The sequence below is a fragment of the Corallococcus sp. NCSPR001 genome, from assembly GCF_017309135.1.
Classification (GTDB): Bacteria; Myxococcota; Myxococcia; order Myxococcales; family Myxococcaceae; genus Corallococcus.
The window spans coordinates 4045724-4502092 of record NZ_JAFIMS010000002.1; the positions used below are offsets into that span (position 1 = coordinate 4045724).

At 70.0% G+C, this 456369-nt stretch carries 392 protein-coding genes, 4 tRNA genes and 1 pseudogene (2 of these 397 only partly in view); 221 read left to right on the top strand and 176 right to left on the bottom strand.

Annotated features, from left to right (window positions below; translation table 11 throughout):
- Positions 1–190, top strand: partial view of a J domain-containing protein gene (locus tag JYJ93_RS18415; RefSeq protein WP_206793070.1) — the final stretch only. Its footprint begins 326 nt before the window's first position; the window shows 190 of its 516 coding nt (coding positions 327–516); its start codon lies beyond the left edge, outside the window; the stop codon is at positions 188–190.
- Here the strand turns inward: JYJ93_RS18415 and JYJ93_RS18420 are convergent.
- A complete protein-coding gene (locus JYJ93_RS18420) occupies positions 106–1116 on the bottom strand; it encodes a stage II sporulation protein M (RefSeq protein WP_206793072.1) in 1011 nt (336 codons plus the stop codon). The two genes, JYJ93_RS18415 and JYJ93_RS18420, sit on opposite strands and share 85 nt — an antisense overlap.
- Before the next feature lies 1 nt (position 1117).
- Entirely contained in the window at positions 1118–1888 is a 771-nt protein-coding gene (locus tag JYJ93_RS18425) for an RDD family protein (protein ID WP_206793074.1), read from the bottom strand.
- Between the two features lie 485 nt (positions 1889–2373).
- Between JYJ93_RS18425 and JYJ93_RS18430 the strand changes: the two genes are divergently transcribed.
- Entirely contained in the window at positions 2374–3060 is a 687-nt protein-coding gene (locus JYJ93_RS18430; RefSeq protein ID WP_043321786.1) for a response regulator transcription factor, read from the top strand.
- Between the two features lie 61 nt (positions 3061–3121).
- Here the strand turns inward: JYJ93_RS18430 and JYJ93_RS18435 are convergent, their stop codons facing one another.
- Entirely contained in the window at positions 3122–3349 is a 228-nt protein-coding gene (locus JYJ93_RS18435) for an MbtH family protein (protein ID WP_014397734.1), read from the bottom strand.
- Positions 3350–3539: 190 nt separating this feature from the next.
- On the opposite strand from JYJ93_RS18435, the gene JYJ93_RS18440 reads away from it, so the two are divergent.
- Positions 3540–4547 (top strand): DUF4105 domain-containing protein, encoded by a 1008-nt coding sequence (locus JYJ93_RS18440; protein ID WP_206793076.1) that lies wholly within the window; start codon positions 3540–3542, stop codon positions 4545–4547.
- Here the strand turns inward: JYJ93_RS18440 and JYJ93_RS18445 are convergent, their stop codons facing one another.
- Positions 4548–5300 (bottom strand): hypothetical protein, encoded by a 753-nt coding sequence (locus JYJ93_RS18445; RefSeq protein WP_242543851.1) that lies wholly within the window; start codon positions 5298–5300, stop codon positions 4548–4550. It abuts the gene before it with no gap.
- Between the two features lie 58 nt (positions 5301–5358).
- Between JYJ93_RS18445 and JYJ93_RS18450 the strand changes: the two genes are divergently transcribed.
- From JYJ93_RS18450 to JYJ93_RS18460, 3 genes are all read left to right on the top strand, one after another.
- Positions 5359–5985 (top strand): YdeI/OmpD-associated family protein, encoded by a 627-nt coding sequence (locus tag JYJ93_RS18450; RefSeq protein WP_206793080.1) that lies wholly within the window; start codon positions 5359–5361, stop codon positions 5983–5985.
- A gap of 32 nt (positions 5986–6017) precedes the next feature.
- Complete coding sequence (locus tag JYJ93_RS18455; protein ID WP_206793082.1) at positions 6018–6491, top strand: NUDIX hydrolase; 474 nt, start codon at positions 6018–6020, stop codon at positions 6489–6491.
- A gap of 115 nt (positions 6492–6606) precedes the next feature.
- Positions 6607–7017, top strand: a complete 411-nt coding sequence (locus JYJ93_RS18460; protein WP_206793084.1) for a hypothetical protein — start codon at positions 6607–6609, stop codon at positions 7015–7017.
- 42 nt (positions 7018–7059) lie between these two features.
- On the opposite strand, the gene JYJ93_RS18465 is transcribed toward JYJ93_RS18460, so the two are convergent.
- Positions 7060–7959, bottom strand: coding sequence for a cyclic nucleotide-binding domain-containing protein (locus JYJ93_RS18465; RefSeq protein ID WP_206793086.1), 900 nt, complete (start codon positions 7957–7959; stop codon positions 7060–7062).
- A gap of 213 nt (positions 7960–8172) precedes the next feature.
- On the opposite strand from JYJ93_RS18465, the gene JYJ93_RS18470 reads away from it, so the two are divergent.
- Positions 8173–9168, top strand: a complete 996-nt coding sequence (locus tag JYJ93_RS18470) for a hypothetical protein (protein WP_206793088.1) — start codon at positions 8173–8175, stop codon at positions 9166–9168.
- 13 nt (positions 9169–9181) lie between these two features.
- Here JYJ93_RS18470 and JYJ93_RS18475 read toward each other — a convergent pair whose 3' ends face one another.
- From JYJ93_RS18475 to dacB, 5 genes are all read right to left on the bottom strand, one after another.
- Positions 9182–10351: a right-handed parallel beta-helix repeat-containing protein gene (locus JYJ93_RS18475; protein ID WP_206793090.1), complete on the bottom strand. Its 1170-nt coding sequence runs from the start codon at positions 10349–10351 to the stop codon at positions 9182–9184.
- A 124-nt stretch (positions 10352–10475) separates the two neighbouring features.
- Positions 10476–11570, bottom strand: coding sequence for an alanine racemase (locus JYJ93_RS18480; RefSeq protein WP_242543852.1), 1095 nt, complete (start codon positions 11568–11570; stop codon positions 10476–10478).
- Positions 11571–11626: 56 nt separating this feature from the next.
- Positions 11627–12049, bottom strand: coding sequence for a hypothetical protein (locus JYJ93_RS18485; protein WP_206793092.1), 423 nt, complete (start codon positions 12047–12049; stop codon positions 11627–11629).
- A gap of 89 nt (positions 12050–12138) precedes the next feature.
- Positions 12139–14319 (bottom strand): prolyl oligopeptidase family serine peptidase, encoded by a 2181-nt coding sequence (locus tag JYJ93_RS18490; RefSeq protein WP_206793094.1) that lies wholly within the window; start codon positions 14317–14319, stop codon positions 12139–12141.
- A gap of 37 nt (positions 14320–14356) precedes the next feature.
- Positions 14357–15844 (bottom strand): D-alanyl-D-alanine carboxypeptidase/D-alanyl-D-alanine-endopeptidase, encoded by a 1488-nt coding sequence (gene dacB, locus JYJ93_RS18495; RefSeq protein ID WP_206793096.1) that lies wholly within the window; start codon positions 15842–15844, stop codon positions 14357–14359.
- Positions 15845–16034: 190 nt separating this feature from the next.
- Here dacB and rdgC point away from each other — a divergent pair, with 190 nt between their 5' ends.
- Positions 16035–16685 carry a recombination-associated protein RdgC gene (rdgC, locus tag JYJ93_RS18500; RefSeq protein WP_206793097.1) on the top strand — a complete coding sequence of 217 codons (651 nt, stop codon included), beginning with the start codon at positions 16035–16037 and terminating at the stop codon, positions 16683–16685.
- A complete protein-coding gene (locus JYJ93_RS18505; protein ID WP_206793099.1) occupies positions 16672–17361 on the top strand; it encodes a hypothetical protein in 690 nt (229 codons plus the stop codon). The genes rdgC and JYJ93_RS18505 overlap by 14 nt, the downstream gene beginning before the upstream one ends.
- A gap of 60 nt (positions 17362–17421) precedes the next feature.
- On the opposite strand, the gene JYJ93_RS18510 is transcribed toward JYJ93_RS18505, so the two are convergent.
- The 4 genes from JYJ93_RS18510 to JYJ93_RS18525 form a co-directional block, all read right to left on the bottom strand.
- The gene (locus JYJ93_RS18510) at positions 17422–18183 is read right to left on the bottom strand and encodes a DUF5953 family protein (protein ID WP_206793101.1); all 762 of its coding nucleotides are present in this window, start codon (positions 18181–18183) and stop codon (positions 17422–17424) included.
- The gene (locus JYJ93_RS18515; protein WP_330166741.1) at positions 18180–18917 is read right to left on the bottom strand and encodes a DUF6310 domain-containing protein; all 738 of its coding nucleotides are present in this window, start codon (positions 18915–18917) and stop codon (positions 18180–18182) included. Before JYJ93_RS18515 ends, JYJ93_RS18510 begins: the two co-directional genes overlap by 4 nt.
- 262 nt (positions 18918–19179) lie before the next feature.
- Entirely contained in the window at positions 19180–19416 is a 237-nt protein-coding gene (locus tag JYJ93_RS18520; protein WP_206793105.1) for a hypothetical protein, read from the bottom strand.
- A gap of 92 nt (positions 19417–19508) precedes the next feature.
- The gene (locus JYJ93_RS18525; RefSeq protein ID WP_206793107.1) at positions 19509–20222 is read right to left on the bottom strand and encodes a hypothetical protein; all 714 of its coding nucleotides are present in this window, start codon (positions 20220–20222) and stop codon (positions 19509–19511) included.
- A gap of 249 nt (positions 20223–20471) precedes the next feature.
- On the opposite strand from JYJ93_RS18525, the gene JYJ93_RS18530 reads away from it, so the two are divergent.
- The 3 genes from JYJ93_RS18530 (at position 20472) to JYJ93_RS18540 (ending at position 25406) form a co-directional block, all read left to right on the top strand.
- The gene (locus tag JYJ93_RS18530; RefSeq protein ID WP_206793109.1) at positions 20472–22748 is read left to right on the top strand and encodes a hypothetical protein; all 2277 of its coding nucleotides are present in this window, start codon (positions 20472–20474) and stop codon (positions 22746–22748) included.
- 94 nt (positions 22749–22842) lie between these two features.
- Positions 22843–23850 (top strand): HmuY family protein, encoded by a 1008-nt coding sequence (locus tag JYJ93_RS18535; RefSeq protein ID WP_206793111.1) that lies wholly within the window; start codon positions 22843–22845, stop codon positions 23848–23850.
- Positions 23847–25406: an MXAN_6640 family putative metalloprotease gene (locus JYJ93_RS18540; RefSeq protein ID WP_206793113.1), complete on the top strand. Its 1560-nt coding sequence runs from the start codon at positions 23847–23849 to the stop codon at positions 25404–25406. Before JYJ93_RS18535 ends, JYJ93_RS18540 begins: the two co-directional genes overlap by 4 nt.
- Here JYJ93_RS18540 and JYJ93_RS18545 read toward each other — a convergent pair.
- Entirely contained in the window at positions 25403–26407 is a 1005-nt protein-coding gene (locus tag JYJ93_RS18545) for a hypothetical protein (protein ID WP_269012465.1), read from the bottom strand. The genes JYJ93_RS18540 and JYJ93_RS18545 overlap by 4 nt on opposite strands.
- A gap of 222 nt (positions 26408–26629) precedes the next feature.
- Here JYJ93_RS18545 and JYJ93_RS18550 point away from each other — a divergent pair, with 222 nt between their 5' ends.
- The 3 genes from JYJ93_RS18550 to JYJ93_RS18560 all read left to right on the top strand — a co-directional run bounded on the left by JYJ93_RS18550 (position 26630) and on the right by JYJ93_RS18560 (position 30383).
- On the top strand, positions 26630–28231 hold the full coding sequence (locus JYJ93_RS18550) for a LysM peptidoglycan-binding domain-containing protein (RefSeq protein ID WP_206793117.1): 1602 nt from the start codon (positions 26630–26632) through the stop codon (positions 28229–28231).
- A gap of 209 nt (positions 28232–28440) precedes the next feature.
- The gene (locus JYJ93_RS18555; protein ID WP_206793119.1) at positions 28441–29289 is read left to right on the top strand and encodes a LysM domain-containing protein; all 849 of its coding nucleotides are present in this window, start codon (positions 28441–28443) and stop codon (positions 29287–29289) included.
- A gap of 122 nt (positions 29290–29411) precedes the next feature.
- Positions 29412–30383, top strand: coding sequence for an endonuclease/exonuclease/phosphatase family protein (locus JYJ93_RS18560; protein ID WP_206793121.1), 972 nt, complete (start codon positions 29412–29414; stop codon positions 30381–30383).
- 84 nt (positions 30384–30467) lie between these two features.
- On the opposite strand, the gene JYJ93_RS18565 is transcribed toward JYJ93_RS18560, so the two are convergent.
- The 4 genes from JYJ93_RS18565 to JYJ93_RS18580 form a co-directional block, all read right to left on the bottom strand.
- Positions 30468–32063, bottom strand: coding sequence for an aromatic amino acid hydroxylase (locus JYJ93_RS18565; RefSeq protein WP_206793123.1), 1596 nt, complete (start codon positions 32061–32063; stop codon positions 30468–30470).
- Between the two features lie 93 nt (positions 32064–32156).
- Positions 32157–33077: a LysR family transcriptional regulator gene (locus tag JYJ93_RS18570; RefSeq protein ID WP_206793125.1), complete on the bottom strand. Its 921-nt coding sequence runs from the start codon at positions 33075–33077 to the stop codon at positions 32157–32159.
- 18 nt (positions 33078–33095) lie between these two features.
- On the bottom strand, positions 33096–33917 hold the full coding sequence (locus tag JYJ93_RS18575; protein WP_206793127.1) for an NAD(P)-dependent oxidoreductase: 822 nt from the start codon (positions 33915–33917) through the stop codon (positions 33096–33098).
- Positions 33918–34007: 90 nt separating this feature from the next.
- The gene (locus tag JYJ93_RS18580; RefSeq protein WP_206793129.1) at positions 34008–34898 is read right to left on the bottom strand and encodes a hypothetical protein; all 891 of its coding nucleotides are present in this window, start codon (positions 34896–34898) and stop codon (positions 34008–34010) included.
- Between the two features lie 113 nt (positions 34899–35011).
- Between JYJ93_RS18580 and JYJ93_RS18585 the strand changes: the two genes are divergently transcribed.
- Positions 35012–37696 (top strand): M1 family metallopeptidase, encoded by a 2685-nt coding sequence (locus JYJ93_RS18585; protein ID WP_206793131.1) that lies wholly within the window; start codon positions 35012–35014, stop codon positions 37694–37696.
- A gap of 4 nt (positions 37697–37700) precedes the next feature.
- On the opposite strand, the gene JYJ93_RS18590 is transcribed toward JYJ93_RS18585, so the two are convergent.
- The 3 genes from JYJ93_RS18590 to JYJ93_RS18600 form a co-directional block, all read right to left on the bottom strand.
- On the bottom strand, positions 37701–38102 hold the full coding sequence (locus tag JYJ93_RS18590; RefSeq protein WP_206793133.1) for a hypothetical protein: 402 nt from the start codon (positions 38100–38102) through the stop codon (positions 37701–37703).
- An 83-nt stretch (positions 38103–38185) separates the two neighbouring features.
- On the bottom strand, positions 38186–38530 hold the full coding sequence (locus tag JYJ93_RS18595; protein WP_206793135.1) for an antibiotic biosynthesis monooxygenase: 345 nt from the start codon (positions 38528–38530) through the stop codon (positions 38186–38188).
- The gene (locus JYJ93_RS18600) at positions 38527–39648 is read right to left on the bottom strand and encodes a cytochrome P450 (RefSeq protein WP_206793137.1); all 1122 of its coding nucleotides are present in this window, start codon (positions 39646–39648) and stop codon (positions 38527–38529) included. Before JYJ93_RS18600 ends, JYJ93_RS18595 begins: the two co-directional genes overlap by 4 nt.
- Before the next feature lie 63 nt (positions 39649–39711).
- Between JYJ93_RS18600 and JYJ93_RS18605 the strand changes: the two genes are divergently transcribed.
- Entirely contained in the window at positions 39712–40395 is a 684-nt protein-coding gene (locus tag JYJ93_RS18605) for a winged helix-turn-helix domain-containing protein (RefSeq protein WP_206793139.1), read from the top strand.
- Here JYJ93_RS18605 and proC read toward each other — a convergent pair.
- Positions 40377–41228: a pyrroline-5-carboxylate reductase gene (proC, locus tag JYJ93_RS18610; RefSeq protein WP_206793141.1), complete on the bottom strand. Its 852-nt coding sequence runs from the start codon at positions 41226–41228 to the stop codon at positions 40377–40379. The genes JYJ93_RS18605 and proC overlap by 19 nt on opposite strands.
- Positions 41229–41467: 239 nt before the next feature.
- On the opposite strand from proC, the gene JYJ93_RS18615 reads away from it, so the two are divergent.
- Positions 41468–42454: an alpha/beta hydrolase gene (locus JYJ93_RS18615; protein ID WP_242543854.1), complete on the top strand. Its 987-nt coding sequence runs from the start codon at positions 41468–41470 to the stop codon at positions 42452–42454.
- A gap of 187 nt (positions 42455–42641) precedes the next feature.
- Here JYJ93_RS18615 and JYJ93_RS18620 read toward each other — a convergent pair whose 3' ends face one another.
- Complete coding sequence (locus tag JYJ93_RS18620; RefSeq protein WP_206793143.1) at positions 42642–43418, bottom strand: DUF481 domain-containing protein; 777 nt, start codon at positions 43416–43418, stop codon at positions 42642–42644.
- A gap of 143 nt (positions 43419–43561) precedes the next feature.
- Here JYJ93_RS18620 and JYJ93_RS18625 point away from each other — a divergent pair, with 143 nt between their 5' ends.
- Both JYJ93_RS18625 and JYJ93_RS18630 read left to right on the top strand, forming a co-directional pair.
- Positions 43562–44449 carry a PhzF family phenazine biosynthesis protein gene (locus JYJ93_RS18625; protein ID WP_206793145.1) on the top strand — a complete coding sequence of 296 codons (888 nt, stop codon included), beginning with the start codon at positions 43562–43564 and terminating at the stop codon, positions 44447–44449.
- 162 nt (positions 44450–44611) lie between these two features.
- The gene (locus JYJ93_RS18630) at positions 44612–45268 is read left to right on the top strand and encodes an Hsp20/alpha crystallin family protein (protein ID WP_206793147.1); all 657 of its coding nucleotides are present in this window, start codon (positions 44612–44614) and stop codon (positions 45266–45268) included.
- Positions 45269–45283: 15 nt separating this feature from the next.
- On the opposite strand, the gene JYJ93_RS18635 is transcribed toward JYJ93_RS18630, so the two are convergent.
- From JYJ93_RS18635 to JYJ93_RS40810, 3 genes are read right to left on the bottom strand one after another with little or no spacing between them, the layout of a single operon-like run.
- Entirely contained in the window at positions 45284–45979 is a 696-nt protein-coding gene (locus JYJ93_RS18635; protein WP_206793148.1) for a hypothetical protein, read from the bottom strand.
- Positions 45976–46641 (bottom strand): hypothetical protein, encoded by a 666-nt coding sequence (locus tag JYJ93_RS18640; RefSeq protein ID WP_206793150.1) that lies wholly within the window; start codon positions 46639–46641, stop codon positions 45976–45978. Before JYJ93_RS18640 ends, JYJ93_RS18635 begins: the two co-directional genes overlap by 4 nt.
- A complete protein-coding gene (locus tag JYJ93_RS40810) occupies positions 46638–47315 on the bottom strand; it encodes a Fic family protein (protein WP_206793152.1) in 678 nt (225 codons plus the stop codon). Before JYJ93_RS40810 ends, JYJ93_RS18640 begins: the two co-directional genes overlap by 4 nt.
- Positions 47316–47472: 157 nt before the next feature.
- Here JYJ93_RS40810 and JYJ93_RS18650 point away from each other — a divergent pair, with 157 nt between their 5' ends.
- Positions 47473–48393 carry a YegS/Rv2252/BmrU family lipid kinase gene (locus tag JYJ93_RS18650; RefSeq protein ID WP_206793154.1) on the top strand — a complete coding sequence of 307 codons (921 nt, stop codon included), beginning with the start codon at positions 47473–47475 and terminating at the stop codon, positions 48391–48393.
- On the opposite strand, the gene JYJ93_RS18655 is transcribed toward JYJ93_RS18650, so the two are convergent.
- The 8 genes from JYJ93_RS18655 to JYJ93_RS18690 all read right to left on the bottom strand — a co-directional run bounded on the left by JYJ93_RS18655 (position 48383) and on the right by JYJ93_RS18690 (position 58125).
- Positions 48383–49273 (bottom strand): protein-glutamate O-methyltransferase CheR, encoded by an 891-nt coding sequence (locus tag JYJ93_RS18655; RefSeq protein ID WP_206793156.1) that lies wholly within the window; start codon positions 49271–49273, stop codon positions 48383–48385. The two genes, JYJ93_RS18650 and JYJ93_RS18655, sit on opposite strands and share 11 nt — an antisense overlap.
- A 2-nt stretch (positions 49274–49275) precedes the next feature.
- On the bottom strand, positions 49276–50352 hold the full coding sequence (gene cheB, locus JYJ93_RS18660) for a chemotaxis-specific protein-glutamate methyltransferase CheB (RefSeq protein ID WP_206793158.1): 1077 nt from the start codon (positions 50350–50352) through the stop codon (positions 49276–49278).
- 11 nt (positions 50353–50363) lie between these two features.
- Positions 50364–50699, bottom strand: a complete 336-nt coding sequence (locus JYJ93_RS18665; protein ID WP_206793160.1) for an antibiotic biosynthesis monooxygenase family protein — start codon at positions 50697–50699, stop codon at positions 50364–50366.
- Positions 50700–50721: 22 nt separating this feature from the next.
- Positions 50722–52251, bottom strand: a complete 1530-nt coding sequence (locus JYJ93_RS18670; protein ID WP_206793162.1) for an AarF/UbiB family protein — start codon at positions 52249–52251, stop codon at positions 50722–50724.
- A gap of 34 nt (positions 52252–52285) precedes the next feature.
- The gene (locus JYJ93_RS18675; RefSeq protein WP_206793164.1) at positions 52286–54373 is read right to left on the bottom strand and encodes a methyl-accepting chemotaxis protein; all 2088 of its coding nucleotides are present in this window, start codon (positions 54371–54373) and stop codon (positions 52286–52288) included.
- The gene (locus JYJ93_RS18680; RefSeq protein ID WP_206793166.1) at positions 54373–54861 is read right to left on the bottom strand and encodes a chemotaxis protein CheW; all 489 of its coding nucleotides are present in this window, start codon (positions 54859–54861) and stop codon (positions 54373–54375) included. The genes JYJ93_RS18675 and JYJ93_RS18680 overlap by 1 nt, the downstream gene beginning before the upstream one ends.
- A complete protein-coding gene (locus tag JYJ93_RS18685; RefSeq protein ID WP_206793168.1) occupies positions 54858–57026 on the bottom strand; it encodes a chemotaxis protein CheA in 2169 nt (722 codons plus the stop codon). The genes JYJ93_RS18680 and JYJ93_RS18685 overlap by 4 nt, the downstream gene beginning before the upstream one ends.
- Positions 57027–57201: 175 nt before the next feature.
- A complete protein-coding gene (locus JYJ93_RS18690) occupies positions 57202–58125 on the bottom strand; it encodes a PAS and helix-turn-helix domain-containing protein (protein ID WP_206793170.1) in 924 nt (307 codons plus the stop codon).
- Between the two features lie 286 nt (positions 58126–58411).
- Between JYJ93_RS18690 and JYJ93_RS18695 the strand changes: the two genes are divergently transcribed.
- Genes JYJ93_RS18695 through JYJ93_RS18705 form a run of 3 tightly spaced genes read left to right on the top strand, consistent with a single transcriptional unit; the run spans position 58412 to position 60085 of the window.
- Positions 58412–59470 (top strand): DUF72 domain-containing protein, encoded by a 1059-nt coding sequence (locus JYJ93_RS18695; protein WP_206793172.1) that lies wholly within the window; start codon positions 58412–58414, stop codon positions 59468–59470.
- Positions 59471–59508: 38 nt separating this feature from the next.
- Positions 59509–59814 (top strand): hypothetical protein, encoded by a 306-nt coding sequence (locus JYJ93_RS18700; RefSeq protein ID WP_206793174.1) that lies wholly within the window; start codon positions 59509–59511, stop codon positions 59812–59814.
- Positions 59753–60085, top strand: coding sequence for a Smr/MutS family protein (locus JYJ93_RS18705; RefSeq protein WP_206793176.1), 333 nt, complete (start codon positions 59753–59755; stop codon positions 60083–60085). The genes JYJ93_RS18700 and JYJ93_RS18705 overlap by 62 nt, the downstream gene beginning before the upstream one ends.
- A 7-nt stretch (positions 60086–60092) precedes the next feature.
- Here JYJ93_RS18705 and JYJ93_RS18710 read toward each other — a convergent pair whose 3' ends face one another.
- From JYJ93_RS18710 to JYJ93_RS18725, 4 genes are all read right to left on the bottom strand, one after another.
- Positions 60093–62840 carry an SNF2-related protein gene (locus JYJ93_RS18710; protein ID WP_206793178.1) on the bottom strand — a complete coding sequence of 916 codons (2748 nt, stop codon included), beginning with the start codon at positions 62838–62840 and terminating at the stop codon, positions 60093–60095.
- Between the two features lie 214 nt (positions 62841–63054).
- On the bottom strand, positions 63055–64380 hold the full coding sequence (locus JYJ93_RS18715) for a DUF58 domain-containing protein (protein WP_206793180.1): 1326 nt from the start codon (positions 64378–64380) through the stop codon (positions 63055–63057).
- A complete protein-coding gene (locus JYJ93_RS18720) occupies positions 64377–65312 on the bottom strand; it encodes a MoxR family ATPase (RefSeq protein WP_206793182.1) in 936 nt (311 codons plus the stop codon). Before JYJ93_RS18720 ends, JYJ93_RS18715 begins: the two co-directional genes overlap by 4 nt.
- Before the next feature lie 56 nt (positions 65313–65368).
- Positions 65369–66349 (bottom strand): zinc ribbon domain-containing protein, encoded by a 981-nt coding sequence (locus JYJ93_RS18725; protein ID WP_242544966.1) that lies wholly within the window; start codon positions 66347–66349, stop codon positions 65369–65371.
- Positions 66350–66436: 87 nt separating this feature from the next.
- Between JYJ93_RS18725 and JYJ93_RS18730 the strand changes: the two genes are divergently transcribed.
- Complete coding sequence (locus JYJ93_RS18730) at positions 66437–68533, top strand: peptidylprolyl isomerase (RefSeq protein ID WP_206793184.1); 2097 nt, start codon at positions 66437–66439, stop codon at positions 68531–68533.
- Between the two features lie 17 nt (positions 68534–68550).
- On the opposite strand, the gene JYJ93_RS18735 is transcribed toward JYJ93_RS18730, so the two are convergent.
- Positions 68551–69672: an HD domain-containing phosphohydrolase gene (locus tag JYJ93_RS18735; RefSeq protein ID WP_206793186.1), complete on the bottom strand. Its 1122-nt coding sequence runs from the start codon at positions 69670–69672 to the stop codon at positions 68551–68553.
- Positions 69673–69917: 245 nt separating this feature from the next.
- On the opposite strand from JYJ93_RS18735, the gene JYJ93_RS18740 reads away from it, so the two are divergent.
- The 4 genes from JYJ93_RS18740 to JYJ93_RS18755 all read left to right on the top strand — a co-directional run bounded on the left by JYJ93_RS18740 (position 69918) and on the right by JYJ93_RS18755 (position 74126).
- Complete coding sequence (locus JYJ93_RS18740) at positions 69918–70919, top strand: dihydrodipicolinate reductase (protein WP_206793189.1); 1002 nt, start codon at positions 69918–69920, stop codon at positions 70917–70919.
- Between the two features lie 20 nt (positions 70920–70939).
- Positions 70940–71389, top strand: coding sequence for a MaoC family dehydratase N-terminal domain-containing protein (locus JYJ93_RS18745; protein WP_121715724.1), 450 nt, complete (start codon positions 70940–70942; stop codon positions 71387–71389).
- Positions 71389–72093 carry a MaoC family dehydratase gene (locus JYJ93_RS18750; protein ID WP_206793191.1) on the top strand — a complete coding sequence of 235 codons (705 nt, stop codon included), beginning with the start codon at positions 71389–71391 and terminating at the stop codon, positions 72091–72093. Before JYJ93_RS18745 ends, JYJ93_RS18750 begins: the two co-directional genes overlap by 1 nt.
- A 188-nt stretch (positions 72094–72281) precedes the next feature.
- Positions 72282–74126, top strand: a complete 1845-nt coding sequence (locus JYJ93_RS18755; protein ID WP_206793193.1) for an acyl-CoA dehydrogenase — start codon at positions 72282–72284, stop codon at positions 74124–74126.
- Between the two features lie 61 nt (positions 74127–74187).
- On the opposite strand, the gene JYJ93_RS18760 is transcribed toward JYJ93_RS18755, so the two are convergent.
- Together JYJ93_RS18760 and JYJ93_RS18765 are read right to left on the bottom strand one after the other, a co-directional pair.
- A complete protein-coding gene (locus JYJ93_RS18760; protein WP_206793195.1) occupies positions 74188–74643 on the bottom strand; it encodes a biopolymer transporter ExbD in 456 nt (151 codons plus the stop codon).
- 15 nt (positions 74644–74658) lie between these two features.
- Complete coding sequence (locus tag JYJ93_RS18765; protein ID WP_206793197.1) at positions 74659–75390, bottom strand: MotA/TolQ/ExbB proton channel family protein; 732 nt, start codon at positions 75388–75390, stop codon at positions 74659–74661.
- A 42-nt stretch (positions 75391–75432) separates the two neighbouring features.
- Here JYJ93_RS18765 and JYJ93_RS18770 point away from each other — a divergent pair, with 42 nt between their 5' ends.
- The 13 genes and pseudogenes from JYJ93_RS18770 to JYJ93_RS40115 all read left to right on the top strand — a co-directional run.
- On the top strand, positions 75433–76263 hold the full coding sequence (locus JYJ93_RS18770; protein ID WP_206793199.1) for a DUF4292 domain-containing protein: 831 nt from the start codon (positions 75433–75435) through the stop codon (positions 76261–76263).
- 59 nt (positions 76264–76322) lie between these two features.
- Entirely contained in the window at positions 76323–77075 is a 753-nt protein-coding gene (locus JYJ93_RS18775; protein WP_206793201.1) for a general secretion pathway protein GspE, read from the top strand.
- Positions 77076–77084: 9 nt separating this feature from the next.
- Positions 77085–78092: a general secretion pathway protein GspE gene (locus tag JYJ93_RS18780; RefSeq protein WP_206793203.1), complete on the top strand. Its 1008-nt coding sequence runs from the start codon at positions 77085–77087 to the stop codon at positions 78090–78092.
- Complete coding sequence (locus JYJ93_RS18785) at positions 78089–79120, top strand: ABC transporter ATP-binding protein (RefSeq protein ID WP_206793205.1); 1032 nt, start codon at positions 78089–78091, stop codon at positions 79118–79120. Before JYJ93_RS18780 ends, JYJ93_RS18785 begins: the two co-directional genes overlap by 4 nt.
- Positions 79117–80172 carry a dipeptide ABC transporter ATP-binding protein gene (locus JYJ93_RS18790; RefSeq protein ID WP_206793207.1) on the top strand — a complete coding sequence of 352 codons (1056 nt, stop codon included), beginning with the start codon at positions 79117–79119 and terminating at the stop codon, positions 80170–80172. Before JYJ93_RS18785 ends, JYJ93_RS18790 begins: the two co-directional genes overlap by 4 nt.
- Positions 80141–80548, top strand: coding sequence for a DUF2085 domain-containing protein (locus JYJ93_RS18795; RefSeq protein WP_206793210.1), 408 nt, complete (start codon positions 80141–80143; stop codon positions 80546–80548). Before JYJ93_RS18790 ends, JYJ93_RS18795 begins: the two co-directional genes overlap by 32 nt.
- Before the next feature lie 64 nt (positions 80549–80612).
- A complete protein-coding gene (locus JYJ93_RS18800) occupies positions 80613–81260 on the top strand; it encodes an RNA polymerase sigma factor (RefSeq protein WP_206793212.1) in 648 nt (215 codons plus the stop codon).
- The gene (locus JYJ93_RS18805) at positions 81257–82702 is read left to right on the top strand and encodes a zf-HC2 domain-containing protein (RefSeq protein WP_206793214.1); all 1446 of its coding nucleotides are present in this window, start codon (positions 81257–81259) and stop codon (positions 82700–82702) included. Before JYJ93_RS18800 ends, JYJ93_RS18805 begins: the two co-directional genes overlap by 4 nt.
- A gap of 60 nt (positions 82703–82762) precedes the next feature.
- Positions 82763–83023 (top strand): hypothetical protein, encoded by a 261-nt coding sequence (locus tag JYJ93_RS18810; protein WP_120565599.1) that lies wholly within the window; start codon positions 82763–82765, stop codon positions 83021–83023.
- A gap of 231 nt (positions 83024–83254) precedes the next feature.
- On the top strand, positions 83255–84073 hold the full coding sequence (gene cpaB / locus JYJ93_RS18815; protein WP_206793216.1) for a Flp pilus assembly protein CpaB: 819 nt from the start codon (positions 83255–83257) through the stop codon (positions 84071–84073).
- An 80-nt stretch (positions 84074–84153) separates the two neighbouring features.
- Positions 84154–84999, top strand: a complete 846-nt coding sequence (locus JYJ93_RS18820; protein WP_206793217.1) for a type II secretion system F family protein — start codon at positions 84154–84156, stop codon at positions 84997–84999.
- A 13-nt stretch (positions 85000–85012) separates the two neighbouring features.
- A complete protein-coding gene (locus JYJ93_RS18825; protein ID WP_206793219.1) occupies positions 85013–85903 on the top strand; it encodes a type II secretion system F family protein in 891 nt (296 codons plus the stop codon).
- A 73-nt stretch (positions 85904–85976) separates the two neighbouring features.
- A pseudogene (locus tag JYJ93_RS40115) lies at positions 85977–86132 on the top strand (FHA domain-containing protein); the annotation flags it as partial.
- Here the strand turns inward: JYJ93_RS40115 and JYJ93_RS40120 are convergent.
- Positions 86069–86320, bottom strand: a complete 252-nt coding sequence (locus JYJ93_RS40120; protein WP_242543855.1) for a hypothetical protein — start codon at positions 86318–86320, stop codon at positions 86069–86071. The pseudogene JYJ93_RS40115 and the gene JYJ93_RS40120 overlap by 64 nt on opposite strands.
- Positions 86321–87515: 1195 nt before the next feature.
- On the opposite strand from JYJ93_RS40120, the gene JYJ93_RS18835 reads away from it, so the two are divergent.
- Genes JYJ93_RS18835 through JYJ93_RS18870 form a run of 8 tightly spaced genes read left to right on the top strand, consistent with a single transcriptional unit; the run spans position 87516 to position 97028 of the window.
- Entirely contained in the window at positions 87516–89255 is a 1740-nt protein-coding gene (locus JYJ93_RS18835) for a hypothetical protein (protein WP_206793220.1), read from the top strand.
- A gap of 35 nt (positions 89256–89290) precedes the next feature.
- Positions 89291–91027: an FHA domain-containing protein gene (locus tag JYJ93_RS18840; protein WP_242543856.1), complete on the top strand. Its 1737-nt coding sequence runs from the start codon at positions 89291–89293 to the stop codon at positions 91025–91027.
- Positions 91024–92736, top strand: coding sequence for an exodeoxyribonuclease VII large subunit (gene xseA / locus JYJ93_RS18845; protein ID WP_206793222.1), 1713 nt, complete (start codon positions 91024–91026; stop codon positions 92734–92736). Before JYJ93_RS18840 ends, xseA begins: the two co-directional genes overlap by 4 nt.
- Positions 92737–92777: 41 nt before the next feature.
- Positions 92778–93116, top strand: a complete 339-nt coding sequence (gene xseB / locus JYJ93_RS18850; protein ID WP_206793224.1) for an exodeoxyribonuclease VII small subunit — start codon at positions 92778–92780, stop codon at positions 93114–93116.
- A gap of 30 nt (positions 93117–93146) precedes the next feature.
- The gene (locus tag JYJ93_RS18855) at positions 93147–93536 is read left to right on the top strand and encodes a response regulator (RefSeq protein ID WP_206793226.1); all 390 of its coding nucleotides are present in this window, start codon (positions 93147–93149) and stop codon (positions 93534–93536) included.
- Positions 93537–93541: 5 nt separating this feature from the next.
- Positions 93542–94435, top strand: a complete 894-nt coding sequence (locus JYJ93_RS18860) for a polyprenyl synthetase family protein (protein ID WP_206793228.1) — start codon at positions 93542–93544, stop codon at positions 94433–94435.
- Positions 94435–96291 carry a 1-deoxy-D-xylulose-5-phosphate synthase gene (locus JYJ93_RS18865; protein WP_206793230.1) on the top strand — a complete coding sequence of 619 codons (1857 nt, stop codon included), beginning with the start codon at positions 94435–94437 and terminating at the stop codon, positions 96289–96291. The genes JYJ93_RS18860 and JYJ93_RS18865 overlap by 1 nt, the downstream gene beginning before the upstream one ends.
- Positions 96288–97028 carry a TlyA family RNA methyltransferase gene (locus JYJ93_RS18870; RefSeq protein WP_206793232.1) on the top strand — a complete coding sequence of 247 codons (741 nt, stop codon included), beginning with the start codon at positions 96288–96290 and terminating at the stop codon, positions 97026–97028. The genes JYJ93_RS18865 and JYJ93_RS18870 overlap by 4 nt, the downstream gene beginning before the upstream one ends.
- Before the next feature lie 9 nt (positions 97029–97037).
- Here JYJ93_RS18870 and JYJ93_RS18875 read toward each other — a convergent pair whose 3' ends face one another.
- Complete coding sequence (locus JYJ93_RS18875; RefSeq protein WP_206793234.1) at positions 97038–98600, bottom strand: hypothetical protein; 1563 nt, start codon at positions 98598–98600, stop codon at positions 97038–97040.
- A 454-nt stretch (positions 98601–99054) separates the two neighbouring features.
- On the opposite strand from JYJ93_RS18875, the gene JYJ93_RS18880 reads away from it, so the two are divergent.
- From JYJ93_RS18880 to JYJ93_RS18920, 9 genes are all read left to right on the top strand, one after another.
- Entirely contained in the window at positions 99055–101553 is a 2499-nt protein-coding gene (locus JYJ93_RS18880; protein WP_206800361.1) for an ATP-binding protein, read from the top strand.
- A gap of 5 nt (positions 101554–101558) precedes the next feature.
- Positions 101559–103445, top strand: a complete 1887-nt coding sequence (locus tag JYJ93_RS18885) for a tetratricopeptide repeat protein (protein WP_330166740.1) — start codon at positions 101559–101561, stop codon at positions 103443–103445.
- A gap of 12 nt (positions 103446–103457) precedes the next feature.
- Complete coding sequence (locus JYJ93_RS18890; RefSeq protein ID WP_206793236.1) at positions 103458–104294, top strand: alpha/beta hydrolase; 837 nt, start codon at positions 103458–103460, stop codon at positions 104292–104294.
- A 53-nt stretch (positions 104295–104347) separates the two neighbouring features.
- A complete protein-coding gene (gene bacN / locus JYJ93_RS18895) occupies positions 104348–104689 on the top strand; it encodes a bactofilin BacN (RefSeq protein WP_014397642.1) in 342 nt (113 codons plus the stop codon).
- A 62-nt stretch (positions 104690–104751) separates the two neighbouring features.
- Positions 104752–105075 carry a polymer-forming cytoskeletal protein gene (locus JYJ93_RS18900; protein ID WP_120565586.1) on the top strand — a complete coding sequence of 108 codons (324 nt, stop codon included), beginning with the start codon at positions 104752–104754 and terminating at the stop codon, positions 105073–105075.
- A gap of 3 nt (positions 105076–105078) precedes the next feature.
- Entirely contained in the window at positions 105079–105795 is a 717-nt protein-coding gene (locus tag JYJ93_RS18905; protein ID WP_206793238.1) for a polymer-forming cytoskeletal protein, read from the top strand.
- A 61-nt stretch (positions 105796–105856) separates the two neighbouring features.
- Positions 105857–107230: a ParB N-terminal domain-containing protein gene (locus JYJ93_RS18910; protein WP_206793240.1), complete on the top strand. Its 1374-nt coding sequence runs from the start codon at positions 105857–105859 to the stop codon at positions 107228–107230.
- Between the two features lie 3 nt (positions 107231–107233).
- A complete protein-coding gene (gene pyrE / locus JYJ93_RS18915; RefSeq protein WP_206793242.1) occupies positions 107234–107806 on the top strand; it encodes an orotate phosphoribosyltransferase in 573 nt (190 codons plus the stop codon).
- Entirely contained in the window at positions 107803–108432 is a 630-nt protein-coding gene (locus JYJ93_RS18920) for a hypothetical protein (protein WP_206793245.1), read from the top strand. The genes pyrE and JYJ93_RS18920 overlap by 4 nt, the downstream gene beginning before the upstream one ends.
- A 21-nt stretch (positions 108433–108453) precedes the next feature.
- On the opposite strand, the gene JYJ93_RS18925 is transcribed toward JYJ93_RS18920, so the two are convergent.
- From JYJ93_RS18925 to nadB, 3 genes are read right to left on the bottom strand one after another with little or no spacing between them, the layout of a single operon-like run.
- Positions 108454–109056 carry a TIGR00730 family Rossman fold protein gene (locus tag JYJ93_RS18925; protein WP_206793247.1) on the bottom strand — a complete coding sequence of 201 codons (603 nt, stop codon included), beginning with the start codon at positions 109054–109056 and terminating at the stop codon, positions 108454–108456.
- A gap of 2 nt (positions 109057–109058) precedes the next feature.
- Positions 109059–109823: a rhomboid family intramembrane serine protease gene (locus JYJ93_RS18930; protein WP_206793249.1), complete on the bottom strand. Its 765-nt coding sequence runs from the start codon at positions 109821–109823 to the stop codon at positions 109059–109061.
- 6 nt (positions 109824–109829) lie between these two features.
- A complete protein-coding gene (nadB, locus tag JYJ93_RS18935; RefSeq protein WP_206793251.1) occupies positions 109830–111416 on the bottom strand; it encodes an L-aspartate oxidase in 1587 nt (528 codons plus the stop codon).
- Between the two features lie 88 nt (positions 111417–111504).
- On the opposite strand from nadB, the gene JYJ93_RS18940 reads away from it, so the two are divergent.
- The 12 genes from JYJ93_RS18940 to JYJ93_RS18995 all read left to right on the top strand — a co-directional run bounded on the left by JYJ93_RS18940 (position 111505) and on the right by JYJ93_RS18995 (position 126337).
- Positions 111505–112194 carry a lytic transglycosylase domain-containing protein gene (locus tag JYJ93_RS18940; RefSeq protein WP_206793252.1) on the top strand — a complete coding sequence of 230 codons (690 nt, stop codon included), beginning with the start codon at positions 111505–111507 and terminating at the stop codon, positions 112192–112194.
- Positions 112151–113929, top strand: a complete 1779-nt coding sequence (locus JYJ93_RS18945; RefSeq protein ID WP_206793254.1) for a tetratricopeptide repeat protein — start codon at positions 112151–112153, stop codon at positions 113927–113929. Before JYJ93_RS18940 ends, JYJ93_RS18945 begins: the two co-directional genes overlap by 44 nt.
- An 11-nt stretch (positions 113930–113940) precedes the next feature.
- Positions 113941–114630 carry a CDP-diacylglycerol--glycerol-3-phosphate 3-phosphatidyltransferase gene (gene pgsA, locus JYJ93_RS18950; protein WP_206793256.1) on the top strand — a complete coding sequence of 230 codons (690 nt, stop codon included), beginning with the start codon at positions 113941–113943 and terminating at the stop codon, positions 114628–114630.
- 85 nt (positions 114631–114715) lie between these two features.
- Positions 114716–114790, top strand: a tRNA-Gly gene (locus JYJ93_RS18955).
- Positions 114791–114820: 30 nt separating this feature from the next.
- Positions 114821–114895: transfer RNA gene (locus tag JYJ93_RS18960), tRNA-Gly, on the top strand.
- A gap of 158 nt (positions 114896–115053) precedes the next feature.
- The gene (locus JYJ93_RS18965; protein WP_206793258.1) at positions 115054–115833 is read left to right on the top strand and encodes an ABC transporter permease; all 780 of its coding nucleotides are present in this window, start codon (positions 115054–115056) and stop codon (positions 115831–115833) included.
- Entirely contained in the window at positions 115830–117140 is a 1311-nt protein-coding gene (locus JYJ93_RS18970; protein WP_206793260.1) for an ABC transporter ATP-binding protein, read from the top strand. The genes JYJ93_RS18965 and JYJ93_RS18970 overlap by 4 nt, the downstream gene beginning before the upstream one ends.
- 50 nt (positions 117141–117190) lie before the next feature.
- On the top strand, positions 117191–117988 hold the full coding sequence (locus JYJ93_RS18975; protein ID WP_269012464.1) for a glycosyltransferase family 2 protein: 798 nt from the start codon (positions 117191–117193) through the stop codon (positions 117986–117988).
- Entirely contained in the window at positions 117985–119406 is a 1422-nt protein-coding gene (locus JYJ93_RS18980) for a glycosyltransferase family 2 protein (protein ID WP_206793264.1), read from the top strand. The genes JYJ93_RS18975 and JYJ93_RS18980 overlap by 4 nt, the downstream gene beginning before the upstream one ends.
- Positions 119407–119410: 4 nt before the next feature.
- A complete protein-coding gene (locus JYJ93_RS18985; protein WP_206793266.1) occupies positions 119411–121678 on the top strand; it encodes a glycosyltransferase in 2268 nt (755 codons plus the stop codon).
- Positions 121679–121828: 150 nt separating this feature from the next.
- Positions 121829–125446 carry a glycosyltransferase gene (locus JYJ93_RS18990; protein ID WP_206793268.1) on the top strand — a complete coding sequence of 1206 codons (3618 nt, stop codon included), beginning with the start codon at positions 121829–121831 and terminating at the stop codon, positions 125444–125446.
- An 18-nt stretch (positions 125447–125464) separates the two neighbouring features.
- Positions 125465–126337, top strand: coding sequence for a methyltransferase domain-containing protein (locus JYJ93_RS18995; RefSeq protein WP_206793271.1), 873 nt, complete (start codon positions 125465–125467; stop codon positions 126335–126337).
- Between the two features lie 6 nt (positions 126338–126343).
- Here JYJ93_RS18995 and JYJ93_RS19000 read toward each other — a convergent pair whose 3' ends face one another.
- Together JYJ93_RS19000 and JYJ93_RS19005 are read right to left on the bottom strand one after the other, a co-directional pair.
- Positions 126344–126844 carry a hypothetical protein gene (locus tag JYJ93_RS19000; protein ID WP_206793273.1) on the bottom strand — a complete coding sequence of 167 codons (501 nt, stop codon included), beginning with the start codon at positions 126842–126844 and terminating at the stop codon, positions 126344–126346.
- Positions 126834–128480, bottom strand: a complete 1647-nt coding sequence (locus JYJ93_RS19005; protein WP_206793275.1) for a glycosyltransferase — start codon at positions 128478–128480, stop codon at positions 126834–126836. The genes JYJ93_RS19000 and JYJ93_RS19005 overlap by 11 nt, the downstream gene beginning before the upstream one ends.
- Positions 128481–128594: 114 nt before the next feature.
- Here JYJ93_RS19005 and rfbB point away from each other — a divergent pair, with 114 nt between their 5' ends.
- The 5 genes from rfbB to JYJ93_RS19030 all read left to right on the top strand — a co-directional run bounded on the left by rfbB (position 128595) and on the right by JYJ93_RS19030 (position 133231).
- Positions 128595–129620 carry a dTDP-glucose 4,6-dehydratase gene (gene rfbB, locus JYJ93_RS19010; RefSeq protein WP_206800363.1) on the top strand — a complete coding sequence of 342 codons (1026 nt, stop codon included), beginning with the start codon at positions 128595–128597 and terminating at the stop codon, positions 129618–129620.
- A gap of 4 nt (positions 129621–129624) precedes the next feature.
- Positions 129625–130524, top strand: coding sequence for an SDR family oxidoreductase (locus JYJ93_RS19015; RefSeq protein ID WP_206793276.1), 900 nt, complete (start codon positions 129625–129627; stop codon positions 130522–130524).
- A 72-nt stretch (positions 130525–130596) separates the two neighbouring features.
- A complete protein-coding gene (gene rfbA / locus JYJ93_RS19020; RefSeq protein WP_206793278.1) occupies positions 130597–131478 on the top strand; it encodes a glucose-1-phosphate thymidylyltransferase RfbA in 882 nt (293 codons plus the stop codon).
- A complete protein-coding gene (gene rfbC / locus JYJ93_RS19025) occupies positions 131475–132020 on the top strand; it encodes a dTDP-4-dehydrorhamnose 3,5-epimerase (RefSeq protein ID WP_206793280.1) in 546 nt (181 codons plus the stop codon). The genes rfbA and rfbC overlap by 4 nt, the downstream gene beginning before the upstream one ends.
- Before the next feature lie 146 nt (positions 132021–132166).
- On the top strand, positions 132167–133231 hold the full coding sequence (locus tag JYJ93_RS19030) for a YihY/virulence factor BrkB family protein (RefSeq protein WP_206793282.1): 1065 nt from the start codon (positions 132167–132169) through the stop codon (positions 133229–133231).
- A 54-nt stretch (positions 133232–133285) separates the two neighbouring features.
- Here the strand turns inward: JYJ93_RS19030 and JYJ93_RS19035 are convergent, their stop codons facing one another.
- Genes JYJ93_RS19035 through JYJ93_RS19045 form a run of 3 tightly spaced genes read right to left on the bottom strand, consistent with a single transcriptional unit; the run spans position 133286 to position 134964 of the window.
- Positions 133286–133771 (bottom strand): hypothetical protein, encoded by a 486-nt coding sequence (locus JYJ93_RS19035; protein WP_206793284.1) that lies wholly within the window; start codon positions 133769–133771, stop codon positions 133286–133288.
- 38 nt (positions 133772–133809) lie between these two features.
- On the bottom strand, positions 133810–134427 hold the full coding sequence (locus JYJ93_RS19040) for a hypothetical protein (RefSeq protein WP_206793286.1): 618 nt from the start codon (positions 134425–134427) through the stop codon (positions 133810–133812).
- Between the two features lie 33 nt (positions 134428–134460).
- Positions 134461–134964: a helix-turn-helix domain-containing protein gene (locus JYJ93_RS19045; RefSeq protein WP_206793288.1), complete on the bottom strand. Its 504-nt coding sequence runs from the start codon at positions 134962–134964 to the stop codon at positions 134461–134463.
- A 79-nt stretch (positions 134965–135043) separates the two neighbouring features.
- On the opposite strand from JYJ93_RS19045, the gene JYJ93_RS19050 reads away from it, so the two are divergent.
- The gene (locus tag JYJ93_RS19050; RefSeq protein ID WP_206793290.1) at positions 135044–135703 is read left to right on the top strand and encodes a glutathione S-transferase family protein; all 660 of its coding nucleotides are present in this window, start codon (positions 135044–135046) and stop codon (positions 135701–135703) included.
- 7 nt (positions 135704–135710) lie between these two features.
- Here the strand turns inward: JYJ93_RS19050 and JYJ93_RS19055 are convergent, their stop codons facing one another.
- The gene (locus JYJ93_RS19055) at positions 135711–137327 is read right to left on the bottom strand and encodes a serine hydrolase (protein ID WP_242543857.1); all 1617 of its coding nucleotides are present in this window, start codon (positions 137325–137327) and stop codon (positions 135711–135713) included.
- Between the two features lie 156 nt (positions 137328–137483).
- Between JYJ93_RS19055 and JYJ93_RS19060 the strand changes: the two genes are divergently transcribed.
- Complete coding sequence (locus JYJ93_RS19060; protein ID WP_206793292.1) at positions 137484–138581, top strand: serine/threonine-protein kinase; 1098 nt, start codon at positions 137484–137486, stop codon at positions 138579–138581.
- On the opposite strand, the gene JYJ93_RS19065 is transcribed toward JYJ93_RS19060, so the two are convergent.
- Entirely contained in the window at positions 138568–139656 is a 1089-nt protein-coding gene (locus JYJ93_RS19065; RefSeq protein ID WP_206793294.1) for a hypothetical protein, read from the bottom strand. The two genes, JYJ93_RS19060 and JYJ93_RS19065, sit on opposite strands and share 14 nt — an antisense overlap.
- Before the next feature lie 466 nt (positions 139657–140122).
- Here JYJ93_RS19065 and JYJ93_RS19070 point away from each other — a divergent pair, with 466 nt between their 5' ends.
- The gene (locus JYJ93_RS19070) at positions 140123–141253 is read left to right on the top strand and encodes a pentapeptide repeat-containing protein (RefSeq protein ID WP_206793297.1); all 1131 of its coding nucleotides are present in this window, start codon (positions 140123–140125) and stop codon (positions 141251–141253) included.
- Here JYJ93_RS19070 and JYJ93_RS19075 read toward each other — a convergent pair.
- From JYJ93_RS19075 to JYJ93_RS19095, 5 genes are all read right to left on the bottom strand, one after another.
- Positions 141241–141903, bottom strand: coding sequence for a hypothetical protein (locus JYJ93_RS19075; protein WP_206793299.1), 663 nt, complete (start codon positions 141901–141903; stop codon positions 141241–141243). The genes JYJ93_RS19070 and JYJ93_RS19075 overlap by 13 nt on opposite strands.
- 6 nt (positions 141904–141909) lie before the next feature.
- Entirely contained in the window at positions 141910–143493 is a 1584-nt protein-coding gene (locus JYJ93_RS19080) for an SIR2 family protein (RefSeq protein WP_242544528.1), read from the bottom strand.
- 190 nt (positions 143494–143683) lie between these two features.
- Positions 143684–145249, bottom strand: coding sequence for a DUF4041 domain-containing protein (locus JYJ93_RS19085; RefSeq protein ID WP_206793303.1), 1566 nt, complete (start codon positions 145247–145249; stop codon positions 143684–143686).
- A gap of 13 nt (positions 145250–145262) precedes the next feature.
- Positions 145263–150461, bottom strand: a complete 5199-nt coding sequence (locus tag JYJ93_RS19090; RefSeq protein ID WP_206793305.1) for a DUF4011 domain-containing protein — start codon at positions 150459–150461, stop codon at positions 145263–145265.
- Between the two features lie 174 nt (positions 150462–150635).
- Positions 150636–152234, bottom strand: a complete 1599-nt coding sequence (locus tag JYJ93_RS19095) for an ATP-binding cassette domain-containing protein (RefSeq protein ID WP_206793307.1) — start codon at positions 152232–152234, stop codon at positions 150636–150638.
- Positions 152235–152468: 234 nt separating this feature from the next.
- Between JYJ93_RS19095 and tgt the strand changes: the two genes are divergently transcribed.
- From tgt to JYJ93_RS19110, 3 genes are all read left to right on the top strand, one after another.
- Entirely contained in the window at positions 152469–153638 is a 1170-nt protein-coding gene (gene tgt, locus JYJ93_RS19100) for a tRNA guanosine(34) transglycosylase Tgt (protein ID WP_206793309.1), read from the top strand.
- A 123-nt stretch (positions 153639–153761) separates the two neighbouring features.
- On the top strand, positions 153762–154946 hold the full coding sequence (locus JYJ93_RS19105; RefSeq protein ID WP_206793311.1) for a nuclease: 1185 nt from the start codon (positions 153762–153764) through the stop codon (positions 154944–154946).
- A 168-nt stretch (positions 154947–155114) separates the two neighbouring features.
- The gene (locus JYJ93_RS19110; protein WP_206793313.1) at positions 155115–155870 is read left to right on the top strand and encodes a transglutaminase domain-containing protein; all 756 of its coding nucleotides are present in this window, start codon (positions 155115–155117) and stop codon (positions 155868–155870) included.
- Positions 155871–155880: 10 nt separating this feature from the next.
- Here JYJ93_RS19110 and JYJ93_RS19115 read toward each other — a convergent pair whose 3' ends face one another.
- Positions 155881–156618: a TetR/AcrR family transcriptional regulator C-terminal domain-containing protein gene (locus tag JYJ93_RS19115; RefSeq protein WP_206793315.1), complete on the bottom strand. Its 738-nt coding sequence runs from the start codon at positions 156616–156618 to the stop codon at positions 155881–155883.
- A 42-nt stretch (positions 156619–156660) separates the two neighbouring features.
- Positions 156661–157221, bottom strand: coding sequence for a sugar O-acetyltransferase (locus tag JYJ93_RS19120; RefSeq protein WP_206793317.1), 561 nt, complete (start codon positions 157219–157221; stop codon positions 156661–156663).
- 103 nt (positions 157222–157324) lie between these two features.
- Here JYJ93_RS19120 and JYJ93_RS19125 point away from each other — a divergent pair, with 103 nt between their 5' ends.
- Positions 157325–158098, top strand: coding sequence for a haloacid dehalogenase-like hydrolase (locus JYJ93_RS19125; protein WP_206793319.1), 774 nt, complete (start codon positions 157325–157327; stop codon positions 158096–158098).
- 97 nt (positions 158099–158195) lie between these two features.
- On the opposite strand, the gene JYJ93_RS40125 is transcribed toward JYJ93_RS19125, so the two are convergent.
- The 5 genes from JYJ93_RS40125 to JYJ93_RS19145 all read right to left on the bottom strand — a co-directional run bounded on the left by JYJ93_RS40125 (position 158196) and on the right by JYJ93_RS19145 (position 165955).
- Positions 158196–159821, bottom strand: a complete 1626-nt coding sequence (locus JYJ93_RS40125; RefSeq protein WP_242543858.1) for an OmpA family protein — start codon at positions 159819–159821, stop codon at positions 158196–158198.
- 36 nt (positions 159822–159857) lie between these two features.
- Positions 159858–163121: a kelch repeat-containing protein gene (locus tag JYJ93_RS40130; protein ID WP_242543859.1), complete on the bottom strand. Its 3264-nt coding sequence runs from the start codon at positions 163119–163121 to the stop codon at positions 159858–159860.
- A gap of 165 nt (positions 163122–163286) precedes the next feature.
- The gene (locus tag JYJ93_RS19135) at positions 163287–164339 is read right to left on the bottom strand and encodes a type VI immunity family protein (RefSeq protein ID WP_347402698.1); all 1053 of its coding nucleotides are present in this window, start codon (positions 164337–164339) and stop codon (positions 163287–163289) included.
- Positions 164284–165018 (bottom strand): hypothetical protein, encoded by a 735-nt coding sequence (locus JYJ93_RS19140; RefSeq protein ID WP_206793322.1) that lies wholly within the window; start codon positions 165016–165018, stop codon positions 164284–164286. Before JYJ93_RS19140 ends, JYJ93_RS19135 begins: the two co-directional genes overlap by 56 nt.
- Positions 165002–165955: a hypothetical protein gene (locus tag JYJ93_RS19145; protein ID WP_206793324.1), complete on the bottom strand. Its 954-nt coding sequence runs from the start codon at positions 165953–165955 to the stop codon at positions 165002–165004. Before JYJ93_RS19145 ends, JYJ93_RS19140 begins: the two co-directional genes overlap by 17 nt.
- A gap of 78 nt (positions 165956–166033) precedes the next feature.
- Here JYJ93_RS19145 and JYJ93_RS19150 point away from each other — a divergent pair, with 78 nt between their 5' ends.
- On the top strand, positions 166034–166879 hold the full coding sequence (locus tag JYJ93_RS19150; RefSeq protein WP_206793326.1) for an MnmC family methyltransferase: 846 nt from the start codon (positions 166034–166036) through the stop codon (positions 166877–166879).
- Here the strand turns inward: JYJ93_RS19150 and JYJ93_RS19155 are convergent.
- Positions 166830–167447 carry a DUF2378 family protein gene (locus tag JYJ93_RS19155; protein WP_206793328.1) on the bottom strand — a complete coding sequence of 206 codons (618 nt, stop codon included), beginning with the start codon at positions 167445–167447 and terminating at the stop codon, positions 166830–166832. The genes JYJ93_RS19150 and JYJ93_RS19155 overlap by 50 nt on opposite strands.
- Before the next feature lie 79 nt (positions 167448–167526).
- Entirely contained in the window at positions 167527–168486 is a 960-nt protein-coding gene (locus tag JYJ93_RS19160) for a LysR family transcriptional regulator (protein WP_269013135.1), read from the bottom strand.
- A 124-nt stretch (positions 168487–168610) separates the two neighbouring features.
- On the opposite strand from JYJ93_RS19160, the gene JYJ93_RS19165 reads away from it, so the two are divergent.
- The 3 genes from JYJ93_RS19165 (at position 168611) to JYJ93_RS19175 (ending at position 177037) form a co-directional block, all read left to right on the top strand.
- A complete protein-coding gene (locus JYJ93_RS19165; RefSeq protein WP_206793332.1) occupies positions 168611–169504 on the top strand; it encodes an NmrA family NAD(P)-binding protein in 894 nt (297 codons plus the stop codon).
- A gap of 336 nt (positions 169505–169840) precedes the next feature.
- Positions 169841–174094, top strand: a complete 4254-nt coding sequence (locus JYJ93_RS19170; RefSeq protein ID WP_206793334.1) for a kelch repeat-containing protein — start codon at positions 169841–169843, stop codon at positions 174092–174094.
- 174 nt (positions 174095–174268) lie between these two features.
- Entirely contained in the window at positions 174269–177037 is a 2769-nt protein-coding gene (locus JYJ93_RS19175) for a bifunctional acetate--CoA ligase family protein/GNAT family N-acetyltransferase (protein ID WP_206793336.1), read from the top strand.
- A gap of 31 nt (positions 177038–177068) precedes the next feature.
- Here the strand turns inward: JYJ93_RS19175 and JYJ93_RS19180 are convergent, their stop codons facing one another.
- The 4 genes from JYJ93_RS19180 to JYJ93_RS19195 form a co-directional block, all read right to left on the bottom strand.
- The gene (locus JYJ93_RS19180; protein WP_233587830.1) at positions 177069–177884 is read right to left on the bottom strand and encodes a hypothetical protein; all 816 of its coding nucleotides are present in this window, start codon (positions 177882–177884) and stop codon (positions 177069–177071) included.
- 18 nt (positions 177885–177902) lie between these two features.
- Positions 177903–178733 carry a hypothetical protein gene (locus JYJ93_RS19185; RefSeq protein WP_206793338.1) on the bottom strand — a complete coding sequence of 277 codons (831 nt, stop codon included), beginning with the start codon at positions 178731–178733 and terminating at the stop codon, positions 177903–177905.
- Positions 178734–178793: 60 nt separating this feature from the next.
- On the bottom strand, positions 178794–180437 hold the full coding sequence (locus tag JYJ93_RS19190; RefSeq protein WP_206793341.1) for a serine/threonine-protein kinase: 1644 nt from the start codon (positions 180435–180437) through the stop codon (positions 178794–178796).
- 148 nt (positions 180438–180585) lie between these two features.
- Positions 180586–181218 (bottom strand): DUF4142 domain-containing protein, encoded by a 633-nt coding sequence (locus tag JYJ93_RS19195; protein ID WP_206793343.1) that lies wholly within the window; start codon positions 181216–181218, stop codon positions 180586–180588.
- 327 nt (positions 181219–181545) lie between these two features.
- On the opposite strand from JYJ93_RS19195, the gene JYJ93_RS19200 reads away from it, so the two are divergent.
- From JYJ93_RS19200 to JYJ93_RS19255, 12 genes are read left to right on the top strand one after another with little or no spacing between them, the layout of a single operon-like run.
- Complete coding sequence (locus JYJ93_RS19200; protein ID WP_206793345.1) at positions 181546–182595, top strand: hypothetical protein; 1050 nt, start codon at positions 181546–181548, stop codon at positions 182593–182595.
- Positions 182592–183140 (top strand): hypothetical protein, encoded by a 549-nt coding sequence (locus JYJ93_RS19205; RefSeq protein WP_206793347.1) that lies wholly within the window; start codon positions 182592–182594, stop codon positions 183138–183140. The genes JYJ93_RS19200 and JYJ93_RS19205 overlap by 4 nt, the downstream gene beginning before the upstream one ends.
- A gap of 3 nt (positions 183141–183143) precedes the next feature.
- Positions 183144–185240, top strand: coding sequence for an OmpA family protein (locus JYJ93_RS19210; RefSeq protein ID WP_206793349.1), 2097 nt, complete (start codon positions 183144–183146; stop codon positions 185238–185240).
- 9 nt (positions 185241–185249) lie between these two features.
- Positions 185250–185753 carry a hypothetical protein gene (locus JYJ93_RS19215; RefSeq protein WP_206793351.1) on the top strand — a complete coding sequence of 168 codons (504 nt, stop codon included), beginning with the start codon at positions 185250–185252 and terminating at the stop codon, positions 185751–185753.
- 22 nt (positions 185754–185775) lie between these two features.
- A complete protein-coding gene (locus JYJ93_RS19220; protein ID WP_206793353.1) occupies positions 185776–186351 on the top strand; it encodes a hypothetical protein in 576 nt (191 codons plus the stop codon).
- 18 nt (positions 186352–186369) lie between these two features.
- The gene (locus JYJ93_RS19225; RefSeq protein WP_206793355.1) at positions 186370–186960 is read left to right on the top strand and encodes a hypothetical protein; all 591 of its coding nucleotides are present in this window, start codon (positions 186370–186372) and stop codon (positions 186958–186960) included.
- Positions 186961–186978: 18 nt separating this feature from the next.
- Positions 186979–187917 (top strand): hypothetical protein, encoded by a 939-nt coding sequence (locus JYJ93_RS19230; protein ID WP_206793357.1) that lies wholly within the window; start codon positions 186979–186981, stop codon positions 187915–187917.
- Positions 187910–188575 (top strand): hypothetical protein, encoded by a 666-nt coding sequence (locus JYJ93_RS19235; protein WP_206793359.1) that lies wholly within the window; start codon positions 187910–187912, stop codon positions 188573–188575. Before JYJ93_RS19230 ends, JYJ93_RS19235 begins: the two co-directional genes overlap by 8 nt.
- Positions 188572–189303, top strand: a complete 732-nt coding sequence (locus JYJ93_RS19240; protein WP_206793361.1) for a PASTA domain-containing protein — start codon at positions 188572–188574, stop codon at positions 189301–189303. Before JYJ93_RS19235 ends, JYJ93_RS19240 begins: the two co-directional genes overlap by 4 nt.
- A gap of 3 nt (positions 189304–189306) precedes the next feature.
- A complete protein-coding gene (locus tag JYJ93_RS19245; protein ID WP_206793363.1) occupies positions 189307–189975 on the top strand; it encodes a PASTA domain-containing protein in 669 nt (222 codons plus the stop codon).
- 19 nt (positions 189976–189994) lie between these two features.
- Entirely contained in the window at positions 189995–190411 is a 417-nt protein-coding gene (locus JYJ93_RS19250) for a hypothetical protein (protein ID WP_206793365.1), read from the top strand.
- A gap of 51 nt (positions 190412–190462) precedes the next feature.
- Positions 190463–193024, top strand: coding sequence for a DUF3516 domain-containing protein (locus JYJ93_RS19255; protein WP_206793367.1), 2562 nt, complete (start codon positions 190463–190465; stop codon positions 193022–193024).
- A 6-nt stretch (positions 193025–193030) separates the two neighbouring features.
- On the opposite strand, the gene JYJ93_RS19260 is transcribed toward JYJ93_RS19255, so the two are convergent.
- Positions 193031–193315: a LysR family transcriptional regulator gene (locus tag JYJ93_RS19260; protein WP_206793369.1), complete on the bottom strand. Its 285-nt coding sequence runs from the start codon at positions 193313–193315 to the stop codon at positions 193031–193033.
- A 100-nt stretch (positions 193316–193415) separates the two neighbouring features.
- On the opposite strand from JYJ93_RS19260, the gene map reads away from it, so the two are divergent.
- Positions 193416–194207, top strand: a complete 792-nt coding sequence (gene map / locus JYJ93_RS19265; protein WP_206793371.1) for a type I methionyl aminopeptidase — start codon at positions 193416–193418, stop codon at positions 194205–194207.
- A gap of 121 nt (positions 194208–194328) precedes the next feature.
- Positions 194329–195243: a putative sulfate exporter family transporter gene (locus JYJ93_RS19270; protein ID WP_206800367.1), complete on the top strand. Its 915-nt coding sequence runs from the start codon at positions 194329–194331 to the stop codon at positions 195241–195243.
- A gap of 9 nt (positions 195244–195252) precedes the next feature.
- Here JYJ93_RS19270 and JYJ93_RS19275 read toward each other — a convergent pair whose 3' ends face one another.
- The gene (locus tag JYJ93_RS19275; RefSeq protein ID WP_206793373.1) at positions 195253–196167 is read right to left on the bottom strand and encodes a LysR family transcriptional regulator; all 915 of its coding nucleotides are present in this window, start codon (positions 196165–196167) and stop codon (positions 195253–195255) included.
- A 133-nt stretch (positions 196168–196300) separates the two neighbouring features.
- Here JYJ93_RS19275 and mltG point away from each other — a divergent pair, with 133 nt between their 5' ends.
- Together mltG and JYJ93_RS19285 are read left to right on the top strand one after the other, a co-directional pair.
- Entirely contained in the window at positions 196301–197317 is a 1017-nt protein-coding gene (gene mltG, locus JYJ93_RS19280; RefSeq protein ID WP_206793375.1) for an endolytic transglycosylase MltG, read from the top strand.
- A 9-nt stretch (positions 197318–197326) separates the two neighbouring features.
- On the top strand, positions 197327–199000 hold the full coding sequence (locus JYJ93_RS19285) for an ATP-binding protein (RefSeq protein WP_206793377.1): 1674 nt from the start codon (positions 197327–197329) through the stop codon (positions 198998–199000).
- A 6-nt stretch (positions 199001–199006) separates the two neighbouring features.
- On the opposite strand, the gene JYJ93_RS19290 is transcribed toward JYJ93_RS19285, so the two are convergent.
- Together JYJ93_RS19290 and JYJ93_RS19295 are read right to left on the bottom strand one after the other, a co-directional pair.
- A complete protein-coding gene (locus JYJ93_RS19290; RefSeq protein ID WP_206793379.1) occupies positions 199007–199972 on the bottom strand; it encodes a hypothetical protein in 966 nt (321 codons plus the stop codon).
- Between the two features lie 150 nt (positions 199973–200122).
- Positions 200123–202477: an immune inhibitor A domain-containing protein gene (locus JYJ93_RS19295; protein ID WP_206793381.1), complete on the bottom strand. Its 2355-nt coding sequence runs from the start codon at positions 202475–202477 to the stop codon at positions 200123–200125.
- Positions 202478–202678: 201 nt separating this feature from the next.
- Here JYJ93_RS19295 and JYJ93_RS19300 point away from each other — a divergent pair, with 201 nt between their 5' ends.
- From JYJ93_RS19300 to JYJ93_RS19310, 3 genes are all read left to right on the top strand, one after another.
- Positions 202679–205348, top strand: a complete 2670-nt coding sequence (locus tag JYJ93_RS19300) for a phosphoenolpyruvate carboxylase (RefSeq protein WP_206793383.1) — start codon at positions 202679–202681, stop codon at positions 205346–205348.
- Between the two features lie 10 nt (positions 205349–205358).
- The gene (locus JYJ93_RS19305) at positions 205359–206081 is read left to right on the top strand and encodes a hypothetical protein (RefSeq protein WP_206793385.1); all 723 of its coding nucleotides are present in this window, start codon (positions 205359–205361) and stop codon (positions 206079–206081) included.
- A gap of 78 nt (positions 206082–206159) precedes the next feature.
- Positions 206160–208070 (top strand): CotH kinase family protein, encoded by a 1911-nt coding sequence (locus JYJ93_RS19310; protein ID WP_206793386.1) that lies wholly within the window; start codon positions 206160–206162, stop codon positions 208068–208070.
- Here the strand turns inward: JYJ93_RS19310 and JYJ93_RS19315 are convergent.
- The 3 genes from JYJ93_RS19315 to JYJ93_RS19325 all read right to left on the bottom strand — a co-directional run bounded on the left by JYJ93_RS19315 (position 208064) and on the right by JYJ93_RS19325 (position 210900).
- Positions 208064–208417, bottom strand: a complete 354-nt coding sequence (locus JYJ93_RS19315; RefSeq protein ID WP_206793388.1) for a DUF2845 domain-containing protein — start codon at positions 208415–208417, stop codon at positions 208064–208066. The genes JYJ93_RS19310 and JYJ93_RS19315 overlap by 7 nt on opposite strands.
- A gap of 101 nt (positions 208418–208518) precedes the next feature.
- The gene (locus tag JYJ93_RS19320) at positions 208519–209796 is read right to left on the bottom strand and encodes an SGNH/GDSL hydrolase family protein (RefSeq protein WP_206793389.1); all 1278 of its coding nucleotides are present in this window, start codon (positions 209794–209796) and stop codon (positions 208519–208521) included.
- Between the two features lie 216 nt (positions 209797–210012).
- Positions 210013–210900, bottom strand: coding sequence for a hypothetical protein (locus JYJ93_RS19325; protein WP_242543861.1), 888 nt, complete (start codon positions 210898–210900; stop codon positions 210013–210015).
- A 127-nt stretch (positions 210901–211027) separates the two neighbouring features.
- Between JYJ93_RS19325 and JYJ93_RS19330 the strand changes: the two genes are divergently transcribed.
- Positions 211028–211384, top strand: coding sequence for a TIGR02266 family protein (locus JYJ93_RS19330; protein ID WP_014397565.1), 357 nt, complete (start codon positions 211028–211030; stop codon positions 211382–211384).
- A gap of 61 nt (positions 211385–211445) precedes the next feature.
- On the opposite strand, the gene JYJ93_RS19335 is transcribed toward JYJ93_RS19330, so the two are convergent.
- The 3 genes from JYJ93_RS19335 to JYJ93_RS19345 form a co-directional block, all read right to left on the bottom strand.
- Positions 211446–211937, bottom strand: a complete 492-nt coding sequence (locus JYJ93_RS19335; protein WP_269012463.1) for a GNAT family N-acetyltransferase — start codon at positions 211935–211937, stop codon at positions 211446–211448.
- A gap of 94 nt (positions 211938–212031) precedes the next feature.
- Positions 212032–213087 (bottom strand): transketolase C-terminal domain-containing protein, encoded by a 1056-nt coding sequence (locus JYJ93_RS19340; RefSeq protein WP_206793391.1) that lies wholly within the window; start codon positions 213085–213087, stop codon positions 212032–212034.
- Between the two features lie 2 nt (positions 213088–213089).
- Positions 213090–214097, bottom strand: coding sequence for a thiamine pyrophosphate-dependent dehydrogenase E1 component subunit alpha (locus tag JYJ93_RS19345; protein WP_120620521.1), 1008 nt, complete (start codon positions 214095–214097; stop codon positions 213090–213092).
- A gap of 346 nt (positions 214098–214443) precedes the next feature.
- On the opposite strand from JYJ93_RS19345, the gene JYJ93_RS19350 reads away from it, so the two are divergent.
- The 6 genes from JYJ93_RS19350 to JYJ93_RS19375 all read left to right on the top strand — a co-directional run bounded on the left by JYJ93_RS19350 (position 214444) and on the right by JYJ93_RS19375 (position 226697).
- The gene (locus tag JYJ93_RS19350) at positions 214444–216243 is read left to right on the top strand and encodes a SpoIIE family protein phosphatase (RefSeq protein ID WP_206793393.1); all 1800 of its coding nucleotides are present in this window, start codon (positions 214444–214446) and stop codon (positions 216241–216243) included.
- A gap of 8 nt (positions 216244–216251) precedes the next feature.
- A complete protein-coding gene (locus tag JYJ93_RS19355; RefSeq protein WP_206793395.1) occupies positions 216252–218765 on the top strand; it encodes a tetratricopeptide repeat protein in 2514 nt (837 codons plus the stop codon).
- The gene (locus tag JYJ93_RS19360) at positions 218762–219688 is read left to right on the top strand and encodes a PhnD/SsuA/transferrin family substrate-binding protein (RefSeq protein ID WP_269012462.1); all 927 of its coding nucleotides are present in this window, start codon (positions 218762–218764) and stop codon (positions 219686–219688) included. The genes JYJ93_RS19355 and JYJ93_RS19360 overlap by 4 nt, the downstream gene beginning before the upstream one ends.
- Before the next feature lie 235 nt (positions 219689–219923).
- Positions 219924–222512: a TonB-dependent receptor gene (locus JYJ93_RS19365; RefSeq protein ID WP_206793397.1), complete on the top strand. Its 2589-nt coding sequence runs from the start codon at positions 219924–219926 to the stop codon at positions 222510–222512.
- Between the two features lie 26 nt (positions 222513–222538).
- Positions 222539–223363 (top strand): hypothetical protein, encoded by an 825-nt coding sequence (locus tag JYJ93_RS19370; protein ID WP_269012461.1) that lies wholly within the window; start codon positions 222539–222541, stop codon positions 223361–223363.
- Positions 223364–223367: 4 nt separating this feature from the next.
- A complete protein-coding gene (locus JYJ93_RS19375; RefSeq protein ID WP_206793402.1) occupies positions 223368–226697 on the top strand; it encodes a serine/threonine-protein kinase in 3330 nt (1109 codons plus the stop codon).
- Positions 226698–226771: 74 nt separating this feature from the next.
- Here JYJ93_RS19375 and JYJ93_RS19380 read toward each other — a convergent pair whose 3' ends face one another.
- Both JYJ93_RS19380 and JYJ93_RS19385 read right to left on the bottom strand, forming a co-directional pair.
- The gene (locus JYJ93_RS19380) at positions 226772–227164 is read right to left on the bottom strand and encodes a hypothetical protein (RefSeq protein ID WP_206793404.1); all 393 of its coding nucleotides are present in this window, start codon (positions 227162–227164) and stop codon (positions 226772–226774) included.
- A gap of 87 nt (positions 227165–227251) precedes the next feature.
- Positions 227252–227557 carry a hypothetical protein gene (locus JYJ93_RS19385; RefSeq protein ID WP_206793406.1) on the bottom strand — a complete coding sequence of 102 codons (306 nt, stop codon included), beginning with the start codon at positions 227555–227557 and terminating at the stop codon, positions 227252–227254.
- Positions 227558–227799: 242 nt separating this feature from the next.
- Between JYJ93_RS19385 and JYJ93_RS19390 the strand changes: the two genes are divergently transcribed.
- The 4 genes from JYJ93_RS19390 (at position 227800) to JYJ93_RS19405 (ending at position 234087) form a co-directional block, all read left to right on the top strand.
- Positions 227800–228330 (top strand): molybdenum cofactor carrier protein, encoded by a 531-nt coding sequence (locus JYJ93_RS19390; protein WP_206793408.1) that lies wholly within the window; start codon positions 227800–227802, stop codon positions 228328–228330.
- 134 nt (positions 228331–228464) lie between these two features.
- Positions 228465–228866: a hypothetical protein gene (locus JYJ93_RS19395; protein ID WP_206793410.1), complete on the top strand. Its 402-nt coding sequence runs from the start codon at positions 228465–228467 to the stop codon at positions 228864–228866.
- Positions 228867–228884: 18 nt separating this feature from the next.
- Positions 228885–233186, top strand: coding sequence for an adenylate/guanylate cyclase domain-containing protein (locus JYJ93_RS19400; protein WP_206793412.1), 4302 nt, complete (start codon positions 228885–228887; stop codon positions 233184–233186).
- A gap of 40 nt (positions 233187–233226) precedes the next feature.
- Positions 233227–234087 (top strand): acyl-CoA desaturase, encoded by an 861-nt coding sequence (locus JYJ93_RS19405; RefSeq protein WP_269012460.1) that lies wholly within the window; start codon positions 233227–233229, stop codon positions 234085–234087.
- On the opposite strand, the gene JYJ93_RS19410 is transcribed toward JYJ93_RS19405, so the two are convergent.
- Positions 234065–235480 (bottom strand): radical SAM protein, encoded by a 1416-nt coding sequence (locus JYJ93_RS19410; RefSeq protein ID WP_206793414.1) that lies wholly within the window; start codon positions 235478–235480, stop codon positions 234065–234067. The two genes, JYJ93_RS19405 and JYJ93_RS19410, sit on opposite strands and share 23 nt — an antisense overlap.
- Before the next feature lie 287 nt (positions 235481–235767).
- On the opposite strand from JYJ93_RS19410, the gene JYJ93_RS19415 reads away from it, so the two are divergent.
- A complete protein-coding gene (locus tag JYJ93_RS19415) occupies positions 235768–237489 on the top strand; it encodes a hypothetical protein (RefSeq protein WP_206793416.1) in 1722 nt (573 codons plus the stop codon).
- Between the two features lie 55 nt (positions 237490–237544).
- On the opposite strand, the gene JYJ93_RS19420 is transcribed toward JYJ93_RS19415, so the two are convergent.
- The 3 genes from JYJ93_RS19420 to JYJ93_RS19430 form a co-directional block, all read right to left on the bottom strand.
- Positions 237545–238570 (bottom strand): inorganic phosphate transporter, encoded by a 1026-nt coding sequence (locus tag JYJ93_RS19420; RefSeq protein ID WP_206793418.1) that lies wholly within the window; start codon positions 238568–238570, stop codon positions 237545–237547.
- Position 238571: 1 nt separating this feature from the next.
- Complete coding sequence (locus JYJ93_RS19425) at positions 238572–239198, bottom strand: DUF47 family protein (protein ID WP_014397546.1); 627 nt, start codon at positions 239196–239198, stop codon at positions 238572–238574.
- A gap of 176 nt (positions 239199–239374) precedes the next feature.
- Positions 239375–240037: an iron-containing redox enzyme family protein gene (locus JYJ93_RS19430; RefSeq protein WP_206793420.1), complete on the bottom strand. Its 663-nt coding sequence runs from the start codon at positions 240035–240037 to the stop codon at positions 239375–239377.
- A gap of 219 nt (positions 240038–240256) precedes the next feature.
- Between JYJ93_RS19430 and JYJ93_RS19435 the strand changes: the two genes are divergently transcribed.
- Complete coding sequence (locus JYJ93_RS19435; protein WP_206793422.1) at positions 240257–241141, top strand: fatty acid desaturase; 885 nt, start codon at positions 240257–240259, stop codon at positions 241139–241141.
- A 53-nt stretch (positions 241142–241194) separates the two neighbouring features.
- Here JYJ93_RS19435 and JYJ93_RS19440 read toward each other — a convergent pair whose 3' ends face one another.
- The gene (locus JYJ93_RS19440) at positions 241195–242631 is read right to left on the bottom strand and encodes a M28 family peptidase (RefSeq protein WP_206793425.1); all 1437 of its coding nucleotides are present in this window, start codon (positions 242629–242631) and stop codon (positions 241195–241197) included.
- 318 nt (positions 242632–242949) lie between these two features.
- On the opposite strand from JYJ93_RS19440, the gene JYJ93_RS19445 reads away from it, so the two are divergent.
- Positions 242950–243765 (top strand): hypothetical protein, encoded by an 816-nt coding sequence (locus tag JYJ93_RS19445; RefSeq protein ID WP_206793426.1) that lies wholly within the window; start codon positions 242950–242952, stop codon positions 243763–243765.
- Between the two features lie 51 nt (positions 243766–243816).
- Here JYJ93_RS19445 and JYJ93_RS19450 read toward each other — a convergent pair whose 3' ends face one another.
- On the bottom strand, positions 243817–246267 hold the full coding sequence (locus JYJ93_RS19450; protein ID WP_206793428.1) for a transglycosylase SLT domain-containing protein: 2451 nt from the start codon (positions 246265–246267) through the stop codon (positions 243817–243819).
- A 209-nt stretch (positions 246268–246476) separates the two neighbouring features.
- Complete coding sequence (locus JYJ93_RS19455) at positions 246477–247166, bottom strand: DNA-binding protein (RefSeq protein ID WP_206793430.1); 690 nt, start codon at positions 247164–247166, stop codon at positions 246477–246479.
- A gap of 253 nt (positions 247167–247419) precedes the next feature.
- Here JYJ93_RS19455 and menA point away from each other — a divergent pair, with 253 nt between their 5' ends.
- The 5 genes from menA (at position 247420) to JYJ93_RS19480 (ending at position 254163) form a co-directional block, all read left to right on the top strand.
- Positions 247420–248349: a 1,4-dihydroxy-2-naphthoate octaprenyltransferase gene (gene menA, locus JYJ93_RS19460; RefSeq protein WP_206793432.1), complete on the top strand. Its 930-nt coding sequence runs from the start codon at positions 247420–247422 to the stop codon at positions 248347–248349.
- 256 nt (positions 248350–248605) lie between these two features.
- Positions 248606–250537, top strand: coding sequence for a hypothetical protein (locus tag JYJ93_RS19465; protein WP_206793434.1), 1932 nt, complete (start codon positions 248606–248608; stop codon positions 250535–250537).
- A gap of 15 nt (positions 250538–250552) precedes the next feature.
- A complete protein-coding gene (locus tag JYJ93_RS19470; RefSeq protein WP_206793435.1) occupies positions 250553–251692 on the top strand; it encodes a hypothetical protein in 1140 nt (379 codons plus the stop codon).
- Between the two features lie 101 nt (positions 251693–251793).
- Complete coding sequence (locus tag JYJ93_RS19475) at positions 251794–253047, top strand: cytochrome c (protein WP_206793437.1); 1254 nt, start codon at positions 251794–251796, stop codon at positions 253045–253047.
- 159 nt (positions 253048–253206) lie between these two features.
- Complete coding sequence (locus JYJ93_RS19480) at positions 253207–254163, top strand: DUF5995 family protein (RefSeq protein WP_206793439.1); 957 nt, start codon at positions 253207–253209, stop codon at positions 254161–254163.
- 12 nt (positions 254164–254175) lie between these two features.
- Here JYJ93_RS19480 and JYJ93_RS19485 read toward each other — a convergent pair whose 3' ends face one another.
- Positions 254176–255504: a BamA/TamA family outer membrane protein gene (locus JYJ93_RS19485; RefSeq protein ID WP_242544533.1), complete on the bottom strand. Its 1329-nt coding sequence runs from the start codon at positions 255502–255504 to the stop codon at positions 254176–254178.
- 210 nt (positions 255505–255714) lie between these two features.
- Between JYJ93_RS19485 and JYJ93_RS19490 the strand changes: the two genes are divergently transcribed.
- Positions 255715–256191 carry a MaoC family dehydratase gene (locus JYJ93_RS19490; RefSeq protein WP_206793443.1) on the top strand — a complete coding sequence of 159 codons (477 nt, stop codon included), beginning with the start codon at positions 255715–255717 and terminating at the stop codon, positions 256189–256191.
- A 94-nt stretch (positions 256192–256285) separates the two neighbouring features.
- Entirely contained in the window at positions 256286–257437 is a 1152-nt protein-coding gene (locus tag JYJ93_RS19495) for a fatty acid desaturase (protein WP_206793445.1), read from the top strand.
- A gap of 3 nt (positions 257438–257440) precedes the next feature.
- Here JYJ93_RS19495 and JYJ93_RS19500 read toward each other — a convergent pair whose 3' ends face one another.
- The gene (locus JYJ93_RS19500) at positions 257441–257938 is read right to left on the bottom strand and encodes a hypothetical protein (RefSeq protein WP_206793447.1); all 498 of its coding nucleotides are present in this window, start codon (positions 257936–257938) and stop codon (positions 257441–257443) included.
- A 138-nt stretch (positions 257939–258076) separates the two neighbouring features.
- Between JYJ93_RS19500 and def the strand changes: the two genes are divergently transcribed.
- Together def and JYJ93_RS19510 are read left to right on the top strand one after the other, a co-directional pair.
- Positions 258077–258703, top strand: a complete 627-nt coding sequence (gene def / locus JYJ93_RS19505; protein WP_206793449.1) for a peptide deformylase — start codon at positions 258077–258079, stop codon at positions 258701–258703.
- On the top strand, positions 258700–259767 hold the full coding sequence (locus tag JYJ93_RS19510) for an NADH:flavin oxidoreductase/NADH oxidase (RefSeq protein ID WP_206793451.1): 1068 nt from the start codon (positions 258700–258702) through the stop codon (positions 259765–259767). Before def ends, JYJ93_RS19510 begins: the two co-directional genes overlap by 4 nt.
- 22 nt (positions 259768–259789) lie before the next feature.
- Here JYJ93_RS19510 and JYJ93_RS19515 read toward each other — a convergent pair whose 3' ends face one another.
- Together JYJ93_RS19515 and JYJ93_RS19520 are read right to left on the bottom strand one after the other, a co-directional pair.
- Positions 259790–260659, bottom strand: a complete 870-nt coding sequence (locus tag JYJ93_RS19515) for a type VI immunity family protein (protein ID WP_206793454.1) — start codon at positions 260657–260659, stop codon at positions 259790–259792.
- A 26-nt stretch (positions 260660–260685) separates the two neighbouring features.
- Positions 260686–261312, bottom strand: a complete 627-nt coding sequence (locus tag JYJ93_RS19520) for a hypothetical protein (protein ID WP_269012459.1) — start codon at positions 261310–261312, stop codon at positions 260686–260688.
- 212 nt (positions 261313–261524) lie between these two features.
- On the opposite strand from JYJ93_RS19520, the gene JYJ93_RS19525 reads away from it, so the two are divergent.
- The 3 genes from JYJ93_RS19525 (at position 261525) to JYJ93_RS19535 (ending at position 264131) form a co-directional block, all read left to right on the top strand.
- Positions 261525–262373: an MBL fold metallo-hydrolase gene (locus JYJ93_RS19525; RefSeq protein WP_120574262.1), complete on the top strand. Its 849-nt coding sequence runs from the start codon at positions 261525–261527 to the stop codon at positions 262371–262373.
- Between the two features lie 30 nt (positions 262374–262403).
- Positions 262404–263564, top strand: a complete 1161-nt coding sequence (locus JYJ93_RS19530; protein ID WP_206793455.1) for an FAD-dependent monooxygenase — start codon at positions 262404–262406, stop codon at positions 263562–263564.
- Between the two features lie 144 nt (positions 263565–263708).
- On the top strand, positions 263709–264131 hold the full coding sequence (locus JYJ93_RS19535; protein WP_206793457.1) for a hypothetical protein: 423 nt from the start codon (positions 263709–263711) through the stop codon (positions 264129–264131).
- A gap of 9 nt (positions 264132–264140) precedes the next feature.
- Here the strand turns inward: JYJ93_RS19535 and JYJ93_RS19540 are convergent, their stop codons facing one another.
- From JYJ93_RS19540 to JYJ93_RS19560, 5 genes are all read right to left on the bottom strand, one after another.
- Entirely contained in the window at positions 264141–265340 is a 1200-nt protein-coding gene (locus JYJ93_RS19540) for a DUF6348 family protein (RefSeq protein WP_206793459.1), read from the bottom strand.
- A 7-nt stretch (positions 265341–265347) separates the two neighbouring features.
- Positions 265348–266112, bottom strand: coding sequence for an alpha/beta hydrolase (locus JYJ93_RS19545; RefSeq protein WP_206793461.1), 765 nt, complete (start codon positions 266110–266112; stop codon positions 265348–265350).
- Between the two features lie 14 nt (positions 266113–266126).
- Entirely contained in the window at positions 266127–267686 is a 1560-nt protein-coding gene (locus tag JYJ93_RS19550; protein ID WP_206793463.1) for a mucoidy inhibitor MuiA family protein, read from the bottom strand.
- A complete protein-coding gene (locus JYJ93_RS19555; RefSeq protein WP_206793464.1) occupies positions 267686–269890 on the bottom strand; it encodes a DUF4139 domain-containing protein in 2205 nt (734 codons plus the stop codon). The genes JYJ93_RS19550 and JYJ93_RS19555 overlap by 1 nt, the downstream gene beginning before the upstream one ends.
- Positions 269891–270018: 128 nt before the next feature.
- Positions 270019–270942: a hypothetical protein gene (locus JYJ93_RS19560; RefSeq protein WP_242543862.1), complete on the bottom strand. Its 924-nt coding sequence runs from the start codon at positions 270940–270942 to the stop codon at positions 270019–270021.
- A gap of 113 nt (positions 270943–271055) precedes the next feature.
- Between JYJ93_RS19560 and JYJ93_RS19565 the strand changes: the two genes are divergently transcribed.
- Positions 271056–272048 carry an alpha/beta hydrolase gene (locus JYJ93_RS19565; RefSeq protein ID WP_206793466.1) on the top strand — a complete coding sequence of 331 codons (993 nt, stop codon included), beginning with the start codon at positions 271056–271058 and terminating at the stop codon, positions 272046–272048.
- A 32-nt stretch (positions 272049–272080) separates the two neighbouring features.
- Here the strand turns inward: JYJ93_RS19565 and JYJ93_RS19570 are convergent, their stop codons facing one another.
- Entirely contained in the window at positions 272081–272476 is a 396-nt protein-coding gene (locus JYJ93_RS19570) for a hypothetical protein (RefSeq protein WP_206793468.1), read from the bottom strand.
- A 68-nt stretch (positions 272477–272544) separates the two neighbouring features.
- On the opposite strand from JYJ93_RS19570, the gene JYJ93_RS19575 reads away from it, so the two are divergent.
- Both JYJ93_RS19575 and JYJ93_RS19580 read left to right on the top strand, forming a co-directional pair.
- The gene (locus JYJ93_RS19575) at positions 272545–273753 is read left to right on the top strand and encodes an extracellular solute-binding protein (RefSeq protein ID WP_206793470.1); all 1209 of its coding nucleotides are present in this window, start codon (positions 272545–272547) and stop codon (positions 273751–273753) included.
- Positions 273754–273835: 82 nt separating this feature from the next.
- The gene (locus JYJ93_RS19580) at positions 273836–276253 is read left to right on the top strand and encodes a PAS domain-containing sensor histidine kinase (RefSeq protein WP_242543863.1); all 2418 of its coding nucleotides are present in this window, start codon (positions 273836–273838) and stop codon (positions 276251–276253) included.
- Here JYJ93_RS19580 and JYJ93_RS19585 read toward each other — a convergent pair.
- A complete protein-coding gene (locus JYJ93_RS19585) occupies positions 276250–276795 on the bottom strand; it encodes a M15 family metallopeptidase (protein ID WP_206793472.1) in 546 nt (181 codons plus the stop codon). The genes JYJ93_RS19580 and JYJ93_RS19585 overlap by 4 nt on opposite strands.
- Before the next feature lie 400 nt (positions 276796–277195).
- On the opposite strand from JYJ93_RS19585, the gene JYJ93_RS19590 reads away from it, so the two are divergent.
- From JYJ93_RS19590 to JYJ93_RS19605, 4 genes are all read left to right on the top strand, one after another.
- Positions 277196–277777 (top strand): hypothetical protein, encoded by a 582-nt coding sequence (locus JYJ93_RS19590; protein WP_206793474.1) that lies wholly within the window; start codon positions 277196–277198, stop codon positions 277775–277777.
- Between the two features lie 115 nt (positions 277778–277892).
- The gene (locus JYJ93_RS40620; protein ID WP_206793476.1) at positions 277893–278933 is read left to right on the top strand and encodes a beta-ketoacyl synthase N-terminal-like domain-containing protein; all 1041 of its coding nucleotides are present in this window, start codon (positions 277893–277895) and stop codon (positions 278931–278933) included.
- A gap of 12 nt (positions 278934–278945) precedes the next feature.
- A complete protein-coding gene (locus JYJ93_RS19600; RefSeq protein ID WP_206793478.1) occupies positions 278946–279224 on the top strand; it encodes a phosphopantetheine-binding protein in 279 nt (92 codons plus the stop codon).
- A 69-nt stretch (positions 279225–279293) separates the two neighbouring features.
- Positions 279294–280568 (top strand): beta-ketoacyl-[acyl-carrier-protein] synthase family protein, encoded by a 1275-nt coding sequence (locus JYJ93_RS19605; RefSeq protein WP_206793480.1) that lies wholly within the window; start codon positions 279294–279296, stop codon positions 280566–280568.
- A 43-nt stretch (positions 280569–280611) separates the two neighbouring features.
- Here JYJ93_RS19605 and JYJ93_RS19610 read toward each other — a convergent pair whose 3' ends face one another.
- The 3 genes from JYJ93_RS19610 to JYJ93_RS19620 all read right to left on the bottom strand — a co-directional run bounded on the left by JYJ93_RS19610 (position 280612) and on the right by JYJ93_RS19620 (position 283471).
- Entirely contained in the window at positions 280612–281013 is a 402-nt protein-coding gene (locus JYJ93_RS19610) for an MGMT family protein (RefSeq protein ID WP_206793482.1), read from the bottom strand.
- Positions 281014–281108: 95 nt separating this feature from the next.
- Positions 281109–281861, bottom strand: a complete 753-nt coding sequence (locus tag JYJ93_RS19615) for a hypothetical protein (protein WP_206793485.1) — start codon at positions 281859–281861, stop codon at positions 281109–281111.
- A gap of 2 nt (positions 281862–281863) precedes the next feature.
- On the bottom strand, positions 281864–283471 hold the full coding sequence (locus JYJ93_RS19620; protein ID WP_242543864.1) for a patatin-like phospholipase family protein: 1608 nt from the start codon (positions 283469–283471) through the stop codon (positions 281864–281866).
- Between the two features lie 210 nt (positions 283472–283681).
- Here JYJ93_RS19620 and JYJ93_RS19625 point away from each other — a divergent pair, with 210 nt between their 5' ends.
- On the top strand, positions 283682–284035 hold the full coding sequence (locus JYJ93_RS19625; protein WP_206793487.1) for a hypothetical protein: 354 nt from the start codon (positions 283682–283684) through the stop codon (positions 284033–284035).
- Positions 284032–284298 (top strand): hypothetical protein, encoded by a 267-nt coding sequence (locus JYJ93_RS19630; RefSeq protein WP_206793488.1) that lies wholly within the window; start codon positions 284032–284034, stop codon positions 284296–284298. The genes JYJ93_RS19625 and JYJ93_RS19630 overlap by 4 nt, the downstream gene beginning before the upstream one ends.
- On the opposite strand, the gene JYJ93_RS19635 is transcribed toward JYJ93_RS19630, so the two are convergent.
- The 4 genes from JYJ93_RS19635 to dgcN all read right to left on the bottom strand — a co-directional run bounded on the left by JYJ93_RS19635 (position 284295) and on the right by dgcN (position 289505).
- Entirely contained in the window at positions 284295–285896 is a 1602-nt protein-coding gene (locus JYJ93_RS19635; RefSeq protein ID WP_242543865.1) for a cell division protein FtsK, read from the bottom strand. The genes JYJ93_RS19630 and JYJ93_RS19635 overlap by 4 nt on opposite strands.
- 76 nt (positions 285897–285972) lie before the next feature.
- On the bottom strand, positions 285973–287610 hold the full coding sequence (locus JYJ93_RS19640) for a DUF2339 domain-containing protein (protein WP_206793492.1): 1638 nt from the start codon (positions 287608–287610) through the stop codon (positions 285973–285975).
- Between the two features lie 92 nt (positions 287611–287702).
- Entirely contained in the window at positions 287703–288431 is a 729-nt protein-coding gene (locus JYJ93_RS19645) for a YebC/PmpR family DNA-binding transcriptional regulator (RefSeq protein WP_128797697.1), read from the bottom strand.
- Between the two features lie 60 nt (positions 288432–288491).
- Positions 288492–289505 (bottom strand): N-acetyltransferase DgcN, encoded by a 1014-nt coding sequence (dgcN, locus tag JYJ93_RS19650; protein ID WP_206793494.1) that lies wholly within the window; start codon positions 289503–289505, stop codon positions 288492–288494.
- A gap of 115 nt (positions 289506–289620) precedes the next feature.
- Between dgcN and JYJ93_RS19655 the strand changes: the two genes are divergently transcribed.
- From JYJ93_RS19655 to JYJ93_RS19675, 5 genes are all read left to right on the top strand, one after another.
- Complete coding sequence (locus tag JYJ93_RS19655; RefSeq protein ID WP_206793496.1) at positions 289621–290241, top strand: hypothetical protein; 621 nt, start codon at positions 289621–289623, stop codon at positions 290239–290241.
- 170 nt (positions 290242–290411) lie between these two features.
- Positions 290412–290957, top strand: a complete 546-nt coding sequence (locus JYJ93_RS19660; protein WP_269012456.1) for an RNA polymerase sigma factor — start codon at positions 290412–290414, stop codon at positions 290955–290957.
- Positions 290954–294037, top strand: coding sequence for a CHAT domain-containing protein (locus JYJ93_RS40815; protein WP_206793499.1), 3084 nt, complete (start codon positions 290954–290956; stop codon positions 294035–294037). The genes JYJ93_RS19660 and JYJ93_RS40815 overlap by 4 nt, the downstream gene beginning before the upstream one ends.
- Before the next feature lie 50 nt (positions 294038–294087).
- Complete coding sequence (locus tag JYJ93_RS19670) at positions 294088–294606, top strand: hypothetical protein (RefSeq protein WP_206793501.1); 519 nt, start codon at positions 294088–294090, stop codon at positions 294604–294606.
- A 391-nt stretch (positions 294607–294997) separates the two neighbouring features.
- Positions 294998–295864 (top strand): hypothetical protein, encoded by an 867-nt coding sequence (locus JYJ93_RS19675; protein ID WP_242543866.1) that lies wholly within the window; start codon positions 294998–295000, stop codon positions 295862–295864.
- A gap of 18 nt (positions 295865–295882) precedes the next feature.
- On the opposite strand, the gene JYJ93_RS19680 is transcribed toward JYJ93_RS19675, so the two are convergent.
- A complete protein-coding gene (locus tag JYJ93_RS19680; protein WP_206793505.1) occupies positions 295883–296413 on the bottom strand; it encodes an FHA domain-containing protein in 531 nt (176 codons plus the stop codon).
- Between the two features lie 183 nt (positions 296414–296596).
- Between JYJ93_RS19680 and greA the strand changes: the two genes are divergently transcribed.
- The 5 genes from greA to thrC all read left to right on the top strand — a co-directional run bounded on the left by greA (position 296597) and on the right by thrC (position 302825).
- On the top strand, positions 296597–297103 hold the full coding sequence (gene greA / locus JYJ93_RS19685; RefSeq protein ID WP_120548656.1) for a transcription elongation factor GreA: 507 nt from the start codon (positions 296597–296599) through the stop codon (positions 297101–297103).
- Positions 297104–297221: 118 nt separating this feature from the next.
- Positions 297222–300113 carry an ATP-dependent DNA helicase RecG gene (gene recG / locus JYJ93_RS19690; RefSeq protein WP_206793507.1) on the top strand — a complete coding sequence of 964 codons (2892 nt, stop codon included), beginning with the start codon at positions 297222–297224 and terminating at the stop codon, positions 300111–300113.
- A gap of 90 nt (positions 300114–300203) precedes the next feature.
- Entirely contained in the window at positions 300204–300839 is a 636-nt protein-coding gene (locus tag JYJ93_RS19695) for a protein-L-isoaspartate(D-aspartate) O-methyltransferase (RefSeq protein ID WP_206793509.1), read from the top strand.
- 91 nt (positions 300840–300930) lie between these two features.
- Positions 300931–301497 carry a hypothetical protein gene (locus JYJ93_RS19700; protein WP_206793511.1) on the top strand — a complete coding sequence of 189 codons (567 nt, stop codon included), beginning with the start codon at positions 300931–300933 and terminating at the stop codon, positions 301495–301497.
- Positions 301494–302825: a threonine synthase gene (thrC, locus tag JYJ93_RS19705; RefSeq protein ID WP_206793513.1), complete on the top strand. Its 1332-nt coding sequence runs from the start codon at positions 301494–301496 to the stop codon at positions 302823–302825. The genes JYJ93_RS19700 and thrC overlap by 4 nt, the downstream gene beginning before the upstream one ends.
- Before the next feature lie 24 nt (positions 302826–302849).
- Here thrC and ribB read toward each other — a convergent pair whose 3' ends face one another.
- Entirely contained in the window at positions 302850–303977 is a 1128-nt protein-coding gene (ribB, locus tag JYJ93_RS19710) for a 3,4-dihydroxy-2-butanone-4-phosphate synthase (protein ID WP_206793515.1), read from the bottom strand.
- Positions 303978–304191: 214 nt separating this feature from the next.
- On the opposite strand from ribB, the gene JYJ93_RS19715 reads away from it, so the two are divergent.
- On the top strand, positions 304192–304530 hold the full coding sequence (locus JYJ93_RS19715; protein WP_269012455.1) for a hypothetical protein: 339 nt from the start codon (positions 304192–304194) through the stop codon (positions 304528–304530).
- The gene (tmk, locus tag JYJ93_RS19720; RefSeq protein WP_206793519.1) at positions 304527–305183 is read left to right on the top strand and encodes a dTMP kinase; all 657 of its coding nucleotides are present in this window, start codon (positions 304527–304529) and stop codon (positions 305181–305183) included. The genes JYJ93_RS19715 and tmk overlap by 4 nt, the downstream gene beginning before the upstream one ends.
- On the opposite strand, the gene JYJ93_RS19725 is transcribed toward tmk, so the two are convergent.
- The gene (locus JYJ93_RS19725) at positions 305146–306438 is read right to left on the bottom strand and encodes an AMP-binding protein (protein WP_206793521.1); all 1293 of its coding nucleotides are present in this window, start codon (positions 306436–306438) and stop codon (positions 305146–305148) included. The genes tmk and JYJ93_RS19725 overlap by 38 nt on opposite strands.
- 156 nt (positions 306439–306594) lie before the next feature.
- On the opposite strand from JYJ93_RS19725, the gene JYJ93_RS19730 reads away from it, so the two are divergent.
- Both JYJ93_RS19730 and JYJ93_RS19735 read left to right on the top strand, forming a co-directional pair.
- Positions 306595–308379, top strand: coding sequence for a delta-60 repeat domain-containing protein (locus JYJ93_RS19730; protein WP_206793523.1), 1785 nt, complete (start codon positions 306595–306597; stop codon positions 308377–308379).
- A 34-nt stretch (positions 308380–308413) separates the two neighbouring features.
- Positions 308414–309151 (top strand): molybdopterin-binding protein, encoded by a 738-nt coding sequence (locus tag JYJ93_RS19735; protein WP_206793525.1) that lies wholly within the window; start codon positions 308414–308416, stop codon positions 309149–309151.
- Between the two features lie 12 nt (positions 309152–309163).
- Here JYJ93_RS19735 and JYJ93_RS19740 read toward each other — a convergent pair whose 3' ends face one another.
- The 3 genes from JYJ93_RS19740 to JYJ93_RS19750 form a co-directional block, all read right to left on the bottom strand.
- Positions 309164–314233 (bottom strand): tetratricopeptide repeat protein, encoded by a 5070-nt coding sequence (locus JYJ93_RS19740; RefSeq protein ID WP_206793527.1) that lies wholly within the window; start codon positions 314231–314233, stop codon positions 309164–309166.
- Positions 314234–314381: 148 nt separating this feature from the next.
- Positions 314382–315767, bottom strand: coding sequence for a serine hydrolase domain-containing protein (locus tag JYJ93_RS19745; protein ID WP_206793529.1), 1386 nt, complete (start codon positions 315765–315767; stop codon positions 314382–314384).
- Positions 315768–315769: 2 nt separating this feature from the next.
- Positions 315770–316867: a serine hydrolase domain-containing protein gene (locus JYJ93_RS19750; RefSeq protein WP_206793531.1), complete on the bottom strand. Its 1098-nt coding sequence runs from the start codon at positions 316865–316867 to the stop codon at positions 315770–315772.
- Positions 316868–317086: 219 nt separating this feature from the next.
- Here JYJ93_RS19750 and JYJ93_RS19755 point away from each other — a divergent pair, with 219 nt between their 5' ends.
- On the top strand, positions 317087–318310 hold the full coding sequence (locus JYJ93_RS19755; RefSeq protein ID WP_206788069.1) for an IS701 family transposase: 1224 nt from the start codon (positions 317087–317089) through the stop codon (positions 318308–318310).
- Here JYJ93_RS19755 and JYJ93_RS19760 read toward each other — a convergent pair.
- The 3 genes from JYJ93_RS19760 to hutH all read right to left on the bottom strand — a co-directional run bounded on the left by JYJ93_RS19760 (position 318307) and on the right by hutH (position 321907).
- Positions 318307–318450, bottom strand: a complete 144-nt coding sequence (locus JYJ93_RS19760) for a hypothetical protein (protein ID WP_206788065.1) — start codon at positions 318448–318450, stop codon at positions 318307–318309. The genes JYJ93_RS19755 and JYJ93_RS19760 overlap by 4 nt on opposite strands.
- Complete coding sequence (locus JYJ93_RS19765; RefSeq protein ID WP_206793533.1) at positions 318450–319211, bottom strand: DUF5953 family protein; 762 nt, start codon at positions 319209–319211, stop codon at positions 318450–318452. Before JYJ93_RS19765 ends, JYJ93_RS19760 begins: the two co-directional genes overlap by 1 nt.
- 1172 nt (positions 319212–320383) lie before the next feature.
- Positions 320384–321907 (bottom strand): histidine ammonia-lyase, encoded by a 1524-nt coding sequence (gene hutH / locus JYJ93_RS19770; protein WP_206793535.1) that lies wholly within the window; start codon positions 321905–321907, stop codon positions 320384–320386.
- Positions 321908–322052: 145 nt separating this feature from the next.
- Here hutH and JYJ93_RS19775 point away from each other — a divergent pair, with 145 nt between their 5' ends.
- The 4 genes from JYJ93_RS19775 (at position 322053) to JYJ93_RS19790 (ending at position 327321) form a co-directional block, all read left to right on the top strand.
- Positions 322053–323330: an aspartate kinase gene (locus JYJ93_RS19775; protein ID WP_206793537.1), complete on the top strand. Its 1278-nt coding sequence runs from the start codon at positions 322053–322055 to the stop codon at positions 323328–323330.
- Between the two features lie 62 nt (positions 323331–323392).
- A complete protein-coding gene (locus JYJ93_RS19780) occupies positions 323393–323749 on the top strand; it encodes a helix-hairpin-helix domain-containing protein (protein ID WP_206793538.1) in 357 nt (118 codons plus the stop codon).
- Between the two features lie 1098 nt (positions 323750–324847).
- Positions 324848–325969, top strand: a complete 1122-nt coding sequence (locus JYJ93_RS40820; protein WP_347402699.1) for a tetratricopeptide repeat protein — start codon at positions 324848–324850, stop codon at positions 325967–325969.
- 155 nt (positions 325970–326124) lie between these two features.
- The gene (locus JYJ93_RS19790) at positions 326125–327321 is read left to right on the top strand and encodes a glycosyltransferase family 2 protein (protein WP_206793541.1); all 1197 of its coding nucleotides are present in this window, start codon (positions 326125–326127) and stop codon (positions 327319–327321) included.
- A 101-nt stretch (positions 327322–327422) separates the two neighbouring features.
- Here JYJ93_RS19790 and JYJ93_RS19795 read toward each other — a convergent pair whose 3' ends face one another.
- Complete coding sequence (locus JYJ93_RS19795; protein ID WP_206793543.1) at positions 327423–328283, bottom strand: CHAP domain-containing protein; 861 nt, start codon at positions 328281–328283, stop codon at positions 327423–327425.
- 133 nt (positions 328284–328416) lie between these two features.
- Between JYJ93_RS19795 and JYJ93_RS19800 the strand changes: the two genes are divergently transcribed.
- From JYJ93_RS19800 to JYJ93_RS19830, 7 genes are all read left to right on the top strand, one after another.
- A complete protein-coding gene (locus JYJ93_RS19800; RefSeq protein ID WP_206793545.1) occupies positions 328417–330105 on the top strand; it encodes a HEAT repeat domain-containing protein in 1689 nt (562 codons plus the stop codon).
- 46 nt (positions 330106–330151) lie between these two features.
- Complete coding sequence (locus JYJ93_RS19805; RefSeq protein WP_206793547.1) at positions 330152–332212, top strand: ATP-dependent helicase; 2061 nt, start codon at positions 330152–330154, stop codon at positions 332210–332212.
- Positions 332213–332367: 155 nt separating this feature from the next.
- Entirely contained in the window at positions 332368–333990 is a 1623-nt protein-coding gene (locus tag JYJ93_RS19810) for an Hsp70 family protein (RefSeq protein ID WP_206793549.1), read from the top strand.
- Positions 333991–333999: 9 nt separating this feature from the next.
- Complete coding sequence (locus JYJ93_RS19815) at positions 334000–334425, top strand: hypothetical protein (RefSeq protein WP_206793551.1); 426 nt, start codon at positions 334000–334002, stop codon at positions 334423–334425.
- A 20-nt stretch (positions 334426–334445) separates the two neighbouring features.
- Positions 334446–334730: a hypothetical protein gene (locus JYJ93_RS19820; protein ID WP_206793554.1), complete on the top strand. Its 285-nt coding sequence runs from the start codon at positions 334446–334448 to the stop codon at positions 334728–334730.
- An 86-nt stretch (positions 334731–334816) separates the two neighbouring features.
- Positions 334817–334888: transfer RNA gene (locus JYJ93_RS19825), tRNA-Val, on the top strand.
- 238 nt (positions 334889–335126) lie between these two features.
- Positions 335127–335417, top strand: coding sequence for a hypothetical protein (locus JYJ93_RS19830; protein ID WP_206793555.1), 291 nt, complete (start codon positions 335127–335129; stop codon positions 335415–335417).
- Here the strand turns inward: JYJ93_RS19830 and JYJ93_RS19835 are convergent.
- The 4 genes from JYJ93_RS19835 to JYJ93_RS19850 all read right to left on the bottom strand — a co-directional run bounded on the left by JYJ93_RS19835 (position 335392) and on the right by JYJ93_RS19850 (position 339716).
- Positions 335392–336537 (bottom strand): lanthionine synthetase C family protein, encoded by a 1146-nt coding sequence (locus JYJ93_RS19835; RefSeq protein WP_206793557.1) that lies wholly within the window; start codon positions 336535–336537, stop codon positions 335392–335394. The genes JYJ93_RS19830 and JYJ93_RS19835 overlap by 26 nt on opposite strands.
- 135 nt (positions 336538–336672) lie before the next feature.
- Positions 336673–338160 carry a hypothetical protein gene (locus JYJ93_RS19840; protein WP_206793559.1) on the bottom strand — a complete coding sequence of 496 codons (1488 nt, stop codon included), beginning with the start codon at positions 338158–338160 and terminating at the stop codon, positions 336673–336675.
- 160 nt (positions 338161–338320) lie between these two features.
- Entirely contained in the window at positions 338321–338461 is a 141-nt protein-coding gene (locus tag JYJ93_RS19845; RefSeq protein WP_206793561.1) for a hypothetical protein, read from the bottom strand.
- 268 nt (positions 338462–338729) lie between these two features.
- A complete protein-coding gene (locus JYJ93_RS19850; RefSeq protein ID WP_206793564.1) occupies positions 338730–339716 on the bottom strand; it encodes a TerC family protein in 987 nt (328 codons plus the stop codon).
- A gap of 382 nt (positions 339717–340098) precedes the next feature.
- On the opposite strand from JYJ93_RS19850, the gene JYJ93_RS19855 reads away from it, so the two are divergent.
- Positions 340099–341151: a carbohydrate-binding protein gene (locus tag JYJ93_RS19855; RefSeq protein ID WP_206793565.1), complete on the top strand. Its 1053-nt coding sequence runs from the start codon at positions 340099–340101 to the stop codon at positions 341149–341151.
- Positions 341152–341400: 249 nt separating this feature from the next.
- Entirely contained in the window at positions 341401–343047 is a 1647-nt protein-coding gene (locus JYJ93_RS19860; protein ID WP_206793567.1) for a Rieske 2Fe-2S domain-containing protein, read from the top strand.
- Positions 343048–343054: 7 nt separating this feature from the next.
- Here JYJ93_RS19860 and uraH read toward each other — a convergent pair whose 3' ends face one another.
- From uraH to JYJ93_RS19910, 10 genes are all read right to left on the bottom strand, one after another.
- A complete protein-coding gene (uraH, locus tag JYJ93_RS19865) occupies positions 343055–343399 on the bottom strand; it encodes a hydroxyisourate hydrolase (RefSeq protein WP_206793569.1) in 345 nt (114 codons plus the stop codon).
- Positions 343396–343908, bottom strand: coding sequence for a 2-oxo-4-hydroxy-4-carboxy-5-ureidoimidazoline decarboxylase (uraD, locus tag JYJ93_RS19870; protein ID WP_206793570.1), 513 nt, complete (start codon positions 343906–343908; stop codon positions 343396–343398). The genes uraH and uraD overlap by 4 nt, the downstream gene beginning before the upstream one ends.
- Positions 343905–344927, bottom strand: a complete 1023-nt coding sequence (gene alc / locus JYJ93_RS19875) for an allantoicase (protein ID WP_206793572.1) — start codon at positions 344925–344927, stop codon at positions 343905–343907. The genes uraD and alc overlap by 4 nt, the downstream gene beginning before the upstream one ends.
- A 28-nt stretch (positions 344928–344955) precedes the next feature.
- A complete protein-coding gene (allB, locus tag JYJ93_RS19880) occupies positions 344956–346305 on the bottom strand; it encodes an allantoinase AllB (RefSeq protein WP_206793574.1) in 1350 nt (449 codons plus the stop codon).
- A complete protein-coding gene (locus tag JYJ93_RS19885; protein ID WP_206793576.1) occupies positions 346302–347744 on the bottom strand; it encodes an NAD(P)/FAD-dependent oxidoreductase in 1443 nt (480 codons plus the stop codon). The genes allB and JYJ93_RS19885 overlap by 4 nt, the downstream gene beginning before the upstream one ends.
- A gap of 87 nt (positions 347745–347831) precedes the next feature.
- The gene (locus tag JYJ93_RS19890; protein ID WP_206793578.1) at positions 347832–348608 is read right to left on the bottom strand and encodes a hypothetical protein; all 777 of its coding nucleotides are present in this window, start codon (positions 348606–348608) and stop codon (positions 347832–347834) included.
- The gene (locus JYJ93_RS19895; RefSeq protein ID WP_206793579.1) at positions 348605–349735 is read right to left on the bottom strand and encodes a hypothetical protein; all 1131 of its coding nucleotides are present in this window, start codon (positions 349733–349735) and stop codon (positions 348605–348607) included. The genes JYJ93_RS19890 and JYJ93_RS19895 overlap by 4 nt, the downstream gene beginning before the upstream one ends.
- A gap of 32 nt (positions 349736–349767) precedes the next feature.
- Complete coding sequence (locus tag JYJ93_RS40630) at positions 349768–350868, bottom strand: hypothetical protein (protein ID WP_206793582.1); 1101 nt, start codon at positions 350866–350868, stop codon at positions 349768–349770.
- A complete protein-coding gene (locus tag JYJ93_RS19905) occupies positions 350865–352118 on the bottom strand; it encodes a glycosyltransferase (protein WP_206793584.1) in 1254 nt (417 codons plus the stop codon). The genes JYJ93_RS40630 and JYJ93_RS19905 overlap by 4 nt, the downstream gene beginning before the upstream one ends.
- A gap of 193 nt (positions 352119–352311) precedes the next feature.
- Positions 352312–353520, bottom strand: a complete 1209-nt coding sequence (locus JYJ93_RS19910; protein ID WP_206793586.1) for a phosphatase domain-containing protein — start codon at positions 353518–353520, stop codon at positions 352312–352314.
- A 103-nt stretch (positions 353521–353623) separates the two neighbouring features.
- Here JYJ93_RS19910 and JYJ93_RS19915 point away from each other — a divergent pair, with 103 nt between their 5' ends.
- A complete protein-coding gene (locus JYJ93_RS19915; RefSeq protein ID WP_206793588.1) occupies positions 353624–354406 on the top strand; it encodes a 4'-phosphopantetheinyl transferase superfamily protein in 783 nt (260 codons plus the stop codon).
- Here the strand turns inward: JYJ93_RS19915 and JYJ93_RS19920 are convergent.
- Positions 354403–355179 carry a thioesterase gene (locus JYJ93_RS19920; RefSeq protein ID WP_206793590.1) on the bottom strand — a complete coding sequence of 259 codons (777 nt, stop codon included), beginning with the start codon at positions 355177–355179 and terminating at the stop codon, positions 354403–354405. The genes JYJ93_RS19915 and JYJ93_RS19920 overlap by 4 nt on opposite strands.
- A 228-nt stretch (positions 355180–355407) precedes the next feature.
- On the opposite strand from JYJ93_RS19920, the gene cysD reads away from it, so the two are divergent.
- From cysD to JYJ93_RS19950, 6 genes are read left to right on the top strand one after another with little or no spacing between them, the layout of a single operon-like run.
- On the top strand, positions 355408–356319 hold the full coding sequence (gene cysD / locus JYJ93_RS19925) for a sulfate adenylyltransferase subunit CysD (RefSeq protein WP_242544546.1): 912 nt from the start codon (positions 355408–355410) through the stop codon (positions 356317–356319).
- On the top strand, positions 356319–357584 hold the full coding sequence (locus JYJ93_RS19930; RefSeq protein WP_206793592.1) for a GTP-binding protein: 1266 nt from the start codon (positions 356319–356321) through the stop codon (positions 357582–357584). The genes cysD and JYJ93_RS19930 overlap by 1 nt, the downstream gene beginning before the upstream one ends.
- A gap of 10 nt (positions 357585–357594) precedes the next feature.
- A complete protein-coding gene (gene cysC / locus JYJ93_RS19935; RefSeq protein WP_206793594.1) occupies positions 357595–358155 on the top strand; it encodes an adenylyl-sulfate kinase in 561 nt (186 codons plus the stop codon).
- A gap of 58 nt (positions 358156–358213) precedes the next feature.
- Entirely contained in the window at positions 358214–360007 is a 1794-nt protein-coding gene (locus JYJ93_RS19940; RefSeq protein WP_206800383.1) for an FHA domain-containing protein, read from the top strand.
- A gap of 8 nt (positions 360008–360015) precedes the next feature.
- A complete protein-coding gene (locus JYJ93_RS19945; RefSeq protein WP_242543867.1) occupies positions 360016–364107 on the top strand; it encodes a TOMM system kinase/cyclase fusion protein in 4092 nt (1363 codons plus the stop codon).
- A 1-nt stretch (position 364108) separates the two neighbouring features.
- The gene (locus tag JYJ93_RS19950; protein ID WP_206793597.1) at positions 364109–364522 is read left to right on the top strand and encodes a BMA_0021/BMA_0022 family TOMM bacteriocin; all 414 of its coding nucleotides are present in this window, start codon (positions 364109–364111) and stop codon (positions 364520–364522) included.
- Between the two features lie 18 nt (positions 364523–364540).
- Here the strand turns inward: JYJ93_RS19950 and JYJ93_RS19955 are convergent, their stop codons facing one another.
- From JYJ93_RS19955 to JYJ93_RS19970, 4 genes are read right to left on the bottom strand one after another with little or no spacing between them, the layout of a single operon-like run.
- A complete protein-coding gene (locus JYJ93_RS19955; protein WP_206793599.1) occupies positions 364541–365938 on the bottom strand; it encodes a SagB family peptide dehydrogenase in 1398 nt (465 codons plus the stop codon).
- A 10-nt stretch (positions 365939–365948) separates the two neighbouring features.
- Positions 365949–367106, bottom strand: a complete 1158-nt coding sequence (locus JYJ93_RS19960; RefSeq protein ID WP_206793601.1) for an amidohydrolase family protein — start codon at positions 367104–367106, stop codon at positions 365949–365951.
- Positions 367107–367109: 3 nt separating this feature from the next.
- Positions 367110–369062, bottom strand: a complete 1953-nt coding sequence (locus JYJ93_RS19965) for a radical SAM protein (protein ID WP_206793603.1) — start codon at positions 369060–369062, stop codon at positions 367110–367112.
- 3 nt (positions 369063–369065) lie between these two features.
- Positions 369066–371258 (bottom strand): TOMM precursor leader peptide-binding protein, encoded by a 2193-nt coding sequence (locus JYJ93_RS19970; RefSeq protein ID WP_206793606.1) that lies wholly within the window; start codon positions 371256–371258, stop codon positions 369066–369068.
- 97 nt (positions 371259–371355) lie between these two features.
- Between JYJ93_RS19970 and JYJ93_RS19975 the strand changes: the two genes are divergently transcribed.
- Together JYJ93_RS19975 and JYJ93_RS19980 are read left to right on the top strand one after the other, a co-directional pair.
- Complete coding sequence (locus JYJ93_RS19975; RefSeq protein ID WP_206793608.1) at positions 371356–373029, top strand: S53 family peptidase; 1674 nt, start codon at positions 371356–371358, stop codon at positions 373027–373029.
- A 14-nt stretch (positions 373030–373043) separates the two neighbouring features.
- Positions 373044–373520, top strand: a complete 477-nt coding sequence (locus tag JYJ93_RS19980) for a DUF3592 domain-containing protein (protein ID WP_206793609.1) — start codon at positions 373044–373046, stop codon at positions 373518–373520.
- Between the two features lie 25 nt (positions 373521–373545).
- On the opposite strand, the gene JYJ93_RS19985 is transcribed toward JYJ93_RS19980, so the two are convergent.
- From JYJ93_RS19985 to JYJ93_RS19995, 3 genes are all read right to left on the bottom strand, one after another.
- Complete coding sequence (locus JYJ93_RS19985) at positions 373546–375135, bottom strand: MBL fold metallo-hydrolase (RefSeq protein ID WP_206793611.1); 1590 nt, start codon at positions 375133–375135, stop codon at positions 373546–373548.
- A gap of 224 nt (positions 375136–375359) precedes the next feature.
- Positions 375360–375433 (bottom strand) — tRNA-Arg (locus tag JYJ93_RS19990).
- Positions 375434–375541: 108 nt separating this feature from the next.
- Positions 375542–375808: a hypothetical protein gene (locus JYJ93_RS19995; RefSeq protein WP_206793613.1), complete on the bottom strand. Its 267-nt coding sequence runs from the start codon at positions 375806–375808 to the stop codon at positions 375542–375544.
- Between the two features lie 276 nt (positions 375809–376084).
- On the opposite strand from JYJ93_RS19995, the gene JYJ93_RS20000 reads away from it, so the two are divergent.
- Positions 376085–376552 (top strand): hypothetical protein, encoded by a 468-nt coding sequence (locus JYJ93_RS20000; RefSeq protein ID WP_206793615.1) that lies wholly within the window; start codon positions 376085–376087, stop codon positions 376550–376552.
- Positions 376553–376611: 59 nt separating this feature from the next.
- Here the strand turns inward: JYJ93_RS20000 and JYJ93_RS20005 are convergent, their stop codons facing one another.
- Entirely contained in the window at positions 376612–377391 is a 780-nt protein-coding gene (locus JYJ93_RS20005; RefSeq protein WP_269012452.1) for an MBL fold metallo-hydrolase, read from the bottom strand.
- 90 nt (positions 377392–377481) lie between these two features.
- Here JYJ93_RS20005 and JYJ93_RS20010 point away from each other — a divergent pair, with 90 nt between their 5' ends.
- From JYJ93_RS20010 to JYJ93_RS20020, 3 genes are all read left to right on the top strand, one after another.
- Positions 377482–377964: a LysR family transcriptional regulator gene (locus tag JYJ93_RS20010; protein ID WP_242543868.1), complete on the top strand. Its 483-nt coding sequence runs from the start codon at positions 377482–377484 to the stop codon at positions 377962–377964.
- A complete protein-coding gene (locus JYJ93_RS20015) occupies positions 377940–378293 on the top strand; it encodes a LysR substrate-binding domain-containing protein (protein ID WP_269012451.1) in 354 nt (117 codons plus the stop codon). The genes JYJ93_RS20010 and JYJ93_RS20015 overlap by 25 nt, the downstream gene beginning before the upstream one ends.
- Positions 378294–378451: 158 nt before the next feature.
- Positions 378452–379717 carry a DEAD/DEAH box helicase gene (locus tag JYJ93_RS20020; RefSeq protein WP_206793619.1) on the top strand — a complete coding sequence of 422 codons (1266 nt, stop codon included), beginning with the start codon at positions 378452–378454 and terminating at the stop codon, positions 379715–379717.
- Positions 379718–379775: 58 nt separating this feature from the next.
- Here JYJ93_RS20020 and JYJ93_RS20025 read toward each other — a convergent pair whose 3' ends face one another.
- Positions 379776–381053 (bottom strand): APC family permease, encoded by a 1278-nt coding sequence (locus tag JYJ93_RS20025; protein WP_206793621.1) that lies wholly within the window; start codon positions 381051–381053, stop codon positions 379776–379778.
- Positions 381054–381196: 143 nt separating this feature from the next.
- Between JYJ93_RS20025 and JYJ93_RS20030 the strand changes: the two genes are divergently transcribed.
- The 3 genes from JYJ93_RS20030 to JYJ93_RS20040 all read left to right on the top strand — a co-directional run bounded on the left by JYJ93_RS20030 (position 381197) and on the right by JYJ93_RS20040 (position 382288).
- On the top strand, positions 381197–381430 hold the full coding sequence (locus JYJ93_RS20030) for a hypothetical protein (RefSeq protein WP_206793624.1): 234 nt from the start codon (positions 381197–381199) through the stop codon (positions 381428–381430).
- Between the two features lie 23 nt (positions 381431–381453).
- A complete protein-coding gene (locus JYJ93_RS20035) occupies positions 381454–381891 on the top strand; it encodes a DUF6210 family protein (RefSeq protein WP_206793627.1) in 438 nt (145 codons plus the stop codon).
- Positions 381892–382051: 160 nt separating this feature from the next.
- Complete coding sequence (locus tag JYJ93_RS20040; RefSeq protein ID WP_242543869.1) at positions 382052–382288, top strand: Rdx family protein; 237 nt, start codon at positions 382052–382054, stop codon at positions 382286–382288.
- Between the two features lie 22 nt (positions 382289–382310).
- Here JYJ93_RS20040 and JYJ93_RS20045 read toward each other — a convergent pair whose 3' ends face one another.
- Positions 382311–383015, bottom strand: coding sequence for a glutathione S-transferase family protein (locus JYJ93_RS20045; RefSeq protein ID WP_206793629.1), 705 nt, complete (start codon positions 383013–383015; stop codon positions 382311–382313).
- A 124-nt stretch (positions 383016–383139) separates the two neighbouring features.
- Here JYJ93_RS20045 and JYJ93_RS20050 point away from each other — a divergent pair, with 124 nt between their 5' ends.
- Positions 383140–384027 (top strand): LysR family transcriptional regulator, encoded by an 888-nt coding sequence (locus JYJ93_RS20050; protein ID WP_206793631.1) that lies wholly within the window; start codon positions 383140–383142, stop codon positions 384025–384027.
- Positions 384028–384066: 39 nt separating this feature from the next.
- Here the strand turns inward: JYJ93_RS20050 and JYJ93_RS20055 are convergent, their stop codons facing one another.
- The 4 genes from JYJ93_RS20055 to JYJ93_RS20070 are packed head-to-tail and all read right to left on the bottom strand — an operon-like array spanning position 384067 to position 387083.
- On the bottom strand, positions 384067–384525 hold the full coding sequence (locus JYJ93_RS20055; protein WP_206793633.1) for an SMI1/KNR4 family protein: 459 nt from the start codon (positions 384523–384525) through the stop codon (positions 384067–384069).
- A gap of 9 nt (positions 384526–384534) precedes the next feature.
- Complete coding sequence (locus tag JYJ93_RS20060) at positions 384535–385194, bottom strand: hypothetical protein (RefSeq protein WP_269012450.1); 660 nt, start codon at positions 385192–385194, stop codon at positions 384535–384537.
- 37 nt (positions 385195–385231) lie between these two features.
- Positions 385232–386425, bottom strand: coding sequence for a HAMP domain-containing sensor histidine kinase (locus JYJ93_RS20065; protein WP_206793635.1), 1194 nt, complete (start codon positions 386423–386425; stop codon positions 385232–385234).
- On the bottom strand, positions 386415–387083 hold the full coding sequence (locus tag JYJ93_RS20070; RefSeq protein WP_206793637.1) for a response regulator transcription factor: 669 nt from the start codon (positions 387081–387083) through the stop codon (positions 386415–386417). The genes JYJ93_RS20065 and JYJ93_RS20070 overlap by 11 nt, the downstream gene beginning before the upstream one ends.
- Before the next feature lie 115 nt (positions 387084–387198).
- Between JYJ93_RS20070 and JYJ93_RS20075 the strand changes: the two genes are divergently transcribed.
- The 4 genes from JYJ93_RS20075 to JYJ93_RS20090 all read left to right on the top strand — a co-directional run bounded on the left by JYJ93_RS20075 (position 387199) and on the right by JYJ93_RS20090 (position 391347).
- The gene (locus tag JYJ93_RS20075) at positions 387199–387984 is read left to right on the top strand and encodes an alpha/beta fold hydrolase (protein WP_206793639.1); all 786 of its coding nucleotides are present in this window, start codon (positions 387199–387201) and stop codon (positions 387982–387984) included.
- Positions 387985–388205: 221 nt separating this feature from the next.
- On the top strand, positions 388206–388742 hold the full coding sequence (locus JYJ93_RS20080) for an AAA family ATPase (protein ID WP_206793641.1): 537 nt from the start codon (positions 388206–388208) through the stop codon (positions 388740–388742).
- Positions 388743–389143: 401 nt separating this feature from the next.
- Positions 389144–389899: a hypothetical protein gene (locus JYJ93_RS20085; protein WP_206793643.1), complete on the top strand. Its 756-nt coding sequence runs from the start codon at positions 389144–389146 to the stop codon at positions 389897–389899.
- A complete protein-coding gene (locus tag JYJ93_RS20090; protein ID WP_206793645.1) occupies positions 389896–391347 on the top strand; it encodes a putative metal-binding motif-containing protein in 1452 nt (483 codons plus the stop codon). The genes JYJ93_RS20085 and JYJ93_RS20090 overlap by 4 nt, the downstream gene beginning before the upstream one ends.
- Before the next feature lie 79 nt (positions 391348–391426).
- Here the strand turns inward: JYJ93_RS20090 and JYJ93_RS20095 are convergent, their stop codons facing one another.
- A complete protein-coding gene (locus tag JYJ93_RS20095; RefSeq protein WP_242544551.1) occupies positions 391427–395107 on the bottom strand; it encodes a MopE-related protein in 3681 nt (1226 codons plus the stop codon).
- Positions 395108–395471: 364 nt separating this feature from the next.
- Here JYJ93_RS20095 and JYJ93_RS20100 point away from each other — a divergent pair, with 364 nt between their 5' ends.
- Both JYJ93_RS20100 and JYJ93_RS20105 read left to right on the top strand, forming a co-directional pair.
- Positions 395472–396563, top strand: coding sequence for a saccharopine dehydrogenase (locus tag JYJ93_RS20100; RefSeq protein ID WP_206793649.1), 1092 nt, complete (start codon positions 395472–395474; stop codon positions 396561–396563).
- Positions 396563–397237, top strand: a complete 675-nt coding sequence (locus JYJ93_RS20105; protein WP_206793651.1) for a TetR/AcrR family transcriptional regulator — start codon at positions 396563–396565, stop codon at positions 397235–397237. Before JYJ93_RS20100 ends, JYJ93_RS20105 begins: the two co-directional genes overlap by 1 nt.
- On the opposite strand, the gene JYJ93_RS20110 is transcribed toward JYJ93_RS20105, so the two are convergent.
- The 4 genes from JYJ93_RS20110 to JYJ93_RS20125 form a co-directional block, all read right to left on the bottom strand.
- Positions 397217–397993 carry an SDR family NAD(P)-dependent oxidoreductase gene (locus tag JYJ93_RS20110; RefSeq protein ID WP_206793653.1) on the bottom strand — a complete coding sequence of 259 codons (777 nt, stop codon included), beginning with the start codon at positions 397991–397993 and terminating at the stop codon, positions 397217–397219. The two genes, JYJ93_RS20105 and JYJ93_RS20110, sit on opposite strands and share 21 nt — an antisense overlap.
- Complete coding sequence (locus JYJ93_RS20115) at positions 397993–398664, bottom strand: SDR family oxidoreductase (protein WP_206793655.1); 672 nt, start codon at positions 398662–398664, stop codon at positions 397993–397995. The genes JYJ93_RS20110 and JYJ93_RS20115 overlap by 1 nt, the downstream gene beginning before the upstream one ends.
- A 67-nt stretch (positions 398665–398731) precedes the next feature.
- Positions 398732–399982, bottom strand: coding sequence for a c-type cytochrome (locus JYJ93_RS20120; RefSeq protein WP_206793657.1), 1251 nt, complete (start codon positions 399980–399982; stop codon positions 398732–398734).
- A gap of 9 nt (positions 399983–399991) precedes the next feature.
- On the bottom strand, positions 399992–400573 hold the full coding sequence (locus JYJ93_RS20125; RefSeq protein WP_206793659.1) for a hypothetical protein: 582 nt from the start codon (positions 400571–400573) through the stop codon (positions 399992–399994).
- Positions 400574–400744: 171 nt separating this feature from the next.
- On the opposite strand from JYJ93_RS20125, the gene JYJ93_RS20130 reads away from it, so the two are divergent.
- Entirely contained in the window at positions 400745–402442 is a 1698-nt protein-coding gene (locus JYJ93_RS20130; protein WP_206793661.1) for an alpha/beta hydrolase, read from the top strand.
- Here the strand turns inward: JYJ93_RS20130 and JYJ93_RS20135 are convergent.
- A complete protein-coding gene (locus JYJ93_RS20135; RefSeq protein ID WP_206793662.1) occupies positions 402429–405935 on the bottom strand; it encodes a hypothetical protein in 3507 nt (1168 codons plus the stop codon). The genes JYJ93_RS20130 and JYJ93_RS20135 overlap by 14 nt on opposite strands.
- 405 nt (positions 405936–406340) lie before the next feature.
- On the opposite strand from JYJ93_RS20135, the gene JYJ93_RS20140 reads away from it, so the two are divergent.
- Complete coding sequence (locus tag JYJ93_RS20140) at positions 406341–408419, top strand: sodium-translocating pyrophosphatase (protein WP_206793664.1); 2079 nt, start codon at positions 406341–406343, stop codon at positions 408417–408419.
- A 166-nt stretch (positions 408420–408585) separates the two neighbouring features.
- A complete protein-coding gene (locus tag JYJ93_RS20145) occupies positions 408586–408786 on the top strand; it encodes a hypothetical protein (RefSeq protein WP_206793666.1) in 201 nt (66 codons plus the stop codon).
- Positions 408787–408841: 55 nt separating this feature from the next.
- Here the strand turns inward: JYJ93_RS20145 and JYJ93_RS20150 are convergent, their stop codons facing one another.
- Complete coding sequence (locus JYJ93_RS20150) at positions 408842–409858, bottom strand: alcohol dehydrogenase (RefSeq protein ID WP_206793668.1); 1017 nt, start codon at positions 409856–409858, stop codon at positions 408842–408844.
- Between the two features lie 156 nt (positions 409859–410014).
- Here JYJ93_RS20150 and JYJ93_RS20155 point away from each other — a divergent pair, with 156 nt between their 5' ends.
- On the top strand, positions 410015–410902 hold the full coding sequence (locus tag JYJ93_RS20155; RefSeq protein WP_206793670.1) for an NAD(P)-binding domain-containing protein: 888 nt from the start codon (positions 410015–410017) through the stop codon (positions 410900–410902).
- On the opposite strand, the gene JYJ93_RS20160 is transcribed toward JYJ93_RS20155, so the two are convergent.
- Positions 410903–411772 (bottom strand): flagellar motor protein MotB, encoded by an 870-nt coding sequence (locus JYJ93_RS20160; protein ID WP_206793672.1) that lies wholly within the window; start codon positions 411770–411772, stop codon positions 410903–410905.
- 124 nt (positions 411773–411896) lie between these two features.
- Complete coding sequence (locus tag JYJ93_RS40165; protein ID WP_242543870.1) at positions 411897–412109, bottom strand: hypothetical protein; 213 nt, start codon at positions 412107–412109, stop codon at positions 411897–411899.
- 137 nt (positions 412110–412246) lie between these two features.
- On the opposite strand from JYJ93_RS40165, the gene JYJ93_RS40170 reads away from it, so the two are divergent.
- The gene (locus JYJ93_RS40170) at positions 412247–412396 is read left to right on the top strand and encodes a hypothetical protein (protein WP_242543871.1); all 150 of its coding nucleotides are present in this window, start codon (positions 412247–412249) and stop codon (positions 412394–412396) included.
- A gap of 307 nt (positions 412397–412703) precedes the next feature.
- Here the strand turns inward: JYJ93_RS40170 and JYJ93_RS20170 are convergent, their stop codons facing one another.
- The gene (locus JYJ93_RS20170; protein WP_206793674.1) at positions 412704–413747 is read right to left on the bottom strand and encodes an NAD(P)-dependent alcohol dehydrogenase; all 1044 of its coding nucleotides are present in this window, start codon (positions 413745–413747) and stop codon (positions 412704–412706) included.
- A gap of 148 nt (positions 413748–413895) precedes the next feature.
- On the opposite strand from JYJ93_RS20170, the gene JYJ93_RS20175 reads away from it, so the two are divergent.
- Positions 413896–414801 carry a LysR family transcriptional regulator gene (locus tag JYJ93_RS20175; RefSeq protein ID WP_206793676.1) on the top strand — a complete coding sequence of 302 codons (906 nt, stop codon included), beginning with the start codon at positions 413896–413898 and terminating at the stop codon, positions 414799–414801.
- A 655-nt stretch (positions 414802–415456) separates the two neighbouring features.
- On the top strand, positions 415457–415747 hold the full coding sequence (locus JYJ93_RS20180; RefSeq protein ID WP_206793678.1) for a hypothetical protein: 291 nt from the start codon (positions 415457–415459) through the stop codon (positions 415745–415747).
- A gap of 46 nt (positions 415748–415793) precedes the next feature.
- Here JYJ93_RS20180 and JYJ93_RS20185 read toward each other — a convergent pair whose 3' ends face one another.
- Genes JYJ93_RS20185 through JYJ93_RS20195 form a run of 3 tightly spaced genes read right to left on the bottom strand, consistent with a single transcriptional unit; the run spans position 415794 to position 417492 of the window.
- Positions 415794–416474, bottom strand: coding sequence for a tyrosine-protein phosphatase (locus JYJ93_RS20185; protein WP_206793680.1), 681 nt, complete (start codon positions 416472–416474; stop codon positions 415794–415796).
- 15 nt (positions 416475–416489) lie between these two features.
- Entirely contained in the window at positions 416490–417110 is a 621-nt protein-coding gene (locus JYJ93_RS20190) for a DUF1877 family protein (protein ID WP_206793682.1), read from the bottom strand.
- A 37-nt stretch (positions 417111–417147) separates the two neighbouring features.
- A complete protein-coding gene (locus JYJ93_RS20195; protein ID WP_206793684.1) occupies positions 417148–417492 on the bottom strand; it encodes a hypothetical protein in 345 nt (114 codons plus the stop codon).
- Positions 417493–417713: 221 nt separating this feature from the next.
- Here JYJ93_RS20195 and JYJ93_RS20200 point away from each other — a divergent pair, with 221 nt between their 5' ends.
- Positions 417714–418760, top strand: a complete 1047-nt coding sequence (locus JYJ93_RS20200) for an alpha/beta hydrolase (RefSeq protein ID WP_206793686.1) — start codon at positions 417714–417716, stop codon at positions 418758–418760.
- Here JYJ93_RS20200 and JYJ93_RS20205 read toward each other — a convergent pair whose 3' ends face one another.
- Both JYJ93_RS20205 and JYJ93_RS20210 read right to left on the bottom strand, forming a co-directional pair.
- Positions 418761–419183 carry a DUF4326 domain-containing protein gene (locus JYJ93_RS20205; protein ID WP_206793688.1) on the bottom strand — a complete coding sequence of 141 codons (423 nt, stop codon included), beginning with the start codon at positions 419181–419183 and terminating at the stop codon, positions 418761–418763.
- 49 nt (positions 419184–419232) lie between these two features.
- Positions 419233–419622: a hypothetical protein gene (locus JYJ93_RS20210; protein WP_206793690.1), complete on the bottom strand. Its 390-nt coding sequence runs from the start codon at positions 419620–419622 to the stop codon at positions 419233–419235.
- A gap of 210 nt (positions 419623–419832) precedes the next feature.
- Here JYJ93_RS20210 and JYJ93_RS20215 point away from each other — a divergent pair, with 210 nt between their 5' ends.
- The 4 genes from JYJ93_RS20215 to JYJ93_RS20230 all read left to right on the top strand — a co-directional run bounded on the left by JYJ93_RS20215 (position 419833) and on the right by JYJ93_RS20230 (position 423731).
- Positions 419833–421098 (top strand): CCA tRNA nucleotidyltransferase, encoded by a 1266-nt coding sequence (locus tag JYJ93_RS20215; RefSeq protein ID WP_206793692.1) that lies wholly within the window; start codon positions 419833–419835, stop codon positions 421096–421098.
- A 94-nt stretch (positions 421099–421192) separates the two neighbouring features.
- Positions 421193–422239, top strand: a complete 1047-nt coding sequence (gene mnmA / locus JYJ93_RS20220) for a tRNA 2-thiouridine(34) synthase MnmA (protein WP_206793694.1) — start codon at positions 421193–421195, stop codon at positions 422237–422239.
- Positions 422240–422403: 164 nt separating this feature from the next.
- Positions 422404–423339, top strand: a complete 936-nt coding sequence (locus JYJ93_RS20225) for an SPOR domain-containing protein (protein ID WP_206793695.1) — start codon at positions 422404–422406, stop codon at positions 423337–423339.
- 5 nt (positions 423340–423344) lie between these two features.
- Complete coding sequence (locus JYJ93_RS20230) at positions 423345–423731, top strand: cupin domain-containing protein (RefSeq protein ID WP_223738386.1); 387 nt, start codon at positions 423345–423347, stop codon at positions 423729–423731.
- A gap of 60 nt (positions 423732–423791) precedes the next feature.
- On the opposite strand, the gene JYJ93_RS20235 is transcribed toward JYJ93_RS20230, so the two are convergent.
- Positions 423792–424391, bottom strand: a complete 600-nt coding sequence (locus JYJ93_RS20235) for a hypothetical protein (RefSeq protein ID WP_206793698.1) — start codon at positions 424389–424391, stop codon at positions 423792–423794.
- 93 nt (positions 424392–424484) lie between these two features.
- On the opposite strand from JYJ93_RS20235, the gene JYJ93_RS20240 reads away from it, so the two are divergent.
- The 9 genes from JYJ93_RS20240 (at position 424485) to JYJ93_RS20280 (ending at position 433988) form a co-directional block, all read left to right on the top strand.
- Entirely contained in the window at positions 424485–424667 is a 183-nt protein-coding gene (locus tag JYJ93_RS20240; RefSeq protein WP_014397342.1) for a ribbon-helix-helix domain-containing protein, read from the top strand.
- Between the two features lie 44 nt (positions 424668–424711).
- Positions 424712–425671 (top strand): UDP-glucuronic acid decarboxylase family protein, encoded by a 960-nt coding sequence (locus tag JYJ93_RS20245; protein ID WP_206800389.1) that lies wholly within the window; start codon positions 424712–424714, stop codon positions 425669–425671.
- A gap of 71 nt (positions 425672–425742) precedes the next feature.
- Positions 425743–426687, top strand: coding sequence for an NAD-dependent epimerase/dehydratase family protein (locus JYJ93_RS20250; RefSeq protein WP_206793700.1), 945 nt, complete (start codon positions 425743–425745; stop codon positions 426685–426687).
- 153 nt (positions 426688–426840) lie between these two features.
- On the top strand, positions 426841–428652 hold the full coding sequence (gene lepA / locus JYJ93_RS20255) for a translation elongation factor 4 (RefSeq protein WP_206793701.1): 1812 nt from the start codon (positions 426841–426843) through the stop codon (positions 428650–428652).
- A gap of 4 nt (positions 428653–428656) precedes the next feature.
- Positions 428657–429904: a signal peptidase I gene (gene lepB / locus JYJ93_RS20260; RefSeq protein ID WP_242543872.1), complete on the top strand. Its 1248-nt coding sequence runs from the start codon at positions 428657–428659 to the stop codon at positions 429902–429904.
- Positions 429905–429980: 76 nt separating this feature from the next.
- A complete protein-coding gene (locus JYJ93_RS20265) occupies positions 429981–430874 on the top strand; it encodes an aspartate carbamoyltransferase catalytic subunit (RefSeq protein ID WP_206793703.1) in 894 nt (297 codons plus the stop codon).
- A complete protein-coding gene (locus JYJ93_RS20270; protein WP_206800391.1) occupies positions 430871–432175 on the top strand; it encodes a dihydroorotase in 1305 nt (434 codons plus the stop codon). The genes JYJ93_RS20265 and JYJ93_RS20270 overlap by 4 nt, the downstream gene beginning before the upstream one ends.
- Complete coding sequence (gene carA / locus JYJ93_RS20275) at positions 432175–433302, top strand: glutamine-hydrolyzing carbamoyl-phosphate synthase small subunit (protein ID WP_206793705.1); 1128 nt, start codon at positions 432175–432177, stop codon at positions 433300–433302. The genes JYJ93_RS20270 and carA overlap by 1 nt, the downstream gene beginning before the upstream one ends.
- A 20-nt stretch (positions 433303–433322) precedes the next feature.
- Positions 433323–433988, top strand: a complete 666-nt coding sequence (locus tag JYJ93_RS20280) for a hypothetical protein (RefSeq protein ID WP_206793707.1) — start codon at positions 433323–433325, stop codon at positions 433986–433988.
- Positions 433989–434022: 34 nt separating this feature from the next.
- On the opposite strand, the gene pyk is transcribed toward JYJ93_RS20280, so the two are convergent.
- From pyk to JYJ93_RS20295, 3 genes are all read right to left on the bottom strand, one after another.
- Positions 434023–435423: a pyruvate kinase gene (gene pyk / locus JYJ93_RS20285; protein ID WP_206793709.1), complete on the bottom strand. Its 1401-nt coding sequence runs from the start codon at positions 435421–435423 to the stop codon at positions 434023–434025.
- A gap of 210 nt (positions 435424–435633) precedes the next feature.
- On the bottom strand, positions 435634–436428 hold the full coding sequence (locus JYJ93_RS20290) for a bifunctional nuclease family protein (protein ID WP_269012449.1): 795 nt from the start codon (positions 436426–436428) through the stop codon (positions 435634–435636).
- 129 nt (positions 436429–436557) lie between these two features.
- Positions 436558–436914 carry a hypothetical protein gene (locus JYJ93_RS20295; protein ID WP_242543873.1) on the bottom strand — a complete coding sequence of 119 codons (357 nt, stop codon included), beginning with the start codon at positions 436912–436914 and terminating at the stop codon, positions 436558–436560.
- A gap of 95 nt (positions 436915–437009) precedes the next feature.
- Here JYJ93_RS20295 and JYJ93_RS20300 point away from each other — a divergent pair, with 95 nt between their 5' ends.
- On the top strand, positions 437010–438827 hold the full coding sequence (locus JYJ93_RS20300; RefSeq protein WP_206793713.1) for an AMP-dependent synthetase/ligase: 1818 nt from the start codon (positions 437010–437012) through the stop codon (positions 438825–438827).
- Positions 438828–438905: 78 nt separating this feature from the next.
- Here the strand turns inward: JYJ93_RS20300 and JYJ93_RS20305 are convergent, their stop codons facing one another.
- The 8 genes from JYJ93_RS20305 to aroF all read right to left on the bottom strand — a co-directional run bounded on the left by JYJ93_RS20305 (position 438906) and on the right by aroF (position 447072).
- Complete coding sequence (locus JYJ93_RS20305; RefSeq protein ID WP_206793714.1) at positions 438906–440201, bottom strand: citrate synthase; 1296 nt, start codon at positions 440199–440201, stop codon at positions 438906–438908.
- Between the two features lie 86 nt (positions 440202–440287).
- Positions 440288–441583 (bottom strand): 3-phosphoshikimate 1-carboxyvinyltransferase, encoded by a 1296-nt coding sequence (locus JYJ93_RS20310; RefSeq protein WP_206793716.1) that lies wholly within the window; start codon positions 441581–441583, stop codon positions 440288–440290.
- The gene (locus JYJ93_RS20315) at positions 441580–442650 is read right to left on the bottom strand and encodes a 3-dehydroquinate synthase family protein (protein WP_206793718.1); all 1071 of its coding nucleotides are present in this window, start codon (positions 442648–442650) and stop codon (positions 441580–441582) included. Before JYJ93_RS20315 ends, JYJ93_RS20310 begins: the two co-directional genes overlap by 4 nt.
- On the bottom strand, positions 442647–443666 hold the full coding sequence (gene aroC, locus JYJ93_RS20320) for a chorismate synthase (protein WP_206793720.1): 1020 nt from the start codon (positions 443664–443666) through the stop codon (positions 442647–442649). Before aroC ends, JYJ93_RS20315 begins: the two co-directional genes overlap by 4 nt.
- A complete protein-coding gene (locus JYJ93_RS20325; RefSeq protein WP_206800393.1) occupies positions 443663–444913 on the bottom strand; it encodes a shikimate dehydrogenase in 1251 nt (416 codons plus the stop codon). Before JYJ93_RS20325 ends, aroC begins: the two co-directional genes overlap by 4 nt.
- Positions 444910–445386: a shikimate kinase gene (locus tag JYJ93_RS20330; protein WP_242543874.1), complete on the bottom strand. Its 477-nt coding sequence runs from the start codon at positions 445384–445386 to the stop codon at positions 444910–444912. The genes JYJ93_RS20325 and JYJ93_RS20330 overlap by 4 nt, the downstream gene beginning before the upstream one ends.
- 103 nt (positions 445387–445489) lie before the next feature.
- Complete coding sequence (ubiE, locus tag JYJ93_RS20335) at positions 445490–446179, bottom strand: bifunctional demethylmenaquinone methyltransferase/2-methoxy-6-polyprenyl-1,4-benzoquinol methylase UbiE (protein WP_206793723.1); 690 nt, start codon at positions 446177–446179, stop codon at positions 445490–445492.
- Entirely contained in the window at positions 446176–447072 is an 897-nt protein-coding gene (gene aroF, locus JYJ93_RS20340) for a 3-deoxy-7-phosphoheptulonate synthase (protein ID WP_206793725.1), read from the bottom strand. Before aroF ends, ubiE begins: the two co-directional genes overlap by 4 nt.
- 147 nt (positions 447073–447219) lie before the next feature.
- Between aroF and JYJ93_RS20345 the strand changes: the two genes are divergently transcribed.
- The 7 genes from JYJ93_RS20345 to JYJ93_RS20375 all read left to right on the top strand — a co-directional run bounded on the left by JYJ93_RS20345 (position 447220) and on the right by JYJ93_RS20375 (position 456132).
- Positions 447220–448515 (top strand): isochorismate synthase, encoded by a 1296-nt coding sequence (locus JYJ93_RS20345; protein WP_206793727.1) that lies wholly within the window; start codon positions 447220–447222, stop codon positions 448513–448515.
- Positions 448515–450284 carry a 2-succinyl-5-enolpyruvyl-6-hydroxy-3-cyclohexene-1-carboxylic-acid synthase gene (gene menD, locus JYJ93_RS20350; protein WP_206793729.1) on the top strand — a complete coding sequence of 590 codons (1770 nt, stop codon included), beginning with the start codon at positions 448515–448517 and terminating at the stop codon, positions 450282–450284. Before JYJ93_RS20345 ends, menD begins: the two co-directional genes overlap by 1 nt.
- Positions 450275–451126: a 2-succinyl-6-hydroxy-2,4-cyclohexadiene-1-carboxylate synthase gene (menH, locus tag JYJ93_RS20355; RefSeq protein ID WP_206793730.1), complete on the top strand. Its 852-nt coding sequence runs from the start codon at positions 450275–450277 to the stop codon at positions 451124–451126. Before menD ends, menH begins: the two co-directional genes overlap by 10 nt.
- Complete coding sequence (locus JYJ93_RS20360; RefSeq protein ID WP_206793732.1) at positions 451123–452043, top strand: 1,4-dihydroxy-2-naphthoate polyprenyltransferase; 921 nt, start codon at positions 451123–451125, stop codon at positions 452041–452043. The genes menH and JYJ93_RS20360 overlap by 4 nt, the downstream gene beginning before the upstream one ends.
- Before the next feature lie 9 nt (positions 452044–452052).
- Positions 452053–453207, top strand: a complete 1155-nt coding sequence (gene menC, locus JYJ93_RS20365; RefSeq protein WP_206793733.1) for an o-succinylbenzoate synthase — start codon at positions 452053–452055, stop codon at positions 453205–453207.
- A 30-nt stretch (positions 453208–453237) separates the two neighbouring features.
- The gene (menE, locus tag JYJ93_RS20370; RefSeq protein WP_206793735.1) at positions 453238–454701 is read left to right on the top strand and encodes an o-succinylbenzoate--CoA ligase; all 1464 of its coding nucleotides are present in this window, start codon (positions 453238–453240) and stop codon (positions 454699–454701) included.
- A 105-nt stretch (positions 454702–454806) separates the two neighbouring features.
- Positions 454807–456132: a cytochrome P450 gene (locus tag JYJ93_RS20375; RefSeq protein ID WP_206793737.1), complete on the top strand. Its 1326-nt coding sequence runs from the start codon at positions 454807–454809 to the stop codon at positions 456130–456132.
- Positions 456133–456202: 70 nt separating this feature from the next.
- Here JYJ93_RS20375 and JYJ93_RS20380 read toward each other — a convergent pair whose 3' ends face one another.
- Positions 456203–456369, bottom strand: partial view of a hypothetical protein gene (locus JYJ93_RS20380; RefSeq protein WP_120525317.1) — the 3' portion only. It continues 34 nt past the right edge of the window; 167 of the gene's 201 nt are visible here — the last part of the coding sequence; its start codon lies beyond the right edge, outside the window; it ends in the stop codon at positions 456203–456205.

Genomic DNA, 456369 nt, shown 5'->3' on the forward strand with positions numbered 1-456369 from the left:
CGCGCGCTTCCACGCGCTGGCGCTGGAGCGGCACCCGGACCGGGGCGGCTCCGCGGAGCAGATGCGCGAGGTCAACGACGCCTACGAGCGCATCCTCAAGCACCGTCAGCGCAAGCGGCTGGAGGCCATGGCGTCCGGCACATCCACGCGCGCCACGCCCACGTCCGTCCTGCCCGCGCGCAACAGGTAGAACCAGAAGAGGACTCCCAGCGACAGGCCCAACCCCACCTTGGCCCAGGCGGGGAACAGGTGGCCCGGGGAGATGAAGCCCTCCACGAAGCCGATGCCGGCGAGGAAGGGCGCGCAGCCCACCACCAGCTTCACGGCTTCACGCCCGCGCGCCTGGAGCGCCTGCGCGCGCGGCAGCTCGCCGGGGTCGATGAGCGCCTGGCCCACCATCAGCCCCGCGCCGCCCGCGATGACGATGATGGACAGCTCCACGGGCCCGTGCGCGGCGATGAAGTCCAGGAAGCCCGCCGTCATGCCCTCGCGGAAGCACAGCGCCCCCACCGCTCCAATCAGCACGCCGTTGTTCACCAGCGTGAAGATGGGCCCCACGCCCAGGAGGATGCCGGACGCGAACGCGAACAGCGTGACGGTGAGGTTGTTGGTCGCGATGCCGGACGCCACGGCGTTGGGCGGCGCCACGGACAGCAGATCATCCGTCCACATGCGCCCCTGGGCCACGTAGCGCCGCACGCCCTCCGGCACCAGCAGCTCCGCGCCGCGCGGCTCCAGCGTCACCACCAGCGCGCCCACCAGCAGCCCCAGCACCAGCAGGCCCGCGCTGACGCCCACGAAGCGCGCCTCGCGGCGCAGGGTGGCGGGGAAGTCCCGGCGGAAGAAGTCGCGCGTGGAGGCCCAGCGCTCGCGCGGCGGCTGGTAGATGGCGCCATACGCCTGCGCGCACAACTGGTTGAGGAAGCGGTGCGCGTCCGTGCCCGGATAGAACGTCTGCGCCTGCGCCAGGTCCGCGGCCGCGCGCCGGTACAGCGTGTCCAGTCTCCGCAGCTCCGCCAGGCTCAAGCGGCCCGCGCGCTGGCGCGTGAGCAGCGACTGGAGCGCGTCCCAGTCCGGCCGGCGCCGCGTGACGAACGTGGGCAGGGGCGCGGCCATGTCAGTGCACCGCCTTCGCGCGCGTGCGCAGGAAGGCCTCCGTGGCCTCTGGAGACTGGAGCACCCGCGCGCGCTCCTCGTCCGTGAGGGACGCGCCCACTCGGTCCACCAGCCGCGCTCCCAGCCGCCGCCGCACCTCCGGCTCCAGCCCGGGCGCGCGCGAAAGGAACGCCAGCACCAGCTCCACGTCCTCCGCGTTCAGGGGGCGCTGCACGCCCGCGTCCAGGGCCGGAGCGTCCGCCGGGGGCGCCTGCGTGTACTTGTCCAGGTCGATGGCCTCCTCACGCACCAGCACGGTGCCGGCGAGCATGTCTCCCAACCGCCGGTGGCGTGAGTCCAGCAGCATGGTGATGCAGCCGGTGGCGTAGAGCACCGGCAGGAAGTCCACTGCACGGCAGAGGTTTCTCACCGCGCTTTCGAAGAAGCCCACCGGCGAGCCATCCTCGCGCACCACGCGGATGCGCAGCGCGCGCTTGCCGGGTGTCTGTCCATGGAAGAAGACCTCCGCCAGCGTCCAGTACAGCCATTGCGTGGCGAAGAGGCCCACCGCGAGCAGTGTCTGCGTGAGCCCCGACAGCGCCTGGAAGGCGCCCAGCACGTCGGACACCAGCAGGGTGATGACGAAGTAGAGCGCCACCCAGAAGAAGAACAGCAGGCTCGCGTCCACCAGCCACGCGAGGCAGCGGTAGCCGATGCCGGCCACGGGCAGGGACAGGGCCACCCGCTCGGGCGTGGCGACGTCGACATGGGGTGCGGGGGCGGAGGGAGTCATGCGCGCGGGACGCACAGCATACGCCTTTGCCATCCAATGCGCGCCATCCGCGCGCATGCGGGCGCGCTCGCCCGGGCATTGGACGAAACACCCATGAAAGCATCCGAATGTGGACGCGGAACGTATGTCCCTGGGCCGACAGCGATCACGACCTGACGGACGAGGCCCTGGATTTCGATGCGATCCGTGCGCAATTGACAGTCTCGCGCGGGTCCGTTCGCAAGAGGCCTTGGATGATGTTAGGGTCTCGGTTGGCTGGATTTGCTTGAAACGAAAAAGGAGGTTCGGCCCGAATGGGCCAGTTCGGCAGTCGCAGGCGCAGTCCGCAGGGCAGCAGTCACAGGACCCCCGGATGGAGTTGAAGCGCGGTTCTCGCACGCTCAGCACAGGCGGAAGTTCCGCCGCGGTTCCACCGACTCCGGGGCAGGTAGAAGTCGACAGGTAGCATTGAAAGCAATTCGCCACGACGGCTGGGGGGCCATCGCATGGCAGCGAATCAATCGGCAGTTCGTATTTCGATTCTCGAAGGACCGTGGGCGGCCTGGCAGGGCTTGTCGGACGGGCTTCGGGGTGAGGGTCATTCCACTTCAGTGACGCGCGACGTGCGCGGCTTCCTGGACGGGCTCGGCACGGATCCACCGCAGGTGGCCATCCTCGACGTGGAGAGCGACGGCGAAGCCGCCATCGGTTGCTCCGTGACGGAGGGGCTCAACCTCTTGCGTGAGGCCCGCAAGCGCCGGCTGGAAGTGCGCATGCTGCTGCTGTCCGCGGTGAGCACGCCGGAGGTCATCTCCCAATGCTTCGACGAAGGGGCCTCGGGGTATCTCTTCCGCGCGGGGTTGGGCGTGAACGCGGTGTCCTCCGCGGTGCAGTCGCTGGTGCGGGGCGAGCGCCTCTTCCCGGTGCAACTCTTGCGCAACGACTTCGAGCATCCGCCGGTGACGTCACCCACGGCGAGCGTCCTGTTGCTGCTCACGCAGCGCGAGCGCGAGGTGCTCCAGTACGTGGCGGGCGGGGCGGACAACCTGAAGATCGCCGCGCACCTGCAAATCGCCGAGCGCACCGTGAAGTCACACGTCACGCAGCTCTACCGCAAGCTGGGAGCGGAGAACCGGACCCAGCTTGCCCTGCGCGCCTGCCACCTGGGCGTCAGGCCTCCGCCGGACCTCTAACGGGGCCGGCCCACCCTCCCCGTTGAAGCGGGGAGGGCGCGGTGGGAAGCGCGCGCGGTCTTCAGTTCTTGTTGCGGGCCGCGTCCTCTTCCATCTTCTTGCGGAGGCTCAGGGGACGCATGTCCGTCCAGACCTCCTTGATGTACTCCAGGCACTCGGCCTTCAGGCCCTGCTTGCCGGCGTCCTTCCAGCCCAGCGCGTTCTCACGGTCCGCGGGCCAGATGGAGTACTGCTCTTCGTGGTTGACGACGACCTTGTAAACCGTCGTGTCTTCGCGCTCGTCGCTCATCGGGGTGTGACTCCTGGAAGCTGGGGACCCCCCTTTCGTCGCACACCCGGGGAAAAGCGGTCAAGGTAGGCGGTTGCTACAAATCCGGACCCTTCCTGGGAGGGCGGATCCGCGCCCGGCCGCCCGCCGGGGCTGCACCCGGAATCCGCGTCCGTGACACGAGCGGCGTGGGGCGCGGATACTCGGCCGCATGCGCATCTGGAAGAACGCCGTGTCGGGGCTCGTGCTCCTCGTGGGGGGCATCTGGGCCTCGCTGGCCCTGGCCCTGACGGGGAGCGGGCCGGAGGGGCCGCACCTGGCCCGGCTCCTCGTGGCGGGGGCCCTGGTGGCCCTGGCGGTGGTGGCCTGGCGGTGGCGGTCGCGGCGCTGGGGCGTGGCGGTGATGCTGCTGGGCTGCCTGTCCGTGTACGGGTGGGTGCGGACGTTCCAGCCCTCCAACGCGCGGGACTGGGCGCCGGACCTGGCGCGGGCGCCGTGGGCGGACGTGGCCGGGACGAAGGTCACGCTGCACGACGTGCGCGACTTCCGCTACCGCGGCACCACGGACTGGGACCCCGCCTGGTACACGGCCACCTACGACACGGACGCGCTCACGGAGGCGTCGTTCATCGTGGAGCCGTTCTCCGGCTTCTATGGCGCCGCGCACACGATGGTGAGCTTCGGCTTCCAGGACGGCCGCCACGTGGTGTTCTCCGTGGAGGTGCGGCGCGAGCAGGGCGAGACGTTCTCCGCGCTGGGCGGCCTGTTCCGCCGTTTTGAAATCACCTACGTCGTGGGCGACGAGCGGGACCTGGTGCAGCTGCGCTCCAACTTCCGCCATGACGACGTGTATGTGTATCCGGTGAACGCGTCCAGGGAGCGCATCACCGCGTTCTTCATGGACATGGTGCAGCGGATGAACGGGCTGCACACGCAGCCGGAGTTCTACGACACGCTCACCAGCAACTGCACCACCAACCTGGTGCGCCACTTCGAGAAGGTGGCCACGAAGGACGTGCCGTATGACCACCGCACGCTGATGCCTGCGTTCTCGGACGCGCTCGCGTACGAGCTGGGCATCATCGACACGGACGTGCCGCTGGAGCAGGTCCGCCAGCGCTACCACATCAACGCGCGAGCGCTGGCCGCGCAGGGGCGGGACGACTTCTCCGCCCGCATCCGCGCGCCGCTGGAGACCGCCGCCGCGCCCGCGCCCTGATCAGGTGCCTGTCGCGGCCTGGGGGGGCTCCTGGGGCGTGACATCGCGCCTCAGGTGCTTGTCGTAGTGGGCCTCCAGCGCGGTGAAGTAGCCGCGATCCTCCCACATCTCCTGGAGGAGCCGGTCGGTGAGCGACTTCACCTCCGCGTTCTCGGTCTTCGGGTCGGGCACGCGGACGCCGCCGCGCTTCGGATCCAGGAAGACGCGGGTGGCCTCGGCCATCAACACCCGGCTGCCGCGGAAGATGCGGCGCAAGGCCTGGTTGATGGGGCGGGAGTCCATCTCCGCGCAGGCGGCGACGATGGCGGCCTGCACCTTCTGGGGCGCGTCCCCCTGGAGCGAGGCCGCGTCCAGGTCGCCGCGCTCCAGCGCGTGGTGCAACAGGTAGCCGTGGTGCAGGCACACGCTCGTCAGGTCCACGCAGTCCTTCACCCAGAGGACGAAGAAGACCTTGCGGAACACCTTGCGCACGGGAAAGAGCGCCACGGCCTTGAGATAGGACACCAGCCGTCCGCCCAGGCTGCGCTCGTCATACGAGCCGGCGAGCACCGCCACGGCCTTCTCCGGCGCCTTCAGGCCCTTCTCCTTGAGCTGGTCGCGCACGGACTGCTCGCGCACCTGGCGCAGGGCGTAGTCGTCCAGGAAGGGCACGGGGATGAGCGGGGTGAGCCCGGCCGCCACGGCGTGGAAGGCCACGCGGGCGAGCGAGGGCGGCACGGCGTTCGGCGGGCGGGCGTTCGTGGTTTCGGCCATGGCGTGTTTCATAACCGCTTCCGCGCGGGCTGCCTTCCGCCGGTAGAGTGGGAGTGTCATGAACCCGGCGCGAGGCGCGGGGCAGGGAAAGGTGTCGGACCGCATGAAGGCGAAGCAGGAGCTCCCCGTCGTGCCCTTCGCGTCGGAGAAGGCGTGGGAGAAGTGGCTGGAGAAGCATCACGCCGACTCGCCGGGCGTCTGGGTGAAGCTCGCCAAGCTCGAGTCCGGCATCCCCTCCGTGACGTATGCGCAGGCGCTGGAGGTGGCGCTCTGCTACGGCTGGATCGACGGGCAGAAGGACGCGTTCGACTCGGAGTACTGGCTCCAGCGCTTCACGCCGCGCAAGCCGCGCAGCAGGTGGTCGAAGATCAACTGCGGCAAGGTGGAGGCCCTGGTCGCCTCCGGGCGCATGAAGCCCGCGGGCCTGCGCGAGGTGGAGTCCGCGCGCGCGGATGGCCGCTGGGAGGCGGCGTACGCGGGGGCGAAGACCATCGAGGTGCCGGAGGACCTGACGCTCGCGCTGGAGAAGAACCCGAAGGCGAAGGCGTTCTTCACCACGCTCAAGAGCGCCAACCGCTACGCCATCCTCTTCCGGCTCCACGACGCGAAGAAGCCGGAGACGCGGGCGCGGCGGCTGGAGAAGTTCGTCGCGATGCTGGAGGCCGGGGAGACGCTCCACGGCTGAGCACGTCGCGACGAATGGCTACCCTGAGGCCCATGAGCACCCTGATCGATCCCATCATGCGCGTGGCCTATCGAGGCGCGTATCACCTCGCGCTCGCGTGGTGGTTCGTGCGCCGTCCGCACACGGAGGGCACGCTCGTGGGGGTGTGGCGAGGGCGTGAGGTGCTGTTGTTGCAGAACTCCTACAAGCACGCCTTCTCCCTGCCGGGAGGCGGCCGGCATCGCGGCGAGTCCCCGGAAGAGACAGGCGCGCGGGAGCTGCGCGAAGAGGTGGGCCTGCACGTGCCGGCCTCGAGTCTGCGCGTCGTAAGCGATCTGCGTCACACGGATGAGTTCAAGCGGGACCTGTGTCACTTCGTCGAGCTGGAGCTCGACACCGAGCCCCCGCTGGTGCTCGACCAGCGCGAGGTGGTGTGGGCCCGGTGGCTCGACGTGGAGACCGCGCTGCGCCTGCCGCTCATGCCCGTGGTGCGCGCGTACCTGGAGGACGCCGCGCGGCGGAGGTGAACCGGGCTCACTCGCTCGCCCCCTTGGCGTGAAGGCGGGCCTGGCCCTGTCTTGCACCCTCCGCTCCGGCACCGCACCTTTCAACGATTGCAATTGAACGGGAGCGGAGGTGGCCATGCTTCAGGAAGCCAGGACCACGCCTTGGCAGAACGTGGGACGCGGAGTGTTGGGCTCGTTCATGGTCGGCGCCGGCACGGGCCATCTCTCCTTCGCGCGAGCGCCCTTCCAGGCGCAGGTGCCGGACTGGGTCCCCATGGACAAGGACCTCGTCGTCCTGCTCTCCGGCGTGGTCGAGATCGGCCTCGGATTGTCGCTGCTCTTCGACAAGCGCCACCGGATCCCCCTGGGGCTGGGACTGGCGGCCTTCTTCGCGGCGGTCTTCCCCGGCAACCTGCACCAGTACGACAAGCGCCTCTCCGCGTTCGGTCTGGACACGGACCGCAAGCGCCTGGTCCGGCTCTTCTTCCAGCCCGTGCTGATGGCCTGGGCCTTGTGGTCCACCGGCGCCCGGAAGGCGTTGCGGTAGACCCGGGGCTTCAGTCTGTCTGGGATTGCGCGGGACGGCGGACTACTTCGCTTCGCCCATGACTTCCATCGTGTGCTTGAGCCGCTCCAGGCCCAGTCGCACCAGGGCGCCGCGCAGGTCGGGCTGGCCCAGGAAGGCCTTCTTGAACACGTCGCGCTCCAGCTTGAGCAGCGTGCAGGGCGTCACGGTGCGCACGGTGGCGGTGGCCAGCCGGCTGCGCAGCAGGGAGATCTCTCCGAACAGGGCGCCTTCCTCCAGCTTGGGATAGGCGGACTGGCGGCCGTCGTTGTGCGTGTGGAAGACCTCGCACTGGCCCCGGATGAGGACGTAGAGCGCGTCGCCCGGCTGGCCGCGGGTGAGCAGCGTCTCTCCGGCGGGGACGGTGCAGGGGACGAAGGAGTCGCCCAGCTCGTGCTGCACCTCCTGGGGCAGGGCGGCGATGAGCGGGTTGCTGCGCAGCGCGTCCGCGAGCAGGCGCTCCCGGGCAGTCACCTGCATCTGCTCGCCCTTCACGCCGTAGTCCTTGCCCAGCTCCCGGACGCCGGCCTGGGTGAGCTCCAGCAGCACGGCGTCCTCCACCGTCACGATGGTGGCGGTGCGCTGCGTGCCGGTGAGCAGCGCCAGCTCCCCGAAGAACTCGCCGGCCCCCAGGCGGCCGACCTCCGTGTTGCCGCCGGTCTCGCCGCCGCGCAGCACCGCGACGCGGCCCTCCAGCACCACGAACATCGAGTGTCCCGGGTCACCCTCGCGCACCACCACCTGGCCCGCGGGCAGGTAGCGTGTGCAGACGGGCTGCTGCGGCTCGGGAGCACCTTCCGTCTCCGCCGGGGCGCCGGCCGCCGTCGAGGGCGCGGCGGAGGTCGCGGACGTCTGGCCGGCGGCCGGGGCCGGGGCGGACGGGTGGGCGGACAGCAGGGCCTGCAGGCGCGCGAACAGGGACATGGTGCGCAAATGCTACCGGCCCGCCCGGGCGGAAACTGTGAAGCGCTTCACAGGCGGCGTGGAGATGGCCTGAAAGACAACCAGGCGGCCAGGAGGCGTCATTGAACAGGGATTGACGGGCGTTCGCGACGTCTGTGTTTCTCCCACCTGATGCGGCGGGACGGACGCCGGGGATGGCGTGGGCGGACCGGCCCGCCCTACAGTCCAGGGCCCATGGGAGACACGCTGGACGTCGTGGTGGACCTGGGAGATGTGGGAGAGACGGCCGCGGACGCCGTGCTGCTGAAGTACGCGCAAGGCTTCCATGGGGCGGACGGCGCGGTGGCGCGCCGGCTGGAGGGGGCGGGCGTGGGCATGGACACCTTCGACCTGCTCCCCGGGGACCACCGCTTCATCGAGTCGCGCCGGAGCCTGGGCGCCCCGCTGGTGCTCTTCCTTGGCACGGTGCGGCTGCGGCAGTTCGGCTACCACGAGATCCGCCAGTTCTCCGTGCGCGCGCTCCAGTTGCTGGAGTCCCGGCAGGAGGTGCGTCACCTCGCGTGCACGGTGCACGGCCCCAACTACGGCCTGGACGAGGACGAGGCGGTGCTGGCCCTGGTGGGCGGCTTCGTGGACGCGTTCCAGCGCGGCAGTGGCCCTCGCGACCTGGAGCGCATCACGGTGGTGGAGCTGAACCCCAAGCGCGTGGAGCGGCTGCGCAAGGCATTGGCGCTGGGGCTGGGGCTCACGCCGGGCGTGGAGCCCCTGATGGGGGCCTCGGGTTTCCGCGTGCGGCGGACATCCCGCTTCGTGCAGGCGCTGCCCATGGCCTCCGCGGGCGCGAACTCCCACGAGAAGCCCCACGCCTTCGTGGCGATGCCCTTCGCGCCGGAGCTGGAGGACACCTACCACTACGGCATCCTGAACCCGGTGAAGGCTGCGGGGCTCTTGTGCGAGCGGGTGGACCAGGCCGTCTTCGACGGTCCCATCATCCAGCGCATCCGGGACCGCATCGACACCGCGAAGGTCGTCATCGCGGACCTGTCGCTGGCGAACCCCAATGTCTATCTGGAGGTGGGCTATGCCTGGGGACGCGGCAAGCCCACCCTGATGCTGGTGCGCGACGTGAAGGAATTGCGCTTCGACGTGTCCAGCTACCGGTGCCTCGTCTACCGGAACATCCGGCACCTGGAGGAACTGCTCACGCAGGAGTTGAAGCGCATCGGCTGAGCGGGGCGCGGGGTCAGTAGGGGGCGCAGGTGATGCCCTCGCAGTTGCCCGCGCCGTTGTCCCGCGCGACGTTGCCGCCGCCGTCGAAAGCGGTGGGCGCATGGATGCCCCAGCCCGTGTTGCCCTGGGCAACGTTGCCAATCACGGTGGGCGTGCTGGCCGGGAGGATGCGGAGGCCGTCACCGTCGTTCCGCAGGAACCGGTTGGCGCGGACGATGCCTGTCTGTGGGAGGCTGACAATGGGAGTGTCTTCCAATGTCAGTCCGCCCGCATTGTCCCAGAAGGTGTTGCCCTGGATGTAGACCTGGAATGAGCCGGCTGTAAGCCCATTGTCATTGCCCACGATCCAGTTGTTGATCATGTCGAGCTGAATCACATTCAAGATGGGCGTCTCCGTGGGGGCAAACGACGCGTTGTCCGCGATGAGCGTGTCCTCGAAACGGAACACATTGCAGATGTCGCGGCCCCCGATGGGCACGGTCGTGGAGGCGACGGCCTCGTTCCGCGCGAAGGTGCTCGAACGGACGCGGACACTGCCGGCGAAGCAGTAGACGCCGACCTCATTCCCCATGAAGGTCGAATCGAGGACGTCGGCATCATGGGTGTCCAGGTAGATGCCAAGGCGGTTGTTCTCGAAGTGGCTCGACCTCACGTCGAACGTGCCGAGGGACGCGTCGATCTCGCTTCCGAGCCCGACGTCATTGCCGATGAAACGCGAATTCGTAACGAGGAAGGAGGTGGTGGAGAAGGAGTTGTAGATGGCCGTGCCGTTGCCGGTGAACGTGAGCTGGTGCAGCCGCAGGGAGTCGACTCCCTCGGTCTGGATACCTCTGGCGAATCCGCGAATCGTGCCGTTGCGAACCATGCTGGTGCCGGTGACCACGATGCCCAGGGTGTCTTGCTGGACCGGACTCGAGCGGCGCACGGTGTGTCCGCCCAGGTCCAGGACGATGCCCTCCCCCTCGATGCGGAGCGCGGGCTCGTCCGTCCCCGGGCAGGAGAGGTCGTGCGTGATCCGGGTGTGCTGGGTGATGACGTCGCCACAGTCGACGCCGACTTCGACCGGCTTCGCTTGCTCGAACCGGGCGTCGAGTGACTCCCTGTCCGCCGCGAAGGCCGCGGGTGCTCCCAGGAACAGCGCGGCGATGGCCGCCGTGACGGAAAAGCCCCTTGCCTTATGCATGTCGCCTCCCCGCCGGAAGTCCTTCCGGCGACCGGCGAAATGCTAGACACTGCACCGTCAGGGGCATCCCGACTGCAAGTGGCAGCGCGCAGACTAGTGGATGACATCCTGGCGGTACGGGCTGTCACCAGCCGCGCGCCGAGACCTCCCACGTGCCCACGTGCGCGTCGCCCCGCACGACGTGCAGCCGGGAATGCTGCGGGACGGAAACACAGACATGGTTGGGCACCACGCGCACCCGGTCTCCGATGCGCGGGCGCCACGTCGTGCCGGACACGTCCAGCAGGCCGTGCTCCTCCGACAGGTTCTTCACCACGACGTCCGGCCGGTCCAGCAGGACGCCATAGCCCGGCGCCAGCCCCTCCTCCTTCACCAGCGCCTTGGCCCCTGCGTCGATGACCACCTGGCCCGGCACGGCGGCGCTCACCACGGTGGCCAGGATCGAGTACGCGCACTCCGTCCAATCACAGGCACCGATGACGGCGGCGTTGCGGTCGTTGAGCGCGTTGAGGCCGGGGCGGATCTCCGTGAGGCCCTTCGCGGTATGGGATTGCCAGAGCGTCGGCGTGGAGCCTCCGCTGACCACCTCCGGCGGCAGGCCCGCGCCCTTCAGCGCATCCACGAACGTGGCGACCGCGTCGGACTGGGCCTGCATCACCGCGGGCAGCTCCGCCTGGGGGACGCGGATGTGGCCCGCGTAGAAGGTCAGCCCGCGAAACACCACGCCCGCCGTGGACGCCGCCGCGCGAGCCAGGGCCACGACATCCTCCGGAGTGCGCAGCCCCACGCGGCGCATGCCCAGGTCCACCTCCACGAGCACGCCCACGGTGCGCCCGGCATCCCGCGCCGCGCGCGCCAGCCCCTCCAGCACTTCATGGGAGTCGAGCGCCACGGTGAGCCGCACGCGAGAGGGCAGGGCCATCAGCCGCGCCAGCTTGCGCGCACCCACCGGCGGATACGCGAGCAGCACGTCGTCGGACACGGACGCCATGACCTCGGCTTCCAGGACGGTGGCCACCGTGACGCCAGAGGCTCCCGCCGCGACCTGCATCGCGCCCAGCTCCGCCGTCTTGTGCGTCTTCGTATGGGGGCGCCAGCGCAGGCCATGCTCGCGGGCATAGGCCGCGACGCGCTGGAGGTTCCGCTCCACGCGGTCCAGGTCCACGAGGGGCGCGGGCGTGTCGAGCGAGTCGAGGAAGGTCGAGGACATGCGGCGCATGCTGGCACCGCGCTCCTCGACCCGTCATCCGAATCCCGGGCCTTGCGTTCGCGGGACTACGTCGCCGGCTCGAAGCTCACCGTGGGCCGCTGCCAGCTCCAGCCGCCGCCCTTCAACGCTTCCGTCGCCTGCCCATCCAGCACGCGCAGCGCCGCGAGCACGTCCGCGGGCGGGCGGGGGGCTCCGGGCGCGCTCTCCACCTCGAAGCGCGGGGGAATGGTGCTGGCGTCCTGGCCACCCATCACCACGCGGATGCGGCAGTTCTGTGGCGACAGCTCCGTCTCCCCGGACCAGGACACGTCCTGGACGAAGAGGTCCACCGCGCCCAGCACCTTCTGCCCCTTCAGCCGGGTCACCACCGCGTCCAGCGAACCCTTGGCGCGTGCGTTCCGCTTCTTTCCAAGACGGGTGAGCGACCACCAGACCAGGCCGCCCGCGACGATGGGCGAAAGGACGAAGTAGGGGATGAGCGGGCTCATGGGGCGGCAGGCTGCCACGAAACCCAGAAGAAGAAACGCCCGTCTCCAAGCCTGGGGGGCTCGGGAGACGGGCGTGGGGAGAAGCACGGCTACTGCGGCGCGGGCGCGGAGACCTTCTTCGTCGCGTTGGGCTTGTACGTCATGCCCAGCTCGTTGAAGACGAAGGAGTAGACGTCCACCTCCTCCTCGATGCGCGCGGACAGCGGCGTGCCCATGCCGTGGCCCGTCTCCGCGTTGGCGCGCAGCAGGATGGGCTTGGGGGACGCCGTGGCCGCCTGCATCCGGGCCACCATCTTGCGCGAGTGGAACGGATCCACGCGCGGGTCATTGGCGCCGGAGGTGAAGAGCACCGGCGGGTACTTCGTCCCGTCCTTCACGCGGTGCACCGGCGAATAGCCATACAGCGCCTTGAACTGCTCCGGGTCCTTCACCGAGCCGTACTCCGTGACGTTGAACTGGCCGTTGGGCGTCAGCTCCGTGCGCAGCATGTCGTAGATGCCCACGCGCGCCACCACCGCGCCGTACTGCTCCGGGTGCTGCGTCAGGGCCGCGCCCATCAGCAGGCCGCCGTTGCTGCCGCCCTGGATGGCCAGCTTCTTGGGCTGCGTGTACTTCTGGTCCGTGAGCAGCTTCGCGCACGCGTAGAAGTCGTCAAACACGTTCTGCTTGTTCGTGAGCGAGCCGCCCTTGTGCCACTCCTCGCCGAACTCCGAGCCGCCGCGCAGGTTCGCCACCGCGAACACGCCGCCCTGCTCCAGCCACATGCCCGTCAGCGGGCTGTAGCCCGGGTTGATGGACACGTTGAAGCCGCCGTAGCCGGTGAGCCACGTGGGGTTGTTCCCGTTCAGCTTCGTGCCCTTCTTCTTCAGGATGGTGAGCGGCACCTTGGTGCCGTCCTTGGACGTGGCCTCCGTGCGCACCACCTCCACGTCGCTCATGTCGATGGGCGCCGTGCGCGCCAGCGCCGTCTTCGTGAGCTTGTTGTCCGCCGCCGAGTAGCGGAACCACGCGGCCGGCTGGGTGAAGCTCCCGTTGACGACCAGCAGGTCGTCCGCGCCCTGGCGGACCAGGCCGCCCACCGCCGACACCGGCAGCGTGGGCACCAGCCCCAGCTCCTTGCCCGTCAGGTCCACCATGCGCAGCTGCGAGGGGCCGCCCAACTGCTCCAGCAGGTACAGGCGGCTCTTCGTGGGCACCACGGCCTGCACCGTCGCCTTGCCCTCGGGGACGACCACGGTCGCCTTGTCCAGCGTGGGCGTGGCCAGCGGCAGGCGCAGCACCTTGCCGCGCGACGCGTCCTTGCGGCTGAGCAGGTACGCCGCGCCGTCGCTGCCGAAGCGCGCCGACACCACCTTGTCCGCGTACTTCGCCACCTGCGTCCAGGTGCCCTTGGGGCCGTGCAGGTACAGGTCGAACTCGCCGCCGTCGCCGTTGGCCACGCGCGCGAAGGTGTACTGGCCGTCGTCGCTGGACTCCAGGTCCGTCATCGCGATGCGCGGGAAGTCCTTGCCCAGCGCGTACGTGTCCTTCTCCGTGGGCGTGCCCAGCGTGTGGAAGTACACCTGCTGGTACACCTCGCGGTCCACGGGCGGGCGCTCCTCGCCGCGCGGATAGCGCGTGTAGAAGAAGCCCGTGCCCTGCGCGTTCCACGCGAGGCTGCCGCCCGCCGTGCCGCCGTTGACGCGCGGGACCAGCTCGTTGGGCATCGCCTTGGCGGAGGCCACGTCCCAGACGCTCACGTCACCGCTCTCCGTGCCGCCCTTGGACATGGACACGGCGACCTTCTTGCCGTCGTGCGACAGCTGGAACCAGTCGATGGTCGTCTTGCCGGACGTGTCCACGACCGTGGGGTCCACCAGCACGCGCTCCTTCGACGTGTCGTCCAGCGAGCCCACCACGATGAGCGTGGGCTGCTGCTTGGGCGGCTGGAACTTCAGCCCCAGCAGCGTGCCGCCCCGCTCGTCCAGGCCGCCGTAGGAGGGCGACTTCCAGGACAGGAGCTCCGAGATGCGCTGGCGCAGGGGCTCGCGGCCCGGGAGCTTGTCCAGGTACGCGCGCGTGAAGGCGTTCTGCGCGTCGGTCCACTGCTGCACCTTCGGATCCGTCGCGGACTCCATCCACTGGTACGGGTCCGCCACGGTGGTGCCGTGGTAGGCCGTCTCCACGGGCTTCTTCTCCGCGGCGGCGGGCTTCGCGGGAGCCTTCCCCGCGGCTCCGGACACGAGCGGCAACAGCAGCGCGGCGGCCGTGACTGCGATTCTGGACTTCATGTTTCACCTCGCATGCGGGTGTTCCCCTGCGGGACGCTCATCGCAGGGGCAGCTCCACCAGGGCGGTGGAGAAGGTGTCGAAGGTCTCGTTGGCGTTGGGCTTCGTGCCCTCGTCCATGTTGCCGAGCATCAGCGCGAAGACGACGCGCGGGTGCTCCTTGTCGTTGGGCCGCTCCGCCACGCCCACGAAGCACTTCTGGCCTGTGAGCGTCCCTGTCTTCGCGCGGATGCGGCCCGCGGTGGACGGCTTCGTCTTGCGGCCCGCCAACGTCCCGTCCACGCCCAGCACCGGCAGGCTGTCCACCAGCGCGGCGCCATACGGCTCCTGGAGGCTGGTGAGCAGCACGCGCGCCATGCCCCGGGGAGACGCCAGGTTGTAGCGGGACAGGCCGCTGCCATCCACGGGACGCAGGTCCTTGGTGGGCACGCCCCGGCGCGCCAGCTCCGCCACCAGGGCCGTGCGCAGGGCGGTGTAGCCCTCCTGGCCGGTGCGCTCGCGGGCGAAGCGCATGCCCAGCCGCTCCGCGTACAGGTTGAGGCTCTCCTTGTTCGTCACGCGCACCAGCTCCGACAGGGGCGGGCTGATCAACTCCACCAGCGGTGACGGCATGGGGGGCATGGGCGGGGTGGGGGCCTCCAGGGACAGCGGCAGCCGCGTGATGCCATGCCGCGCCAGCGCGTCGTCCACGCACGCGGCGAAGAGGGCCTCCGGCGCGTCCACGGACAGCTTCACCGCGGCGGCCTGGGGGCAGGGCCCGCCCGTGGGCGAGCGCCACGTGCAGCGCACGCCGCCACCGCCTCGCACGCAGGCCAGGTTCGCGCGCTCGGCGTTGACGTCCACGTTCACCACCGCGGACAGCGTGGCGAAGGTGGGGGTCCACTGGACGGAGGGCGCGTCCGCGCAGGTGGCGCCGGGGGCGCGCGCCAGCGCCAGGTCCACCACGTTCTCGCGGAAGACGAAGGGCGTGGGCGCCGCGCTGTAGGCATAGGCCGCGTCATCCCAGGCCCAGCCCGGGCCCATGCCGCCGTCCAGGCCGTCCGTGCCGGAGATGCGCACGTTGCCGCGCCACTGGTGGATGCCTCGCGCCTGGAAGGCCTCCGCGATGCGGTCGCACGCGAGCGCCGTCTCCGGGAAGCGCCACGAGCCCAGCGACGGGTCTCCGGACGCCTGCGCCACCACGTCGCCCAGGAACAGGCCTCCCGCCTGCGAGCCCTCCAGGAACACCGGCGTCGTGAAGCGGAAGTCCGCCCCCAGCGCGGACAGCGCGGCGGACGTGGACACCACCTTCATGGTGGACGCGGGCAACAGCCGTACGTTCTCGCGGTGGGTGAAGAGGGGCTCGCCGGTGCGCGCGTCCACCACGTACGCGCCCGCGAGCGCGCCGTCCGCTTCCAGAGTCTCCAGCAGGGCGTGCGTCACCCCGGGCAGGGTGTCGCGTGGGGCGCCGTCTGGCGTGGCGGCCGTGTGGGTGCAGGCGGACAGGAAGAGGGCTACGACGCTGGCGGGGAGGAGAGCGCGGCGCATGGCGGCGGCCACCGTATGTCGCGTGCCTGGGAGTGTCATGGATTCCCGCCGGCGGGTGGGGCGGAAGAAGTGCACGGTTGGACGGAGGCCGGGCAAACGAATTCCGGCGCGGGCTATTCCCGGCGCTTCACGTCCAGCCACACCGAGTGCCTTGACGCGGCGTCACAGGACCCCCATCCTGCCGCGCCCCATGCCTGTCCTACGTGGTGCCGTGACCTTTTCGCGCTTCCGGACCGAGCCGGCCAAGGATGCGCCGTCCGACGTGAAGCGCTGGATGACCAAGGGACTCAAGTCCCATGCGTTCGAGCCCATCGACCGCCGCTCTGAAGAAGAGCGCGCCGCGGGGTTTGTCGAGCTGGAGAACCCGGAGTCGTCCGAGTTCGCCACCGGCAACCTCTTCTATGGGGAGTACGCCCTGTTCGCCTTCCGCATCGACACGCTGAAGGTGCCCGCGTCGATGATGAAGTCGGAGCTGGACAAGTGGTCCGCCGCCTTCGCCAAGGAGAACGGCCGGCCGCCCGCGCGCGCGGAGAAGAACAAGCAGCGCGCGGAGCTCAAGCAGCTCTTGCGTCAGCGCGCGGTGCCGCGCACCAGCACGCTGGACGTGACGTGGAACCTGAAGACGCACACGGTGCAGGTCTGGGCCGCGTCGCGCAAGACGGTGGATGAAATCTGCGTGGCGCTGGAAGGCGCCCTCGCGGTGAAGGTGATTGGCATCACGCCCGCGTCCATGGCGCAGCGCGCGGGCATCGACGAGAAGGCCCTGGGCCCCACGGCGGAGCTCATTGGCATGGACCTGCCGGCGACGGCTTCGGTGGAGGACGCCCATGGCGAGGCGTGAGCAGGCGAGGGAAGAGGCGGCGTTCGCCCGGGGCGATGTCGGCGTGGACGGCGTCGCCACGGAAGAGGAGAAGGACGAAGCCGAAGTCGAAAAGGGCAAGGCGCGCGAACAGCTGCTGCGCGGCCGGGCCTACCTGGGCCGCGAGTTCATGACCTGGCTGTTGTGGCGCTCGGAGTCGGGCGACTCGCTGGTGGAGCACGACGGCGCGGGCGTGGTGGTGCTCTACCTGGGCAAGGTGGTGCTGCGCGGCGTGGCCGGCGACGTCACGGAGATGAGCGCCAAGGGCACGCTGGCGCCGTACTCGGAGAACGTGCGCCACTCGCTGGACCGGGGGCTGCTGGTGTCCCAGGCGCGGCTGCGCATCTCGCATGGTGAGCGCGAGTACGAAGTCACGCTGGATTCCGAGTTCCTGGACATCCGCGCCGCCAAGCTGCCCGCGCTCATGACGGAGGAAGAAGATGATCAGCTCTCCGAGCGGCTGGAGCTGACCGAGCAGCTCTCCGCCATCGTGGACGCGCTGGTGCAGGACTTCCTGGCCGTGCGCGCCGGACGCGCCTGGAGCAAGCAGGTGGTGCCCGCGCTGAAGGCGTGGATGAAGGGTGAGGAGAAGGGGAGCGACGTGCTCTCCAAGGCCGCCCGCGCCCGGGGCCGTGACGCCCGCTCCGCCCGGGGCTGAGTTCGAGAATTGGATGGAGCAGCCGCCCGCGCCGGAGAGGTGCCGGGCGGCTGTCCTGTTTCAGGGCAAAGGCGCTGAGCGTGCGCCAATGGCTGGAAAACGTTCGTAGGCCTGCTTGAGCGCGTTCAAGTGCACGGGATTGTCGTAGTCGAGCGGTGTCTCCGTGAGCTGCACGAGCCAGCCGCCTGACGGCGTGCGACGCGCCCGCGAGAGCAGCTCGGCATCACGAGCAGGGTCTGGGAACCCGATGACCTCCGCTGCGGCAGCGGACCAGTAGTTCAGCCACCCGAGGAAAGAGGGCGTCTCCGGCCTGGGGCACTTTTCGGGAAGGTTGAGCATGGGAAGCCCACGGGGCGAAAACTCGGGGGCATCCGCCGAGCGGCGGAACTGCTGGGCGACTTCCGAGCCGTATCCATACGGCGACGCGTGGCCCCAGAACGAACGCGCCCCTTCCGCCACGGCCTCAAGCAGAGCCGCCGCTGCGGCGATCACAGGCCCGTCCAGTGGCAGCTTTGCGTGCACTTCGAATTGGGCTTGGCCGCCAGCGCTGGAGCGTCTTGAACTCTCCATTCCCCAGACGGTCACGGGGTAACTCTCGTCGCCGTTACACACGACCGGAAAGCCACCGTCTTCAATTTTTTCCACGAGCCAGGTGTCACGCTGCGACAATGCGATGGGGTGTCCACCTTCGCCAACCTCCCATTCCAGGCGTAAGCCGGGGAACGCTTTCTCCATTCCATGCACAACGCTCAGAGCGCGGCGGTCCTTGCCCGAGAGCGCAGGTGCATAGGTGATGACTGTGAGTCTTTTTCGCGTGGTCATCGCTTACACCCCGTAACGACGACATCAAGCTTGGGGAGTTCTTCGAGTAGCGCGGCTTTATGCGCTTGGGTGCTCACTCCTACGACGAAGCCATAGCCGCATGTCTCGGCAACGTCTTGCTCATGCTTCAATTGTTTCACTTCCTTCTTGAGTTCCTGTGCTTGGACAAAATCATTGTAGGTGTCGAACTGGTGGGTCTTGATCTCCCACAGTTTCCGTACACCGACTTGCAGCGCATCGAAGCGTACACCGCCAACGAGCACATCCATCCCGGGATACCGGTTGGGCGGGACCTTGTCGGCGCACTCGTTATGCGCACGATCCTCGCCTGCGTGAGGCACGGGAACAGGTTCGCAGCTGGCACGGCCCGTCTGGCTCACGGACACAGGCGGCACCGGGGGCTGATGGCCCTGGCCCGCTGGATCCGGTTTCAGCTTGGGTTTCGCATTCCCTACCGCATCTCGGGACGCGACCTTCGTCCCTCGTGAGGTCCCCGCTTCCTCGGGGTAGTGGTGGCGGAGCTCATACGCATCCAGTGCTTCCTTGATGGCGACGCCAACCACCACCACGCCCAGGACGATGACGGCTCCCACGGCGATTTCAGGGGCCGCCAGCACGCAGAACCCGAGTCCCAATGTCGCGGCGGCAGCGGAGGCGACCGTGCACCTTCCCGTGGTGTCGCGGAACTCGACCCGGTCATGGTCGAGTTCTGGGTAGCACCGTTCCACCAGCACGGGCCAGGGCTGGGACGCTTCGCGGACGACACACCGCCCATCATCCCTCCAGGGCAGCGTCGCCGCTCGTTGGAGGTTGGGAGCCCTGATGCCGCGGACCGCTGACGTTCTGGGGCGTGGCTCCGTCGTGGCGCAGGCCGAGAAGACGAGCAGAAGCAACAGGGCGCCGCAGGTTCGGAGACGCATGGCCATCTCTTCGCGAAATTGAAAAGCCTCCGAGCCATGGGACTCGGAGGCTGATGAGGCGCTTTCCTTCAGGTGTCTACATCGGGTTGGTGCAGCGCCAGATCCCGCAGGAACCCTCGCCCTGGCCACAGTTCGCCTGGACCGAGCACGGCTTGCAGCTGGCCGAACAGATCTTCTGGATAGGGGTAGGGCCCACCTGAGATTCCGTCGTCTCCGCCGCCGAGCCGGGAACCATGGCCAGGGCCGTGCCCGCCATGATGCCGATGATCAGCGCGAAACCAGGAACCATCTGCTTCAGTCGCGATGCCTTCATGCTTCCTCCGGGGTGGGTGCCATCGGGCCGGAGCCTCCCGGCCCGCGCACAGGAGGCATTCGAACAGACGCCGCAACGCAATCCAAGGTCGCTCAGTCGCGAATCCAGCGGAAGGTCACGCGGTCGCCACCCGTGAGGTGGTCGCCCAGGCCGCCCAGCGAATACATCTCCGTGTGGACGCCGAAGAGCTTCGCCTTGCTGAAGATGAAGCGCGTGCCAGGAGCCGTCACGATGTCCGCCCACTGCGAGTTGGTGTCGCAGTTGTTCGTGGAGGCATTGGGCCAGTTGCACCAGGAGCCGCCATCCTGGTTCCAGACGCGCCAGTCATCACCGCCGCCCACGAGCGCGACCTGCTTCCACCACGTCACGCTGGAGCCGGAGTTGAGCCGGAACTCGATGATCTCCGAGCCCGCCACGTTGTGCTCGACCTCCGCGAGGATGACGTCGCCATCGGGCAGCTCGGCGTAGGCCACCTTCTCCCGGATCTCCCGGTCGCACGTCTGGCAGAAGTGCCCGGTGTCGCTGTTCGACGTGCACTCGCTCAGCGCGTACTCCGCGGAGTACAGCGAATTGGTTCCGCAGAACTCGCACGTGTGGTCGTAGGCCCCGGTCACGCACTCGGCCTCGTACTTCACCGTCGTCTTCCCGAAGTCGCTCCAGGAGAGGGCCGTCGTGGACATGGCGGTGACGGTGCGGCCTTCGTCCTTTTCCTGGGGCGCGGGGGGCTCCTCCATGGGGCCGCAGCCCACACCTCCCAGGAGTCCAAGAACGAGGAACGACGACGCAATCCGTGCGCGCTGAAGCATGAGGTCTCTCCGAATGAGGCAGCGCGGGCGCCGTCATGGCGCTCCGCATGTCTGTCTGGCTGCGAATACGGAGAAACCCCGGCGCGCTGGTCGTTCAAAATGCGCTCCAGTCTGGAACAGCGCGCGCCAGAACGGAGCGAGCGTCCGCGCCAGTCCGGTGCAGCGCCTGTCCGTTCCTGGGCGGAGCGGTGACGGCATGGGGCTCGCAATGACTCGCGGCCGAACCCCTCCACCGCGAGCAGGTGTGCCATGCCGTCCGCCCCCAGCACCGAAGCCATTCAGCGCATCTCCCTGAAGAACCGCGAGTACGCATACATCGAGGACGCCAACCGGGGCGTCGTGCTCATGGAGGTCGGCCCGCGCGTGCTCACGCTAGAAGCGCACCTGACGCTCGTGGCGAAGGAACGGATGGTGGAGGTGGGCGCCGGCAGCTGGTGCGTGGTGCGCAACCCCGTGGTGCGCGTGGACGGCCAGGTGGCGCTCGACGACTTCGGCCAGGCCTGCGTCGCGGTGGGCGACCGCGAGGTCCGCGTGGGCCCCAAGGTCTTTCCGCTGTACCCCGGCGAGGAGCTGGAGGGTGACATCGTCCCCGAATACGTCCTGGGCGTGTCCGAAGCGCTGCGGCTTCGCGCGCTCACCGCGTTCACGGACGCCCACGTCCCGGACGCCCCCCGCCGCCGTGAAGCCGGTGACGAATGGCTGGTGCGCGGCCCCGGCCGCTACGTGCCCGGTGAGTCCGTCACCGTCGTCTCGCTGGAGAAGGCCCGCGTCCTCAAGGAGACCGAGTACTGCGTCATCCTCAATCCCGTGGACCGCGCCACCGGCCGCGTCCAGGAGGGGCGCCGCAAGGTCGTCTCCGGTCCGGATGTCTTCTTCCTCGAACCCGGCGAAGCGCTGGAAGGGGACGTGCGCCGCAAGCACGTCCTGTCGGAGCTCCAGGGGCTGAAGCTCCAGGCGCTGGATGACCTCTCCGAGAACGAGGGCGGCGAGCCTCGCGCTCGCAAGGCCGGTGACACGTGGATCGTCCGGGGGCCTCGCACCTACGTGCCCAGCGAGAAGGTCCTCATCCACCGGGAGATTGCCGCGCTGTCACTGGGGCAGGGCGAGGGCCTGTACGTGCGCGACCTGCGCTCGGGCAAGGTGTCGCTCGTCCAGGGACCGTGTCAGTTCATGCCGGAGGCGCACCAGGAGCTGCACGAGAAGCGCCTGTCTCCGGACGCGGAGGCCCTGCTGGGACTCACTCCACCGCTGCCACCCGCGGAGGCGAAGGAAGCCCGCGCGCCGCGTCCCATGATCGCGACGGAGAAGGGGGACCGCACGCGCGCCATCGTGCTGCGCATCGAGGACAACACGGCGGTCCTCATCAACGACTTCGAGACCAACCACGCGCGCGTGGAGTTCGGCCCCGCGAAGGTGATGCTGCGTCCGTACGAGGACGTCACCGTGCTGGACCTGTCCGGCAGCACGCCCAAGCGCCCGCGTCAGCTCAAGGTGCTGATGCTGCGGCTGGGGCCGGACTTCGCCACGGACCTCTTCGAGGTGGCCACGCGCGACCACGCGCGGCTGCGCATCAAGCTCTCCTACAAGTGGCAGTTCGATGTGCAGGGCGACCCGGAGAAGGACAAGGCCATCTTCCGGGTGAACGACTTCATCGGGTACGTGTGTGAGAACCTCGCGTCGCGCATCCGCCAGGTCGCCGCGGAGAACGAGTTCGAGACCTTCCACAAGAACGCCAGCGTGCTCATCCGCCGCGCCATCTTCGGCATGGACGACGCGGGCCGCGCGCGCAAGGACCGCCTCTTCTCCGAGAACCAGCTGCGCATCATCGACATCGACATCAAGGACATCGCCCCCGTCGATGAGAAGACCGCCCTGAAGCTGCGCGAGGCCATCGACACCAACATCCAGATCCAACTGGACGCCTCACGCCAGGAGGCCCAGGCCGCCGCGGAGCTCAAGCGCATCCGCAGCGAGGAGGAGAAGCAGCTCGCGGACATCGCCAGCCACCGCAAGTCGGAGGCGGAGCGCCAATCCCTCATCGAACTGCAGAACCGCAACCACCAACTGGAGACGCTCAGCCGCGCCAAGGTGGAGGCGGAGGCCCAACTGGAACGCGCCCGCGTGGAGAGCGAAGAGGCCCTGGCTCGCGCCGAGTCCGACGCCCGGGCCTCGCGCATCCGCTCGGAGGCGGAGGCCGAGCGTGAACGGCTCACCACCCAGGTGGCCCTGGAGCGCCAGCAGCGCCTCAACGACCTGGAGGTGGAGCGCCAGTCGCGCCTCGCGGAAGTGGAGGCCGCGCAGTTCCGCCAGCGCGTGGAGTCCCTGGGGGGAGGGGAGAACTTCGTGAAGGCCGTGGCCGCGCAGGCCCAGGCCGCCGTCGTCGGAGGCCTGGACAAGGTCGTCTTCCTCCCCAGCGGCTCCAACCTCAACCTCTTCGACGCCATGCAGGGCCTGCTGGGCCCCGGCGGACAACCCCGCCTGTCCGCCCACAACCCCCCGAAACCGCCCGGCGACACTTCCGCCTGAGGCTGGAACATCGATATTGAAAATGAGAATCGTTATCGAATAGAGATCGTCGTCATCGAACGGCGGCGGGTCCCCGCTGCGAAAGGTGACGACGATGAGCAACCCTGGAGGGGTGGTCCGGAAGAGCGGTGCACGGTGGTTCGGCGTGGGGGCCCTGGCGGCCCTCGCGCTGGCCGTGGTGGCGCCGGGATGCAGCGGCGACGAGTGCGTGGACGCATTCGACTGCCGCGACGAGGGCGCGGCCCCCGCGGGCCAGGCCTGGACCTGCAACGCGGACAAGAAGTGCGAGCTGCGCACCCTGACGCCGGACGAGCAGGAGGAGCCCGAGACCGACGCGGGGACGGGCGGCGAGACGGACGCGGGCACGGAGACCGACGCGGGCACGGGCGGTGAGACGGACGCGGGCACGGAGACCGACGCGGGCACGCCCACGGACGGCGGCGCGGAGCTGTGCCGCGACGCCGTGGCCTGCACGGAGCAGAGCATCGACAAGCTCCGGCTCCGCACCAACATCGCCACCGGCGGCGTGGTGGAGGAGGGCACGACGGAGGGCGAGCACCTCACGCTCCTGGATGGCCGTGGCGGCGGCACGAGCGTGCCGGAGTCGTTCACCTACGCGCGCTTCACGGCGACGGGCCTGGAGAAGGTCGACATCGATGATCAGTCCGCGCTGGGCTCGACGGCGTGGGACGTCGCGGTGCGCCGGTACGTCGTCCGCTTCAACAGCGGCGTGTCTGGCCCGTCGTGCGTGACGGTGGCGCAGACGCCGGAAGGAGCGACGTTCGAATCGGTGACGGCCGTGCCCACGGACGCGCAGTTCGTGGCGGAGAATTACTACACCGCCGACACCTGCGTGTTCACCGGGGACCCGTACGGCATCCAGAGCCCGGCGACCCAGACCCTCTCGTACTGGGACTACTCCGGCTGCGTGGCGATGACGAACAAGGTCTACCTCGTCCAACTGGCGGACGGTCGTCACGTCAAGCTGCAGGTCAAGAGCTTCTACGATCCCGCGATTCAGGAGGAGTGCAGGACGACGAGCAAGGTGAGCTCGACGGCCAGCTCGGGGTCGATCCGCCTGCGGTGGGCGTACCTGCCATGACGACCCTCGGGGTTCCCACGCTGCTCCTGCTGCTGACTGGCGCGGGAACCCCGCGCGGCCTCCCGCACGAACGGGAGGCCGTGGTGGGGTTGGCCGCGGAGTCCGGGCGGCCCACCTCGCCGACCGCGCAGGCGCCGCGCTATGAGCCCGAGGACACGGTCGAGTCCGTCGTGTCGCCGGGCGGGCGCTTCCGCATCCACTTCACCCGCCAGGGCAATCACGCCGTGCCCGCGGCGGACGCGGATGGCAACGGCGTGCCCGACTTCGTGGAGCTCGTCGCGCGCACCTACGAACGCGTGGCGACGTTCTACGTGGACCTGGGCTTCCGGCTACCGCCCGACGACACGAACGCGGCCGGGGACGACGGCGGCGACGGCCGCTTCGACGTGTACCTGGTGGACTTCGCGGGGATTGGCGACGGCGCCTACCGGCAGGAGACCTGCCTGGACGGCGTCACGCGCTGCACGGGCTTCATGCTCCAGGAGAACGACTTCACGGGCTACGACTACCCGTCCGACGCCGAGGCCGTGGAGATCCTGGCCAGCCACGAGTTCTTCCACGCGGTGCAGGCCGCCTACCGGCCCGGCCTGGGCGGCATCGCCTCCGAGGGCACCGCCGTCTGGGCCACCGAGCGCTTCGAGCCCGCGCTCGACGACCTGGAGCGCTTCACCCGCGGCTACATGATCACCCCGGACAGCACCCTGGTGTTGGATCCCTCGGGGCCGGGCGTGACCTTCACCTACGGCGCGGGGCTCTTCTTCCAGTTCGTGGGCGAGCGCTACGGGGACGGCGCGCTCGTCGCGCTGCTGGAGGAGTCCGTGCGGCAGCCGGAGGCCCGCTGGCCGGTGCTGCTGGACACCTGTCTGCGCCGCGACTTCGCCTCCAGCTTCGACGCGGCCTTCGCCCTGTTCGCCACCTGGAACCTGGGCACCGGCCCGCGCGCGACGCCAGGGTTCGGCTACGCGCGAGGGCAGGGCTATGCGCCGGTGACGACGACGGCGGCGCAGCTCCCCACCACGCTCGACCGCGTGCGCGTCGCGGCGGCGGCATCGCGCATCTTCGAGGTCCCCGGCGGCGCGTCGTTCGTAGGCGCCTCGTTCGAGCCCGAGCCGGGCATCGACCCGGCCACGGTGCACCTGGTCCTCGCGGCCGTCACGGAGGACGCCGTGCTTCGTGTCGTGACCGTGGATGGACCGGACGCGCTGCGCGCCCATGTAGCCGCGGAGGACGCCACGCGCGTGATGGTGGCGGTCGTGGACGGCCGGATGGAAGGCCTGGGGCGCTACGGCAAGCTGTGCATCGCGGCCACCGGCCAGGCCGCGTCCTGCGCACCGCTCGAGGCAACGGACGCGGGCACGGATGCCGGCACCGGCGACGCGGGCACGCCAGACGCGGGGACCGTCGACGCGGGCAGGCCCGCGGACCCCATCGATGATCCGCGCACGCCCTCGGATGACGGGGGCTGCCAGGCCGCGGGGGGCCCCCTGTCCGGCGCGCTCGTCGCGCTGCTGCTCGGTGGGGGCCTGCGGGCCCGGCGGCGTTCACGGGCGCGTTAGCGCTCGTACTCGTCGCACCCCGTCTCCTGCTTGGACGGGAAGGCGGACTTCTTCTCCTGGCGCACGTAGTCGTGGCTCTGGGAGAAGAGGTCCGGGCTGTTCACGGTCACGGTGCCCTTCGCGGCGTCGGCCGTCTTCCACTGGAGCGCCTCCGGCTTGCCGTCCGAGGCCGTGAGCCCCAGCACCCAGGCCCCGGCGCCCTTGCCGGGCTCCACGGACGTCACCTTCAGCGTCGTGGCCTCCTGGCCCAACTGCACCTCCAGCTCGCCCGTCGCGGGCTTGACGGTGAAGCTGCGCGTCGCGGCCGAGCAGGGCTTGAGCACCACGAAGCCCTTGCCCTGGCGCGTCAGCTCCACCCACGTCCCCGCGAAGGGCTGGAGCTTGTCCGCGGCCACTGGCGCCTTCGTGGCCGTGGGCGCGGACTCCGCCGCGCAGTCCAGGTCCTCGCGCTTGAGCAGCCCCGCCGTGGCCTTCTGGGGGCCCTGGAAGCGCGCGGCGAGGAAGTCCGGCTCCACCGGGTCGACGTAGGCCTCCACCGCGTCGCCGGACACCACGAACGCCTTGCGCGGCGTGTTGGCCGCGTCCGACGCGTGGAAGCCCGCCTTGGACACCTTCACCTTGCAGATGCCCAGCGGCTTGACCGTGCTCCGGGCGAACGTGTCCCTGCCCGGGTAGCCCGCTCCGCAACAGGACGGTGACGGACCGGACTCCAGTACGAACTGCTTGGGGCTGACGCGCAGCGTCCAGGCGTCCTGTTCCCCGGCCTGCTGAAGTGACCAACTCGTGGCTGTCTTCTTCTGGACGACCAGGGCGCAATCACAGGTGCCCGCGCTCTCTCCCTGCGGGAATGAACCCGAGAAGTGCACGAGCGTCTCGTTGCTTCCCTCGACGATGGCCAGCGTCCCGCCCTTGTTCGAATAGACCCCTGTGAGTCCCTCGGACCCCTGCGCCGAGGCCTCCGGGACCGCGCTCGTGACGCAAATGGCAAACAGCAATGCCACACTTTTGAATTCCGGTTGGATCCTGGACATCCGGTTGGGCCTCCTGGGCAGCTTCTTCAGTCTCGGCGGATCGATCCGCTGAAACTGAAGTTGCCGGAATCGCTGGTTTCACGCGATTGTGACTGGGAATGCGAAACTGCTCGCATTGCCTTTCGATAATCGTGGCAATCCAAGCACGTCCGCGGGCCTTTGTTCGCGGCCAGACATAGAGGGGTCTTCTCCGTGACCGTCTCCAACGTTCGCATCCAGTCGGGTGACACGCTTTCCGGCCTCGCGAAGCGCTACAACACCACCGTCGATGCGCTGGCCAAGGCGAACAACATCCAGGATCCGAACAAGATCCAGGCCGGCAAGACGCTGAAGGTGCAGGACGGCTTCGACACGAAGGGCACCTCGAAGTCGAGCGTGGGGACGAAGACCTCGGGTGACAGCTTCACGCAGGCCACGGACGGCGCGAAGGCGACGACGCCCGCGAAGAACACGGCCTCCAGCAGCGCGACGAACGGAGAGCTGGGCGGGCTGAGCCGCAAGTACGAGGCGCGCGGCCCCGGCACCGTGTCCACGGGCAAGGGCGACAAGGGCGGCGTGTCCTACGGCTCCTACCAGTTCGCCTCCGCGAACGGCTCCGCGCAGTCCTTCGTCAACTCGCTGAAGAAGACGAACCCGGAGTTCCACAAGGCGCTGTCGGGCAGCAAGCCGGGCACCGCGGAGTTCTCCGCCGCGTGGAAGCAGCTGGCGGCCAAGGACCCCAAGGGCTTCGACAAGGCGCAGCACGACTACATCAAGGCCACGCACTACGACGTGGGCGCCGCCAACATCAAGAAGGCGACGGGCATCGACCTGGATCAGCGCTCCGCGGCGCTGCGGGACGTGGCCTGGTCCACCTCCGTGCAGCACGGCCCGGGCAAGGCGGATGACATCTTCAAGAAGGCGCTCAACGGCCGCGACCCCGCGAAGGTGAGCGACGAGCAGCTCATCAAGGACATCTACGCCGAGCGCGGCCGCACCAACGCGAACGGCACCCTGGTGCACTTCTCCGGCAGCTCCAAGGACGTGCAGAAGGGCGTGGCCAACCGCTTCAAGTCGGAGGCGAAGGACGCGCTCGCGATGCTGAAGCAGGAGAAGTCGGGCGCCACGACGAAGCCGGCCAACAGCAACACGGGCGTGGTTCCCCCGTCCGTGAGCGGCGACTCGAAGCCGGGCCGCGCGGAAGGCAAGGGCACGAACACGTCCAAGCCCACCACGGAGGCGGACCGCACGGACACGCAGCAGGTGGCCGGGGCCAAGGACAAGCCGGCGGTGCACGTGAAGGTGCCGTACTACAGCCAGTTCGAGAACGGCCACGGCTACACCGCGAGCGACACGGCGTGCTTCAAGGCAGCGACGGCGATGGCGCGCGACTCTGGCGCCACGGTGCTGGGCCCGGACCGCCGCATCCAGGTGGGCAAGAGCGAGAACGGGGTTGGCGCGCTGAAGGTGGACTCGAAGAAGGCCGCCGAGGGCCGCAACTACATCGACAAGCAGCTGGACGCCGGCAAGCCGGTGGTCGTGGGCGTCAGCCACAAGGACTCGAACTACAACGTGGACGGCCTCACGGACCACTTCGTGACCATCACGGGCCGCGGCGTCGACGACAAGGGCCGCACCTACTACACGTTCCACGACCCGGGCACGACCAACGCCAGCAAGGGCAAGGACACGAACCCGAACAACCGCTTCTACGTGGATGACAAGACCGGGAACATGTACCGCCCCGGCAAGGCCGCGAACGGCTACGTGACGGACCGCCACTACGACGTGGCCATGGTGCGCATCAACAAGTAGTCCCCGGCGGAAGCGTTCCCCCGGAAGTGCTCGGCCCGGCGGCCTCGTGAAGAGGTCGACCGGGCCGTCGTGCGTTGGTCCCCAGTGCGTTTCCCGACAGGTCTGGCCAGAGCGCGCCGTGAGTCGCAAACACGCTGGGCTGACGCGCGTTGAAGGGGAGCCAGTGATGGGTTTCGCCACTTGAGCGACTGACCTGGCAGGGAGGCTCCATGAAGGTTCCTGGGATTCACGTCCGTCCGGGTGACTCGCTGTCTGTCCTTGCGAAGCGGCATCACACCACGGTGGATGCGCTGGCCAAGGCGAACAACATCCAGGACCCGAACAAGATCCAGGCAGGACAGCGCCTGCGGCTCGGGGACGGCTTCGATTCGAAGGATGTTCGTAGGGCCGCGGCGGGCGGACAGGGCATCGTCGATGCCTTTGTCCAGGCGGGGCGTGGGCTTCATCCAGGCGCCGCCACGGCGCAAGGGGCCAACAGGACGCGGCCCCCCGTGGACACGCCTCACGCGGACCCCGCCAAACCAGGCCGGGCGGTGCACGTGAAGGTGCCGTATTACAGCCAGTTCAAGGGCGGCCACGGTTACACGCCCAGTGGCACGGCGTGCTTCGACGCAGCGAAGGCGATGGCGGGCGCGAAGGGCGTGACCGTCCAGGACTCGAAACACCTCATCCAGGTGGGGCGAAGCGAGAACCGTGTCGGCGCGCTCACGGTGGATTCGAAGAAGGCCGCCGAGGGCCGCAAGTACATCGACCAGCAACTGGGCGCCGGCAAGCCGGTGGTCGTGGGCGTCAGCCACAAGGACTCCAACTACAACGTGGATCACCTGACAGACCACTTCGTGACCATCACGGGCCGCGGCGTCGACGAGAAGGGCCGCACCTATTACACCTTCCACGATCCTGGGACGAGCCACGAGAGCAAGGGCAAGGACACGAACCCGAACAACCGCTTCTACGTGGATGAGAAGACCGGGAAGATGTCCCGCCCCGGCAAGGCCGCCACAGGGAGTGTGACGGAGCGCCGCTACGACGTCGCGATGGTGCGAATCAACGGATGACGCCATGCTTGTCTGGCAACCCGCCGGACAACCCCAGGAGCCTCCACCCTTCGAAGTCAGATTAGTCGGGTAAAGTCGCTCTACCGCCAGGCCGTTCAACCGGCGAAAGAGGTAGAATGACAATGAAGGCGCTGAAGGTGTCGCTGATGATGACGACGTGTGCGCTCACCGCCTGCGGAACCACGGATGACGAAACGTTCGAGCCTCGAACCGCTCGCGCGGCGGCCGCGTTGGCGGCCACCCAGCCAATGCGGGTCATCAGCCATAACGTCGAAGGCTGTCCGGGCGGCCACGCCGGGGATCCCGCCTTCCTCACTTCGATCAAGAACCAGATCGACACCTGGAAGCCCCACGTGGTCGGCCTTCAGGAGGTCGGCTGGAAGCAGTTCGACGACCTGAAGAAGACCTACGAACCGCAGGGTTGGAGTCTGCGGTTTGAGTCGCTGCGGCGCACCGGGCCGGTCTCCGACCCGAACTCAGTGGCGAAGCCGCACCCGTCCTGCACCTTTGGCACCGTCGAGGGCCAAGAGCCGTACCATCAGGGCCAGGTGCTCATGGTCAAGGGCACCCTGACCCAATACAAGGTCGCGGATCTTCCGTTCGTGGACGGCGATAAGCACTTCACCCTCCAGTGCGGGGAGTTCGTGATGGCCGGCTTCACGAAGACGGTCCGCGCGTGCAACACGCACCTGGCCGTGGCGGAGAACGACCCTGACCTGAGCGGGAAGCGGCGGCAGCTCGAGGCCATCAAGGCGCTGACCGACCCGCATGTCGCGTCGAAGATCGTGGTTCTGACGGGCGACTTCAACATCGGGCCGGCGTCCGCGCACATGGACAACATCTACCGGCTGACGCGGGGCGGATCGCATACCGGCCTGGGCGAGTTCCGGGAGGCGGACCAGACGGACGGGGAGTACTGCCCGGATGGCGCCTGCCGCGACATGCAGCCCACCAAGGGGAACGCGAAGCTGGACTACGTGTTCTTCAACCGGCAGACCTGCGCCAACGCCACGCTGTCCGGCGGCGTGGTGGCGGTCCAGTCGACCGAGTCGGACCACGACATCAAGCGGGGACGCTGCGACATCACCGGCTGAGCGCTCCGCGTGATGCCCGCGTTGAGCTGACAGCTGCTGATGGAGCGTCCGCTGTGCGAGCGCGCGGGGACCCGCAAGTGGGTCCTACGCGTGCGCCGCCTCGCGCCGGGAGGGCACCTCTCCGCGCAGCTCCGCGACCTCCGCGCGCAGGAGCCAGTCGGTCGGGAAGTCCGTGGACGCGCGGGCGATCTGCTCCAGCCGCTCCGGGGTCAGTTGCCCCGTCTCGCGGATGCGGCGCACCTCCGTGTAGAGGGCCGCCAGCGACGGGGGCAGGGCCTGTGCCTTGCGCTCGCGCGCCTGGGCCTCGCCGTCGCCCGCGGTGAAGGCGTCCATCTCCCCGAACCACTCGTCCCACGTGCCCGGGTCGGCGGGGCCGCCCGCCACGGACGGCAGCCGCTCCGTCAGGTACAGGCGCGCCATGGACGGCAGCGTCAGCTCGCGGCCGGCCAGCGTGCCGCGCAGGCCAATCACCTCGCCGCCGCCCACCGCGAAGCCCTCCAGCACCAGCCCGCTGTCGAGCGTGAGCTGGAAGCTCCCGCGCTCCGGCAGGGTGCCCTGGCCAAAGGCCACCAGCGCCGCGCCGCTGAACGGCTTGTCCAGCGCGTGCCCGTTCACGGACGTGAGGATGGGGCCCTCCAGCCGGGCCAGCGCGGTGGCCAGGCCCGGGACCACGTCCTTCGCCGCGGGCAGCAGCTCCACCACCTTGCCCGTCACCTCGCGGCCGTCCGCGAGCACCAGGTGGTTGACCGTGCGCGCGCGCAGCGCCTCGTTCAGGCCATGGTCCCCGCCGCGCTTCCACGCGAGCGTGGACTCGAACTCCGCCAGCACTTCGAAGAGGTGTTCAAAGTCGCGCGCCACGAAGAGCTGCGGCTGCATGCGGGTGATGTCGTAGTCCGTGTCCGCGCACGCCACGCCCAGGGGCAGCTTGTGCACGGCGGACGTCAGGCAGTGCTTTGCCTCGCCGATGCTGGACAGCAGGCCCGCGCCGTAGATGCGCGGGTGCTTCAGGTCGCCAATGAGGCCGTACTCCGCGGTCCACCAGTACAGGCGGCTCGCGCGGGTGCTCTCGCTGATGTAGCGGTGGCTGGCGTTGGCGGCCTCCAGGCGGGCCTGGGCGTGGGCGATCTCCTCTTCCGTCGCGGTGGGGTCCTCCTTCACCACGGAGAGGTTGCGGATGGCCTCGAAGACGGCCTGGTCCTCCACGCTCGCGATGGCCTTGAAGCCCACCAGCCCCACGGACTTGAGGTACTGGGCATACCGGGCGTTCGCGATGATGGGCGCGTGGCCCGCGCTCTCATGGACGATGTCCGGCGCGGGCGTGTACTGGATGTGCTCGTGCGTGCGGATGTCCGCCGCGATGGCCAGCACGCCCAGCGCCTGCAGCTCCGTGAAGACGGCCGGCGGGATGAAGCCGCGCACCGCCACGCAGGCCCAGCCCAGCTTGGACAGCTTCTCGTTCATCTCGTCCAGGCTGGGGATGGCCTCCGCGCCAATGCCCGTGGCCTCCAGGCCCTCCAGATAGACGGGGTGCGCCTTGTCGCTCAGGTGCTCGCGCAGCTGCCCCAGGATGTGCCGCCACACCGCCTGGTCGCGGGGCGTGTACGCCGCGTAGTCCTGGCTCACCACGTAGCGGCGCAGGTGGGCGGGAAGGCGGGCAATGGTCCGTTCCGTGGGCGTCATCGCGAGCGGCTCCTTCAGGAGAAACAGGACTCCTGAAGAATACGCACCGCACTGCAAGACGGAAATCCGGCAGAATTCGACGTCTTCGTCGAATTATCGTCGTTTATTCAGACGGCGCCGCACCCCGTCAAGGATGGATTGGACGGCGGGGCTGAGGCCTCCGGAGGGCCAGACGGCCACCACCTCCACGACCTGGGGCTCCTGTTCGCGCAGGGGCCAGACGTGGAGGTCGGGGGGAAACGGCTGGGTGGGGCGCACGTCCGGGGCGATGGTGCAGGCCTTGTAGGCGCGCAGCAGTTCGTACAGGTGGAGGAAGCTCTCCACGCGGCCCACCTCCGTGACGGAGACGCCGTGCGCGGCGAAGCGGGCGCTGTTGGCGCCGCCGTAGGGGTCGTCCCGCAGCCAGTCCACGAAGCGCTGATCCTGGAGGTCCTTTACGTCCAGGGCGCGGCGGGAGGCGTGCGTCCGCGCGAGCGCGGAGTCCGGGCCCGCGATGACGACGAAGGACATGCGCAGCAGGGACTCGGTGTCCACGCCTTCGTGCGGGGGCAGCGGGGTGAAGTCGAGCGCCAGGTCCTGCTGCCGCGTCTGCACCTGCCGCATGAGCTCGTGCGAGCCGCCGAAGCCCACCACCAGCTTGAGGTCGGCGGCGGCGGCGTCCTGCGCGATGCCGCCCAACAGCGTCATGGACAGCGTGGGGTTGAGGCCCAGGCGCAGGGTGGGCTCCACGCGGGCCAGGTCCATCAGCCGCTTCATGTCCAGCTGATGCAGCGGCGTCTGGGTGCCCGCGTAGAGGCGCTCTCCCCGCGCGGACAGTTGCAGGCGCCGGCCCGGCCCCCGCTCCAGCAGGGCGGCGCCATCCGCGAGCACTTCCTCCAGGGCGCGGATGTGCTCGCTCACGACGGAGCGGGCGACGCCCAGGTGCTCCGCGGCGGCGTCGATGCTGCCGGCCTCCACGGCGGCGGTGAAGGACTCGAGCCAGACCAGGTGTCGCTGGAGCTTGCGCGGGGGCATGGGGCTTTGCGCGCGCGACTAGAGGAAGAAGTCGGGCAGGAGCTCCGCGCCGGGGACGGACTGGTACTTGTCGAAGTTCGTGACGCCAGCGGCGCGCAGCACTTCATCGTCGATGCAGAAGTTGCCGGTGAAGGAGCGGCTGGGCCTGGTGAGGATGGCGTACGCGGCGTCCGCCATGATCTCCGGCTTGCGGCTGCCCTTGATGGTGTCGTCGCCACCCAGCAGGTTCTGCACGGCGGCGGTGGCGATGACGGTGCGGGGCCACAGCGTGTTGACGGCGATGCCGTCGTCCTTGAGCTCCTCCGCCATGCCCAGCGCGCACAGGCTCATGCCGTACTTCGCGATGGTGTAGGCCACGTGGGGGCCGAACCAGCGCGGCTCCATGTTGAGCGGCGGCGAGTTGTTGAGGATGTGCGGGTTGGAGGACTTCTTGAGGTACGGGATGCACGCCTGTGAGCACGCGAAGGTGCCGCGCGTGTTGATGCCGTGCATCAGGTCGAAGCGCTTGAGCGGCGTGTCCAGCGTGCCGGTGAGGCTGATGGCGCTGGCGTTGTTCACCAGGATGTCGATGCCGCCGAAGGTCTCCACGGCCTTGGCGACGGCGGCGTGGATCTGCGCCTCGTCGCGGATGTCCACCACGCACGGGAGCGCCTTGCCGCCGGCCTCTTCGATCTCCTTCGCCGCCGAGTAGATGGTGCCGGGCAGCTTGGGGTGCGGGTCGGTCGTCTTCGCGGCGATGACGATGTTGGCGCCGTCGCGGGCCGCGCGCAGCGCGATGGCCTTGCCGATGCCGCGGCTGGCGCCGGTGATGAAGAGGGTCTTGCCTTGGAGGTTGGACATGGGCCGCATCCTGGCCCACTCCACCGCCGCGTGCATCAGGAAGACATCCCGTGGACCGGGGCCGCGCTGAGCCCCGGTCCGGACGGCCGGTTACTGCGTGATGCAGGTGACGGTTTCGATCATCGTCACGTTGGAGTTGCCGGTGGTGTTCCAGCTACCGACGCCGTTCGTGCCGACGATGTACGTGTAGGCGGTGCCTCGGATGGCGGTGGTGAAGCTGCTCACGTCGACGTGGCCCTGGTCCAGGCAGAAGCGGCGGGCGGTCGCCGCCGGGGTGCTGAAGTTCCCGGTGGGGTAGTTGGGCTGGATGGTGCCGATCTGGTAGCCGTTCACCTTCGGCACCGCGTAGGTGAGGACCGGCGCGTTGAAGCAGGTGATGGTCTCCAGCATGGTCACGTTGGAGTTGCCGGTGGTGTTCCAGTTGCCGACGCCGTTCGTGCCGACGATGTACGTGTACGCGGAGCCACGGATGGCTGTGGTGAAGGTGCGAGCGCCAGTGTGGCCCTGGTCCACGCAGAAGCGGCGGGCGGTGTCGGCGGGCGTGCTGTAGTTGCCGGTCGGGTAGCTGGGCTGGATGGTGCCGACCTGGTAGCCGTTGACGGTGGGCGTCGTGTACGTGACGTCCGAGCTGGAGTTGAAGCAGATGATGGTTTCAATCATCGTCACGTTGGAGTTGCCGGTCGTGTTCCAGGGGCCCACGCCGTTCGTGCCAATGATGTACGTGTACGCGGAGCCCCGGATGGCGGTGGTGAAGCTTTGCGCGCCGCTGTGGCCCTTGTCCTGACAGAAGCGGCGGGCCGTGTCGGCGGCGCTGCTGAAGTTCCCGGTAGGCTGGTTGGGCAGGTAGGTGCCAATCTGATAGCCATTGACCGTGGGCGTCACATAGGTCTGGTAGGTGTCAGCATTGGCTGACGACGCGAAGCCCACGACGAGAAGCAGGGACACGAAGAGGGTGGGGAGACCGCTGCCGCGACGAGACATGTTTTTCCTCGGCTTGAGGGTGATGCGGGGGGAGCCGGACCGTAGCGGCTCCCAGGGTTGAACGCACTGTTTCACAGACCGGGAGACATCCTCGTGGTCTACGCTGCGCCCCCATGCGACTGCTCCCACTCCTCGCCTTGGTGGTGTTGACCGTCCGCTGTGCCCACGCGCCAGAGGCCGCACCGACTGCTTCCGCGCCTCCCGCCGTGTCGTGGCCGGAGGCCCTGCCTCCCGCGCTGCGGCTGCCGGACACCGTGCGGCCCGTGCACTACGCGCTGGACCTGAAGCTCGTGCCCTCGGAGGACACGTACCCGGGCAGCGTCACCATCGACGTGGAGGTCCGCGAGCCCGTGCGCCAGGTGTGGCTGCATGCGCAGGACGTGGACGTGACGCGGGCTCGCGTCACCGCGGGCGGTCGCACGTTCGACGCGAAGCCTGTCACCGCGCCCGAGGGACGTCTGGGATTGCTCCTTCCGGAGGAGTTGCCCGTTGGGCAGGCCCAGCTCGTGCTCGACTTCACCGGCAAGGTGGACCGCGAGCGCAGCCAGGGCATCTATGGAGTGGAGGAGGGCGGTGAGCCCTACCTCTACACGTTCTTCGAGCCCATCGACGCGCGCCGCGCCTTCCCTTGCTTCGACGAGCCGACCTTCAAGGTGCCCTGGCGCCTGCGCTTCACCGTGAAGGCCGGACACGTGGCGCTGGCCAATCATCCCGTCGTGTCGCGCGAGCCCCTGGCGGACGGCCTGGAGCGCGTCACCTTCGCGGAGAGCAAGCCGATGCCCAGCTACCTCGTGGCCTTCATGGTGGGGCCGTTCGACGTGGTGGAGGCTGGCACCGTGGGGCGCACGAACGTGCCGCTGCGCTTCATCGTCCCCAAGGGCCGGGGCGCGGAGACGCGCTACGCCGCGAGCATCACGCCTCGCATCGTGAAGGGGCTGGAGGACTTCTTCGACCAGCCGTATCCGTACGAGAAGCTCGATGTGGCGGTCGTGCCCCGGTACTGGGGCACCATGGAGCACCCCGGCATCGTCGCGCTCGGGCAGCCGCTCACGCTCATCCCGCCCGGCGAGGAGACGCTGGCCCGCCGCAAGTCGTACGCGGTCATCGCCAACCATGAGCTGGGCCACTACTGGTTCGGGGACGTCGTCACCTGCTCCTGGTGGAACGACATCTGGCTCAACGAGTCCTTCACCGCGTGGCTGGACCGGCAGACCGTGGACCGGCTGGAGCCGTCCTGGGACTTCCAGCAGGAGCGCGCCATGTCCGCGACCCGCTCCGCGCTGGCGTCGGATGAGCTGGCGGCGGCGCTGCCCGTGCGCAAGCCCGTGGAGAGCAACGACGACATCGTGGGCTCGTTCGACAACGGGACGACGTATGACAAGGGCTCGTCCGTCATCGCCATGTACGAGGCCTGGCTGGGGCCGGAGCGCTTCCGCGACTTCCTCCGGGGCTATGTCCGCAAGCACGCGTGGAAGGTCGCGACGCTGGAGGACTTCCTCGCGGACCTGTCCCAGGCGGCGGGGCCGGAGGTGGCGCAATCCTTTGGCGGCTTCATCGAGCGCAGCGGGGCGCCTCGCATCACCGCGCAGCTGTCCTGCCCGGCGGGCGGCGCTCCGTCCGTGAAGCTGTCGCAGGAGCGGTACCTGCCCGTGGGCTCCAAGGCGGACTCGCGGCAGGAGTGGCAGGTGCCCGTGTGTCTTCGCGTGGGGACGGGCACCCAGTCGTCGCGGGTGTGCTCGATGTTGCAGGGCCCGTCCGTAGAGGTCGCGTTGCCCACGAAGCAGTGCCCGGCGTGGGTGCTGCTCAACGCGGGCGGCACGGGTTACTACCGGGGCGGTTACACCCGCGAGCAGTTGACGAAGCTGCTCGCGACTCCGCCCGCCGCCTTCACTCCCGCGGAGCAGGTGGCGCTCTGGGCGGACGTGGATGCGGCGGTGAACCGGGGCGACCTGCCGCTGGGGGAGGCGCTGAAGGCGGTGCCTGCCTCCGCGAAGTCGACGAACCGGCTCGTGGTGCAGAGCGGGGCCTTGATGCTGGACCTCGTGCGCCTGGATCAGCTCACGCCCGAGGAGCGCCAGCGCTTTCGCGCGTGGGTGGCCTCGCTCTACTCGGCGCGCGCGCGGGCCCTGGGCTGGGTGCCGAAGCCGGGCGAGGACGACTCCGTGAAGGATTCACGCTCCCTGTTCCTCCGTCTGGCGGGCGGTCTGGGGGATGACCCCCGGCTGGTGAAGGAGTCGCTGCCCCTGGTGCGCGCCTGGCTTGAGGACCGCAAGTCGGTGGACCCGGAGGCGTTCGGTGCCGCGCTGCCGCGAGCGGCGACGCACGGTGACGCGGCGCTGTTCGACGCGCTGCTGGAGGCGGCGAAGAAGGAACAGGACCGCACCGAGCGTTCCCGGCTGCTGACGTCGCTTTCATACTTCCGGAACCCGGACCTGCTGTGGCGGGCGCTGGGGCTCGTGGTGTCGCCGGAGTTCGACGTGCGCGACTCGCAGGTCATCCTCCGGATGGCGTTGATGTCGCCGGAGTCCCAGTCGCTAGCGTGGGACTTCTACCAGACGCACTTCGATGCGCTGACCCAGCGGCTGCGCTCGGATGAGCTGGGCCGGCTGATTGGACAGACGGGGAGCCTCTGCGATGACATCCACCTGACGCAGGTGGAGACCTTCCTCACGCCCCGCGTGGACAAGATCGAAGGCGGTCCGCGCTCGCTCGCCCGGGCCCTGGAGTCCATCCGGCTGTGCATCGAGTCCCAGAAGCTCCAGTCCCCGAGCGTCAAGGCGTTCCTCCGCGCCCGGTGAGCCCTCACGGACCGTAGGGACACATCTTCAGCATCTGCGCGATGGGCGGGCGGCAGAGCTCCAGGAGCTGTGTCTCGTCCAGGAACGAGGAGTTCCGCGCCTTGAGGTAGCAGGACGCGGGATCATCCGAGGGCGTGGCGTACTGGCAGAGCTGGAGCGCCTGCGGGTCGGCGAGGAAGCCTTTCTCCTGCACCCGGAGGAAACATTTCGCCGGGGTGTCGGAGCGGGCACCCTGGCAGAGCTGCGCCGCGACGCTCTCGCTCACCCCGCTACCCTCGCGCGCCGCTTCGAAGCAGGAGTATTGCGACGCCTCCTGCTCGGGAGGGCCTTCCAGTTGCGCCGCGGCCGGAAGCCCGAGCAGCGCGGCAGCCAGCCCCCAGCAACGTCTCCATTGGCCTCGCTTCATCGTTCACCCCCCACAGAAGGTGGGGGAGTCATGGCCCGCATGGGAGGGACGGGCGGGAGGACAGCCGCCGTGCGCCAGCCGCTTCAACCGTGCACGGTGCGACTGTCAGCGGGCACGGCCGCCCGGTCCTTCAAGCCGTAATCCCGCACGACGTGCGCCACCCGCAGGCGGTAGTCGCTGAACACGCCCCCCCGGCCTTCGCGCTGGGCGTCACGGTGGGCCTCCAGTCGCCGCCACTCCGCCACCGCTGCCTCGTCGCGCCAGTAGGACAGGGACAAGAGCTTCCCCGGTTCGGTGAGGCTCTGGAACCGCTCGATGGAGATGAAGCCGTCGATGTCCGCCAGCAGTGGGCGCAGTTCCGCCGCGAGGTCCAGGTACCGCTGCCGATGCGACTCGTGTGCCCAGACCTCGAAGATGACAGCAATCATTCCAGTCCTCCCAGGACGCGGGTGTTGGTGGACGCACGCCAGGTGACGGGCCCCGACAGCGGCGACAGGTCCAGACCGCTCGCGAGCATGCGCTCCACCGCCGCGGTGGTCATCGCCGTCGCGAGCAGGTGCCCGGGACAGGCATGCGAGCCCAGGCCGAAGGTGAAGGTCTGGCGCGCCGCCCGCCGTGGCAGGAAGGCGTCGGGCTGCGGATTCGCCAGCGGATCCCGATTCGCGGCGGCCAGCACGACGACGAGGGTCTCACCGGCTTCCAGCGCCTGACCCGCGACGGTCGCGGCGGCATGGGTGAAGCGTCGCGTGTTCTGGACCGGGGAATCGTGGCGAGCCGCTTCCTGGACCACGTCATCCAGCGTGCACGCGCCCTGTGAGAGCTGTTCATGCAGCCCGGGCACACAGGCGAAGGCCCGCAGCGTCGCGCCCAGGAGACCGGCCGTCGCTTCATACGCCTGGGTGAGCAGGCCCACGGCGTTGGGGATGCGCAGGTCCTCCGGACCGTGGCCTTCCATGAGCCGGGCCGTGAACGCGGTCCTCGCCGTGGACTGGAAACAGGCGGCCACGCGGCCGTTCAGCCTCGCCGCGCTCTCGCTGTCACCAGGGGAACCGGCGACCGAGCGGACATAGGCATCCACGTCTCGCACGCTCGCTTCCAGCGTGTCCTCCGGGAAGCCCAGCAGCGACCCCAGCACGAACACGGGGAGTTGGAGGGCGGCGTCCGGCAGTCGTATCCGCGATGGCGTCGCGAACAGCCGTGCCGCCTGGCGGCGGCTCTCCGCTTCGACCTCCCGCAGCGCCTCCGGCAGCGCGCGTGCGAGCGTCTGCTTCACGGCGGGGTAGGGGCCACCGTCGTTCATCCGCACCAGCCGTCCGAAGAGGGCTCCGGCGGCGGTGCCCACCAGATGCGCGGGCACGGGCTCCGACCGTGGCCGGACCCGGCAGTGCTCGCTCGTGAGCACCGCGCGGACGGTGGCCGCATCCGCGGCGATCCATGGCCCGAAGCCGGGGGCGCGGTGCAGTCCGCCCCGGGCTCGAAGCTCCGCGTAGTAGGGGTATGGGTCGGCATGGGTGACGGCCTGATACGGGTCGGTGGGCGGTGTCATCGGTCCTCGAGGTCAGGCACTCTGCTGCCGTTGGCGCGTCCGTGTGCTAGGAAATGGTTCGCCATGGACCGAACGATGAATGCAGGGCCGGACCTCACGACGTTGGCCACGGCCGTGGGGGATGCCACGCGGATCCGGATGTTGGAGCTGCTGATGGAGGGGCGGGCGCTCGTCGCGAAGGAGCTCGCGTTCGGCACGGGCGTCAGCCCCGCGACGGCGACCGCGCACCTGCAGCGGTTGGAGCAGGCCCGGCTGGTCCGCGCCACGCGGCAGGGGCGCAACAAGGTGTTCCGGATCGCCACGCCCACCGTGGCGCGGATGGTGGAAGCGCTGATGACCGTGGCGGTCCGAGCGCCCCGTGCGTCAGCGACTCCGGAGCCCCTGCGGGCCGCGCGCTACTGCTACGACCATCTGGCGGGCCGACTGGGCATGGGCATCACCGACGCGCTGCTTCGGGCCGGGCACCTCTCCCTCCGCAAACGCGCGTTCGCGCTCACGCCGAGCGGCGAGGCATGGTTCCAGGACTTCGGCGTCGACCTGGCGCCCGTGCGCGAGCAGCGGCGCCACTTCGCCCACCGGTGCCTGGACTGGAGCGAGCGGCGCGATCACCTCGCGGGGGCACTGGGCGCGGTGCTCGCCGCCCGGGTGTTCTCATTGGGGTGGGTGGAGCGTCAGCCCGACTCGCGCGGCCTCATCGTCACGCCTGGAGGACAGCGGGGGCTCAAGCGTCACTTCGGTCTGGCGTAGGCCGTGGCGTTCGCGTCCGCGCGCTCACGGGTGCGCTGGATGGCGACGGAGACCGCTTCGCCCACGGCGCGAGGGAGGCCGTGGGCGTCCATCGCCATCAGTCCCGCTTCGGTGATGCCGCCCGGGGTGGCTATCTCCGTGATGAGGCGAGGCGTGGTGGCGCCGGGCTCGGCCAGCAGCTTCGCCGCGCCAATGAGCGTTTCCTTCGCGAGCGCCGCCGCTTCCTCCGAGTCCATCCCGTGCGCCATGGCGGCCTGCGCGAGGGCTTCCACGAAGCGGAAGACATACGCGGGGCCCGTGCCGCACACACCCGTGCAGACCGTGAGCGCCTCCTCGGTCATCCACATCGGCCGTCCCATCGCCGCGAAGACTGACTCGGCCGTCTGTCTCGAGGTCTCCGTCGCACGGATTCCGGCCGTCAGGGGCGTCACGCCTGCTCCCACGCGCACGGGCGTATGGGGCAGGGCGCGGATGACAGAGACGCAGGAGGGCAGCGCCGCTTCCAACTGAGCGAGCCGAACGTCCGCGGAGAGCGACACCACGGTCTGCCCTGGCTCCAGAGCCGGCGAGATGACCGCCATCAGCTCGCGCAGCTGTGCCTGCCGCACCGCCAGCAGGATCACCCCCGCGCCCCGCACCGCCTGCGCGTTGTCCATGAGGACGTGCACGCCGTGTCGGGAGCGCAGCTCTTCTCCGCGCTCGGGCCGGCGCACCGTGACGCGAAGGTCCGAAGGACGCACGTGGCCGGAGCGCAGCAGCCCGAGGATGAGCGCTTCAGCGATCTTGCCGCCTCCCAGGAGGACGACGGGAGCAGAGAGGGAATGGGACGCCATCGCTGAAGCCTATCCCCAAGAAGGCCACGCGAAGTCGCCAACAGCATTCAACAGCGCTCCAGGTGGAGCCACGGACAGAAAGCGCCCCCCGGGAGCGCATTCTCCAAATCTGTCCGACAGTCGGACAGGTTTTCGCTTCCAATCCATGGGTGCCGCTGGACAACAACCTGGTGGAGCGGCAGCTGCGCGACATATGGGCTTCCCTGGTGGTCTCCGCATTCCTGTAGTTGATTCAGTCCATGCGAAGACTCCTCCTCTGCTTGCCGCTGTTGGCCTGTGTGACGACGAAGTCCGTCCCGGTCCCGGCTTCTGCCGACTCCAGCGCGTTGCATCAGGTGAAGCGGGTGAAGGTGGCCGAGGGGGTCGAGCTGGAGCTGCTCGACTTCGGAGGCCAGGGACCCGCGCTCGTCTTCCTGTCGGGCCTGCGCAACACGGGCCACGTGTTCGACACCTTCGCGCCGGAGTTCACCGCGGCCCATCACGTCTACGCCGTCACCCGCCGGGGGTTTGGCTCGTCGAGCTGGCCCGAGCAGGGCTACGACACCGCCACCCTGGGCGAGGACGTCGTCCAGGTGCTGGAAGGGCTGGGAATCGCGAAGGCGTCATTCGTGGGCCACTCCGTCGCCGGGCCAGAGCTCACCTGGGTGGCAACCCATCACCCGGAGCGCGTGGAGAAGGTGGTCTACCTGGACGTGAGGACCAACGGTGACCTGTTGGCGGAGTTCCTTTCGGTCCTGCCCATGCCTCCTCCGAGCGAGCCCGCTCCCGAGGACGTGGCCTCACGCGCCGCGCTCGCCGCCGCGGTCGCGCGTGACGTCGGAGGAGCGTTTCCCGCGCACGAGATCGACGAGGCGAACGAGTTCGATCCGAAGACGGGGCACTACCTGCGCGACCGCAAGTGGCCGCACGCGGAGGAGCGGGTGATGAAGGGGTTCTCGAAGGTGGACTTCGCGGCCGTGACGGCGCCCGTGCTCTTCCTCTACGTGGATCAGCCTCGGTTCGGGCGGGTGGAGGACCTCCCAGGCTTCTCCCAAATGGACCCTCCCGTGCAGGAGAAGTTGAGGACCCTGAGCGCCAGGGCGCTCCAGCGGGAGGCTGAAATGATGAGCGTGATGAGCATGCCGAACTGGAAGGGCATCAAGCTCGAGCACGCGCGGCACTACGTCTGGCTCACCCACCATGACGAGGTGCTGCGCGAGATGAAGACCTTCCTCGAGACATTTTGAAAGGGCGGCGAAGGCGCGCTGGATGAGCGCACCTCCTGTTTCCACACTTCGAGCAAGCGAACACGTCCAGCGCCTTCCGTTGAATGTTCCGAAGCACCTGGGAGTGAAGTCCGCTCCCATGCGAAGGTGCTTGTTCGGGCGCCAGCGCCCGAGCCGTGCTTCCGTCAACGAACGACTGGCCACCCACTCAAAACTTCACTCCCACCGTGGTTCGCAACTGCGTGTCGAGGGGCGGGACCGTCGCGGGCGGCGCGCTGTCGTAGGTGAGGTTGAAGCCGATGCCCACCGTGACGCGGGGATTGGGCGTCATCGCGAAGATCGTCTCGTTGAGGACTCGCAGGTCGGAGGGGCGGGTGACTCGCGGCTGGAAGTAGACCGTCTCCACGAGGTTGATGTTCTCCATCAGCTTCACCCGCCCCAGCAGGTAGCTGGAGACTCTCGGGTCCGTGTAGCGGTCTCCCGCGTCCGCCTCGCCGTCATTGCGCAGCCGCTCGTACTCCATCATCAGCGCCACCCCGAAGGTGATCCCGAGGCTTTCTTCGTTGAGCAGGATGAAGCGCGGCCCCGCGCCCAGCAGGGCCCGGAACTGGAGCCGGCGGAACTCGTTGTACTCGTGCTGCGCGAAGACCTCGCCCGACACCACGTCCGTGAACTTGCGCCGGTAGCGCACGTGCTCCAGCACCTGGCTGACGATGCGCTCGCCGCTGGCGAACGAATACTCACCCCGGATGACGCCCAGCCAGACCTCGCGCTCGGAGCGCAGCTGGCCCACCAGGGAGCCCCGAATGGAGAACAGCTCGGTGCTGCCCGTGCGCCAGTCGCCTCCCAGCTCGATGGCCGCGGCCGGCCCCGGCTCCGCCTTCTCGTCGAAGAGCGCCTGCACGTTGACGATTTGTGCCGCCGCGCCGCTCGCATGGAGCAACACCACCAGCACCACCCACCCACCCGACTTCACGAGATTCATGCCTCCTTGCTGTGCCTGCTCGGGCGCACTTGTTCAACCCTGTTGTTGGGGGCTCCGGTGTTCCGGCCAGCGCTTGACGCCAATGGTGGAGCGGAGCATGCCTGCGCTGTTTCCCAGGCCCTTCTGCTCTCCGGAGTCCGCCCATGCAGGTTCACATCATCGACGCCTTCACCCGCACTGCCGGTGCAGGAAACCGCGCGGGCGTGGTGCTCGACGCCTCGGCGCTGGAGGTCCCCACGATGCAGCGGACCGCCGCGGCCGTCAGCGCGTCGGAGACCGCGTTCCTGCTGTCCCGGCCCGGCGACGCCACCGTGCGCCTGCGCTACTTCACGCCCGTGGACGAGATTCCCTTCTGCGGCCACGCCACGGTGGCCACCTTCCATCTCCTCGCGGAGAAGGGGCTCCTGCGAAGCCCGGGGCAATACACGCTGGAGTGCCCCGGTGGCACGTTCCACATCGAGCTGGAGCCCCAGGGCACGCAGGGGACGCGCGTGTGGATCACCACGCCCCCGCCGCCCGTGCAGCCCAACACCGTGGCGCTGGACGCGCTGATGGCCACGCTGGGCGGGACGGCGTCACAGGTGGACCCGTCGCTGCCGGTGATCCGCCAGGGCCACCGGCTGGTCGTGCCCCTCCGGCGGCTCGCGGACCTGGAAGCGCTGACGCCGCGAGGCGCGGCGATGAACGCGCTGCTGATGCCGCACGGCTTGCGCGGCGTCTACCTCTTCACCCGTGAAGCGAAGGAGGAGGGGAGCGTGGCCCAGGCGCGCTACTTCGTCCCAGGCTTCGGCATCCTGGAGGACCCCGTGACGGGCTCCGCCGCGGGACCGCTCGCGGCCTGGCTCGCCGAGCATGGGAGCCTTCGCCTCCCGGAGCACGGCGGCACGGTGTCGAGCCGCATCGAGCAGGGCGACACGCTCGGCAAGCCGGGCCGCATCGACATCCAGGTCACCGGCCGGCCAGGCCACATCGAGCGCGCCCGCGTCGGCGGGGTGGCCCTCACCGTGATGGACGCCACGCTGCTCGCGTAGCGGCGTTCCCTCGAAGAAGGGGCCCAGGGCTCCGGCGCTCCCGGACCCTTGATGGTCCCGCCACGCACCTCCAGGTTTGGAGTTGGGATGATTCCATCCCCGCTCAATGACCGGTGCGGTCCGGCGGCCGGGCGCCAGCCGGCTCCACCGGGGGAGGATGTCATGGCAACCGACAACAGGAACCCAGGCGCGCAGGGGGAGCCCTCCTCGCCCGCGGTGAAGAAAGCCCAGGCCGACGCGCAGGGCATCACCTCGCAGGGACAGGAGCCCAGGACGGGCGCTGGCATCGCCCGCGCACCCGCCATTGGCCGGGAGATCGCGCCGCTGAGCCCGTTCGGACTGTTGCGCCGGATGCTGGAGGACATGGACCAGCTCGTCACCGGCAAGGGAGGCCGGGGCCTCACCGCCCGGAGCAGCGGCGTGCTGGACGAGGGGCTCTGGTCGCCGCAGGTGGACGTGCTGGAGCGGAACGGAAACCTCATCGTGAAGGCCGACCTGCCGGGAATGAAGCAGGAGGACATCCTCGTCGAGTTGCAGCCGGACCTGCTCATCATCGAAGGCGAACGTTCCTTCGAACGGGAAGAGGAAGAGGAGGCCGAAGGCGTCTGGAGCCTGGAGCGCAGCACCGGGCTGTTCCGCCGCGCCATTCCGCTTCCGGAAGGCATCGACACGGAGTCGGTCCAGGCGAACTTCGAGAACGGTGTCCTGGAGGTCTCCCTGAAGCTCCCGGAGGCGCTGCCCCAGGGCAAGCGCATCGAGGTGAAGGGAGGCTCCGGCGAGCATGCCCGCCGGATGACGCGCGGGAAGCCCATCCACTGAGGGGGGGCGCTCGCGTCAGTGCGTGTGGCGGCGGCCCTCGTCCTCCACGACGGCCGCTGCCACCTTCTCCGCCGAGCCGCGCAGCTCCGGCTCGGAAGGCGAGTGCCAGGACTCGAAGGCGAACAGCTTCCGCATCAGCTTCCCGGCCTGATAGCCCGGGCGCAGCCCGATGGCGTCGAACATCCAGGCCAGCGCCTGGTCCGCGAAGGTGGACCAGGCCTCCTCGCAGCCCGTGGCGTCCATGGTGAGGTTCATCGTGGTGACGATTCCATCCGCCAGGGCCAGCATCCGGATGTCATGGTCATCCGGGCCCGAGGGCAAATCCCGCTTCAGCGCCTGGAAGTGGGCCTCCAGCTTGAACAGCCATTCGCGGGACCGCTCCAGCGCGTCGACCATGAGCTGGATGTTGTATTCCACGCTCATGTTCGGGGTGGGCTTCTGCCGGAAGAAGCGGTGGCACCAGCAGTAGCCGCCGAAGCTCTCATTGCCCAGATACAACCCTGTCTCCGTGTACCAGGGCCCCAGGTTCTGGTTGAGCATCCGCTGGATGTGTTTCGCCATCGTGTCGTGCTGCTCGTCCGTGAGCTTGCGCGTCCCCGGAGGCACGCGCGGCGTCAGGTACTCGCGCAGCATCCGGATGAGCTTCTCCGGTTCGTACCCCTCCAGGCTGTCGCGGATGCGCGGCCAGTGCCCCAGGGCCGACCGGCTCATACGGCCACCGCCGCCACCCGCGCCGCCGCGTCCCGGAGGGCGTCCGGAGGAGGCGCGATCCACGACGTGAAGACGAAGGCGGTGTCCAACTGCTCCTGCGTGGCCTCCGACAAGGGCAGTCCCATCGCCTCGATGCACCACGTCATGGCGTCCTGCGCGACCTGGTACCAGGTCTCCTCGCAGGACGTCGTCTCCGCCGTCAGGTCCACGGTCCGCACCAGCCCTTCCGCGAGCGCCTTCGCCCGGAGCGCCCTGTCGTCAGCGGCCGCTTCAAGCTGACGGCGCGAGGCCTGATACACGCCGTCCAGCGCGTACAGGAACGAACGGATCCGCTCCAGCGCGTCCAGCATGAGCTGGATGTTCTCATCCACATCCATCGTCCGATGCGGCGGGTTCTGGTTGAAGAACGAGTGGCACCAGCAATAGCCCCCCAGCACTTCATTGCCCAGGGGCAGACCACTCTCGATGTACCAGGGCCCCAGTTCGGCCTGGAGCAGGTCCTGCACGGCGTTCTTCGCCTGCTTGAGCCGGCTGGCGTGGATGCTGCCGGCCCGCAGGGGGGCCAGGGCCTCCCTCAGCCGGGATGCCAGCGATTGCGGTGAATAGGCATCCAGGCTGTCGCGGATGCGGCGCCACGTGAAAGCCGAAGCATTGCTGCTCATTCGGGCACCTCGTTGCGGCACGGGGCGTCCGGCCCCGCGATGGTCCGGGCCAGCAGCCTCGCCAGCCGCGTGTAGTTCACCGTGTCTCCCGGGTGCTTGGGCCACAGCACCACGGGCGCCAGCGGAGGCGTGGGCACCTGTCCCCGGCGCAGCATGTATTCCAGCCACAGCCGCGCCGCGCGGGCGTTGCCGTCCGGGAAGGGGTGGAAGAAGCACAGGTCCAGGTACAACCGCGTGGCATGTGCCACCGGGTGACGCGCTTCCCCCGCGTCCGCTTCCACCTTGTCGCGGAAGGCCGCCTCCAGGCCGGGCTCGTGCGCGTAGCGGTGCGCGCCACCCCACGCGAAGGCGTCCCCGGTGCGGAAGCCCGTGGGGCCGCCCAGGAGCTCCGACTGGACCTCCACCATCCGGGCGAAGGTCAGCGGCTCGCCCGCGTCCGCGAGCTGGCGCACCCGGGCCAGGGCCCGCTCGAAGCGCTCCGTCCGCGCCGGCCCCTGGACTTCATGGGCCGGTGCGTCATGCCGGTGCAGGAAGTCCTCCTGGGCGCCCGTCTCCCGGAAGGGCTGCCGCGCCGCCGCCGCCAGGTCCGCCCGGAGCGCGGGCAGCGCCCAGTCCAGGGCGCGCGTGGCCTCCCGGTGGGGCGCGAGCTGCTCGGTGGGGGACGGGGCTTTCACTCGGGGTCCGGGACGAAAACAGGGGCGGAGAGCCCAGCATGGACGGGGCCGGGTGACAAACACCCCGGGCACGGAGGCCCTCCCGTGGGTCATGGAGTGGAGCCTGGGCCCACAATTGCGTAAACAGGCCGTTCTGGCAGCAGGGAGAAGGCACTGAATGAAGACGTTCCTCGTGGTCAACCCGCGCAGCGCCAACGGGCAGACGGGGAAGCGATGGGTGGAGATCTCCGCGCAGGTGGGCAAGGTGCTCGGTGACTTCGGGTACGGCTTCACCAGCGGCGGCATGGATGCGGCGCGTCTGGCGCAGCAGGCCATCGACGACGGCTATGAGTGCATCGTCGCGGTGGGCGGCGACGGCACCCTCAACGAGGTCACCAACGGCTTCTTCCGCGACGGACAGGTCATCAACCCCCGGGCCACGCTGGGCCTGTTGCCCCGAGGCACGGGCGGCGACTTCCGCCGCACCTTCGGCTGGGACCTGGAGCTGACGTCCGCGCTGGAGCGCCTGCGCACGGAGGCGACGGAGCCCTTCGACGTGGGGCGGCTGGAGTTCACGGACAACGACGGCAAGCCCGCCACGCGCTTCTTCGCCAACATCGCCTCGTTCGGCGTGAGCGCGGTGGTGGCCCGCGAGGTGAACCAGGGCAGCAAGGCGCTGGGCGGCAACCTGAGCTTCATGTGGGGCACCGTGAAGGGCCTCATCAAGTACCAGGAGCAGCAGGTGCGCCTCACGGTGGACGGCGGCGAGCCGGAGACGGTGAGCGTCACCGCGGTGGCCGTGGCCAATGGCCGCTACTTCGGCAGCGGCATGTTCGTGGCGCCGGAGGCGGTGACGCACGACGGCCTCTTCGACGTCACCATCTGGTCCAACTACGGCCTGTCCGACTTCGTCCTCAAGTCCAAGGGCGTCTACAACGGCGATCACGTCACGTGGAAGGGCACGCGGCGGCTGCGCTGCCGCACGATCCACGCGGAGCCGCTGACGGGCGACGTGTTCCTGGACGTGGACGGCGAGACGCCGGGCCGGCTGCCCTGCACCATGACGCTGCTCCCGGGCGCCATCCGCCTCAAGGTGTAGCGCCGGAGCGGGGCGAGCGCCGCGCTTCCTCCACGGCCGCGCCGACGCCTTGGGACGCGGGCGTGGGGCGGTACCAGCTCGTCTGTCCCATCAGGTGCCGCGTGAAGCCGTCCTCCATCAGGGGCGAGGCCTCCGCGGCGCCCAGCACCAGGTAGCTGTCCGCGTGGAGCATCCGCCGCACGCGGGCGAGCACCGCGCGCCGGGTGGGCACGTCCCAGTAGATCATCACGTTGCGCAGGAAGACGAGGTCCACGGGCGCTTCCAGCGGGAAGTCGTCCATCAGGTTGAGCGGCCGGAACTCCACCGGCCTGCGCACGTGTTCGTTCAGCCGCCACCCGTCGCGCTCCTGGCGGAAGTAGCGCTGGCGCAGCTCGGGCGTCAGGCCGCGGTGGATCTCCTTCGCGTCGTAGCGGGCCTCGCAGGCACGGACGATGGCGCGGGTGGAGAAGTCGGTGGCGAGGATGCGCACCGTCCATCCGGTGATGAGCAGCCCGGCCTCCGCCAGCGTCATCGCGATGCTGTAGGGCTCCTGGCCGTAGGCGCACGCCGCGCACCAGATGCGCAGCGTCCGCGTGCGGGCGCGCCTGGCCAGCAGGCCCGGCAGCACCGTGGTGCGCAGGGCCTCGAAGACGGGCGCGTCGCGGAAGAAGGCCGTCTCGTGGTTGGCCAGCGCCTCCGCCAGGCGCTGGTGCAGCGGACTGCCCTCCGGCTGCGAGCGCAGCCGCGCGACCAGGGCGGAGAGGTCCGGCAGCCGCTCCTCGCGCATGAGGGGCGTGAGCCGCGTCTCCACCAGCGCGGACGTGTCGGGCTCCAGCACGAGCCCGGAGCGGCGCAGCACGCGCTGCCGCAGGTAGGCGAAGTCGTCGGGAAGCAGGGACATTCTCAGGTCCTCCGTCCGCGCGCATCCACGCGCCGCGCCAGCTCCAGGGCCAGCGCGTCCAGGGGCACCACGGCATCCGCGAGCCCCGCCTGTTCCACCGAGCCCGGCATGCTGCCGACGACGCAGCTGGCCTGGTCCTGCACCACCACCTGTCCGCCTGCTTCAATCACCCGCCGGCAGCCGCGCAGCCCGTCCTGGCCCATGCCGGTGAGCACCGCCGCCAGCACCCCCGCGCCGTACACCTCCGCCGCGGAGCGGAAGAGCAGGTCCACCGCCGGGCGGCACGCGTTCTCCGCCGGCCCCTGGTGCGTGAGCAGCCGCACGCCCGTCGCGTCCCGGCACACGGCCAGATGGAAGTCGCCGGGAGCGACCCACACCTCGCCCGCCTGCACGCAGGCGCCCGTCACCGCCTCGCGCACGGTGAGCGGCGTCACGCCCTGCAATCGCTCCGCGAGCAGCCGGGTGAAGAGGGGCGGCATGTGCTGCACGATGAACACCGGCACCGGCAGGTCCGCGGGCAGCGCGGACACCAGGCGCACCAGCGCGCCCGGGCCTCCCGTGGATGCACCGATGACGATGGCCTCCACCCGCGCGGGCGTTCGCGGCCGGGACGGGGGCTCGCGCGTCACCGGAGCCGGAGCGGGTGACGGTGCCGGCGTGGTGGTCGGCATGCGCACGTTCAGCGCCTTGAGCTTGCGCACCAGCTCATCCCGCACGGCCTCCACGGTGATGTTCATCCCGCCCGCGGATGTGGGCTTCGTCACGTAGTCGCGAGCCCCCAGCGCGAGCGCCTCCAGGGTCAGCAGGCCCCCGCGTTCGGTGAGCGCGCTGAACATCACCACGGGCAGCTCCGGGGCGCGCTGGCGCAAAAGCTTCAGCGTCTCCAGCCCGTCCAGCTCCGGCATCTCCAGGTCCAGCAGCACGACGTCCGGCTGGAACTGCTCCACCTTCGCCAGGGCGATGCGGCCATTGGGCGCGGTGGCGACGACCTCCAGGCCCGGCGCCGCGCCCAGCAGCAGCGACACCTGTCGCCGCACCACGGCCGCGTCGTCCACCACCAGGACCCGGATGGCGTTCATTCGCACCCGCTTCACCGCACCGCGTGCGCGACCGGGCAGCGGCCCATGGGTGCACCGGAGGCCCTGTCGCCATACACCTCGTGGCGCGGCCGGCTCGCGAGGATGGCGCTGGCGCCCCAGTCCGTCACGCGGTGGAAGGCCTCGGACGCGACGAAGGCGTCGAAGCCCTCGCGGCTGTGCCACTCGGAGACGATGAGGTAGCGCCCCGGCGCTGCCACGCTCTTGAACAGCTCCGTGTGCACGTGCGCCGGAAGCGTGCGCATCGCCTCCAGCACGAGTGCGAACTTCCGCTCGAAGGCGTCCGCCTTGCCCTCACGCACTTCGTAATTCATGCCGATGGTGACCATCCGTCACCTCCTTGTCCGCAGTTCATTCGAGCCAGACCCGGACACGCCGGGGGCCCTCATCCAGGTGGAACAGCTCCGATGGCCGCAGCCCCGCCGCGACCGCCGCGATCCCAATGGCCGCTGGATCCACGCCCCGAGCCGCCAGCTTTCCGGGCAGGTCCTCCGGCAGCAGGTCCTCCAGGTGCGCCGTCACGTCCGCGCGGAAGGTCAGCGCGACGCGCGTGCGCCCGGCTTCCGTCACCTGGACCTTCAGGTAGCGTGCGGTGCCCTCCGCCCGCGTTTCCGATGATGACGGCGGAGGCGGCAGTGACGGGGCGCGGGCCTCGTCCAGGAGTGGTCCCCAGGCGATGGGCGCATCCAGCACGTCCAGGTGGCGCACCAGCCCGTGGAACGCGCGCAGGACGAACAGGAGCGACGCGGGCCCCGCCGCGCGGAAGTTCCAGCGGTGCGGCCCCAATGCTTCCGTCAGCCGCTCGCCCAGCCGCCAGCTTCTCGCGTGGAAGGGACGGTCCAGCAGGAAGGGCTCCAGCAGCACGCGGCTGACCGCGGGCAGCGCCTCCGCCATGGGCTCCAGGAGCTCCGGCGCGAAGCCCAGCATCACCCACGCGGACAGGAGCTGCTCCGGGCTCGGTGGCGTGCCCGGGCACTTGAGGAGCGAAATCAACCGCCCCAGCCCCACGGCCAGCTCCGGCGGCAGTGGCTTCACGCAGCCGAAGTCGAGCACGCCCAGCACGGGCTTGCCGTCTGGTCCCCGCGACACGCGGTAGTTGCCCGGGTGCGGATCCGCGTGGAGCGCGCCCCAGGTGAAGCACCCGTGGAGGAACAGCCGCACCAGCGTCGTGGACAGCGCGCGGCGGTCCGCTTCGCTCCAGCGCCAGCCCTCCGCGAGCGACGCGCCCTCCACCCAGGTCATCACCAGCAGGTCTTCCCGCGTGTGCGCGTCCACGGGCACGGGGACGACGACGCCCGGCACGTCCGCCATGCGCGTGTTCGCGTCCCACAGGGCCTGGGCCTCGTGGTGGTAGTCCAGCTCGCCCTGGAGCATGTGGGCCAGCTCATGGCGGTACGCGGACAGGTCCAGCCTCCCGCGCCAGCCCCCCAGCGGCGCGGCCAGCCACCCCAGCGCGCGCAGATCATCCCGCAGGGCCTCCGCGATGCCCGGGTGCCGCAGCTTCACGGCCACGGCGCGCCCGTCATGCAGCACGCCCCGGTGCACCTGGCCCAGCGACGCGGAGATGCCCGCGCCGTCCAGCGACTGGAACACCTCCCGCCACGGACGGCCCAACCGGCGCGACACCTCCGTCAGCGCGGCCTCCGGAGCGAGCGGGGAGGGCGCCTCCGCGAGCGAACCGAACCCCGGCGTATCCGCGCCCAGCTCCGCGAGCGTGAGCACCTGGCCCACCTTCTGGGGCAGCCCGCGCAGGCCCAACAACCGCTGGGCCAGCTCGTGCCGCGCGCGCTCCGTGTCCTGGGGCCGGGACACCCGCTTCAGGCGCGTGGAGGCACGGGCCACCTGGCCCAGATCCCACCAGCGTTTCAATCCGGTTCGCATGTGCCGTGGCTCCGAGGGCCTGGTGCCGCCCGCGCTACTTCGTCCGCGCCGGCTTGTCGGACGTGTCCACCTGCACGACCAGCCGTTGCAGCGACTGCGCCATGTGGGCCAGCTCCACCGCCGAGCGCTGCGTGCTGCCCGCGCCCTCGGTGGTGCTGCGCGCGGCCTCCGCGACGGCGGCCATGTTGTCGGAGATCTGCTGGCTGCCCTTGGCGGCCTCGCCCACGTTGCGGAGGATCTCCCCCGCGGTGGCCGTCTGCTCCTCCACGGAGGAGGCGATGGACGTCTGCAGCTCGTTGATGCGGCCGATGGTGGCGCCGATCTCCAGGATGGCGTTGACCACCTCCTCGGTGTCGCCCTGGATGGTGCCGATCTTCTGGCCGATGTCCTCCGTGGCGCGGGCCGTCTCGCGCGCCAGTTCCTTCACCTCGTTGGCCACCACCGCGAAGCCCCGGCCCGCCTCACCGGCGCGCGCCGCCTCGATGGTCGCGTTGAGCGCCAGCAGGTTCGTCTGCTGCGCGATGGAGGTGATGACCTTGATGACCTTGCCGATCTCCTGGCTGCTCGTGCCCAGTTTGCCGACGACGCTGGACGTGGAGTCCGCGAGCTTCACCGCGGACGCGGCCACCTTGGCGGCGGTGCTCGCGTTGCGCGCCACCTCGCGGATGTTCGCGTTGACCTCCTCCATGCCGGACGCGACGCTCTGCACGTTGCGGCTGACCTGTTCGGCGCCGGCGGACACCTGGGTGGCTTGCGCCGCGGTCTCCTGCGCGTTGCTCACCATCTGCTGGCTGACGCTGGACAGCTCCTGCGACGACGCGGCGAGCGTCTGCGAGTGCTGCATCACCTCCTGGAAGACCCCGCGCAGGGTGGCGTCCAGCTCCTTCTCTCGCTGCTGCACGGCGAGCTTCTCCGTGATCAGCTCCCACGTCACCATGGGGCCCAGGTAGCGGCCCTGGCCGTCGTACACCGCCGTCACCAGCAGGTCCGCGGTCTCCGGGCCAATGGGGATGTTCGCGCGCACCGGCAGGTTCTTGTCGTTGGACAGGATCTTCCGCTGGTAGGTCACGTCCCGGTGGAAGACGTCGATGTGCGAGCCCAGCACCCGGTCCGCGGCGACGGGCAGGTGCTTCTCCACGCGCTGCAACAGCCGGCGCGAGGCGGGGTTCAGGTAGACGATCTTCAGGTCCAGATCGGCCACCATCACGCAGGTGGGCGCGTTCTCCATCATGGCCCTGAGGCGCGCCAGCTCCGTGTCCGCGCGCTGCTGATCCGTGACGTCCGTCCACGTCACCACGTAGCCGGTGAGCGCTCCGCTCCGGCCGGAGATGCCGTCGATGCGCGCCTTGAGCAGCGTGGGGCCCACCGCGAAGTGGGCCTCGTGCGGCAGCGACGCCGGGTCGCTCAGCCGCTCCTCCTCCAGCCGCAGCTGATGCTCGAAGTGGGCGAGGAAGTCGCTCCCCACGTCCCCCGAGCCGTCGCGGAAGGCGGCCGTCTGCCCGATGCGCTCGATGGCCTCCGAGGAGGCCGCGTTCGAGAAGACGATGGCCAGGTCCGCGTCCAGCACGAACAGGTTGACCCGCGCCGCGTCCAGCACCGCCTCGTTCAGGGCCCCACCGAGCGGCGTGGGCGCGCGGCGGGAGGACCGGGCAGCGGGCGCGGACGCCGCGGCGACCCGGCGTCCCTCCGTGCGGGAGGCACGCGCCGGAGCGCGCTTCACAGCGGTGGTCCGGGAGGCGGCCTTCGCCACGCTGTCGTCCCGCGACGTGCCCATGGCGGCCAGCACCTCGCGAGCGACAGGGCCCGGCACGTCCAGCTCATCCAGCACGCTGGCCAGGTGTTCAACGACGCGCCCGAAGTGATGGGGCTTGAGCTCCATGCCCGCGTGCACGTCGCGCATCGACGGGCCCTTGTAGATGCCCGGCCCTCTCAGGAAGCGGGTGAGGAACGCGACCATCTGGCGCTGCAGCTCGACCATGTCCACGCCGCGGAAGTGGGGCTTGAGCAGCGCGTCCGTCATCACCCGCGCGTAGAGCTTCTGCACGGCGGCCGTCAGGGGGGCCTTGCCGCCCAGGCGCTGGAAGGGGGTGGTTTTCACGGCGGGCGCGGTCGGGCGGGCCATCAGCGGGACTCCTGGGGAAGCACGGGGAAGGAAGGGGAGGCGGGAGCGCTGGACGCGGGCGAGAGGCCGTCCACCACCGCGTCCGCGGACAACACGAGCAGCAGCCGGTCCGGCAGCGCATGGACACCCAACAGCAGCGAGCGCAGCGGCCCGCGCAGGTTGTCCGGCAGCGGCGCCAGGTCCGACTTCTCGAAGGGGAGGATGTCGCCAATGGCGTCCACGCGAAGGCTCACCGCGCCGTCGTCGCCGCGCAGGACGACGTGGGGCGCGTCCGCGGGGGCGGTGCCTTCAGGCAGGTCCAGGCGGCGGCGCAGGTCGATGGCGGGGACGATCTGCCCGCGCAGGTTGAGCAGCCCCGCCACCTCCGAGGGAGCGCCAGGGACGCGCGTGAGCGGGGGCGGCAGCAGGATTTCCTGCACCCGCTCGATGTCCAGGCCGAACAGGTGGTCGCCCACCTGGAACGAGCACAGCTGGCGGAAGCCGCTCATGGCGCACCGCCTGTCAGCAGCTCCGGGTGCACGGCGCGCACGGTGCCCTCCACGTCCAGGAACTCGGTGGCCCGGGCCTGCACCACCATGGAGCCCAGCACGCCCGGACGGCGCGTCTCCCGCTGGAGCGCGAGCTCCACCTCCGCGACGTCGAGGATGGCGTCCACCACCAGCCCCACGCGCGTGTCCGCGTGCTGGGTGACGACGACGGACAGCGACTCGCCCAGGGCGACATGAAGGTTCCGCGCCATCCGCTCCGTCGCGCCGGGCCTCGCCTCCAGCACGGAGGCCACGCGCACCAGCGGCAGCAGCTGCCCGTGGTAGCGCGCCATCTCCATGCCGCCGCTCAGCCGCTCCACGTCCGACGCGGGCAGCTCCTCCAGCCGGGCCACGCGAGACAGGGGAATGGCCACGCGGCCCTCCGCGCCCGTGCGGCACAGCAGCACGCGCTCGCGCGGCTCTTCCGGGGCAGGCAGCTCCGGAGCGGCCTCCGGGATGACGACCGGGGCCTGCGCCTCGGTGACGGTGCCCACGCGGCGGCCCAGGCCCATGGCGTCCAGGATGAGCGCCACGCGCCCGTCGCCCAGCACCGTCGCCCCCGCGTAGCAGGCCAGCCCCTTCAGGTGCTTCCACAGCGGCTTGACGACGATCTCCTCCGTGTCGTGGATGGCGTCCACCCAAAGCCCGAAGGTGCGCTCGCCGGCTTGCAACACGACGACGGTGGCGCCCTCGTCCAGGTCCGGCATCGCCGGCCCCACGCCCAGCTCGGCGGCGAGCACCACCAGCGGCAGCAGCTCCCCTCGCAGCCGCAGGACGCACGCGCCCTGGATGCGGGTGATGTCCTTGCGCGCCTGGGCCGGCTCCAGGAACACCACCTCCCGAAGAGAGGCCTGCGGCAGCGCGTAGCGGTCGCCCCGGCAGGTCACGAGCAGCGCCGGGATGATGGCCAGCGTGAGGGGGATCTTCAGGGTGAACGTCGTGCCCTGGCCGGGCCGGCTGTGCACCTCCACGGTGCCGCCAATGCGCTCCACCTGCGAGCGCACCACGTCCATGCCCACGCCCCGGCCGGACAGCGACGTGACGCGCTCCGCGGTGCTGAAGCCCGGCATGAAGATGAGCATCCGCGCGTCCGCGTCCGGCAGCCGCGCCGCCTGGTCGGCCGTGAGCAGGCCCCGCTGCACCGCGACCTGCCGCACGCGCTCCACGTCGATGCCCGCGCCATCGTCGGACATGCCCAGGTGCACGAGCCCGCCCTCATGCGACGCGCTCAGCGTCAGGCACCCCACGGGCGGCTTGCCCGCGGCGCGGCGCTGCTCGGGCGTCTCCACGCCGTGGTCCACGGCGTTGCGCAAGAGGTGGGTGAGCGGATCGTGCAGCGCCTCCACCAGCGTCTTGTCCAGCTCCGTGTCCGCGCCCTGCAACCGCAGCCGCACCTGCTTGCCGCACCCGTGCGCCAGCTCCCGCACCAGCCGGGGGAAGCGGTTCCACACCTGGCCCACGGGCTGGAGCCGCGTCTTCATCACCACCTGCTGCACCTGCGTGGTGACGACGTCCAACCTCTGCGACGCGGTCGTCAGGTCCGCGCCCGGCGTGGGCGAGGCCGCGCACTGGAGGATGCGGTTGCGCGCCAGCACCAGCTCGCCCATCAGGTTCATCAACCGGTCCAGCAGCGCCACGTCCACGCGCAGCTTCGAGTCCACCCCGGTCGCGGCGCCGCGCCAGGGCAGGGCGCCCGGAGGCGTCAGGGGCTCGTGCACCTCCTGTGGCGCCACGCCCGCCGCCGCGCCCGCCATGCGCGCGAGCAGCGCCGAGTGGTCCACCGCGGGCTCCAGCCCCGTCGCCTCGATGTGCTCCAGCGTCCCTCGCGCCGCGTCCGCCGCTGCCAGCAGCGTGGACACGCGCTCGCGGTCCAGCACCAGGCGCCGGTCGCGCGCCAGGCCGAGCATCTCCTCGGCGGCGTGCATCAGCGCCTCCAGGCGGCTGAAGCCCAGGAAGCCGCAGGTGCCCTTCACGGTGTGCAAAGCCCGGAACAGCTGCGCCAGCAACGGCTGCGAGCCCGGCTGCGCCTCCAGCTCCAGCACCGTCGCTTCAATGCTCTGCACATGCTCGCGGGACTCGAGCAGGAACTCCCGCATCACGTCGTCCCAGCCCGGAGTGTCACCCACGGACAGGACGCCCTTGGACAAAAGTCCAAACGGACTGTATGTGTTTGATGAGACGGAATTGACCGGCGCTGCCCATGGGCAACGGCCCCCCCGACCCACAAGACTCCGGAGTCGAAGGCCCAGCATCCTCCAACGTCAACGGCCTGAAAGCTGTCCCGGAGGGAAGGTGCCCTGGTCAGAAGAACAGGCGGAGCAGGTCGTAGCGCGTCTCCGCTCCCAGCTTCCGGAGCAGGTTGGCCTGGTGGAATTTCACCGTGCGCTCGGTAATCCCTAACACGGTCGAGATGTCGGTGGGGGAGCGGCCGAGCGCGAGATATCGCAACACATCGCCTTCCCGTTCGGACAGCCGCGCGGCGTGGGCCATGCGCCGCACCTTCGCCTCGAAGAGGCCGCTGAGGGTCTCATCCCCGATGGTGTGCACGCTGATGCGCGCGGTGCCGGCGCCCGTGGGCGTGGCGGTGACGACCTCGTAGCCCTCGGCGAGCTCGGAGGCCTGCCGCACGATGGTGTGCGGCCAGGAGGCCGGCGCCGCCGCCGTCAACGGGCAGTCCAGACAGGGCGCGTCGCGGTGCGCGAAGGCGCCGAAGCAATGCCGGCCCACCATCTCCTCCTGCCGCGCCTCTCCGGACGTCCACACCGCCTTGAGCGTCCCGAACGACGACAGCTCGGTGGAGATTTCGTAGCTCAGGTCCCGGTGGGACCCCTGGGCCCGGACCGCCTCCGGGGCGGCGGTGCGCTCGGGGACGGAGCGGGGCGCGGAGGCGCGGGTGACAATGGCCACCAGCCGAAGGGGAGGGCGGCCCACGGCGGCCACGTCCAGCTCCACCGACAGCCGCTCGCCATCGCGCGTGAGCACCTCCGTCTCCAGCCGGGTCTCGGCGCTGGTGAAGATGGCCCGCAGCGCCTGTCCCACCTCGCGCCCATGCTCGAGGGGCGTGCAGACATCCGTCCAGCGGCGCCCCAACAACTCCTCACGGGGCCGGCCCAGCAGCGACGTGAACGCGCCGTTCGCCAGCTCGATACGGCCGCGCCGGTCCATCACGACGATGGGACGTGTGTCCCGCTCCGCGAGCAGCGATGCGGTCAACGACCAGTCCATGAGGCCCCCCGGCCGTTGCAACCCCGCTCAAGCTTTACACGGGTAGTGCTGAATTCCTCGGTTTGAATAGCTTACCGCGAGGCGACTGCGTTTGCATTTGGACAGAGGTCCAATCACATACCGTGGTGATGGGCAGAGGACTGTCCGTGCGTGGCCGCCCGCCTGGGGGGCGTGCCGGAAACCTGGAACGTCTCCCTGAATCGGGGCAACCTGCTGCATCGCCTGGGCCTGGGGATTACTCCCAGGGCTTCCCCGCCGTCCCCTCCGTGGGAGAGGAGCTGCACGCATGAGCGCACCGCGACGACCCGCGCAGTTCGACCTCTTCACCGGCGCGGTGGAGGAGCCCCCGGCGTCATCGCGGCGCAGGACCCAGCCGGTGGGGCCCGCCGAACCCTCCGACAGCCTGCGCCTGCTGGGCGAGCAGCTCCCACGCGGCGTCTACCTGGGCACGTCGTCGTGGACCTTCCCGGGGTGGAACGGGCTCGTCTACGACCATGAAGCCAGCACGACCCAGCTGGCGCGCGAGGGCCTGGCCGCCTACGCGCACCACCCGGTGCTGCGCACGGTGGGCATCGACCGGACCTTCTACGCGCCGGTGCCGGCCACCACCTTCGCCGAGTACGCCCAGCAGGTGCCGGACGGCTTCCGCTTCCTGGTGAAGGCGCACGAGGCCTGCACGCTGGCGCGCTTTCCCGTGCACGAGCGGTACGGCGCGCACCGGGGGCAGGTGAATGACCGCTTCCTCCAGGCGGCCTACGCCGTGGACCACGTGGTGGCGCCCTTCCTGGAGGGGCTCGGCGACAAGGCCGGGCCGCTCGTCTTCCAGTTCCCGCCGCAGGACCCCGCGGCGCTCGGCGGCGCGGGCCGCTTCGTGGAGCGGCTGCACGCGTTCTTCTCGGCGCTGCCCAAAGGGCCGCTGTACGCGGTGGAGGTGCGCAACGAGGAGCTGCTCACGGAAGGCTTCGCCCAGGCGCTCGCGGACACGGGCGTGAGCCCGGTGCTCGCGGTGTGGGCCCACATGCCGCCCGTCGCGCGGCAGGCGAAGCTCACGCGCGCCTTCGAGGCCCGCGCCGTGGTGGTGCGCTGGATGCTGCCGCCGAACCTGGGCTACGAGGAGGCCTACGCCCGCTACGCGCCCTTCAACCGGCTGGTGGACGAGGACATGGGCACCCGCGACGTGCTGGCCCGCGTGTGCATGGCCGCGGTGCGGCGCGACCGCCCCGTCTTCGTGACCATCAACAACAAGGCGGAAGGCAGCGCCCCCCTGTCCGCCGTCCGGCTCGCCGAACGCGTCGTGTCACACAAGGAGGAGGGCGGCCAGCGAGGCGCCGTTCACGCAACATGACTTGCGCGCGAGCACGGCGCTTGCTTACGTGATTGGGCATGATGGTGATGACCCTGGCCGCGCTGTTGATGCAGATGACCTCCGCCGGTGGAGCCGGCTCGGAGGGCAGGCGTGCGGGCAATCACGTGGACCTGCCTGGCGAAAGCCCCCCGCGAGCGGTGAAGGAAGACGTCGCCTCGCTCAAGGGGGAGATCACCAGCCTCAAGGAGCAGTTCCGGCTGGCGCGAGAGCGTCAGCGCCTGGCGGCCGAGGAGAAGCAGCGCCAGGAGGAGGCCCGCTACGGTGTCACGCCGAAAGCCACCCCCGCCCCTGCCACCGGAGGGGCCGGAGCCGCCGCCCCATGAGCTGGAGGCGGTAGAAATTCCGGTCGATGGGAACCTCGACCTGCATCTCTTCCAGCCTCGCGAGGTGAAGGACCTCGTCACCGAGTACCTCTGGGCCTGCCGCCAGAAGGGCGTGCTCGACGTGCGCATCATCCACGGCAAGGGCACGGGCGCGCTGAGGCGCACCGTGCAGTCCCTGCTGCCCACGCTGCCGGAGGTGGAAGGCTTCCAGACAGCCTCCGAGGCGGACGGAGGCTGGGGCGCGACCTGGGTGCGGCTCAAGCCCCTGTGACGGGGCTTCAGGACAGCCAGAAGTATGCGGAGGCGATGAGCGTGCGCTTCTCCGTCACGCGCGCCTTGTTCGCCAGCTCCGCCATCTGACGGTCCTTGGAGGCGTAGCGCTTCTCCTCCTCGTTGCGCAGCGACGCCAGCTTGCGGCGGTAGTCACGCTCCAGCCGGTCCGAGTGCGCCCGGGCCTTCGCGCGCTCCGCGACGTCCTCGATGCCGGACACCTCCTTGCGCGCGTCGAACCACGCCTGGCGGGCGGACTCCACCACCTCTCGCGACTCCATCAGGCAGTCCTCGACGTAGCGGTCCGCGCGCTCCTTGGCCTTGTCCAGCTCCAACGCGTTGCGCCGTTCCGCGGCCCGGATCAGCTCATCCTTGGCGGTCATGAGCGACTGCTCTTGCATGAGCTGGACCGACACCGGCGCGGGCTGCCGGCGCTTCTCTTCCTTGGCGTCGAGCTTCGTGAAGTGGACACCGTCCGTCAGCGGCAGGGCGCGGAAGCCGCCGTCCCGGTCCTTCACCAGCACCAGGTGGACCAGCTTCTCCTCCGGCTTGAGGCCCGTCGTCTCGAACTTGTAGACGAACCACCAGCCCTCGCTGCCAGCCAGCCGCGCCAGCCGCGAGGGGAGCCCCGCCGCGTCCAGTTGCAGGTAGCTGACGGTGTCCTGGGTGCGGTCGCGCACCGCGTAGGCGGCCTTGGCCACCTGGAGCCGTCCGGAGGTGCGGCTGCCCAGCACGGAGCCGGTGAGCGCCTTCGCCTCCTGCTGGCGTTTGGCCACGACCTCCTTGGCTGCGTCTCCCGCCACGCGCAGGCGGCGGCGCACGTCGCCGTCGAAGCGCTCCAGCACCACCGAGCGCATGGACGTCATGCGCTGGTTGATGCTGCCCTCCAGCTCCTCGCGCAGCTTGTCGAAGGCGACGTTGATGTCCTTCGGGTCGCGGCAGGACTGGTAGATGTCCAGCACGCGGCGCTCGAAGTCGACGCCGCTCTCCAGCGCGCCCAGGATCTCGTCGGACGCGCCGAACACGCCGTCGAAGAGGTTGAGCTTCTTCTCCAGGAGCTCGAACAGGCGCGCGTCCGCCGCGTTCTGCCGGTTGAGGAAGTTCACCACCAGCACGTCGCGCTGCTGGCCGTAGCGGTGGCACCGGCCGATTCGCTGCTCCACGCGCTGCGGGTTCCACGGCAGGTCGTAGTTCACCACCAGGTTGCAGAACTGGAGGTTGAGCCCCTCCGCGCCCGCTTCCGTGCAGATGAGGATCTGCGTCTTGTGGCGGAACTCCTCCACCAGCGCCCGGCGCTCCTCGGGGGTGCCGCCGGCGTCACCGGACAGCAGCGAAATCTTGTCCTTGTAGCCGTGCTCCGACAGCAGGTTGAAGAGGTACTGCTGCGTGCGCTTGGACTCCGTGAAGATGAGCGCCTTCTCCGGCCAGGAGTGCGTGCGCATCACCGCGAAGGTGCGGTCCAGCGCGCGCTTGAGCGCCTCACCCTTGGCGTTGATGCGGATGGAGTCCGCGAGGTCCGCGTACTGGCGCAGCTCCCAGACCTCCTGCTCCAGCGTGCGGACCTGGGGCGCCTTGGCGGGGTCGTCGGACCACTCCTCGCCTTCCTCCACGAACTGCCTGGCCTCTTCCGGCTCGAAGAGCGACAGGGCCTGCTGTCCCAGCCGCGCGGCCGTCAGGCGCTTCTCCAGGTTCTCCGACAGCCGCCGCAGCGTGGGCGCGATGGCGAACGTGGAGGAGGCCAGGAGCTTGCGGTAGCACAGCGTCAGGAGCGTCTTCTTGCCCGGCTCGATGGCCGCGGCCTCCGAACGCTGCAGGTACTCGCTGACCTTCTCGTAGAGGTCGTGCTCCTGGGGGGACGGGTGGAAGTCCTCCACGATGCTGCGGCGGTTGGTGTAGCGGACGTACTCGCGTACCTGACGGCGCAGCGTGCGCTGCACCACCGGGGCCAGCCGCTCCTTGAGCTCGCACGCGGCGGCCTCCGTCATGCCGCCGCCCTCGTCGGCGCGGTAGCGGCTGCGGAAGGCGTGCTCGGGGCCCAGGATCTGCTCGTCCAGCAGTGACATCAGGCCGAACAGCTCCATCAGGTCGTTCTGGAGCGGGGTGGCGGTGAGCAGCAGCTTGGGGCGGCCCGCCAGCGATGCGCGCAGCGCCTGGCCCGTCTTGTTGTTCGGGCGGTGCGCGTTCCGCAGGCGGTGGGCCTCGTCGATGATGACCAGGTCCCAGGGGATCTCCGACACGAGCGCGGACTTGTTCGCGGCGAACGGGTGCGAGCAGATGACGGGGAAGGGCTGGTCGAAGCAGTTGTTGTGCTTCTTCACGTCGCGGCCGTCGACGAGGACGCTGTCCAGGTCGAACTTCTCGCGCAGCTCCGCGTTCCACTGAGCGCGCAGCACGGCGGGGGCCAGGATGAGGATGCGGTTCTTGCCCTCCGCCATGAGCTGGGCGACGACGAGGCCCGCCTCGATGGTCTTCCCCAGGCCCACCTCGTCCGCGAGCATGCAGCCGCCGCGCGACAGCGTGTCCAGCGCGAACATCGCGGCTTCGACCTGGTGGGGGTTGAGGTCCACCTTCGCCTCGGCCAGCGCGTTCGCCAGCCGCTGCTGCGTGTCACCGCTGCGCGCGAGCAGTTCCTCTGCGAGGAGCCGCTCGTGGAAGGGCGTCAGCCCCGCCTCCACGAGCTCCTCCGCGGCACGGGCCGCGATGGCCGCGGCGTCCGCCTCCACTTCCAGCTTCAAACCCCTCGCGACCTCCGCCAAGTCCCGCCTCCCGTCCGGTTTGGAGCGTGCGCGCGTGCGCGCGACAGTTGAGGCGCGCCATTCTGGGCAGCGATCGGCATCTGTAAAGGGGGTCCTCCCGGAGGCCGAAAACTCGGCCTCCGCGCGATTGGCAAGCGTGCTGTTCGGCGGAACGTCGCATGCGCGCGCGAGCGGTGGATTGTTTCAAAGGGCTTGACGAATGCATCGCGAGCGCTCAGAGCCGCCCGCGCGCCTTCACGTCCAGGTACACGTTGAGTGCAGCGGCGCCGAAGCCGCGTGCCGGCGCGCGCACCACCAGCGCCCCCGCGTCGCGCAGCGTGGTGGCGGTGCGGCGGTACTCGGACTCCATGCGGGAGGCGGCCTGCCGCGCGTAGGCGGACGTCGCGTCGCCGGGCACGTCCGTGGCGGCGGCCTCCAGGTCCTCGTCCAGCAGTGACGCGACGACGGGCAGGTGCCGGGGGCGCAGGGCCAGCGTGCGCGTGAGGAGCGCCGAGGACGCGTCCGGATCCACCAGGTCCGTGAAGAGCACCACCAGCGCGCGGCGCGTCTGGCGGGCGAAGGCGAAGTCGAACGCGCGGCCGTAGTCGCTCTCCTCCAGGCCGGCCTCCGCGCGGTAGAGGGACTCGGTGATGAGGCGCAGGTGCTCCGCGCCCTTTCGCGGGGGCAGGAAGGCGCGCACGTCGCTGGCGAACGCGAGCACGCCCACCACGTCCCCCGCGTCCAGGCTCACGCGCGCCAGCCGGAGCGCCGCGTCCACCGCGTGGTCCAGCTTCCGGCGGCCCTGCACCCGGCCCGCCATGTGACGGCCGCAGTCCAAAAGCAGCAGCACCGGCTGGTTGCGCTCCGGCTGCCACGTGCGCACCAGCGTGTGGCCGTGGCGCGCGGAGGACTTCCAGTCGATGTGCCGGTAGTCGTCGCCGGGGCGGTACTCGCGCAGCGACTCGAACTCGCGGCCCTCCACGGACTTGCGCAGGAGCGTGCGCGCGGACACGGCCTCCGCCGCGCGCGCCAGCGTCAGCGCTTCCCGCGAAAGGGCGCGCAGGTCCGGATACACCTTCACGTCCTGGCCCGCGGGCAGCCGCACCTGCCGCGAGCACAGGCCCAGGGGCCCCATCAGGCGCAGGTTCACGTCGCCAAAGCGCGCGTCGCCCCGGGAGGGAGGGTGCACGCGGTACGTCAGGCGCGCGGCGTCCTTCGGCTCCAGCGTGAAGGGCTGACGGTGGCCGTGGCTCTCCACGTCCAGGGGCGGCTCGTCGCGCAGCTCGCCGCGCACGGGCCGGTCCGTGCGCGAACGCAACTCCCAGCGCACGGTGTTGTCCACGCCGGAGGAGAGGATGGGCTCCACCTCGCGGCGCGCGTCGACGTCATGGGCCCGCGGCGCGCGCAGGAAGTCCACCGCGCACAGGAGCAGGACGGCCACGTCCACCGCGAGCGCCAGCCACCCGAAGGCGGGGCTCGCCACCGCGAGCGCGGCGGGCACCAGCGCTCCGGCGAACAGCGCCACGGCGAGGCCGCTGGGGACGGGGCGCCCTGGGCTCACCGGGGCACTCGCACCCGTTCGAGCAGCTGCTTCAGCACGTCGTCCGCGGTGACGCCCTCCACCTCCGCCTCGGCCTTGAGGAGGAGGCGGTGGTTGAGGACGCTCGGCGTGACGGCCTTCACGTCGTCCGGGGTGACGAAGTCGGTGCCCCGGAGCGCCGCGTGTGCCTTGGCCGCCGCGAGCAGGGCCTGCGCGGCGCGGGGGCTCGCGCCCAGCCGCACGCGGGGATGGGCGCGGGTGTCGCGCACGAGCTGCACCACGTACTGGAGGATGGAGTCGTCACACGCGACGCGCGCGGCGCGGTCCTGCAACTCCGTCAGCGTCGCGGCGTCCAGCACGCGGGACACGGCGGGCGGCCGGCCCTCGCGCTGGTGGAAGGCGCGCAGGAGGGCCTCTTCCGCGTCGCCATCCGGGTAGCCCACGCGCACGCGCATGAGGAAGCGGTCCAGCTGCGCCTCGGGGAGGGGATAGGTGCCCTCCAGCTCCAGCGGGTTCTGCGTGGCGACGACGAAGAAGTGCGGCGGCAGCGCGTGGGTGACGCCATCGATGGTGACCTGCCGCTCCTCCATGGCCTCCAGCAGTGCGGCCTGCGTCTTGGGCGGCGTGCGGTTGATTTCATCCGCGACCAGGACCTCCGTGAAGACGGGGCCCTTCATCAGGCGGAAGGTCTGCGCCTGGGGCTGGAAGACGTTGGTGCCCAGGATGTCCGCGGGCATCAGGTCCGGGGTGAACTGCACGCGGGAGAAGGACAGGCCCAGCGCCCCCGCCATGCTGCGCGCGGTGAGCGTCTTGGCGACCCCGGGCACACCCTCCAGCAGCACGTGGCCGCGCGCGAGGAAGGCCGTCACCAGGTCGGCCAGCACGCGGGGCTGGCCCACGACGGCCGAGCCCAGCGCGTCGAGGAGGCGGGAGAGGGGCGTGGCGTCGGACATGGTGGCGGGCGACGGTAGCCCGCCTCACGTCCGGCGCGGCAGCGAAATCCTCGGGCCTACTCCTGGCGCTTCAGGCCCATCAAGGTGCCCAGCACCGCGATGACGCCGCCGAGGATGCCCAGGAAGCAGCCGATGCTCGGTGACGAGTTCATCATCTCCGCGTTGCCCAGCGGCGACGGCACGAGCGTGGTGTCCGAGGACAGCTTCAGGAACACCAGCGACCAGATGAGGGTCACCACGCTGCAGACCATCTGCGCGCCCCACGGCAGCATGGGGTTCACCCAGGTCATCACCTCACGCGCCCGCAGGCCCACGAAGACCATGGTCGCCACGGCGAAGATGAAGGACACGAACCCCAGGCTGATGAGGCCCAGGAAGTCGCCGTCCGCCGCCGTCTCCTTCCAGGGCATGAAGCAGGAGAGCACCACCAGCGTCGCGCCCCAGAACGCGATGCGGTCGCCGCCTTGCAGCTCGCGCAGGAACGAGCGCGCGTCATCCAGCAGGACCTCCGGATCGTCGATGGGGGAGCGGGGCGACTCCAGCTCCCGGGCCTCGCGGGACCAGGGGTCCGCCACCGCGTCGCCCACGTCGTCCTCATCCTCCTCGACAGGAGCGGGCGCCGGGGCGCGGCGGGGAGCCGGGGCGCGAGCGGCCTTGGCGGCGCCACCGCCCCGGGCGGGAGCCGCGGCGCGCTGGGCCTTCTCCCGGGCGATGTCGTCCATGCTCCGCACGTTGGTGGCGTCGTCGCTCGGCGGCGGCGCGGCGGGGCGGGCGCCCGTCCTGGCGCGGGCCGGAGCGGGGCGCGCACGAGGCTCCGGAGCGGCGCGGGCCGGAGGGGGCCGCGAGCGCGGCGGAGGCCGGACGCCGGTGCTCTCGTCCTCGCCGCCGGAGTCCCCCGCATCCCCGGCTCCCCCAAGGAAGGACTCGTCGATGATGTGGTCGCAGTGGGGGCAGATGGCGGTGTCTTCCGCGACCTTGCGATTGCAGCCTGGGCAGTTCAGGGCCGGTGCTCCGGGAGGGGGGAAACGGCCCGACATCTTCCCGGCCCCGGCGCGGGGCTGTCAAACCTGTTCAGCGCCATAACCCCTGGATTTTCGCGGAGAATTGACCTAGCCCATTCGAACATGGCCCGCCTGCCCGCCGCCGTGTCCGCCGGACTCCTCCTCGTGAGCGCCTGTGTCCGCTCGGTGCCGGCGCCCGACGTGACTCCGCCCCCGGTCGAGCCCGCCCGGCTCATCGAGCAAATCCAGGACTGGGAGGACCGCCGCTCGCTGGGAGGCGGTGAGCTGGTGCGGCTCGCCACCTCCGCGCCGGATGGGGTCGTGCGCGTGCGCGCCCTCCGGGCCCTGGCGCGGATCCAGGACGTGGAGACGCTGGAGGCCGTCCTCGTCGGGCTGACGGCGCCGCGCAATGCCGTGCGCGAAGAGGCCGCCTTCGCGGCGGGTGAGCTGGCGCAGTCGTGGGAGCCGCTTCCGGAGGCCGCACGGACGGCGCTCACGGAAGCGCTGGTGCGCGCCGAGGCCTCGGAAGCCTACGCCCGGGTGCGCAACACGCTGCTGGAGTCCCTGGGCAAGCTGGCCACGCCTGGCGCCGTGGAGGTGCTGACGGCCCGGCTGTCTCCGGCCAATGGCCCCTGGTCCGCGTCCGCGGCGACGGCGTTGGGCGTGGCCGCGCGCAAGGCCGGGCCCGAGGCCGTGGCGAACGTCCCCCTGGAGACGATCCGCGCGCTGCTGGATCCCCGCTTGCGGAGCGAGGTGAACGTCGCCGGGGCGTACCTCCTGGCGGCGTCGAAGCGGCTGGACGGCGTGGATGCGCTCCGCTCCTGCGTGGCCAATCCGATAACGGATGTGATGGCCCCGTGCGTGAAGAGCCTGGGCGACCTGGGCAGCCCGCGGGACGCGCTGGCGCTGAACCGGATGTTGGGCCATGCCACGTCCCGCGCGTCGGCGGAGGTGGCGCGTGCGCTGGCGAAGCTCGCCGCGAAGTGCGAGGCCGGCCCGCCCTGTGAGCCGCTGCTCGCGCTGGAAGGCCAGGTGTACCGGGCGAAGCAGGTCGCGGAGGGAAAGGCGGCCCAGGGCCACGCGTTGCTGGCGGTGGCGCAGCAGGGACTTCCGCTCCAGGGCCGGCCGGTGTTGTCGCGCATGAGGAGTGCGCTGGCGGAAGCAGACCGCGCCGCCGTGTCCGACGAAGCCCGCGCGGACCTCGCCTGGCTGGACTGCCGTTTCGCGGCGGCCATGGACCGGCAGCAGGGCCCGCTGGAGCAGGTGCGCCAGTGCGGCTACGGCCGCGTCCCCGAAGCCCGATGGCTCGCGCTGGGACTGCACGAGGTGGCGCAGTTCAAGGGACCGCCCACCGGCGCCGCGTTCGCGGTGCCCTACCTGGACCACGTGAGCGCCATCGTGCGCGGCGCCGCGCTGGACGCCCTCTCCGAGCGCCCCGTGCCCGAGGCGATGGCGCCCATCCGCGCGCTCATCGGAGGAGGGGACGCGGTGGTGGCGGGGCTGGCCGCGGCCGCCGCCGGCAAGCTGAAGGACGCCGAGGCCCTGACCGCGGTGCAGGCTTTGGCCGACCGCGTCCCCAAGGAGCCGGACCTGGCGGAGGCGGTGGCCGGCGCGCTGGTCGCGTTGCAGGGAAAGGCCGCGGAACCCCGCCTGCGCGAATGGCTGGCGCATCCGCACGCGAACGTGCGCCGGGTCGCGGCCGAGTCCCTCACGTCCCTCACGGGCGCTCGGGTCCGTTCCGCCCGCGTGGAGCTGCCTCCGGAGACGTACCGTCCGCCCGCCGCGCCCTCCGGCACGACGCTCACGCTGCGCACGCGCAAGGGCGACATCACCGTCCTGTTGGATCCGGAAGCGCCGCTCACGGGCGGCAACCTGGTGGCGCTCGCGAAGCAGGGCTACTTCCGGGGCATCACCTTCCACCGCGTGGTGCCGGACTTCGTCGCGCAGGGCGGAGACCCGCGCGGAGACGGGGAGGGTGGCCCCGGCTACTCCATCCGCTGCGAGATGACGCGCCGGACGTATGCGCGGGGCACGGTGGGCATGGCGCTGTCGGGCAAGGACACCGGCGGCAGCCAGTTCTTCTTCACCCACTCACCGCAGCCGCACCTGGATGGCCGCTACACGGCCTTCGGTGAAGTGGTTCGAGGCATGGACGTGGTGGACGCGCTCCTGGAGGGCACGATCATCGACGACGTCATCGTCCGCACCCGCGCCCCCTGAGGCGGGCCCCTCGCGCGTCAGGCCCCGGCGGCGCGCGCGGGCACGGGCTGTCCGTTCGCGTCGAGCTTCGCGCCCGTCCAGCGGTGGCCCTCCGCCTCTTCCATCTCCTCCACCTCGCGGCGGATGCGGGCCCACTCCGTCTCCGGCAGACCGAGGAACGCGTCCGCGAGCATCGGATCGAACTGCGTGCCCGCGCAGCGGCGGACCTCGTCGCGCGCCACGCTCATGGGGCGCCCCTTGCGATAGGGCCGGTCGGAGGTGATGGCGTCCAGCGTGTCCACGAGGCAGAAGATGCGCGCCCCGATGACGATCTCCTCGCCCTTGAGCCCCAGCGGGTAGCCCTTGCCGTCCCAGCGCTCCTGGTGTTGCAGGACGATGAGCGCCGCCTCGTGCAGGTACGGCATCTTCGCCAGCATCCGGTAGCCGAACTCCGGGTGCAGCTTCATCTCCACCCATTCGTCCGGCGTGAGCGGCCCGGGCTTGAGCAGGATGGAGTCGCGCACGCCAATCTTCCCGATGTCGTGCAGGAGCGCGCCTTGTTCCACGACGTCCAGCGCGGGTCCGGTGAGGCCGATCTCCTGCGCCAGCCGCCGCGCGTACAGCGACACGCGCCGCGAGTGCCACTGCGTCTCCGTGTCGCGGTAGTCCAGCGCGCTGATGAGCCCGTCCAGAAGGCCCGTGGTGCGCTCCATCACCCGGCGCTCCAGCCCCTCGTTGATGGCCAGCAGCTCCGCGTTCTTCTCCGCCACCTCGCGCGTCAGCCGCTCGTTGACCGCCACCAGCCGGTGGTGCTCGAAGGCCTGCCGGATGCTGCTGGTCAGCTCGCTCAGCGCCCACGGCTTGCCCAGCAGGCGGAAGACCTCGCCCCGGTTCACCGCCTCCGACGCCGTCTTGAAGTCCGCCGCCGCCGTCAGCATCAGCCGCACCGCGCGCGGGTTCTTCTCCCGGAGCGCCGACAGCAGCTCGATGCCGTTGAGGTACGGCATCATGAAGTCCGTCAGCACGACGTCGAACCCCTGCTCCCGCGCCGCCACCACCGGGTCGCTGTGTGTCACGACCTCGTAACCCTCCGCCTGGAGGATCCGGGACAGCGCCGCGAGGATGAGCACGTCGTCGTCCACCACGAGGATTCGGGCCATGGGCTGATACGCTCCGAGCGAGTGGCTGCGTTTTTCTCAGACTCTTATAGCCGGTCCGCAGACGGGCAAACAGGCCCCCCCAAGCTTTCCAGTGCCGCCAAACTACCGGAATTCTTGAAGTTTCCCTCAAACAGGTGGTCGCCGGACTCCACGTCCTGCTTGCCTGCCCGTCGAGCCGTGTTCTATGGTGGCCGCCTACCCAACGTAAATGGCTGTAACCCCTTGGAATTCGGGAGCAATCTCCGATGGCTAGAGCCCCTGATGGGCCGGTGCCGGTGGTGGTGATGGGGCTGGGGTTCATCGGGCAGGAGATTGCCAGGGCGGCCCTGTCATCCCCCGAAGTGGAGCTGATGGGCGCGGTGGACTCGCAGCCCTCCCTGGTGGGTCGCCCCCTGGGCGACGTGCTGGGGCAGGCCGGCCCGCGCTTCAAGGTGTCGGACTCGCTGGAGAAGGCCGTGGGGCGCCGCAAGGGCGTGGTGGTGCTGCACGCCACCAGCTCCCGGCTCTCCCAGGTGATGGATCAGCTGCTGGACGCGCTGAAGCTGGGCCTGCCGGTGGCCAGCACCTGCGAGGAGCTGGCGTTCCCGCACCTCAAGTACCCGGAGCTGGCGGACAAGCTGGAGCGCGCCGCGCAGAAGGCGGGCGTGGCCATCGTGGGCACGGGCGTGAACCCGGGCTTCGTGCTGGACCGGCTGGTGGCCACCGCCGGTCAGGTGTGCGGCCCCGTGCGCAAGGTGACCGCCAGTCGTGTGGTGGATGCCCGCACGCGCCGCGAGGCCCTGCAGCGCAAGGTGGGCGCGGGCCTGACGGAGGAGGAGTTCTTCGACCTGGTGGACCGCGAGGAGCTGGGTCACGTGGGGCTGGTGGAGTCCGCGGCGATGGCGGCGGTGGGGCTGGGGCTGGACTGCGACGACTTCGAGGAGGAGGTCGCGCCCGTGTTCGCCGAGGAGGACATCACCGGCGGCGCATTTGTCGTGAAGAAAGGCCGCGTCGCGGGCATGTTCCAGTCCGTGGTGGGTTTGGAGGAGGGGCAGGAGCGGGTCCGCCTGGAGCTGACCATCGCGGTAGGGGCGGACAACCCACGGGATCGCATTGAGATCGACGCGGATCCCAAGCTGGTGCTGGAGATACCGGGGGGAGTGGCGGGCGACCGGGCCACCGCGAACGCGCTGGTGAATGCCGCGCCACGTTTGACGGCCGCGGAGGCCGGGCTCCTGACGGTGCTCGAGCTTCCGTCAGGACGCTGAAGACTCATCAGGAGAGGGAAATGCTGGACAAGAACGCGATTGGCCGCGCCTCGCCGCCGACGCTCAACGAGGTGGAGAAGGGCGCCATCCGGCGCTTCGCCGAGGCTATCGGCGACTACAATCCCATCTACTACGACGAGGAGTACGCCCGGGCCTCGGGCTATCCCACCATCGTCGCGCCGCCCACGTTCCCCGCGTCGTTCCATTCCGCCGCGGACCTCCGGGAGTTGTTGGGGGTGGGCATCAAGAGCCTGCTGCACGCGGAGCAGGGCTTCGACTACGAGCGGCCCATCTTCGCGGGGGACCGCATCTACGTGTCCACCCGCGTGTCGGACGTCTTCGAGCGGCCGGGCATGTCCGGCAAGATGGACATCGCGGTCATCGAGGACGAGGGCCGGGACGAAGAGGGCAACCTCGTCTTCCGCGCCCGCCGGACCCTCGTGGTGCGTGCCGCCAAGGAGAACGTCTGATGCCCGCGCGCAAGCTCTACTTCGAATCCATCCGCGTCGGTGACGAGCTGCCGGCGCTGGCCAAGGCCCCGGTGGACCGCGTCCAGCTGTCGCGCTACGCGGGCGCCTCCGGCGACTACAACCCCGTGCACGTGGACGAGCTCTACGCCAAGAGCGTGGGCATGCCGTCCGTCTACGCCCCCGGCATGCTCGTCATGGGCATGTTGGGCCAGCTCATCAGCGACTGGGCCCGGGGCGGCCAGCTGCGGCGCTACAACGTCCGCTTCATCAAGATGGTGTGGCCGGGCGACACCGTGGTCTGCAAGGGCCGCGTGAGCGACCGCCACGGCTCCGGCGGCCGGTACTTCGTCGAAATCGACCTCTGGGCGGAGAACCAGAAGGGCGAGCTCGTCATGAAGGGCGGCTCGCAGATCCAGCTCTTCTACTCCCTGGAGGACGAGAACCGGCAGCGCTCCGGCCAGTCCCCCATCGTGGTGGAGGTCCCCCGCGAGAGCCTGGTCGTCCCGGCGCCCGCCACCCCGGACGCCGCCACCAGCGCCCCGGCGCCCGCCGCCCCGGAGCGCGACCGGGACGAGGACGACGAGGACGACGACGAGGAGTCGGGCGAGCCCCGCTCCGGCGCCTCGTCCAAGAAGACCGCCCCCCGGGAGAAGCCCGCCGCGAAGACAGCGTCCCTCCCGGCCGCGAAGAAGGCCAAGAAGTAGGCGTTCCAAGACGAAATCCCGCGTTGGAGTAGAGCGGCTTCGACCGCTCGTCAACGCGGGGTGTCATCTTGGGTTGACTCAAAAATCAGTCGACGCCACACTTCCTGCGTCACATGGGCCGCTGACCCTTACTTTTTCCCGCCCTGCGGGAAGCAGGCAGGCAGCGAGCCCTCCACGCAGGAGTGGCCATGTCCGCCGGCATCAACACCTACAAGACCGACCTTCGAGAGATCTTCTTCACGCTGTTCGAGCAGTTCGGCTTCGGCCAGGTGGCGGGCACGGCCCCCTATGACGCCTGGGGCCCGGACGAGGCGAAGGCGGTCCTCACGGAGACGTACCGCTTCGCCCGCGAGGTGCTGGGGCCCCTCAACTCGGTCGGTGACCGGGAGGGCTGCCGGGTGGAGAACGGCTCGGTCTTCACGCCCAAGGGCTTCAAGGACGCGTGGGGCAAGCTCTACGAGCAGGGCTTCAAGACGGTGGCGGTGAGCCCCGACCACGGCGGCCAGGGCGCGCCGATGATGCTCCAGGTGACGGTGGAGGAGATCCTCTCCGGCGCCAACACGGCCTTCAACATGTACCCGGGCCTGGCGTTCGGCGCGGCGGAGGTCATCGCCGAGTGTGGCACTCCCGCGCAGCAGAAGCAGTTCGTGGAGCGCATGCTCAACGGCACGTGGGGCGGCACCATGTGCCTCACCGAGCCGCACGCCGGCTCCGACGTGGGCGCGGCCAAGTCCACCGCGAAGCGCAACGCGGACGGCACCTACAGCATCAAGGGCACGAAGATCTTCATCTCCGGCGGCGACCATGACATGGCCGGGAACATCATCCATCTGGTGCTCGCGCGCATTGACGGCGCGCCGGTGGGCACCAAGGGCCTGTCGCTGTTCATCGTCCCCAAGCTGCGCATCAACGCGGACGGCTCCTCCGGCCAGTCCAACGACGTCACCGTGGCGTCCATCGAGCACAAGATGGGCATCAACGGCTCGGCCACGTGTGTCCTCAACTTCGGTGAGAACGACGGCTGTCTGGGCGAGCTCGTGGGCACGGTCGAGCACGTGGGCATGAGCCAGATGTTCAAGATGATGAACGGCGCGCGCATCGCCGTGGGCATCCAGGGCGTGAGCCTGGCGTCGGCCGCGTACTACAACGCGCTCGACTACGCGAAGGACCGCAAGCAGGGCTCCCACTTCACCAAGTGGAAGGACCCGTCCGCGCCGCGCGCCTCCATCATCGAGCACCCGGACGTGCGCCGCATGCTGCTGGACATCAAGGCGCACGTGGAGGGCATCCGCGCGCTGGTCATCAAGCTGGCCATGCACCTGGACAAGGCGAAGCAGCTGGCGGGCAAGGACGACGACGCCGCCACCTACCACAAGGGCCAGGTGGAGGTGCTGACGCCGCTGGTGAAGTCCTACGGCTCCGACCAGGCCTTCCGCCTCTGCGCGCAGGCCATCCAGGTGTACGGCGGCGCCGGCTACATCCAGGACTACCCGGTGGAGCAGTACACGCGCGACTCGAAGATCTTCTCCATCTACGAGGGCACCAACCACATCCAGGCCATGGACCTGGTCGGCCGCAAGATGGGCCAGGCGGGCGGCGCGCACTTCCAGCAGTTCATGGGCGACGTGGGCAGCTTCGTGGAAGCGCACCGCGAGCACCCGGTGCTGGGCGAGGCCGTGAAGACGCTGGCCGGCGCGCAGGAAGGCCTGATGTCCAGCGCGATGGCGCTGTTCGGCTGGTCGCAGGACCAGGGCCGCTTCCCGCTCATCCCGCTGTCCGCCAACCGCTTCCTCAACATGATGTCGGAGGTCGCAGTGGGCTGGCTGCTGCTGGACGCGGCCGTCATCGCGGAGAAGGCCGCCGCCAACGTGGCCGCCGACCACCCGGACAAGGCGTTCTACGAGGGCAAGAAGTTCAGCGCCCTGTGGTACGCGCGCAACGTGCTGCCCAACGTGGAGTTCGCCGCGCGCCTCATCGCCACCGAGGACACGTCCCCGATGGACATCACCGACGCGGCGTTCGGCGGCGTCTGAGGCACTTGAAGTCCTGAAGTGAAGAAGGCCCTCCGGCACGTCGCGCCGGGGGGCCTTTTGCTTAGTTGCCTTCGCGCACGCCGATGGCGAGCTGCGCGAGGCCGGCCTTCTTCGCCAGCTCCATCACCTGCACCACGGTGCCGTGGGGAACGCCTTCGTCCGCCTGCACGATGACCACGGTGTCTGGGTTCTGGTTCTTCGCGGCGTCGAAGGCCTGCTTCAGCTCCGCTTCCGCGACGACGTTGCCCGCGAGCACGAAGCGGCCATCCGCCAGCACCGCCACGGACAGGTCGGTGGTCTTCGCGGTGACGTCCGCGGCGCCGCCCTTGGGCAGGTTCACCTTGAGGCCCGCCTTCGCGCCGCCGCCCGGACCCTGCTGGGTGATGACCGAGCTGGTCACCATGAAGATGATGAGCAGCACGAGCATCACGTCCGTCAGCGGCGTGATGTTGATCTCCGCGAAGCCCGCGCCCTCCACCTCGTCATCGCCCGAGCCGGGCGTCTTTCCCATGGCCATGGTGGGCGTGTCTCCTTACGAGGCGGGCTGCGGATCCGGGCGGGGCGCGGGGGGCGTGGCGCTCTCGCGCGGGGGCTGCGTGGCGTCCGGCAGCGGGCCACCGGCGGAGCGCTCCTTGAGGACCTCCGCGAACTCGTCGCCCAACAGGCGCAGCTCCACCAGCACGCGGGATAGCCGGGCCTGGAAGTAGTTGTAGAAGACCATCGCCTGCACGGCGACGAGGATGCCCACGGCGGTGGCGACGAGCGCCTCGGAGATGCCCGTCATCACGGCCGCGGAGCCGCCGGTGCCGCCGGCCTCCACGTCCACGCCCAGGTCCTTGAAGGAGCGCATGATGCCGGCCACGGTGCCGAAGAGGCCCACGAAGGGCGTCGTCGAGCCGATGGTGGCGAGCAGCCACAGGTTGCGCCGCAGCTTCAAGCCCACCTGGGCGCGCTCGCGCTCCACGGCGGACTCGATGCCGTTGCCGCCACTGGCGCGGGAGCGCTCCCAGCGGTCGAACCCGGCGAGGAAGATGTCGGCCGCCACGGCGTCGGAGCGCTCGGCGGCGGTGCGGGCGGCGGCCATGTCACCCCGGAGGAGGTGCTTCTGGACGATCTCCCCCAGGTTGCGGGAGCGCTCGCTCACGCCCCAGAGGGCGATGAGCCGCTCGATGGCCACGCCCAGGGCCACCACGGAGGCGCCCAGGAGGAGGGCGAGGGTGACGCCGCCCAGGCGAAGGTAATGAAGTAGATCGTTCAGGCTCATGATGGATGACCGGGCAGGCGGCCCTGGCTCACACTAGGACATATGAACCGCGCAGCCGCCGCAATCTTCCTGGCCCTCCTCTGTTCGGCCTGCCCCAAACGTCTCGAGTTCGGTCCGGAGGGCCGCATCGAGGACGCCCAGACGCTCTACCAGCACGTGCGCGAGCGGCAGGCGAAGGTCGTGAACCTGGAGGGTGACGCCAAGCTGCACGTGGACTCACCCCAGGGCAGCGGAACGCTCTCCACCTATCTCTCCATCACCCGCCCGGCCCTCATCCACCTGGAGACGTACGACTTCTTCAACCGTCCGGTGGCCTCGCTCGTCTCCGACGGTGAGCGCTTCGGCGTCTACCAGGCGCGGGAGAACACGTACCTCCAGGGCCCGGCGAGCGCGGAGAACGTGTCCCGCTTCCTGCCCGTCGTCCTGCCGAGCGAGGAGCTGGTGGCGGTGATGCTGGGGCAGGTCCCCCTGCTGCCGCCGGAGTCCATGACCCTGGAGCTGGACGAGAAGGAGCGGGTGTACGTGCTCAAGCTCCAGCGGGGCCCGGCCACGCAGACACTGCGCGTGGATCCCAAACACCTGCGCATCGTGAAGAGCGAGGTCCGGGGCGTGCCGGGCTACGACCTGGCGTTCGAGGACTTCCAGCAGCGGGGCGACCAGTTCTTCCCGGACAAGGTGCACCTCATCGCCGCCTCGGCGGACACGAAGCTGGACCTGAAGTACACGGACATCCGCCTCAACGGCCGCCCGGACCTGACGCTCTATGAAATGGGCGCGCCCGAGGGGGCGAAGGTGGTGGACGTGGACGCGCGGGGCCAGGAGGTCCGGCCGGAGGGGCCGGTGTCCCGGCCGCCCCCAGCGCCGGGTTCCTGAGCTTCCAGGCGTCGAAAGGCAGCGTCCCGGCGCAAACCGGGTACTATGGCGCGCACGACATGGCACAGATCAAGCTTGGAGAACTGCTGATCAAGGCGAACGTCCTGCAGGAGAGCCAGCTCAAGGCGGCGCTCGCCGAGCAGGCCAAGTGGGGCGGGAAGCTGGGCGAGATCCTCGTCCGGATGAACCTCGTCTCCGAGGACATCCTCGTGCGCGCCTTGTCGAAGCAGCTGGGCATGCCGGCGGTGAACCTGGACTCCGTGCAGATGGTGCCGCCGCACGTGAAGGCCAAGATCCCGGCGCAGACGGCGCGCGACTTCTCCGTGGTGCCGCTGCAGCTTCGCGACGATGGCAAGACGCTGGTCGTCGCCATGTCGGACCCGCTCAACGTGCGCGTCCTGGACGAGCTGCGCGCCCTGTCCAAGTGCCGCATCGTGGCCAACGTGGCCGGGCGCACCTCCGTGGCGCGGGCGTTCGCGCGCCTCTACGAGGAGACGGCGGAGCTGGAGGACGCGGACACCAACTTCAAGGTGGTGGACGCGCAGGGCCGCACCGTCGTGAAGAACCTCAAGGACCTGGACCCGGCCGCCGCCGTCGCCATGTCCCCCAAGCCGGCCGCCGCTCCGCCCCCCCGTCAGGCCCCTCCGGCGGAGCCCCCCCGTCAGGCCCCGTCCGGCAGCCCCGCGGACCTGCTCAAGAGCGTGGAGGAGGTCCAGCGCAAGGAGGTCGCGGCGCTGAAGGCCATGGTGGAGCTGCTCATCGAGAAGGGCGTTTTCTCCCGCGAGGAATACCTCGCCAAGGTCAAGCGGTAGCCCCCGGCCATGCGCAAGAAGATTGGTGAACTCCTCGTCCAGGCCGGAGTGGTGACGGACGAGCAGGTGAAGCAGGCCCTCGCGTCGGGAAGGCGCGGCCAGGGCCGCAAGCTGGGTGAGGTGCTGGTGTCCATGGGCCTGTGCACGGGCCGGGACATCGCGCGGGCGCTGGCGGCGCAGCACGAGCTGCCGTTCGTGGAGATCCCCGAGTACATCCCGCATGCGGTGTCCTCGCTGGTGTCCATGGACTTCCAGTCCGAGCACCGGGTGCTCCTCTTCGCGGCGGAGCAGGACGGCCGCAGCGAGAAGGTCCACGTCGCGGTGGAGGACCCGGGCAACCTGATGCTGGTGGACGAGCTGCGCTTCCAGCTGCGCAAGCCGCTCAAGGTGTTCGTCGCCGCGCCGGACGACATGGAGCAGGCACTCTCTCGCGGACGGGGCGAGCCCCTGGACATCGTGGAGGCTGAACCGATGGACATGGACGAAGACGATTCGCCGGACATCCTGCCGTCGCCGCCGTCGCCTCCGGCCGCCGCGCGCGCGCCCACGCCGCCGCGTCCGCCCGCGCCGCCGACGTTGGACTGGGACCTGCCGCCGCCGCCGCCCAACGAGTCGGGAGCCGACGGCGCCGAGGTGCTGGAGGACATCCTGGGCTCCACGCCCCGTCCCAAGGTCCCCAAGGCCCCGCGTCCGCCGCCTCCGCCCGCCGCGGCCCGTCCGCCGCCTCCGCCCGCCGCGGAGCCGGAGGACCCGAGCAAGCCGCGCGTGCCGGTGGTGCTCTTCGGAGGCGCCGCGCAGGGCGTGAAGCCGTCCGTGGCGCTCACGCCCAAGCCGGACTTCTCCGAGGAGGACCTGGCGGTGCTGGACGACATCGACCGCATCTCGCGCGGTGAAGAGGCCAGCCTGGACACGGAGAAGGTGAAGCCCGCGCGCATGGTCGCGAGCCTCATCCGCCTGCTCATCCGCAAGGGGCTCATCCAGGAGGCGGAGTTCCTGGAGGAGCTGGCCCAGAAGTGACCGGAGCCGCGCCGTCCCCCGGGGCCTCCGCCGGTGCCCCGCTTCTGGACGTGCGGGGGCTCGTCACCCAGCTGTCGCTCCCGCGCGGCACGGTGCGCGCGGTGGACGGCGTGTCCTTCACCGTTCCTCCCGGCGGCACGCTGGGGGTGGTGGGGGAGAGCGGCTGCGGCAAGAGCCTCACGGCGCTGTCGGTGATGCGGCTCGTTCCCCAGCCGCCCGGCCGCGTGGTGGGCGGCGAGGTGCGCTTCCGGGGCGAGGACCTGCTGGCCCTGCCGGAGAAGGAGATGCGGCGCGTGCGCGGCCGGCACGTGGCCATGGTCTTCCAGGAGCCCATGACGTCGCTCAACCCGGTGTTCACCGTGGGCGAGCAGATTGGCGAGGGCGTCCGGCTGCACCTGGGGGCCACGAAGGCCCAGGCGCGTGAGCGCGCGGTGGAGATGCTCCGTCAGGTGGGCATCCCGGCGCCCGGCGAGCGCGTGGACGCGTACCCGCACCAGCTTTCCGGCGGCATGCGCCAGCGCGTGATGATCGCCATGGCGCTCGCGTGCGACCCGTCGCTGCTCATCGCGGACGAGCCCACCACGGCGCTGGACGTCACCATCCAGGCGCAGATTTTGGAGCTGCTCAAGCGCCTGCAGGCCGAGCGCGACATGGCGGTGATGCTCATCACCCACGACCTGGGCGTGGTGGCGGGCAGCTGCGACGCGGTGGTGGTGATGTACGCGGGCCGCATCGTGGAGCAGGCCCCGGTGCGCGAGCTGTTCGCGCGGCCCGCGCACCCGTACACGGCGGGCCTCCTGCGCTCCATCCCGTCGCTGCACGACGCGGGCGCGGCGGGGGAGGGCGGACGCCAGCGCCTGAAGGCCATTCCCGGCATGGTGCCGTCGCTCACCGCGCTGCCGTCCGGGTGCGCGTTCCGCGACCGGTGCGACCGCGCCTCGGAGCTGTGCGCGCGCGTCACCCCCGTGCTGGAGCCGAAGCGCGGAGGCCAGTCCGCCGCCTGCCATCATCCGGTGCCCGCGCCATGAGCGAACCGCTGCTCCAGGTGCGCGACCTGAAGGTGCACTTCCCGGTGAGGGGCGGCCTCTTGGGCCGCACGCGCGGCACGGTGCGCGCGGTGGACGGCGTGTCCTTCGACGTCGCCCGCGGCGAGACGCTGGGCCTGGTAGGGGAGAGCGGCTGCGGCAAGAGCACGCTGGGGCGCGCGGTGCTGCGGCTCATCGACCCGACCTCCGGCTCCATCCGCGTGGCCGGCCGCGAGCTCACCGGCCTGTCGCAGCGCGAATTGCGGCCGCTGCGCCGGCAGATGCAGCTCGTGTTTCAGGACCCGTACGCGTCGCTCAACCCGCGCATGACGGTGGGGGACATCCTCGCGGAGCCCTTCGCCATCCACGGCCTGGCGAAGGGCAAGGCGCGCGAGGACGAGGTGCTGGCGTTGCTCGACGCCATGGGGCTGCCCCGCGAGGCGCGGCAGCGCTACCCGCATGAGTTCTCCGGCGGCCAGCGTCAACGCATCGGCATTGCACGTGCCATCGCGTTGCGTCCGGAGCTGGTGGTGGCGGACGAGCCCATCAGCGCGCTGGACGTCTCCATCCAGGCGCAGATCGTCAACCTGCTGGTGGACCTGCAGCGCGAGCGCGGGCTCACCTACGTCTTCATCGCGCACGACCTGAAGATTGTTGAGTACGTGTCCACGCGCGTGGCGGTGATGTACCTGGGCCGCATCGTGGAGGTCGCGCCGTCCCGGGCGCTGTACGCCGGGCCCCGCCATCCGTACACGCAGGCGCTGCTGTCCGCGGTGCCCGTGCCGGATCCGGAGCATCCCCGCGCGCGCCAGCTGCTGCCGGGCGAGCCTCCTTCGCCCCTGTCGCCGCCGGCCGGCTGCGCGTTCCATCCGCGCTGCCCGCATGCGATGGAGCGCTGCCGCCGCGAATCCCCGCCGCTGTATCCCCTGGGCGGAGGCCACGCCGCGGCGTGCTTCCTGGCCGAAGGGGATTCGCGCGGCGTGCGGGACGGACCCGCTGTTTCCACGTCCGGAGGAGGTGCCGGTGTTCTGGCTCAGCCATCATCACCCGGATGAGTACAACCGCACGTACGTGCTCGCGGGCGTGCGCGTGTGCGCGCGGTGCCTGGGCACGTACCCGGTGCTCGCCGCCGTCTTCGCCGGCCTGTTCGCGCTGAAGGCGCCGCTCCAGTGGGAGTGGGACGTGCCGGTGGTGCTGGGGCTCACGCTGCCCGCGCTCGTGGACTGGGCGGTGGGACGCTTCCGGCCCGCTTCGGGTTCCAACGCGGTGCGCACGCTGACGGGCATCCTGTTGGGAGTGGGGCTCGGCCGCTCGCTGTACGTGCATGTGCAGCGCCCGCTACCGGCGGTGCTGCTGGCGCAGGCACTTCTGGTGACAGGGGTGGCGGTCCCTGTCATTCTCGCCACTTACCGGCGGCCACGGCCGGAATAGACCTTTCGCGCACGGCTGTCCGTTACAGGCCGTGGGCGGTGAAGGGGATGGCACCCGTGGCTTCATGGGCACTGGGGGAAGTTTGGCACCCGAAACCTCAGACGAGCAGCTGATGCTCGCCTTCCAGGCGGGAAACGCGCGTGCGTTCGAAGCGTTGGTGCGCAAGCACCGCGCGCCGGTGTTCAACTTCATCCTGCGCTTCGTGGGCCACAGGGCGCGGGCGGAGGACGTGCTGCAGGAGACCTGGCTCAAGGTGGTCCGCAGCGCCCGGGAATACGAGCCCAAGGCCCGGTTCACGACCTGGCTGTACACCATCGCGAGGAACCTCTGCGTGGACAGCACCCGCAAAGAGAGCTACCGCCAGGCGACGTCCCTGGAAGCCCCCTCGGCGGGTGCCGACGGCGACGAGGGACGTCCGCTGGGCGAGGGGCTGCCGGATGCCGGGGCCAGCCCGGAGCGCGGCGCGCACAACGCCCGCCTCCGGCCGCTCCTGGAGCGGGCCCTGTCAGCCCTGCCGGAGGAGCAGCGCGAGGTGTTCGTGCTGCGCGAGTACAGCGGCATCCCGTTCAAGGAGATCGCCGAGGTGACGGGCGTGTCCGAGAACACGGTGAAGAGCCGCATGCGCTACGCGCTGGAGGGCCTGCGCCGCCGCCTGGGTGAGCTGGGCGTGGACGGCGACCTGTCGGAGGATGGAAGGACGGTGGCGGGATGAATGCCCAGAATGCCCACGCGCACGAGGACCGGCTCCTCGACTTCGCCTACGGCGAGTTGCCCGCGTCGGAGGCCCAGGCGCTGGAGCAGCACGTCCAGGGGTGCGCGCGCTGCACCAAGGCGCTGGCGGACATCCGCGGCGTGCGCACCACCATGGCGCAGCTGTCGTCGGAGCCCGCGCCGGACGCGGGCCTGGAGTCGCTGCTCGCGTACGCACAGCAGTCCGCGCGCCGCGCCGCCGCCGGCCCCGAGCCGAAGCCCTCGCGCTGGCGCCGCTTCCTCCTGCCCGCGGTGGGCCTGGCCACGGTGGGTACCTTCGGCCTGCTGACGTTGACGGTGAGCGAGAACGTCGACCTGTCGCCGAACCTGTCGCGGAAGGCCGCGCCTGCCCTGGCGATGGAGGCGGCGAAGCAGGATTCGTCGACGCAGGCGAAGAGCGCCCCGAGCGCCCCAGCCCCCGCGCCGCCTTCGAGCGCGACCCTCGAGGTGGACGTGCCCGAGGGTGACGCGGACGCGCTGGCGTCCGCGCCGCGCGAGCTGGAGTTCAGCAAGAACCAGGTGGAGGCCAAGGTGAAGCGCAAGGACGCCGCCGCGGCCCGTCCGTCGGACTGGATGAACGCGGGCGGCGGTGGCGCGCTGCTGGAGCGCCGCGCGGAGGCCGAGGCTCCCAGGAAGAAGGTGTCCAAGGCCGTCCGGGACGACGCGGAGGAGTTCGCCGCGCTCGAGCAGTCCTCGGCCGGGGCGCCCGCGATGGATGCGCCTCCGAAGGAAGAGGCGCCCGGCGTCGGCTCCCTCGCGAAGCAGGAACCCGCGCCGCGGCGCTCCTCCGGCAAGCTCAGCGACAAGGCCATGGGCGCGAAGGGCGACTCCCTGCGGCTGGGGGAGGCGGCCTATGGCCGCGGGCTCGGCACCGACGACGAGAGCGTCGCCGCCGACGCGCCTCCGCCACCGCCTTCCGTGGCCTCCGCCCCCGTGGTCCAGGCCGCACCCATGGCGCCCGCCGCCACGGGCTCCATCGGCTCCATCGGCGGTGCGGTGTCCCCGAAACCGTCGACCGCCACGTCCTCCGCCCGCGCGGAGGCCGCGAAGCCCGCGCCCGTGGAGAAGTCCGCCTCCAAGGAGGCGATGGCGGCGCGCGACCTGTCCGCCCAGGCCCAGGCCGCCGCGAACCAGGGAGACCGCGCCCGGGAGGCACGGCTGCTGCGCGCCGCGCTCTCGGCCGGAGCCAGCGGCAGCGAGCGGCTGGCGCTGCTCTCACGGCTGTGCGAGTCGGAGTCCGTGCAGGGCCGGACCCAGGAGGCCGCCGCCGTCTGCGGGCAGATCATCACGGAGGCCCCCGGCTCCAGCGCGGCGCAACTGGCCCAGCGCCGCCTGCGTCAGGGCTCGTCCCCCGCGGCTCCCGCGGCTCCGGCCGGGGCCGCTCCCGCCCAGCCCGCGCAGTAGGGGAGGGCGGCAGTCCACATGACCGATGCGTCCGGGGCCTCGGTCCTGGATAATGGGGACATGACGTCGGACGTGCACGCTCCCCCCGTGAACAGCCCCCGGAAGTCGCCGCCGCGCTCCCCGCGCCGGGCCCGCCGTGGCCAGGCCATGGTGGAGTACTCGATGATCAACTGGGTGTTGATCGTCGGGCTCGTCATCGGCGCCACGGTGAAGATCCGCTGGACGGATGACCGGCAGACCAACGTCATCGACCTGTTCCTCGAGGCGTACCAGATCTATTACGACTCGTTCTACTTCGTGCTGAACCTGCCGTTCCCCTGAGGGACGGAAGGCCGCGGATCCACCCGCTGCGTCGAGCCGTCCTCCCCGCTGGGCGGGCAGGCTCCGTGAGTGCCGGAGGTCCTGGGATTCCGCTTTGTCGCGAGAGGTGGTTTTGACACCTGCTCTGGGGCATGGCTAACATCTTGCCCGTTCGCGCCCTGGCATCGCCCCCTCGTCCAAAGCAGTCCTGCCGCCACGACGGCGCCCCACCGTTCTGGAGGACTTTGAACCATGTTGAAGGGTAAGACCCCGCTCGTCGTCGCACTGGTGCTCGGTTTGCTCGCGGGCATCGTGGCCTACTCGGCCATCAAGAAGAAGGAATCGGATGTGCGCCGCGGGTGGAACCTGGTGCCCGTGGTGGTGGCGGGCCAGGACATGCCCGAGGGTTCGGTCATCACGTACGAGATGATCTCCCAGCGCTCCGTGCCGGAGCAGTTCGTCACCTCGTCGGTGGTGAAGCCGGACTCCGCCAACTACATCGTGAACCAGAAGGTGCTGGTGGCGCTGCAGGCCGGCGACCCCATCCTCTGGAGCCAGTTCGAGACGACGAAGGCCGCCGAGCGCCTGTCCACGAAGGTGCAGAAGAAGGCGCGCGCCATCACCATCGAGGCGAAGCAGACCACGGCCGTGGGCGGGTGGATCCGCCCCAACGACCACGTGGACATCATCGGCACGTTCCGCGATCCGCAGACGGACGAGAGCGTCGCGGTGACGCTGCTGCAGAACATCATCGTGGTCGCCACGGGCAAGATCACCGGCACCACGAACATCAACCTCATCCCCGAGAACCAGCGCGAGTACTCCAACGTCTCGCTGATGGTGCTGCCGGAAGAGGCGGAGATCCTGGTGCTGGCGGCGGAGCTGGGGCAGCTGACCCTGTCCCTGCGCAACGAGGACGACGTGGACCTCATCGAGGAGCGCGGCCGCGCGACCATCAGCACGCTGCTCTCCGGCGAGCGCACCCGCGTGCTGGAGCAGAAGCGCCGGGAGATCATCCAGATCATCAAGGGCAGTGGCGGCGGCGAGAAGGCCTCGGCCGGAGCTCCGTAGTCGTCGCGCGCGGGGCTGCTTCGCCTCCAGGCTGAAGCGGCCCTGCCGACCCCTCCCTCATCCCCCGGGGATTCGCGCCCATGCTCGCAGGTATCGTCCTCCTTCTCGTCACCGGCTCGGTGTTCTTCTTCAGCCTGGTGATCTTCAGCGTCCTGTCGAAGGCGTATGAGCAGTACCAGGAGCGGTACGTCGCCAAGTCGATGAACGACTTGAGCGACATGTTCCTGTTCATCGACGCGCGGCAGATGTTGATCCTCAACATCGCCTGCATGTGCCTTCTGGGCATCCTCAGCTACATCATCTTCAACCCCATCCTGGCGGTGCTCGCGACCATCTTCGGCTTCTTCCTGCCGATGCTGCTCGTGAAGCACTACCGCAAGCGCCGCATCAAGAAGTTCAACGTGCAGCTGGTGGACGCGCTGCAGGCCATGGCCAACGCCTTCAAGGCCGGCCTCACGTTCCCCCAGGCCATCGAGCACGTGGCGCGCGAGGCGATGCCGCCCCTGTCCCAGGAGTTCGGCCTCTTCGTGAAGGAAGTGAAGCTGGGCGTGCCGCTGGAGGAGGCGCTCGTCAACATGGGCCGCCGCGTGGGCAGCGACGACCTGGAGCTGGTGGTGGTGTCCACCAACATCGCGCGCCAGCTGGGCGGCAACATGGCGGAGATGTTCGAGACCATCTCCACGGTGATCCGCGAGCGCTTCCGTCTGGAAGGCAAGATCGACGCGCTGACGTCCCAGGGCAAGCTTCAAGGGTGGATCGTCGCGGCCATGCCGGCGGTGCTGGGCATGGTGCTCAACTACATGCGTCCGGACCTGATGGAGCCGATGATGAACCACATCTTCGGCTACATCCTGGTGACCCTGATCGCCATCATGGAGATCATGGGCATCCTCATCATCCGGCGCATCGTCAACATCGACATCTGAAACGAGGCGCACCGTGCAGGACGTCCTGACATTTCTGCTGATGGGCGGCTCGGCACTGCTGACCGCGGGTGCGGTGGCGTTCCTGGGCATCGGCTTGTACTCCAACCTCCTGGAGCGCTTCCTCACGGAGGTCCGCGACGAGTCCGCAGGCGGCATGAAGGGCGCGGGCTCCGTCGCCATCCGCAAGCTGGGGGCGATGAACCGGCGCTTCATGTGGCCGGGCTACGAGTCCAAGACGCGCCGCAAGCTGATCAAGGCGGGCGAGCCGTCCCAGTACAAGCCCGAGGACATCATGGCGCTGCAGGAGGTGAGTGCCTTCTTCGCGCTGCTCGCCGGCCTGTTCGTCGTCAACGGCATCGGGATGAACCTGGCCTGGTCGCTGCTGGTGATGCTGCTGGGCCTGTTCTATCCGCTCATCTGGTTGAACGATCAGGTGAAGCGCCGTCACCTGGCCATCAGCCGCGCGCTTCCGTACAACCTGGACCTGCTGACGCTGTCGGTGGAAGCGGGCATGGACTTCACGGGCGCGCTGGCGAAGGTGGTGGAGAAGGGCCGCCAGGGTCCGCTGCGCGAGGAGCTGCAACTGGTGCTCAAGCAGCTCAAGATGGGCAAGACGCGTGAAGAGGCGCTCAAGAGCATGATCGTGCGCGTGGACCTGCCGTCGCTGACGACGTTCGTCACGGCGCTGATCCAGGCGGACAAGATGGGCACGAGCCTGGGCAAGGTGCTGCGCATCCAGTCCACGCAGATGCGCATCGACCGCACGCAGCGCGCGGAGAAGCTCGCGGGCGAGGCGCCGGTGAAGATGCTCTTCCCGCTCATCGCCTGCATCTTCCCGACGGTGTTCATGGTGCTCTTCGGGCCCATCGTGTTCCAGTTCATGTTCGGCAACGTCGGGGGCTAGTCCTCTGCCCATCCTGCTCACCATCACCCAGGGGCTCCAGGTTGGACGGGAGCTCGCCTTCGAGCAGGCCGAAGTGAAGATCGGCCGGACCTCGGAGAACGACCTGGTGCTGCATGACCACGGTGTCTCCCGGCGTCATGCCCGCATCACGGCGAAGAATGGGCGCTACTTCGCCGAGGACGTGGGCAGCGCGAACGGCACGCAGCTGAACGGCCATCCGCTGGACGGCGAGAAGCAGCTGCGCGACGGCGACCGCATCACCGTGGGGCCGGTGGAGTTCACCTTCGTGTGGGTGGCGCCGGAGGATGACGACGACGTCACCCGGCCCATCCGGCGGGTGCTCGCGCCGCCGCACGCGAAGGTGTCGCCGCAGGGCGTGGAGCAGGCGTCGCTCGCGGAGATCGAAGCGGCGCCCACGAGCTATCAGCAGTCGATGCCGGCCATGGCCCGGCCGGCGTCTCCGCCGCGTCCGGGAATGGCCGTGCCCGCCGCGAAGGGTGGGGCGACCCCGGCGATGCCGATGCCGGCCGCCACACCGAAGCGGCCCTCCGCTCCGGATCTGCCGGCGGTCGGTGCCGCCATGCCGGTCCGGCCCACGCCGGGAGCGGCGACTCAGCCCAATCCACCCGCGGGGCCACCCGTGCTGGGCGCTTCCGCGTCGGCTGCGTCGGGCAAGGTTCCCGCGAGTCCGCCTGCGTTGGGCGCCTCGGCCTCTGCTTCGTCGGGCAAGGTTCCCGCGAGTCCGCCTGCGCTGGGCGCTGCCGCATCGGCTGCGTCGGGCAAGGTTCCCGCGAGTCCGCCTGTGCTGGGCGCTGCCGCATCGTCTGCTTCGGGCAAGGTTCCTGCGAGTCCGCCTGCGCTGGGCGCTTCCGCATCGGCTGGGTCGGGCAAGGTTCCGGCACTTGCGCCTGCGTTGGGTGCCTCGGCATCGGCTGCTTCGGGCAAGGTTTCGGCAGTTGCGCCTGCGTTGGGTGCCTCGGCATCGGCTGCTTCGGGCAAGGTTCCGGCACTTGCGCCTGCGTTGGGTGCCTCGGCCTCTGCTGCGTCGGGCAAGGTTCCCGCGAGTCCGCCTGCACTGGGCGCTTCCGCGTCGGCTGCTTCGGGCAAGGTTCCCGCCGCGCCTCCCGTGTTGGGGGCTTCCGCGCCGGGAGCGCAGGCCAGGACTCCCGTGGGCCCCCCGGTGTTGGGGGCCTCCGCTCCGGCCAAGGCTCCTGCTGGCCCCCCGGTGCCGAGCGCCTCGGCCGCGAACAAGGCTTCGGGAGCTTCCGCCTCCGTCCGGGCCTCAGGGCCGGGACTGGCGGCGGTCGGGGCCTCAGGCCCGGGCCGGTCGTCCTTGCTGGAGGCAGCCTCGGAGCCTTCGCACCCCACCGCGATCGAACTTCCCGCGGCAGGCGTCCCTGGGCGGACGGCACCCTCCGCTCCAGCCCCCGTCGAGCCAGCGGCTGCCGCGAAGCGGAACTCCGTCGCGAACCTTCCCGGTGTCGGTTCGCCCTCGCCAGGCCTTGGCTCGTCCGCTGCTCCGGCGGCCCGGGGCACCGCGGCCTCCGCGCCCGGCCTGCCGTTGATGTCGCCGCCGGGGCTCATCGCTCCGCCGCCGCCCGCACGGCCTCCCGTGGCCCTGGCCCCCGTGGTGCCGGATGAGCCCGAGGAGCGCACGCTGATGGCGATCTCCACGGTGGACTCGCCCGGGTTCGCCGCCGCGCCGCCCCCCGTGCTGCCCGCTCCGGAGCCGGACGAGCCCGAGGAGCGCACGCTGATGGCGATCTCCACGGTGGACTCGCCCGGGTTCGCCGCCGCGCCGCCCCCCGTGCTGCCCGCTCCGGAGCTGGACGAGCCCGAGGAGCGCACGCTGATGGCGATTCCGGCGACCCCGGAAGCGCCACCCGTCCAAGACGCACCGCCGCCGCAGGAGGCCTCGCCCGCGCTGCTGCCGCCGGTGATGGAGGAGCCCGAGGAGCGGACCGTCCTCGACCTGCGGCCCATCACCCCGGTCCGTCCGCTCGTGGCCCCTCCGGTCCGCGTCGCGATCGCCGCCCCCGCGGTCGACTCCAGCGAGCCCTCGACCTTCGTCGGCCAGGACGATGACCTCTCCGCGGCCCCCGAGGAGACCCGGGCCTCTGGCACCTTCTCGGGGCAGGTCGCGCCCGGCCCCGTGGCGCCTGCTCCCGTCTGGAGCCCTCCTGTCCCGCCGCCTTCGCCGGAGCCCGTGACGTTCGCCGGCCGGGACCGGGGCGCGCCGGCCCCGACCCTGGACCCCGGCCCGCTGCCGGGCGAAGCCCCCGTGCTGGCCCACGTGCCCGCTCCGGATGTGGAGGGCGACGCCACCCAGCCCGTGCCGGCCGGCGCGGAGGACTCCTTCATCCAGCCCGCGCCCAACGGCCCGGTGACGGTCGTCGCGAAGGTCGAGCCCTCGTCCGCCGCCGACAAGGCCCGCAGGCGGCGTCAACTGGCCCGGTCGCTCCAGGGCCAGTTCGTCCTCTTCTGGCAGCGCCAGTCATTGCCCAAGCGGATCGGCCTCGCGTCGCTGGCGGCCGTGGCCGTGCTGGGCGTGTTGACGCTGCTCGTGGCGCTCGCGGCCCCCTCGGCCATCCGGCTCCCGGGCCGCGAACCCTTCCAGCTGGGCATGGATCCGGTGCCGGACTCCTTCGGCCTGGGGGAGGGCGTGCGCTGGGTCCACGCCGACGACAAGCTCTTCGACTTCCGCTTCGTGTCCCCCACGCGCGCCGTGGCGGTGCTGCACTACCAGGCCAGCAACATCGCCCGGGACGAGGTCAACCTGTCCCTCAACGGCGTGTCCCTGGGCTGGGTTCCCCCGGACACTGCCCAGACGGCCGAGCGCGAGCTGGAGCAGATCCTCCCGCCCAGCCTCCTGCGCCGCAACGCCAACAACCAGCTCCTCTTCGACAACGCCCTCAACCCGCCCGGCCGCGACCCGTGGCGCATCTGGAACCTGCGGCTGGAGATCATCCCGGTGCCCGAGGCGCCGCCGGATCAGCTGATCACCTCCGCCCGCGAGGCCGCGAAGGCAGGGGCCCGCTTCTACGAACTCAAGGACGTGGGCGCGGAGAACCTGTTCAAGGCGTGGCGGGAGTACCGCGCCGCGTGGATCACCCTGGAAGCGCTGGACGACAAGCCGGAGCTCTACGAGGACGTCCGGGAGCGGATCGCCCAGATTTCAACGGAGCTGGACCACCGGTGCAGCCAGCTGATGATGCAGTTCCAGCGGGCGGTTCAGTTCCGCAGCCGACGGGATGCGGTCGCGACCCTGGAAGACGTACGGAGACGCTTCCCTACGGCCGAGCATCGCTGCCACAATCTCGCGCTGGAAAAAGCCTATGAGCACGAGCTTTAGGGCCCGTGCCCCCCTCAGCAGGACGCGGTGACCCCATGTCGAACGCACCTCCCCCCGCTCGCCGACGGCCTACATCTGGCACGCCCTCCTCCGGGACCGGATCGCGCGCGCCGGTCCGCCGGTCGACCGCCGGTGCCGCCGCGGCCCGTCCCGCGAAGCTCGTCGTCGTCGCCGGCCCCATGGAGGGCGAGGAGTTCGCGCTCTCCGAGCTCGAGTACACGGTCGGCCGCTCCACCGACAACCCCATCTGCATCCAGGACACGTCCGTCTCCCGCAAGCACGTGACGCTGCGCAAGGAGTCCGCCGGCTGGATGGTCAGTGACATGGGCTCCGGCAACGGCACCATCGTCAACGGCGAGCCCATCGCCGAGGAGACGCTCCTCGCCAACGGCGACGTCATCACGCTGGGCGACTCGGAGCTGCGCTACGAGGACACCGCCAACAGCACCGCCAAGGTGCAGGCCCCCTCCAGCCCCCGGCCCCGTCCGTCCTCGGCGGGCCGCGGTGCCTCGGCCGTGCCCGCGCGTCCCGCCCGGGAAGGCCGCGCGCGCCCGCAGACGTCGCGTGCCGCCGCCGCCGCGGAGCTCACGCCGGAGATGCAGAAGAAGCGCCTGCGGATCAAGCTCGCGGGCGCCGCCGTGCTGGTGCTGCTCTTCGCGGGCCTGGGCGTCGCGCGCTCGCGCATGCGTGCCCAGGCGGAGGAGCAGGGCCGCATCGAGGCGGAGCAGCGCAGCTACCGCGAGCAGCTGGGTGGCCTCTTCCAGGAGGCCAAGAACCTGGTGCGCGAGGGCCAGTGGCAGCAGGCCAAGGCGAAGCTGGAGGAGCTCCACGCGCAGGCGCCGGACTACCCCGGCGTGGCGGACTACCTGAAGGCCGCCGAGCGGGAGATTCCCAACCAGAACCACCTGAGCACGGCCAAGGCGGCGCTGGACAAGGGCGAGCTGGCGAACGCGAAGGCGTCCATCGACAAGGTGACGACCGACACCCAGCTCTACGAGCAGCTGAAGACGGCGCGCAAGAACCTGGCGGACGCCGCCGACACGCGCACGAAGGAGGCCAAGCGGCTCCTGGACACCCGCCAGCTGGAGAGCGTGCAGCAGGCCAAGGCCATCACCGACGACGTGCTCGCGACCTTCCCCGAGCACCGCGACGGCAAGCTCGTGAATGACGACGCCGTGCGCGTCATCGCGGACCTGACGCGTCCGGACCCGGTGCGCGTGGCCGCGGCGCCCAAGCCGTGGGAGCCCGCGGTGGACCGCTTCCGCGACGCGGACATCACCGGCGCGGTGGCCATCCTCAACGCGTGCTCGGCCAAGACGGCCCAGTGCAAGCAGCTGATGGCGCAGATGACGGAGTTCGGCAACCTCTACAAGAAGCTGGAGGACCTGGACGCCAAGGGCCTCACCCGCCTGCTCGCGCTGGACAAGGACATCACCGACGGGCGCACGAGCAAGATGGCGCGCAACGCGGGCACCCGCGCGGGCAACATCTATTACAAGAGCGCTGCGGGCGCGAAGGCCGCCGGCCAGTGGTCGCGCGCCATGGAGTTCGCCCGCCGCGCGCTCCAGGCGGACCCCAGCCACGCGGGCGCCGCCAACATCGTCAACGACCTCAAGGGCAAGGCGAAGGACCTGTACATGCAGGCCTACTCCATCAAGGACTCCAGCCCGGAGGACGCGCTGCCCAAGTTCCGCGACGTCGTCGCGATGACGCCGCCGGACGACGAACTGCACGGCAAGGCCCAGGGCTGGGTCGAGAAGCTGTCGCGATGAAGAAGCGCAAGGGGATGGAGCCTCCCCCGGCCGACGAGCCGGGGCAGGGCGACCTGTTCGGCACGTCGCTGCTACCCCCCTTGCGTCCCGCGCCGGCGAAGACCGCCAGCACGGGCAAGCCGCCTCCGGCTCCCCCGGCCGCGCCGGTGGCGGAGATCGCCGCGCCGCCCCCGGCCGCCGTCACGCCGCCGCCGCGCCCGGAGCGCACGGTGCTGTCGGTGGGCGAGCTCACCCGGCAGATCAAGCAGACGGTGGAGTCGCGCTTCCCGCGCGTGATGGTGCGCGGCGAGGTGTCCAGCTTCCGCGGCGCCAACGCGCGCGGCCACTGGTACTTCACGCTCAAGGACTCGGACGCCTCCATCGACGCGAAGGTGTGGGCGTCCATGGCGTCGCGGATCCGCTTCGCGCTGCGCGACGGCATGGAGGTGGTGGCCGAGGGCAGCGTCGACCTGTACGAGCCGCAGGGCCGCTACAGCCTCATCGTGTCCCGGCTGGAGCCAGTGGGCGAGGGGGCGCTGGCGCTCGCGTTCGAGCAGCTCAAGCAGCGGCTGGCGGCGGAGGGGCTCATCGGCGACCGGCGCGTGCGGCCGCCCCGGCCCGTGCCGTTCCTGCCCCGGCGCATCGGCGTCGTGACCAGCCGCACCGGCGCGGCGCTCCAGGATTTCCTGCGCGTGTTGCACTCGCGCAACCCCCGGCTGGGCGTGCTGCTGGCGGACGCGCGCGTGCAGGGAGAGGGCTCCGCGGAGGACGTGGCGCGGGCCATCGAGCGGCTCTCGCGCACCGACGTGGACGTCATCGTCGTGACGCGCGGCGGAGGCTCCGTGGAGGACCTCTGGACGTTCAACGAGGAGCGGGTGGCGCGCGCCATCTTCGCCTCGCCGGTGCCGGTGGTGTCCGCCATCGGCCATGAAATCGACTTCACCATCTCCGACTTCGTCGCGGACCTGCGCGCGCCCACGCCCAGCGCGGCGGCGGAGCGGCTGGCGCCGGTGCTCGCGGACCTGGAGCTGACGCTGGCCACGCAGTCCGGCCGTCTGCGCCGGGCCATGGAGCGCCGGGTGCTGGAGCTGCGCGAGCGCCAGGGCCAGCTCCGCGCGCGGCTGCCGGACCCTCGCCGCGAGGTGAACCACCAGCGCCTGCATTTGTCCGAACAGGTGGAGGCGATGATGCGCGTGCTGCGCCCCCGCGCGCGTCAGGACCGGGAGACGCTGCGCGCCTTGCAGGAGCGGCTGCAGCGGGCGCGGCCCCAGACACGGCTGTCGGAGCAGCGGGCGCACCTGCTGAAGCTGGCCATGCGCCTGTCGGAGGCGGCGCGCGCGGGCGTGTCCCGGCGGCGGGGCGCGCTGGCGGACGCGCGGCTGGGGCTGGAGCGGCAATCCCCCACGGCGCGGGTGGCGGCCGAGCGGGCGAAGGTGGCCCAGGCCCGCTCGCGGCTCCTGGAGCTGCAGCGGGGCATGCTGGCGTCCGCGCAGACGCACTTCGGACGGTTGGGGGGCCGCCTGGACGCCTTGAGCCCCCTGAAGGTGATGTCCCGAGGCTACGCGGTGACGTTCCGCCAGCGGGACGGCGTCGTGGTGCGCTCCATGGCGGACGTGGTGGTGGGGGACGTGCTGGGCATCAAGCTGGCGGCCCACGGGGCGAAAACCCTGGGTGGGTGTGAAGAAATCGAAGCGACCGTTACCAGCCTGAAAGGCCCGGTGGACTGCTAGCGGGCCACCCTCTACATTCCGCGCCCCGCTCGGGGAGGTGGATGGCCGTGGCGAAGTCGGACAAGAACCCCAAGGTGGAGCCCGCTCCGGAGCAGTACGGGGACGTGGTGTCGCGCCTGGAAGAGACGGTGGCGCGGCTGGAAAGCGGCGACCTGTCGTTGGAAGAGTCGCTCAAGGCGTTCGAGGAGGGCATCCGCCTCGTCCGCCGGGGCGAGAAGCTGCTCACGGAGGCCGAGCAGCGAATCGAACAGCTGCTGGTGGACGAGGACGGCCAGGACGTGGTGGCGCCGCTGGCGGTGGCGGCGCGTCCCGCTCCCCAGGCCGCCCCCCGGACGAGCGCGCAGGCGCGTCCGCCACCGGAGGACGATGTCCCGTTCTAGGCATCAGCTGGGGAAGGGCGGAGGCCGGGCATGTCGAAGCCGAAGATTACGATTGTCGATGACGACCGCGACACGCGCGAGCTGCTCGCCGAGGCCCTGGGGGCCGAGGGGTTCGAGGTCATGTCTGCGGCCAATGGCCTGCGGCTCGTCGCGTCGCTGGAGCTGCACCGGCCGCATGCCATCCTCCTGGACGTGAACATGTCCTGGATCAACGGCTTCGAGCTGTGCCAGGCCGTGAAGCAGAACAAGCAGTTCCGGGACATCCCCATCATCTTCATCAGCGGGCGCGGAGACCCGGAGGACAAGCGGCGCGGCATGGAGGTCGGCGCGGCCGACTACTTCGTGAAGCCGCTGGAGCTGGACGCGCTCGTCAATCGCATCCGCCAACTCATCCCCGCCGACGTGGCGAAGGAGCCCTGACGCCGATGGCCGCATTCAACCTGGAACCCTTCATGCGCACGCACCAGGCGCGGGTGGAGGCGCTCCTGCTCGAACGCGCGGACCGCCTGGGCCCCGCGGGCACGCCGCCCCGGCTGGCGGAGGCCATGCGCTACTCGCTGCTCGCGGGCGGCAAGCGCCTGCGCCCGGTGCTGTGCCTGGCGTTCGCGGACGCGGTGGCCAGGGCGAGCACCAAGAACACCGTGGTGGCGGACGCGGCCTGCGCGCTGGAGTACGTGCACACCTATTCGCTGGTGCACGACGACCTGCCCTGCCTGGACAACGACGACCTTCGCCGGGGCCGGCCCACGAACCACAAGGTGTACGGCGAGCCGATGGCGCTGCTGGCCGGGGACGGGCTGTTGACGGAGGCCTTCCACGTGCTCGCCTCGGGGCCGGAGCCGGTGCGCGGCATCCTGTGCGCGGAGCTGGCGCGCGCGGCGGGCGCGAGCGGCATGGTGGGCGGGCAGGTGCTGGACATCGCGGCGGACCGGGCCGCGGCGCTCGACTATCTCCTGCGGCTGCACCGGATGAAGACGGGCGCGCTCATCCTCGCGGCGTGCCGGATGGGCGTGCTGGCGGCCGGAGGCGACGCGGCGGCGCTGGCGAGCGCGGTGACGTACGGCGAGGCGGTGGGCCTGGCCTTCCAGATCGCCGACGACGTGCTGGACGTGACCTCCAGCGCGGAGGCCATGGGCAAGCCGGTGGGCGCGGACGCGGAGGCCGGGCGCTTCACCTTCCCGGCGGTGGTGGGGCTGGACGAGTCCCGCCGCATGGCCGACGAGCTGGTGGCCCGGGCGGAAGCCGCGGTGCGCCCGCTGGAGGGCGTGGACGGTCCGCTCGCGGCGCTGGCGCGCTACTCGGTGGAGCGGAAGTCCTGATGGCGGACGTGCTGTCCGGTGTCGCGTCTCCCGCGGATGTGCGCGCTCTCTCCGAGGACGCGCTGCCCGGCCTGTGCGAGGCGCTGCGCGAGGCCATCATCACCACGTGCGGCCGCGTGGGCGGTCACCTGGGCGCGTCGCTGGGCGCGGTCGAGTTGATCGTGGCCCTGCACCGCGTCTTCCACACGCCGCAGGACGCGCTCCTCTTCGACGTGGGGCACCAGGCGTACGCGCACAAGCTGCTCACCGGCCGGCGCGACCGGATGCACACGCTGCGGCAGGCGGATGGCATCGCGCCGTTCCTGGACCCGCGCGAAAGCCACCATGACGCGCTGGCGGCCGGGCACGCGTGCACGGCCATCTCCGCGGCGCTGGGGCTGCTCTCCGGCCGGCGGCAGCTGGGCCACACGGGCCACGTGGTGGCGGTGGTGGGCGACGGCGCGCTCACCGGGGGCCTGAGCTTCGAGGGGCTCAACAACGCGGGGGGCAGCCCGCTGCCGCTCGTGGTGGTGCTCAACGACAACCAGATGTCCATCAGCGCGAACGTGGGCGCCATCCCCGCGCTCCTGCGCACGCGCAACGCCCGCGCCTTCTTCGAGTCGCTGGGCTTCACCTACCTGGGCCCGGTGGACGGGCACGACCTGGGCGCGCTCACGCGGGCGCTGCGCGAGGCGAAGGCGTCATCGCGCCCGGTGGTGGTGCACGCGCTGACGAAGAAGGGGCGCGGCTTCCCGCCCGCGGAGGCGGACGAGCAGACGCGCGGCCACGCGATGGGGCCCTACGAGTGGCGCGACGGCAAGCTGGTGCGCTCGCGTGGAGGACGGCCCACGTTCAGCGAGGCCTTCGCCCAGGTGCTGGGAGATGCGCTGGAGCGCGACCCGCGCGTGGTGGCCGTGACGCCCGCGATGCTGGAGGGCAGCGCGCTCACGGGCTTGAAGGCGCGCTTCCCGGACCGCGTGCACGACGTGGGCATCGCGGAGCAGCACGCGGTGACGTTCTGCGCGGGGCTGGCCGCCGCGGGCGCGAAGCCGGTCTGCGTCATCTACTCCACCTTCCTCCAGCGCGCGTATGACCAGGTGGTCCACGACGTGTGCCTGCCGGGGCTGCCCGTCGTCTTCGCGGTGGACCGGGCGGGGCTCGTGGGCGCGGACGGCGCCACGCACCAGGGCGCCTACGACGTGTCCTTCCTCCGGCCGCTGCCGGGCCTCACGCAGTGGGCCCCGGTGGTGGGAGAGGACCTGGGGCCCATGCTCGCCACCGCGCTCCAGTCAAATGGGCCCTCCGTGCTGCGCTTCCCGCGAGGCACGTTGCCGGACCTCCCGCCGGAGCTGGCACGAAGCGGAGCGGAGGCGCCGGGACCGGCCTCGGCCGGGCAGCCGACTCACGACACGCGCGCTGGCTCGGTAGGGGGCATGGGCTTCACGGCCTCGCGGATGGCGCCGGCCGCGTTCTCCCTACCGGGCGCCCGCTGGTTGAAGCGCGTGGCCGGCTCACGGCTGACGCTGGTGACGCTGGGACCGCTGGGCCTGTCCGCGCTGGAGGCCGCCCGGTCCGAGCCGGACTGGAGCGTGCTGGACGCGCGCCGGGCGTGGCCTCTGGATGAGGCCGCGCTGCTGGAGGCCGCGGCGGGCGGGCACGTGGTGGTGGCGGAGGAGGGCACCGTCCGGGGCGGCCTGGGCAGCGCGGTGCTGGAGCTGTACGCCGCGTCCGGCGTGTCCCCCCGGGTGACGCTCCTGGGCATGCCGGATGTCTTCCTGCCGCACGGGGACGCGCGGGTGCAGCGCACGCAGCTGGGACTGGACGCGGCGGGCCTGCGCAGAGCGGGCCGTGCGCTGCTGGGAGAGGAGCGCCGGTGAAGCCGAAGAAGGAACGCCTGGACGTGCTGGTGGTGGAGCGCGGGCTCGCCGAGTCCCGCACCAAGGCCCAGGCGCTCATCCTCGCCGGCCAGGTGGTGGTGGCGGATCAGCGCGTGGACAAGCCCGGCTCCCTCGTCCCCGTGGAGGCCGAGCTGCGCCTCAAGGGCGAGGTGCTGCCGTACGTGTCGCGCGGCGGCCTCAAGCTGAAGGCGGCCATGGACCGCTTCGGCCTGGACGTGACGGGCCGCGTGGGCGCGGACATCGGCGCCAGCACCGGCGGCTTCACCGACTGCCTGCTCCAGCACGGCGCGGTGCGGGTGCACGCCATCGACGTGGGCTACGGCCAACTGCACGAGAAGCTGCGCGTGGACCCACGCGTGCGCTCCCGCGAGCGGGTCAACGCGCGCTACCTCACGGACGAGGACCTGCCGGAGAAGGTGGGCGTGGTCGTCATCGACGTGAGCTTCATCTCGCTCACGCAGGTGCTGCCGTCGGTGCTGCCGTTCCTCTCGCCGGGCGGGCTGCTCATCGCCCTGGTGAAGCCCCAGTTCGAGGTGGGCCCGGAGCGCGTGGGCAAGGGCGGCGTGGTGCGCGACCCGGCGGCGCGTCAGGACGCCATCGACACCGTGACGGCCTTCGTGCGCGAGCACGGGCTCAGCGTGCGCGGGGTGATGGACTCACCCGTGCCCGGGCCCGCCGGCAACGTGGAAGCGCTCCTCGTCGCCGACAGGCCCTGAGGCCCGCCGTCACGGCTTGACGGCGCGGTACTCGGGCAGCGTGAGGGCCTGGACCAGGTTGTTGCCCACGCGCATCCACAGCCGCCCGCTGTCATCTACGGAGCAGGACAGGCTGCTGGAGACCTCGTAGCGGAACAGCTCGCCCTTTTCGGCGGAGTCCACCGCGACGATCTCCTGGGGCAGGGCGCCCGCCACGTTCGGGCCGGTGAGCAGGTAGAACTCCGGGCTCGTCGGCTGGCCCAGCTGCACCTGGAGGATGCGCAGCTGCCCGGACGCGTCCACGGACGTGCCACCCTTGTTGGTGACGATGCCGTTCACCGAGTCCAGGAACCACACGCGCTGGTCGCCAATGGCCGCCAGCCGCGAACCGGCCGAGTACGGCAAGATGAAGCGGATGGACACCGGGAACGTGGTGCTGGACCAGCGGTACGCGGTGCCCTCGCAGCCCGCGGCCTCCGTGGAGCAGGCCTCGATGCGCGACTGGTTGTTGGCGAAGTCGAAGGACATGTAGAGCGTGGAGCCATCCACGCTGAACGACGCGGGCGGCGGCGCGCTGATGAGGCCGTTGTACTTGTAGATGACCCGCGTGCTCACCGGCTGGAGGTCCGCGCTCGTGGCGTTCGCGTCCAGGGTGGCGATCTCGATCTGCAGCGTGTTCCCGCCGCCACCCGCGTCCGTCGGGTAGGCCACCAGCACCTGCTGGCCCTTCTCCTTGGGCGGGGTGATGGGCTGCAGCGGCGCGTTCTCGAACGTCCACTGGAAGGAGCCGCCGGACGCCGTGTGCTTGAGGCGCGACACCGTGTACAGGTCGTTCACCAGCGCGTCGCCGTTGGCCATCACGGACAGGTTCTGCAGCTTGTACGTGGGCGCGGTGCGGCCGGTGATGGCGAAGTTGGCGTCCACCGCCACGGCGCCCGAGCCCGGCGTCCACACCCACCGCTTGCCAGTCTGACTATTGATGCTGGTGATGACCGTGGAGGAACTGCACGGGATGCCCATCTCCACCGAGTTGCGCACCACGCCCGCCGAGTCCACGCGGAAGAGCGTGCCGGAGCCCGTGGTGGGGTTGCCGCACCCGATGAAGGCGACGTTCGTGCCGCTGCTCTCGGCGATGAAGAAGTCCGTCACCACCTGGCCGTTGGGGTCCGGATCCTTGATGACCTTCGTCACCGGCAGGAACGTGGCCGCCTGCGGCTGGGACACGTTCGTCCGGCCGTCCGAGCACGTCGCCCGCGCGTTGAGCGACAGGCCCACGGCGAGGCCGCGCGTGTACTTGATTTCATTCGCGGCCAGCTCGAAGTCCATGGACCCGCTGGTGTAGGGCACGGTCTTCAAGAACGTGTCCCGGTCGTAGATGTCCACCTGCGACACGGCGTCACACCCGGACACGATGACCCGCACCGTCAGCGACGGAGCCGCCGTGTTGGGCTGAGGCACGGTGAGCGTCACCGTCGGCGGGTCCGGAGTGGGGGCCGGCTTGTCACCACCACAGGCGGCGAACACGGAAGCACAGAGGGTCAGCGAGGCCAGGAAGGCCCGCGGCGCGAACGGGCGCGAAGGGACGGAGTGCATGGTTTCGCACTCTACCGCGCTCCCTCGGGAAGCGGGCGGGGCCACGTCCCAACCCTTTCCCCCGGAATCCTGATCGCGGGATCCCCGAAAATCCCCGTGCGGTGCCTGCCCGCCCACCCTGCCTCCGGCCGGACACTAAGGGTGGTACGGGAAGAAAGTGACAGTCTGGCTGTTTTCGTGGGATTCCGCCGCTACAAGGGCCGGGCGAGCAGTTTCCAGTCACCGGACCGTCACGCGCGTGCGGGATTCCGGAGGAAGAACACCGGTCCGGGGTATACGTCGCGCGCCTTTTCCCACCTCTCTCGCTTGAGGAGAGCCCCGTTCAACCGCTGGCCCGCGGACGGGTTAGACGGCATGATCCGGAATCGACCATGACCCCTTTCGCACCCAACGGGTTTCCGCGACGTCGTTCCTTGTCTGGGCGGGGCGGAGGCGCGCCGTGAGGATTGAGATGTTGTCGTCTGAGCAGCGGGGGCGGGTGCTCGTGCTCGCGGCGAAGGCCGCGGGTGACGCGCTGGTGGAGCGGCTCACGGCGAGTGGCTACCAGTGCGCCTCCACGGAACGGGAGACCGGGCTGGCGGAGATGGTGGATCAGCTCCAGCCGGAGGTGGTGCTCCTGGCCGTGACGGCCAAGCGGGCGGCGGAGTTGCTGGAGACGGTGCGCAAGACGGACAAGCTCCAGCGCCTGCCGGTGCTGGTGGATCAGGGCCGCGCGCGCTCGGCGGAGGCCTTCAAGCGGCTGGCGGTGGACGACTTCGTGCGCGGCGCGGATGAGCTGGTGCCCCGGCTGGAGTCCGCCCTGCGCGCCTGGCGGCTCAAGGAGCGCGAGGAGCGCATCCGGATGCGCATGGGCATGCTGCTCGAAATCACCCAGGCGGCCACCAGCTCGCTGGAGCTGGAGGAGATCCTCCGCATCGCGGTGGAGAAGGTCGGCCAGGTGACGGGCACGGACCGCTGCTCCGTGGTGCTGGTGGAGGGCAGCCACGCGCGCACGGCCACGGTCGTCGCGACGCAGGAGGACCCGAGCCTCGTCCAACTGGACATCGAGGTGGCGCGCTACCCGGAGCTGCGCCGCGCGCTGGAGACGCGGCAGCCCGTGCTGATTGAAGAGGCGCAGCGCGACCCGCTGATGGCGGAGGTGCGCACGTCGCTGTTGCCGCAGGGCGTGAAGTCCATCCTGGTGCAGCCGCTCATCTGCCAGGACGACCTGTTGGGCGCGCTCTTCCTGCGCGTGTCCAAGGGCGAGGCGTCCATCGGGCGCGACGAACAGGAGTTCGCGGAGGCCGTGGCGGGCGTGCTCGCCAACTCCATCCGCAACGCGCGCCTGCACACGGCGGTGAAGAAGAAGCGCGAGGACCTGGAGCTGGCGTACGTGGAGCGCTACCGCGAGCTCAACGACGCGAACCGCCGCCTCAAGGAACTCAATCGCCTCAAGGATGAGATCATCGCGGTGTGCAGCCACGACCTGCGCGCGCCGCTCCAGGTGCTCCTGGGCCACGGCCGGCTGCTGCTGGAAGGGCCGCTGGAGACGCAGCAGAAGCAGTCCGCGGAGGCGATGATCCGCCAGGGCCGGAAGATCCTCACCCTGGTCGAGTCCCTGCTGGAGAAGGGCAAGGGGGAGGCGGCGCGCCTCTCCATCGAGCCCCGCGTGCTGGACGTGGCGCAGCTGTGCCGCGACGCCGTGGCGGAGCTGGAGATCCTGGCGGCGGAGAAGGCCGTGTCGCTGCGCTCCGAGTGCCCCGACAGCCTGATGCTCATCGGCGACGAGGTGAAGCTGCACGAGGTGCTGCAGAACCTCATCAGCAACGCCATCCAGCACGCCAGCGACCCGGGCGTGGTGGTGGTGCGCACGCAGCGGCTGTCGCGGCCGGACGGCGACGCGGTGCGCGTGATGGTGAGCGACAACGGCGTGGGCATCCCGCCGGACGAACTGCACCTCGTGTTCGACCGCTACCGCCACGGGCCCAAGGGCACGGGGCTGGGGCTGGCCATCTGCAAGGAGTTCGTGGAGCTGCACGGCGGTGAAATCTGGGCGGAGAGCCCGGCCGACGGCGGCTGCACCTTCGTCTTCACGCTGCCCCTGGCGCAGGAGGCCGCGCGCAACCCCCGGCCGCAGCCCGCGCCCGGCGCCGCCCCCGAGCAGCCGCGCGTGCTGGTGGTGGAGGACGAGCCGGAGATCGCGGCGGTGCTGTCGGAGGTCCTGCGCTCGAAGTACCGCGTGGAGGTGGCGCGCGACGGCGCGGAGGGCCTGGCGAAGGCGAGGGCGTCCCGTCCGGACCTGGTGGTGATGGACGTGTTCCTGCCCAAGCTGGACGGCCTGGACGCGGCCATGGCGCTCAAGTCCTCGTCGGACACGGCGCACATCCCGGTCATCCTCCTGTCCGCCCACCAGGGCGTGGCCGACAAGGTCCGCGCGCTCAACCTGGGCGCGGTGGACTACATGGCCAAGCCCTTCAACGCGGTGGAGCTGCTCAACCGCACCGAGCGCGCGCTCAAGCTGCGTCAGGGCGAGAAGGAGCAGGACACCAAGACGAACTCGCTCCAGCGCCGCACCGGCAGCGACCCCGTGACGGGGTTGCATGATCGCCGGGGCCTGCTGCTGCGGCTGGAGCAGGAGGTGGCCCGCAGCCGCCGCTACCACCGCGCCCTCACGCTGGCGGTGCTCCGTCCGGACCGCGAGCTGGAGGTGATGCCGTCCAACATGGGGGATGTGATGCGCAAGCGCGTGCGCCACCCGGACGCCATCGCCCACCTGGGGCAGGGCGTCTTCGCGGTGGTGCTGCCCGAGTGCAACGCGGACGCGGCGCGCACCGTCATCAACCGCCTGATGCCGGACGTGGAGCAGGTGACCTCCATCGAGTACCGGGCCGCCATGGCGGACGTCAGCCAGGACAGCGATCCGGTGGAGAAGCTGCTGGAGAAGCTGGGAGCGCCCCCTCCCGAGGTCCACTAGCCCGCGTGCGTCCGCTCCCGCTCCTCAGCCGTGCCGCCGTGATGTGCCTCGCGCTGGCCGCCGGAGGTTCGGGGGCCGCGCCCGCGAGGAGGGCCCCGGCCCCGCACGTCGACCGCGAGGCGATGCGCGAGGCCATGGACGCGAGCAGCCGCGACGACGAGCCGTCCGCGTCGTCCGCCAGCTACGCGCACTACCTCCAGGCGCGGCTGATGCACCTGGAGGGCAACCACCGGGCCTCGGTGGACGAGCTGCGGCTGGCGCTCGCCACCGACGACGGCAACCCGACCCTGCTCACCCAACTGGGCGAGGAGTACGCGCGCCTGGGCGACCTGGTGCGCGCCGAACGCGAGCTGCGCAAGGCCGTGGAGAAGGCCCCCACACACTACGCCGCCCACGTGCTGCTGGGCCGGGTGCTGCTGGAGTCCGGCCGCACGGCGCGCGCGAAGCAGCACCTGCGCCGCGCGGTGTCCCTGCGTCCCCGCGAGCCGGAGGCGTACCTCGTCCTGTCGCAGCTGTACCTGGACGCGAAGGCCCCCGACGAAGCGGTGAAGGTCGTGGAATCACTGGCTCACGCGCTGCCGGGAGAGGCCTCCGGCTACCGGCGGCTGGGGCTCGTCCTGGCCGAGCGTGGCGACGCGCACCGCGCCGAGCGCCTGCTCGTGAGGGCCTCCGAGCGCGACCCGGGTGACGTGGAGGTGTGGTCCACGCTGGCCCGGCTCTACGAGGACTCCGGCCGGCCGAAGGAGGCGGAGGACGCGCTGGCCCGCGCGCTGGAGGCGGATCCAGACAGCCGCGAGGTGCTGCTGTCCGCGGGCCGTGCCGCGCTGAAGGGCGGGTCGGCGACGCGGGCGCGGGCGTACTTCGACCGGCTGTTGTCGCTCTCCGCATCGCCGGAGCTGGCCGTGCGCGTGGCCTTCAGCTACCTGGCCTCCGGAGAGCCGGCCGCCGCGAAGGAGGTGCTGGACGCCGCGCGCAAGGACGCGCCGGACGAGCCCCGCCTCGCGTACTACGCCGGCCTCGTCGCGGAGAGGACCCGCGGCTTCGCCACCGCCGCCCAGGACTTCGCGGGCGTGCCTCCGGACTCGGAGGTGTTCCCGGACGCTCGCGTGCGCCAGGCCCGCTGCCTGTCGCTGGTGGGAGACCACCCGCGAGCGCTGGCGCTCTACCGCGCCGCCATGTCGGAGGCGCCGGACGACGTGGAGGTGCGCGTCGGCTACGCCCGGGCGCTGGAGCGCGGCGGGGACGCGGCGAAGGCGGAGGGCGTGCTGCGCGAGGCGCTGGCGGGGGAGGGCGGGGCGCTGGCGTATGACGCGCTGGCAAGCCTGCTGGAGCGCCAGGGCCGGGCCTCGGACGCGCTCGCGCTCTTGCGGGACGCCGTGGCGAAGGCGCCGAGGAACCAGGACCTGCAGTTCGCCCTGGCCACCCTCCTGGAGCGCCAGGGCGACGTGCCGGGGGCGCTGTCGCGCATGCGGGCGGTGCTCGCGCTGAAGCCGGACCATTCCTCCGCGCTGAACTTCATGGGTTACGTGATGGCTCAGCGGGGCCGGGACCTGGACGAGGCGGAGCGGCTGGTGCGCCGCGCGCTGGCGCTCCGGCCGGACAACGGGGCCTACGTGGACTCGCTGGGGTGGGTGCTCTACCAGCGCGGCGACGCGAAGAAGGCCGTGGAGGTCCTGGAGCGCGCGGTGGCGCTCTCCCCGGACGACCCCGCGATCCTGGAGCACCTGGGGGACGCGTACCTCAAGGCGGGCCGCGCCCCGGATGCCGTCCGGACCTGGAAGCGCGCGCTGGAGGTGCTGACGCTGGAGCCGGAGGCCGCCGAGCCCGCGGACCAGCGCGCCACCCTGGAGCGCAAGTTGAAGGCGCTACCCTCGACCGCGCCGGGCCGCTAAGGTCCCGGGCCCATGGCCCGCCACGACGAAGGCTTCTTCACCGGGAAGGACAACACCCGGCTGTTCTGGACGCTGGACCTGCCGGACGCGGCCCCCCGCGCCCACGTCGCCATCGTCCACGGCTACGGCGACCACATCGGCCGCTACCGCCCCGTCATCGACGCGCTGGTCCAGGACGGCTTCGCCGTGCACGGCTTCGACTACCGGGGCCACGGCCGCGCGGACGGCCGGCGCGCCTACGCCGCGAAGTGGACCGAGTTCCTCGACGACCTGGACGGCTTCTGGCAGCGCGTGCGCAAGGCCGCGGGCAACGAGAAGATCTTCCTCCTGGCCCACAGCCACGGCGGCCTGATGGCCGCGCACGCCCTGGCCGGGCGGCTGGAGGGCCTCTCCGGCGCCATCCTCTCCGCGCCCTACCTCAAGCTGGCCATCAACCCGCCGGCCGCGAAGGTGCTCGCCGCGCGCATGGTGGGCTCCGTGGTGCCGTGGATGAAGGTCCCCTCCGGCCTGGCCCCGGAGATGCTCAGCACCGACCCGGAGATCCAGAAAGCAGTCGGGGCGGACCCGCTGTACGTGCCCTTCGCCACGCCCCGCTGGTTCGTGGAGTCCACGGCCGCCCAGGCGCAGACGCTCTCTCTGGCGCCGAAGATTCAAGTGCCGCTGTTCGTGCTGTGCGGCCAGGAGGACGGGGTGGCGCTGCCGGCGGCGGCGCGGGCGTTCTTCGAGGCGGCGGGGACGGCGGACAAGAAGTTCAAGGAGTACCCCGGCATGCGGCACGAGCCGCTCAACGAGCGGGACCGCGCGACGGTGTTCCAGGACATCTCCGGCTGGATCTCCGCGCATCTCTGACATAATCAGGTCGCCCCGCTCCCACTGGAGCAGGCGCTGGCGAGGATCACCTCATGGCACAGGGTGAAACGGGCATCATTGGCAAGGGCATCGTCATCAGGGGCAACCTCACGGGCGGAGGGGACCTGGTCATCGAAGGGCGTGTGGAGGGGCAGATCGCCCTGAAGAACCACCTCACCATCGAAGGCACCGGCAAGGTGCAGGCGGACATCCGCGCCGAGGAACTGACCATCAACGGCGAGGCGAGCGGCAACATCGACGCCTCCACGCGCGTGGCCATCAACGCCTCGGCGAAGGTCGCGGGCGACATCAAGGCCCCGCGGGTCATCATCGAGGACGGCGCCGTGTTCAACGGCTCCATCGAGATGGACGTGAAGTTGCCGGACGACATCTAGCATCCACCGGGGACCGGCTCACGGCCCCCCACGCGCACAGCTTCGAGAAGGCGGACACACTCATGGCGAATACGATCATTGGCTCGAGCATCGTCATCGACGGGGAGATTTCCGGTGACGAGGACCTGGTCATCCAGGGCACCGTGAAGGGGAAGATCTCCCTCAAGGAGAGCCTCTACGTGGAGGGCTCGGGCGTCGTCGAGGCGGACATCGAGACGCAGAACGTGGAGATCGCCGGCCGCGTGACGGGCAACATCGCCGCCAGCGACAAGGTCGAGCTGAAGACGGACTGCCGCGTGGTGGGCGACATCAAGGCCCCGCGCATCCTCATCGCCGACGGTGCCTCCTTCAAGGGCAACGTCGACATGGACATGAAGGAGCGCTGATCCGTGGCCACCGCGAAGGATCTTGCAGGCAACACCGTCGACAACACCGTGGTGGGGCCCTCCATCCTCATCAGCGGTCGGCTCACGGGTGACGAGGACCTCACGGTCCGCGGGCGCGTCGAGGGTGAGCTCACCCTCAGCCGCACCCTCATCGTGGAGCCGTCCGGCGTGGTGAAGGCCAACGTGGCGGTGAAGAACGCCATCGTCAGCGGCGTGGTGGTGGGCAACATCAACGCCACGGAGAGCGTGGAGCTCACCCGCGAAGGCCGCATGGTGGGCGACATCCGCGCCCCCCGCGTCATCATCGTGGACGGCGCCAGCTTCCGCGGCCGCGTGGACATGGGCGACGTGGAACCGGGCCGGCTGCCGTCCGAGCGCCCCGCCGTGGCCCGCCCCCAGGCGGTGACGCGTCCCACGGTGCGTCCGGGCGCCACCCCGCCGCGTCCTCCGACGCCGCCGGCCGCCCCGCCGCGCGCCGCCCCGACGCCGCCCCCGCCTCCCGCGCGCACGCAGCCCGCGACGACGGCGCCGGCCACCGTCGTGGCCCGTCCGTCGGCCAAGCCGCTGCCGCCGCCCCCGCCGCCCGCCGCCACCACGACCCGGGCTCCGGAGCCGCCGCGTCCGGCAGCCACTGAGCAGGCGAGCAGTGCTGGCGCGCCCGTTCCCCGCGTGATGGGTGCTGGCGCGAAGAAGAAGGTCGTGGTGAAGAAGTCCCGTTAGAGCCCGCCCGCCGCGCCGTCGTTTCCGGCGGCGCGCGGGTGGAACAACCGGGGGTGCCACCATGGACGCCGAGCACAGGGCCGAGGGACAGGAAGGGATGCCGGGCACACCTGGAGAGAACGCGACGCCGTCCCAGCAGGAGGGCGTGAGTGACGCGTCCGCGCCGAAGCATGGCGAGGGCGCGAGTGGAGACGTGACGCCGGAAGGTGCCCCCCAGGCTGAAGCGGGTGGGGCCCAGACCGACCTGCCCGGAGAGGGTGGGCAGGCCGCCGCGAGCGCGACCGAGGCCAGCGCTGGGGGCCAGGGTTCCGACACGGGCGCTGCCAGTGGCTCCGACGCGAGCTCGGCCGATGGCGAGGGCCACGGCTTCTCGCACAGCCCTGCTGTCAGCGCGGCCGGTGGCGAGGGCAGCCGCTCGGACGCCAGCGAGGCCCGCGACGCGGAGGCCGGGACGGATTCCAGCGCGGCTGGTGGGCAGGGCGGAGCGGACGCGGCCGGGCAGGGAGAGGGCACGGGGAGTGGCGCGGAGGCCTCTCAAGGCCCCGGCCGCTACGTGGAGCTGTCCTCGGGCGAGAGCGTCCAGGACGCGTCCGGGACGGGCAGCGACGGTGGCGGCGAGGCGAAGGACGTGCTGGAGGAGCCGCGCTCCGGTCCGGTGTCGGGCGCGGACGACGCGCTGCTGAGCTCCGGCATCTGGGACGTGGCGAGCCGTGCGAGCCAGGAGGACGCGGGCTCCACGGGCTCCGGAGACGGTTCGGAACAGGGCGCCAACGACGGCGCGGCGACTTCGGAAGGGGAGCCCCACGCGCAGGCCATCGAGCCGCGCGTGATGGGACAGGTGACGGCGATGGTGCTGCCGCTGGAGCGACTGGAGGAGGACACCACCTTCCGCCTGCGGGACGAGGGCGACGTGTCCGAGCTGGCGACGGACCTGGCGCGGCTGGGCCAGTTGTTCCCGGTGGACGTGCGCCCGCGTGGAGAGGACCGCTACCAGCTCATCTGCGGCTTCCGGCGCGTGGCGGCGCTGCGCTTCCTCAAGCGCGACCAGGTCCAGGTGCGCGTGCACGAGGAGCTGTCCGACGAGGACGCGCTCCTGTTGTCCCTGGCGGAGGCCATCCACGCCTCGCCGGTGGAGCACGACGTGCTGGAGGCCAAGCGCGAGTCGCTGGAAACCGAAGGCCGACTGACGGCGCCGGTGCGCGACATGCTGGAGAAGGCGCTCGCCACCGAGGAGACGCTGGCCCCGGAGGGCGTCGAGGAGGAGATCGACGCGGACGAACTGGCGGTGGACGTCGCGCAGCGCATGGGCGCCCTCAACCAGGACCTGTCGCTGCTCGCGGACGTGTTCGCCGCGCTGGACGAATCGCGCAAGGCGGAGTTGCTGATGCAGCTACGCTACTCGGCGCAGTTGGTGGCGTACCTGGAGGGTCTGTAGGCCATGGCGGAAACGCTCGAACGCGACCGCGCCCGGCTCCTGGAGGTGCTCACGCAGCGCTCCTTCGAGCGCAGGCGCGTGGTGCTCTCCTCCGGCAAGGAGTCGGACTTCTACATCGACTGCAAGCGCACGGCGCTGCTCGCCGAGGGCCACTACCTCATCGGCCGGCTGCTGCTGGAGGCCATCCGGCGCGACGCTCCGTCCGCGGTGGCCGCGGGCGGCCTGACGCTGGGCGCGGATCCGCTCGCGTCCGCGGTGAGCCTGACCAGCTTCCTGGAGGGCGGCGAGAAGCCCCTGCATGCGTTCATCGTGCGCAAGGAGCCCAAGGGCCACGGCACCGGCCAGTGGATTGAAGGCCTGTCCGCGCTGGGCCCCGGCGCCCCGGTGGCCATCGTGGAGGATGTCGTCACCACGGGCGCCTCCACGCTCAAGGCGATTGAACGCGCGAAGCTGGAGGGCCTGACGGTGCTGGGCGCCTTCGCGCTGGTGGACCGGCTGGAGGGTGGACGCGAGGCCGTGGAGGCCACCGGCCACCGCCTCACCACGCTGTTCACACGCAAGGACTTCATCCCGTGAGAAGGCTGCTGGTGGCCGCGGTGCTGCTGGGCACGCTGGGTGGCTGCTCCACCGCGCCCCCCGTCGTCGGGGAGCCCGCGCCCACGCTGGATGATCCGAAGCAGGAGTCCGCCTACCTCTCGGTGCTGGACCGGTACTCGGACCGCAAGGAGATCTACGACGGCTTCGACACGCGCGTCTTCGCGGGGACCACCTTCCAGACCCCCGCCTTCCGCGAGGCCCGTATCCACCGCCGCGCCATCTTCCAGACGCTGCCCGCAGCGAAGGTGGAGCAGCTGCTGGAAGAGGAACAGGCCGACGCGGCGAAGTTCCACGAGTTCTTCCTGGCGGTGCACGTCAACGACTACCGCTACGACGACTTCGCCCACCGCAACAGCATCTGGCGGATCGCGCTGGTGACGCCCGCGGGGGAAATCACGCCCACGGAGATCCGCCGCCTGGGCCGGGCGGACCTCAACGTGCGCGCCTACTACCCGTACGCCAGCCTCTTCTGGGTGGGCTACCGCGTGCGCTTCCCCAAGGCCTTCGCCAACGGCCAGCCCGTCATCCCGGACGGCACCGAGCAGGTGATGCTCCGCGTCGCCTCGTCGCTGGGGAACGCGGAGCTGAAGGTCCACGCGCGCTGAGACCGCGGCGAAGGACGGTCCTCAGGTCTGCTGGCCGTCCTTCAGCCACTTCGACGTGAGCGGCATCGTGGGCCCCGCGAGCAGGCGGTCCAGGAGCGCGTCCGCCGAGGCATTCACCGCGAAGGGCGTGCCCTGCGTCTCCGGGACGAAGCCCGCGTCCACCATCTGCTTCGCCATCGCGAGCAGCGGCTGGAAGAAGCCGTCCACGTCCAACAGGCCCATGGGCTTCCTGTGCAGGCCCAGCTGCGCCCAGGTGACGATCTCGAAGAGCTCATCCAGCGTGCCGAAGCCGCCGGGCAGGGCGACGAAGGCGTCCGAGCGCTCGGCCATCAGCGCCTTGCGCGAGTGCATGGAGTCCACCCGGTGCAGCTCCGTCAGCCGCGGGTGGGCCAGCTCCTTCGCGTCCATGAAGTGGGGCAGCACGCCCACGGCCTTGCCGCCGTTGGCGATGACCGCGTCCGCCACCGCGCCCATCAGCCCCACGCTGGCGCCGCCGTAGACGAGCGTCAGGCCCCGCTTCGCCAGCGCGGCGCCCATCCTGGTGGCGGCCTCGCGGTACTCGGCGCGCGCGCCGGAGCGCGAGCCACAGAAGACGCAGACGCTGCGCACGGGGGATTCAGCCATCGTCAGAGGCCTCCAAGGCGCCCGGGATGGGCGGCGACCACGGCCAGCGCCGCGGCGATGAACAGCAGGACGGGGATGGCGCGCGCGTAGACCTTCGGGCCCAGGCGCAGGGCCATGCCGCAGGGCAGGCCGAAGAGGAAGCCGCCCAGGTGCCCCGCCCAGCTCACCCCGGGCAGCAGGCTGATGACCGCCACCTGCACGAGCCAGAACATGTGCTCCCGGCGGCCCTGCTGGGTGAGGATGGGCAGCATCGCGCCGCCCCAGCCGAGGATCATCCCGGACGCGCCCACCGTCACGGTGTCGAAGTTGAAGAAGAGCGCGAACGCGGAGCCGCCCAGCGCGGTGACGAGCGACAGCCCCAGGAACCTCAGGCTCCCGATGCCGCGCTCCAGCGACGCGCCCAGCGAATACACGGCGAGCATGTTGAAGAGCAGGTGCATGGGCCCGCCGTGCTCGAACACCATGCCCAGCAGGCGCCAGTACTCGCCCGCCTGGACCCACGGCCCGTAGAGCGCCAGCGGCCCCACAATGCCGTAGTTCGTCCCGTCGATGACGAGCGGCCGGCCCAGGGACCTGCTGAGGGCGAACATCCCCACCGCGCCCGCGATGATGGCGAAGCAGACGTAGGGCGTGGGCAGCGCGCGCTGGGTCTGGGGCGGGCCCGGGGGCGGTCCATCCCCGCCCTGTCCTCGAGGCGTGGGGTCCTGCGTGTCTCCCAGCCCGGAGGGGCCGGGGAGGTCATCCAGCATGCGGCGCGGACGGGACATGGGTGCTCACAGCTCCCGGGAGAGGACGGTGTCGCGCGTGCCCTGGTGCTCGTCCGTGTGCGGGTAGTCCAGGGTGTAGTGCAGCCCCCGGCTCTCCTTGCGGCGGCTCGCGCAGTCCACGATGAGGTGCGCCACCTCCGCGATGTTGCGCAGCTCGATGACGTCGCGGGTGACCTTGAAGCGCCAGTAGTAGTCGCGGATCTCCTCGCGCAGGAGCTCCAGCCGGCGCCGTGCGCGCATCAGCCGCTTGTCCGTGCGGACGATGCCCACGTAGTTCCACATCAGCCGGCGGATCTCATCCCAGTTGTGGGTGACGACCACGCTCTCGTCGGAGTCCACCGCGCTGCCGGAGTCCCAGGCGGGCGGGTCCTCCTTCGGCAGCGTCAGCGACGCCAGCTCCTCGGAGGCCACCTGCACCGCGCGGTGGCCGAAGACCAGGCCCTCCAGGAGCGAGTTGGACGCGAGCCGGTTCGCGCCGTGCAGGCCCGTGCAGGACACCTCGCCGATGGCGTAGAGGCCCGGGATGTTGGTGCGCCCGTGCAGGTCCGTCACCACGCCGCCGCACTGGTAGTGGGCCGCGGGCACCACGGGGATGGGCTGCACGGCCATGTCGATGTTGAAGGCCTTGCAGGTGGCGTAGATGTTGGGGAAGCGCTCGGTGAGGTACGCGCGGCCCAGGTGCGTCATGTCCAGGTAGACGCAGTCGTTGCCCGTGCGCTTGAGCTCCGCGTCGATGGCGCGCGCCACCACGTCGCGCGGGGCCAGGTCCTTCATGGGGTGGTAGCGGTCCATGAACGTCTGGCCGCCCTTGAGCCGCAGCTTGCCGCCCTCGCCGCGCAGCGCCTCGCTGATGAGGAAGCTCTTGGCCTCCGGGTGGAAGAGGCACGTGGGGTGGAACTGGTAGAACTCCATGTTCGCCACGCGCGCGCCCGCGCGGTACGCCATGGCCACGCCGTCACCCGTCGCGACGTCCGGGTTGGACGTGTAGAGGTACACCTTGCCCGCGCCGCCCGTGGCCAGCACCGTCACCTTGGACAGGAACCGCTCGATGGAGCCGTCCTCCATCAGCGCGTACACGCCCAGGCACCGGCTGCCGGCCGGGGCGTGTGGACGCCGGTCCAGGATGAGGTCGATGGCGGCCGTGTTCTGGAAGAAGGTGATGTTGGGCTGCTCGTCGCACGCGGCCAGCAGCGCGCGCTGCACCTCGCGGCCGGTGACGTCTCCCGCGTGGATGATCCGGCGGGCGGAGTGGCCCCCTTCGCGCGTGAGGTCGAACTCGCCGCCGCGCTGATCAAAGGCCGCGCCCAGCGCCACCAGCTCCTTGAGGCGCGCGGGCCCTTCCCGCACCGTCACCTCCACCGCGTCGCGGTGGCACAGGCCCGCGCCCGCGACGAGCGTGTCGTCGATGTGCGCGTCGAAGCTGTCCGTGGGGGACAGCACACCGGCGATGCCCCCTTGCGCGTAGGCGGTGTTGCCTTCGCCGCGCTCGCGCTTGGTGAGCACGGCGACCGTGCCGTGCCGGGCCGCCTGCAGGGCGAACGACAGTCCGGCCACGCCGCCGCCCATGACCAGGAAATCAAACCGATGGGGCATGGCCAACAGGCTTAATGGCGGTAAGTGCTGGAAACAAGGCGTTTTCTTGAGGACTTTCCGGGCGTTGTCTAAGGTTTCGCCCGCCGCCATGCGTGTCCTGACCGCCCTCGTCGTCCTGCTGACCGCCGTCCTCCCGGCCGCCGCCGCGGACGGCATCTACAGCTACGTGGAGAAGGACGGCACCATCGTCTACACGAACGTGCCTCCGGGAGGCGCGCGCAAGGCCCGCAAGCTGTCCGGGACCTTCACGCCCGCGCCGGCCAAGTCCGCTCCCGTGCGGGGCCGCTCGCGCACGCCCACGGAGCTGGATCCGCACATCACCAACGCGGCGCTGCGCTACCGCATCCCGCCCGCGTTGGTGCGCGCCATCATGCACACGGAGAGCAACTTCAACCCGAACGCGCTCAGCCACAAGGGCGCCAGCGGGCTGATGCAGCTCATGCCGGGCACCGCGTCGGACATGTACGTGAAGGACATCTTCGACTCGAAGGACAACATCGAGGGCGGCGTCCGCTACCTGCGCGTGCTGGCCAATATGTTCGACGGCGACATGGTGAAGATGGTCGCCGCGTACAACGCCGGGCCTGACGCGGTGAAGAAGTACGGAGGCCAGGTGCCGCCGTACGCCGAGACGCAGGAATACGTGCGCAAGGTCCTCCAGCTCTACCAACACTACAAGGAGCGCGAGCGGCTCGCCCAGGCCGAGGCCAGCAGCCGTGAGCCGACACCCGAGAATGACGACGCGCACGAAGGGGACGAAGCCGCCGGGCCCCGCTGACGAGGAGTTCCTGCAGCAGCTGCAGCGCGGAAGCGAGCTGCTGGGCGCCGGCAAGGTCACCGAAGCGAAGGACTTCCTGGAGCGTGCGCACCAGCTCCAGCCGCGCCACGAGAAGGCCCAGAACCTCCTGGGCCTGACGTATTTCAAGCTGGGCCTCTTCGACCGCGCCGCGGACCTGTACGAGATGCTCGTGCGGGACAACCCGGTGGACCCCACGTTGCGGGTGAACCTGGGGCTCGTCTACCTGAAGACGAACGCGCTCCAGCGCGCGGCGCGCGAGTTCGAGACGGCCACCGACCTGGCCCCGGACCACAAGAAGGCCCACAACTACCTGGGCCTGACCTTCGCCCAGATGGGCGAGTACGGCCGCGCGCGCGAGCACTTCCTCTTGTCCGGCAGCGACGCCATGGCGGAGAAGATGTCGCGCGCCATCGCGGGGGAGGTCTACAGCCGTCCGCCCGCGCCCCCCGCGCCGGCCCGTCCGCGCGAGGAGGAGCTCCCCGCCGCGCCGCCCGCGCCCGTGTCCTCCTCCGGAGAGAGTGACTGGGGCGCCCAGTTCGGTCTGGATGAGGCGCCCCGGAGTCCTCGCGCCGCCGCCACGCCGCCGCCCCAGGCCGCCGCGAAGGCGCCGGACGACGACCTGCTCTTCGCGGAGGACGAAGGCCCGCCCGCCCCTGCGGACTCCTCGCCCGCCGGGGCGCAGGTCCAGGAGGACGAGGACCCCAGCCTCGCCGCCGGTGCGAGCACCTACGAGGAGGACGCGGAGCTCGCCGCCACCACGGACGCGGACACCTCCGGGGCCGACGTCGAGGTCGCCGACGAGCTGCCGCCCACGCCGGTGTCGGAGGAGATCGAGGTCTCCGAGGAGCCGCCCGTCCTCGCGTCCGACCTGGAGTCGGAGCCCGGTGACGCCTTCGCGGACACCTTCGCCGCGCTGGCCACGAGCGAGCCGCCCTCCACGACCCGGCCCGCCGAGTCGCTTCCGGTGCCCCGGCCCGCCGAGCCGCCTGCGACGCCCCGGCCCGCCGAGCCGATTCCGCTGACCCGCGCCGCCGAGCCGTCTTCCTCGCCGGACGCCGCAGCGGGCGTGAACCCTCCCGTGCTCACCGCGTGGGTGCCCTCGGTGGCACTGCCGGGCGCGGCGCCGGGCCAGTCCTTCACCCAGAGCGCGTCCCTCATGGCGCTCGCGGTGGAGGGCGAGCTGCTCACGCGCCTGGAGGGGCTGGTCGCCGTGCGCGGCCAGGTCACCTTCGAGCCGGAGATGAAGCGCTTCCGGGGCCGGGCCACGGACAAGCCCTTTGGCGAGGGCGACCAGGCCATGGTGCGCGCCCGGGGGCAGGGGACGCTGCACCTGGAGCCCGTGTCCGGGCGGCAGTGGGTGGCCATCTCCCTGGATGACGAGTCCGTCTACCTGCGCGACGCGTGCGTCTTCGCCTTCGAGGAGCCCGTCGTCTTCGAGAACGGCCGCGTGCCGTCGGACCTGGCCCAGGACCTGGACCTGGTGCACCTGCGCGGGCAGGGGCGGGTGCTGCTCAGCCTGACGGGCCCGCTGCGCTCGGTGCCGGTGGCCATGGACCAGCCGGCGACGGTGCCCCTCACGCACCTGGTGGGCTGGGTGGGCAACCTCACGCCCCGCGTGGTGCCGCTCGTGACATCCGCTGGCGGGGAGACACTGAAGGCGGCGGTGGAGCTGGGCGGTGAAGGATTTGCCCTCATCGCACTCGGGGTCCGGTAGAACGCGCGCCCATGGCCACCGAGCGAGCCCTCAGGAAGCAGCGCAAGCGCGAGGAGCGGGCCCGCCGCCGCGCGTCCCGCCGTCCCAGCATCCTGGTGCAGGAGTTCTGGAACCTGCCCAACATGCTGACGCTGGGGCGCATCCTCCTCATCCCCGTGTTCGTCTGGCTCACGTACGACGCGGATCCGCTGCACTCGCTGCTGGCCGCCCTGGTGTTCGCGGTGGCCGCCATCACCGACGTGATCGACGGCTACCTGGCCCGCCGCTGGAACCTCATCACCGTGGTGGGCAAGTTCATGGATCCGCTGGCGGACAAGCTCATCGCCATGGCCGCCCTGGTGATGATGGTGCGCCTGGGCCGCATCGCCGCCTGGGTCGTCATCGTGCTGCTCGCCCGCGAGTTCATCGTCACCGGCCTGCGCACCATCGCCGCCAGCGAGGGCATGGTCATCGCCGCGGGGCAGGAGGGGAAGTGGAAGACGTCCCTCCAACTGGTGGGGATCATCTCCCTGTGCGTCCACTACGTGCACCCGCTGGACGTGGGCTTCCGCACCGTCACCGTGGACTACAATCAGGTGGGCAAGGTGCTGGTGTACCTGTCCGGTGCGTTCTCCGTGTGGAGCGCGGTCGTCTACTTCCGCGCGTTCCTCAACATGCTCGCCCGCCGGGGCAGCACGGATCCGGATGCGAAAAGTGTTTGACGTGTCCGGGAGGCCTCTGTATATCGCACCCCACCTCCGGCGCGGCACCGACCGGCGGGTGGCAAGCAACAACGCGGTACCTGATGCGGGAATAGCTCAGCGGTAGAGCATCGCCTTGCCAAGGCGAGGGTCGAGGGTTCAAATCCCTTTTCCCGCTCCAAACGAAGCACGCAGCACCGCAGTACCTGATGCGGGAATAGCTCAGCGGTAGAGCATCGCCTTGCCAAGGCGAGGGTCGAGGGTTCAAATCCCTTTTCCCGCTCCAATCAAAGGCCCTCTGGGAAACCAGGGGGCCTTTTTCTTTTGCGACATGGCCCCTCGGAAGGGGGCGCGCGAGGCCAGGCGACCAGACGGGCTTTCGCGTGGATGGCAGGAGTCCCGTGCCTGACACCTTCCGGGGGCATGAGGTATGGATGGCGCCGCATGCTTCGCAACCTCCGTGAGCTCTACCAGTACCGGGGCCTCCTGCTCAGCCTGACCCAGCGCGAGCTGAAGGCGCGGTACCGGAACTCGGTGCTCGGCTTCTTCTGGACGTTCCTCAATCCGCTGCTCCAGATGGGCGTCTACTCGCTGCTCTTCACCGTCTACATGCGGCAGAAGATCCCCGCGTACACGTTCTTCGTCTTCGTGGGGCTCTTGCCGTGGATCTGGTTCGCCACGTCCCTGGGCGGCGGGGCCAGCGCCATCAGCGACCGGCGCGACCTGCTCACCAAGGTGCGCTTCCCGGCCCAGGTGCTGCCGGCCACGGTGGTGGTGACGAACCTGTGCAACTACGTGCTGTCCCTGCCGCTGATGGTGGGGCTGGGGTTGCTCCTGGGCTATGTGCCCACCTGGCACGTGGTGGCCTTCCCGGTGGTGCTGCTCACCCAGCTGTGCATGACGGTGGCGCTGGTCTACATCGTGTCCGCGCTCAACGTGACGTTCCGGGACCTGCAGCAGATCATCGCCAACCTGCTGACGATGTGGTTCTTCGTCACGCCGGTGTTCTACCGGGTGGACTCGCTGCCGGACGCGGCCCAGTCGCCGCTCGTGCTGCTCAACCCCATGGCGGTCATGGTGACGTCCTACCAGGCCATCTTCTACGACCACCAGCTGCCGCAGCCCGGCCCGCTCCTGATGTGGATGGGCATCTCCCTGGCGCTGCTGTGGATCGCCGCGGGCATCTTCGAGCGCCGCCGCGAGGACTTCGCGGAGTTCATATGACCAGCGCCCTCGCGTCTCCGGACGCCATCGTGCTCCGCAACGTGGTGAAGAGCTTCCGGAAGAGCACCATCCGGCGCGAGTACACCACCATCAAGTCGGAGCTCATCCGCCTGCTGCGTGGCCAGCGCGACACGGACGGCAAGTCCATGATCGAAGCGCTCCGGGGCATCGACCTGGTGGTGCCCCGCGGCAAGACGGTGGGCATCATCGGGCGCAACGGCTCTGGGAAGAGCACGCTGCTCAAGCTCATCTCCGGCATCTACACGCCCACCACGGGCACCATCGACATCAACGGGCGCATCAGCGCGCTGTTGGACCTGGGCGCGGGCTTCCACCCGGACTTCTCCGGCCGGGAGAACATCCTCATCAACGGCATCATCCTGGGGATGTCGCGCGCGGAGGTGAAGGCGCGGATGGAGGAGATCATCGCCTTCAGCGAGCTGGGCGACTTCATCGACGAGCCGGTGCGCACCTACTCCAGCGGCATGTACATGCGCCTGGCGTTCTCCGTGGCCACGCACGTGGATCCGGACATCCTCATCATCGATGAGATCCTCGCCGTCGGTGACGAGCACTTCGGCAAGAAGAGCCTGGCGAAGATGACGGAGTTCAAGCGGGCCGGGAAGACCATCGTCATCGTCACCCACGACCTGGGGACGCTGGAGCGCTGGTGCGACCTGGGCGCGTGGATCGACGCCGGGCGCATCCGCGAGTTCGGTCCTCCCGCGGACGTCATCCGCAGCTACCGCCGCGCGGTGGAGCTGGCGGAGGAGCGCGGCATGTCCATGGAGTCGCCCGCGCTGGCGTCGGACGGCGGCGCGCTGCCGTCGCTGGCGGCGCCCCAGGCGGAGCCTTCCCCGCTCACCGTGGACGCGGTGACGCTGAAGGGCCGGGATGGTGGGGCGGTGGAGTTCGTGGACACCGAGGACGGCCTGGAGCTGAGCGTCGCGTACACCGCGCGCACGCCCGCGCCGGAGCTGGGCCTGGGGCTGGAGCTGTGCCGGGTGGACGGGGTGCTGGTGCACGCCACGGACACGTTCGCGGAAGAGGTTCCCTTCTGCGCGGCGGCGTCCGGCAGCGGGACCGTGCGCTTCGTGGTGGACCGGCTGGGGCTTGTCGCGGGGCGCTACACGTTCACGGTGGTGGTGCGCGACCGGGCGGGGCAGGTGCGGGAGAAGCACGAGGCGGCGTGCGCCTTCGAGGTGCGCTCCAACGTGAAGGACGGCGGCGTGACGCGGCCTCCGCACCGGTGGATCGTGGAGGGCGCCGCGGCTCGCGTGGCGCCGGTGCGAGACGTCGGATCGTGAGCGGCCCTGCTTCGGCGAGTGGGGGGAGGCCGGGCATCTGGCTGGGCATCGTGCTTTACCGGAACCCGGAGCGGGAGCTGGAGCGGCTGTGGGAGTCGCTCCGGTGGAACCGCGAGGCCCCGGGCGCGCCCGCCTTCCGGGTCGTGTGGCTGGACAACTCGCCGGACGACTCGCTGCGCGCGCGGGTGATGCGGTTGGACCCGGACGCGGACTACCGGCACGCCGGGAGGAACCTGGGCTTCGGGGCCGCGCACAACCGGCTGATGGCGGAGGCCTTCGACTCGGGCGGGGCGCGGTACTACGTCTGTGTGAACCCGGACGGGCTGCTGCATCCGGACTGCGTGCGGGAGCTCACGCGTGAGGCGGATCAGCGTGCGGACACGGGGCTGGTGGAGGCCCGGCTGTTCCCGGACGAGCACCCCAAGCCGTACCATCCGTCGACGGGCGAGACGCCCTGGTGCAGCGGCTGCGTGCTGCTGGTGACGCGGACGCTGCACGCGCGCGTGGGAGGCTTCGACGAGCGCTTCTTCATGTACTGCGAGGACGTGGACCTGTCGTGGCGGGCGAGGGCGTACGGGTTGTCCATCCGGGTGGCGCCCGCCGCGCTGGTGCACCACTACACCGTCACCCGCGAGGAGAGCCCGGTGCGCGAGCGGATGGTCCGCCGCAGCGCGGCCCTGCTCGGGGCGAAGTACGGGGACGCGGCCTTCATGAATGACCGCCTGCGGGAGTACGCGCGGCTGGGCGGCGAGCCGTTCCAGACGCCCGACATCGTCAAGCCCGGGCGCAAGCTCGCGGGCATCGCGGACTTCAGGCACCACCTGGAGTTCGCCCGGAGGCGCTGGTGAACGCTCTTTCCGAAGCGGCGCCCCCGTCCGCCGCGTCCGCGCGGTGGATGGAGCTGGTGCTGTCGCGTGCGGGCGCGGGCACGGCGGTGACCCTCGTGGGCGCGTCGCCAGCGCTGGCGGAGGCCCTGCGTGCGCGGGGCGCCGCCGTGCGGGAGCTGCCGGGGCCGGAGTGGAAGCGGGGCAGGGGGCCCGCGCCGGCGCTGGTGGTGCTGGAGGGCGACGCGGTCGACCGGGTGCTGGAAGACGGGCTGGAGGCGCTGCGGCGCGAGGCGCCGGGGGCGGAGCTGGTGTTCAGCCTGCGCAACGCGGGCTCGGCGCGGGCGCTGCTGGGCGCGCTGACCGGTGAGGCGCCGGTGCGCGCGGGTCTCTCCGAACAGCGGATGCTGCGGCGGCTGGCCGAGGCGGGCTACCGCCTGGCGCACCGCGAGGTGGTGCCGTGCGCGTCCGGAGGCACGGCGCTGGCGGAGGACACGGCGCGGGCGCTGCGGGCGCTGCTGGTCCAGTTGTCGCCGTCCACGCAGGTGGAGGAGGGGCTCTACGTCGCGGTGCCGGACGGGCCCGTGCGCGCGACGGTGGCGGGGCTGCTCAGTGTCGTCGTCATGGTGGATCCGGGCACGCGGGACTCAGCGCTGGATGAGACCCTGTTCGCGTTGGCCTGTCAGGAGCAGCAGCCGCTGGAGTTGCTGCTCGCGGCGCCCGAGGGCGTGGACCTGTCCGTCGCGGAGGCGGCGCTGGAGCGCTACGGCAGGTTGGGGTCGTTCCAGGCGCGCACCGTTCGTGCGCCCGTGGGAGCCCTGTACGCGGAGGCCGTGCGCGAGGCCCGGGGACAGTACCTGGCGTTCGTGGATGCGCGGTGCGTGGTGTACCCGCGCCACTACGTGGAGTTGGTGCGCGCGCTCCAGACGGGCCGCGAGGCCTGGGCGTTGGCGCGGGCGTTCCGCACCGAGTGGGCAGCCGGTGAGGGAACTCCGCCCTACGTGCGCGCGAAGGTGCCGTTCCCGCTGGGCGACCGGTTGGAGGTGGAGCACCTAGTGCTGCACCCGGAGCTCGTCCACGCGATGGTCATCGACCGGAGCCGCATCGGGCCCTTCCCGGTGGTGATGGAGTCGGGACTCGCGGACCTGCCCGCGCGGATGGGGGCGCTGTTCCCCCCGGTGTTCCTGGGCGGCATCGCTTCGTGCGAGGTGCGCGGGCCGGGCGAGCCGCGGGCGGTCGCCGTGGCTCCGGGGACCTGGCTGGTGCGTCCGCTGGATGCCTGGGTGGACACCGTGGCGCGCATCCGCGAGGAGACGCTCCAGGCCCGTGAGTTCCGGCACCGGATGGTGGACGCGCTGAACGCCCGGGTCCACGGCATCCCCTGGGTCCACGGCACGCTCCGGGCCCTGGCGAACCGGCTCAAACGCGACGGCGAGCGCTGAGCCGATGGGCACCCCCGACAGCGAGGGCCCGCCGGAGACACCTGGCGTCGAGGTCGCGACGTTGGACGAGGCCGACCGGATGCCATCCTTCGCCACGCAGGCCGCGTCGGGACATCCCGGCGCTCGAGCGCATCCGCCGCACGATGACTTCGTCGAGGTGCTGGGCTTCGACGTGCCGCGGTCGCACCGCGCACGTTGGGGCCCGGTCATCACGGCCGCCAAACGGTGGGGGACGCGGGGGCTTTCGCCCCTGCAACGGTGGGTGCTGGACCGCCAGCTGCGCTTCGACCTGCGGCTGAGGGCGTTGCTCCGGCAACCGGAACCGACGCTGCCGGAGCTGGCCCGCGAGGAGCTCACGCGACTCGCGGATCCTCGGCCCGTGGGCGCGGTGGGCCGGTGGCTTCCCTCCGTGCCGGGGCTGGAGGCGCAGCGGTCCTGGAACCTCGCGGTCGTGGCCTTGCTCTCCAGGGCCGGGTGGCCCCTTCGGACCGACGGCGCCGCCGAGGCACTGGACGCGCTGGAGGCCCGCTGCGACGTGCTGTCGCAAGAGGCCGGCGTGGTGGGCCTGCCACTTTGGCGCGAGCTGTGGCGGCGGCAGGTCGCCTTCAATCACGCGACCGTCCGCCTGTTGCGGCACCTGTTGGACGCGGCCCGTCCCGCCGTGCTGTTTCCCTCACCGGAGACGTACACGCGCGAGGCTCTGGCACAGGAAGACCGTGAGGTCCGCGCCGCGACCGCCGCGCTGGCCCGGCTGGAGCGCCAGCCGCGGATCAGCCTGATCACTCCCGCCTGGGAGACGCCCGTGGACGTCCTCCGCGCATGCATCGCGTCCGTGCGAGCGCAGGTGTACCCGCACTGGGAGCTGTGCATCGTGGATGACGGCTCGCGCTCGGCGGCGGTGGCGGAAGCGCTACGTGAGGCCGCGGCCGGGGACGCGCGGATCCGCTTCGAGCGGCTGGAGTCGAACCAGGGCATCGCCCGCGCGACCAACGCCGCGCTGGCCCTGGCCACCGGGGAGTACGTGGGCTTCCTCGACCACGACGACCTGCTCGCGCCGCATGCATTGGCCGAGGTCGCGCTGCGGCTGGGAGATGCTCCGGACGCGGACGTCGTCTACTCGGACGAGGACAAGGTGGACGCGCGGGGCCTGCGCTTCGCGCCCTACCTGAAGCCCGCGCTGTCCCCGGAGCTGCTGCGCGCGGTGAATTACGTGTGCCACTTCCTCGTGGTGCGCGCATCGCTGCTGCGCGAAGTAGGGGGCATCCGCACGGGCTTCGAGGGAGCGCAGGACCATGACCTGCTCCTGCGCCTGATGGAGCGCACACAGCGCTTCGAGCACATCCCCCGCGTGCTCTATCACTGGAGGACGCTGCCCGGCTCCACCGCCACGGACGCCAGCGCGAAGCCCGCCGCCTCCGAAGCGGGCCGCAGGGCCGTGGCGGAGCACCTGGCGCGCATGGGGGAGGGCGGCTCGGCGGAGACCGTCGCCCCCGGGCTGTACCGGATCCGCCACCCGCTCGTGGGCCGCCCGAGGGTGTCCGTGCTGCTGTCGGAGGCGCCCACCGGGTCCGAGCTCGCGGCGCTCCTCGCCTTCACGGACGACCTGGACGTGGAGGTCCGCATCCCTGTTGCGTCTCCTGTCGCTTCCTCCACTCGCGACGTCATCCACGTCCAGGTGGACGCGGACGCGACCCCGGGCGCCGTGGCGAACCGGCTGCTGCGCGAGGCCCGGGGCGAGCTCATCCTCGTCCTGGAGGCCGGCACGCTCCCGACCGGACCGGGGTGGCTGAGAGAGCTCGCATCGCAGGCATTGCGCCGCGACGTCGGCGTGGTGGGCGCGCGCATCGTCTCTCCCGCGGGACAGGTGCTGGAGGCCGGGCTGCGCTTCGACGCCGAGGGCCGGGTGCTGCGCCCCTTCGCGGGGATGCTCGATCCCACGCTCGGCGCATTCGGCGGCTCGCATTGGCCGCGCGACGTGCGCGCCGTCTCCAGCGCCTGCGCGATGATCCGCCGCGAGGTCCTGGAGTCACTCGGAGGTTGGGACGCGGCCTTCATGTCCGACGAGGCCCGGGGCGTGGACCTGTGCCTGCGCGCGGGCGAAGCCGGACTGCGCATCCTCTACGCACCCCACGCGCGACTCGTGCGTACCCGTTCGCGGAAGGGCGCACACGCGGCTGCCCGCGACGCGGACCGGCTGCGTGAAACATGGGCTCGCGCGGGACGGACCGACCCTTCCGGCCACCCGCGCCTCGACTTCGTCCAGACACCGTAGAAAAGAACAACGAACGCGCCTTCTCCCAAGGGGGGCGGGCGGCCTGCCAGCCTTGACGCTCCCGGAGGGGGATGACATGGAGGACATCCGCCAAGGAGAGGGGGGCGTGCCTTGCCTGCTGCGAGGGTCGGCCTTCCGGACGCCACGACCATGCATTCACAGCTCAATCCCCTGGAACACCCCCTCTGCCTGACGCAGCCCCTGCGGCTGCTGGCATCCTCTGCCTGGGTGGAGCACGTCCCCTTCGCGATGTTCCTGGTGGACCTGCTGCGTCCCGCGACGCTGGTGGAGCTGGGAACGCACACCGGCGTGTCCTACTCCGCGTTCTGCCAGACGGTGGACGCGCTGAAGCTGGAGACGCGCTGCCACGCGGTGGACACGTGGAAGGGCGACCCGCACGCGGGCTTCTACGGACCGGACGTGCTCGCGGACCTGCGCGCGCACCATGACCCGCTCTACAGCCGGTTCTCGCAGCTGCACGCGATGACCTTCGACGAGGCCGTGAGCCACTTCGCGGACGGCTCCATCGACCTGCTCCACATCGACGGCTGTCACGAATACGCCCAGGTGAAGGCGGACTTCGAGCGCTGGCGCCCCAAGATGAGCGCGCGCGGCGTCATCCTCTTCCACGACACCCATACGCGCGAGCGCGGCTTCGGTGTCTGGCGGCTGTGGGAGGAACTCCGGAACCAGTATCCCTCCTTCGAGTTCGAGCACGGCTACGGTCTGGGCGTGCTCGCCGTGGGCCCGGAGCAGCCGGAAGGGATGAAGGCCCTGACGAGCACCCGGGACGCGGAGCGCGAACGCGTGCGGCAGGCCTTCGCCACGCTGGGCTCGCGCCTGACGCTCCAACTGCACGAGCAGCACCTGCTCAGCGCCTACGGTGAGAAGGAGCGGCAGGTCGCGGACCAGGCGCTCCACGCGCAGCGGCTCCAGGCGGAACTGGACGCCGCCCGCGAGCAGGCGCTGGAAGCGGCGCAGACCCTGCGCGAGTCCGAGCGCCGGATCGCGCGGCTGGGCCTGAGCCAGCGGATGCTCCAGGAAGAGCTGGGCCGCAAGAACGCACGCATCTTCGAGCTGGATGCGCACGTGGCGCGCCAGGGCTCGGAGCTGGCGCACATCAACGGCAGCCTCGCCTGGAAGGCCATCAACCGCTACTGGGCCATGCGCGAGCGCGTGCTGCCCCCCGGAACGAAGCGCGGCCACCTCTACCAGAAGAGCAAGGGCACGCTGCACAAGGTGGGCGCGAAGCTGATCAAGCTGCCCGCGAAGCAGAGCGCGCTCCAGGCGCTGCGTGCCGCCAGGGCCGCCCTCACGCCGGCCGCTCCCGTCACCCCCACCGCGGCGATCGCGGCCCCGGTCCCGAGCGCGCCGCCCGCGCTCCCGGCTCCGTGGACCGCGCCGCTGACGCGGATCTCCCAGGCCAGCCAGGGCCGGCGCATCCTCATCATCGCGGAGCTGTCGCTGCCCCAGTGCAAGCGCTACCGCGTGGATCAGAAGGTCGCGATGTTCCAGCGGCTGGGGTACGACGTCACCGTCCTGCGCTGGACCGACCACGCGGAGTGCAAGGCCGCGCTCCAGTTCCACGGCCTGGTCATCTACTACCGCGTGCCCGCCTTCCCCGACGTGGAGGTGCTGCTCGCGGAGACCAAACGCCTGGGCATCCCGCACTTCTTCGACGTCGACGACCTCATCTTCGATGAGGAGGAGTACCGGCGGAACTCCAACGTGCAGCGGCTGCCCGCCGCCGAGCGCGAGCTGCTGCTCAACGGCGCGAAGCTCTACCGCAAGGCGCTCAGCCTGTGTGAGCACGCCATCGCCAGCACGCCCACCATCGCCAGGGAGATGGGCAAGGTCGTCTCCGGCAAGGTCTACGTCGTCGAGAACTGCCTGGACGAAGGCATCCTGGAGCTGGCCCGGGAGATGGAAGTGCGCCCGCCCGTGGTGGACGCGGACACGGTCACCATCGGCTACGGCAGCGGCACGCGCACGCACGACGCCGACTTCACCATCGCCGCCGACGCCATCCTCGCGGTGATGGAGCGCCATCCGAACGTGCGCCTGGCCATCCACGGCTTCCTGGAGCTGCCGGAGGGCTTCCAGCGCTTCTCCGACCGCGTCTTCCGCATCCCGTTCCTGGACGCGGACGACTACCTGCGCGCGCTCGCGTCCTGGCAGATCTCCATCGCGCCGCTGGAGCAGACGGTCTTCAACGACGCCAAGAGCAACATCAAGTTCATCGAGGCGTCCATCTTCCGCGTGCCCGCGGTGTGCTCCGGCGCCGGGCCGTTCCGGGAGATCATCGACCACGGCAACAACGGCTTCATCGCCACCACCCGCGAGGAGTGGGAGTCCGCGCTCTCGGCGCTGGTGCAGGACGCGGCGCTGCGCAAGCGCATGGGCGAGGAGGCCCACCGCAGCGTGACGGCGCGCTACCACCCCGCGGTGGTGGCCACGGAGCGGCTGCAGCCCATCCTCCAGCACCTGCCGCCCGCGCCGCCGCCGCGCCTCAAGGTGCTGGAGGCCAACATCCTCTTCGCGCCCTTGAGCTTCGGAGGGGCCACCATCGTCGCGGAGCAGGTGGCGCACCGGCTGAAGGAGGAGGGCTGCGACGTCACCGTGTTCACCGGCATCCTGAACTCGCCGCTGCCCGCCTATTCGGTGGTGCGCTACGAGGCGCTGGGCCTGCCGGTCATCGCCACGCAGGTGCCGCCCCAGACCGACCGCGCCCAGGAGTACCAGAACCCGCGCATCGGGGAGACCTTCACCCAGGTGCTCAAGGCGGTGCGCCCGGACGTGGTGCACTTCCACTCCATCCAGCTCTTGAGCTCCGCGCTCGCCACGGCGTGCGTCGCGGAGGGCATCCCGTACACCATCACCCTGCATGACGCGTGGTGGCTGTGCGAGCGGCAGTTCATGGTCCGCGAGGACGCCACGTACTGCAACCAGAAGGGCATCGACCTGCGGGTGTGCTCCAAGTGCGTGCCGGACTCGCGCTACACCTTCACGCGCACCTTCGCCCTGCGCAAGGTGCTGGACGGCGCGGCCCTGCTGCTGACGCCCAGCGAGTTCCAGCGCCAGCTCTACATCGCCAACGGCGTCGCGCCGGAGCGCATCGTCGTGAACAAGAACGGCGTGCTGATGCCCCACCGCGAGCGCGCCTCGCGCCCCGCGAACGCTCCGGTGCGCTTCGCCTACCTGGGCGGCCGCGCGGTGCACAAGGGGTACTTCTGGCTCAAGGACCTCATGGAGTCGGTGCATGAGTCCAACTGGGTCCTGAAGATGACGGACATCCAGCTGCGCATGGGGTCGGCCTCCATCGACGCGAAGGAATGGAAGGTGAAGGGCCAGGTGGAGGTGGTGCCTCCGTATGACCAGGACGGGCTGGACGCCTTCTTCGACGGAGTGGACGTGCTGCTGATGCCTTCACAGTGGAAGGAGAGCTTCGGGCTGGCGGTGCGCGAGGCCCTGGCCCGGAACGTGTGGGTGGTCACCACGGCGTCGGGCGGCGTCAGCGAGGACATCGTGGAGGGCGTCAACGGCAACGTCCTGGACATGGGTGACGCCGACGGCTACCGCCGCGTGCTGCGCGACCTGATGGCCCACCCGGAGCGTCTGGCCCGGTACCAGAACCCCCAGCGCGCCGCCGTGCGCGACTACGTCACCCAGGCCCGGGAACTCCGTGAGCTCCTCTCCGGCCTGGTGGCGCCACCCGCCGCGCGAAGCACGCCCCGCGCGGAGGCCAGCGCCGCGACCATCCATCGCTGAAACCCCCGGAGGCACTCCATGCGTCTGTCGCAGCTCAAGGCCCTGATTCCCCCCACAATGAAGGCCGTCGTGCGCTCCCAGCTCCACACGGGGCTGACGCGCACGGAGAACCAGCTGGCGTCACTCCGGTCGCGTTGGATGCCGCCGGCCCCCGTGGAGCCGCCACCGCCGGTGCCCGTGGAGCCGGCCCCTCAGGCCCCCGTGGCTCCGCCCCTCACCCGGGAGCTCATCGCGGCCCACTACCTGCGCGGCGAGGGCCTGGAGATTGGCGCCCTGTGCAATCCCACGAAGCTGCCCGCCGGGGCCCGGGCCCGCTATGTGGACGTGGCGCCCATCGACGTGCTGCGCTCCCGTTTCCCGGAAGTGGCCGACCGCATCGTCACGCCGGACATCATCGACAACGGCGAGGAGCTGGGCACGGTGGCGGCGGAGTCCCAGGACTTCGTCATCGCCAACCACGTCCTGGAGCACTGCGAAAACCCCATTGGCACGGTGAAGAACTTCATCCGGGTCCTGCGGCCCGGAGGCATCCTCTTCATGGCCATCCCGGACAAGCGCTTCACCTTCGACCTGCCCCGGGCCATCACCCCCACGGCACACGTCGTGGAGGACTACCTCAAGGGGCCGGAGGGCTCGCGGCGCGCCCACTATGACGAGTGGCTGCGCCTCATCGACCGGAAAGAGGGCGAGGAGCTGGCCCACCTGACGGAGGCCTTCATCCGGGATCGCGTCAACATCCACTTCCACGTGTGGACGCTCACCGAGATGTTCGAGATGTTCACCGTGGCCCGTGATCAGCTGGGCCTGCCCTTCAACATCCGGATGGTCTTCCTGGATCCCTCCTGCCTGGAGGCGGTGTGGATCCTGGAGGTGAAGAAGCCTCTGCCCTGAAGCGGGCTACCGGCCACGACGCCGGGACGGCGCCCGAGCGGGTTTCGACGGGGGCTCCGGCGCGGCCGGGGGCAGGCGCGACGTCAGCTGCTCCAGTTGGCGCTCCACCTCCTGGCGCCACAGGGACTGCGTGCGCGCCTGCACGCGCTGGTGCTCGTGGATGAGCATGAGCGCGTCCAGGATGGCCTCGTTGAACTCCACCTGCCGCCGGAGCGCCTCGTTGATGAAGGGCTGGAACGCCAGCCGGAAGGCGCGCTTGGCCATCACCAGCGCGGGCCCCACCAGGGGCCGGTGGGACGAAGGCGGATCCGCGTAGCGCGCGTCGCGCTTCAGCCGCGCGCCCTCCAGGAACGCAGGCCACGCGGCGCTGGCGGCCGGGGCCTGGGTGGCGGCGAGGCGCCGGCGCAGCGCCTCCACCTTCTCGGGCTCGGGCGTGGGCAGCCGCTCCAGCGACTCCAGCACCGCCTTCACGGTGGGATCGTCGGTGATGAGGTCCTCAGCGCGCATGCGGATGTCCTCCCACGTCCAGCTCTCGTGCCAGCTCCGCCGCCAGGGACGTCAGGTCGCTCCCCGGGGTGAGCTCCCACAGCTTCTTTCCCAGGACCTGCCGCACGCTCGCGTCCGGCGCGCGGCGGGGCTCCCAGACGCCCGCGACGCGCGCTTCCGCGGGGAGCCGCGACACCGTGCGCCGGGCCACTTCTTCACCGGCGCCCGCGAACAGCAGCGGCCCCGGGGCGCACCGCACGCCCGTCTCCAGCGACGACGACGGCGGGCCGGGCCCGTCCAGTCCGAAGGTGGGCTCGTCCGGCGTGAAGCGCCGCACCCGCGTCACACCCTCGCGCTCGTCACTTGGGGCCAGCTGCAGGGGCAGCACCTGGCGGCGCACCGTCCACAGGCTCGCGTCCGGCAGCCGGTCCACCACCGCGCGCGCCAGCCGGGACATGGGCGCCTCCGGCGCGACGTCGAAGCCCGGGCACACCACGGTGACGGCGGGCCCGGCGGACGGACGGGGAGGGGGCGCATCTCCCTGGATGAAGGGCATGAGCGCCTCGCGCACGCGCTGGGCCACGGACCGCTGATCCAGGGACGCCAGGCGCTGGCGCTGCGCCTCCACCACCCGCGAGCGCAGGGCGGGGTCGCGCTCCAGCACCGCCAGCAGCCCCGCCACCTGCGAGGGGTCGTCCGACAGGGTGGTGAGGCCCGCGCCGCCCATGGTCTCCGGCACCGCCGCGGCGCCGTAGGCCACCACCGGCACGCCCCGGTACATGGCCTCCAGCAGCGGCACGCCGAAGCCCTCGTGGCGGCTCATGGAGAGGTACGCCGTGGCGGAGGCGAAGCACGCGGACAGCTGGGCGGCGTCCACCCGCCCCAGGAACATCACGCGATCCGGGCCCAGTTGTTCGCGCAGCGCCAGCACGGACGCGTCATAGGGCGCGCTGCTGTAGAGCGTCCCCGCCACCAGCAGCCGGCTCTTGGGCTGGTACAGGCGCTGGTAGGCGGTGAAGACGCGCAGCACGTCCTCCAGCCGCTTGCTGGGCACGGTGCGGCCCACGAAGAGCACGTTGGCGCAGCCGTCCGCCACCTGCTCGCGCAGGGCCGCGTCCGGCGGCACGTTGAACGCGTTCCAGTCCACCGCGAAGGGCAGGACGCTCGCGTCCGGGAACCCCGCGGCGGACAGCTCCTCCACGCTGAAGTGCGAGTAGGCCCACGCGTGCGTCACGTGCTCGCGCAGTTGGAGCAGCTCCTCGCGCGCCAGCATGCAGCCGCGGGCGACGTGGCGGTCCGTGCCCTCGAAGAAACGCTCCGGCGTGACGTTGTGGTACAGCAGCGCCTTGCGCCCCTTCGCCTTGGCCACCAGCGGCACCAGCCGCGACTCGAAGCTGTGGTGGACGAGCAGCGCCGTGTCCCGGCCCGCGTCGCGCGCGTATTCCAGCGCGGGGCGCACCTCGTCGCGGCACGCCTCGTCCCACTGCTCCGCGTAGATCTCCGACGCGTACCCCCACCCGCGCAGGAGGTCGCGCAGGTAGCGCACCTGGTTGCCCACGGCGTCGCCCCAGGCCAGCCGCGGCACGAGCTGGTGGACCGCTCCGGCGCTCGAGGACGCGGTCCCTCGCTTGCTGTTCCAGAGGCTCACGTTGGCCATGGCATTTACCCCTGGCCCGCACCGGCCACAAGTGGCCGCGCGCTTGCCTTGACGGGGATCCGTCGCTCCGCTACGGAGGGCGCTTTCTCCCGTTGTCCGAGTGGTGGCGTGTCAATGAACGTCCTGGTGACAGGTGGCTGCGGCTTCATCGGCTCCAACCTGGTGAAGTACCTCCGCCGCGAGCGGCCCGACTGGAAGATCATCAACCTCGACAAGCTCACGTACGCGGGCAACCTCGAGACCCTCGCCGACCTGGAAGGCGACCCGAAGCACGTCTTCGTGCGCGGCGACATCGGCAACCGGGAGCTGGTGGAGCACCTCATCGTCCAGCACGGCGTCGACGCGGTGATGCACCTGGCGGCCGAAAGCCACGTGGACCGCTCCATCCTGGGCCCGGAGGTGTTCATCAACACCAACGTGCTGGGCACCCAGCAGCTGCTGGAGGCCTGCCGCGCCCGGGGCGTGAAGCGCTTCCTGATGGTCTCCACCGACGAGGTCTACGGCTCGCTGGGCCCCACGGGCGCCTTCACGGAGACCTCTCCGCTGCAGCCCTCCAGCCCGTACTCGGCCTCCAAGACGTCCTCGGACCTGATCGCGCTGGCCTACCACCACACGTTCAAGATGGACGCGGTGGTGACGCGCTGCTCGAACAACTACGGCCGCTACCAGTTCCCGGAGAAGCTCATCCCGCTGATGGTGGTGAACGCGCTGCACGACAAGCCGCTGCCCGTCTACGGCGACGGCGCCAACGTGCGCGACTGGCTCCACGTGGAGGACCACTGCCAGGGCCTGCTGGTGGCGCTGGAGAAGGGCCGCGCGGGCGAGGTCTACAACATCGGCGGCGGCTCCGAGCGCCGCAACATCGAGATCGTCAAGGGCATCCTGGGCCTGCTGAAGAAGCCCGAGTCGCTCATCCAGTACGTGGCGGACCGGCCCGGCCATGACCGCCGCTACGCCATCGACCCCACGAAGATCCGCACGGAGCTGGGCTATCAGCCCAAGCACACCTTCGAGCAGGGGCTGGCGGAGACGGTGACCTGGTACGTGGAGAACCGCGCCTGGTGGGAGCGCGTCACCAGCGGCGCCTACCGCCAGTACTTCGACACCCAGTACAAGGCCCGTCTGCAGGGGCGGGGCTAGCGCCATGCGCTTTCTCGTCACGGGGGCCAACGGCCTGGTGGGCAGCCGCGTCTGCGCGCAGCTGACCGAGCGTGGACATGAAGTCGTGGGCCTGGGGCGCGGTCCCCGGCGCACGGGCGGCACGCACGGCTACGTGGAGGTGGACCTCACGCGCGAGCAGGACGTGGCCGCGGCCATCGCCCGGGCCCAACCGGAGGCCATCATCCACCCCGCCTCCATGACGGAGGTGGACGCGTGTGAGAAGGACCCGGACGCGGCCTACGCGGCGAACGTCCACGCCACCGCGGCGGTGGCCCGGGCCGCGAAGGCGGCGGGCGCGCACCTGGTGCACGTCTCCACGGACTACGTCTTCGACGGGGACGCGGGGCCGTATTCGGAGGACGCGCTGCCCAACCCGCGCGGCGTCTACGCGCTGACCAAGCACATGGCCGAGCAGGCCGCGCGCGTCTTCGTGCCGGGCTGCGCCATCGCGCGCACGGCGGTGGTGTACGGCTGGCCCGCGGCGGGGCGTCCCAACTTCGGAGCGTGGCTGGTGGGGGCCCTGGAGAAGGGCCAGCCGGTGAAGCTCTTCGAGGACCAGGTCGTGTCCCCCAGCTTCGCGGACAGCGTGGCCGCCATGCTGGTGGAGCTGGGCGAGCGGCGGCTGGGCGGCGTGTGGAACACCTGCGGCGGCACGGTCATCGACCGGGTCGGCTTCGGCCGGGCGCTCTGCGAGGTGTTCGGCTTCGACGCGTCGCTGATCACCCCCACGCGGATGGCGGACCTGAAGCTGGCCAGCCCCCGGCCGCTGCGGAGCGGCCTCAAGACGGACAAGGTGCGCACGGAGCTGAAGGCCCAACCGCTGGAGCTGGCGGAGTCGCTGGCGCGCTTCCACGCGGCCTGGAAGGCGCACCGCGCCAGCTAGTGCATCCGCGCGTGGCGGCCGGGCCGCGCGCATCCGTTTCGCGGCCGGGCCGTGGAACACAGGGGAGAACTCATGAAGGGAATCATTCTGGCCGGGGGTTCGGGCACGCGCCTGTACCCGCTGACGCGCGTGGTGAGCAAGCAGCTGTTGCCCGTCTACGACAAGCCGATGATCTACTACCCGCTGACGACGCTGATGCTGGCGGGCATCCGGGAGATCCTCGTCATCTCCACGCCGCAGGACCTGCCGCGCTTTCGCGAGCTGCTGGGCGACGGAGAGCAGTGGGGCATCCGTCTCCAGTACGCCGAGCAGCCGCGTCCAGAGGGCCTGGCGCAGGCGTTCGTCATCGGCCGGGACTTCGTGGGCAAGGACCCGGTGTCGCTCATCCTGGGTGACAACATCTTCTACGGCCACGGCATGGGGGAGCTCACGCAGCGCGCGTCCAAGCGCACGCAGGGCGCCACCGTGTTCGGCTACTACGTGAAGGATCCGGAGCGCTACGGCGTGGTGGAGCTCAACGCCCAGCACAAGGCCGTCAGCATCGAGGAGAAGCCGGCGAAGCCCAAGTCGCACTACGCCGTCACGGGCCTGTACTTCTACGACAACCAGGTCATCGACATCGCGGCGAACCTCAAGCCGGGCAAGCGCGGCGAGTACGAAATCACCGACGTCAACGCGGAGTACCTGCGCCGCGGCCAGCTCAACGTGGAGCTGATGGGACGCGGCTATGCGTGGCTGGACACCGGCACGCACGAGTCGCTGATGCAGGCGTCCAACTACATCGAGATCATCGAGCGCCGTCAGGGCCTCAAGGTGGCCTGTCCGGAGGAGATCGCCTTCCGCATGGGCTACATCGACGAGCAGCGGCTGACGGCGCTGGCGGAGCCCATGCGCAAGAACGAGTACGGCCAGTACCTGTTGGACCTGGTGGAGAAGCGGGGGGCGGTGTCGTGAAGGTCACCCCGCTGGCGATTCCGGACGTCCTGCTCATCGAGCCGAAGGTGTTCGGCGACGACCGGGGCTTCTTCCTCGAGTCCTTCCACGCGAAGCGCTACGCGGACGCGGGCGTCGTGGGCCCGTTCGTGCAGGACAACCTGTCGCGCTCGGTGAAGGGCACGCTGCGCGGGCTGCACTTCCAGGAGCCCAACGCGCAGGGCAAGCTGGTGCAGTGCCTGGCGGGCGCGGTGTGGGACGTGGCGGTGGACATCCGCAAGGGGTCGCCCACGTTCGGCCGCTGGGTGGCCGCGGAGCTGACGGGCGAGAACAAGCACCAGCTCTGGGTGCCGGCGGGCTTCGCGCACGGCTTCTGCGTGGTGAGCGACTCGGCGGACTTCTTCTACAAGTGCACCGCGCTGTACTCCCCGGAGACCGAGCGGAGCGTCATCTGGGATGATCCGGACCTGGCCATCCCCTGGCCGGTGAAGGAGCCGCTCCTGTCCGCGAAGGATCTGCGCGCGCCCCGGCTGAAGGACGCGCCGGTGCTGCCCGTTTTCTGACGCTGAAGGCGGCCGGGCAGGCGTGGCGCGGGGGGCTTGTCATTCTTCGCCTCCTGCGCGGTGAGCAGGCAGGGAGGCAGGCCTCGTCCCGGGGGAGGAAGCCAGCCGGGGGATGGAATGCCCAATCTCCTCCCAGGAGGAGACGCATGGTCCTGCCCGGCAGGGGAATGAGTTGGAAGGAGTTCTTCAAGTCCCTCAAGGACGAGTGGGGACGCGACAACGTGGGCAACGTCGCGGGGGCGCTGACGTTCTCCGCCATCATGGCGCTGTTCCCGTTCCTGCTGTTCCTCGTGTCACTGGCCGGCGTGCTGATTGATCCGCACCAGGCGCAGCAGCTCATCCAGGAGCTGTCGAAGGTGGCACCCCAGGAGGTGACGAAGATCCTGGGCGAGCGGCTGGAGGCGCTGGCGAGCAGCAACCCGGTGGGGCTCCTGACGATCGGTGGCGTGGGCGCTGTCTGGGCGGCCTCGGGCGGTGTGGTGGCGCTGATGGACGCGCTCAACACGGTCTATGGCGTGACGGAGAAGCGACCGTTCTGGAAGAAGCGTGGCATCGCGCTGCTGACGACGCTGGGCACGGCCATCACGGTGGTGCTGGCGGCCCTCGTCGCCGTCGTGACGCCGGCGATCGCGGACAGGCTGGGCGGCGGACTGCTCACCAACCTCGTGCTGTGGCTGCGCATGCCCGTGGCGGGCATCCTGATGATGCTGCTGCTGGCGGTGCTGTACTACGTGCTGCCGGACGTGAAGCAGAAGTTCAAGTTCATCACCCCGGGGTCGGTGGTGAGCGTGATCATCTGGGTCATCGCCTCGTGGGGGTTCTCGAAGTACGTGTCGAACTTCGGCTCGTACGACGTGAACTACGGCGCCATCGGCGGTGTCATCGTGATGCTGCTGTGGATGCAGATCTCCTGCATGGTCGTGCTGCTGGGCGCGGAGATCAACGGCATCCTCGAGCACAAGTCGCCGGACGGGAAGGCGCCGGGTGCGCGCGATCCGGATGCACCGGGACCGAACGTGACGAAGACGGAGGCGGAGGAGCAGGGCGCGAACCTCCCCGGCGCCACGGACTTCCGTCCGGTTCCGCCCCAGCCCCAGTACGAGAGCCGCCCGGTGGCGCTTGGCAAGACGCCGCTGGCCGCCGCGGCGAAGTGGGCCGCGGGCGTGGGCCTGGGCGTGTTCCTGATGCGCCGCAAGTCCGCGGCGCGGTAGTCCTGGCCGTTCGACGGCGGGCGGTCCTCGGAAGGGGGCCGCCCGTCTTCATTTTCACGGCAGCGGGGACGTGACGTAGTCCACCCCGTCCGAGTGGCACCCGTGACAGGTCGAGTGGGCGCGGCCGTAGTAGTTGCGCGTGTAGTCGGGGCCGAAGCCCTCGTAGAAGATCCAGGTGTCCTTGCCGGGGCCTTCCGCGACCTTCACGTCCAGCGCGTGGCCCCGGAGCGTCTTCCCGTCATCCTCGAAGAGCTCCTTCACCAGGATGCTGCCCACGGGGTGCGTGGCGTTGCCATCGAGCAGGGACTGCACGACGACGTCGTTGAAGAACACGCGGACCTTGCTGCCGTGGGGCGCGCGCGTGTCGTGGACCGAGGGCTCCGCGAGCCAGGAGGTGTACTGGCCCGAGCGGACGAAGGCGGTGATGCCGTCCTCGGACGTGTCGATGCCCTGGACGACGCCGAGCCCTTCGTCCACGGAGGAGGAGGGACCACAGGCGGCGGTGAACAGGACCATGAGCGGCAGGAGGTGGGCGCGCATGGTCAGGACTACGCCGGGGACGCGGGGGCGGTTACAGCTCACTGCGGCGCGTAGTTGTGGCTCAGGTCGAAGACGAGCGTCTTCACGATGGGCGGGATGGAGAGCTCGATGCGGCCCAGGTTCAGGTCTGCGCGGGTGACCTGGTAGGAGAGGCCGCCGAACTCGTCATCGAAGGTGTAGTCGTCGTTGTCGAAGATGGAGATTTCGAGCGGGTAGCGCAGGAGGTTGGACGTGATGACCTGGCAGCCGCCGGTCCTCCATTCGGGGTCCCAGCTCTCGTCTTCCTCGGTGCGGGTGCGTTCGGGAGCGGAGGGGCAGTTCATCTCCACGACGACGTCCGGCGGCGAGCCATCGGAATCCCAGTCCTCGCCCGTGTCCGGGTCGAAGTCCGCGATGGTGGCGTACCGGGGCTGGATGAAGGTGCGCATCACGCCCGTGTAGCAGGCGCGCTGGTCCAGCCGGCAGACACTGCCTGCCCCGCAGGCTTCACAGAGGCCGCCATTGGGGCCGCATTCCGAGTCGCTCCGGTAGCGGATGCACTCATTGAGCGCGGAGCAGCAGCCGTCCGCGCAGTTCTCCGGGGTGCAGTCGTAGGGACCGCATGCAGGGAGCCACAGCGCGCACATCAGGACGAACAACCAGCCGAGGACTTTCATGAGCGCGGTGAACGCTAACCCGTTTCAGGACCTTCAGTCCCGGGCCTTGCGTGCGACGGCCTTCTCATATGCGGCCTGAAGCTCACGGAACACCGAGCGGGAAGGGCGTGGAGCGTCCAGGTGCAGGTGGCGCAACTCCTCCATGAACGCGTCCCAGAGCGGCGGGCCGCCCTTCTCCAGCAGCTCCGCGCGCACGGACAGCTCCTCGCTCACCTGTGTGTGTCGGCGGCCCCAGGCCCCCATGTGCGCGAGCAGGGGCACCAGTTGGATGGACGCCTCCGTGAGGCTGTAGATGCCTTTTTGCTGGTGCTTCGGATCCGGACGCCGCGACAGCAGGCCGGACGCGGTCAGGCGCTTGAGCCGGTCCGCGAGGATGTTGGAGGCGATGCCTTCCTCGCTCTGCGAGAGCAGGTCGCCGTAGCTGCGCCGGTTCCCGAACATGACATCGCGGATGACGATCAGGCTCCAACGGTCGCCGAGCTGTTCGAGTGTCAGGTTGATGGGGCAGCCGGAGCGCCCTGTTTGAGGCCTGGCCATGCTCCTTGCAGTATGCAAGGGGTCCAACTACGGTTCAACCCATTGCGAAACGCAAGTGGTCTCATGGAGGGGTCCAACGATGTCGCTCGCGGTCTACGGTCACTATTTCTCTTCGTACACGCAGAAGGTGCTCATCGCGCTGTACGAGAACGGCACGTCCTTCGAGTTTCGAAGCATCAGCCCGGAGACGCCGGAGCATTCAGCCGAATGGCTGCGCCGCTGGCCGCTGCGCAAGTTCCCGCTGCTGGTGGACGGGGACCGTCAGGTCGTCGAGACGAGCATCATCATCGAGTATCTCCAGCTGAAGCATCCCGGGCAGGTGCGCCTGTTGCCGGAGGAACCGATGGCCGCGCTGGACGTGCGGTTCCTCGACCGCTTCTTCGACCTGCACGTCATGAACGCGGCCCAGCACGCCGTGGACGGAGCGCTGACGGGGGATCCGGTGAAGCGCCAGGACGGGATGAAGATGGCGGTGGAGAAACTGGAGCGCGCCTACGGCTGGATTGAAGGGCAGCTGGGGGGCCGGACCTGGGCGGCGGGCAACGACTTCACTCTGGCGGACTGTGCGGCCGCGCCGTCGCTGTTCTACGCGGACTGGACGCATCGGATTCCCGAGTCGTGTCCCCAACTGCGCGCCTATCGCGCGAGGTTGCTCGCGCGCCCGTCCGTTGCCCGCGCGGTGGATGGGGGGCGGCCCTACCGGCATTTCTTCCCGCTGGGAGCGCCGGACCGCGATTGAACGCCGGTCAGGGCCGCGGGGGAGCCGTGACCGCGGCCATGACGTACCGGGGCAGGAGCTCCTCGCGGAACTTCCGCCAGAGGGAGACGTGGTTGTAGTTGCCCGCGGTGAACAGCACGACGAGGTCCAGCTCCGGGACGACCATCACGAGCTGGCCACCGTTGCCGCTGGCTTCGTACTGCGAATACACCCGGTCACCGACGCGAAGCTCATGGCGCCACCACGTGTAGCCGTAGGTTCGTCCATCCGGCATCGTCGCCTGTTTCGCGACGGAGCGTTCCACCCATCGCTGGCTCACCACGCGCTTCCCATTCCACGTGCCGCCGGAGAGGTAGAGCTGCCCGAGCTTCAGGGCATCGCGGGGACGCATGTAGATGCCGCCGCCCAGGTACTGCTCGCCGTCGGGCATCAGGTCCAGGTGGTAGCCGCGCATCTGGAGGGGCGTGGCGACGTTCTGGGTGAAGAACTCGGGGATCCAGGTGCGGGTGGTGTTGTGGAGGATGCCCCCGAGCAGGTTGATGTTCGCGGAGCAGTACACGGCCTTCCCACCGCCGGGAGCGCGGACCATGGGGAGGTCTAGCGTGTACTTGTACCAATCCGGTACGGAGTCCTCGAGCCGGTCCTCGTTGCCAGGTGAATCCGGATCGTCGTCGTCACAGGCCAGACCCGTGGCCATGGTCATCAGGTGAGCGACGGTGAGCTTGCGCTTGCGCGCGTCCAGGTTGGAGAGCTTGCCCTTGTACTCGGGGAAGAGTGACGCGACGGGCGTGTCCACGGTGAAGGGGGCGCCCTGGTCCAGGGCAATGCCAATCAGCAGGGACGCATAGGACTTGGAGGAGGACCGCAGGTCATGGGGACGCTCCTTGTCGAAGCCCTGGAAGTACTCTTCGAGGATGAGCTTTCCATGGCGCGCGATGAGCAGGCCCTGAATGGCGGGGACGGATTCCGGGCTCGGTTCCTGGTCGAGGATGCGCTGCACGAGTTGCTGGAGCGGCTGGATGTCCATGCCGACGTCGGTAGGGGATGCCGTGGTCCAACCGTCATCCTCCGCGATGGGCTTTTGGTAGGCGTAGGGGCCGGGAGCAGGTGTGCGGGAGTAGAGACCCACGGCCTGCGAACGGTCCCGGCGGGTGAAGTCGAACATCGTGTCGAAGGGAGGGTAGGGGAGGGACAGCCGTCCGGACTGCGCGTCGAACGTGCCTTCGATACGGGTGTTGTCCTTGGTGGACGTGAGCCGGACCGTGCGGTCCTGGAGCTCCACGCGGAACAGCATGCGGTTGCCGAAGTTCCGCTCCGGGTTGCGGATGAATGCCGTCACGGAGCCGTCAGGCTGCTTCTGGACGACGAGGTACAGCGAGAACCGGTCCTCCAGCGGAGCCACGTTGCCGCGCCAGACCCTCGGCTGAAGCGCGCGCAGCTCCACGGGAGAGGCGAACTTCATGCCGCTCATGAGCACGCGCGGCTGGATCCAGTGCCCCGAGATGATCTGGCCGTTCTCCGCCAACGTCGCTCGGAGTTCGCCGCCTGGGAAGACGACGGACACCTTGCGGCCCTCGACCTGGGCCGGGACGTCGAAGCCCGCGATGCATGCTCGCCACGTCGTTCCTTCACGAACCAGTGTCAACTCTCCGCGAACCTGAGGTCCGAGGACGCGCTCACTGCCCCAGGTTCCCACCAACTGCTCCGCTGGAATGGGGACAGCGCTGACATGGAGAGGCAGCAGCGCCAGCAGAAGCCCAAGGAAGCGGTAGCGGGTCATGGTCTGCTATTCATACGCCCCGTGACATCCCAAGTCGGCAAATACCAGCGCATCCGCCTGCTCTCCGAAGGCATCATCGAGGACCATCTGGCCACGGCCGCCGGCCCGCGGGGCGTCGAGAAGACGCTGGTGCTCCAGTGCCTCCGCTCGGACATGGCGGAGCAGGTGGATGTCCCGGAGATGTTCCTCGACACGGCGAGGGACGCCGCCCGGCTCACGCACCCGCACCTCGGGAAGGTCTTTGATGTAGGTGAGGCGGAAGGCACGTACTTTCTCGCGAGAGAGCACGTTGATGGGCCCAGCCTGCGCGGGGTGATCAATCACGTGGTGGCCCAGCGGATGACCCTGCCAGCGACGCTGTGCGCGCGCATCATCTCGCAAGCTTGCGAGGGGCTCGCCTATGCCCACGACCTCACCGACCCCGAGACGAACCAGCCGCTGCGGCTCATCCACCGCTGCATCCGGCCGTACAACATCCTCCTGTCGCGCCAGGGGACGACGAAGGTGGTGGACTTCGGCATCGAGCATTTCCGGATCCGGTGGACACCCGAACACCCCATGCCCAACCTAGGCAAGTACAGGTACATGGCGTCCGAGGAGGTCATGGGCAGGCCGTTGGACCGGCGGGCGGACGTCTACGCGCTGGGTCTGGTGCTCTACGAACTGCTCACCACGCGTAGGCCCTTTGAGTCCACGTCCGACTGGGACTTGTTTCGGGTCGTCGCGACTGAGCCCATCGTCCCTGCCGAGCAGCACCGGCCAGACCTGCCCGATGCCCTACGAGCCATCCTCGCCCGGGCGCTCGCGAAGGATCGGGACGAGCGGTATCCGGACTGCCACGCGTTCCGGAAGGACCTGGAGGCCTTCATCCGTTCGGTGAGGGAGCCGGTGACACCGAAACAGGTGGCCCAACTCGTCCAACAGGTCTCACCGAGCGACGATCCGAGCGTCATTGCCCCGGCTCCGGACGGCCCGGAGAGCCAGGCACGGCCCCGCCTGGGACGAGGATGGATCCTCGCGGCGGCAGTGGGCCTGGGAGTCGTCATTGGGGGAGGCGCCCTGCTCTGGAGGATGAGCGCCGCACCCGAGCCCGAGAAGGTTCGCGCTACTCCACCGTGAGCAGGAATTGAGCGGATGCCGAATGGCCCGTCACCACGAGGACGCGAGACGGCTCTTTGTCCCACTGCCACTCTTTGCCCTGAGACTGCCAGGAGCATGGCTCGACGGTGATGGTCAGCGGTCCTGAGCCCTCGCTCCGGGGCTTGAAGGTCATCTCCAGCTCCGCGGTGGCCCCTGCCTCCAGGCCGCCGGTAACCCCCACGACGTTCACGCGGTGCTCCTCCTCCATCGGGAGTGGCTGACCGCGATACCGCACGCTCACGTCCACCACACGAGCACCGATGAGCACCCCGGACACGCGGATCCGTACCGCCTCGCACGCGGTCCCGTCATTGCGCACCACCGCCCGCCACGTCTCGGACACGGGCGCGGACACAGTCAGCGGTGCCGAGGTGTGTTCGGTCCAGTGGAGCGTGGGTGTCTTGTAGCCCACGTGCATGAGCGGCGCGCCCGGGCTCACCGGACGGTTCGAGGTGTCGAGGCGCAAGGGCTGTCCGGGCTCGGCGGTGAGCAGGAAGAGCGCGTCACTGTCCTCGGACCCCACCCACCACCGGTTTGGCCCAGCGGGCGCCACGGACACGAATTGGGGCCACTCCCCCGCGAGCGTCTCAAGCACCTGGAGCCCGGGCAGGGATACCAGGAGGGTCTTGTCCTGCACGAAGAGGAGCGCCCGCTCCGAGTCGAGAACGCACACCCCTTTACCGCCCCAGGTCAGTTCAACGTCATCTTCGTCCTCATCCTCATCGTTGGACGGGAGGGAGCCGAGTAGGGTGCCGTCGAGCGCGAAGTGAAGAAGCACCGTCTGCCGGTAGTCGATGACGAGCAGGAGAAGCACACCCTGGGAAGTGGCCAGGGCCCGCCAGATGTCCTGCTCATGGCCCGGTTCCACCTGGAGCGCGCCCTCCGGCTGAGCCGCCCCCGAGCGGAGCACGTAGACGCGGCCCCGGCCCTTCTCCACGACGGTGATGCCAAAGGGGCTCGTGTCGAGGAACGCCCCATCTGGGGACTGACGGGGAGGGCGTCCCTCGGAATAGCCATACCCGTGCGTGGTGGACACGGGCTTGGGCAAAGTCATGGGCTCCCAACGCTGCCCGGACCCATCGGTCGTGAAGACGGTGGTCAGCTTGAGGGCGCCGTCCACCATCGTTCCAATGAGCCGGTTCCCATCGGAGGTGAGATCGAAGCATTCCCTCGGAAAGGCCTGAACGGATGCGCTCACATCGGTGCTCACGGAGAAGACACGCCGATCCCCGCTTCCCACCCAGACGTCCGTTGACTCATTGAGCGCGGCGAGCACTACGGGCGCGGACGAGTACTCCGGCACGTCTCCTTCTACCTCCCGGCGCATGCCTTCAGCTCCGTGGAAGGCGATGAGCCGATGCGGTCGGAGGTCGAACAACCACGGTCCACGAACGAGAAGGCGGCGAATCGGGTACATGGCCTTGCATCATACCCACTGGTACCCGTGCTCCCGGCATCAGGAATAGCGAACGTTCCGGAGGGCATCGAACGCCTCTGGTTCCAGGTGTTATAGCCCGGCCATGCTGCCCGAACTGACAGAGCGCTGGCTCACACCTGATGGCTTGCATCGGCGCGAGCGACTGCTCGCCTCGGGATTCCAGGGGCCCTGGCGTGAAGTCCTCAAGGGCTTTCCGGGAGCGGATGCACTGGGGCCCCAAGTGGGGGATCTCCGAGGCATCGACCTCACACAAGAAGAGCTACCGGGCGCGGATCTCGTCCATGTACGGCTCGATGGCGCCCGTCTGGACGACTGCGGGCTCCAAGAGGCGCGGCTCGACTTCGCCACGTTGTCAGGTGCCTCGCTGTCCTGGGCGCGATTGGAGCGCGCCAGTTTGATGGCGTGTGTCGCGATGGGCACCTGCTGGGACGATGCCTCCATGGAAGGGGCGACCCTCACGGCTTCGAACCTGGTGCGCGGCTCATTCCGCCGCGTCCGGCTTCAGGGCGCCCGTTTGACCGCAGCGACATTGATGAAGGCGGACCTGCGCTGCGCCAATCTCCGAGGCGCGGAGTTGTCTTGCTGTGACATGGAGGAAGCGTGTGTCGCGGGCGTTCTGTCGGACCGGCCTCGCACCTACGCGCGGGCGGGACTGGGCAATGCAGGTGTGCGCTATTATCAGGAGTATGGCGGGTACCCATCGTTCATGGATGCCCTCCTTCTCGACCCCGGCCCGCGCGCGCTCCGATGGTTGGACCGTAAGGAGCTGGTGCTGCACGTGGAAGCAGCGGTGGAGATGAGTCCTGGCGTGGATGCTGAAATCCTCGCGCTCTTCCGTGAGACACATCCCATCTTCCACAAGCTGGCCGTTGTCGCGATGCTGATTGGCGGAGCGCGTCCGGAGCCACTGGCGGCACTGTGGGAGCTGATCGACCGGCGAAGCGGGGCGTGCCCTCAACTCACGATCGCGGCACTCCTCCTGGACCCATGCTTCGAGGCAGCGGCCCGCTCGCGGCTCAAGGCCCCGGATGAGCTGCGGCTCGAGGCCATCACCAGTCTGCATTGGGCCCTCGACCTGGAACTGGGCTTCAATGCAGGGGAGCAGGATGCGACCAGGACGTGTCAGCGCTGGATGGCAAACCTCCGCAAGCACATGGCCGCCAGCATCCAGCAACGCTGGCGGCGGATCGAGGTATCCGTCTATTCGGCGTAGTAGGTGGTGACCTGGAAAGCCACGGAGAGCAACGCACCGGACCCCGTGAACTCCAGGACGCCACGGTCAGTGTCGGCTCGAGTCACCTGGTACTGCACCGACGCAATCGGGTCGTCAAAGAGGGTGTCGACGTCGATGACGCTGAACTGGATGGGGGCCGAAAGCAGATCGGTGCTCAGGACGTCGCATGCCCCCTTCGTCCAGGTGGGAGTGAAGCTTTCAACTTCCTCGGATGGGGGCGCAGGCTGCGCGTTGGGGCAGGACAGCTTGATCACGACATCCGGCGGCGAGCCATCCACATCCCAATCACTGTTGTCGGCAGGATCCTGCGGCGCGATCTGGGCGCGCAGAGGCTGGATCTTCGTGCGGATGGTGGGGGTGTAGCACTGCTGCTGTGATGGATGGCAGATGGTCCCGGTCGCGCACTTCGTGCATTGGGTGCCGGTGACTCCGCATGCATCGTTGGTGCGAACTTCGACGCACTTGTTCGTGGTTGGATCGCAGCAGCCTGCGCAGTTCGCCGAAGTACAAATTTCTTCGAGTGGCGGGTCTTCCGTGATGGGGCCCGGGCTGAAGTCCTCGGGCCCACAGCCCGCTAGCAGGATAACCGACGTCAGCCCAAGAATGAGGATTCGATTGTTGAGTGTCATTGATTGTTAGTTGAGGTGGAGGACCAACACGCGGGTGCCTTTGTCCATGCGAACTTCCGCGGTGGCCATCCGGGTCACGGGAATGCTCGCGACCTGCGTCCTTCTGTTGCTGGGCGTGGGGGTGATGACGATGGGAGCAGGGTTCGGATATCCCAGGGCCGTGATGGTTGGAGCATCCGCGTAGCCCACGAGGTACAGGGACCCATCCGAGAGGGCGCGATGAAGCTCGATTCCCTCCTGGATCGGGCCATAGATGGATGTGTCCGCGCTATAGGTGGGAACAGCGCTCATCGGGACAAAGGCGTAACGGCCCCTGGGAAGCTGCGAGACGCGAGTCCCACGTTCGGCGTCCGAAGCAGGTACGACCTGGTGTTGCTGGCGGGCGGTCCGGAGTGTTCCACCGGCGGGAGATGGGAACGGAGTGTAAGCCGCAGGAGGCTGCGGCTGGACAGGCCTCAGATTGCGCGGAGTCTGAACGACGAAGACGTCATTGCTGACGTCTTTGCTCGGGGATGGCCAGACTGCTGCCATCCCGCCGGCAATCAGCGCGGCTGCCGCAAACGTAAGGATCCTCCTGGAGCCCGATTTCGGAGGGCTGCCCGAGCCGTCTGTTTTCGGAATGGAAGGGGAGGCGGGACGGTCCGACACGGGGGGCACAGGCGCGGGTGGCTTCGCCGCACTTGAGGATGTCGAGGCGACTGGCTCAGATGCTTTGGAGCTTGGGGCCCTTGTGGAGGATGGCTGCGGTGGCGGTCGGATTGTGCTGGGAGGGAGCGTCTGCGGGGCAATGGATGCGTCAAACTGCCTCCGCAGTTCAGGGAAGAATTTGTGGCAATTGATTCCGCTGTAGCAGCGAAGGCCCGTATTGCCTCTTAAGTTGGTGACCTTGCTGAATAGATGCTGATAGCGAGCCTCAAGCAGATGGTCTGCTTCGGTTTCGTAGAATGCCCAGAGAATGTCGACGTCATTGTGCCGGTTGGCGTTGATCGCTGAGAGCGTCTTGGTGAAGATGTCATCCCAGCCGCCGTATCCGACGACAATGAGTGTGTGGTTTTGAAGGATCTGAACGAGTTCTGCGGCGACCTGATCACGATCACGAGCGATCTGTGCGCTGGTATGTAGCGTGGGCGAATTGTGCCAGTACCCGTGCAGATGAATGATGTGTGTCGAGTTGGAGGACGGCGTCGTATGCCCGAAGGGACTGTCGTTGACTACGAGGGTGCGATGGAAATTCCCGCCAGCCATCTTGATTGACGCGGAGATGAGGGGGTCGAAGTTTGTAGTCAAGACAGGACCAAACTTGTCGGCCCTCTCCACCAGGAGTTTGCCGAGGTGCTCCGTCGCAGGCGGCAGCGCCCATCCACGATAGTCTTGGTCAAGCTGTTCGTCCGTGGCAGCGCCATCCTTTTGTCGATCCAGCCGTGCCCGGAGGACAGCTTCTCGTACGACTTTCTCGGCGGCCGTTTTGTTGCTTCGGCCCTGCAGGAAGCGCATGGCCCATTGGTACTCGTTGGATTGGTTATGCAGTCGGTCTGCGTCAAATTTTGCTTGGGCTTCGGCCGGAAGGTGCTCGCGGATCAGAGCCACCATCGCGCTCACGCCAGGAACCTGGGGCGCGTCGGCTCTTTCCTGTGTCGACAAGGGAGAGCCTACCAGGAACGCGATTTTCCGAGTTTTAGAGGCAGAAATGACAGCGTCGGGGAGCGCATCCCCAGGAAACGAAAACGGGTTGGAACTCATTGAGAGGTGAACGCTACCAGAAGTGTAGGCGGGGCCGAATTCATGCGGCCCGCTCACCGGGTCGACCCTGTTCCTCCTCTTGGAGTGCCAATGTCTTCCGGTATTCCGCAGCTTCGGCCACCCGGGTCAATTCAAACTCGCCGTGGTGCTTGCGGACCGCTTCCGCGATCTCATCCAGGTTGACGCGGAAGAACTCCTTGCGCTCGTTGATGCGGTTGACGCGCCGGTTCGCGAAGGCCTTGTGCAGGGCGTTTTCCAGGGCTGGGGCGTCCGAGGTCCGGATGATGGCGTGAACGTCGAACTCGAACGGCACCGAGGCGTCTCCCAGTTCGTCGATGCGGTCCTGGGGCACCAGCCGGCGGGTCATGCCCATCTTGAACACGCCCTCCCCGAACGAGCCGATGTTGGAGATGACGTAGACGTGCCCTGTCCGGGTGAGTTGGGCCTGGGAGATGGCCCGCTGCTTCTCCAGGTCCTCCGCCACACGGCGCTCCAGCTCCGCGATGCGCTCCATCAACTTCTGCTGCTCTGAGCCTTTGGCCTGCTCGTAGTCCGCTTTCGCCTTGGCCAGGGCCTCCGCGTCGCGCTTCGCTTCGCGCTCCGCTTCCAGTTTCGCCTTTTCCAGTTCGCGTTGGGCGGCCTCCTCCTCACGCATCTGCTCCCGGATCCGGCGCTGCTCGTCACGCTCCTGCTGCACCTTCTCCTCGTACTCATACGCGAGCATCAACTCTTCGACCTTGAGCTTGACGTAGCGCCTGGCAATGACGCACTGCTGGATCTCCGCGAGGCCATTGATGGCGGCAGCTGCCTTCTCGATACGCGTCTCCATGGCCTTCACGTTCTTGTAGGAGACCTTCGCCACACATGCGTCCGCCTCGCCATTGAACGCCCGGAGCATCAGCTTCAAGGTCCGGTCAATCTGCTTCTTGCCTTCCGCCTTGCTCCCATTCACCTCCCACTGAATGGAGCATGTGGCTGCTTCCTTGTTCTTCAGCATCTGCTTCTGCGATTCGCGGATCCTCTCCAAGCGGTCCTCGTACTCCTTGACCGACGCCAGCGCGTACACCGGTTTGTAGAAGCCGAAGGTGAGCAGAACCTCCTCTTCCTCCAATGCCTTCAATTCGGCTTTCAATCGGGCAAGGCCTGTTTCCAGGCTGGTCCGCTCGGTGTTCGCCTGCTTTCGACGTGCTTCCGCCTCCTCCATGGCGCGCGTCGCGCTTTGCGTCGTCCGGTTCGTTTCTTCGCGGATCCGGTTCAACTCCGCCTTCGCCCGGCCCTGCTCCGCGGAGATGGCCTGCTCTACGTCCGCCTTGGCGCGGGCGAGCTCGGTTTCCACCCGCTTCCGCTCCGCAGCCAGCGCATTGTCCGCTTCGCTCCGGGACTTCGCCAACTCATCCTGGACCCGCTTCTGTTCCGCAGCCATCGCGGCGGTTGCGTCAGTGCGGGCTTGCGTCAACTCCTCCGCGAGCCGGCGTCGTTCGGCCTCCAGGTCCAGGATGGGCTTGAATCGTGCCTGGACCGCCTTGAGTTGGCTTCGCGTCCGCAGCAACAAGCCCAGGAGCAAAAGGCCCAAAACGCCCAGGCCAATGGCGATGATCGTTGTCATGGATATTTCCTGTTCAGGCGCTGACGGCGCGCATTGGCTGATCCACAGGGGACTCTTCTCGCGCCACGGCTGGCAACCCAGCCGCCTCCTCCCGAAGGAGTTCCTCAACGTGCGCGACGATCCGGGCGACCTCTTCTGAAGGCGAGCGGAACCAATCCGTGGACCAGATGCGGTGAAGCTTCCACCCCAGGCCTTTCAACACCTGGTCCCGGAGCCGATCCCGGTCCCGTGCGGAGCGCGACGAGTGGTACCGCTCGCCGTCACACTCGACGCCGAGGATGTATCGGCCCGATTGCTGGGGATGCCGGAGGGCCATGTCGATGAAGTAGCCCGCGACACCTACCTGCGGAACCACCTCGAAGCCCCGCGCCGCGAGCGCCTTCGCGACGGCGATTTCGAAGTCGGAGTCTGGTGGACGGCCGCTCCCCACGCCGTGCGCAACCTTCTCTCCCTTGGCTTCGGACAGGTACCGTTGCAGGACGCGCATCCCACGGGGACTGCTCTCCTGGACCTTGAGGTCCGAGGGGTCGAAGGACGCGAACACCGTGAGTGCGCAGCGCGCCCGCGTGAAAAGGACGTTCAACCGGCGGTATCCGTCCGCCTGGTTGATGGGTCCGAAGTTCATCCGGAAGCGATCGTTCTTGTCCGGACCGAACGTGACCGACACGAAGATGGCGTCGCGCTCGTCGCCCTGGACGTTCTCCAGGTTCTTCACGTCGAAAGGCATGGGTGACTTCTCCCACCTCGCCAGGAAGGCCCGGAGGTCCGCGTCGTTCTTCTCCTCGGCCGTCACCAGATCGTCGATGAGATCCCGCTGCTTCGAGTTCAACGTGACGACCAACAGGCTTTGCTCGGGGTGTGTACGCGCGTGCTCTTTCACCTTCGCGAGCACCTCACGAGCCTCGGGGACGTTGCGGTTGGACTCGTACAGTCCTCCGTCCACCTTATGGAAGCGCAGTCCCAACCCTTCCAGTTGCTCACCCGGTGCAGGGAAGGTGATGAGGTCACCGTTGTAGAACTCGCGATTGCTGAAGGCGATCAGTGAGGGGTGCCGGGAACGGTAATGCCAGCGCAGCATGCGCATGGGGAACCGCTCCGCCGCCGCCGTGAGGATGCTCTCTGAATCCTCCAGGAAGGACGGGCCCTCGGCCTCGTGTCCTGTCTCGTCGTTGGAGTCTGTGTCCTCTTGCTCCATCTGGGCGAAGAAGCTGGTGGGAGGGAGTTGCTCCGGGTCGCCCACCACTACCAACTGCTTTCCTCGGGCAATGGCTCCCAGGGCATCTTCGGGGCGCATCTGACTGGCCTCGTCCATCACCACCAGGTCGAAGGTCAGCTGTCCGGCGGGCAGGTACTGGGCGACAGACTGCGGACCCATCATGAAACACGGCATCAGCGTCTGGAGCGCACTGCCGGCGCGTGCCACCAGTTCACGGATGGGGAGGTGCCGCTGCTTCTTTCCCAGCTCGTGCCTCAGAAGATGAGTCTCCGTCATGCCCGCTACCTTCGCCGAGGACACGCCGGGAGGAACCGGACGCTGGCTGAGTTGACGCGCCAGGTAGCGGCCCTGCTTTTCGATGCAATGCGTGTCCAAGCGTGCGAACTCCTCTCGCTGGGATGCATGGATGGCGCCAGTGAATTGATCGAGCTCTGGTTGGTCTCGCAGGATGGCTTCCGCCAGAGAGCGGAAGAAGACAGCGTCGAAGGCGGAGACCAGCTGTTCCGGCTCCAGACCGGGGCGTGTGTCGACGCGCTCCAGGAACCCGGCGGTGCTCCGCGCTCGCGCGACGGCGCGCCGCTGCCGTTGATACGCGCACCAGGCCGGAAGCGTCGCGGACTGGCTTCGGGCCTGACGCAGGCGCAAGACCGTCGATTGGAGCGGGGACTCGGTGGCGAGTTCCTCCCAGGTGCCCGGGGCCATCCTTCCCAGTTCCCAGGCTTGGGCGGCGGACTGTCTATAGGCAGTGAGCCCGGTCTCCAACTCGTTCGCGGCCGCATGCAGGTCCGCGTGCCTTCGTGGCGTGTCCTCTCGCAGCAGCCACTCCGCCAGACCTTCCGGCAGCGGCGCCGCCAGGAGGGCATCGACATGGCGAAGAACGCTTCGGGGACCCGCGAGTGAGGTTTTCCGGCCCTGGTAGGCCACCCCCGGCAGGGCCGCTGCGGGAGCGTGAGCTTCCAGCCGCTCCGCGGCTCCGCACGCCTCGCGCACCCTGCGCAACTGTCCCTGGAGTTGAGAGAGGGGCAGGGACGGCGGGGCATCTCCCTTCCGTGCCCAATGCAGAACCTTACCCAGGTGCTTCAGCAGGGCGTCGAGACTGTCCTGGGCCTTTCCGCAGGGCTCGGTGTTCCAGGGCGCGTGCGGCAGCCCCATGCGCGTCGAGGCCTCTTGCACGGAGGTACTCACGTCGCGGACCTGGGGAAGTTCATCACTCTTCGCGCGGACCCTCGCCAGGGCATCTCGCCACTGGCTCGGGGAACGCTCCAACACCGCGCGGCGCAGCTCCAGACCTCGCTCGCCCATTGGGAGGAGCAATGCGTCGATGTTCCGGTATGTGTCCAACCACGAGAGGATTCGATCGAAACGCGTCTCGATTCCCTGGAAGCGGGCACCCAGGGTCTCTTTCAGGGTCGCGTCCTCTTGGAACCGCTCCCGTGCCGCGTAATGTGCCAGCAGGTCGTTGTATCCCTGGATGAGTACGGGCTTTGTTGGACGGACACCATGAGCCATGGCCTGGAAGTCCCGCCGCGCGGCACGCCATGCGCCCGAGAACCAGGGGATGAATGGCGCGGTCGAAACCGCGACGGCATGGGACTTGAGTGTTGCGAGGGGAGGGACAAGCTCGGGCATGAAGCGCACCGCGAGCGCCCGGCCCTGCTCTTTCAATTCCGTGCACGTCACCCCGGCTTTCCGAAGTGCCTCCTCGGCTTCGCGCTCAAGCCAGCGTGGGTCCCGCCACTCCAAAGTGGTGTCGTCCAGGGCGGCCATGGCCTCGACGACGCGGGCGAAAATCTGGATTTGTTGAGGCGTCCAGAGCGTGACGTCGACCTCCAGGCGCAAGGCCACTTCGGCAACGAACCGGCGAGCCTGCCCCAGGCCTCGGGCCGCTGCTTCCACCGCTTCGTGCGCGCGCGTCAGGGTGACGAGCGTGGTGTCAGGCGAGAGCAGGCGCAGGGTAATGTCGAGGACGGCTTCCGCGTCGCGCAGCGCGGTCACGGTCAGGTCCTCCTGGGCTCGCCAGCCCGCCTCCAACCCCGCCCACTGCTTCTGGACCGCTTCGATGGCATCGAGCAGGACTCGTAATCCCTGGCGCTGCGTCGAATCGAGTAGGGCAGGGACCAGCGTTGCGGGAGCACCCTCCGGAAGCTGCGGCAGGACCCGGATGTTGGAGACCAGCGCATCCACCGCGAGCGCGCTCGACCTGGGCGTGACGCCCGTGCGGACGGTGAAGGTCGCCAGCGCCTTCTCTAGAAGTAGGGCGGACTCTTCCCAGGTGGCGATCCGTTGAATGAGTGTCTGGCGGTCCTTGTCGGTCAGCGCATCGTTCGTTACACCCGCCCATGGGTGGGCACTGAGGATGGGCGCGACGCGGCGAACATCCCCCAGTTGCGCCGCGAGGTTCCGAACCGCGTTGCGAACCTCCGCCAGCGCAAGGGGGGACATACCTTCAGCGCCCTCGAAGCGGAGGCCCTCCAACTCCACGACCGCTTCCCCCAACTCTGACTCCGCACGACTGACCTTCCAGAACACGTCGTGCGGTGACATGCCGAGCGTCCCGAAAGGCTTGTGCATTCGCTCGGTGTGCGCGCGCAGGATGCCTGCCGCGCTCAAGACCTGTTCGGTGAGAGGGCGAGGGGCGCTCGCGCTCGTATCCAGGTTGAGTCGTCGACGCAGATCCTCCATGAACTGCTGTTTCTGGGTCTTGTGGCTATGCAACTCCAGGCAGAACTCGCCGAGCCCCGCCTGCTGGAGGCGGCGCGAGACGACCTCCAGCGCCGCCAGCTTCTGCGTGACGAACAGCACGGTCTTGCCCGCCGCCAGCGCCGCGCCAATGAGGTTGGTGATGGTCTGTGATTTCCCGGTGCCAGGCGGCCCCTGGACCACCAGGTTTTCGCCTCGGAGTACGTCCACCAACACACTGTGCTGGCTGCTGTCGGCGTCCGTGATGAGCGGCGGAGGATTTACCTCGGGTGAATCCAGGTCGTAGACCTCGCTCCGGCGTTCCCGACTGCCCCCGCCACCTCCACCAGGTTCGTTCGCCTGCGCCTGTCCTCCCATCAGTGTTCGGACGAGCGGGTTCGCCAGCATGGGACTGTTCTGGGGCCAGCGGGTAGGCTCCAGGTCCCGCCACATCAGGAGCCGCCCGAAGGACAGCAGCGTCAGGGTCACCTGCCGCTCCAGGCTCCAGCCAGGACGCAGTCCCTTGAGCAGCGTCGTCACCTTGTCGAAGTACGCCTCCAGGCCCTCGTCCGCGGAGAAGGCCGGCAGCGTGATGCCGAATTCCTGCCGCAATTTCTCCTGGAGCGTGAGGTTCGTTTCGATGGACTCGCCTTCGTTGTAGTCCACTTCGTAGGCGTGGACCTGCGTCTCCGGGTGCGCCTGACCGCGCTTGAGGCTCACCGGCATGAGCACGAGCGGAGCGCTGCGAGGCTTCTCCTGCCGCGTGTCGCCAGACTCGTACCAGCGCAGGAACCCGAAGACGAAGTGGAGCAGGTTGGCTCCGGTCTCCTGGATGGCCGTTTGCGCGAGGCCCTGGATACGGTGCAAGTGGCTCTCCAGATCCTCCGGGAAGTACAACGTCTGGAGGTGGCGGTCCTGGTGCTTGCGAGGATTGCTGCCGCTCTCTGCCGGGAGCGCCTTGGGCAGCTCATACCGGGTATCAATGCCCAACTTCTTCGCCTGTTGAAGCACCAGATTCTGACGGGCGTCCTTGCTGGGGGCTTCCTCCGTCGTCATCGAAAACACCACCGTCGCGGCGGCGGGGTCGACGTCCTCCTCTTCCTTGGAGGCATGCGCCGGCGGCATCACCGGCAGGAACGTGAGCGCGCGGTGGTTGCTCAGGCGCTCGAAGACGACACCTGGCAATTCATCCACAATGCGCAGCGACGTCCGGGCCGTGTGCTTGAAATGGAGGAGTCGGTTGGTTGCGCTCAGATCCAGCAACCGGGTGCGTTGCTGCTGAAGCTCTTTCAGCAGGACCGAGTCGTTCGGAGTCATGGAGGTGCCCCCCCGGGTCGTCATGGGTGGGACGACCTGGCACCCCAGGTTCTGGCGCACTCCTCGCTGCGATTGCATCCCCCGTGAGGGTGATTGACACCTGCACGAAAACGCCGCCTCGCTTCCGGAGGACCGGAAACGGGCGGCGTGGGCACTGCCTGAAGTAGCGAAGGACTACCGGCGCTTGAGCGCCGCGTCCGCGTGCTTCTCCATGAACTCGGAGTAGGGGCCGTTGAAGTCGAGCACTTCCTTGCCCGCCTCCAGGCTCCAGATGCGGGTCGCGACCTCGGAGATGAGCTCCTGGTCGTGGGTCACGCAGATGACCGTGCCTTCGAACTTGGACAGGCCTTCCGCCAGCGCCGCGATGGACTCCAGGTCCAGGTGGTTCGTCGGCTCGTCCAGGATCAGCACGTTGTCCTGCATGATCATCAGCTTGGACAACAGCACGCGCACCGTCTCACCACCGGAGAGCGTGTCCGTCGCCTTCATCCGCTCCTCACCCGAGAAGAGCATCCGGCCCAACACGCCGGAAATCTCCTCGTTCGTCAGCTTCTCGCTGATCTCCCGGAGGTAGCCGAAGCACGTCGTGCCCTTGTGGATGACGCCGTGGTGGTCCTGCGGCAGGTAACCCACCGTCGCCTGGTGGCCCCAGGTGATGGTCCCCGCGTCCGGCTCCAACTGGTTGGCCAGCATCTTCACCAGCGTGGACTTACCCACCGCGTTGCGGCCAATCACGCAGATGCGCTCGCCCTTGCACACCAGGCCCGTGAACGGCTTGATGACCTGCTGCCCGTCGAAGGACTTCTTCAGCCCCTCGAACATCAGCGTCTGCCGCCCGCTGACCACCTTCTGGTCGAACCGGATGAACGGCCGCGCGATGTTCGAGCGCTTCAGGTCCTCCGTCTTCAGCTTGTCGATCTGCTTGATGCGGCTCTGCACCTGCGACGCGCGCGTACCGGCGTGGAAGCGCGCCACGAAGTCCTGCAGCTGGGCGATCTTCTTCTTCTTCTCCGCCGTCTCGGACTCGACCCGGGTGCGCAGCTGCGACTTCTGCCGGACCATGTCGTCGTAACCACCCGTGTACTGGATGATGGTCTCGTAATCGATGTCCGCGATGTGCGTGCAGATGCTGTTCAGGAAGTGCCGGTCGTGGCTGATGGTGATCAGCACGCCCTCGTACACGTGGAGGAAGTTCTCCAGCCAGCGGATGGAGTCGATATCCAGGTTGTTCGTGGGCTCGTCGAGCAGCAGCCCGTCCGGCTTGCCGAACAGCGCCTGCGCGAGCAGCACGCGCAGCTTCAGGCCGCCCGTCAGCTGGCGCATGGGCTCTTCGTGGAAGGACTCCTCGATGCCCAGACCGGCCAGCAGCGTGGCCGCGTCGCTCTCCGCCGAATAGCCGTCCTCTTCCGCGATGACGCCTTCCAGCTCACCCAGCCGGTTGCCGTCCTCCTCGGTGATGTCCGACTTGGCGAGCAGCTTGTTCTTCTCGTCCATCGCCGCCCACAGGTGGCGGTTGCCCATCAACACCACGTCGATGACGCGGTCGTTCTCGTAGCGGAAGTGGTCCTGGCGCAGGATGCCCAGCTTGCGCGGGCGGATGATCTCGCCCGTGTCCTGCTCCTCGTCTCCCGCGAGGATCTTCATGAACGTGGACTTGCCGGCCCCGTTCGGGCCGGTCAGGCCGTAGCGGCGGCCCGGCGAGAAGGCGACGTTGACCTCCTCGAACAGCTTCTTGGGCCCATAGGCCTTGGAGACGTTGATGACGTTGAACATGGCGGCGGCTTGTAACGGAAATGGCGCGGCGACCCAAGACGCGCGGTGAATCGGTAACGGAAGGACCCAATGTAACCGCCGGGCCGCCCCGGAAATGCCGCCTTCCCACCCCCCGCCCCCAGGTGCAGGTAGGGAAACCGGCGTCCCGAAAGGGGCGGTCCCCAGGAGACCAGGCGGGCGTCCCCCAGGAAGCGGGTGCCCCCGGACGGGCGGGCTGGGTATAAGGCCCGTCCAATGGCCGTCCGCTTCGAACTCCTGAACACCGACCCCACCGGCGCCCGCACGGGCATCCTCCACACCCGCAAGGGGTCCTTCCCCACGCCGATGTTCATGCCGGTGGCCACCCACGCCGGCTTCCGCCATATCGCCATGGAGGAGGTGAAGGAGACGGGGGCCAAGGTCCTCCTCGCCAACACCTACCACCTGATGCTCCGGCCCGGCCCGGAGGTGTTCGAGCGCTTCGGCGGCATCCACCCCTTCATGGGCTGGGACGGCGCCGTGCTCACGGACTCGGGCGGGTTTCAGATCTTCTCTCTGCCGGAGGACCGGCTCATCACGGAGAAGGGCGCGCACTTCCGCAGCTTCTACGACAACAGCCGCCGGCTCCTCAGCCCCGAGTCCAGCATCGCCATGCAGCAGGCGATCAACTCGGAGATCATGATGGTGCTGGACGTGTGCATCGACTCGCGCACGGACGAGGCCGGCACCCGCGAGGCCATGGAGCGCACCCACCGCTGGGCCGTGCGCAGCCTCGCCGCGAAGGAGTCGAAGAACACGGGCCAGGCGCTGTTCGGCATCGTCCAGGGCGGCGTCCACCCGGCCCTGCGCGACGAGAGCGCCGCGTTCCTCACGAAGCTGCCCTTCGACGGGTTCGCCATCGGCGGACTGGCCGTGGGCGAGACGAAGGTGGAGCGCGACACGATGACCGAGCGCGCCACCGCGTCCCTGCCGCAGGACAAGCCTCGCTACCTGATGGGCGTGGGCACCCCCACGGACCTGCTGGAGGCGGTGCTGCGCGGCGTGGACATGTTCGACTGCATCATCCCCACCAAGATGGCGCAGCAGGGTTACGCGTACACGTTCCAGGGCCTGGTGCGCATCACCCGCACCGTGTACCAGTTGGATGACGGGCCGCTCGACCCCGAGTGCGACTGCTACGTGTGCAAGAAGTACACGCGCGGCTACCTGCAGCACCTGATGCGCGGCAAGCACCACCTGGGCTCGCGCTTCCTGTCCGTGCACAACGTGCGGCACTACCAGAAGCTCATGGAGCGCGTGCGCGAGGGCATCCTGCGCAACGGCTATGCGCAGACGTACCGCGAGTTGAAGTCCGCCATCGCCACGCCCAAGGACCTGAAGGACGAGGCCGCGGCCAGCGCCGCGACGCTGAAGGACGTGGGCTGAAGTCCGGGCGCGTGGCCCGCTGGCCGCTCTCCGGCCGGGTTGTGACGGGCCGTGCGCGGACGGCGGTGCGCAGGGACGTGGCGGGTTAGCCTGCGGTGCCCCGGTTTCGGGCCCCTTCACCGCATGGACCCGCGCGTCGCCACCCTCCTGAGTCACGTCCGCGCGAGCGCGGAGAACCGGCCCGGCGTGTACCGGTTCTTCGGCCCCGCTGGAGAGCTGCTCTACGTGGGCAAGTCCGTGCGGGTGCGCACGCGGCTGTTGTCGTACTTCCGCGCGGACGAGGGCGAGAAGGCCTGGGAGATCGTCGCCCAGGCGCACCAGGTGGAGTGGGAGTACACGGCCAGCGAGTTCGCGGCGCTGCTGCATGAGTTCCGCCTCATCAAGAGCCACCGGCCCCTCTACAACGTGGAGCACAAGCGCGACCGCGCGCACTGCTTCCTCCAGCTCACGCGCGAGGCCGTGCCCCGGCTGCGCGTGGTGAGGCAGCCCGGCGGCGGCGGGAGCGCGGAGTACTTCGGGCCCTTCCATGGCCGGCACACCATGGCGGACGTGGTGCGCGCGGTGAATGATTTGCTGGAGCTGCGCGACTGCCCGTCCGAGACGCCCATGCGGCTGGCGGATCAGATCCAGCTCTTCCCCCTGAAGGATGACCCGCGGTGCATGCGCGGGCAGACGGCGCGCTGTCTGTCGCCGTGCGCGAGCGGGTGCACGACGGCGGAGTACCTGGCACAGGTCGCGCTGGCCCGGGCGTTCCTCAACGGCGAGTCGGACCGGCCGCTCGTCATCCTCCGCGAGCGCATGGCGATGGCGGCGCGGCGGCTCCAGTTCGAATACGCGGCGGAGCTGCGCGACCGCGCGGAGCGGCTGGAGAACGTGCAGGCGTGGATCGTCGAGCTGGGGCGCACGCTGCGGCGGCTGTCGTTGATCTACACGGCGCGCGGGCACGGCGGGGAGGACCGCACGTACGTGCTCAGGCGGGGACGGATCCGCGCGGAGGTGCCCACGCCCCGGACGCCGGACGAGCAGGCGGCGCTGGACGCGCGCGTGCGGGCCATCTTCGACGTGCCGGAGCCGGAGGCGATTGGCCTCCGCGCGCAGGAGGCCCAGGAGGTGATGCTCGTCGCGAAGTGGTTCCGCCTGCATCCGGAGGAACTGGACGCGACGGTGCCTCCTCCGGCGCGGGCCGGGAGTGATGAGCCCTTCGAGGAGGCGGAGGAGGCCCGGGCCGCGCTCGCTCGCACGTTGGAGCGCACCGTGGAGGGGCCGGAGGAGCCAGAGCCCGAGGGCGCCGCCGAGCCGGCGGGGTGATGACGCCGGACATCACCCCGCGCACGGCTGTCATCAGGGGCGCGGGCCCGCGCTGAGGAGGACAGGCTGGAAAGACAGGGGTTTGGCGTTCGCCCTGGGCGCCCCGGGCCCTGGCACGCGCCGTGCTCATGGGACAGGCATCCCCGCTGTTCTTCGAGGCCCTGTCCCATGGCGATCTCCTCCCTGCGTCCGTCCTCCAGCCCGTGCGCGAAGCTCCCGACCGATGCCGCTCAGGCCCCGCGGAATGTCGTGGTGAAGGTCGTCAACCCGGATGGCTCGCACGTGAAGACGGTGGACTCCGCGAAGCAGCCCCAGGAGTTCGCCAAGCTGCTGAAGGACCTGGGCCTGACGAAGGAGTCCCTGCTGAAGGGCGAGGCCGTGAAGGCCCAGGGCCCGAAGCCCACCACCGATGGCTCCCAGCGCTTCCAGCAGAACAGGAACCGCGACAGCTTCGAGCCGGCCAAGGCCCAGGCCCAGAAGCCCCAGCCCGCTCCGGCCCCGGCTCCCACCCAGGCGCAGGGCGCGAAGGGCCCGTCCTCCGGCAAGAGCGCGGAGGCGGTGGCCCAGGACATCGCGAAGGAGGCCACGTCCTGGAATTACGACTACACGGGCGGCAAGTCGTGGGATGCCGCCATGAAGAACGCCGGCAACTTCGACGCGTCCAAGTCCGGCGTCTGCGTGGACATGGCCATCGAGGCCGAACAGCGCTTCGAGCAGGCCGGCGTGGACGCGCAGGTCGTCTTCGGCAATACGGACCGGGGCCTCCATGCGTGGGTGGAGTTCAAGGACGACAAGGGCCAGTTCCAGGCCTTCGACCCGACCGCCGCGGCCTGCACCAAGAAGGCCGACGACGCCATCACCCCGTATGACAGCGGCCTCTACGGGTACAAGGGCGTCACCGAGACCCATCAGGCCGTGGGCTGAAGTCCCCGCCTCAGTGAGAGTGCTTCGCGGAAATCCCGTCGAGCATGAACTCCAGTCCCTGGTCGAACACCGTGTCCAGGGGCGTGTCCGTGGAGGCCTCGGCCACCTGGACGGTCCGCGGGAACCGGCCGGATTCGAGCATCCGCCGGTAGTAGGGCCCCATGGTGAACAGCAACTCCATCCATGCCTTGCCGAAGCGGCGCTCGTAGCGAAGCTCATCGGATTCGCCGTGGACGGCGCCCACGGCGTAGGCACTGACGTGCTGCAGGGTCCGCATGGCGATGCCGATGTCCTCGAACCCGGGTTCATCCACCAACGCGGCCAGCGCTCTCTCTGTGTACACGATCGCGTGGGGAACCATGGCGATTCGGGCGCCCGTCAGGTCGGTGAACCACAGGTGCTTGTGCACGGCCCGCCGGAACTGGTGGGCGACTTCGCGCATGATCTGGCGCCAGTCGCCGGCGAACAGGCTGTCCGCGACCAGCTCCCGGTAGAACGCGTCGGACATGAGCTCGTGCACCTCGTCCTTCGAGAACACGTGCTCGCGAAGCCGCTTCGGGTCCACCTTCAGCGCGGCCGCCACGGTACGAAGGGAGACGGCGCCGAGCCCTTTCTTGTCAGCAAGGCTCATGGCTGCCCGTGCGATGGCCTCCCGCCGCAGCGAGATCGCCCCGGGCGGATGGGCAGGCTCGGGGCGCTCCCAGATCAGGGCCGTCTTCTTCGCCAGCAGAAGCGATATCGGGCTCATGGCCCCGAGTCTTGCTCGATTCCGGGCCGCAATGACAGAGGACTACCGGAGGCTCCGGATGACGCGACAGGGATTGCCGGCGGCGAAGACATACGGAGGGATGTCCCGCGTCACCACGCTGCCCGCGCCGATGGTCGTGCCTTCGCCGATGGTGACGCCCGGGCAGATGATGGAGCCGCCACCAATCCACACCTTCGAACCGATGGTGATGGCGCGGCCCAGCTCCGGGCCCTTGATGCGCTCATCCGGATCCAGGGGATGCGTGGCCGCGTACACCTGCACGTTCGGGCCGAAGGACACGTCGTCGCCAATCGTCACCGTGTTGCAGTCCAGGATGACGCACTGGAAGTTCATGAAGACGCGCTCGCCCAGCCGGATGTGCTCGCCGTAGTCGCAGAAGAACGGCGGTTCGATCCACGTCCCGGCGCCCACCCTGCCCAGCAACTCGGTGAGCAGGCTCTCACGCAGCGGCAGCTCTTCCTCGGTGGACTGGTTGTAGGAGCGCAGGAGCTTGCGGGCGCGGGCCCGCTCGGCCACCAGCCGCGGGTCGACGGCGCTGTACAGCTCGCCCGCGAGCATCTTCTCTTTCTCCGTTCGTGCCATGCCCGGGAGGGTACTCATCCAATGCAGGGATGGTGAACAGCCCGCGTCCCGGTCTCGTGGACACGGGTGACACCGGACAGTGCGGCCAGCGAGGATGCCGGCCATGAGGACTGAGCGGGTCGAGGAGACGCTGGAGCGCATCCGTCGCGAGGTGGAGCGGACGCCGGATGGCGTGCTGGCCTTCGACGGGGACGGCACGCTGTGGAGCGGGGACGTGGGGGATGACCTGTTCATGGCCCTGCTGGAGCACGGCGGCGTACGCCCCGAGGCCCGCGCGGCGCTGGAGCGGCTGGGGGCCCGCCATGGCGTGGAGTCGCATCCGGACGCGGTGACGCTGGCGCACGCGCTGTTCAAGGCGTTCGAGGCCGGGCGCCTGCCGGAGAAGGACACCTACGAGATGATGGCGTGGGTCTTCGCCGGCTGGCACGCGGAGGAGGTGCGCGGCTTCGCCCATGATGTGGTGGCGCGGCGGGGCGTGGCTGGCCGCGTCCATCCGGAGGCCCGCCGCGTGGTGGAGTGGGCGCGGGGGCAGGGCGTGGACTGCTACGTGGTCAGCGCGTCGCCGCGCGCGGTGGTGGAGGCCGCCGTGCGCGAGGTGGGCATCCCGTCCGACTTCGTGGTGGCGTGCACGCCGAAGGAGGAGGGCGGACGGCTGCTGACGTCCGTCTTCGAGCCCGTGCCCTACGGCCCCGGCAAGGTGAACAGCCTGAGGCTGCGGACAGACCGGCCGCTCTACGCGGCGTTCGGCGACAACGTGTTCGACCTGGAGCTGCTCGCGGCCTCCCGCGTCCCGGTGGCCATCCGGCCCAAGTCGCGGCTGCGCGACCGCGCGGCGGAGCTGCCCGCGCTGGTGCAGCTGCACCCCGAAGAGGCCTGACGCAAAACGGGCGTGGAGGAGGCCTCCACGCCCGTTTCACTGAAACCACCACGCGCCGCTTCGTGGGGGTCCACGAAGCGGCGTCACGTCGACGCGGTCAGCTCCCCGTGACGGGGACGAACTCCACGCGGCGGTTCTCGCTGCGGCCTTCCGGCGTCTCGTTGGACACGCGCGGACGGTCGGGGCCGAAGCCCTTCGCCTCCAGCCGCGAGCCCGCGATGCCCTTCTGGATGAGGTACGCGCGCACGCGGTTCGCGCGCTGCTGACTCAACGTGCGGTTGGCCTCCTCCGGGCCGCTGTTGTCCGTGTGGCCTTCAATCCGGATGTTCAGCTTGGGGTTCGCCTTCAGGTAGGCCGCGATGGCGTCCAGTTGCTGCTGCTCGTTCTCCTGGAACTCCGACTGGTTCACCGGGAACTGGACGATGTGCTCCAGCGGCGACGTCGTCTCCGCGGGCTTCTCCTCGGGCTGGGGCTTGGGCTCCTCGGGCTTGGGCTGCTCCTTCGCGGGGCAGCCACGCTCGGACGCGGGGCCGGCCTCGTTCGGGCAGGCGTCGTCCTTGTCCGGCACGCCGTCGCCATCCGTGTCCTTCACGGGGCAGCCGCGCTCGGAGGAAGGACCAGCTTCGTTCGGGCACTGGTCCTCGCGGTCCACCACGCCGTCGCCGTCCGAGTCCTTGTCCGGGCAGCCGTTGTTCTCCACGGAGCCGGCCTCCAGCGGGCAGCGGTCGTCCTTGTTCGCCACGCCGTCGCCGTCGTCGTCCTCGTTGGGGCACTGCTCCGGCGTGTGGCTGCGGCCAGTGCGGCAGTGGTCCACGGGCTCCGGCTCGTTCGCGTACGCGATGCCTGCGCCCAACCGGAACGACGGCGTGCCGGGGATGTCCGTGAAGCCGTGCCCGCCAATCGCGAAGGCCTCGAAGCCCGCGCCCACCGGCAGCCGCACGCCGCCGAGCAGCTCCAGCGCCAGGTCCGACTCCACGAGCGACTCGGCGGCCTGCAGCGCGATTTCGGCGCGCAGCCCCTTGCCTCGCGTGGCCACCACCACGCCCTGCTCCAGCTCCGTGCCCACATCGCGGCCCGGCTCGACCTCCTTCGAGCGGATCCGGATGCCTGCGTTGGCGCCCAGCACCACCGGGCCCAGCTCGCGGCTCACCGACACGCGGGGCGCGAACTGGAACCCGGCCCAGCCCGCCTGACGGCCGAACGCGTCCGCCGTGCCGCCCGGAATCCCGATGTCCAGGCCCAGGCCCAGGAACACCGGCGCGCCTTCCTCGCGCCGCAAGAGCTCGTAGCGCACGCCCAGCTCCGGCGTGCCCAGGCCGAACGAGTCCGGCTCGCTCACGCCCACCAACTGCTCCGCGCCGTGGCCGCCCTGCGCGATGATGACGGGCAGCTTCGCGGAGAACTCCAACCGGTCCACCGGCGACCACGCGCCGGCCAGCCAGCCCGCGGTGCGGTAGTGGAGGATGGAGCGCTCCAGCCCATCACTGCCCTGGAGCAGGAGGATGCCGCGCTCGTAGTTGACCATGAGGAGCAGGCGGTAGCCGCCCTCGGGGAGCACGCGGCCGGTGTCCACCAGCATCGAGTCCGTCGCCGCTGGCGTGAAGCGCAGGCGCTCCAGGTCCAGCGGCCTCAGCGGGCTCGTGGTGGTCTGCCCGAACGCGGCGGGGGTGACGGCGGTGGCCAGCAGCGCGGCCAGCGCCCAGCTCTGAGCCTTCGTACGCAAGGAGAGGTCCATTCGAGAAAAGAGGGAGCGCATGTCTCAGTTCCCCCGGGCCGGGTTCTGACGGCGACGCGACGTGCCCCAGGCCGCCAGCGCGGCGAGGAGCGCCAGCGCGGAAGAGCCGGCGCCGGTGCTGTTGCAGCCACCGCCAGCGATCTCCACGACCTGCGCCTGGACCCGGACCTGGAACGTGCACTGCGCGGTGTTGCCCGCATCATCCGTGGCGGTGACCGTCACCTGCGTGGCCCCGGCGGGGAAGTCGCTGCCCGACGGGGGCGAGGACGTCACGACCGGATTGGCCGTCACCGCGTCCGTGGCCGTGGGCTCGAACGTCACCGTCGTGCCTGGCGCCACCGTGATGTCCGCGGGGCAGGTGAGGGTGGGCGCGGTGGTGTCCTGCACCGTCACCTGGAACGTGCAGGTGAGGCCGGTGGAGGTCGCGGTGACCGGGGTGGTGCCAATCGGGAACAGCGCGCCCGACGGCTGCGAGTAGCTCACGGGGAGCCCTCCCGCCGGCTCCAGCACCGCGGGGTCGTAGGTCACGATCGCGCCGTCCGGATCCGTCGCCTCCACGGTGACGTCCGCGGGGCAGGTGAGGGTGGGGGGGACCGTGTCCTCCGTCACGTTGAGGGTCACGGTCGCGATGTTGCTGTCGTCGGCGCAGTCACGGACGCGGTAGGTGAAGCTGTCCGTGCCCACGAAGCCGGGGTTGGGGGTGTACTCGAGCGTCCCCTGCGCGCTGGTGCCGAGCGTGCCGTGCTGCGGCTGGGTGACCGTGGTCCAGCTCAACACCTGGCCGGGGTCCGGATCCGTGCCGTTCAGGGCGATGGCGGTGACCGTGTCCTTCGGAACGGTGACCGTCTGGTCCGCCGCCGTCGGAGGACGGTTGGCGACGACGTTCACCATCCGCCCGCCGGAGATGGCGTTGGAGAAGACGGTCAGCCCGTAGGGGCCCACCGGCACGTCCGCGGGGACGGTCACCGTCGCGCGCGTGGCGGAGGTGTTGCTGGAGGGGAGCGTCCAGAGCCGCCCGCCCTCCGCGGCGCGGAAGCGCACCAGGGGGAAGTCGGTGGAGGAGTCCGAGTAGGTGCCGCTGCCGCCGCCGGAGATGCCCCGGAACAGCAGGCCCTCCAGGACGGTGGGGCAAGCGGCGACGAGCGTCACCGGGTTCGTCACGGTGGGCCGCCACGCGGGCTGGGCGCCGTTCTCGTTGAACAGCTCCGCGTCGGGCGGGCCCACGCCTCCCACGAGGAGGACCTCGCCTGAAGGCAGGGCGGTGGAGATCAGCCCTCCGCGCGTGGTGGGGTCCGCGACGGTGGTGAAGATGCGCAGCTGGGGGTCGAAGAGCTCCGCGGTGTCGACGTACGCGCCCAAGTCGGTCAGGCCGCCCGCGATCAGGACCTTGCCGGAGGGCAGCAACGTGGCGGTGTGGTGCATGCGCGACTGCGCGAGCGGGCCCACCGGCGTCCAGGTGTTCGTGGCGGGGTCGTACAGCTCCGCGGACGTGAGGTAGTTGAGGCTCGCGATCCCGCCCACCGCCAGCACCTGGCCCGAGGGCAGCAGCGTCAGCGTCAGCTCGTCCCGGGCCGCGCCGAGGTTCGCCGCGGGGGCCCAGGTGTTCGTGGCGGGGTTGTACAGCTCCGCCGAGGCCGTCTCCGCGCCGGTGTTGTCATGACCGCCAGCGACGAGCACCCTGCCGTCATGGAGCAGCACCGCGCCGTGGCTGGCGCGCGCGATGCTGGGGGACGCCGCCGCGCTCCAGGTGTTGGCGTCGGGCGAGTAGAGCTCCGCGGAGGCAAGCACCGCGGCGTTGCGCTGGCCGCCGGACACGAGCACCCGGCCATCCGGCAGGAGCGTGGCGGAGTGGAGGTGCCTCGTGCCGAGCAGGTCGGCGGTGGGCAGCCAGGTCCCGGTGGTGGAGTCGAAGCGTTCGGCGGATGCCGTCGAGATGCCCCCGTTGCGTCCACCCGCGACCAGCACCTGGCCGGAGCGCAGGACGGTCGCGGTCGCGCGCTCGCGGGGCACGGCGAGCGCGGGCGCGGCGCTCCAGTTGTTGCTCGCGCGGTCATACACCTCCGCCGCCGCGGAGGAACTGACACCCCGGCCTCCCGCGACGAGCACCTGGCCGCCAGGCAGCAGCGCCACCACGGGATCCGTCCGGGGCGTCCCCATGGCGCCGGCCGGGGACCACTGGCTGCGGGCGGGGTCGTAGAGCTCCGTGTCCGCGTAGAAGGTCAGGCTGGGGGCGCTGGTGAAGCCGCCCGTGACGAACACCTTGCCGCCGGGCAGCAGCGTCGCGGTGTGGTTCTCGCGGGCGATGTTCATCGTGCCGCCGGGAGACCAGGTGCCGGTGGCGGGATCGTAGATCTCGGACTCGGCCTGCGCGGGTGCTCCGCTGACGGCGCCGCCGCTGACGAGGACGCGCCCGTCGGCCAGCAGCGTGGCCTGGTGGCCGGCGCGCGGGAACGCGAGGCTGCCGGTCGCGGTCCAGGTGTTGGCCGCCGGGTCATAGAGCTCCGACTGGGCCGTCACGCCGCCCGCGGCGAAGCCACCCGCGACGAGCACGCGGCCGTCGGGGAGCAGGGTGCTGGTGGCGTAGTGCCGGGCCACCAGCGGGGGCGCGGCGGCGGACCAGGTGCCGGTGGCCGGGTTGTAGAGGTCGGCGCCGGGCACCTCACCGCTGCCGCTGAAGCCGCTCACCGCGAGCACGCGGCCATCGCGCAGCCGCGTGGCGGTGTGCGCGTTCCGGCCCGCGGACATGGAGCCCGTGGCGGTGAAGGTGTTGGTCGCGGGGTCGTAGAGCTCCGCGGTGGTGAGCCGGACGCCGCCACCGCCGGTGCCGCCCGCGATCAGGACCTGTCCCGTGGCCAGCAGCGTGGCCGTGGTGAGGCTGCGGGTCGAGGCCATGTTGCCCGTGGCGGACCAGGTATTGGTGATGGGATCATAGAGGCGTCCCCCCTGCGAGCCGTCGGTCAGCACCAGCACCCTGCCGGTGGGCAGGAGCACGGCCAGGGTGATGTTGCCCGTGAGGCTGGAGGGGCCCGCGGAGCTCCAGGTGTTGGTGTCGGGATCGTAGAGATCCGCCGTGCCCACGAAGCCGTCCCTGTTGACGCCGTTGACGACGAGCAGCTTCCCGGTGGGGAGCAGGACGGCCGCGTGTTGCCCGCGCGGCGTCGCCATGGACGGGGTGGCGTACCAGGCAGGGGCCGTCGCGAGACGGGCCTGCGTGGCGCGGATGCCCCCGGGTGCCGCCGGGCGCTCGTTCCCGCCGCAGGACAGAAGGCCCAGGCTCGCGGCGAACAACAGGAGCCTGCTCCAGACAGCGCGTTGTGACCGCATCGATGAAACCCCGATCCGCGAGGGCTGGCGCGAACACGACCGTCGGCCCGCCGCTCGACGTAAACACTCCGGGTTGCGGATTATCAGTGCGCCGGGTGCTGGGGCAATGCGTGAAAAAATCCGGCGCGGTTACCCGTCCCGTGGGTCGTAGCGCTTCTCGGGAGGGGCCTCCAGGAAGCGGCGCCACCACAGACGGGCCTCCTCCTGGGTGTAGCCCTCGAAATTGTTGAAGGGAGTGGAGGGCAGGAGCCACGGCTCCAGGAACCGGGCCAGCTCCCGATACGCCGGCAGCGTCTCACCCCACTTCGTGTTCCCCGCGAGCGGCGCGGGGCCCAGGCCAATCACGGCACGGCCTCCGGTGAGCTCCTGGACGGAAGTCTCCGGGTGGCTCAGGTGCGAGCGGAGCGCCTGGATGCCGCCGACGGTTTCGAGGAGGGGCGGGCCCAGGAAGTTCAGCCAGTGGATGCCGTCCACTCCTTCTCCCATGCCCCACGTGCTCTCCCGTGGGACATCCCAGCCGGGATGCTGGACCAGTTGCTCCTTCAGGAGGGGAAGGAGTTTCGACCTGCCACGGGTGAACGAGAGCGACAGTCCCGCATGGCCCGTGCTGAAGGGAAGAAGCCTCGCCAGCGACAGCGCCAGCTCACGTGCCTTCTCCGGCCCTTGCTCCTCCAGATACTGCATGGGGACCTTCACGCTCAGAACGCTGTATTCGGACGAAGGTTTTCGCCAGGGAAGCCGGGAGCGGAAGCTGAATTCATAACCACTGGGGTCCGACTCTCCACCGATGAGATGGATCCACGTGTCGAAGCCCCGCTTGGTCAGCGTGCGGAACCAGATGGAGTCTTGCTCCATGTCATCCAAGGGCTCAAAGCGAGACCTCTCGACATGGCGCCGCGCCTCCTCCCAGAACTCAGATGTGAGTGGGAAGGCCGCCTCACTGATGTCCGGGTCATAGCCCGTGGTCAGCTTCTCAGGCGCATGCCCAATGGCGTTGAGAAACAGGTCCAGAGACTGTCTCGCGTATGGAGCAAGTGGGCCGTGGTCATGCGGGAGGTAGAACACGACGCGCAGGACGAGCTGGACCCTGGGGAGTGTCGTGGCGAAGTGTTCAGAGAGCGTGTAGCTACTCACGAATGATCCCGAACTGAGGTGTGATGATGGCGGGATTGCATTGTCCATCAAGGTTTACATACCGATTCATCTGAACCCTTGTATTTGGAACCGAAAGTGGGTCGCTCTTTCGGTCCTTGAGGCATGGGAACTTGAAGTCGAAGACGCATTGGACCTGATCCGGCCGACCCGAGGCATGAAGGACGATGTCAGGCTTCATGAGGTCAGAGGGTTGTCCTGCCTTGCTGGCACGGACCACGTAGCTTGGCTCGATCGATACGTTGTTGGGGAAGAGCCGGAGGATTTCGCGCCGCACGCATGCGAAGGCAACGTCGTGCTTCATTGTCCCAAGCTCGGCCTGTCGTCGTATGGGATCGCCGTGCTTGTCGTAGCCCACCACACGCAAGCACTCCTTGTCGTCCGGGTATTTCCCCTCGCCGTACTCACGTTCATTGACGATGAAGTTCGCTTCCTTCGCGCACTCCACCAACAGGTGCTCGATGCGGGCCACGTCCGCCGCCTCCAGGAGCTTCAGCGTCGCGCCCGCGCCGGCCGCGGCCCTGACGGCCTTGTCCACCCACGGGAGCAACGCTTCGTCCCCCGGCTGCGTGTAGCAGGTGGGATTGCGCAGACAGCCGCTGGTCGCGGAGTCGGTCGTCTGCGCGTACCGCGCCGGCCCCGAAGCGCACGACACACTGAGCAGTGCCACCAGCACCCCCAGCAGGCGCCGCTCAATCATCGTCTTCACCCGCGTCGTGCGCCGCCGCGTTGAACAGGCCGAAGCCTCCGGCCTCCTCACTGGAGATGTCCGCGCGGCGCAGGGCAGGGGAGTCCTGGGTCTGTCCCACCGCCATCCACCGGGGCGCGGCCAGCAGCACGCCGCCCCTCGGCAGCTCCGGCAACAGGTGCTCCAGATCCCCGAGGATGAACTCCGCGTGCCCCACGTCCTCCGGCTCCGGCAGCCCCTCCGGGGGATGCCATGCGCCACCGTCCAGGTGCCCGAAGGGGAAACTCCCCGTGCCGCTCGCGCCCCCGTACCCGCCCTCCAGCAGTTGCCGCGTCCGCGCCTCGCCCCCCGTCACCGCCGGCAGGCACACGCGCGTCAGCCAGTCCCAGGTCGCCGCGCCCTGCTCCACGGGCCAGTCCAGCTCCACCGTGTCATCCGCCTTCGCCAGCAGCGCATCGATGTACGCACACGCCGCCCGAGGCCCCAGCACGCCGCCCCGGCGCGCCTCCTCCACCGCCGCGGGCCACAGCTCCTCGCGGTAGTAGTGCGCGAAGTAGAACCCCGGCTCGTCCCACTCCGGACGCACGCCCCGGGGCAGCTTCGCCAGCACCAGCCCGCTCGACAGGTACGCGGGCCCCGTGGCCCGGGGATGGAACTGGCTGAACGCCAGCCGGAACACCCGCACCGCCAGCCCCGCCTCCTCCGTCGCCTCCATCCCCTCCGGACACCCCGAGCGCAGGTGGAAGTCGTCGAAGCGCAGGAACACGTCCACCCCCATGCCCACCGCGTTCTGACACAGCGACTCCAGGCACACCGCCAGCGGATGCCCCGCTTTCACGGGGGCTTCCCACGCCGCCGCCAGCACCGTGCGCGTCTTCGCCTCCACCCGCAGCGACAGCCGCGCCCGGCCGCCCTCGAATGGAGCCTCCCCGTGCCGGACGTCCTCCCCGTGAAGCACTCCCCGATGTTCCTGCCCTGGAGTCGTCATGCTAGGCACCCATCCTTTCCCACACGTCCCCTCCAGGCCAGGAGCCCCATGTCCGAGCCCTCCCATCCGCGCGACGGCGACTTCGAGCTCGTCACCCTGCGCAACGGCCACCGCGCCGTGCGCCACCTGGGCCATGGCGAGGTCATGCACCCCGCGGTAGGCCCGTGGCAGGAGGCCCTGCGCCTCTACGTCGACCAGCCCGGCCTCGCGGACCGCCTGCGAATGCCCGGCCCGCCGCTCGTCATCCACGACGTGGGCCTGGGCGCCGCCACCAACGCCGTCGCCGCGCTCACCCGCGCCCGCGAGCTGGGCCCGGACCGCGCCCGCGACCTGCACATCGTCAGCTTCGAGGTGGACCTGGCCCCCTTGAGGCTCGCGCTCGCGGACGCGGAGGGCTTCCCCTTCCTCCAGCCGTTCCGCGAAGCCTGTGAGAGCCTCATGAAGCACGGCGCGTGGAGCGAGCCCGGCATCCAGTGGACCCTCAAGCTGGGGGACGCGGTGCCCTTCCTGGACGCGGAGCTGCCCCCGGCGGACCTCGTCTTCTTCGACCCGTTCTCACCCGCGTCCAACCCGGACATGTGGACCGAAGCCGTCCTCGCCCGGGTGCGCCGGCACTGCCGGGAAGACGGAGAGGGCGCCCTGCTGATGACCTACAGCGCGGCCACGCCCACCCGCGTCACGCTGCTGCTCGCGGGGTTCTACGTGGGCGCCGGCGCTTCCACCGGCACCAAGGGGGAGACCACCGTGGCCTCGACCCGCTACGAATCCCTGACCGCCCCGCTGGGGCCCCGGTGGCTCGCGCGCTGGGAGCGCTCGTCCTCCCGGGCCCCGCACGGAGGCAGCCTCACGCCTGAGGTCGAGCGTCGCCTCCGGACCCATCCCCAGTGGCGCTGAGCGCCCCTTCCGAGGGGGCCTCGCTCCAGCGCAGGTGGAACGTGGCCGCCGTGCCGTCGAACTCCTCCGGCAGCGCCACCACCCGCCAGCCCCCGCACAGCGCCACCGCGCGCGCCAGGAGCCCCGCAGCGAACGTCGGCTGGTCCGCCAGCACGTCGTTCATCCAGAGCTCCAGCGACGTCGCGCCGCGCTCCACGATTTTGACTTCACTGAAGTTGTTGCCGGCGCGAAAGCCCAGGTCCGCCCGCAGCAGCATCCGCCGGGGACCGGCCAGGCGGCCCACGCCCAGCAGCGCACGGCCAAAGAACGTCCCGAAGTAGGCGTCCATGAAGCGCTCGCCCAGGGAGTAGTACGCGGCCTCCGCCGGCACGCCGCCGTAGACGTGCCCGGCCGCGATGCGCAGGAACTCCCGCCACTGCTCCAGCGAGTAGGTGCGCTCCAGCTTCTTGTCGAGGTCCAGCCCAGCCCGCTTGAGGTGCTCTCGGCACGCGGGCGTCAGGCGATTCTCCAACGCGCGGACGAAGAGCGCCTCGACGGTCTGGGCGAAGACAAGCTTCTCAGGATTCATGGGGAGCACCCTACACGAAGCCCCCCATGCGATGCTCCCCCACCTGTGTACTGACGTTCAGTGTCGCGCCCCCCGAGTGTCAGGAAGCTGGCGCGCGCCGCACCCTTCGTGAACTCCGGGTGTTTTCAGACCCTGTGTTGACGGACCGCGCCACCAGTCCGCGCAGCCACTGGTGCGCGGGGTCTCCGTCGAAGCGCTCGTGCCAGACCTGCAGGATGTCGAAGGCGCGCAGGGGGAGGGGCGGGGGGAACACCTGGAGCTCATACGCGTCCTTGAACGCGGCGATGAGGCGGCGGGGCGCGGTGAGGACGTGGTCCGAGCGCGACACCGCGAGCGGCGCGATGAGGAAGTAGGGCACGCGCACGGCGATGCGGCGCGGGGGCAGGCCGCGCTGGGCCAGGGCCAGGTCCACCGCGCCCACGCCGTCGCCCTTGGGGCTGATGAGGATGTGGGACAGCTTCAGGTAGGTGTCCACGTCCAGCGTGCGGCGCACGGTGGGGTGGTCCTTGCGCACCACGCAGACGAAGTCCTCGGTGAGCAGCTTCTGCTGGCGCAGGCCCGGCGCGGACGGCACGGGCGCGACGATGATGGCCAGGTCCACCTCGCCCGTCTCCAGGTGGCTGGCGAAGGTGTTGCTGTCCACGTGCAGCACGGTCAGGTCCACGCCGGGGGCCTCGCGGCCCAACAGCTCCAGCGCGCCCGGCAGCAGCACCGACCCGAAGAAGTCGCGCGTGGCCAGGGTGAAGCGGCGCTTCGCGGTGGCGGGCGCGAACGCGGGCTCGTCGCGCAGGGCCCGCCGCAGCTCCGCCAGTCCCCGCTTGAGCGGCGCGGCGAGTGCTTGCGCGCGCGGCGTCAGCACCATGCCGCCCCGGCCGCGGATGAGGAGCGCGTCGCCCAGCAGCTCCCGCAGCTGCGCGAGCGCGTGGCTCATCGCGGACTGGGTGAGGCCCACGCGCGCGGCGGCGCGGGTGACGTGCACCTCGTGCAGCAGCGCGTCCAGCGCCACCATCAGGTTGAGGTTGATGCCGGAGAGGTCCACCTCCTTCAAGGAGGGCGCTGGGGTTTCATGAACGCGGCGCATGGGTGCATGCATAGCATGCAGTGGCCTCATGGGGCGCGCGGGGGCACTGTTCAGTCCATCTCGCTGTCGCTGGAGGCACCCCATGTCCATCGTCATCAACACCCCGAACGGCAACATCGGTCGTCCCCTCGTGGAGAAGCTGCTGAAGGCGGGCCGAAAGGTCACCGTCATCTCGCGCACGCCGGAGAAGGTGGCGGACCTGGTGAAGCTGGGGGCGAAGCTGGTGCAGGGCTCCATCGACGAGCAGGCCACGCTGGACGCGGCGCTCGCGGGCGCGGAGGCGCTGTTCTGGCTGTCTCCGCCCGCCATCCGCCCGGACTTCCACGACTGGGCGAAGGCCAACGGCCAGCGGGCCGCGGAGCGCGTGAAGGCGCACGGCGTGAAGCGCGTGGTGATGCTCTCCAGCGTCGGCGCGCAGAGCGGTGCGGGCACGGGGCCGGTGTCCGCGATGAAGTCCATTGAAGAGGCCTTCCAGGCGGCGGCGCCCGACGTCGTCAGCCTGCGCGCCGGCTTCTTCATGGAGAACCTGCTGCGCGACGTGCACGGGCTGGCGAAGACGGGCGCGCTCTTCAGCGCGAACCCGGAGACGCAGGCGTTCCCCATGGTCGCCACGGCGGACATCGCGGCCAAGGCCGCCGAGGTGCTGCTGGATCCGTCATGGACGGGCCACCGCTACGTGGGCGTGCACGGGCCCCAGGACCTCACCTATCCGGAGGTCGCCAGCATCCTCACCCAGGTGCTGGGCCAGCCCGTGAAGTACGTGCGGGTGGGGCTGGAGGACCTGCGCAACGGGATGCTGGGCGCGGGCATGCCCGCCTTCGCGGCGGACACCTTCGTGGAGATGTACCGCGCCATCCAGGACGGGCGCATGGCGTCGGCCGAGCCGCGCTCGAAGGAGACCACCACGCCCACCACGCTGGCGGAGTTCGCGAGCACCGTGCTCAAGCCGGCGGTGGAGCAGGCGCGCGCGTCCTGACGCCAGCGTCTCCGGGCGTGGGGACCCGGGTACAACGTGACTGGTCTTGTCTGGGATTGAGAGCCTGAGAATCCAGGGGGTTGGGTCCTGGCCTGGGGATTGCGTTGAGCGCGGGCCATTGCGCTCAACACCATCCCGTCCGGCACGAGCGCCGCCGTGTGTGCCGGGCTGACAGGCGTGCTCGACATGAGAAGACCGGTGGTCGTGTGGCTGTGCCTCCTTTTGGGGGTGACGGCGTGTGACGGTATTGCCTCACGTCCGCGCGAAGAGGTGGGAGTCACTTCGGAGTCACGGCTCGGAGCAAACCCAGGGGCCGCTGAAGCCCGGAGCGCGGCGGTGCGAGCGTGGCGGGAGGCGCCGTCCGAAGCCGGGGCCCGCGCGTTGGCGCATGCGTACTTCCCGGAGTTGGCTCCCGGTGGTGACGCTCCAGCCGAAGCGCCGCCGTCGGCACTGCGCGTGACGGTGCCCCCGACGGCCACGGGGACGCTGGAGGTGGAGACCCGGGGCCTCACTTTCCGCGCGAGGCGGCACGGCGTGGAAGGGCTGGGCGCCCCGTTGAAGGACCGCGCCGCCGCGCCGCACTTCTGGGCGCAGGTGGGGGCGCGTTCGACGGACGCGGCGGGCCGCTGGGTGACGTCCCGCGTGGAGGAGTACGACGTCGCGCCGGAGGGCGCCGCCGAGCACCGCGTGCGCTACACGGTGGAGGTGCCCGAGGGCATCGTCACGGTGCGCGACCTGGGGGACTATCTGGAGTTCGCGGACGCGCACGGCGTGCCCCAACTGCGCATGCACACGCTGGTCGCGCGGGACGCGGAGGGGCTGAGCCGCGAGGGCACGGTCCAGTTGCTCGGCGCGGTGCGGGTGCCGGGCGCGGGGCCCGCGCGCTACGCGCTGTCAGGGCGCAACCTGGACGTGGCGATGGCCGTGGACCTGCGCGGGATGCAGGGGCCCGTGGTCGTGGATCCGGGCTGGTCGTCGACGGGCAGCATGTCCACGGCCCGCCGCTATCACACCGCGACGCTACTGCCGTCCGGCAGGGTCCTGGTGGCCGGCGGGCATACCAGTGCCTCCGCCATGACGCCGAGCGCGGAACTCTTCGACTCCATGACCGGGACGTGGAGGGGCGTCACGCGTCTGGCGGGCGCCCGGGCCGGGCACACCGCGACGCTGCTTGCGTCGGGTCGGGTGCTCATCGCAGGTGGCTCCTTCGCGAGTGCCCCTGTCGCCACGACGGAACTCTTCGACCCTGAATCCGAAACGTGGAGTCCCGCGGATGTCTTGACCACGGGCCGTTTTTTCCACACCGCGACGCTGCTGTCCGACGGCCGCGTCCTGGTGGCAGGAGGACGCGGTGACACGACCACGGTGCTTGCCTCCGCCGAGGTCTTCAATCCCGAGACGGGTGCCTGGTCGCCCGCTGGCGCCATGTCCGTTGCCCGAACGTATGGCACCGCGACGTTGTTGCCTTCGGGGCAGGTTCTGCTCGCTGGCGGGAACCTCGCCACCGGCGTCACCGACCTCTTCAATCCGGTCACGGGGACGTGGAGCACCACGGGCGCCATGGTGAATGCCCGCAGGGAGCATACCGCGACCCTGCTGTCCGACGGGCGGGTGCTGGTCGCGGGAGGAACGGCTACGGACTCCTACTTCCAGATGATCGCCGCCTGCGAGACGTATGACCCTGCCACGGGGCGTTGGACGGCCACGGCGGCCATGCCCGCCGCGCACAAGTGGCACACGGCCACGGCGATGCCGGATGGCCGGGTGCTCATCGTGGGTGGCGTCGACAGCCAGACCGCCGGCTGGGCACTCGGAACGAACGCCACGGAGCTCTACAACCCCGTGACGGGCACCTGGCAGCGCGGGGGGCTGCTCCAGACCGCGCGAGGCAACCACACCGCGACCCTGCTGCCGTCAGGCCGGTTGTTGGTGGCGGGCGGCTACTTCTTCACGACCAACAGCAATGACACCAACTACATGAATCACCCTGAGCTGCTGGAGTCTTCGGGGCGTTGGGTCTCCGAGGCTCCAGGCGTCACGCCCCGCGTGGATCACACCGTGACGCCGCTTCCTTCCGGTCAGCTGCTGATCACCGGAGGACGGGATTCGACGGGTGCGCTCGCCTCCTCGGACCTCTACGACCGCGACAGGAAGCAGTGGGGCGGGGCCGCGTGGATGCTCAGCCCGCGCACCCAGCACACCGCGACCCTGCTGCCCTCGGGCCGCGTGCTCGTCACCGGAGGTTCGGATGGCTTCGCGCCCGTCTCCGAAGCGGAGCTGTATGACGCGGCCTCCAGCCAGTGGCTGCCCGCGGGCCGGATGTCCGTGGAGCGCGCGCGGCACACCGCGACGTTGCTGCCTTCCGGCAAGGTGCTGGTGACGGGCGGCGCGAGCTACTACGGCGTCCACGACACCGTGGAGCTGTATGACCCGCGCAGTGGCTTGTGGACCGCCGCGAGCCGCATGGCCTCGCCACGCGCTTCGCACTCCGCCACGCTGCTGCCCAACGGCAAGGTGCTGGTCGCGGGCGGCACCAACGGCACCGCGCCGCTCAACACCGCGCAGGTCTACGATCCCGCCACGGACACGTGGAGCGCCGTGCTCACGATGAACACCGCCCGGGAGGACCACACCGCGACCGTGCTGCTCTCCGGCAAGGTGCTGCTCGTCGGCGGCCTCACCACCGGCGGCGGCGCTACGCCTGAAGTGGAGCAGTACGATCCGGGCCTCAACACCTGGACCCGGCTCGCCCGGCTGGGTGTTCCGCGCGCGGGACACACCGCGACGCTGCTGCCCTCCGGCGACGTCGTCATTACCGGTGGCCACAGCGGAGCGGAGAGCTACTTCAACAGCGTCGAGCGCTTCGAGGCATCCACGGCCGCCTGGGACTACCTGACCCCCATGGTCGTGGCTCGCGCGGGCCATACCGCGACGCTGCTTTCCTCGGGTGAAATCCTCGTGACCGGCGGACGCAGCAGCACGGTGCTGGCCTCCGTGGAGTCCCTCGACCCCGTGACCGCGGTGGCCTCCGCGCGGCCCACGCTCGACGCGCCGCGCATCCTGTCTCCCGGGGCCCCGTTCATCGCCACGGGCACCCGTCTGCGCGGCGTCTCGGAAGGTGGCGGCGGCAACACGAACGCGTCCTCAAGCGAGGCCCCCCTGGCCCGCCTGGTGAACGTGGAGAGCGGCGCGGTCTCCTGGATGAAGGGCGTGACGGGATGGCAGGACGGCAAGCAGTTCTCCGCGCGCGCGCCCACCGTGGCGGCCGGACAGTACCTGCTGCTCGTCACCGTCCAGGGCGTCACCGGTGGCCGCATGGTGCGCGTCACCGACGAGAACGCCGCCCCCGTCGCGCTCAACGCCTCCCTGTCCGTGTCGAAGAACACGCCTGTCGCCGTGACGCTGTCTGGCGCGGACGCGGACTCGGACTCGCTGACGTACGCCATCGTCCAGGCGCCCCAGCACGGCACGCTGTCCGGCGCGGGCGCATCCCACGTCTACACGCCCCAGCCCGGCTACAGCGGCGTCGACACGTTCACCTTCCGGGTGAGCGACGGCGTCGCGGACTCCAACCTGGGCACCGTGACGCTGCGGGTGAGCAACTCCGTCCCGGTGGCGCTTGCCTTCGCCGTCACCACCTCCAAGGCGAAGCCCGTGCAACTCACGCTCACCGGCCGGGACAACGACGGCGACGCGCTCACGTTCCGGGTCCTCACCCAGCCCACGCGCGGCACGCTGTCCGGCACCGCGCCGGACCTGACGTACACGCCCAACGCGGGCCACACCGGCACGGACTCCTTCACCTACCGGGTGAATGACGGGACCACCGACTCCTGGCCCGTGACCGTGACGCTCGGCACCGTGAACCTGGCCCCCGTGGCCCGGAGCGCGTCGCTCACCACCGTGGTGGGGCAGGGCGTGCCCGTCACCCTGGAAGCCACCGACGCGGACGGCGACACGCTGACGTACAGCGTGCTCCAGCTCCCCGCGCACGGCACGCTCTCCGGCACCGCGCCCCACGTCATCTACACGCCGCAAGCGGGCTACGAGGGGCCGGACACCTTCACCTTCCAGGCGCATGACGGCACCACCGCGTCCGTTCCCGCCACGATCACCGCCACCGTCGTCGCGCAGGTGCCCCACGCGCCCGCCGTGCCCGTGCTCCGCGCGCCTTCCGACACCGCGCTCGTGCCCTCGGGCGACGTGACCTTCACGTGGGACGCCTCGCTGGACCCGGAGGGCGATGCGGTCAGCTACCGCCTGGAGCTGAGCCGCGACGGCGCCGTCATCGCCTCCCTCAACGCCGCGGGCACGACGCTCACGCTGCCCGGGACGCTGTCTCCCGGCACGTACACGTGGCGCGTGGAGGCGCAGGACTCTCAAGGGCACCGCAGCGGCTTCTCCCCGCCCGCGTCCTTCAGCGTGGTGTCGGCCTCGTCGTGGCGGATGAGCGGTGGGCAGGGGCTCGAGGAGGCGGAGAACGCGCCCGGCGGCTTCGCGTGCTCGGCGGGCGGCGCCTCGGGGTGGGCGCCATGGCTCGGGACGCTCGTCGTGCTCGGCTGGGGCTTGCGGCGCCGTCGCGTCCGTTAGCGGGGTGAGGCCACGGACGCTCCGCTCCGCACGCGGGGCGTCCGACCGTTCGCTCGCATCAGGAACAGGAGGGGGAGACGTCCGCTGCCCCGTCCCCTTCCTCACGACTGGTGCACGATGGGGGCCTGCCGGAGATTGCTCCGGTACGGTCACCCCACGGAAGAAGAGCGCACCATGGACGAGCAACGCCCCGCCAAGCCCCCGGCCCGGACGGACCCCTCCATCGACCTGCTCCACCAGCGGACCCGCCAACCGCTGGAGGTCATCTTCTCCCCCCGCAGCGTCGCGGTGGTGGGGGCGAGCGAGCGCCCCGGCAGCGTGGGGCGCACCGTCCTCTGGAACCTCATCAGCAGCCCGTTCGGCGGCACCGTCTACCCGGTGAACCCGCAGCGCCCCAACGTGCTCGGCATCAAGGCGTGGCCGTCCCTGCGCGCGCTGCCGGAAGCCGTGGACCTGGCCGTCATCGTCACCCCCGCGAAGTCCGTGCCGGCCATCATCCGCGAGTGCGCGGAGGTCGGCGTCAAGGGCGTCATCATCATCTCCGCGGGCTTCAAGGAGACGGGCCCGGAGGGCGCGAAGCTGGAGCAGGAGGTGCTGCACATCGCCCAGGCCGCGAACCTGCGCATCATCGGCCCCAACTGCCTGGGCGTGATGCGCCCCACGAGCGGCTTCAACGCCACCTTCGCCAAGGGCATGGCCCGCCCCGGCAACGTGGCCTTCATCAGTCAGTCCGGCGCGCTGCTCACCTCCATCCTCGACTGGAGCCTGCGCGAGGCCGTGGGCTTCAGCGCCTTCGTCTCCGTGGGCTCCATGCTGGACGTGGGCTGGGGAGACCTCATCGACTTCCTCGCGGATGATCCGATGACGCGCTCCATCCTGCTGTACATGGAGTCCATCGGCGACGCGCGCGCCTTCCTGTCCGCCGCGCGCGAGGTGGCCCTCACCAAGCCCATCATCGTCATCAAGGCCGGCCGCACCGCGCAGGCCGCGCAGGCCGCCGCGTCCCACACCGGCACGCTCGCCGGCAGCGACGAGGTGCTCTCCGCCGCCTTCCGCCGCGCGGGCGTGCTGCGCGTGGACTCCATCGAGGACCTGTTCCACATGGCGGAGGTGCTGGCCCGCCAGCCCCGGCCCTCCGGCCGCAGGCTCACGCTGCTCACCAACGCGGGCGGCCCCGCGGTGCTCGCCACGGACGCGCTCGTGTCCGGCGGCGGAGAGCTGGCCGTGCTGTCCGACGACACCCGGAAGCAACTGGACGGCTTCCTGCCGCCGCCGTGGAGCCACGCCAACCCGGTGGACATCCTGGGAGACGCGGACGCGGAGCGCTACGCGAAGGCCCTGGAGACCACCGGCGCGGACCCCAACAGCGACGGCCTGCTCGTCATCCTCACCCCGCAGGACATGACGGAGCCCACCCAGACGGCGGACCGCCTCAAGGGCTACGCGAAGCTGCCCGGCAAGCCCGTGCTCGCCAGCTGGATGGGCGGTTCGGAGGTCGCCGCCGGCGAGCGCATCCTCAACGACGCGGGCATCCCGACGTTCGGCTACCCGGACACCGCGGCGCGCGTCTTCAACTACATGTGGCGCTACTCGGACAACATCGCCGGGCTCTATGAGACGCCCACGCTGGCGGAGGAGCCCACCGGCGGAGGCCGCGACGTGGCGCGCGCCCTGGTGGACGAGGCCCGCGCCTCCGGCCGCACCCTCCTGTCGGAGTACGAGTCCAAGCGCCTGCTGGCCGCCTACGGCATCCCGACCGTGGAGACGTGGCTCGCCACGTCGGAGGACGAAGCGGTGGAGAAGGCCCTCCCGCTGGGCTTCCCCGTGGTGCTCAAGCTGCACTCGCTCACGGTGACGCACAAGACGGACGTGGGCGGCGTGCGGTTGGACCTGCGCGACGAGGCGCAGGTGCGGGAGGCCTTCCGCGCCATCCGCGACGCGCTCGCGGAGCGGGGCCTCCAGGACGCGTTCGACGGCGTCACCGTGCAGCCCATGGCGAAGCTGGACGGCTACGAGCTGATCCTGGGCAGCAGCCTGGACGCGCAGTTCGGGCCGGTGCTGCTCTTCGGCGCGGGCGGCACGCTGGTGGAGGTGATGCAGGACCGGGCCCTGGGCCTGCCGCCCCTCACCACCACGCTGGCGCGGCGGATGATGGAGCGCACGCGCATCCACCACGCGCTCAAGGGCGTGCGCGGCCGGGCCCCCGTGGACCTGGGCGCGCTGGAGCGGCTGATGGTGCGCTTCAGCCAACTGGTGGTGGAGCAGCCCCTCATCCGCGAGCTGGACATCAACCCGCTGCTCGCCTCCGGCGAGCGCATCATCGCGCTGGACGCGCGCGTGGTGCTGCACCCGCCGGACGTCCAGGCCGCGTCGCTGCCGAAGCTCGCCATCGAACCGTACCCGCACCAGTACGCGAAGATGCTCACGCTGAAGAACGGCGAGCAGTTGCTCGTGCGTCCCATCCGCCCGGAGGACGAGCCCGCCATGGGCCGCTTCCACCAGGCCCTCTCCGAACAGACGGTGTTCATGCGCTACGCGGGCCTGATGAAGCTCAGCCAGCGCGTGGCCCATGAGCGCCTGGCGCGCATCTGCTTCAACGACTACGCGCGGGAGATGGCGCTCGTCGCGGAGAGGCCGTCGCCGGACGGGAAGGGTGGGGGAGAGATTCTCGCGGTGGGCCGGCTCACGCGCCTGCGCGGCACGAAGGACGCGGAGTTCGCCATCACCGTCAGCGACACGGCCCAGCGGCTGGGCCTGGGCACGGAGCTCTTGCGGCGGCTGGTGGATATCGGGAAGGACTGGGGCCTGCGCCGCATCGTCGCGGACATCCTCGCGCGCAACCGCGGCATGCAGGCCGTCAGCAAGAAGCTGGGGTTCACGCTCCTGGAACACGAGGAGCTGGCCCCGGACATGGTCAAGGCCGTGAAGGTGCTCAACGGCTGACCGTGCCCGGGGCTCCCCGGGGCTTACGGGACTACACGTCGTCGCAGGGCGTGCCCAGCCGCGCGCCCGTGTAGACGCCCAGCTCGTTGTAGATGAAGGGCAGGTTCTCACCCACCGGCACCGCGCGCAGCTTCTGGCGCTTGCTCTTCACCACCCAGAACGACGGCTCCTCGCGGTCCACCACGAGGCGCAGGTCGCCGCCCTGCGTGGAGAAGATCTCTCCCTGCGAGTCGGTGACGACGTTGAGCATCTTCTGCTGCTTCACCTGGCCGCGCTGGCCCGTGAAGATGCGGAAGCTCTTGTTGTCCGCCCCGATGCCGCGCTCCACCAGGTAGTAGACGCCCTTGTCGTCGCGCAGCAGCGCGTACGGCTGGAACTTCACCGGGCTGGGCTGGTAGGCGGCCTTGCGCAGGAGCTCCTTGGCCTGATCCGCCGGCACCGGCTGCTGCGGCAGGGTCTTCTCCCCGCAGCTGAGCGTGCACGTCTTCAGGTCCTCGCTGAGCTTCAGATACGAGACGACCCGGTAGTCCATGCCGCGGAAGTTGTCGTTGGCCTTGGGGTTGAAGAAGCGGGGCTCGAAGAAGCCGCCCTCCGTGGCGTTGGGGTAGCCCACGGGCGCCACCTGCGTGAACGTCTTGCCGTCCCCGTAGTACAGCTCGCCGTCGTGCTCGGGCGTCTGGGGCAGGAGGACCGTGTAGTGGCCCTTGCCGTCCGCGCAGACCTTCGCGGACTCCAGCACCATGCGGTCGCGCAGCTTCTCCTCCTTCTTCCAGGGCGGATCCAGCGCGAGCGCGGCTTGCGGGGCCAGGACGAGCCCCAGGGCGATGACCATGTGTCGAAGCGTCATTGTCGGTGGGCTTTCGTTCTAGAGGGTGTCGGTGAAGAAGGAGGTGGTCGCGTCCGGCTGGACCGTCTCACCGGAGGTCACGGTCCAGATGACCTTCTGGGCCTCCAGCTTCAGCGCGGCCTTCGCGTCCATGCGGCACTCCACCGCCTGGAGCTTCTGCTGCACGGTGCGCTTCGCCTCGTCGGAGCGCTCGCACAGCTTCTGGAGCGACTCCAGCGGGCCCACGCAGTAGCTGCCGAAGGAGATCTCGTTGATCTGCGCGTCCGTGATGGAGTCCCAGGCCACGGTGGACGTCAGCTTGGAGCCGCACGCCTTGTTCGTCTCCGCCAGGGCCTCCGCCAGCTGCGTCTCCGCCTGGTTCGCCCAGAACTTGCGGTCGAACGCGAGCATCGCCTGGTACTTCTTGTCGCCCTCCAGGTCCTGGTAGCGCTCGAAGACCTTCTCCACCTTCAGCGAGCCCGTCTTGCCCGTGTCCGGCTTCAGGTGCGTGTAGCCCGTGTGGTTCACGCCGCTGAAGATGAGGTCCTCGTAGCCGCCCCGGTCCTCCACGGAGACGAAGCGCTGCTTGCGGCCGCGCCACAGCGTCCAGTACTCCGTGGCGCGCCTGTCCCGGCCCACGGAGGCGACCAGCACCTGGCCGTCCAGCTCGCTCTTCGTGCCGTCGAACGCGACCAGCGCCTTCTTCGCGTCACCGGGCTCCAGCGCGATGAGGGTGATCTTCTCTCCGGCCTCGTTGGAATACACCTTGCCGGTGGCGGGCTTCGTCCCCGCCACCTCGCTGTCGGGCCGCACGCCCCGGGTACACCCCAGGGACAGCGCCACGACCCCCACTGCCAGTAGCACTCTCACGACGACTCCTTGGAATGCGGGCGCGCCCCCACTCTGGAGTTTCCGCGCGCCCGGACGACCCTACAGGTCGATATCGTACTGCGAACAGTATTGTCGGACCCTTGGACGTTCCGTTGCCGGGACGCGGGTCCATTGCGCCCGCGCGTTCGCCAGGTCGTGCTGCTGGCAGTACACGCGGGTGAGCAGTGAGAACGACAGGCCGGTGATCTTCGTGCGCTGGCTGCGCCGGATGTGACGCAGCGCTTCCGCCGTGTTGGACGCGTCCAGCGCCTTCTGCGCCGACGCCAGGTCCTCGCGCACGCTGTCCGGCATGGACTCGGGGGCCCCGCGCGGCTTCGGCCGGGCCGTCACGGCGGTCGGCTCCGCCGTGGGCTGCCGGGGCTCCTCCGGCTCCGTCGGCTGCGTCTGCTGGGGCTCCGGGTCCACCACGGGCTTCTTCGCGTCCTCCGGCGGCGCCACGACAGCGGCGGACGGCGGGGTGACGGGCGCCGCGGGCCGGGCTTGAGGCTGGACCGGCGGATTCACCACGACGGCGGCGGGCGGCGCCACACCCGGGCGCTTCCAGAAGAAGGCGACCGCGAACGCGATGATGACCGCCATCCCCACGGCCACGGCCACCGGCCACTTCGGGCGGGCAGGGGCCAGCGGCTGCGCGGGCAGGGACTCCGTCTGGGGTCCGGAAGGAGCGTGGGGGCGCATGCCCACCGTGGGGATGTGCTCCTCACGGTCCAGCGGACGCGGCACGGACTGCGGGGCCGTGGACGGGGTGGGGCGCGAGCGCTGCTCCGGCTTCATCTCCGCGAGCGTCTGGAGCGGGCTGCCCGTCAGCTCCAGGATGAACGCGCCCACGTCCGGGTGGCGGTCCTCCGGCTTCTTCGCCATCGCGCGGGCGATGGCCGTCACCACGTGCGGCGGCGTCCCGGGCGCCAGCGTCAAGAGCGGCGGGGGCTCCAGGTGGACGATCTGGTAGATGAGTTCCGCGACGTTCTCGCCGGAGTAGGGCGGCCGGCCCGCGAGCATCTCGTAGACGATGCAGCCGAACGCGAAGAGGTCCGTGCGCGCGTCCACGTTGCTGTTGTGGCCCATGGCCTGCTCGGGGGCCATGTACTGCGGCGTCCCCATCAGCACGGAGTCCAGCGTCATCACCGTGCGCGCGTCCACGAGCTTGGAGATGCCGAAGTCGAGCAGCTTCACGCGCTCGCCCACGACGCCGCCCGCCTCCGTGGGCACGAGGAACACGTTGCCCGGCTTCAGGTCGCGGTGCACCACGCCCGCGCGGTGCGCCGCCTGCAACGCCGCGCCCATCTGCCGCGTGATGGAGAAGACCTCCTCCAGCGGCAGCTGCTTCTGCTTGCGCAGCCGGCGCGACAGGCCCTCGCCGCGCAGGTACTCCATCACCATGAAGGGCGTGCCGTCCTCCAGGGTGTCGAAGTCCAGCACCTCCACGATGTTCGGGTGCCCCAGCCGCGAGGCGATCTCCGCCTCCCGCCGGAAGCGCACCGCCACCTCTTCCGACAGCGCCTCCGCGCCGTGCAGCACCTTGATGGCGACCTGCTTGCCCGGCAGGCGCAGGTGGCGCGCGAGGAACACCGCGCCCATGCCGCCCTTGCCCAGCACGGTGCCAATCTCATACGTGGAGCGCAGGACCCGGCCCGTCGTCAACGGCTCACTCTGCGCGGAGGTCGGTTCGGTTGGCTTTTGCATCGGCGGTCCAAATTCCTACTAAACCGGGCCGACACGATTGGAAAGCACCTGGGTCGAATCCTCCCCCACAGGTCGTGCGAATGCGCCCGGGCTCTCAGGTTCTGAGAGCCCGAGCTGTATTTTTATCCAGGGACGGAAAGCGCTCCCGCTACGGCGTGGCGGGTGGGAGCACGAGGGGTGACTGGAGCGCCGTGGCCGCGTCGATGTGCATCTGCACGGCCTGCCGCTCGCTGGTCGCCTCCTGGGCGAGAGCCGGGTTGGTGATCTGGGGCGTCAGCAGGCTGTCGGCGAGGAAGGCCACGCGCGCGTGCGCGGTGAGCTGCGCGCTGATCAGCGCCAGGTCGCGCGCGGCGCCCGCGGGCGGCGCGTTCGGGCCGCCGAGGACCTCCATCAGCTGCTGGACCTCCGTCTGCAATTGGAGGCTCAGCGGGGAGTCCTCGGGCGTGATGCCTTGGGCCGCGAGCACCCCGTCCAGCCGTTGTTTCACGGCGGTGTGCTCCGTCACCATCTGGTTGTTGAAGTCGATCACCGCCTGCTCGGTGGCGAGCGGCGCGGCGTATTGGCCCAGCATCACCTCGCCCTCGTTGGCCACCTGCAGGACGCGGGCGATCTGCGCGTCGGTGAGCGTCAGCATCACGCCTGCGTCGGTGCCCGCGTCCGGGACCTGCTGCTGTGGCACATCCTGCGGCGCAGGATCCTTGTTCGCCTCACTTCCGCAGCCGTAGCCCAGCGCCAGCGCTCCCGCCAGCAGCGTCCCCATCCAGAATTTCGCTGTCCGCATGTCCAAACCCCCCGTGAATGTCGCGGGGGCAGGATGGGGAGGCCCTCCAGCCATGGCCATGCGCGCTTCAGCCGTTGCCACTGTGCCCGTGAGCACAGACCGGGCAGGCAGGGCGCCAGGCGCGACCCGCTGGCCCAGACCCACCCGGATGTTTCACGGGCATGTATCAGCCCGCGTCATGACGGAGCAGGTTGGATCCAGTGCGGCGAGCAGGCATTTCTCAGACATTGAAAAACGCATCGCACGTCGCGCATCGTTGACAGTGAAACACCGGATGGTGTCTCGTGTTTTCAGATGAACGGTTCACGGCGAGTCACTGTTCTCTCCTTGCACCAGGGGTCCGCGAGCATCGTCCGCGCCCTGGTGCCCCACTTCGATCTGCCTCCCGCGGAGCTCGCGGCGAGGCTGTTCCGCGCCCCCGCGGTGCTGGCCGGGGGCCTTCCGGAGGACGTCGCCCGGGGCCTGTCGGAGGTGCTGGGCAACGCGGGCCTGCGCGTGGTCGTGGAGCCGGATGACGCGCCCCTTCTTCCTCCTCCCGGGCAGACCTACGACGTGGCGCTGTACCTGCGTGACGGCGGGCGCTTCCGTGAGGTCTGCACGGAGCTGGCGGCCGTGCTGGGCTGTCCCCTGGCGGACGCCGCCGCGGCGCTCTGCGCCACGCCGCCCACGGTGCTCGGCTCCGTCTCCCAGGCCACGGTGGACGCGCTCCGGGAGCGCTTCGCCCCGCTGGGCGCGGAGGTGGACGCCAGCCATCCGCCCACCGCCCGCTATGACGTCTTCGCCACGGAGGTGGTCAGCCTCGCGGGGGTCCGCTCGGTGCTGGAGGGGCAGGGCGTGACTCCGGGGGAGCCGCCGCTGGTGGCCCGGGACCTCTCGCACGCGCAGGCGGAGCGCGTGTGGCGGGAGCTGGGCGCGCGGGGTGGGGTGCGGTTGTTGGATCACGCCTTCCAGCGCTTCGACGTCAGCCTCCTGGAGGCCCCCGCCGACGCCGGCTTCCCGGAGCTGCTGGTGCGTGAGACGGGCATGCCCCCGGCGCTGGTTCCGAAGGTGCTCAAGCGGCTGCCGGTGGTGCTGCACACGGGGCTGTCGCGCGCGGACGTGGTGGCGCGCACCGCGCCCCTGGAGGCCGCGGGCGCGAAGCTGGCCGTGCAGCTCATCAACTTCCGCAGCTTCCGCCTGACGGTGGAGGAGTCGAAGGACCCCGCCGTGGCCGCGGAGCTGCTGGCCCCGGCGCTGGGGCTGCAAGCCAACGAGGCGCGCACCGCGCTCTCGCGGCTGCCGCATACCTTCCAGGCCACGGTGGGGGACACGCGCGCGCGCTGGCTCGTCGCGGAGCTGCGCGCGCGGGGCACGCGGACCTCCCTGGTGTCCCAGTGAGCTCGCTCGCGCTGCACTTCCGCGTGGCGGAGCAGGGCAAGGTGTTCGCGCTGGCCGGCCGGCATGACGAGGCGCTGCGCCACTACCGGGAGGCGCTGCGGCTGGCCGCGCTCCAGGGCGGCTCCGACGTCTGCCAGCGCCACTATGCGTGGTGCGTGCTCGAGTCGCTGGAGCGCTCGGGGGCCCACGAGGCCGTCATCTCCTTCTGCCAGCGCGTGGAGGCCCACTACCAGCAGCAGCCTCCCACGAGCGACCTGGCCCGCCAGGACCTGGCCGCGCACCACGAGCGGCACGGCCTGGCGCTGGCGAAGCTGGGGCGCCTGGCCGAGGCGCGCACGCGGCTGGAGTCCGCGGTGGCGCTGGCCGGCGCCGGGCGGCTCCCGCTGTCGGAGCGGGTGCTGGGCTGGGCGCGCACCGGACTGCACGTGGACGCGCGCCGCATCACGCTGGAGCAGGACCGTCACGCCTACTGGGTCGTCCGTCCCGACACCGTTCGTCCCGACGTCGCCGTCGCACTTCCTCCCGTCGCCGCACCCTTGGGGTAGACCATGCCGAAAGCAGGGAAGATCCTCGCGGATCTCAACATCTCCGATTTCATCCGGGACATGGGGCTCGCCATCGCCGAGGCCCAGACCCAGCTGGACACCAACAGCGTGGATCAGACGCTGCGCATGGGGCAGACCGTCCTGCCGGGCATGACGCAGAACCTGCTGGCGCTGGGGCTGCGGCCGGCCTTCTACCACTTCCAGTACGCCGACCTGGAGGTGAACCTCAACGTCTACTACTCGACCACCATCGACGTGGGCGCCAACTTCAACTACGACAACGAGAACGAGTCGAGTGAGTACAGCCTCGAGACGTCCTCCGCCAGCGGCAGCGCCACCCTCACGGTGCAGGACGGCGAGGGCATCCCCCCCTACGCCTGTCTGGCATTGGTGGCCAACGCGCCGGGCCACCTCACGGTGGGCACCACCAGCTACGCGCTGGACGGCGGCGTGGGCCCCAACAGCAGCGGCCTGCCGGTCACCCGCCAGGACACGCTGTGGGAGACGGCGCAGGAGCTGCTCGTGGCCCTGCGCAACAACTCCGTCTGGACCAACCAGGCCGCGGGGGACCTGCAGGGCGTCTTCATGGACTGGGAGATGCAGTCGGGCGTCACCGCCAGCACCAACCGCCCGGACCTCTACGCCATCAACCGCTCGGTCATCACCGTGCGCACCTCGCCGCAGGCGGCGCCCGGCGACAACCTGGTCATCGCGCGGCTGGGCAGCGTGACGCCCGCGCCCGCGCTGCTGCTGCCGGCCACCAACGGCACGCGCTACACCAGCACCGCGGCGACGGTGGGCGCGGCGCTGGCGGACATCGGGCAGCAGGTGGACCCGGCCGCCTTCCTCGTCGTCTCCGGCGCTGACTGCAACCGGGCCATCTACTTCGACACCGACATCCACGACGTGCCCACCACCACCTACGGCACGGACCGCGAGCCCTCCGCCATCCTCGACGCGGTGGCGGCGCTGCTGGCGGAGCACCCGTCCGCCTCGCTGGACCTGGAGGGCTGGGCGGATCAGCGCACGCCGCCGGCCCCCGGCTACAACCAGCGCCTGTCGCAGCGGCGCGCGGACTTCGTCCTGAGGGCGCTGACGTCGCGGGGCGTGGCGGCCAGCAGGCTCAAGGCCCGGGGCATGGGCGCGACGGTCGACTTCAGCAGCTCCGACCTGGCGGCCAACCGGCGCGTCGTCTTCCATTTCTCCGGCGTGCCCGCGTCGCTGGTGGCCCGCACCGGCGCGGCCACGGCCGCCTTCGACCCCACGGGGACGGACCGCGAGGCCCGCATCGTGCCGCGCACGCGCGCCGCCGCGAACGCGCCCACCACGGCCGTCGTCACCTTCCGTGGCACGGACTTCACCCAGGGCACCGCCTCCCAGGGCACAACCTTCGCGGTGGGCGCCACCGCGGAGTCCACCGCCGCGAACCTGGCCCGCGCCATCCGCGACGCCAACGCCAACACCGCCTTCGGCGCCTTCGCGCGCGGGGACCGCGTCTACCTGTACGGCACCGGTGACCACGCCCTGTTCACCCTGTTCGCGCGCACGCCCACCGCGCCGGCCCTGTCCGCAGCGGGCTCCATCCGCGTGGCCCGCCGCTTCGGCGACGGCCGCCCGCCGGCCTCGCCCCAGCCTCGCGACACCGTCGTCATCGACAACGTGCAGCTGGTGGCCGTGGAGACCGGCGTCGCCCCGCAGCCGGGGCAGTTCACGCTGGGGGTGACGGCCGCGGACACGGCGCGCAACCTGGCCGCCGCCATCACGGCGGGCTCCAGCTCCGGCGTACTGGCCGCGGGCCTCCAGGCCCAGTCCGCGGGCAACATCGTCACCGTCTCCGGCCCCTCCGGCACCATGCTGGGCACCAGCAACCCCGCCGCGTTCCTGCTGTCGGCCAACCGCATCGCCGGCAAGCCGTCCGCGGACCGCGAGGAGAGCTCCGAGCGCGAGCTGCGCGCCCTCAACGTCGATGCGCACGCTTCGGTGAAGTACGAGATGAGCGTGTCCGGCAGCTCGACCATCAAGGCCCGCCTGGTGGCGGTGCCCGCGCCGCCCCAGTTCCTCCAGGCCATCGGCGACTACCTCGAACGCTGGTACCCGTAAGGAGTCCCCATGCCCGGAAACAACACCACGCAGGGCCAGCGCGCGATGATGACGGTGCTGGACGCGCCGCTGCCCGAGCTCATCGAGCGGCTCGGGCGCGCGGTGGCGGACGCGCAGCACGCGCTGGACGTCAACTCTCTGGACATCGCGAAGCGCATGTCCGAGCGCACCGTGGACCTGGGCGACGGGCAGTTGTGGAGCCTGCTCGCGCTCGGCTTCACGCCCACGTTCTACGCCTTCGCCGAGGCCACGCTCGAGGCGAAGCTCACCTTCACCATCCGCGAGTCCACGGAGTTCTCCGTGGGCGGCGGCGCGACGGGCGGCATGGCCGGCATCTTCTCCGTGACGGTCAACGCCGAGTACAGCCGCAAGTACGGCTTCGAGGTGCAGGGCGCCAGCTCCATCGCCGCGCGGCTGGTGTCGCTGCCTCCGCCCGCGCGCCTGCACCAACTGCTCAACGAGATCGCCGCCCAGCCGCCGCTGCCCGCGGCCTCCACCAATACCTCCGCCTGAAGCGCGCAAGGACCCAGACACCATGCCCAACGTCGGTCAGGAACTGCTGAACGTCCCCATGGGGGACATGATTCGTGAGATGGCGACCGCCATCGCCGAGGCGCAGCTCGAGCTGGACAAGAGCGGGATGCTCGTCGCGGAGATGATGAGCGGCGAGGCGCTGCTGCGGGACGCCGACGGGAACATCCAGCTCGACGGCTCCGGCAAGCCCATCCGGGTGGACACCAAGGTGTCCTTCGCGGGCACGCCCTCGTCCATGATGGAGCTGGGCTTCGCGCCCAACTTCTACCAGTTCGTGGACACCATCATCGAGGTGAAGATCGCCATCAAGATGACGGAGAGCACGGAGAGCAAGGTGGCGACGCAGAGCACCTCGCGGACGGCCGGCGGGCTGCGTCTCTTCAAGCGCGGCGGCGCGCCCCAGGCCGTGGTGACGACCGTGGACGCCAGCTACACGCGCAAGTACGACTACAGCGTGGAGGGCTCCAGCCTGCTGCGCACCAAGCTGGTGCCGGTGCCTCCGCCGGCCCTCTTCGAGGAGCGGGTTCGCGCGCTCATCGCGTCCAGGGCCGGCACCACGCCCACCCCCGCCAAGTAGCCTGGGAGCGCGCGCACCATGCCCACCAACTCCATTGGTCAGGATCTGCTCAACGTCCCCTTCGGGGAGATGGTCCGCAACCTGGGCAACGCCATCGCGGATGCCCAGTACGCCCTGGACAGCTCGTCGCTGAAGATCGCCCAGCTCATGGCGGGCTACCGCATCGACGACAGCGGCAACGCCGTGCGGGACGGGGCCGGCTTCGTGAAGCTGGGGACCACCGAGTACCCGCTGCTCCTGCTCGGCTTCACGCCCACGTTCTACCAGTTCGTGGAGACCATCATCGAAGTGAAGATGGAGATCTCCATGCACGAGTCCACTGACGACTCGACCCAGACGCGCGACCGCAAGGTGGACCGCGACAAGGGCATCCTCACCACGCTGGTGAAGGGCCACAAGAGCCACGTCACCACCGTCACGGCCAAGCATTCGCAGAAGTACAGCTATTCCGCCGAGGGCTCGAGCCTCATCCGCACCAAGCTGGTGCCCATCCCCCCTCCGGCGGCGCTCCAGCAGATCTGCGCGGAGATCGCCAAGGGCCTCAAGGGCACCGCGGAGGGCGAGGCCGTCAGCGGGAAGATCGACACCGCCGTGGGCAACGTCACCTGACGCCAAGGGGCGCCGCGCATGTCACACGTTCGTTGGGAAGACCTGCTGGAGGAGGACGCCTCGGGGGCCGCCGATGACGTTGGCGCGTCCGCTCCTGCCTTGGGCGCGGACACGCCCGTGCCCTCGCTGGAGCAGGTGGCCGCCAGCGACCCGGAGCTGGCGGCGTTGCTGAAGGAGCGCCGGCAGCTCGAAGACACGATGAAGGCGCTGAGCGGCGTGCAGGAGGCGCCCGTGGACGAGCGGCTGGCGAAGCAGTTCCCCGTCGTCCAGCACACGCCGGAGTCGCGCATCGCGGAGCGCAAGCAGCACGAGCGGGACACCGCGCGGCGGCTGCTGGAGCAGAAGCTGTACGCCCGGCGCCGGACGGAGGCGGAGGAGGCCGAGCGGGTGGAGGAGCTGCGCCGCGAGCGCCTGCAGGCGGGGAAGGCGGCCCGGCGTCAGGCGCAGAAGCAGCAGACGCTGCGCCAGCAGTGGGCGCGCAAGGCGCGTGAGCGCGCGAAGCTGGCCACGCGGCTGGCGGAGCGCGTCCTGGAGTCTCCGGGCCGGGGCCGCATGAAGCTGGGGGAGCTGGGGTCCGCGACCCGGCGGTTGGCGGACGTAGCGGAGGAGGCGCGCTCGGCGGCGCGCAGGCCGCTCGCGCTGGAGAAGGGCCAGACGCTGCCCTCGCTCGGGCAGATGGGGCGGGCCCTGGGGGGGCGCGGCGGGCTCACGATAGGGAAGGTGGAGAAGGGGATGGCGGTGGCGCGCGAGCTTCGGGGCATGGATCCCCGCTCGCTGGACACCGAGGCCCTGATGATGCGCGGGCTGGCGATGGCCGGCATGGACATGGAGTCCATGGAGCAACAGATGGACATGGAGATGGAGCGCGCCGGCATGGGCATGGACGACATGGACGCGCGCGACACGGCACGTGACACGCGGCGGGAACGCGGGCGCCAGGGAGCGCGGGATGAGTGACACGACACAGCAGGCGCAGGAGTTGTTCGGCACGCTGGACGAGTACCTGCTCGAGCTGGCCGACGGCCTGGCGAAGGCCCAGCAGGAGCTGGGAGGCATCTCCGCGGCCGGCGCGCCCGGCCGCCAGTTCACCTACTACGTGCCGAAGCTGGAGTTCGAGCTGCGGATGGACCTGCGGGTGGAGACGTCCACCACCACCACCGGACCGGTGGCCAACGGGAAGATCCTGAAGATGCGGCCCGTGCGGCTGGCGGACGTGGCCTCTTCGCAGACGAAGACGGAGATCGTCAGCGTGATCCGCGGCAGCTTCGTCGCGGTGCCGGCCAACGAGGGCCTGCCTCCGGTGGTGCTCGACGCCCGCTGCGTCATCGGCGACGGAGGCGTGCCGGGCGTGGTGGTGCGCGTGCGCAACGCCGCGGGCGAGGCACTGCCGGGCGTGGAGGTGGAGTTCAACCTGGACCGCAGGACGACGCAGTCGCTGTCCGGCGTGGCGCCGCTGGCGGGCACGGACGTGGTGCTCGCGGTGGTGAGGACGGACGCGGCGGGGGAGGCGCGGACGACGCTGCGCGTGGCGGCCGGCGAGCAGGCCCGCATCCTGGCGCTCACGGTGGATGCCGCGTCGCGGACGCTGGCGCTGTCCTGTGAGGTGGCTCGATGAAGGTCCGGGCCGTGTTCCACAAGGCCACGGGAGTCCCCGTGGCGGGGATGAAGGTGGCGTGGTGGGTCCCCGCGAAGACGGGCACCTTCGAGCTGCGCGACACCGGGGTGACGAACGAGGCGGGCGTGCTGGAGATGGAGGTCAGCAGCGCCACCTTCGGCTCCCACCTGCGGCTGGACTCCGCCGGGGTGGCCACCTTCCCGGTGAAGATGAGCAGCACCCTCATCGACTACGGGACGATGGTCGTCCTGGAGCCCGCGAGGGAGGGCGTGCGCGCGGTGTCCTCCGCGGCGGTGGAGCCCACCAAGGAGCCCGCCCTGGAGCAGGGCACGTCCCTGGTGCTGTCCGACAAGCTGAAGTCGGCGGGCCAGCAGATCGAAGCAGTGCGCGCGTCGCTGACGACGGTGCGGTTGAGCACCGTCCGCGTGCGGTGGACGGAGACGACGACCGAGGGCGTGACGGAGGCGGAGGCCCAGTTCGTGGAGCAGTCTCCCGCCGCGCCCGAGACGGGCGACGCGCCCGCCCGCGAGGTGCCGAGCTTCCTGGGGATGACGACCTCGGCGGCCCGGCGGCGCGCGGCGGAGGCGGGGCTGCGGGTGGACCCGATGCCCTTGTTCGTCAAGGAGCCCGGGCAGTGGGGCCGCGTGCTGCGGCAGGTGCCGGAGCCGGGCAAGCCGCTCGCTTCGGGCCCCGTGCAGTTGATCATTGGCCAGGCGATGGAGGGCTGAACCATGGCGGATTCGAATGACGTCCCCCAGTTGGAGGCGCTGAGCGCGCCGCTGGGCGCGTTGATCTCCTCGGTGGGCCGCGGCGTGGCGGAGGCGCAGCGGGAGCTGGACGCGGCGACCATCGAGCGGATCCGCGAGCTCTACGCCTCGGACGAGGACCTGGCGGTGGAGCTGCAGCGCATCGGCTACCGGCCGACCTGGTACCACATCCCCGAGGCCGAGGCGGAGATCGCCGTGGCGCTGTCCATCACCGCGGAGGAGCGGACGGATGGACGGACGCGGCTGAAGATGTACGGCGCGCCCATGGACGCCAGCTACACCAACCGCTTCGCCTACAACCTGACGGCGCAGTCGCGGCTGAAGTTCCGGGTGGTGCCGGTGCCTCCGTCGCCCCAGGCGGAGGCGCTGGTGGTGGTGCCCGCGGTGGTAGGCAAGACGGTGGCCGAAGCGCGGCTGCTGCTGTCCGCCATCGGCGTGCCCCACCGGTTCCCTGACGGCGCGAAGGACGCAGCCTTGGTCACCGCGGCTTCGGCCGAGCCGGGGACACTGCTGCCGCGCGGCACCGAGCTGGTGCTCACCGTGCAGACGACCGGCGGAGGGAAGCTCCCGCCCACCGGAGTCCTCACCCGCTCGCCCGTCCTGGAGACCGTGGCCGCCGAGCCCTTGAAGTGAACGGACGGTCCGTGCCGCGATGAGCGACGCCATCGACCTGGAGGCCCTGCTGGTGGACCTGCGTGAGTCGCTCGCGCGGGTCCAGGCGCGGCTCGGCGCCGGCCCCCTCGTGCTGGGGCCGGTGGAGCTGGAGCTGCACGGCGCGGTCACCGCGGACGGGACGGGCATGCACTTCACCCCCGGAGGCCCCGGCGAGGTCCGGGCCGTCTTCGTCCAGCAGGGCCCCGAGGCGGCACCGCCCCCCGCGCCGGAGCTACTGGGCCTGACGCGGAGCGCCGCCGTGCGCAAGGCCCGCCTGGCTGGAGCCTCGCTGGAGGTGACGGACGTGCCCTGCCTGTCGCCGGAGCAGGCGGGGCGGGTGTGCTGGCAGCGCCCCGCGGCCGGAGGGCCCCTGACGGAGGGTCACATCGCGGTGGGACTGTACGTTACCGGCTGAGCCGCGCGATTTTTCACGGAGCCCCGGCGCCAACCCCTAGAGTCGGGCCTGATGAGTGCCTCCGCCGACACCCGCGCCCCGCTCGCCGCCCTGCTGCCCAAGCCCGGCGAGCCCCCACTCGACGCCGACGAGATCCTCAACCGCTTCGTGAGCTACGTGGCCACGAACGGCCTGAGCCTGTACTCCGCCCAGGAGGAGGCCATCCTGGAGCTCCTCAGCGACAAGCACCTGTTCCTCAAGACGCCCACGGGCTCCGGCAAGTCGCTGGTGGCCATGGCGCTCCACTTCAAGGCCATGGCCGAGGGCAAGGTGTCGTTCTACACGTGCCCCATCAAGGCGCTGGTGAACGAGAAGTTCTTCGCGCTCTCCAAGGCCTTCGGCCCGGAGAACGTGGGCATGCTGACGGGCGACGCGTCCATCAACCGCGAGGCGCCCATCCTCTGCTGCACGGCGGAGATCCTGTCGAACCTCGCGCTGCGTGACGCGTCCGCGCGCGTGGACGCGGTGGTGATGGACGAGTTCCACTACTACTCCGACAAGGAGCGCGGGGTGGCCTGGCAGATCCCGCTGCTGGCGCTGCCCAAGACGCAGTTCCTGCTGATGTCCGCCACGCTGGGCGACACGCACGTCATCGAGCAGAGCCTGGAGAAGCTCACCGGCCGCGAGGTGGCCACGGTGCGCAGCTCCGAGCGCCCCGTGCCGCTGGACTTCGACTACCGCGAGGTGCCGCTGCACGAGACCATCCAGGACCTCATCGCGCGCGGGAAGTACCCCGTCTACCTGGTGAACTTCACGCAGCGGGCCGCGGCCGAGCAGGCGCAAAACCTGATGTCCGTGGACTTCAACACGAAGGAAGAGAAGGAGGAGATCCGCCAGGCGCTGCTGGACGCCCCCTTCGACACGCCCTACGGCAAGGACTTCCAGCGCTTCCTGCGCCACGGCATCGGCATGCACCACGCGGGCCTGCTGCCCAAGTACCGCCTGCTGGTGGAGAAGCTGGCGCAGCAGGGCCTGCTCAAGGTCATCAGCGGCACGGACACGCTGGGCGTGGGCGTGAACATCCCCATCCGCACGGTGCTCTTCACGCAGTTGTTCAAGTTCAACGGCGAGAAGCTGGCCACGTTGAGCGTGCGCGACTTCAAGCAGATCTCCGGCCGCGCGGGCCGCAAGGGCTTCGACACCGAGGGCAGCGTGGTGGCGCAGGCCCCGGAGTACATGATTGAAAACATCCGCCAGGCCGCGAAGGAGGCTGCGGGCAAGAAGAAGTCGCCCAAGGCGAAGCCGCCGCAGAAGGGCTTCGTGCAGTATGACAAGAGCACCTTCGAGCGGCTCCAGAACGGGATGCCGGAGCCGCTGGAGTCGCGCTTCGACGTGAGCCACGGCCTCTTGCTCAACCTGCTCCAGAGCGACAAGACGGAGGGCAGCGGCGGCTACAAGCGGCTGGTGCAGTTGGTGATGCGCTCGCACTCCTCCGACTACACGAAGAAGAAGCTGCTCAAGGACGCGGCGATGTACTTCCGCACGCTGCGCGACGCGGGCATCGTGAAGGTGGTGCAGTGGGAGAAGCACTCGGCGACGGTGGAGGTGTCCGAGGACCTTCAGCGCGACTTCAGCCTCAACCACACGCTGTCCCTGTACCTGCACGAGACGCTGGAGTTGTTGGACCCCACGCTGGAGACGTACGCGCTGGACGTCGTCACGCTGGTGGAGTCCATCCTGGAGAACCCGGACGTGGTGCTGTACGCGCAGCTGCACCAGCTGAAGGGGGAGAAGATCCAGGAGATGAAGGCGCGGGGCGTGGAGTACGACGACCGCATGGAGGAGCTGGAGAAGCTGGAGTGGCCCAAGCCGAACCGTGAGTTCGTCTACGGCACCTTCAACGCCTTCGCGAAGAAGCACCCGTGGGTGGGCGAGGAGAACATCCGGCCCAAGTCCATTGTCCGGGACATGTTCGAGCGCTTCATGTCCTTCCACGACTACGTGCGCGAATACGGCCTGCAGCGCAGCGAGGGCGTGCTCCTGCGCTACGTGGGAGACGTCTACAAGTCGCTGGTGCAGACGGTGCCGGAGAAGTTCCGCAACGAGGACCTGGACGACATCATCGACCACCTGCGCGCGACGCTGCGTCAGGTGGACTCCAGCCTCCTGGACGAGTGGGAGCGGATGCGCAACCCGGAGGCCCCCGTCGAAGTGAAGCCTGTGGTGGACCTCAAGCCCAAGGAGCTCACGGAGGACCCCAAGGCCTTCGCCGCGCGCGTGCGCGAGGAGCTGCACCGGCTGCTGCGCGCGCTGGGCCAGCGCCGCTACCTGGACGCGCTGGGCATGCTGGACAACGCGCTGGGCGAATGGACCGCCCCGAAGCTGGAGCAGGCCATGGCGCCGTACTTCGAGGAGCACAAGCTGGTGGTGCTCACGCCCCAGGCGCGCAAGCCGGCGAACACGCAGCTCAAGGAGTCCGGCACGCGCCAGTGGGAGGCCCAGCAGCGCATCATGGACCCGGAGGGCCATGGGGACTGGGTCATCGACTGTGAGATTGATCTGCGCGGCCGGCGCATGGACGACGGCCCCATCCTGATGCTGCGCCGCATTGGCGGCATGGCCGCCTGGTCGTAGTCGCGGTCAGGCCGGGGGCGGCTTCGTGCTCCCGGCCGCCTCGCGCACGGTGCGGGTGGCGACCTCCACCTCCGCGAGGATGCGGCGCGCGTGCTGGAGCAGGGCCTCGCCGGTGGGCAACAGGCGCATGCCCCGGGGGACGCGCTCGAAGAGGGGCGTGCCCAGCTCATCCTCCAGGGCGAGGATGTGACGGCTGAGCGGCGGCTGGGTGATGTGCAGCCGGAGCGCGGCCCGGCCCACGTGGCCCTCTTCCGCCACCGCGACGAAGGACTGGAGGTGCGTGATGCTCACGGCCCGGAAGCTAGCGCGGGACGGGGGCGCCGTGGAGGGGGGCGCGTGATGCCAGAACAGCATTGGACGTTCCGGACGGGCGGATGCCACCTTGCCCGCCATGGGCATTCCTCTCTTCAAGGGCAGTGAAGTGGAGCGGCTGCGGCTCGCGGGCCGCGCGGCGGCGGGGACGTTGGCGCACGTGGGCGCCCGGCTCCAGCCCGGGGTGACGACGGCGGACATCGACGCGTGGGTTCGCGAGGACACGGCGCGGCGGGGCGGGACGCCCAGTCAGCTGGGCTACAAGGGCTTCCCGGCCACGGTGTGCACCAGCCGCAACCACGTGGTGTGCCATGGCATCCCGCGCACGGATGAAGTGCTCAAGCCCGGCGACATCGTCAACGTGGACGTGACGACGCACCTGGACGGCTTCCACGGCGACACGTCCGCCACGTTCATGATTGGCGAGGTCTCCGCCGACGCGAAGCACGTCGTGGCCGTGGCGCGGCGGTGCCGGGACGTGGGCGTGTCGGTGGTGCGGCACGGCGCGCGGCTGGGGGACATTGGCGCGGCGGTGATGGCGCTGGCGAAGGCGGAGGGGTGCAGCGTGGTGGAGGAGTTCGGGGGCCACGGCATCGGCAGGCAGATGCACGGGGAGCCGCACGTACCGCACGTGGCGAAGGCGGGCACGGGCATCACGCTGAAGTCGGGGATGGTCATCACCATCGAGCCCATGATCAACCTGGGGCGCCCGGACATCCGGATGATGCCGGACGGGTGGACCGTCGTGACCGCGGACGGCAGCCTGTCCGCCCAGTTCGAGCACACGGTGCTCGTCACCCGCGACGGCTGCGAAATCCTCACGCCCAACGAGCTGTCCCTGCACATCCCCGGGAGCCATCCAGAAAGCTGATGGCTTATCGCTTCTGACATCTGGTGTCCGGAGGCCGCCGGGCGCATGTCCATGGCGCATGGAAACGCCTCCGACGCTTCCCGTTGTCCGTCCCCGGGCCTGGACGGCCGGGCATGTGCTGATGCCGCTCGGCGCGGCGCTGTGCCTGCTGCCTTTCGTCTCCACCGGTGTGGCCCTGCTCGCGGGGCTGTGCGTGGCCCTGACCGTGGGCAATCCCTTCGCCGGGACGACGCGGAAGCTGACGCCCCGGCTGTTGTCCCTGGCGGTGGTGGGGCTGGGCGCGGGCATGGACCTGCGCACGGTGCTCGCGGCGGGGCGTGAGGGCCTGGGCTACACGGTGGTGGGCATCGCGCTGTGTCTGACGCTGGGCGTGGGGCTCGCCCGGCTGCTGGGCGTGCCCCGCGTGACGGGCCTGCTCATCAGCGTGGGCACGGCCATCTGCGGCGGGAGCGCCATCGCGGCGGTGGTGCCGGTGCTGCGGCCCCAGGAGCATGAGACGTCCGTGGCGCTGGGCACGGTGTTCATGCTCAATGCCGTGGCGCTGTTCGTCTTCCCCGTCGTGGGCCACGCGGTAGGGCTGACGCCGCACCAGTTCGGATTGTGGTGCGCGATGGCCATCCACGACACCAGCTCCGTGGTGGGCGCGGCGCTGCGCTACGGCCCCGAGGCCCTGGCGGTGGCCACGCCTGTGAAGCTGGCGCGAGCCCTGTGGATCCTCCCGCTCACGGTGGGCCTGGCCGCATGGCAGCGGCGCGAGGGCCACGCGGTGACCGGCAAGGTCCGCCGGCCCTGGTTCATCGCCGGTTTCCTGGGAGCGGCGGCGGTCGTGACGGTGTTCCCGTCGCTCGAACCGGTGGGGCAGGGTGTGGCGGCCGTCGCCCGGCAGTTGCTCGTGGTGACGCTGTTCCTGCTGGGGGCGGGGCTGACGCGCGAAACGCTGCGCGCCGTGGGCCTCCGTCCGCTCGCGCAGGCCGTGGCGCTGTGGCTGATCATGGCGGGCCTGTGCCTGGGCGCGCTGCTGCTGGGCTGGGCGTGAGCCGCTGACTCAGGGCAGCAGCACCGGGGGCGTGGCGCGGGCATGGCGCAGGAAGCGGCCCGCGGCTCCGGACGGTTCATCCACGGGCAGGGCCCAGGAGAACGCGCGCGGGATTCGCAGCCCGGGGACGGGCAACACCTGGAAGCGGCCCAGGGACAGCTCGCCGTCGATGCTCCAGCGGGACAACAACGCCACGCCCAGGCCCAGGGACACGGCCCGCTTGATGGCCTCGGTGCTGCCCAACTGGAGGTCCCCGCGCCGGGGCCCCTTGCGCACGCCCGCCTTGCGCAGGGCCCGGTCCAGCACGGCGCGCGTGCCGGAGCCCTGCTCCCGCCACAGCAGCGGCACCTCCCGCAGCGCCTTCATGGTGCGGATCCGCGCCCACTCCACCGGCCCCTGTGACGAGACCACTGGCACCAGCTCGTCATCCAGGTAGCGCTCCAGCCGGATCCCGGGCGCCCGCGCGTGGCCCTCCACCAGCCCGAGCGGCACCCGGCCCTCCGACAGCCACGTCAGCACCTCGCGCGTATTGCCCACTTCCAGACGGACCTGGAGCTCGCGGTGCGTGCGCAGGAAGGACGCCAGCAGGCCCGGCACGATGGCGTTGGCGACGGTGGTGCTCGCCGCCAGCGCCAGCTCGCCGGTGAGCGTCTCCTCCGCCGCGATGGCGAGCGCCGCCTCATCCAGCAGGCCGTGGATGCGCTGGGCATAGTCGAACAGCACACGCCCCGCTGCGTTCAGCCGCACTCCGCGCGCCGTGCGCACGAGCAGCGGCTGGCCGCAGTCCGCCTCCAACTGCCGGACCTGCGCGGTGACGGCGGGCTGGGACAGGTGGAGCAGGCGGGAGGCGGCGGAGATCTGCCCGGTCGAGGCGACGACGCGGAAGGTTTCAAGCCGGCGGGGGTCGACGAACAAGGCCGCCATCCTAGACGAGGCTTGGGGGAGGGGGCGTCCTCATCGCTGGGTGTTGAGAAGGGGGCGCTTGCGTCCGCCTGCCCGGCTGGGGGCCCGGTGGTTCTCGTTGGAAGCGTCAGGGCCTTTGATAGGTTGGCGCCCCATGAAGAAGATTTTGGTCGCGCTCCTCGTGCTCATCGTCCTGGCGGTCGCGGGTGCAGGCGGCGTGTTCATGCACTTCCAGAACGCCACCACCGCGCCGCACGCGGCGGCGGATCCGGCCCCCAAGGAGTTCGTGGTGAAGAAGGGCGCGTCCGCGCGCTCGCTGGGCCAGCAGCTCCAGGCCCAGGGCTTCCTGGACGACGCCACCGTGTGGCGCTTCCACCTGTGGCGCCGGGGCGGCCTCAAGGTGAAGGCGGGCCGCTTCATGCTCAGCCCCACGTCTTCCGTGGCGGAGCTGGCCAACGCCCTGGAAGGCCAGCCGCTGCCGGAGGACGTGCCCTTCGCGATGATTGAAGGCTGGCGCCTGCGCGACACCGACCAGGTGCTCGCCGCCCAGGGCCTCATCAAGCCGGGTGAGTACATCGCCGCGGCAAGCCGCCCGAGCAGCTTCGCCGCGCCGTTCCCCATGCCCACGCGCAGCCTGGAGGGATACCTCTACCCGGAGACGTACGGGATCATCGCGGACAACTTCAAGGTGGAGGCGTTCATCCAGCGGCAGATCGACACCTTCCGCGCGCGCTTCTACGACGAGCACAAGGACGAGATCGCGAAGAGCGGCCGGTCGCTGCACGACATCGTCGTGATGGCCTCCATGCTGGAGCGCGAGGAGCCGGTGCCGTCCCAGCGCGCGCTCGTCGCGGGCATCCTCTGGAAGCGCGTGGACAAGGGCTTCCCGCTGGGCGTGGACGCCACCAGCCGCTACGAGCTGGCGGAGTGGAACGACCGCAAGGCGTTCCTCAAGCGGCTGCGGGACAACTCGGATCCGTGGAACTCGCGCACCCGCGCGGGCCTGCCGCCGGGCCCCATTGGCGCGCCGACCGTGGACTCGCTGCTCGCCGCGCTGCGGCCGGTGAAGAGCGACTACTGGTACTACCTGCATGACGCGCAGAAGGTCCTGCACCCGTCGCGCAACGCCCAGGAGCACGAAGCGCTCCGGGCCAAGTACAACGTGTACTGAGCCACCGCGATGACCTCCCCCCTCCTGGATCCAAGCCGCGCCTCCACGCCCTCCAGCGGTGCCGAGGCCGACTTGCGCGAGGAGGTGGCCCGCCTGCGCCGGCTGCTGGAGGCCACGGCGCAGGTCACCTGGTCGACGGACCCCGCCCGGGATGCGCTGACGCCCGCCTCTCCGTCATGGACGGCCTTCACCGGCCAGACGCCGGAGCAGCTGCGCGACCATGGGTGGCTGCTCGCCCTGCACCCGGATGACCGGGCCGGCGCCCTGGCGGCGTGGGAGCGGGCCAGGGCGGGGGCGCGGCTCTTCTCCACGCGCTACCGGCTGCGCCGCGTGGATGGCACGTATGTGTGGATGCTCGCGCGGGGCGTGCCCGTGCTGGGGCCGGACGGCGCCGTGCGCGAATGGGTGGGCACCTGCATCGACATCCAGGCGCAGGTCCTGGGCGAGCAGCGCGCCACGTTCCTCGCGCGGGCCAGCGAGCTGTTCGCCTCGTCGCTGGATGCCTCCGCCACGATGGCCTCGCTGGCGAACCTATCGGTGTCGGCGCTCGCGGACTGGTGCATCGTGGACATGCTGCACCCGGACGGCCACTTCGAGCGCGTCCAGGTGGTGGCCGCGGATCCCTCCCACGCGCCGCTCGCGGCCAGCGTGCAGCGGCTGACGCCGGTGCCCCGGGAGCGCCCCGTCTATCCCCCCGCGGTGGCGCTGGCGACCGGCCAGTCCACCCTGGTGTCCGAGGTCACGGACGCGGTCATTGAGTCCGTGGCGCAGGACGCCGAGCACCTGGAGACGATGCGGCGGGTGGGCATCCATTCGCTGCTCACCGTGCCGTTGATGGCCCGGGGCCACATCCTGGGCGCGCTGACCTTCCTGGTCACCACCCCCAGCCGCCGGTATGGCGACGAGGACCTGCGCTTCGCCCAGGAGCTGGCGAACCTGGCCGCGCTCGCGGTGGACAACGCGCGGCTGCTCCATGGCGCGCGCGAGGCCATCCGCCTGCGCGACGAGTTCCTCTCCGTCGCGAGCCACGAGCTGAAGACGCCGCTGACGCCGCTGAGCCTGAAGCTCCAGGCGCTGTCGCGCGCGGTGAAGTCGTATCCGGACTCGCCGCTCGTCCCCGTCATCGAGGCCCACGTGGAGACGGGGCACCGCCAGGTCCGCCGGCTCACGGAGCTGATGAACGACCTGCTGGACGTGTCGCGCATCAGCGCCGGCACCTTCCGCCTTCAGCGCGAGGAGGTGGACGTCGCGGAGGTGGTGCGCGAGGTGGCCGCGCTGTTCGCGCCGAGGTTCGCCCTGGAGCACTGCGAGTTCCAGGTGGAGGCCCCGGAGTCGGTGCGCGGCTGCTTCGACCGGGCCCGGCTGGCGCAGGTGTTGGATCACCTGCTGGACAACGCCCTCAAGTACGGCGCCGGGACGCCGGTGTCCGTGCGGCTCGTGGTGGACGGGCCCGTGGCGAGGCTCACGGTGCGCGACGGGGGCATCGGCATCTCGCCGGAGCAGCGGCCCCGCCTCTTCGAGCGCTATGGCCGCGCGGTGTCCGAGCGCCACTATGGCGGCCTGGGCTTGGGCCTCTACCTCACCCGCACCATCGTGGAGGCCGAGGGCGGGAGCGTGTCCCTGGACAGCCAGCTGGGCGAGGGCGCGATGATCACCGTGGAGCTGCCGCTCACGCGCCTCTGAGTCGCTTCAGGGCGCGCCCGCGCCGGGCGGCTGGGGCGCCGTCTGGAACATGCCCGCGAGGATGCGCTCGGCCGCGTCCGCGAGCAGATCCCTCGCCATGCGCGTCTCCTCACCGAAGATGCCGCGCGACGTGTTCGCGTCCAGCACGTGCGTGGCGAGCAGCGCGAACGCCGAGGGCTCGTCGAACGTCGCCTCCGAGGAGAGCACGCGCTTGCCGGGCTGTTGGTCCTCTTCGTGGAAGCGCCCCTCCCACGTGTCGCCCAGGGTGATGGAGAAGTACTGCGCGGCCACGTTGCCGGGCCGCGACATGTGCGAGGCGGCCACCACGGCGCGCAGCTGGCCGCGCTCCTCTTCGGTCATCTGGCGCTTCCACGCCTCGACCGAGGCGTGCATGGTGTCGATCTGATCCCTCGCCGCGTCCTCGGCGTTCTTCAAGAGGTCCGGCACCCGGGCGTGGATGAACGCGGAGAGCTGCGCCTGCGTCACCCCGCCCGCCGCCGTCACCTCGTCCACGAGCACCAGCGACGCGTCGAGCAGGCGTTTCTGCCGCGCCAGCGCCTCGGCCGGGAGGTCCCGGCCCTTCAGGCTCCGGCGCGAGGCGGTGATGAGGCTGCGCAGGGTGGTGAGCCGCGTGTGCGTCTCCCAGTCGAGCGCTTCCTTGCTGGCGAGCAGGACGTGGAGCGCGAGCGGCACGTGGGTGACGGCCTTGTACTCATGGTAGCGCCGCGTGCGCGCGGGGGCCTCGAAGCGCTGGCCCCGCATGCGCAGGATGAGCACGTCGTCGATCTGCGCGATGACGGGGCCCAGGCGGGACAGCACCGCATCACGGCGCGCGGCGTAGGCGTCGCGGAACGCCTGATTGAGCACGCTGAGCGGATCCGCGGGCTCCAGCGCCACGGTGCGCGCGACGTCGGAAGGGGGTTCGGGAGGAGGGGAGGGGGAAGAAGGACCGCCCACGGGGCACTCGGCCATGGCGGACACCGTAGCGCCCCGCGCGCATCCGTCATCCACGGCCTCGTGCCGGGTGTCCGGATTCCTTCAACCCGAAGAGCGGAAGGCCGGCCCCGCATCGAAGCGGGACCGGCCTTCCTTCACGGCTCAGCGGTGACGACGGTCAGACGCTCAGTCGACCGGACGCACCTGGACTTCCATCACGGTCTGGTCCGCGTTCGTCGACAGCACCTCGATGATGGTGCCCGTCTTCGGGACCTTCACGCCGCCGTACGGCTGCGTGGCGTACCAGAACTCGTTCGTGTCGTTGAACACCGGCACCGCGGGCTGCGAGGGGTACTCGTTGCGCGGGAAGCCGTTGGGCTTGAGCGACAGCGGGAAGCTGGGCTCCAGACCGAACGTCGCGTCGTGCGTCTGCACGCGGCCGGACCAGTAGCGGCCGTCGCTGCGCTGCAGCGGCTGCGGGCGCGAGTCGATGGGCAGGATGCGGCCCGAGCCCGGGTGCTGCGACACGTTGTTGTTCGACTGGGAGGTGTCCCAGTAGGTGACGAGCAGGCCAGGGTTGTAGGAGTAGCGCTCCGCCCAGTCGAACAGCCCGTCCGCGCTGAAGCCGTAGTTGTAGGGACCCGTGGCGAGCCCCTCGTCGTAGCCGCGGAACTGGCGCCACTCGGCCAGGTAGTAGTTGTCGTAGAGGGTGTTGGTGCCGTCCGTCACGAAGAACGTCGACTTGTCCCACCACTTGTGGCCCCACTCGCCGTCGTCACCGAAGACGTACGTGTTCTTCGCCCACAGCTGCACGAAGTCCACCAGGAAGCCCTTGCCGAACTCCGCCCCGTCCGTCTTGTAGCGGATCTTCACGGTGACGGTCTTGCCCGCGTGGGCGGACAGGTCGAACTCCAGGGGAATCCAACCGCCGGACGCGCCGGTGATGCCGTTGCCCAGGTTGTTGCCCCACGGGTTCGTGGTGCGGCTGACGGGGCTGGGCAGGTTCACGAACGGGCCACCGTCCAAGGAGAGGGCGACGTAGGCGTAGTCCCAGTCCTCCTCGATGTCGAACCAGGTCTGGAAGGAGAAGGTGATGGGCTTCTTGTTCGGCAGCTTCACCGTCTTCTCGAGCACGCGGTCCAGGTTGTTGCCCTGGCCGCCCTGCCACATGCCCTGGCCCTCGTAGGGGGCGGTGGTGGGCTGCACCACGGGCTTGCCGGGCAGCTTCACGACGAGCGCCTGCTTCGCGTTCGCGGACGTGAACTCCGAGGGGCCCAGGTTGTGGTACGAGTACAGGCCCGCGCTCGTGGTGGCGTAGTCCAGCCAGCCCAGCTGCAGCTTGTCCCAGGCGAAGAAGTCACCCGGACGGCTGCCGATGTCCGTGGTGCCGTCGTTCAGGTACGAGCCGGACGACATGATGGTCCAGAAGCCCGTCCCGTTGTCCGCCGCGTTCGTCGTGTCGTAGTGGTCCGGCAGGCCCAGGTCGTGGCCGTACTCGTGCGCGAACACACCCAGACCGCCGTTCTCCGGCTGGATGGTGTAGTCGCCCACCCACTTGTCGATGCCGGTGCCGAAGCGCGCGCCGCCGTTCTGGTTGTACGCGGGGCCGGCGCCATCCGGGCCCAGGCCCGTGCTGTACGCGAACCAGCGGTGGCTCCACACGGCGTTGGGGCCCTGCGCGCCGCCGCCGACTTCCTCACCCATGCCGGCGTGGACGATCTGGAAGTGGTCGATGTAGCCGTCCGGCTCGTCGAAGTTGCCGTCGCCGTCGTAGTCGTACCGGTCCCACGTGTCGAACGTGTCCAGGTACGCCTTGATCTCCGCGGGCGTCTTGCCGGCGGCCTGCTGGGCGGCGGTCCACGCCTTGATGGCGTCGCTGATGAGCGGCCACACGGAGTTGGAGCAGCTGGAGCTGCCGCACAGGTTGTTGCCGTAGCGGGCGGCGTTGTACGGCACCTTCACCCACTCGGACACCGTGCCGGACACGGTGTAGCGGCCGGAGGACGCGGCCTTGTAGAAGTTCGCCACCGAGTCCGCGCCCGGAGTGGTGTCGAAGTAGAGCTTCTCGAAGTGCTCGCGGTTGTAGTCCGGCTGCCAGATGGTGGTGTTGTCCACCGAGCGGTCCGGGGCCGGAATCTCATTGTGCAGCGGGCCCGGGATGTTGCCGCCCGGGTTGGTGGTGGGGTTGCCGAACACCGGGTGGATCTGCGTCCCGTACTCCACCAGGATGACGAAGATGCGGTCCGTGCGCTGCAGCTCCAGCTCCACGAACTTGCCGTTGGCCAGCTTCTGCACGCGGCCGGCCTGACCGCGACCCTCCAGGCGCTGCTTCAGCGCCTGCGCCTTGAGCTCCTTCTGCTGCTCCCCCAGACGGTGGGGCAGGTCATCCGTGATGTCCTGCACAACAGCCGCCTTGCGCAGTGAGGCGGACGGCGCGGCGACGTCGGGTTGCGGCTTCTCGTACCACGCACGCTCCGCGTACGCCGAAGGCGCCGCGAGTGTGAGCAGGCCCAGGGCCAGCCAAGACGGGTTTTTCCGCATTGCCACTCCTTCAGGGTCAGGTCAGACATCCCGGCGGGGTCCGGGAGTGCCCACTTTCTAGTGGAAGGCCTGACCTTTTGGGAAGACGGGGTGGTTGAATTTTTACTGCAAGGACGGAGTGGGTCATCCGTCCGCTGGCGGTCGGAAATTCGAGAATGGGTAGGGGCGGTGGGGGACCAAGGACTACGGTTCCGGTCCGTTATGGCGCGTACACGTCCCGTGGATCCCCCGCTGCGGCGGGATGTCCGGCTCTTGGGCCGGCTGTTGGGTGAGGTGTTGGTGGAACAGGAGGGGCAGGCCCTGTTCGACAAGGAGGAGGAGGTCCGCCACCTGGCCATCCAGCGGCGGCGCGGCCCCGTGGCCGGACGACGCGCCGCGGCGGCGGAGCTGGCGGCGGTGTTGCGGCGGCTGCCGTCGGAGCAGGTGGAGCCGGTGCTGCGCGCCTTCTCCGTCTACTTCCAGCTGGTCAATCTCGCGGAGCAGCACCACCGCATCCGCCGCGCGCGCGCCCACGCGAGCCCCACCGCCGCCCGGCCCCAGAAGGGGTCGCTGGAGTCGACGCTGCTGGCCTTGAAGGCCGCGGGCGTCAGCGCCGACAAGGTGCGCGAGACGCTGGGGACGCTGAAGGTGACGCTGACGTTCACCGCGCACCCGACCCAGGCGGTGCGCCGCACGCTGCTGGAGAAGCTCTACCGGCTGTCCCAATTGTTGGAGGAGCGCGACCGGTGCACGCTCACCCCGCGCGAGTCCGCCGCGAACCTCACGGCCATGCGCGAGGAGATCACCGCGCTGTGGCAGACGGACGAGCTGCGCCGCGAGCGCCCCACCGTGGGCGACGAGGTGAAGAACGTCCACTGGTACGTGGAGGAGATGCTGTCGGAGCCGGTGGCCCGGCTGCCGGAGGCGCTGGACTGGGCCTTCGAGCGCGCCTACGGCGAGCCCCTGGGCGCGCTGGACACGCCCGTGCGCGTGCACTCGTGGGTGGGCGGCGACATGGACGGCAACCCGCTGGTGACGCCGGAGGTGTTCGCGGACACGCTGCGCGCGCACCGCGCCCGGGGCCTGCGGCTGCTGTTGCGCGACGTGGAGCGGCTGGGCGGGATGCTGTCCCAGTCGGAGCGGCACGCGCGCCCCACGCAGGAGCTGGAGCGCTCGTTGGAAGAGGACGCGAAGGCGCTGCCGGACGTGGCGAAGCAGCAGGGGCCTCGCACGCTGGGCGAGCCGTGGCGCCGCAAGCTGCGCTTCATGGAGGAGCGGCTGACGCTGGCGCTGGAGCACGTGCTCGCGCGGCGGCAGGGGAAGGAGTCCACGCTGCCGGCCGGGGCCTACCGCTCACCGGAGGCGCTGGGGGATGACCTGGCGGTGCTGGAGCGGTCGCTCTTCGCGGCGAGAGCGGAGCACGCGGGCCTGCGCGAGGTGCGCCGCATGTCCGAGCGCGTGCGCGCGCTGGGACTGGGCCTGGGCGAACTGGAGGTGCGGGCCCCCGCGGAGGACGCGGTGAGCGCGGCGGCGTCCTTCAACGGAGGACCGGCCCCCACCGAGGGCGGCAAGCGGCTGTTGGAGGTGCTGGCGAAGCTGCGCGAGGGCCAGGACGAGGGCGGCGAGTCCGTCTGCCGCACGCTCATCCTCTCCATGGCCTCCACCGCGGAGGACGTGCTCGCCGCCTTCCAGTGCCTGAAGCACGCGGGGCTCTGGGACGCGAAGCTCCAGTGCGCCACCGTGGACGTGGCGCCCCTCTTCGAGCAACTGGGCGCGCTGGACGGCGGGCCGGACGTGCTGCGCCAGCTCTTCGCGCATCCGGAGTACCGCCAGCACCTGAAGGGCCGTGGGGTGCAGGAGGTGATGGTCGGCTACAGCGACTCCGGCAAGGAGGTGGGCCTGCTCGCCGCGAGCGCCGCGCTGTACCGCGCGCAGGTGGCGCTCACGCAGGTGGCGGACGAGAACGACGTGCCCCTGCGCCTGTTCCACGGCCGCGGGGAGACGGTGGCGCGCGGCGGCGGCCCCGCCCAGACGGCCATCCTCGCGCTGCCGCCGGGCACGGTGGCCGGCGCCTACAAGGCCACCGAACAGGGCGAGGCGATGGACCACAAGTACGCGCGCCCGGAGCTCACCCAGCGCACGCTGGAGCTGGTGGTGGGCGGCGTGCTCCTGCACACGCTGGACGCGCAGCCGCGCCCGTCCCCGGAGGACGAGTCCGCCTTCCGCGCCGCGTTCGACACGCTGGCCGAGTCCGGCCGCAAGGCGTACCGCGCGCTCGTCTGGGAGGACCCGGGCTTCGTGGAGTTCTTCATGAAGGGCACGCCGGTGGAGGAGATTTCGGCGCTGCCCATCGGCTCGCGCCCCAGCAAGCGCAAGGCGGGCGGGCTGGACACGCTGCGCGCCATCCCGTGGAGCTTCGCCTGGACGCAGACGCGCGCCATCCTCCCGGCCTGGTACGGCGTGGGCAGCGCGCTGGAGGCGTACGCGGCCACGCCGGAGGGCGCGGCGCTCCTGCAGCGCATGTACAAGGACTGGCCCTTCTTCCGCGCGGTCATCGACAACGTGAGCATGGTGCTGGCCAAGACGGACATGGCCATCGCGGCGCGGTACGCGAAGCTGGCGCCCGCGTCCACGCGGCCCCTGTGGCTGCGCATCCAGCAGGAGCACTCCCGCACGCGCCGCGCGGTGAAGTCGCTCACGGGCGAGGCGAAGCTTTTGGACAACAACCCGCAGCTCCAGCGGAGCATCGCGCTGCGCAACCCCTACGTGGACCCCATGTCCTTCCTCCAGGTGGAGCTGCTCAAGCGCAAGCGGGACGGGGACGCGGAGTGCGACCGGCCGCTCCTCCTGGCGCTCAACGGCATCGCTGCGGGCATGCGGAACACCGGTTAGAGAAGAGACCATGGCCCAGGAGACGTTCGTCGTGGAGGAGATCAACCCCAAGCACGGCTTCGCGCGCGTGCGCCCGGAAGCGGGCACGGGGTTGCTGCACACCGCCCTCTATCCGGATCCGGAGTTCACCCAGGCGCCGCCCTTCCAGCTGCGCAAGGGCGACCGGGTGTCCGGCATTCGCCGGGGACAGACGGTGTCGGAGGTGTCCTGGCTCACGCGCGTGGAGCCGCCGTGGGAGGAGGTGGAGCGCGTGGCGGAATTGCTCGCGCTCCTGGAGCGCTGGGAGATCCGCATCCCCCACGAGGCCCGCGTCCTGGCCGAGCACGCCTGGCGCGACAGCAAGGACGACCCGCTGCGCGACGAGCTCCAGGCGCAGCTGCCCACCTTCTTCGACCTGGAGGGCGCGCACCCCTTCGAGGACCCGACGCTGCTGGAGCGCCTGTCCGCCGCCATGCAGCCGTACCTGCCGGGGTTCGCCATCCAACCGGTGCAGGGCCAGCCCGCGGTGCGCGTGGAGCCCGGGGCCGTGGAGGTCCAGGCGGGCGTGGGCAGCTGGGACGTGCCGCAGCCCACCTTCGCCCCGATGATCGCGGAGGTGAACGCGAGGCTCGCCGCCGCCGGGGCCCCCGTGCGCTGGGTGCCCACGCGCGAGGACTGGATGCTCGCGCCGCCCGCCCTGGCCGCGCTCCTCCAGAAGCACGGCCTGCTCGAAGCCACCGCGCCCCCCGCCTGAGGGAAGGGGCCTCCCGCCGCGCCGTGTCACGCGGCGGTGTGAGGTCAAAGCATTGTCTGGTACAGGACGGAGACCTCCATGCGTCTCCGTCGCCTCGCGTCCTTGTTCCTGGGTCTCCTCGTCCTCGCGGGGGCCGGCTGTGAGCCCGCCCCCGAGCGGCGGCTGAACGAGGCCGAGCTCCCACCGCCCACCGGGCTTCACGTCACCCTCGACGGGCACGCGCCGGACACGCACCGGCTGTTCGGCACGGTGGCGAGCGACGCGGGCCCCTCCCGGGTGGAGGTGTACGAGGACGGGCGCTTCCTGGGCCATGCCACCCTCGACAGTGGCCGCTGGAGCCTGCCCTGGTGGCCGGGCCCGCGCACGCTGGCGTTGGAGGTGGTGGCGCGCGACAGGCTGGGTTCAGAGGCGCGCGCCCGCGTCGACTTCCAGCACCTGACGTTCGACGCGCGGCCCGGGCTCTATCAGCCGGAGACGCTGCTGGCGTTGCCCACGGCCAGGGGGTTGCGCACGTACTTCACGCGGGACGGCTCCACGCCCACGCCCGAGTCGCCGCGCTACTTCGCTCCCATCGCGCTGCTGGCGCGCTCCACGCCTCCGGTGCGGTGGTCCTTCGTGCCCACGACGGTGCCCGCTGCCGCGGAAGGCTCGCGGTGGGTTTCGCCGCTGGAGGAGCCGCCCCAGGTCGCGGTGGTGCGCTACCGGCAATACAAGGGCACGGAGCCGGTGGGCCCGGTCCGCACGCGCTCGTTCGTCATTGGCCGGGAGCCGTACTCGCTGCCGGTGCTGTCGCTCGTCACGGACGCGGCGAACTTCTTCGACCCGGTGACGGGCATCTACGTCCCCGGGCTCGCCGCCGAGGCCCGGCCGGACGACCCGTTCGCGGCCAACTACATGCAGAACGGCAAGGAGTGGGAGCGCCCCGTCCACGTGGAGTGGTTCGAGACCTCCGGCCAGCGCGTGTTCGCCCAGGACGCGGGCGTGCGCATCCACGGCACGGGCAGCGCGGTGCTGCCGCAGAAGAGCCTGCGGCTGTACGCGAAGGAGGACTACGGCCCGAAGACGTTCGCGGGGGCGGTGTTCCCCGGCTCCCCGGTGACGGAGTTCACGCGGCTGCTGGTGCGCACGTCCGGACAGGACCAGGGCATCACCAAGCTGCGCGACTGCGTGCTCCAGGGCCTGCTGGCCGAGACGCGGCTCGCGCTCCAGGCCTGCCGTCCCACGCTCGTGTTCCTCAATGGCGAGTACTGGGGCCTGCACGAGCTGCGCGAGCGCATGGACGAGTACTACCTGGCGTCGCACTACGGCGTGGACCGCAAGAAGGCCGTCATCCTGGAGGGCTCCGGTATCCTGGACGTGGGGGAGGCGGGGGACGAGCAGCCCTACCAGGAGCTCATCGACTACGTGGCGACGCACGACCTAGCGGTGCCGGAGCACCTCGCCTGGGTGAGCGCGCGGATGGATGTGGCGGACTTCATCGACTACCAGGCCGCGCAGCTCTACCTGGGCAACACGGACTGGCCGCAGAACAACGTGAAGTTCTGGCGGCTGCGCACGAAGAAGCCCGAGCCGGACGCGCCGCTGGGACACGATGGCCGTTGGCGCTGGCTCGTGTACGACCTGGACCTCGCCCTGGTGTACGGCCCGGACCAGGACAGCCTGGGGCGCGTGCTGGATGAAGCGTCGGAGGTGGGGGCCTGGTCCACGCTGCTCCTGCGGGGGCTGCTCCAGTCGCCGGAGTTCAAGGCCCGCTTCGTCGAGCGCTTCCTCTGGCACACCGAGCACACCTTCGCCGCGGAGCGGGTGACGGCGGCCCTGGACGCGGCGGCGGAGGCGCTCGAACTGGAGATGCCTGGCCAGGTGGCGCGCTGGAGTCAGCCGGCCTCCGTGGAGGACTGGCGCGTGCACCTGCTGAACTTCCGCGAGACCCTGCGCCAGCGGCCGGCGTTCATGCGCCAGCTGCTGGAGCAGTACCTGGGGCCTCAGTAGCCGTAGGAGCCGCTGCGCACGTCCACCAGCCGGCCGTCGCGGAAGATGGCCACCTGCATGAGGCGGTGGGGCCCGAAGTTGTAGGTCCACTCCTCCACGGTCGTGGAGGTCGTGACCTCCGTGGAGGCCTCCCCGTAGCGCGTCCTATCCCGGTTGCCTTCCTTGACCTTGTTGGTCACGTACTCCGTCTTGGTCTGCTTGGTCACGGGCTCGCCGCACTTGGCCAGCGCGTCCGTCATGGAAGCGCCTTCCGACACGAGCTTGTTGTCACAGCGCAGCGCGGACGCGTGGACGAGGGAGGGCAGGGCGAGGACGGCGGCGACGAGGGCGGCGGGAAGGGCGCGCATGGGGGACGCTCCAAGGAGAAGGGAAGGTCAGGGAACACGGCCTGGACGCGGCGGCCCCGAAACTATTCAAACCCCCCGTGCGCTTTCCAGCCGGGCAGGCGCTACAGGCCGCCCTTCGCCTTGAGGGTCCGCGCGACCTCGTCCGCCATCACCCGGTGGCCCTCCACGGACGGGTGGATGCCGTCCACCTCCAGCCCGTCGATGAAGAGGTCCACGTTGCCCGGCTGCCGCGTCACGGCCTCCAGGTCGATGACCTGCGCGCGCGTCAGGCCACGCAGCCACGCGTTGAACTCGTGGCGCTGGGCCTTCATCAGCTCGAAGTCGCCGCCGTCCGAGCCCATCTTCTCCTTGGGCAGCAGCGTGCTCACCCACAGCTTGCACATGGGCTGGAGCTGATCCAGCAGCTGCGTCATGCGCTGCTGCAGCTTGGGCACCGTCATGCCCTCCGCGGCCAGGTCGTTGACGCCCAGCAGGACGACGCAGTCGGTGACGCCCTGCAGGGAGAGCACCTCCTGCGGCAGCTGGAGGTTCGCGTCCCAGAAGCCCTGCCCGGACGCGCCCGAGTTCACCACCGGCACCCCGAGCTGCTTCTCCACCCGGGACGGCCACGCGTTGCGCGTGTCGTTCCACGTGCCCGTGTAGCCCTCGGTGATGCTGTCACCAATGGCGACGAAGGCCCGGCCCGGCGCGCCCTCCACGTCCACCGTCGCCACGCCCGTGGCGTACTCCCAGGCCTGTCCGCCCAGCGCGCCCTGCGTCGTCGCGTAGGCGCCCGTCTTCATCCAGCTGTCCGGGAACGCCTGGATGCGGCTCTTGCCCAGCGCGCCCTTCACCTCGAAGGAGATGGCCACCTCGTCGCGGAAGCCCACCGGGAACGCGACCGGATCCGACGTCACCAGCGTGCGCGTGCCCGTGGTGAAGCCCGGCTGACCGCCGAAGGTGAGCGCCACCGGCGCGGAGTCCAGCGCGCCGTTGGGGCCGGCCTTCGCCACCGTGGCCCGCTGCAGCGTCAGGCCGCCGTCGCCGGAGCGGAAGGTGACGCGCACGCGGCTTCCGGCGCGCCCCAGGGGCACCTTGAGCCGGTACGTGGTGAAGCTCCCCACGGAGACGGACTCGCGCAGCGACTGGTGGAAGGCGGGCTGGAACTTCGTGGGCAGGGGCGCCACGGGCGGCGTGGCCTGCACCTGGTGCCCGTCATGCAGCGTCAGCGTAGGGGCGGCCTCCACGGACTCCGTGGCGGCGGGCGCGTTGACCTCCGCGTCCGCGCGGCCCGGCCCGGAGTCCTCCTCCGGCGAGCGGCCGTCATCCATGCCTCCACACCCCACCAGCACGCACAGGGCCCCGAAACATCCCCAGCGCAGCGCCTTCCTCAGACCCATGCCCACGACCTCCCGGCGCCAGACAATGTGCACGATGTGCCCGCGCGGCGACCCGGGCATTCATGGCGCGCGCCAATCGCGGCGGGCCTTGAACATCCCCGGGCCGGGCACGCACGGAGCAGGGCTTCCCCCACGCGGTGGCGGGCCGGGCCCCTGGAGGCCCCGCGCGCTCGCCATGCTGGAGGTGGAAGCTTCCGTCCGTGGGCAATCCGTTGCCTACGGGACGCAGGCCCCCACGTCGCCGTTGTTGTTGATGGGCCGGCAGGTCGCGCCGTTCGCGCACCCCGGTGAGCCCGCGGGCGTGCGGCAGAGCGCCCGGCAGGCGCCGGTGTCCCCGGTCATCACGCAGGTGCTTCCCCGTGAACACTGGTTGCTGAACTCGCACGCGGCGCCTTCCCCGAGCGACCCCTGGCCCGCGCACACCGGGCCGTTGGCGGCGGGGTAGCAGCCCAGCGGGCTCTCGCAGTCCTGGGCGAACGCATCACAGCGCGCGGACGCGGGGCCGCACACCAGCGGCAGCTCGCGCGTGCCGGACAGCCGCAGCACGGTGTTGCACTCGCCCGTGCCGCAGTCGGAGGGCGCGTGGCACAGCTTGCGGCAGAAGAAGGCGATGCCGCCGTCGCCCTGCGACTCGTCCTTGCAGTACAGGCCCGCCGCGCACGTGTCATACGTCTGGCCCGCGGGCGACTCGGCCAGCGTGCAGGCCGCTCCTTCCGTGGCGGTGCCCGCCGCGACGCACTGGCGCTCGGTGGTGCCGGCGTCGGAGCCCACGTACGTGCACCGCTGCCCGGACGGACAGTCCTGACGGACCACGTCGCACGCCGCCGCGAAGCACTGGCTGCCCGTGCCGCCATCCGCCAGGTCCGTGTACAGACAGCTCTGGCCCGCGGCGCAGCCCTCCTGCTTCGCCACGTTGCACGCGAAGCCGGAGCTCCCGCCGCCGCCATCGCCAGCATCGACAGTCCCGGAATCACCGGCGTCGGTCCCGGAATCCAGGGTCGTCCCCCCATCCGTTGGCGGGCGGACAGTTTCGCCGTCATCGCAGCCCGCCACCCACAGCCCCAGCATCAAGGCTCCACCCAACAACACGAGACGTGCACTCATCCGGAAACTCCTGGCGTCGAAGTAGCCTGGGACTTACACGAGCGATTCCGTTGTCCGGGGGCCCTTGAACCGGGCCTGGAAACCAGCCGACACTTCCGGTCCGAGAACCGAGGGGGTCAGGGTGCGCATGAACACGAAGTTGGATGGGCCGGTGGAGCCAGACCCGTACATGAACCGCCGCGCCGAGGAGCGCGTGGCGGCGCGGTTCGAAGTGCGCTTCGAGCAGATGGAGGACGCGGCCAGGGCGCTGCGGGCCTACTCCCTGAATGTGTCCGCGGGCGGCCTGTGCCTGCGCACGCGCAAGTCCTACGACGTGGGCGCGCAGGTGCGGCTGGCCATGGTCATCGACGGGGAGGAGTTCCACCTCACCGGCGTCGTGGCCTGGGTGCGCGACGAGGCGGAGGCCATCGGCGTGCGCTTCATCGACGTGAGCGAAGAGGACCACGAGCGCCTGCGCCGCGTCATCGCGAGCTTCAAGCGCTGAAAAGCCACATTCGCCGCGGGAGGCGCCCGGCCAGGATGCCGGGCCCTCGCGGCGCTTCCCGCTACTTCTGGGTCTCGTACTCCGAGTGGCGGAACACCCCGGAGTCACCTTCCACGTACCCGCACGCCCGGTAGAAGGCGCGCGTCTCCTCGGTGACGTTGATGGGGGCGATGAGCTGCAGCTGCTTCACGCTCAGCACCTTGCCCCGCTGCGCCACCTGCGCGAGCAGCGCGCGGCCCACGCCCCGGCGGCGCCAGCCCTCGGACACCACCAGCTCGTCCACGGTGGCCACGCGCCCGCGCAGCCGCAGCTGCGGCCGGTGGGAGAAGGACACCATGCCCACCGCGCGGTCCTGCGGATCTCCCGCGACGAAGATCTCAATCTCCGGATGGCTGATGACCCAGTGCACCGTCTGCTGATCGGTGCCCTGGGGGTAGCCCAGCTCACGCAGCAGCTGGGCCATGACCTCGGCGTCACCACGGCGCGCGCGGCGGATGCGGAAGGCGTTGGCGTCTGGGGCGGGGGTCATGGTGCGGACGATGGGCTGGGACACGGAAGTTGGGATTCTAACGACAGGGCCGCCGGCCTCCAAAGAGGAACGGCGGCCCGGATGTCTTTCTGCGGTGTGGGCGGAAACCCGGGCCTGCTTACGGCTGCTCGCGGCAGAGGTTGCGCAGGGCGGTGGTAATGTCGTTCTGCTGCGGCACGGACGCCATCTCCAGCGCGTCCGCCAGGCCGATGCCCGGGACGAACTTGCCGGCGACCAGCCGGGGCGGCGCGAGCAGCGAGTAGAACAGCTCCTCCACGGTGCGCCGGACCAGGTGCTCGCCGAAGTTCGTCACCTCGGTGTCCTCGTTGACGAAGAGCACGCGGCCCGTCTTCTGGACGGAGGCCTTGATCATGTCCCAGTCGTACGGCCAGAGCGAGCGCAGGTCGATGACCTCCACGCTCAGGCCCTCCTCCGCCAGCTGCGCGGCGGCCTTGATGCACAGGGGCATGGTGCGGCCGTAGCTGATGACCGTGGCCTGGGTGCCCTCGCGCACGAGCTTGCCCTTGCCAATGGGGATGGCGAACGCCTCCACCAGCGGCCACTGGGGCTTCCACTGCGAGCGGTCACCCAGGGGCGCGTCGATCATCTTCGACAGCGCGCGGTCGTCGTCGGGCTCGCCCGGGATGCGGTCCTCGCCCTTCACGCGCAGGAGCGCCTTGGGCTCCAGGAACATGACGGGGTTGGGGTCCTGGCACGCGGAGATGAGCAGGCCGTACGCGTCCAGCGGCGTGGAGGGCATGACGACCTTCCAGCCGGGGATGTGCGTCATCGTCGCGTCGAAGGAATGCGAGTGGTACAGCGACCCGCGGATGCCGCTGCCCACGGGCGTGCGCACCACCATGGGCACCGCCCAGTCACCGTTCGTGGCCCAGTGCGTGTTGCCCGCCAGCTTGAGCAGGTCGATGGTGTTGTAGATGTAGTCGCAGAACTGGATCTCCGCGACGGGGCGGTGGCCCGCCATCGCCAGGCCCATGGCCGCGCCGATGATGCCGCGCTCGTCCAAGGGGCTGTTCCACGCCGTCTTCAGACCCTGCGTGCAGGTGAAGACGCCGCCCAGCGGGGCGCCCACGTCCTCGCCGAAGATGTCGGTGACGCCCAGGTTCTCTTCCGCGTAGTGCAGGGCCATGCGGATGGCCTGTGCCATGTTCGCCATGGTTATTTCTTCTCCGCGTAGATGTGTTCCCAGATGGAGTCGCCAGACGGCTGCGGCTCGTCACGCACGGTGCGCGCCGCGGCGGCCAGCTCCTCCGAGTACCGGTTGCGCGCCTCGTCCATCTGCTCGCGGCTGAGGACGCCTTCCTGCTCCAGCCGCGCTTCGAAGAGGCGCAGGCAGTCCTGCTCCTCGTTCACGAAGTTGGCGCCGGACGCGGACGAGTGCCCGTACAGGCGCGACACGCGCGCCTCGATGAAGAAGGGCTTGCGCTCCTTGCGCACGTACTCCATCGCGGCCTGGAGCTCCTGGTAGGACTCCACCGGATCATTGCCGTTGATGGTCTTCGCCTGGATGTTGAAGGCGCGCGCGCGGTCGCTGATGTTCGTCTCGCCGTGCTGGCCGTCCGAAGTGGTGCTGATGCCCCACTTGTTGTTGGTGACGATGATCAGGATGGGCAGGGGGTTCGCCGGGCGGCTGCTCCAGATGAGGCAGCTGGCGAAGTCGCCCTCGGCCGTGCCCGCGTCGCCGCCGGTGACGATGGTGATGCCGTCGCCGCCGTGGCGCTTCTGGGCCATGGCCGTGCCCGGCGCGACGGCGTACTGCACTTCAATGGGGGAGGTGACGGGCGCGATGTTCTTCGAGCGCCGGCTGAAGTGGCCCGCGAAGTTGCGGCCGCCGGAGTAGGGGTCCGTGGCCGTGTTCTTCATCTGCCGCAGCGCCCCGATGGGCTCCTCGCCCATGGCGAGCAGCGTCGCGGACTGGCGGTAGTGCGCGTGCAGGTAGTCGTAGGCCGGGCCCTCGCCGACCTTCATCAGCAGACCCAGGGGGACGTTGAACGCCTCCTCACCGGGACCGCCAATCCAGAAGTAGCCGTGACCCTGCTTGTACATCTGGATCAGGCGCTCCTCCAGGACGCGCGCCTTCACCATCAGGTCATGGATGCGGATGAGCTGCTCTCGGGGCAGGGAGAGCGGCGCGGAGTTTTCTTTGATCAACCGGGGCCGTGACACGGGCGGAGGACCTCGAAGGGGAAAGAAAGGGACGCCCCTATACTCCGAACGCGGGCTCCCGACTCAAGGACCCTGATGTCACGGGTGTTCGCCAGCACCTTTCGGCCCCCGGGTGGCGCGACGCGGCAATCAGCGGAACTCATCCATGCCCCCGTGACGTGCTGCCCCCCAGAGGGGTTCGGACGCTCCGGGTCCGGGCGGATCGCACGGCCGTTGGGGGAGCGGGTGAGGGGGCGGCCGCGAGGAATACGCCGACAGGTGGACTCCTCGCGTCAATCAGGAAGTGCGATACAGTCCGCCCCGCCCCGACCGCGTACTTCCGACGCGGGCTCCCCCAGGTGTGCCTTTGTCCCGTACGAACACGCGCCTCGACCCCGCCCCTGAATCACCTGATGCGTCCGATGCGGCGCCCGGCACCCCGCCCCCTCCACCGGAGTACACCGGCACGCACTCCCGGGAGCTCACCGCCCTGCGAGGGGAGAACACGGCGACCCGGCTGACCGGCGCGCTGGGGCTGCCGGCCGCGGAGCCCACGAGCACGGTCATCGCGCCCATGGAGGCCGGAGAGCTGCCCAACGTGGCGGCCATCCGCGGGCTGCGGTTGGATCAGCTGCTGCTGCTCACCACGGGCGCGCTGGTCATCGTGATTGTCGGCCTGCTGGCCGCGCTGTCCGCGAAGACGACGGAGGCGCAGCTCACCGCGACGTCGGACCGCTTCACGCAGCGGCTCCAGTCGCAGGCGCGCGAGCTGGGCCAGACGGTGAGCCACACGCTGGCGCTCACCTCGGCCACCAGCCTGCGTGACAACAACTACGCGTTCCTCACGGAGGTCGCGCGCTCCATCATCGCGGACAACCGCAACATCCTGCGCGTGCAGATGTTCGACGCGGACGGGCAGCTCGTCGCGGACAGCGACCCGTCCGCCAAGCTGGGTGAGTCCTCCGGAGGCCGCGCCGCGGAGCGCCGCTGGGCCAGCGCCTTCTTCAACGGCCAGCCCGTCTTCGAGTTCCAGGAGCCGCTCGACTACGGCTCGCAGTCCGGCAAGGGCGTGGTGGTCATCAGCTACTCGCTGGAGGACCTGCAGAAGCAGCTGCACGAGCTGGAGGAGAACAACCGCGCCTCCGTGCGCGCCAACACGCTGCGCATCGTCGGACTGGGCCTGGGCTTCGTCGTCCTGGCCGGCGTGCTGGCCGCCTTCCAGAGCCGCCGCATCACCAAGCCGCTGGGCGTGCTCACCCACCGCGTGATGCAGCTGGCCGCCGGTGACCTGGGCGCCCGCGCGGGCACGGCGCCCGGCGCGGGCCGCGAGGTGACGACGCTGGGCGTGGTGTTCAACCACATGGCGGAGCGCATCAAGGTCCTCTTGGAGGACGTGCGCGCCAAGGCGCAGTTGGAGCGCGAGGTGTCGCTCGCGCGCACCGTACAGGAGACGCTCCTGCCGGGCCGCGAGGCCGTGACGGTGGGGCCGCTGCGGCTGGCTGGGCTGGTGGTGCCCGCGGACGCGTGCGGCGGCGACTGGTGGTTCCGCGCCGCGCTGGACGACCGGCGCGTGGTGATTGGCATCGGAGACGTGACGGGCCACGGTCTGTCCACGTCGCTGGTCGCCACCAGCGCCACCAGCGGCTTCGCCTCCGCCATGACGCTGCGCGAGCCGTCGCAGGTGCACGCGCAGATGCTGATCACCGCGCTCAACGTGACGCTGGCCAACGTGGGCCGCGGCGAGCACCAGATGTCCAGCGCGCTCGCTGTCATCGACGTGTACAGCGGCAGCATCGACTACGCGGCGGGCGCCCACCCGGCGGCGGCCATCTACAACCGGAACACGCGGCAGATGGCGTCGCTGCCGGCGCGCGGTCCGCTGCTGGGCGCGAACGTGGCGTCGCAGTTCACGTCGCGCCAGGCGCAGCTGAGCCCCGGCGACATCATCGTCTGGTACACGGACGGCCTCACCGAGGCGCGCGACGGCGCCAACCGGCTCTACGGCACGCAGCGGCTGGCCGCCGCGCTCCAGGCCCACGCCCACCTCCCCGCCGACGCCCTTCGCGACGCGCTCCTCGCGGACGTGCGCGCGTACAGCGCCGGCCAGCCCCAGCGCGATGACATCACCGTCATCGTCGCCGAATTCAGCCCCGCACCCTCGCCGTGACGAACCGCATGCGCCCATTCATCCGCTCCCCGCGCCGCGTCTCCACCGCGCTCGCCCTGATGGCCACCCTGGCGGGCCCTCCGGCGGCGCTCGCCCAGTTCCGCCCGCCGCCCGCCACCGAGGCGCAGCGCATGACGGAGCAGGGCGAGCAGGTCCTGGTGTCCGCCAACGCCGCCCTCGCCAAGGGCGACAAGAAGGAGGCGCAGGAGAAGTTCACCAAGGCGCTCCAGCTCTTCGAACAGGCGCTCACGCAGGAGCCCCAGTCCGTGTTCGCCGCCGCGGGCCTGGGCAGCGCCGCCAACGCGCTCCAGGACTTCCAGCGCACGGCCACGCGCCTGGCGCCGGTGTTCGCGCAGAACCCGCAGGACCTGTCGCTCGCGTATCCGCTGGGCACCGCGTACTTCAAGCTGCGCCGCTTCCAGGAGGCGGTGCCGGTGCTGGAGCAGGTGGCCGCGGCGGATCAGCCGGACCACCTCATCGTCCACTACTACCTGGCCAGCTACTACCTCTACGTCCAGGACGGGAACCGCGCCGTGACGCGGCTGCAGCGCTACCTGGTGCTGCGCCCGGAGAAGCTCGCGGGCAACGACTTCCAGATCCACGAGCTGCTGGGCAAGGCGCACCTCATCCGCCGGGACGCGGGTGCCGCGCGCGCCTCGTTCGAGAAGGCGCAGGCCGGCCGCGCGGAGTCCGCGACCGCGCAGATCGGCCTCGCGGCCGTGCTGGAGATGGAAGGCAAGGTGCCGGAGTCCCGCGCGCTGCTGGAGCGGCTGGTGACGAAGTTCCCGCAGGTGGCGGAGCCGAAGGAGCGCCTCGCGCGCCTGTACCTGGCCGCGGGCGACGTGCCGCGCGCGGACCTGCAGGCCACCGCCCTGATGAAGCTGGGCTCCACGCCCGCCGCGCACCTGCTGCTGGGTGACGTGCGGCTCGCGCAGAAGCAGCCCGCGCAGGCGGAGGCGGAGTTCCGCAAGGTGCTGGAGCTTCAGCCCGGCCTGCTGATGGGGCAGATCGCCGTGGGCAAGGCGCTCCAGGCGCAGGCGCGCCACGAAGAGGCCATCCAGTTCCTGGAGTCCGCCGTGAAGTCGGGCGGCGGCAGCCTGGAGCTGTGGGCGACGCTGGGCTCCGTCAACCGCCGCGCCGGCCGCTACCAGCGCGCGGTGGAGGTGCACCGGCGCGTGGTGGAGATGGCCCCGCGCCAGGCGCTGGGCCACATGCTGCTGGGCGCGGATCACTTCGCCACCGGCCAGTGGGATCAGGCCATCGAGGACTACGGCAGCGCGCTCCAGGCCGAGCCCGGCCACCCCGGCGCGAAGCAGTGGCTGGCCCGGGCCCTGGCCCACCGCGCGCGCGACCGCGCCGGCACCCAGCGCCTGGAGGACGCCGTGCGCGACCTGCGCCGCGCCTATGACCTGGACCGCTCCGTGCCCATGGCCCGCCGGCTGGGCGCGGCGCTCCTGGACAGCCGCCAGTACGCGGAGGCCCGCAAGGTGCTGGAGGGCGCGGCGACGCTGCCGGGCGTGACCTGGCGCGAGCACCTGCTGCTCGGCTACGCCCGGCTGGGCGGTGGCGACGCGCAAGGAGCGCTCGCCGCGTTCACCCAGTCCGGTGAGGCCACGCAGGAGCCGGATCAGCGCGCGGAGGCCTCCGCGGGCGCCGCGCTCGCGGAGGTGGAGCTGGGCCAGGTGGACGCCGCCGTGCAGCGGCTGACGGACGCGGGGCCCTCCAAGACGGCCGCGAAGGTGGCGGAGGCGAACCTGCCTCGCGTGCTGGTGCGCCGGGCCCTGGCGAAGCTGGAGACGGGCGACGCCGCCGCGGCGAACCGGGACCTGGACGCGGTGGACCGCCTGGGCACCGGCAAGCGCGCGGACCTGGCGAAGCTGGCCGCCTTCGCCCGGGCGCTCACGCGCGCGGAGGAGGGGAGGTTCGCGGAGGCCACCGCCGGCATCAAGCGCTCCCTCACGCCCGCGCCGGAGTGGGCGTGGCCCAACACGCGCACGCTCGCGGACGCGTGGGTGCTCTACCGCCAGGGCAAGGTCGCGCCCTCGCGCAAGCTGCTCACCGCCGCCCAGAAGAAGCCCATGCCCGGGCAGCCGAAGTGGATGGGCAACCTCACCGGCGCGCTGCTGCGGCGTGAGGCGGCGCTCGCGTACGCCTCCGGCAACATGAAGGCGTCGCAGAAGGCGCTGAAGGCCGCGCTCGCCGCGACGCCCGACGACGCGCTGGTGCAGCACAACCTGGCGTGCGTGGACTGGCGCCAGGGCGACAGCGCCTCGGCGCTCGCGACGTGGAAGCGCCTGGAGACCGCCGTTCCCATCGCGTCGCTCAACCTGGGCATCGACGCGCAGGAGCGCCGGCATGAACCCGCCGAGGCCGTGGACGCCTGGCGCCGCTACCTGGCCTCCGGCGCGGGCACCCGCGCCGCCCAGGTGCGGGAATGGAAGGACCGCCTGCAGGGCCTCTATGGACTGGGTGACGCGCAGGGCGTCTCGCCGGCCACCGGGGTCGCGGAGGAGACGCCGTGAAGACGCCATCCCTTGTCGCGCGGGGGAGCCTCCTGCTCGCCGCCGTGCTGTTCGCTGTTTCCGTCGCCAGCCCCGCGTCCGCCGCGCCGAAGAAGGCCACGCTGGGCGTGTTCCTCGCCACCACGCTGTCGGACGGCCAGGAGCGCTTCCAGTACGCGGAGGCGCTCGCCCAGAAGCTGGAGGCCAGCCTGGGCCGCCCCGTCGGCGCCAAGAGCTTCGGCCGCTACGAGGACTTCTCCAAGGCGGTGGGGGAGGGGCAGATCGACTTCGCCGTGGTGGACGGCTGGGCCGCGGTGCAACTGGGCGCCAAGGCGCAGCCCGTGGCGTACGCGCCGCGCTCCGGTGAGACGCAGCAGCGCTGGGCCATCATCTCCCTGCAGAAGGGCACCGTGAAGGACCTCGCCGGCAAGCGCATGGCGCTGGTCAAGGGCGCGGGCTCCGCGGACCCCAAGTTCGTCTCCCACGTCGTGCTGGGCGGCGACCTGGATGCCCAGAAGCACTTCAAGCTGGTGCCGGTGCCCAACGTGGAGTCGGCGGTGAAGATGCTGGAGGCCAGGGGCGCGGAGGCCGCGCTCGTGCCGGTGGCGCACGTGCCCAGGGACATGCGGGTGCTCTTCAAGAGCAGCCGGGTGCCGGGCGCCGTGCTGGTGGACCTGAAGGGCGGGGCAGACGCGTTGTCCCAGTCCCTGTCCTCCGTGGGTGCGGTCGCCCCGTTCGACGCCTTCGCCCGCATCCAGGGCCGCGAGTTCGAGGACTTCCGCAAGCTCGTCACCCAGGGCCCCCCGCGCCGCCAGCCCGTCCTCGCGGACACCCCCGACCTGCGGGTGGAGACGCCCGTGCTCGTCCAATCCGAGTCGCTGGGTCCTGCCCTGCCGCCGTTCGCGGACGACCTGGCCGTCTCCGCCGAACAGCCGGATGACTGATTGCGGCGTGAGTTGATCCGCGCACGGCGCCCCCGCCCCGTGCGCGTGTTTCACCGGGATCGACAGCCATGACTTGGCCTAAGGCGAGTTATTGCGGTAATTTGAGAAGTCGAGCGGAACGCCACCGTTCAGGGGTGGAAACTCGTCCCTGAGAACGATTGCCAGTCACACCGGCTCTGGATCCTGGCGCAACGACCGCGGACATCCCTGCTTCCCCCTCGTGGAATTGAGAACGATGGACTCGACTGAGTACGGTGGATCGCGCACCAACGCGGTGAAGGGGTTTGCCGGTCGGCTGGGCGCGCGCGCGTGCCTCACCCTGGTGGTCTGCGCACTGTCCCTTTTCGCGGTGGAAACGGCCCAGGCCCAGGAGGCCCAGGACCCTGCCCCCAAGACGCGCACCAAGGCCACCCGCAAGCGCGCGGCGAACCCGCCGGGCGCCAAGGCGGCCACGAAGCCTCCGCGCACGGCGAAGACCCGCCGGGGCGCGAAGGCGCCGCCGCCGCCTCCGGTGGACCTGGAGCCCGTTCCCGGGGACGAGCCCGCTCCGCAGGAGCCGGCGCTCGCCACCGAGCCGCCTCCCGCGCCTCCCGCCCCCGTGGCCGGCCCGGGACCGTCCGTCGCGGATCCGCTGCCCGTGGCCGCGCCTGCCTCGCAGTCCCCGTCGCCGTATGACGGGCCGCTGACGTCGGACATCCCGTCCAACCCGCCGCCCGCGCCCGCGCTGGGGGCCGGCGCGATGCTGCCGGCGTCGCAGCCGCGCACGGCGGACAACGTCCCGGACCGCGCGCCCTTCACGGAGCCCACCTCCGACCGCGCGCTGCCGCCGCCCTCCAGCCTCTCCGGCCTGGACGGCCCGGACCTGGGCGGTGGCGACGACCTGGAGAAGAACATCAACCTGGCGCTGAGCGAGGCCGTCGTCACCACGGCGTCCAAGCGCAGCCAGCGCATCTCCGACGTGCCCCTCACGGTGTCCTGGATTCCCGCGGAGGAGCTGGAGGGCACCGGCCAGTTCTCGCTCTGCGAGGCCATCCAGTACTTCCCCGGCATGGAGTGCCGCCGGGGTTCCATGCGCAAGGCGGCGGTGAGCGCGCGCGGCCTGGGCTCCAACTACCTGTCCAACCGCCTGCTGCTCCTCAAGGACGGCCGTCCGCTGACGGACCCCTGGACGGGCCAGTTCTACGCGGATGAGACGACGCCGATGACGAACCTCAAGCAGGTGGAGGTCATCCGCGGCCCGGGCTCCTCGCTCTACGGCTCCAACGCCTTCAGCGGCGTCATCAACATCATCGAGCGCCAGCCCGCGGACCTCATCGCCAAGGGCCAGAACGTGGGCGCCGACGCGCGCATCCTCGCGGGCCAGGACAAGACCTGGCGCCTGCAGACCAACGTCGCCGGCCGCGGCGGCCCGGTGGAGGCGCTGCTCGGCTACTACGGCTTCGGCTCGGACGGCCCGCAGCTCTTCAACAACCAGCAGCTGGGCCAGACGGACACCAACGAGGACTCGCTGGTCCACCAGGTGAACGGCAAGGTCCGCGTGGGGCCGCTCGCGCTGGACGCGGACTTCACGGACGGCAACATCGGCCGGCCCGGCGGTCAGAACATCTCCACCGTGGGCAACTGCGGCCGCTGCCACTACACCGCGCAGGACAACGAGCACGTCCAGAACCTCAACGCCGCCCTGCAGCTGGATCAGCAGGTGACGGACAACGTGCGCGTGTTCGCCCAGGCCTACACGTTCTTCAAGCGCCGCAACGTGACGCTGGAGAACGAAATCACCGGCGCGCTGGAGGACACGCTGGGCAAGCGCAGCCGCATCGGCGGTGAGGCGCGCGCGCTGTTCTCCCTGGACAAGCTCTCCGTCACCGTCGGCGGTGACGTGAAGGCCGACCAGGTGAACAACCAGAACGTCCTGCCCGGCCTGACCCTGGACGACACGAAGCAGACCATCCTGGGCGGCTTCGTGGACGCCGAGTACCGCATCACGGAGCGGCTGGTGGTGGGCGCGGGCGCCCGCTACGACAACTACCAGATCCCCTCCAAGGTCTGGGAGGCGAAGACGGACCAGGTGTCCCCGCGCGCCAGCGTCGTGTTCCACGCCATCCCGGAGCTGCTCACGCTGCGCACCAACTACGGCCGCGCCTTCCGCGCGCCCACGCTGGCGGAGCTCGCCATCAACCAGCAGATGTACGCCGCGACGCTCCTGGGCAACCCGGCCCTGCGCGCGGAGACGCTGGACACGGTGGAGGCGGCGGTGGACTTCTGGCCGCTGGACCGCAGGGTGCGCCTGACGGGCACGGGCTTCTACAACCGCGCCCGCAACTTCATCAATCAGGAGCTGCTCTTCGGCTCCACGTCCCAGTTCAAGAACCTGGGCGACGCGCGCGTGGCGGGCTTCGAGGCGGAAGCCGCGGCGCAGGTGCCGTCCATCAACTCGTCCTTCGACGTGGCCTACCAGTTCCTGGACGCCCAGGCGCTGCCGGTGGGCGGCGGGGCCGGCTACCCGCTGGACTACGCGCCCAGCCACCGCGTCTACCTGCGCGGCCGCACCAACATCGGCAAGTTCGCCTTCGTGGAGCTCTACGGCCTGTTCGTGGGCGCCCGGTATGATCCGGGCTTCGTGGTGGACGAGAACGCCGGCACCACCACCCGCGTGAAGCTGCCCAGCTACATCACCGCGACCGCGCGCGTGGGCTTCAACGTCCACGAGCGCGTGGCGGTGTCGCTGTTGGGGACCAACCTCTTCAACGCGAAGTACGAGGAGTCCCACGGCTTCCCCGCACCGCCGCTGGGCGTCTTCACCGAAGTTCGACTCCATTACTAGAGCGCTGTTTGGATACCGTCGCCGCCGTGAAGGATGCTCCCCTGAAGTTGACGCCGGACACGACGCTCACGCCGGAGGCGCTGGAGAAGGCCTCCGGGGTGCTGGCCCGGGACGGCCTGTTGTTGGGGCGCGGTGACGACACGGCGCCGCGGCTGGTGCTGTTCGACGGGCGGTTCACCCCCGCTCACGCCGCGCTCCTGGAGCGCCGTCCCCCGGCGCTGCTGCTGGCCACCCGCGAGGGCGGCCAGCCGTCCGCCTGGGAGGCGCGGCTCTTGAGCGCGCTCTTGCGCGGCGAGCCCATGATCCCCCAGGAGGCCGCCACGTCCGTGGCGTGGCTGGGCAGCGTGGCGGAGGTAACGGCCCTGGGTGAGCGCGCGGCCGAGGCCGTCCTCCAGGCCGGCGGCTCCAAGGGCGCGGCCAGCCGGGTGGCGGATGTCGTCCATGAGATTGGGGTGAATGCCCTGCTCGACGCGCCAGTGGACGGCGGCGGCGAGCCGAAGTACGCCCACCGGCGCGGCCAGGTGCAGTCGGTGGCGGAGGAGGATCGCTGCCTCTTGTCCTGGGCGGTGGCGGATGGCCGGGCGTGGCTGGAGGCGACGGACCGCTTCGGCCGCCTGTCGGTGTCACCGCTGGTGCGGGTGGTGAAGGCGTGGGGTGAGAAGGCGCAGGTGGATGCTTCGGGTGGTGGCGCGGGCCTGGGTCTGCGGCGCATCCTGGAGCACAGCGACGTGGTGGCGGTTCGGGTGACTCCTGGCAAGCGCACGCAGTTCGCCTGCGGGGTGGACCTGGGTGACGCTCGCCGCCGGGCCGCGCAGCCCAAGTCGCTGCTGTTCAGTCTGGAACGAGGGTAGGCGGGTGGAGAGCCAAACTTCCAATGCCAGCATCACCTCCCTGCGCGTGGGCAGTCTGACCCACGTGCGCGTGGCCGGGGTGATCGACGAAACCTTCCCGCTCTCGCCAACCTCCAAGGGCCTCCAGGGCCTGGTGGTGGTGGACCTGGGCCTGGTGGAGCGCATCAGCTCCTTCGGCGTGCGCCGGTGGATCGAGTTCGCCGGCCACCCGCCGCAGGGCGTGTCGGGGCTGTACGTCGTCAACGCGCCGCCGGTGGTGGTGGATCAGCTCAACATGGTGGAGGGCTTCGCGGGCGTCGCGCGCGTGCTCTCGCTGCTGGCGCCCTACACGTGCCGCTTCTGCAAGGAGGACCGGCTGCGGCTGGTGCGCCTGGTGGAGGAGGCGAAGGTGCTGGAGCAGGGCGGGGCCCCGCCGCACCAGTGCCCGGTGTGCGCCCAGCCGCTGGAGTTCGCGGACGAGCCCACGGAGTTCTTCGACTTCGCGCGCCGCCAGCAGTTCTCCGCGGTGGATCCGGCGGTGCTGCGCTACCTGCGCTCCGGCATCCCGTCGGAGCCGTCCGAGCTCTCGTCGCACCTGAAGATCGTCCAGGACGACATCACCTTCATCACCCTGGCCAGCACGCTCAAGGGCGACCTCAACGTGCGCCGGCTGGCGTCCGGCCTGGAGGGGCGCGTCGCGTTCGACTGCTGCCACGTGAGCGTGGTGGAGCCGGAGGCGCTGCCGCGCATCGAACAGGTGCTGGAGGTGGCGGCGCAGGGCGCCCAGGTGGTGCTCTGCCGCGTGCCGCCGCCGCTGCTCGCCGTGCTGGCGAAGTCCACCAAGGCGCTGCCCGCGAAGCTGGCCACGCTGTGGCTGCCGTGCGACTGCCGCAACTGCGGCCAGGTCACCCATCAGCGCATCCAGACCTCCGAGTACCTGGAGGTCCTGCGCGCCAAGGGCACCATGGAGCGCGTGTGCCCCGTGTGCGGCGGCAGCGCCCGGGCTCCGGCGCTCGCGCAGTTCCAGGGGCTGCTCGCGCGCTCGCCGCTCACCGACAAGCCGCTGGACGACATCGAGGCGCTGGAGCAGCGCGCCCTCAGCCAGTACCTCTTCGGCTCCACCAACCAGGACCCCGGCGCCAAGGGCACGTCCGCCACGGACACGCACAACAGCGGCGCGCGGCTGCAGATCATCCGCCGGCTGGGGCAAGGCGGCATGGCGGAGGTGTTCCTCGCCAAGCAGCAGGGCGTGAAGGGCTTCGAGAAGTTCGTCGTGATGAAGAAGATTCTCGCGCAGTTCGCTGAGAATCCCGAGTTCGTCGACATGCTCTTCGCGGAGGCCCGCGCCAACGCGCGCCTCACGCACCCCAACGTCGTGCAGACCTTCGACGTGGGCGTGACGGACGGCGTGGCGTACATCCTGATGGAGTACGTGCGCGGCCCGGACCTGAAGCGCCTGCTCACGGAGCTGCGCCGCAAGGGCATGGCGCTGCCCCTGGAGCACGCGCTGCGCATCGTGGCGGAGGTGGCCGCGGGCCTGCACTACGCGCACAGCTACGTGGACCCTTCCGGCACGGCGCACCCGGTGGTGCACCGCGACGTCAGCCCCCACAACGTGCTGGTGTCGCTGGACGGCGCCATCAAGCTGTCGGACTTCGGCATCGCCAAGGTGCAGGGCGAGGAGCACACGCAGGCGGGCGTCATCAAGGGGAAGATTTCCTACCTCTCCCCGGAGGCCGCCAGCGGCCGCCCGCTGGACTGGCGCAACGACGTGTTCGCGCTGGGCGTGGTGCTCTTCGAACTGCTCACCGGCCAGCTGCCGTTCCGCCGGGACCATGACGCGGCCACGCTCGCGGCCATCGTGCGCGAGCCCGCGCCGGTGCCTTCGCAGCTGCGGCCCCACATCCCGCAGGACGTGTCGGACCTCATCCTCCGCGCGCTGGTGAAGGACCCGGCGCGGCGCACGCCCTCCGCGGCTGCGATGCGCGAGGAGATCGAAGCCGTCATCGCGCACCACCGGCTGTCCTCGTCGCCCGCGTCCGTGGCGCAGTTCTTCAAGGAGGCGCTGGGCGACCGGCTCTCCGAGTACGCGCCGTCGTCCATCGCCGGCTCGGGCACGGGCTCCAACCCCCGGGCGCTGATGCCGGGCACGGGCTCGCACTCGCGCAACGTGGGCACGGGCTCCGGCAGCGACATGCGGGCCCCGTCGGACCTGTCCCGGCCGCCCGTGCGCGGCGGCTCCGGCAGCATGCCCCGGATGGAGCCGCCCCCGGTGGCTTCCCCGCCGGAGCCCGCCGAGCGCGGGACCGAGGTCGTCTCCGTCAACGCTCCGCCCGTGGCCACCGCGCCTCCGGTGGCACCGCCCGTGGCCGCCGCGCCCCGTCCGTCGCGCCCGGCCGTGGCTCCGCCCACGTCGCCGCTGCCGCCGCCCACCGCGGTGCGCCCCGCCGCGTCCGCCAACGTGCCCACGCGCGTGGGGCCCCCGCCCCAGGCGCCCGCGCGTCCGTCGGTGTCGGTGCCCTCCGTGGCCCCCCTGACCGCGGCTGCGCAGCCGCCCCCTGTGTCCGCCGCGCCGCCCCCTCCGCCGCATGGGGGCACCCACGCGCAATACGGGGCCGTCCACGCGCCCCCGCAGCCGCCGCCGCTGGGCACCCCCGCGTCGCCGTCGACGGGCACCCACGCCGCCTATGGGGGGAAGCCCCCCTCGCCCGTGGCCGCGCCTCCGGCTCCGCCTGTCGCGGCTCCGGTGGCCCCGCCCGCGCGGCCTCCGGCGGCTCCCGTGGCCGCGCCTCCGGCTCCCGTCCACGCGGTCGCCCCCGCGGCCTCCGCGCCCCCCGCCGAAGCGACGGGGAAGGGGCTGAAGTCCGGCCCGCGCAAGGGGCTCATCGTGGGCGGCGTGGCCCTGGTGCTCGCGGGGCTCGCGCTGGTGTTCCTCTTGCCCAAGGGCGGCGTGGAGGTGCGTAACGCCCAGGAGGGCGAGCGCGTCTACGTGTCCGGCGTTCGGCTGGAGGCGAGCCAGGACCTGCCCGAGGGCACCTCTGGCTGGCTCATCTCCACGGCCGTGGACGGCAAGCTGCACCGCTTCGGCAAGGTGCCGAAGTCGGAGCACATCGACCTGCGCACGCTCGCGGACGCGCCGCCCCAGGCGGAAGCCCGGGGCACGCTCAGCGTCACCGGTGCCCAGGGCTGCCGCGTGGCGCTGGGCTCTCAGGTGCTGGAGGGCCAGACGCCCCTGTCCAGCCAGATGCCCGCGGGGCGCGAGTTCGAGGTGCGCGTCACCTGCGGCGGCAAGCCGGACGTCGTCCGCTGGGTGATGGCCGTCCCGGGCCAGGGCGTCGCGCTGGACGTGCCCTGAGCCGGACGCGATGACAGGGGCCGGAGGACACCGCTGACAAAGCGTCCCTCCGGTCCGTGACGCCGCCCCGGGCCCTACAGCTTCTTCAGCAGGAAGGCCCGGTACTGGCCGTAGCCCGGCAGGTCCTCGCCGAGCGAGCCGTCCAGCTTCGCGCGCAGGGTGAGCGTTCCGCCCGCCAGCTCCAGCGTGAAGCCCGGCGCGTCCTTGTGGACGATGTGAAACGTCTGGATGCCTTCCCGGACGGCCTGCCTCCCGATGTCGTCGCGACAGACGGACTTCATGTCGTCGATGAGCCGGTCGAAGACGCCGTTGGAGAGCATCTGGATGGCGGCGCCGGTGGTGAAGCTCGCCTCGTCCAGCGTCACCCGGATGTCCGCGCCCGCCGCGGCCTCCCTCAGCTCCGCCACCTTCGCGTCGAGGGCGTCCTTCTTGAACGCGGCCAGCTCCGACCGTTCAGCGAGACCCATGGTGTCCGTGCTCCGTGCTGTGTCCGGGCGGGAATGCCTGAAAGCAGGCGGAAACCTCGTGGACAGGCCGCCCGTGTGTCAACGCCCTCAGTCGTGGGTGCCCACGTGCAGGTCGCCGTGGCGCGTGCAGACCCAGTGGAAGGCGCAGGAGCACGCCACCGCGCGGGCGTGCGTGCAGCAGCGGCCTCCGAAGTCCTCCGGGAGGACCTCCCGCTCGGGAGGTGGCGGGTCGGGCAGCTCCCGGGGGGCGCCCCGGCCGGAGTCCGCGGGCACGCTGCCGCAGCAGCCGCGCTGGAGGCAGCCCGGGCACAGGGACAACTCGCAGTGCGCGCACCAGTCGAACACCTCTCCGGCGGTGCCACGGCGCTCACAATCTCCACAGGCGTCGAACATGGGCAGCCTCCTTGCTCACCTGCGAGGAAGGTAGAGGAGGGGTCCGACATCACGGGGGGTACGGGAGCGTCTGGCGCTCCGGGAGGAGGGAAGCGACGGCTGGCCGACGCTCGCGCCACGCACCTTCCACGGGTGGACGGGATTCAGGACGCACGCCGGTCCGTGATCCCTTGCGGCGTTGGCCGGGGATTCGCATGGAACAGGGGCTCACGTAGTTCCAGTTTTTCGGGGAGGACGCAGTCATGCGCAGACACCGCCGCATCATCGGAGTGTTCGGCTCCGGGGCGAACTCCCACGAAGAGTGGGTCGTCCCCCTGGCGCGGTGGATCGCCGAGGCCGGCTTCGACCTGCTCACCGGCGCGGGCGGCGGCGTCATGAGCGCGGCGGCGGGCGCCTTCGTCCAGGTGGAGGGGCGGCGGGGGGCGGCCATCGGCATCATCCCCGGCACCGTGGGCGCGGATGGCCGCTACCAGCCCCGGCCCGGCTACCCGAACACGGACATCGAAATCCCCATCTACACGCACCTGCCGCTCAGCGGGGAGCAGGGCACGGACCCCATGAGCCGCAACCACATCAACGTGCTGACGCCGCACGCGCTGGTGGCGCTGCCCGGGGGCGCCGGCACCGCGGCGGAGGCCCTCCTGGCCCTGCGCTATGGCAAGCCGCTCATCCTGCACGGGCCTCCGGAGGTGTTCCGGCGCTTCCCGGCGGAGGCGGAACGCACCACCTCACTGGAGCGGGTGGCCGAGTTCCTCCTGGCCGCCACCCGGTAGGCGGCAGGCGGGCTCAAGCAGGGCCTTGGCGGGGGGGAAGCCGCCCCACGGGGTGGCAAAAGATTCTAGGATGGACGTCGTGGGGAAGGGTGTGCGCCGCGGGTGCATGCCCGTCACCCATCACGTCCGCCACCATGATCAACCCCGACTATCCGCTGGCCAGCTGGTTCCTCGCGGTCTCCACCTCGGTCTTTCTGGTCGTCTACGCACTGCCGTTGCTCTTCATTCCGCTGCGCTGGGCGCGTTGGTTCGGGTGGGAGCTGCCCACGGGCAACAACGACTTGACGGTCTACTTCGCGCGCTGCCTGGGCGGACTGGCGCTGTCCGTCATCATCGCGGTGGTGCAGTTCATCCCGGACCCCAGGAGCCACCTGGTCATCTTCGAGCTCATCGGCCTCATTGGCGGCCTGATGACGGCGGTGCACATCTGGGGCGCGGTGAAGAAGCAGCAGCCCTGGCCGGAGACAGCGGAGATTCCCCTCTACGGCGCCATGTGCCTGGGCGCCCTGTACCTGCGCTACGCCAACCTGTCCTGAGCGGAAAGCCCTTCCCGGATGCCCTCCACGCAGCCCATCGATCCCGCTGTCGCGATGCTGGCCCCGTACATGCCGGCGGCCATCCTCGCGCGGCTGGGGAGCCAGGATGCGGACGCGCTGCCCCGGACGGAAGGGGTGCGCGGCGCCATCCTGCTGCTCGACATCGCGGGCTTCACGCCCATCGTGGTGGGGCTGAGCGGCGCGGGCCCGCGCGGCATCGACGCGCTCCAGCGCCTCTTGACGAACTACTACACGGAGATGATCGACGTGGTCCGCGACCACGGCGGGGACATCTACCAGTTCGCCGGTGACTCCATCCTCGCGTGCTTCGAGGCCGCGCCCGGGGAGGCGGACGCGGACGTCGTGCAGCGGGCGGCGGTGTGCGCGCTGCACGTGCAGCGCAGGCTCGCGCGCTTCGCCCGGCTGGAGCTGTTGGGCCAGCGCTTCGGCGTGTCGTCGCGCATCGGCATCGGCTTCGGTGAGGCCACCCGCATCGTGATGGGCGCCACCGGCCTGTGGATGCACCCGGCGCTCGTGGGCGAGCCGCTGGCGCAGGCGGTGGGCGCGGAGAAGCAGGCCACGGTGTCGGAGGTCGTCCTGAGCTCGCGCGCCTGGGCGGCGCTGCCGGAGTCCGCGCGCAAGGGCGAGCCGCGCGAGGGCGGCAACCACCGGCTGGCGCTGGATGCGCCGGTGGAGTCGGTGAAGCGCCCGCTGCCCGCGCCCACGGGCGGGGCGGAGCTGGTGGGCCGGTGCGCGCTGCTGCTGCACCCGGTGCTCTTCACGAAGATCACCACCGCGCACCAGGAGTTCGCGGGCGACTTCCGCGACGTCACCTGCTTCTTCGTGCGCTTCACCCACGCGCAATCGGACACGGATCCGGACGCGTTCACCCACGACCTCAACGCCTACTACGAATACGTCCAGCGCGAGTCCGCCCACCACGGCGGCGTGCTGCTGATGACGGACTTCACGGACAAGGGCAACGTGCTCTACGTCCTGTTCGGCGCGCCCACCGCCCAGCAGAACAAGGAGGTGCTGGCGTGCCGGCTGGCCTGCAAGCTGCTCAAGGCCCGCGAGCAGTTCCCCTTCCTGGATGAGCTGCAGATCGGCATCGCCACCGGCCACGCCTACTGCGGCGACATGGGCTCGCCCACGCGCAAGGGCTACTCCGCGCTGGGCGAGGTCGTGAACATGGCCGCGCGCCTGATGACGCACGGCGGGCGCCAGGACGGCGTGCACCTGTGCGCCAACACCCAGGCGCGCTCCCAGCAGGGCGGCTTCGCCACCGAGTTCGTGGAGGACGCGAAGCTCAAGGGCGTCTCGCGCTCGGTGCCGGTGTACCGGCTGCTGGGCGAGACGCGCCGCGGCCTCTTCATCAAGGGCCGGGGCGACATCATCGGCCGCAGCCGCGAGCTCAACGTGCTGCACGAGGCGCTCAACGCCTCCTTCGCCGGCCAGGGCCGCGTGAGCGTGGTGTCCGGCGAGGCGGGCATCGGCAAGTCGCGCCTGGGCGCGCGCGTGCTGGAGGACGCGGAGGAGGGCGGCGCCCGGTCGCTGTACGGCGTCTGCTACTCCTACGAGGCCTTCACCCCCTTCTTCCCCTGGAAGGAGGTGCTGCTCCAGGCGTTCGGGCTGCACGACTCGGACGACACCGAGGCGCAGCTTGGGCGCCTGCGGCAGGGGCTGGATGGCCTGGAGGACGTGGGGCCGGAGTGGATCCCCGTGGTCGCGGGCATCCTCGGCATCGCGCTGGAGGAGACGTCCGCCACCTCGGGGATGGACGCGCGGCGCAAGCAGCAGAAGGTGTTCCAGATCGTCTTCCTGCTCCTGGAGAAGCTCAGCCGCGCGCAGCCGCTCCTGCTCTTCTTCGAGGATCTGCACTGGGCGGACTACATCTCGTTGGATCTGCTCCAGTACCTCGCGGTGCGCGTGGGCTCGCACCGCATCATGGTGCTGGCGACCATGCGCCCGGGCGACCAGCTCCGCGGGCTGCGCGACCTGCCGGAGTTCCTCCCGGTGGACCTGTCGAGCCTGGACGACGAGGACACGCGGGCGCTCTTGCGCGTGCACCTGCGCCTGACGCCGCCGGACGTCGCGCTGGAGGACCGGCTGCTCGCGAAGGTGCAGGGCAACCCGTTCTTCATCGAGTCCATCGTGGAGGGGCTGGCGGAGCAGGGCTACCTGGGGCCGGTGGAGCCCGGCTCGCAGCGCATGGAGTTGAAGCGCGGCCTGCAGGACCTGCTGCTGCCGGACTCCATCCAGGACGTGGTGCTGTCGCGCATCGACCTGCTCAGCGAGACGGAGAAGCTGGTGGTGAAGGTGGCGTCCGTCATCGGGCGCATCTTCACGCTGGACGCGGTGGCGGCGCTGGTGCCCACGCTGGGCCACACCGTGCTGCGCGAGGCCATGGACACGCTCCAGCGCCTGGGCCTCATCCTGCTGGAGACGGAGGAGCCGTACACCTGTCTCTTCAAGCACATCGTCATCCGCGACGTGGCCTACAACACGCTGCTGGTGTCGGCGCGTGAGGACCTGCACCGCCGGCTCGCGCGCTACCTGGAGGCCCGCGCCAACGACAACCTCGCGGCCTCCGCGGGTCTGCTCGCGTTCCACTTCCTCGCGGGCAACGTGGAGGACAAGGGCCTGGAGTACACGCTGATGGCGGCCCGCAGCGCGCGGGCGCAGTACGCCAACGACGACGCGCTCTACCACTACAACCGGGGCCTGGAGCTGTTGGGCACCGTCGTGCCGGTGGACCCGGAGGTGACGCTGCTCCAGACGCGCCGGGTGATGCAGGAGCTGGCGGAGACGCTGCTCCAGGCGGGCCACTACACCAACGCCATCCTGATGTTCGAGCAGTGCCTGGTGGACGAGGAGGAGCCCCCCCGCCAGGCGCAGCTGCACCTGGGCCTGGGCCGCGCGCACCAGGAGAAGGGCGAGTCCGCGCTCGCCACGCAGCACCTGGAGAAGTCGCTGGTGCTCCGGGGCCGCAGCCTCCCGGGGAACCTGGCCACGCTGGGCCTGCGCACGCTGGCGAACCTGCTGCTCCGGGGGCTCGCGTCGCTGTTGCCCTTCATCCTGCGCCCGTTGCCGGCGGCGAAGCTGGGCAACTACCTGCAGCAGTTGTCCACGCTCAACTCGCTCATCCGCATCTACTACTTCGCGGACATCACCAAGCTCACCTGGGCGACGCTGGTGTCCACCAACATGGCGGAGCGCTCGCGCAGCGACTACGCCATGAGCCTGGCGCGCGGCTACTACGGCACGCTCCTGTTCGGCGCGGGGCTGCTCGGCCGCGCGCGCTACCACTGCGAGAAGGCGCTGGAGTACGCGCGCCGCTCCAAGGACCCGGTGGCGGAGGGGCTCGCGCTCAGCCGCCTGGGCATCCAGGCCTTCTTCGCCAACGAGCTGGAGCGCGCGAGAGCCTTCCAGGAGGAGGCCGTCTCCACGCTGCGCCAGGTGGGCGAGCGCTGGGAGCGCCAGACGTCCCTGATGATGCAGGCCACGGGCGAGTTCCTCCACTCGCGCTTCCGCCCCGCGGTGGCGCTCTACGAGCAGATGGGGACCATTGGCGTGGAGCTCAACGCGCTGATGCACCAGGGCTGGGCGCACTCGTGGGCGCCCATGTGCCGCTACCTCATGGGCGAAGGCGACGTGGGCGAGCTGTGCGCGGAATTGGAGCAGGGCCTGCGCATCAGTGAAGAGGTGGCGGACCTGGCCAACCAGTGCGCCAGCCTGAACCACCTGGCCAACGTCACGGTGCGCGAGCACCAGGTGGAAGAAGCCGCGCTCGTCGCCGTGCGCTGCTTCAAGAGCATCTGGAGCTACCAGGTGCTGGTGCCCTTCCTCCAGGTGGGGCTGGTGGACGCGGCGGAGGCGGCCCTCTTCGCGCTGGAGGAGGGCGCCACGGTGGTGCCGCGCAAGAAGCTGCTCAAGATTGTCCGCCTGTCCTGCATCAAGGCGCGCGTCATCGCCCGGCTCTATCCGTACCTGAAGGGCCCGGCGCTGCGCGTGACGGCGCGCTCGCTGGCCCTGCGCAAGGGACCGAAGGCCGCAGAGCCGGTGTTCCTGGAGGCCATCTCCGTCCTGGAGAAGAGCCCCAACCGCTGGGAGACGGGCGTGGCCTACTTCGACGCGGCGGTGGCCCTGCCGGATCGGCGCGAGGACTTCCTCGCCAGGGCGCGCGCCATCTTCACGGAGGTGGAGGCCCGCGCGGAGCTGCGCCGCTTGGACCGCTTCCAGGCCACGCTCCAGGCTCCGCCGCCGGAGGTGCTCGTCCCGCCCCAGGCCGCCCGGGCCCATGACGCCCGCGTGATGTGACGCGCATTCCTTGTCCCGTCAGGCGGGGCCCCTAGACTGCGTGCTCCTTCCTCGACTCCGCACCGGGTACATGAACACCGCGCCGCTCCGCTTCCAGCTCAGTCCCGTCATCGTCATCTACATGCTCGTGGTCCACGGCCTGGCCGCGCTGGCGTTCTTCCTGCCCTGGCCTCCGTACGCGCTGCCGGTGGCGCTGGCCGTGTACGTCTCCATTGGCCTGGGCACCACGGTGGGGCTGCACCGGCTCTTGTGCCACCGCGCCTTCGCGTGTCCCCGCTGGGTGGAGTACGCGCTGGTGACGGTGGCCATGCTCACCGCGCAGGGCAGCCCGCTGCTGTGGGCCGCCAACCACCGGCTGCACCACGCGAAGGCGGACGCGGACGGGGACGTGCACTCGCCGCTGCGCGGCTTCTGGTACGCGCACATGGGGTGGATCCTCAACGAGGCCTCCACGGAAGAGGACGGCTGGCGCACCTGGTGCCGCGACATGGCGGATGACGGCTACTACCACTGGCTCCTGCGCTACCGCATCGCGCCGCAGGTGTTGGCGGTGCTCGTCGTGGGGCTGACGTTCGGCTGGCGCGCGGTGCCCGCGTACTTCTTCCTGCCCGTGGTGTGCTGGATGCAGAGCACCTACGCGGTGAACTCCGTGTGCCACGCCGCGTTCGGCGAGCGCGTGCACGACACGCGCGACCACAGCCGCAACGTGTGGTGGGTGAGCGTGCTCGCGCTGGGCGAGGGCTGGCACAACAACCACCACGCCTTCCCCGCGTCCGCGCGGCACGGCTGGGTGTGGTGGCAGTGGGACCCGGGCTGGCTCTTCATCCGGGCGCTCCAGGTCTTGGGGCTGGCGTGGGACGTGCGCCTGCCGTCCCGCCTCAGGTCAGGACCTGCGGCGTGAGGCCCAGGCCGGGCATCCGCTCCGCGTCCCACGCTTCAATGGCATCCAGCCCCGCGATGTAGCGGCGCTCCGGGTTCTTCACCGGGTTGCGGATGCTGACGATTTCGGGCCCGGAGAAGAGGATGGTCTGCCTGTAGCGGGGCAGGTCACTCATCATCAGCTTGGACGCGTAGTGCCGCGCGATGTTGGGCAGGCTGCCCAGCGTGCGGCACAGCCGCTGGAAGTGCTCCACCACTTCCGATGCGTGCATCTGCTTGGGCCGGTGGCACAGCGTGTAGCCGTCGTAGTCGCGGCTGGTGGTGCCGGGCAGGAGCCGGTCTTCCGCCTTCAGCTCGCGGAAGAAGGGCGTCTCCGGATACGGGCACACGATGCCCAGGAACGTGACGGAGAAGTACTTCAGGTCCGCCAGGTAGTCCGGCAGCCGGTGCAGGTACTCATTCGTGTCGCCGTCCGAGCCGACGATGAGCCCGAAGGACAGCAGGATGCCGGCGGAGAAGACGCGGCGGATGACGGCGTCCACCTCCGACAGCTTGTTCTGGCCCTTGTTCATCGCCTTGAGCGAGTCCGGGTTGAGCGACTCCAGGCCGGTGTAGACGTAGCGGCAGCCCGCCTTCGCCATCAGCTTCACCAGCGACTCGTCCTTGAGCACGTTGAAGGTGAGCGCGCAGCCCCACGTCTTCTTCAAGGGGATGAGCGCTTCGCACAGCGCGCGCAGGTACTTGGGCGAGCCGCCCAGGTTGTTGTCCAGGAAGACGAAGGCGTCCCCCATCAGCCCCAGGAAGTTCGGGTTCCAGCGCATGCGCGTCTGGATTTCGTCGATGACCTCCGGGATGGGCCGGAAGCGGTAGCGCTCGTGGCCGGTGAGCACGCAGAAGTTGCACGTGAAGGGGCAGCCACGCGACGCCTCGATGCCCGGCAGGCGCACCTTGTTGTGCGTGAAGTCGATGAGCTCGTAGCGGTACGGCCGGATGGCCGCGGCGCCCTGCGACGGCAGGCTGTAGCGGGGCTTGAGGCAGCCCTTCTCGAAGTCCGCGATGAGCGCGGGCACGTTGGACTCCGGCTCCCCGGTGATGACCGCGTCGAAGTACTTCGCCGCGTCGTCAGGGAAGTGGCTCGCGTGCCGGCCCCCGGCCACCGTCGTCATGCCGCGCTGACGGAAGAGGGTGGAGAGGACCTTGGTGTGCTCGTAGTACGAGTGCAGGTACGAGAAGAAGACGAGGTCCCAGTGCCGGTCCAACGGCAGGTCCGCCTCCTTCTCGTTGAAGATCTCCACCTCGGCGTGCTCCGGGCACAGGCCCGCGATGAGCTCCGGCACCGAGGACTGCATGATGGAGGGTTCCTTGATTCGCAGCCGGGTCGGATGGGTGTACGTGGCGATGATGGCGATGCGCATGCGAGCGGGCCTGGCGGCGCGCGCGGATGCAACGGGCGCACGCGTTCGTGTTTTCACCTGCCGGACCGCGTCCCCCTTCGTCGGTGGAGGATCACCCGGAGTCCGGGCGCTGGCAAAGGATCTCCATCACACGCGCCGCACTCTCCGCGTGTTTCCGGTGGCAGCGGACGACCCAGGAGGACCTATCTCGTGTGGGGGGCGTGCTGATAGATCTTTGAAACATGGATACTTCACCTTCGCCAGCCGCCCCGGGTTGGCCGTTTAAGCGTTACTTCTGGATTTCCATCGTGTTCGCGGTGGCACTGGGCGCGCTGGCGTTGCGCTCGGGATTCATGCCGGATGACTTCATCTGGCTGGGCGTCTGGGACAACATTCCGCCGCCCGCGCCGCTGGGCAACACGCACCTGGACGTGTACCGCACGGCCACGGGCATCCCGGAGCACACGCTGCGGCTGGCGGAGGTGGGCGTCTTCCCGTGGTGGGTGGAGCCCACGGTGCGCGTCTCGTTCTTCCGGCCCCTGGGCAGCCTGCTCTACGGACTGGATCACCTGCTCTACAACCGCGTCGCGGTCGCGTATCAGATCCACTCGGTGCTCTGGTACCTGGGCCTGGTGGTGCTGGCGGGCGTGCTGTTCAAGCGCGTGCTGCCCACGGCGCTGGCGGGCGTGGCGATGTTCCTCTTCGCCATCTGGGGCTCGCACGCGGCGGTGCTGGGCTGGCTGTCGTACCGCAGCGTGGTGATGTCGCTGCTGTTCGGCGTCCTCGGGCTCTACCTCCACATCCAGTGGCGGGAGCAGGGGAAGAAGAACGCGCTGGTGGGCGCGCTGGTGTCCTTCGCGCTGGCGCTGCTGTGCGGTGAGACCATGGTCATCCTCAGCCCGTACGTGCTGGCCTACGAGGCCTTCTCCGGCCCGGGGCAGGCGAAGGACAAGCTCAAGGGGCTCATCCCCTTCGGCGTGCTGATGGCCCTCTACTTCGCGGCGTACCGGGCCATGGGCTATGGCGCGGGCGGCTCGGACATGTACCTGGATGCCCTGGGCACGCCGGTGGCGTGGTTCCAGGCGATGCTCGGCCGCGTCCCGGCCGCCATCGCGGGCCTGACGCTGAACGCGCCCCCGGACTTCATCTTCGACCAGTCCCTGGTGCCGCTCTTCACCGTCATGGGCGCGGTGGGCCTGACGCTGTTCGCGCTGCTCGTGTGGGGCGTGTGGCCCCGGCTGGAGGCCGCGGAGCGGCGCACGGTGGGCTGGATGCTGACGGGCGCGTTCGTGTCCACGTGGCTGTCCAACTCCGCCTTCGCCGGCTCGCGCACGCTCATCGTGCCCAGCCTGGGCATGGCGGTGGGGCTGGCCGTGGTGCTGCGCCACGCGTGGACGGGGCGGGCGAAGACGTTCCGCGCGGGCGCGGTGCTGGCCGGCGCGGCGGTGATGGCGCTCATCCACGTCGTGGGCTCGCCGTACATCTGGTGGCAGACCATGGATCAGTACGCGGCGGCGGACGCGCTCATGGGGCGCGTGCAGGCGCGCTACGAGGAGGCGTTCGACGAGCAGCAGCTCCCCAACCAGCGCGTGGTGGTGCTCAACGCCCCCAACGGCATCATCGGCATCTACGGCTCCGTGCGCTGGTGGTCCTCGGGCCAGCCGCTGCCCAAGGCCTGGTGGGTGCTGTCCTATTCGCTCTACGAGCAGAAGGTGACGCGCACCGGCCCCAACTCGCTGGAGCTGTCGCTCACCCAGGGCGGCCACTTCCTGGACTCCGTGGAGGAGCGCATCCACCGCGCCGCGCGCCACCCGGTGCACCAGGGCGACACGTTCGACATGAAGGGCATGGTCGTGAAGATCGAAGAGGCGGACGCGCAGGGCCCCACGCGCATCTCCTACACCTTCGACGTGCCGCTGGAGGACCCGTCGCTGAAGCTGTTCCAGTGGCAGAACAAGAAGGTGGTGCCCTGGGTGCCGCCGGCCGTGGGCGGGCCGTCCACGGCCCTCAACGTCCGCGTCGTGCAGTAGGGAAGAAAGCACCAGGTGGCGCGGGGGACCTTCTCCCCCGCGCCCCGGGCTTCTCTCAGCCCACCATCCGGACGATGGCCAGCGTGAGTCCGTACACGATGACGGACACCAGCGCGGCGGCGGGGATGGTGAACACCCAGGCCCAGATGATGCGGCCGGCGGTGCCCCACTTCACGGCCCGCCAGCCGCGCGTGGACCCCACGCCGACGATGGCGCCGGTGATGGTGTGCGTGGTGGAGACGGGGATGCCCAGCTCCGCCAGCGCGATGATGGTGACGCCGCCGCCCGTCTCCGCGCTGAAGCCGCCAATGGGCGCCAGCTTCGTGAGGCTGTGGCCCATGGTGCGGATGATGCGCCAGCCGCCGAAGAAGGTGCCCAGGCCGATGGCGGCGTGGCAGGAGATGATCATCCACCAGTCGATGTGGAACGGGCGGTCGCGCCAGATGGTGCCGAAGAGCACCACCGCGATGATGCCCATGACCTTCTGCGCGTCGTTGGTGCCGTGGCTGAAGGAGAAGATGGCGGACGACACCAGCTGCAGCCGGCGGAACCAGGTGTCCACGCGCAGCGGCGTCTGACGGTGCACCGCCCAGGTGCTGGCCAGCATCATCCCGATGCCCAGCGTCATGCCGATGAGCGGCGACAGCACGATGAAGGCCGCGATGCGCGCGATGCCGCTGCCCACCAGGCCCTCGAAGCCCAGGACGGGCAGGGTGGCGCCAATCATCCCGCCCGCCAGCGCGTGCGACGACGACGAGGGCAGCCCCCACCACCAGGTGAGCAGGTTCCAGACGATGGCGCCCATCAGCGACGAGAAGATGACCATCAGCACCGCGGTGGGGCCGGCGGCGCGGAGCATCTCGAAGTTGATGATGCCCTTGCCCATGGTGTTGGCCACGTGCACGCCGCCCGCGAAGGCCGCGATGAAGTTGAAGAACGCCGCCCAGGCCACGGCCAGGTTCGGCGACAGCACGCGCGTGGACACCACGGTGGCGATGGAGTTCGCCGCGTCGTGGAAGCCATTGATGAAATCGAAGATGAGCGCGACGGCGACAATGGTGACGACCGCTGCGAGCAGCATCTCAGGAGTGCTCCAGCACGACGCCTTCGATGACGTTGGCCACGCCCTGGCACTTGTCCGTGGCCGTCTCGATGAGGTCGTAGATCTCCTTCCACTTGATGATGGTCAGGGTGTCCACGCCGCTCTTGAACAGCCGGCCCATGCCCGCGCGCAGGACCTCGTCCGCCTGGGTCTCCAGGCGCTTGATCTCCATGCAGCCCGCGAGGATCTGCTCCGGCTTCTTGATCAGCCGCAGCGCCGCGACGACCTCCTGCACCTTCTGCGTGGAGAGCACCAGCAGCCGCGCCAGCTCCGTGGCGTCCGCCCGGGTGGACTCAATCTCGTAGTAGAGCAACCTCGCCGCCGCCGCGTTGGTCAGGTCCAACACGTCGTCGATGCGCGACAGCAGCGTGTGGATCTGCCCCCGGTCGAACGGGGTGATGAACTGCTGGTGGAGCCGGTTGAAGGCCGTGTGGGTGACCTCGTCGCCCTTGTGCTCCACGTCCTTGAGGGCCTGGACGCGCGTGGGCACGTCCCGGAAATCACTCAGGAGCTCGTGTAGGAGCTTCGCTCCCTCGACAGTTCTGGCGCATTGCGCGTCGAAGTCGTCGAAGAACTCGTCCGACTTCGGCATCAGCTTTTCGAGCATGGGGATCTCCCTCGGCGCCTGGAGGGACAGGAGCTATCCGCCGCGGGAGGGGGTGGCGCCTCTAGGGGGTGACACTCCCGTGACGCGGGAGTGACTACCCTACCTGGAGAGATTCGCCAGTGTTCCGTACGAAAACGTACGGATTCCGGGGGGTTGCGCTTGACGCGAGCGGCCGCTCAGACGACGCGGTTGCGCAGCTCCTCGAAGAATCCCACCCACAACTGCCACATCTCCTCCGCGCCGCGGGTGATGGTGGCCAGCTCCTCGTCCGTGTACTGGAGGCCCACCGTGTGCCCGGCGGTCTCCACGTGGTCCGGCTCCTGCTTCACGTGGATGTCCACCCAGGGCAGGGCCTTGAGGCCCGTGGTGCGGCGCACCAGCTTGCCCAGCTTGGCAACCATGGTGAGGTCCGCCACCTCCGTGCCGTAGAGGAAGCCCAGGCCGGTGAGGTGGCTGTCCGTGGAGCGCTGGTAACCGTCGATGAGCCGGCGCGTCGCGGGCGTCATGTCCGCCTCGGACACGCCCGCCCGGGTGAAGCCCGCGTCCGTCATCGTCTGGATGAAGAAGCGCTCGTGCGCCCTCGCCGGGTCTCCCTCGCCCACCTCCTGGTTGAGGATGTGCGTCACGGCGGTCTTCATCTCCATCTGCGGACAGACGGCGATGAGCTTGCCCAGGAACGTGGGGAAGTAGTGCAGGGGGTGCCACCACTGACCCAGGACGAGCTCCGCCTGGTCGCGGCTGAAGGCCTTCTCATCCACCACTTCGAAGAACCGGTGCTTGATCAGCTGCTCTCGGTGGGGGTTCTTCGCCAGTGCCGCCTCGATGGTCTGGTTCCGCATTGCCGCCTCCAGGGTGGTCCAAAAGGGCTGGGTCGGCGTTTATCACAAAGCAGGACTGCGATTCTTGGAAATATAGAAAGACAAGTTCAACGTGACTACGTTGTTTACCGTCAGTGTGGAACGTGCAGGCAGGCGAGGGTGGGCTGTTCGGCGTGGGGGCTGACAGCCTACAGTTGGAAAAGAGGCATTTTTCTCCTGGCCCCCTTGTACGGAAGGCGCATGACCCTGTTCCGGCACCCTGAAGATCGCATCCCGGTCCTGATGTTCCTTGGCGTCTTCGCGCTCGACATGACGGTGTTCCTCACGGCGCGCAGCTGGTGGGTGCCGGTGCTGTGGTTCGGGCTGGGCATCATCCCCAAGGGGTGGATCTGCTCGTGGAACCACCACCACCAGCACCTGTCCTTCTTCAAGCACGCGCTGCCCAACCGCCTCCTGGAGATCGTCTTCGGCTTCCAGACGGGCGTGACGTCGCAGGCGTGGTTCCTCCACCACGTGCTGGGCCACCACAAGAACTACCTGGACCAGTCGCAGGACGAGTCGCGCTGGAAGCGGGATGACGGCTCCACGATGGGCGAGGTGGAGTACTCGCTGGGCACGGCGCTGACCGCGTACCCGCGCGCGTTCCAGGTGGGCAGGAAGCACCACCCCAAGGCGCTGCGCACGTTCGTGTGGATGGCCGCGCTCCAGGTGGTGCTGCTGGCGGGCCTGTTCTGGGTGAACCCCTACAACGCGCTCTTCGTGTTCCTGCTGCCCATGATGGCGTCGCTCTACGTGACGACCTGGGCCACGTACTTCCACCACGTGGGCCTGGAGACGGCCAACCACTCGGAGGCCTCGTACAACATCCTCCACAAGGGCTACAACCTGATGACGGGCAACCTGGGCTACCACACCGCGCATCACACGCGGCACGGCCTGCACTGGTCCAAGTTGCCGGAGCTGCACGCGCAACTGGCGCAGGAGATCCCCGCGAACCTGTACCGTCAGCCGGGCATCCCGTTCGTCTGGCGCGGCTCTGAAGAGAAGCTCGTGCTGAGCGACCACGAGGTCGCCGCGCTCTCCGGCGCGACCGTGGCCCCGAGCAGCGAGAAGCTGGCGGCCTGAAGCGGGGCCTCTTCCGCCGGAAGCGCTCCTTCCGGCGGAAGAGAGGCGCGGCGCTACTTCTTCGGCTCCGGCGTCTCCGTCGTGCGGTTCGCCGCGATGTTGATGACGTTGAGGAGCAGGTCCTTCACGCGGCGGGGCTTGTTGCCGCCGTTGTCCTCGATGATCTTCTCGATGTCGTCATCCTGCCGGTGGTACTCGGGGATGAGGTCGCCGCCGCCCTCGGGGTTGGACAGGCCCTCGAAGAGGAAGAGCACGTCCTCTCCCTTGCGTCCGAAGGACGCGCCGTCCTGCCGGTCGCGGTAGACGTTGATGTCGCGGTTGATGCGGTCGAACGGATCCGCCAGCTGCTGGTTCGCCTGGTCCACCACGTCGCGGAAGTAGTTGGGCTGGCCCTTGGTGTTGGTGTCCACCACGGACAGGCGCTGATCATCCCAGCGGCCCACCATGTCCGTGTTGATGACGCCGGCGATGTCCTTCAGCTCCAGGCCGGGGATGGGGTGGTCCACGAAGTACTGCGAGCCCACCAGGCCCTTCTCCTCCGCGCCCGTCCAGATGAAGAGCACGGAGCGGTCCAGCTTGCCGTTCTTCGCGGCCTCCGCCAGCTCCGGCACCGCCGCCATCAGCACCGCGCTGCCGGACGCGTTGTCGTCCGCGCCGTTGTACGCGTTGCCCTTGCGGTCCACGCCCACGTGGTCCAGGTGGGCCATCACCACGATGACCTCGTCCTTGTGCGGCCCGGTGCCGGGCAGCATGGCCATGGTGTTCACCGCCTGGCCCGTGGCCGTGGCCACCTGCTGGAGCTCCTCCACGCTGCGCTGCTTGCCCGCGCGCGCCGGCACCACCGACTGGCCCGCCGCCTTCATCGTCTGCTCGTACTGCTGATTGAGCTTCTTCAGCGTGTCCTTGGGCATCTTCTCGTCCAGGTAGAAGCCCTCCTGGAACATCGTGTGGCCGAACTGCTTGTGCCCGGCATGCCCCGCGTGGGCCGCGCCCGCCGCCTCGCCCGCCTTGTCCGCGCCCAGCCACGAGTAGACCTTGAACTTCTGCTGGAAGGGGTTCTCCGGGTTGTTGATGTTGGGGCCCACGAGCCCGTACTTCTCCGCGTGGGCCTGCACGTAGACGGAGGCGGCGTCCAGGCCCGCGGAGGGGCTGTCACGTCCCTGCAGCGCGTCCGAGGCCAGGTACTCGATGTGCGTCATCGGATCCGAGTCGGCCAGCGCGGGCGGCTCGGTGGGCGCCTCCGGCGGCACGGGCGTCGGCGCCGGTGCCGGAGTCGGGGTGGTGGGCGCGGGCAGCCCCAGGATCGGCGGCGGCGCGGGCAGCCGCGGCAGCTGGCCGGGCGCGGGCTTCGTGCCGCTCGCGGACTCGAAGCCGTCCTTGAAGGCGAGGGGGCGGTTCCGGGACTTCGTCTCCGTCGTCCGGGCGTCCTGCGAGGACAGCCGCGAGACGGAGGTGAGGGGACGCGAGCTGTCGTTGATCTTCGAGGCCATGGTGGGGTGTCCGGGGGGAGGAACCGCGCTCCCCAGATTATCCGTCGAACCCCCCGCGGAGTTGTGCGTCACGGCAAAGTTCCGCCCGCGTCCGGAGCATCCCGTGAATCCCCGTTTCAGGACCGTGCCCGCGCGTGTGACGTCCTGACGCTCCGTGTGAGACCGGACTTGCTACAAATCGCATGTTTCATGTGACTTTCGGCGCTACTCCGTTTTCTCAATCAATGAATGTCACGAGTGAAACAGACGGACTCCAGGTGTTGGCGTGGACGGTGCAGTAGGGCCGCGGGCAGTCCACCCCACTCCATGAGGTCGTGAATGCATCTGAAGATCACGGGTTCCCTGCTGGCTTCCATGCTGCTGAGCATCACGGGTTGCGCGGGCGGTGCCGACGACGGCCAGGCCTCCGGCTCGCTCGGCGCGCAGGAGGCCGCGGCGTCCCAGTGCGTGAAGAAGTTCGACGGCATCACCAGCTGCGCGCTGGGCCGCGCGAGGCTGGACTCCGTCGCGGACGGGCTGGCGGTGTCCAACCTCACGACCCAGAAGGACGGCATCTCCAGCAGCTTCACGCAGGCCGTGAAGTGGGAGCAGCGCGTGGCGGTGAGCCTGGGGGCGCAGGGCGGCTACCAGCTGGCCGCGCGTGATGGCGACCAGGTCGTCAGCACGCTGAAGGTGACGCCGGGCCGCGAGGCGAACACGGTCAACATGCTGCCCACCTTCACGGGCTCGCCGGGCGGCTCCGCGTACCGGATGAACATCTACCGGGGCGGCGTGCTCCAGGGCTCCAGCCCCCAGCCGGCCGGGCTGATGATCACCTTCACCAACTGGCGGGACTTCCTCCGCTGGGCGGAGATGAACCACCACTTCCTGAACGACTTCGACATCGACGGGCTGTCCACCGGCTCCGCGGAGACGAACGTGGGCGCGTGCGTGTGGCGCCTGGATTCGGAGAAGAACACCTTCACCGTGAACATCGACGGCAAGGCCATCACCGGTGACTCGGTGGAGTTCATCGAGACCATCGCGGATGGCGCGTACCCGTACCGTCACTTCACGGGCATCGACACGAACGCCATCGCCGGCCAGTACACCATCCGCTCCGAGTCCATCACCCAGCCCACGGGCGTGAAGTAGTCAGGACCGACCGCGCCGGACGGGGATGCGCTTCCCGTCCGGCGTGAGCCGCTAGCGTCTTCCGGAGACGGAGGACGTGGGCGTCGCCACGTTCCGGCCGCTGCCGCCCACGCCCGTGGCGGGGCTCATCGCGGGCGGGCGCACGGCCTCCAGCGGGGCCTTGCGGGCCGGCGCGAAGGAGGCGGGCACTTCGTTGGCGTAGAGCAGCTTGTAGGCGCTGTAGCTGCTGAGCACGCGCTTCACGTAGTCGCGGGTCTCGTCGAAGGCGATGTGCTCCACCCACTCGTCCAGCTCCGCGTCGGGCAGGGCCTTGCGCCAGCGCTCCACCGCGTTGGGGCCCGCGTTGTAGGCGGCCACCGCGTAGGCGGGGTTGCCGTTGAAGTGCTTGAGCAGCGAGCCCAGGTACGCCGCCCCCAGCCGGATGTTCGGCGCGGGCTGGAGCAGCGACGACATCTCGAACGACGCCAGCTTGAGCGAGTCCGCCACCGCCTGCGCCGTCGTGGGCATGAGCTGCGCGAGCCCCAGCGCGCCGGTGGACGAGCGGGCACGCGGGTTGAACCGGCTCTCCTCGCGGATGAGGCCCTGCAAGAGGTCCGGGTCCACGCGCGCGGCCTTCGAGTAGCTCTGGATGAGCGGCCGGAACGCGAGCGGCCACGTCGCCTCCCACACCGGACGGGACGCGGCGCTCAAGGGGCCCGCGGCCTCCTGGCGCAGCGTCACGCGAGCCACCTGCCGCGTGGCCCGGCCCCGGCCGGTGCGGCGCATGGTCTGGTACAGCAGCCGCGCGGGCGCCTCCGCGAGGCCGCGCGTGTCCACCGCGAGCAGCTCCTCCACCACGCCCGGCTGTCCCAGGCGCAAGAGCTCCACGCCCGCCGCGAAGCGCGCATCCTTCTGGAGCGGGCCCGGGGGCAGGGGCCAGACCTCGTCGCCAGCCGGCGCGGCGGTGTTCACGCTCTTTGCCACGGCCGGTTGCGCGGCGCTCTCCGTCAACCGCGCCAGCCGCTCCGGCGCGTGCTGCGCCAGCCGCGTGCGGGACAACAGCCCGTACCAGGCCGTGGGCCGCTCGGTGGCGATGAGCTCGTAGCGCGCGAGCGCCGCGTCCACCGCGCCCGCGTTCTCCTGGGTCCGGGCCTGCCAGTAGCGCGCACGCCAGAGGGCGTCATCGGTGCGCGCGGCCTCCGGCAGCTGCTCCACCGACATGAGCGAAGCCAGTCCCTGCTGCGTCTCGCCCTTGCGCAGGTGCAGCCAGTAGGCGCGGAAGAGGGCCTCGGCGGCGAAGTTGCCGGCGGGGTAGCGCTTCGCCAGCGCTTCGTAGTTCTCCAGCGCTTCGTCCGCGCGGCCCAGGCGCTGCTGCGTCCAGGCCTCGAAGAACAGCGCGTCGTCCGCGTAGCCGTGCTCCGGGTAGTCGTGGGCCAGCGTGGCGTACGTCTCCACCGCCGCTTCCGGCTGCACCACGGACTGCGAATAGGCCAGCAGGTAGAGCGCCTGCGGCCGCTGCTCGGGAGACTGGCACTCGCGCGCCACCGGCTCCAGCACCTGGATGGCGCGGCGGTGCTGACGCTCCTTGCGCAGCGCGCGGCCCAGGGTGAGCTGGGCGCGGCAGGCCAGCTCGTCCGGCAGCTCCGTGCGGGGCCCCGAGCGGGCCAGCATGTTCATGGCCGCGACGTTCTGGTGCACCTCTACCAGCGCCTCCGCGCGGCGCACGCGCCACTTCATGGGCAGGGGTAGGTCGCGCAGGAGGGCCTTCGCGCGGTCCGCCTCCGGTGACAGGGGCGCGGTGGCCCAGACCTCCAGCAGCGCGCGGTGCTCGGCGTTGTACTGCCCCGCGGCGCGCGCCAGGTCGCAGTACGCGAGCAGCGCCTTCATCCGCAGCGCGTCCGGTCCGCGGGCCTGCCGGTTGTCGATGAACTCCTGGAGCGCCGCCAGCGCCTCCGGGATCTTCAGCTGGCGCTTGAGCACGCGCGCCATGGTGAAGCGGGCCTCTGGATAGAGCGGGGAGCTGGGGCTGACCTGGCCATACTGCTCCGCCGCGCGCAGCGGCTTGCGCAGCCGTTCATGCGCCTGCGCGGCCTTCATCAGGCAGTGGTCGCGCAAGGGGACGTAGTCCTCCGCGAGCGCGGTGAACTCCGCGGCGGCGTTCGTGAAGTCGCGCGCGAGGAACGCGCTCTGCGCCTGGAGGAAGCGGCCGGGGAGGGAAGCGGGAGACTCCGTCGTGAGCAGCGCCCGCGCGGACTTGTACCGGCCGCGGTCGAACTCCGCCTTCGCCTTCGCCAGCAGGCCTTCCGCGAAGTAGGAGGAAAGCCGCTCCGGCCCGAAGGCCTCCGCCGTCACCTCGTCCTGCGAGGGCTGCGCCGTGGGCGTGTCGAGCAGGGCCTCCAGCTTCTCCTCCGACATCACGTCGCCAGACTCGTCCTCGTCCGGTGCCTGTGCCCACGCGGTGCCCGGGGCCCACAGGCCCGCGCACGCGAGCACGACCGCTGCTGTTCCTCGAAGTCCGTCCATGCCAGCCCTCGTTCGTCCGCCAGGGACCCGGATGGATTGGCACTGCCGGTGAGCTTGGAACCTGCCCGCCTGTCCGCTTGCCAGGCTCGCGTTGGCTTTCGTGCATCCGCTCCCAGGCACACACCCGGAGCGCTGCACGAAAGCCAACGGCCCGCGGACCCTGCGTCTGGCGCATGGGGTGCTACATACCCAGGGGCGCCTGCCTGCTGTCAGGGCGCGGCGTTCTGCACCGAGAGGTCGCCCGGCATGCGGGGCGCCACCTCGTAGGTCGTCTCGTACTGCGCGGCCAGCCCCACCACGGCGATGCGCTGGCCCACGGTGAGGGCCTGGAGCGCGGCCTTGTCGAAGCCGGCGGAGACGTGGACGAACACCTGCACCTCGCCGCTGCCGTCGTCGATGTAGAGCTTGTAGCCGTAGGGCGAGTCGTCCTGGAACGCCTGGGTGATGGCGCCGCTCACGCGGATGAGCTCGCCCTCCACGGACTCGTTCACGCCGCCGGTGGTGACCTCCTGGGGCGACACCTGCTCCGTGCCCGACTTCAGGTCCACGTCCTCGGGCGCGCTCTTGAGGATGCGCAGCATGTTCTGCTCGTCCAGCGTGCCGGTGACGCGCACGCGGGCGCCCAGGCCGAAGGACAGCTTCTGCTCCAGCTTCACGTAGATGCCGCCGGTGTCGTCCTGGATGGCGAAGCCCTCATCGCCCATGGCGGAGGCGAACGTGCCGGGAGCCACGGTGACCGAGCCCTCCACCGTCACCTCCGAGCCGTTGGAGCGCGAGCGCGCATCCTCGATGGAGAGCACCGGATGGCAGCCGGCGAGCGCGAGCACGAACGCGCTCAGGAGCGTCAGGGCGCTCCGGCGCGAGAGGGGAGGGGAGGCGGGAAGGGAGGTCGGGTTCATGGCCGCCTTTTACCATCGGGCGGGCGGGGATGGCTCGTATTTCTGATTGTTCATGAATTCACCGGAGGCGGCCTGACGTCTGCCTTTGTGTCACGCCGAGGCCGGGCGCACTGTCGACACACTGCGTCTGCTACGGAGCGTGGAGACATGTAACAGGTGATACATGAGGAGATCCGATGTGATTCATTGGGTCCTCTTGCGGTCCTCGGGCCTGTAGCTTTACCGTGCGCCTGCAGCCCTCCCCCGGACATCCATGGCCACTCCGAGTCTCCCGTCGTCGACTGTCGCGGTCGAAGAAGCCAGGCCCTCGCTCGCCCGCATCTGGTGGGTCGCGCTACGTCCCAAGACGCTCACCGCGTCCATCGCGCCCACGCTGGTGGGGTGGGCCTTCGCCCATGTGGAGGGGGGCTGGCGGCCGGTGCCGGCGCTGACCTTCCTGGTGGGCTTTATGCTGGCGCAGATCGTCAGCAACCTGGTGAACGACTACTCGGACTTCGAGCGCGGCGCGGACACCGCTGCCCGGCTGGGGCCCGCGCGCGTCACGCAGAAGGGCTGGCTCACGTCGCGCGAGGTGGCGGCCGCCGCGGCCCTGGCCTTCACCGGCGCCGCGCTCGCGGTGCTGCTGCTGACGCAGGCGGGGGGCTGGCCCGTGCTCGTGGGGGGCGCGGTGTGCCTGGCGGGCGCGGTCCTCTATTCGGCGGGCCCCGTGCCGCTGGGCTACATGGGCCTGGGGGACCTGCTGGTGCTGCTCATCTCCGGCCTGCTGGGGGTCACCGGCAGCTACGGCGTGCTCACCCATCACCTCTCCGGCGACGTGGTGCTCGCGGGCCTGTCCATGGGGCTCATCGCCGCGGGCATCCTCGCGGTGAACAACCTGCGCGACCGCGAGACGGATGTGCTCGCCGGCAAGCGCACGCTGGTGGTGCGCTTCGGCCGCCGCTTCGGCCAGTGGGAGTACACGCTCGCGGTGGCCGGGGCGTTCGCGCTGCCAGTGCTCGCCTGGGCGCTGTCGCCCGCGCATCCGCGCGCGTGGCTCTTCACGCTGGCGGGCCTGCCGCTCGCGGCGGTGCAGATCCGCGCCATCTGGCGCGAGGACGGCGGCGCGCTCAACCCGCACCTGGGGCGCACCGCGGGGCTGGGGCTGGTGTTCGCCGTGCTCCTGTCCACCGGCCTCAGCCTGTAACCGAGCCATCCGACGCCCTGAGTCACCCGCCCGCGGGGCCCATGTCCCTCACGCGATCTGAAGTCCGCGAATTGCGCGGACTCTCATAATGTGGTCAGTTTGAACCGATGAGGTGTTCTCCTCCCAACCCTTCCCGGGCCTCACCGTCTCCGCGTGGCGGAGCGATGGTGGCGTCGGGAACGGTGGGTCGCGTGGGCCAGCGCGTGAGGATACCTGCTCCCTTTCCTCCCCCCGACTCCCTCCGGCCTCGTCTTCCATGAACCGCTCAATCCTGCTGAAGAGCGCGTGGTGCGCCCTGCTGGTGCCCCTGCTGTCCTGCAACCTCCTCAAGGTCACTGATGACGAGGGCTCCACGACGGGCCGCGGCGCCAAGCGGTTCGACCCGTACCAGGGCCTCAACTCCGGCGCGGTCCGCCTGAGCCTCCAGTACATCAACGGCTGCGCCTTCCTGCCCAACGGGCAGATGGTGGCGAAGAACGGCGTGCCGTTGATGCACAACGACGCCCCGGTGAACTACCCGGACATGTGCATCACGCCGCTGGGGCAGAACCCGCTGACGCTGTCGCCTCCCACCGGGACGCTGCAGATCCTGTCGGACACCCAGTACTTCCTGAACCAGTTCTCCGTGTCGGAGACCGTGGTCAACCAGCACAACAACCCCACCGACCAGACCGCCGCGCTGGCGTGGATCAAGAACCAGTCCGTCTTCTCCGGGCTGGACTGGACCAACGTCAACCAGGGCCCGGACGAGTGGAGCTTCTACAGCCTCGCGGGCGCGGTGGAGGACTGCTGGACCCGCGAGGTGCATTTCGGCAACGCGAACTGGCAGAAGGTGAAGGACGACACCATCACCGTGGAGGTGCTGGACGAGACGGGCACCTCGCGCGCGAGCCAGACGTACCTGCGCTCGGAGCTCCTGGCGTCCTCGCCCTACGCGGGCCACAGCCGCTTCTCCTGGCGGTCGGAGAACCTGAAGCCGCCGCGCTTCCCCGGTGACAAGGACCCCGGCACGGTGACGGGCTTCACGGGCGGCCTGGACCAGAGCGCCGTCACGCGCACCATCGCGCGCGTGGACTGGGTGGGCAGCACCAACCCCTTCAAGGTGCTGCGCGTGCCGCGCCTGTCGGGTCCCGGCGCGCTCAAGGCCACCTGGAGCCAGCTGCCGGACAAGCCGTTCTTCTTCCCCGTCACGTACATCGTCCCGGATGACCGTCCCTCCACCTGCACGGACGACGCCGGCAACGCGGTGCAGTGCAGCCCGGGCCTGGACTCGCGGCTGGTGTTCTCACCTCCGAAGGAGGGCAGCTTCTACAAGCCCGGCGAGGACGTGAGCGTCTACGTGGACCTGCGCGACAGCGCGGGCGCGCACCTGCACTCGCGCGACCTCTTGCCCAGCGCGCGCGAAATCATCGGTGGCCAGTCCAACGGCATCCAGACCTTCGTCCCCAACGTCATCACGACCATCACGGAGAACGACTCCATCTCCAACGTGGCCATCGCCGGCCCCATCCAGGACCTGAAGGTGCTGGGCAACCCCAGCGACACGCCCGAGTTCTTCGCCCGGCCGTTCCCGTTCGCGTTCCTGGATGACGCCACGCTCACGGGGCTGACGCCGGGCCTCATCGACTACAAGTGGCCCACCCGCCAGACGTTCACGCTGCCCGCGAACGCGAAGCCGGGCACCTACGTGGCGCTGGTGAAGTTCAACCGCGCGGCCCTGGGCGAGCGCGTCGCCAAGCTGAACCCCTTCTTCTTCCAGGTGGGCCAGGACGAGCCGACGACGTACCCGGGCAACGTGGGCAACTGCCAGATCTGCCACCGCGGCGTGCTGTCGCTGGACAACCTGCGCCACGGCCTGTCGGTGGACCACATCGAGAGCTGCAAGGTCTGCCACCACTACGACACGGACACGGTGGGCCGCACGCAGGAGATGGTGCACCGCATCCACATGAACTCGCCCAGCTACCCGGCGAACCGCGCGGACTGCACCGTGTGCCACCTGACGCGCAAGAGCACGGAGCGGCCCAGCCTGGCGCTGTGCGGCTCGTGCCACATCTCCCAGCACGGGGACGAGTTCTTCCAGATCGCCTTCAACCAGCGCGGCACGCCCAGCCGGTTCGGCAACTGCGCGCAGACCTGCCACGGCGGCGATCAGCTCCCCGCCAGCCACATCCTCCCCGCGAAGTAGGGGAAGCCACCCGCCATGCAAAGAGCTCTCTTCGTCGGAACGCTCCTCGGCGCGGCCCTGCTGAACGCCGGCTGCCAGGACTCCTCCAACAACCCCGCGGTGTCGACCTTCACGCCGCGCCCCACGTATGAGAACCGCGAGCCGGAGGGCCTCACCTCCCGGCTGAACGGCTTCACCGTGGACCCGGAGGCCTACTTCTTCAACCTGGCCGGCTGCGCGCCAACGCCCGAGCAGTGCCAGCTGCCGCCGCTGTACGCGGAGTTCAGCCCGCTCCTGCAACGCGCGGTGGTGCAGAACGCGGCCATCTCCCTCGTGGACAGCGGCACGGGCCAGGTGCTCGCGGAGAGCGGCGTGGTCGCGCCGTCGGACGCCAACGGCGTCTGGACCCTGGACAAGGTGCCCACGCGCCGGGGCGCGCCATACCTGGTGCTGTCGCTGGGTGGGCCGCAGGCCGCGCTGGCCAACAACGCCGTGATGCCGCTGCCGCCGCCGATGCTGACGCTGCAGCCCGTGCCGGCGGGCACCTACGTGCCCACGCTGACGGTGCGGCCGGTGGTGCCCGCGCACAGCGCCTGCGTGGGCCTGGAGGCCCTGCAGATGAGCGACAAGGGCATCCTGGAGGCGGTCGCGAAGTATCTATCCTTCGAGGGCACGCCCACCACGGTGGCGGACCTGCTCAACCCGGGCCGCTTCGGTGGCGTGACGGTGTTCTGGCTGTACCGGCCGGGCTTCCCCGTCTTCCGCGTGCCGGCGGCGAACACCACCGTGGAGGCCAGCGCGGGCCGCGTGCTGAACATCGAGTGGGCGCCGCCGGGCGTGCTGCCGCCGCCGCTGGCGGGGCTGCAGTCGACGCGCGGCTTCTTCATCCCGCCGGTGGCGCCCGGGGGGACTCCGGCGCCCTTCAGCTCCCTGGGCCTCGTCGCCGTCGTCCACCCGCCGCTGCCGCAGCCGCCCATGGGGCCGCCGCCGGTCGTCCACTACACCGCGAAGGACACCACCACGAGCGACCCGGAAGGGCGCCCGTGGGTGCTCCCGCCGCTGGACCTCCCCGTGGCCCCGGGCAGCGTGACGTTCGCCGGCCTCCAGATGTACAGCAAGACGCCCTCGACGACGCCCCAGATTCCCCCGCCCAGCACCTGCCTGCCGGGCCAGTAGCCGCCTCACCCGTCCCAACGCCGGCGCTGCCGTCCACTCCTCCCCGTGGAGCGGACGGCGGCGCCGTGTGACGTCCCCGTTCATCCGGAGAAGCGTTCCCCATGATGAAGAAGATCCTGATCGCCATTGGTGCGTTGGTCGCCCTGGTCCTGATTGGCGCGGGCACCGCCATGGGCGTGGCCACCCACAAGATCAACAAGACGTATGAGAACGTCGCGCTGCCCAACATCACGCGCGACAGCTCGCCGGAGGGCATCGCGCGCGGCGAGCAGGTGTTCCGCGCGGTGTGCGCGGAGTGTCACGCGGGCGGCGGCAACACCAAGCCCACGGGCGTGCGGATGCACGACTTCCCGCCAGAGCTGGGCACGTTCTACTCCGCGAACATCACCTCCGACCCGGAGAAGGGCGTGGGCGCCTGGACGGACCAGGAGATCGCCCGCATGGTGATCAACGCCATCGACAAGAACCACCACGTGCGCCCCATGCCCGCGTTCCCCAACATGGGTGACAAGGACCTGGCGGCGGTCATCGGGTTCATGCGCTCGGGGCACCCGGACTTCGCGCCGGAGAAGACCCAGCCGCCGCGCTCCACGCTGACCCCCATGGGCCGGATGGTGTTCTCCTTCGCCATGGGCATCAACGACAAGGGCCGCACGGAAGTGGTGCCCGTGCCCGCGAAGGCGGCGGACTCCGTGGAGTACGGCCGCTACGTGTCCGCCAGCGTCTACGACTGCGTCTTCTGCCACTCGCCGGGCTTCGAGGGCAGCGCCGCGAAGCTGCAGAAGCCGGAGACCGTGCTGAGCGGCGGCTTCGAGTTCGACATGGTGCCGCTGGGCGGCGAGGGCAAGCTGCTGTCGCCCAACATCACCGTCAGCGAGACGGCCGGCATCGGCAAGTGGACGCTGGACGAGTTCAAGCACGCCATGCGCACGGGCGTGACGCCCGCGGGCCACATCCTGCGCGCGCCCATGCCCAAGTACCGCTACGCGGACGACGCGGAGCTCACCGCCATCTACACCTTCCTGCGCTCCATGAAGCCCAACGACACCGTGGTGCCGCCGCCCGCCGGTGGCCGCCCCAAGGCGGAGCCGTCCAACGACCCGGAGAAGATGTTCAGCTCCCTGGGCTGCGCGACCTGCCACGCCCCCGGCAAGGCCTACGAGGCCAAGCTCCAGGGCGCCAAGGGCAAGGCTCCGGAGGAGGTGGCGAAGTGGATCCGCAACCCGGAGTCCTTCAAGCCCGGCACGCAGATGCCCACCTACGAGTCCCTCGTCGACGAGAACAACGCCCTGGCGCTGGCCAAGTACGTGCTGGGCAGGACGGGTGGCACCGTGAGTGAAGGCACGGCGCCCTGAGTTTGACGGCGGTGTGACAATGGCCCCCCGCGTGAGTGTCCACACGCGGGGGTCCGGTGAAACATCACGCTTCTTCCGGGGGGGCGGGTGTCACAGGAAGTTCCGGTTCAGATAAGCTTTCATGTGAAGTCGTTCCCCCACCCCGCGGAGCGTCAGTCCATGAATGTTTCACCGGCCTCCCCCTCGGCTCACCGGTCGCAGCGTTCCCAGTCGCTTCACCTCCACGAGACGAAGGCCCCGGACGCGCAGGGGCCCATCCGGTTGGATGACGTGCTCTGGAATCCCGTCAACGCGGAGGAGGCGCTGGAAGGGCTGGAGAAGATCCTCGCCCGGCTGAACGCGCGGAATGACTCGCGCGCCATCTTCCTGGACATCTACGCCATCGTCACGCGGAAGGTCGTCCACCTCTTGAGCCGCGACGACGCGGGCGGCTTCCTCGAACCCGAGTGGCTGTCCCACCTGACGGGCCGCTTCGCGGAAGAGGCGCTCATCGCGGTGCGGGACTCGCTGAAGAACCTGCCGCTGCCCACCGCGGCGTGGCGCTTCGCGACGCACTACCCGGCCCAGGGGCTCACGCAGCCGTACCAGGACGCGCTCCTGGGCGTGAGCGCCCACATCAACCACGACCTGGGAATGGTCGTCTACGACAACATCGCGCACCAGTCGCCGCCGGCGGATGCCCGCCGCATGGCGCGCTACCGGCACGACTACTTCCACGTGAACGAGATCCTCCGCTCGTGCATCCCGGAGTGCCTGGACCTGCTCGCGGAGCGCTACCGGTGCGCGTCCACGCGGCTGCTGCTGCGCGTGCCCTTCAGCCGCCCCGTGGTGGAGCGGGCGGTGATGCAGATGCTCATCGTGTGGCGGCAGCGCGTCTGGGACAACGTCGTCGCGATGCTGGAGGCGCAGACGCCGGAGGAGCACCAGGCCGTCGTGGAGCGCGTGCGCACGACGTCCGGCCGCATCGCGCAGGCGCTGTGCGCGGACAAGGCGCTCTGGTGGACGGTGCGCGGCGAGTCGCCGCCGTTCAGCCTGGACCTGCCGCCGGAGGCGTGGCCCGGCGTGGTGCCGGCTCCGGAGCCGGAGGTGGACGCGAGCGCTGCCCGCGCCGGCTAGCAGCGCCCGCCTTCAGGAGGGCGTCACTCCGGCCACGAGGTAGAAGCGCACCTGGCCGGAGTTGACGGCGTAGGCGACGTCCACGCCCAACAGGGGCAGCACGACGTTGTTGAGGTAAAGCCGCAGGCCTCCGCCCACGCCCTGGGCGAAGGTGATGGGGTTCTGGCCCGTGATGGTCTCCCGCAGGTAGTCGCGGATGACGCGGCCGTTGGCGTCGATGAGGAGCCCATCCTCGGGCACGTCCCGCCACGCGACGGCCCCTGAGTCGGAGAAGGCCACGCCGCGGAAGGCGAGCGACTTCACCTTGAAGAGGGGGAAGTGGTACTCGGCCGTGAAGGTGAGCCGGCTGTCGCCGCGGAACTGCCGGTACTGGAAGCCGCGCAGCGTGGTGCCGCCCATCACGAACTCCTGGTGGAAGGGCAGGTCCGTGCCCAGGACCAGCTCGCCGCGCAGCACCAGGTTGTTCTCCTCGAAGAAGCGGATGCCGTGGCGGTAGAGCAGGCCGAACTTGCGGTAGTCGAACTCGCTCCACACGCCCGGACTGGACACCTCGTAGGAGGCCTCCAGGTTGAGCCCCTCCGTCACCGCGTGCAGCGTCTGGCGCGAGTCCAGGCCCACCATGAGGCGCAGGGACGTGTCCCGCATGGCGGGGCCGGTGGAGAAGGGCGGCACCGTCACCGGCTTCTCCGGGTCCGGAGACTTCGCGTCGATGCTGGACAGGCGGTACTTCGCCGCCGCGCGCACGCGCTCGAAGAGGATGAAGCCCAGCTCGGAGCTGATGGACGCGGAGTTGAAGCGCGTGCGCCGGAGGATCTCCGGGTCATCCTCGCTGGGGTCCATGCTGTACTCGTCCACGCGGTCGCTCTTGAGCTGCCCCTCCAGGCTGAACTTGAGCTGCGGCAGGCCGAAGAGGACCGGATCCAGGAAGCCCACGTACAGGCCGCTCTCGCCGGTGCTCACCTGCGCGGCGACGGCGAACTTCTTCGCGCGGCCCCCCAGGTTGTTCTCCGCGTAGAGCAGCCCGCCGCCGGTGTTCGCGGAGGACAGGGCCACCGTGGGCGCCACCACCCACGACGCCTTGTCCTTCACGCGCAGCACCAGCCGCACGCGCCCGTCGGTCATCGGCTCGGTGCTGACACGGACCTCCTGGAAGAGGCCGGTGGCCAGCAGGCGCCGCTCCACCTTCTCCAGTTCGTCGCTGTCCACCGCGTCGCCCACGTCCACCTGGCCGAACGAGCGCACCGTCGACGACCGCGTCTTGTTCGCGCCCTCCACCGTCACGTCTCCGACCTCGGAGCGTTGGGCGGTGGACACGGGCGTGTCCTCGTCGGCGTGGGCCATGGGGGCGCCCAGGCCCGTCAGGGCCACGGCGAGGACGGACAGGTGACGGCGCAAGCAGGAGAGAGGCACGCACTGCTCATACTCCACGGGCCGCGGGCGCTGATCGTTTCGGCGTGTGTCGGGCGGCGCGGGCGCGCGATGTTCAACGTTTGGACGAGCGGCCCATGTCTGGACGTATTATGGTCGTAATCAATACGAAGGGACGCGGGCATGGCATCGACGCAAGAGGGTGGGCGCCGGGAGTTGTTCCTGGACGACCTGTCCGTGGGGCAGAAGTTCTTCAGCGACACGCACGCGCTGGACGCGGCGCAGATCATCGCCTTCGCGCGGGAGTTCGACCCGCAGGGCTTCCACCTGGACGACGCCACGGCGAAGGACACGCTGTTCGAAGGGCTGGCGGCGAGCGGCTGGCACACGGCCGCCCTCACCATGAAGCTCAACGTGCAGAGCGGTCTACCCTTCAAGGGCGGCATCGTGGGGGCGGGCGGGGACATCCGCTGGCCCAGGCCCACGCGCCCGGGGGACATCCTCCAGGTGGAGAGCGAGGTGCTGGAGATCCTCCCGTCCCGCACGCGGCCGGACCGCGGCATCGCCACCGTGCGCAGCGAGACGCGCAACCAGAAGGGCGACGTGTTGCAGGTGCTGGTCGCGAAGCTGGTACTGCCCCGTCGCCCGGCGGGCGGGTGAGCGGGACGGGACGCTTTGCGTCAGGGCGGGTGGAGGCTACCGTGCGGCCCGCATCGGCCGTGATCCCCGTCCCGCTCCCGAGGAGTTCCTTCGCATGTCCCGCGCTGCCCCCGACTTCGACCTGGCCTCCGTGGACGTGGAGGGCTTCTACCGGGAGCTGAAGGAGCTGCGCGCCCGGCTGGACGCGAACCTGGGTGAAGCGGACGCCGCGCACCTGCGGAAGATGGAGCGCTGGGGGAAGGTCGCGTCGGTGCTGGGCGTGGCCACGGCGTGGATCGCCCCCAACCCGCTCTCCGCGGTGGCGCTGGGCCTGGGCCGCTCCACGCGCTGGCTGCTCATGCACCACGTGGGGCACCGGGGCTATGACCGCGTGCCGGGCATGCCCGCGTCGCGCACCAGCAAGGGCTTCGCGAAGGGCCACCGCCGGTTCGTGGACTGGCTGGACTGGATGCTGCCGGACGCGTGGGTCTTCGAGCACAACGTGCTGCACCACTCGCACACCGGCGAGGAGGCGGATCCGGACCTGCTGGAGCGCAACGCGGAGGGCTCGCTGCGCGACACCGGCCGGCCGCTGGTCCTGCGCTACGTGCAGTTGGCGCTGCTGGCCGTCACCTGGCGCGCCAGCTACTACGCTCCGGAGACGCTGGGCTCGCTGCGCCGCAAGGGCCGGCGCGAGGGTGGGGCGCTGACGCGCGCGGAGCTGTGGGAGCTCTTCACGCGCTGCTACCTGCCGTACGCGACCGTCTTCTTCGGGCTGTACCCGGCGGCGTTCCTGCTGGTGTCCCCGTGGGCGGCGTTCAGCGTGTTCTGCAACTCCGTGATGGCGGACGTCGTCACCAACCTGCACACGTTCTTCGTGGTGGGCCCCAACCACACCGGCGAGGACCTCTACCGCTTCGACTCCGCGCCCACGAACAAGGCCGAGCGCATGGTGCAGCAGGTGGTGGGCAGCGCGAACTACCGCACGGGCGGCGACGTCAACGACTACGCCCACCTGTGGCTCAACTACCAGATTGAACACCACCTCTGGCCGGACCTGCCGATGCTCAAGTACCGCGAGGCGCAGCCGCACGTGAAGGCGCTTTGCGAGAAGTACGGCATCCCCTACGTGCAGGAGAGCGTCTGGACGCGCGCGCGGAAGATGGTGGACATCATCGTGGGCAAGGCGTCCATGAAGCGGCTGGTGAAGCCCGCGGCGCCCGGAATGTCGGCCGCTGACGCCCGCGCGGAAGCCTCCGCGGCCTGAGCGTCAGGCGGGCGGCGCGCCGCGGCGGCGGGGCAGCGGGGCGAGCGCCACGGGCGCTCCTTCCGGGGCCGGGTCCTCCTGACGCACGGCCTCCGCGTTCACCACGCGCACGCCGTCGGGTTGGACGGGCAGTCCCAGGGTCTCCACGAAGAGGCGGTAGCTCTCCTCCAGGCGGCGGTGCAGCGCGCTGAAGGTCTGGTGCGCGGTGCCGGGCATGTCCTCGGTGTAGGTGAAGTACCAGCGCAGTTCATCCAGGCGCCCGTAGAAGTGGTCCACCACCGCCTGCTCCTGTTCGGTCAGGTGGATGAGCTGGGCGAAGGCGCCGTCCGCGTAGCGTGAGGCCACCGTCTCCACCAGCGGGCCGCGGCTGCGCAGGCGGGAGAAGAGGAGGAACATCTCCTCCCGGCGTGCGGCCAGCCGGCGCATGATGCCGGCGGCGTCGAGGGCGAGCAGGTTGCGCACGCGCGCGGAGGTTTCGTCGGCCTTCTTGCGGCGAGCCATGGTGCGACACAGCCTACCGTCAGTGGCACCCCTCCACGCCAGGGGCTGCCCTCTTCGTGGGGAACCGGGCGGCCAGGCCCCTGTCGTCCCCTCGGCGATGCGGCGCGGCGGGAGAGCGGTTGTTACGGTGGGGCCACCATGGTGCTCAAGATCGTCCAGGCGGGGGAGCCGGTGCTGCGCCAGCGCGCGCGGGACCTGACCCCGGAAGAAGTCGGCAGTGAGGACACGCGGCGGCTCATCCAGTTGATGCGCGACACGATGCGGGACGCGCCCGGCGTGGGGCTCGCGGCACCCCAGGTGGGCGTGGGCCTGCGGCTGGTGGTCATCGAGGACCGCGCCGAGTACCAGGCCGGCGCGTCGCCCGCGGACCTGGCGCTGCGGGAGCGCTCGCCGGTGGCCTTCCACGTGTTGATCAACCCGAAGCTGGTGGTGGAAGACCCCACGCCGGTGGAGTTCCACGAGGGCTGCCTGAGCGTGAACGGCTTCGCGGCGCTGGTGGCCCGGGCGCGCGGCGTGCGGGTGGAGGCGCTGGATGAGAACGGGCAGCCGGTGACGGTGTCCGCGCGCGGCTGGTACGCGCGCATCATCCAGCACGAGCTGGATCATCTGGACGGCACGCTCTACGTGGACCGCATGGAGACGCGCAGCCTCACGACGCAGGAGAACCACCGCCGGCACTGGCTGGGCAGGAACACGGCCCAGGTGCGCGCGGCGCTGGGGCTGCCGGAGCAGACCCCTTCGATTCCCCGAAAGGACCCGACATGAGCAGCAAGCTGTTCTCCCCCTTGAAGTTGCGGGACATCACCCTGCGCAACCGCGTGGTGGTTTCGCCCATGTGCCAGTACTCGAGCGACGATGGCTTCGCGAACGAGTGGCACGTGGTGCACCTGGGCAGCCGCGCGGTGGGCGGCGCGGGGCTGGTGGTGACGGAGGCCACGGCGGTGGAGCCGGAGGGCCGCATCTCGCCGCAGGACCTGGGGCTGTGGAAGGACGCGCACGTGGAGCAGTTGGCGCGCATCAACCGCTTCATGCACCAGAACGGCGCCGCGTCTGGCGTGCAGTTGGCGCACGCGGGCCGCAAGGCCTCCACGCCCCGGCCGTGGGACGCGGGCAAGCGCGTGGACCCGGAGCATGGCGGCTGGCAGGTGCTGGGGCCCACGACGGAGGCGTTCGAGGAAGGCTACCCGGTGCCCACCGCGCTGGATGAAGCGGGCATCCAGCGCATCGTGAAGGCGTTCGCGGACGCGGCGGTGCGCGCGAAGGCGGCGGGGTTCCAGGTCATCGAGCTGCACGCGGCGCACGGCTACCTGCTGCACGAGTTCCTGTCGCCGCTGTCCAACAAGCGGACGGACAGGTACGGCGGCACGTTCGAGAACCGGACGCGCTTCGCGCTGGAGGTGACGCGCGCCGTGCGTGCGAAGTGGCCGGAGTCGCTGCCGCTCTTCATGCGCATCTCCGCGACGGACTGGGTGGAGGGCGGCTGGACGCCGGAGGACTCGGTGGCGCTGGCGAAGCTCGTGAAGAAGGAGGGCGTGGACCTGCTGGATTGCTCGTCCGGCGGCGTGGTGCCGAACGCGAAGATCCCGGTGGGGCCGGGCTACCAGACGCAGTTGGCGGAGCAGGTGCGCAAGGAGGCGGGCCTGCTCACGGGCGCGGTGGGGATGATCCGCTCCGCGTACCAGGCCGAGCACATCCTGGCCACGGGCCAGGCGGACGTCGTCTTCCTGGCGCGAGAGCTGTTGAGGGATCCGTACTGGCCGCTGCGCGCCGCGAAGGAGCTGCGGGCGGACGTGCTGTGGCCGCACCAGTACGAGCGCGCGAAGAACTGAAGTGCGAAGAGGGGACGCCGGTTCAGTCGAGGAACCGGCGGTCCCACTTGAAGAAGACGTCCTCGGGAAAGCCCGCGGGGCGCCGGGTGGCGTGGAAGGCCCAGGGCTCAAGGACCCGGGCCAGCTCCCGGTAGGCCGGAAGCGCTTGGTCCGGACCGCCGGCGAGTGGCTCGGGGCCCAGGGTGACAACGGCTCGGGACGCATCCAGGGCTTCCACGGTGGTGCCGGGCACTTGGAGTTGGGAGCGCAGGAAGTCCACGCCGCCCATGGCGCCCAGCGAAGGATCGCCAATGAACGTCATCCAATGCGGGACGCGCAGACGGGTGCCGATATCCCAAGAGGTCAGATCCGGCTCAGTGAGGTCAACTCCGGGATACTGGACCAATTGGGGAACCACTTCTGAAGTGACGGAACCCACACCCAGGAAGCCGGTGACGGACAGTCCCGCGTGCCCTGAGCTGAATGGCAGCGGCGCAGCCAGAGCCAGCGCCAGCTCGCGGACACGGGCGGCCCCGTGAGCTTTCATCCAGGACAGAGGAACGATGAAGCGAACCGCGGTGACGGGCCCCGGTGCGCGACGGAAGATGGCTGCATGGATGTCTTTACCCAGGTATTCGAACTCGAACTTCTCCGGGTAGCGCGCATCATTCGTAAGCAGGACAGAGGGTGCAATCGGATGATGGATCTTCGTGCGAATGGTAGCCCATGCGGCATCATCCAGCTCCTGATACTCTCCGTCCTCCCCAAGGTAATAGTTGAGCGCATGGCTGCCGATAGCATCGACGAAGCGTTGAAGAGACAGCGAGATGGCTTGTGAGACCTCGGCCGTGGGCTTGGGGAGATAGAAGCAGACGCTTATGTCCTCCTGCGTGACGGCCCTGTTCTTACGCATGATCTGCAGTCTTGGAGATGTCATCGCTAGAGACTTGCTCCGAGATAGGGCTGAACCAGCATCACTTCCTCCAAGCTGAAGGCCTGAAGATACATGGCACCTTGGTCGCTGCCGAAATAGGGATGGCCTTCGGGGTACTTCCGCCATTCTGCCCGGCGCGTGATGTCGGCACAGGGAAACTTGAAGTCATATACGGCTTGGACCTGAGCCGGGTCACCGGCGTGAAGCACCACATCGGGAACGAGAGACCCCTTCAATTCTCCCAGGCTGCCTCGCTGCCGGATGCGAGCCACTTCGACGGGTGACAGCCAGGTGATCTTCCCGCTGTCCAGGTCGTAAAGATACGTGGGCTCCAGACTGAAACCGCCCGGGCGGAGCTTGTTGAGCTTCTCCTCCGCGCACATAAAGGCGACCCGGTGCATGTCATCCCCGAGCTTCATGGCCCGGGTGACGGACCGGCCTTGCGCGTCGCGGACCTGCTCTCTGCACTCCAACGGCGTCGGGCTCCGGGTTCCGAAGTTCGCGAGAATGACCTCTGTTCGCGCCTTGTCCGCGCACTCTTTAAGCGCCTCTTGCACCTGCTGCTTCAGAGCGGCATCCAGGATCTTCACGGCCGCAGCGGCGGAGCTTCCCGCTGTCGCGACGGTGCGCACGGCCCTGGGAAGCCGCGACTCTTCTCCCGCGACCTGGGCACAGTAGGCAGGCTGCGTCCTGCAGGCGTTCGTCGCGCTGTCGAAGTCGTACTGCCCCCGCCTGTGCGCGCCTCCGCATGCCTGCAAGAGGACCGTGCCCGTGAGCAGCCATGTCCACGGTGGAATCAACCGCACGAACGCCTTCCTTCCGAAGTCCGCATAAGCTTTCCCGCATGCTGACCGAGGTGCAGGCGGGACCCTATACCGTGCGCGGCGTGTCCGTGGGCGGCGTGTACACGTCGCTCCTGGTGCCGGAGCTGGGGGTGCTGCTCGACGCGGGCATCCCCATCCGCTCCTTCGCCACCACGGACCGCATCTTCCTCAGCCACGGGCATGCGGACCATGCGAGCGCGCTGGGCTCGCTCCTGGGCATCCGCGCGCTCGTGGGAAAGGGGCCTCCGTTCGTCTACCTGCCGGCGGAGATCGAGGCGCCCGTGCAGGAGGCGCTCGCGGCCCTGGGGCGCCTGCACCGGATGAAGTCGGAGGTCCGCACCGTTCCCCTTCGCCCCGGTGACACCGTGAAGGTGCAGCAGGACGTGTGGGTCCGCGCGTTTCGCACGCACCATCCCGTGCCGTCGCTGGGCTACCAGTTCCTGCGCCGCGTCGCGAAGCTCAAGCCCGAGTTCCGCGAGCTGCCTCCGGCGGAGATTGGCCGCCGCCGTCAGGCCGGTGAGCCGCTGTTCGATGAAGTCGAACGCCTGGAGCTGGCCTACTGCACGGACACCCTCTCCAACGTGCTGGAGCGCCAGCCGTCGCTGTTCGACAGCCGCGTGCTCATCCTCGAGTGCACGTTCATCGACGCGGAGCGCACCGTGCGCGATGCCCAGGAGCGGGCCCACATCCACCTGGAGGAGATCGCCTCCATGGCGGACCGCTTCCAGAACGAGGCCCTGGTCCTGATGCACTTCAGCCAGGCTTACAGCCCCGCGCAGGTCCACGCGACGCTCCAGGCCCGCCTGCCAGCGTCGCTGCTCGAACGCGTGCGAGTCTTCGCGCCTGACGCCGGCCGCTGGTTCGGGTGACCCGTGGCGCCGGCCTGACCGGAGGCCGCCATGACGTCCGCATCCCCCCGCCACGTCCTCATCGCCGGAGCAGGCATTGGAGGCCTCACGCTGGCCTGTGCCCTCCAGCGCGCGGGCCTTCGCGCCACGGTGTTCGAACGTGCCGAAGCCCTGCGGCCGGTGGGCGCGGGCATCATCGTGCAGATGAACGCCGCGGTCGCGCTGCGGCGCATCGGCCTGTGTGACGCGGTGGTCGCGGAGGGCGAGCGCGCCGAGCGGACCCTCATCCTCGATTCGACAGGCGCCCGAATCACCGCCGTCGATGTGCGGTCGCTCCAGGAGGAGTTGGGCATCCCGATGGTGTCCGTGCACCGCGCGCGTCTCCAGGCCGTTCTTCGCGCTCACGCGGGCCCGGAGGAGGCCGTGCGGCTGGGCGTCAGTGTGACGGGCTTCGAGGATGACGGCGCCCGCGTCACGGTGACGCTGTCCCGTGGGGAGCGCGTCACCGGCGATGTCCTGGTGGGCGCGGATGGCCTGCGCTCCGCCGTGCGGACCGGGCTGCTGGGCGCGCAGCCCACGCGTTACTCCGGTTACACGAGCTGGCGCGGTGTCTGCCCGGGCGCGGACCTCGTGGAGGCGGGACAGTGCACCGAGACGTGGGGCCCCGGGGCCCGCTTCGGCATCGTGCCCATCGGTCATGGCGAGGTGTACTGGTACGCCACGCTGAATGCGCCCGCGGGTGCGGAGGACGCGCCGGGACAGACGCTCGCCGTCCTCCAGGAGCGCTTCGCGGGATGGCACGCGCCCATCGCGAAGCTGCTCGCGGCGACGCCGCCCGAACGCGTCCTTCGCACGGACATCCATGACCGTCCGCCGGTGCGCCAGTGGAGCCGGGGCCGCGTGACGCTGCTGGGGGACGCCGCGCATCCGATGACGCCGAACCTGGGGCAGGGCGGCTGTCAGGCCATCGAGGACGGCGTGGTGCTGGCAGAATGTCTCGCGGCGCCGGGCAGCGTGGAGGACGCACTGCGCGCATACGAAGCCCGCCGCGTGAAGCGTGCCAATGCGCTGGTCGTACGCTCACATCAGGTGGGACGTGTGGCCCAGTGGGAGAATGGAGCCGCGCGCTTTGTCCGCGATGCACTATTCCGGCGAGTCCCGCAGTCGGCCGCGAGACGCCAGCTATGGACGCTGGTCCAAGGCGTGCGCTGAGACGTATCGGGCTCGATAGAGTTTGTCTTTGCCAGGAGAGAGCGCAGCCTGACCTGGCGGGGGGAACTCATGCAGACGAAGCCCACGCGGTTGGCCGCCCTTGTACTCGTGTCATCGGCCTCCTGTCAGCGCGCTGAAGTACCGGTGGCAGCCGCTCCCAACGTCGTCACCGGGGCGCCGGATGCTGGAAGCGCCGACGTCAACGCCCGCATCCAGCGCATCCTCGGGGAGCCCGCGAAGTACGAACAGGCCTTCGCGACGTTCCAGAAGGCGGTGGCCGCGCACGACGCGAAGACGGTGGCCGCCCTGGTGGCGTATCCCTTCACCGCGACCGTGGGCGGCAGGAAGGTGAAGCTGCCAGACGCAGCCGCGTTCGTGAGGCACTACGACGTCATCGTCACTCCGGCCATCGCCAAGGTCATCACCCGGCAGCGATACGCGGACCTCTTCGTCAACACGGACGGCGTGATGTTCGGCCAGGGCGAAGCGTGGCTCAACGGCGTCTGCAAGGACGACGCTTGCAAGGACTTCGACGTCCGGGTGATCGCCATCCAGCCCGCGAATTGATCAGGGCCGCTACCAGAACTTCCACCAGGGACGCCGGGGGGCCGTGGGCGTCTCGGAAATCGTGACTATCGCGAGGGCCGCGGGTGTAGCGACGGGAGGCGACACGAAGGGCTCGGACTTCAACCATTCCGCCATCGCCTTGGGCGAGAGCGTGATGAGTGGCGGAGTGAATTGGAGGTCCTTGGGGTCCGAGCCCTGATTCAGGAAGTCGTTGAGGACTCGGACCGTCGCTCCAGAAGTGGAGAGGCGGATCAGTTGCTCGCGCGTCAGGGCCGTATTCCCCTGGAAGGCCTGCTCCGCCAGATGGACGGCATCGCGCCACAGCGGATCCTCCGCCAACACCACGGTTCGCTGGACAATCGGAGGATTGGCGGTGAATTCGGCCGTGCGCGAAGACTCCGCGCCCAGCTTCTTCATCACGGGCTCGCCAAAGGCCAGGGGCAGATACGCGTCGAGTTTCTCCGCTTCTAGTCGGGTCGCGCCCTGTTCCTGGAGGAGTGCAATCGGATCGCCGTCCTCGGGAACGTCAAACCAAGCCGCGACCGCGCGGCTCACGTCCACGCCGCCCTGGAGCACCAGGAACAGCCTCCGGCTGAGGAACCCGGGGGCAGCGGGCCAGGAGGCGGTCTCGAGCTGATCCGCCAGCGCCTGCCACGGCTCGTTGTCGAGCAGCACCTCCAGCGCCATCCGCTTCTCATCCATCTGGGCGTAATAGACGCGCACCCAATGGGTACCGGAGGTCAGCGGCAGCGACCGGAGGGCGCTCTCGAAGGCCTTGAACCACGACTCCTCGAGTTTCGGGCCGGGATGGTCGCCTCGGGTGATGACATTGCCCAGGATGACCTTCCGGTCGATGCCACCGACCCGCCAGGTCGCGACGGTGACGTGCTCGTCGGGAGGACGGACGAAGGCGGACAGGAGCACGTGCAGGCTCGCCCGGACGAAATTCATCAGGGCATCGTTCGAGGCCTCCGTCTCCGTCGTGCCAAAGCCTCCCACGGACTCGAAGACCCACCGGCCAGTCCAAGGCTCCAGGCAGACGTCGAGCTGTCGCGTGCAGCTGCCCGGCTCGGTCCGCGTGTCGATGAGCGTCGCCTGGAAACGTGGGCCCCCGGGACCCACGCGGAGCCATTCCTCCTCTTCCTGGATGGGGAGGCCGTGAGCGCGGAGGATCTCCGCCAGCTTTTCGTTCGCGGACGTCTGCGTCATTTCAAGCTCAACGTCGTGTGACGGATTCGAGGAACGGCAGCACGTGCGGCAACACCTTGGGCGCCTTCGCCCAGGCGCCGCCGTGGTCGGCGTGCTCGATGGTCGCGAATGCCGCGCCGGCCCGCCGCGCCACGGCCTTCATGGAGTCGTGGTACGGGTCCATCGCGCCGCAGTAGAGCAGCCCCGGCTTGCTGGAGCCCACCAGCGCCTCATCCAGGCCCGCCGACGTCTCACAGGCCTTCAGGCACAGCCGGAGCGCGTCCAGGTCTCCCGCGTCGATGGCCTCCGCCAGCTCTGGCGCGCGCCGTGCTCCCATTAGCAGCATCTGGAACCAGTCCACGGTTGTCCCAGGCTTGAGCTGCTTCTCCAGGGCCGCGTAGGCCACGGGCAGACCCACCACCGGATCCCAGCCGCCCACCACATACGACGCCAGCCGCTCCGGCGCGAAGGCCGCGAGGCCACACACCGTCCAGCCGCCCATCGAATAGCCCCACGCATGCGCCCGGTCGATGGACAGCGTGTCGAGCACCGACAGCGCGTCCTCCACGCGATGCCTCAGCGCGTAGGGTTCCAGGTCGTGCGGCGTGTCGCTCTGGCCATGCCCCAGCGAGTCGAACGTCACCACCGTGTACGCGTCCGTCAGCGCGGGCACATACCCCTTGAGCGACCAGTGCGAGCCCAACTGGAGCAGGCCGTGCAGGAGCAGCAGGGGAGGGCCATGGCCCTGGACCTCATAGTGGATGCGGCGGCCGGACCTCGTCGCGAAGGGCATGGCGTGGCGATTCTTTAGATGCCCGAGACCTTCGCGGCGCTGGCCACCGTGAAGCCGAAGGCCACCGTCTGACGGGAGCGCGGCGGTACGCTCAACTCGAAGCGCACGATGCCCTCGTCGCTCACCTTGGTGGGCGCGGGCTTCGTGGCGTCCTTGAGCAGCGCCACCTCCACGGCCTCCACCTCCGACACCGGCATGCGCTCCTCCACCGCGAGCGCCGCGGGCTTCGCGCCCATGTTGGAGACGAACAGCTTCACCTTCTGCGTGCGCGTGCGCCGGCCGGTGATGCGGGCGACCTCCTCGCCCACGTCCACCTGCCGCGACACGCGCAGCGAGTCCTCGCTGCCGAAGCCCAGCTTCAGGCGCTCACCCCGGCCCGCGAACTTGAGCTGCGCGCGGCCCACGTAGCCGTTGGCGCGCACCAGGTCCACCGGTCCCGCGAGCAACACCGCCGGCCCCGTGTTGTCGAACTTCGCCACGCGGTGCACCAGCGGTGACTGCTCCGGACAGGCCACCAGCTCCGACGTGGCCGGCGACGTGAACGTGAACAGCGCCACGCGGTGCGCCTCGCCGTCCGACGGCACCGTCGCCTTGTGCGGCGCGGACAGCGTCACCGCTTCTCCGCCGTCGTCCATGCCGGGCAGCGCGTCCGCGGCCTTCGTCGTTCCCGCCTCGCCCGTCTCCTGGAGCGACTCCTCACGGATGGAGACGTCCACCACCTGCTTCTCGCGCGACGTCTTCTCCCGCAGGGAGAGCCAGTCCTCGGTGAGCCGGGGCGGCGTGGCGCCCAGCGTGGGCCTCGCCGTGGAGAAGGCAAGCGTCACGTCCTTCCACGCCTCGCCGGTGTTCTGCCAGACCACGGCCTCGCACTCCAACGTCACCGAGGACGCTGACTCCGCGAGCCCCAGCACCGCGCGGTAGGCCGGCCGCCACGCGGCGCACGGCACCAGGTAGCTGAGCGTCAACGTCGCCTCACCGCCCGCGGCGTGGCTCACGTCCAGTTCGGCGCGCACGTCCAGCGTGGGCTCCGGCACCTCCGTGCGCGACATCAGGTCGCGGGTCTCCTGGATGTGCTGCCGCTCCAGGCGTCCCAGCTCACGGCGGGCCTGCCGCAGTTGATCGTCGGTCGCGGTCTGCTCCTGGCGGACCGTCGCGAGCTGTTCCTTCCACTTCGCGGGATCCGCCTCTCCCGCGCCGGTGCGCTCGGAGATGGCGCGGAGGATGTCCCGGCGCGCGGTCTCCAGCAGGCCGTGCTTCGCCTCCAGGCGCCGTATCTCCGCCTGGGCGCGCGCCAGCACCTGTTCGCGTTCGAAGGCGCGGCGGGCCAGCTCCGAGTGGTGCTCGCGCAGCGCTTCGGGCAGCACCGCGCGCATCGAGCGGCGCAGGCTGGCCTGGGTCACCATGCCGCCGGCGAGCTTCGCCTGGAGCGAGCGGTCCACCGCCACCGCCGGCAGCCCGTCCACCACGAGGCGGCTGGGGCCCGGGGGCAGCTTCACCGTGCCGCTGCGCTCGACGAGCGCCCGGTCCTCCAGGACCGTCACCTTGATCAGGGGCAACAGAATGGAAGTGCGCATCACGTCCTCCGGTTCCCGCCGTTCAGCATCTTGCTGGCGGGCAGCTTCACGACCCACGTCGCCTTCATCGAACGCTTCTCTCCCGCGGGGACGCTCACGCGCCACACCCGCTCGCCCTCCACCGCCTCTTCACCCGGCAGCGGCGTGGGCTTCTGCCAGGGCGGCGCCACCTCCGCCTCCTCCACCTTGATGTCCTTCTGCGATTCGGGGACCGCGCTGATCCGCTCGGAGATGGCGATGTTCGCGGCGCGGGAGAGGTGGTTGGCCACCTCCACGGAGACATGGTGCGTGAGCACCGTGCTGTTGCCGAACATGCCGCCCGAGGTTTCGTCGAAGCGGGTGTTGCGCGCCACCTGGAGCGCCTCCTCCACGCCCAACCCCAGCCGCTGCGTCTCGCCCGGCCCCAGCGTGGGCATGGGTGACGTCATCAGGAACTCGTCACCGAGCGTCACGTCCACCGGCCCCGCGAGCAGCGGATGCGGGGAGGCGTTGTCCAGGCGCACCGTGCGGAAGACGCGCGGCTCCACGGAGGGCACGCACACGTATTCGGCCTTGAGCTCCAGGGGCACCGTCAGCATGGGCACGGTGTGCCACGCGCCGTCGGACGGCACGTCCGCGACGGCCTCCGCGTCGAAGCGCGCGTCGAAGTGGCGGGCGGAGTCATGGGGCGGCACGGACCAGGTGGGCGGCGCCACGCTGTTCACGGACTCGGCGATGACGAAGGCCTGGGCCTCCAGGCGCACCACCTCCACCTGCACGTTCACCGAGGTGATGGACAGCATCGCCTGGGAGACGAGCGCGGAGCGGGGACGCAACCGGCCGCGCTCCGCCGGTGAGGCCGCGGAGGCCAGCGTCAGCGAGTCGTAGTCGAACAGCCGGTCCGCCGGCTCCACGCCCGCCGCGCGCCCGAGCTCATCGCCCGCGCCGCCCTCTTCATCCAACAACTCATCCGCCATCGGGGCGCCATCGAAGTCGTCCTCCTCGACCGCGCGCTTCTTGCTGCGCAGGCGGTCCATGCCGCCACCGCCGCGGGGGGGAGGCATGCTCGGTGCCGGGCCGCCGCTGGTGACATTGCGCGAGGGACGCGCCCCTCCCAGAAAGGCCCCCGAGGCCTTGGGGGCTGGCGCCATGGGCGGAGGAGGCGCGGACACGCTGGGCGCTGCTCCGGGCGCGCTACCGAATGAGGCCGCTTCCTTGTAACGCTCCTCCTGCTCGTACGCGCTCTCCATGACCGGCATGGGCGGCGGTTGAGGCTTGGGGGGGACCGGCTCCGGGCGGGCGATGTGCAGGGCATCGTAGCCCGCGAACAGCTCCTCCAGGCCGGGCGCGGGTTCACGCCACCCCGAGCGCGCGGGGACGGGCTGGCTGCGTCCGATGCGCAGCGACTTGAGCTCCGGCACCTCCGCGCGCCGCTCCAGGCTCGCGGTGGAGACCGCCAGCCGCACGCCCATCCAGTCCTCGCCGGTCCGCTGGACGACGGCGGCGCGCATGCGCAGCGTGCCTTCCTCCAACGTGCGCGGCAGGCGCAGGTCATAGGTGGGCACCCAGCGCGCGCCGGCCACCGCGTACTCCAGCACCAGGCGCGCGTCCGCGTTCGCGGCGATGGGGCCGGACAGCGTCAGCAGCGCCGCGCGGAACAGCCGGGCCCGGTCCACGCTCCGCGCGGAGGACAGCTCCTGGACGCGGCGGCGGCGCAGCTCCAGCTCATTCGTGGCGTCGCGGTGCTGGCGCGCCAGGTCCAGCTCCTGGGCCTGCAGCTCCGCCAGCTCCGCTTCGACGAAGCCGGTGAGGGCCAACATCGAGGACAGGGGGGCCTCGCGCGGGGGATGGCCCTTGCGCACGGCCGGCCAGGTGGGCGTCAGGCCGCGCAGCGCCGCGATCTCCGCGCGGACCCGCTCCAGCCGGCCATGCACGGCGGCCAGCGTGGCCTCCGCCGCTTCGAGCGCGTGCTGTTCCGCGGGCAGCTCCGACTCCGGCGGCACCCGCACATCGAACGTGGGCTTCAGGTCGCGGACGAGGAGGTCCGGCGGGCCCTCCACCACCCGGGCGCGCAGCGAGCCCGTGCGCAGGGACAGCGGCAGGCCGTCGATGCGGACCTGGCCGGGCAGGTGTCCGTTCTCGGGCGAGAGCACGAACGCGCGCGTGCACAGCGCGCCCTCGGCGTGAACGGTGACGGATTCCAGGACAGACGGTACAACGCGCATGGGCCCCCTCTTCCGTGGAGAGGCCCGCAGGCTACCCCGAGGCCGCCGCGAATGGCGACCGGGGAGGAGCGGGGACATGGCTTTTCACGGCGCGGTTCACGCACCGCGCCGTGGGGCACCGGGCGGGATCAGAACGCGCGGTTGACGGCGTACGCGCAGATCTGATGCTCGGCCTTGTACGTGTTCGCGCCGGGGACGCCGTCGATGGGGCCGGTGTAGCCGAAAGCGCGGCCCACCGTCTGCACGCGGGTCCAGTAGATGGAGCCGGGGATGCCATCGTCCTCGGCGGAGGTGCGAGGGCTGCCGCGCCGGTTCAGTTCGCGCGCGGTGATGCGCACGCGGAGCTTCTCCGTGATTGGCCCCGTCACCCCGTCGATGGGGCCCGTGTAGCCGTAGTCGCGCTGGCCCACCGTCTGGATGCGCTTGTAATAGATCTCACCCGGGATGCCGTCGAACTCGGTGGTCGTCTGCGGCAGGCTGCTGGAGCCGCCGCCCGGAGCCTGGCCACCGCCAGCGATCTTCCCGCCCGCGTAGTCCATGGACCAGCCCAGGTAGCGCGCGCCCGTCTTCGACGAGTAGCCGGAGACGCTGTTGACGCCAATCGCATCCCCCCACGACTGGGAGAGGTTGTACGTGGCCATGAACACCGTGCCACCGCCGCCGTTCAGGTCCGCGCCCACGTGGCCCGCGGATCCGATGTCCCACCAGTGGAAGGCCCCGGTCAGCGCCTTCGACGCGTCCGTCGAGACGATGCGCGAAGCGCGGTAGGCCTCGATGGCGGTGGGGCGCACGGCGGAGTCCGGAAGCTGCCCGAAGCGGACCATCAGCGAACCGCACCACTGGTTCCACGACCCGCCGTCGCGCTTGGGATTGGCTGCGGCGTACGCACGCGCCCGGTCATAGATGGGCGAGTTCGCTTCACCCTCCACCGTGCCAATGGCAGACACTCCCGGCCCGGGAGCCTCCACCTCCGGGCCGCCGCACGCAGCCAGCATCAGGCCCGCGGACACCCACAGGGCAGGGGACCACGTCATCCAGTTCGAGCGAATCATCTGTCTCCAAGGGGGGATTCAGTGAAGGTTGGAAAATTACGCTGAAGCCAAGCGTGATTCTCAGACTTGAGTCCGTTTCGTTGTCGCGGAGGACCATGCAAAGGTTTCCGCCCATGCGAACGTCCTGGCTTCGTCTGTCGTGGGTGCTGTTGATCTCCGCCTGTGCGACCACGCCGTCACCGCCGCCCGGCGGCCCGGCGGACCCGCTGCACCAGGTGGGCCGGGTGCGAGTGGCGCAGGAGGTCGAGCTGGAGGTGCTCGACTTTGGCGGCAAGGGGCCGGCGCTGGTGTTCCTACCGGGCGCGGGCAGCACGGCCCACGTCTTCGACGTGCTGGCACCGGAGTTCATCGCCACGCACCACGTCTATGCCTTCACCCGGCGCGGCTTTGGCGCGTCGAGCTGGCCGGCCACCGGTTACGACAGCGCGACGTTGGGGCACGACGTGCTGGCCGCGATGGACGGCCTGGGGCTCGCGAAGGCGACGCTGGTGGGGCATTCGCTCGCGGGGGATGAGCTGAACTGGATGGGGCTGAACCATCCGGAGCGCGTGGAGGCGTTCATCTTCCTGGATGCCACGGACAACAGGGGAGAGATCGCCGGGTTCCTGAAGCCCGGTCCGCTGCCGCCGTTGCCGTTCACCGTGCTCGACGGGCAGCCGTCACGCGAGGCGGTGACGGCGCTGCTGGCGCGTGACCTGGGCGGACCGTTCCCGCCGCATGAGATTGATCAAGCGTATGAGTTCGACGCTGGCACGGGAGCGTACCTGCGCTACCGCCGCTTGCCGGAGGCGACGGAGCAGTGCATCCGGGGCGCGGCCCTGCCGGACTACGCGAAGCTGCGGGGCCCGGTGCTGGCCATTTCCGATGACACGGCCTTCGCGGGCTGGGTGGAGTTCCTGTCGAAGTCGGAGAACGTCCCCGAGGACCTGCGCGAGCGGGCCCGGGTCTTCCTTCCGGTGCTGCGCCAGCACGAGGCCGAGCAGGAGGCCCTGCTCAAGAGCCTGCCGAACTGGAAGCTCGTGACGCTCCCGGGCGCGGGGCACTACCTCTGGCTCCCGCGCCAGGCGGAGGTCATCTCCGAGATGCGCGCCTTCTTGGGGCGTTAGGCGCGGGCCACGCAGCCGCCACTCTGGAGGGTTCAGGGCTGTGACGGCTGGCAGCTGTGGCCCTTGTTCGTTGGAACGCGCTTGAGGAGCCGCCAGAAGGCCCATACGTGCGACGTGAGCAGGAGGATGAGCGCCGCCAGGGACCACCAGAACAGCGTCTCATGTTCCAGCTTCGACTCGTGAAACGAACTGCTCAGCCAGAAGAGGATCACGCCCAGGGCGGGCAGCCCCCCGATGACCAGTCCCCCGAGGGCCATCTGCACGGAGCGAGGCTCCTGCACATCCAGGCCGATCATCCAGGCGATGCCAAGCCAGACGTAGACCGGCGGGAGGAGAATCCCTCCTCCGAAGTTGCATATATCAACGGCCCAGGCGGGCATCGCCGCGAGGAACACCAGCACCGCCATCACCCGTTTCGAAGCGCTCATCACCCGGTCATCATCCCGCCTCGACCGCTCGCATTCCAGCGGGCACCCCCACGAAGAGGTCACCTGCAATGAGTTGGAGAGCCTTGATCTGCCCCGCCGTCCTGGTCCTGAGCGCCTGCTCGGACTCCTCCGATCCCGACCCCACTCCGAAGCGTCCGCTGAAGGCGGTCCTGTTCCCATACATCCCCGACTCCGCGGGGGACGGCTTCGCGCGCCTGGAGCAGCGGTTGGAGTCCGACTTCGAAGCGGCCCATCCGGACATCGACCTGGACGTCGTGTTCGACGCCAACCTGGATGTCTATGACCTGGATGAGGGCGGGACGCTGAACCAGTTGCTCGGCACGGGGACCGGGGCCGCCCAGGTCGTGGAGGTGGACACGCTGATCCTTGGCTCGCTCGCGGAGAAGAAGTGGATCCAACCAGTCGCGCTGGAGGCGGGCGTCGTGCACTCCGCGGCGGAGGAGACCGTCAGCATTGGCGGCGAGAAGTACGGCGTGCCCACCTACCTGTGCACCTACGTCGTCTACTCGCGGACCCCGGACATCCGGTCCGCGACCGACAGCGCCTCGCTCGCGCGAATCCTCCGCGAGGCCTCTCCCGGCAAGCGCCCGCTGGCGGCGAACTTCGACGGGAGCTGGACGCTGCCTTCCTCGTACATCGATGCCTGGGCGGACACGCATCCGGGGGATGCGCTCTCGCGCGCCATCTCGCTGCCGCTCGACTCACCGACGCTGAGCGCGTTCTCGGACGTCGTCGACAGTTGCTCGCTCGAAGCGGGCGTCAATCCGTGCCTGGATGGCAGCTACGCGGACAACACGATGGCGGAGGTGGCCTTCGCCCAGGAGCAGGCCAACGGCTTCATGGGCTACACCGAGCGCCTGTTCTACATCCTCCAGTCCCAGCCCTCCATGCCGCTCCCGGAAGTGATTTCGGTCCCGCTGGGCGCGGGCTCGGCTCCGGCGGTCTTCGTGGATGCGCTGGTGCTCAACGCGAACTGCACCGGGACGTGCGCGGAGGACGCCCGCGCCTTCACGTCGTTCATGCAGGCCCCCGCGACGCGCAACCTCATCGCCTTCAGCGAGGACGGCCCCCAGGGCACCCGGCCCCGCTACCTGCTCCAGGCCAGCCGTGCCTTCTACCAGCAGGAGCCCGCACGCTCCGACCCCATGTACCAGCAGTACGAAGACATCCTGAGCGGAGCCCGGCCCTATCCCAACCAGCGCTTCCCCGAGAACCGGAAGGCACTCCAGGCGGCCCTGCTCGAAGCCCTCCAGTAACCCCGGGCGCGCGGCGTCTGGCACATGGGCGGGCGAGCCCCCATCCTTGAAGGGGGAAGAGTCCGCCCCCTTCACGCGTCCCATGGCCCGCCTGCACGACAGCCCAGCGCCTCCGCCCCAGCGGGCCCCGCCGCCCGGGCACGACAGCCTCCTCGATGCCGTGCTCGCCAGCATGGGCGAAGGGCTGCTGGTGGCGGACGAGCACCAGCGCCTCGTGTTCCTCAACCCGATGGGGGAACACATCCTGGGCATGGGGCCTACCGACGAACTGGTCGGCCGGTGGCCGGTGCATTACGGGCTCTACCTGCCGGACCAGGTCACGCTCTATCCGTCCGAGCTCCTGCCCATGAGCCAGGCCCTCCGAGGCGAGGCCGTCAGCCGCGCGGAGGTCTTCCTGTGCAATGAATCGAGGCCAGCGGGGACCTGGCTGCACGTCAGCTCCAGTCCGGTCCTCGACGGGGCCGGCCGGGTGCGCGGCGGCGTCTCCGTCATCAGCGACGTCACCCATTTCAAGCGGGCCGAGGACGCGGCGCGCGAGGGCTCGGAGAAGTACCGGTCGCTCTACAACAGCACGCCCGTGATGATGCAATCCATCGATCCACGCGGGCGGCTCATCAGCGTCAGCGATTTCTGGTTGAGCACGCTGGGATACGAGCGCGAGGAGGTGCTCGGGCGTGAGTCGGTGGAGTTCCTCACGCCGGAGTCCCGGCGGTACGCCCGCGAGGTCGTCCTGCCCGAATATTACAAAACAGGGTCGTGCAGGGACGTGCCGTACCAGCTCGTGAAGAAGAGCGGGGAGGTCATCGACGTCCTCTTGTCCGCCATCGTGGAGCGGGACAGCTCCGGGAAGATGGTCCGCTCGCTCGCGGTGCTGATCGACGTGACCGAGCGGAAGCGGACGGAGGGTGCGTTGCAGGAGAGCGAGCAGCGGCTGCGCGCCATCCTGGACAACGCGCCGACCGTGTTCTTCCTGCTGGATACGCAGCTGCGCTTCCTGTTCGTGAACCGCGAGTGGGAGCGGCTCTTCCACCGCACCCGGAAAGAGGTCGCTGGCAAGACGGCTCTCGATGTCTTTCCCCGGGACATCGCGGAGGCGCTGCACGAGACCAACCGGGACATCTTCCAGGGCCGGGCCCCGGTGCAGCGGGAGGAGCGGCTCCTGCACGACGATGGGATCCACATCCACCTCACGCAGAAGTTCCCGCTGCTCGACGCCAACGGGGTGGCCTACGCGCTCTGCGGAATCGCCACCGACATCACCGAGCGCAAGCGGATGGAGCTGTCCCAGCGATTCCTGGCGGAGGCGAGCCGCGAGCTGGTGGCCTCGCTCGACCCTGAAATCACGCTCCAGCGGGTCGCCGAGCTGGCCGTGCCCCTGCTGGCGGAGCTGTGTGTCTTTTTCGTGCGGACGGAGGGCGTGGGCCTGCGGCCTGCGGCGGTGGCGGTGGCGGACCGGTCGCCGGCCCGTGCCGCGAGCGTGCGGGAGTTCCTGCGACGCCACCCGCCGGACCCGAACGCCCCTCACGGTCCGGCCCGGGTGTTGGCCACGGGAGTCTCAGAGGTGTCCGAAGCGTCACGGGGCCTGTGGGATTCCAGGGCGCTGCCGGAGGCGCTGAGGCCGCTCCTGGACCGCCCTTCGCTGGGGGTGCCCCTCCAGGCACGAGGCCGCCCCCTGGGCGTGCTGTACCTCCTGTCTCCCGCACCGGGGCGCACGTATGCGCCGGAGGACCTGACGTTGACGGAGGAGCTCGGGCGCCGGGCCGCGTTCGCCATCGACAATGCGCGGCTCTATTGCTCGGCGCAGGAGTCCATCCGCGCGCGGGATGAATTCCTGTCCATTGCCTCCCATGAGCTGAAGACCCCGCTGACGTCCATGCGGCTGCGGGTGCAGCAGATGGAGTCCGCGCTGCTCACGGGGGCGCGGCCCCTGTCCGCGGAGCGGGTGACGCGGATGCTGGAGGTCTTCCAGGATCAGCTCCAACGCTTGTCGAACCTGGCGGACCACCTGCTCGATGTTTCACGCGTCCACGAGAAGCGGATCGACCTGCGTCTCGAGGCGCTGGACCTGGTGACGGTCGCCCGGCACATGGCGGGCCACATCGCGGAGTCGCTCCAGAAGGCGGGCTGCGAGTTCGAGCTGGTGGCCCCGGAGCCGGTCTGGGGCCGCTGGGATCGCCTCCGGATGGAGCAGGTCATGCTCAACCTGCTGACCAACGCGATGAAGTACGGAGCGGGGCACCCCATCCGGATGGAGGTCGTGAAGCACGCGGACAGGGCCCGGCTCATCGTCGAGGACCACGGCCTGGGCATTCCCTTCGAATCCCAGGCCCGCATCTTCGAGCGCTTCGAGCGCGCCGCCTCCCTCAACTACGGAGGGCTCGGCCTGGGGCTCTTCATCACACGCCGCATCGTCGAGGCGCACGGTGGAAGCATCCGCGTCGAGAGCGAGCCGGGGCACGGCGCGAGGTTCATCGTGGAGCTGCCGCCGCGCGTGGCCTAGCTCGCGTCCTGGCGGACCACGGCGGGCGCGGGCTCCACCTCCAGGGGGCGGCCCAGGCAGTCCTCTCCGGCCTCGGGCGCGGAGGTGCTCCTGGGCCGGTACTCCCAGTGCCACGGCTCCGACTTCACGGTGCGGCGGAAGCCGAAGCGGCACGCGTTGCCCGCGAGCCAGTCATACGTGGGGGACGCCTCCTCGCTGCCCACCACCAGGTCCACCGCGAGCCCGCGGTTGTGATTGGAGCGGCCCGGCCGCGCGGCCTTGGGGCCCAGCCCCTTGCGGTAGCGGCGCCACAGGAAGCGCTGCTGCTGATACGAACGCCACCCGCTGGTGACGAGCAGCGGCTGCCCCGCCGTGCGCGCCTCCGCGGCCATGCGCTCGAAGGCGGCCGCCGCGTCGCGGTGGAGCCGGTGGCCGCTGTGGATCCGCACCAGGCGCGGTGTCTTCGCCTTGGCCCTGCGGACCTTCGCTTCCTTCGCGAACCCGACGGGTGCCAGCAGACAGATGAGGAGCACGAGGCCCCAGCGGAGCAGGGGAGAGGACATTCTTCGAGGTCCAAGCAGTGGGCGAGGACCCGAGGCTGCCGCCTTTATTCCGCGCTGAAAAGCAGGCGGCCTGGCGAGCGCTTTTGCCTCGTGTCCGGCCGCCCGGACGCTCCGTGAGCCCCGTGCGACCGACCGTCCTGCCCCGGTAGGAACAAGAGCACCCTCCAACACGAGCGCAGAGCCCTGGCCCTGTCGCTGGCGGCGCGACGGCGCACCGCTGAGCGGGGAGGGGGCACCCTGTCATCCCGCCGTGACTGTCTTGTTTCGGGGTCGCACTCACTTCACCGCTCATCCCGCGAGGCAGGGTCCGCGTTGGTTCGCGGACGGCGCGGCGCGCCCACATTGCCCGGTCAGGTGTTTGGCTTTATCAATGCCTTTCACTTGCATCGCCGGGAGCGCCATGCGTCGACTGTCCAGTTTCATTGTGTTGTCGTCCTGTCTTGCGGGGGGGCTGCTGTCTGGTTGCGGTGACGAGCCTTCCGCCCGCGCACCCGCGGAGCCCACCGCACAGCAGGAGCAGAAGCTGTTGGCGCTGGTGAGCTGCCCGGTGGGTGCGGTGGTCACCAATTATTCACCCCCGCTGCGGAGCACGCCCCAGGCGGTGACAATCCAGGGCCAGGCGACCTTCTCCAACTGCGTCTCCGTGTTCGACCCGGGCCTGACGTCCGCGACGAACAACTTCACCATCAACACCACCGCCTATACCTGCAATGACCTGCTGGAGATCGGCTCGGCGCGCACGGTGGTGACGTGGAACACGGGGGAGACGTCAACGCTGGTCCAGACCCGGGTGTCCTCGCAGGTCGGCTCCACCACCATCGTCATCACGTACGTGGGCACGGTGGAGTCCGGCAAGTACAGGGGGGCCGTCGCCCTCCGGACGCTGACGTACCTCTCCACGGACCTCGATGCCTGCACCTCACCCGAGGGCCTCACCCAGATGTCCGGGCTGACAACGTTGACCCTGCTCGGCCTGCCGTGAACCCGGGGAGGCCGCGCCCCCCCGTGGCGCGCCTCCCGACGTTCCGTGCTCTTTCGATACTGTCCCCTGTCCCGTCAGGCCTCACCGGGTTGGAGACCGCCCTTCCAGGACCGCCATGCGCACTCCCGAACTTTCAGCCGAGCAAGTCGAGTCCGCCGTCCTCGTCCAGGCCCGCGCCGTGGTGTCGGCCCGGGGCATGACCACGGAGTCGCTCCTGGCGGAGGTCCAGGAGGGGAGGCGCTTCGAGCCCGCGAAGCACCGCCAGCTCGAGACGGAGGCGCTTCTTTCGCGGGCCCGGCTGTCGTCCGTCGAGGCGCGCAGGCTCGACCGCTTCTCCCTGCTGGCGCTCGCCGCGGTGTCCGAGGTGCTGTCGTCCTACCCGCTCTCCGCCGAGGCGCGTTGGCACTGCGGGCTGCTCGTGGGCAACACGATGGCCGGCTGGACCTTCACGGAGCCGCAGCTGCGCGTCTTGTATGGCCAGGGGGCTCCCGTCAGCCCGTTCATGGCCACCGCCTGGTTTCCCGCCGCCGCTCAGGGCCACGTCACCCTGGCCATGGGCATGCACGGCCACTCCAAGACGGTGACCACGGACCGGTGCTCGGGAGGGCAGGCCATCGGGTGGGGGCTCCATCGGCTCCTCCAGGGAGGGCAGGGGCCCTTCGTCGCCGGAGGCTCCGAGGCGCCCGTGACGCCGCTGGTGCGAGCCGTGCTGGAGGACGCCGGGGTGGACTGGGTGCCGTGGCTGAGCGAGGCCGCCGGCTTCCTCCTGCTGACGCGAGGCGTGGAGGCCTCGGAGGGCGCGTGCGTGCTGCGGGCGCACACCTCCTTCCGCCGGGTCCGTCCGGAGCGGACGGAGGCGGGGCTGGCGGAGTTCCTGGAGGGGATGGAAGGAACGCCCCCGCTGGCGGCCGTGGTGTGCGACGCGCGCCCGGCGAGCGAGGACGAACAGGCGCTGGAGACGCTGGTGCAGCGGAGGCTGGGCGCCACGGTGCCTCGGCTGTGGCCGTGTCGAACGCTGGGGGACTCCCTGGGAGCAGGCAGCGGGGTCGCGATGGCCCTCGCGTGCGAGCTGCTCGCGCGGGAGAGCGCCGCCCGCTCCGTGCTCGTGCTGTCGCTGGGGGAGCAGTGCGTGGACGTGTCGTGGCTTCACTCGTGAATGGAGCGTGGCATGAACAAGGATGACGTCGTCGAGACCGTCTTCGGCGCGCTGTACGCGCTCGGGCATTCGCCAGGCGGTGTCACGCCCACCACCCAGCTCTACGAGGAGCTGGGCATCGACTCCATCGACGCCGTGGAGCTCGCCGCGACGGTCTGCAAGACGCTGGGCGTTCCGCCCCAGGCCGCGCCCGACATCCGGGGCGTGCGCACCGTCGCGGAGCTGGCCGAGCGCATCCAACCGCTCGTTGGCGACTCTCGTCCCGGCCTCCCTTCGTCAGGCGCCGTGTGACCGCGGTCATCCCCGGGCACGTCGTCCGCCCGGAGCTGTGTCGAACCCCTCCCTCGACCCGAGGTCCCCATGAAGCCCTTGTCCTCCCCCACATCCAGCGCTCCCAGACGTCGTCGCGTCGTCATCACGGGCGTGGGGCCCGTCTCTCCCGTGGCCGTGGGACGCCAGTCCTTCTGGAACGCCATCCAGGAGGGGCGCAGCGGAACGGTGGCGCTCACCTCGCTGCCGGGCGGCTTTCCCGTGGAGACCCTGCGCTCACGGGTGGCCGGCATCATCCCGGATGCCCTGCTGCCCGAGGACCCTCGACGGGTGACGGACCGGCGGGGGCTGCTGGCGGAGCTGGCGTTGGACCTGGCGCTGCGTGACGCGGACCTGCGCAGCCTGGAGGGCGCACGCTCCGCGGTCGTCATGGGCAACGCCGTCGGCGCGGTGATGGCGATGGAGGCCGCTTTCCGCGCGCGTGAGCGGGAGCCCTCCGCGCGTCCCGTGGAGGCGCCGGGGAGCCTGGCCAGGCAGTTCTCCTACCACACGGTGGCGCACGAGCTGGCGGCGCGCTGTGGCGCGGAGGGGCTGGTGCTCACGATGTCCACGGGCTGCACCGCCTCGCTGGATGCCATCTCCGCCGCGTTCGATCTGGTGCGCTCGGGGCAGGTGGATGTCGCGGTGACAGGCTCGGCCGAGGCGCCGCTCACGTCCATGTGCTTCGCGTCATTCGACGTCATTGGCGCGACCAGCCGGCGCAATGACAGCCCCGCCACGGCGTCGCGGCCTTTCGACAAGCAGCGTGATGGTTTCGTCGCCGCGGAGGGCGCGGCCATCGTGGTGTTGGAGGAGTTAGAGCGGGCGCGGGCCCGTGGGGCGCGCATCCTCGCGGAGCTGGTGGGCGCGGCGTCCTCCTGCAACGCCTACCACATGACGAACCTCACGGTTGACGGCGAGGACCTGGCCCATTGCATCCGCTTGGCGCTGGAGGATGCCCGACTGCCGCCGGATGCGGTGGACCACGTCAGCGCGCACGGCAGCTCCACACCGCAAAACGACTTGTTCGAGACGAACGCCATCAAGGTGGCGCTGGGGGCCCGTGCGCGCCGCATCACCGTCAACTCGCTCAAGTCCATGCTGGGCCATGCGCTGGGGGCGTCCAACGCCCTGGAGGTCGTCGCCTGCGCGCTGTCGCTTGCACACCAGCGTCACCACCCGACCATCAACCTGGATGAGCCCGGGGAGGGATGCGATCTGGACTATGTCGCGAAGGAGGCTCGCTCCGGCTCGTTCCAGCACGCGTTGAAGCTGTGCAACAGCTTCTCTGGCATCCATTCCGCCTTGGTGATGGCGGCGCTCTGAAGCGCCTGCATTGGGGTGCCGGCGCGCGCCCTTCCCGCGCCGCTCAGAAGAGCTTGAGCTGCGCGTCGGGTGCGGGCGCGTCCCGGGGAGGCAGCACGCTGAAGCCGTGGGCGCGTGCCCAGGCCTCGCTCGGGCCCCTCCAGTGGTGCGCGTCCATGCGCACGTGGCCCGCGTCGTCGAAGGCGACGCCCTCGGCCTCCAGCAGCTCGCGCTGACGGTTGCCGGAGGTGCTGATGCCTCCCGTGCGGTTGATGATGCGCTGCCACGGCACGGCCGCCGCGCGCGACCCCAGCGCCGCCATCGCATGGCCCACGGTGCGCGCATCACAGGCCCCGCCGACGATGGTGGCGATGTCTCCGTAGGTGGCCACCTGTCCGGAGGGCACCTGTTCGCAGACGCGGTAGATGCGCTCGTACGGGTCCTGCGTGTCGGTGGGGGATGCCATCGGGGCTCCGGGCTGAAGGCCGCCAGAATCCTACTCATGGCATCCACCGATGCACGCGAAACCCGAGGCGTCCGCCAACCCCGGGGCCCTTCAGCTCAAGGGTGCTTCTTCGTTTCGCTGAAGACCGGCTCGTTCTTCCGGATGCGATCGAAGAGTTCGTCGTGGTCGATTTCGCCGAGGTCGATGTTCCAGAGGCCGGGCACCAGGAAGGCGGAGGCCAGCGACGCGGCCTCCTCGTCGGAGCGCCCGTTCTCGAAGCGATGCTCCGCGCGGATTGCGCCGTAGCACGCGACCTCGTGATCGTTCTCGTCCAGGAAGCGCGTCTCCAGGTTGCCCGCCACGATGAGGCTCTCATCGTTGTAGACGCCCTGGATGACGTCCCGGACCACCAGGTCGCCCAGGACCAGGAAGTTCCCCGACGTCCGAAGTCCCTGCGCGACACATCGGCCCAGGACCACGACGGTCGAATCCGGTCCGCAGTCGTCCAGGACTCCATCGACCTCCAGGTCGCCCAGCACGAGGAGGGGACAGGTGACGAGCAGCGAGCCGGGAGCCTTCGCGTTGCCCGTCACCACCGTTGCCTTGGACAGCGACGCCTCCAGTACGGCGTCCACGGGCTCGAGGAGCTCGCGCATCACCACGGCGGCCAGGGCGACATGCGACACGGGGCCGGGACACAGCGCCTTCGCGAGCGCGGCGGGCTGGAGGGACGCGTCCTTGGAGAACGCCCTCTCCAGGGTCGTGACCCGGGGCGTGCCCTGATGTGAGAGCGCATCCCGGAGGGCACCGTCCAGTCGGGCAAGCGTGGCCTCCGCGCGCGGAAGGAAGTCGTTCTTGGAAAGGAGCATGGTCATGCCGCCACGGACTGCCGCTCTTGCGACGGCGCGCCGGCCTGGTTGAACACCGCCCATTCCTGGCGCAGGCGCTCGTACAGGGCATTCAACGGCTGACCTGTCGCTTCGTACTGCCCGGCGTGGTGCTCCACGATGTGGCGCAGGAGCACGTAGCAGATGGTGGCCGCGCCCGTTTTCTCCACGGCGGTGAACTGCGCCGCGTCCGTGAACCAGAGCGTGGTGGGCATCTGACAGGCCTTTGTGCCCATGTCCACCAGGTGCGCGCCGGGCTTGAGCCACGGGTGCTTCGCGAACAGGTTGGGCCGGTCCACCGTGAGCGCGGAGATGAGGTTGGAGATGCGCCGGTCCTTGAACCGCGAATCCCCATACACCTGACCGAACACGAGCCCGCGCACCCGCTTCATGAACACCTTGGACGTCAGCGCCAGGAGCGACGTCGCGCGGAGCACCAGCATCTGCGCGAACTCCGGCACGGTGAGCTTCTTGAACGACGGCCAGACGTCCAGGTCCATCTGCCGCTTCACCAGCGTGATGACGTCCGTGAGCCGCGCACGCACCCAGACCAGCGCCGTCGCCACCGACGCGGTCAGCACGCCGGGGATGAGATACAGGAAGTAGTCCCGAGGCTCCCAGGTGCCCTCGCGCGCGGTCTCGAATCCGCGCCACGCGAGGATGGCGGCGGAGAGCAGGGTGAGGAAGAAGAGGCCGTAGGCCAACCACGACACGCCGTTCAGCGTCACCCAGCCGCGCTTCGTCGGGTTCTCCGGGACGTTGTACATCTCCGGGTTCTGCACGCTGACGTCGGAGATGACGAGCGTGGGCGGCGGATCCGTCCGGTTGAACGCGAGCAGCAGGCTGTCGATGCCCTGGTTGTCGTAGATGCCGCCGTCCATCAGCGGCAGTCCGTTCTGGAAGCCCGGGCCCAGGGCCGCGAGCGCGGTGTCGAGCGGGTAGTCCTGGGGCCAGTGGAACTGCTGCGGGAACACCAGCGGCTCGAAGCCGCCGGGGAAGCACGACGACGCGGCGGCGATGTCCGCCAGCCGGGCGTGGCTGGCCACCGGGCGCGGCATCCGGTGGCCGTTGTTGCCCAGGACGGTGCCCGGGTTGTTGCTGCGCCGGAAGCGGAAGTCCAGGCCGGTGTGGAACTCGGTGGTGTTGAAGATGGCCTCCTGGAACTGGAGCCCGCGCGCGTCCAGGACCTCACCGAAGCGCCGGTCGCCCAGGAAGTCGGGCCGGGCGTAGACGTCCGCGGCGGAGCGGATGAGGCTGGCCCACGCATGGCTGCCGTGGTCGCGGTTGGTGGTCAGTCCGGTCAGGGCCTCCGCAATCACGTTCGTCCGCAGCAGATACGCCGAGAACGTCTCGTGAAACGCCTTGAACGGCTTGCCGTCCAGTTGGCTCACCACCCAGGCCAGCCCCGTGAGCGTCCCGCCGGACACCGTGGACAGGCCCACGACATCGGAGAGAAGTCCCACGGTGTCGAGGAACCGCAGCGTCCCCAGGTGGAACGCCGCCGCGCGGTAACCTCCACCGGACAGACACAGCGCGAGCGGCCCAAGTGGACCGTGTTTCACGGAGACAGGAACTGCGGAGTCTTGGCTCATGGGGGTATTCGAGGCGCGGCGGGGAGGACGGCGGGAGCTTAGGCCAGATGAGCATCCGCCATGCCACCCTGAGCCCCCAGGAAGCAGGCGGCGTCTCCGTCCCCCTGCGCGTCGATGCGGGACGCGCCGCGTCCCGCCGGTACGCGGCATGACGACGTGGACCCAGGGGGGATGGTGCGGCGCATGGGGGTTGGGCGAGGCTCCCCTCCCATGCCCATTCCTTCCTCGCATCGGCGCAAGGTCGCATCGACAGCACTCTTCTGCGCGGGGCTCGCGCTGGGCTGGCCCCTGTTCGCGGGCGCGAAGCTCCAGGGGGGAGTGTGTGATCCGCTGAATGATGAAGCCGAAGGCATCCGGGTGCGGCTCGTGTCGGCCACGGCGGACGGCGTTTCCATCATCCCCGCGCAGGGGACAGGCCCCATTGGCGCCGTCTTCAACGTGTGGGCCGTGCGGCCAGAGGCGGGAGCGACCGGCGACTTCGCGAAGGCCACGCTCTTTGAAGCCGAGCCGACGGAAGGCACGGGAGAACTCTACCGGAACCTCAGCCTCCAGAGGCAGCCATGAGGAAGCTAGGCATCGTGCTCGCGGGCATGCTGACGAGTGCCCTGGCCTCCACGCTGTTGACGGCCTGTTGTCCGGACCGTCCCCCGCGCGTGGTCTTCAAGCTGCCCTTCGGAAACTACGGGGTGAGCACCTCCACGGCGGACACGAACTATCGCCTCTTCCTCTCCGAGGACGGCGTCACCGTGGTGGAGACCTTCGAGCGTGGGGGCAAGGCCTACCGGCAGGAGTACCGGGTGACGGAGCGGAAGGAGACCGACATCTAGGGGACGGTGTAGAGGCCGACGACGTTCGGGTCCAGCGTGGCGCTGGAGATGCGCAGGCCGGTGGCGGTGCTGATGCTCGCGGCGTCCGTCACGCCCAGGTCCGCCAGTGAGAACGACACGCCGCCGAGCTTGGACTGCACCGTGCCCACCGGGTTGCCGGTGAGGCTCGCCACGCCGCTCGTATAGGAAAGGGTCGCGAGCGCCGTGGTGGTGTTGCCCGCCGCCGAAGAGGTGAAGTCGCTTGCGAGCAATGCCAGCGAGTAGCTTCCCACGACCTGGTTGGACGCGTTGATGAGCGTCACCGTGGCGTCGTCACCGAGCGTCGTGGAGGTGGGCGTGCTGTCCACGATGAAGAAGCGCGTCTTCGGGGTGAACGCCGCATTGAACTGGAAGTTGCCGGCGTTCAGGTTGTTCGTGCCGTCGTGGATGCCCAGCCCGGTGGAGGCCGCGTTGGCGTTCGCGGGCACCGTGCCCCGCGCGCTGGGCGTGTTGGTGCTCGTGATGCCGTTGGCCGTCGCGCCCACGAGGTTCGTGAACGTGCCCTCCGACGTCGTGAGCGACGCCAGTTGCGCGTTGCCGGTGATGTTGGATGGCGTCCCCGCCGTCACCGAGCCCGTGAAGGTCGCGCCCGTGACGCGCAGGCGCGTGGGAGCGTTCGCGACCGGGTCCGGCAGCGCGGTGATTTCGTAGGCGATGCGGTGGAGGTTCGCCGCGTCGGCCGCGCTGATGCCCAGGTCCGCCGCCGCGCTGCCCGTGCCCGTCGCCAATCCTCGGGGATCCGCCTGGGTGAGCTTCGCGAACAACACCGCTGCGGACAGGTAGCTGCCGTACTTGCTGGAGTGACGGCTGTCCTGCGCGCTCCACAGGTTGAACATCCCCGGTGAGATGCCATCCGCGGGATTCGGGTCGGCCAGGTTCTGGTCCACCGCGCGCATGTAGCCCTCGCCCACGCGGGCCACGCCCGTGAAGCCCAGGTCGCGGGAGGCCTTGAAGTACGCGTCGCGCAGGTCGGTCTGCATCGCCTGGAGCCCCGCGGTCCCGCTCGGGTAGCCCTGCGCGCTCACGGACGTGGGCGAGGACCACGTCTCATACAGATACAGGTTCGCGGAAGGGTTCGCGGCGCGCACCAGCATGCGCAGGTCGCGCGCCGCCTCCGTGAAGGCCGTGGGTGAGCCACCTCGTGAAGTGGGCAGGGGCGTCGTGCTCTGCTCCTGGAGCACGACGGTGTTCCACGTCGCCTGGCCGATGGTGGAGGCCCGGTTCGTGTGGTGCCACCGGAGCGTCTGACCGCTGGCCGTCTCCAGGCTCACGTTGAACGTGAAGCCGGCCTGCGTGGTCAGCTTCTTGAAGATGCCTGGGATGCCGCCCTGGCCAGAGCCGTTCGTGTCGGTGACGGCGGCCTTGTTGTACGAATAGACGGGCTCCTCGTTGCCGTGCGTGAAGCTGTTGCCCACGAAGAGGATGTTCCCGCTGGTGACCGCGGCGGTGGTGCTCTCCAGGTCGTCCTGCTCGGACTCGGGGAGGGACGCGCAGGCCGCCTGGGTCGCGAACACGCCCCAGGCCATCAGGCCCAACACTCGCGGGTGAACGGCGGCCAACAACGCATCCAGGCAGGACCGGGGCATACCGCCAGCATAGCGGGATAACAGGTTTAACGCGAGCCGGTGTCTGTCTTCACCCGCGCCGGTCGCGCAGCCGTGTGTATGTGTATGAGACGAGCAGCAGCATGACGCCCAGCAGGATGAACGTGAGCACCCGTTGATCCGGCGGCAGCTTCGCCACGTCCACCAGCACCAGCCGCCCCAGGGCGAGCCCCAGCACCGCCAGCGCGGCCAGCCGGTACCAGCGCTCGCGCACCGCGAAGCCCACGCCGAAGAGGAGGAAGGCGGCGATGACCCAACCCAGGGTGACGAGCCCCTCGGGCATCCGTGCGCCCACCAGCGCCACCAGCGACAGCCCCGCGCCCGCCGCGCAGATGGCGGTGAAGGGCGTCCGGGCCTCGGGGGCTGGCAGGCCCGCGACGCGCACCGTCCCGCCTCGCTCCACCAGCACGAACGCCACCACCAGCCCGGTGAGCAACGTCATGCGCCCCGGCGTCTCCCATTCACACGCCCCCAGCGCCACATAGAGGATGAGCACGCCCACGCCCCGCAGCACCGGGGACTCCACCCCGCGCGCGGCCAGCCCCGCGACCAGCCCCGTCACCGTCCACGCCGCCACCAGCGCGACGTCGTCGTAGCGCGCGGGCATGGCCAGCGCGAGCGTCACCGCCGTCAGCGCCAGGTACGCGTGGATCAACGCCGTGGGAGCACGCTGGAGCCTCGACACGGCGGCCCCCGCGCCATGCGCCAGCGCGACGACGAGGAGGAAACCGAAGAGGTGCGAGTCCGGCTCCTGGGAGACCTCGTACGCGCCCAATGACGTCAGGCCCACCCAGTTGAGCAGGGTGAAGGCGAGGCTCGCGCGCACGGGCAGGTCGCGCGGGCGCACCAGCAGCGCCACGGAGAACAGCAGGAAGTAGAGCGCGAGGAAGCCCAGGCTCAACAGGAGCCGGTCGTCCTCGGGCGCGCCCGGCGCCATGTGGCCCGTGCGCACCGCCCAGACGACGTGCGTGCTGTACACGGCCACCAGGCTGGACAGCGGCACGATGACCCAGCGGTTGCGCACCAGGAAGAACAGCGCGCCCGCCGCGAGCAGCGTCGTGGACAGCAGCGTGAACGCGGTGATGTCGCTGAGCATCCCCGTGTGAAGCCCCAGGAACAGCGCGATGCCCGCCACCGTCTCCGACTGCATCCGGTGCGCGATGGTGACGATGGCCACCACGAACCCCGCCAGCAGCACCAGCGCCAGCACCTCGCTGTCGATGACCCGCACCGCTGGGATGAAGTGCAGCGCGTAGGTGACGAAGTACGCGAGCGCCAGGCCTCCGCCGAAGACGATGCGCCCGAAGAGTTGATGCCGCCGCGCCAGCCACAACCCGAACGCGCCCAGCCCCGCGCTGAGCAGGTAGCCCGCGCCCACGCGCGCCAGCACCCCCAGCTCCCCGAAGTGGTACGTGATGAGGTACGCGATGCCGATGATGAGCGCCACGATGCCCAGGCGGCTCAACCAGTAGGTGCCGACATGCGCCTCCAGGTCGCGCTGCTCGGGCGCGGCCACCGGGGGCGTGACAGGGGTTGCAATGGGCGAGACCCCCGGGCGCGGCGCCTCCCGGGCCTCCAGGCTCGCGAGCCGCGTCTCCAGGGCCGCGACCGTCGCCTCCAACCGCTTCACCGTGTCCCGCAGTTCCTGCCCGTTACCCTCGTCGGCCATGGCTCTCCTCGGCGGAGCTTCAGCAGCTCAGACGCCGCGCGGGCGTGGCACCGGCCCCCGGCGAGCGCGCTCGGGGACCGGATGCCTTTGCTTCAGGCGAGGTTGTGGAAGACGTGCTGCACGTCGTCGTCCTGCTCCAGCATGTCCACCAGCTTGAGCACCTCCGTGGCCTGCTCCTCGGGCAGCTCCTTCAGGGTGCCGGGCAGGGGGATGTACTCGGACTGCGTGGACACGGGCGCGATGCCCTTGGCTTCAATCGCCGACATGAGCTTGCCGAAGTCGGCGAACTTGCAGCGCAGGAGCAGCTGCTTCTCGCCCTTCTCGCCCGTCGTCTCGCCCATCTCCTCCAGGCCGTGGTCGATGAGCTCCAGCTCCAGCTCCTCCTGGTTCACGCCCTCGGCGTCCAGGCGGATGGCGCCCATGTGCTCGAAGAGGCGGGACACGCTGCCCGCCGTGCCCATGCTCCCGCCCAGCTTGGTGAAGGGGAAGCGGACGTTGGCCACGGTGCGCGTGACGTTGTCCGTGGCCGCCTCCACCAGGATGCCCACGCCGTGGGGCGCGAAGCCTTCGTAGAGGAGGATCTGGTAGTCGGCCTGGTCCTGACCACTGGCGCGCTTGATGGCGGCGTCCACGTTGGTCTTGGGCATGTTCGCCGCGCGGGCGTTCTGCACGGCCCGGCGCAGCGCGGGGTTCGACTCGATGTTCGGCCCGCCCGCCTTCACCGCGATCACGATGTCCTTCGTGATGCGCGTGAAGACCTTCGCCATCTTGTTCCAGCGGGCGAACATCGTCGCCTTGCGTGTCTCGAAAATGCGTCCCATGGTGTCCTCAATATACCGTGAGCCGCTCCCGTGGAGAGGCTTTCGGCAGGAGCGTGTGTGTCAGCCGCGCGGGAAGCGGCTCGCCAGCGCGTCGGCCAGGGGGCCCGCGCCCGTGCGCAGGGGGTCCACGCAGGGCAGGCCATGCGCCCTGCCGGTGGCCTCCAGCAGCGAGAGCGCCTCGGCCTCGCCCAGGTGTTCCGTGTTGATGGCGATGCCCGTGCACTGGATGGCCGGGTTCGTCAGCCGGCCCTCCAGCACCGTCCGGTCGATGACGTCCTGGATGGACGGCAGCGGGTGCTGTACGCCGCGCATCCGGGTGCGCGTGGGCTCATGGCAGACGATGAACGCGTCTGGCTGCGCGCCGTGCAGCAGGCCCAGCGTGACGCCCGCGAAGGAGGGGTGGAACAGCGACCCCTGGCCCTCCACCACGTCCCAGTGGTCCGCGTCGTTCGCGGGCGTGAGCCACTCCGCCGCGCCGGAGACGAAGTCGGACACGACGGCATCCAGCGCCACGCCGCGCCCGGAGATGAGGATGCCCGTCTGCCCGGTGGCCCGGAAGTCCGCCTTCCACCCGCGCTGACGCAGCTCCTTCTCCAGCGCCAGCGCCGTGTACTTCTTGCCCACCGCGCAGTCGGTGCCCACGGTCAGCACGCGCAGGCCGGGGCGCTTCGTGCCCTGGCCGGTGGCGAAGTCCCGGTCCGGGAAGCGCACGTCGTGCAGCCCGCGCCCGTGCTTCGCCGCCACGGCGGCCACGGCGGGGAACGACGAAAGCCGCCTGTGCAGCCCGGTGGCCACGTCCATCCCGGCCTCCAGCGCCCGCGTCAGCGTGTCCACCCACGCGTCCGCCAGCACGCCGCCCGGGTTCACCACGCCCACCACCAGCGTGCGCGCGCCCTTCGCTTTCGCCTGGGCGAGGTCCATGTCCGGCAGACCACAGTCCGCTACGCAGCCCGGGAGGCGCAGCTGACCCACGCACCAGTCGGGCCGCCAGTCCACGATGCCGTGGGCCGTCTTGGCCGCGAGCTGATCCTTCACGTCTCCGAGGAAGAGCAGATAGGGCTTGGCGATGTCCACGTGCGGTGCCTTAGCACGGCCGAAAAACGGCGTGGAAATGGCGCGGGGGAATAAGCGCGGCACCGGACGTAACAGGGAGGAGCCCGTGGATGGGCTTTCTCTTCCGGAGTCACCCATGCGCTTCATCCCTACCGCCGCGTTTGTGTTCGCCGCCTCGCTCGCCACCGCCTGTGGAGGCCCCCTCGAGGAGGAGACCCCTGGCGCCGAGGTCGTGGACGAGTCCGTCGCCAGCCAGGAGCAGGCCATCGACGAGTCCTGCGTGGGCCCGGACGTGGTGCTGGCGCAGCCGGACGGCGCGGTCGTCACCGCCGTGTTCCCCCACTGCTCGTACGCGGACGCGTCGGCGGCCTCCAACGACGGCACGTATGATCAGCCGTCCTGCCCGCACCGCTTCGTGACGGAGGTCACCGGCCTGGGCGGCGCCTACGTCCAGCCGTTCGTGGAGGTCATCCCCGCGACGAGCAACGTCACCGAGAGCGCCTGCAAGGGCATCGCGATCTCCGGCGCGGCGTTCGGCTTCAAGAGCGGCTTCTGGTACGCCATGGGCTCGGTGAGCACGACCGGCACCTGGTACCCGGCGAGCCCCTTCTGGCCGGCCCACTGCTCGCTGCGCGTCAACATCGGCACGGGCGGGTCGAGCTACAGCAAGGTGCGGGTGACGGGGCTCGGGGCGGCGCTGGGCGTCTTCAAGGGCCGGGTCCGCACGGGCGTGCGGCTGGGCAACGGCCCCTGCTAGCCCTCCGGGCCACCGTGCCGGGCCTCCCACCTCCCAGGTGGGAAGCGCCGGGGAGGGTGTCGACGGACTTCGCGGGCGGGGCGGCTCCTGCTAGGAACGCCCCCGTGGTCTTCCGCCCGCGATCGCCCCGCGCCGTCCCGCCCGGGGAGTCCTCCGCATCCGAGCCGGAGGTGCCTTCGGCCTCCCGTGAGGACGCCGCGGAGTTCCAGGCGCTCATCGCGCGGTGCGCTCCGGCGTTGGAGGAGCGGGCCCGCATCCTCTGCCGGGGCCGCAACCCGTCGGACGCGAAGGACCTGTTGCAGGAGACCTACGAGCGGGCCTTCCGCGCGTTTCATACGTATGACCGGTCCGCGCCTCCCATGGCGTGGCTGGCGTCCATCCTCGTTCGACGCTTCCTCGACTGGTGCCGGCACGACCGGCGCCACCCCCAGGAGGAATTCACCGACGCGATGGGGGACACCCTGGCGGAGGCCGAAGCCGCCCCGGAGACATGGGCGCGCTACACGTTGGACGACGTGTGGCAGGCGGTGGAACAGCTTCCCCCGGAGCTGCGCGAGGTGGTCCGCATGAAGGACATGGAGCGACAGAGCTACGCGGAGATCGGCCGGCGGCTCGGCATCCCGTCCATGACGGTGGGCACCCGTCTGTTCCGCGCGCGCAAGAAGCTCAAGGAGCTGCTCCTCGCCCGGGAAGGCACCGCGGGGGGCCCGGCGTGACCGTCTCGTGTGAACAGCTCGCCGCCTTCGTGGACGGGGAGCTTCCGCCTGAAGAGGCCGAGGCCTTCCAGTTCCACCTCGCGACCTGCGCGGAGTGCCAGGCCGCCCTGGAGGACCAGGTGCAGGCGAGCCTCCTCGTGCAGGCCGCCGCGGACGCGCGCGCCATGTCCGGCGCGGGTGAGACCGTGAGGCCTCCCGGCACGGACGCACGGCCCGTGGTGTCTCCCGGTTCGGAAGGTGGCCCCGCGGGTCCAGGACTCCGGGCCGTCCCCGGGACCGGCGGCCGGCCGGAACCCGTGCCTGATGCCGGGACGCGCGCTCGACCGCGCGGCCGTGCGGCGTGGGATCGCCGCCGTGTCGCGGGCTTCGCTGCGGCGGCCGCGGCGGTGGTGCTCGCGGTGCTGCTGGTGGGACGTCCCTGGCGCTCCACGGAGGCCGAGCGCGCGCTGCCCTTCGCGCTGGCCGCCACGCGCCCGCTGGAGGGCCGGCTCAGTCACCCGGGCCTCGCGGACCACCGGGCCACGGGCACGATGCGCGGTGGCACCGATGGACGGCCGGAGCTGGATCTCAAGGTCCTGTCGGAGCTGGAGGCGAAGGGGGACCTGCACGGCGTCGCGACCGCGTGGCTCGCGGCCGGGGACTTCGAGCGCGCCGAGCGCATCCTGGAGAAGCTGCCCGCGTCGCCCGCCGTCATGGGCGACCTGGCGCTGGCGGCCCTGGGCCGTGCCCAGCCCGAGCGCGCGCTGACGTTCCTGGAGAAGGGGCTGGAGACCGCGCCGGACGACGCGCGGCTGCACTGGAACCGGGGCCTCGCGCTCCAGGCGCTCTCGCTGGAGCTGGCCGCCGCGTCGGAGTTCTCCCTCGTGGCGCAGGCGAAGGAGCCCGGCTGGAGCACCGAGGCCACCGAGCGCGCGGACGGCCTGCGCAAGGGCGCGCTGGCGCGGCGGGACTCGTGGCAGGCGATGAACGCGGCCGGCATGGAGCTGGCGCTGGACGGCACGCCGTACCCGGGCTCGATGGCGCGGCGCAACCCGGACCTGGCGCGGCTGTACCTCTACCACGCGCTGCGCGCGGCCCCTTCCGTGGAGCGCGTGCGGACGCTGGCCCCGCTGGCCGCGCTGCTGGACGACGTCACCCGCACGAAGACGGCGAGCGCCTACGTGGCGCGCGTGGTGGCGGCGGACTTCCACAAGCGCGGCCCGCTGGCCAACACCTACCGTGAGCTGCTGGCCGGCACGCTTTCGCTGGAGGGCGCGGAGGCGGACGCGTTCCTCGCCCGGCTGCGGCGCTCCGGCGAGCGCGATCTCTTGCTGGGCGCCATCCTGCTGCTCCACCACGAGGACCGCTTCGTCGACGAGCTGGCGGCGCTGGTCCGTCATTCCGGCGAGCCCGCCTGGTACGACGCTCCGCTGGCCCGGGGCAGGGCGCAGGCGGCGCAGGACCGGGGGGACCTGGAGACGGCGGAGACGTCGCTCAAGAACGGGCTGGCGGCGTGCCGGAGCGCGGGCTTCGGGTATCGCTGCGTGGACCTCCAGCGGCACCTGGCCTCGCTCTACAACCGCATGGATCGCCGCAAGGAGGCCGAGTCCCTGGCGCGCTCCGCGCTGGAGGAGGCGTTCCGAAGCGACAGCTGGTACCAGGAGGAGCTGCTCCTGGCGGACCTGGTGACGAGCGCGCGGCTGAGCCACGCCCCGGCGCTGGCCCGCGCCTACCTGGACGAATACCTCCAGCACTCGCCGGAGGACTGCGCACGCCGGTCGGAGTACCACCACGCCCGGGCGCTCCTCTTCGTGGAGGATCTGGACGCGAAGCGGGCCCGGCGCGAGGTGCAGGACGCGCTCACCTGTCCCACCGCGCCCACGCTCATGGAGGTCGCCGTCGCGGGAGACCTGCTGCGGCTGGAGGGCGCCACGGTGCCGGGCCGCGAGCTGGACCGCGTGCGCGAGCGCATCCGGGTGCTGCGTCAGGACCCGTCGCTGACCACCGGCGAGAAGCTGCTCGTGGACCACATCGAAGGGCGCATCCTCATCGAGCGCGACCGCGAGGAGGGGCAGAAGCTGTTGCGAGGGGTCATCACCGGCTCGGCGCTCCACCGCTCCACGGACATCGAGGCGCGCAAGGCCTGGGCCCACAGCCACCACGTGCTGGTGATGGACGCGGGCCGGGCGAAGGAGTGGGGCCCGGCGGTGGACCTGCTCGCCCAGGAGGTAGACCGCACCGCGCCCACGTCATGCCTGCTGGCGCTGGCTGGCCAGGACGAACGGATGCTCTTCGTCGCCCGGGGCCCTACCGGCGCGAGCAGCGGGCTGTACCTCCACGCCCTCAAGCAGCCCCTGCGCGAGAGGGTGCCGGAGGTGCCCGGGCCGCTGCTGCAGGTGCTCGGCGGCTGCGACGTGGTGCGGGTGCTCGCGGAGCCCATCCTCCAGGGGCGCCCGGGGCTGCTGCCCGCGGACCGGGCGTGGAGCTACCTGGCGCCGGGCGGCCACCGCGTGGAGGCCCCGGCCGTGGCGCCCGTCCCCAAGCGGCTGGTGGTGTCGGACGTGGAGCCGCCCGCGACGCTGGGGCTGCCGCGCCTGATGCCGTGGAAGGGCATGACGGGGCCGGGTGACGTCCACCTGCGGGGCCGCGCGGCGACGCCGGAGGCGGTGCTCGCGGAGATGGAGGACGCCACGGAGGTGGAGCTGCACACGCACGGCATGGCCGGCACCGTGTCCGACGCGGCCTTCCTGGCGCTGTCCCCGGACGCGGCCGGCCGCTTCGCGCTCACCGCGGAGGAGCTGGAGGGACACACGCTCCGGGGCTCGCCGGTGGTGATGCTGGCCGCCTGCGACGCGAACGTGGGCGCGTGGCGCTACCACGCGGTGTCGAGCCTTCCCTCCGCGCTCATCCAGGCGGGCGCGCGGGCCGTGGTCGCGCCCTCCACGGAGGTGCCGGACGTGGAGGCCGGGGCCTTCTTCCAGGCGCTGGTGGAGTCCCTGCGGCGCGGCACCCCGCCGGCCCAGGCGCTCCGGGACACCCGCGCCCGGTGGCTCCAGCAGGGCAGCGCCCGGTGGGTCCAGGACCTGGTCGCGTTCGAATAGAGTCCCGGCGAATATCCGCGCCGCCGCGCGTAAGGGAGCCGGGAGGAATCATGAACACGCGTTGGAAGTCCGCAGTGGGAAGGATGGCCGTGGGGGTTGTCGCCCTGTCGGCGGCGCAGGCCGGAGCCCAGCCCGCGAGGGCCCAGAACACCCCGGTGAAGCTCGCTCCGGCGAAGCCCATCTCGAGCCCGGCGACGGCGAAGGCCACCGGCTCCGTGGACGTGGCCGTGGACGAGGGCGCCAAGGGCACCCGCATGTACCGGTACGACCGGAGCAGCGGGAAGCTCACGCTGGTGAAGCAGCTCACCCAGCGGGAAGCGGCCAGCTCCACCGCCGGCTTCAAGGCGCTGTCGCTCGTGGAGGCCGATGGCGGCAAGTCCTTCGTGGATCCGGACCGCGGCGGCGCCGTCGCCCCTGAAGGCCCGCGCCCCAAGGGCGGAGGCCCCCCGGGCGGACATGATCCGGGCCCGCGCCTCACCCAGACGGACCTGGCCAACATCAACCGGGAGCTGGGCAGCCTGAAGCTGAACAAGTCCCAGGTGAAGATCGCCACCCAGGCCCAGCGGTAATCGCGAGCCTCCTGGCGGAAGGACCGGACGGCCGTGGCGCCGGGGTGGGGACATGTCTCCTCGCCCCGGAGGGCCACGGCCTTCACGTTCCTGGATGAACGCCAGCCCACGCGTTCAACCCCAGACGCCCGGAGTGTCTGCCCTGACTTCGCTCCCGTGTTTCCCGCACCTCTCGCGCCTTGCCACACGTACAACGTGCTCACACTTTTCGTGCGTGAGGGGGCGCTGCTCGCCCGTTTGTCTTTGACGCCCTCCTAGTCCAAACGTCCGTGGGTCGAGGCCGGAGTGCCCGCGGCAGCAGGAGGTTGCACACATGGGGAACGTGGAGAACGGGCGTCGTCGTGGCGTGGGAGGGCTCTCTCGGTGGGCGTGGGGACTGGCTCTGGCTGTGATGGGAGCGGGCTGTGGCCCGGGAGCCCGGGAGCCCACGCCAGCGGATCCGCCAGGCACGCAGGAGCAGGCAGCGCTCAGCTACAACAGCCTTTCGTACAACGGACTGTCCTTCAACGGGCTGTCCTTCAACGGGCTGTCCTTCAACGGCCTGTCTTTCAATGGCTTGTCATCCCTCGACTTCGCGTCGTGGTACGGCGCGGATCCTGCGCTCGCGGACGAGGTCATGCGTTACATCGTGCGCTGCGCCGTCCCTCAAGGGCAGACGCGCACGTACACGGATCCGCAGACGAACACGGTGCACACCTGGACGGGCCTCCTGGGCCTGGCGCCGGGCTGGGCGAATGGGGCGCCCGCGACGGAGGCCGAACAGCAGATCGTCTCCGCGTGTCTCGCGGCGCACAGCAATCCCTTCGGCGTGAGCGTGCCCATCTCCGTGCTGGGACGGAACGGGCTGGGGGCGGCGATCCCCGCCTCCGAGGGAGAGCTGGCGACCTTCGCCCGGCCGGAGTCGTGCTTCTTCGGCAACCTCTTCCAGGGGCAGGGGCTCTACGCGGGCAGCCAGAACCCGCCCCTGGACGCGACCCAGAGCACGACGCGCGCGTGCGCGGTGGTGGATGGCACCGGGATGCCGCGCATGACGTGCGCGCCGCTCGTCTACGTGGGGAGCTGCTCGGACGTGTGCACGCAGACGGGAGCGGCGTTCACGAGCTGCACGGTGGGCGGCGTGAGCTTCCAGCCGCTCACCACGCGCGTGCGCGCCGCGGACCTGGCGGTGTGCGGTGACGGCGTCTGCCAGGTGACGGAGTCCTGCGGGGCGTCCAACACCTACGACGCGTGCGCGGCGGACTGCGGCGCCTGTCCGTGAGGTGAGCGCGGGCGGCCTTCAGCCAGAGTGGGAGCCCAGGCCGGAGGCCGCGCCCGCGCGCAGCCGCTCATGGAGCGCGTCCGTGAGCAGGTACCAGAACTGGACGTTGCCGAAGCTGAGGATGTCGCCGCCCCGGAGCGGCACCTCGCGCTGCCCGATGGTGCTGGCATTCACGAAGGTGCCGTTGGTGGAGCCCAGGTCGCGCACGGTGCAGCGGCCCGCCGCGCGGCTCCACTTGAGCTCCGCGTGCTGCTTGGACACGGACGCGTCGTCCAGCACCAGCTCGCAGTCCAGCCGCCGGCCAATGCGCAGCGCGTCCGAATCCTTGAGGGTGGGGAGCGTGGCGACGAGCAGGTCGTCGAACTCGAAGAGCAGGGCGAGCATGCCCTGCTCGACGTCGCCCGGGTCGGCCATGCGGGTGGGCGCGAGCGCGGCGGCGGACAGCTCCGACGGCGGGCGCTGCACCAGCGCGAAGGGACCCAACTGATGTTGAAAGGCACCCACGGGGAGTGCGGAGGCGAGCGCGCGCAATTCCTGGACGGACAGCACGTGGGGCAGCCTAACGGGTCGGCCGTCGGGCGCCCAGCCACTACCTGACGATGGTTGTACGGCTTTCGTTGACCGGCCAGTCACTCGTTCCCTACATTGATCCTTTCGAGTCGCGGGCCGGGTTCCAGGAGGGAACGCCGGACCTCCGATGCGCAGCCAGGTGATGGAAGGAGCGGTGGTTCGATGAGCGGGAGCGACAACATCCCGATGACCCCCCACGGTCTGCAGAAGCTCAAGGACGAGCTGAAGCACCTCCAGTCCGTGGAGCGGGGCAAGATTTCGCGTGAAATCGAGGTCGCCCGTGCGCACGGCGACCTGCGTGAGAACGCGGAGTACCACGCGGCCAAGGAGAAGCAGTCGCACATCGAGGGGCGCATCCTGACCCTCGGCGACTGGATTGCCCGCGCGGAGGTCATCGACCCGGCGAAGCTGGGCGGCGACAAGGTTGTCTTCGGCGCCACCGTGGAGCTGGTGGACACGGAGAACGACAAGACCATCAGCTACCGCCTGGTCGGGGAGACGGAGGCCGACCTGAAGAAGCGGTGGATCGCGGTGACCTCGCCGGTGGCGCGCGCGCTCATCGGCAAGAAGGTGGGCGACATCGCCACGGTGCAGAGCCCCGGCGGCGTGCGTGAGCTGGAGGTCGTCTCCATCAGCTTCGAGGACCCCAAGGAAGAGCCCGCCAGCTAGCGCGGGTGCCCGGCTGGCCGGGTGTCCTTCGGGGGAGCGGGCCCATGGCTCGCTCCCCCGGTTTCGTTTTCCCCGCGGCGTCAGGAGCGCTTCGTAGGATGGAGGCTGGAAATCCCGCGTGAACCACCCGCTCGCCAGCCTCGTCGGACCTCTCAAGTACGCGTGTCAGCGTGACTTCGCCCAGCTCGGGATCGTGCGGGATTTGCGCACGTTGATGGAGCGCACCCTGGCGTCGGCCGGGAGCGTGGACGCGCGGGCCCTGGAGGAGTTGAGGGCGGCGCTGCCGCACGTGGATCCGCCCACGCCGCCGGAGCACCGCAAGGCCGCGCTGCGCCAGGTGCTGGGCGCGCTGAAGCTCAGCGGCGTGGTGCTGCCGGAGGAGCTGGAGCGGGTGGTCGTCACGGGGGAGATCAACGCCGTGGCCGCGGGGTTCCCCCGGTCGCCGGAGCGTGCGCACGTGCTGGAGGGGGAGCTCATCCCCGCGCCGCCGCGCAGCCGGGTGACGCCACCGCCAGGGACGGTGCAGGCGCAAGGCAACACCGTGCCGCCCTGGCGTTCGCAGGACCCCATGCCGCCGGTTCCCCGCGCCTCGGCGCCTCCGGGCCCGGCGAAGGGCGAGCCTGTGCCCTACGGTGCGCGCATGGCGGCCTCCCGGGGCGCCGCGAATGGCCCCGCGCAAGGTGAAGCCCAGCCCTACGGCGCGCGCATGGCCGCGGCCCGGAACGCAGCCGTTCCCGCCGGTGCACCGGCCCGTGCTCCGGGCGCGAAGCCGAACGCGAGCACCGACCCTCGCAAGGGCGCGCCGCCAGCGGACCGCGCCCCCACGGAGAAGGCCCGGAAGAAGAAGGCCAAGGCTGTGGGCGCGGAGGCGTCCCGCTCCGAGGCGAAGCTGCTGTCCATCGCGCCGCGCACCGGCCCGCTGTCCGCGCCGCTCAAGACGCTGGGCAAGCGCCTGGGGCCACGGCTCGTCGCGGTGCTCGACAAGAAGGGCCTGCGCCGCACCGGCGACATCCTGTTCCTGTTGCCACGCTGTTACGAGGACCGCCGCAAGCTGCGCACCATCGCGGAGCTCATCCCCGGCGAGCGCGGCGTGACGGTGGGCACCGTCAAGACGGCCGACTTCGTCCCGGGGCGCGGCGGCAAGCGCATGTTCCGCGCTGTCGTGGGTGACCGCTCCGGCAGCATCGCCGCCACCTATTTCAACGCCGGGCCGTGGCTCAAGAGCCGCTTCTCCGTGGGCAAGCAGCTGGTGCTCTCCGGTGAAGTGCGCGCCTCCATGAACGGCCGGGAGATGGCCCACCCGGAGCTGGAGCCCGCCGAGGACCTGGAGAACACCACCTCCGTCCACTTCCACCGCATCGTCCCCGTCTACCCGGGCTTCGAGCGCGGCGAGCAGCGCTCCTTCCGCGAGCTGGCCTCGCGCATCAGCGAGCAGCACGCGCACCACCTGGAAGAGCCGCTGCCCGCGGACCTGCGCCGCCGCTACCACCTGATGGGCCTGCCGGACGCGCTGCGCTTCATCCACTTCCCGCCCGACGACGCGGACCTGGAGGCGCTGGACGCGCATCAGAGCCCCGCGCACCGCCGGCTCGCGTTCGACGAGCTGTTCTTCCTCCAGTTGGGCATGGCCCTGAAGCGCCAGGGCATCAAGGCGGAGGAGGGCATCGCCTTCGACGTCTCCCCGGAGCGGCTGGACAAGGCCCGCGCCGCGCTGCCCTTCCAGCTCACCGGCGCGCAGGCGCGCGTGGTGGGGGACATCGCCCGGGACATGGCGCGCCCGGAGCCCATGAACCGGCTGGTGCAGGGCGACGTGGGCAGCGGCAAGACGGCCGTGGCGCTCGTGTCCGGCATGGTGGCGCTCCAGGACGGCTACCAGGTGGCGGTGATGGCCCCCACCGAAATCCTGGCAGAACAGCACGAGCGCACCTTCCGCCGCATCCTGGAGCCGCTGGGCTACCGCGTGGGGCTCATCAGCGCGGCGGGCACCGCGAAGCACAAGCGCGAGGTGCGCGAGGCCGTGGCGAAGGGGGACATCCACCTCGCCGTGGGCACGCACGCGCTCCTGGAGGGCGGCGTGTCCTTCCAGAAGCTGGGGCTCGTGGTCATCGACGAGCAGCACCGCTTCGGCGTGCTCCAGCGCCACACGCTGATGAGCAAGGGGCTCACGCCGGACGTGCTGGTGATGACCGCCACGCCCATCCCGCGCACGCTCGCGATGACGCTCTACGGCGACCTGGACGTGTCCATCATCGACCAGCTGCCGCCGGGTCGCACGCCCATCACCACGCGCGTCTTCAACAACGAGCAGCGCGCGCGCGTCTACGAGGCGGTGGGCGCGGAGCTGGCCAAGGGCCACCAGGCCTACGTCGTCTACCCGCTGGTGGAGGAGTCGGAGAAGCTGGACCTGGAGGACGCCACGCAGGGCGCGACGAAGCTCCAGGCGGTGTTCCCCAACGCCAGCGTGGGCCTGCTGCACGGGCGCATGAAGCCGGAGGAGAAGGACGCCGTGATGGAGGCGTTCCGCGACAAGCGCATCGAGCTGCTTGTCTGCACCACGGTGGTGGAGGTGGGCGTGGACGTGCCCAACGCGTCCGTGATGGTGGTGGAGTCCGCGGAGCGCTTCGGCCTGTCGCAGCTGCACCAGCTGCGCGGCCGTGTGGGCCGTGGCGCCGCGGCCAGCTTCTGCTTCCTCGTCGCGGGCGCCGCGCGCTCCTGGGAGTCCACCGAGCGGCTGGGCGTGATGGAGCGCAGCAGCGACGGGTTCGTCATCGCGGAGAAGGACCTGGAGATCCGCGGCCCCGGCGAGTTCCTGGGCACGCGGCAGAGCGGCCTCCCGGAGCTGGCCGTGGCGAACCTCGTGCGCGACGGCGACCTCCTGTCGCTGGCCCAGGCGGAGGCGCGGCGCATCATGGATGCCGATCCGCAGCTCCAGAAGCCGGATCACCAGGGGCTCGTGAAGGCATTGGAGGAGCGCTGGGAGGGCCGGCTCGCGCTTGCCCGGGTGGGGTAAAGCCGAGGAGGCCCGCCCCCGAACCCCGGATTGTCCCCGACTGTCGTCGTGCTTACTTTCGCCGCGGGAGGATCAAGGGGGACGCACGCAATGGGAGATTGGAGCCGAGCGGAGTACCTGGCGCGGCAGGGCATCCGGGATCGACGGGTGCTCGCGGCGATCGCCAACCTGAGCCGCGCGGACTTCGTGCCGGTGGGCGAGCGGGCGTCGGCCCATCAGGACGTGCCGTTGCCCATTGGCCATGGGCAGACCATCAGCCAGCCCTATGTGGTCGCCCTGATGACGGAGGCCCTGCGCCTGCGCGGCGGTGAGCGCGTACTCGAGATTGGCACCGGCTCCGGCTACCAGACGGCGGTGCTGGCGCAGTTGGCCCGAGAGGTCTTCACGGTGGAGATCGTCCCGGAGCTGGCCCGGCCCGCCCGGAGGCTCCTCCACCGGCTGGGCTTCACCAACGTGTTCTACCGCGAGGGGGATGGCTCCCGGGGCTGGGCCCAGGCCGCGCCCTTCGATGCCATCATCGCTACCGCCGCGCCGGCGGACATCCCCCGGGAGCTCTTGCGTCAGCTGAGGCCCGGGGGGCGGATGGTCATCCCGGTGGGCTCCGTGCACGAGACACAGGAGCTGCTGCGCATCCGCCGGGGACAGCCGGGGATGCTGCCCCGCGTGGACCACCTGCTGCCGGTGCGCTTCGTCCCCATGACGGGCCTGGCTTCCGCCCCGGGCTGAGCGGGTGCGACAGGCCGCGCGCCTGCACGCCCTCTCTCCGCGTCCTGGGGTCGCGTTGCCGAGCGGAGAGGGGACCGGTAACGTCCCGCCCATGATCATCTGCCCGGTCTGCGACCACGTGCAGTCGGAAGGCGAAGAGTGCGAAGGCTGTGGCAAGCGCTTCCCCGGCCTCATGAACATCCCCGTGCCGGCCGTGGCCCCGTTGCCGGAGCTGGAGTTGACGCACCACGCGGGGGGCCGCGTGCCGGTGGACGCGCCCGTGCTGCCGGAGCTGGACCTGACGCGGCTGCGCTCGGGGCCGGACCTGCCGGCGATGTCCGTGCCCGACCTGGAGCTGACCCGTGCCGGTGCCACGGGCGACGTGCCCGTCGCCCAGATGACGGACCTGGACTCGGGCCGCGCGCAGGATGACGGCGTGCGCACCGCCGCCCCGGTGGGAGCGGTGACGTGCCGCTACTGCCGCAACGTCCAGGCGGAGGGCCTCCTGTGCGACGGCTGCGGCATGCGGCTGCCCCGCGTGCGGGCGGCGGCGCCCGTGACGGCGAAGCGCGCGGGCGCGGACGACGGCGAGCGAGTGCCCTGTCCCTCCTGCCACGTGCCGGCCTGGCCGGGCCGCGCGTGCGTGGCGTGCGGCACGAAGGTGGAGGTGGAGGCGTGACGGCTCCGGCGCTCAAGGCGGGCTACGCGTGCAGCGAGGGCTGCGGCTTCACCGCCTCGCTGTGGGACGTCGTCTACCGCTGCCCGCGCTGTGAAGGCCTGCTGGAGGTCGCCCACGACGAGGCCGCCCTGCGCGCCATCCCCGCGGCGGAGTGGAAGCGCCGCTTCGAATCCCGCTTCGCGACGTCCCGGCTGCCGGACGGCTCCGGCGTCTGGGGCAAGCGCGAGTGGGCGCTGCCCGAGCTGCCGGCGGAGGACATCGTCTCGCTGGGAGAAGGGCGCGTGCCGCTCAAGCCGCTGCCGCGCATGGCGGCGGAGCTGGGGTTGGGCTCGCTGATGTTGAAGGAGTGCGGCGTCTCTCCGACGGGCAGCTTCAAGGACTGGGGGATGACGGTCCTGGTGTCCGCGGTGAAGCACCTGCGCTCGCGCGGCACGCCCATCCGCGCGGTGGCGTGCGCGTCCACGGGCGACACGTCCGCGGCGCTGTCCGCGTACGCCGCGGCGGCGGGCATCCCGGCGGTGGTGTTCCTGCCGAAGAACAAGGTGTCGCTCGCGCAGTTGGTGCAGCCCATCGCCAACGGGGCGCGCGTGCTGTCGCTGGACACGGACTTCGACGGCTGCATGAAGCTGGTGCAGGCGGTGACTGCGGACACGGGGCTGTACCTGGCGAACTCGATGAACTCGCTGCGCATCGAGGGCCAGAAGATGATCGCCATCGAGCTGTGCCAGGACCTGGGCTGGGAGCCTCCGGATTGGATCGTCATCCCGGGTGGTAACCTGGGCAACGCGAGCGCCCTGGGCCGTGGGTTGGATCTGCTCTTCAACCTGGGGCTCATCACCCGCAGGCCGCGCATCGCGGTGGCGCAGGCGCAGCGGGCGAACCCCCTGGCGCGCGCGTTCCGGGGCGGCTTCCAGGAGCTGGCGCCCATGCAGGCGGAAGCGACGCTCGCGTCCGCCATCCAGATTGGCAACCCGGTGTCCTTCCGCCGCGCGGTGCGGATGCTGCGCGCGTTCGACGGCGTGGTGGAGGAGGCGACGGAGTCGGAGCTGGCCAACGCCGCGGCCCGGGCGGACCGTGAAGGCACCTTCGCCTGTCCCCAGACGGGCGTCGCGCTGGCGGCGGTGGAGAAGCTGGCCGCGTCGGGCGTGATGGCGAAGGGGTCCAGCGTCGCGGTGGTGGCCACCGCGCACGGGCTGAAGTTCGCGGACTTCAAGGTGGGCTACCACCGGCAGACGCTGAGCGACGTGAAGGCCGCGCACGCGAACCCGCCGGTGGAGTTGCCCGCGGACCTGTCCGCGGTGCGCGAGGCCCTGAAGGACCTGGGCTGAAGCCTCGCGCGTCCCGGGCCTTCGCTACTCGACCTCGAGCGGCAGGCGCGACTCGATGGTGAGACCGAAGCCGGAGAGGCCCCGGTAGGTCATGTCCGTGTTGGACATGACGCGCATGGTGCTGACGCCCAGGTCCGTGAGGATCTGGCAGCCCATGCCCACGTCGCGCGACTCGTTGGCCGCGCGACTGACGGACGCGTTGCTGCCGTCGCCCGCGCGCTTGTGGTGGATGCCGAAGTCGTTGCCGTGCATGCCGGGCAGGTAGACGATGACGCCCGTGCCCTCGCGCGCCACGGTCTCCATCGCGCGGTCCAGCAGCAGGTTGCACTTGCAGTCCGGCGACCCGAACACGTCGCCCATGGCGCAGGCGCCGTGCAGGCGCACCAGCGGCGCGGGCTGGGGCTTCGACGGGTCGCCCTTCACCAGGACCAGGGACTTCGCGCCGTCGGGCGTCCACGTGTACGTGAGGGCGGTGAACTCACCGTGGCGGGTGCGCACGACGCTCTGGCCGGACTCCCGGCGCACCAGGCGGTCCTTGCGGCTGCGGTACTCGATGAGGTCCGCGATGGTGACGAGCTTGAGGTCGTGCTCGCGCGCGAACTGCTTCAGGTCCGGCATGCGCTGCATGGTGCCGTCGTCCTTCACCAGCTCGCAGAGGATGCCGGACGGCTGCAGGCCCGCGAGCCGCGCCAGGTCCACGGCCGCCTCGGTGTGGCCCGCGCGGCGCAGCACGCCGCCTTCGCGGTAGCGCAGCGGGAAGATGTGGCCGGGGCGCAGGAAGTCGTCCGCGGTGCTGTTCGGGTCGGCGAGCGCGCGGATCGTCTTGGTGCGGTCGCTGGCGGAGACGCCGGTGGTGGTGCCGTGGCGGAAGTCCACGGAGACGGTGAAGGCCGTCCGGTGGGACTCGGTGTTCTCCGCCACCATCTGGGGCAGGCGCAGCGCGTCCAGCCGCTCGGCGAGCATGGGCTGGCAGATGATGCCGCTGGTGTGGCGGACCATGAACGCCAGCATCTCCGGGGTGGCGAGCTCGGCGGCCATGATGAGGTCGCCTTCGTTCTCGCGATCCTCGTCGTCGGCGACGATGACGCACTTGCCGGCCTGGATGTCGCGGATGGCCTCCTCGATGGTGTTCAACTCGGAGTCACGGCTCATGTCGGGGGAACTCATCCTGCTGACGACGTGGAGAGGCATGGTTCGCGGCATGTAACGCGAGGGGGGTGGGGTGGCAAGCCATGCTCGGGGAGCGAGCGTGCGTCCGTTCAATGGCTGGGATGAGCGGGAGCTGGGACTGCGCGTCCGTGTAGGTGGGTGCTGACGGGCGGCCGACTCGACGGGCTGGGGCACGTGATGTAGGGTGCTCGGCTCCGTGAGCGCAGACATTCAGGACAAGCGGGCCCGGTTCGACCAGTTGCAGGAGAGCCTGTCGACCCGGCAGAGCACCACCCACTTCACCCACGCGGGTGTTTCCCTCATCGCCTTCATGTTGATTTCAGGGGCGGCGGGGAAGCTGTTCTACGACTCGTTGCGCACGCCGCTGCTCGCCTGGGGTGCCACGCTCCTGGCGCTGGGGCTCCTGGCGTACGCCTTCATCAGCTACCGCAAGGGCCGCGCGGTGCTGACGGAGGAGCTGCAGCGGTACGAAGCGCTGCTGGCGCTGCGCCGCGAGCTGCACCTGGACAACCCCGCCGCGCTCCTCCCCCGGTGAGCGCCGCCAGGAAGGTCGCCCTGCCGGGGCGATTCATCGTGTTGGAGGGCCTGGACGGCGCGGGCACCACCACGCAGACGGAGCGCCTTGCGTCCGTGCTGAGGGCGGAGGGGCACGCGGTGGTGACGACGCGCGAGCCGTCCGACGGTCCGGTGGGGACGATGCTGCGCCAGGCGCTCACGGGCCGCCTGGGCCTGCCGCACGGCCGGGGAGCGCTGGCGCAGGAGACCCTGGCGCTGCTGTTCGCGGCGGACCGGACGGACCACCTGCACGCGAGGGTGTTGCCGGCGCTGGAGGAGGGCAAGGTGGTGCTGTGCGACCGCTACGTGCTGTCCTCGCTGGCGTACCAGGGCGCGAGCCTGCCCATGGCGTGGGTGGACACGGTGAACGCGCACGCGGTGTCGCCGGACCTGACGCTGTTCGTGGGCGTGGACCCCAAGGTCGCGGCGAAGCGCCGGGCCGTGCGCGGAGGCCCCGCGGAGCTGTTCGAAGCGGACGAGGCCCAGCGGCGGATCGCGAAGCAGTACCTCAAGGCCATCACGCTGCGAGCGAAGCGCGAGCGCATCGTGCACATCGACGGTGAGCTGTCCGTGGAGGGCGTGACGGACGCGTGCCTCAAGGAAGTGCGGCGGTTGCTCGCGCGCAAGCGCTGAGCCCCGGTTGCTGGCGGTGGGGGGCTCCACCGACGCGGAAGCCGCAGACGAGCGTCCACAACAGCTCCAGCACGGAGCTGTCGCAGAAGGCGCGGCTGACGGCGAGCCATGTGCCCTCGGGCGCAGCACCCACCCGTGAGTCCATGGCGCTGAAGAAGTCCGCCACGCTCCGGTGCGGCACCACCACGCCTGAGGGCTTACCGGAGGCACCGGACGAGTAGAGGACGTATGCAGGGTCATCCAGCGTCGAGCCCGCGCGCGGAGGCCCAAGCACGTCCAGTTCGAACGCATCCTCCGAGTCCAGCACGACGGTGCGCACACCGTCCGTGGGCAGGTGCTCGACCAGGTGAGACTGCGTGACGAGCACCCGCGCCCGTGAGTCCTCCATCATCGCGGCCAGCTGTTCCCGCGAGCCGTCTGGATCCAGCGGCACGAACGCGCCGCCTGCCTTGAGGATGCCGAGCATCGCCACCACCATGCGGGTGGCGCGCTCCACGCACAGGCCCACGCGCACGTCCCGCGCGACGCCGTGCTCGCGCAGGTGCCATGCCAGCGCATCGCTGGCCGCATCCAGCTGTGCGTAGGTGAGCGCTTCATCGTCCGCCGCCACCGCGACCGCGTCCGGCGTGCGAGCCGCCTGCGCGCGGAACCGCGCTGGGATGCAGCGCGAGTCATCCAGCGGCGCCGGGTCGTGCGACTCGTGAAGCCGCATGTACCGTTCGTCCGTGTCGAGCAGCGGCGCGTCCATGGACACAGGAGGCAAGGCCTCCGGCGCTCGCGCTGGCGGTTTCCAGTCCTCCGCGAGCGACGTCGGAACCATGTCCGTGGCCACCCAGTGGAGCCCACCCAGCTCCGGCGCCTCCGACGTGAGACAAGGGGACAGCTCCAGGAGGTTGCTCGTCGTCAGCACGAAGCGCGCGCCGCAATCCCGAGCGATGGCAAGGAGCTGGTGCAGGGCGCTGTCCAAGCGGGAAGGATCCGGCGGGTGGCACGGCACCGCGATGGCGCCCACGTACAGGCAGCCCATGAACCCCACGACGTATTCGAGGCCCGGGGGATACAGCAGCAGCACCCGTTCGCCGGCCGCGTTCAGCGTCCTCAGCCACGTCCCCAGCGCCCGCGCCCGGGTGTCCAGGAGTGAGGCGCTCCACTCCTCGGAGGAGCCTTCTCCCAACCGCTCCGCATGGGGATAGAGCAGGTCCGCGAGGTGGATGGTCGAATGGAAGAGGTCTTCGCCGTTCTCCGCTGTATCCATGAACAATCCACCAAACCAGGAAGAATAGATTGTCGCGGATGATGGCCCACGGGTCTGACATCCACCTTCGCGCCTGGGGCATGGCTCTCCGGATCCATTTATCGCTGGTGCCGGAGGCACTTATCAGGTGCGGCGCACCCCTCATTCCTGACTGGTATGCGCCCAATCGTCCTTCGTTCCCCGGCTCCTGGCCGCCGCTCGCCGTTCCATCTCCGAAGCCTCTCCGCGCTCACGCTGATGATGGCCGCCCTGCTGGCGGCCGCCTGCGGCTCGTCGGATGAGCCCACGAGTCCGTCCCCGACGCCGACCCGTGATGCTGGGGTGGTGGATGCAGGGACGGGGACCTCGGATGGCGGCTCGGATGGGGGCACGCAGGAGCAGGACGGCGGCACCGAGCCCACGACGCCAGACGCAGGGGAGACGCCTCCCGCGTTCACCCTGTCGACGGCCTCCGAGCAGACGGTGCGCTTCAATCCTTCGACGTCGACCGCGTTCGCGGTCCAGGTCCTCCGGCATCCGGACTTCACGGGAGAGGTCTCGCTCTCGGTGGAAGGTCTGCCTCCCCACGTGCGCACCACCCAGGCGCTGCCGGTGATCATCCCCGAGGGAGCGGCTTCGACGCCGCTGGGCTACGTCCCGGATGAGTTCGCGGCCTATGGCCAGTTCGCTCTCAAGCTGGTGGGCGTGGGGGACGGAGAGCGCGTCGAGTTTCCGCTCACCCTGAAGGTGGAGCCCGCGTCGGCCGCGCTGGACAGTGCCTTCGGAACAGAAGGCGTGGCGGCGCCGGAGTTCGGCCTTCCGTCGGTGAAGATCACCGGCATGGCCGAGCAATCCGACGGCAAATGGATCCTCGTGGGCTCCACCGGAACCACGGGTCAGCGGGACGTGCTGGTGGCGCGCCTGCTCGCGGATGGGACGCTGGACGCCACGTTCGGCACGCAGGGCGTGGTGGTCAGCGACATCTGCGGAGGCGATGACTACGTGGACGCCGTCGCCGTGCAGTCGGATGGCCGCATCGTCGTCGCGGGCGGAGCCATCTCCGGCACGAACACCTGCGCGGGGCCGAAGTATCAGAGCGTGCTGCTGGCGCGGTACACGCAGGCAGGCGTGCTGGACACCACGTTCGGTGGGACGGGCGTGCGCACCTTCCAGCTCTCCACGGGCATCTCCACCCTGCACGCGGTCACCCTCGACGCCAATGGCAACATCATCGGCGCGGGCACCGTCGACAACGACGGCCTGGACCTGGTGGTGGTCCGCCTGACGCCGGCCGGGGTCCCGGACACGACCTTCAGCGCGGACGGCGTGGCGACCGTGGACGTGGGCCGCGAGGATGACGGCCTGTGCGTCGTCGCCGAACCCGACGGCAAGGTCGTCGTGGCCGGCGCCTCCACGGGCAGCCTCGACACGCTGGTCGTGCGCCGCTTCAATGCCAACGGCACCCTGGACAACAGCTTCCGCTACCTGTCGTCGTTCAGCTCGCCGGACCTCACGCCGCGGACCTTGCAGCGGCTGTCGAACGGGAGCTGGCTGGTGGGCGGAAAGGCGGTGTTCTCCGACGGGGACACCCAGGCCGTGGTGGCGCGTCTGACCGCGAGCGCGGGGCAGGACACGACCTTCGGCAACGAGGGCTACACCTACTTCACGGCGGGGTTGACGGGCGTGCGGGACACGGTCGTGGGCACGGGCTTGCTGGCGGATGGGACCCTCGCGGTCGCCACCTGGAGCCAGGATGCGAAGGGCGCATCCGGGCTGGGCGTCGTCCACCTGGCCCCGAACGGCGCCAGCATCCTCCGCTCGCACCGGACGGACCTGCCCGGTGACGAGCAGCCCACGGCCGCACGGCTGGATGCGCAGGGCTACCTGCGCGTCGCCGGGACGCGAATCCCGGAGGGCAAGAGCGAGGCCGTGCCCTTCGTGACCCGCTTCCATCCGTACTGACGGCGGGGGCCGTTGGAGTAGAATCCACGGTCCCATGGAGCGGACCGGCGCGGCGGCGATCATCATTGGCAACGAGGTCCTCACCGCGAAGGTGAAGGACGAGAACGGCCCCCACCTCATCCAGCGGCTGCGGGAGCTGGGCATCCCGCTCGTCTCGGTGGAGACCATCCTGGACGACGTGGACGCCATCGTGGACGCGGTGTCCCGCGCCCGGCGCAAGGCCCGCTACGTCTTCACCAGCGGCGGCATCGGCCCCACCCACGACGACGTCACGGTGCGCGCGGTGGCGCTCGCCCTGGGCCGGCCCGTGGTGCGGCTGCCGGAGATGGTGTCGGCCATCCAGGCCCGCGCCGGCACGTCACCGGTGACGCCGGAGTCCCTGCGCCTGGCGGACGCGCCCGAGGGCGCGGTGCTCCTCGCCCAGCCGGGCATGTGGTTCCCCGTGCTGACGGTGGGGGACATGTTCCTGCTGCCGGGGGTGCCGCAGCTCTTCCGGCTGCAGCTGGAGACGGTGCTCTCACGGCTGAGCGGCACGCCGGTGCACCTGGTCAACCTGTACTTCAACCTGGGCGAGAGCGCCCTGGCCGCCGTGCTGGACCGCGTGGCGCTGGACATGCCCCACGTGGCCATCGGCTCCTATCCCGTCTTCGACGCGGCCATGGACTACCGCGTGAAGGTGACGGTGGAGGCCCCGGAGCGGGCCCACGTGGACGACGCCGTGGGCCGGCTGCTCGCGGGGTTCCCGGCGGACGCGCTGGTCCGCCGGGAGTAGCTTCGAGGACGACTACAGCGCCAGGCCGATGCGCTGGCGCAGGCGGAAGAAGTCATCCGTCAGCAGCCACGACAGCAGGGCCTTCAGGTCCGCGCGCTCGCGCACCGCCTGGAGGATGGCGTCGGTGCTGCCGTCCTGGCGGTTGGCCACGATGTTCGGATCCTCGCGCAGCACCATGGTGAGGCCCACGGACGGGTCGCCGCAGACGAGCAGGCCCGCGCGGTCCGCGGAGAAGCCGAGCGCGTCCACCACCGTCGCCACGTCGATCTTCGGCTGCGTGGACAGCGTCTGCGCGGGGCCTTCCGAGGCCTTCATCGCCTTGCGGCTGAAGGCCTTCTTGAGCTGCTTCGTCATCTCGTCGTTGCGCCGGCCCAGGCCGTTGAACTGCTGCTCGTGGACGCGGATGGCGTTGCCGAACAGGTCCACCGTCTCGCCCTGGGACAGCTTGGAGAGGACGGCCGTCTTGTTGAGCAGGCCCAGCACTGCCTTGCCGATGAGGAACTTCTGCTCACGGGCGTTGAAGCGGCGCACGACGTCCTGGCCCACGCACAGGGACAGGGGCTCCGTCGTCTCCGGCTGCAACATGCCGCGCCGGGCGAGGTAGACCTCGAACTCCTCCACGCCGAATGTCTGCGCCACCGCGCGCACGGCCTTGAACACGGCCGAGTCCGGCTTGAGCTTGTCCTGCTTCGGGTTGACGCCGAGCATCTCGAACTGCGGCGGGTACACCTTGCCCAGGTGCTCACCCATGGCGCGCAGCAGGTCCGTCAGCGGGCCGCGTGCGGCCGGGTGCATGAGGACGGTGTCCACGTCCGCGGCGGGCAGCGCCTCCCGCGGCTCCTGCGGCTGCCGGGCGCGAGCCTCCGAGTAGAAGGCCTGCTCCACCTCGTTGGTGGCGCGCATGAAGGTCAGCACCGCGGCGACGGCGAACGCCTTGTCCTGCTGCTTCTGGGCATCCCACAGCTTGAACAGCGCATGCAGGCTGTCCACGCGAGCGGGGTCCTGGCGCAGGATCTGCCGGTGCTCCTCGATGGCCAGCGGGTAGCTGGTCATGTCGCGGCCGTACAGGTCCGCCAGCGCGGCGCGGGCCTGGAGGTTCTGCGGGTCCTGCTCCACGAGCTGCCGGTAGATGACGGTGGCGCGGGCAGGCTCCGCCAGCGGGCCCGCGTAGAAGCTCGCCACGCGGATGCGCAGGGCCGCGGCGCGCTTGACGTCCGTGGACGCGGTTGCGGCTGCCTGGGCCTCCAGCATCTGCGCCAGCTCCGGCAGGTTGCGCTGGCGCTCGTAGAGGACCACCAGCCGGTCCACCAGCGCGGGCTCGCCCGGCGTCAGCTCCAGCGCCTTCTTGTAGAGCGCCGTGGCGGAGGCGACGTCGCCCAGGCCCTCTTCATGGATGCGCGCCAGCTCCACGGTGAAGCGAGCGCGGGCGTCGTTGGGCAGGTCCTGATCCAGCAGCCGCCGCAGGCAGTCCACCGCGCCGCCGAAGTTACGGCCCTGCGCGTACACCGTGGCCAGCCGCTCCAGCGCCTCCGGGTGACGGGGCAGGGTGGCCAGCGCCGTCTGGAGGTGCGCCGCCGCGCGGCCCGGATCATTGAGGTGCTGCTGGTAGAGCGCGCCCAGCGTCAGGTGGTGCTGCGCGAGCACGCGAGGGTCTCCGCCCTGCTGCACGCGCTGGCCGAGCATCTGCGCGGCCTCCGCGTACTGCTGCGCCTCCAGGAGGAGCAGGCCGCGGGTCTCCAGCGCGTCGGGGAAGCCGGGCCGGGCCGCCAGGGCCTTCTCCAGCACCTCGAGCGCACGGGCGCGGTCACCCAGCGCCACGTTGTGCAGGCGGGCCGCGGTGACGTACGCCGCCGCGGCGGCCTCCACGTCGCGCTGAGCGAGCCGGGCCTCCGCGCGCCGCTCATGCAGGGCCGCGAGGTCGGAGGAACCGCCGCGCTGCGCGAGCAGCTCCTCCAGGCCGGTGGCGGCGCCCGGGTGCAGCGGGTCGCGCTCCAGCGCCAGGCGGTAGAGGGCCGCGGCGCCGTCGGGGTCATTGAGCTTCTGGGCCGCGAGCTTCGCGGCGGTGACGAAGCCCTCGATGGCGCTCTTGGTGTCGCGGCTCGCGCGGGCCTCGGTCTCCATCATGGCGCGAGCGGTGGCGAAGTCGCCTCGGCGCAGGGCCACGCGGCGGGCGCCCTGGAGCGCGGGGAGGCACTGCGCCTGGAGCTCCAGCGCCTGCCGGTACAGCGCGGCGGCCTGCTCCTGGTCGGGGTTCTTCTCCGCGAGCTCGGCGGCGCGCAGGAGCAGCTCCAGCGCCTCCGTGGCGTCGGTGGTGACGGCCAGCCGCATGCCGTACATGCGCGACAGGGCGGCGGTGTCACCGCTCTGGCGCAGCACGCGCTCCAGGCCGAAGGCGAGGCGCGCGTCGGAAGGGTCCGCGTCGAAGGCGCGCTGGTAGACCTCCAGGGTGCGCTCGGAGGGCGGGCCCTTCTCCTGATCCGCGGCGGCCAGGATGCGCAGGGCGCTGGACAGGCGCGTGTCGGTGACGCGCTCGGCGATGCGGACGCGCAGCTCCGCGCGGCGGACGCGGTCCGACACGCGGATGCGCTCCAGCAGCGTGAGGGCGGTGAGGTTGCCGGGCTCCAGGCCCAGCACGGACTCGCAGCACTGCGCGGCGCGGGACGGCTCCTGGAAGCGGTCCAGGTACAGGCGCGCGAGCTTGAGGTACGCGGTCACCTTGGCCGCGGGCGTCTGGCCCACCTGCGTCTCGCGGTCGAGGATGGACACCAGCTCCTTCACGTTGTCCTGGGCGACGTACAGGCGCTCCAGCGCGCGCAGCGTGGCGGCGTGGCCCGGCGTGAGGCGCAGGACCTCCTGGTAGCCCTCGATGGCCAGCTCCGGGCGGCCCAGCTGGTCCTCCCAGATGGCGGCGGCCTGGTACATCGCGTTGGCGCGCTCCAGCGGATCCGTGCGGTTGGCGGCGTCCGCGCGGAGCACCTCCACGAGGCTCTCCCAGGCACCATGCGCCCGGTGGATGCGGGCGAGCGCGCGCAGCGCCGGGAAGTAGCTGGGCGCCAGCATCAGCGCCTCCTGGTACGACGCGAGCGCCTCGTTCTCCTGCTTGAGGCGGTGCTCGTACAGCTCGCCGATCTTGTAGATGAGCGCGGCGGCCGCGTCGGTGGACGGAGAGATCTCCGACTCCGCGCGGTACATGTCGATGAGCTTCTCCCACCGGCCGTCCTGCGCGTACAGCCGGCCCAGGGCCTTGAGCGCGGGCAGGTATGAGGGCGACAGCGCGAGCACGCGCTCATACGCGGTGATGGCGCCCACGCGGTCCTTCAGGTTCTCGTCGAGGATCTCCGCGTTGCGGTGGAGCAGCGACAGCACCTGCTTGGTGTCACCGGCGAACGACGCCTCCAGGTCATTGGTCTCCAGCAGCTCACGGAAGCGCCCGGCGCGCTCGTAGAGGCGGGCCAGGTTGCGCAGCGTGGGCAGGTGATCCGACGCCAGGTCGAGGATGCGCTTCATGCACTCGATGGCGTGGTCCAGGTCCCCGAGGCGGTCCTCGTAGATGACCGCCATCTTGTTGAGCGTGGTGATGACCTGATCACGGTCGGACGTCTGGAGCAGGTCCTGCTCGAACATCTGGACCAGCTCGGCGAAGCGGCCCTGGCGCTCGTAGAGGCGGGTGAGGGCCTTCTGCGCGGGGAGGTAGCCCGGCTGGAGCTGGAGGCACGCGTTGTAGCGAGCAATGGCGTCCTCCTGGCGGCCCAGGCGCTCTTCCAGGATCTCCGCCGCCTTGTACATGCGAGCGGCCTTGCCCTTGGCGTCCTCGGCGGCGGTGACCTCCGCGTCGAAGACGGCGACGAGCCCTTCCCAGTTCTGCATCCGGTACGAAAGCTTGCCCAGGCCCGCGAGCGCGGCGGCATGGCTGGGGATGCGGGATAGGATGGCCTGATAGCGGGCGGCGGCCTCCTGGTCGCGCTTGAGGTCGTCCTCGTACAGCGCGGCGAGGCGCAGGTTGATGGCGACGAGCTCGCTCTCGTCGTTGATGGAACCGACCCACGCGAGCAGCACGTCGGCCAGCTCCTCGAAGCGGCCCTGGGTCTCGTAGATGCCGGCGAGCGCGCTCAGCACGAGCGGCTCATGAGGGCTCACGCGGCGAGCGGCGAGCAGCGCGGAAAGGGCATCGTCCTTGCGGCCCAGGCGGTCATGGACCTTGGCGATGTGGAGGTAAGCGGGAGCGCCCTGGGAGCCCTGGCCCTCGGCCTCGGAGAGGAGGGCGGAGAGGAGTTCGTCGGTGCGGCCCTCGCGCTCGGCGGCGCGCTTGATGGCGGCCTGGAGCAGCGGGTCGGAGCGGTCGAGCGCGAAGGCCTCACGGAACGCAGCGGCGGCGGCCTCCTTCTGCTTGAGGCGCTCCTCCAGGAGCATGCCCGCGGAGGTGAGGTAGTGGGCGCGAAGGGAGGGAGGGACGACGGCGGTGGCGAGCAGCCGGTAGATCTCCACCAGCGCGCCCGCGTCGTTGCGCGCGGCATAGACGGATTCGAGCTGGGTGAGGAGGGTGACGTCCGTGGGCTTGCGGTCCAGGGCCTGGCGAAGGGCATCCGCGGCATCGTTGTCGCGCGACAGGCGCTCCTCGAGGATCTGCCCCTTCTCGAAGAGGAGGGACGCCTGCTGGCGAGGATCCTCGGAGGCGGAGAGTTCCGCGTCGATGAGCTGCACGACCATCTGCCAGTTGCCGACGTCAGCGAAGAGGCGGCGGGCGGCGCGGATGTTGGCGAGGAAGCGCGGAGCCAGCTTGTACGCGTTCTGGAACGCGACCGCGGCGTTGCGAGGATTCTTGAGAGGCTCTTCCCAGAGCAGACCGACCTCATGGAACAGGAGGGCGGCGGTCTGCGGCTCGGTGGTGGCAAGGGCCTTGGCCTCGCGCTCCATGGAAGCGATGCGCTCGCGGGCATCGTCCTCGGCGCTGGCTTGGGGGACGGGGGCGGGGAGGGTGCTCACGTTCTGTGCGAGTGCCTGGACCGCGCCAGCCTCGGGGGCCCCGGGGGGAGGCACCGATGCGGGGGACGAAGGCCGCGTGACGTCATTGCGCTCGCTCATGGAAGCCGGCTCCAGGCACTTTGAAATTGAGAGGGGGAGACTGAACGGGAGTTCGTACCACGCGCTCGCCCGGCCCCTCAACTTCCCGTCTTTCCTGGCGATTTGAGTGCAGGGGAGGCAGGCGGACAGGCGATTGGCTCCCCTGGCGTTACTCGTCCGTGACGTCCAGTTCCGCGATCAGGCCTGTTGCATCGAACGTGACCTTCCATCGCTGGGTCACGTCCTTGCCGTAAACCGCGCGGTAGGTCCGTGACAGGTGGTCCGTGGAGTCCTCCACGAGGACCCACCGGCTCAGCGGAGGCATTCCGCCGAGCTTCATGCGGAACCAATCGTTCATGTCCGCGAGCTCGTCTTTCGCGGTCCCGGTGAAGTGGCGGGCTTCCGCCTTGCCCTGGCTCAGTGCGGGCACGAGGGCCTTGATGGTCTCTGTTCGATCGGGAGTGGAGTCGGCAATGCCGGGCTCGTGCAGGAAGGGCGGAGGCGGCAGGTAGAAGTTCGCCACGCCGTGGGCAAGGGCTGGGACCAGCTTCCGCTGGTTCGTCAGCACCACCACGGCCAGCTTGTCGTCCGGGTAGTAGACCGTGTCGGAGAGCGCCGGACCGCCGCTGTGGGCCACCTCACGACGTCCCCTGTACTGACCCACGGTCCAGCCCACCGCGAAGCCGCTGGCCTTGCCGTCGTTGAGCTTGGGCGGCGTCCACATGGCGGAGCGCAGGTCCGCGTTCAGAAGCTTGTCGCTCATCAGCGCGGACACGAACCGGGACATGTCCGTCACGGAGGAGAACAGGCCGCCGGCCGACAGCGTGTAGTACGGGTAAATGAACCAGTATTGCTGCTGGTGATCCGTCTTCCACTGGTAGGTCGCCGAGCGTTCCGTGACGACGTCGCTGGTCAGGACGACGTGCTGCTCGGTGAGGGTGGCATGGTCGAAGCCGCTGTTCGTCATGCCCAGGGGCGTGAAGATGCGATCTCGCAGAAGCTGCTCGTAGGGGGCGCCGCCGGCCTTCTCCAGGACATGGGTGAGGAGCACGAAGCCGTCCGACCCATAGGCGTTCTTCTCGCCAGGAGCTGACGCAAGCGGAGCCCTCTTCGCCGCATCGATCGCGGCCGTGACGCTGGCGTTGTCCGCGTCCACGGGGCCAGGGCGCAGGCCAGACGTGTGACTGGCGAGGTGGCGCAGGGTGATGTCCCTCCAGGCCGGAGGACACTCGGAGATGTACTGACAGACGCGGTCCTCCAGCCGGAGCTTCCCCTGGCCCACGAGGTCCATCAGCAGGACCGCCGTGAACATCTTGGTGCCGGAGGCAATCTGGAACGCCGTGCGGGTACTCGCGGGTGCCTTCCACTCTAGGTTCGCCGTGCCATAGGCAGCGAGCTTGATGACCTTGCCGTCACGGATTACGGCAATAGCGGCGCCAGGGATGTGATTGCGAGCCATCTCCGCGCGCAGGAACGCATCCGCCTTATCCGAGCCGGCCCAGGCCCACTGCGACCACCCGAGCAGAAACAGCAGGCCCCATCTGTGAAGGGACATGGTCAGTTTTCCTGTTGGGCGCTCGGAATCTCCAGGAGCGATTCCGTGAAGGCGAAGAGCTTCGAATCATCCGGCCGCAGGTTGCTCAGGAAGATGACGGTGCGGCCATCTTCGATGATGCGCCAGGAGATGGTGCGATAGGCGCCGCACGTTCCATCGTTCGTCGCGGCGTTCTGGGTCACCAGTCTCTTGTTCTTGAAGGTCCGGACGCGTCCACCCAAGGCGTACGAGGACTCGGGACGCTCGACCGTCAGAAGCGCCTTCCTGGACTCGGGCGACAGGAGCTTCCCCGAGAGCACACCGTGATTCAGCCGGAGCATGTCATCCGCGGTGCTGTAGAAGCCGCCAGCTGTCACGAGGTAGTTCGGGAGCGTGTAGACCCGACGCTCCGCCTTGGGCTTCAGCGAGCGGTAACCCAACGCGAGGTTGGGAACGTTCCCGGCTTCGCCCGCCGCGATGCCGCTGTCGGTCATGCGCAAGGGCTTGAACACAAGGCGCTGAGCGAGCTCTGAGTAGGAGCCTCCGGAAACGCGCTCGAGGATCGCCTGCACGAGGATCCAGTTGGTGATGTTGTAGTCAAACCGGGTGCCCGGCGTGAACACCAGGTCACCGCTCGCGTACCGGGTCACGGCTTCGGCGGTGGGGCGCGTTTCCTTTTCGATGCTGGGGTCCTTCTTGGCCGCGTCCATGAGCCCATTGGGCAGGCCGCTGCCATGGCTGATCAGGTGGCGCAGGGTGAGCTGCTTCCCCGTGTCCGCGCGGTACTCCGGGAGGTACGTGAGAATGGGCTCGTCGAGCGACAGTTTCCCGTCATCCACCAGCCGGAGGACCACGATGGACGACAGCCACTTGCTCACCGACCCCACGAAGAAGCGGCTGTTCCGCTTGAGCCGCTTCGCCGAATCGGCGTCCATGACTCCGAACGTCTCGACGTACTCGACATGCGAGCCCTTGCCCACCAGGGCGACACCGTTGAAGTCCGTGTCCGCGGCGAACTGCTGAACCTGCACCTTGAGCTGATCCTCCGCATGCGCAGGAAGTGCGAAGCAGAGGCTGACAGTCAGCCCCAGGCAGGTCACCTTGAAGTGGTTTACGGGCAAGAGGTGCCTCGATGGATGTGGGGCCTAGAGTTGGTCAGTCGAATCCTGCGTACGTCGGGCGTCGACGCTGATTGCATGAAATCGACTCAAAGGATCCGCCCTGCGTCCTCAGCGTCCACCGATCTTCGGAAATCGCTCGTAGTCCTACAGCTGTAGTTCGGAAGACTCCGCAGGCTTCCTCCTGTTGAAGAAACAGGAGGGGGAGGAACGAGACCTCCCATGCAGCAGCCATCAGCCACAGAAGCGCAGGCACCGGAAGTCCGGCTGGTTGGCCGTCTCGTGACGGAGCTGGAGGAGATAGGCGCCTGGCTGCAGCCGCACTTCCGCAGGCGCGAGGCGCACGCCACTGCGGTCGAGTACGTGAAGGCCCTCCTGGGACGGGCACAGCGCAAGAATGTGTGGGGCCTTTCGGAGGATGCGGGGCATCAAGCGCCCTATGCCTTCCAGCACCTGCTGCTGCGAGCGAAGTGGGACGCGGATGCAGTACGCGACGACGTGCTGGAGTACGCGCGCAGGGCGTTGGGCGAAGGCGGCATCCTGGCGATGGACGAGACGGGCTTCCTGAAGAAAGGAGAGAAGTCCGTGGGCGTGGCGCGCCAGTACACGGGCACCGCGGGCAAGGTGGAGAACGCGCAAGTGGGCGTCTTCCTCTCGTACGTGACGCCTCGCGGGCATGCGCTGGTGGACCGGGAACTGTACCTGCCGGAGCCCTGGACGGAGGATGCGGCCCGCCGCAAAGCGGGAGGGATTCCGGACGAAGTGGGCTTCGAATCCAAACCGGCCCTCGCGCAAGGCATGCTGCAGCGGGCGCTGGGCGCGGGACTGAAGCCGGCGTGGGTGGTGGGGGACGAAGTCTATGGACGCGACAGCACCCTGCGCCGCTTCCTCGAAGACTTGCACCAGCCCTACGTGCTGGCGGTGGCCTCCAATACGCACGTCTGGCGCGGCTTCTACCAGGTGAAGCCTGGAGACATGGTGGAGGAGGTCCCTCCGGAGGACTGGACACGTCTGTCCGCAGGCGCGGGCACCAAGGGCCCTCGCCTCTATGATTGGGCGCGCATGCGGCTCAACCGGCACCTGGGCCTGTCGCGGTGGCTGCTCTTTCGCAGAGGCCTCGCGGACGGCAAGGTGGCCTTCTACGTCGCCCATGCCCGGCGCAATGCCTCACTGGAGTCGATGGTGCGCGCCGCGGGCAGCCGGTGGGCCGTGGAGGAGGACTTCGAATCCGCCAAGAACGAGGTGGGCCTCGCCGACTATGAGGTGCGCACCTGGACGGCCTGGCACCGGCATATGACGCTGTGCCTGGTGGCCCACGTCTTTCTCGCCGCCGCGCGTGCCGTGGCCAATCAGCAACTCCAGGAGGGCCTGCCCCCAAAAGCACTCGGCCTGCCGAGGCGCAGAAACCCCATGCGCGCGTTTCTCGCCCGGCGCGGCCTTCACTAACGGCCTTCGTCCGCTACTCCGTCCAGGAAGTGCGAGTGCTTCTGGTAGCGCTTCTGCGGCGTGTGGCGGCTCCGCTTGCGCATGTCCTCGCGTGGAGTCGCTGGCGACGCCACCACCAAGCCGTGGCCATGCAGTGCCACTATCGGGCCCGAAGGGCTCGGTTCAAACTGCAGCTGTAGGAGTAGGCTCTCAGGAGTGCGTCCAGGTGCGCGGGATTGTCGAGATCAAGCGGCGCGTCCGTGAGGCTCACGAGCCAGCCATCCCTCGCTGTGCGTCGTGTCCGCGAGAGAAGGTCCGCGTCGCGCGAAGGATCAGGAAATCCGATCGCTCTCGCAGACTCCGCCGACCAATAGTTCAGCCACCCCAGGCGGTGTGGAATTTCAGGCGAGGAGATGTCCCAAGAGCATTTGAGGGCTGGGAGTCCTTTCGGTGGGGAAGGGGGGCCGGCCATTGTCGGGGCCGTCTGCTCCGCGATTTCGACCGCCGCCTTCAATGGCGTGGCATGACCCCAGATTGCTCTAGCTCCGACTGCGATGGCTTCCAGCGCATTCGCTGCGTCGATGGGGCTGAAAGCCTCCATCCGGAAATCAGCGTGGACCTCGAAGTGCGGTGGACCCTCCGAAGCAAGTCCGTTCGGGTTCTCCCAGCCTGAAATGGTGACGAGGTTGTTGTCATCGTCATTGCACAGGAAGGGGAGGTTGCCGCTCTGGCCGTTGGCGACAACCCACGCGTCGCGGTTGGACAGCGGGATGAGTTCCTCTGTTTCGGAAGAGGTCCACTTCAGGCGCAGTCCGGGTAGTGCTCGCTCCAGTCCGTGAATGATGGTGAGTGCGCGACCGTCGTTGCCCTGGGAACCAAGTGAATAAGCAATCACTGCCAGTTCGATGGGGTTGGAGGGCATTCAGCACCAATCCATGATGACAACGTGGAGGTAGGGGTCCGCTAGTTTCTATGCGCTCTGATGAGCGTCACTGGACACTCCAGCGGCAAGGTTCTGACCGCACTCTCGGACAAGTCTAACTATGTAGTGCGATTCAGGCGGCCTGGGTTGTCGTGGATGTATTGGGGGGGGGTTGGGATTGCTTGGTCTGTTTTTATTGGCCATTTATTGTTTGCGGGGTGCGGATGGTTGGCCTTGATGGGAAGGTTGTTGTCTTAAGTTGATTTTGATTCTGGTTGTGGGAGTTGTGACTGGCTGGAGGTCGGTGGTCTTGATGTTCGCCGATTTCTAGTTTTGGCCTGGGCCTTTTCAGCTGCCTGTTGTCCTTGATCAAAATTATCGAGCGCGCGAACCACTAGGTATGTCGCGCCCGCAAGCCCAATGGTCTTTTCGATGTCAGACAATAGCGTTGTATCCTTGAAGGCCACCCATGCAGATACTAGCGCTACGCTAATCTCAGTGGCCGCATAGACTCTCCTCCATCTAGATCTAAGCCAATAGAGTGCGCTACCTAGCGCAAGAACGCTAGTTACTCCGATTGTTTTGGCGAGAGCGCCACCCAAAACAACGAACGTGAGAAACTTAGAAACTGCGCCGGAGCGCCAGATAAATCCAACGGCGATCGTTGTGTATATCGTTAGGTACGTGTTTGATATTACGAGTAGTCGAATGTGCCTCCTTCTTGTTTTTTGAATTCGGCGTATTAAGTTGGCATTTCTTAGTGCTAGTTGTTCGATGTCCTCATTGGCGGATCTTGCTCTTGATGCGAGTGGGGTTAGGTTGTTTATCCTTTGTCGGGCTGATGAGAGTTTTAGTTTTTCATCTGGCGTTAGGTTTTGTGGATTCTGCTGTCGTTGTGTCTCTAGGTTTCTGATTGTCTCGAGGGCTTCGTCGTAGTTTTCCAGTAGTTGTTTGTTGGACTCTAGTGCGTCTGTTATTTCTTGGGACTCCAGTTTGGCGGCTGTTGCTTTGAGTTCTTCTTCTATTTGTTTGTATCTGTTGAATCTGCGCCTGATTCGCTTGGGATCTGTGGTGTCGAAAAAAGCGATCTTGAATTTGATTATTAGCTTTTTAAATTTTCTCAAGCGCTTTGGGTGGGGAAGTGTGTTTGGTGGATTGAGTTGTATTTGTTGCTATGTTGCCGACCGCACCGCCTCACGGATCGCCCCGGACTCCACCAGCGCGGTGACCGCAGTGATGTCGTGATGCAGCTCGCGGTCCCGGTCCATGTGCGGAACCTTGCCGCGGATCAGTTCGTACGCCGCGAGCACGCCCTTGCCGGGCTTCACCGGCTGACGGAAGTCCAGCGCCTGCGCCGCGACCAGCAGCTCAATCGCCAGACACGAACGCGCGAACTCCGACACCTGACGGCCCTTCAGCGCCGCCGTCATGCCCATGGACACGTGGTCCTCGCGGCCTGCGGAGGAGGGGATGGAGTCCACTGACGCCGGGTGGCTCAGGATTCGCGACTCGGCCACCAGGGCCGCCGCGGTCACCTGGGCGATCATGAACCCGCTGTTCAACCCACTGTTCTTCGCCAGGAACGCGGGCAGACCCGACAGGCTCGGGTTCACCATCTGCTCCACCCGGCGCTCGCTGATGCTCGACAGCTGCGTCAGGGCCATGGCCACCACGTCCATGGCCAGGGAGATGGGCTGACCGTGGAAGTTGCCTCCGGAGATGATGTTTCCCGTGTCCGGGAACACCAGCGGGTTGTCCGTTCCGCTGTTCACCTCCACCTCCAGGATTCGACGTGCGAACGCCAATCCCTCTCGCGCCGAGCCGTGCACCTGCGGGATGCACCGCAGGCTGTACGGGTCCTGCACCTTGCTGCAGTTGACGTGCGTCTCCACCAGTTCGCTGCCCTTCAGGATCCTCCGCAGGTGCTCCGCCACCGCCTTCTGGCCCTGGTGCGGGCGCACCGCGTGGATCTCCGGCAGGAACGGCTTGTGGCTTCCCAACAGGCCCTCCACCGTCATCGCTCCCGCGATGTCCGCCACGTCCGCCAGCAGCTCCGCGCGCAGCTGCGTCAGCGTTCCCACCGCGCACATCGCCTGCGTGCCGTTGATCAGCGTCAGGCCTTCCTTCGCCTCCAGCACCACCGGCTTCAGGCCCGCCTTCTCCAGCGCCTGCTTCGACGGCATCCGCACGCCTTCGAAGAACGCCTCACCCTCGCCAATCAGCACCAGCGCCAGGTGCGCCAGCGGGGCCAGGTCTCCGGACGCGCCCACGCTTCCCCGCTCGGGGACCACCGGCACCACGTCCTTGTTCAACATGTCGATGGCAAGCCCCAGCGTCTCCATCCGGATGCCGCTGAAGCCCTTCGCCAACACGTTGGCCCTCAGCAGCAGGAGCACGCGCGCTTCCGGCAGGGGCAGGGGATTTCCCACGCCACAGGCGTGCGACAGGATGAGGTTTCGCTGCAGGTCCCGCAGGTCCTTCCGGTCGATCCGCACCTCCGCCAGCGTGCCGAAGCCCGTGTTGATTCCGTAGGACGGCGTGTCCCCGGCGGCGACCCGGTCCACCAGCGCACGCGAGGCCTGCACCCGCTTCGCGGCTTCGGGGGCGAGCTCCACCGTGACTTCGTGGCGGGAGACCTGGAGGATCTCCTCCAGCTTCAGGGTGTCACCATCGATGAGGAGGCGGGGGCGGGACATGTTCTGGCTACTCCGGGAATGCGGCTTGGAATCGTTGGGCCACGAAGGCTAGCGGATTCGTGGCAGGCAGGTTGAGGGCCCTTTACACCCAGGCCTCGGCGCCCATATAGCCTGCGGCCGTCCGTGCAGGGAGGTCGTGAGTCCCGTGGCCCTCATCGTCCAGAAGTACGGCGGTACCTCGGTGGGTGACACCGAGCGCATGAAGAACGTCGCGCGCCGCTGCATCGCCGCCCAGAAGGCCGGCCATGACGTCGTGGTGGTCGTCTCCGCGATGTCCGGTGAGACGAACCGCCTGCTCAAGCTCGTGGCGCAGATCACCGACCGGCCCGACGAGCGCGAACAGGACGTCGTTGTCGCCACCGGTGAGCAGGTGTCCATCGGGCTCGTAGCCATGGCCATCCAGGCGCAGGGCGGGAAGGCCGTGAGCTTCCTCGGCCACCAGGTGCGCATCGTCACCGACAGCACCTTCTCCAAGGCGCGCATCAAGAGCATCGACGCGGAGCCCATCCGCGCCGCGCTGAGGCAGGGGAAGATCGTCGTCGTCGCCGGCTTCCAGGGCGTGGACGAGACGGGCAGCGTCACCACGCTCGGCCGCGGTGGCTCCGATACGACGGGCGTCGCGCTGGCCGCCGCGCTCAAGGCCGATGCGTGTGAAATCTATACGGACGTCGACGGCGTCTACACCACCGACCCCAACGTGTGCCCGGCCGCGAAGAAGCTGGACCGCATCACCTACGAGGAGATGCTGGAGCTGGCCAGCCTGGGCGCCAAGGTGTTGCAGATCCGCTCGGTCGAATTCGCCATGAAGTACAAGGTGCCCCTGTGGGTGAAGTCTTCCTTCACCGAGGATCCGGGCACGCTCGTCTGCGAGGAGGACGCATCCATGGAGGACGTGCTGGTTCGAGGGGTCGCCTACGACCGGAACGAGGCGAAGATCACCGTGGTGGGCGTGCCGGATCAGCCGGGCGCCGCGGCGAAGCTCTTCGGGGCGCTCGACGCAAAGCACATCGTGGTGGACCTCATCGTGCAGAACCTGTCCCGCGACGGGCGCACCGACGTCACCTTCACCGTCGCCAAGTCGGACTTCGCCAAGGCCCACGAGGTCGTGAAGCAGGCCGCGCAGGACGTGGGCGCCACCGGCGTCGAGGTGGATGACGCCATCGCCAAGGTGTCCATCGTCGGCGTGGGCATGCGCAACCACTCGGGCGTGGCGGCGCGGATGTTCCAGACGCTCTCCCAGGAGGGCATCAACATCCAGCTCATCTCCACGTCGGAGATCAAGACCTCCTGCGTGATCCACACGAAGTACACGGAGCTGGCGGTGCGCGCGCTGCACACGGCCTTCGGGCTGGACGCGCCGCCCCCCGTGACGGCCAACCCCACCGTGTCGGAAGTGGACGCGCTCAAGGGGCAGAAGGCCTGAAGCGGTTCGGGCGCACGTCCGCGCTCGCGGCGCTGTCCCTGGGGCTGCTCGCCCTGGGCTTCATGGCCCGGGCGCGGTGGCCGGATTCGCGGCCCTCGCTCGACTGCCCGCCGGAGGCCGTGCGGCTGGACGCGGCGGGGCTGGCCACGTGTGGTCCGGGGACGGTGCCCCAGGGGGCCCAGGCGCTCGCGCTGGGGCTCAAGCTGGACCTCAACGCGGCCTCCGAGTCCGAGCTGGCCCTGCTGCCCGGTGTAGGCCGTGACCTCGCCCGGAAGCTGGTGTCCGCCCGCGAGGCGCAGGGCCGGTTCTCCAGTTGGGCGGATGTGGACGCGGTGCCCGGGGTGGGTGCTGCCAAGTTGGAGACCCTCCGGGCAGCCACCGTGTTGGACGCGGCGGCGGCCAATGGAGGCGTGTGGTAAGCACGGCCGGTGCAGATCGCCTGCCCGCAATGCTCGATGCAGTACGTGCTGGATGCCCGACTCCTGCCGCCTGGCGGCGCTTCGGTGCAGTGCACGCGGTGTGGCCACGTGTTCAAGGCTTCGCCCACCGGTGTCATGGCTCCCGCGCCGAAGATTCCTCCGGCGGGTGGCGGAGACCGGACGGGTGCGCAGTCGTCCACCCAGATCTTCGGCGGTGAGGGCGCTTCCAACCTGAAGTCCACGAACCTGTTCGCGGGTTCGACCACGGCCTCCGGGTCGTTCGTTCCGCAGCCGACACCGGCCACGGGTTCGCTGACTTCGTCCGGCGTGATTGCTCCGCCTCCGTCCATCGCTCCGGTCGCGGCGCCACCTCCCGCGGCGTCCAGCACACTGTCTCCGGCGGCGATGGGCACGACGCGGGCCTTCGGGGCCGTGGGGACCGCGGAGACAGCGCCACCCGCGGCGACGGCGGGGCAGGGGGCGGCTCCTGGGGCGACGACGCGCGCGTTCGGCGCTGTCTCTGCTTCGTCCTCGGGTTCGTTCCGCCTCGCGGAGCCGGGTTCTTCAGCGCGTGGTCCGGAGGGGGTGGGCGCGACGCGTGCGTTCGGCGCGGTGCCGGGCCCCGCGCCTTCGGGTTCCACTGATGCGGGTATTGGTTCTACCCGTGCTTTCGGTGCGGTGCCGGGCCCCTCGGGGGCTCCGGCGGCCGAGGCCATCGGATCCACCCGTGCGTTCGGTGCGGTATCGGAAGCCGCGCCCTCCGGTGTAGCCGACGTGAGCATGGGCTCGACCCGTGCGTTCGGCGCGGTGTCAGGGCCCTCGGGTGCACCGGTGGCCGAGGGGATTGGATCCACCCGAGCGTTCGGTGCCGTGCCGGGTCCCTCGGGGTCACCGGCGGCCGACGCGATTGGATCTACTCGGGCGTTTGGTGCGGTGTCGGATCCCGCGGCTTCCGGTTCGGTCGAGGCGGGTGGTTCGGCGCATGCGTCCGCTCCCCGTTCCTTCGAGGACATCTCGCCTTCGGGTGACCCCGCGGATCCGCCGTGGTCGGCGTCTGGCGGCTCACGCTCCAAGCTCGTTCCGGACGGCCACTCCGACGTGCCCTGGGCGACCTCCGCGCCGACCGCGACCGTCTCCCTTCCCGGCGATGACGCTCCGTTCGCTCCCACCGAGCCCTCCAGGCCCGCGGCTTCGCCCTCCGGCGCGTCGGTGCTCGGGGGCGGTCTGGACCGGCCGCTGCCCTCCCGGAAGCCCTCCGGCGAGCTGCCTCCGGAGCTGCTCGGGGCGTCCTCACGCGGTGCCTCCCTCGTCATCGAGGACGGCACCCGGCGGTCCTCCTCGATGAGCTGGGTGCTCCTCGGGCTCATGGTGCTCGCGGGCATCCTCCTGGCCGGGTACCTGGCGTATCCCGTCTTCCGCGACCGCAACGCGGCCATGCCCGTGGAGGCCGTGGCGAAGAAGGAAGAGGCCGTGCAGGCCCTTCGCTCCGATGACGCTCCCTCGCGCGAACAGGCCATCCAGAACCTCAAGGCCCTGGCCACCGCCCACCCCAAGTACGCCGAGGTCCAGGCCGAGCTGGCCGTGGCCTACACCCTCCAACTGGGCGACCTGCACGCCGAGTTCGACCGGCTGACCCTCCAGTCCAACGCGCTCAAGCGGAACATCGACGAGGTCACCACCGCGAAGGCGTCGCCAGGATGGATGGCCCAGTCCAACGCGCTCCATGACGACCTGCGCGAAGCGGAGCGCGCCATGCAGCCCCTGCGCACCGAGATCGCCGAGCGGCGCAAGGGGCTCGACGCGCTGATGGAGACCCTCCGGGCCGCTCCGGACGTGGAGCCCGCCGCCACCGTCGCCGCGCGCCTCAAGGCCCAGGCCCTTTACGCCGCGGTGACGGGCGCCCCCAACGCCCTGGCCCTCGCGGAACGCCTCCGCCAGGCGGAGCTCAAGCCGGTCTGGAGCGTCCTCGCCCGCGCCGAATACGCCCTCGGCTCCGGCTCGCCCGCCACCATCCAGGCTGTCTCCGAGGAGCTGGGCGCGCTGCGAGCGCAGGACCGGTACCTCTTCCGCGCCTTCGTCCTGGGCGCGCGGCTGGCCCTCCGCCAGGGCGACCCGGACACGGCCCGTGGGCTGCTGGACGAAGTGGTGGCGCTCAATCCCAAGCACGACCTGGCCAGGCGCATGCTCGCTCAGATCGCCGCCTCCGCGCCCTCGCCCTGAAACGTTGACCGGATCACCTCCGTCTCACCCTGGAGAAACTCCAGTCCGTCCCGGGGGCTCGCTGGCTCCCTCGCCCTGAAGTGCCTCTGGACGCCCAGGCATGCACCTTGCTTTGTCCCTGGGCGTCGAGGACTCGGGGTTCGGAGGGTGGGTCGATGGCGGAGGTCTTCTTCTGGTGCGCGGCGCTTGCGCTCGTACACACGTATTTTCTCTATCCCTTGAGCCTGTTCGCCCTGGAGGGCGCGGCCCAGGTCTTCCAGAACCTGCGGAAGATGCGCTCGGGCGAGGCCGCCAGGACGGGCGTCAAGGCCGGCGCGTTGCCCTCGGTGAGTCTGGTGGTGGCCGCCTACAACGAGGCGGACTGCATCGAGTCGAAGCTGAAGAACAGCCTGGCGCTGGACTACCCGGCGGACCGCTTCGAGGTCGTCATCGGCTCGGACGGCTCCACGGACGGCACGGACGGGCTCGTGCAGAAGTGCACGGATCCGCGCGTGCGCCTGTCGCCCGCGGCTCGCGCCGGCAAGACGACGGTGCTCAACCGCTGCATCCCGTCCGCGCACGGCGACATCGTCCTGCTGTCGGACGCGAACACGATGATCGACGCGGACGCGGTGCGGAAGATCGTCCGCCACTTCGAGGATCCGGAGGTCGGCGCCGTCTGCGGCAAGCTGCGCCTCTACAACCCCACGAAGCAGGACTACGAGGAGAGCGCGTACTGGAGCTACGAGTCCCTCATCAAGATGTACGAGGGCCGGCGCGGCGCGGTGGTGGGGGCCAACGGCGGCCTCTACGCCATCCGGCGCTCGCTCTTCACGCAGCTGCCGCCGTCCACCATCGTGGATGACTTCGTGATTCCGCTGCGCATCCTGGAGAGCGGCTACAAGGTCGTCTACGAGGAGGGCGCCGTCGCCCACGAGGAGACGACGGAGGACTACGGCAAGGAGTTCGGCCGGCGCGCGCGCATCGCGGCGGGCAACTTCCAGAGCCTGCGCCTCGTGCCCGGGCTGCTCCTGCCCACCGCGGGCTTCGCCGCCTTCGCCTTCTGGTCGCACAAGCTGTTGCGCTGGTGCGCTCCGGCGCTGATGGCACTGGCGCTCGTGGCCAACCTGTTCCTGCTCGACAGCGTGTTCTACCGTTTCACGCTGGGCGCGCAGCTGGGCTTCTACGCCCTGGCGTACCTGGGCCGCTCCGGTGTCTTCAAGAGCGGCGCCGCGAAGAAGGCCACGTCCATCGCGTACTACTTCGTGACCATGAACGCGGCCATCGCCGTGGGCTTCTGGCGCTTCCTGCGCAACTCGCAGCGCGCCGCGTGGGACCGCACCGCCCGCGTGCCGACGTCCACGTCGACCTGACCTTCAACGGATTTGGCAGTCCAGGCCCGCCGGTTCCCCGCGGCGCTCCGGCTGGTTCCGGAAGCGCACGGATGGAATCGGCGGGCTTTCCTTTTCCGGCTTCAGCGCGCCGCCACGGCCATGGGCTTCGCCGGGCCGGAGGGCAGCACGCTGCCGAACGCGGCGAAGAGCTGGCCGGTGAGCACGTGCGGCTGACCGGGGGCGGGGCTGCGCAGCATGTCGTTGAGGATCTCGCCCGTCTTCGGATCGCGGGCCATGTGGGGCCGCGCCAGGTTCATCCGGTAGCGCGCCACGCCGCGCTTCACGCGGTGGATGACGGTGACCGTGCCGTCCGAGTCCACGCCGTCCACAAGGCCCACGTGGGTGAGGCCGTCGTTGCGCCGGCCGTCGCGGTTCTGATCGTACGTCTCGCGGAAGAACACCAGGTCGCCCGGCACGGGACGCCCGCTCGTGTACACGCGGCCGTTCGCCTGGGCGTAGCGGTACATCGCGGTGACGCCGTTGTCCCCGGGCTTGAGCGTGCCCCGGAACTTCACGCCCGCCTGGGCGTAGGTGGCCTCGATGAGCGCGGTGCAGTCCGCCGGGTAGCGCTTGCCGTTCACCTGCACGGTGGACTGGCCCACCAGGGCGCGCGCCGTGTCCAGCACGCGCTCGCGGGGATTGGCCGGGGGGGCAGGGCGCGCGGCCGTCTGCTTCGCGGGCGTGACGCGCGGCTTCGGCCTGGCCTTGGCGGGGGCCTTCGCCACCGCCGGGGACTTGCTCGGGGCAGGGGCCTTCGCGGGGCGCTTGGCGGGCGCGCTCTCACGGACGGCCACCTCCTCGGACAGCGCGGCGCGCGGGAAGGCCGGCGGGGATGCGGAGCGGTAGCGCACGGCATCCGACGCCACCCAGGCCCCCGTGGGGGAGCCCGTCGCACAGCCCGTCGTCATCGCCAGCATCGCCATCCATGCGCCCAGCTTCATGGCCACCTCGTCCTGTAGCGTCCTGGGACGGAGGCTCCCTCCGCTGGGGCGTGTAGGCAAGAAAACCACCCAGGCAACCGGGCGGAGCGGCTCGGGTTTTCGACAGGGGGCGGGTGGGGTATTGCTGGTGGGGATGCCCACCTTCCGCCGCGCCCTCGCCCTCGTGCTCCTGGCCACCGGTTGCTCGCACATGTCCTTCGACAAGGCCAGCGAGCTGGACACCGTGCAGGCCTACCAGGACTTCCTGCGCGAAAACCCGGATGATCCCGAGGCCACCACGGCCCAGGGGCGCATCGAGGGGCTGGAGTTCGACGAGGCGAAGCGGCTGCACTCGGTCATCGCCTACAAGCGCTTCCTGGAGAGGTACCCGGACGCGCCGCAGCAGCCTCGGGTGAAGTCGCTGCTGGAGGGCCTGCGCTTCAACGCGGCGAAGGAGGCGGACACGGAGGCCGGGTGGCGGCAGTTCCTCGCCGAGCACCCCGACGGCGCCCACCGCGACGAGGCGCGCACGAAGCTGCAGGCGGCCCAGGAGCGCGACGTCCAGACGACCACCGACCTCAAGCGCGTGTCCCAGCTCCTCCAGGGCGAGGCCGCCGGTGCGCGCCGCGAGGAGCTGGAGCGCAAGCTGGACGACGAGTCCTTCGCCCAGGCAAAGGACGCCGGGAAGCTCTTCGCCTACCTGCGCGACTTCCCCGCGGGCGCGCACCGCGAGGAGGTCCGCGTCAAGCTGCTGGAGCTGGAGGTGGAGGGGTTGCTCGTCTCCGGGCTGGTGGACGAGGCCGAGGCGAAGGTGAAGGTCCACCCGTTGGGGCCGAAGCTGACGGGCTTCCCCGCGCGCCTGGCCCGCGCCCGCGAGGAGCAGGGCGTCCTCTCCCGCACCGAGCCCGCCGTCCGCGCGATGCTGGCGGGCCACTACCTGCGCGACCTGGAGGACCTGAAGCGCGCGCTCGTGGCACCGGATCCGCTGGACCGCTGGCAGGCGGCGGAGGAGATGGGGCAGCACGTCTCCGTGCGCGCGGTGGATCCGCTGCTGGAGGCGCTGCGCACGGCGCGCAACCCGCTGATCCGCCAGAACGCGCTGTCGTCGCTGCGCTCGGTGCTCTCCGCGCTGCCCGCCCCCGTGGCCGGCTATGAGGTCGCCGTGCGGCTGGAGTCCCTGCGTGAGCGCGCCAGCAGCCCGGAGCTCTACATCACCGTGGCGGCGCTCCTGGACCTGAGCGGCCAGCTGGAGCAGGCCGCCAGCCAGTACCAGCGCGTCTATGAATCCGGCGGCACGGATCCGGTGGTGCTCTGGCGCTGGGTGCAGCTGCGCGAGCAGCGCCGCCAGGCGTTCTCCGCGGCGGTGGCGGCCCGGCAGCTCGCGGTGTGGGCCCAGACGACCGCGCGCGAGGAGCTCGTGTCCGCGGAGGGTGGGGTGCCCCTGGCGTCGGCCCGTCAGCTCTGCGCGGCGGTGGTGGACGCGCGCTTCGCGGCCCAGGCCCTCGCCCGGGTCCGCAACCAGAAGACGGAGTTCCCCGAGGACATGGCCACCTTCGAGCGCACGGCCCAGGACGCCGTGCGGCTCGCCGAGGCGAAGCTCGCGGACGCGGAGCTGCTCCTGCGCCAGCAGCACCCCGGCGTGCGCACCTGCGCGGATCAACAGGTCGCCGAGCGCCTGTCCCAGGGCGTGAAGGAGCGCACCCAGGCGCTCCAGCAGGCCTCGAATTCGAAGCTGCCCAGGCCCGTGGGCACGCTGCTCCTGGAGCTGGCCCGCGAGCGGGATCCCTCCCCGGAGGTCCGCGCCGTGGCGGCCTCCCGGTTGGCTGGATCCACCCCTCCCTGAGACGGACTGGCGGACCCACCGGCGGCGGTTAGAGTCCCAGCCCCCCATGGCCGCCCCCCTGCCGCTGATCCACGCCGTCCCCGCCGGAGCGCCCTCGCGCCGTCTGGACCTGGAGGGCGCGCTCAACGACGAGCAGCGCGCGGCCGTGGAAGCAGGGGAGGGGCCCGTGCTCGTCATCGCCGGGGCGGGCTCCGGCAAGACGCGCACGCTCACGTACCGCGTGGCGCGCATGTTGGAGCGGGGCGTCCCGCCGTCGTCACTGCTGCTGCTCACGTTCACCAACAAGGCCGCGCGCGAGATGATCCGCCGCGTGGAGGAGCTGGCCGGCGGCTTCGCGGACGTGGGCAGCCTGCTCGGCGGCACCTTCCACCACGCGGCGCACGTGCTCCTGCGCCAGCACGCGGGCGCGCTGGGCTTCTCCACCGGCTTCACGGTGCTGGACCGCGAGGACGCGCGCGACCTGATGGCCACGTGCCTGGCGGAGCGGAAGCTCAGAAGCGACAAGCGCTTCCCGCGTCCGGACGCGCTGCTGGACCTGGTCTCCCTGGCCACCAACCTCCAGCAGCCCGTGTCGCAGGTGCTGGTGGACCGGCGCAGGGAGATGCTCCCCGTGGCCCCGGAGGTGTTCGCCACCGCGCGGCGCTTCCAGCAGCGCAAGGCGCAGTTGCACCTGATGGACTACGACGACCTGCTCGCGCACCTGAAGCGGCTCCTGGAGGACCACCCGTCCATCCGCGCGGAGCTCACCGGGCGCTTCCAGGGCGTGCTCGTGGACGAGTACCAGGACACGAACCGCCTCCAGGGCGACCTCGTGGACCTGCTCGTGGGCGAGCGCAGGAACCTCACCGTCGTGGGCGACGACTGCCAGTCCATCTACAGCTTCCGGGGCGCGGAGTTCACCAACATCATCGACTTCCCCCAGCGCTACCCCGGCTGCGGCATCTATCCGCTCACGCGCAACTACCGCTCCACGCCCCAGGTGCTGCGGCTGGCCAACGCCGTCATCGCGCGCAACACCCGCCAGTTCCCCAAGGCGCTCGTATCCGACGGCGCCCCCGGCCCCGTGCCCCAGGTGGTGCCCACCCGCGACGTGAAGGCCCAGGCCGCCTTCGTCGCCGAGCGCATCCTGGAGCTGCGCGCCCGGGGACAGCGCCTGGAGTCCATGGCGGTGCTCTATCGCGCCCACCTGCACTCGCTGGAACTCCAGTTGGAGCTGGCGCGCCACGGGATTGCGTTCCGCGTGCGCTCCGGAGTGCGCTTCTTCGAGCAGGCCCACGTCAAGGACGCGCTCGCCCACCTGCGATGGGCGCACCACCGGCGCGACGAGCTGGCCTTCAAGCGGCTCGCGCGGCGGCTCTCCGGCGTGGGCACCGCCAGCACGGAGCACCTGTGGACCGCCCTGTCCGCGCTGCCCCCGGAGCTGTCCCTCGCGGACGCGCTGGCCCACCCGGACGTCCAGGCCCACGTGCCGAAGAAGGCGCAGGCCGGCTTCCAGCGCTTCCAGGCCCTGATGACCACGCTGTCCTCGGGAGGCCCCCGGAGCCCGGGCGCGCTGCTCGCGGACGTGCTGGCGGCTCGCGAGCCCCAGGCCACGCCGGACGGGACGGACGCCCGCGCGGAGGACCTGCGCCAGCTCCAGGAGTTCGCCGGCCGCTTCGAGGACGTGCCCCGCTTCCTGTCCGCCATCGCCCTGGTGGCCGAGTTCTCCGCCCGGGCCGCCCTGGAGGGCGACGGCGAGTCCCCGGACGACGTCCTCACCCTGACCACGGTGCACCAGGCCAAGGGGCTGGAGTGGCCCACCGTCTTCGTGCTGGGGCTCACCGACGGGAGGTTCCCCCTGTCGCTCGCCACGCGCGCCCCGGAGAACGAGGAGGAGGAGCGCCGCCTCTTCTATGTCGCCGTCACCCGGGCCCGGGAGGCGCTGTGGCTCGTGTACCCCCACACCTCGCTGCCCCGGGAGGACGGACGGCTCCTGCTCACCCCGTCGCGCTTCCTGGCCGAGCTGCCCGTGGGGCCTGACGCGGTGTGTGAGACGCACCCGCCCCCGGAGCCCGACGGGCCGATCCGCCTGCGCGACCTGGGGCCGGATCCCGACCGGGAGCTGTAGGCCGGGGCCCGGAATCAGCTCTCCTGGTGGGCAGGCTGGCCAGAACTACAGTCAGGGAGGAAGCGTCCGCCTAGAAACGCGCACGCGACGCCTCGACGTGCTAGAGAGTGAGGACGGGCGCGGCCTCTCCCCCTGAGCCGCGCACGTTGACCTTCATGGCGGACAGACCTCGCATCGTCGGGATTGACCTGGGCACCACCAACACCCTGGTGGCGTCCGTGCGCAACCGCATCCCGAAGATCGTCCCCACGGATCGCGGCAACCTCATCCTGCCCTCCGTGGTCGCGCTGTCCGCCAAGAACGACCTGCTGGTCGGCGGCGTCGCCAAGGATCAGATGGTGACCAACCCCAAGAATACGCTCTGGGGCACCAAGCGCCTGATCGGCCGCAAGTACCATTCGAAGGCGGTGGAGGACCTCAAGGGGTACTTCCCCTACGACATCGTCGAGGACGCCAACGGGGACGCCGCCGTCACCCTGGGCGGCAAGCTCTACACGCTGCCGCAGATCTCCAGCTTCGTGCTGTCGCAGCTGAAGACCATCGCCGAGCAGTTCCTGGGCGGCCCCATCGACGCGGCCGTCATCTCCGTCCCCGCCTACTACAACGACAATCAGCGCAACGCGGTGAAGGAGGCCGGGCGGCTGGCCGGCTTCGACGTGAAGCGCATCGTCAACGAGCCCACCGCCGCGGCGCTGGCGTACGGCTTCAACCGGGGCCTGGATCAGAAGGTCCTCGTCTATGACCTGGGCGGCGGCACCTTCGACGTCAGCGTGCTGCACCTGGCGGGCAACGTCTTCGAGGTGCTGGCCACGGGCGGCGACTCGTTCCTGGGCGGCGCGGACTTCGACAACCGCATCATGGAGTACGTGCTGGAGCGCTTCCGCGACGAGACCAAGGTCGACCTGACCGAGAGCCCCATCGCCCTCCAGCGCATCAAGAACGCCGCCGAGGCCGCGAAGATCGACCTGACGCTCATCCCGAACGTCGTCATCGACCTGCCCTACATCGAGGAGCGCAAGGGCAAGCCGCTGGACCTGCGCATCCCGCTGACCCGCGACTACCTCAACAACCTCACCGGCGACCTGGTGGACCGCACCTTCGACATCTGCGACCGGGTGCTCGCGGAGAAGGGCATCAGCCGCTCGGAGATCGACGAGATCATCCTGGTGGGCGGCCAGAGCCGCATGCCGCTGGTGCAGCAGAAGATCCAGGCCCACTTCGGCAAGGCCCCGCGCAAGGGCGTCCACCCGGACGAGTGCGTGGCCCTGGGCGCCGCGCTGCTGGGCGACTCGCTGGGCAGCATCGACGCGGTGACGCTCTTGGACGCGCTGTCCATGCCCATTGGCTACGCGATGCCCAACGGCCGCGTGAAGCGCATCATCGAGAAGAACTCGCTGATCCCCATGGTGAAGAGCTTCCGCCTGCCGCCGCCGCTGCAGCCGGGCTCGCAGTTCATCGAGTTGGACATCTACCAGGGCGACAGCGACCTGATGGTGGACAACGAGTACCTGGGCACCGTTCGCGTGCCGGCCGCCGCCGCGGGCCGGAAGATCGACTTCCGCCTCACCGAGGAGTGTCTCCTCCAGGTGCAGGTGGAGGACGCGAACGGCATGTCGCGCAAGGTGGATCTGGCCACCCGCGACACGCCCGAGCAGTTGAAGAAGGCCCTGCAGGAAGTCGCCTCGCGCAACACGCAGGCTGCTCCGTCGAGCAGCAGCGGGCCGAGCGACGACCGTGGCCTCTTCTCCAGCATCAAGAGCATCTTCCGTAGGGGGTAGGGAGGCGCGATGCCGAAGTTTCCGTCGAAGGAATGGCTGGACGAAGCCGTCCGGCTCACCAATGCAGACCCGGAGTGCGCCATCGCCGGCAAGGGCTGGAAGGGCGACTTCGGGGCCATCATCGACGCGGAGAAGGGCAAGCTGGACAAGCCCTTCGTCATCCACGTGGAGCCCGGGGACTGCGACATCAAGCGGGCCCGCGTGCTGTCGGATCCGGACGACCTGGACGAGCTGGAGCCGGTGTACTTGGCCCGCGCGCCGTACTCTGTCTGGAAGCAGCTCTTGCTGGGCACGCTGGATCCGGTGGAGGCGGTGCTCAAGCGCCGCATCTCCATGCGCGGGGACCTGCAGCCGCTCATCGAACGCATGCGCTACAAGGGCATCGCCGACCGCGTCTTCGCCGCGCTGAAGACCGAGTTCCCCGACGGCCCCTGAGGGGCAGGAGGACCGCGACCATGGGCATCCGGGACGACTTGAAGAAGCAGGCGCTGGGGTTGTCCAGCATGGCCATGGAGAAGCTCATGGCCGACGAGAAGCGCGCCATGGCCGTGGCCCAGGCCATTGGCCGGGTCCAGCGCGGGAAGCAGGCCCTGGACCGCGGACAGGAAGAGGTCATGAAGGCCCTGCACTTCGCGCCGAAGGGGGACTTCAAGGCCGTGGGGAAGCAGCTCTCGGGCCTCAAGCGCCGCCTGCGCGAACTGGACGCGAAGCTCGAAGCGCTCGCGGAGGAGTCCTCGTAGAAAAGGCGTTGACACCCACGGCGGCGAATGGCATTTACCGCCGCGTTCGTTGCGCAGCGGTCGCGCGGCGGGCGGCACAGACAGCAGGGCGCGTAGCTCAGCGGTAGAGCACTGCCTTCACACGGCAGGGGTCGCAGGTTCGAAACCTGCCGCGCCCACTCAAAGCAAGGCCGTGAGTCCCCAGGGGCTCACGGCCTTTCGCTTTTCCAGCTCCCAACAGCCCGTTGTTCGCGGGGCGGAGGCGCCCGTTGGCTGCCACACGCGGCCGGGCCGCAGTGTCGGGTTCCGGCGCAATCGGCGGGGGCGGGGCGTGGCCGGCGATCCACGGACTGTGCGACCTTCACGGCCGTGCCCAGGACATTGCGATTCACGTGGGATCAGCAGGGACGGGCGGTCGTGAGTGGCCTGCCGCCCGACGACGTGCTGGCGGACTACCTCGCCCAGGAGCTGCGGCCGGATGCGAACCGGGCGCAGGGGATGCTGAACGTGCTGGCGTCACTGCGGCAGGGACGGCGCGAGCGCTGGGACGTCACCGGGGAGACCTGGAGCCTGGAGCTCAACCGGGCCCGGGCCTCCATCCACAGCGAGGTGGCCATCCCCGGACGCTCCCAGGACCTGCCCCTGGAGGAGTTCGAGGAGGTCATCCGCTCCTGGCTGGAGTTCATGGAGCTGTCGCGGGCCCACTGAAGCGCCGGTGGGCTCGAGCCAGGTCCGGGGCCTGGCGGGGCGGAGGCGCGTCAAACGCGAGGTCGTGGAACCTCCGGGGCTGGAGCGTCTCCAGCCGATGGAGGAACGACCCGATGCCCGCGCCGCCCACGCCGTAGTCGTGGCTGATTCGCACGAGGTAGCGCCCCGGGAACGCGAGCCCCTCGGGACGCTCGATGCGGTACAGCAGCGTCTGGCGTGCCTTCTGCCGCGCCAGCTCCAGGTAGCGGCGCTCACCGGTCACCTGGAACATGTCCAGGAGCGATTCGCCCATGGACGCGAGCCCCTCGAAGAGGTGCGGGGCCGCGGAGAAGAAGGCCTCGCATCCCCGCGCCGCCCTGTGGGCCAGGTGCAGGTAGCGCTCCTCCTTCAAGACCTGGAAGAAGCGGATGAGCGCCGAAGCCACGCCCGCGCCTCCCCGCAGCCAGTAGGGGCGATGCCCCAGGGCCCCCTCCGTGACACCCCAGAGCAGGGTGTCGCCCCGCTCCTGTCCCTGGGCGATGTCGAAGTCCATGGCCCCCCTGGCGCCCTCCAGGTAGCGGGCTTCGCCCGTGGCACGCCAGAGGTTGAGCAGGAAGAAGGCCATGCCGCTGGCTCCGAGCGCGAACCCGAGCCGGGCCGCGGGCTCGTTGTTGGTGCGCCACCAGAGCCCCGCGTCCGCGCGCTCGGCGGTCTTCAGCAGGTGCTCACCCGCCCGGCAGGCCAGCGTCAGGAACTTCTCGTCCCGGGTCCGCAGGTGGAAGGCCAGCGAGGTCAGTCCCCAGCCCGCAACTCCCTCGAAGATGTCCGGCGCCCGGAATGCCAGAGAGGATCTGGGCACCAGGTCGAAGACCTCCAGCCCTCGGTCCAGGAGCCCCATCTCGGCGAAGCTCCAGGCCACGCCCGCGAGCCCGGAGTAGAGCCCCGGCGGGTACGCGGCCAGGTCGATGGGCTGGGCCAGGAGCCACTCGCGCACCGGCTGGGGGAGCTCGCCCAGCGCGTCGTGCAGAAACAGGGCGGACCCACAGGCGCCGTACGCCACGTTGAGCGGGTTGGTCTGGAACACCATGGCGTCAGCGGGAAAGAGCCGGTCCGCGCGGTGGGTGTCCATCGAGGACAGCATGTGCCGCGCGAGGCCCTGGATCGCGTCGCGGAATGATTCGGTTTCCGGCGGTGCCGCAAGGAGAGCTGTGTTCATGGTCGGCATGGCGCGGCCTTCAGCGAGAGCTGGCATTCAAGGGGGCGGGGAAGGGAGGCGCTAGCGCGTCTGGGGATTCCAGGCTTCCGCCACCTGGCGGGCCGCCTGGGGACGGCCTTCCAGCAGTTCCCGGATGAGGGTCCGGATCTGCTCCGGCAGCCCTGCCTCGATGAAGTGGTCGAGGATGCGAAAAGCCGGCTGACCCTTGTCGAGCTCGAGCAGGTTCTGGATGGGGCAGACGAGGTTGTAGAGCAGCATCCCGCAGGCATAGAAGTCGTCGAAGGGCTCCAGCTTGCGCGACGTGCGGCGCTCCGGCTTCCTGAAGCCGGGGTTGAACCACTGGCCTTCGAAGGGCGAATCCCCTCCGCGGACCAGGGCCCCTTCGAAGTCAATCAGGCCAATCTCTTTCGTTTCCCGGTTCGCCAGGACATTGCCTGGCGAGATGTCCCCCACCAGCACCCCGCGCGCGTGGATGGACTCCACCGCGTCGAGCAGGCGCAACGCCAGCTCCCGCCACTCCGTGCAGAACCGGGTGATCCGCTCGGGATCATCCATGTTCGTCATGACAATGAAGTCGTCGCTCGCCCGCAGCGAGGCCAGGGACACGCCCTCGAAGAACGTCGTGACCAGGAAGGTGTGCTCCCACTCCTGGAAGAGCTCGACGACCTGCGGGACACAGGGCAGGCCCCCAAGGCGTTGCAGGATGTCGTGCTCCTGCCGGAGCGCGACGATGGCGTCGACCGTGCGGTCCCCGCCCATCCAGGCCTCGGTATAGGGGCGCGCTTCCTTGAGGACGACGGTCTGGCCGGTGGTGCGGTCGAGCGCCTTGTACACCCCACCGGTGTTAGTGAAGGTAAACGCTCCCTGAACATCATAGCGGCCATTCAGGAGTTCGCTGTCACTCCCCGGCCCCGCTTCCTCTTCGGGGAAGGGATCCTGGACCCACGAGGGGAGGTTGAAATAGGGAAGCCTGTCATCCGCCACCCACGTGTTGTCTGGCTTGCGGATCATCAGGGTCTTCATGCCATCGGTGCGCTGTTCGTACATCCGCTGGAAGCCACCGTACCGGTAGAAGACCAGCTTGCTGTCCCGGTAGCGTTTGTCGGACAGGACGTAGGGGCCCTTGAGGTCCTTCGTGGCCTGGTGGATCGCTTCGATGAGCGTGCGGAACGTGGGCTCGTCAGGCGGGTAGATGGTCACGAACTTGCCCGAGCCGCCCCGCGAGTAGCGCTTCGAGTTCAGGAAGCGGAGCAGGAAGGGGTCCGCGACGATCTTGAACGTCACTCCCGCGCGCACGCACTCCGGCACGACCCGCCGCAGGACGGTTTCCGCATCCGCCACCGAAGAAGAGACGTGGATCTTGAAGCCTTGCGGCGTCAGGACCGCGCGCTCAAAGCTTGCCTTGAGGAAGACGTCGAATGAGGAGATCGACCAGTCCGGGGGCAGGAGCGACTTGAGCAGTCCTGGGTATGTCTGGGAGACCGGGAAGCGGCTCAGGGTCTCGAAGTAGTCCGGGTGGGTCAGGGTGTAGAACGAAAACTCTTCCAAGAAGTCCCCCACATCGCTGGCACCGCGTGACGAAGTCCCAAAGCAACTTCGGCCACCAGCTCCTGCGCGGACAGGCGGGAACTGGTGGCCACCACCCAAGGCATCCGCTTGCGAAGCGGATGGAAGTGAGTGCCTTCCGAACCTGGGTGATCAGAGACGGCTAGGCGCCACAGCCAACGCTGCAGCCGCTGTCGCCAGCGCCAACGTCGCCAATGATGATACACGCCACGCTGCTGCCGCTGGCGTTGACCGCGGTGGTCTCCTCAACGGGCAGCTTCTGAAGCTCGAGAACCTTCTTCATGGCTATCTCCTTGGGTACGGGGGTGAATGGCTGCTTTCTCGTGAAGCGAGACAACTGTATAGACAAGCTAGATTTGGTCAAGCCTCCAGGGCAGGAAAGCCTTTAAAAGCCGATAGACGCGGTGTGGCAAGGCCTATGGCATTGGAATCGCTGACGTTCTTGAGAGGGAAAAAAAGAGGCCCGAGCCCCCATGCACTTCGGAGGCCCGGGCCCGGAGCCCCACACCCCATGGGACCCACAGCCGGAAAATTTTAGTGACGCGAGAGCGTCAGCTCTTCGCGGGCGCCGGGGCGTCCGGCGCGTTCTCTCTGCCGGGCGCGTGCGGCGGCGTGTTCTTCGCCTTCACCAGCGAGGCCACGATGCTGGCGCCCAGCACCAGCGCGATGACGCCCAGGGAGATGGCCGGGGACAGGTGCACCACGTCCACCAGCGCCATCTTCGCGCCCACGAAGACGAGCACGCCGGACAGGCCGACCTTCAGGTAGGTGAACTTCTCCATCGCGCCGGCCATCAGGAAGAAGAGCGAGCGCAGGCCGAGGATGGCGAAGATGTTCGACGTGAAGACGATGAACGGGTCGCGCGTCACCGCGAAGATGGCGGGGATGGAGTCCAGCGCGAAGAGCACGTCGGACGCCTCCACCAGCATCAGCGCCATGAGCAGCGGCGTCGCCAGCTTGCGGCCGTTCTCCACCGTGAGGAAGTGCTGCCCGTCGAAGTGCGGCGTGGAGGGGATGACCCGGCGGGCGGTGCGCATCAGCCAGCCGTCCTCCGGGTGCTCCTCGTGGTTGCGCTGGATGAAGAGCTTCACGCCCGTGATGATCAGGAAGGCGCCGAAGACGTAGATGAGCCAGTGGAAGCGCTCCAGCATCGCCACGCCCGCGAAGATCATCGCCGCGCGCAGCACCAGCGCGCTCAGGATGCCCCAGAAGAGGACCCGGTGCTGGTAGAGGGCCGGGACCTTCATCGTGGAGAAGATGACGACGAAGACGAAGATGTTGTCGACGGAGAGCGACTTCTCGATGAGGTAGCCGGTGAGGAACTCCATGCCCGGCCCGGCGCCGTAGCGCCACCACAGGAAGCCGTTGAACGCCAACGACAGGCTCACCCACACCGCGCTCCAGCCAGCGGCCTCCTTGAAGCTGACGGTGTGCGCCTTGCGGTGGAACACACCCAGGTCCAGCGCGAGCATCGCGATGACAAATGCGATGAAGCCGCCCCACATGACGGGGCTGCCGATGGTTTGGAATGATTCCAAGGAGTTCACCTGGGGAAGGCACGGGGAGCCAACCCCTCTCAAATAGGAGCGCCGCGTATCTTCGGCAAATAGAGAATACAGGCGCGATACTTCGGGAAAACGGAAGGATCGCCCAGGGACAGGCGTCCCGCCGGGTAGGGGGGACGGACGGCCGGGGGCTCTTGAGGCCCTTGTCGCCAGGGGAAGTGTTCACCCTCGCCACGGTTTTCAATGACCCCGGCTGGAGAACGCTTTCACCGGGCCATTGAGACCAGCCGAGCGCCCGAACCTCCCGTGGGCATGAGAGCCCGGAGGCGCGGAGCGTGGGTGACAGGCCGCCGGCGAAGGCGTCGCGGCCGCTGCCCGTCTCGAGGGCCCCCGTGCACGGAACCCCCCCTGCCCGATGCGGAACCGATTTGTCTTCACGTCCAGCGCGCTGCTGGTGGCACTCCATGCCTTCGGTTGTGGCGCGAGCCCCGAAGGCGACACGACGACCCCGACCGGCGAGGTGAGCACCCCCGCGCCCAGCCCCGCTCCTGGCATCCCCGCCACGCCCACGCCGGCCCCCGAGCCGGAGGGCACGCCCGAGCCCGTCCCCTCGGAGACGGAGGCCCCGCAGGACCCCACGGCGCCCACGCCCACCGCTCCGCCGGAGGACACGCCGGCCCCCGTGCCCTCGGGCGTGGATGGCTTCGGCGTGACGATGCTGTACCCCTCGCTGCCGGGCGGTGAGTCCTGGTCGCTCGCGGAGAACGCCACCGCGGACAAGCGCTTCGATCCGCAGGGCACCATCACGCGCAACGCGGACGGCTCCTGGAAGATGAAGAGCACGAAGGTGCGCATGAGCGCCTTCCCGTCCTCCGGCTACGACGCGAAGCAGATCCCCACGTATGACCGCGACGTGCTGGCGAGCCGCGGCTACATGCAGGCGGCCAACGACTGGAAGAACATCGAGATGACCGGCTTCATGAAGGTCAACGCGGTGAACAACAACCAGGACAACTTCGCCTGGTACGCGCGCGGCGGGAAGCACAACGACAACCACTCCGGCTGCGAGGGCAGCAGCTACAAGGGCGGCCTGCACTACGACGGCCGCGTGCGCTGGGAGAAGGAGACGTGGCACGTCTCGTACGACCAGGCGCCGTACAAGCCGGCCACCTCCGCGCTGAAGGGCCGCTGGGTGGGCTTCAAGGCCGTCATGCACAACGTGCCGGGGGCCAAGGGCGGCGAGGCCGTGAAGCTGGAGCTGTACCTCAACGACAACGCCGACAAGGTCACCTGGACCAAGGTCTACGACATGACCGACGACGGCGGCTGGGGCGGGGATGCCCAGCACTGCGGCGGCTCCGTGGGCGCCATGCCCATCACCTGGGGCGGCCCCATCGCCACGTTCCGCTGGGACAACGCCTCGGACGTGGACTTCAAGTGGCTGAGCGTCCGGGAAATCCAGCCCTAGTCAGGCCGCACGCCGCACGTCATGAAGTCAGCAGGGGAGGGGGGCCTTCAGTGGCCTCCCTCCTTTTTTGTGTTCGCGGCCTGACGTGGCCTTCGTGGGCTTTCCGACAGGAGGGGCGCGCCGGGGTGCCGCTGGAAAGAGACGCCCTAGCTTCGCAGCCTAGTCGACGCCGGGGCCATGGGCTGCCCGCGCACATCCACTTGAGGGCGCGGTCGTCCCGGCCGGCCCTCCACACGAGGGACGACGTTCATGCGGATCACCTTCCTGGGTCATGCGGGCTTCGCGGTGGAGACCGCCGGAGCGCTCGTCGTCATGGATCCGTGGCTGACGCCCCAGGGAGCCTTCGACTCCGCGTGGATGCAGCTGCCGCGCAACCACCAGCTGGCGCCGCGCGTGAAGGAGCTGCTGGAGACGCCGGGCAAGGAGCGCTTCCTCTACATCAGCCACGAGCACAAGGATCACTTCGACCCGGAGTTCCTGGCCACCATCGCGAAGCGGGACTTCACGGTGCTGGTGCCCAAGTTCCGCCGCTCGGAGCTGCGGGACATCTTCGAGAAGTACGGCTGCAAGCGCGTCATCGCGTGCGAGGACTCGCGCGAGATCCCCATCAAGGGCGGCTACATCAAGCTCTTCGTGTCCGAGCAGGGCACCAACCGCGACTCCAGCGTGATGGTGCGCGGTGACGGGCAGTGCTTCCTCAACATCAACGACTGCAAGATGCACGACCGCCTGGTGCGCGTCATCGCGGAGGAGGGGCCCATCGACGTCTTCTCCGCCCAGTTCTCCGGCGCCATCTGGCACCCCACCTGCTACGAGTACCCAGAGGCGCAGTACTCGGCCATCAGCCTGAAGAAGCGCGACAGCAAGTTCGAGGCGGTGGCGCGCGCGCTGGAGGTGGTGCAGCCCCGCGCGTACATCGCGGCGGCGGGCCCGGCTGCCTTCCTGGACCCCGAGCTCTTCCACCTGAACTTCCAGGACGTGAACATCTTCCCGCGCGCGCCGGTGCTCTTCTCCTACCTGGAGAAGCGCATGCCCACGCTGCCCACGCGCTACCTGGAGCCCATGCCCGGGGACGTGCTGGACGCGGGCTCGCTGGAGTTCGTGTCCCAGGTGCCGGAGCGCGTGACGACGGAGAACTTCAAGGACTACCTCCACAGGTACGCGAAGGACATGGCCTACGTCTTCCGCGAGCGCCGCCGCAACCTGATGCGCGAGGAGGTGGATGAGATCCACGGCCGCCTGCGCACGGAGCTGCAGCGCAAGCTGGACCTGTTGGACCTGCACGACCGCGTGGGCATGCCGTTCTACGTGGAGCTGACGGAGGCACCCACGCGGCTGCTGCGCGTGGACTTCAAGGCCCGCCGCGTGGATGAAGTGCCGGAGATGCGCGACAAGAGCCGCTACGCGATGAAGGTGAGCGCGAGCGACATCGTGCGCGTGCTGGATCGCAAGCTGAACTGGGAGGACTTCCTCCTGTCCTTCCGCCTGCGCCTGTCCCGCAACCCGGACGTCTACGAGCCCGTGCTGCACGGCTTCCTGGGCGTGGAGGTGGAGGACATCCGCGAGTTCTGCGACGGCATCCGCGCCACGGAGGCGCAGAAGGAGCGCACCGTGGTGGAGGCCGGCGGCAAGCGCTTCACCATCCAGCGCTTCTGCCCGCACCAGGGCGCGGACCTGGCCGAGGGCTGGGTGGAGGAGGGCCGCTACGTGGTGTGCCCGCGCCACCGCTGGCAGTTCGACCTGCAGAACGGCGGCGCGTGCAAGACGAACAACTCCACCCTCTGCGCGGAGCCCGTCGCGGACAGGCCGGAGCGGGTGGAGCGCGGCGGCGACAAGGCCCCGGCGGAGAAGGTCCCCGCCGTGGACAAGGCGCCCGTCGAACCGCCGCGCGTCTGATGCGTCTTCAGCTTCCCCGATAGGTGGAGAAGCCGAAGGGGCTCAGGAGCAGCGGGACGTGGTAGTGCTCATCGGTCGCGGTGACCTCGAACACGACCTGCACGTACGGGTAGAAGCCCCGCTGCCCCCGGGCCTGGAACCAGGCCCCGGTGTCGAAGGTGAGCCGGTACACGCCGGGCTCGAGCTTCGTGTTCCCGCCTGACAGGTCCTTCACCCGTCCATCCACATTGGTGACGCCCCGGGCGATCTCCAGGAAGAGGTCGCCCGTCGTGCGGGCCTCCAGCGTGAGGGAGAGCCCCTCCGCGGGACGGCCCGTGCTCGTGTCCAGGACATGCGTGCTGAGGGTGCTCATGACGCGAGGAGCTTCTCCAGTCGGATGCGGGTGATCTTCGCCTGCTCCCCGGCGGCAATCTTCAGCTCCTCGTCCGGGGTGTGGTGCATGCGGTCCTGGAGCAGCTCCAGCATCTGCGCCGCGCTCTTGCCCGTGGCGCAGACGAGGAAGATGAAGCCGTAGCGGGACTCGTAGTCGCGGTTGCCCTGGGCCAGCGCCTGCAACACGCCTTCGTCCGCGCCGGACACGCCCTTCTGCTCCTGTGACGACCACTGCGCGGTGGAGGCGAACTTCTCCCGCAGCTTCGACACGTCGCCGATGCGCGGGTGGTGCGTGAAGGCCTCCTTCCAGTCCTCCGGCCCCGTGCGCGCCCAGGCGTCCGCGGCCTCCGCGTACAGGTGCTCCGCGTCGCGGAACGGACGGACGGCCAGCATCCGCTGGACCCACTTCGTGCTGCCGCAGCACCGGGTGAAGGCCTCGGTGGCCTCCTCCGTCGTGGCGGTGTTCAGGCGCTCCAGCGGCGTCGTCACGCCGGCTCTCCGAAGAGGCGCAGCCGGCTGACGCCGCCGTCCGGGAAGATGTTGAGGCGCACGTGGGTGATGGGGCCCACGTCCTTCAACTCCTTCTCGAAGACGTGGCAGTGGTCCGCCTGGAGCTTGGACTGGGGCAGGAGCTCCTTCCACTGGAGATGCGTCGCGTTGGCGAAGTCCAGCAGCGGCTCCTCCAGGTGGATGCCCTCCAGCGAGCAGCGGTCCGGGAAGTTGCCCTTGAAGAAGTGGGTGTCCACCTCCGCGCGGCGCAGCGTGCCCGCCGTGGCCAGCTTCACGACGATCCAGTCGAAGCCCGGCACGCGCTTGCGGCGCGTCTCCCAGCCCTCGCCCATGTTCGCCGCGCGGCCCGGGAAGATGAGGTTGTCCTTCGTGCCGAAGAACTGATCGTTGCACGTGACGACGGAGCCGCCGTTGGCCGCCGCCGCCAGGTCCACCAGCCCGGCCTTCTTCAACGCATGCCAGTCCGGCAGCACCTGCCCGTGCACGCGCAGGCGCGCGACGCCGCCGTCCGGGTAGATGTTGAGGCGCACGTGGGTGAAGCGCCGCTCGTTCGCCACCGCGAAGAGGTTGCGCGAACCGCCGCGCAGGCGCTGCTTGGGGACCAGCTCCGTCCAGCGCGACACGTCCTCCGCCAGCGACTCGGGCGACGGATCTCCGTCCACCTCGCACGCCTCCAGGGAGGCGTACTCGGGGAAGTTGCCGAGGAAGTGGTTGGTGTCCACGTCGATGCCGTGGATGGCGCCGGGCAGGCCCAGCTTCACGATGCACCAGTCGTAGCCGGGCACGCGCTTGCGGCGCGTCTCCCAGCCGTCCATCCACTTGCCGCGCTCCGTGTACTTGTCCGCGATGAAGACGCCGCGCCCGGGCTCCAGCAGGGCCTCCTTGGGCGCGAAGAACTCGTCGTTGGCCAGCAGGGCCTTGCCGCCCACCTTGCGTGCGGCCAGGTCAATCAGGTCAGCGAAGGCGACGTGCATCGCCCCGGGTGCTTCGGCTTGCATCGGTATTCCTCTCCCGGACCGCCGGGGCTCAGCCGCGCGGCAGCCACTGGCCGATGCGCGGGCCCGTCAGTCCCTCGGTGGCGTCGAAGATACGCTGACCGCGCAGGTATGTCCTCATCACCCGGCCTTGCAGCTCACGTCCGGCGTAGGGCGTCAGCCGGTGCCGGTGGCGGATGTCCTCGGGCGCCACCTTGAAGCGCGCCTCCGGGGCGAAGACGACGAAGTCCGCGTCCAGCCCCGGCCGGATGGCTCCTTTGCGCCCCGACAATCCGGCCAGCTTCGCGGTGCGGTGCGCCATGCGCTCCACCAGCACGTCCAGGCCCAGGCCGTGGGCGCGCATGCCCGTCCACACGGCGGACACGCTGAGCTGCAACCCGGCGATGCCGCCCCACGCGCCGGAGAAGTCCCCGGCCTCCAGCTTCTTGAGCGCGGGCGTGCAGGGCGAGTGGTCCGACACCACCAGGTCGATGAGGCCGCTCTTCACCGCGTCCCACAGCCGCTCGCGGTTGGCTGCCTCGCGGATGGGCGGCGCGCACTTGAAGTGGGTGGCGCCGGCCTCAATCTCCTCCGCGCTGAAGGTGAGGTAGTGCGGGCAGGTCTCCACCGTGAAGGGCAGCCCTTCCGCCTTGGCCTTCGCGATGTCGTCAAGCGCGTCCGCGGCGGACAGGTGGACGATGTGCACGGGGCCGCGGTGCTCGCGGCACAGGTCGATCATCATCCGGATGGCGTCCACCTCCCACGCGGCCGGACGGGACGCGAGGTAGCTGGCGTAGGCGCGCACGTCGCCCGCGAAGGGCGGCTCGTGGTCCGTCAGCTCCGCGTGGACCAGCAGCGGCACGCCCGCCTTCGCGAGGATGGGCATGGCCGCGTCCAGCACCTCGCGCGTGGCGGCGGGGAACTCGTCCACGCCCGAGTGCACGAGGAAGCACTTGAAGCCCGGCGCGCCCGCGTCGACCATCGCCTGGAGCTCGTTCGCGTTGCCGGGGATGACGCCGCCCCAGAGGCCGTAGTCGATGGCGCACTGGCCGGACGCGGCCTCCGCCTTGGTGCGCAGCGCGGCCAGGGACGTGGTGGCGGGGATGGAGTTGAGCGGCATGTCCACCACGGTGGTGATGCCGCCCGCCGCCGCCGCCGCCGTCGCCGTGGCGAAGCCCTCCCAGTCCGTGCGGCCGGGCTCGTTGATGTGCGCGTGGCAGTCCACGATGCCGGGCAGCAGCGCGTCCCCGCCCAGCTCCACCACCTGCGCGTCCTTCGGCACGTCCACCGTCGCGTGGATGCCCTCGATGCGCCCGTCGCGCACCACCACCGCCGCCGCGCGCGTCCCTTCGGGCGTCACCACGCGCTCACCGCGAAACACCGTCACACCCGAAGCACTCACGTCTCGAACTCCGTCGTCGCGTAATCCGCGAGCGCGCGGAAGTGGCGCTCGCTGTCATCCAGGTAGAGCTGTTTCGTGATGCCGCCCACCAGCCGGGGCAGGCTGTACTTCATGCCGGAGATGCTGGCGCCGCCGAAGCCCAGGGAGAGCAGGCACCCGAAGGTGTAGTTGAACACGCCGCCAATCCACGGCGCGCTTCCGGGCTGCTTCTCCTGGAACTCGAAGGAGGGGCCCAGGTACGGGTGGCGCAGCAGGTCCGCGTGCCGCTCGTTCTCCGGCGGCGTGAAGCGGTCCTTCCACAGCGCGATGTGCGGGTGCAGCTCCGCCAGCTCCGGCCGCAGCGACAGGTCCGTGGTGAAGCCGGACGCGATGATGAGGAAGTCGAACGCGTGCGTCGCGTGCGGCGTGCGCACCATGGCCATGCCGTCCTGCGCCTTCACCTCCACCCAGGGGCTCTCCGCGTGCAGGTGGAAGTGCGGGTGGCGGCGGGCGCGCTCGAAGGTGTCGCGCGGGGGCAGTTGGCCCATGTCGATGATCTGCCGGATGAAGCGCCAGCGCTGCGCGTCCGGGAGGTCAGCGTGGTGGCGCAGGAAGCCCGCGAACTCCGCCCAGCGGTAGGGGTTCACGTTGGGCAGCTTCTTGCGGCGGTAGAACAGGTCCACCTGGCCCGCGCCCGTCTCCAGCGCCACGGAGGCGTTGTCGAACGCGGAGGCCCCCGCGCCCAGCACGCCCACGCGCTTGCCCTTCAGCGCCGCGAAGTCGATGGGGTCATGCGTGTGCGCCCACAGCGAGCGCGGCAGCGGCTGGACTTCCGGCGGCGCCTCCCAGCGGCCGGAGCCGTCGATGCCGGTGGCCAGCACCACTTTGCGCGCGAGGAGGAACTCCGTCTCACCGTTGTGCGCGGCGGGCACCTCGAAGCAGTCCAGGTCCGCGCGCCAGCGCAGCGCGCCCGCCTTGGTGCCGCACTTCACCGGGATGCCCAGCACGCGCCGGTACCAGAGGAGGTAGTCCGCCCACAGCTCCTTCGGGATGAGGGCCACCTGCTGGAAGCCCTCCGCGCCGTGCTGCGCCTCGTACCAGGCGCGGAAGGAGAGGTTGGGGATGTTGTAGTCCGGACCGGTGAGGTACTTGGGCGTGCGCAGGGTGAGCATCCGCGCGAACGTCTTCCAGGGCCCGTGGAAGCCGTCCCTACCATCGTCCAGAACCATCAAGTTCGTCACGCGCTCGCGCATCAGCCCGAACGCGGCGCCCAGCCCGCTCTGGCCTCCGCCGATGATGAGCACGTCCAGGATGGGACGTCCGTCCGGGGTGGCCCGAGGGGGCACCCAGCCGCGGGCGGGGTATGACAGGATGTCCAGGTCGCGGCGGAGGGCGTCTTCCAACGCCTCCAGTCCCTGCGGTGGACGATACGTCGAAGCCAGCGGGTCGCGGTCGGGCATCGTGCCTCAAGCAACCCACGCCCGGATTCGCCATGCAAGGGGGGCCCCCAGGCATTCGCTTCGACGGGCCGGTTCCGGACGGCCGCCTCAGCGGCGCGAGGTGGGACTGGCCGCCTGGGGCACGAGCAGCTCGAAGCGCACGCGCGCGTTGTCCGTGCGCATCCCGGCGGGGCCTTCCAGGCGGAGCGCGTCCTGGGGCAGCAATCCCTCCCAGACGCGCACGCCGTCCGCGTACACGGTCAGCACGTTCGCGTCGATGAGGGCGCGCAGCACGTGGGACTCACCGGGAGACAGCCTGTCCAACGGCTCCATGAAGCGCGGCCGCACGGTGGTGTACCCCCCGTTGCCGCACTCGCCGCTCGCGTGGTCGTCCGGGTTGGACTTGAACTGGACCACGATGCCCGCGGAGGGCGCGATGCGCCACATGGCGTAGAGGAGGTTGCAGCCGTCCCGGGCGCGCAGCTTGAGCCCCACCTGTTCGCGATGCTGGCCGGACGCCAGCGGAATCACCTCGTGGGTGGCGCCCAGCCAGGTGAAGCGCAGCTCCGCCTCGTCTCCTGTCGTCTCCGGGACGACCGCGCGCTGGCGTGGGCCCTCGATGGCGAACTGGGTTCCGTCCTCCTGCTGGAGGCTCTCGACCTGGCCTTGGGTGACGTGCAGCTGCCGCCGCGTGACGGGGGCCAGGCCGTCCTTCGCCGCCGGCGGATCCGAGCGCGACGCGCGCGTTTGGGAGGACACGGGGGATTCCATGGGCTTCCTCGCGCTGTTGCAGGCGCCGTGGCTCAGGAGCAGGGCGCCCGCCCAGAGCATCAGGACGCTTGACGTCCCGAGCGCCACCCACCGCCGTTGTCGAGTGTCGCTCATGGGCCTGTTTCCCCCAGGAGCGTGCGGAGGGTCTCCAGGTGAGCGCCCAGGTACGCCTGCTCCGCCTGGAGCCGCGCAAGCTCCAGCAGGAGGTAGTCCCGGAAGCGGCGCACCTGCCGCGTCTGCAACTGCTCCACCTCGCGCAGCTGGCCCTGCAGGTCGGACACCAGCGCGGACACCTCGCCCAGCCGCTGCTGTTCGCTCTTCTCGGTGATGCGCAGCTCGCCCAGCAGCTGACGCACCCGCCGGGGTGCTCCGTCCACCGCGTCGCGCGACTCCAGGCGGCGGCCCTCGCGGGCCTGGGCGTTGGCCCGGCCCTGCCAGAGCTGGCCCAGGTTGTAGCCCAGCGTGAGCTGGCCGAAGAGGGGCGTGGACTGGTCCACGTCGAAGACCTCGTCGTAGCCGCCGCGCACGCTCAGGCGCCAGGCGCCCGCCGTGCGCAGGCCTCCGGACAGGACCTCGACCTGATCATCCGCGGCCTCGAAGGCGCTGAGCAGCGCGCTCAAGGTCTGTCCTTCCGGCGGCGAGGGTTCCAGCGCCAGCCGTTCGCGGGCCTGGGCCGTGTCGCGCGCGAGCGAGCGCAGGTGATCCAACCGCACCTGCACCGCGTTGAGCTCCTCCAGCGTCGCGCCGCCGTCGCGCATGTCGTCGCGCAGTTGGGCCACAAGTTCCTCCGCGCGAGGCAGGGAGGTGGCCAGCGCCCGGGCGCGTGCGTCCAGCGCCGCCGCCTCTCCCAACCGCGAGCCCTGCTCCACGGCGCTCTGGAGCGCGGCGAGCGCCTGGTAGCGGCGGCACTCGGCCTCCGCGCGCGAGCGCAGCGTGTGGCCCCGGTAGAGGCCCACGAAGTCGTAGCCCAGCCCGGCGGTGACGCGCAGCTTGGGCGCGCCCAGGGGCGTCTCGTCCGAGCCTCCCACCGCGTCGCCCGCGTTCACCGCGCCCACGCTGCCGAACACCTCCGGCGCCAGCTCCAGCACGGCCTCCGCCTTCGCGGTGCCGCGCACGCGTTCGCAGTAGCCCTTCGCGAGGTCGCCCTGGGCCCGCGCCGTCGCCGCTGCTTCCTCCGCCGGCGCCGCGCCCGCCCACAACCCGAGCCCCAGCAGGGCTCCCCTCGCCAGCCTCGTCCGCATCCTCCGCTTCCTTTCCGATTCCACGACGGGGCTCACAGCATCAACGGGGGATGGCCCAGGTGAAGCAGCGGCTCGCGCGCGCTCGGCGCATCCCGAAGCTGGAGTTCCACCATCACGCCTCGCAAGTGGTACTGGCGGATGGGGTGCTGCTGGGAGACCTCGCCCTCCAGCACGGGCCCCACCACGCCCACCTCGCGGCACCAGAAGATTTTCAGCGCGCAGGTGTAGAGCGGGGTGCCGGCCCGGGCGTTGGGCAGGTTCTCGTAGGGCACGAAGGCCACGGTGAGGTTCTGCTCCAGCGCCTTCAGGTACGGCGAGGCGTGCACCACCTGGAGCAGGTGTTCAAAACGGCGGATGCGGTCGTCCAGCGCGCGCACGTCCGCCTCCAGGCTCTTGCGCTGCGCGTCCGCCCGGGCCAGCGCCAGCACCGACTGCGTGTACTCACGCTCCAGCAGCAGCGTGTCCTTCGTCAGCCCTTCCGCGGCGGCGTCGCGGCCCAGGCCGTTCTCCGCGGCCGTGAGGCCTTCGCTCTCGCGCCGGAGCGTGTCCAGGCGCATGTCCAGGTCCACCGTCTCCTGCGCCAGGGACAGGTTGCTCTGCGCCATCTGGGCCAGCTGGTGGTTGGTGGTGAGCACGGCCTCGCGCTCCATCAGCTTCGCGCCGTAGAGCGCGCTCGTCCGCGTGCGGGCCAGGCCGCTGTACGCGCGGTTGGACTCGGCGATCTCCTCGCCCGTGCGCAGGTACTCCTGGCGCAGCGCGGACAGCCGCTTCGCCAGCCGGTCGCGGGCCTTCTTCTCACCCTGGAGCGCGACCACGAAGCGCTGCTGGAAGGCCCGCTCCGCGGCCGAGGTCCGTTCGGCCTCCAGGAGCCGGTCCGCCGCCTCGCGCCGCCGGGCCATCAGCCCGTCCCGCTCCGACTCCTGCTGCGCCGCCTGCGCGTTGAGCGCCAGCACGTTGGAGTCGGTGGGCGACAGGATGGTGGGCGCGGCCCAGCTGTTGCTCGCCAGGAAGAAGCCCTGCACCGCGAGGAACGACAGCAGGCCCAGGAGGATCAGCGCCAACAGCACCGAGCCCATGAACTTGTAGGCGGACACCGCGATGGAGTTGAGCCGGTTGGCGACCTGCTGATTCATGACGGGGTTCCTTCGCCTGCGGAGTTGGAGGTGAGCTTCGCGGGGGCGGGAACGGGGGAGGGCGCAGGTGCCGTCGTGGGGCTGCCGCGCGTCTCCCAGCTCCCGGAGTCGAGCGTCAGCAGCGCCAGCGGCGTGAAGAGCGCGTACGTCACCGGCATGAGCAGCGCCATGGGCAGGAAGCTCACCGGATGCACGCGCCGGTCCTCCGGCAGGTAGCGCGTCTCCAGGCGGTAGATGAAGCCCAGCAGGCCAATCACCAGGAAGTGGAACGCGAGGATGTCCCAGAACTCGCCGTTGAGCATGTTGTGGACGATGACCACCGGGTACGAGAGCAGCAGCGCCAGCTGCGACACGTAGTGCACGGTGATGACCGGGTGCAGCCGCCACGCGTGCGACAGGCCGCAGATGAGGTCCACCAGGTTGGAGCGCCGCCAGCGCAGTTGCTGGCTGAAGTAGCCCGCGAGCGTGGCGGGCGCGGCGGTGAAGCAGAACGCGTCCAGCGTGTAGACCGTCTCATAGTCGTGCTTGACGATCTGCCGCGTGAGGAAGCGGTCCTCGCCGTACTTGATGGGGATGCCCGCGATGGCGCGCGACTCCAGGATGGGCTCCAGCTCCAGCAGCACGGAGCGGCGGTACGCCGTCAGGCAACCGGACAGGCACATCACCTGGCGGAACGAGCGCTCCAGGTCCTTCAGCCACTTCTGGGCGAAGTGGAACTTGATTTCAATCATCCGCGTCAGCCAGTTCTGGTGACGGTTGCTGACGAAGGTGCGCCCGCCCACCGCGGCGACGTTGGGGTGCACGAAGCGGCGGATGAGCTGGCGCACGGCGCTCTTCTCCACCACCACGTCGGAGTCCACGGAGACGATGATCTCCGCGTCCTCCGCGGCGCGGACGCCCCGGTTGATGCCCTTGCGCTTGCCCATGTTCTCCGGGTTGCGCATCACCCGGACGTTGGGGTGCCCCTCCGCGGCCTTGGTGGCCCACGCGAAGCTGTCGTCGCGCGAGCAGTCATCCACGACGATGATCTCGGTGAGCTCGCTGGGATAGTCCTGTTCCAGCAGCGCCTTGACCGTGTGGTAGATGCCCTGGCCTTCGTTGAACAGCGGAATGACGATGGCGACCCGGGGGCGGTAGGTGTCATCCACCCGCTCGAACCGCCGCCCCTTCAGCCGCCTCAGGAAGGGGCCGAGGATGTAGCGGTTCATCAGGACGACGATGAACAGCAAATGGATGGGAAACAGTTCCATCGGTCCCGCACGCCCCCTCACGCCCCGGAAGGGCCCCGGAACCTCCCGGAGCCCTTCCTTCCGTCCCCAGACGGCCGCTCCACCCCTGTGAAGCGCACGGAAGGTTGGGGTGCTTCGTACGTCCCGCCAACTGTCCGGGACCGGTGGGCCGCCCGGTGATGGAAACCGGGCGGCGCGGGTTCAGCCCATGGGCTCAGGTCGCGGGCTGCGTGCGCGGCAGAGCCCGCGCGATGGCCAGGTCGCGCTCCAGCTCCGCCTCCCGCGCCTGACGCACGGCCGGAGAGGTGAAGGCGATGGCCGCCAGCGATTCGGTCGCGGCGGCGGCGATGCGGTCCACGCCGTCCCGGGAGATGACACCCGCGTGGAACGCGTCCACCGCGGCGCCCACGTACGTGTCGAAGAAGAAGACGTGCTTCGCGCGCCACTCATCGCGCTTCGCCTGGGGCGTCGCCACCACGTCGTGGATGAACACGGCGCGCACCGCCTGGGGCAGGGACTCGCGCATGCGCGCGCCGAACTCCACGTCGCCCTGGCCGCTGTCGCCCACGAAGACGAAGCCGTACTCGGGGAAGAGGCGCGCGTACTGTTCGAAGTTCTCGAACTTCTTCTGCGCGATGCGCGTGTTTCCCACGAGGTAGAAGAAGCTGCCGGAGAGCATCACCGCCAGCGGCACGCCGCGCTTGCTCAGCGAGTCCAGCGTCGCGTTCTCGATGAGGCCCAGCGGATCCTGCGGACGCGCGCTCACGAAGACGAGGTCGCCCGCGCGGCCCGGGATGATGCCCGGCCCCCGGTCCAGCTCCTGGTAGAACGCGAGCACGCCCGGGTACACCGTCTTCGGCGGGTAGCGCTTGTCCACCCAGTTGGCGAAGAACGTGTCGTCGATGTCGCTGAGGACCTTGTTCTCCCCGCTGGGGAAGGCGTCCGCCTCGCGCTGGAAGTGGGTGAGCAGCTCCGCGCGCAGCGCCACGTCGTCCACGTCGTCGAACACCAGCTTGTGCAGGTCGTGGTACTCGCCGCCCGCCTCCAGCAGGTTCTTGAACCCGGTCAGCTCGCGGCCCTTCAGCCCCAGGAACAGGTCGCGCAGCCGCGCTTCCGCCTGGGCGTGCGTGGCGCCCTTCTGGAGCGCGGTGGCCAGCGACGCGCGCACCGGCAGGGACAGCTCCGCCGCCCGGCGCCTGCACAGCAGGTCCAGCAGCTCCGTGTGGTGGTCCGGGCCCACCAGCCGGTCGTCCAGGTCCGACAAGAGGCGCACCAGGTCCACGTTGGACAGGAGGAAGTTCAGCTCCTCGCCGGTGGCGCCCGCCAGCAGGTCCAGGATGCGGCGCTCGTCGCTCCGGTCCGTGTGGCCCGTCATGTCCCGGCGCAGCGCCTGGAGCTTCGTGGTCGCGGTGGTCAGGTCCATGCGTCTCCCTCCCTGGGCGTCAGGGCCGCGAAGCCTACGCGCCCGCCGAGCGGCCGGACCAGCCCCCGTGACAGGCGCGGCGGTTCCTGATTGCCTGCGCGACATGACGGTCTCCTCCTCCTCCACGCCCCTCGACCTGCGCCCCGACGAGGTCCACGTGTGGATCGTCGAACCCGAGCGCATCGACGATCCGCGCCTCCTGGAGGCCTACAAGGCCCTGTTGGACCCGGGCGAGCGCGAGCGGCAGCGGCGCTTCCATTTCGAGCGCCACCAGCGGCAGTACCTGGTGTCCCACGCGCTGGTGCGGCTGACCCTGTCGCGCTACGCGCCCGTGGCGCCGGAGGCCTGGCGCTTCATCCCCAACGAGTACGGCCGCCCCGCCATCGCCGGCCCCGAGGGCCAGTGGCTGCGCTTCAACCTGAGCCATACGGACGGCATGGCCCTGGTCGCGGTGGGCCGGGACGTGGACCTGGGCGCGGACATCGAGGACGCGGAGCGGCCGGGCGAGACGGTGGAGATCGCCGACCACTACTTCGCGAAGACGGAGGTGCAGGCCCTGCGCTCGCTGCCCCAGGAGCGCCAGCGTGAGCGCTTCTTCGAGTACTGGACCCTGAAGGAGGCCTACATCAAGGCGCGCGGCGCGGGCCTGTCCCTGCCGTTGGATCAGTTCGGCTTCGACCTGGTGCCGGGACAGATGCCTCGCATCGCCTTCGACCCGCGGATGAACGACCTGCCGGACGTGTGGCAGTTCATGCAGCACAAGCCGTCCACCCGGCACCAGGCGGCGGTGGCCTTCCGCAGGCCCCGGAGCGGAGCGCTCACGGTGCGCTGGCAGCACACCGTGCCGCTCGCCGGGGACATGGCCCCGGTCATCAAGACGGCCTAACCCTGCGCGGCCGTCATCCAGCGCGTCAGGTCCTCGCGCACGGCCGCCAGCACCGGCGGTCCGTGCGTGCGGATGAAGAAGTGGCCGCCCTCGAAGTGGCGCAGGCGCACGTCGGCGGTGGACTCCTCGCGCCAGTGCTCCATCACGTCCAGGCCCACGTGCTTGTCGCCCTTGCCCGCGTACACGGACAGCGGGATGTCCAGCGGGGCGGTGTCCTTGCCGTTCTCCGACCAGGCCAGCGCGAAGTCCGCGCGCAGCGTGGGGAGGATGAGCTCCAGGAGTTCCTTGTGCTGGAGGACCTCCTCCGGCGTGCCGTCGTACTCGCGCAGCTTCGCGATGAAGCCGGGATCATCCAGCGTGTGGATGGGCTCCCGGTCGTTGTGCGACGGCGGGGGCGCCGCCGCGGCGATGAAGCCCAGCGGCTTCGGGCCACCCTGGCGCTTCAGCGTCCGGGCCACCTCCAGGCCGATGCGCGCCCCCATGCTGTAGCCGAACAGCGCGAAGGGCCGGTCCATCAACGGCGTCAGCGCCGGCATCAGCACGTCCATCAGCTCCGGCAGGGACTTCATCGCCGGCTCCATCAGGCGCCGCTCGCGCCCGGGCAGCTGCACCGCGCACAGCTCCACGCCCGTGGGCAGCGCCATGTTCCAGGGCTGGTAGATGGCCGCGCTCCCACCGGCGAACGGCAGGCAGAACAGGCGCAGGCGCGGCTCCGGAAGCGGCTTGCGGGACGGGAACCAACGGTCGAGGACGGGAGGGGATGCGCTTGCCATGGCGCGGCCGTCTATACCACGCGCCCCCCGCGCGAAAATCCCCTCCCGCACGCCGGGTGGGGCGCCGGGCACGCACCCGGAGTGGGGCCGTGAAACATCCCTCCCAGCAGGTCCTCCGGCCATGTTTCACCGCCCCCTCCCGCATGTCACATCCGGCGTGTCTCACGCTCGCGGAGGCGGAAACCTCCACGGCCACGGTTGGGCGTGGGACGGGTTGTGGTAGCTTTCCTGGCCGTGAGCTACGAGCTTTCACATCTTGAGGCGCTGGAAGCCGAGTCCATCTTCATCATCAGGGAAGTCGCGGCGGAGCTGGACCGGCCGGTGCTGCTCTTCTCCGGTGGCAAGGACTCCGCGGTGATGTTGCACCTGGCGGTGAAGGCCTTCTGGCCCGCGCCGCTGCCGTTTCCGCTGATGCACGTGGACACGGGGCACAACTTCCCGGAAGTCATCCAGTATCGCGATGAACGGGTGGCGGAATTGGGGGCGCGGCTCATCGTCGCGTCCGTGCAGGAGGCCATCGACGCCGGGAAGGTCACGGAGGAGAAGGGCCCCCGCGCGTCCCGCAACCGGCTGCAGACGCAGCCCCTGCTGGAGGCCATCGAGAAGAACGGCTTCAACGCCGTCTTCGGCGGCGCCCGGCGCGACGAGGAGAAGGCCCGCGCGAAGGAGCGCGTGTATTCCTTCCGCGACGAGTTCGGCCAGTGGGACCCGAAGAACCAGCGGCCGGAGCTGTGGGCGCTCTACAACGGGCGTCACCGGCGCGGTGAGCACCTGCGCGTGTTCCCCCTGTCCAACTGGACCGAGCTGGACATCTGGCAGTACATCGGCCGGGAGAACGTGGCGCTGCCGTCCATCTACTACACGCACCGGCGCGAGGTGTTTCGCCGGGACGGCATGCTGATGGCCTGGTCGCCCTTCATGTCCATGATGCCCGGCGAGACGGTGACGACGGAGACGGTGCGCTTTCGCACGGTGGGCGACATGACGTGCACCGCGTGCGTGCCGTCCACGGCGTCCACCGTGGAGCAGGTCATCGCGGAGGTGACGGCCTCCCGCGTGACGGAGCGTGGCGCCAGCCGCGCGGACGACAAGTTCTCTGAGACGGCGATGGAAGACCGCAAGCGCGAGGGATACTTCTAGTGGAACTGCTGAGATTCGCGACCGCGGGCTCCGTGGATGACGGCAAGAGCACCCTCATCGGGCGGCTGTTGTACGACACGAAGTCCATCCTCGAGGACCAGCTCGCCGCGGTGGAGCGCACGAGCCACGCCCGGGGCGACGAGTACGTCAACCTGGCGCTGCTCCTGGACGGCCTGAAGGCCGAGCGCGAGCAGGGCATCACCATCGACGTGGCGTACCGCTACTTCTCCACGGCGAAGCGCAAGTTCATCATCGCGGACACGCCCGGACACCTGCAGTACACGCGCAACATGGTGACGGGCGCGTCCACGGCGGACCTGGCGCTCATCCTGGTGGACGCGCGCAAGGGCGTGCTGGAGCAGACGCGCCGCCACGCGTTCATCGCGTCGCTGTTGCGCGTGCCGCACCTGGTGCTGTGCGTGAACAAGATGGACCTGGTGGACTACGACCAGGGCGTCTTCGACCGCATCCGGGAGGAGTTCCGCCAGTTCTCCATGAAGCTGGACGTGTCCGACCTGTCGTTCATCCCCATCTCCGCGCTGGGCGGGGACAACGTGGTGACGCGCTCGGAGAAGATGGCCTGGTACCAGGGCCCCACGCTCCTGCACCACCTGGAGAACGTGCACATCGCGTCCGACCGGGACCTCATCCACCTGCGCTTCCCCGTGCAGGGCGTCATCCGGCCCGCGTCCGCGAAGAAGTTCCACGACTACCGCGCGTACTCCGGGCAGCTCTTGGGCGGCGTGATGCGCCCGGGCGACGAGGTGATGGTGATGCCGTCCGGCTTCACCACGCGCATCAAGTCGCTGGAGCTCGCGGGCAAGCCGCTGAAGGAAGCGTTCCCGCCCATGTCGGTGAACGTGTCGCTGGAGGAGGAGCTGGACATCAGCCGAGGCGACATGCTGTGCCGCCCGGGCAACCCGCCCACCGCGAGCCAGGACATCGACGCGATGGTGTGCTGGCTGTCGGACTCGACGCAGCTGAGCAGCGGCTCGCGGCTGGCCATCAAGCACACCACCCGCATGGCGCGCGCCATGGTGAAGCAGCTGCACTACCGGCTGGACGTCAACACCCTGCACCGCGACGAGCAGAGCCCCGGTTTGAAGCTCAACGAGGTGGGCCGGGTGACGCTGCGCACGACGGTGCCGCTCTTCTTCGACGAGTACCGGCGCAACCGCAGCACCGGCAGCTTCATCCTCGTGGACGAAGGCACCAACGCCACCGTGGGCGCGGGGATGATCAACGGCCCCGCCGTGGACAGGTAAGGGAATGGCGATGCAACAGCGTCCGGGCTTCATCCTCTGGTTCACTGGCATGTCCGGCGCGGGCAAGAGCACGCTGTCCGCCGCGGTGGCGCGGCAGCTGTCGCCCGTGCAGCGCGTGGAGCTGCTGGACGGGGACGAGGTGCGCACGTACCTCTCCCGCGGCCTGGGCTTCAGCCGCGCGGACCGCGAGGAGAACGTCCGGCGCATCGGCTACGTGGCGCGCGTGCTGGCGAAGCACGAGGTGGGCGTCATCACCGCCGCCATCTCCCCGTACAAGAGCTCCCGGGACGAGGTGCGCGCCCTGGCCACCCAGGCCGGCATCCCGTTCCTGGAGTGCTACGTCCAGGCCAGCCTGGACGCGCTCATCGCCCGGGACGTGAAGGGGCTCTACAAGAAGGCCCTGGCCGGGGAGATTCCCCACTTCACCGGCGTGTCGGACCCGTACGAGCCGCCCGAGTCCCCGGAAATCACCGTCCGCTCCGACGCGGAGACGGTGGAGGCGGGGCTGGAGCGCATCCTCGACACGCTGCGCGACCGGGGGCTCCTGGCTCCGGCCGCCAGCGCCGCCTGAGCGGTCCATCGCTTTTGGGCTAGGCTTGGACCCCGGAGGGGGTCTCAAGGCCGTGCCGATGCTCGTCTACAATCCAGGACAGCCGGATGAGCTGTCCTACCCATTGGGGGACGCGCCCATCACCATTGGCCGCGCGGACGACCAGGGCATCTGCATCCCCCACCGCAGCCTGTCCCGCCAGCACGCCCGCATCGAGTCCACCGACGGGCGCTTCTTCGTCACCGACCTGCAGAGCAAGAACGGCACGTTCGTCAACGGCGTGCAGATCCGCCGCAAGGAGCTGCGCCCCGGCGACACGCTGACCCTGGGCGAGCTCGTCTTCCTGCTCACCCACGAGGCGCCGCCGGCCGCGCTCGCGGGCCCACCCGGCTCCGGCCCGGCCTCCGGCGCCCCCGACGAACCCCGCCCCCAGCTCACGCGCGCGCTCACCCGCGTGCCGCTGAAGACGCTGGTGCAGGCGGTGTCCGGCTCGGAGAAGTCCGCGGTGGCGGCCTCCGGCACGGCCACGCGCGTCCGCGAGCGGATGCGCATCCTCCAGGAGGTGGCGAAGCTCCTGTCCGTCACGGACGACCTGGAGGCCCTGCCCGGCAGGGTGCTGGACCTGGCGTTTCAGATCCTCCACGTGGAGCGGGGCGCCATCCTGCTCATGGACGAGGCCACCGGGAAGCTGGAGCCCCGCGTGACGAAGACGGCCGAGGGCACGGCCGTGCGCGGGCCCATCTACAGCCAGAACATCGTGGACTTCGTGCTGCGCCGGAGCGTGGCGGCGCTCTTCTCCGACGCGGTGAATGATCCGCGCCTGGGCGCCGCGGAGTCCGTCATCTTCAGCTCCATCCGCGCCTCCATGTGCGTGCCGCTCAAGCCCCGCGACGAGGTGCTGGGCGTGCTCTACGTGGACAACGTCTCCACGCCCAAGAGCTTCTCCGAGGACGACCTGGAGTTCCTCGTCGCGTTCGCGGGGCAGGCGGCGCTCGCGCTGGAGAACGCGCGGCTCTACCGCCGCATCGAGCAGGAGACGGTGCAGCGCATGCAGCTCATCATGGACGCGAAGCTGGCCTCGCTCGCGGCGCTGGTGGGCGGCATGGCGCACGAGCTGCGCAACCCCCTCAACTTCATCAGCAACTTCGCCGGCCTCTCCGTGGGCCTCACGGAGGACCTGGCCGGCGTGCTGGAGCCGCAGCGCGAACGGCTGACGGCGGACTCCGTGCGCGACGTGGATGAGGCGCTCGCGTGCCTGCGCACCAACGTCCAGAAGATCAACGAGCATGGCCGCCGCGCGGACGCGCTCATCCAGGGCATGCTCCAGCACGCGCGCCGCTCACCCGGCCCGCGCGAACCGGTGGAGCTCAACGCGCTGGTCGCGGAGAGCGTCGCGCTGGGATTGGGCGGCATGCGGGGCGAGCCCCTGAGCGTCCGCCTGGAAGCCGAGTACGACCCGGCCGTGGGGCGGCTGGAGCTGAGCCGGGCGGACGTGGGCCGCGTCATCATCAACGTCGTGGACAACGCGCTCTACGCCATGCGTCAGAGACGCCAGACGCAGGGCGCCACGTACGTGCCGGTGCTCAAGGTTCACACCCTCGTGCGTCAGGAGCACGTGGAGGTCCGGCTGCGCGACAATGGGCCGGGCATCTCCGCGGAGAGCGCGGGAAGAATCTTCGACCCCTTCTTCACGACGAAGCCGCCGGGGCAGGGGACGGGGCTGGGGTTGTCACTCAGCCATGACATCATCGTGCAGGGCCACCAGGGCACGTTCCGCATGGAAACGGCGCCGGGTGAGTTCACGGAGTTCGTCATCACCCTGCCCAGGCGGGGGGGACGGTCATCAATGGAGCGAGGCTCGGGGACGCGATGAAGAACCTCATGGATCCTGCGCTGTTGGAGGCCTTCCAGGGCCGGTACGAGCTCCTGTCGGAGTTGGGCGAGGGCGGCTTCGGCCGCGTCTACAAGGCCCGCCAGGTGACCACCGGCCAGAACGTGGCGGTGAAGCTGCTGCGCCTGACGGACGGCGCGACGCCGGAGTCCGTGGAGCGCCGCAGCGCGCGCTTCGAGCGCGAGATGAAGCTGTGCGCGCAGATGCACCACCCGAACATCGTGCGGCTCATCGATTCGGGCCGGGCGCAGGGCGGCGCCGTCTACTCCATCTTCGAGTTCGTGCCGGGGAAGAACCTGGCGCAGGTGCTCGCGGAGGAGGGCGTGCTGGATCCGGTGGAGACGCGCCACCTGATGCTCCAGTTGCTGGACGCGCTGGCGTGCGCGCACGCGCAGAACGTGGTGCACCGCGACCTGAAGCCCGCGAACATCATGGTCGTGCCCACCGGCGCGCGCCGCAACGCGCTGGTGCTGGACTTCGGCATCGGCTCCGTGACGGACGAGCTGACGCGCACGGAGCCGCAGCCGCGCATCACGTCCACCAATGAATCGCTGGGCACGCCGTCGTACGCGGCGCCGGAGCAGCTTCGCGGGCAGGCGCCCACGCCGCGCTCGGACCTGTATGCGTGGGGGCTGGTGTTCCTGGAGTGCCTCACCGGCCGCCGCGTCTTCGAGGCCGCCACCGTCGCGGAGGTCATCTTCCAGCAGCTCTCCTCGGAGCCGGTGACCATCCCGCCGGCCATCGCCGCGCACCCGCTGGGCAAGCTGCTCCAGCGCGTCACCGCGAAGGATCCGTCCCAGCGCACCGTGTCCGCGGAGGTGCTGCTGCGCCAGTTGGAGGCGGTGGACGTGTCCAACCTGCCGCGCCGGCCCGCGCCCGTGCGCATCCAGCCCGCGGCCCCCAACGCGGAGACGGCGACGGTGGAGCTGTCCAGCCGCACGCCCAACGCCGTGTCCACGCGCTCGCGCCGGTGGGCGGAAGGGGAGCGCCGGCAGTTGACGGTGGTGTGCTGCACGCTGTCCGCGACGCAGACGGCGCCGGGGCCGGTGGACATCGAGGAGTTGGACCACGTGCTGGGCGCCCAGCAGGAGGTCTGCATCGAGATCGCCCGGCGCTACAACGGCCACATCGCGAGCGCCCTGGGCGACATCGTCCTCTTCTACTTCGGCTATCCGGCGGCGCGGGAAGACGACGCTCGGCGCGCGGCGCAGGCGGCGCTGGACATGGTGGCGGAGGTGAAGCGGCGCGGCCGGGCCATCGAGGCCGAGCGCGGCACCCGCGTGGAGATCCGCGTGGGCCTGCACACGGGCCTGGTGGTGTCGCGCGAGCAGCGGGATCCCACGCTCTCCGGCCTGGGCTTCGTGGTGGGCACCACGCCGAAGCTGGCCTTCCGGCTGTCCACCTCCGCGCCTTCGGGCGCCATCCTCGTCACGGGCGACACGCAGCAACTGGTGCGCAAGCACTTCCCGTTGGAGAGCGCGCCCACGTCCCCGAACGAGCTGTTGCCGCCAGGACTGGAGACGTTCGTGCTCCAGGGCGCGGACGCGACGTGGAGCGGCGCCGACGACGCGCTCTCGCTGGTGGGCCGCTCGCGCGAGCTGGACCTGGTGCTGTCGCGCTGGGAGCAGGCGCGCTCGGGGCAGGGGCAGGCGCTGCTGATCTCGGGTGAGCCGGGCATCGGCAAGTCGCGCCTCCTGCGCGAGCTGGGAGACCGGCTGGGCGCGGAGCCCCACACGTGGCTGGAGGCCCGCTGCACGCAGGACAGCTCCGGCCAGGCGTATGCCCCCGTGGTGGACCTGCTCACGCGGATGCTGGACCCGAACCGCGACCTGCCGCCGGAGGGCCGGCTGACGGGCCTGGAGGCGCTGTTGTCCGGCTACAGCTTCGAGCTGCCGGAGACGCTGCCCCTGTTCGCGGCGCTGCTGTCCCTGCCGCTGCCGCCGGAGCGCTGGGCGCCGCTGGACGTGTCGCCCCTGAAGCACCGGGAGCTCACGCGCAACGCGCTGCTCGCGTTCCTCGCCGCGATGGCGGAGCGCCAGCCCGTGGTGCTGGCGCTGGAGGACCTGCACTGGGCGGACCCGTCCACGCTGGAGCTGCTCAAGGCGCTGGTGGAGGAGGTGGCCTCGTCGCGCCTCTTCGCCGTGTTCAGCGCGCGGCCGGAGCTGGAGCCGCCCTGGGCCGCTTCGGCGGTGACGCAGGTGCAGTTGGGCGCGCTGGCCCGCGCGGAGGTGGAGCGGCTGGCCACCGCCGCCGCCGGAGGCCCGCTGTCGCCGGAGGCGCTGGAGGAGATCGCCACGCGCACGGACGGCATCCCGCTGTTCGTGGAGGAGCTGGTGCGCACGCTGCGCGAGTCCGGCGCGCTGGTGGAGCGCGAGGGCCGCTTCGCGCTGGAGGCCGGCAAGGCGGGCCCCTCGGTGCCGGGCACGCTGCGGGACCTGCTCGTCGCCCGCCTGGACCGGCTGGGCCGCGCCAAGGAGACCGCGCAGATCGCCTCCGTGCTGGGCCGGGAGCTGACGCATGAGCTGCTGCGCCACGTGAGCCCGCTGACGCCGGAGGCGCTGGAGGCGGACCTGGAGCGGCTGGTGGGTTCGGGGCTGCTGCACCGCAAGCGCCGGCCGAAGGGGCCCGTGTACCTCTTCAAGCACGCGCTGGTGCGGGACGCGGCCTACGACTCCATGCTCAAGCGGTACCGCCAGCAGATGCACGCGAAGACGGCGGAGGCGCTGGAGACGCACTTCCAGGACCAGGTGGAGTCGCGGCCGGACCTGCTCGCGCAACACTGGGCCGCCGCGAACCTCAAGCGCAAGGCCATCCTCTACGCGCAGAAGGCCGCGTTCGCCGCGCTGGTGCGCTCCGCCTACCTGGAGGCCATCCTCTTCGCCCGGCTGGGCCTGTCGTGGCTGGACGCCATCGACGACCCGCTGGAGCGCGCGCAGCTGGAGCTGAGCCTCAACGGCGTGCTCGCGCCGGCGCTGATGTCCACGCAGGGCTGGCGCTCACAGGAGCTGCGCAACGTCGCCGAGCGCTCGCTGGAGCTGCTCTTCACGGTGGGGGAGAGCCCGTACGCGGCCCCGACGCTGTGGGTCCTCTCCATCTTCTACCACCTGGGGGGTGATCAGCGCCGGGTGCGCGGATTGTTGGATCGGCTGGTGGCGCTGGCGCAGCGCAACGGCGACGCGGGCCAGGAGGCGGTGGCGCTCACCATCCTCTCCAACATCGAGCTTCTGGAAGGCCGCCTGGGCGAGGCGAAGGCGAAGGCGGACCGGTGCCTGGCGCTCTTCGACCCGGTCGCCCACCGGATGCACCGCATCCTCTACGGACAGGACACGCGCGTGGGCGGCGAGTCCGTGCTGTGCCGGGGGAAGTGGCTCTTGGGCTTCCCGGACCAGGCGAAGGCGCACGGCGAGGCCGCGGTGGCGTGGGGCCGCGAGCTCAACCACGGCACCAGCGTCGGCCTGTCGTTCATCTACCTGCTGCTCATCGCCCAGGAGCACGGCGACCGGACGGAGGCGCTCCAGCTCATCGCCCAGCACACGGAGCTGTCCCACCGCTACGGCCTGCTGGAGCAGTCCGCCTACGTGGGCATCCTGCGCGCCTGGGCCGTGAAGGACCTGGAGGCGATGCGCCGCGGCGTCGCGCTGCGCGAGGCGTTCGGCACGGAGATGGACCAGCCGGCGTACTACGCCATGCTCGCGGAGCTGGAGCTGGAGCTGGGCCACGTGGAGGCGGCGCTCGCCACCGTGGAGCGCGGCTGGCAGCGCGCCCAGGCCCTGGGCGAGGCGTACCACGAGTCCAAGATGCTTCACGTCAAGGGCCGGGTGCTGCTGCAGCGGGATGGAAACACTGCACCCTCCGCGGAGTCGTGCTTCCGCCAGGCGGCGGAGGTGGCACACGCACAGGGGGCTCGGATGCGGGAGCTGCAGGCCGTCACCGCCCTGGCGCGGGTGCTCCAGGCATCCGGAAGACAGGAAGAAGCCCGGCAACGCCTGCAAACGGTCTACAGTACCTTCTCCGAAGGATGGGGGACACCGCCCGTCTCGGAGGCCCGCGCCCTGTTGGATGCGCTGGGAGGAGAACGCTGACATGAGCAAGAAGAAGCCGGAGTCGAAGGCCGCGCCCGCACGGGCCCGTCCCGTGGCGCGCAAGTCCACGCGGGGCCCGGAGGCCAAGGCCTCGGTGAATGACTGGCAGGCCGTGTGGATGCGCGCCGTCGCGCTGGCGTGGAAGGAGCCCGAGTTCGAGGCGGCCCTCCAGAAGGACCCGCGCCAGGCCCTCAAGAAGCGCTTCGACTTCGACCTGCCCGCCAGCATCCACCTGAAGGTCGTCCCCTCCACCGCGAAGGACGCGGCGACGGACGGCACCTGGAAGGTGAACAACGCGGAGGTGGAGCTGCACCTACCGAAGAAGCCGGCCGACGTGGCGGACCACGCCGTGGCGCTCTCCAGCCTCACCGACACCTACGGCCGCTCGCACTGCTGCGGCAGCCCCTGCTGCTGAAGACGGCGCGGGGGCGCTTCAGCGGTCCTGGGACTCGCCCCCCGACACCGCGAAGGCGCCCACGCTGGCCTCGCCGAAGCCGTCCACGCCCGCCACGCGCTGGAAGAAGTCCGGATCGCTCCGGCCCAGCGCGTAGGGCCTGAGGCCCATCGCGGTGGACACCAGGTAGAGCGTCTGCACCAGCGCTCCCGTGTCCTGCAGCACCAGCGAGTACGCCAGCGTCTCGTACTTCCACGCGAGCCGGGGCACGCGCGCGGCCACCACCATCAGCACCTCCGGCCGCTCGAAGGGCTCCACCGGCGCGCGGGCTTCGTCCAGCAGCGCGTGGAACTCCGGCGTGGGGCCGCTCAGCTTCTCCAGCCGGTGGCCCAGCGGGTCGTAGTGGTAGGCGCCCGGGGCCAGGCCCTGGCACTCGCCCACCATGGGGTAGAGCTCCAGCGCGTACACCGCGCCCGCGCCGGGGTAGGGCCGGTCGGTGATGTCACCGTCCTGCGTGGTGCGCACGTCGCGCACGCGCGCGGAGCGGTAGAGCAGATCTCCCAGCTGCTTCACGGTGAGCGGCGAGGCGCCCCGGCCGCGCAGGCTGCGGCGGGCCTCCAGCACTTCCGTGAAGGAGCGGTCGCCGCCCGCGCGCAGCGCCTCCAGGTCCGGCCGGTGCAGCTCCACGACCTCTTCGGTCACCGTGGGCTTGAGGGCGGGCGGGTTGGGCAGCTCGCCGCGGAAGCGGTAGGTGGCCCCCGCGCGCGTCTGGTGGCCCCAGCCGCGTGAGCGCAAGTGGAAGAGCAGGTCGTGCGGCTCCCACTGCTTGAGCGCCGTCTGCGTCTCCTCCGACGCCGGCACGTCCAGGCCGTTGGGGACCAGGATGCCCGTCTCCGCCAGGAGGCGCACCAACTCGCGCAGCGTGAAGGACTCGATGCCGGTGTTGAACTGGTTGAGCCGCGCCAGCAGCGTGGGGCGGGCCATGTCGAAGAGCAGCGACACCACGCGCCGGTCATGCAGCGCCGCGGTGGCGTGCACCGTGGGGCAGTCCAGCACCGCGCGGCCCTCCGCCATGCGCGTGTGCGCGAAGCGCGACAGCTGCAGCGGCTGGGCGGCGTCGAACGCCGCGCGGTGGCGCAGGAACGACGCGGACGCGGGCGTGAGCGTCAGCAGCAGGTTGCCGCGCTCCTCCACCGTCCACGACAGCAGGCCGCCGTCTCCCGCCAGGTCCAGCCAGTACCACGCGAGCGTCGTGTCCGAGCCCGCGGCGGCCGGCACCTCCGTCTCGTGGATGCCTCCGTCCGCGAGCGACTCGAAGACGGCGCGCACACCGGGGGCCAGCGGGCCCAACCGCAGTGAGCGGCCAGGACCCTCCACGCGCGCGTCCTCCGCGTCGGGGCAACGCAGCGCCACACCTTCGGCGAGCGACAATCTCATTCGTGCGGCCTCACGGTTCCACACCGTAGAACCGAGTCGGGTTTTCCCAGAGAACCTTTCGTAGACGACTTTCGGTCATCACGTCACGCAAGGACAGCATCGCACCCAGCACATCCTCGCCGTGGTCCAGATGCGGGAAGTCGGTTCCGAATACCAATCGGTCCTCCGGGAGGTGGCGCACCACGTCAGACACGTACGGCTCGTCCGGTTCCATGGAAACGAAGCAGTGCTGGCGCAGGTACGAGGAAGGGAGCTGTCGGATGGTGGCGGAGACCTCTGCACCCACAGCGCGATATTCCTCATCCAGGCGCCACGCCCAGTATGGGAGCCACCCGCAGCCGGCCTCCATGGCGCCAATGCGCAGGGCCGGGTGCCGCTCCAGCACGCCCCCCTGGAGCAGCGCGAGCAGCCCCATCATCAGCTCCATGGGGTGGGCGCAGACGTGGTTGGCGAAGCGGGTGTCGAAGCGGTCCGCGCCCGCGGAGGGCACGTAGACGTGGCCGCTGCCGTGGAGCACCACCGCGAGTGAGAGCTTCTCGCACTCGGACCAGAAGGGCTCGTAGGCGGCGTCCGACAGCAGCCGGCCGCCAATGGGGTTGGGGCGCACCATCACGGCGCGCCAGCCGAAGCCCGCGACCCGGCGCGCCTCCGCGACCATGGCCTCCGGCTGGTGACGGCTGATGAGCCCCACGCCGCGCAGGCGCTCCGGCTGGTGCGCGCAGAAGCCGTGCAGCCAGGTGTTGTAGACGGACGCGAAGGCCGTCGCGACGCGGGGCTCCAGGGGGGAGAAGCCCTCCAGCAGCAGCGCGTAGGTGGGGAACAGGGCCGCCATGTCCACGCCGTCGCGATCCATCTGGGCCAGGTACACGTCCGGCCTCTGCAGCATTTCATTGCGCCCGAGCTGGGCGTAGGAGCGCGCGGAGAACTCCAGCCAGGCCTTCTCCGGCATGTGGTTCCACAGCGGCTTGCCGTCCACTTCCGGCAGGGGCAGCACGGGCAGGAGGCCCCGGGGGCCCAGCCGCTCGAGGCGCTCCTCCAGCGTCTCGTCCGGAAGTCGTCCCGGGCGGGGCGCGTGCCGGCGCAGGCCGGGCTCCAGCTGCTCCGCCCACAGGCTCAGCGGCTCCAGGACGTGCCGGTCCGCGTCGAAGATGTGAAGGCCGTCGCGCATGCGTCAGGGTCCCCAGCTCGCGAGCTCGTCGCGCACGTCCTTGAGCAGTGCTTCCAGCAGGCCGGTGCGGCGCGCCTGGGAGCGCAGCGCCTGCTCCTCGGAGACCTCCAGCGTGCCCGGATGGCCACCGCGCGCCGCCACCTCCCGGTCGCACAGCTCGCGCAGGAATTCGTGGTGCTGCGGCTGGAGCGCCTGGAAGCCTTCGCCCCAGCGGGCGACGAAGTCCACCAGCACGTCGCGGGAGGCCTCCGGCACGTCACGGCGGTCCGGCAGGTCGCGGCTCAGGCGCACGAAGAGGTCCGGGAACACGTCGCGCATCGCGGTGGCGAAGCCCGGCGGCACGTAGACGGGCTGCGTGTCCGGGACGAGGTCGCCCTGGCGCTCGGCGGCCAGCACCGCGTCGAAGTCCGTGAAGAGGCGCTCGTGGCGGCGGCGCTCGTTCTGGTTGCGCGCGAGGAAGAACACCGCGCGTGGCAGCATCGCTGGGGCGGTGCGGCGCACCTCCGCGAGCGTGTCTCCCATGGCATGGCGCTCGGAGGGTGTCAGGGCCCAGGCGGTGGTGGCCTCGCGCAGGAAGCGGTCGGTGGCGGCCTCCGGCCAGTGAGGCTCCTCCACGTGGGGCGGGCGCTGGATGCCGGCGATGAAGCCCCGGATGCGCTCGCAGGCGGCGTCCCAGGTGGACAGCCGCTCCACCAGGTCCCGGAAGCCTTCGAGCAGCTGGGGCCGCGTCATGCCCAGGGGCATCACGTTGAGCACGATGGCGCCCCGGTCCTTCGCGTGCGTCTTCCGGGGCGTGGCGAGCCGGCCTTCCGCGCGCAGCCGCGTCCACAGCTTCGTGCCGCGTGGGGCCTGGAGGGGCGCCACCACCACCCAGGGCAGGTGCGTGCGCTGGATGTTCGCGTGTAGCGAGTCGAAGACCGCTGGCGTGTCGTGGTCGAACCCGACGATGAAGCTGCCCCGGGGCCCGATGCCGTGCGCCTGGATGCGCAAGAGGTCGCCCACCAGGTCCGCGCGCACGTTCTGGTGCTTCTGCGCTTCCTTGAGCGCGGCGGTGTCGAAGGACTCGATGCCCAGGACGACGGTGTAGAAGTTCGCGTCCGCCATGCCCTCCAACAGCCCAGCGTCGCGGCTCAGGTTCATCGTCACCTGGGTGAAGAAGCGCAGCGGGCGGGGCAGGGCGCGGTTGAGGGGAACGAGCCCCGCGAGCACCTCCTTCGCGTACGCCGCGTCTCCAATGAACTCGTCGTCCGCGAAGAAGACGCCTTCGGCGCCGAGCGCCGCGTGGGCGCGCACCTCGTCCAGCACGCGCTCCACCGGCTTGTGCCGCTGCTTGCGGCCGTACAGGTAGATGACGTCGCAGAAGGAGCAGTCGAACGGACAGCCGCGCGTGGTCTGCACGGAGCCCCACGCGTAGCGCGGGAGGTCCGCCGCGATGGCGTCCCAGCGGGGCAGGGGGCTCTCGCTCAGCGAAGGCTTGTCGAGCTGGCGGTACTCGGGCGCGTACTCGCCCCCGAGCCAGTCCGCGAGGAAGCGCGGCCAGGTGCGCTCCGCCTCGTTGACGAAGAGGGCGTCGAAGAAGCCCCGGTAGTCCTCCGGCGCGGCGGAGATGGCGGGGCCGCCCGCGACCACGGTGGCGCCCCGGTCGCGGAAGTGCCCGCCCAGGAAGCGCGCCTGGTAGGTGAGGGCGGAGTACATCACCGACACGCCGACGATGTCGTAGTCCGGCAGCTCCGTGTCCGCGCGCAGCTGGCCGTGCAGCTCCTCGTCCCAGATGTCCACGGTGAAGGCGTCCGGCGTGAGCGCCGCGAGCGTCGCGCAGGCCAGCGGCGTCATCGTCGCGCGCTTCACCAGGCCGCGCTCCGGGTCGAAGTCCTCCGTCTCCCGGTCCACGTGGCGCCGGTCGGGGCCACACTGGACGAGCAGGATGCGGGGCTTGGGTTCAGGAAGCGGCGCCATCGCTCAGAAGTAGAAGGGCACGGGGTTGAGCTGCGCTTCGGTCTTCGGGGCCTTCAACCACCCCATCCGCACGGGGACGTCATACAGCCGGCCGGGGCCCAGCCGGGGCCAGAAGTGGCGCAGCCCCGGGACGATGACCTTCACCACGGCTACGCCCACGTCGGGCCGTGATTGCTCCACCACCAGCGTCTCCAGGCCCACGCTCGCGGCCCGGGCCACGCACTCGCGCACGTCGTCCCGCAGGTCGTGGTGCCACACGCGCGGGAAGTCGGCGCGGACGCGCGCGGGCACCAGGTCGTTGGGGAAGAGCCAGCTGACGTCGCCGTGCGCGCGGGCGTCCCAGGGCGACGGTGACACGTCCTTCGGGTCGTAGCACTGGGCCACCTCCGTGAGCGCGCGCTGCACGGCGAGCTTCGCGTCGAAGTGGCAGCCGCACCCGGCCCAGGCCCGCCCGCGCTCCGGCGACCACACGAGCGCGGCGAACACCGGGATGCCCAGGTCGTGCGTGAGATCGATCACCGACAACGTGAGGCCGAGCGACTGGTAGTGCTCGCTCACGGACGCGAACCACGGCTCGTCGAAGGAGCGCAGGTCCAGGCGCGGACGGCGCAGGCGGTTGTACCACCAGAGCGCCACCGCATCGCGCTCCACCAGCTCCAGGAACCCCTGGAGGATGGCCTCCTCCACGCAGTTGCCCGCCGCGTTCCCGTTGGAGTTGAAGAAGCAGAACGGCCCGTCCTCGAGCTGGGGCGTGGGCGCGAAGAGGTACGCGAACGCCGTGGGCACGTACTTGTGGACCCCGTGCGTGAGCGACCACGCGGGGCTCCAGTCCATGGGTTGATCCGCGTACGGACGGGGCACCGCGGTGCGCATGTCGCGGCGGCCCTCGCCTTCGGACCGGGACTGGAACTGCGCGGCGCTGAAGTGCTGGAGCGCGTCCGGGTGCACGGCCTGCGCGCCCAGTTCGGACGCGGTGGCGTGGACGCGGGGCTCGTCGCCCTGGAACACCGCGCTGTAGCGCTCCAGCGCTTCACACAGCGCGCCCGCGCGGGCCTGGGCCTCCGTGCGGCCCTTGCCGCTGGCCACGCGGTGGAAGTCGTCGGAGGCCGGCGCGTCCGTCCACGGGCACACGCGGAAGACGGCGGACTGGATGTGGCCCAGCGGTGCGTCGCCCGGCACCGCGCGCAGGTCGCTCACCACGCCCGTCACCGGGCTGATGAGGTGACGGTGGCGCTCCCAGGTCTGCTCCGGCGTGAGGATGCGGTGGCCGCCGTCGTCGGTGAAGCGCTTGGTGCGCGAGGCCAGTTCCAGGGGCTTCTTCGCGCGCGCCTCCATCCAGTGGGGGTCGCCGCAGTCCGGGCACTGCGGACGCCGCACCACGGTGTGCGACTCCAGCTTCCAGGTGGCGAAGTCCAGCGTCCACAGCCGCGTCTGTGCCGGGCCGCCAGGGCCGTCCACCACCCAGCGGGCCGCGAGCGTCGCCGCGAGGGACAGCCCCGCCTTCGCGGTGGTGGGCAGGCCCGTGCGCGGCGGGCGGATGGCGCGCGGCGGGATGCCCTTGCGCGCGAGGTACTTCTCGATGGGGCGGTTGTCCTGCATCCGCGACGTGAGGCACGTCCAGCAGGCGCGCTCGGGGCCCACGACCGGGCCCGCGTGGCACGCGGTGCCGGACACCTTCAGCGGGAGGAACGCGGCGCCCGCGCTCCGGGCCTCCCGGGCCAGCGCGAGCGCTTCGGGCGACAGGTAGTCGTCCACCAGCAGCACCCGGCGGTCGGCGTCGTCGCGCACGTCCAGGCCGGTGTCGCTCAGCGCCTCCGCCAGCCCCTCGCCGTCCTCGCCGTCCACCGCGTGCACGGACACGGACACGTCCAACAGCCGACCGGCCGCGGTGGCCGCGCCCACGCCCAGCGACTCCCAGAAGCCGGCGACGCTGGCGTCGAAGACGTCGTGCGCCTCCTCCACGTGCCCGCGCTCCTCCAGGAGCGACAGCGCGTAGAGCACTTCCGGCGCGGAGGCCCGCCCCGCCAGCGCGGCGATGACGTTGGCCACGGTGCGCTCGCCATCCAGCAGGGGCACGATGCTCGCGTGCAGCTCCCCCTCCAGCAGGAACTGGGCGCGCTCTCCAACGAGGAACACGCGCCGCGCGTCGAGCACCTCGGCGCGCAGGTGGGGCTTGATGCGGAGGACTCGGTCCATGGGCAGGCGGGCGAGCCTACCCGGTCGCCCGCGCTCGTGGATACGACCTGTCCCGGGCTTCCGGGAGCCCGGACCCCGCGTGGTAGAACGCCGCTCCATGGCCCGCATCCCCCTGGCGCAGAGCGCGCGTGTGTCCCCGGCGTCCCTCCACCCCCCGCTCCGGAGCCGCTCGGCCACCGGAACGGTGGAGCTCACCCTGCTCTTGCGTCACGGAGCGCCGCTGCCCACGGTGGAGGAGCTGTGCGCGAACCCGCCGCGCCGCCCGCTCACCCACGACGAGTTCGAGGCGAAGTACGGCACGGACCCGAAGCACCTGGCCGCCGTGCGGCGCTTCGCGAAGAGCCATGGCCTCACCATCACCTCGGAGCGGCGCGACCTGGGCTCCGTCGTGCTCAAAGGCTCCACGGCCGCGGTGCGCAAGGCCTTCGCGGTGGACCTGCGGCGCTTCACCCACGGGAAGACCTCCTACCTGACGCACACCAAGCCGGTGACCCTGCCGAGCGCGCTGCAAGGCGTGGCGGAGTGGGTCCTGGGCCTGGACACGCGGCCGCTCGTCACCCACAACGCGGCGGCCCTGCCCATCTCCCGGGAGCAGGCGCGGCAGGCCGGGCTGCGCACGTACACGGCGCCCCAGGTGGCCAACCTGTACCGCTACCCCCGCAACCAGGGGGAAGGCCAGTGCGTGGGCATCATCGAGCTGGCGGGCGGCTACAAGCAGTCGGACCTGGATGCGTACCTGAAGTCCGTGGGGGTGGAGCGCACGGCGCCGGTGGTGAACGTGGGGCCGAACAAGGCCGGGTTCCTCAACACCGCCTCCAACACGGAGGTCACCATGGACGTGGAGCTGGTGGCCTCCGTGTGTCCGGCCGCGCGCGTCGTCGTCTACAACGCGGGGTCGAAGGACTACTCGCTGCGCGACTACTACCGCGTCCTGGCGGAGGCCATCAGCGACCGGGAGAACCTGCCGTCGGTGCTGACCACCAGCTGGTCCTTCTACGAAGGGTCGCTCATCCAGCAGGGCGAGGAGCTGGCCTTCGAGCGGCTCTTCATCAAGGCGGCGCTCCTGGGCATCACCGTGTGCGCCGCGTCCGGTGACCTGGGCTCGCAGGTGCCGGTGAATGCCCGCTCGCCCACGGGTGCCATCACCCTGGCCGCGACGAGCTACCCCGCGGCGAGCGCGCTGGTGCTGGGCTGCGGCGGCACCACGCTGGAGGCGGTGGGGGATGTCCTCCACCACGAGCGCGTGTGGAACCGCCTGGGCGAGGCGATGTCCATGGGCCCCAGCTCCACGGCCGCGGGCGCGAGCAGCGGCGGCGTCAGCACCATGAACGCGCTGCCGCTGTACCAGCAGGGCATGGGCGTGCCGGACCTGGTGAAGTCGTCGTGGAAGAACGGCGTGTTCGAGGTCTCGCGTAGCACCGGCCGGGGCGTGCCGGACGTCGCGGCGAACGCGGACCTGCACACCGGCTATCAAATCGTCTTCAAGGGCCAGCAGGGCGTGGCCGCGGGCACGAGCGCCGCGGCGCCCATGTGGGCCGCGCTCATCGTCCGCCTCAACGAAGCGCTGGGGGAGCGCGTGGGCTTCCTCCACCCCCGGCTGTACGCGCTCGTCACCGAGGGACAGCCCGTGGTCCGCCGCATCACCCTCGGCGGCAACGGCGCGTACTTCGCCAGCGAAGCGACGCTGTGGAACGCGTGCACGGGCCTGGGCACGCCGGACGGCGAGGCGCTGCTCACGGGCCTGCGCAGGCTCCAGCGGCGCAAGCACTGAGGGCCCACTCCACCATGTGGCTGCGCAACCTCCTGACGATCCTCGTGTGGGGCGGCCTGTTCTTCGGCGTGCTCCTGGGCATTGGCGCCTGGATGATCCACGGCTCGACGCAGGTCTTCCTGGCCCGGCCGACGGTGCCAGGGCGCGTGCTCGAGATGTCCGTGGAGATGGGGTACTCGAAGAGCCGCTACTGGCGCGTGAAGACGCGTTACGCCTACGAGGTGGAGGGCCAGTCGTACGTCGGGGAGACGCTCTCCAACGAGACGCCGAGGGAGCTGCTGCTCTGGAACCCCCAGCCGAGTCCGGCGCTGACGCGGTACGTGGAGCGCTACCCGGTGGGCTCCACGGTGACCGTGCGCTACAGCCCGAAGGATCCGCGGCGCAGCCTGCTGGAGGTGAATCCAGACGCCGCGCGGGGCCCCGCGCTGGCGGCGGGGGTGGCGTTGCTGGTCGCGGTGCTGGGCCTGGTGGGCCACCGGTTCGTGCGGTAGCCCCCGCCATGCCCGCGTCCCGGGATTACTCCAGGACGCGCTCCAGGCTCAGGAAGGGCCGGGCGGCGGGGATGCCGCGGCCCTTGCAGACCTCGATGAACTTGTTGGATTCGATCATCTGGGGCGCGGTCTCGTCGTACTGGAGCACCATCACGTGGCGCAGCCACGGCTCCTGGCCCATGGCGTAGATGAAGACCTCCTTGGGGTTCAGGTGGTTGAGGATCTCCGTGGCGCGGGCGCTGTCGGAGCCGTTGAGCCGCCGCGACTGGTCCATCTTGCGCGGCAGGGGCTGGCTGAGCAGCGGGCCGTACATCCAGCTCATCGGGCCGCCCTCGCACTCCATGCCCAGGTAGAGCGCGTCCAGCGGGCCCACCAGCTGCGACAGGTGCTGGTACATGCGCGGCTCCAGCGCGTTGGAGTCCGCGGCCATCAGCAGCGAGCGGCCGGCCAGCCGCACCAGGTGCGCCGTCTTCGCCTGCACCGCCAGGTCGCTGTGCTCGCCGATGAAGGGGATGCCCATCAGCGACCCGCCGGGGATTTGAATCTCCTGCAGGTCGTCGATCTCGATGACGTTCTTGAAGCCCGTCTTCTCCAGCACCAGGCGCAGCGAGGGGTCCGCCAGCGAGTACGCGTTCGAGCGCGGCACGACGATGGTCCCGATGCGGTGACGCAGCTGGAGCAGCGTCTCCATCATCAGGTGGTCCGCGTGGCCGTGGGTGATGAGGACGTAGTCGATCTTCTCCGGCAGGTCCGCGTGGGTGAAGCGCCGCTGCTCCGTGGGGAACTCGTAGCTGATGACGGGGTCGGTGAGGACGGACACCTCGCGGGTCTCCATCAGCACGCACGCGTGGCCGAAGTAGCGCACGCGCACGCCGGGGCCGGTGTACGGCTCGGGCTTGCGCGGGGCGGTCTCCGTGAAGAGGTCCGCGAAGGCCTCCGCGGCGGAGGACGGCACGCCCAGCATCTCCGCCACCTGCCCGGGGCTGCCCGGCGTGTGGCGCATGCGGAAGAGGGCGTCGATGCCCTCGTGCCGGTAGGGCACCTGGAGCCACAGGGGCGAGTCGCCCTCCAGGCGCGGGGTGCTGAAGACGTACTTGCGCGCGTCACCGGCCACGCGCATCAGCGAGATGCTCTGCGCGGATTCCTTGTAGAGGCTGCTGCGGTAGAGCAGCGGCTCCATGATGCGGGCGTTAGCGCGATGGGCCAGGTCGTAGTGCAGCTCCACGAAGCCGCGGAGCATGTCCGGCACCTTGGCGTAGAGCGGCTCCAGGGACTCGCCCTTGGAGCTGGCCAGGAGCTGCTCCAGGTCCGACACGGCCTTGGTGTAGGCCAGCATGTCCGCCTGCTCGCGGGTGGTGCGGTCGAGCAGCGCCTTCACCTCGTTCACGCGCGACACGGGGTGGTTGATGAAGGGGCCGCCCATCAGCGCCGGGTTCTGCAGCGCGGCCACGTGCACGTCCGGGTTCGCGACGAACGACTGCATCAGCTTCAGGTGCAGGCGGGAGACGAACAGCGGCGCCGTGGCGGGGGAGATGAGGTACCACCAGACGTACCACTGGTTGAACAGCGGCTCGATGGCGACATCGGGCTTCAGGTACATCGGGCGGTCGAGCATGGAGGTCTCGCGGGGGCGTCCGCCGGGGAACCAGGGGGCCCGGACGCACGCGGATGGGCCGCCAATGTTGACGATTCCCGCCCTGACTTCAAGGTGCGGACTTCCGGGCAAGGCGTGGAAGACGGTGGGGACCGGCCACGGTCGCGCCCATGCTCATCCAGGGCTCACGCTCCGCGTCCGGACAGAAAAACGCCCTGCTTCCAAGAGGTTGGCAAGCAGGGCGATGACCCCGACAGGAATCGAACCTGTGGCCTGCGGTTTAGGAAACCGCCGCTCTATCCAACTGAGCTACGGGGTCGAAAGGTCGCGGGCGTTATAGCAGGCGATCCGGGGCGCGCAACGGGTCTGATGCCCCCTGGCCGGATGAATGCTCGCCATCCGGTCAGGGGCGAGGCGGTCGAGGGCCTCAGCAATTGAGGATGCAGATCTCGTAGCGATTGCGACAACCCTGCATACATGCCGAGCTGGTGGGAGAGCACTCCGCGATGCATTTGTTGCGTTGGTTCTGACACTTCTGCGGGCAGGTGACGGCGGCCGCGTGCGAGTCATCCGTGCCAGGCGCTTCCTCCGCCTGCATGTCGCTGGACGGTGCTGGGTCGAGCGGCTGATCGGAGTCCATTGGCCCGCAGCCCGCCGCGAACATCAGACTGCCAAGCGCGACCAACCACTTCATCCGGCTCATCATGGCGCTACCTCCGTGTGTGGAATGGATGAGCGAATGATAGTCCCGAATTTTGAGTAAACCATTGGGGAAAAGCGGCAAGGTGTGGATGGATTTGCTGGAGATGGAAACGTTTGTTGGCGGTGTTTGAGTTGTTGTTGTGTATGTGACGCCCAGCGCGGCACCGCCGCAGGGTTGGGCGACACGCCGTGCCTTCGCAGGTCCTCGTGAGCGGATATCACTCCGTGTAAAACCCGCCTTCCCCCCGGATGAGACAAGGAGCAGGACATGCGGATGAAGGCATGGATCGCGCTGTGCACGTTCATGGTGGTCGGCTGTGGCGCCGGAGTGGAGGGCGCGCTCGAGGATGCGCTGCCCCAGGACTCCTCCAGCGCCGAGGCCCTGGAGCCCGGCCACGTCGAGATGATGAAGATTCCCCCCGACGATGACGACCCGCTCTGCGGCCCCGAGGATGAGTACTACTACGAGACCACCAGCTACTCGTCGCAGCAGAGCTACCTGTGGCAGTGCCAGGGCTACGCCTACCCTGGAGGACCGTTCGTCCGCTGCAACACGTACAAGGTCTGCCAGGTGGAGGACGTGTATATGAACTACGGCCTGTGCGTGGGCGACGTCCTCTACGGATACCGGCGCCTCAAGTCCTCCACCGTGACGACCAACTGCTACAACACGAGCATCAACGCCGCGACGGGCATGGCCTGTCCGAACCCGCTCTACGCCGGCTCCTGCTACTGAGCGCCCGCACGAGACCTCCGTCAGGGGGGCACCGCGGGCCCCCCTGACACGGCCCCCGCTCACTCCACCCTGGCCTTCGCGCCCTCCCAACGCTGACCGGAGCTGTAGTTGAGCGGGATCCACCGGTAGCCCTTGCCCTCGGCGCTCAGCTGGCCCAGACCGGGGAAGGGCATGTGCGCGAAGCCAATCAGATCGCCACGCTTCGCCGCTTCCGTGAACGCACGCACCCGCTGCGCCGAGGCCGCGCGCTCATCGACGTCGTAGGCGACCGTCACCGAGGGCTCGCGCAACTGCACCGAGCCGAAGTGCATCAGGTCGCCCCATAGGACCAACCGCGCTCCACGGCTCTCCACGACGTAGGCGCTGTGCCCCGGCGTATGCCCCGGGGTCGTCATGGCCCGGATGCTTGGCACGATGGCATCCCCATCGCCGAACACCTTCAGCTTCCCCGCGTCCTGGTAGGGCCCCACCATCGCCCGCGCCTCCTCGAAGTACTTCGGGTCCACCGTGCCCTTCGTCCGGTCATCGCGCCCCAGCCAGAAGCCCGCCTCGCGCGCGTGCACCCGGAGGATGGCGTTGGGGAACGCCCGGCGCATCTTGGCCATGAGCCCACCCGAATGGTCGGAGTGGATGTGCGTCAGCAACACCACGTCGATCTGCTCCGGACGGTAGCCCGCCGCCTGGAGGCTTTGCTGGAGCTGGCCTCCCACGCCAGGGCCGAAGAGGCTCCCCACGCCCGTGTCCACGAGCACCAACGCGGTGCCGGTGTTGATGAGGAAGGCGTTGATGGACACCTCGACCGGATCCTCCAGATGGTCGCGCGAGAGCAGCTCCTTCACGCGCCCAGGCGTCGTGCCCGTCGCCACCTCGCTGGAGCCCTTCGCACACTGCGTTTCACCGCTGAAACAATGCAGGGCGGGAGGTGGAAGATGGACACGTTCACGGCGATGGAGGCCTTCGTTCGCGTGGTGGAGACCGGCACCTTCACCAAGGCCGCCGACGCGCTGGGCCGCCCGAAGGCGGCGGTGACCCGGCTGATCCAACAGCTGGAGGCGCACCTGCGCGTGAAGCTGCTGCACCGCACCACGCGCCGCGTGACGGTCACCCCGGAAGGGATGACCTACTACCAGCAGGCCCTGCGGCTGCTGGGCGAGGTGCGGGAGCTCGAAGCCACGTTGTCCCAGTCACGGCGCGGTCCCCGGGGGCGTCTGCGGGTGGAGTCGAGTGGGACGATCTCCCGGCTGCTGCTCATCCCCGCGCTGCCCTCGTTCTACGCGCGCTATCCCCAGCTGCACATCGAGCTGGGCGTGAGCGACCGTGTCGTGGACCTCCTCGCGGACACGGCGCGCCGCTCCATCCACTGGAGCTGGCGGGGCCAGCGCACGCGGTGGTCAGCTACTTCTCGTCGCTGAGCGGCAAGGAGCTCCCCTTCGTCTTCGTGCGCGAGGGCGAGCGGCTGGAGGTCCAGGGTCGAAGCTTGCTCACGCTCAACGAAACCAATGCATACCTGGCCGCTGGACTCGCCGGCCTGGGCGTCATGTTCGCACCGCGTTTCGTATTGGAGCCCTACCTCGCATCCGGAGAGCTGGTGCGGGTGCTGGACGGCTGGAGGCCCGAGCCCCGGCCCCTCTTCCTCGTCTACCCACCCACACGCCAGCTGGGCGCCGGGGCGCGGGTCTTCATCGATTGGCTGACGGAGTTGTTCGCGAGCCGGCCCAACCTGTGGCGCGATGACGGCTGAAGGACCGGGGCGGAGCAGGAGCTTCGGGGGCTTCGACGGGTCCCTATTCGACCGCGCAGCCCCCATCTGGCTGCGCGCGAGCAGGTACATCTTCCTCATTCCCAGAAGCCGCTTGAGAGTAGGGTTCTCAGCGTCGTGCCACCCAGGGCTCCCCTCCCATGACCTTCGCTTCACTTGGCCTGTCGGACGCGCTCGCTCGCGCCGTGGCCGAACTTGGATACAGCGAACCCACGCCGGTGCAGCGCGCGGCCATCCCCGTGGTGCTGCGCGGCGGCGACGTCCAGGCTTCGGCGAAGACGGGCTCGGGGAAGACCGCGGCATTCCTGCTGCCCCTCCTGGAGGCCTTGCGCGCCCGGCCGGGTGGGGCGGTCCGGCCGGTGCGGGCCTTCATCCTGGTCCCCACGCGCGAACTCGCCGCCCAGATCGTCGACTCCCTCCAGCGGTATGGCCGTTACTTGAAGAAGCCGCTGAAGACCTGCCTGGCGGTCGGCGGCGTCTCCGCGAACCCGCAGATGCTGGCGCTCCGGGGCGGCGCGGACGTCGTCGTGGCCACACCGGGCCGCGCGCTGGACCTGGTGGATCAGAACGCGCTCCGGCTGGGAGAGGTGGAGACGCTGGTGCTCGACGAAGCCGACCGGCTGTTTTCCCTGGGCTTCGCTGACGAGCTCAACCGCCTGCTCACGCTCCTGCCCGCGCGCCGCCAGAACCTGCTGTTCTCCGCCACGTTCCCGCCCGCCGTGCGTACGTTCGCGGAGCGACTGCTGCACAATCCCACGCGTATCGACGTCGATGACGGCGAGTTGCCCTCCGCGGACCTCATCCTCCAGCGGGCCATCCAGGTGGATGCGCCCCGGCGCACGATGCTCCTGCGACAGTTGCTGGAAACCCACGCGTGGTCCCACGTCCTCACGTTCGTCGCCAGCCGCTATGCGGCGGACCATGTCGCGCTGAAGCTCAACCGCGCCGGCATCCCCGCGACGTCGCTGCACGGAGACCTCAGTCAGGCGGCCCGCACGCAGGCGCTCGCGGACTTCAAGGCGAAGCGCGTGCGTGTCCTCGTCGCCACCGACGTCGCCGCGCGCGGCTTGGACATCGCGGGCCTGCCTGCGGTCGTGAACTACGACCTGCCGCGTTCGACCGTGGACTACGTGCACCGCATCGGCCGTACGGGGCGGGCGGGCGACCAGGGCGTGGCGATCAGCTTCGTCAGCGCGGACACGGAAGCCCACTTCCGTCTCATCGAGAAGCGCAACCACCTGTCCGTCGCTCGAGAGCAGGTGGCGGGCTTCGAACCGACGTTGACGGCCGTGTCCGCCGCACCGCCGCTGGATGCGAACGGCGGCGTGAAGGGCCGGCGCAAGAGCAAGAAGGACAAGCTGCGCGAAGCCGCCGCCGCCGGCCCTCCCCGGAAGCGCAAGCCGTAGCGCCCTTCATTTCCGCGAACGCGGCGAATGGGACGTCATGACGGCGATGTGTACCGCGCTATCCGAGCGCCGCCTTCCCGTCCGGCTTGCGCTGGAACCTGTAGAGCACGAAGCCCACCGCGAGCGCGATGGCCCCGGCGATGAGGTTCTCTTTCTCCGCGCTCAGCGCGAAGACGACGCACAGCGCGGCGGCGGCGAAGGGAATCACGGGCCCACCCGGGACGCGGAACGCGTTCGCGGGCGCCTGGAGCTTGCGGCGCAGCACGGGCACCGCGAGGGCCGTGCCGAAGTACGTGGCGAGCCGGGCCACCACGGAGAGCGTGGCGAGCACCTCGAACGAGCCGGAGAACGCCAGGGGCAGCGCGATGGCCGTCTGCGTGAGGATGGCGACCGTCGGCGTGCGGTAGCGCGGATGCAGCGTGGCGAGCGCGGCGGGGCCAAAGCCATCCTGGGCCAGCGCGTACAGGTAGCGCGGTCCGGCGAGCACGGTGTTGCTGTTGGTCCCCAGGATGGACAGTACGCCGCCCACCGTCATGAGGAGCCCACCCCAGCCCCCGAGGAACCGCACGGCGGCGTTGGCGAGCGGTGTCTGCGCGTCCGCGACCCCAGGCAGCGTGCCCAGCGCCACCCACTGCACCGCCGTGTAGATGAGCGTGACCACGCCAATCTGCACGACGAGCGCGAAGGGCACGTCGCGGCGTGGGTTCTTGAACTCACCCGCCGGAGCCGCCGTGTTCTCGAAGCCGGCATAGGCGAACAGCAAGAGCAGCACCGCGGCCCCCAGGTTGCCGCCATCCCTGGGAGCCACCGACGTCGCCAGCGGCACGGACACGGAGAAGAGGCCCACGGCAATGAACACCAGCAGGGGCACCGTCTTGGTGACGGCGAGGAACACGGCGGTGCGAGCGCCGCCCTTCACGCCCACGACGTTGATGGCGGTGAGCGCGAGCAGGGGCACGGCGATGGCCAACCCCTGGCCCACGCCCGAGTTCGCCGCGGGCCACAGGAAGCCCAGCGCGCGGGAGAAGCCAACGGACAGCGAGGCCACGGACGAGACGCGCGCCAGCCACGTCATCCAGCCGACCTGGAAGCCCACCCGCTCTCCAAAGGCTTCACGCGTGTAGAGGTAGGCGCTGCCGGGCTTGTCGAAGTAGCTGGCCGCCTCCGCGAAGCAGAGCACGAGCAGCAGCACCGCCAGCCCCGCGAGCACGACGGCGCCCGTGCTGGCCGAGCCCAGGTTCGCGGCGGCCGCCGCGGGCAGCAGATAGACACCGCTGCCAATGACGTCGTTGATGGAGAAGCCGACGATTTCCCAGCGCGATACCGCGCGCCGCATGCCCAGCTCATGAGAAGGCGAATGGGGTTCGGTGGTCATGGATGGAAGGGGAGGGGGAGCCCACTGGAGCATGGATGCGGCGAATCCGCGAATTCATGAGAAGCTATGCTCCTTTCCTTCACCGCGCCCAAAGGAGTCCGGCCATGCGTTACACGCGCAAGAACATCTCCGAGTTGCTCGATACCGTGCAGGGCCGCCCCGATGTCCTGGGCTTCTGGACGTCGAACTTCGGCGGCTCCGCCTTCACCCTGGTCCCGTCCCCGGGAGGCATGATCTGGCAGGACATCTACGCGCCTGGCCACCAGGTCTGCGAGGACGGCATCCCGTACGGCACCGAGGACGGCATGAACAATCACTGCGGCGGCGCCGGCTACTGATCAGAAGAGATTCGAGGAGCCTCGTGTCAACGCTGCCACGGATCCGGCTCTATGACTCCGGGGGACTGGGACTCATTCTTCTTGGGCCCACCGGCGTCCTCTATTCAAATCAGACGGGAGGATCCTTCTGTCTGCAGCCGGAGGCGGAGGGTGTCTTCCTTCCGCTCGTGAACGAACTGGTGGCGCAAGAGGAGCTGCTGAGCCAGCACTTCACTGGCCCCAAGTGGCGGGGCGCATGCGCCAACGGAATCGACGAAGAAACGGCTCAGGAAATCGAACGGATCCTGGGCCTTTCCGGTGTCACGCAGGAGATCGGCCTTCGAGTCGATCGCGCACGGCTCGCGGAATCCCATGAGGCCTGGGTGTACGTCGAGGTTCCGGCGCAGCCTGAGAACAGTTTCGCCATCCTTGAGCGCATTCCCGCCTCGCAGGGCATCCTGACTTGGGCGAATAGCGACTGACGCTTGCGTTCACCAGGAGTGCGACGCTGGCTCGATGGCTGGAGCTTGTGCGGTCTCCAACGCGCTGAGCACGACGCTGGCACAGGGCGGGGCGGGGAGTCACGATGGTGCAGGTGCCGCGCATCTCCGCGCGGTGTCCCGTCCCGTCAGGAGGCACACCATGGCCGACGCCAAGGTTTCCATCACCTACTGTACCGCTTGAGGCTACCTGCCCAGGGCCACCCGTGCGGCGGCCGTACTGAAGGACGAACTGGAAGTGGATGTGGAGCTGAAGAAGGGCGGGTCGGGGGTCTTTGAAGTGGCGGTGGATGGAAAGGTCGTCATCAAGAAGACCGGCCTGGCATTCCCCGCCGAGCAGGAGGTCGTGGACGCGGTGTTCCGCGCCCTGAAACCTTGACGTCGATGGCTTCCCAGCTCACTCAGGGCAGTCGTTGCAGGGCCTCCGTGAGGCGGATGTGCCCCTGGAACGCGCCGCTGCCCTGAGGCGTCTCGCCCTTCTCAATGGCATGGGCGAAGCGCACGCCTGCGTCCGCCTCCAGCCGGTCGAAGAGGCCCTGGAGCTTCGGGTCGTCACGGCGGTCCAGCACCTCGTGGTACCGCGTCCACCGGGCGATGCCGATGAAGTAGGCGTCCGCCAGCGTGCGGTGGTCGCCCAGGAGCCAAGGGGTGTCGCCCATCAGTGCCTCCAGGTTCGCGTGCGCGGCAACCACCTTGCGGGCCCCCAGCTTGCGCAGCGCCTGCTTCTCGGACTCCGGCAGCTCGGCGTGCTCAAGCGCGTACCAGAGCGGCGAGAAGGCGCTGAAGAAGGTGGTGTTCAGGTACGCGAGCATCTGGTTCAACCGGTCGAAGTCCTCGGTGCCCTGGGCGAACGACAGCCCGGTGCCCACGCCGCGTGCGCCCAGGTGGTTGAGGATGGCCATGCTTTCGCTGATGCGCGTGCCCGTCTCCGTCATCAAGGTGGGCGTCTCCGCGACGGGGTTGATCCGGCGGTAGTCCGCGGAGGTGACGTCCTCCGGCATGGCGATGCGGCACAGTTGGTAGGGCCGGCCCAGCCACTCCAGCGCGACGATGGAGCCGAACGAGCAGCCAGAGGGGATACCGTAGAAGAGGGTCGGCAGTGCCATGGTGATTCTCCTGTCCGAGGGCGTGATGCCTTCGATGGAGACACGATGGCCGTGGCGACGTGTGCCGTGTAGACAGCGGAACGCGAACGCAAGGTCCACACCCGTGGACGACGAGGCACGGCCCTTGAATCTCAATGACCTCCATCTCTTTGTTCAGGCAGTGGAGAGCGGTGGCTTCGCCGCGGCGGCTCGGCGATTGGGCATTCCCAAGTCCACGGTGAGCAAACGCGTGGCCGAGTTGGAGGACGCGCTGGGCGCCCGGCTGATCCAGCGCACGTCGCGGAGCTTCACGCTGACGGACGTGGGGCGGGACTTCCTCGGCCATGCCCGCGCCGCCGTGATGGAGGCGGAGGCCGCGGAGAACGTGGTGCGGCGCCGGCAGTCGGAGCCGAGTGGCGTGGTGCGAATCACCGCGTCGGTCCCCACGGCGCAGTTCCGGCTCGCGGACCGGTTGCCCCTGCTGGCGCTGGCGCATCCCAAGGTGCGCGTCGAACTACACGCGACGGACCGCTTCGTGGACCTGGTGCAGGAGGGATTCGACATCGCCGTGCGCAGTCACTTCGCGCCCTTGCCCGCATCAGGCCTGGTGCAGCGCCGGCTCGCGGTGGAGTCCACCGTCCTGGTGGCGTCGCCCGGCTACCTGTCCAGCCGCGGCAGGATTCGCAGGCCCGAGGACTTGAGCGAACACGACGGCCTGCTGACCCGCTCCACGGCCACGGAATGGCGGCTGCGCGGAAGGGTGGGAGAGACAGTCACCGTGATGCCGCGGGCACGCATGACCGCCGATGAGTCGCTGGTGCTCTTGAAGGCGGCCACGGCCGGGCTGGGCGTCGTCTGCCTACCGGAGACGTTCACTCGAGTGGACGTGGAGGCCGGGCGTCTGGTGCGAGTGCTGCCCGCCTGGACCGCGGGCACGGTGACGACGACGATTTTGACGCCACACCGCAGGGGCCAACTGCCCGCCGTGCGCGCCGTCATCGACTTCCTGATGGAGGGTGCTGGCGAGGCGTGAAGGGCCTCGGCACAGACGGCTGTGCTGTCAGACTTGAAGTTACCCGTCGAGCCAGTACGAGAAGCCGTCGCTACGCATCGCACGATCCAGGAACTCCGCGAACGAAGACGCGATGCGCTTCGCTACTGGATACGTCTCATGCCACGCATCGAAGAGCGGATACGAACCCGCTGACTGCTGGGCCACGTCCAGGATGACGTAGTTGGTGTCCTGCATGTCCACCAACGTGTACTGCGAGGGCACCCCGTACTCGTCGGTGTCCCGTCCCATGATGGCAACGCGGGCCCGGCGGATCTCGGCGAGCGAGAGAATGCGGTAGCTCGCGTCGGGCTCTTCCTCGAAAAGCGTTCCGCCATCGGAATGCAGATAGAAGGAGCGCAGGTCCGCATCCAGCCTCCATCCAATGCGAGCCTCAAAAGCCGCGACCTCCGCCGGAGTCGCTGGTGGACGGGGGAAGTGGAGGCGGGAGAACTCCTTCAGCAGGCTGTCGATGGGCATGGTGGCGCCTCAGTCTACGTAGGGCCGATCGGGGCCGGGCGCCAGCCACTTTCCCCCGGGTGCATAGCAGGCGGGGTAGGCGCTGTTGAATTCGAGGTGTACGTCGGGCGGGACAGGAAGAATGTTGCCAGGAGCGAGAGGAGGACCTCCATGCAGCAGGTCGTAGATGTGGTGGCCGGGCCAACTCGTCTTGCCCGTCTTCGGCCAGTCGCCGAACTCCGCACTCCAGTCACGCCGGAATGCGGTGCGACCTCGCTCCCAGATTCTCCGTTGCGCCTCCCCATCGGATACGGACGGGTAGTCGCAGCAGCAGTGGGTGATGGCCATGCGGCCCCCTGCCTCCGCGGGCATGAAGAAGTAGCGCCCCTGCCAGTCGGCCTTGATGTCGGCCAGCCACATGCAGCCCATGAGCGGGTAGCCCTGTGCCGCGCACTTCGACTCGCAGCGTGACAGGAACGCTGCGCTGCACTGCCAGGGACCGTAATAGAGGGTCGTCCGGAGTTGACCGCCGTCCGGCGTCGTGAAGACGGGGCTGACCCACTTCGCGCGCGCAGGACTTCCACCGCCGCCGATGGTGGCAGAGCCGCACCCGACGAGCGCGAGAAGAACAGCAGCGCTCATGGCACCGCGGAAGAAGACAACAGCTGTCATGGCAATCGATGACAGCACGGCCAATGCTGCCAGGCCAAGAGTTCGCTTTGTCGTCCTAACTGCCCCAGCTCAACCGCACGCGGGTGCCTCGTGGTTCCAGGGCATCAATGGACAGTGTCCACCCGAAGCGCTGGGCCAGCCGTTCCACCAGGGACAGGCCGATGCCGTGGCTCTCACTCCCGGGGTCTGCTCGGCCAAAGCCAGCACCCGTGTCGGTCAGGGTCCACGCCGAGGACTCGATGGTGATCACGATGTGCCCGGCGTCTGTGTAGGCGAGCGCGTTCTTCAGGAGGTTTCCCATCATTACCCGGGCAACGGAGGCAGGGACGGGCGCGTGGACTTCGCCCTTCGACTCAATCGTCAGCTCGACGTCTTCACCGCGCCGCAGGTGCCTGTACAACGCGAGCAGTTCTCTCGAGACCCGGTTCAGGTCGCAGCGCTCCTCGGAGCGACGCTCGCGGGCCAGCCAGAGGATTCCTTCCGTCAGCAGGCCCATCTGGCTCACGGCCCGGCGCAGCCGGTCGAACGTCTCCACGTCTCCTGGCGGATCAAGTTCGAGGATCTCCACCGCGCCCTGGGCCACGGCCAGCGGGGTGCGCAGCTCGTGACTGGCGTCACGGTTGAATCTCCGCTCACGCTCCAGTTGCTCCTGGATGCGCGCGTCGCGTGCGAGCAGCGCGTCCCTCAGTGCCCGGACCTCGGACACTCCGCCGTCATCGTCGGGGGGCGGTGCCCCTTCGGCGCGGATCCACTCCACCATCCGCTCCAACGGCCTCCCGAGCCTGCGGGCCACGAGGCGGGCGAGGAGCGCCGCGGCCAGCAACGCCAGCAGCGCACTGGTGAGAAGCAGTCCCGCGGTCCGCTTCAGGTTGTCCGTCGTGCTCGTCAGTCGCGTCACGTCGAACGCGAAGTACTGGCGGTCTCCACCCGCGCCGGAGCGCACCGCGACGTGGAAGTGTCCGTGGCTCCCAGCGGGCACCTCGTACTCTCCCGGCGGCGCATCCGGACGCAGTCGCTCCGCGAGCCAGGGCGGCAGCTCGGCGTGGCCGTCATACCGCGTGATGCCGGGGACGTGACCTGGCTCGGTCCGGTCCGCCTCCGCGGCCACGATGCGGCTGAAGATGACGTCCTCCAGGTCGTAGCTGAAGAGCGTGAAGAACCCACCCATCAGCACCAGCGCGAACGCCGCGGACAATGCCATGGCGCGCTGGAGCACGGCGCGCACCGACCTGCTGGACCTAGCGCGCATCCAGGCGGTACCCCTCGTTGCGCAGGGTGGTGATGGCATCGTCGAGCCCCAGCCCGGCGAGCGCCTTGCGCAGGGCATAGACGTGCGTGCGCAGCGCGCTGGACTCGGGCGCGTCGTCCCCCCAGAGCCGCTCCGCCAGTGTGGCCGCGGGGACGGCTTCGGGTGCGGCCTCCATCAGCCACCGCAGGAGGAGTGCCTCGGTGCGGTTGAGCCGGATGGAGCTCCCACCGCATTGGGTGAGTCCGCTCTCCGGCTCCAGCGTGAGCCCGCCCCGCGTCAGCTTCCGCCCGCTCGGAGGCACGGGCCTTCGCGCCAGCGCTTCCAGCCGCCAGCGCAGCTCCCGAAGTGAGAACGGTTTGACGAGATAGTCATCCGCGCCCGCCTGGAAGCCCGCTTCCTTGTCCTCGAGCGTGTCCCTCGCCGTCAGCATCAGGATGGGGACGAGCCTGGGCGCGACCTGCCGGTAGCGCTCGCACACGTCGAGGCCGCTCATGCCGGGCAGCATCACGTCCAGCACGATGACGTCGTACGGGTGGCCCAGCGCGAGCGCGAGCCCCTCGGGCCCGGTGCTCGCGAAGTCCAACTGGAAGTCCGGCTCCAGGAACCGCGCGATGTTGGCCTGGAGGTCTCGGTTGTCCTCGATGACGAGCACGCGCATGGGAGTGAATTGGATGCTACCCGCGTCCACGTCAAACGAATGTCAGCGCGTGGGTGACGCCTGGCTGACCGCCGCTTCCGCACACTCCACGGCCTCTCCAACGAGGAGTGCCGTGATGATGCGTTCGCTGTTCCTGGGTCTGATGCTCCTGGCCACCTCCGTGGCCCACGCCACAAGCCCCGCGGTCCCCCTGGAGGTCCGCGCGGAGGATGGGGAGCGGATCCCCGCGTGGGTGCTGTCTCCGGAAGGGGCGCAGGCGAATCCGCCGGTGGCCGTCCTGCTGCATGGCCTCACCCGGAGCAAGGATGACTGGCTGTCGGACGCGGAGCCGACCTTCGGGGGCGCACTGACAGAGCATCTGCGGAGCGCCGGCTATCGGGTCTACCTCCTGGACGCGAGACGGCACGGCGCGCGGGCAACTCCCGACGCGCGCCCGGGAGCCCTCGCGAAACGGGCGCACGCGGGGGAGCCCGGTCCGTATCAAGCGATGATCGTCGACACCGTCCGTGATGCGCAGGTGCTCCTCGCCCACGTACTCGCCAACGGCAAGAAGCCGCCGAAGGTGCTCGTCGCCGGCTACAGCATGGGCGCCCAGGTGGGCCTCCTGCTGGCGTCACGTGAGCCTCGAATCACCCATCTGGTGACGATGGTGCCACCCCATGTCGACCCCGTGCTGGGGGACGCCGCGCCGGTGAACCGGATGGGCCAGGTGCATCAGGTCTGGCTGCTGTTGACCGCGAACCGTGATCCCTTCTCCACCGAGGAGGACACCCAGAAGCTGTTCGACGCCGCGCCCTCCAAGCGCAAGACGCGCCGGGCCTTCGACAGCGGGCACGCACTGCCTCGCGATTACCTGGACGAGGTCCGTCGCTGGTTGGGCGAGACACCTCGAAAGCCGTAGGTTCGGGTGGGGCCGCCAGGAGCGGGCCCAGCAGCCCTCGCAGGCCATCCCGTTCCACCGCACCTTCGGTGAGCAGATCGCCAACCCTGACCTGCGCACGGACTATGATGCCGCGCGTGGCGACGTCTTCCTCAACCGCCAGCTCGGTCTGAGCCGGTAGCCGCAGGGGAGGGGGCCGAGCGCCTCCTCCCTTTCAACGGAGCGCGAGGAGTCCGGCACGCATGCGCATCGCAATGAGTGGCACGCATCGCGTGGGCAAATCGACGCTCATCGAAGACCTGGGGGACGACCTCCCGGAGTATCGGGCCGTCGACGAGCCGTACCACCTGCTCGAAGAGGAGGGGTACGCGTTCGCATCACCCCCGGGACTGGAGGACTTCGTCGAACAGCTCCGCCGCTCCCTGGATCTGCTCGAAGAAGAAGACACGCGAAACATCCTGTTCGATCGCTGTCCCCTCGACTTTCTCGGGTACCTCCTGGCGCACGAGGACGCCGATGCGTTCGACGTCGAGGAGTGGTTGCCCCGGATCCGTTCCACCCTCCAGACCCTGGACTTCGTCGTCTTCGTGCCCATCGAGGAGCGCGATCGCATCCGCCTCCCCACGCACGAGGATTCCCAGTTGCGCAGCGACGTGGACGAGAAGCTCGCCGGGATATTGCTCGACGACCCTTATGAGCTGGGCGTGGAGGTCCTCTCCGTCCACGGGTCGCCGGCCGCGCGGGTTGCCCAGGTCCTCGAGCGCCTCGGGCGAGGTTGAAGCCGTCACGCTCCGGTCACGCCTCCCGGGCTAATCCGCTCCGCACCTACACCCGGAGCGTCCATGCCCCTGAGACAACGGTTTCCTGTCGCGCACCGCGCGCGCATTCCCTTTCCTCCCTCCGCCGGAGCCTCCCGCGAGCGGGGATGGGGGAAGGGCCAGTCACGGAGGGCGCGTTCGCGTCCCTTCCGTTGCTCCGCCTCGCTTCCGCCAAAACAAGCCCACCCGAACTCGATGCGCAGGCTGCCCCACTGGGCCTTCCGGCCGACCCGGTCCTGGCGGCGGAGCCCGTGAGCAGGCTCCTGACAGTGATTCCAGTGCCAATGCCAAATGCGCTGTGAAAAACAGAACAGCATGGCATGGCGCTCCGGGCCCGGCGCCGGGTGGTATCTTGCTTGCCCATGGACCTGCGAATCGTGCTCGGCGTCTCGCTGATGCTGGTGTCGCCCGCATGGAGTCAGCCGGCGGCCTCTCCGGTCCCTGACTTCCAGGCCCGGATGTCCTCGGCGTCCCAGGCCTATGAGGAGCTCGACTACGAGCACTCGCTCGAGCAACTCGACGCGGCGATGGGCGTGGCGCGCGTCAGCGGAGAGCGGGGCAGGGTGGCCATCCTCCGGGGCATCGTGCTCGCGGACCTGGGGCGCAGACAGGAGTCCCTCGCCGCCTTCAAGGAAGGGCTGTCGCTGCTGCCCGACGCGAGCCTTCCGGTGAAGGTGTCCCCCAAGGTGTCACGTGACTTCGAGGAGGTGCGCCGGAACGTGCACCGCGAGCTGGCGCGCAATCCCAGACCGCCTCCGGACGCGCCGGTCGCGATCGCGGATGCGCGGCCCGAACCCGCGCCGTCACCCGGTCTCGTTCCGGCTCCAGCCCGGGAAGAGGTGCGCCGCACGCCCGTGCTTCCGCTGGCCTTGCTGGGGGGCGGCGTGGTGCTTGGGGGCATTGGTAGCTACGTGGGCCTCCAGTCGCGCAGCAACGTGAACGCCGCGCGCGAGGATGCCTTCTACAGCGACCGCTCCGCGCACCTGGACAGCGCGCGGGGACAGGCGCTCGCGGCCAACATCCTCCTGGGCGCGGCCGTCACCGCCGCCGCTGGAGCCGCCGTCACCTGGCTTCTCTCGGACGCCCCATCATCGACGCGGACGGAGGTCTCGCCATGAAGCGCGCCGTGGCCGTGGGACTCGGATGGCTCTGCATCACGTGCACGGTGCCGGACATCGACGAACTCGAAGCGGAGCGCCCCAGTGGATGCGATGCGAGCCATCCCTGCCACGTTCAGGTCCGGTTGACCTACGACGGCTTCCGTCCAGGCTGCGTCACGCTGCGCGTGGTGGACGCGGAGGAGGCGTCCAGGACCTTCGAGCTGCCGGTGCCCGAGGGGGCGGGGGAGGTGGGCTTCGTTCGCCGCAGCGGGTGGAGCGACACCGTGAAGGTGACGGCCTCCGCCCGTGAGCGCTCGTGCGCGGGGCAGGAGGTGGCCACCGCGTCCGGGCAGGTGGTGGTTCCCGAGGAGGACACCGCCAGCGTCGCGCTGACATTGAGCGCGCTGGATGAGGATGGGGATGGCTACGTGAGCACCGCCACCCGGGGGACGGACTGTGACGACCACTCCGTCTCCATCTCCCCAGGTGTGGAGGAGCGCTGCGACTTCCTGGACAACAACTGTGACAGCCGGGCGGACCCGGTGCCTGTCTGTGATGGCGTTGAATGGAGAACCACCGAGCGCCTTCCGCTGGCCATCTTCCGGGACGTGGCCCCCCATGCGCGCGGCCAGGCCTGGCTCGTGAGCGACAGCAATGACGTGCTCGCCCACGTTCGCCGGCAGGCCGACGGTGGCTTTGACATACAGCCGTTCACCGACTGTCACGGCGCCTGGTCCACCGCGTGGGCGCGGCCGAGCGACGGGCGCGTGTTCATGGGCTCTTGGACGGGGCAGCTCGCTACGCGTTCACTGTCCGCCTCGGAGCCCTGCACGGTGACGTCCTTCGACGGGGGCGGGGCGGCCATCCAGGACCTCGTGGGCTTCGAGGCGGACGGAGGCACGACGCTCTACGCGGTGAGCGAGACCGGGGACATCCTCCGCTGGGACCCTCCAGCGGAGCCCCAGCGGGTGGAGCACCTGGACGCGGACCTGCGCTCCATCCACGGCCTCGACCCGCGGACGCTCATCGCCGTGGGCACCAACGGCAAGGGACCCGTCGCGTACCACGTCAACGCGGACGGCGGCCCGTGGCTCAGGGAGCCGCTGCCACAGTCGAGCTCGGGGCAGGACGCCCTGGAGGCCGTGCACGTGGTGGCGCCGGGACTGGCCTACGCGGGCGGAGCCCAGGGATTGTTCCTGGAGCGCGCGGCGGGCACCTGGCGCACGAAGCCGGCGTATCCCATCTACGTGGATGGCGGCGTCGCGCCCGACCTGCTGGACGTGGTGTCCTTTGGACAGGGCGCCGTCTTCGCGCGCCTGGACACGGATGACCTCGCCCGCTTCGACGGAGCGGCGTGGCAGGACTTCCTCTTCGGCACCCAGGGCTTCACGACGCTCGAAGGGCTGACGTCGGACGAGCTGTGGAGCGCCACCGAGGATGGGACCGGGTTCTACTGGGGCCCTTGAGGCTTTTCATTTCCCGATCGCACTGCCGTCCCCCTCTTGTTGAAGGCACAGGAGGGGGAGGAACAACGCTTTGGGTTGATTAGGGCGTGAACAACTCCGCTGTGGCAGTCACTTGCAAGATCTTGGGGCTACCGCCTACCACCAGCACTTTGCCTGAGGGGAGCAGCACGGCTGTGTGGCCCTCACGTGCTGAACCGAGGTTGACGGTTGGCACCCATTTATCGGTTCGAGGGTCGTAAATGGTGCCCGAATTGCCTCCTGTCGCGCCGCTTGCTAACAGGACCTTACCCGACGGCAGCAGCGTGGCTGTAGTGCTCTGCCGGGAGTATGAATGCCAATTCAAGTAAGGGGTCCAGCTTCCAGTTGCTGGGTCGTACAGGGTCGTAGCTCCTGGCCAACCTGGCGACCCCACCCACCCACCCGCCAATAGAACTTTGCCCGAAGATAGTAACGTGGCTGTATGATCATAGCGTCCTGAGGGAAGGTTTCCTGTGGCTGTCCAGGTCCCTGTCGCTGAGTCATACAACTCCGCGCTAGAAACATAGGCGCCGTTGGCGAAGCCGCCCGCTACCAGCACCTTGCCTGATGGTAGCAATGTGGCTGTGTGCGCATAACGGGCCGCCGAGAGGCTTCCTGTAGGAGTCCACGCTCCCGTTGCCGGATCATACAGTTCCGCAGTGGCAAGATGGCCACTGACACCGGAGCCGCCAACCACCAGAACCTTGCCGGAGGTGAGTAATGTCGCTGTGTGACGGCTACGGGGTGAAGCCATGCTGCCAGTGGAGGACCAGCTGCCTGTTCCCGGCGCATAGACCTCTGCTGTAGATGTTTCGCCGCCCGCAACCAAGACCTTGCCAGAAGGCAGAAGGGTCGCTGTGGCAGTTCTCCGAGGCATGGAAAGAGCCCCTGTAAGGGACCAAGTGCCTGTGGCGGGATCATATACCTCGGCAGTAGCGAGTGGGTTTCTGTAGTCAGACCCTCCAGCTATCAGTACCTTTCCTGACGGTAGCAACGTCATCGTGTGTTCCATGCGAGCCATGGACATGCTGCCAGTGAAAGCCCACGTGCCGCAGTACCCGTCCGCATAGCCGTCGCAGTTGTTGTCAATGTCGTCCCCGCAGATTTCAGCTGCCCCTGGGTTGGCGCTCGCGCTGGAATCATTGCAGTCACCAGCGACCGAGACGTAGCCCGAAGGCTGGCTGCAGTACGACCGGGTGCTCGACGATGTTCCGAAAGTGTCTCCGTCTGCATCGCGATACCATGTTTGCATGGACAGGCCATCATCTGTCTGTCCGTTGCAGTCGTTGTCGAGCCCATCGCAAACTTCCAAGGCGCCAGGATTGATGCTGCCATTGTTGTCGTTGCAGTCGCCAGTTCGCTCCGCATAGCCAACAGGCTGGGTGCAGGCCGTGAGCGGCGAGCCCCTGCCATAGGTGTCGCTATCTGCATCGCGGTAGAAATTGAGTTTTACGCCTTCATCCACCTGGGCGTCGCAGTCGTTGTCCAAGCCATCGCACACCTCCGTGGCCCCCGGCTGAATGTTCGCGTTGCTGTCATTGCAGTCGCTTGCATTCGAGACATAGCCTATTGGCTGCCGACAGTCTTGAGCCTCATGAGTCGCGTAGCCGAAGCCGTCGCCATCCGCGTCGCGGTACCACGTCGACTTGGGTATCCCCTCGTCCACCAGGGAGTCGCAGTCGTTGTCCACGCCGTCGCAAACCTCAGCGGCGCCGGGTCTGATGGCTGAGCTGGCGTCATTGCAGTCGGAAGTGTTCGCCACATATCCCGCAGGCTGCCGGCAGCTCTGGACCGACTGGCTTGCACTTCCGAACCCGTCGCCGTCCTCGTCGCGGTACCAAGTCAGGGCGGGCAGCCCCTCATCCACCTGTCCGTTACAGTTGTTGTCCACCCCGTCGCAAATCTCGGGCGCACCGGGGTTGAGGCTCGGCTGAAGGTCGTCGCAGTCACCTGCGTTCGGGCTGTAGCCGGAGGGGCGGGCGCAGGCTTGCACCGACTGGGATGAAAGTCCGTACTGGTCGCCGTCCTGGTCGAGGTGCCACGCCTGGAAGGTGATCCCGTCATCCGACTGACCGTTGCAGTCGTTGTCCTTGCCATCACAGGTTTCAATGGCTGCTGCCTGTTTCTGAACGCACGCAATGGCTCCATGGGTGCAGTACGTTACGCCCTCGCCGCATACGCCCTGTAATCCTGTCTCGCATTGTTCGAGTCCCCCGGGATTGCCTTCGTCTGTCTCTCCGTCGCAGTCGTTGTCGAGCAGGTCGCAGGCTTCCGTGGAAGCGACAACGTTCTGATGACAAATCACGCTCCCGCTGGTGCACGCCGTCGTACCTGCCGAGCACACCCCCAGCCTGCCCGTGGTACATGCTTCACCGCCGCTCGGATTTTCTTCGTCCACGATGCCGTCGCAGTTGTCGTCCACGCTGTTGCACGCCTCGATGGCGCCAGGGTGCGTGGTCGCGGAGTAGTCGTCACAATCCAGTTCCTCCACGAAGCCAGGGGACGGCTCGCATGACTGCTCCGAGAGGTATTCATCTCCGAAGCCGTCCATGTCACCGTCGAAGTAGAATGTGTTGATGATGAGCGCCGATGCGGGGGACGTGGCCGGCGTCGTCGAGGTGCTTCCCGTGCCAAGCTGTCCCTGGCCATTGTTGCCCCATGCCCATACTGGACACCCGGATCGAAGCGCCAATGCATGTTGGGCCCCTGCCGCCAGTGCGGTCGCATCCACGACGCCCGTCACGCTCACCGGCGATGCGCTGGTGACCACGGTCCCATTGCCAAGCTGCCCTGATGCATTGTGCCCCCATGCTTTGGCCAAGCCATTTCCGATGATGGCAAAGGAACTATTGTGTCCGGCGACCAGGGCGGTGACTGCGAACACACCATCAACCGGGTGAGGCGCAGTGACAGGCGTCGAACTGATGCTGCCTGTTCCCACTTGACCAAAGGCATTCTGTCCCCATGCCCACACGTTCCCAAACTGCTCATCCACCAGAAGAGAGTGAGCAGCGCCCGCAGCCAGTGCTGTGCCTTGAGGCACCCCAGCCACCTGAGTCGGATTGAGGACTGTGGGGCTTATGGTTCCGAGCCCGACCTGGCCGGAGGTGTTCAGGCCCCATCCCCAGACTTTGCCGTCTTCATCCAGGGCGAGGGCATGGTTCACGCCCGCAGCCATGGCGCGGACAGCAGGCAGACCTAGTACCTCCGAAGGAATGGGCTCCGCGGCGCTGATGAGCCCGATCCCGATCTGACCGGACGTGTTCTGGCCCCAAGCCCAGAGCCGGCCATCCGTCCCCAATGCGAGAGAGAAGTTCCCGTTGGCCGAGATGGATTGGATGCCGGAGAGCGTTCCCACGCGAGTGGGAACCAGCAGGGTGCCTCCTATGGAGCCCAGTCCTGCTTGGCCATTCCCGTTCTGTCCCCAGACCCACACGTTGCCGGTCATATCCAGCGCCAATGAGTGGGCGATGCCTGCCGCGACGGACTTGATGGGGGGCAGCCCATTCACCCGGGTGGGTTGGGGTTGGTTTGCGCTGGTGCCACCAGTTCCCAGTTGACCGAAGACATTCTGGCCCCACGCCCACACCTCTCCGTTCCTGTTCAAGAACAAGGAGTGATAGGCGCCAGCCGCCAAAGCCTTCGGTACCTTGACCAAGGTGAGGCCTTGGCGTGCGGTAGCGGTCTCCACCTCACGGTCCGGCGCTTCTTCCGAGCCACCACACCCAGCCAGTGCGACCATCAAGGCCGCCGTCAGGCAACGGAGCCAGTTTTCATGTCTTCTATTCATTGGTGCTCCGCGAGAGGACTTTGCTCCTTTCCCGGAGGTGTTCCCCGCCAACGTTCAAAGGTTCGACAGGAAAGGATTTCGCCACTCTATCGGCTGTGTTTGGAAAATGCCGCTGAGTCATTCAGATGCCATGGCGGTCTGAAGTGACCTCGTGGGAGTTGGAGTCGTGCGTCAGAGGAGGACCGTGATGGACTGGCGTGCTGCACACCCAGGACGAAGGCTTGGACATCGAATCAACTACCCGTGAGAAGTCGAATGTGATGAAAAAATAGGTCAAGTGACCTATATCCATGGCGTGTCATGAAAGGGAGTCGCCATGGAGTCCGCGGGACATGTCGTGCTGGTGGGGGGCTATGGGGTGGTGGGGGCGCAGCTCGCCTCCTTGCTGCGGGAGCGTCACCCGGACCTGCCACTGCTCATCGCGGGGCGCCGGGAGGGTCCCGCTCGGGAGCTGGCCGCGCGTCTGGGGCGAGCGGAGGGCATTGCCCTGGATGTCCGCTCACCGCAGGCACTGGCGGCGCTGGGAGGGACGCCCCGGGCCGTGCTGTCCCTGGTCAATGACCCGGAGGACACGCTGCTGCTGGCGGCTTCGCGCGCCGGGGTGCCTGTGCTGGACATCACCCGGTGGACTTCGCGGGTGAAGGCCACCGTGCTGCGGCTCTCCGGTGCGACGCCGGGCGCGCCGGTGTTGCTCGGTTCCGCGTGGATGGCGGGGCTGGTTCCCCGCCTCGTGGCGATGGCGGCCCGGAGGGTGGGGCGCCTGGAGCGGGTGGAGGTGGCCATCCGCTTCGCGCTCGCGGATCAGGCCGGACCGGACTCGTTGGAGTACATGGACCGGCTGGGCCTGCCCTTCGAGGTGACGGAGGATGGACAGGAGCGGCAGGTGCTTCCGCTGACGGACGGCCGGCGGGTAAGGTTCTCCGACGGACGCCACACCCGGGTCTTCCGGCTCGACACGCCCGAACAGGCGACGCTGCCCCGAGTGCTGGGCGCGCGGACGGTGACGACGCGGCTGGGCTTCGACTCGGGCTTCGCGACCTGGACGCTCGTCGCGCTCCAGCGGCTGGGCATCCTGCGGCTGCTCCAGCACCCCCGCTGGACGCCCCTGCGCCGGACGCTGCTCACCGGCAGCAACACGGGGGGCGAAGCCGCGTTTGTGACGGACGTGGAGGGCGAGCGGGGACAGGTCCGCATCGAGGTCGTGGATCCCCTGGGACAGGCCCACCTCACCGCCATCGGTGCATTGCTGGGCGCGGAGCGGCTCCTGGGACTGGATGGTGCGCCGCCGCCGCCCCCGGGCGTGTGGTTCCCGGAGCATGAGTCCCGGCCCGAGGAGCTGCTGGCCACCCTGCGCGCCTGTGGCGTCGAGGTCCGGATCGACGAGCGTCTGGCGCGCGAGGCGGCGTGATGGTTCGCCGCACGAGCAAGAAGGCCCCCGGGACACTTCCCTCCGCGAGCCCCCGGAAGGGGACCGCCGTGCACGCCAAGGGCACCGAGCGCGTGGAGCGCATCCTCGACGCCACCCTGGAGGTCCTGGCCGGTGACGGCTACGCGGGGCTCAGTCTGCGCGCCGTGGCCCAGCGCGCGGAGCTGAGCCTGGGGAACCTCCAGTACTACTTCCCCACCCGGCAGGACGTGGTGCGGGCACTGCTGGCGCGCTACCTGGAGCAGGCCCTCCAGCGAGTCCGTGAGCGGATGGCGGGCGGAGGAAGTGAACCGGCGCAGCGGCTCCGGCTCGCCGTGGACGCCATCCTGGAGGACCAGGACTCACCGCACGCCTGCCAGTTCTTCGCGGAGCTGTGGGCAATGGCCGCGAGAGACGCGATGGTGGCCGACGCGCTCACGGTCTTCTACGCCGGCTATCGCGCGGGCGTCGTGGAGTTGCTGCGGGAGCTGTCCCCCGAATCCACCCCGGCGCGCAGGGAGCGCAGAGCGGCGCTGCTGGTCGCCCTCTTCGAAGGGCTGTCCCTCTTCCGGGGCGGGGGGAATCTTCGCTGCGCCTCGGTGCCAGGGCTGGAGCAGGAGCTGCGCGTGCTGCTGGAGCAGGTGCTGCTTCCTGCCTCAGAACGACGGCAGGTCTGACGCCAGATGTGAGGACAGCCCACCGTCCATCACCAGGGCGCTCCCGTTGACGTAGCCGCCAGCGGGCCCCACGAGGAACGCCACCAGGCCCGCGACTTCCTCGGGCGTCCCGAAGCGCTTCGCGGGGATTCGCTCCTGCAAGCGCTCGCGTGAGGAGGAGGGGGCCTTCGCCAGCATGTCCGTCTCGATGTAGCCAGGACAGACCGCGTTGCAGGTGATGCCGTACGCTCCCCACTCCGCGGCGATGGCCTTCGAGTAGCCCACGAGCGCGTGCTTGGTGGCCGCGTAGGTGGACGACTGCGCGCCGCCGAAGAGGCCCATGATGGACGCGACGTTCACGATGCGCCCATGGCCTTCCGTCTTCATTCGCGGCAACGCCCACTGACACAGGTTGCGCACTCCCTCCACGTTCACGCCGAACAGCAGGTCCCACTCGGCGACGCTGACCTCGTCCGCGCGATGAAACGGCCCACCCATGCCCGCGTTGTTCACGAGCACCTGGGGCACGCCCACCTTCGCTTCGAGACGGCCGAGCGCTGACTCCACCTCGTCCCGGTTCGCGACGTCGCAGGCCAGCGGCCACGCACGGCCCCCGGCCGCGCTCAGCTGGTTCTGGAGTTGCTCCAGCGCGGCGGCATCGCGGGACACCAGGACCACCTCGAACCCGCTGCGGGACAGCAGCGTGGCGATGGCCGCTCCAATCCCCCGGCTGGCCCCGGTGACGACGGCGACCGGTGCCTTCGGCTGCGTCCGCATCAGAGGACTCCCTGCGGTGGGACGAGGCGCATCTCGTCGACCCGCACGTTCGGAGGCTTGATCGCGATCTCCCAGATGCACTGGGCCACGTCCTCCACGGCGAGCATGTCGGCCGGGCTGAACTCCGGCCGCGACTTCCAGAAGGCGGTGTAGACGGCGCCGAGCGAAAGCAGCGTGGCGCGGATGCCGAACGCCTTGCCCTCCTCGTTCAGGACGCCCGTCAGCCCCCGGACGCCATGTTTCGTCGCGGCGTAGGCCCCGTTCATGGGCAGCGTGAGGTGGTCGCTCACGGACCCGATGTGGATGATCCGCCCGCCGCCCCGGGGCTTCATCCGCCGGAAGGCCTCGCGCGCGCACAGGAACGTGCCCGTGAGGTTCACGTCCAGGGTCCGCGTCCAGTCCTCGAGGGATGTCTCGTGGAGCGGCGTGAAGACTCCGACGCCCGCGCAGTTGACCAGGACCTCGACGGGGCCCGTCTCCGCCTCCGCCCGCTTGAACAGCGCCATCACGGAGTCCTCGCGCGTGACATCCACGTGCAGGCAGTCCGCCGTCTCCGTCGTCACGTCACTCGCGGCGCACACCACGCGCAGGCCCTCCGCGCGCAGCTTGTGGACGACGGCGCGTCCGATGTCGCCCGTGCCTCCAATGACGATGACATTCCGAATGCTCAAGCGCCGTACCTCTCCCCCGGGTTCATCCCCATGGCCAGGGTAGTCCACGGAAAGTGCGCCAAGGGAGCTATTCGGGCGCGCCCTGTTCGATCCACGTGAAGATGAGATCGATGTCCTCTTCGGGGATGGGCGGCAGGCCCAGGGGCATGCCCAGCACTCCCGGCTGGAAGTGCCCGTCCAGCTCTCCCTGCCGTGCGAGCAACGCGGCCACCAGGCGGGGCGTCCCATCCTCCAACCGGTCCGGGAGCCCGCGGAACTGGCCGTCGCGCTTGATGCCTCGCAGGAAGCCGGCCCGCGTGGCCAGGTCGAGCGAGGCTCCGTCGTAGCCGAACCCGCCCGAGTTCCCCGGCCCCTGATCTCCGGGCCGCCGCATGTCGGAGTGACAGTGGTAGCAGAGGTGCCGTGAGAGCTTCTTCGCCACCTCTGGATAGTGGACCTCGCGCGCCAGTTTCTTGGGTTGGTAGCGGGGGCGCGGCGCCGCGGCCACGGGGGGCAGGGGAGCGCGCAGGAAGGCCGCCAGATCCTCGACCTGCTTCGGCGTGAACGCGAACGTGGGCATCTCCGTGTCGGGGAGGATGCGGTGCGGATCCGTCAGCCAGTCGCGCAGCTGCGCCAGGGACATGCGGTCGCGCACGTGGCGCAGGTCGGGGGCCCGCCTCCGGGCCGAGGCGCTCTGGAGCTCCGGCGCGCCGTAGCGCAGGGACGCGAGCGGGAAGTCCCCGCGGTAATGACAGCTCGCGCATGCGTGCTCCGCATAGAGCGCCCGGCCCGCCTCCACGTCACCCTTCGCGGGCTCCGCCGATTCCTGCTCGGTCACCGCGAAGTAGTCCGCGATGAGCTCCGCGTCCTTCGGGCCCACCTTCATCCGGGGCATGGTGGCGCCGTAGAGCGGCCTCACCACGTGCGGCGCCTGGAGCCAGGAGACGAGCCACTCACGTTTGACGCGCTGGCTCAGCGAGCCGAGGTCCGGGGTCCTCACCAGGTGGGTGATGTGTCCCTTCCACCGCTCGACCTCCGCCTGCTTGTACCAGAGGTCCATCCGCCCCGCGGCGATGGCCTGGTGGCACGTGACACAGTTCTCACTGAGGCGCGCGGACACCGGTTCAACCCCGGGGACGACGTGACAGCGATTGCACTGGAAATGCTCCACGGCCTCCCGTGGCGTCGCCGGTGAGTGTTTCGCTGGGGCGAGCACCCGCGTGCGCAGGCGCAGCGCCAGCACGTCCGCGTCACGGACGAGCACATAGCCACCACCGGCTGCGGCCACCACGAAGGCCAGACCCGCGAGCGAGGCGAACGGAAACGAGCGCGATGCCACGACGGACGCTCAGTAATAACCCGTGGTGTCCGCGAACCCGAGCGACATGTTGTCGCAGAGGTAGGGGAGGATGATGTACTCCCGGACCATCCCCAATCCCAGCACCAGCACCACGGACGTGACCACCAGGGCCACGATCGGCCGTTTCCCCGTGTCGCCGAACCTCCGCTTGCCGGGCCCCTGGAAGAACGCGGCCTGCAGGAGGAAGAGCACGATGGGGCTCGCCACCAGCGTCACCAGGTTGGGGATGCTCATCCGGCACTCGGAGAAGTCTCTCGCGGTGAAGTTGAGCAGCGGCCCTCCCACCGAGACCATTTCCAGCAGCAGGATGAGCGCGACGCCGACGACCATGAAGAAGGTCCTGCGCGATTGCGGCGGCGCCGGCTGGCCCTTCACGGCCGGGCTCCAGACGTTGCGGATGACGACGCGGTTCATGAACACCGCGCCCACCGACCAGAAGAACAGGTCCGCCCAGTAGGACTGACTGAAGTCCCTGGGCGTGTAGTCCATTGCGTTGATGCAGGCGAGCGCATGCAGCGGCCAGAGGACCGAGGCACCGAACAGGACGGGAGCGAGGGCGCGGGGAATCATCCGGTGAGGCTATCAGGCACTTCGCCGCGAGTGTGAGTGGGTCCACCGGGCGGCCGACCCCATTGGTAGTCACGGAGCCGGGCACGGCGTGCGCACGCTGCTGAGGAGTGGCCTTGGGGCCTACCCTCTGGAGTGCGCTCAGGAGGGCCGGCGCACTCGCGGGGAGTTCGCATGGAGCACTTCCTCACCCACGCCGAGCAACCTGTCGCGGTGCGCCACGCCAGACGTGCCAGCCGGACCTGGCCTCGCTGGCTGCGCTACACATTGCCGGGGGCCTGGGTGGCGCTCCTCTTCGCCTGTCTGGCTTTCACTCCGTCCCTCTTGCCGCGCAGCGGGCCGTTCCAGGGATTCGTCAGCGGCCTCAGCGCGGCCATCGGCTATGGGCTCGGGTGCCTGGGCGCCTGGCTCTGGCGGGAGTTCGCGGACCGCCCCTCGAGGACGCCCTCTCGTCGCGCATGGCAGGGCTTCTTCATCGTGGCCGCGGTGGCGTTGGCAGGCGCGGTGCTGCTTGGCTGGCATTGGCAACAGCGCCTGCGCGAGCTCATGGGCATGCCTTCAACGGGCCGCGCGGGATACCTGCTCGCTCCCTTCGTCGCGGCGGCCTTCTTCTTCGTGATCATCGCCGTGGCGCGGGGCCTGCGTGGCGTGTCCCGCGCGTTGGCCACGCTGCTCTCCAGACACATCGGGCCTCGCGCGGCCCGGGCGACGAGCGGGCTGGCCGTGGTGGTGCTCACCGCGCTGGTGGCCAGCGGCGTGCTGTGGGACGGGCTCATCGCCGCGGCGGACCGCACCCTGGAGGTCCAGGACACGCTGACCGACGAGGGCGTGGTCCCTCCACGCACGGCACTACGCTCCGGAGGCGCGGGCTCCCGCATCCCGTGGGATTCGCTGGGAAGGGAAGGGCGCAACTTCATCGGACGCGGGCCATCGGTCGAAGCGCTCTCCCGCTTCCATGGCTCGGCGGTGAGGGAGCCCATTCGCGCGTACGCCGGTTATGCCTCCGCGCCGGACGCGGAGGCCCGCGCGGCGCTCGCGGTCGACGACCTGGAGCGGGCCGGCGGCTTCGACCGCGCGTACCTGCTGGTGGTGACGACCACGGGCAGTGGCTGGGTGGTGCCGGAGGCCGTGGATGCCTTCGAGTACATGACCGGCGGCGACTCCGCGATCGTCGCCATGCAGTACTCGCACCTGTGGTCGTGGCTCTCCGTCCTGGTGGATCAGAAGCGGGCCCGGGAGTCCGGCCGGGCGCTCTTCGATGAAGTCTACGAACGCTGGTCGCGGCTGCCTCCCGGCCAGCGCCCGAAGCTGCTGGTGTTCGGTGAGAGCCTGGGCTCCTACGGCGGAGAGACCGCGTTCAGCGGCGAGCGGGACATGGCCCAGCGCACCGACGGCGTGCTCTTCGTGGGGCCGCCGAACTTCAACACCCTGTATCGCGCGTTCACCGACCACCGGGACGCGGGCAGCCCCGAGGTGGAGCCCATCTACCGGCAGGGCCGCATCGTCCGCTTCAGCCGCCGGCCTGGGACGAACATCCCGCCCGCGTCCGCGCCGTGGGGGGACTCGCGCGTGCTGTACCTGCTGCATCCCTCCGACCCCATCATCTGGTGGAGCCCCCGGCTCCTGGTGCAGCGGCCGGACTGGCTGCGCGAGCCGCGTGGCGACGACGTCCTGGACCAGATGGTGTGGATCCCCTTCGTGACGTTCTGGCAGGTGACCGCGGACCTCCCCCTGGGGATGGAGGTGCCCGCGGGCCACGGCCACGTCTACACCGCCGAGCACGTGGACGGCTGGGCCGCGCTCCTGCGGCCCGAAGGCTGGAGCGCGGACCAGACGGCACGGTTGAAGGCGCTCCTCCTTACGGAGCGTTGAGCCAGTCGAAGTGATGATCCAGCGTGAAGGTCCCATCCGGCTGGTCCATGCGCACGAGCAGCCAGGGCGGCACGGCTCCGCCCAGGACCGCCGGGACGTTCATCGGCTGGCGGCGTGGGTCCTGGTAGCGGTTGACGCTGCCCGCGGTCAGGGCCGTCATCTTCAGGCCCGGCAGCGGCGCGCCGGACGTGTGGCAGGACTGACAGAAGGCGTTGCTGGTGGAGTCCGGGCGAGGCAGGTCCGCGTCCAGGTGGGGCATGGCCATCATCGACGGACGCAGGCAGCGCTCGCGCCACTGCTGCACGGGCTGGGGGTTCTTGTGCACGCGGTCGATGCACAGGTGCTCGCCCGACTGGGCCGGGTAATCCAGCGGCTCCACGTAGGACTCCAGCCGCATCTGCTCACACAGGGTCCGGCCCAAGGAGAGCGGGTATTGGAACGACCGCGAGCGCAGCGTCTCCAACACCGGCGAGTACACCTCCGGCGAGCGGTACGTCAGGTCCACGGTCGTTCCCAGCGCCTGGTTGCACAGCAGCTCCTCCACCCAGGGCCGCACCGCGTCTCCGGGGGAGAGCGCGTAGACGCGCAGCTCATCCACCCAGCCATGGAAGGGCAGCCGCGCCTGGCCCCGGACGAAGTCGGGACCCGGGTCGCCCACCGTCATCCACGTCCAGCCGTTCATGGAGTTGTACATCGGGTCGAAGCCCACGTCCCACGAGGCCACCGTCAGCGACGTGTGCGCCGTGCCGTTGATGTAGAACGTGAGCTTCCGCTGCCCGGCGAGCGTGTAGACCTTCATGCCGAAGTGAAAGTATTTGCCCGGCTGCACCAGCGAACCCAGGTTCACGGTGAACGTGGAGCCCGTCTGGCCGTTGTAGCCAGTGAGCTCGTGCCACGTGGAGTAACCGTCGACCGCCTGCACCAGGCCCACCCACGAGTTGTCGGAGAAGTAGAACAGGGTGCGAGGGATTGAGCGTGAGACGGCGCCGGGCCGAACGAACGGCGGCTCCATGCGGGAGTCCAGCCAGATGCCGAACAGCCAGTCGCGGCGCGAGCCGTCCACCGGGTAGCCCATGTCCATGAAGTCATTGCGGCCATCCAGCCAGACGCCCTTGCCGCTGACGCCGCCCAGGGCCACGGGTTCGATGCGCGCACCGCCCCGCAGCCGGACGGAAGCTGGAGGCTGCGGCCCATCCGTGCCGAACAGCGGACTGCCCGTGGCCGCGTTCTGCGCCAGCGGGTTGCGCATGAAGCGGAAGTCCGCGACGTCGCCTCCGCGCACGTAGGCCCACGCGTTGCGGGTGGGCATGAAGCCATCCTGCGGGAAGGTCTCCGCGCGCTGCGGGCCTTCCGGAGACACGTCCATCCGCATGGCCGCGTTCATGTGCGCCACCACGAAGGCGCGCTTGTTGAGGTAGTCGTCGAAGGCCACCTCGGAGTTGCGCTGGGTGGTGGACTGGAAGTTCCACACCACGTCGAAGGGCAGCGTGGGCCGCAGGGCATTGAAGGTGTTGAGCTGGTTCTCGAACGAGAAAAGCTGCGAGCTGCCCTTGGGCGTCAGGGGCAGGTCCGCGCCGGCGTAGAGGCGCAGGGAGTAGGTGCGCTGGTAGTGGTCCTCGCTGTTGCCCCCCAGGTCGGTGATGCTCATGCCGTTGTCCAGGATGACGGCCTTGCCGTGCGTCCAGGCCCCCAGCACGCTGACGGACTGCGCCGGCGCGCGGTCCGGATTGAAGCGGGCCCGGTCCGCGTCGGACGCGGGCGCGCTCCAGAGCTGATCGAGTTGGGCGAAGGGCCCGAAGCGCTCCTCCCTCAACACCTGCCGCGCGTAGTAGCCGTCGTGGGGGTTGTTCTTCGCCGCGAAGAACAGGTTCTTGCCCTCGCGGTCCAGCCACGCGTACGCGCCCTGGTTGCGCACGCCGAAGGGGATGGGGTTGCCCAGCGTGTCGCGGAAGTTGCGCGGCTGGCCGTTGATGACCTGCGAGCGGGCCAGCTCGTAGCGGGTGTTCACCGCGGGGTCCATGGGCATCATGCTGATGGGCTTGAAGTGGTTCCAGCCCGCGGCCTGGCAGACAGCCTCCGAGGACGCGTAGAAGAGGCCGCCCATGTTCAGGATGAGCATCCGGCCATCGCCGCTGGTCGCGGGCTCGAACATCGCCAGGTGCTTCTCATCCGGCCCGTTTCCGATGATGCCGTTCCAGGTGGAGCCGTTGCCGATGACAGCGTCCTCGTCGTCCTCCACCTTCAGGTCGCCCGCGAAGCTCTGACGGTCGAAGAACTGGCACCACTTGGGCGCGGTGGTGGCGGTGTTGCGGACATAGAAGGTGATGCCGAGGATCTTCTTCGGGACGTAGCACTGGAAGCTGGGGTTCTGCGTGAACAGCCGGCGCCAGTCGATGGTGTCCGGCGTCCCGGGGACGCTGTACGCGGAGCCGGTGCTCATGTCGCCCCAGTTGGAGTCGTGGGGGTTGAACGGCCGGAACGGCGGCAGGTCCCAGGTGGGTAGGGACTTGAACTCGCCTTCGGGGTTGCGCGGGTAGACCCAGAGGCCCCAGTTCGCGGTACCTCCGCCCACGGCGTCGCCCGCCGTCACGAGCTTGGGATTGCGCACGAAGACGGTGAGCGCCGTCGAGCGCAGCTCCCAGCGCTTCCCGTCGGAGGCGGCCATGCCGTAGACGAGCGAGATGTCGTAGCAGTCACCGGAAACCCACGGCGAAGTGGCCTCATAGCGGGCCCGGCACGCCAGCGGGTTGCGGCCGCGGCCCGCCGCGTTCAACGACGACACGGAGTCCTCGCACAGCGTGCTGTGGAGCATGTCCGGGAAGTCACCGTTGTTCTTCGCCGTGAGCCGGGTGTAGCCAGGCATCGGGTTGAAGGCGACGAAGGGATGGAGCCCTGGCTGCCACGTGGGCTGCGCGTAGCGGGTGCCCTTCTGGGCGAAGTCGTAGCGGAAGTCTGGGCCCAGCAGCTCCGGCCGGAAGGTGTAGAGGGTGGAGCCCTCACCGCAGCCACGGCAGCCGCCGCGCACGAAGAGCCGCCCGTCGTTGCTGCCCCGGTTGAAGGGCATCACCTGGATGGCCTGGGACGCGTCCGCCGTCTCCGGCGTGCGCGGCGTGTTCCAGCCGTTGTCGTATTCGAACGGAGGGAAGGGCTGCATCACGCCGGTGAGCGCCGAGGGGCGCACGGACAAGGGCGTGGTGCTGGACGCGCGGTAGGGGCGCCAGGCCGCCGACAGCTCGCGGAGGATGCTGGGGCGCTGGGGGTTCTCCGCGTTGTAACAGTTGTCGATGCGGCTGTAGTCGTTGGAACACGCGGCGGTGCCCACGAAGGCCACTTCGGAGAACTGCGTCGGCGGATCCAGCCGGGCTTTGGACGTGGCGAGTGGAGCGGAGGGGGACGGCTCCGCGGCGGGCAATGAATCACACGCCACGTTCAGGCAGAGCAGGGCCAGGGCACAGGCTCGCCAGCAAATCCGGGACACAGGGTGAGGACGCATGGGACGCGGTGTAGCTGCCCCATGCCACCTTCCGTCAACTGGGGCTGGTTCGACCGGACACGAGGCCCGGCTCGCCGCGCGGCCCGAAATCAACGCCAATCCCAGGAGCCCCAAGCGAATGCCCCCGGCATGCCGCAAGGGCGGCTCCGGCCTCCACGACAGGCCCCCAATCGCGATGAATCGTCAGTGAATCCGGGCACTTTGGTTCACTCGACGAGCCCCGGCGGCCCCGTTGGGCGCCCGGGGGGCCCTCCCGCGTCAAGGACCCCGGTGGGGCCGACCGCTCCGAGGAGGCTCCCCGCTTGCCCTGAAATCACGTATAGGCCCTCCGCACATTTCGCGCGGCACGCGAGCGATCCGCAGGGCGAGCAGTCGGAGGCCCCCGGGACTGCTCTGGAGGAACGGATGGAGTTGTCGAGTCTCGAATCGGATTTCTGGGCAATCGCACCGAGCGTCATCGGCGCCGTCGGTCTGCTCTTCGCTGCGTTCTTCTACTTCCGCGTCAAGGGTCTCCCCGAAGGTGACGCGACGATGAACCGCATCGCGGGCTACATCCGCGAAGGCGCGATGGCGTTCCTCGTCCGCGAATACAAGGTGCTCGCGGTCTATTGCGTGGTCGTGGCGATCGCCATCGGCCTGGCGCTGGGCCCGGTCGCCAGCGGGAGCTTCGTGGCGGGCGCGTTCCTGTCGCTGCTCGCGGGCTACATCGGCATGAAGGCCGCGACGTTCGCGAACGTGCGCACCGCGCAGGCCGCGCGCACCGGCTCCAAGCCGAACGCGCTGCTCGTCGCGCTGGATGGCGGCGCCGTGATGGGCCTCGCCGTCGCCGGCCTGGGCCTCATCGGCATGGGCGTCGTCTATTACGCGTTCAGGTCGAGCCCGGAGCTGTCCCCCATCCTCCACTCGTTCGCCGTGGGCGCCAGCTCCATCGCGCTCTTCGCGCGCGTGGGCGGCGGCATCTACACCAAGGCCGCGGACGTGGGCTCCGACATCGCCGGCAAGGTCATCGAGAACATCCCCGAGGACGACCCGCGCAACCCCGGCGTCATCGCCGACAACGTGGGTGACAACGTGGGCGACGTGGCCGGCATGGGCGCGGACATCTACGAGTCCATGGTCGCCGCCATCGTCGCCGCCATGGCCATCGCGCTGACCGCCAACTCGACGGAGCTCTCCCGCCTGGTGGTGGACACGAACGCCACGGGTAGCGCGAAGGTCGCGGGCGTGGTGCTGCCGCTGGTGCTGTCCGCCATCGGCCTGGTGGTCAGCCTGCTGAGCATCTTCATCGCCCGCGCGCTCAAGAACATGAACCCCGCGCAGGTGCTGCGCAGCGCGCTGATCATGCCCCCCGTCATCCTGGTGGGCCTGTCGTTCGTGCTGATGAACGTGTTCGGCCTGTCCCAGAACATCACCATCGCGCTGGCGGCCGGTGCCTTCGGCGGCGCCATCATCGGCCTCGTCACGGACTACTACACGTCCTCCACGCCGGTGCAGCGCATCGCGGAGGCCTCCATCACGGGCGCGGGCACCAACCTCATCCGCGGCCTCGCGGTCGGCATGGAGAGCGTGGGCATCTCCATGGCCACCATCGCGCTGGTGGCGTACATCGCGGACCGGGCGCTCGGCCTGTACGGCATCGCGCTGTCGGCGGTGGGCATGCTGGGCGGTACGGCCGTCGTGATGACGGTGGACGCGTACGGCCCCATCTCTGACAACGCGGGCGGCATCTCCGAGATGTCCGGCCTGGGCCCTGAAGTGCGCGCCATCACCGACGAGCTGGACGCGGTGGGCAACACCACGGCCGCCATCGGCAAGGGCTTCGCCATCGGCTCCGCGACCCTCACGGTCATCGCGCTGTTCTCCGCGTTCAACCTGGAGGTCAACCACACGCGCGTCGCCAACAACATGGCGGAGATGAGCCTGGAGCTGACCAACCCGAACGTCATCGTGGGCCTGCTGCTGGGCTCCATCCTCCCGTTCCTGGTGGGCGCCTCCACCATGCTCGCGGTGGGCCGCGCCGCCGGCGCCATCGTGGAGGAGATTGGCCGTCAGTTCCGTGAGATCCCCGGCCTGATGGAGCTCAAGGCCGAGCCGGACCCCAAGAAGATCGTGGACATCTCCACCAAGAGCGCGCTGCGCGAGATGATCTTCCCGGGCCTCATCGCCATCGTCGCCCCGCCGCTGGTGGGCTGGGTGCTCGGGCCCCTCGCCCTGGCGGGCCTGCTGGCCGGTGCGCTCGTCGTCGGCGCCACCATGGCCCTCTACATGGCCAACGCGGGCGGCGCGTGGGACAACGCCAAGAAGTTCATCGAGAAGGGCAAGCTGCCGGGTCACGCCAAGGGCTCGGCCGTCCACAAGGCCGCCGTCGTGGGCGACATGGTGGGCGACCCCTTCAAGGACACGTCCGGTCCGGGCGTGGCCATCCTCATCAAGGTCATGAGCGTCGTGTCGCTGCTCGTGGCCTCGCTCATCGCGCTGCGCTGAGTGGGTCCCTGGGGTGCGGCCACCCGGCTTCGGGCGCCGCACCCTTGGGTGTAGCAGACCAGACACCCGGCCAGGCAACGCCGGCCGCGTCAGGGGCAGTGGGCGAGCGCGTGCTTACACTTCATGGTGTGAGCCGCTCGCCGTTCTCCTGACGATGAGGTGTCCCATGGTCCTGGAGTTCTCCCAGCAGCAGATCCACCTGCTCCATGCCGTGCTGGCCGAAGGCGCGGATGCGCTGCGGGACGAGATCGTCCGCACCGACAAGCTCGAGCTGCGTGAGGAGCTGAAGCGCAGGCTCGATCAGCTGCTGATCATCCAGCGTCAGGTGGAGTCCCGGCTGCACCAGGAGCAGCCGGCGGCGCTCTAAATCCGCCGGACCAGGTCCCCAGGCGAGAGGCCTGGGGCCTGGAGGGCCGCCTGTTTCAGCGCATCTTGAGCACCACCCGGAAGCGGGCCTTGTTGCTCATCATCCGCTCGTAGGCCTCCGCGGCGCGGTCCAGGGGGAACACCTCGTTGCGCGAGCGCACGCCCACGAGCGCGCTGAAGTCCATGGTCTCCTGCGAGTCCTGGGGCACGCCGCTGGGCCAGCCCTGGATGCGCGTGCGCTTTCCAATCATGGACATGCTGCTCACGGGGATGGGCTCCGAGCCCGCGCCCAGCAGCAGCAGGGTGCCGTTGCGGCCCAGGCCTCCGAGCAGCTCGCCCGCGAGGCTGCTGCTCGACGCGGTCATCATGATGACGCGCGCGCCCCCGAGCTTCTGGAGGGCCTCCGCGGGTTTGCCCTTCTCCGTGTCGATGTACTCGTGCGCGCCCAACTCCATCGCCAGCGCCTTCTTGTCCGCGCCGCGTGAGATGGCGACGGTGCGGTAGCCGAACTTGCTGGCGTACTGGATGGCCAGGTGGCCCAGGCCACCAATGCCTTGCACCGCGACCAGGTCCCCCGGCCGCGCGCCCATGTTGCGCAGGGAGTTGTACGTGGTGACGCCCGCGCAGAGCAGCGGCGCGGCATCCTCGGAGCTCATCCCCTCCGGGACCCGGGCCAGCGCCTCCTGGGGCGCGACCAGATACTCCGCGTAGCCGCCGTCGTAGCTGATGCCGCAGATCTGCTGCTTCTCACAGGTGACGAAGTCGCCGCTGCGGCACGCGACACACTGGCCGCAGTGGCCCCCGTGCCAGCCCACGCCGACGTGCTGTCCTTCCTTCCAGGCCGTCACGCCAGGGCCCACCTGTTCGATGCGGCCCACGACCTCGTGGCCCGGCACCCGGGGATACTGGATGGGCATCCAGCCTTCCTTGGTGATGGCGTCGCTGTGGCAGACGCCACACGCCTCCACCGCGATCCGGACCTGCCCGGGACCGGGCTCGGGCACCTCACGCTCGACCACTTCGAGCGCGCCGCCCTTCTTCTGCACCTGCACCGCCTTCATCTTCCTGGCCATGGCATCTCCTCGGGGGGAGGGATGGGGATGACACGGTGCGGGCGCACCTGGAGTGAGGGTGGGCAGGCCCTGGCCAGGCAGGTCGTTCAGCAGGCGGCCGGGTTGACGCGGAGTGCGCGCGCTTCGAGGCTGGGGCCTCACCCCAGGAGCGTGACGATGACGTCCAGCCGTTCGACGAAGATCGCGGTGATTGGCAGTGGTCTCATGGGCAGCGCGCTGGCGCGGGCCTTCGCGGCGGCGGGGCATGACGTCGCGGTGTGGAACCGGACGCCAGCCAGGGCCAGGGCCGTGGGCGGGGGCACGGTCGCGTTCGAGACCCTGGTGGAGGCCGTCGCCGGGCGGGCGCTCGTGGTCGTCTCGCTGTCCAACTACGCGGCGTGGACGGAGGTGGTGGCGTCGCCGGCCATCGCGGCGGCGCTGGCGGGAAAGACGCTGGTCCAGCTCACCAGCGGCTCACCGGCGGACGCGCGCGGAGGCCTGGAGTGGGCGAGGGCCCATGGCGTGGACTACCTGGACGCGGCGATCCTCGCCTATCCCGCGTTCGTGGCCACCGACTACGCGACGGTCTACTACGCCGGGGCACGAGCGGTGTTCGACCGGCACGTGGAAACCCTCCAGGCCATCGCCAGGAACTCCGTCTACGTCGACGAGAAGATCGGCTCCGCCGCGACGCTCGACTGCGCGATCCTCGAGGCCTACTACGGAGGCTCGCTGGCGCTCCTCCACGCCGCGGCGATGTGCCAGTCCGAGGGGCTGGATCCGAAGGCCTTCTTCGCCCAGAAGAACTCCTTCCTGGGGTTGATCTCCGTCACCGCGGACGCCGCGCAGGACATGATTGGACGCGACGACTTCACCGGCCAGCAGTGCAGCCTCAACACCCATGTCGCGGCCATCGAGCACATCGTCCGGCTGAGCACCGACGCCCGCATCAGCGCGCGCTTCCCCAGGGAACTGCTGGAGAACTACCGGCGGGCCCTCGGCGCGGGGCTGGGTGAGCAGGAGTTGCCCGCCGTGTTCCGCACGCTGAAGCAAGACGGAGTTTGACTACCGGCCCGCCTTCTTCCCGACGGCGGGCTTCACGGTGGAGGCCTTCGCGGGAGCGCCCTTCGCAGGGGTTGCCTTCGCGGGGGCCGCCTTCGCGATGGCGGGGTTCCTCTTCGCGGCCAGCTCCGGGATCAACAGCAGCTCGATGCGGCGGTTGCGCGCACGGCCCTGCGGCGAGGCATTGGCCCCCAGGGGGCGCGTGTCGCCGTAGCCGGCCGCGAGCATGCGCTTCGCGGGCACGCCGCCCTTCTCCTGGAGGAAGCGCACCACGTTGACGGCGCGCGCGACGGACAGCTCCCAGTTGGTGGGGAAGGTGGCCTGGAGCTTCAGCGTGGGCGGCGAGTCGTCGGTGTGGCCCGACACCTGGATGAGCTTGTCATCCACCTTGGACAGCACGCCGCCCAGCCGGGTGAGGACCTCCTGTCCGCGCGCGCTGATGCTGGCGTCGCCTGAATCGAAGAGGACCTTGTCGACCAGGTCCACCTGGAGGCGGCCACCGTCCTGCGACAGGCGGATGGCGCCCTCGGCGATCTCCTTCTTCAGCTTGTCCTGGAGGTCCTCGTAGGTGGCCTTGAGGCGGGTGAGCTCCGCCTCCTGCTCCTGCACCGTCTGGCTGAGCTGTTCCTTCTCCGTGCTGAGCTGATCCTTCTCCGTGGTCAGCTTCGCGTGGTCCGCCTCCAGCGCGGCCAGCTTCGCCTCCAACTGCTGCTTCGCGGTCTCCGCTTCGCTGGCCCGGGCAACGGCGGCCGCCGCCTCCGCGTCCGCGCGGGTCGTGCTGCGATGCGACAGATAGAGCACCAGCCCCGCGAGCACCGCCACCAGCGCCGTCACCAACCAGGGCACCCAGGCCCTTCCGCGTTCCTCTTCCATGTCGCGACCTCCAAGGTGGAATGGACGGAGGCCACGCTAGTGAATGCGCCCGGGTGCGCCTCAAGGCGACCCGGGTGCGTGCAGGTATCTGGAGGTGAATTGTTCCAGCCAGGGCAGCCGGACGTCAGTACGGGGCGCAGACGATGCCGACGCAGTTGCCCGCGGTGTTGTCACGCGCGACGTTTCCGTCGCCGTCATAGGCGGTGGGCGCGTAGATACCGAAGCCCGTGTTGCCCAGCGCGAGGTTGTTGATCACCGTGGGGGTGCTGGGCGGCTGCACCCGGAGTCCGTCGCCGTCGTTGGCCAGGAACTGGTTGCCGCGGACGATGCCCGTCATCGGACCGGTGGGGAACCCTTCACGGTCGGAGAGCGTCAGGCCGCTCGCGTTGTCATGGGCTGGACCTGAAGCGCATGATGCCTTGCCAGCAGTAGAAGACCCTCCCGTTGGACGTGAACGTGGAGTCGAGCGCGTCGATGTCGTGGAAGTCCGCGAACATCGCGATCCCATTGTGGGTGAACACGGACGACCGCACGTCGAAGCTGCCATTGGACGCGTCGAACTCGCTGCTCAGCCCGATGTTGTTCCCACTCAGGCGGCACTCGGTGATGAGGAAGTTCGCGTAGTTGTTATTGTGGACCAGGTCCAGGACGATGCCGTCGCCGTCGATCTGAAGCGCGAAGGGCGCCGAGCTGGGGCAGTTGAGGTTGTGGGTGAGAAGGGTATTCGTGGTGAGGGTGTCGCCGCACCGGACGCCGTGGAAGGAATCGCGCCGCGGGCCTGGACGTCCGGCGCCACCGTGAGGATGGTGGTCACTGCCACGGCCACGGCGAATCCACGCGTCTGCTTCATGCTGCCTCCCCGGGCCGGAGACGTCCGGCCACCGGCGGAGAGGCTATTCACGACGCCTCCACTGGCTTCCCCCCAACGGAATTACTTCAGCGTCGACGTGTCGATGACGAACCGGTAGCGGACGTCGGAGGCGAGCACCCGCTCGTAGGCGTCGTTGATCTTGCTGGCGGGGATGACCTCGATGTCCGCGCCGATGTGGTGCTTCGCGCAGAAGTCCAACATCTCCTGCGTCTGCGGGATGCCGCCGATGAGCGACCCGGTGAACACGCGGCGGGGCATGATGAGCGAGAACACGTTGACCGCGAGCGGCTCCGGCGGAGCGCCCACGTTGACCAGGGCGCCGTCCAGGGCCAGCAGGGACAGGTAGGCGTCCACGTCGATCTTCGCGCTCACTGTGTTCACGATGAGGTCGAAGGTGCCCGCGAGCTTCTTGAACGTCTCCGGGTCCTTCGTGGCGTAGTAGTGGTGCGCGCCCAGGCGCAGGCCGTCCTCCTTCTTGCTCAGCGACTGTGACAGGACGGTCACCTCCGCGCCCATCGCGCGAGCGAACTTCACGCCCATGTGTCCCAGTCCGCCCAGGCCCACGATGGCGACCTTCTTGCCGGGGCCCGCGCCCCAGCGGCGCAGCGGTGAGTACGTCGTGATGCCCGCGCACAGGAGCGGCGCGGCGGCGTCGAGCGAGATGCCTTCCGGAATCTTGAGCACGAAGTCCTCGGTCACGACGATGTGCGTGGAGTAGCCGCCCTGCGTGAGCTGGCCGTCGCGGCCGGTGGCGCCGTACGTTCCGACCATCCCCTTGAGGCAGTGCTGCTCCTCGCCCTTGCGGCAGGACGCGCAGTCGCCGCAGGAGTCCACCATGCAGCCCACGCCGACGCGGTCGCCGACGGCGTGCTTCTTCACCTGGGCGCCGACGCGGGTGACGATGCCGGCGATCTCATGACCGGGGACGATGGGGTAGGTCGTCTCGCCCCACTCGCCGCGGACGGTGTGGATGTCGGAGTGGCAGATGCCGCAGTACTTGATCTCGATGAGCACGTCGCGCGGGCCCAGCTCCCGGCGCTGGATGGCCAGGGGACCGAGCGGTGACTTCGCGGAGGTGGCGGCGTAGGCGTTGGCGGTAGGCATGGGGCTTCTCTCTCCAGGAATCATGGGGGCCGGTCAGCCCCGTTCATGGACAGAGAGATACGCGCCGGCCCTGGGGATGACTACGCGTGGAGGAGCCAATAGGCTGTTAACGCGTGCTTAACAGTGGCTTCAGGTACGGTCCTCGCGAATGAATACGGCGCCTTTCAACCAGCTCCAGGTGTTCCTCGCCGTGGCCCGGCTGCGCAGCTTCAGCGGAGCCGCGCGCGAGCTGGGCGTCTCCACGGCCGCGGTGAGCCAGGCGGTGCGGCAACTGGAGGAACAGCTGCGGGTGGTGTTGCTCACGCGCACCACGCGCAGTGTGGCGCTGACGGACGTAGGCCGGCGGCTCGTGGAGGGAGCAGGCCCGGCCGTGGGGCAGACGCTGGCCACGCTGCGCGAGGTGGCCGCGCAGCCCGGAGAGGCCGTGGGCCGGGTCCGGCTGTCGGTGCTGACGGCGGCGGTGCCCTACGTCATCACCCCGGTGGTCCCCATCTTCCGTGCGCGTCACCCGCGGGTGGAGGTGGAGGTCGTCATCGAGGATCGCTTCGTGGACATCGTCGAGGAGGGCTACGACGCGGGCGTGCGTCTGAGCGAAGCCATCCAGCGCGACATGGTGCAGGTGCGCCTCACGGAGGCCTTCCGCTTCGTGGTGGTGGGGTCGCCCGGCTACCTCGCGCGCCACGGAACGCCCCAGCGCCCCGAGGACCTGCTGAAGCACGAGTGCATCACCTTCCGTTCACAGACGACCGGAACGCTCTACGCGTGGGAGCTGGAGCGCGGGCGCAAGAACTGGCGCGTGCCGGTGCGCGGCGGTGTCGTCACCAATGACATCCACCTGCCCGCGATCCTGGCGGAGCAGGGCCTGGGGCTGACGTACGCCTTCGAGCCGGCCGTGGAGGAGGGGCTGCGCACCGGGAAGCTCGTGCGGGTGCTGGAGGCCTATTCGCCCACCGTGCCCGGTTTCTTCCTCTACTACCCCAGCCGTGCACAGCGCTCCGCGCCGCTGCGGCTCTTCGTCGAAGCGGCGCGGGAGCTGGCGCGCAAGGCCTTGTGAAAGCGCATCAGCGTCCGGGCTCCCGGGAGGACCAGACCGCGGGAGACCCACAGGCTGTTGAACGCAGTTTGAAAGTGGCGCGCTAATTCGCGCTCCCGCAGGAACTCTCGGCGCATGCGACATAGGCGTCAACGCACGACTGGGCGTCCGCGGAGCCGGTCGCCGCGTTCCAGAGGCAGCTTGTCCGTGCGTCGGAGCAGTCCGAACAGGCCGAAACCAGCTCCTCGCCGCTCGACCCAGGAGCGCTGGCCGGGGAGTAGCAGGCGTAGCCCGCCGCCTGGCACGTGGTGATGCGATAGCCCTCGCCGCACGCCATGTCGCATTCATAGGTCTCGGGACAGACCTGGCTGCATTGGATGGGCATGGCAAAGCTGGCCGTGGGCGAAAGGGTAAACGCAGCGGCGACGGCCAACAGACGGGTGAGGAACATGGCGGCTCCGACGAATGGGTGGATGCGCAGTCTGGTTCCCGCCACGGGGGCCGGATATCGCGGCTTGCCACTATTGACTTTCGCGGCGCGGACTTGAGGGCGATGCGAGTGTTGGGTCGAGGACGCCGCGGGTGTGGGGTGTCTGTCTTTGTTTTCCGGGGCTGGCATCTGCTGTGAGGCGTGCCTGCCTTTCGCGTGGGCACATCCCACACCCCAGGAGTGTCGATGAACGCGCTGAAGAAGTCCTTGATGGCCGTCGCCGCTGTTTTCGCCGTGGCTCCCGCCGCCGCGTTTGCCTATCCGCCGCAGTGCATGGACGTCTGCCCGGCCCGCGGCTGCACCGGGCCTTGTTACGAGGGGACCTTCCGCACCACCTGTGAGGAGGCGGGCTGGTGCTTCGCGCCCGCGCCTTCCGAGGAGACCGCTTCCGTCTCCACGCAGCAGTCGGAGGACACCGCGCCGGTCTGCGACGCCGACCATCCGGCCACGGAGCAGACTCCGTCCGCCGAGAGCTGAGCCGTCCTGAGCATCCGCGGGGCCTGCCGTGTCCAGGCCTCGCGGTTCAGGGAGGGGAGCGGAGTGCCGCCGACAACGCGTCGAGCGCACGCTCCTGCGAGGCGGAGAGCCGCACCCCGGGCCGCGCCTGGCGCACCCGCGCGAGTGCCGTCTTCGCGTCCGGCGCGTCACCCCGGGCCACGAGGAGCGCGGCGGCGATCATCCCCGTGCGCCCATGTCCCTGCGCGCAGTGGACGTACAGGGGGCCGGGCAGGGCGGCCAGCTCGCGAAGGACCGGAGCCACCTGCTCCACGGGCAACGTCGATGCGTCCAGGATGGGCAGGGACACGTACCGGCAGGCGCCACGGATGGCTTCCGGTTCGATGAACTCGGAGGTCAGGTCGAGCACGGCGGTGACACCCGGGGGCAGCTCACCGGGTAGCAGCCTGCGCCCCACCAGGAACCCCGGCGCCACTTCGTCAAGGACATGCTCCCGCGAGGACCGCCGCGCCAGATGCCAGGTGCCCCACGTGAGCAGCAGGTAGGGCAGGAGCGCGACCAATGCCCACGGCTGCATCCGTCCGTCGGTCTGCTTCCCGAAGGCCCCCGCGCCCACGCCGGCATAGGCGAGCGCCACGATGGCGAAGCTCAACGCGGGCCACAGCAGCAACCAGCCAATGCCATGGAGCCGCTGCGCCAGGAAGGTGAGGAGTGCCGCCGCGGTGGTGAAGACGAAGGTGTATTTCATGCGTGGCGCCAGGGTTCAGTCCACACAGACAAGGACACCGTCTCCGTGCTTCGCGGCCGTGACGTGGAAGGCGCGGAAGCGGTCGAAGCGCTCGGTGAGCCACTGCCAGGCCTCGTCGATGCCCTCTTCATGCGGACACTTGTAGACGGCTGCGTCGCTCAGGTTCTTGAAGGTGAAGTGCTCGCGAAGGGCGTCGAACCGCACGGCCTCCAGCATCCGGGCAATCCGCTCCACCGTCTCCGGTCGCGTGTAGCGCAGGGGTACGCCCTGAGGTGCCACCACGTGCGGGGCGATCTCCGCCTCGCCGTGAATCGCGATGCCGGCCAGCGAGTCGTCGTCCGTGCCCGGCGCGTTCCGGCGCTGGTCGGAGAGGACGAAGTGCAGGTGATCCCACCTCCGGCCCAGGTCCACCTGTCGCGCCGCCAGGTCGGGACGGGTGCGCAGCGCGTCCCGCACGGCGTCCAGGAGCAAGAGCTCGTCGGAGTCCGGACCGCCCGGTGCCAGGGTCTCCTCGCTCGGAGCCCGGAGCAACCGGGTGACGGACATCAGCCATCCGCCCACGCCCCTGTTCCGCCGCGCCAGCTCCAGCAGCGGGGAGCCGCCGGGAAGGGCCTGGTAGCTCGCATCAAGTCCCATGGGGCCCGTCCTAGCAGCTCCGCCGCCATGAAATCCGCTAGCTCGCGCGGTTCACCGATTCAGGGGCGGGGGGCGACACCTCGGCGGCCGCCGCGTTCGCGGCCCTCCGCGTATTGGCCTCCGTGGCGACCTGGCAGAGCGCGACCTGTGCCTGGAGTTGGAGCGCGAAGGCCCGGCCCCGGCCGAACATGGCGCCGATCAACGCCACCACCAGTCCGCCCAGCACCAGGATGGGGCCCGGTGCGTTGCTGCTCATGGCCTTCGTCATCGCCAGTCCCGCGATGAAGCCGATGACGCTCCACGCGAAGATGATGCCGGAGGCCCGGTTGTACAGCGCCTGCGCGTGCTTCGTGATGATGCTGGGATCGTACTGGACCGCCATGGTGACTCCGCTGTCTGGGAATGAAGGGCCCGTGAAGCAGGCCCACGTCATTCCTTCCCAAAGCGCGGAGCGCCCGGACATCCCCCATGAGAGGCATGCCCGGTGGCATCCGGCCCGTGCTACTGCGGCACCCGGATGCGGCGATCAGGCAAGCCCACCGTGTGCCTGCGTCTCCCACTCCTGCCGTGCATGGCCATCCTCGGCCCAGGAGGAGAGACGCCATGTCCACCGACACGAAGCAGCCTTCCGACTCCGGCCTGGATCCCCACGCCCGTGCCTTCCTGGAGCAGTTGAAGAAGGCGGGCGGGCCCGCGCTCGAGACCCTGCCTCCCTCGGAGGCGCGCGGCGTGCTCCGGAGCGTGCAGGCGGGAAAGACCGCGAAGAAACCGGCTCGCATCGAGGACCGCTCCCTGCCGGTGGGCCCTGACGGCCAGGTCTCCGTCCGCATCGTGCGGCCCGCGGATGTGTCGGAGAAGCTCCCGGTGGTGCTCTACCTCCACGGCGGCGGCTGGGTGCTGGGCGACAAGGACACGCACGACCGGCTGATCCGCGAACTGGCCGTGGGCACGCGGTGCGCGGTCGTGTTCGTCAACTACACGCCCGCTCCGGAAGGGCAGTACCCCGCGCAGCTCGAACAGGCCTACGCCGCGCTCCAGTGGGTCGCGAAGAACGGCGGCGAGGCGGACCTGGATGGCCAGCGGATCGCCGTGGTGGGGGACAGCGCGGGCGGGAACCTGGCGGCGGCCCTCACGCTGGTGGCGAAGGAGCGCGGCGGTCCGCGCATCCTGCAGCAGGTGCTGTTCTATCCCGTCATGGACGCCCGCTTCGATACGGGGTCCTACGCGCGCTACGCGGACGGCTACTTCCTCACCCGCGCCGGCATGCAGTGGTTCTGGGACAACTACGCCCCGGACTCCTCCGTCCGCACGCAGCCCACCGTCAGCCCCCTGCGCGCGACCGACGCGCAGCTGCGAGGCCTGCCGCCCGCGTTGATCCTCAACGGCGAGTGCGACGTGCTCCGCGACGAAGGGCAGGCCTACGCGCGCAGGCTCGTGGACGCGGGCGTCCCCGCGCTGGCCCTCCAGTACGAGGGGATGATCCACGACTTCGTGATGCTGGATCCGCTGGCGGACTCACTCGCCGCGCGCAACGCCATCGCGCAGGCCTGCCTGACGCTGTCGGAGGTCCTGGGCACGCGGAAGCAGGGGGAGGCGGCGCTCACGTCCCAGCCCGCGCAGGTCCGCGAGCGGGAGAACGCGCGTCACTGACTATGGGCCTGAATCCAGCCACGCGGCCAGCACGTCCGCGTGGCACGGGCCCGGCTTGCACCAGCAGCCCAATCGCTTTCCGCGCAAGGTCTTCACATCGCGCAGGAAGTCCGGGTCGTGCTTTGTGCGCAGCTCCAGGTACCAGCGGAAGGACTCGAACGCGTCCGGGCCGGGCGCCATGCGCCGCTGGGCCTCGTCGCGGATCCGCTGGGCTTCGTCCGCGGGCAGCTTCGCCAGCCACGGCTCGAAGTACGTGCGGATCATCGCCTTCCAGGTCTTCACGCCCCCGGGCTTGAACGGGTTGCCGAAGCGGCCGGGCACGGGGTTGAGCGGCCCGGGCTTCGCCCAGGCGCGGAAGGCACGGCCCACGTACACCTCACAGGCGTCGTGGACGTGCACCGCGGTGGTTCGGGAGTTGGACATGGCGGGTGCATCGTTAACAGATGCACCCGCCAGACGCCGCAGTCAGGAGTTACCAGGGGTGGATGCCCTGCTTCTCGTGCGGCGTCTGCGTGTACGTGGACTTGAACCCCGAGGCCGCGGCGTTGAGGCCGGAGCCGAGCGCCTCCACCGCGCCCTGCTTGAACTGGCCCTTGCTGACGCTCACGAAGGCGTCGCGGCCGAAGTTGAGTGCCTCGCGCTGGTGCGCGTTGACCTCGCTGCGCGCGCCCGTCTCCACCTTCTTGACGTTGTCGATGACGCTGTTCCTGGAACGGTCGGAGATGCCGAAGTTGCCCTTGTCGAGGATCTGGTTCACGCCGCTGACCGCGTGGCTGTAGTCGCTCGTCTTGCCCTGCGTCGTCTGATCAATCTGCAGGCGGGAGGGGTTCTTGAACGTGTGGTTGCTGGTGACCTTGAACATGGTTTGCCTCGCTCGGGACGGCGGCCCGTTGGCCCCGCCCGCGGTAGGTGATGCGTTTGAAATGATTGTCGGGCCATGTGGGCCTGGGTTTCCTCAAAACTTACGTATACGTCATTTGTCGTATGCCGGCCTTCATGGGATGCCATCGCAGTGGCGAGGCCCGCCGGAAGACGGCAACGTACGCGCCCGCCTCCTCCCACCCCCGCGGACATGATCGCCAACCTCCACGACGCCGACATTCCGAAGCCCGTGCTCGAAGTCATCACCCGCCTGCGCGAGCTGGGCCACCCCACCTACCTGGTGGGCGGCTGCGTGCGGGACATGGTGCGCAAGGTCCACCCGAAGGACTTCGACGTCGCCACCAGCGCGCTGCCGGAGGAGGTCCAGCGCGCCTTCCGCAAGGTCATCCCCACGGGCATCCAGCACGGCACCGTCACCGTCGTCACCGGCGGCAACCACGTGGAGGTGACGACGTTCCGTTCGGAAGGGGACTACCTGGATGGCCGGCGCCCCAGCTCCGTGTCCTTCGAGCGGGACATCGTGAAGGACCTGTCGCGGCGCGACTTCACCATCAACGCCATGGCGTACAACCCGCTCGACCGCGAGCTGGTGGATCCGTTCGGCGGCCAGGTGGACCTGCCCGCGAAGCTGATCCGCTGCGTGGGCTCCGCGCTGGAGCGCTTCTCCGAGGACGGCCTGCGCCCCCTGCGCGCCGTGCGCTTCGCCGCCGTGCTGGGCTTCACGCTGGACCCCGACACCCGCGATGCCATCCCCGCCACCCTGGCCGTGTTCCGCAAGGTCGCGCTGGAGCGCGTGCGCGAGGAACTGCTCAAGCTGCTCGTGTCCCCCCGCGCGGAGATGGGGCTGCACCTCTTGGCGGACACGGGGCTGATGGCCGTCTTCCTGCCGGAGGTGGCCCAGGCGGATCCGGAGACCGCCCGGTTGGCCCGCGCCGCCGTGCAGGCCGCGCCGCTGGACGCGGACCTGCGCGTGGCCACGCTGCTGTCGGACATCGACACCGCGACGCAGGCCCGTGAGCTGTGTCTGCGCTTGAAGTTCCCCAACAAGTCCGCGGACCTCATCGGCCTGCTCGTCGAGCACGCGAAGCTGGAGACACGCGTGGACGACGCGGACCCCGCGCTGCGCCGGCTGCTCGCCCGCGTGGGCCTTTCGAACCTGCCCGCGCTCCTCTCCGTGGCGAAGGCCCGCGTCCAGGTCCGGGCCCCGGAGCGGCTGCCCGCGGTGGAGGCGCTGGCCGGAAGGCTGGAGGCGTTGGCCGCCGCGAAGCCCCCCCTGTCCGCGAAGGAGCTGGCGCTCACCGGGGGCGACATCATGAAGACGCTGGGCATCGGCCCCTCGCCGAAGGTGGGCGAGGCCACCCGGTACCTGGTCGAATCCGTGCTCGATGACCCGTCGCTGAACACCGCGGACGCGCTCCGCGCCCTGCTCACGGCCTGGGCGGCGCGCGGGTCATGACACGGGGGCCTCCTCCCGGCCGGAGGGCAGGGGAGGGGGCCTGGAGCGCCTCCGGCCGTGCGTCGCGGCCTGGGGGCGTGTAGGAAGGAGCCCCATGCGAGTCGTCGTTGCGATGAGTGGCGGAGTGGATTCCTCGGCCGCCGCCGCCCTGCTCAAGGAGCAGGGCCACGAGGTCATCGGCATCACCCTGCGCGTCTGGTCCTACGAGGGCGCCGCGAAGTGCGGCAGCTGCTGCAGTCCGGACGACATCGACGATGCCCGCGCGGTGGCCCAGACGCTGGGCATCCCGTTCTACGTGGCCAACGCCGAGGAGATCTTCCAGGACCGGGTCGTCAACCCGTTCGTCCAGTCATACCTGGGCGGCAAGACGCCCATCCCGTGCGTGAGCTGCAACCGCGACGTGAAGTTCAACTTCCTCCTCAAGCGCGCGCGCGCCCTGGGCGCCCGGCTCGCCACCGGCCACTACGCCCAGGTGGAGGAGGTGGACGGCCGCTTCCACCTGCGCCGCGCCGTGGACGCCGCCAAGGACCAGAGCTACTTCCTCTTCACCCTGGGCCAGGAGGAGCTGAAGGACGTGCTCTTCCCCGTGGGCCACCTCACCAAGGCGGAGGTGCGCGCCGTCGCCGAGCGCCACCATCTGCCCACCACCCACAAGCCGGAGAGCATGGAGATCTGCTTCGTGCCCGACGGCGACTACGCCGGGTTCGTGGAGAAGGTCGCCGGCCCCCAGCCGTCCGGCGAAGTCGTGGACCCGGACGGCAAGGTGTTGGGCACGCACAACGGCATCCACCGCTTCACCGTGGGCCAGCGCAAGGGGCTCAACCTGGGCGGGGGGGAGGTGCGCTACGTGCAGCGCCTGGAGCCGGAGACGAACCGCGTCGTCGTGGGCCCCGCGGAGGGCACCGGCCGCGCGCAGTTCGGCCTGCTCCAGCCGCACTGGGTGGACGGTCCGCCGCCGCCGGAACAGGCCGTGGAGGTCCGCATCCGTCACCGCCACGCGGGCGCTGCCGGGCGGATCCACATCTCGCAGCACGGGCTGGTGTCCGTGAAGCTCGACGAGCCCGCGCGCGCCGTCACGCCGGGTCAGGCCGCGGTCGTCTACGACAGGGATCGCGTGCTCGGCGGCGGGTGGATCGTCTGATCCGACCTGGCGTGTCCCGCGCCGGACTTCCGGCCTCGCGCGCACTGGGACTTTCGCCGCCTCCGCGAATTTGACCCGCCTGGGGGTGGGGCGTAGCTTGCGCGCACGCTGTCGCTACAGGCCGTTACACGGGCCGTGAGCGCGCGATCGAGGTCTGCCCCGCCATGCGTGACGCCCACCGGATGAAGGAGAAGTTCGACGTCTCGCTGGACAACCGGCAGATCGTCAGCCTGTTGATCGCCGGCATCGTCGTGATGGGCGCCGTGTTCGTGCTGGGCGTGGTGGTGGGCAAGAAGCTCGCGAGCGACGCGCAGACGGCCGAAGCCCCGGACCTGCTCTCCGCGCTGGACGCCAACGCGCAGGTCCTCAACGACGCGCGCCAGGATCCGCCGCTCACCTTCCCGGACGAGCTCACCCGCAAGACGGGCTCGGAGCCCCTGCCGCCGCTGCCCAAGGCCGCCGCGAAGCCGGAGGCCCCCAAGGTCGCCGCGAAGCCCGAGGTGAAACCAGAAGCCAAGCCGGAGCCCAAGCCCGCGGAGGCCCCCAAGGCCGCCACGAAGCCCACCCTGGCCCCCACGCCGGACCCCGACACGGGCGAGCTGCCCGCGATGGACGCCGCCGAGGAGGACGCCATCGCCAACGGCAAGCCGCTCCTGAAGCCGGAGCCCAAGCCCGCGGAGCCCGCCAAGGTCGCCGCCGCCGCGAAGCCGGAGCCCAAGGTCGTGGAGCCGGTGAAGGGAAAGGTGGAGGAGACCCCGGTCGCCACCCGCACCGCCGCGCGTGACGGAGGCATGAAGGAGGCCATCGCCCGCGCCCAGGCGCTGCCCGCGGAGCCGCCGCGTCCGTCGGAGGCCGTGAAGGGTGGGGCGTTCACGCTCCAGCTCTCCGCCTTCCAGAGCCGCCAGGACGCCGACCGTTTCGCCGCGCGGTTGCGCGACAAGGGCTATGCCCCCTATATCCTGGCGGCGGAGGTGCCTGGAAAGGGCACCTGGTACCGCGTCCGGATGGGCAGCTTCGCCAGCAAGGAAGCCGCGGGTCGGTACCTGACGGACTTCAAGCGCGAGACCCAGCTCGACGCGTACGTGGCCGGCACGAACTAGCGCTGCTGGGCAAGGAAGAGACGAAGCAAATGACGACGACGAAGCGGGTGGAGAAGCCCTGGGGGCACGAGCTCATCTGGGCCCACACGGAGCGCTACGTGGGCAAGCTCCTGCACGTGAAGGCTGGCCACAAGCTGAGCCTCCAGTTCCACAACGTGAAGGACGAGACCATCCACGTCCAGAGCGGCAAGCTCCTCTTCGTCGTGGACGAGGGCCAGGGCCTCATCGAGAAGGAGATGAACCCCGGTGAGAGCTACCACATCAAGCCGCTGACCAAGCACCGCATGGTCGCCATCACCGACTGCGACATCCTCGAGGTCAGCACCCCCGAGCTCAATGACGTGGTTCGGCTGGAGGACTCCTACGGGCGCACGGGCACCAGCGCCCCGTAGTCCTTCGCCGCACGGCCCGCTGGCGCGCCCCTTCGAGGTGCGCCGGCCGGCCCCCCGACGTCACTCCTTGGACTTCGCCGCCGGGTTCGGATTGCGGGTCCACTGGTCCACGGTGCCGTCGCCGTCCAGGTCCTCGCCAATGCGATCCACCTGGCCGTTCTCCCAGTACTCCCAGTAGTCCACCCGGCCGTCGTGGTTCGCGTCGCGCTCCTTCCGCACGAGCGTGTCGTTCTCGTAGTACAGCCACGAGTCCGCGCGGCCATCGCCGTCCAGGTCCCGCTCGCCCTTCGTGCGCTTGCCCTCGGCGTAGTGGTACGTGGCGTCCACCTTGCCGTCGTAGTCCAGGTCCATCACCTCGCGGACCTTCGCGCCCTGCGGATCCAGGAACTGGGTGACGTCCACGCGGCCGTCCCAGTTCAGGTCCAGCTCCTTGCGCACCAGCACGTCCTTGAGCCGGTACTCCCAGACGTCCGTGCGGCCGTCGCCGTTGGCGTCCAGCTCCGTGACCGTCTCCCCCGGCGCCTGCTTCCCCCGGATGGCCTCCCCCTCGGGGCGCTTGCGCACCGCGTCAGGGGTCTCCGCGGCCTTCTGGGAGGCGCAGCCCGCGAGCGCGCCCACCGCCAGGAAGCCCAGGAAAATCAAACGGTTGCTAGAAGCCAAGGTGCCTCCCGAGCAGGTGGGGCGCCATGTTCGCGCCGCTTCACTTCCGTGCTTTCGCAGGCCACGTCATTCCATATATTTTCACGTATCGCCATGGCCCGAAAGAAAGTCAGCACCACCATCTACATCACTCCGGAGCAGAACGAACTGCTCAAGGCGCTGAACCAGAAGACCAAGGTGCCCGTGGCCGAGTACATCCGGCAGGGCATCGACCTGGTCCTGGAGAAGTACAAGGCGCAGCTGCCGGGCCAGGCGACCTTCGACGAACTGTCCTGACCTTCGACGAACTCTCCTGACGAACGAGGCGTGACGTGACGAGCATGCGTGGCAAGCGGGCGGTGGTGTTGGGTGGGGCCGGATTCGTGGGCTCGCACCTGTGTGAGCGGCTGCTGGATGACGGCGCGGAGTCCGTCCTCGCGGTGGACAACCTCATCACCGGGAACGAAGCGAACGTGCGCACGCTCAAGCCGCGCGCGGGCTTCCAGTTCGTGAAGCAGGACATCACGGAGGGGCTGGAGGTGGACGGGCCGGTGGACTTCGTCCTCAACCTGGCCTCGCCCGCTTCGCCCATCGACTACGCGAACCTCCCCATCGAAACGCTGCGCGTGGGCTCCATTGGCACGGAGAACGCGCTGAAGCTGGCGGAGAAGAAGAAGGCCGTGTTCCTCATGGCCTCCACGTCGGAAGTGTACGGCGACCCGCTGGTGCACCCCCAGAAGGAGGATTACTGGGGCAACGTGAATCCCATCGGGCCGCGCTCGGTGTACGACGAGGCCAAGCGCTACTCGGAGGCCATCAGCGCCGCGTACGAGCGCAGCCGGGGCGTGAACGTCCGCATCGTGCGCATCTTCAACACCTACGGCCCGCGCATGCGCCTCAACGACGGCCGCGTGGTGCCCGCCTTCGTGGGCCAGGCGCTCAAGGGCGAGGACTTCAGCGTCTTCGGTGACGGCAGCCAGACGCGCTCGTTCTGCTACGTGAAGGACCTGGTGGACGGCCTGGTGCGGCTGGTGCTGTCGGACGTCCGCGGCCCGGTGAACATCGGCAACCCGCGCGAGATGACCATCAAGCAGTTCGCGGAGGCCGTGCGCGAGGCGGCCGGTGGGGGTAGGCAGATCGTCTACCACCCGCTGCCCAAGGATGATCCGAAGCAGCGCCAGCCGGACATCACCCGCGCGCGCACGCTGCTGGGGTGGGAGCCCAAGGTGAAGCTGGAGGAGGGTTTGCGGGACACCATCGCCTACTTCCGTGAGGTTGCCGCTCGCCCCTCCGGGACTTAGGTTGGCCGCGCGCGAGTGAACGCGAGGTAGACGGCCCGGCCCTCGTGGCGGCCGGGCCTGGGGAGAACGGCGTGAAAGTCCTGGTAACGGGCGGCGCGGGCTTCATCGGCTCGCACGTGTGCGATGAGTTCCTCCGCAATGGCCATGAGGTCATCGCGCTGGACAACCTGTCGAGCGGCAAGAGGGAGAACCTGGATCCGCGCGTGCGGCTGGCCGTGCACGACATCCGGAGCCCGGAGGCCGCGGAGCTCATCCGCACGGAGAAGCCCCAGGTGCTCTGCCACCTGGCCGCCCAGATGGACGTGCGCCGCAGCGTGGAGGACCCCGGCTTCGACGCGGACGTGAACATCCGCGGCATGACGAACCTGCTGGAGGCCGCGCGCCAGTCCGGCGTGAAGAAGGTCATCTTCAGCTCCACCGGCGGCGCCATCTACGGCGAGCAGGACTACTTCCCGGCCCGGGAGGATCACCCCCAGCGGCCGGTGTCGCCCTACGGCGTCTCCAAGGCGGCGGGCGAGCTGTACCTGGGCTACTACCGCGCGCAGTACGGCCTGCCGTACGTCGCCCTGCGGTACGCCAACGTGTACGGCCCCCGTCAGAACCCGCACGGCGAGGCGGGCGTGGTGGCCATCTTCAGCCAGCGCGTCATCGCGGGGCAGGGCTGCACCATCTTCGGCGAGGGCAAGCAGACGCGTGACTTCGTCTTCGGTCCGGACGTGGCCCGCGCCAACTACCTGGCCTTCCAGAGCGACTACGTGGGCGCCGCGAACATCGGCACCGGCGTGGAGACGGACATCAACCGGCTCTACGAGCTCATCGCGCAGGCTGGCGGCAGCTCGCTGAAGGCCGCGCACGCGCCGGGCAAGCCGGGCGAGCAGCTGCGCTCGTGCATCGACGCGTCGCACGCGAAGAAGGTGCTGGGCTGGGAGCCGTCCGTGCAACTGGCGGAGGGCCTGCGCCACACCCTCCAGTTCTTCCGCGATCAGGCCGCGGGGCCCGTCCGCGCCCGGGGCTGAAGCCGCCGCCTGGCTCCCTCCGGCCCTGGCGCCGGGGGGAATGCGGGGCGTCAGGCAGGTGGAGTGCCCGGCGGGCAGGTGTGCGCCGGTCGTGGATTTTCAGGCGGTTCGGTGTTACCTACGCCCGCTTCGCGACCGACGAGCGCCCTGACCATGCCGGCTGAAAACGCGCACATCCGCAACTTCTGCATCATCGCCCACATCGACCATGGAAAGTCGACGCTGGCCGACCGCCTCCTGGAGAAGACAGGCACGCTGACCAAGCGTGAGGCGCAGGCCCAGTTCCTCGACAACATGGACATCGAGCGAGAGCGGGGCATCACCATCAAGGCCCAGTCCGTGCGGATGACGTACACCGCGAAGGACGGCCAGAACTACGTCCTCAACCTCATCGACACGCCGGGACACGTGGACTTCGCCTACGAGGTGAGCCGCAGCCTCGCCGCGTGCGAGGGCGCGCTGCTCGTCGTGGACGCGACGCAGGGCGTGGAGGCGCAGACGTTGGCCAACGTCTACATGGCGTTGGATCACAACCTGGAAATCATCCCGGTCATCAACAAGATCGACCTGCCCAGCGCGGACGTGGACCGCACGCGCGGGGAGATTGAAGACGTCATCGGCATCGACGCGTCCGTGGCGGTGCCGGCCTCCGCGAAGGAGGGCCTGGGCATCCACGACATCCTGGAGTCGGTGGTGAAGCGCGTGCCGCCGCCGCAGGGTTCGCCGGCCGCGCCGCTCAAGGCGCTCATCTTCGACTCCTGGTACGACAACTACCGGGGCGTGGTGACGCTGGTGCGCGTGCTGGAAGGCACGCTGAAGCTGAAGCAGAAGATCAAGATGTTCAGCAACAACAAGGTCTTCGAGGTGCAGGAGCTGGGCGTGTTCAGCCCTTTCTCGCGCCCCGTGCAGCAGCTCATGGCGGGCGAGGTGGGCGTCCTCGTCGCCAACGTGAAGGAGCTGCAGGACGCGAAGGTCGGCGACACCGTGACGGAGGAGGCGCGCCCCACGGAGACCGCCTTCCCGGGCTTCAAGGAAGTGAAGCCGATGGTGTTCTCCGGCATCTTCCCGGTGGACTCCGCGGACTACGAGAACCTGCGCGACGCGCTGGCGAAGCTGACGCTGAACGACTCCGCCTTCACCTACGAGCCGGAGTCGTCCACGGCGCTGGGGTTCGGCTTCCGCTGCGGCTACCTGGGCCTGCTCCACATGGAGATCGTCCAGGAGCGCCTGGAGCGCGAGTACAACCTCAACCTCATCACCACGGCGCCGTCGGTGGTCTACCGCATCACCACCAGCAAGGGTGAGACGATGCTGGTGGACAACCCGGCGAAGCTGCCGCCCACGCAGAACATCGAGAAGTTCGAGGAGCCCATCCTCACCTGTCACATCCACGTGCCCAACGAGCACCTGGGCGCCATCCTGAAGCTGTGCCAGGACCGGCGTGGCGTGCAGAAGGACATGAAGTACCTGGGCTCCAGCGGCACCCGCGTGCAGGTGACGTACGAGATGCCCATGGCCGAAGTGGTGTTCGACTTCTTCGACCGCTTGAAGAGCGTGTCGCGCGGCTACGCGAGCCTGGACTACGAGCTGTCGTCCTACCAGGAGTCGGACTTGGCGAAGCTGGACATCCTCATCAACGGGGAGCCGGTGGACGCGCTGTCCGTCATCGTGCACCGCGAGCGCGCGTACCTGCGCGGCCGCGAGGTCTGCGAGAAGCTCAAGGAAGTGATTCCCAAGCAGATGTACGAGGTGGCCATCCAGGCCGCCATCGGCGCGAAGATCATCTCCCGCGAGACGATCTCCGCCATGCGCAAGAACGTCCTTGCCAAGTGCTACGGCGGCGACATCAGCCGCAAGCGCAAGCTCCTGGAGAAGCAGAAGGAGGGCAAGAAGCGCATGAAGCAGGTGGGCACGGTGGAGATTCCGCAGGAAGCCTTCCTCGCGGTCCTCAAGACGGAGCAGTAGCCCCATGAGCACGGCCAGTCCTTCCATGAAGCTGGGAGCGGCCATGGCCGCGCGCCGCACCCCGGAGCAGCTCAAGGCCCGCCGTCAGTTGATGTGGCGCGAGCTGCTCACCAGCCTCTGGGCCCCGCTGTGTGGTGTGGGCCTGGCGTTCATCCCGTACGTCACGCTCATTGAGATGGCGCCCGGGACCGCGTCCTGGGCCCAGCCCCTGATGAAGGGCTTCGGCCTGCTGATGGTCGTGGCCTTCTTCGGGCTGCTGGTGTGGCGCAACGCCTCCAAGAAGGAGTCGCTGCTGCGCACGCTGCGCCATGAGGCGCACGAGCTCATCTCCGAGGACGAGCGCATCCTCGCGCGCCTGGGCACGAAGGTGTCCCCGGCCGTGGCGGAGCGCATCACCGAGCAGGCCCTGCGCGTGGAGAACGCGTCCGTGGCGGGCAACCCGGAAGCACTGCGCACGGAGACGCAGGCGCTGGAGAAGCTCACCCAGGAGCACCTGGGCGCGTACCGCAAGCAGTCCGTGTGGGACTTCCTGGGCGGCTTCGGCAAGGCGCTGCTCATCGCGGTCATCATCCGCACGGTGCTCATCGAGCCGTACCGCATCCCGTCCGGATCCATGCTGCCCACGCTGCAGATTGGCGATCAGGTCTTCGTCAACAAGTTCATCTACGGGGTGCGCATCCCGTACACGAACTATGTCCCGTTCCGCATCGTGCGGGAGCCGAAGCGCGGGGACGTCATCGTCTTCAACAACCCGGTGGACGAGTCCAAGGACTTCATCAAGCGCGTCATTGGCATCCCCGGCGACACGGTGGAGCTCGTCGACGGGGTGGTGCGGATCAACGGCGAAGCGCAGCCGCGCACGCTGGTGACGCCGGACTACGTGGTGCACAACCAGGACGACCTGACGGGCCGCTGGTTCGACCAGGAAGAGGTGCTCTACCGCGAGGACCTGGGCGGCGTGGTGCACTCGTCGCTCCAGCACCCCATGCGCCTGCCGGGCCGCGAGCACGAGGGCCCCTACACGGTGCCCGCCAACAGCGTCTTCGTGATGGGCGACAACCGGGACAACAGCGCGGACAGCCGCTACAACCTGGGCGGCCCGGGCGGCGCCGAGGTCGCCTACGTGCCGTACGGCCACATCAAGGGCAAGGCCATGGTCGTCTGGCTGTCGCTCGGTTGGGGCGGGCTGCTGGGCAACCTGTTCGGCGGCACGGGCCTGCGGGTCGACCGCTTCTTCGAACCGGTGCGCTGACGGACGCTGGGCGGGCGGCCACCACGCGCCGTGCTTGACGCAACGTGCGGCGCGCGGTACGCGGCGGCCCCGGCCCATGAGACATCTTCTCGGAATCGCAGGCTGGCGGCGGGACGAGCTGGAAGCACTGCTCGACCGCGCCCAGGCACACCTGCCCGGCGGACCGGATGCCTCGCACGTGCTGCGGGGCCGCGTCGTGGCGAACCTCTTCTTCGAGGACTCCACCCGGACGCGCTCCTCCTTCGAGGTGGCCGCGCGGAAGCTGGGCGCGGACGTCCTCAACTGGAGCTACGCGGGCTCGTCCGTGTCCAAGGGGGAGACGCTCCTGGACACCGCGCGCAACATCGAAGCCATGGGGCCGGCGGTCATCGTCATCCGCCACCGCTCCTCGGGCGCGCCGGGGCTCGTGGCTCGCCACGTGAAGTGCGCGGTGGTCAACGCGGGCGACGGCGCGCATGAGCACCCGTCCCAGGCCCTGCTGGACGCCTTCACCCTGCGCCAGCGCTGGGGCCGCCTGGACGGGCGCACGGTGCTGATTGTCGGAGACGTGCTGCACAGCCGCGTGGCGCGCTCCAATCTCCTGTGCCTGAAGGCGCTGGGGGCGCGTGTCGTGCTCTGCGGACCGCCCACCCTCCTGCCGCCAGGGCTGGAGGAGATGGGCGGGGAGGTGACGCACCAGTTGGACGCCGTGCTGCCCCAGGCGGACGCGGTGATGTGCCTGAGGCTGCAGACGGAGCGCATGTCGGAAGCCTTCCTGCCGTCCCAGCGGGAGTACTCGCGGCTGTTCGGTGTCACGCCCGCCCGCGCGGAGCGGATGAAGCCGGACGCCCTCGTGCTGCACCCGGGCCCCATCAACCGCGGCGTGGAGCTGTCGCCGGTGGTGGCGGACGGGCCTCGCAGCGTCATTCTGGAGCAGGTGGCCAACGGCGTCGCGGTGCGCCGGGCCATCCTGGAGGCGTGCGCATCATGACCCCCACGGTGCTCTTCCAGCGGGCGCGCGTCATCGACCCGCGTAATGGCGTGGACGGCGTTCGGGACGTGCTCGTGACGGACGGACGGGTGGCCCAGGTGTCGGAGGCCCCGCTGCCCGTGCCCAAGGACGGGCGGGTGGTGGACGCCACGAACCAGTGGCTGGTGCCGGGCTTCATCGACCTGCACGTGCACCTGCGCGAGCCGGGCGAAGAGGGCAAGGAGACGGTCCTCACCGGCTGCCGCGCGGCGGTGGCGGGCGGCTTCACCGGCGTCGTCGCCATGCCCAACACCAAGGTGGTGAACGACAGCGCGATGGTCACGGAGCTGGTGCTGTCGCGCGCCCGGGACGCGGGCCTGTGCCACGTGTACCCGGCCGGCGCCATCACCAAGGGGCTCAAGGGCGAGGAGCTGTCGGAGGCGGGCGAGCTGATTGGCGCCGGCTGCGTGGCCCTCACCGACGACGGCCGCCCGGTGATGAACGCGGGCCTGATGCGCCGGGTGCTCCAGTACGCCACGCAGTTCGACGTGCCGGTGATGGTGCACGAGGAGGACCTCACCCTGTCCGCCGGTGGCGCCATGCATGAAGGCGCCACGTCCACGCGGCTGGGCCTGCGCGGCATCCCGTCCTCCGCGGAGGTGGCCATGGTGGCGCGCGACCTGGTGCTCCTGGAGGAGACGAAGGGCCGCCTGCACGTGGCGCACGTGTCCTGCGAGGGCAGCGTGCGGCTCATCCGCGAGGCCAAGAAGCGCGGCCTGCGCGTCACCTGCGAGGTGGCGCCGCACCACTTCACCCTGGATGACCGGGCGGTGGGGGACTACGACACCCACGCGAAGATGGCGCCGCCGCTCCGGAGCGACGTGGACGTGAAGGCGCTGCGCGAGGCCCTGGTGGATGGCACGGTGGACGCCATCGCCACGGACCACGCGCCGCACGGCGTGTCCGACAAGCTGGTGGAGTTCGAGAAGGGCATCAACGGCATCGTCGGGCTGGAGACGTCCCTGGGGCTCACGCTGGCGCTGGTGCACGAAGGCGTGCTCACCCCGCGCCGGGCGGTGGAGCTCCTGTCGGACGGGCCGGCGAGGGTATTCGGCCTGCCGGGCGGTCACCTGGCGCCTGGTGCCCCGGCGGACATCACGCTGGTGTCCCCTTTGGAGGAGTGGACGGTGGATGCCCACCGGTTCTATTCCCGCAGTCGCAACACGCCCTTCCACGGGCGCACGCTGAAGGGCCGCGTGACGCAGACGTGGGTGGGTGGCCGGTGTGTGTTCGAGGACGGTCAGCTCAAGGAGTCGCGGTGATGACGAAGCGGGCGGTGCTCGCACTGGCGGATGGCACCACCTTCGAGGGACGCGCCTTTGGCGCATCCGGCGAGACGGTGGGTGAGGTGGTTTTCAACACGTCCATGTACGGCTACCAGGAGATCCTCACGGATCCCTCGTACGTGGGGCAGATCGTCACCATGGCGTACCCGGAGATGGGCAACATCGGGGCGAACGCGGCGGACGAGGAGGCGGGCCTGCCGCACGCGGTGGGCATGGTGGTGCGCTCGCTGACGAAGACGCCGTCCAACTGGCGCTCGCAGGAGACGCTGGACGCGTACCTCGCGCGCCATGGCCGCGTGGGCATCGAAGGCGTGGACACCCGCCGGCTGGTGCGCCACCTGCGCACGCACGGCGCGCAGACGGGCATCATCTCCACGGAGAACGTGTCCGCCGCGGCCCTGTCCGAGCGCGCGCGAGCCGCCACCGGCATGGAGGGCCTGGACCTGGCCACGGGCGTGTCCTGCAAGGAGCCCTACGTCTTCACCACGCCGTCCCCGGACGTGTTCCTGGCCCCGGGTGACAAGCGCCCGGAGCCGGAGCTGAAGTACGACGTCATCGCGTACGACTACGGCCTCAAGCGCTCCATGCTCCAGTACCTGGTGGACGTGGGCTGCCGCGTGACGGTGGTGCCGTCCCACTTCACGGCGGAGCAGGTGCTGGCGAAGAAGCCGCACGGCGTCTTCCTGGCCAACGGCCCGGGCGACCCGGCCGCGGTGAAGGGCGCGGACCGCACGGTGGCGGCGCTCCTGGGCAAGGTGCCGGTGTTCGGCATCTGCCTGGGGCATCAGATCATGGCGCTCGCGCTGGGCGGCCGGACGTACAAGATGAAGTTCGGCCACCGTGGCGGCAACCAGCCCGTGAAGGACCTCACCACGGGCAAGGTGGAGATCACCGCGCAGAACCACGGCTTCGCGGTGGACGACGCCAGCCTCAAGGGCAAGGCCGTCGTCACGCACATCAACCTGAATGACGGCACGGTGGAGGGCCTGGCCGTTCCGGACGCGCGGGCCTTCAGCGTGCAGTACCACCCCGAGGCTTCGCCCGGCCCTCACGACGCGCGCTACCTGTTCAGCCGCTTCGCGACGCTGATGGCGGGTTCGTAGGAAGAAAGCTCGCAACGGCCATGGACACCGCGCTGACCCCGTTGTCGTACCAGCCGTACCTGGACCAGCTCATCGCCTTCGGCAGTCAGGAGGCCCGCAAGCCAGACCTCCTGGAGGCCAAGGCGGAGTACTTCCGCCTCACCGGTGAAGTCTTCGAGGACGACAAGCTCTTCGAGCTGCGGATGGCGTCGTTCCTGGACTACTACCTCTACGACCGCGTCTCGCCGCTCACCGGCAAGACGCCGGCCGCGGAGCTGTACGAGGAGCGCCAGAAGTCCGCGGCGCCGGAGGAGGCCAACGCCTTCCGCAGCTTCACGGAGACGGTCCACGGCCTCTTCGAGGTGCGCAAGCTGGGCAAGGGCATGGTGCGCCTGCGCGAGCTCTTCTCCGGCAAGGACTTCGACGTGACGGAGCGCCGCCACATCGCGGGCCTGGAGACGGGGGACGTGCTGGAGGCGCGGCTGGTGCCCTTCGGCGGCCACCTGCTGTTCTCCTCCGCCTTCTGCTACCACCCGGCCATGGCGCTCAAGGCCATCAAGGCCGAGGTGAAGCGCCGCAAGAAGAAGGAGCCGGAGCGCCCCGCCAAGGACCTGGTGTGGGAGTGCGCCCGCCGGGCCCTCAACGTGGAGCGCTACCGCCAGCTGTCCGTGGAGAAGCTCTACGACTTCGAGCAGAAGGTCCTGTAGGCCTTCTGCCCCGAGCCTCCACCGCGGGCTGTCTTCAGATGCGGTGGATGCTCATCATGTTGGTGTTGCCCGGCACGTTGAGCGGCACGCCGGCCACCAGGATGAAGGGCTCGCCCGGTTCGCAGAAGCGCAGCTCCTGACAGAGCCGGCGCACCTGCTTGAGCATGGCCTCCGTGGTGCTGACGCGCTTCACCAGGTGGCCCGTCACGCCCCAGTAGAGCGCCATCCGGTTCACCGTGTCCGCGTTGGGCGTCAGGCCGAGGATGCGTCCGCCGGGGCGGAACTCGGAGATGAGCCGCGCGGAGTGGCCGCTCTCCGTGTACGCGATGATGGTCCGGATGTTGAGCTGCCGGGACGCGGCCACCGCCGCCGCGGCGACGCCGGTGCCCAGGTCCTCGGAGCGCTCGAAGGGGGAGTGGGGCAGGGTGATGAGGCCGGTGCGCTCCGTCTCCTCCACGATGCGCGCCATGGTGGCCACCGCGTCCACGGGGTAGCGGCCCGCGGCCGTCTCGCCGGAGAGCATCACCGCGTCCGCGCCGTCGAGGATGGCGTTGGCCACGTCCGACACCTCCGCGCGCGTGGGCCGGGCGTTGAGCACCATGCTCTCCAGCATCTCCGTGGCGACGATGACGATGCCGCCCAGGCGGTTGACCTCGCGCACGGCGCGCTTCTGGATGGCCGGCAGCTGCTCCAGCGGCATCTCCACGCCCAGGTCTCCGCGGGCCACCATCACCCCGTCCGACTCCCTGGCGATGGCGTCCAGGTTCTCCACCGCCTGGGGCTTCTCGATCTTGGAGATGATGGGCGTCTTGCCCTTGGCCACCAGCGCCCGCGCCTGGCGCACGTCCTGGGCGGTGCGCACGAAGGACAGCGCCACGTAGTCCACGCCCACCTCCTGGCCGAAGGCGAGGTCCACCTTGTCCTTCTCCGTCAGCGTGGGCACCGACATGGCCGTGCCGGGCAGGTTGAGCCCCTTGTGGTCCTTGAGCAGCCCGCCCACCTCCACGCGGCAGGACACGTCCTGGCCGCTCACCTTCAGCACGCGCAGTCGCACCCGGCCGTCGTCCAGGAGCACCTCGTGGCCCTTCGCCACGTCCCGGGGCAGCGTGCGCACCGGGGTGGGGATGAGCTTCCCCTGGCCCATCACCGCGCGCGTCGTCACCGTCACCGTGTCGCCGGCCGTCACCATCAACTGACCGCCCTCGAAGCGCCCCAGGCGCACCTTGGGGCCCTGCACGTCCTGGAGGATGGCCACCGGCACGCCCAGCTTCTTCGACACCGCGCGGATGCGCTGGACGCGCTGGCGGTGCTCGTCGTGCGTGCCGTGGGAGAAGTTGAGCCGGGCCACGTTCATGCCCGCCTTCACCAGCCCCTCGATGACTTCCCTGGAGTCCGACGCCGGACCCAGCGTGCAGATGATCTTCGCCTTGCGCATAAGGCGACCCATCCTAGCGCCACGGGGTGGGCGTCTTGACAGGCTTGCGCCCGAAGGACTAACTCTTCGCCTCACGCGCTGGGCGGAAAGTTACCGCGAGCTGGCGCACGCCATTCGTGGCTCTCAGACGCTTGAGACGAAGAAAGCCCGGCTACCCTGGGAGGGGGGGCCGGGCTTTCATCGTTTCAGCATGGGCCTGTCCGCGGACGGCTAGAGGTCGATCTCCTGGCCCTTGCCCATGGGCTCCATCAGCGGCTGCACGGAGTGGTCCATGCCGATGTCCTCCGAGGGCGGCTTCGGGTGGCCGGCGCTGGGGCCCATGGGCGGCGGCGGGGGCAGGGGCCCCATGTCCTCCTCGCCCAGGCCGCCACTGCCGCCCACGCCCAGGTCCTGCTGCTTCTGGAGGGCCTCAATCTCCGCGCGGCTGATGCCCGCCATGCTCAGCACCTTGCGCGTCACGCGGATGCGGGCCTGGCTGTGCATGGCCATGGCGATGGAGTCCGAAGGCCGCGCGTCCAGCGCCAGCTCCTTCTTGCCCTGCTGGAGGAAGACGCGGCCGGAGTAGACGTTGTCGCGCAGGTCATCGATGCGGACCTCGGTCACCTTCCCGCCCAGCTTGGACACCACGTCGTCCAGCAGGTCCTGGGACAGGGGCTGCGGGGGCGGACGCTCCGCGAGGCGGAAGGCGATGGAGACCGCCGCGCCCTCGTCCACGAAGAGGGGCAGCACCGTCTCCCCGTCCTTGGTGGTCAGCACGACGGCGTGCGTCTGCGCCTCCATCAAGGGCACCACGTCCTTCACTTCCAGCTCCACCAGCTCCGAGCAGGCCTTGGGGTCGCTGCCCTTCTCGGTGACGCAGGGCTTCTCTTTGTTCCCTTCCGCCTTGTCGGAGGCGGCGATGGCGCCGGGGATCCCGAACGCGGGAAGGAACAACGCTCCCCCCAGCGCCAGCACCACGGCCGTGAACGGAGCGACGAAGAAGTTGGCGCGGTTGGACGTTTTCACATCCCTAAGCTACGCACCTCCCCCTTCACCGGGAGGGCGCCGCCCCCGCGCCGTCGCGAGCGGCCCCCGGGCCCTGGCCCACCCGGTAGGAGGGCAGGCGGGCAGCCGGGAACAAGGGGCGCGAGGCGACTAGCGGTCGTCCTCGGACTCCTCGTCGTCGTAGTCCTCGTCGTCCTCGGACTCCTCGTCGTCGTCGTCCTCGTCGAGGTCCTCGTCCTCGTCGGACTCCTCCTCGTCTTCGTCCTCGTCGTCGAGTTCGTCCTCGAGCTCCTCGGCTTCGAGCGTCATCGTCACCGCGAACTTCTTGCTCAGGGTGGCGATCTGCGCGCGCATCTCCGTGAGCGCGGCGACGAAGTCCTCGGAGAGGTTCGCGGGCGCCTTCGCGTCGCAGTGGGGGCAGACAATCTTCTCCGTCCCCTCGATGAGGTCCTGGGCTTCCAACTCGAAGCTGGCCTCGCACTTCTGACAGGTGAAGTCGATGCTCATGGTCGGGCGCGGCATACAAAGCCGGTGAACATGCTGTCAACGCCTGAGACGGGGGGACATGGAACGAGCGGGGAGCTTCCACTACGTTTCGCCAGATGGACCTGCCCAAGACGATGCTGCATGCGCTCCATGACCAGGCCGCGCGGCTGGAACACCGCCCGGCGCTCTGGTCCCGCCATGGAGGCGCCTATGTCCCCACCTCGTGGTTCGACTATGCCCAGCGCGTCAAGCGCTTCGCCCTGGGGCTGCACGCGCTGGGGTTCCAGGACGGCGACCCGCTGGGCATCCTGAGCTTCAACCGCGAGGCGTGGCACGTCGCGGACCTGGGGGCCATGGCCCTGGGCGGCGTGCCGGTGGGGCTCTACACCACCAGCAGCGTGGATCAGCTCGTCTACATCCTGGGCCACTGTGAGGCCCGCTTCCTGCTGGTGGAGAACGCGAAGCACCTGGCCACCGGCCTGGAGGTCCAGAAGCGGCTGCCCGCGCTCAAGCACCTCATCGTGGTGGACGCGCCCACCCCGCTGCCCGAGGGCGTGCTGCGCTACGCGGACGTGCTGACCTCCGGCGCGAACGCGGATGAAGCCCCCTACTGGGACGGCGTCCACGCGCTCCACCCGGACGCGCTGGCCACGCTCATCTACACGTCTGGGACGACCGGCCAGCCCAAGGGCGTGGCCCTGAGCCACCGCAACCTCGCCTGGACGTCCAAGCAGTTGGGCGACACCCTGGGCTTCCGGGACATGGAGGACGAGCGGCTGGTGTCGTACCTGCCGCTGTCCCACGTCGCGGAGCAGATCGTCTCCCTGCACAGCCCGCTGCTGCTGGGCATGCAGGTGTACTTCGCGGACTCGCTGGACGCCCTGGGAAAGAACCTCACGGAGGTGCGTCCCACCCTCTTCTTCGCCGTGCCGCGCGTCTGGGAGAAGTTCAAGACGAAGGCGGAGGAGGGCCTGGCCGCGCAGCCGCCCATGAAGCGCCGGCTGGTGGAGTGGGCCCGCGCCACGGCGCTGGAGCGCAACACGCGCGTCCTCAGCCAGGAGCGCGTGCCGTCGTTCATGGAGGCCAAGTTCGCGCTGGCCCAGCGGCTGGTGTTCCAGCCGTTGAAGACGCGCATCGGCCTGGAGAAGGCGAAGCTGTTCTCCACCTCCGCGGCGCCCATTGGACGGGACGTGCTGGACTTCTTCGCCTCCATCGACGTCGTCCTCCTGGAGGTCTGGGGCATGACGGAGGTGTCCGGCCCCGCCACGGTGAGCACCCCCGAGTGTGCCCGGCTGGGCACGGTGGGCCGCCCCATGCTGGGCGTGGAGGTGCGCATCGCGGAGGACGGGGAGATCCTCGTGAAGGGCGGCAACGTGTGCCTGGGCTACCACCGCAACCCGGAGGCCACGCAGGAGCTGCTGGCGGACGGGTGGCTGCACTCGGGTGACGTGGGGCAGCTGGACTCCGAGGGCTTCCTGCGCATCACCGGGCGCAAGAAGGAGATCATCGTCACCTCCGGCGGCAAGAAGACGTCCCCCGCCAACATCGAAGAGCTGCTCAAGGCCGTGTCCCCGGTGGGGCACGCGCTGGTGGTGGGCGATAGGCGCAACTACCTGGTGGCGCTGGTGACGCTGGAGCCGGACCGGGTGCGGAAGCTGGCGCGGGAGAAGGGCTGGCCGGAGGACGTGGCCACGCTGGTGAACGACGCGCGGCTCCAGCAGCACCTGCAGGAGTCCTTCGAGCGGGAGGTGAACCCGAAGCTGTCGCGCTTCGAGACCATCAAGCGCTTCCGCGTGCTGACGGGGGAGTTCTCCATCGACGGCGGGGAGCTCACGCCCAGCATGAAGATGCGCCGCAAGGTGGTGGAGCAGAAGTACGCGGACGTCATCGAAGCGCTCTACCGCGAGCCGGGGGCCGTCGCCGCCCACGGCTAGGCAAAGCGAAAGGGGCGTAGGGACCCGAGCTTCGAGTCCTACGCCCCTTCGTGCTTCAGCGGCCTGTGCAGCCGGTGGCTACTTGCGCTTGTCCTGCGCCACGTAGTCGCGGCGCGCGGCGCCGGTGAAGACCTGGCGGGGACGGGCGATCTTCTGCTCGTTGTCCGTCACCATCTCCTCCCACTGCGCGCACCAGCCCACCGTGCGGGGGATGGCGAACAGGACGGGGAACATCTCCGCCTGGAAGCCCATCGCCTCGTAGATGAGGCCCGAGTAGAAGTCGACGTTGGGGTACAGCTTGCGCTTCACGAAGTACTCGTCCTCGAGCGCGATGCGCTCCAGTTCGAGGGCGATCTCCAGCAGCGGGTTCTTGCCCGTCACGTCGAACACTTCATCCGCCACGCGCTTGATGACCTTCGCGCGCGGGTCGTAGGACTTGTAGACGCGGTGGCCGAAGCCCATGAGCTTCTTCTCGCCCTCGCCGCCCTTCACCTGCTTGATGAACTCCGGGATGTTGGCCTTGCTGCCAATCTCGCGGAGCATGCGGAGCACCGCCTCGTTGGCGCCGCCGTGCAGCGGGCCGTAGAGCGCGCCCACGCCCGCGGCGACCGCGGAGTAGGGGTCCACCTGCGACGAGCCCACCGTGCGCACGGACGTGGTGGAGCAGTTCTGCTCGTGGTCCGCGTGCAGGATGAAGAGCACGTCCAGCGCCTTCTCCAGCGTGGGGTGCACCTTGAAGGCGCTCGTGCCGATGCGCTTGATCATCGCCAGGAAGTTGGCGACGTAGGACAGGTCGTTGTCCGGGTAGACGAACGGCAGGCCCATGGCGTGGCGGTACGAGAACGCGGCCAGGGTGGGCATCTTCGCGATGAGGCGCGTGATCTGGATCTCACGGCTGCGCGCGTCCTTGATGTTCTTCGCGTCCGGGTAGAACGCGGACAGCGCCGCCACCGTGGAGCCCAGCATCGCCATGGGGTGCGCGTCGTAGCGGAACCCGTCGATGAAGGACTTGATGTTCTCGTGCACCAGCGTGTGGTGGGTCACGTTGAACGTGAAGTTCTCCAGCTCCTTCTGCGTGGGCAGCTGGCCCTTCAGCAGCAGGTAGGCCACCTCCAGGAAGGAGGACTTCTCCGCGAGCTGCTCGATGGGGTAGCCGCGGTACTCCAGGATGCCCTTGTCGCCGTCGATGAACGTGATGGCGCTCTTACAGTTCGCCGTGTTCAGGAACGCGGGGTCGTAACCCATCAGACCGAAGTCATCGCTGCCGGTCTTGATCTGGCGCAGGTCGGGGGTGCGGATACAGCCGTTCTCGATCGGGATCTCGTACGTCTTCCCGGTCCGATTGTCGGTGACGGTCAGCGTGTCCTTGGGCATGGGCGGAGATTTCACAGGGCGGAGGACGCTTTCAACAAAAAAGAACGATAAGTCTTAGAGGCGAAGTTTCCGGTCCGCGCGCCCGCTCAGGAATAGCGGACGCCGGCCCGCGCGAGCTGCCGCCAGAAGCCCGGGAAGCTCTTCTCCACGCACTCCGGCCCCGTCAGATCCAGAGGCACCCCGGACAGCACACACAGGGTGGCCGCTGACATCGCCAGGCGGTGGTCACCCCGGCTGTCCATGGCGAAGCGCGCGGGCTTCACCTTCGGAGGGACGATGCGGAGCGTCTCACTGTCGGCTCCGGCCGACAGCTCCGTGGTGCCGCCGTAGGCGGACACCAACGTGCGGATGCCCTCCAGCCGGTCGCTCTCCTTGACCCGCAGGATGCCCACGTCGCTGAGCGTGGTGGGCCGGGGCAGCACGCACGCGAGCGCCGCCAGCGTGGGCAGCAGGTCCGGGCACTCCTTGCCCGTCGCGCGCAGCTCGCCCGTGGCCTCACCCTCGAAGCGCCAGGTGTTGGGCGCGCCCGACGGGAGCATCTTCAGGCCCACTTCAGCGGCCAGCCGGAGGATCGCCTGGTCCGGGTGGGCGCTCTGGGGCTCCGCGCGCTCCGCCGTGCCGCCCGTGCGCCAGGCGATGAGCACCAGGTAGCCCAGCGACGACCAGTCGCCCGGCAGTGATGGGACGGATTCGGGCGCCTGATACCCCGTGACGGAGTAGTGACCTTCGGACTGTTCCACGGTGAAGCCGAAGCGGCGCAGCCACGCCACCGTGAGGTCCATGTAGCCGGCGCTGGTGAGCGTGCCTTCGATCTCCACGCTCCACGAGCGCTTCTCCCGGAGGAAGCGCTCGGCGCAGCCCAACAGCAGGCTGGAGGCGTACTGGCTGCTCTGCGCGCCCGGCACGCGGAACACCGGCGGCACCTTCGTCGTGTCCTGGGGCGCGTGCAGCTCCACCGGCCACGGGGTGCCCTCGGTGAGCGTGAGGCCCGCGGGGCCCAGGGCCTGTTTCAGCGACGTGAAGAGCGGGCCGTGCGGGCGCTCGCCCAGGCGGGGGGTGCCGGTGAAGCGCACGCGCGCGCCGGGCGTCACCGCGGCCTGCGTGACGAGGATGCGGAACGGAGCACCTCCGTCCGCGCAGTCCACGTCGCGCACGGGGCCCGCGGGAAGGCGCAGGGCCTCCACGCCCCGGCGCAGCACGCGCACGTCGGCGGGGAGGTCCTCGTCCGATTCCGCCTGCACCGACGGCAGCGGCCAGGCGCCCGTGAGGTGTCCCAACACCAGGGCTCGCTGGGCGTCCGACTTCGACACGGGCGGGGTGAGCGGTGAGGCGCTCAAGGCGCTCGGGTCGACGGTGAGGCGGTTCGGAGAGGCGTGGCTCACGGGCGGGCTCCACGGGTCCAGGCGGGCCACAGGGCCCGCCACGTCTTCGGCATCACATCCACGACCTCGGCGGTGCCCACGGCGGTGAGCAGCACCATGCGCAGCTCGCCGTTGGCGCCGGCCTTCTTGTCGGCGTCCAGCAGCGCGACCACGTCCTTCAGCGGCGCGCGCTGGGCGATCTCCGCGGCGCGGTCGCGTCCGAGCACCCCCGGGCCCCGGGCCAGCGCGCGCTCCACGTCATGCGCCACGGGCTCCGGCGTGATGCCCAGGTGCCGGCCCACGTCCAGGGCCCAGAGGATGCCCAGGCCCACCGCGTCGCCGTGAGACAGCTTGAAGCGCGACAGGCTCTCCAGCACGTGTCCGAAGGTGTGGCCGAAGTTGAGCACGCGGCGCAGGCCCTGATGCTCGTACGGGTCCTTCGCGCAGACGTCCTCCTTCAGGCCGCGCGCGTCCTTCACCAGCTTCTCCAGCTTCGGAGGCGTGCGCACGTAGCGCTTGAAGAGGGACGCATCCAGCGACGCGACCATCTTCCACGCCTCGATGGAGCCCTCGCGCACCTGCGCGTCGGACAGCGTGGCGTACAGCTCCGGGCACAGCCACGTCTCGTCCGCGTAGTGGAAGACGCCCGCGGGGTTCTTCACCACGCGGCCGCGCACGACGAGGTCCACCGCGCCCTTGCCGCCCAGGCTGCTGTCCACCGCCGCGAGCAGCGTGGTGGGCACCTGCAACAGCCGCACGCCACGCTTGAGCAGGTGCGCGGCCACGGTGGCCACGTCGCCCACGGTGCCTCCGCCCACGGCGACGAGCGTGCCGGAGCGCGGCAGGTTGATGCCGCCCGTGAGCACCTTGTGGAGCGAGATGAGGCTCTTGGCACGCTCACCGCCGACCAGCTGGATGATGGCGCGGGGCTTGCGGGCCTCGATGGCGGGGAGGAGCGTGGGGTGGAACTTCGCGACGGTGCGGTCCACCACGGCGACGCTGCCCTCGGGCAGCCTGGCGACGAGCTTCGTGAAGGAACCCCAGCGGTCGTTGGGGGGGCGGTAGGAACCGGGAGGAAGCGGGCTCATGCGGAGTGGGGGCGGGCGTTGAGTTGCTGGACGAGGTCGGCGATGACGAGCGACACCATGGCCTCCAGCACCGGGACGGCGCGGGGCATGATGCACGGGTCGTGACGGCCGCCCTTGGCGTGATCCGCCAGCGTCGCGGGCGGCTTGAAGAAGGCGCGCACCTGCATGGGCTCACCGTTGGCGAGCCCACCCTGGATGCCGCCGTACGCGTCCTTCACGGAGTGGAACTTCGTGCCGGGCTGGCCGATGCGCTGGAGCAGATCCGGCGGACCCCACATGACACCGGTGACGGCGCCGATGCTGCCCAGCGCCTGCGCGATGAGCGCCTTCAGCTTGCCGAAGATGGGCTCGCCCAGGCCGACGGGCAGGCCCTCCACGCGCACGTCGATGGATCCGCCCAGGCTGTCGCCAGCCTCCTTCGCGGCGAGGATCTGCCGGGCCATCTCTTCACGGACGGCTTCATCCGGGCAGCGGGTGGGGTGCGCGTCCACCATGGCGCGGGTGAGGCCCGGCGCCGGAACGGGCGCGACCAGCTCGCCCACCTGGGAGACGTAGGCCACGGTGCTGATGGAGGGCAGGTCGCGCGCGAGGTACGCCTCCGCGATGGCGCCGCCGATGACGCGGCAGAGCGTCTCACGTCCGCTGGTGCGGCCGCCGCCCCGGTGGTCGCGGTGCTTGTAGCGCTCGCGCCACACGGCGTCCGCGTGACCCGGCCGGTCCACGCTGGCCAGCTGGTTGTAGTCCTGCGAGCGCTGGTTCGCGTTGCGCACGATGGCCGCGATGGGCGTGCCCAGCGTCTTGTCCTGGAAGACGCCGGAGAGGATTTCCACGGTGTCGGGCTCGTTGCGCGGGGTCACCAGGGCGGACTGCCCGGGACGCCGGCGATCCAGGGCCGCCTGGATCACCTCGCGCGTGAGCGGAACGCCCGCGGGGCAGCCGTCGATGACGGAGCCCAGCGCGGGGCCATGGCTTTCGCCGAACGTCGTCAACCGGAAGAGGGTGCCAAAGGTATTCATGTCGCCGTTTCCCAGAGTTGTCGCTGCCGCCGGGCCTGGGCGACGAACCACGCCGCACCTAGCAGGAGAGGGGTGCCCCCGCGGCGAACGATCTCCGCGGCGACGCGCCGGCCGGGCGCACCGTATGCGATCACCGCCACGCGTGCCCCCTGGAATCGCAGGTTTTCGGGGGGGGCCACGCGGTCCGGCCATGTCCAGACCCAATCCCCGGACAGCGGGGCTTGTATCTCCGCGCGCTTCACGACCCGCAGGGCGAATCCATGTTCAGCGGCCACCAGCCGCAGGGCCTGCGTGGAGCCGCCGTCGCCCAGCACCGACACGTCCTTCGCGCCCAGGCGCTCCAGCACCGCGCGCGCGCCTTCCGTGTCGGTGTTGAAGGACTCCCACCGCGAGCCCCGGCGCACCAGCGTGTTGATGGCGTCCAGCGACGAGCCCGTGTGCTTCGCGAGCCGCATCTTGAACGGGCTCGTCACGGCGAAGCCCGCGTAGTGCGGCAAGAGCGCGTCCACCACCGCCTCCACCGGCGCGTCCTCGGCCAGGTCGATGCGGTCGAACGGCTGTCGGTGGATGCGCGGCGAGCGCGAGTGCGGAATGGCCGTGCCCAGGATGCCCAGGCGCGGCGCGTGCGGATCCTTCGCCTTGCGGTGCTCGCGCACCACGTCGTCCAGAAGGCGCTGTCCCGGGGCCGCCGTCCACGGGCCACCCATGGCCACGTACTCCAGGCCGTTCCTGCGCGAGAGCACCGCGCGCGCCGGGATGGCGACCGGCCCCATGCCCAGCACGGTGACGCGCTCGGCGCCAAAGCGCTGGGACAATGCGGCCTGCGTCTGGAGCAGCACCTCCAGGTGCGCGGGCCCGTCCATGGGCTCCACGTGCTTCACCAGCGCATCCGGCGGAATGGGGCGGGACCAGCGCTGGAGCGCCTCCGTCGTCGTCAGCGGACCTTCCGCGTGGTGTGACGCGAGCAGCTTCCCTGGCGGCGCGTCCATGTCCTGCGCGCGCTCCACGTCGCGGTCCACGCGCCACGCGGCCTGGATCCACGGCGCGGGCAGCGGCTTGCCCCGCTCGGAGACGAGCAGCGGCATCACGCGGGCGAGCGCGTCCGGATCGATATCACCGGGAGCATGCAGGTCGGTCCGCACCTCGATGACGTCCGCGCCCCGCTGGAGGCCGTCGCGCGCGAAGGTGACGGCGTCCGCGCCGGTGAGCGTGGGGGGCAGGGTGATGATGCGCCGGGTGGCCATCAGTCAGGCTCCTGGGCAAGGCAGCCCCGGAGGAAGTCCGCCAGGGAGATGGTGGGGACGCGGGCGTGCAGCGCCTCGCGTTCATGGAACAGCGAGTGGAGCTCCTCCTCCAGCGACACATCCGTGCGCAGCCGGGGGCGCGTGGTGTCCGCCATCAGCCGCTCGCGATACGTGTCGAAGGTGACGGGGACGACGAGCGTGAAGTGCCCCGCGAGCGCTTCCGGGTGATGCGACAGGAAGCCGCCGCCCACCGCCACCACGCTGCCCTGGGGCAGGAGGCCCAGCGTCTCGCGCTCGGCGGCGCGGAAGGTGGTGGGGGATTCAGCCACCCAGGTGCGGAGCGGGCGCCCATGCCGGCGCTCCAGCTCCGCGTCCAGGTCCAGCCCGGTGCGCCCGAGCAGCTTCGAGACGAGCGGCAACAGGCGCGTCTTGCCGGCCGCGCGGTGGCCCGCGATGACGACGGTCTGCGCGCCCATGGGGCGGGGGCAGGGCCCCGGGGACGAAAGGGCCCCCTGGAGCGCCTGCTGGAGTCTGGGGTCTACCGACGCGACGAGTTGCTGGACGAGGAGGCGTCGGGCCTCAACGGACGGTGCCGACATAGACGTAGGCGGTTCCAAACAGCAGGGGGTGGGCGGCGCGCTCGGAGTAGGCGCCGGCCTGGTCCATCAGGGAGAGGAAGCGGTCGCCGGCGGGGAAGGCCGCGGCGGTGCGGGGCAGGTACTGGTACGCCGCGCGGTTGCCCGTGAGCAGGCCGCCAATCGCCGGCATCACCGTCTTGCTGTAGAAGCGGAACAGCGCGCCGTACGGGCCCGTGGGCTGGCCGAACTCCAGCACCACCACGCGGCCTCCGGGGCGCACCACGCGCGCCATCTCCTGGAGGCACTTCACCGGATCATCCACGTTGCGGATGCCGAAGGAGATGGACGCCACGTCGAACGTGTTGTCCGGCAGGGTGAGCGCCATGGCGTCCTGCACCTGGAACTCCACCTCCAGCCCCGCCTTGGCCGCCTTGGCCGGCGCGCTCTCCAGCATCTCCGGGCAGAAGTCCGTGCCCACCACGCGGCCCGTGGAGCCCACCTTGCGCTTGAACGCCAGCGCCAGGTCGCCCGTGCCGGTCGCGCAGTCCAGCACGTGGCTGCCTTCCTTCGCGCCGCTGAGCTTCACCGCCGCGCGCCGCCACAGGCGGTGGATGCCGAGCGAGAGGACTTCGTTCGTCACGTCGTAGCGCGTGGCGATGGAGGAGAACATCTGACGGACTTCGGTGCTCATCGCGCCCCCGCGATCTGTGCCGGCCCCGCCGGCGTCCAAAGGTGACGGTCCACCGCGGCGAGCACGCCCGGCAGCCGTTGCATCAACGTAGCGAAATCCCCGGGCGACATCGCCTGCTGACCGTCGCACAGCGCCTGCTCCGGCCGGGGGTGGACTTCAATCAACAATCCATCCGCACCGCAGGCCGCCGCCGCCAGCGACATGGGCGCGATAAGGGAAGGAATGCCCGTCGCATGCGAGGGATCCACGATGACCGGCAGGTGCGTGCGCTCCTTCGCCCACGCCACCGCGGCCAGGTCCAGCGTGTTGCGCATCGCGGTCTCGAAGGTGCGGATGCCGCGCTCGCAGAGCATCACCTGCTCGTTGCCGCCCGCCAGGATGTACTCGGCGGCGTTGAGCCACTCCTGCACCGTGGCGGACAGCCCGCGCTTGAGCAGCACCGGCTTGCGCAGCTTCCCCAGCGCGCGCAGGAGCCCGAAGTTCTGCATGTTCCGCGCGCCCACCTGGAGGATGTCCGAGTGCTGCGCCATCAGGGGCAGCTGCTCGGTCTCCATCACCTCGCTGATGATGGGTAGGCCGTGGCGCCGCCCGGCGTCCACCAACAGCTTCAGCCCCGGCTCCCCCATGCCCTGGAACGCATACGGACTGGTGCGCGGCTTGAACACGCCTCCACGCAGCATGTGCGCGCCCGCCTGCGCCACCGCGCGGGCCGCCAGTTCCAACTGCTCGGCGCCCTCCACCGCGCACGGCCCCGCCATCACCACGAAGCCGGGCCCGCCCACCTCCACGGCCCCCACCTGCACGCGGGTGCCGGCTGGACGCGCTGCGCGAAGGACGCGGTGTGCACCCGGGTCACGCCGCCCGGCTGGGTCGTCTGGTTGCTGGCCTCCCACGGCGGCTCCCTCGCTGGAGTTACTTGAATTCAGATTCCATGGAGTTCAAGCGGTTTTGAACTCCTTGGTGCATGTATAGCCGAGATCGCTTAGAAGACAATCGAAGGTGATGTCACTCGCCTCCCCCGAGGTGCAGGAGAATGGCTGATGACGCCGCTCAGTCCCGCTGAGGATCCGCGATGGGTCGCCGGGATGATGCCGCTGCCCGGCGTGGATCCGCTGGCCGGAGCGGGCAGCCTCGGCGTTCCTTCCGTGTACTGGGAGCGGCCGGTGGCGCGCGAGGCGGTGGCGGGGTGGGGCGAGGCGGGCGTGCTCGAAGCGCATGCGCCCGGTGAGTTGCCCGCGGTGCTGGGCGCGCTCGGTCACGACAGCGTGCGGTGGCTGGACGCGGTGTCCCCCCAGATGCCGGGCCCCTGGTTCGGCGGCATGCGCTTCAGCCCCACGCAGCCGGTGGATGGCGCGTGGCGTTCGCATGGGCTGGCGCGCTGGACGCTGCCGGAGGTGCTGGTGTGGCGCGAGGGCAGCGCGCTGGCGGTCGCGGTCTTCGCTCCGGAGGGGCAGGGCGCGGAGGACGTGGTGCGCTCGCGGCTGGAGCGCGTGCGAGCGTCCTTCCCTTCGTCCTACCGCCATCCGGTGGGCGCGCCGGTCGCGCTGCGCACGGCTTCGTCCCGGCCGGACTTCGAGGCGCTGGTGGACCGCGCGGTGGAGGCCATTGGCGCCGGCCAGTTGAACAAGGTGGTGCTGGCGCGGGCGCTGGAGGCGGAGGGGCCGGAGCCCTTCGACGTGGTGGACGTGCTGGCGCGGCTTCGCGAGCAGAACCCGCGATGCGCGACGTTCCTCTTCCGCGCGCCGGACGGCACGGGCTTCCTGGGCGCGACGCCGGAGACGCTGTGCCGGGTGGACGGGCGCAGGCTGGAGACCGAAGCGCTCGCGGGGTCCGCGGCGCCGGGCGGCGCGGAGGCGCTGGACGCGAGCGACAAGGACCGGCGCGAGCATGACGCGGTGGTGCGCTACATCCTCCAGGCGCTGACGCCGGTGGCGGCGAGCGTGTCCGCGGACGCGCAGCCGTCCGTGCTCGCGCTGAAGAACGTGGTGCACCTGCGCACGGGCATCCGCGCGGAGCTGGCGGACGGCGTGGACACCGCGAAGGTCGTCACGGCGCTGCACCCCACGCCGGCGGTGGGCGGCACGCCGCGCGAGCGCGCGCTGTCGTTCCTGGTGGAGCACGAGTCGCTGGACAGGGGCTGGTACGCGGGGCCGGTGGGCTGGGTGGGCCCCGGGCGTGCGCACCTGGTGGTGGCGTTGCGCTCGGCGCTGGTGCGCGGGGCGAAGGCCCGGCTCTTCGTGGGCGCGGGCATCGTCGCGGGCTCCAGCGCGGAGTCCGAGTGGCGGGAGACGGAGATGAAGAGTCTGGCGATGTTGCGCGCGCTGGGGGGCCGGTGATGTCCCTGGACGCCAACCTCAACGTGCTGTGGTCGCGTGCGCTGCTGGAAGAACTGGTGCGTGGCGGCGTGCGGCACGCGGTGGTGTGTCCGGGTTCGCGCTCGTCCGCGCTGGCGCTCGCCTGCGCGCACACGCCGGGCCTGCGAGTCTGGTCCGTCATCGACGAGCGGAGCGCGGGCTTCTTCGCGCTGGGCATGGCGAAGCAGTCGCGTCAGCCGGTGGTGCTGGTCGCGACGAGCGGCTCCGCGGGCGCGCACTTCTTCCCGGCCGTCGTCGAGGCGGCCATGGCCCAGGTGCCGTTGATCATCCTCACGGCGGACCGGCCGCTGGAGCTGCAGGGCTGGGGCGCGCCGCAGACGGTGCCCCAGGCGCGCTTCTACGGCGACTTCGCGAGGATGTTCGCGGACGTGGGCATGCCCGAGGCGAGCAGCGCCGCCATCGCGCACCTGCGCGCCACGGCCGCCCGCGCGGTGAGCACCGCGTGCCGCGCGCCCCGGGGCGCCGTGCAGCTCAACGTGCCGTTCCGCGAGCCGCTGGCGCCCATCGCGCAGGACTTCGGCGCGGAGAAGCTGACGGCGCTCGCGAGGGAAGGGCGGACGGACGCGCCCCTCACCCGCATCTCGCAGTCGTCGCGGGCCCCGGACGCGGCGGCGTTGGATGAGGTGCGCGCGCGCATCGCCACCACCGAGCGCGGCGTCATCGTGTGCGGTCCCCGCGACGAGGACGACGGCTTCGCGGAGGCCATCACCGCGCTGAGCCTGGCCACGGGCTACCCGGTGCTCGCGGAGGCCACGTCGCAGGCGCGCTACGGAGGCGGCCCGCTGACCGTGTCGCTCTACGACGCGCTCCTGCGCCACGAGCCGTTCGCGCGGAGCCACACGCCGGAGGTGGTGCTGCGCTTCGGCGGAGGCCTGACGCCCAAGTCGCCGCAGCAGTGGCTGGACGCCTCCGGCGCGGACATCACCGTCTTCAGCGATGAGGGCGCGCTGTACGACCCGGCGCACCGGGCCACGCGCGTGGTGGAAGGCAACGCGGTGCTCGCGTGCCGTGCGCTGACGCAAGCGCTGTCGCGAGGCCCCGGCCGCTGGGCGCAGGACTTCGTCAACGCGGAGCGGGTGGCGCGCAACGCGCTGGAGACGGCGCTCGCTGAACAGTCCGATGGACTGACCGAGCCCCGGCTGGCGCGCGAGGTGGTGGCGGCGCTGCCGGCGAACGCGCTCTTCTTTGTCTCCAGCAGCATGCCCATCCGCGCGGTGGACGCGTTCGCGCACGGGGGCGGTGTCCCGCTGCGCGTGCTGGCGAATCGAGGGGCCAACGGCATCGACGGCATCGTGTCCAGCGCGGCGGGCATGGCCGCGGCGGCGGGGCGGCCCGCGGTGCTCCTCTCCGGTGATCTGGCGCTCCTGCACGACGTGGGTGGGCTCGTCTCGGCGGCGCGGGCGCGCGTGCCCCTGACGGTCGTGGTGGTGAACAACGACGGCGGCGGCATCTTCTCCTTCCTGCCGCTGGCGCAGGTGGCGAAGCCGGACGAGTTCGAGGCCCTCTTCGGCACGCCGCACGGCGTGGACCTGTCGCACGCGGCGGCGCTCGCGGGGGCTCGCTTCGAGCGGCCCACGACGCCCACGGCCCTGCGCGCGGCGGTGCGCACCGGGCTGGAGGGAGGCCTCCATCTGGTGGAGGTCGTAGTGGACCGGGCCACCAACGTGGATGCGCACCGGCACCTCTTCACGCGGATGGCCGCCGCACTGGGAGAAGGACCATGGGCGTGACGCTCGCTTATGACATCTGGGGTGAAGGCCCCCATACGCTCCTGGCGCTGCACGGCTTCACCGGCAGCGGCGCTTCGTTCGAGCACCTGCGTCCGCTGCTCGGCCGCTCCGTGCGCGTGGTGGCGGTGGACCTGCCCGGCCACGGCCGCACGCCGCTGCCGGAGAAGACAGGGCGCGACGGCTTCCTGGAGACGGTGGACGCGGTGGTCCGCCTGGCCCGCGAGCTGGGCGGCCACGTGGATCTGCTCGGCTATTCGCAGGGCGCGCGGGTGGCGCTGGGCGCCGCGGTGCGCGCGCCGGAGTGCTTCGGCCGGCTGATCATGGAGAGCGGCTCGCCCGGGCTGCACCGCCGCCAGGAGCGCTCCGAGCGGCGCGAAGCCGACGCGAAGCTCGTGGACTTCATCCGCGCGAAGGGCGTGGACGCCTTCGTGGAGCGCTGGGAGGCGCTGCCCCTCTTCGACGGACTGCGCCGCCTGCCGGAGCCGGAGCAGGCCGCGCTGCGTGAGCGCCGCAAGGCGTGCACGGCGCAGGGACTGGCCGGAGCGCTGGAGACCCTGGGACTGGGCGTGCAGCCCGACTACTGGCCCGCGCTGCACCGACAGCGGCTGCCCACGCTGCTGCTCACCGGTGAGCAGGACCTCAAGTTCACGGCCCTGGCCAGGCGCATGGCGGCGGAGCTGCCGGTGGTGTGGCGCCACGCCTTCGCCGGGGTCACCCACGCCCCGCACCTGGAGGCGCCGGAGGCGTACGTGCGCGAAGTGCTCTCGTTCCTCCAGACGCCCTGGTACGAAGCGCCGCAGTTCGAACACGCCATCCTGGCGCGAGAGGCGACCCACTCGTGACGACCCTGGTGAGCACTCCTCCTGATGCGGCTCCTCCCCGGCCCACGCTGAAGACGTGGCTGATGGCCGTGCGTCCGAAGACGCTGACGGCGGGCGCGGTGCCGGTGCTGGTGGGCACGGCGCTCGCGTACGGCAACGGGGTGGGGCGCCTGTTGCCCGCGCTCGCGGCGCTCGTGGGCGCGGTGCTGATCCAGATCGGCACCAACTTCATCAACGACTTCTATGACTACAAGAAGGGCGCGGACACCGAGGAGCGCCTGGGGCCCAAGCGCGTGACGCAGAGCGGGCTCATCGCGCCGGGCACGGTGCTCCTGGGCGGCCTCGGGTGCTTCGCGCTGGCGACGCTGGTGGGGCTGTACCTGGTGGCGGTGGGCGGCTGGCCCATCGTGGCCATCGGCGTGGCCTCGCTCTTGTGCGGCTATGCGTACACGGGGGGCCCGTTCCCGCTGGCCTACCTGGGCCTGGGCGACCTGTTCGTGCTCATCTTCTTCGGCATCGTCGCGGTGACGGGCACGTACTACGTGCAGGCCGGCGTCGTGAGCCCGGCGGCCTGGTGGGCGTCGGTGCCGGTGGGCGCCATCGGCACGTGCCTCATCGTGGTGAACAACCAGCGCGACGCGAGCACGGACGTGAAGGCCGGCAAGCGAACGATGGCGGTGCGCTTCGGCCAGGGCTTCGGCCGCGCGGAGTACGTGCTGCTGCTGGTGGCCTCCTATGTCACGCCGTTCGTGCTGTTCGCCAGGGGCTACGCGAGCGCCTGGGTCTTCCTGCCGCTCTTGAGCCTGCCGCTGGTGGCGCCGCCGCTGAAGCTGATGCTGAAGGCCGAGGGCGCGGCGCTCAACCCCGCGCTGGGCGGGACGGCGAAGCTGCAGATGGTGTTCGGGCTGCTGTTCGCGGCCGGGCTGTACCTGCGCTGAAGGGGCGTCATGCGCATCATCGAGGCGACCCTCACTCCGCTGCACCTCACGCTGGCCAACCCCCTGAAGACGGCGAGGGGGTCCTACTCCACGCGCGACGGGTTCCTCGTGCGGCTGCGGGACGAGGAGGGCCACGTAGGGCAGGGTGAAGCCATGCCGCTGCCCGAGTTCGGCACGGAGTCCCTGGCCCTGACGCACACGGTGCTGCGCGGGTGGCTGAGCGCCCTCAAGGGGCAGACGCTGGAGGACAGCATCGAGGGCGTCGAAGCCACGCTCGTCCCGTCCGCCAGCGAGGAGCTGCGCCAGCGCGGCGCGCGGATCCGCGGCATCGACCCGGAGGAGCCTGTCCCCGCCGCGCAGCATGGCCTGGAGCTGGCGCTGTTGGATCTGGTGGCCCAGCGCAAGGGCGTGCCCCTGTGCTGGCTGCTCGCGGAGGAGGCGCGGCAGGAGGTCCTGGTGAACGCGCTGCTGAGCGCGGAGGACCCGGAAGCCCTGGCCCGGGAAGCGCGTGCGGCGGTGGAGGAGGGGTATCAGACGCTGAAGGTGAAGGTCGCGGGCCGCTCGCTGGACGAGGACGAAGCCCGGGTCCGGGCCGTGCGCGACGCGGTGGGGCCGCGCGTGCGCCTGCGGCTGGACGCGAACGGCGGCTGGACGGAGCCCGAAGCCAACCGCGCCCTGGATCGGCTGGGCTGGTACGACCTGGAATTGGTGGAGCAGCCCACGCCGCCGGAGGACCTGCAGGCGCTGTGGCGGGTGCAGCGCCGCGCCCCGTGCATCATCGCCGCGGACGAGACGCTCGCCACGCCCGCCGCGGTGCGCACGCTCCTCACGATGGACCTGGGCGGCGGGCCCGCGGTGGGCGCGGTGGTGATCAAGCCGATGGTGCTCGGAGGGCTGCTGCCCTCCATGGTGGTGGCGCTGCGAGCGGCCCGAATGGGCATGCACGCGTACGTCACCAGCTCCATCGACGGCGTGGTGGCCCGCGCGGGCGCCGCGCATCTGGCCTCCGCGCTGCCGTCGGGAGAGCTGGCCTCCGGCCTCGCCGTGGGACGGCTCTTCGCTGACGAGCCGCGAGATCATCCGTATCAACCCCGGGGGGGACTCGTGCGGCTGCGCGACCTGCCCGGGCTCGGACTGAACCCGGACTTCAACCGGGAACACTGAGCGGCTCCCACTCCTCGGAGGTGCGAGGCCATGATCTACGACTGCCCCATCCGCGAAGGCGCGCGGCTGCATCCCCACGCGGAGGCGCTGCGCTTCGCGGGACGGACCTGGACCTTCCGCGCGCTGGACGAAGAGGTGACGCGCTGGACGCAAGCCCTGGACGCGCGAGGAATCGGGCAGGGTGACCGCGTGGCGCTGCTGTCCACGAGCCACCCGGCGGTGACCTTCCTCTTCTGGGCACTCGGTCGTCTGGGCGCGCTCTTCGCGCCGCTCAACGCCCGGCTCACGCCCACGGAGCTGAAGCCCCTGCTGGAGGACGTCGAGCCCCGGCTCATGTTGGCACTCGGGGCCCTGCACGACCGGCTCCCGGACGCAGAGGCCTTGGAGTCCTTCCCCGACGGCGTGACAGCCGCCCCCGTGCCCGAGCGCGCCTGGGACGCGGACACGGCCCGGGTCATCCTCTTCACCAGCGGGACGACGGGAAGGCCCAAGGGCGCCGTCCTCACGGAAGGGGCCTTCCGCGCCTCATGCCGCGCCTCCGCCGCGAACCTGGGCGCGCACCCCGCGCCGCGCTGGCTGGGCACGCTGCCGCTCTTCCATGTCGGTGGCCTGGCCATGCTCACGCGCACCGCCTACGAAGGCGGCTGCCTCCTCCTGCACGAGCGCTTCGACGCGGACGCCGTCAACCGCGCCATCGACACGGAGGGCGCGTCCCACGCCAGCTTCGTCGCCACCACGCTGGAGCGGGTGCTGGACGCGCGGCAGGACCGCCGGCTGCCCGCGACGTTCCAATGCGCGCTCATCGGCGGAGGCCCCGTCCCCACGGCCCTACTCACGAGGGCACGGGCCGCGGGACTCCTGGCCCTGCAGACCTACGGCCTCACCGAGGCCTGCTCCCAGGTCACCACCGAACGCCCCGGTGAAGCCGATGGCCGCACCGCGGGTCCACCCCTGCCTGGACTGGAGGTCCGCATCGTCGGGACGGACGGTGCGCCGCTCGGTGAAGGCCAGGAAGGGGACGTGGAGGTCCGTGGCCCCACGCTCATGGCCCGCTACTGGCGTCAGCGCGAGGCCACGCGTGACGCCCTCCATGACGGCTGGCTGCGCACGCGCGACGTGGGCGTCCTGGACGCGAAGGGGCGCCTCACGCTCCTGTCGCGCCGCACGGACCTCATCGTGCGGGGAGGGGAGAACCTCTACCCGGCCGAAATCGAAGCCGTCCTCGCCAACCACCCGGCCATCCTCGAGTCCGCCGTCGTCGGCGTGCCGGACGCCCACTGGGGCGAACTCCCCGTGGCCTTCGTCGTCCTCCGCTCCGGCCACGCCCTCCCCGAAGACCTGGACGCCTGGTGCAGCCAGTCGCTCGCGCGCTTCAAGGTGCCCGCCCGATTTGTTGCACTTGAAACATTGCCCCGGAACGCCATGAGCAAGGTGGAGCGCCCCGTCCTGAGAAAACACGCCCGCTCTCATCCCCTGTATCAGCCTGGGTCCTAGCAACCCTGAATTCAGGATGGATGGGGTTCGCAGGACTCGCTGAGAAGACCTGTCAGGTTGGGTTATAATATTCCGTTGTGGGGGGATCCTGAGAGGAAGCTCACGGTGAGTACCGCAGTGGAAGCAGTGAAGGTGGAAGGGCAGTCGGAGTCGATCCACATCGATGTGCACGCCAGCAAAGCCGCTGGCGCGATGAAGTGCCCCCATCTGGGCGCCCAGTACAACCCGTTCGCGGGACCGCACGTCGAGGACCCTCATCCGTTCTACGCGGAGCTGAGGCGGGACGCGCCCGTCAGCTACAACCCCATGCTGGGGATGTGGCTGGTGAGCCGTTACGACGACATCTGCCACGTGCTCAAGGATCCCGCGCGCTACTCGTCGGCGGACCTGGGCAACATGGGCTCGGTGCTGTCCCCGGCGACGCTCGCGGTGCTCGCCGAGGGCTATCCCCTGGCGGACAGCCTGATCAACTCGGATCCGCCCGCGCACACCCGGCTGCGCAAGCTGCTGGGCCGAGGCTTCTCCGCCCAGCGCATCGCCGCGCAGGAAGCGCCCATCCGCGCCGTCTCCCAGGAGCTCATCCAGGCCTTCGCGAGCAAGGGCCACGCGGACCTGGTGACGGAGTTCGCGTACCCGCTGCCCGTGCGGGTCATCCTCGGCATGGCGGGCGTGCCCCAGGAGGACATGGCGGACATCAAGCGCTGGTGTGACGACTTCTTCCGGATGATCTTCACCCGCGTCCCCGCGGAGGAGCAGCCGCCGCTCGCCCGCAGCTGGGTCACCTTCCAGCACTACGTCGCCCGCCTCATCCGCGACCGCACGGACGAGCCCCGCGACGACCTGATCAGCTACCTGGTCACCACCGACGCGGACGGCGAAGCGCTCACGCTGCCGGAGCTGATCATCGCCATCGCCGGGAGCATGCTGGCCGCGGGCCATGAGACGACGACGGCGCTGCTCGCCCAGTGCTGGAAGCAGGCCCTGCTCCAGCCCGGCCTCTGGCAGAAGCTGCGCGAGGATCGCTCGCTGGTGCCGCACCTCATCGAGGAGACGCTGCGCTTCGACTCGGTGGCGCACGGGATGATCCGCACCACCCTGGAGGACGTGGAGCTCGCGGGCGTCGCGCTGCCCAAGGGCTCGCGGCTGCTGCTGCTCTACGCGTCCGGAAGCCGTGACGCCGCGCTGCTCGCGGACGGCGACCACTTCGACATCTCCCGGCACCACCCGACGCACCTGGGCTTCGGCCGGGGCATCCACTTCTGCATCGGAGCGCCGCTCGCGCGGCTGGAGGCGCTCATCGCCACCAACCTGCTGCTGGATCAGCTCCCGGACCTGAAGCTGGAAGAGAACGCGGGCTTCGGCCACACGCAGTCGCTGACCATCCGCACCATCCAGCACCTGCGCGTGAACTGGACGCCCACCGGGACCTGAACACCACCCGTGAGGCTCCCGCCCCGCCCGTGGTGCCCCCACGGACGGGCCGGGTGCTTCAGTCCGCGTCTCAGCACTCCGACGCGGGGTGTCCCCAGGGGTTGGTGCGCGGATACTGGCGCAGCAGCGTGCACAGGCGGTGCGCGGCGACCATCGTGGCGGACGGCCGCGGCGGCTCGGCGTGCATCGCCGTCTGGCCCAACCGGGCCGCCTGCAGTGCCAGCGCGTGCTGGACTT

Coding starts and splice junctions, on each gene's coding strand:
- JYJ93_RS18420 (WP_206793072.1), bottom strand. CDS start 1,116: ATGGCCGCGCCCCTGCCCACGTTCGTCACGCGGCGCCGGCCGGACTGG.
- JYJ93_RS18425 (WP_206793074.1), bottom strand. CDS start 1,888: ATGACTCCCTCCGCCCCCGCACCCCATGTCGACGTCGCCACGCCCGAG.
- JYJ93_RS18430 (WP_043321786.1), top strand. CDS start 2,374: ATGGCAGCGAATCAATCGGCAGTTCGTATTTCGATTCTCGAAGGACCG.
- JYJ93_RS18435 (WP_014397734.1), bottom strand. CDS start 3,349: ATGAGCGACGAGCGCGAAGACACGACGGTTTACAAGGTCGTCGTCAAC.
- JYJ93_RS18440 (WP_206793076.1), top strand. CDS start 3,540: ATGCGCATCTGGAAGAACGCCGTGTCGGGGCTCGTGCTCCTCGTGGGG.
- JYJ93_RS18445 (WP_242543851.1), bottom strand. CDS start 5,300: ATGGCCGAAACCACGAACGCCCGCCCGCCGAACGCCGTGCCGCCCTCG.
- JYJ93_RS18450 (WP_206793080.1), top strand. CDS start 5,359: ATGAACCCGGCGCGAGGCGCGGGGCAGGGAAAGGTGTCGGACCGCATG.
- JYJ93_RS18455 (WP_206793082.1), top strand. CDS start 6,018: ATGAGCACCCTGATCGATCCCATCATGCGCGTGGCCTATCGAGGCGCG.
- JYJ93_RS18460 (WP_206793084.1), top strand. CDS start 6,607: ATGCTTCAGGAAGCCAGGACCACGCCTTGGCAGAACGTGGGACGCGGA.
- JYJ93_RS18465 (WP_206793086.1), bottom strand. CDS start 7,959: ATGTCCCTGTTCGCGCGCCTGCAGGCCCTGCTGTCCGCCCACCCGTCC.
- JYJ93_RS18470 (WP_206793088.1), top strand. CDS start 8,173: ATGGGAGACACGCTGGACGTCGTGGTGGACCTGGGAGATGTGGGAGAG.
- JYJ93_RS18475 (WP_206793090.1), bottom strand. CDS start 10,351: ATGCATAAGGCAAGGGGCTTTTCCGTCACGGCGGCCATCGCCGCGCTG.
- JYJ93_RS18480 (WP_242543852.1), bottom strand. CDS start 11,570: ATGCGCCGCATGTCCTCGACCTTCCTCGACTCGCTCGACACGCCCGCG.
- JYJ93_RS18485 (WP_206793092.1), bottom strand. CDS start 12,049: ATGAGCCCGCTCATCCCCTACTTCGTCCTTTCGCCCATCGTCGCGGGC.
- JYJ93_RS18490 (WP_206793094.1), bottom strand. CDS start 14,319: ATGAAGTCCAGAATCGCAGTCACGGCCGCCGCGCTGCTGTTGCCGCTC.
- dacB (WP_206793096.1), bottom strand. CDS start 15,844: ATGCGCCGCGCTCTCCTCCCCGCCAGCGTCGTAGCCCTCTTCCTGTCC.
- rdgC (WP_206793097.1), top strand. CDS start 16,035: ATGCCTGTCCTACGTGGTGCCGTGACCTTTTCGCGCTTCCGGACCGAG.
- JYJ93_RS18505 (WP_206793099.1), top strand. CDS start 16,672: ATGGCGAGGCGTGAGCAGGCGAGGGAAGAGGCGGCGTTCGCCCGGGGC.
- JYJ93_RS18510 (WP_206793101.1), bottom strand. CDS start 18,183: ATGACCACGCGAAAAAGACTCACAGTCATCACCTATGCACCTGCGCTC.
- JYJ93_RS18520 (WP_206793105.1), bottom strand. CDS start 19,416: ATGAAGGCATCGCGACTGAAGCAGATGGTTCCTGGTTTCGCGCTGATC.
- JYJ93_RS18525 (WP_206793107.1), bottom strand. CDS start 20,222: ATGCTTCAGCGCGCACGGATTGCGTCGTCGTTCCTCGTTCTTGGACTC.
- JYJ93_RS18530 (WP_206793109.1), top strand. CDS start 20,472: ATGCCGTCCGCCCCCAGCACCGAAGCCATTCAGCGCATCTCCCTGAAG.
- JYJ93_RS18535 (WP_206793111.1), top strand. CDS start 22,843: ATGAGCAACCCTGGAGGGGTGGTCCGGAAGAGCGGTGCACGGTGGTTC.
- JYJ93_RS18540 (WP_206793113.1), top strand. CDS start 23,847: ATGACGACCCTCGGGGTTCCCACGCTGCTCCTGCTGCTGACTGGCGCG.
- JYJ93_RS18555 (WP_206793119.1), top strand. CDS start 28,441: ATGAAGGTTCCTGGGATTCACGTCCGTCCGGGTGACTCGCTGTCTGTC.
- JYJ93_RS18560 (WP_206793121.1), top strand. CDS start 29,412: ATGAAGGCGCTGAAGGTGTCGCTGATGATGACGACGTGTGCGCTCACC.
- JYJ93_RS18565 (WP_206793123.1), bottom strand. CDS start 32,063: ATGACGCCCACGGAACGGACCATTGCCCGCCTTCCCGCCCACCTGCGC.
- JYJ93_RS18570 (WP_206793125.1), bottom strand. CDS start 33,077: ATGCCCCCGCGCAAGCTCCAGCGACACCTGGTCTGGCTCGAGTCCTTC.
- JYJ93_RS18575 (WP_206793127.1), bottom strand. CDS start 33,917: ATGTCCAACCTCCAAGGCAAGACCCTCTTCATCACCGGCGCCAGCCGC.
- JYJ93_RS18580 (WP_206793129.1), bottom strand. CDS start 34,898: ATGTCTCGTCGCGGCAGCGGTCTCCCCACCCTCTTCGTGTCCCTGCTT.
- JYJ93_RS18585 (WP_206793131.1), top strand. CDS start 35,012: ATGCGACTGCTCCCACTCCTCGCCTTGGTGGTGTTGACCGTCCGCTGT.
- JYJ93_RS18590 (WP_206793133.1), bottom strand. CDS start 38,102: ATGAAGCGAGGCCAATGGAGACGTTGCTGGGGGCTGGCTGCCGCGCTG.
- JYJ93_RS18595 (WP_206793135.1), bottom strand. CDS start 38,530: ATGATTGCTGTCATCTTCGAGGTCTGGGCACACGAGTCGCATCGGCAG.
- JYJ93_RS18600 (WP_206793137.1), bottom strand. CDS start 39,648: ATGACACCGCCCACCGACCCGTATCAGGCCGTCACCCATGCCGACCCA.
- JYJ93_RS18605 (WP_206793139.1), top strand. CDS start 39,712: ATGGACCGAACGATGAATGCAGGGCCGGACCTCACGACGTTGGCCACG.
- proC (WP_206793141.1), bottom strand. CDS start 41,228: ATGGCGTCCCATTCCCTCTCTGCTCCCGTCGTCCTCCTGGGAGGCGGC.
- JYJ93_RS18615 (WP_242543854.1), top strand. CDS start 41,468: ATGCGAAGACTCCTCCTCTGCTTGCCGCTGTTGGCCTGTGTGACGACG.
- JYJ93_RS18620 (WP_206793143.1), bottom strand. CDS start 43,418: ATGAATCTCGTGAAGTCGGGTGGGTGGGTGGTGCTGGTGGTGTTGCTC.
- JYJ93_RS18625 (WP_206793145.1), top strand. CDS start 43,562: ATGCAGGTTCACATCATCGACGCCTTCACCCGCACTGCCGGTGCAGGA.
- JYJ93_RS18630 (WP_206793147.1), top strand. CDS start 44,612: ATGGCAACCGACAACAGGAACCCAGGCGCGCAGGGGGAGCCCTCCTCG.
- JYJ93_RS18635 (WP_206793148.1), bottom strand. CDS start 45,979: ATGAGCCGGTCGGCCCTGGGGCACTGGCCGCGCATCCGCGACAGCCTG.
- JYJ93_RS18640 (WP_206793150.1), bottom strand. CDS start 46,641: ATGAGCAGCAATGCTTCGGCTTTCACGTGGCGCCGCATCCGCGACAGC.
- JYJ93_RS18650 (WP_206793154.1), top strand. CDS start 47,473: ATGAAGACGTTCCTCGTGGTCAACCCGCGCAGCGCCAACGGGCAGACG.
- JYJ93_RS18655 (WP_206793156.1), bottom strand. CDS start 49,273: ATGTCCCTGCTTCCCGACGACTTCGCCTACCTGCGGCAGCGCGTGCTG.
- cheB (WP_206793158.1), bottom strand. CDS start 50,352: ATGAACGCCATCCGGGTCCTGGTGGTGGACGACGCGGCCGTGGTGCGG.
- JYJ93_RS18665 (WP_206793160.1), bottom strand. CDS start 50,699: ATGGTCACCATCGGCATGAATTACGAAGTGCGTGAGGGCAAGGCGGAC.
- JYJ93_RS18670 (WP_206793162.1), bottom strand. CDS start 52,251: ATGCGAACCGGATTGAAACGCTGGTGGGATCTGGGCCAGGTGGCCCGT.
- JYJ93_RS18675 (WP_206793164.1), bottom strand. CDS start 54,373: ATGGCCCGCCCGACCGCGCCCGCCGTGAAAACCACCCCCTTCCAGCGC.
- JYJ93_RS18680 (WP_206793166.1), bottom strand. CDS start 54,861: ATGAGCGGCTTCCGCCAGCTGTGCTCGTTCCAGGTGGGCGACCACCTG.
- JYJ93_RS18690 (WP_206793170.1), bottom strand. CDS start 58,125: ATGGACTGGTCGTTGACCGCATCGCTGCTCGCGGAGCGGGACACACGT.
- JYJ93_RS18695 (WP_206793172.1), top strand. CDS start 58,412: ATGAGCGCACCGCGACGACCCGCGCAGTTCGACCTCTTCACCGGCGCG.
- JYJ93_RS18700 (WP_206793174.1), top strand. CDS start 59,509: ATGATGGTGATGACCCTGGCCGCGCTGTTGATGCAGATGACCTCCGCC.
- JYJ93_RS18720 (WP_206793182.1), bottom strand. CDS start 65,312: ATGTCCGACGCCACGCCCCTCTCCCGCCTCCTCGACGCGCTGGGCTCG.
- JYJ93_RS18725 (WP_242544966.1), bottom strand. CDS start 66,349: ATGTCGGGCCGTTTCCCCCCTCCCGGAGCACCGGCCCTGAACTGCCCA.
- JYJ93_RS18730 (WP_206793184.1), top strand. CDS start 66,437: ATGGCCCGCCTGCCCGCCGCCGTGTCCGCCGGACTCCTCCTCGTGAGC.
- JYJ93_RS18735 (WP_206793186.1), bottom strand. CDS start 69,672: ATGGCCCGAATCCTCGTGGTGGACGACGACGTGCTCATCCTCGCGGCG.
- JYJ93_RS18740 (WP_206793189.1), top strand. CDS start 69,918: ATGGCTAGAGCCCCTGATGGGCCGGTGCCGGTGGTGGTGATGGGGCTG.
- JYJ93_RS18745 (WP_121715724.1), top strand. CDS start 70,940: ATGCTGGACAAGAACGCGATTGGCCGCGCCTCGCCGCCGACGCTCAAC.
- JYJ93_RS18750 (WP_206793191.1), top strand. CDS start 71,389: ATGCCCGCGCGCAAGCTCTACTTCGAATCCATCCGCGTCGGTGACGAG.
- JYJ93_RS18755 (WP_206793193.1), top strand. CDS start 72,282: ATGTCCGCCGGCATCAACACCTACAAGACCGACCTTCGAGAGATCTTC.
- JYJ93_RS18760 (WP_206793195.1), bottom strand. CDS start 74,643: ATGGCCATGGGAAAGACGCCCGGCTCGGGCGATGACGAGGTGGAGGGC.
- JYJ93_RS18765 (WP_206793197.1), bottom strand. CDS start 75,390: ATGAGCCTGAACGATCTACTTCATTACCTTCGCCTGGGCGGCGTCACC.
- JYJ93_RS18770 (WP_206793199.1), top strand. CDS start 75,433: ATGAACCGCGCAGCCGCCGCAATCTTCCTGGCCCTCCTCTGTTCGGCC.
- JYJ93_RS18775 (WP_206793201.1), top strand. CDS start 76,323: ATGGCACAGATCAAGCTTGGAGAACTGCTGATCAAGGCGAACGTCCTG.
- JYJ93_RS18780 (WP_206793203.1), top strand. CDS start 77,085: ATGCGCAAGAAGATTGGTGAACTCCTCGTCCAGGCCGGAGTGGTGACG.
- JYJ93_RS18790 (WP_206793207.1), top strand. CDS start 79,117: ATGAGCGAACCGCTGCTCCAGGTGCGCGACCTGAAGGTGCACTTCCCG.
- JYJ93_RS18800 (WP_206793212.1), top strand. CDS start 80,613: ATGGGCACTGGGGGAAGTTTGGCACCCGAAACCTCAGACGAGCAGCTG.
- JYJ93_RS18805 (WP_206793214.1), top strand. CDS start 81,257: ATGAATGCCCAGAATGCCCACGCGCACGAGGACCGGCTCCTCGACTTC.
- JYJ93_RS18810 (WP_120565599.1), top strand. CDS start 82,763: ATGACGTCGGACGTGCACGCTCCCCCCGTGAACAGCCCCCGGAAGTCG.
- cpaB (WP_206793216.1), top strand. CDS start 83,255: ATGTTGAAGGGTAAGACCCCGCTCGTCGTCGCACTGGTGCTCGGTTTG.
- JYJ93_RS18820 (WP_206793217.1), top strand. CDS start 84,154: ATGCTCGCAGGTATCGTCCTCCTTCTCGTCACCGGCTCGGTGTTCTTC.
- JYJ93_RS18840 (WP_242543856.1), top strand. CDS start 89,291: ATGTCGAACGCACCTCCCCCCGCTCGCCGACGGCCTACATCTGGCACG.
- xseA (WP_206793222.1), top strand. CDS start 91,024: ATGAAGAAGCGCAAGGGGATGGAGCCTCCCCCGGCCGACGAGCCGGGG.
- xseB (WP_206793224.1), top strand. CDS start 92,778: ATGGCCGTGGCGAAGTCGGACAAGAACCCCAAGGTGGAGCCCGCTCCG.
- JYJ93_RS18855 (WP_206793226.1), top strand. CDS start 93,147: ATGTCGAAGCCGAAGATTACGATTGTCGATGACGACCGCGACACGCGC.
- JYJ93_RS18860 (WP_206793228.1), top strand. CDS start 93,542: ATGGCCGCATTCAACCTGGAACCCTTCATGCGCACGCACCAGGCGCGG.
- JYJ93_RS18865 (WP_206793230.1), top strand. CDS start 94,435: ATGGCGGACGTGCTGTCCGGTGTCGCGTCTCCCGCGGATGTGCGCGCT.
- JYJ93_RS18875 (WP_206793234.1), bottom strand. CDS start 98,600: ATGCACTCCGTCCCTTCGCGCCCGTTCGCGCCGCGGGCCTTCCTGGCC.
- JYJ93_RS18890 (WP_206793236.1), top strand. CDS start 103,458: ATGGCCCGCCACGACGAAGGCTTCTTCACCGGGAAGGACAACACCCGG.
- bacN (WP_014397642.1), top strand. CDS start 104,348: ATGGCACAGGGTGAAACGGGCATCATTGGCAAGGGCATCGTCATCAGG.
- JYJ93_RS18900 (WP_120565586.1), top strand. CDS start 104,752: ATGGCGAATACGATCATTGGCTCGAGCATCGTCATCGACGGGGAGATT.
- JYJ93_RS18910 (WP_206793240.1), top strand. CDS start 105,857: ATGGACGCCGAGCACAGGGCCGAGGGACAGGAAGGGATGCCGGGCACA.
- pyrE (WP_206793242.1), top strand. CDS start 107,234: ATGGCGGAAACGCTCGAACGCGACCGCGCCCGGCTCCTGGAGGTGCTC.
- JYJ93_RS18925 (WP_206793247.1), bottom strand. CDS start 109,056: ATGGCTGAATCCCCCGTGCGCAGCGTCTGCGTCTTCTGTGGCTCGCGC.
- JYJ93_RS18930 (WP_206793249.1), bottom strand. CDS start 109,823: ATGTCCCGTCCGCGCCGCATGCTGGATGACCTCCCCGGCCCCTCCGGG.
- nadB (WP_206793251.1), bottom strand. CDS start 111,416: ATGCCCCATCGGTTTGATTTCCTGGTCATGGGCGGCGGCGTGGCCGGA.
- JYJ93_RS18940 (WP_206793252.1), top strand. CDS start 111,505: ATGCGTGTCCTGACCGCCCTCGTCGTCCTGCTGACCGCCGTCCTCCCG.
- JYJ93_RS18945 (WP_206793254.1), top strand. CDS start 112,151: ATGACGACGCGCACGAAGGGGACGAAGCCGCCGGGCCCCGCTGACGAG.
- pgsA (WP_206793256.1), top strand. CDS start 113,941: ATGGCCACCGAGCGAGCCCTCAGGAAGCAGCGCAAGCGCGAGGAGCGG.
- JYJ93_RS18965 (WP_206793258.1), top strand. CDS start 115,054: ATGCTTCGCAACCTCCGTGAGCTCTACCAGTACCGGGGCCTCCTGCTC.
- JYJ93_RS18970 (WP_206793260.1), top strand. CDS start 115,830: ATGACCAGCGCCCTCGCGTCTCCGGACGCCATCGTGCTCCGCAACGTG.
- JYJ93_RS18985 (WP_206793266.1), top strand. CDS start 119,411: ATGGGCACCCCCGACAGCGAGGGCCCGCCGGAGACACCTGGCGTCGAG.
- JYJ93_RS18990 (WP_206793268.1), top strand. CDS start 121,829: ATGCATTCACAGCTCAATCCCCTGGAACACCCCCTCTGCCTGACGCAG.
- JYJ93_RS18995 (WP_206793271.1), top strand. CDS start 125,465: ATGCGTCTGTCGCAGCTCAAGGCCCTGATTCCCCCCACAATGAAGGCC.
- JYJ93_RS19000 (WP_206793273.1), bottom strand. CDS start 126,844: ATGCGCGCTGAGGACCTCATCACCGACGATCCCACCGTGAAGGCGGTG.
- JYJ93_RS19005 (WP_206793275.1), bottom strand. CDS start 128,480: ATGGCCAACGTGAGCCTCTGGAACAGCAAGCGAGGGACCGCGTCCTCG.
- rfbB (WP_206800363.1), top strand. CDS start 128,595: ATGAACGTCCTGGTGACAGGTGGCTGCGGCTTCATCGGCTCCAACCTG.
- JYJ93_RS19015 (WP_206793276.1), top strand. CDS start 129,625: ATGCGCTTTCTCGTCACGGGGGCCAACGGCCTGGTGGGCAGCCGCGTC.
- rfbA (WP_206793278.1), top strand. CDS start 130,597: ATGAAGGGAATCATTCTGGCCGGGGGTTCGGGCACGCGCCTGTACCCG.
- JYJ93_RS19030 (WP_206793282.1), top strand. CDS start 132,167: ATGGTCCTGCCCGGCAGGGGAATGAGTTGGAAGGAGTTCTTCAAGTCC.
- JYJ93_RS19035 (WP_206793284.1), bottom strand. CDS start 133,771: ATGCGCGCCCACCTCCTGCCGCTCATGGTCCTGTTCACCGCCGCCTGT.
- JYJ93_RS19040 (WP_206793286.1), bottom strand. CDS start 134,427: ATGAAAGTCCTCGGCTGGTTGTTCGTCCTGATGTGCGCGCTGTGGCTC.
- JYJ93_RS19045 (WP_206793288.1), bottom strand. CDS start 134,964: ATGGCCAGGCCTCAAACAGGGCGCTCCGGCTGCCCCATCAACCTGACA.
- JYJ93_RS19050 (WP_206793290.1), top strand. CDS start 135,044: ATGTCGCTCGCGGTCTACGGTCACTATTTCTCTTCGTACACGCAGAAG.
- JYJ93_RS19065 (WP_206793294.1), bottom strand. CDS start 139,656: ATGACTTTGCCCAAGCCCGTGTCCACCACGCACGGGTATGGCTATTCC.
- JYJ93_RS19070 (WP_206793297.1), top strand. CDS start 140,123: ATGCTGCCCGAACTGACAGAGCGCTGGCTCACACCTGATGGCTTGCAT.
- JYJ93_RS19075 (WP_206793299.1), bottom strand. CDS start 141,903: ATGACACTCAACAATCGAATCCTCATTCTTGGGCTGACGTCGGTTATC.
- JYJ93_RS19080 (WP_242544528.1), bottom strand. CDS start 143,493: ATGGTGGCTCTGATCCGCGAGCACCTTCCGGCCGAAGCCCAAGCAAAA.
- JYJ93_RS19085 (WP_206793303.1), bottom strand. CDS start 145,249: ATGACAACGATCATCGCCATTGGCCTGGGCGTTTTGGGCCTTTTGCTC.
- JYJ93_RS19090 (WP_206793305.1), bottom strand. CDS start 150,461: ATGACTCCGAACGACTCGGTCCTGCTGAAAGAGCTTCAGCAGCAACGC.
- JYJ93_RS19095 (WP_206793307.1), bottom strand. CDS start 152,234: ATGTTCAACGTCATCAACGTCTCCAAGGCCTATGGGCCCAAGAAGCTG.
- tgt (WP_206793309.1), top strand. CDS start 152,469: ATGGCCGTCCGCTTCGAACTCCTGAACACCGACCCCACCGGCGCCCGC.
- JYJ93_RS19105 (WP_206793311.1), top strand. CDS start 153,762: ATGGACCCGCGCGTCGCCACCCTCCTGAGTCACGTCCGCGCGAGCGCG.
- JYJ93_RS19110 (WP_206793313.1), top strand. CDS start 155,115: ATGGCGATCTCCTCCCTGCGTCCGTCCTCCAGCCCGTGCGCGAAGCTC.
- JYJ93_RS19115 (WP_206793315.1), bottom strand. CDS start 156,618: ATGAGCCCGATATCGCTTCTGCTGGCGAAGAAGACGGCCCTGATCTGG.
- JYJ93_RS19120 (WP_206793317.1), bottom strand. CDS start 157,221: ATGGCACGAACGGAGAAAGAGAAGATGCTCGCGGGCGAGCTGTACAGC.
- JYJ93_RS19125 (WP_206793319.1), top strand. CDS start 157,325: ATGAGGACTGAGCGGGTCGAGGAGACGCTGGAGCGCATCCGTCGCGAG.
- JYJ93_RS19135 (WP_347402698.1), bottom strand. CDS start 164,339: ATGGACAATGCAATCCCGCCATCATCACACCTCAGTTCGGGATCATTC.
- JYJ93_RS19150 (WP_206793326.1), top strand. CDS start 166,034: ATGTCCGAGCCCTCCCATCCGCGCGACGGCGACTTCGAGCTCGTCACC.
- JYJ93_RS19155 (WP_206793328.1), bottom strand. CDS start 167,447: ATGAATCCTGAGAAGCTTGTCTTCGCCCAGACCGTCGAGGCGCTCTTC.
- JYJ93_RS19165 (WP_206793332.1), top strand. CDS start 168,611: ATGTCCATCGTCATCAACACCCCGAACGGCAACATCGGTCGTCCCCTC.
- JYJ93_RS19175 (WP_206793336.1), top strand. CDS start 174,269: ATGGACGAGCAACGCCCCGCCAAGCCCCCGGCCCGGACGGACCCCTCC.
- JYJ93_RS19180 (WP_233587830.1), bottom strand. CDS start 177,884: ATGACGCTTCGACACATGGTCATCGCCCTGGGGCTCGTCCTGGCCCCG.
- JYJ93_RS19190 (WP_206793341.1), bottom strand. CDS start 180,437: ATGCAAAAGCCAACCGAACCGACCTCCGCGCAGAGTGAGCCGTTGACG.
- JYJ93_RS19195 (WP_206793343.1), bottom strand. CDS start 181,218: ATGCGGACAGCGAAATTCTGGATGGGGACGCTGCTGGCGGGAGCGCTG.
- JYJ93_RS19210 (WP_206793349.1), top strand. CDS start 183,144: ATGCCGAAAGCAGGGAAGATCCTCGCGGATCTCAACATCTCCGATTTC.
- JYJ93_RS19215 (WP_206793351.1), top strand. CDS start 185,250: ATGCCCGGAAACAACACCACGCAGGGCCAGCGCGCGATGATGACGGTG.
- JYJ93_RS19220 (WP_206793353.1), top strand. CDS start 185,776: ATGCCCAACGTCGGTCAGGAACTGCTGAACGTCCCCATGGGGGACATG.
- JYJ93_RS19225 (WP_206793355.1), top strand. CDS start 186,370: ATGCCCACCAACTCCATTGGTCAGGATCTGCTCAACGTCCCCTTCGGG.
- JYJ93_RS19230 (WP_206793357.1), top strand. CDS start 186,979: ATGTCACACGTTCGTTGGGAAGACCTGCTGGAGGAGGACGCCTCGGGG.
- JYJ93_RS19235 (WP_206793359.1), top strand. CDS start 187,910: ATGAGTGACACGACACAGCAGGCGCAGGAGTTGTTCGGCACGCTGGAC.
- JYJ93_RS19240 (WP_206793361.1), top strand. CDS start 188,572: ATGAAGGTCCGGGCCGTGTTCCACAAGGCCACGGGAGTCCCCGTGGCG.
- JYJ93_RS19245 (WP_206793363.1), top strand. CDS start 189,307: ATGGCGGATTCGAATGACGTCCCCCAGTTGGAGGCGCTGAGCGCGCCG.
- JYJ93_RS19250 (WP_206793365.1), top strand. CDS start 189,995: ATGAGCGACGCCATCGACCTGGAGGCCCTGCTGGTGGACCTGCGTGAG.
- JYJ93_RS19255 (WP_206793367.1), top strand. CDS start 190,463: ATGAGTGCCTCCGCCGACACCCGCGCCCCGCTCGCCGCCCTGCTGCCC.
- map (WP_206793371.1), top strand. CDS start 193,416: ATGGGCATTCCTCTCTTCAAGGGCAGTGAAGTGGAGCGGCTGCGGCTC.
- JYJ93_RS19270 (WP_206800367.1), top strand. CDS start 194,329: ATGCCGCTCGGCGCGGCGCTGTGCCTGCTGCCTTTCGTCTCCACCGGT.
- JYJ93_RS19275 (WP_206793373.1), bottom strand. CDS start 196,167: ATGGCGGCCTTGTTCGTCGACCCCCGCCGGCTTGAAACCTTCCGCGTC.
- mltG (WP_206793375.1), top strand. CDS start 196,301: ATGAAGAAGATTTTGGTCGCGCTCCTCGTGCTCATCGTCCTGGCGGTC.
- JYJ93_RS19285 (WP_206793377.1), top strand. CDS start 197,327: ATGACCTCCCCCCTCCTGGATCCAAGCCGCGCCTCCACGCCCTCCAGC.
- JYJ93_RS19290 (WP_206793379.1), bottom strand. CDS start 199,972: ATGGCCGAGTGCCCCGTGGGCGGTCCTTCTTCCCCCTCCCCTCCTCCC.
- JYJ93_RS19295 (WP_206793381.1), bottom strand. CDS start 202,477: ATGCGGAAAAACCCGTCTTGGCTGGCCCTGGGCCTGCTCACACTCGCG.
- JYJ93_RS19300 (WP_206793383.1), top strand. CDS start 202,679: ATGGCGCGTACACGTCCCGTGGATCCCCCGCTGCGGCGGGATGTCCGG.
- JYJ93_RS19305 (WP_206793385.1), top strand. CDS start 205,359: ATGGCCCAGGAGACGTTCGTCGTGGAGGAGATCAACCCCAAGCACGGC.
- JYJ93_RS19310 (WP_206793386.1), top strand. CDS start 206,160: ATGCGTCTCCGTCGCCTCGCGTCCTTGTTCCTGGGTCTCCTCGTCCTC.
- JYJ93_RS19315 (WP_206793388.1), bottom strand. CDS start 208,417: ATGCGCGCCCTTCCCGCCGCCCTCGTCGCCGCCGTCCTCGCCCTGCCC.
- JYJ93_RS19320 (WP_206793389.1), bottom strand. CDS start 209,796: ATGGGTCTGAGGAAGGCGCTGCGCTGGGGATGTTTCGGGGCCCTGTGC.
- JYJ93_RS19325 (WP_242543861.1), bottom strand. CDS start 210,900: ATGAGTGCACGTCTCGTGTTGTTGGGTGGAGCCTTGATGCTGGGGCTG.
- JYJ93_RS19330 (WP_014397565.1), top strand. CDS start 211,028: ATGAACACGAAGTTGGATGGGCCGGTGGAGCCAGACCCGTACATGAAC.
- JYJ93_RS19340 (WP_206793391.1), bottom strand. CDS start 213,087: ATGGCGAACATGGCACAGGCCATCCGCATGGCCCTGCACTACGCGGAA.
- JYJ93_RS19355 (WP_206793395.1), top strand. CDS start 216,252: ATGCGCCCATTCATCCGCTCCCCGCGCCGCGTCTCCACCGCGCTCGCC.
- JYJ93_RS19365 (WP_206793397.1), top strand. CDS start 219,924: ATGGACTCGACTGAGTACGGTGGATCGCGCACCAACGCGGTGAAGGGG.
- JYJ93_RS19380 (WP_206793404.1), bottom strand. CDS start 227,164: ATGGGTCTCGCTGAACGGTCGGAGCTGGCCGCGTTCAAGAAGGACGCC.
- JYJ93_RS19385 (WP_206793406.1), bottom strand. CDS start 227,557: ATGTTCGACGCCTGTGGAGATTGTGAGCGCCGTGGCACCGCCGGAGAG.
- JYJ93_RS19390 (WP_206793408.1), top strand. CDS start 227,800: ATGCGCAGACACCGCCGCATCATCGGAGTGTTCGGCTCCGGGGCGAAC.
- JYJ93_RS19395 (WP_206793410.1), top strand. CDS start 228,465: ATGATCAACCCCGACTATCCGCTGGCCAGCTGGTTCCTCGCGGTCTCC.
- JYJ93_RS19400 (WP_206793412.1), top strand. CDS start 228,885: ATGCCCTCCACGCAGCCCATCGATCCCGCTGTCGCGATGCTGGCCCCG.
- JYJ93_RS19410 (WP_206793414.1), bottom strand. CDS start 235,480: ATGCGCATCGCCATCATCGCCACGTACACCCATCCGACCCGGCTGCGA.
- JYJ93_RS19420 (WP_206793418.1), bottom strand. CDS start 238,570: ATGCTGCTCGCAGCGGTCGTCACCATTGTCGCCGTCGCGCTCATCTTC.
- JYJ93_RS19425 (WP_014397546.1), bottom strand. CDS start 239,198: ATGCTCGAAAAGCTGATGCCGAAGTCGGACGAGTTCTTCGACGACTTC.
- JYJ93_RS19430 (WP_206793420.1), bottom strand. CDS start 240,037: ATGCGGAACCAGACCATCGAGGCGGCACTGGCGAAGAACCCCCACCGA.
- JYJ93_RS19435 (WP_206793422.1), top strand. CDS start 240,257: ATGACCCTGTTCCGGCACCCTGAAGATCGCATCCCGGTCCTGATGTTC.
- JYJ93_RS19440 (WP_206793425.1), bottom strand. CDS start 242,631: ATGGCCTCGAAGATCAACGACAGCTCGCGTCCCCTCACCTCCGTCTCG.
- JYJ93_RS19445 (WP_206793426.1), top strand. CDS start 242,950: ATGCATCTGAAGATCACGGGTTCCCTGCTGGCTTCCATGCTGCTGAGC.
- JYJ93_RS19450 (WP_206793428.1), bottom strand. CDS start 246,267: ATGGACGGACTTCGAGGAACAGCAGCGGTCGTGCTCGCGTGCGCGGGC.
- JYJ93_RS19455 (WP_206793430.1), bottom strand. CDS start 247,166: ATGAACCCGACCTCCCTTCCCGCCTCCCCTCCCCTCTCGCGCCGGAGC.
- menA (WP_206793432.1), top strand. CDS start 247,420: ATGGCCACTCCGAGTCTCCCGTCGTCGACTGTCGCGGTCGAAGAAGCC.
- JYJ93_RS19465 (WP_206793434.1), top strand. CDS start 248,606: ATGAACCGCTCAATCCTGCTGAAGAGCGCGTGGTGCGCCCTGCTGGTG.
- JYJ93_RS19470 (WP_206793435.1), top strand. CDS start 250,553: ATGCAAAGAGCTCTCTTCGTCGGAACGCTCCTCGGCGCGGCCCTGCTG.
- JYJ93_RS19475 (WP_206793437.1), top strand. CDS start 251,794: ATGATGAAGAAGATCCTGATCGCCATTGGTGCGTTGGTCGCCCTGGTC.
- JYJ93_RS19480 (WP_206793439.1), top strand. CDS start 253,207: ATGAATGTTTCACCGGCCTCCCCCTCGGCTCACCGGTCGCAGCGTTCC.
- JYJ93_RS19485 (WP_242544533.1), bottom strand. CDS start 255,504: ATGGCCCACGCCGACGAGGACACGCCCGTGTCCACCGCCCAACGCTCC.
- JYJ93_RS19490 (WP_206793443.1), top strand. CDS start 255,715: ATGGCATCGACGCAAGAGGGTGGGCGCCGGGAGTTGTTCCTGGACGAC.
- JYJ93_RS19495 (WP_206793445.1), top strand. CDS start 256,286: ATGTCCCGCGCTGCCCCCGACTTCGACCTGGCCTCCGTGGACGTGGAG.
- JYJ93_RS19500 (WP_206793447.1), bottom strand. CDS start 257,938: ATGGCTCGCCGCAAGAAGGCCGACGAAACCTCCGCGCGCGTGCGCAAC.
- def (WP_206793449.1), top strand. CDS start 258,077: ATGGTGCTCAAGATCGTCCAGGCGGGGGAGCCGGTGCTGCGCCAGCGC.
- JYJ93_RS19510 (WP_206793451.1), top strand. CDS start 258,700: ATGAGCAGCAAGCTGTTCTCCCCCTTGAAGTTGCGGGACATCACCCTG.
- JYJ93_RS19515 (WP_206793454.1), bottom strand. CDS start 260,659: ATGCGTAAGAACAGGGCCGTCACGCAGGAGGACATAAGCGTCTGCTTC.
- JYJ93_RS19525 (WP_120574262.1), top strand. CDS start 261,525: ATGCTGACCGAGGTGCAGGCGGGACCCTATACCGTGCGCGGCGTGTCC.
- JYJ93_RS19530 (WP_206793455.1), top strand. CDS start 262,404: ATGACGTCCGCATCCCCCCGCCACGTCCTCATCGCCGGAGCAGGCATT.
- JYJ93_RS19540 (WP_206793459.1), bottom strand. CDS start 265,340: ATGACGCAGACGTCCGCGAACGAAAAGCTGGCGGAGATCCTCCGCGCT.
- JYJ93_RS19545 (WP_206793461.1), bottom strand. CDS start 266,112: ATGCCCTTCGCGACGAGGTCCGGCCGCCGCATCCACTATGAGGTCCAG.
- JYJ93_RS19550 (WP_206793463.1), bottom strand. CDS start 267,686: ATGCGCACTTCCATTCTGTTGCCCCTGATCAAGGTGACGGTCCTGGAG.
- JYJ93_RS19555 (WP_206793464.1), bottom strand. CDS start 269,890: ATGCGCGTTGTACCGTCTGTCCTGGAATCCGTCACCGTTCACGCCGAG.
- JYJ93_RS19560 (WP_242543862.1), bottom strand. CDS start 270,942: ATGATTCGCTCGAACTGGATGACGTGGTCCCCTGCCCTGTGGGTGTCC.
- JYJ93_RS19565 (WP_206793466.1), top strand. CDS start 271,056: ATGCGAACGTCCTGGCTTCGTCTGTCGTGGGTGCTGTTGATCTCCGCC.
- JYJ93_RS19570 (WP_206793468.1), bottom strand. CDS start 272,476: ATGAGCGCTTCGAAACGGGTGATGGCGGTGCTGGTGTTCCTCGCGGCG.
- JYJ93_RS19575 (WP_206793470.1), top strand. CDS start 272,545: ATGAGTTGGAGAGCCTTGATCTGCCCCGCCGTCCTGGTCCTGAGCGCC.
- JYJ93_RS19580 (WP_242543863.1), top strand. CDS start 273,836: ATGGCCCGCCTGCACGACAGCCCAGCGCCTCCGCCCCAGCGGGCCCCG.
- JYJ93_RS19585 (WP_206793472.1), bottom strand. CDS start 276,795: ATGTCCTCTCCCCTGCTCCGCTGGGGCCTCGTGCTCCTCATCTGTCTG.
- JYJ93_RS19590 (WP_206793474.1), top strand. CDS start 277,196: ATGCGTCGACTGTCCAGTTTCATTGTGTTGTCGTCCTGTCTTGCGGGG.
- JYJ93_RS40620 (WP_206793476.1), top strand. CDS start 277,893: ATGCGCACTCCCGAACTTTCAGCCGAGCAAGTCGAGTCCGCCGTCCTC.
- JYJ93_RS19600 (WP_206793478.1), top strand. CDS start 278,946: ATGAACAAGGATGACGTCGTCGAGACCGTCTTCGGCGCGCTGTACGCG.
- JYJ93_RS19605 (WP_206793480.1), top strand. CDS start 279,294: ATGAAGCCCTTGTCCTCCCCCACATCCAGCGCTCCCAGACGTCGTCGC.
- JYJ93_RS19610 (WP_206793482.1), bottom strand. CDS start 281,013: ATGGCATCCCCCACCGACACGCAGGACCCGTACGAGCGCATCTACCGC.
- JYJ93_RS19615 (WP_206793485.1), bottom strand. CDS start 281,861: ATGCTCCTTTCCAAGAACGACTTCCTTCCGCGCGCGGAGGCCACGCTT.
- JYJ93_RS19620 (WP_242543864.1), bottom strand. CDS start 283,471: ATGAGCCAAGACTCCGCAGTTCCTGTCTCCGTGAAACACGGTCCACTT.
- JYJ93_RS19625 (WP_206793487.1), top strand. CDS start 283,682: ATGCCCATTCCTTCCTCGCATCGGCGCAAGGTCGCATCGACAGCACTC.
- JYJ93_RS19630 (WP_206793488.1), top strand. CDS start 284,032: ATGAGGAAGCTAGGCATCGTGCTCGCGGGCATGCTGACGAGTGCCCTG.
- JYJ93_RS19640 (WP_206793492.1), bottom strand. CDS start 287,610: ATGGCCGACGAGGGTAACGGGCAGGAACTGCGGGACACGGTGAAGCGG.
- JYJ93_RS19645 (WP_128797697.1), bottom strand. CDS start 288,431: ATGGGACGCATTTTCGAGACACGCAAGGCGACGATGTTCGCCCGCTGG.
- JYJ93_RS19655 (WP_206793496.1), top strand. CDS start 289,621: ATGCGCTTCATCCCTACCGCCGCGTTTGTGTTCGCCGCCTCGCTCGCC.
- JYJ93_RS19670 (WP_206793501.1), top strand. CDS start 294,088: ATGAACACGCGTTGGAAGTCCGCAGTGGGAAGGATGGCCGTGGGGGTT.
- JYJ93_RS19675 (WP_242543866.1), top strand. CDS start 294,998: ATGGGAGCGGGCTGTGGCCCGGGAGCCCGGGAGCCCACGCCAGCGGAT.
- greA (WP_120548656.1), top strand. CDS start 296,597: ATGAGCGGGAGCGACAACATCCCGATGACCCCCCACGGTCTGCAGAAG.
- JYJ93_RS19695 (WP_206793509.1), top strand. CDS start 300,204: ATGGGAGATTGGAGCCGAGCGGAGTACCTGGCGCGGCAGGGCATCCGG.
- JYJ93_RS19700 (WP_206793511.1), top strand. CDS start 300,931: ATGATCATCTGCCCGGTCTGCGACCACGTGCAGTCGGAAGGCGAAGAG.
- ribB (WP_206793515.1), bottom strand. CDS start 303,977: ATGAGCCGTGACTCCGAGTTGAACACCATCGAGGAGGCCATCCGCGAC.
- JYJ93_RS19725 (WP_206793521.1), bottom strand. CDS start 306,438: ATGGATACAGCGGAGAACGGCGAAGACCTCTTCCATTCGACCATCCAC.
- JYJ93_RS19730 (WP_206793523.1), top strand. CDS start 306,595: ATGCGCCCAATCGTCCTTCGTTCCCCGGCTCCTGGCCGCCGCTCGCCG.
- JYJ93_RS19735 (WP_206793525.1), top strand. CDS start 308,414: ATGGAGCGGACCGGCGCGGCGGCGATCATCATTGGCAACGAGGTCCTC.
- JYJ93_RS19740 (WP_206793527.1), bottom strand. CDS start 314,233: ATGAGCGAGCGCAATGACGTCACGCGGCCTTCGTCCCCCGCATCGGTG.
- JYJ93_RS19745 (WP_206793529.1), bottom strand. CDS start 315,767: ATGTCCCTTCACAGATGGGGCCTGCTGTTTCTGCTCGGGTGGTCGCAG.
- JYJ93_RS19755 (WP_206788069.1), top strand. CDS start 317,087: ATGCAGCAGCCATCAGCCACAGAAGCGCAGGCACCGGAAGTCCGGCTG.
- JYJ93_RS19765 (WP_206793533.1), bottom strand. CDS start 319,211: ATGCCCTCCAACCCCATCGAACTGGCAGTGATTGCTTATTCACTTGGT.
- hutH (WP_206793535.1), bottom strand. CDS start 321,907: ATGTCCCGCCCCCGCCTCCTCATCGATGGTGACACCCTGAAGCTGGAG.
- JYJ93_RS19780 (WP_206793538.1), top strand. CDS start 323,393: ATGGCCCGGGCGCGGTGGCCGGATTCGCGGCCCTCGCTCGACTGCCCG.
- JYJ93_RS19790 (WP_206793541.1), top strand. CDS start 326,125: ATGGCGGAGGTCTTCTTCTGGTGCGCGGCGCTTGCGCTCGTACACACG.
- JYJ93_RS19795 (WP_206793543.1), bottom strand. CDS start 328,283: ATGAAGCTGGGCGCATGGATGGCGATGCTGGCGATGACGACGGGCTGT.
- JYJ93_RS19800 (WP_206793545.1), top strand. CDS start 328,417: ATGCCCACCTTCCGCCGCGCCCTCGCCCTCGTGCTCCTGGCCACCGGT.
- JYJ93_RS19805 (WP_206793547.1), top strand. CDS start 330,152: ATGGCCGCCCCCCTGCCGCTGATCCACGCCGTCCCCGCCGGAGCGCCC.
- JYJ93_RS19810 (WP_206793549.1), top strand. CDS start 332,368: ATGGCGGACAGACCTCGCATCGTCGGGATTGACCTGGGCACCACCAAC.
- JYJ93_RS19815 (WP_206793551.1), top strand. CDS start 334,000: ATGCCGAAGTTTCCGTCGAAGGAATGGCTGGACGAAGCCGTCCGGCTC.
- JYJ93_RS19820 (WP_206793554.1), top strand. CDS start 334,446: ATGGGCATCCGGGACGACTTGAAGAAGCAGGCGCTGGGGTTGTCCAGC.
- JYJ93_RS19835 (WP_206793557.1), bottom strand. CDS start 336,537: ATGCTGTCCTCGATGGACACCCACCGCGCGGACCGGCTCTTTCCCGCT.
- JYJ93_RS19845 (WP_206793561.1), bottom strand. CDS start 338,461: ATGAAGAAGGTTCTCGAGCTTCAGAAGCTGCCCGTTGAGGAGACCACC.
- JYJ93_RS19855 (WP_206793565.1), top strand. CDS start 340,099: ATGCGGAACCGATTTGTCTTCACGTCCAGCGCGCTGCTGGTGGCACTC.
- JYJ93_RS19860 (WP_206793567.1), top strand. CDS start 341,401: ATGCGGATCACCTTCCTGGGTCATGCGGGCTTCGCGGTGGAGACCGCC.
- uraH (WP_206793569.1), bottom strand. CDS start 343,399: ATGAGCACCCTCAGCACGCATGTCCTGGACACGAGCACGGGCCGTCCC.
- alc (WP_206793572.1), bottom strand. CDS start 344,927: ATGCAAGCCGAAGCACCCGGGGCGATGCACGTCGCCTTCGCTGACCTG.
- JYJ93_RS19885 (WP_206793576.1), bottom strand. CDS start 347,744: ATGCCCGACCGCGACCCGCTGGCTTCGACGTATCGTCCACCGCAGGGA.
- JYJ93_RS19890 (WP_206793578.1), bottom strand. CDS start 348,608: ATGAGCGACACTCGACAACGGCGGTGGGTGGCGCTCGGGACGTCAAGC.
- JYJ93_RS19895 (WP_206793579.1), bottom strand. CDS start 349,735: ATGCGGACGAGGCTGGCGAGGGGAGCCCTGCTGGGGCTCGGGTTGTGG.
- JYJ93_RS40630 (WP_206793582.1), bottom strand. CDS start 350,868: ATGAATCAGCAGGTCGCCAACCGGCTCAACTCCATCGCGGTGTCCGCC.
- JYJ93_RS19905 (WP_206793584.1), bottom strand. CDS start 352,118: ATGGAACTGTTTCCCATCCATTTGCTGTTCATCGTCGTCCTGATGAAC.
- JYJ93_RS19910 (WP_206793586.1), bottom strand. CDS start 353,520: ATGGACCTGACCACCGCGACCACGAAGCTCCAGGCGCTGCGCCGGGAC.
- JYJ93_RS19915 (WP_206793588.1), top strand. CDS start 353,624: ATGACGGTCTCCTCCTCCTCCACGCCCCTCGACCTGCGCCCCGACGAG.
- JYJ93_RS19920 (WP_206793590.1), bottom strand. CDS start 355,179: ATGGCAAGCGCATCCCCTCCCGTCCTCGACCGTTGGTTCCCGTCCCGC.
- cysC (WP_206793594.1), top strand. CDS start 357,595: ATGCAACAGCGTCCGGGCTTCATCCTCTGGTTCACTGGCATGTCCGGC.
- JYJ93_RS19940 (WP_206800383.1), top strand. CDS start 358,214: ATGCTCGTCTACAATCCAGGACAGCCGGATGAGCTGTCCTACCCATTG.
- JYJ93_RS19945 (WP_242543867.1), top strand. CDS start 360,016: ATGGATCCTGCGCTGTTGGAGGCCTTCCAGGGCCGGTACGAGCTCCTG.
- JYJ93_RS19950 (WP_206793597.1), top strand. CDS start 364,109: ATGAGCAAGAAGAAGCCGGAGTCGAAGGCCGCGCCCGCACGGGCCCGT.
- JYJ93_RS19955 (WP_206793599.1), bottom strand. CDS start 365,938: ATGAGATTGTCGCTCGCCGAAGGTGTGGCGCTGCGTTGCCCCGACGCG.
- JYJ93_RS19960 (WP_206793601.1), bottom strand. CDS start 367,106: ATGCGCGACGGCCTTCACATCTTCGACGCGGACCGGCACGTCCTGGAG.
- JYJ93_RS19965 (WP_206793603.1), bottom strand. CDS start 369,062: ATGGCGCCGCTTCCTGAACCCAAGCCCCGCATCCTGCTCGTCCAGTGT.
- JYJ93_RS19970 (WP_206793606.1), bottom strand. CDS start 371,258: ATGGACCGAGTCCTCCGCATCAAGCCCCACCTGCGCGCCGAGGTGCTC.
- JYJ93_RS19975 (WP_206793608.1), top strand. CDS start 371,356: ATGGCCCGCATCCCCCTGGCGCAGAGCGCGCGTGTGTCCCCGGCGTCC.
- JYJ93_RS19980 (WP_206793609.1), top strand. CDS start 373,044: ATGTGGCTGCGCAACCTCCTGACGATCCTCGTGTGGGGCGGCCTGTTC.
- JYJ93_RS19985 (WP_206793611.1), bottom strand. CDS start 375,135: ATGCTCGACCGCCCGATGTACCTGAAGCCCGATGTCGCCATCGAGCCG.
- JYJ93_RS19995 (WP_206793613.1), bottom strand. CDS start 375,808: ATGAAGTGGTTGGTCGCGCTTGGCAGTCTGATGTTCGCGGCGGGCTGC.
- JYJ93_RS20000 (WP_206793615.1), top strand. CDS start 376,085: ATGCGGATGAAGGCATGGATCGCGCTGTGCACGTTCATGGTGGTCGGC.
- JYJ93_RS20010 (WP_242543868.1), top strand. CDS start 377,482: ATGGACACGTTCACGGCGATGGAGGCCTTCGTTCGCGTGGTGGAGACC.
- JYJ93_RS20020 (WP_206793619.1), top strand. CDS start 378,452: ATGACCTTCGCTTCACTTGGCCTGTCGGACGCGCTCGCTCGCGCCGTG.
- JYJ93_RS20025 (WP_206793621.1), bottom strand. CDS start 381,053: ATGCGGCGCGCGGTATCGCGCTGGGAAATCGTCGGCTTCTCCATCAAC.
- JYJ93_RS20030 (WP_206793624.1), top strand. CDS start 381,197: ATGCGTTACACGCGCAAGAACATCTCCGAGTTGCTCGATACCGTGCAG.
- JYJ93_RS20045 (WP_206793629.1), bottom strand. CDS start 383,015: ATGGCACTGCCGACCCTCTTCTACGGTATCCCCTCTGGCTGCTCGTTC.
- JYJ93_RS20055 (WP_206793633.1), bottom strand. CDS start 384,525: ATGCCCATCGACAGCCTGCTGAAGGAGTTCTCCCGCCTCCACTTCCCC.
- JYJ93_RS20065 (WP_206793635.1), bottom strand. CDS start 386,425: ATGCGCGCTAGGTCCAGCAGGTCGGTGCGCGCCGTGCTCCAGCGCGCC.
- JYJ93_RS20070 (WP_206793637.1), bottom strand. CDS start 387,083: ATGCGCGTGCTCGTCATCGAGGACAACCGAGACCTCCAGGCCAACATC.
- JYJ93_RS20075 (WP_206793639.1), top strand. CDS start 387,199: ATGATGCGTTCGCTGTTCCTGGGTCTGATGCTCCTGGCCACCTCCGTG.
- JYJ93_RS20080 (WP_206793641.1), top strand. CDS start 388,206: ATGCGCATCGCAATGAGTGGCACGCATCGCGTGGGCAAATCGACGCTC.
- JYJ93_RS20085 (WP_206793643.1), top strand. CDS start 389,144: ATGGACCTGCGAATCGTGCTCGGCGTCTCGCTGATGCTGGTGTCGCCC.
- JYJ93_RS20090 (WP_206793645.1), top strand. CDS start 389,896: ATGAAGCGCGCCGTGGCCGTGGGACTCGGATGGCTCTGCATCACGTGC.
- JYJ93_RS20095 (WP_242544551.1), bottom strand. CDS start 395,107: ATGGTCGCACTGGCTGGGTGTGGTGGCTCGGAAGAAGCGCCGGACCGT.
- JYJ93_RS20100 (WP_206793649.1), top strand. CDS start 395,472: ATGGAGTCCGCGGGACATGTCGTGCTGGTGGGGGGCTATGGGGTGGTG.
- JYJ93_RS20105 (WP_206793651.1), top strand. CDS start 396,563: ATGGTTCGCCGCACGAGCAAGAAGGCCCCCGGGACACTTCCCTCCGCG.
- JYJ93_RS20110 (WP_206793653.1), bottom strand. CDS start 397,993: ATGCGGACGCAGCCGAAGGCACCGGTCGCCGTCGTCACCGGGGCCAGC.
- JYJ93_RS20125 (WP_206793659.1), bottom strand. CDS start 400,573: ATGATTCCCCGCGCCCTCGCTCCCGTCCTGTTCGGTGCCTCGGTCCTC.
- JYJ93_RS20130 (WP_206793661.1), top strand. CDS start 400,745: ATGGAGCACTTCCTCACCCACGCCGAGCAACCTGTCGCGGTGCGCCAC.
- JYJ93_RS20135 (WP_206793662.1), bottom strand. CDS start 405,935: ATGCGTCCTCACCCTGTGTCCCGGATTTGCTGGCGAGCCTGTGCCCTG.
- JYJ93_RS20140 (WP_206793664.1), top strand. CDS start 406,341: ATGGAGTTGTCGAGTCTCGAATCGGATTTCTGGGCAATCGCACCGAGC.
- JYJ93_RS20145 (WP_206793666.1), top strand. CDS start 408,586: ATGGTCCTGGAGTTCTCCCAGCAGCAGATCCACCTGCTCCATGCCGTG.
- JYJ93_RS20150 (WP_206793668.1), bottom strand. CDS start 409,858: ATGGCCAGGAAGATGAAGGCGGTGCAGGTGCAGAAGAAGGGCGGCGCG.
- JYJ93_RS20155 (WP_206793670.1), top strand. CDS start 410,015: ATGACGTCCAGCCGTTCGACGAAGATCGCGGTGATTGGCAGTGGTCTC.
- JYJ93_RS20160 (WP_206793672.1), bottom strand. CDS start 411,772: ATGGAAGAGGAACGCGGAAGGGCCTGGGTGCCCTGGTTGGTGACGGCG.
- JYJ93_RS40165 (WP_242543870.1), bottom strand. CDS start 412,109: ATGACGGGCATCGTCCGCGGCAACCAGTTCCTGGCCAACGACGGCGAC.
- JYJ93_RS40170 (WP_242543871.1), top strand. CDS start 412,247: ATGTCGTGGAAGTCCGCGAACATCGCGATCCCATTGTGGGTGAACACG.
- JYJ93_RS20170 (WP_206793674.1), bottom strand. CDS start 413,747: ATGCCTACCGCCAACGCCTACGCCGCCACCTCCGCGAAGTCACCGCTC.
- JYJ93_RS20175 (WP_206793676.1), top strand. CDS start 413,896: ATGAATACGGCGCCTTTCAACCAGCTCCAGGTGTTCCTCGCCGTGGCC.
- JYJ93_RS20180 (WP_206793678.1), top strand. CDS start 415,457: ATGAACGCGCTGAAGAAGTCCTTGATGGCCGTCGCCGCTGTTTTCGCC.
- JYJ93_RS20185 (WP_206793680.1), bottom strand. CDS start 416,474: ATGAAATACACCTTCGTCTTCACCACCGCGGCGGCACTCCTCACCTTC.
- JYJ93_RS20190 (WP_206793682.1), bottom strand. CDS start 417,110: ATGGGACTTGATGCGAGCTACCAGGCCCTTCCCGGCGGCTCCCCGCTG.
- JYJ93_RS20195 (WP_206793684.1), bottom strand. CDS start 417,492: ATGGCGGTCCAGTACGATCCCAGCATCATCACGAAGCACGCGCAGGCG.
- JYJ93_RS20200 (WP_206793686.1), top strand. CDS start 417,714: ATGTCCACCGACACGAAGCAGCCTTCCGACTCCGGCCTGGATCCCCAC.
- JYJ93_RS20205 (WP_206793688.1), bottom strand. CDS start 419,183: ATGTCCAACTCCCGAACCACCGCGGTGCACGTCCACGACGCCTGTGAG.
- JYJ93_RS20210 (WP_206793690.1), bottom strand. CDS start 419,622: ATGTTCAAGGTCACCAGCAACCACACGTTCAAGAACCCCTCCCGCCTG.
- JYJ93_RS20215 (WP_206793692.1), top strand. CDS start 419,833: ATGATCGCCAACCTCCACGACGCCGACATTCCGAAGCCCGTGCTCGAA.
- mnmA (WP_206793694.1), top strand. CDS start 421,193: ATGCGAGTCGTCGTTGCGATGAGTGGCGGAGTGGATTCCTCGGCCGCC.
- JYJ93_RS20225 (WP_206793695.1), top strand. CDS start 422,404: ATGCGTGACGCCCACCGGATGAAGGAGAAGTTCGACGTCTCGCTGGAC.
- JYJ93_RS20240 (WP_014397342.1), top strand. CDS start 424,485: ATGGCCCGAAAGAAAGTCAGCACCACCATCTACATCACTCCGGAGCAG.
- JYJ93_RS20245 (WP_206800389.1), top strand. CDS start 424,712: ATGCGTGGCAAGCGGGCGGTGGTGTTGGGTGGGGCCGGATTCGTGGGC.
- lepA (WP_206793701.1), top strand. CDS start 426,841: ATGCCGGCTGAAAACGCGCACATCCGCAACTTCTGCATCATCGCCCAC.
- lepB (WP_242543872.1), top strand. CDS start 428,657: ATGAGCACGGCCAGTCCTTCCATGAAGCTGGGAGCGGCCATGGCCGCG.
- JYJ93_RS20265 (WP_206793703.1), top strand. CDS start 429,981: ATGAGACATCTTCTCGGAATCGCAGGCTGGCGGCGGGACGAGCTGGAA.
- JYJ93_RS20270 (WP_206800391.1), top strand. CDS start 430,871: ATGACCCCCACGGTGCTCTTCCAGCGGGCGCGCGTCATCGACCCGCGT.
- carA (WP_206793705.1), top strand. CDS start 432,175: ATGACGAAGCGGGCGGTGCTCGCACTGGCGGATGGCACCACCTTCGAG.
- JYJ93_RS20280 (WP_206793707.1), top strand. CDS start 433,323: ATGGACACCGCGCTGACCCCGTTGTCGTACCAGCCGTACCTGGACCAG.
- pyk (WP_206793709.1), bottom strand. CDS start 435,423: ATGCGCAAGGCGAAGATCATCTGCACGCTGGGTCCGGCGTCGGACTCC.
- JYJ93_RS20295 (WP_242543873.1), bottom strand. CDS start 436,914: ATGAGCATCGACTTCACCTGTCAGAAGTGCGAGGCCAGCTTCGAGTTG.
- JYJ93_RS20300 (WP_206793713.1), top strand. CDS start 437,010: ATGGACCTGCCCAAGACGATGCTGCATGCGCTCCATGACCAGGCCGCG.
- JYJ93_RS20305 (WP_206793714.1), bottom strand. CDS start 440,201: ATGCCCAAGGACACGCTGACCGTCACCGACAATCGGACCGGGAAGACG.
- JYJ93_RS20315 (WP_206793718.1), bottom strand. CDS start 442,650: ATGAGCCCGCTTCCTCCCGGTTCCTACCGCCCCCCCAACGACCGCTGG.
- aroC (WP_206793720.1), bottom strand. CDS start 443,666: ATGAATACCTTTGGCACCCTCTTCCGGTTGACGACGTTCGGCGAAAGC.
- JYJ93_RS20330 (WP_242543874.1), bottom strand. CDS start 445,386: ATGGGCGCGCAGACCGTCGTCATCGCGGGCCACCGCGCGGCCGGCAAG.
- ubiE (WP_206793723.1), bottom strand. CDS start 446,179: ATGAGCACCGAAGTCCGTCAGATGTTCTCCTCCATCGCCACGCGCTAC.
- JYJ93_RS20345 (WP_206793727.1), top strand. CDS start 447,220: ATGACGCCGCTCAGTCCCGCTGAGGATCCGCGATGGGTCGCCGGGATG.
- menD (WP_206793729.1), top strand. CDS start 448,515: ATGTCCCTGGACGCCAACCTCAACGTGCTGTGGTCGCGTGCGCTGCTG.
- menH (WP_206793730.1), top strand. CDS start 450,275: ATGGGCGTGACGCTCGCTTATGACATCTGGGGTGAAGGCCCCCATACG.
- menC (WP_206793733.1), top strand. CDS start 452,053: ATGCGCATCATCGAGGCGACCCTCACTCCGCTGCACCTCACGCTGGCC.
- menE (WP_206793735.1), top strand. CDS start 453,238: ATGATCTACGACTGCCCCATCCGCGAAGGCGCGCGGCTGCATCCCCAC.